General features: G+C 69.6%; 350 protein-coding genes, 3 tRNA genes and 2 pseudogenes. 190 read left to right on the forward strand and 165 right to left on the reverse strand.

Features of this window, described 5'->3' with window-relative positions; translation table 11 throughout:
* The first annotated feature begins 518 nt into the window (after positions 1–518).
* Positions 519–2,462, forward strand: a complete 1,944-nt coding sequence (locus DLJ53_RS36440) for a M23 family metallopeptidase (protein WP_146620089.1) — start codon at positions 519–521, stop codon at positions 2,460–2,462.
* Positions 2,463–2,627: 165 nt separating this feature from the next.
* Here DLJ53_RS36440 and DLJ53_RS25830 read toward each other — a convergent pair whose 3' ends face one another.
* Together DLJ53_RS25830 and clpB are read right to left on the reverse strand one after the other, a co-directional pair.
* Positions 2,628–2,975 (reverse strand): hypothetical protein, encoded by a 348-nt coding sequence (locus DLJ53_RS25830; RefSeq protein WP_111350665.1) that lies wholly within the window; start codon positions 2,973–2,975, stop codon positions 2,628–2,630.
* A 569-nt stretch (positions 2,976–3,544) separates the two neighbouring features.
* The gene (clpB, locus tag DLJ53_RS25835) at positions 3,545–6,136 is read right to left on the reverse strand and encodes an ATP-dependent chaperone ClpB (RefSeq protein ID WP_111350667.1); all 2,592 of its coding nucleotides are present in this window, start codon (positions 6,134–6,136) and stop codon (positions 3,545–3,547) included.
* A 304-nt stretch (positions 6,137–6,440) separates the two neighbouring features.
* Between clpB and DLJ53_RS25840 the strand changes: the two genes are divergently transcribed.
* The 7 genes from DLJ53_RS25840 (at position 6,441) to DLJ53_RS25870 (ending at position 13,709) form a co-directional block, all read left to right on the forward strand.
* Positions 6,441–6,776 carry a hypothetical protein gene (locus DLJ53_RS25840; protein ID WP_111350669.1) on the forward strand — a complete coding sequence of 112 codons (336 nt, stop codon included), beginning with the start codon at positions 6,441–6,443 and terminating at the stop codon, positions 6,774–6,776.
* Between the two features lie 693 nt (positions 6,777–7,469).
* Positions 7,470–8,525: an ABC transporter ATP-binding protein gene (locus DLJ53_RS25845; RefSeq protein ID WP_319005087.1), complete on the forward strand. Its 1,056-nt coding sequence runs from the start codon at positions 7,470–7,472 to the stop codon at positions 8,523–8,525.
* Positions 8,526–8,639: 114 nt separating this feature from the next.
* Complete coding sequence (locus DLJ53_RS25850) at positions 8,640–9,746, forward strand: ABC transporter substrate-binding protein (RefSeq protein WP_226578436.1); 1,107 nt, start codon at positions 8,640–8,642, stop codon at positions 9,744–9,746.
* A 260-nt stretch (positions 9,747–10,006) separates the two neighbouring features.
* Positions 10,007–11,290, forward strand: a complete 1,284-nt coding sequence (locus DLJ53_RS25855) for an ABC transporter permease (RefSeq protein ID WP_111350671.1) — start codon at positions 10,007–10,009, stop codon at positions 11,288–11,290.
* 4 nt (positions 11,291–11,294) lie between these two features.
* Positions 11,295–12,140, forward strand: coding sequence for an ABC transporter permease (locus DLJ53_RS25860; protein WP_111350673.1), 846 nt, complete (start codon positions 11,295–11,297; stop codon positions 12,138–12,140).
* A 67-nt stretch (positions 12,141–12,207) separates the two neighbouring features.
* The gene (locus DLJ53_RS25865) at positions 12,208–12,936 is read left to right on the forward strand and encodes a VWA domain-containing protein (protein WP_111350675.1); all 729 of its coding nucleotides are present in this window, start codon (positions 12,208–12,210) and stop codon (positions 12,934–12,936) included.
* Entirely contained in the window at positions 12,933–13,709 is a 777-nt protein-coding gene (locus tag DLJ53_RS25870; RefSeq protein WP_202913360.1) for a J domain-containing protein, read from the forward strand. The genes DLJ53_RS25865 and DLJ53_RS25870 overlap by 4 nt, the downstream gene beginning before the upstream one ends.
* Positions 13,710–13,777: 68 nt before the next feature.
* Here DLJ53_RS25870 and DLJ53_RS25875 read toward each other — a convergent pair whose 3' ends face one another.
* Entirely contained in the window at positions 13,778–15,427 is a 1,650-nt protein-coding gene (locus DLJ53_RS25875; protein ID WP_244935164.1) for a serine hydrolase, read from the reverse strand.
* A gap of 366 nt (positions 15,428–15,793) precedes the next feature.
* Between DLJ53_RS25875 and DLJ53_RS25880 the strand changes: the two genes are divergently transcribed.
* The 6 genes from DLJ53_RS25880 to DLJ53_RS25905 all read left to right on the forward strand — a co-directional run bounded on the left by DLJ53_RS25880 (position 15,794) and on the right by DLJ53_RS25905 (position 23,232).
* Positions 15,794–16,738, forward strand: coding sequence for an aminoglycoside phosphotransferase family protein (locus DLJ53_RS25880; RefSeq protein ID WP_111350679.1), 945 nt, complete (start codon positions 15,794–15,796; stop codon positions 16,736–16,738).
* A 232-nt stretch (positions 16,739–16,970) separates the two neighbouring features.
* Positions 16,971–17,372: an ATP-dependent Clp protease adapter ClpS gene (gene clpS, locus DLJ53_RS25885; RefSeq protein ID WP_111350681.1), complete on the forward strand. Its 402-nt coding sequence runs from the start codon at positions 16,971–16,973 to the stop codon at positions 17,370–17,372.
* A 9-nt stretch (positions 17,373–17,381) separates the two neighbouring features.
* Entirely contained in the window at positions 17,382–19,766 is a 2,385-nt protein-coding gene (gene clpA, locus DLJ53_RS25890; RefSeq protein WP_111350683.1) for an ATP-dependent Clp protease ATP-binding subunit ClpA, read from the forward strand.
* A 562-nt stretch (positions 19,767–20,328) separates the two neighbouring features.
* Positions 20,329–22,014 carry a BCCT family transporter gene (locus tag DLJ53_RS25895; RefSeq protein ID WP_111350685.1) on the forward strand — a complete coding sequence of 562 codons (1,686 nt, stop codon included), beginning with the start codon at positions 20,329–20,331 and terminating at the stop codon, positions 22,012–22,014.
* Positions 22,015–22,138: 124 nt separating this feature from the next.
* On the forward strand, positions 22,139–22,867 hold the full coding sequence (locus tag DLJ53_RS25900; RefSeq protein ID WP_162409559.1) for an AzlC family ABC transporter permease: 729 nt from the start codon (positions 22,139–22,141) through the stop codon (positions 22,865–22,867).
* Positions 22,864–23,232, forward strand: coding sequence for an AzlD domain-containing protein (locus DLJ53_RS25905; protein WP_111350689.1), 369 nt, complete (start codon positions 22,864–22,866; stop codon positions 23,230–23,232). The genes DLJ53_RS25900 and DLJ53_RS25905 overlap by 4 nt, the downstream gene beginning before the upstream one ends.
* Before the next feature lie 49 nt (positions 23,233–23,281).
* On the opposite strand, the gene DLJ53_RS25910 is transcribed toward DLJ53_RS25905, so the two are convergent.
* The 4 genes from DLJ53_RS25910 to DLJ53_RS25925 form a co-directional block, all read right to left on the reverse strand.
* Positions 23,282–23,707 (reverse strand): HIT family protein, encoded by a 426-nt coding sequence (locus DLJ53_RS25910; protein WP_111350691.1) that lies wholly within the window; start codon positions 23,705–23,707, stop codon positions 23,282–23,284.
* A 76-nt stretch (positions 23,708–23,783) separates the two neighbouring features.
* Complete coding sequence (locus DLJ53_RS25915; protein WP_111350693.1) at positions 23,784–24,989, reverse strand: GNAT family N-acetyltransferase; 1,206 nt, start codon at positions 24,987–24,989, stop codon at positions 23,784–23,786.
* A gap of 153 nt (positions 24,990–25,142) precedes the next feature.
* Positions 25,143–25,877, reverse strand: coding sequence for a glycerophosphodiester phosphodiesterase family protein (locus DLJ53_RS25920; RefSeq protein WP_111350695.1), 735 nt, complete (start codon positions 25,875–25,877; stop codon positions 25,143–25,145).
* On the reverse strand, positions 25,871–26,335 hold the full coding sequence (locus DLJ53_RS25925; protein ID WP_111350697.1) for a RidA family protein: 465 nt from the start codon (positions 26,333–26,335) through the stop codon (positions 25,871–25,873). The genes DLJ53_RS25920 and DLJ53_RS25925 overlap by 7 nt, the downstream gene beginning before the upstream one ends.
* 140 nt (positions 26,336–26,475) lie before the next feature.
* Between DLJ53_RS25925 and DLJ53_RS25930 the strand changes: the two genes are divergently transcribed.
* Positions 26,476–27,399, forward strand: coding sequence for an EipB family protein (locus DLJ53_RS25930; RefSeq protein ID WP_111350868.1), 924 nt, complete (start codon positions 26,476–26,478; stop codon positions 27,397–27,399).
* Here DLJ53_RS25930 and DLJ53_RS25935 read toward each other — a convergent pair.
* Positions 27,294–28,163 (reverse strand): class I SAM-dependent methyltransferase, encoded by an 870-nt coding sequence (locus tag DLJ53_RS25935; RefSeq protein ID WP_111350870.1) that lies wholly within the window; start codon positions 28,161–28,163, stop codon positions 27,294–27,296. The genes DLJ53_RS25930 and DLJ53_RS25935 overlap by 106 nt on opposite strands.
* Before the next feature lie 123 nt (positions 28,164–28,286).
* On the opposite strand from DLJ53_RS25935, the gene gloB reads away from it, so the two are divergent.
* From gloB to DLJ53_RS25950, 3 genes are all read left to right on the forward strand, one after another.
* On the forward strand, positions 28,287–29,045 hold the full coding sequence (gene gloB, locus DLJ53_RS25940; RefSeq protein ID WP_202913361.1) for a hydroxyacylglutathione hydrolase: 759 nt from the start codon (positions 28,287–28,289) through the stop codon (positions 29,043–29,045).
* An 11-nt stretch (positions 29,046–29,056) separates the two neighbouring features.
* Positions 29,057–29,494 carry a cupin domain-containing protein gene (locus tag DLJ53_RS25945; protein WP_111350874.1) on the forward strand — a complete coding sequence of 146 codons (438 nt, stop codon included), beginning with the start codon at positions 29,057–29,059 and terminating at the stop codon, positions 29,492–29,494.
* Positions 29,495–29,562: 68 nt separating this feature from the next.
* On the forward strand, positions 29,563–30,507 hold the full coding sequence (locus tag DLJ53_RS25950) for a calcium/sodium antiporter (RefSeq protein WP_111350876.1): 945 nt from the start codon (positions 29,563–29,565) through the stop codon (positions 30,505–30,507).
* Positions 30,508–30,602: 95 nt separating this feature from the next.
* On the opposite strand, the gene phbB is transcribed toward DLJ53_RS25950, so the two are convergent.
* From phbB to DLJ53_RS25965, 3 genes are all read right to left on the reverse strand, one after another.
* A complete protein-coding gene (gene phbB, locus DLJ53_RS25955; RefSeq protein WP_111350878.1) occupies positions 30,603–31,325 on the reverse strand; it encodes an acetoacetyl-CoA reductase in 723 nt (240 codons plus the stop codon).
* Between the two features lie 105 nt (positions 31,326–31,430).
* A complete protein-coding gene (locus DLJ53_RS25960; protein ID WP_111350880.1) occupies positions 31,431–32,258 on the reverse strand; it encodes an alpha/beta fold hydrolase in 828 nt (275 codons plus the stop codon).
* Between the two features lie 35 nt (positions 32,259–32,293).
* Positions 32,294–33,475 carry an acetyl-CoA C-acetyltransferase gene (locus tag DLJ53_RS25965; protein WP_111350882.1) on the reverse strand — a complete coding sequence of 394 codons (1,182 nt, stop codon included), beginning with the start codon at positions 33,473–33,475 and terminating at the stop codon, positions 32,294–32,296.
* A gap of 233 nt (positions 33,476–33,708) precedes the next feature.
* Here DLJ53_RS25965 and phaR point away from each other — a divergent pair, with 233 nt between their 5' ends.
* Complete coding sequence (gene phaR, locus DLJ53_RS25970; protein WP_342353612.1) at positions 33,709–34,497, forward strand: polyhydroxyalkanoate synthesis repressor PhaR; 789 nt, start codon at positions 33,709–33,711, stop codon at positions 34,495–34,497.
* Positions 34,498–34,740: 243 nt separating this feature from the next.
* Here the strand turns inward: phaR and DLJ53_RS25975 are convergent, their stop codons facing one another.
* The 3 genes from DLJ53_RS25975 to DLJ53_RS25985 all read right to left on the reverse strand — a co-directional run bounded on the left by DLJ53_RS25975 (position 34,741) and on the right by DLJ53_RS25985 (position 36,298).
* Positions 34,741–35,100 carry a hypothetical protein gene (locus tag DLJ53_RS25975; protein WP_146620091.1) on the reverse strand — a complete coding sequence of 120 codons (360 nt, stop codon included), beginning with the start codon at positions 35,098–35,100 and terminating at the stop codon, positions 34,741–34,743.
* A gap of 216 nt (positions 35,101–35,316) precedes the next feature.
* A complete protein-coding gene (rpmF, locus tag DLJ53_RS25980; protein WP_111350886.1) occupies positions 35,317–35,502 on the reverse strand; it encodes a 50S ribosomal protein L32 in 186 nt (61 codons plus the stop codon).
* A 115-nt stretch (positions 35,503–35,617) separates the two neighbouring features.
* Positions 35,618–36,298, reverse strand: a complete 681-nt coding sequence (locus DLJ53_RS25985) for a biosynthetic peptidoglycan transglycosylase (RefSeq protein ID WP_111350888.1) — start codon at positions 36,296–36,298, stop codon at positions 35,618–35,620.
* A gap of 95 nt (positions 36,299–36,393) precedes the next feature.
* Here DLJ53_RS25985 and DLJ53_RS25990 point away from each other — a divergent pair, with 95 nt between their 5' ends.
* On the forward strand, positions 36,394–37,266 hold the full coding sequence (locus DLJ53_RS25990) for a polyprenyl synthetase family protein (protein WP_111350890.1): 873 nt from the start codon (positions 36,394–36,396) through the stop codon (positions 37,264–37,266).
* Between the two features lie 165 nt (positions 37,267–37,431).
* Positions 37,432–37,809 carry a hypothetical protein gene (locus DLJ53_RS25995; protein WP_146620092.1) on the forward strand — a complete coding sequence of 126 codons (378 nt, stop codon included), beginning with the start codon at positions 37,432–37,434 and terminating at the stop codon, positions 37,807–37,809.
* Positions 37,810–37,861: 52 nt separating this feature from the next.
* On the opposite strand, the gene DLJ53_RS26000 is transcribed toward DLJ53_RS25995, so the two are convergent.
* From DLJ53_RS26000 to lptB, 6 genes are all read right to left on the reverse strand, one after another.
* Positions 37,862–39,418, reverse strand: a complete 1,557-nt coding sequence (locus tag DLJ53_RS26000; protein ID WP_111350894.1) for a flavin monoamine oxidase family protein — start codon at positions 39,416–39,418, stop codon at positions 37,862–37,864.
* A gap of 629 nt (positions 39,419–40,047) precedes the next feature.
* Positions 40,048–41,448, reverse strand: coding sequence for a 3-isopropylmalate dehydratase large subunit (leuC, locus tag DLJ53_RS26005; protein ID WP_111350896.1), 1,401 nt, complete (start codon positions 41,446–41,448; stop codon positions 40,048–40,050).
* 340 nt (positions 41,449–41,788) lie between these two features.
* Entirely contained in the window at positions 41,789–42,250 is a 462-nt protein-coding gene (gene ptsN / locus DLJ53_RS26010; protein WP_111350898.1) for a PTS IIA-like nitrogen regulatory protein PtsN, read from the reverse strand.
* A 4-nt stretch (positions 42,251–42,254) separates the two neighbouring features.
* On the reverse strand, positions 42,255–42,869 hold the full coding sequence (gene hpf / locus DLJ53_RS26015; RefSeq protein ID WP_111350900.1) for a ribosome hibernation-promoting factor, HPF/YfiA family: 615 nt from the start codon (positions 42,867–42,869) through the stop codon (positions 42,255–42,257).
* A 214-nt stretch (positions 42,870–43,083) separates the two neighbouring features.
* Positions 43,084–44,427 carry an RNA polymerase factor sigma-54 gene (gene rpoN / locus DLJ53_RS26020; RefSeq protein WP_226578490.1) on the reverse strand — a complete coding sequence of 448 codons (1,344 nt, stop codon included), beginning with the start codon at positions 44,425–44,427 and terminating at the stop codon, positions 43,084–43,086.
* A gap of 63 nt (positions 44,428–44,490) precedes the next feature.
* Entirely contained in the window at positions 44,491–45,315 is an 825-nt protein-coding gene (gene lptB / locus DLJ53_RS26025; protein WP_111350904.1) for an LPS export ABC transporter ATP-binding protein, read from the reverse strand.
* A 97-nt stretch (positions 45,316–45,412) separates the two neighbouring features.
* On the opposite strand from lptB, the gene DLJ53_RS26030 reads away from it, so the two are divergent.
* Positions 45,413–46,051, forward strand: coding sequence for a septation protein A (locus DLJ53_RS26030; protein WP_111350906.1), 639 nt, complete (start codon positions 45,413–45,415; stop codon positions 46,049–46,051).
* A 114-nt stretch (positions 46,052–46,165) separates the two neighbouring features.
* Here the strand turns inward: DLJ53_RS26030 and DLJ53_RS26035 are convergent, their stop codons facing one another.
* The gene (locus DLJ53_RS26035; protein ID WP_111350908.1) at positions 46,166–46,354 is read right to left on the reverse strand and encodes a DUF1192 domain-containing protein; all 189 of its coding nucleotides are present in this window, start codon (positions 46,352–46,354) and stop codon (positions 46,166–46,168) included.
* A gap of 145 nt (positions 46,355–46,499) precedes the next feature.
* On the opposite strand from DLJ53_RS26035, the gene DLJ53_RS26040 reads away from it, so the two are divergent.
* Positions 46,500–47,489, forward strand: a complete 990-nt coding sequence (locus DLJ53_RS26040) for an NAD(P)H-quinone oxidoreductase (protein WP_202913362.1) — start codon at positions 46,500–46,502, stop codon at positions 47,487–47,489.
* Positions 47,490–47,845: 356 nt separating this feature from the next.
* Positions 47,846–48,550, forward strand: coding sequence for a DUF1013 domain-containing protein (locus tag DLJ53_RS26045; protein ID WP_111350910.1), 705 nt, complete (start codon positions 47,846–47,848; stop codon positions 48,548–48,550).
* 152 nt (positions 48,551–48,702) lie between these two features.
* Here DLJ53_RS26045 and DLJ53_RS26050 read toward each other — a convergent pair whose 3' ends face one another.
* Positions 48,703–49,389, reverse strand: a complete 687-nt coding sequence (locus tag DLJ53_RS26050; RefSeq protein ID WP_111350912.1) for an ArsR/SmtB family transcription factor — start codon at positions 49,387–49,389, stop codon at positions 48,703–48,705.
* Between the two features lie 200 nt (positions 49,390–49,589).
* On the opposite strand from DLJ53_RS26050, the gene DLJ53_RS26055 reads away from it, so the two are divergent.
* Entirely contained in the window at positions 49,590–49,868 is a 279-nt protein-coding gene (locus tag DLJ53_RS26055; protein ID WP_111350914.1) for a DUF1127 domain-containing protein, read from the forward strand.
* Between the two features lie 6 nt (positions 49,869–49,874).
* Here DLJ53_RS26055 and pbpC read toward each other — a convergent pair whose 3' ends face one another.
* Entirely contained in the window at positions 49,875–51,848 is a 1,974-nt protein-coding gene (pbpC, locus tag DLJ53_RS26060; RefSeq protein ID WP_202913364.1) for a penicillin-binding protein 1C, read from the reverse strand.
* A gap of 104 nt (positions 51,849–51,952) precedes the next feature.
* A complete protein-coding gene (locus tag DLJ53_RS26065; protein ID WP_111350917.1) occupies positions 51,953–57,433 on the reverse strand; it encodes an alpha-2-macroglobulin family protein in 5,481 nt (1,826 codons plus the stop codon).
* Positions 57,434–57,601: 168 nt separating this feature from the next.
* On the opposite strand from DLJ53_RS26065, the gene DLJ53_RS26070 reads away from it, so the two are divergent.
* A complete protein-coding gene (locus DLJ53_RS26070; RefSeq protein WP_244935165.1) occupies positions 57,602–58,354 on the forward strand; it encodes an ion channel in 753 nt (250 codons plus the stop codon).
* Between the two features lie 4 nt (positions 58,355–58,358).
* Here the strand turns inward: DLJ53_RS26070 and DLJ53_RS26075 are convergent, their stop codons facing one another.
* Positions 58,359–58,799 carry a L,D-transpeptidase gene (locus DLJ53_RS26075; protein ID WP_111350921.1) on the reverse strand — a complete coding sequence of 147 codons (441 nt, stop codon included), beginning with the start codon at positions 58,797–58,799 and terminating at the stop codon, positions 58,359–58,361.
* A 310-nt stretch (positions 58,800–59,109) separates the two neighbouring features.
* Between DLJ53_RS26075 and DLJ53_RS26080 the strand changes: the two genes are divergently transcribed.
* Positions 59,110–59,490, forward strand: a complete 381-nt coding sequence (locus DLJ53_RS26080) for a YkvA family protein (protein ID WP_111350922.1) — start codon at positions 59,110–59,112, stop codon at positions 59,488–59,490.
* 25 nt (positions 59,491–59,515) lie between these two features.
* Here DLJ53_RS26080 and DLJ53_RS26085 read toward each other — a convergent pair whose 3' ends face one another.
* Positions 59,516–60,109 carry a TlpA disulfide reductase family protein gene (locus DLJ53_RS26085; protein ID WP_162409561.1) on the reverse strand — a complete coding sequence of 198 codons (594 nt, stop codon included), beginning with the start codon at positions 60,107–60,109 and terminating at the stop codon, positions 59,516–59,518.
* 101 nt (positions 60,110–60,210) lie between these two features.
* On the opposite strand from DLJ53_RS26085, the gene argH reads away from it, so the two are divergent.
* The 7 genes from argH to DLJ53_RS26120 all read left to right on the forward strand — a co-directional run bounded on the left by argH (position 60,211) and on the right by DLJ53_RS26120 (position 70,667).
* The gene (argH, locus tag DLJ53_RS26090) at positions 60,211–61,623 is read left to right on the forward strand and encodes an argininosuccinate lyase (RefSeq protein ID WP_111350925.1); all 1,413 of its coding nucleotides are present in this window, start codon (positions 60,211–60,213) and stop codon (positions 61,621–61,623) included.
* A complete protein-coding gene (locus tag DLJ53_RS26095; RefSeq protein WP_111350927.1) occupies positions 61,620–61,808 on the forward strand; it encodes a hypothetical protein in 189 nt (62 codons plus the stop codon). The genes argH and DLJ53_RS26095 overlap by 4 nt, the downstream gene beginning before the upstream one ends.
* Positions 61,808–63,121 (forward strand): diaminopimelate decarboxylase, encoded by a 1,314-nt coding sequence (lysA, locus tag DLJ53_RS26100; RefSeq protein WP_111350928.1) that lies wholly within the window; start codon positions 61,808–61,810, stop codon positions 63,119–63,121. Before DLJ53_RS26095 ends, lysA begins: the two co-directional genes overlap by 1 nt.
* 374 nt (positions 63,122–63,495) lie before the next feature.
* Positions 63,496–66,138 (forward strand): TIGR02302 family protein, encoded by a 2,643-nt coding sequence (locus DLJ53_RS26105; RefSeq protein WP_162409563.1) that lies wholly within the window; start codon positions 63,496–63,498, stop codon positions 66,136–66,138.
* A 782-nt stretch (positions 66,139–66,920) separates the two neighbouring features.
* A complete protein-coding gene (gene ftsE, locus DLJ53_RS26110; RefSeq protein ID WP_111350932.1) occupies positions 66,921–67,580 on the forward strand; it encodes a cell division ATP-binding protein FtsE in 660 nt (219 codons plus the stop codon).
* Between the two features lie 412 nt (positions 67,581–67,992).
* Positions 67,993–69,873: a hypothetical protein gene (locus tag DLJ53_RS26115; RefSeq protein ID WP_111350933.1), complete on the forward strand. Its 1,881-nt coding sequence runs from the start codon at positions 67,993–67,995 to the stop codon at positions 69,871–69,873.
* Positions 69,870–70,667, forward strand: coding sequence for a lysophospholipid acyltransferase family protein (locus DLJ53_RS26120; protein ID WP_146620093.1), 798 nt, complete (start codon positions 69,870–69,872; stop codon positions 70,665–70,667). Before DLJ53_RS26115 ends, DLJ53_RS26120 begins: the two co-directional genes overlap by 4 nt.
* Before the next feature lie 12 nt (positions 70,668–70,679).
* Here DLJ53_RS26120 and DLJ53_RS26125 read toward each other — a convergent pair whose 3' ends face one another.
* Entirely contained in the window at positions 70,680–71,207 is a 528-nt protein-coding gene (locus tag DLJ53_RS26125) for a gamma-glutamylcyclotransferase (protein WP_111350936.1), read from the reverse strand.
* A gap of 130 nt (positions 71,208–71,337) precedes the next feature.
* On the opposite strand from DLJ53_RS26125, the gene DLJ53_RS26130 reads away from it, so the two are divergent.
* Positions 71,338–72,351 (forward strand): DUF2125 domain-containing protein, encoded by a 1,014-nt coding sequence (locus tag DLJ53_RS26130; RefSeq protein WP_111350938.1) that lies wholly within the window; start codon positions 71,338–71,340, stop codon positions 72,349–72,351.
* A gap of 60 nt (positions 72,352–72,411) precedes the next feature.
* Here DLJ53_RS26130 and DLJ53_RS26135 read toward each other — a convergent pair whose 3' ends face one another.
* The 3 genes from DLJ53_RS26135 to DLJ53_RS26145 are packed head-to-tail and all read right to left on the reverse strand — an operon-like array spanning position 72,412 to position 75,237.
* Positions 72,412–73,473, reverse strand: coding sequence for a prephenate/arogenate dehydrogenase family protein (locus tag DLJ53_RS26135; RefSeq protein ID WP_111350940.1), 1,062 nt, complete (start codon positions 73,471–73,473; stop codon positions 72,412–72,414).
* On the reverse strand, positions 73,466–74,584 hold the full coding sequence (gene hisC, locus DLJ53_RS26140; RefSeq protein WP_111350941.1) for a histidinol-phosphate transaminase: 1,119 nt from the start codon (positions 74,582–74,584) through the stop codon (positions 73,466–73,468). Before hisC ends, DLJ53_RS26135 begins: the two co-directional genes overlap by 8 nt.
* Positions 74,581–75,237 (reverse strand): chorismate mutase, encoded by a 657-nt coding sequence (locus DLJ53_RS26145; RefSeq protein WP_111350943.1) that lies wholly within the window; start codon positions 75,235–75,237, stop codon positions 74,581–74,583. The genes hisC and DLJ53_RS26145 overlap by 4 nt, the downstream gene beginning before the upstream one ends.
* A 145-nt stretch (positions 75,238–75,382) precedes the next feature.
* On the opposite strand from DLJ53_RS26145, the gene metX reads away from it, so the two are divergent.
* Positions 75,383–76,606 (forward strand): homoserine O-acetyltransferase MetX, encoded by a 1,224-nt coding sequence (gene metX / locus DLJ53_RS26150; RefSeq protein ID WP_111350945.1) that lies wholly within the window; start codon positions 75,383–75,385, stop codon positions 76,604–76,606.
* Between the two features lie 5 nt (positions 76,607–76,611).
* Positions 76,612–77,235 carry a methionine biosynthesis protein MetW gene (metW, locus tag DLJ53_RS26155; RefSeq protein ID WP_111350947.1) on the forward strand — a complete coding sequence of 208 codons (624 nt, stop codon included), beginning with the start codon at positions 76,612–76,614 and terminating at the stop codon, positions 77,233–77,235.
* A gap of 134 nt (positions 77,236–77,369) precedes the next feature.
* Here metW and DLJ53_RS26160 read toward each other — a convergent pair whose 3' ends face one another.
* The 3 genes from DLJ53_RS26160 to DLJ53_RS26170 all read right to left on the reverse strand — a co-directional run bounded on the left by DLJ53_RS26160 (position 77,370) and on the right by DLJ53_RS26170 (position 79,111).
* On the reverse strand, positions 77,370–77,891 hold the full coding sequence (locus DLJ53_RS26160; RefSeq protein ID WP_111350948.1) for a DUF1178 family protein: 522 nt from the start codon (positions 77,889–77,891) through the stop codon (positions 77,370–77,372).
* A gap of 97 nt (positions 77,892–77,988) precedes the next feature.
* On the reverse strand, positions 77,989–78,255 hold the full coding sequence (grxC, locus tag DLJ53_RS26165) for a glutaredoxin 3 (protein WP_111350950.1): 267 nt from the start codon (positions 78,253–78,255) through the stop codon (positions 77,989–77,991).
* 64 nt (positions 78,256–78,319) lie between these two features.
* Positions 78,320–79,111, reverse strand: a complete 792-nt coding sequence (locus DLJ53_RS26170) for a ComF family protein (RefSeq protein ID WP_146620094.1) — start codon at positions 79,109–79,111, stop codon at positions 78,320–78,322.
* A gap of 35 nt (positions 79,112–79,146) precedes the next feature.
* On the opposite strand from DLJ53_RS26170, the gene DLJ53_RS26175 reads away from it, so the two are divergent.
* The gene (locus DLJ53_RS26175) at positions 79,147–79,992 is read left to right on the forward strand and encodes a methyltransferase domain-containing protein (RefSeq protein WP_146620095.1); all 846 of its coding nucleotides are present in this window, start codon (positions 79,147–79,149) and stop codon (positions 79,990–79,992) included.
* Positions 79,993–80,026: 34 nt separating this feature from the next.
* On the opposite strand, the gene DLJ53_RS26180 is transcribed toward DLJ53_RS26175, so the two are convergent.
* Positions 80,027–80,533 carry a CAP domain-containing protein gene (locus tag DLJ53_RS26180; protein ID WP_162409565.1) on the reverse strand — a complete coding sequence of 169 codons (507 nt, stop codon included), beginning with the start codon at positions 80,531–80,533 and terminating at the stop codon, positions 80,027–80,029.
* A gap of 252 nt (positions 80,534–80,785) precedes the next feature.
* Here DLJ53_RS26180 and DLJ53_RS26185 point away from each other — a divergent pair, with 252 nt between their 5' ends.
* Positions 80,786–82,225 carry a dihydrolipoyl dehydrogenase gene (locus DLJ53_RS26185; RefSeq protein WP_111350956.1) on the forward strand — a complete coding sequence of 480 codons (1,440 nt, stop codon included), beginning with the start codon at positions 80,786–80,788 and terminating at the stop codon, positions 82,223–82,225.
* 54 nt (positions 82,226–82,279) lie between these two features.
* On the opposite strand, the gene DLJ53_RS26190 is transcribed toward DLJ53_RS26185, so the two are convergent.
* Positions 82,280–83,878, reverse strand: a complete 1,599-nt coding sequence (locus DLJ53_RS26190) for a calcium-binding protein (protein ID WP_111350958.1) — start codon at positions 83,876–83,878, stop codon at positions 82,280–82,282.
* A 468-nt stretch (positions 83,879–84,346) separates the two neighbouring features.
* Here DLJ53_RS26190 and DLJ53_RS26195 point away from each other — a divergent pair, with 468 nt between their 5' ends.
* The 3 genes from DLJ53_RS26195 (at position 84,347) to putA (ending at position 89,931) form a co-directional block, all read left to right on the forward strand.
* Entirely contained in the window at positions 84,347–85,219 is an 873-nt protein-coding gene (locus tag DLJ53_RS26195; RefSeq protein ID WP_111350959.1) for a LysR family transcriptional regulator, read from the forward strand.
* 214 nt (positions 85,220–85,433) lie between these two features.
* Entirely contained in the window at positions 85,434–86,330 is an 897-nt protein-coding gene (locus DLJ53_RS26200; protein ID WP_111350961.1) for a D-alanyl-D-alanine carboxypeptidase family protein, read from the forward strand.
* 145 nt (positions 86,331–86,475) lie between these two features.
* Complete coding sequence (gene putA / locus DLJ53_RS26205) at positions 86,476–89,931, forward strand: bifunctional proline dehydrogenase/L-glutamate gamma-semialdehyde dehydrogenase PutA (RefSeq protein WP_111350962.1); 3,456 nt, start codon at positions 86,476–86,478, stop codon at positions 89,929–89,931.
* A 66-nt stretch (positions 89,932–89,997) separates the two neighbouring features.
* Here putA and DLJ53_RS26210 read toward each other — a convergent pair whose 3' ends face one another.
* The gene (locus DLJ53_RS26210; protein ID WP_111350964.1) at positions 89,998–90,879 is read right to left on the reverse strand and encodes a ring-cleaving dioxygenase; all 882 of its coding nucleotides are present in this window, start codon (positions 90,877–90,879) and stop codon (positions 89,998–90,000) included.
* Positions 90,880–91,153: 274 nt separating this feature from the next.
* On the opposite strand from DLJ53_RS26210, the gene DLJ53_RS26215 reads away from it, so the two are divergent.
* A complete protein-coding gene (locus DLJ53_RS26215; RefSeq protein WP_111350965.1) occupies positions 91,154–92,284 on the forward strand; it encodes a zinc-dependent alcohol dehydrogenase family protein in 1,131 nt (376 codons plus the stop codon).
* Between the two features lie 109 nt (positions 92,285–92,393).
* Here the strand turns inward: DLJ53_RS26215 and DLJ53_RS26220 are convergent, their stop codons facing one another.
* The 3 genes from DLJ53_RS26220 to DLJ53_RS26230 all read right to left on the reverse strand — a co-directional run bounded on the left by DLJ53_RS26220 (position 92,394) and on the right by DLJ53_RS26230 (position 95,066).
* Entirely contained in the window at positions 92,394–93,158 is a 765-nt protein-coding gene (locus DLJ53_RS26220) for an SDR family NAD(P)-dependent oxidoreductase (protein WP_111350967.1), read from the reverse strand.
* Positions 93,155–94,195 (reverse strand): NADP-dependent oxidoreductase, encoded by a 1,041-nt coding sequence (locus tag DLJ53_RS26225; RefSeq protein WP_202913382.1) that lies wholly within the window; start codon positions 94,193–94,195, stop codon positions 93,155–93,157. The genes DLJ53_RS26220 and DLJ53_RS26225 overlap by 4 nt, the downstream gene beginning before the upstream one ends.
* Before the next feature lie 160 nt (positions 94,196–94,355).
* Entirely contained in the window at positions 94,356–95,066 is a 711-nt protein-coding gene (locus tag DLJ53_RS26230) for an aspartate/glutamate racemase family protein (RefSeq protein ID WP_111351353.1), read from the reverse strand.
* A 222-nt stretch (positions 95,067–95,288) separates the two neighbouring features.
* Between DLJ53_RS26230 and DLJ53_RS26235 the strand changes: the two genes are divergently transcribed.
* Entirely contained in the window at positions 95,289–96,929 is a 1,641-nt protein-coding gene (locus DLJ53_RS26235) for a long-chain-fatty-acid--CoA ligase (RefSeq protein WP_111350970.1), read from the forward strand.
* Positions 96,930–96,998: 69 nt separating this feature from the next.
* Here DLJ53_RS26235 and DLJ53_RS26240 read toward each other — a convergent pair whose 3' ends face one another.
* From DLJ53_RS26240 to DLJ53_RS26270, 7 genes are all read right to left on the reverse strand, one after another.
* Complete coding sequence (locus DLJ53_RS26240) at positions 96,999–97,997, reverse strand: serine hydrolase domain-containing protein (RefSeq protein ID WP_111350972.1); 999 nt, start codon at positions 97,995–97,997, stop codon at positions 96,999–97,001.
* A 199-nt stretch (positions 97,998–98,196) separates the two neighbouring features.
* Entirely contained in the window at positions 98,197–98,913 is a 717-nt protein-coding gene (locus DLJ53_RS26245) for an alpha/beta hydrolase (RefSeq protein WP_111350974.1), read from the reverse strand.
* A 258-nt stretch (positions 98,914–99,171) separates the two neighbouring features.
* A complete protein-coding gene (locus DLJ53_RS26250; RefSeq protein ID WP_111351354.1) occupies positions 99,172–99,867 on the reverse strand; it encodes an ABC transporter ATP-binding protein in 696 nt (231 codons plus the stop codon).
* 47 nt (positions 99,868–99,914) lie between these two features.
* Positions 99,915–100,688, reverse strand: coding sequence for an ABC transporter ATP-binding protein (locus tag DLJ53_RS26255; RefSeq protein WP_111350975.1), 774 nt, complete (start codon positions 100,686–100,688; stop codon positions 99,915–99,917).
* Entirely contained in the window at positions 100,685–101,956 is a 1,272-nt protein-coding gene (locus DLJ53_RS26260; protein WP_244935166.1) for a branched-chain amino acid ABC transporter permease, read from the reverse strand. The genes DLJ53_RS26255 and DLJ53_RS26260 overlap by 4 nt, the downstream gene beginning before the upstream one ends.
* Positions 101,953–102,885, reverse strand: coding sequence for a branched-chain amino acid ABC transporter permease (locus tag DLJ53_RS26265; protein WP_111350977.1), 933 nt, complete (start codon positions 102,883–102,885; stop codon positions 101,953–101,955). Before DLJ53_RS26265 ends, DLJ53_RS26260 begins: the two co-directional genes overlap by 4 nt.
* Positions 102,886–103,000: 115 nt before the next feature.
* Positions 103,001–104,233 (reverse strand): branched-chain amino acid ABC transporter substrate-binding protein, encoded by a 1,233-nt coding sequence (locus tag DLJ53_RS26270; protein ID WP_111350979.1) that lies wholly within the window; start codon positions 104,231–104,233, stop codon positions 103,001–103,003.
* Between the two features lie 137 nt (positions 104,234–104,370).
* On the opposite strand from DLJ53_RS26270, the gene DLJ53_RS26275 reads away from it, so the two are divergent.
* From DLJ53_RS26275 to DLJ53_RS26320, 10 genes are all read left to right on the forward strand, one after another.
* Complete coding sequence (locus tag DLJ53_RS26275) at positions 104,371–105,537, forward strand: acyl-CoA dehydrogenase family protein (protein ID WP_111350981.1); 1,167 nt, start codon at positions 104,371–104,373, stop codon at positions 105,535–105,537.
* Positions 105,534–106,667, forward strand: a complete 1,134-nt coding sequence (locus DLJ53_RS26280; protein WP_244935167.1) for an acyl-CoA dehydrogenase family protein — start codon at positions 105,534–105,536, stop codon at positions 106,665–106,667. Before DLJ53_RS26275 ends, DLJ53_RS26280 begins: the two co-directional genes overlap by 4 nt.
* A 40-nt stretch (positions 106,668–106,707) precedes the next feature.
* Entirely contained in the window at positions 106,708–107,601 is an 894-nt protein-coding gene (locus DLJ53_RS26285; protein WP_111351359.1) for an SDR family NAD(P)-dependent oxidoreductase, read from the forward strand.
* 10 nt (positions 107,602–107,611) lie between these two features.
* Positions 107,612–108,814, forward strand: coding sequence for an acetyl-CoA C-acyltransferase (locus DLJ53_RS26290; RefSeq protein ID WP_111350983.1), 1,203 nt, complete (start codon positions 107,612–107,614; stop codon positions 108,812–108,814).
* Between the two features lie 23 nt (positions 108,815–108,837).
* Positions 108,838–109,491, forward strand: a complete 654-nt coding sequence (locus tag DLJ53_RS26295; protein WP_111350984.1) for a glutathione S-transferase family protein — start codon at positions 108,838–108,840, stop codon at positions 109,489–109,491.
* 65 nt (positions 109,492–109,556) lie between these two features.
* A complete protein-coding gene (locus DLJ53_RS26300; protein WP_111350986.1) occupies positions 109,557–110,798 on the forward strand; it encodes an acyl-CoA dehydrogenase family protein in 1,242 nt (413 codons plus the stop codon).
* Positions 110,799–111,461 (forward strand): histidine phosphatase family protein, encoded by a 663-nt coding sequence (locus tag DLJ53_RS26305; RefSeq protein WP_111350987.1) that lies wholly within the window; start codon positions 110,799–110,801, stop codon positions 111,459–111,461. It abuts the gene before it with no gap.
* Positions 111,462–111,494: 33 nt separating this feature from the next.
* Positions 111,495–112,526, forward strand: a complete 1,032-nt coding sequence (locus DLJ53_RS26310) for a phosphotransferase family protein (protein WP_111350989.1) — start codon at positions 111,495–111,497, stop codon at positions 112,524–112,526.
* Between the two features lie 120 nt (positions 112,527–112,646).
* On the forward strand, positions 112,647–113,465 hold the full coding sequence (locus DLJ53_RS26315) for an IclR family transcriptional regulator (protein ID WP_111350991.1): 819 nt from the start codon (positions 112,647–112,649) through the stop codon (positions 113,463–113,465).
* Positions 113,462–113,881: a PaaI family thioesterase gene (locus tag DLJ53_RS26320; RefSeq protein WP_111350993.1), complete on the forward strand. Its 420-nt coding sequence runs from the start codon at positions 113,462–113,464 to the stop codon at positions 113,879–113,881. Before DLJ53_RS26315 ends, DLJ53_RS26320 begins: the two co-directional genes overlap by 4 nt.
* On the opposite strand, the gene ogt is transcribed toward DLJ53_RS26320, so the two are convergent.
* From ogt to DLJ53_RS26350, 6 genes are all read right to left on the reverse strand, one after another.
* Positions 113,860–114,447, reverse strand: a complete 588-nt coding sequence (ogt, locus tag DLJ53_RS26325) for a methylated-DNA--[protein]-cysteine S-methyltransferase (RefSeq protein ID WP_111350995.1) — start codon at positions 114,445–114,447, stop codon at positions 113,860–113,862. The genes DLJ53_RS26320 and ogt overlap by 22 nt on opposite strands.
* Positions 114,448–114,532: 85 nt before the next feature.
* Positions 114,533–115,594 (reverse strand): acyl-CoA dehydrogenase family protein, encoded by a 1,062-nt coding sequence (locus DLJ53_RS26330; RefSeq protein ID WP_111350996.1) that lies wholly within the window; start codon positions 115,592–115,594, stop codon positions 114,533–114,535.
* A 14-nt stretch (positions 115,595–115,608) separates the two neighbouring features.
* Positions 115,609–116,796 carry an acyl-CoA dehydrogenase family protein gene (locus DLJ53_RS26335; RefSeq protein ID WP_111350998.1) on the reverse strand — a complete coding sequence of 396 codons (1,188 nt, stop codon included), beginning with the start codon at positions 116,794–116,796 and terminating at the stop codon, positions 115,609–115,611.
* Between the two features lie 3 nt (positions 116,797–116,799).
* Complete coding sequence (locus DLJ53_RS26340) at positions 116,800–118,875, reverse strand: 3-hydroxyacyl-CoA dehydrogenase NAD-binding domain-containing protein (RefSeq protein ID WP_111350999.1); 2,076 nt, start codon at positions 118,873–118,875, stop codon at positions 116,800–116,802.
* Between the two features lie 70 nt (positions 118,876–118,945).
* Entirely contained in the window at positions 118,946–120,928 is a 1,983-nt protein-coding gene (locus DLJ53_RS26345) for a TRAP transporter permease (protein ID WP_111351001.1), read from the reverse strand.
* A 190-nt stretch (positions 120,929–121,118) separates the two neighbouring features.
* Positions 121,119–122,255 (reverse strand): TAXI family TRAP transporter solute-binding subunit, encoded by a 1,137-nt coding sequence (locus DLJ53_RS26350; protein WP_111351002.1) that lies wholly within the window; start codon positions 122,253–122,255, stop codon positions 121,119–121,121.
* 449 nt (positions 122,256–122,704) lie between these two features.
* Between DLJ53_RS26350 and DLJ53_RS26355 the strand changes: the two genes are divergently transcribed.
* The gene (locus DLJ53_RS26355) at positions 122,705–123,859 is read left to right on the forward strand and encodes a Ppx/GppA phosphatase family protein (protein WP_244935168.1); all 1,155 of its coding nucleotides are present in this window, start codon (positions 122,705–122,707) and stop codon (positions 123,857–123,859) included.
* Between the two features lie 91 nt (positions 123,860–123,950).
* Complete coding sequence (locus tag DLJ53_RS26360) at positions 123,951–124,625, forward strand: RlmE family RNA methyltransferase (protein ID WP_404801167.1); 675 nt, start codon at positions 123,951–123,953, stop codon at positions 124,623–124,625.
* 119 nt (positions 124,626–124,744) lie between these two features.
* Here the strand turns inward: DLJ53_RS26360 and DLJ53_RS26365 are convergent, their stop codons facing one another.
* On the reverse strand, positions 124,745–126,190 hold the full coding sequence (locus tag DLJ53_RS26365) for an FAD-binding oxidoreductase (protein ID WP_111351007.1): 1,446 nt from the start codon (positions 126,188–126,190) through the stop codon (positions 124,745–124,747).
* Positions 126,191–126,283: 93 nt separating this feature from the next.
* Between DLJ53_RS26365 and fabI the strand changes: the two genes are divergently transcribed.
* The 3 genes from fabI to aroC all read left to right on the forward strand — a co-directional run bounded on the left by fabI (position 126,284) and on the right by aroC (position 128,901).
* Entirely contained in the window at positions 126,284–127,105 is an 822-nt protein-coding gene (fabI, locus tag DLJ53_RS26370) for an enoyl-ACP reductase FabI (RefSeq protein WP_111351009.1), read from the forward strand.
* A gap of 5 nt (positions 127,106–127,110) precedes the next feature.
* Positions 127,111–127,713, forward strand: coding sequence for a histidine phosphatase family protein (locus DLJ53_RS26375; protein ID WP_111351011.1), 603 nt, complete (start codon positions 127,111–127,113; stop codon positions 127,711–127,713).
* Between the two features lie 114 nt (positions 127,714–127,827).
* Positions 127,828–128,901 (forward strand): chorismate synthase, encoded by a 1,074-nt coding sequence (gene aroC / locus DLJ53_RS26380; protein WP_111351012.1) that lies wholly within the window; start codon positions 127,828–127,830, stop codon positions 128,899–128,901.
* Positions 128,902–128,932: 31 nt separating this feature from the next.
* Here the strand turns inward: aroC and DLJ53_RS26385 are convergent, their stop codons facing one another.
* Entirely contained in the window at positions 128,933–129,541 is a 609-nt protein-coding gene (locus DLJ53_RS26385; protein WP_211100684.1) for a LysE family translocator, read from the reverse strand.
* Positions 129,542–129,721: 180 nt separating this feature from the next.
* Between DLJ53_RS26385 and ribB the strand changes: the two genes are divergently transcribed.
* Entirely contained in the window at positions 129,722–130,813 is a 1,092-nt protein-coding gene (ribB, locus tag DLJ53_RS26390) for a 3,4-dihydroxy-2-butanone-4-phosphate synthase (RefSeq protein WP_111351014.1), read from the forward strand.
* A 7-nt stretch (positions 130,814–130,820) separates the two neighbouring features.
* Complete coding sequence (locus DLJ53_RS26395) at positions 130,821–131,366, forward strand: hypothetical protein (protein WP_111351016.1); 546 nt, start codon at positions 130,821–130,823, stop codon at positions 131,364–131,366.
* Positions 131,367–131,471: 105 nt separating this feature from the next.
* Here DLJ53_RS26395 and DLJ53_RS26400 read toward each other — a convergent pair whose 3' ends face one another.
* Positions 131,472–132,008 (reverse strand): CoA-binding protein, encoded by a 537-nt coding sequence (locus tag DLJ53_RS26400; protein ID WP_111351018.1) that lies wholly within the window; start codon positions 132,006–132,008, stop codon positions 131,472–131,474.
* An 83-nt stretch (positions 132,009–132,091) separates the two neighbouring features.
* On the opposite strand from DLJ53_RS26400, the gene DLJ53_RS26405 reads away from it, so the two are divergent.
* Positions 132,092–132,640, forward strand: a complete 549-nt coding sequence (locus DLJ53_RS26405) for a hypothetical protein (protein ID WP_146620096.1) — start codon at positions 132,092–132,094, stop codon at positions 132,638–132,640.
* Positions 132,641–132,770: 130 nt separating this feature from the next.
* Here DLJ53_RS26405 and DLJ53_RS26410 read toward each other — a convergent pair whose 3' ends face one another.
* Together DLJ53_RS26410 and DLJ53_RS26415 are read right to left on the reverse strand one after the other, a co-directional pair.
* Positions 132,771–133,391 (reverse strand): glutathione S-transferase family protein, encoded by a 621-nt coding sequence (locus DLJ53_RS26410; protein ID WP_111351022.1) that lies wholly within the window; start codon positions 133,389–133,391, stop codon positions 132,771–132,773.
* Positions 133,392–133,407: 16 nt separating this feature from the next.
* On the reverse strand, positions 133,408–134,190 hold the full coding sequence (locus DLJ53_RS26415; RefSeq protein WP_319005089.1) for an enoyl-CoA hydratase: 783 nt from the start codon (positions 134,188–134,190) through the stop codon (positions 133,408–133,410).
* 62 nt (positions 134,191–134,252) lie between these two features.
* Here DLJ53_RS26415 and DLJ53_RS26420 point away from each other — a divergent pair, with 62 nt between their 5' ends.
* From DLJ53_RS26420 to DLJ53_RS26445, 6 genes are all read left to right on the forward strand, one after another.
* On the forward strand, positions 134,253–134,678 hold the full coding sequence (locus tag DLJ53_RS26420; protein ID WP_111351023.1) for a PaaI family thioesterase: 426 nt from the start codon (positions 134,253–134,255) through the stop codon (positions 134,676–134,678).
* Between the two features lie 126 nt (positions 134,679–134,804).
* Positions 134,805–135,269, forward strand: coding sequence for a 50S ribosomal protein L13 (rplM, locus tag DLJ53_RS26425; RefSeq protein ID WP_111351025.1), 465 nt, complete (start codon positions 134,805–134,807; stop codon positions 135,267–135,269).
* Positions 135,266–135,757, forward strand: a complete 492-nt coding sequence (rpsI, locus tag DLJ53_RS26430; RefSeq protein ID WP_111351026.1) for a 30S ribosomal protein S9 — start codon at positions 135,266–135,268, stop codon at positions 135,755–135,757. The genes rplM and rpsI overlap by 4 nt, the downstream gene beginning before the upstream one ends.
* A 19-nt stretch (positions 135,758–135,776) precedes the next feature.
* Positions 135,777–136,316 (forward strand): GNAT family N-acetyltransferase, encoded by a 540-nt coding sequence (locus tag DLJ53_RS26435; protein ID WP_202913365.1) that lies wholly within the window; start codon positions 135,777–135,779, stop codon positions 136,314–136,316.
* A 93-nt stretch (positions 136,317–136,409) separates the two neighbouring features.
* A complete protein-coding gene (gene argC / locus DLJ53_RS26440) occupies positions 136,410–137,444 on the forward strand; it encodes an N-acetyl-gamma-glutamyl-phosphate reductase (protein ID WP_111351365.1) in 1,035 nt (344 codons plus the stop codon).
* A 62-nt stretch (positions 137,445–137,506) separates the two neighbouring features.
* The gene (locus tag DLJ53_RS26445; protein WP_111351028.1) at positions 137,507–138,160 is read left to right on the forward strand and encodes a YqaA family protein; all 654 of its coding nucleotides are present in this window, start codon (positions 137,507–137,509) and stop codon (positions 138,158–138,160) included.
* Between the two features lie 48 nt (positions 138,161–138,208).
* Here the strand turns inward: DLJ53_RS26445 and DLJ53_RS26450 are convergent, their stop codons facing one another.
* Positions 138,209–140,032 carry a PHA/PHB synthase family protein gene (locus DLJ53_RS26450; protein WP_111351029.1) on the reverse strand — a complete coding sequence of 608 codons (1,824 nt, stop codon included), beginning with the start codon at positions 140,030–140,032 and terminating at the stop codon, positions 138,209–138,211.
* Between the two features lie 151 nt (positions 140,033–140,183).
* Here DLJ53_RS26450 and DLJ53_RS26455 point away from each other — a divergent pair, with 151 nt between their 5' ends.
* The 3 genes from DLJ53_RS26455 to DLJ53_RS26465 all read left to right on the forward strand — a co-directional run bounded on the left by DLJ53_RS26455 (position 140,184) and on the right by DLJ53_RS26465 (position 143,673).
* A complete protein-coding gene (locus DLJ53_RS26455; protein WP_146620097.1) occupies positions 140,184–140,720 on the forward strand; it encodes a hypothetical protein in 537 nt (178 codons plus the stop codon).
* Positions 140,721–140,800: 80 nt separating this feature from the next.
* Positions 140,801–142,006, forward strand: a complete 1,206-nt coding sequence (locus DLJ53_RS26460) for an LL-diaminopimelate aminotransferase (protein WP_111351032.1) — start codon at positions 140,801–140,803, stop codon at positions 142,004–142,006.
* A gap of 362 nt (positions 142,007–142,368) precedes the next feature.
* On the forward strand, positions 142,369–143,673 hold the full coding sequence (locus DLJ53_RS26465; protein ID WP_111351367.1) for a homoserine dehydrogenase: 1,305 nt from the start codon (positions 142,369–142,371) through the stop codon (positions 143,671–143,673).
* Positions 143,674–143,741: 68 nt separating this feature from the next.
* On the opposite strand, the gene DLJ53_RS26470 is transcribed toward DLJ53_RS26465, so the two are convergent.
* Positions 143,742–144,611 (reverse strand): glycosyltransferase family protein, encoded by an 870-nt coding sequence (locus tag DLJ53_RS26470; protein WP_111351033.1) that lies wholly within the window; start codon positions 144,609–144,611, stop codon positions 143,742–143,744.
* A gap of 271 nt (positions 144,612–144,882) precedes the next feature.
* Between DLJ53_RS26470 and glpX the strand changes: the two genes are divergently transcribed.
* Positions 144,883–145,875, forward strand: a complete 993-nt coding sequence (glpX, locus tag DLJ53_RS26475) for a class II fructose-bisphosphatase (protein ID WP_111351035.1) — start codon at positions 144,883–144,885, stop codon at positions 145,873–145,875.
* 25 nt (positions 145,876–145,900) lie between these two features.
* Positions 145,901–147,016 (forward strand): amidase family protein, encoded by a 1,116-nt coding sequence (locus DLJ53_RS26480; protein ID WP_111351037.1) that lies wholly within the window; start codon positions 145,901–145,903, stop codon positions 147,014–147,016.
* 33 nt (positions 147,017–147,049) lie between these two features.
* On the opposite strand, the gene recJ is transcribed toward DLJ53_RS26480, so the two are convergent.
* Entirely contained in the window at positions 147,050–148,777 is a 1,728-nt protein-coding gene (recJ, locus tag DLJ53_RS26485; RefSeq protein WP_226578661.1) for a single-stranded-DNA-specific exonuclease RecJ, read from the reverse strand.
* Between the two features lie 306 nt (positions 148,778–149,083).
* Between recJ and DLJ53_RS26490 the strand changes: the two genes are divergently transcribed.
* From DLJ53_RS26490 to DLJ53_RS26515, 6 genes are all read left to right on the forward strand, one after another.
* Positions 149,084–149,410 (forward strand): PepSY domain-containing protein, encoded by a 327-nt coding sequence (locus tag DLJ53_RS26490; RefSeq protein ID WP_146620098.1) that lies wholly within the window; start codon positions 149,084–149,086, stop codon positions 149,408–149,410.
* Positions 149,411–149,428: 18 nt separating this feature from the next.
* Positions 149,429–150,100 carry a response regulator transcription factor gene (locus DLJ53_RS26495; RefSeq protein WP_111351041.1) on the forward strand — a complete coding sequence of 224 codons (672 nt, stop codon included), beginning with the start codon at positions 149,429–149,431 and terminating at the stop codon, positions 150,098–150,100.
* Positions 150,101–150,112: 12 nt separating this feature from the next.
* A complete protein-coding gene (locus DLJ53_RS26500) occupies positions 150,113–151,495 on the forward strand; it encodes a sensor histidine kinase (RefSeq protein WP_111351043.1) in 1,383 nt (460 codons plus the stop codon).
* A 161-nt stretch (positions 151,496–151,656) separates the two neighbouring features.
* Positions 151,657–154,449, forward strand: coding sequence for a valine--tRNA ligase (locus tag DLJ53_RS26505; protein ID WP_111351044.1), 2,793 nt, complete (start codon positions 151,657–151,659; stop codon positions 154,447–154,449).
* Between the two features lie 2 nt (positions 154,450–154,451).
* Positions 154,452–155,207 (forward strand): class I SAM-dependent methyltransferase, encoded by a 756-nt coding sequence (locus DLJ53_RS26510; RefSeq protein WP_111351046.1) that lies wholly within the window; start codon positions 154,452–154,454, stop codon positions 155,205–155,207.
* A gap of 8 nt (positions 155,208–155,215) precedes the next feature.
* A complete protein-coding gene (locus DLJ53_RS26515) occupies positions 155,216–155,755 on the forward strand; it encodes a DUF2155 domain-containing protein (RefSeq protein WP_111351048.1) in 540 nt (179 codons plus the stop codon).
* Positions 155,756–155,905: 150 nt separating this feature from the next.
* Here the strand turns inward: DLJ53_RS26515 and aat are convergent, their stop codons facing one another.
* The 5 genes from aat to DLJ53_RS26540 all read right to left on the reverse strand — a co-directional run bounded on the left by aat (position 155,906) and on the right by DLJ53_RS26540 (position 162,693).
* Positions 155,906–156,571, reverse strand: coding sequence for a leucyl/phenylalanyl-tRNA--protein transferase (gene aat, locus DLJ53_RS26520; RefSeq protein ID WP_111351050.1), 666 nt, complete (start codon positions 156,569–156,571; stop codon positions 155,906–155,908).
* On the reverse strand, positions 156,568–157,914 hold the full coding sequence (gene accC, locus DLJ53_RS26525) for an acetyl-CoA carboxylase biotin carboxylase subunit (RefSeq protein WP_111351051.1): 1,347 nt from the start codon (positions 157,912–157,914) through the stop codon (positions 156,568–156,570). The genes aat and accC overlap by 4 nt, the downstream gene beginning before the upstream one ends.
* 1 nt (position 157,915) lies before the next feature.
* Positions 157,916–158,362: an acetyl-CoA carboxylase biotin carboxyl carrier protein gene (gene accB / locus DLJ53_RS26530; RefSeq protein ID WP_111351053.1), complete on the reverse strand. Its 447-nt coding sequence runs from the start codon at positions 158,360–158,362 to the stop codon at positions 157,916–157,918.
* Positions 158,363–158,547: 185 nt separating this feature from the next.
* Positions 158,548–159,315: a DsbA family protein gene (locus DLJ53_RS26535; RefSeq protein WP_202913366.1), complete on the reverse strand. Its 768-nt coding sequence runs from the start codon at positions 159,313–159,315 to the stop codon at positions 158,548–158,550.
* A 306-nt stretch (positions 159,316–159,621) separates the two neighbouring features.
* Positions 159,622–162,693 carry an Rne/Rng family ribonuclease gene (locus DLJ53_RS26540; protein WP_111351056.1) on the reverse strand — a complete coding sequence of 1,024 codons (3,072 nt, stop codon included), beginning with the start codon at positions 162,691–162,693 and terminating at the stop codon, positions 159,622–159,624.
* A gap of 844 nt (positions 162,694–163,537) precedes the next feature.
* Between DLJ53_RS26540 and DLJ53_RS26545 the strand changes: the two genes are divergently transcribed.
* The 3 genes from DLJ53_RS26545 (at position 163,538) to DLJ53_RS26555 (ending at position 168,483) form a co-directional block, all read left to right on the forward strand.
* Complete coding sequence (locus DLJ53_RS26545; protein ID WP_146620099.1) at positions 163,538–164,812, forward strand: N-acetylmuramoyl-L-alanine amidase; 1,275 nt, start codon at positions 163,538–163,540, stop codon at positions 164,810–164,812.
* Positions 164,813–165,060: 248 nt separating this feature from the next.
* A complete protein-coding gene (locus DLJ53_RS26550) occupies positions 165,061–167,511 on the forward strand; it encodes a penicillin-binding protein 1A (RefSeq protein WP_244935169.1) in 2,451 nt (816 codons plus the stop codon).
* Between the two features lie 306 nt (positions 167,512–167,817).
* A complete protein-coding gene (locus DLJ53_RS26555; protein WP_111351062.1) occupies positions 167,818–168,483 on the forward strand; it encodes a hypothetical protein in 666 nt (221 codons plus the stop codon).
* Here the strand turns inward: DLJ53_RS26555 and DLJ53_RS26560 are convergent.
* Entirely contained in the window at positions 168,476–169,306 is an 831-nt protein-coding gene (locus tag DLJ53_RS26560; RefSeq protein WP_111351064.1) for a nitroreductase family protein, read from the reverse strand. The two genes, DLJ53_RS26555 and DLJ53_RS26560, sit on opposite strands and share 8 nt — an antisense overlap.
* Before the next feature lie 255 nt (positions 169,307–169,561).
* On the opposite strand from DLJ53_RS26560, the gene DLJ53_RS26565 reads away from it, so the two are divergent.
* Positions 169,562–170,377 carry a pentapeptide repeat-containing protein gene (locus tag DLJ53_RS26565; protein WP_162409567.1) on the forward strand — a complete coding sequence of 272 codons (816 nt, stop codon included), beginning with the start codon at positions 169,562–169,564 and terminating at the stop codon, positions 170,375–170,377.
* 467 nt (positions 170,378–170,844) lie between these two features.
* Here the strand turns inward: DLJ53_RS26565 and DLJ53_RS26570 are convergent, their stop codons facing one another.
* From DLJ53_RS26570 to DLJ53_RS26590, 5 genes are all read right to left on the reverse strand, one after another.
* On the reverse strand, positions 170,845–171,690 hold the full coding sequence (locus tag DLJ53_RS26570; RefSeq protein ID WP_146620100.1) for a DUF6694 family lipoprotein: 846 nt from the start codon (positions 171,688–171,690) through the stop codon (positions 170,845–170,847).
* Between the two features lie 114 nt (positions 171,691–171,804).
* Positions 171,805–173,457, reverse strand: coding sequence for an energy-dependent translational throttle protein EttA (gene ettA / locus DLJ53_RS26575; protein WP_111351069.1), 1,653 nt, complete (start codon positions 173,455–173,457; stop codon positions 171,805–171,807).
* Positions 173,458–173,985: 528 nt separating this feature from the next.
* On the reverse strand, positions 173,986–174,459 hold the full coding sequence (gene greA, locus DLJ53_RS26580; protein WP_111351370.1) for a transcription elongation factor GreA: 474 nt from the start codon (positions 174,457–174,459) through the stop codon (positions 173,986–173,988).
* Positions 174,460–174,563: 104 nt separating this feature from the next.
* Positions 174,564–177,887, reverse strand: coding sequence for a carbamoyl-phosphate synthase large subunit (gene carB, locus DLJ53_RS26585; protein WP_111351071.1), 3,324 nt, complete (start codon positions 177,885–177,887; stop codon positions 174,564–174,566).
* A gap of 93 nt (positions 177,888–177,980) precedes the next feature.
* A complete protein-coding gene (locus DLJ53_RS26590) occupies positions 177,981–178,274 on the reverse strand; it encodes a helix-turn-helix domain-containing protein (protein WP_111351072.1) in 294 nt (97 codons plus the stop codon).
* 355 nt (positions 178,275–178,629) lie between these two features.
* Here DLJ53_RS26590 and ypfJ point away from each other — a divergent pair, with 355 nt between their 5' ends.
* From ypfJ to DLJ53_RS26620, 6 genes are all read left to right on the forward strand, one after another.
* Positions 178,630–179,565, forward strand: a complete 936-nt coding sequence (gene ypfJ, locus DLJ53_RS26595) for a KPN_02809 family neutral zinc metallopeptidase (RefSeq protein ID WP_111351074.1) — start codon at positions 178,630–178,632, stop codon at positions 179,563–179,565.
* A 102-nt stretch (positions 179,566–179,667) separates the two neighbouring features.
* Positions 179,668–181,620, forward strand: a complete 1,953-nt coding sequence (gene dnaG / locus DLJ53_RS26600; protein ID WP_111351075.1) for a DNA primase — start codon at positions 179,668–179,670, stop codon at positions 181,618–181,620.
* 204 nt (positions 181,621–181,824) lie between these two features.
* A complete protein-coding gene (gene rpoD, locus DLJ53_RS26605; protein WP_111351077.1) occupies positions 181,825–183,822 on the forward strand; it encodes an RNA polymerase sigma factor RpoD in 1,998 nt (665 codons plus the stop codon).
* The gene (locus DLJ53_RS26610; RefSeq protein WP_111351079.1) at positions 183,822–184,280 is read left to right on the forward strand and encodes a GNAT family N-acetyltransferase; all 459 of its coding nucleotides are present in this window, start codon (positions 183,822–183,824) and stop codon (positions 184,278–184,280) included. Before rpoD ends, DLJ53_RS26610 begins: the two co-directional genes overlap by 1 nt.
* Before the next feature lie 97 nt (positions 184,281–184,377).
* Positions 184,378–185,796 (forward strand): adenylate/guanylate cyclase domain-containing protein, encoded by a 1,419-nt coding sequence (locus DLJ53_RS26615; protein WP_146620101.1) that lies wholly within the window; start codon positions 184,378–184,380, stop codon positions 185,794–185,796.
* Positions 185,797–185,931: 135 nt separating this feature from the next.
* Entirely contained in the window at positions 185,932–187,110 is a 1,179-nt protein-coding gene (locus tag DLJ53_RS26620; RefSeq protein ID WP_146620102.1) for an adenylate/guanylate cyclase domain-containing protein, read from the forward strand.
* A 194-nt stretch (positions 187,111–187,304) separates the two neighbouring features.
* Here the strand turns inward: DLJ53_RS26620 and DLJ53_RS26625 are convergent, their stop codons facing one another.
* The 9 genes from DLJ53_RS26625 to DLJ53_RS26665 form a co-directional block, all read right to left on the reverse strand.
* A complete protein-coding gene (locus DLJ53_RS26625) occupies positions 187,305–187,640 on the reverse strand; it encodes a hypothetical protein (protein WP_146620103.1) in 336 nt (111 codons plus the stop codon).
* Between the two features lie 194 nt (positions 187,641–187,834).
* A tRNA-Arg gene (locus tag DLJ53_RS26630) sits at positions 187,835–187,911 on the reverse strand.
* 121 nt (positions 187,912–188,032) lie between these two features.
* Complete coding sequence (locus DLJ53_RS26635) at positions 188,033–188,491, reverse strand: type II toxin-antitoxin system RatA family toxin (RefSeq protein WP_111351085.1); 459 nt, start codon at positions 188,489–188,491, stop codon at positions 188,033–188,035.
* Positions 188,491–189,456 carry a lipoyl synthase gene (gene lipA, locus DLJ53_RS26640; RefSeq protein WP_111351087.1) on the reverse strand — a complete coding sequence of 322 codons (966 nt, stop codon included), beginning with the start codon at positions 189,454–189,456 and terminating at the stop codon, positions 188,491–188,493. Before lipA ends, DLJ53_RS26635 begins: the two co-directional genes overlap by 1 nt.
* A 284-nt stretch (positions 189,457–189,740) precedes the next feature.
* The gene (locus DLJ53_RS26645; RefSeq protein WP_146620104.1) at positions 189,741–190,340 is read right to left on the reverse strand and encodes a hypothetical protein; all 600 of its coding nucleotides are present in this window, start codon (positions 190,338–190,340) and stop codon (positions 189,741–189,743) included.
* 78 nt (positions 190,341–190,418) lie between these two features.
* On the reverse strand, positions 190,419–191,246 hold the full coding sequence (locus DLJ53_RS26650) for a sulfurtransferase (RefSeq protein ID WP_244935170.1): 828 nt from the start codon (positions 191,244–191,246) through the stop codon (positions 190,419–190,421).
* Positions 191,243–191,941: an alanyl-tRNA editing protein gene (locus DLJ53_RS26655; protein ID WP_111351092.1), complete on the reverse strand. Its 699-nt coding sequence runs from the start codon at positions 191,939–191,941 to the stop codon at positions 191,243–191,245. Before DLJ53_RS26655 ends, DLJ53_RS26650 begins: the two co-directional genes overlap by 4 nt.
* Positions 191,942–191,948: 7 nt before the next feature.
* Positions 191,949–192,356: a GFA family protein gene (locus DLJ53_RS26660; RefSeq protein WP_111351093.1), complete on the reverse strand. Its 408-nt coding sequence runs from the start codon at positions 192,354–192,356 to the stop codon at positions 191,949–191,951.
* 77 nt (positions 192,357–192,433) lie between these two features.
* Complete coding sequence (locus tag DLJ53_RS26665) at positions 192,434–193,459, reverse strand: cysteine synthase A (protein WP_111351095.1); 1,026 nt, start codon at positions 193,457–193,459, stop codon at positions 192,434–192,436.
* A gap of 155 nt (positions 193,460–193,614) precedes the next feature.
* On the opposite strand from DLJ53_RS26665, the gene DLJ53_RS26670 reads away from it, so the two are divergent.
* Positions 193,615–194,115, forward strand: coding sequence for an SRPBCC family protein (locus tag DLJ53_RS26670; protein WP_211100685.1), 501 nt, complete (start codon positions 193,615–193,617; stop codon positions 194,113–194,115).
* Between the two features lie 37 nt (positions 194,116–194,152).
* Here the strand turns inward: DLJ53_RS26670 and DLJ53_RS26675 are convergent, their stop codons facing one another.
* Together DLJ53_RS26675 and DLJ53_RS26680 are read right to left on the reverse strand one after the other, a co-directional pair.
* A complete protein-coding gene (locus DLJ53_RS26675) occupies positions 194,153–195,058 on the reverse strand; it encodes a GAF domain-containing protein (protein ID WP_111351098.1) in 906 nt (301 codons plus the stop codon).
* A 259-nt stretch (positions 195,059–195,317) separates the two neighbouring features.
* The gene (locus tag DLJ53_RS26680; protein ID WP_111351100.1) at positions 195,318–196,307 is read right to left on the reverse strand and encodes a polyprenyl synthetase family protein; all 990 of its coding nucleotides are present in this window, start codon (positions 196,305–196,307) and stop codon (positions 195,318–195,320) included.
* A gap of 139 nt (positions 196,308–196,446) precedes the next feature.
* Here DLJ53_RS26680 and DLJ53_RS26685 point away from each other — a divergent pair, with 139 nt between their 5' ends.
* Positions 196,447–196,671 (forward strand): putative signal transducing protein, encoded by a 225-nt coding sequence (locus DLJ53_RS26685; RefSeq protein WP_111351101.1) that lies wholly within the window; start codon positions 196,447–196,449, stop codon positions 196,669–196,671.
* An 84-nt stretch (positions 196,672–196,755) separates the two neighbouring features.
* Here DLJ53_RS26685 and DLJ53_RS26690 read toward each other — a convergent pair whose 3' ends face one another.
* Both DLJ53_RS26690 and DLJ53_RS26695 read right to left on the reverse strand, forming a co-directional pair.
* Positions 196,756–197,718, reverse strand: coding sequence for a 4-(cytidine 5'-diphospho)-2-C-methyl-D-erythritol kinase (locus DLJ53_RS26690; RefSeq protein WP_111351103.1), 963 nt, complete (start codon positions 197,716–197,718; stop codon positions 196,756–196,758).
* An 11-nt stretch (positions 197,719–197,729) separates the two neighbouring features.
* Positions 197,730–199,622, reverse strand: coding sequence for a tetratricopeptide repeat protein (locus DLJ53_RS26695; RefSeq protein ID WP_146620106.1), 1,893 nt, complete (start codon positions 199,620–199,622; stop codon positions 197,730–197,732).
* A 179-nt stretch (positions 199,623–199,801) separates the two neighbouring features.
* On the opposite strand from DLJ53_RS26695, the gene ppdK reads away from it, so the two are divergent.
* The 3 genes from ppdK to DLJ53_RS26710 all read left to right on the forward strand — a co-directional run bounded on the left by ppdK (position 199,802) and on the right by DLJ53_RS26710 (position 204,380).
* Positions 199,802–202,459, forward strand: coding sequence for a pyruvate, phosphate dikinase (gene ppdK, locus DLJ53_RS26700; RefSeq protein ID WP_111351106.1), 2,658 nt, complete (start codon positions 199,802–199,804; stop codon positions 202,457–202,459).
* Between the two features lie 150 nt (positions 202,460–202,609).
* A complete protein-coding gene (locus DLJ53_RS26705) occupies positions 202,610–203,149 on the forward strand; it encodes a TrmH family RNA methyltransferase (protein ID WP_280525525.1) in 540 nt (179 codons plus the stop codon).
* 190 nt (positions 203,150–203,339) lie between these two features.
* On the forward strand, positions 203,340–204,380 hold the full coding sequence (locus DLJ53_RS26710; protein WP_111351109.1) for a trans-3-hydroxy-L-proline dehydratase: 1,041 nt from the start codon (positions 203,340–203,342) through the stop codon (positions 204,378–204,380).
* A gap of 19 nt (positions 204,381–204,399) precedes the next feature.
* Here DLJ53_RS26710 and DLJ53_RS26715 read toward each other — a convergent pair whose 3' ends face one another.
* Both DLJ53_RS26715 and DLJ53_RS26720 read right to left on the reverse strand, forming a co-directional pair.
* Complete coding sequence (locus DLJ53_RS26715) at positions 204,400–205,116, reverse strand: sulfotransferase-like domain-containing protein (RefSeq protein WP_162409569.1); 717 nt, start codon at positions 205,114–205,116, stop codon at positions 204,400–204,402.
* Between the two features lie 118 nt (positions 205,117–205,234).
* On the reverse strand, positions 205,235–207,538 hold the full coding sequence (locus tag DLJ53_RS26720; RefSeq protein WP_162409571.1) for a putative bifunctional diguanylate cyclase/phosphodiesterase: 2,304 nt from the start codon (positions 207,536–207,538) through the stop codon (positions 205,235–205,237).
* 324 nt (positions 207,539–207,862) lie between these two features.
* Between DLJ53_RS26720 and flhA the strand changes: the two genes are divergently transcribed.
* The 11 genes from flhA to DLJ53_RS26775 all read left to right on the forward strand — a co-directional run bounded on the left by flhA (position 207,863) and on the right by DLJ53_RS26775 (position 219,353).
* A complete protein-coding gene (flhA, locus tag DLJ53_RS26725) occupies positions 207,863–209,959 on the forward strand; it encodes a flagellar biosynthesis protein FlhA (RefSeq protein ID WP_202913367.1) in 2,097 nt (698 codons plus the stop codon).
* Positions 209,956–210,708: a flagellar biosynthetic protein FliR gene (locus DLJ53_RS26730; RefSeq protein ID WP_111351115.1), complete on the forward strand. Its 753-nt coding sequence runs from the start codon at positions 209,956–209,958 to the stop codon at positions 210,706–210,708. Before flhA ends, DLJ53_RS26730 begins: the two co-directional genes overlap by 4 nt.
* Entirely contained in the window at positions 210,705–211,082 is a 378-nt protein-coding gene (locus DLJ53_RS26735; protein ID WP_111351116.1) for a hypothetical protein, read from the forward strand. Before DLJ53_RS26730 ends, DLJ53_RS26735 begins: the two co-directional genes overlap by 4 nt.
* Before the next feature lie 77 nt (positions 211,083–211,159).
* Positions 211,160–211,540, forward strand: a complete 381-nt coding sequence (locus tag DLJ53_RS26740; protein ID WP_111351118.1) for a rod-binding protein — start codon at positions 211,160–211,162, stop codon at positions 211,538–211,540.
* Positions 211,537–211,893: a hypothetical protein gene (locus DLJ53_RS26745; protein WP_111351119.1), complete on the forward strand. Its 357-nt coding sequence runs from the start codon at positions 211,537–211,539 to the stop codon at positions 211,891–211,893. Before DLJ53_RS26740 ends, DLJ53_RS26745 begins: the two co-directional genes overlap by 4 nt.
* Positions 211,890–212,456, forward strand: coding sequence for a hypothetical protein (locus DLJ53_RS26750; protein WP_111351121.1), 567 nt, complete (start codon positions 211,890–211,892; stop codon positions 212,454–212,456). Before DLJ53_RS26745 ends, DLJ53_RS26750 begins: the two co-directional genes overlap by 4 nt.
* Positions 212,457–212,481: 25 nt before the next feature.
* Positions 212,482–214,158, forward strand: a complete 1,677-nt coding sequence (locus tag DLJ53_RS26755) for a methyl-accepting chemotaxis protein (RefSeq protein ID WP_162409573.1) — start codon at positions 212,482–212,484, stop codon at positions 214,156–214,158.
* A 26-nt stretch (positions 214,159–214,184) separates the two neighbouring features.
* Positions 214,185–216,830, forward strand: a complete 2,646-nt coding sequence (locus tag DLJ53_RS26760) for a hybrid sensor histidine kinase/response regulator (RefSeq protein ID WP_244935171.1) — start codon at positions 214,185–214,187, stop codon at positions 216,828–216,830.
* Positions 216,827–217,300 (forward strand): chemotaxis protein CheW, encoded by a 474-nt coding sequence (locus tag DLJ53_RS26765; protein ID WP_111351124.1) that lies wholly within the window; start codon positions 216,827–216,829, stop codon positions 217,298–217,300. Before DLJ53_RS26760 ends, DLJ53_RS26765 begins: the two co-directional genes overlap by 4 nt.
* A 14-nt stretch (positions 217,301–217,314) precedes the next feature.
* On the forward strand, positions 217,315–218,502 hold the full coding sequence (locus tag DLJ53_RS26770; RefSeq protein WP_162409575.1) for a chemotaxis protein CheB: 1,188 nt from the start codon (positions 217,315–217,317) through the stop codon (positions 218,500–218,502).
* On the forward strand, positions 218,502–219,353 hold the full coding sequence (locus tag DLJ53_RS26775) for a CheR family methyltransferase (RefSeq protein ID WP_111351127.1): 852 nt from the start codon (positions 218,502–218,504) through the stop codon (positions 219,351–219,353). The genes DLJ53_RS26770 and DLJ53_RS26775 overlap by 1 nt, the downstream gene beginning before the upstream one ends.
* 58 nt (positions 219,354–219,411) lie before the next feature.
* On the opposite strand, the gene DLJ53_RS26780 is transcribed toward DLJ53_RS26775, so the two are convergent.
* Positions 219,412–220,296, reverse strand: coding sequence for a LysR substrate-binding domain-containing protein (locus DLJ53_RS26780; protein WP_111351128.1), 885 nt, complete (start codon positions 220,294–220,296; stop codon positions 219,412–219,414).
* A 95-nt stretch (positions 220,297–220,391) separates the two neighbouring features.
* On the opposite strand from DLJ53_RS26780, the gene DLJ53_RS26785 reads away from it, so the two are divergent.
* Positions 220,392–221,324: an AEC family transporter gene (locus tag DLJ53_RS26785; protein WP_226578780.1), complete on the forward strand. Its 933-nt coding sequence runs from the start codon at positions 220,392–220,394 to the stop codon at positions 221,322–221,324.
* Between the two features lie 439 nt (positions 221,325–221,763).
* Positions 221,764–221,853 (forward strand) — tRNA-Ser (locus tag DLJ53_RS26790).
* A 158-nt stretch (positions 221,854–222,011) separates the two neighbouring features.
* Here the strand turns inward: DLJ53_RS26790 and DLJ53_RS26795 are convergent.
* On the reverse strand, positions 222,012–222,290 hold the full coding sequence (locus DLJ53_RS26795) for a hypothetical protein (protein WP_111351131.1): 279 nt from the start codon (positions 222,288–222,290) through the stop codon (positions 222,012–222,014).
* 541 nt (positions 222,291–222,831) lie between these two features.
* Here DLJ53_RS26795 and DLJ53_RS26800 point away from each other — a divergent pair.
* Positions 222,832–223,041: a cold-shock protein gene (locus DLJ53_RS26800; RefSeq protein WP_111351133.1), complete on the forward strand. Its 210-nt coding sequence runs from the start codon at positions 222,832–222,834 to the stop codon at positions 223,039–223,041.
* A gap of 286 nt (positions 223,042–223,327) precedes the next feature.
* Here DLJ53_RS26800 and DLJ53_RS36445 read toward each other — a convergent pair whose 3' ends face one another.
* The gene (locus DLJ53_RS36445; protein WP_280525523.1) at positions 223,328–223,459 is read right to left on the reverse strand and encodes a hypothetical protein; all 132 of its coding nucleotides are present in this window, start codon (positions 223,457–223,459) and stop codon (positions 223,328–223,330) included.
* An 826-nt stretch (positions 223,460–224,285) separates the two neighbouring features.
* Here DLJ53_RS36445 and DLJ53_RS26805 point away from each other — a divergent pair.
* The 6 genes from DLJ53_RS26805 to DLJ53_RS26830 all read left to right on the forward strand — a co-directional run bounded on the left by DLJ53_RS26805 (position 224,286) and on the right by DLJ53_RS26830 (position 230,969).
* Positions 224,286–225,893, forward strand: coding sequence for a Na/Pi cotransporter family protein (locus tag DLJ53_RS26805; protein WP_111351135.1), 1,608 nt, complete (start codon positions 224,286–224,288; stop codon positions 225,891–225,893).
* A 63-nt stretch (positions 225,894–225,956) separates the two neighbouring features.
* A complete protein-coding gene (locus tag DLJ53_RS26810; RefSeq protein ID WP_111351136.1) occupies positions 225,957–226,517 on the forward strand; it encodes a PepSY domain-containing protein in 561 nt (186 codons plus the stop codon).
* A gap of 422 nt (positions 226,518–226,939) precedes the next feature.
* The gene (locus DLJ53_RS26815; RefSeq protein ID WP_111351138.1) at positions 226,940–227,926 is read left to right on the forward strand and encodes a TRAP transporter substrate-binding protein; all 987 of its coding nucleotides are present in this window, start codon (positions 226,940–226,942) and stop codon (positions 227,924–227,926) included.
* A gap of 55 nt (positions 227,927–227,981) precedes the next feature.
* Entirely contained in the window at positions 227,982–228,536 is a 555-nt protein-coding gene (locus DLJ53_RS26820; protein WP_111351139.1) for a TRAP transporter small permease, read from the forward strand.
* The gene (locus DLJ53_RS26825; RefSeq protein WP_111351373.1) at positions 228,523–229,827 is read left to right on the forward strand and encodes a TRAP transporter large permease; all 1,305 of its coding nucleotides are present in this window, start codon (positions 228,523–228,525) and stop codon (positions 229,825–229,827) included. The genes DLJ53_RS26820 and DLJ53_RS26825 overlap by 14 nt, the downstream gene beginning before the upstream one ends.
* 233 nt (positions 229,828–230,060) lie before the next feature.
* The gene (locus DLJ53_RS26830; protein WP_111351141.1) at positions 230,061–230,969 is read left to right on the forward strand and encodes a LysR family transcriptional regulator; all 909 of its coding nucleotides are present in this window, start codon (positions 230,061–230,063) and stop codon (positions 230,967–230,969) included.
* A 19-nt stretch (positions 230,970–230,988) separates the two neighbouring features.
* Here DLJ53_RS26830 and DLJ53_RS26835 read toward each other — a convergent pair whose 3' ends face one another.
* Positions 230,989–232,485 (reverse strand): aldehyde dehydrogenase family protein, encoded by a 1,497-nt coding sequence (locus DLJ53_RS26835; RefSeq protein ID WP_111351143.1) that lies wholly within the window; start codon positions 232,483–232,485, stop codon positions 230,989–230,991.
* A 258-nt stretch (positions 232,486–232,743) separates the two neighbouring features.
* Here DLJ53_RS26835 and DLJ53_RS26840 point away from each other — a divergent pair, with 258 nt between their 5' ends.
* From DLJ53_RS26840 to DLJ53_RS26855, 4 genes are all read left to right on the forward strand, one after another.
* The gene (locus DLJ53_RS26840; RefSeq protein ID WP_111351144.1) at positions 232,744–233,841 is read left to right on the forward strand and encodes an isocitrate/isopropylmalate dehydrogenase family protein; all 1,098 of its coding nucleotides are present in this window, start codon (positions 232,744–232,746) and stop codon (positions 233,839–233,841) included.
* On the forward strand, positions 233,841–234,686 hold the full coding sequence (locus DLJ53_RS26845) for a Rossmann-like and DUF2520 domain-containing protein (RefSeq protein ID WP_111351146.1): 846 nt from the start codon (positions 233,841–233,843) through the stop codon (positions 234,684–234,686). Before DLJ53_RS26840 ends, DLJ53_RS26845 begins: the two co-directional genes overlap by 1 nt.
* 3 nt (positions 234,687–234,689) lie before the next feature.
* Entirely contained in the window at positions 234,690–235,841 is a 1,152-nt protein-coding gene (locus tag DLJ53_RS26850; RefSeq protein ID WP_111351147.1) for an alpha-hydroxy acid oxidase, read from the forward strand.
* A gap of 133 nt (positions 235,842–235,974) precedes the next feature.
* Complete coding sequence (locus DLJ53_RS26855) at positions 235,975–237,075, forward strand: TRAP transporter substrate-binding protein (RefSeq protein WP_111351149.1); 1,101 nt, start codon at positions 235,975–235,977, stop codon at positions 237,073–237,075.
* Between the two features lie 67 nt (positions 237,076–237,142).
* Here the strand turns inward: DLJ53_RS26855 and DLJ53_RS26860 are convergent, their stop codons facing one another.
* From DLJ53_RS26860 to DLJ53_RS26890, 7 genes are all read right to left on the reverse strand, one after another.
* The gene (locus tag DLJ53_RS26860) at positions 237,143–239,038 is read right to left on the reverse strand and encodes a TRAP transporter large permease (protein WP_111351150.1); all 1,896 of its coding nucleotides are present in this window, start codon (positions 239,036–239,038) and stop codon (positions 237,143–237,145) included.
* On the reverse strand, positions 239,031–239,606 hold the full coding sequence (locus DLJ53_RS26865; protein ID WP_111351152.1) for a TRAP transporter small permease subunit: 576 nt from the start codon (positions 239,604–239,606) through the stop codon (positions 239,031–239,033). Before DLJ53_RS26865 ends, DLJ53_RS26860 begins: the two co-directional genes overlap by 8 nt.
* A 165-nt stretch (positions 239,607–239,771) precedes the next feature.
* Entirely contained in the window at positions 239,772–240,656 is an 885-nt protein-coding gene (locus tag DLJ53_RS26870) for an NAD(P)-dependent oxidoreductase (RefSeq protein ID WP_111351154.1), read from the reverse strand.
* Between the two features lie 288 nt (positions 240,657–240,944).
* Positions 240,945–241,145 carry a hypothetical protein gene (locus DLJ53_RS26875; protein ID WP_111351156.1) on the reverse strand — a complete coding sequence of 67 codons (201 nt, stop codon included), beginning with the start codon at positions 241,143–241,145 and terminating at the stop codon, positions 240,945–240,947.
* Between the two features lie 414 nt (positions 241,146–241,559).
* Positions 241,560–242,609 carry a UDP-glucuronic acid decarboxylase family protein gene (locus tag DLJ53_RS26880; protein ID WP_111351157.1) on the reverse strand — a complete coding sequence of 350 codons (1,050 nt, stop codon included), beginning with the start codon at positions 242,607–242,609 and terminating at the stop codon, positions 241,560–241,562.
* A gap of 36 nt (positions 242,610–242,645) precedes the next feature.
* Entirely contained in the window at positions 242,646–244,046 is a 1,401-nt protein-coding gene (locus DLJ53_RS35620) for a sugar transferase (RefSeq protein ID WP_111351159.1), read from the reverse strand.
* 186 nt (positions 244,047–244,232) lie between these two features.
* Positions 244,233–245,249, reverse strand: coding sequence for an NAD-dependent epimerase/dehydratase family protein (locus DLJ53_RS26890; RefSeq protein ID WP_111351160.1), 1,017 nt, complete (start codon positions 245,247–245,249; stop codon positions 244,233–244,235).
* Positions 245,250–245,762: 513 nt separating this feature from the next.
* Between DLJ53_RS26890 and DLJ53_RS26895 the strand changes: the two genes are divergently transcribed.
* Positions 245,763–246,650 (forward strand): WecB/TagA/CpsF family glycosyltransferase, encoded by an 888-nt coding sequence (locus tag DLJ53_RS26895; RefSeq protein ID WP_111351162.1) that lies wholly within the window; start codon positions 245,763–245,765, stop codon positions 246,648–246,650.
* Between the two features lie 356 nt (positions 246,651–247,006).
* On the opposite strand, the gene DLJ53_RS26900 is transcribed toward DLJ53_RS26895, so the two are convergent.
* From DLJ53_RS26900 to DLJ53_RS26915, 4 genes are all read right to left on the reverse strand, one after another.
* A complete protein-coding gene (locus DLJ53_RS26900) occupies positions 247,007–248,125 on the reverse strand; it encodes a glycosyltransferase (RefSeq protein WP_111351163.1) in 1,119 nt (372 codons plus the stop codon).
* Between the two features lie 127 nt (positions 248,126–248,252).
* The gene (locus tag DLJ53_RS26905) at positions 248,253–249,350 is read right to left on the reverse strand and encodes a glycosyltransferase (protein ID WP_111351165.1); all 1,098 of its coding nucleotides are present in this window, start codon (positions 249,348–249,350) and stop codon (positions 248,253–248,255) included.
* Positions 249,347–249,868, reverse strand: a complete 522-nt coding sequence (locus DLJ53_RS26910; RefSeq protein ID WP_111351167.1) for a hypothetical protein — start codon at positions 249,866–249,868, stop codon at positions 249,347–249,349. The genes DLJ53_RS26905 and DLJ53_RS26910 overlap by 4 nt, the downstream gene beginning before the upstream one ends.
* 1,358 nt (positions 249,869–251,226) lie before the next feature.
* Complete coding sequence (locus DLJ53_RS26915) at positions 251,227–251,481, reverse strand: hypothetical protein (RefSeq protein WP_162409579.1); 255 nt, start codon at positions 251,479–251,481, stop codon at positions 251,227–251,229.
* 160 nt (positions 251,482–251,641) lie between these two features.
* On the opposite strand from DLJ53_RS26915, the gene DLJ53_RS26920 reads away from it, so the two are divergent.
* The 4 genes from DLJ53_RS26920 to DLJ53_RS26935 all read left to right on the forward strand — a co-directional run bounded on the left by DLJ53_RS26920 (position 251,642) and on the right by DLJ53_RS26935 (position 257,538).
* Positions 251,642–252,415, forward strand: coding sequence for a Crp/Fnr family transcriptional regulator (locus DLJ53_RS26920; RefSeq protein ID WP_111351168.1), 774 nt, complete (start codon positions 251,642–251,644; stop codon positions 252,413–252,415).
* Between the two features lie 741 nt (positions 252,416–253,156).
* Positions 253,157–254,902 (forward strand): glycosyltransferase family protein, encoded by a 1,746-nt coding sequence (locus DLJ53_RS26925; RefSeq protein WP_111351170.1) that lies wholly within the window; start codon positions 253,157–253,159, stop codon positions 254,900–254,902.
* An 11-nt stretch (positions 254,903–254,913) separates the two neighbouring features.
* Positions 254,914–255,942, forward strand: a complete 1,029-nt coding sequence (locus DLJ53_RS26930) for a glycosyltransferase family 8 protein (RefSeq protein WP_111351171.1) — start codon at positions 254,914–254,916, stop codon at positions 255,940–255,942.
* A 102-nt stretch (positions 255,943–256,044) separates the two neighbouring features.
* Positions 256,045–257,538: an HAD family hydrolase gene (locus DLJ53_RS26935; protein WP_162409581.1), complete on the forward strand. Its 1,494-nt coding sequence runs from the start codon at positions 256,045–256,047 to the stop codon at positions 257,536–257,538.
* Positions 257,539–257,578: 40 nt separating this feature from the next.
* On the opposite strand, the gene DLJ53_RS26940 is transcribed toward DLJ53_RS26935, so the two are convergent.
* A complete protein-coding gene (locus tag DLJ53_RS26940) occupies positions 257,579–259,057 on the reverse strand; it encodes an oligosaccharide flippase family protein (RefSeq protein WP_111351175.1) in 1,479 nt (492 codons plus the stop codon).
* A 682-nt stretch (positions 259,058–259,739) separates the two neighbouring features.
* Here DLJ53_RS26940 and galE point away from each other — a divergent pair.
* From galE to DLJ53_RS26970, 6 genes are all read left to right on the forward strand, one after another.
* Positions 259,740–260,726, forward strand: a complete 987-nt coding sequence (gene galE, locus DLJ53_RS26945; protein ID WP_111351176.1) for a UDP-glucose 4-epimerase GalE — start codon at positions 259,740–259,742, stop codon at positions 260,724–260,726.
* Positions 260,727–261,161: 435 nt separating this feature from the next.
* The gene (locus tag DLJ53_RS26950) at positions 261,162–261,689 is read left to right on the forward strand and encodes an acyltransferase (RefSeq protein WP_111351178.1); all 528 of its coding nucleotides are present in this window, start codon (positions 261,162–261,164) and stop codon (positions 261,687–261,689) included.
* Positions 261,686–262,702 carry a Gfo/Idh/MocA family protein gene (locus tag DLJ53_RS26955; protein ID WP_111351179.1) on the forward strand — a complete coding sequence of 339 codons (1,017 nt, stop codon included), beginning with the start codon at positions 261,686–261,688 and terminating at the stop codon, positions 262,700–262,702. The genes DLJ53_RS26950 and DLJ53_RS26955 overlap by 4 nt, the downstream gene beginning before the upstream one ends.
* Positions 262,703–263,839, forward strand: coding sequence for a DegT/DnrJ/EryC1/StrS family aminotransferase (locus DLJ53_RS26960; protein WP_111351181.1), 1,137 nt, complete (start codon positions 262,703–262,705; stop codon positions 263,837–263,839).
* The gene (locus tag DLJ53_RS26965) at positions 263,836–264,837 is read left to right on the forward strand and encodes an SDR family NAD(P)-dependent oxidoreductase (protein WP_111351182.1); all 1,002 of its coding nucleotides are present in this window, start codon (positions 263,836–263,838) and stop codon (positions 264,835–264,837) included. Before DLJ53_RS26960 ends, DLJ53_RS26965 begins: the two co-directional genes overlap by 4 nt.
* The gene (locus DLJ53_RS26970; protein ID WP_111351184.1) at positions 264,834–266,009 is read left to right on the forward strand and encodes a DegT/DnrJ/EryC1/StrS family aminotransferase; all 1,176 of its coding nucleotides are present in this window, start codon (positions 264,834–264,836) and stop codon (positions 266,007–266,009) included. Before DLJ53_RS26965 ends, DLJ53_RS26970 begins: the two co-directional genes overlap by 4 nt.
* Positions 266,010–266,017: 8 nt before the next feature.
* Here DLJ53_RS26970 and DLJ53_RS26975 read toward each other — a convergent pair whose 3' ends face one another.
* Positions 266,018–266,656 carry an acetyltransferase gene (locus DLJ53_RS26975; protein ID WP_111351185.1) on the reverse strand — a complete coding sequence of 213 codons (639 nt, stop codon included), beginning with the start codon at positions 266,654–266,656 and terminating at the stop codon, positions 266,018–266,020.
* 351 nt (positions 266,657–267,007) lie between these two features.
* On the opposite strand from DLJ53_RS26975, the gene DLJ53_RS26980 reads away from it, so the two are divergent.
* The 3 genes from DLJ53_RS26980 (at position 267,008) to DLJ53_RS26990 (ending at position 274,166) form a co-directional block, all read left to right on the forward strand.
* Positions 267,008–267,712, forward strand: coding sequence for a LuxR C-terminal-related transcriptional regulator (locus tag DLJ53_RS26980; protein ID WP_211100687.1), 705 nt, complete (start codon positions 267,008–267,010; stop codon positions 267,710–267,712).
* 605 nt (positions 267,713–268,317) lie between these two features.
* Complete coding sequence (locus DLJ53_RS26985; RefSeq protein WP_425320977.1) at positions 268,318–269,559, forward strand: GTP-binding protein; 1,242 nt, start codon at positions 268,318–268,320, stop codon at positions 269,557–269,559.
* Positions 269,560–269,609: 50 nt separating this feature from the next.
* Positions 269,610–274,166 carry a DUF4082 domain-containing protein gene (locus DLJ53_RS26990; protein WP_162409583.1) on the forward strand — a complete coding sequence of 1,519 codons (4,557 nt, stop codon included), beginning with the start codon at positions 269,610–269,612 and terminating at the stop codon, positions 274,164–274,166.
* A gap of 72 nt (positions 274,167–274,238) precedes the next feature.
* Here the strand turns inward: DLJ53_RS26990 and DLJ53_RS26995 are convergent, their stop codons facing one another.
* The 12 genes from DLJ53_RS26995 to DLJ53_RS27050 all read right to left on the reverse strand — a co-directional run bounded on the left by DLJ53_RS26995 (position 274,239) and on the right by DLJ53_RS27050 (position 288,809).
* Positions 274,239–275,348 carry an isocitrate/isopropylmalate dehydrogenase family protein gene (locus DLJ53_RS26995; RefSeq protein WP_202913368.1) on the reverse strand — a complete coding sequence of 370 codons (1,110 nt, stop codon included), beginning with the start codon at positions 275,346–275,348 and terminating at the stop codon, positions 274,239–274,241.
* Between the two features lie 46 nt (positions 275,349–275,394).
* Entirely contained in the window at positions 275,395–276,150 is a 756-nt protein-coding gene (locus tag DLJ53_RS27000; RefSeq protein ID WP_111351188.1) for an SDR family NAD(P)-dependent oxidoreductase, read from the reverse strand.
* Positions 276,151–276,176: 26 nt separating this feature from the next.
* A complete protein-coding gene (locus tag DLJ53_RS27005; protein WP_111351189.1) occupies positions 276,177–276,839 on the reverse strand; it encodes a GntR family transcriptional regulator in 663 nt (220 codons plus the stop codon).
* Between the two features lie 91 nt (positions 276,840–276,930).
* Positions 276,931–277,494 (reverse strand): cytochrome b, encoded by a 564-nt coding sequence (locus tag DLJ53_RS27010; protein WP_111351191.1) that lies wholly within the window; start codon positions 277,492–277,494, stop codon positions 276,931–276,933.
* Complete coding sequence (locus DLJ53_RS27015) at positions 277,491–278,540, reverse strand: catalase family peroxidase (protein WP_111351192.1); 1,050 nt, start codon at positions 278,538–278,540, stop codon at positions 277,491–277,493. Before DLJ53_RS27015 ends, DLJ53_RS27010 begins: the two co-directional genes overlap by 4 nt.
* Before the next feature lie 70 nt (positions 278,541–278,610).
* Positions 278,611–279,621: a cytochrome d ubiquinol oxidase subunit II gene (locus DLJ53_RS27020; RefSeq protein WP_111351194.1), complete on the reverse strand. Its 1,011-nt coding sequence runs from the start codon at positions 279,619–279,621 to the stop codon at positions 278,611–278,613.
* Between the two features lie 4 nt (positions 279,622–279,625).
* Positions 279,626–281,044 (reverse strand): cytochrome ubiquinol oxidase subunit I, encoded by a 1,419-nt coding sequence (locus tag DLJ53_RS27025; RefSeq protein WP_111351195.1) that lies wholly within the window; start codon positions 281,042–281,044, stop codon positions 279,626–279,628.
* Position 281,045: 1 nt separating this feature from the next.
* The gene (locus DLJ53_RS27030; RefSeq protein WP_111351197.1) at positions 281,046–283,346 is read right to left on the reverse strand and encodes an FdhF/YdeP family oxidoreductase; all 2,301 of its coding nucleotides are present in this window, start codon (positions 283,344–283,346) and stop codon (positions 281,046–281,048) included.
* A gap of 184 nt (positions 283,347–283,530) precedes the next feature.
* Positions 283,531–284,415, reverse strand: coding sequence for a formate dehydrogenase accessory sulfurtransferase FdhD (fdhD, locus tag DLJ53_RS27035; RefSeq protein WP_111351199.1), 885 nt, complete (start codon positions 284,413–284,415; stop codon positions 283,531–283,533).
* 172 nt (positions 284,416–284,587) lie between these two features.
* Complete coding sequence (locus DLJ53_RS27040; protein WP_162409585.1) at positions 284,588–285,415, reverse strand: YoaK family protein; 828 nt, start codon at positions 285,413–285,415, stop codon at positions 284,588–284,590.
* Positions 285,416–285,852: 437 nt separating this feature from the next.
* Positions 285,853–287,481, reverse strand: coding sequence for an NAD-dependent succinate-semialdehyde dehydrogenase (locus DLJ53_RS27045; RefSeq protein WP_244935172.1), 1,629 nt, complete (start codon positions 287,479–287,481; stop codon positions 285,853–285,855).
* Between the two features lie 86 nt (positions 287,482–287,567).
* Complete coding sequence (locus DLJ53_RS27050; RefSeq protein WP_202913369.1) at positions 287,568–288,809, reverse strand: adenylate/guanylate cyclase domain-containing protein; 1,242 nt, start codon at positions 288,807–288,809, stop codon at positions 287,568–287,570.
* Positions 288,810–289,119: 310 nt separating this feature from the next.
* On the opposite strand from DLJ53_RS27050, the gene DLJ53_RS27055 reads away from it, so the two are divergent.
* The 3 genes from DLJ53_RS27055 (at position 289,120) to DLJ53_RS27065 (ending at position 292,316) form a co-directional block, all read left to right on the forward strand.
* Positions 289,120–290,370, forward strand: a complete 1,251-nt coding sequence (locus DLJ53_RS27055) for a flavin monoamine oxidase family protein (RefSeq protein ID WP_111351203.1) — start codon at positions 289,120–289,122, stop codon at positions 290,368–290,370.
* Between the two features lie 183 nt (positions 290,371–290,553).
* A complete protein-coding gene (locus tag DLJ53_RS27060) occupies positions 290,554–291,825 on the forward strand; it encodes a patatin-like phospholipase family protein (RefSeq protein ID WP_111351381.1) in 1,272 nt (423 codons plus the stop codon).
* Positions 291,822–292,316: a nuclear transport factor 2 family protein gene (locus tag DLJ53_RS27065; RefSeq protein ID WP_111351205.1), complete on the forward strand. Its 495-nt coding sequence runs from the start codon at positions 291,822–291,824 to the stop codon at positions 292,314–292,316. The genes DLJ53_RS27060 and DLJ53_RS27065 overlap by 4 nt, the downstream gene beginning before the upstream one ends.
* Positions 292,317–292,332: 16 nt before the next feature.
* On the opposite strand, the gene DLJ53_RS27070 is transcribed toward DLJ53_RS27065, so the two are convergent.
* A complete protein-coding gene (locus tag DLJ53_RS27070; protein ID WP_111351382.1) occupies positions 292,333–293,562 on the reverse strand; it encodes an MFS transporter in 1,230 nt (409 codons plus the stop codon).
* Between the two features lie 130 nt (positions 293,563–293,692).
* Positions 293,693–294,166 carry a cupin domain-containing protein gene (locus tag DLJ53_RS27075; protein WP_111351207.1) on the reverse strand — a complete coding sequence of 158 codons (474 nt, stop codon included), beginning with the start codon at positions 294,164–294,166 and terminating at the stop codon, positions 293,693–293,695.
* 196 nt (positions 294,167–294,362) lie between these two features.
* On the opposite strand from DLJ53_RS27075, the gene DLJ53_RS27080 reads away from it, so the two are divergent.
* A complete protein-coding gene (locus tag DLJ53_RS27080) occupies positions 294,363–295,094 on the forward strand; it encodes a peroxiredoxin-like family protein (RefSeq protein ID WP_111351208.1) in 732 nt (243 codons plus the stop codon).
* On the opposite strand, the gene DLJ53_RS27085 is transcribed toward DLJ53_RS27080, so the two are convergent.
* Both DLJ53_RS27085 and DLJ53_RS27090 read right to left on the reverse strand, forming a co-directional pair.
* Positions 295,031–295,999, reverse strand: a complete 969-nt coding sequence (locus DLJ53_RS27085) for a LysR family transcriptional regulator (protein ID WP_111351210.1) — start codon at positions 295,997–295,999, stop codon at positions 295,031–295,033. The genes DLJ53_RS27080 and DLJ53_RS27085 overlap by 64 nt on opposite strands.
* A gap of 50 nt (positions 296,000–296,049) precedes the next feature.
* Positions 296,050–296,499: a hypothetical protein gene (locus tag DLJ53_RS27090; protein ID WP_111351384.1), complete on the reverse strand. Its 450-nt coding sequence runs from the start codon at positions 296,497–296,499 to the stop codon at positions 296,050–296,052.
* A gap of 417 nt (positions 296,500–296,916) precedes the next feature.
* Between DLJ53_RS27090 and DLJ53_RS27095 the strand changes: the two genes are divergently transcribed.
* The 5 genes from DLJ53_RS27095 to DLJ53_RS27115 all read left to right on the forward strand — a co-directional run bounded on the left by DLJ53_RS27095 (position 296,917) and on the right by DLJ53_RS27115 (position 301,721).
* A complete protein-coding gene (locus tag DLJ53_RS27095; RefSeq protein WP_111351212.1) occupies positions 296,917–298,179 on the forward strand; it encodes an ABC transporter substrate-binding protein in 1,263 nt (420 codons plus the stop codon).
* Between the two features lie 102 nt (positions 298,180–298,281).
* Positions 298,282–299,190: a branched-chain amino acid ABC transporter permease gene (locus tag DLJ53_RS27100; protein ID WP_111351213.1), complete on the forward strand. Its 909-nt coding sequence runs from the start codon at positions 298,282–298,284 to the stop codon at positions 299,188–299,190.
* Positions 299,187–300,263, forward strand: coding sequence for a branched-chain amino acid ABC transporter permease (locus DLJ53_RS27105; protein ID WP_111351215.1), 1,077 nt, complete (start codon positions 299,187–299,189; stop codon positions 300,261–300,263). Before DLJ53_RS27100 ends, DLJ53_RS27105 begins: the two co-directional genes overlap by 4 nt.
* A complete protein-coding gene (locus DLJ53_RS27110) occupies positions 300,256–301,011 on the forward strand; it encodes an ABC transporter ATP-binding protein (RefSeq protein ID WP_111351217.1) in 756 nt (251 codons plus the stop codon). Before DLJ53_RS27105 ends, DLJ53_RS27110 begins: the two co-directional genes overlap by 8 nt.
* Positions 301,008–301,721 carry an ABC transporter ATP-binding protein gene (locus DLJ53_RS27115; protein WP_111351218.1) on the forward strand — a complete coding sequence of 238 codons (714 nt, stop codon included), beginning with the start codon at positions 301,008–301,010 and terminating at the stop codon, positions 301,719–301,721. Before DLJ53_RS27110 ends, DLJ53_RS27115 begins: the two co-directional genes overlap by 4 nt.
* Positions 301,722–301,754: 33 nt before the next feature.
* On the opposite strand, the gene DLJ53_RS27120 is transcribed toward DLJ53_RS27115, so the two are convergent.
* The 8 genes from DLJ53_RS27120 to DLJ53_RS27155 are packed head-to-tail and all read right to left on the reverse strand — an operon-like array spanning position 301,755 to position 309,829.
* Entirely contained in the window at positions 301,755–302,387 is a 633-nt protein-coding gene (locus DLJ53_RS27120) for a TetR/AcrR family transcriptional regulator (protein ID WP_211100688.1), read from the reverse strand.
* Positions 302,388–302,404: 17 nt separating this feature from the next.
* Positions 302,405–303,910, reverse strand: coding sequence for an AMP-binding protein (locus DLJ53_RS27125; protein ID WP_111351220.1), 1,506 nt, complete (start codon positions 303,908–303,910; stop codon positions 302,405–302,407).
* Positions 303,910–305,082 (reverse strand): acyl-CoA dehydrogenase family protein, encoded by a 1,173-nt coding sequence (locus tag DLJ53_RS27130; RefSeq protein WP_111351221.1) that lies wholly within the window; start codon positions 305,080–305,082, stop codon positions 303,910–303,912. The genes DLJ53_RS27125 and DLJ53_RS27130 overlap by 1 nt, the downstream gene beginning before the upstream one ends.
* A gap of 8 nt (positions 305,083–305,090) precedes the next feature.
* Entirely contained in the window at positions 305,091–306,275 is a 1,185-nt protein-coding gene (locus DLJ53_RS27135; RefSeq protein ID WP_111351223.1) for a 2-oxo acid dehydrogenase subunit E2, read from the reverse strand.
* A 1-nt stretch (position 306,276) separates the two neighbouring features.
* Positions 306,277–307,053, reverse strand: coding sequence for an enoyl-CoA hydratase/isomerase family protein (locus DLJ53_RS27140; protein ID WP_111351225.1), 777 nt, complete (start codon positions 307,051–307,053; stop codon positions 306,277–306,279).
* Positions 307,054–307,062: 9 nt separating this feature from the next.
* Positions 307,063–308,034: an alpha-ketoacid dehydrogenase subunit beta gene (locus DLJ53_RS27145; protein WP_111351226.1), complete on the reverse strand. Its 972-nt coding sequence runs from the start codon at positions 308,032–308,034 to the stop codon at positions 307,063–307,065.
* A gap of 2 nt (positions 308,035–308,036) precedes the next feature.
* Entirely contained in the window at positions 308,037–308,993 is a 957-nt protein-coding gene (locus DLJ53_RS27150) for a thiamine pyrophosphate-dependent dehydrogenase E1 component subunit alpha (RefSeq protein ID WP_111351228.1), read from the reverse strand.
* Between the two features lie 35 nt (positions 308,994–309,028).
* On the reverse strand, positions 309,029–309,829 hold the full coding sequence (locus DLJ53_RS27155; RefSeq protein ID WP_111351387.1) for an SDR family NAD(P)-dependent oxidoreductase: 801 nt from the start codon (positions 309,827–309,829) through the stop codon (positions 309,029–309,031).
* Positions 309,830–309,980: 151 nt separating this feature from the next.
* Here DLJ53_RS27155 and DLJ53_RS27160 point away from each other — a divergent pair, with 151 nt between their 5' ends.
* The 3 genes from DLJ53_RS27160 (at position 309,981) to DLJ53_RS27170 (ending at position 312,707) form a co-directional block, all read left to right on the forward strand.
* A complete protein-coding gene (locus DLJ53_RS27160) occupies positions 309,981–311,387 on the forward strand; it encodes an MmgE/PrpD family protein (RefSeq protein WP_111351229.1) in 1,407 nt (468 codons plus the stop codon).
* A gap of 2 nt (positions 311,388–311,389) precedes the next feature.
* The gene (locus DLJ53_RS27165) at positions 311,390–312,169 is read left to right on the forward strand and encodes an SDR family NAD(P)-dependent oxidoreductase (protein ID WP_111351231.1); all 780 of its coding nucleotides are present in this window, start codon (positions 311,390–311,392) and stop codon (positions 312,167–312,169) included.
* A gap of 136 nt (positions 312,170–312,305) precedes the next feature.
* A complete protein-coding gene (locus DLJ53_RS27170) occupies positions 312,306–312,707 on the forward strand; it encodes a hypothetical protein (protein ID WP_111351233.1) in 402 nt (133 codons plus the stop codon).
* A 118-nt stretch (positions 312,708–312,825) separates the two neighbouring features.
* Here DLJ53_RS27170 and DLJ53_RS27175 read toward each other — a convergent pair whose 3' ends face one another.
* Entirely contained in the window at positions 312,826–315,840 is a 3,015-nt protein-coding gene (locus DLJ53_RS27175) for a calcium-binding protein (protein WP_111351234.1), read from the reverse strand.
* Positions 315,841–316,299: 459 nt separating this feature from the next.
* Here DLJ53_RS27175 and DLJ53_RS27180 point away from each other — a divergent pair, with 459 nt between their 5' ends.
* Together DLJ53_RS27180 and DLJ53_RS27185 are read left to right on the forward strand one after the other, a co-directional pair.
* A complete protein-coding gene (locus DLJ53_RS27180; RefSeq protein ID WP_111351236.1) occupies positions 316,300–317,247 on the forward strand; it encodes a hypothetical protein in 948 nt (315 codons plus the stop codon).
* A 114-nt stretch (positions 317,248–317,361) separates the two neighbouring features.
* Positions 317,362–317,715, forward strand: coding sequence for a hypothetical protein (locus DLJ53_RS27185; RefSeq protein WP_202913372.1), 354 nt, complete (start codon positions 317,362–317,364; stop codon positions 317,713–317,715).
* A 52-nt stretch (positions 317,716–317,767) separates the two neighbouring features.
* Here the strand turns inward: DLJ53_RS27185 and DLJ53_RS27190 are convergent, their stop codons facing one another.
* Entirely contained in the window at positions 317,768–320,161 is a 2,394-nt protein-coding gene (locus tag DLJ53_RS27190) for a calcium-binding protein (protein ID WP_111351237.1), read from the reverse strand.
* Between the two features lie 795 nt (positions 320,162–320,956).
* Here DLJ53_RS27190 and DLJ53_RS27195 point away from each other — a divergent pair.
* On the forward strand, positions 320,957–322,729 hold the full coding sequence (locus DLJ53_RS27195; RefSeq protein WP_146620107.1) for a calcium-binding protein: 1,773 nt from the start codon (positions 320,957–320,959) through the stop codon (positions 322,727–322,729).
* A gap of 62 nt (positions 322,730–322,791) precedes the next feature.
* Here the strand turns inward: DLJ53_RS27195 and DLJ53_RS27200 are convergent, their stop codons facing one another.
* Genes DLJ53_RS27200 through DLJ53_RS27225 form a run of 6 tightly spaced genes read right to left on the reverse strand, consistent with a single transcriptional unit; the run spans position 322,792 to position 328,165 of the window.
* Positions 322,792–323,574 carry an SDR family NAD(P)-dependent oxidoreductase gene (locus DLJ53_RS27200; RefSeq protein ID WP_111351240.1) on the reverse strand — a complete coding sequence of 261 codons (783 nt, stop codon included), beginning with the start codon at positions 323,572–323,574 and terminating at the stop codon, positions 322,792–322,794.
* Positions 323,571–324,668 carry an NAD(P)/FAD-dependent oxidoreductase gene (locus DLJ53_RS27205; protein ID WP_111351242.1) on the reverse strand — a complete coding sequence of 366 codons (1,098 nt, stop codon included), beginning with the start codon at positions 324,666–324,668 and terminating at the stop codon, positions 323,571–323,573. Before DLJ53_RS27205 ends, DLJ53_RS27200 begins: the two co-directional genes overlap by 4 nt.
* Entirely contained in the window at positions 324,665–326,071 is a 1,407-nt protein-coding gene (locus DLJ53_RS27210) for an FAD-dependent oxidoreductase (protein ID WP_202913373.1), read from the reverse strand. Before DLJ53_RS27210 ends, DLJ53_RS27205 begins: the two co-directional genes overlap by 4 nt.
* Positions 326,072–326,079: 8 nt before the next feature.
* Entirely contained in the window at positions 326,080–326,373 is a 294-nt protein-coding gene (locus DLJ53_RS27215; protein ID WP_111351245.1) for a (2Fe-2S)-binding protein, read from the reverse strand.
* On the reverse strand, positions 326,370–327,269 hold the full coding sequence (locus DLJ53_RS27220) for a dihydrodipicolinate synthase family protein (protein ID WP_111351247.1): 900 nt from the start codon (positions 327,267–327,269) through the stop codon (positions 326,370–326,372). Before DLJ53_RS27220 ends, DLJ53_RS27215 begins: the two co-directional genes overlap by 4 nt.
* 17 nt (positions 327,270–327,286) lie before the next feature.
* A complete protein-coding gene (locus DLJ53_RS27225) occupies positions 327,287–328,165 on the reverse strand; it encodes an SMP-30/gluconolactonase/LRE family protein (RefSeq protein WP_202913374.1) in 879 nt (292 codons plus the stop codon).
* A 203-nt stretch (positions 328,166–328,368) separates the two neighbouring features.
* Here DLJ53_RS27225 and DLJ53_RS27230 point away from each other — a divergent pair, with 203 nt between their 5' ends.
* Entirely contained in the window at positions 328,369–329,709 is a 1,341-nt protein-coding gene (locus tag DLJ53_RS27230; RefSeq protein ID WP_111351248.1) for an aspartate aminotransferase family protein, read from the forward strand.
* The gene (locus tag DLJ53_RS27235) at positions 329,702–330,592 is read left to right on the forward strand and encodes a beta-keto acid cleavage family enzyme (RefSeq protein WP_111351250.1); all 891 of its coding nucleotides are present in this window, start codon (positions 329,702–329,704) and stop codon (positions 330,590–330,592) included. Before DLJ53_RS27230 ends, DLJ53_RS27235 begins: the two co-directional genes overlap by 8 nt.
* Here the strand turns inward: DLJ53_RS27235 and DLJ53_RS27240 are convergent.
* On the reverse strand, positions 330,582–331,379 hold the full coding sequence (locus DLJ53_RS27240; RefSeq protein ID WP_111351251.1) for an IclR family transcriptional regulator: 798 nt from the start codon (positions 331,377–331,379) through the stop codon (positions 330,582–330,584). The genes DLJ53_RS27235 and DLJ53_RS27240 overlap by 11 nt on opposite strands.
* 161 nt (positions 331,380–331,540) lie before the next feature.
* Here DLJ53_RS27240 and DLJ53_RS27245 point away from each other — a divergent pair, with 161 nt between their 5' ends.
* Complete coding sequence (locus tag DLJ53_RS27245; RefSeq protein ID WP_111351253.1) at positions 331,541–332,530, forward strand: TAXI family TRAP transporter solute-binding subunit; 990 nt, start codon at positions 331,541–331,543, stop codon at positions 332,528–332,530.
* A 187-nt stretch (positions 332,531–332,717) separates the two neighbouring features.
* On the forward strand, positions 332,718–334,697 hold the full coding sequence (locus DLJ53_RS27250) for a TRAP transporter permease (RefSeq protein WP_111351255.1): 1,980 nt from the start codon (positions 332,718–332,720) through the stop codon (positions 334,695–334,697).
* A gap of 30 nt (positions 334,698–334,727) precedes the next feature.
* Here DLJ53_RS27250 and DLJ53_RS27255 read toward each other — a convergent pair whose 3' ends face one another.
* A complete protein-coding gene (locus tag DLJ53_RS27255; RefSeq protein WP_111351256.1) occupies positions 334,728–335,045 on the reverse strand; it encodes an SH3 domain-containing protein in 318 nt (105 codons plus the stop codon).
* A 357-nt stretch (positions 335,046–335,402) separates the two neighbouring features.
* Here DLJ53_RS27255 and DLJ53_RS27260 point away from each other — a divergent pair, with 357 nt between their 5' ends.
* From DLJ53_RS27260 to DLJ53_RS27275, 4 genes are all read left to right on the forward strand, one after another.
* On the forward strand, positions 335,403–336,032 hold the full coding sequence (locus tag DLJ53_RS27260; RefSeq protein WP_111351258.1) for a LysE family translocator: 630 nt from the start codon (positions 335,403–335,405) through the stop codon (positions 336,030–336,032).
* Between the two features lie 160 nt (positions 336,033–336,192).
* Positions 336,193–337,086, forward strand: coding sequence for a sulfotransferase domain-containing protein (locus DLJ53_RS27265; RefSeq protein WP_111351260.1), 894 nt, complete (start codon positions 336,193–336,195; stop codon positions 337,084–337,086).
* Between the two features lie 197 nt (positions 337,087–337,283).
* Entirely contained in the window at positions 337,284–337,466 is a 183-nt protein-coding gene (locus DLJ53_RS27270) for a hypothetical protein (protein WP_111351261.1), read from the forward strand.
* A 249-nt stretch (positions 337,467–337,715) separates the two neighbouring features.
* A complete protein-coding gene (locus DLJ53_RS27275) occupies positions 337,716–339,410 on the forward strand; it encodes an FAD-binding oxidoreductase (RefSeq protein ID WP_111351263.1) in 1,695 nt (564 codons plus the stop codon).
* A gap of 87 nt (positions 339,411–339,497) precedes the next feature.
* Here the strand turns inward: DLJ53_RS27275 and DLJ53_RS27280 are convergent, their stop codons facing one another.
* Positions 339,498–340,292 carry a calcium-binding protein gene (locus tag DLJ53_RS27280; RefSeq protein ID WP_162409589.1) on the reverse strand — a complete coding sequence of 265 codons (795 nt, stop codon included), beginning with the start codon at positions 340,290–340,292 and terminating at the stop codon, positions 339,498–339,500.
* Between the two features lie 333 nt (positions 340,293–340,625).
* On the opposite strand from DLJ53_RS27280, the gene DLJ53_RS27285 reads away from it, so the two are divergent.
* On the forward strand, positions 340,626–341,522 hold the full coding sequence (locus tag DLJ53_RS27285) for a serine hydrolase domain-containing protein (protein ID WP_111351266.1): 897 nt from the start codon (positions 340,626–340,628) through the stop codon (positions 341,520–341,522).
* A 58-nt stretch (positions 341,523–341,580) separates the two neighbouring features.
* On the opposite strand, the gene DLJ53_RS27290 is transcribed toward DLJ53_RS27285, so the two are convergent.
* Together DLJ53_RS27290 and DLJ53_RS27295 are read right to left on the reverse strand one after the other, a co-directional pair.
* Positions 341,581–342,201: a carboxymuconolactone decarboxylase family protein gene (locus tag DLJ53_RS27290; protein ID WP_162409591.1), complete on the reverse strand. Its 621-nt coding sequence runs from the start codon at positions 342,199–342,201 to the stop codon at positions 341,581–341,583.
* Positions 342,198–342,902: a carboxymuconolactone decarboxylase family protein gene (locus DLJ53_RS27295; protein WP_162409593.1), complete on the reverse strand. Its 705-nt coding sequence runs from the start codon at positions 342,900–342,902 to the stop codon at positions 342,198–342,200. Before DLJ53_RS27295 ends, DLJ53_RS27290 begins: the two co-directional genes overlap by 4 nt.
* 179 nt (positions 342,903–343,081) lie before the next feature.
* Here DLJ53_RS27295 and DLJ53_RS27300 point away from each other — a divergent pair, with 179 nt between their 5' ends.
* On the forward strand, positions 343,082–343,840 hold the full coding sequence (locus DLJ53_RS27300) for an SDR family NAD(P)-dependent oxidoreductase (protein ID WP_162409595.1): 759 nt from the start codon (positions 343,082–343,084) through the stop codon (positions 343,838–343,840).
* Between the two features lie 5 nt (positions 343,841–343,845).
* On the opposite strand, the gene DLJ53_RS27305 is transcribed toward DLJ53_RS27300, so the two are convergent.
* The 3 genes from DLJ53_RS27305 to DLJ53_RS27315 are packed head-to-tail and all read right to left on the reverse strand — an operon-like array spanning position 343,846 to position 346,566.
* The gene (locus tag DLJ53_RS27305) at positions 343,846–344,724 is read right to left on the reverse strand and encodes an ABC transporter permease (RefSeq protein ID WP_202913375.1); all 879 of its coding nucleotides are present in this window, start codon (positions 344,722–344,724) and stop codon (positions 343,846–343,848) included.
* Entirely contained in the window at positions 344,708–345,490 is a 783-nt protein-coding gene (locus tag DLJ53_RS27310; protein WP_111351274.1) for an ABC transporter ATP-binding protein, read from the reverse strand. The genes DLJ53_RS27305 and DLJ53_RS27310 overlap by 17 nt, the downstream gene beginning before the upstream one ends.
* A complete protein-coding gene (locus DLJ53_RS27315; protein ID WP_111351276.1) occupies positions 345,490–346,566 on the reverse strand; it encodes an ABC transporter substrate-binding protein in 1,077 nt (358 codons plus the stop codon). The genes DLJ53_RS27310 and DLJ53_RS27315 overlap by 1 nt, the downstream gene beginning before the upstream one ends.
* Before the next feature lie 675 nt (positions 346,567–347,241).
* Between DLJ53_RS27315 and DLJ53_RS27320 the strand changes: the two genes are divergently transcribed.
* A complete protein-coding gene (locus DLJ53_RS27320) occupies positions 347,242–348,042 on the forward strand; it encodes a prephenate dehydrogenase (protein WP_202913376.1) in 801 nt (266 codons plus the stop codon).
* A 330-nt stretch (positions 348,043–348,372) separates the two neighbouring features.
* On the opposite strand, the gene DLJ53_RS27325 is transcribed toward DLJ53_RS27320, so the two are convergent.
* Both DLJ53_RS27325 and DLJ53_RS27330 read right to left on the reverse strand, forming a co-directional pair.
* Complete coding sequence (locus tag DLJ53_RS27325; RefSeq protein ID WP_111351278.1) at positions 348,373–349,428, reverse strand: IS110 family RNA-guided transposase; 1,056 nt, start codon at positions 349,426–349,428, stop codon at positions 348,373–348,375.
* Between the two features lie 212 nt (positions 349,429–349,640).
* On the reverse strand, positions 349,641–350,111 hold the full coding sequence (locus DLJ53_RS27330; RefSeq protein WP_111351393.1) for a MarR family winged helix-turn-helix transcriptional regulator: 471 nt from the start codon (positions 350,109–350,111) through the stop codon (positions 349,641–349,643).
* A gap of 344 nt (positions 350,112–350,455) precedes the next feature.
* Between DLJ53_RS27330 and DLJ53_RS27340 the strand changes: the two genes are divergently transcribed.
* From DLJ53_RS27340 to DLJ53_RS27355, 4 genes are all read left to right on the forward strand, one after another.
* On the forward strand, positions 350,456–350,902 hold the full coding sequence (locus tag DLJ53_RS27340) for a VOC family protein (protein WP_111351281.1): 447 nt from the start codon (positions 350,456–350,458) through the stop codon (positions 350,900–350,902).
* A gap of 4 nt (positions 350,903–350,906) precedes the next feature.
* Complete coding sequence (locus tag DLJ53_RS27345; RefSeq protein ID WP_111351282.1) at positions 350,907–351,257, forward strand: hypothetical protein; 351 nt, start codon at positions 350,907–350,909, stop codon at positions 351,255–351,257.
* Positions 351,258–351,534: 277 nt separating this feature from the next.
* Positions 351,535–351,960 (forward strand): MerR family transcriptional regulator, encoded by a 426-nt coding sequence (locus tag DLJ53_RS27350; protein ID WP_111351284.1) that lies wholly within the window; start codon positions 351,535–351,537, stop codon positions 351,958–351,960.
* Positions 351,899–352,318, forward strand: a complete 420-nt coding sequence (locus tag DLJ53_RS27355; RefSeq protein WP_111351285.1) for a carboxymuconolactone decarboxylase family protein — start codon at positions 351,899–351,901, stop codon at positions 352,316–352,318. Before DLJ53_RS27350 ends, DLJ53_RS27355 begins: the two co-directional genes overlap by 62 nt.
* 500 nt (positions 352,319–352,818) lie before the next feature.
* Here the strand turns inward: DLJ53_RS27355 and DLJ53_RS27360 are convergent.
* Positions 352,819–352,903, reverse strand: a tRNA-Leu gene (locus DLJ53_RS27360).
* Positions 352,904–353,084: 181 nt separating this feature from the next.
* Here DLJ53_RS27360 and DLJ53_RS27365 point away from each other — a divergent pair.
* Entirely contained in the window at positions 353,085–354,062 is a 978-nt protein-coding gene (locus DLJ53_RS27365; protein WP_226579225.1) for a complex I NDUFA9 subunit family protein, read from the forward strand.
* A gap of 102 nt (positions 354,063–354,164) precedes the next feature.
* Here the strand turns inward: DLJ53_RS27365 and DLJ53_RS27370 are convergent, their stop codons facing one another.
* A complete protein-coding gene (locus DLJ53_RS27370) occupies positions 354,165–354,971 on the reverse strand; it encodes an undecaprenyl-diphosphate phosphatase (RefSeq protein WP_111351288.1) in 807 nt (268 codons plus the stop codon).
* A 111-nt stretch (positions 354,972–355,082) separates the two neighbouring features.
* Here DLJ53_RS27370 and DLJ53_RS27375 point away from each other — a divergent pair, with 111 nt between their 5' ends.
* The 4 genes from DLJ53_RS27375 to DLJ53_RS27390 are packed head-to-tail and all read left to right on the forward strand — an operon-like array spanning position 355,083 to position 358,033.
* On the forward strand, positions 355,083–355,772 hold the full coding sequence (locus DLJ53_RS27375; protein WP_111351290.1) for a glutathione S-transferase family protein: 690 nt from the start codon (positions 355,083–355,085) through the stop codon (positions 355,770–355,772).
* On the forward strand, positions 355,753–356,895 hold the full coding sequence (queG, locus tag DLJ53_RS27380; protein WP_111351291.1) for a tRNA epoxyqueuosine(34) reductase QueG: 1,143 nt from the start codon (positions 355,753–355,755) through the stop codon (positions 356,893–356,895). The genes DLJ53_RS27375 and queG overlap by 20 nt, the downstream gene beginning before the upstream one ends.
* Positions 356,883–357,788 carry an SDR family oxidoreductase gene (locus tag DLJ53_RS27385; protein ID WP_244935173.1) on the forward strand — a complete coding sequence of 302 codons (906 nt, stop codon included), beginning with the start codon at positions 356,883–356,885 and terminating at the stop codon, positions 357,786–357,788. Before queG ends, DLJ53_RS27385 begins: the two co-directional genes overlap by 13 nt.
* 14 nt (positions 357,789–357,802) lie before the next feature.
* On the forward strand, positions 357,803–358,033 hold the full coding sequence (locus tag DLJ53_RS27390) for a hypothetical protein (RefSeq protein ID WP_162409597.1): 231 nt from the start codon (positions 357,803–357,805) through the stop codon (positions 358,031–358,033).
* Between the two features lie 70 nt (positions 358,034–358,103).
* Here DLJ53_RS27390 and DLJ53_RS36450 read toward each other — a convergent pair whose 3' ends face one another.
* The 7 genes from DLJ53_RS36450 to DLJ53_RS27415 form a co-directional block, all read right to left on the reverse strand.
* Entirely contained in the window at positions 358,104–358,235 is a 132-nt protein-coding gene (locus DLJ53_RS36450) for a hypothetical protein (protein ID WP_264194644.1), read from the reverse strand.
* Between the two features lie 115 nt (positions 358,236–358,350).
* A complete protein-coding gene (locus tag DLJ53_RS35330) occupies positions 358,351–358,500 on the reverse strand; it encodes a hypothetical protein (RefSeq protein ID WP_162409599.1) in 150 nt (49 codons plus the stop codon).
* 980 nt (positions 358,501–359,480) lie between these two features.
* Positions 359,481–361,037 (reverse strand): 2-isopropylmalate synthase, encoded by a 1,557-nt coding sequence (locus DLJ53_RS27395; protein WP_111351294.1) that lies wholly within the window; start codon positions 361,035–361,037, stop codon positions 359,481–359,483.
* Between the two features lie 336 nt (positions 361,038–361,373).
* Positions 361,374–361,970 (reverse strand): GNAT family N-acetyltransferase, encoded by a 597-nt coding sequence (locus DLJ53_RS27400; RefSeq protein ID WP_111351295.1) that lies wholly within the window; start codon positions 361,968–361,970, stop codon positions 361,374–361,376.
* 157 nt (positions 361,971–362,127) lie between these two features.
* The gene (locus DLJ53_RS27405) at positions 362,128–362,700 is read right to left on the reverse strand and encodes an LptA/OstA family protein (protein ID WP_111351297.1); all 573 of its coding nucleotides are present in this window, start codon (positions 362,698–362,700) and stop codon (positions 362,128–362,130) included.
* Between the two features lie 13 nt (positions 362,701–362,713).
* A complete protein-coding gene (lptC, locus tag DLJ53_RS27410) occupies positions 362,714–363,376 on the reverse strand; it encodes an LPS export ABC transporter periplasmic protein LptC (protein WP_111351298.1) in 663 nt (220 codons plus the stop codon).
* A complete protein-coding gene (locus tag DLJ53_RS27415) occupies positions 363,373–363,987 on the reverse strand; it encodes a ribonuclease D (protein ID WP_111351300.1) in 615 nt (204 codons plus the stop codon). Before DLJ53_RS27415 ends, lptC begins: the two co-directional genes overlap by 4 nt.
* 500 nt (positions 363,988–364,487) lie before the next feature.
* On the opposite strand from DLJ53_RS27415, the gene DLJ53_RS35625 reads away from it, so the two are divergent.
* Positions 364,488–365,789, forward strand: coding sequence for a lytic transglycosylase domain-containing protein (locus tag DLJ53_RS35625; RefSeq protein ID WP_244935174.1), 1,302 nt, complete (start codon positions 364,488–364,490; stop codon positions 365,787–365,789).
* A 364-nt stretch (positions 365,790–366,153) separates the two neighbouring features.
* Here the strand turns inward: DLJ53_RS35625 and xseA are convergent, their stop codons facing one another.
* Positions 366,154–367,404: an exodeoxyribonuclease VII large subunit gene (gene xseA, locus DLJ53_RS27425; RefSeq protein ID WP_425320975.1), complete on the reverse strand. Its 1,251-nt coding sequence runs from the start codon at positions 367,402–367,404 to the stop codon at positions 366,154–366,156.
* A 37-nt stretch (positions 367,405–367,441) separates the two neighbouring features.
* Here xseA and DLJ53_RS27430 point away from each other — a divergent pair, with 37 nt between their 5' ends.
* The 3 genes from DLJ53_RS27430 (at position 367,442) to DLJ53_RS27440 (ending at position 372,116) form a co-directional block, all read left to right on the forward strand.
* Positions 367,442–368,155 (forward strand): 16S rRNA (uracil(1498)-N(3))-methyltransferase, encoded by a 714-nt coding sequence (locus DLJ53_RS27430; RefSeq protein WP_111351302.1) that lies wholly within the window; start codon positions 367,442–367,444, stop codon positions 368,153–368,155.
* A 90-nt stretch (positions 368,156–368,245) separates the two neighbouring features.
* Positions 368,246–369,616, forward strand: coding sequence for a glutamate--cysteine ligase (locus DLJ53_RS27435; protein ID WP_111351304.1), 1,371 nt, complete (start codon positions 368,246–368,248; stop codon positions 369,614–369,616).
* Positions 369,617–369,794: 178 nt separating this feature from the next.
* Entirely contained in the window at positions 369,795–372,116 is a 2,322-nt protein-coding gene (locus tag DLJ53_RS27440) for a xanthine dehydrogenase family protein molybdopterin-binding subunit (protein WP_111351306.1), read from the forward strand.
* A 9-nt stretch (positions 372,117–372,125) separates the two neighbouring features.
* Here DLJ53_RS27440 and DLJ53_RS27445 read toward each other — a convergent pair whose 3' ends face one another.
* Positions 372,126–372,866, reverse strand: a complete 741-nt coding sequence (locus DLJ53_RS27445; protein ID WP_111351308.1) for a FadR/GntR family transcriptional regulator — start codon at positions 372,864–372,866, stop codon at positions 372,126–372,128.
* Between the two features lie 268 nt (positions 372,867–373,134).
* On the opposite strand from DLJ53_RS27445, the gene DLJ53_RS27450 reads away from it, so the two are divergent.
* The 6 genes from DLJ53_RS27450 to DLJ53_RS27475 all read left to right on the forward strand — a co-directional run bounded on the left by DLJ53_RS27450 (position 373,135) and on the right by DLJ53_RS27475 (position 378,500).
* Complete coding sequence (locus DLJ53_RS27450; RefSeq protein ID WP_162409601.1) at positions 373,135–374,067, forward strand: NAD(P)-dependent oxidoreductase; 933 nt, start codon at positions 373,135–373,137, stop codon at positions 374,065–374,067.
* 30 nt (positions 374,068–374,097) lie between these two features.
* A complete protein-coding gene (locus tag DLJ53_RS27455) occupies positions 374,098–375,075 on the forward strand; it encodes a TRAP transporter substrate-binding protein (protein WP_111351312.1) in 978 nt (325 codons plus the stop codon).
* Positions 375,076–375,333: 258 nt separating this feature from the next.
* On the forward strand, positions 375,334–376,626 hold the full coding sequence (locus DLJ53_RS27460) for a TRAP transporter large permease (protein ID WP_111351313.1): 1,293 nt from the start codon (positions 375,334–375,336) through the stop codon (positions 376,624–376,626).
* The gene (locus DLJ53_RS27465) at positions 376,623–377,135 is read left to right on the forward strand and encodes a TRAP transporter small permease (protein ID WP_162409603.1); all 513 of its coding nucleotides are present in this window, start codon (positions 376,623–376,625) and stop codon (positions 377,133–377,135) included. The genes DLJ53_RS27460 and DLJ53_RS27465 overlap by 4 nt, the downstream gene beginning before the upstream one ends.
* Entirely contained in the window at positions 377,125–377,463 is a 339-nt protein-coding gene (locus tag DLJ53_RS27470; protein ID WP_111351315.1) for an NIPSNAP family protein, read from the forward strand. Before DLJ53_RS27465 ends, DLJ53_RS27470 begins: the two co-directional genes overlap by 11 nt.
* Before the next feature lie 197 nt (positions 377,464–377,660).
* On the forward strand, positions 377,661–378,500 hold the full coding sequence (locus DLJ53_RS27475) for a GNAT family N-acetyltransferase (protein ID WP_111351399.1): 840 nt from the start codon (positions 377,661–377,663) through the stop codon (positions 378,498–378,500).
* Positions 378,501–378,527: 27 nt separating this feature from the next.
* On the opposite strand, the gene DLJ53_RS27480 is transcribed toward DLJ53_RS27475, so the two are convergent.
* The 5 genes from DLJ53_RS27480 to DLJ53_RS27500 form a co-directional block, all read right to left on the reverse strand.
* Positions 378,528–379,286 carry an iron ABC transporter ATP-binding protein gene (locus tag DLJ53_RS27480; RefSeq protein WP_111351316.1) on the reverse strand — a complete coding sequence of 253 codons (759 nt, stop codon included), beginning with the start codon at positions 379,284–379,286 and terminating at the stop codon, positions 378,528–378,530.
* The gene (locus DLJ53_RS27485; RefSeq protein ID WP_111351318.1) at positions 379,283–380,323 is read right to left on the reverse strand and encodes an iron chelate uptake ABC transporter family permease subunit; all 1,041 of its coding nucleotides are present in this window, start codon (positions 380,321–380,323) and stop codon (positions 379,283–379,285) included. Before DLJ53_RS27485 ends, DLJ53_RS27480 begins: the two co-directional genes overlap by 4 nt.
* Before the next feature lie 5 nt (positions 380,324–380,328).
* The gene (locus DLJ53_RS27490) at positions 380,329–381,312 is read right to left on the reverse strand and encodes an ABC transporter permease (RefSeq protein WP_425320976.1); all 984 of its coding nucleotides are present in this window, start codon (positions 381,310–381,312) and stop codon (positions 380,329–380,331) included.
* Positions 381,309–382,217, reverse strand: coding sequence for a siderophore ABC transporter substrate-binding protein (locus DLJ53_RS27495; protein WP_111351319.1), 909 nt, complete (start codon positions 382,215–382,217; stop codon positions 381,309–381,311). Before DLJ53_RS27495 ends, DLJ53_RS27490 begins: the two co-directional genes overlap by 4 nt.
* A gap of 386 nt (positions 382,218–382,603) precedes the next feature.
* Complete coding sequence (locus tag DLJ53_RS27500) at positions 382,604–382,870, reverse strand: helix-turn-helix transcriptional regulator (protein ID WP_111351320.1); 267 nt, start codon at positions 382,868–382,870, stop codon at positions 382,604–382,606.
* Positions 382,871–383,054: 184 nt separating this feature from the next.
* Between DLJ53_RS27500 and DLJ53_RS27505 the strand changes: the two genes are divergently transcribed.
* The 5 genes from DLJ53_RS27505 to DLJ53_RS27525 all read left to right on the forward strand — a co-directional run bounded on the left by DLJ53_RS27505 (position 383,055) and on the right by DLJ53_RS27525 (position 388,847).
* A complete protein-coding gene (locus DLJ53_RS27505) occupies positions 383,055–383,603 on the forward strand; it encodes a hypothetical protein (protein WP_146620109.1) in 549 nt (182 codons plus the stop codon).
* Between the two features lie 519 nt (positions 383,604–384,122).
* A complete protein-coding gene (locus tag DLJ53_RS27510) occupies positions 384,123–385,166 on the forward strand; it encodes an alpha/beta hydrolase (RefSeq protein ID WP_111351323.1) in 1,044 nt (347 codons plus the stop codon).
* 51 nt (positions 385,167–385,217) lie between these two features.
* Positions 385,218–385,529, forward strand: a complete 312-nt coding sequence (locus DLJ53_RS27515) for a DUF2218 domain-containing protein (RefSeq protein ID WP_111351325.1) — start codon at positions 385,218–385,220, stop codon at positions 385,527–385,529.
* Between the two features lie 432 nt (positions 385,530–385,961).
* The gene (locus DLJ53_RS27520) at positions 385,962–386,654 is read left to right on the forward strand and encodes a Crp/Fnr family transcriptional regulator (protein ID WP_111351326.1); all 693 of its coding nucleotides are present in this window, start codon (positions 385,962–385,964) and stop codon (positions 386,652–386,654) included.
* Between the two features lie 171 nt (positions 386,655–386,825).
* Positions 386,826–388,847 (forward strand): methyl-accepting chemotaxis protein, encoded by a 2,022-nt coding sequence (locus tag DLJ53_RS27525; protein ID WP_162409605.1) that lies wholly within the window; start codon positions 386,826–386,828, stop codon positions 388,845–388,847.
* A 393-nt stretch (positions 388,848–389,240) separates the two neighbouring features.
* Here the strand turns inward: DLJ53_RS27525 and mprF are convergent, their stop codons facing one another.
* Positions 389,241–391,916: a bifunctional lysylphosphatidylglycerol flippase/synthetase MprF gene (gene mprF / locus DLJ53_RS27530; RefSeq protein ID WP_111351329.1), complete on the reverse strand. Its 2,676-nt coding sequence runs from the start codon at positions 391,914–391,916 to the stop codon at positions 389,241–389,243.
* Between the two features lie 338 nt (positions 391,917–392,254).
* Positions 392,255–394,048, reverse strand: coding sequence for an acyl-CoA dehydrogenase family protein (locus DLJ53_RS27535; protein WP_244935175.1), 1,794 nt, complete (start codon positions 394,046–394,048; stop codon positions 392,255–392,257).
* A gap of 139 nt (positions 394,049–394,187) precedes the next feature.
* On the opposite strand from DLJ53_RS27535, the gene DLJ53_RS27540 reads away from it, so the two are divergent.
* From DLJ53_RS27540 to DLJ53_RS27570, 7 genes and pseudogenes are all read left to right on the forward strand, one after another.
* Entirely contained in the window at positions 394,188–395,099 is a 912-nt protein-coding gene (locus DLJ53_RS27540; protein ID WP_111351331.1) for a LysR substrate-binding domain-containing protein, read from the forward strand.
* 147 nt (positions 395,100–395,246) lie between these two features.
* Positions 395,247–395,933: a gamma-glutamylcyclotransferase gene (locus DLJ53_RS27545; protein ID WP_162409607.1), complete on the forward strand. Its 687-nt coding sequence runs from the start codon at positions 395,247–395,249 to the stop codon at positions 395,931–395,933.
* A gap of 363 nt (positions 395,934–396,296) precedes the next feature.
* Positions 396,297–397,451 carry a DUF2092 domain-containing protein gene (locus DLJ53_RS27550; RefSeq protein ID WP_202913378.1) on the forward strand — a complete coding sequence of 385 codons (1,155 nt, stop codon included), beginning with the start codon at positions 396,297–396,299 and terminating at the stop codon, positions 397,449–397,451.
* Positions 397,448–397,657, forward strand: coding sequence for a hypothetical protein (locus tag DLJ53_RS27555; protein ID WP_111351335.1), 210 nt, complete (start codon positions 397,448–397,450; stop codon positions 397,655–397,657). Before DLJ53_RS27550 ends, DLJ53_RS27555 begins: the two co-directional genes overlap by 4 nt.
* A 159-nt stretch (positions 397,658–397,816) precedes the next feature.
* Positions 397,817–398,116 (forward strand): hypothetical protein, encoded by a 300-nt coding sequence (locus tag DLJ53_RS27560; RefSeq protein WP_111351337.1) that lies wholly within the window; start codon positions 397,817–397,819, stop codon positions 398,114–398,116.
* Positions 398,117–398,719: 603 nt separating this feature from the next.
* Complete coding sequence (locus tag DLJ53_RS27565; protein ID WP_146620110.1) at positions 398,720–399,292, forward strand: class I SAM-dependent methyltransferase; 573 nt, start codon at positions 398,720–398,722, stop codon at positions 399,290–399,292.
* A gap of 242 nt (positions 399,293–399,534) precedes the next feature.
* Positions 399,535–399,792 (forward strand): annotated as a pseudogene (locus DLJ53_RS27570) (transposase); the annotation flags it as partial.
* Positions 399,793–400,041: 249 nt separating this feature from the next.
* Here DLJ53_RS27570 and DLJ53_RS27575 read toward each other — a convergent pair.
* On the reverse strand, positions 400,042–401,097 hold the full coding sequence (locus tag DLJ53_RS27575) for an IS110 family RNA-guided transposase (protein ID WP_111351340.1): 1,056 nt from the start codon (positions 401,095–401,097) through the stop codon (positions 400,042–400,044).
* A 67-nt stretch (positions 401,098–401,164) separates the two neighbouring features.
* On the opposite strand from DLJ53_RS27575, the pseudogene DLJ53_RS27580 reads away from it, so the two are divergent.
* Positions 401,165–401,917 (forward strand): annotated as a pseudogene (locus DLJ53_RS27580) (IS3 family transposase); the annotation flags it as partial.
* A gap of 279 nt (positions 401,918–402,196) precedes the next feature.
* On the opposite strand, the gene DLJ53_RS27585 reads toward DLJ53_RS27580, so the two are convergent.
* On the reverse strand, positions 402,197–402,532 hold the full coding sequence (locus DLJ53_RS27585; protein WP_111351341.1) for a transposase: 336 nt from the start codon (positions 402,530–402,532) through the stop codon (positions 402,197–402,199).
* Positions 402,533–402,539 lie beyond the last annotated feature (7 nt).

Consider the following 402,539-nt stretch of genomic DNA (forward strand, 5'->3'; position numbering starts at 1 on the left):
GGTGTGAGATCCGCAGGGACAACGCCGCCCACGTTTCTCTTTCTTCGCATTCACTTGTCAAAGAGCCCGGTACCCAGTGGCACCGTGGAAGACCATGTCTTCCTGAATTCAGCGGAAAGAAGCCCCTGTCCCGATCTCTCGGGCCATCCGGCTCGACTTTCCGTGGAAAAGTGACGGGCCGGCAGCGCCAGAAGGCGGCGTCGCCCCGTCGGTGGATGGGGATATACTCAGAGGGGCCTTGGGTGTCAACGACCGATTCGCAAAAAGTTCACGCGAAACGAACGGTCCTGTGATCGAGGGTGCGTAAGTCACTGTAAAAACGTAGGAAAACGGGCCGGCGCGCGAATCGGTGCGGGACGCATGTGCGACGCGATGCACATCGTGCCACGCTCCAGCCCGGGAGAAGGTGAGGGCGCGGAGTCAACCCCGGCCGCCGGGCGCGACGAAGTTCCATCCTTTCGTCGTGATTTCCGATCCCTTAGAAGGAAAGACTGTGTTTGCGTAAGTGAGGATCGACCGTGGCCATAGACAGCCGCAAGCCAAGAGCCGTCGAACTCGGTGACGAACCGCCGATCATGATGGGCGATGCCGACCCGTCACGATATTCCCGGCGGGGCGTCAGCGTGCGCTGGCTGTTCGGCGCGGTGGTGACCGCCATCACCTCCACCGCCCTGATGGGAGGCGCCCTCTTCGCCGCCCTCGACGGGCGCTACGTCGTCTCCGCGGAGGCCGCGCCGATCCGCGATCCCGAGGTCCCTCGCGCGCGCAAGGGAGAGAAGGGGGACCGCGTGCGTCCGACCTTCGAGACCGTGTCCTCCCGGCGGATCATCGAGATCGCGACCGTGGTGCGCCGTGGAGACGAACGGGTCATCGCCAAGCGCCCCTACGTCATGGTGAACGCCTCGCTGGTCCTCGACCCGGGCGAGATCGGCTCCATCCCGACGTTCAACGCCCGCGAGCTGGTGTCGACCGAGACCAAGGCGAGCACCAGCGCGGCCGACACCATCTCCTCGCAGGAAGTCGACGGCGAGATCACCGTGTCGGTGTCGGACTTCCCGCTCGAGGAGGGCGTCACCTTCCAGGAGGACCTCGAGCTGAAGGACGGCGAGGTCGCCCGGCAGCTTCGCGGCACCGAGACGCCGGTGGCCGAGGGCGCGGAGGGCGAGCCGGCCGCGACCGGGCCGCTGCTGGCGTCGGCCAACGGGACCGGGTTCGTCGACGACGGCTCGTTCGTGGACCCGTCCGAGGAGGTGGCCCCGAACGTCGTCGTCATTCCGGAGAACGTGTCGGAGCTGGTCAAGACCATCGACGTCGACGACGACGCCCCCAGCGACAACGAGCTCGTGGAGCTCGTCCAGCCGGGCGACACGCTGTCGAAGATCCTCGTCGGCAGCGGCGTCTCCGCCCACGACGTGAAGGCCATCGACGCGGTGCTGCGGGACGTCGGCGTGCAGACGCTGCGCCCCGGCCAGACGCTGCGCATCGCCTTCCAGCTCGACGAGGAGGGGGAGGAGGCGCAGCGCCGCCCGTCGCGCCTGTCGATCTACCAGAAGGACATCCACGTCGCGACGGTGGCGATGACCGACAGCGGCGAGTTCGTGCTGGGCGAGGCGCCGACCGGGCCCGCGCCGGACGTCAGTAGCCTCCAGGTGGCCGCGCCGCGCAGCAAGACGCCGTCGATCTACAACAGCCTCTACCAGACGGCGATCGACCACGAGCTGCCGGACCGCGTGCGCGACATCCTCGTCGCCACATATGCCAACGAGGTGGACTACAATTCCTCCGTGCGCGCCGGCGACTCGCTGATGGTGCTGCACTCGCAGGTCCCCGAAGGGGCCGAAGAACCGGCCGAGCTCCTCTTCGCATCGCTCCGCGTGGGCGGCGTGGACAAGCGCTTCTACCGCTTCAAGTCCAACGACGGGACGATCGACTATTATGACGAGGACGGCCGCACCGGCGACCGCTTCCTCATGCGCAAGCCCATGGAGCGCGGCATCTATCGCTCGGGGTACGGCATGCGCCGCCACCCGATCCTGCGCCGTCAGCGCATGCACAAGGGCGTCGACTACGCGGCGCCGCGCGGCACGCAGATCTACGCGGCCGGCGACGGTGTCGTGACGGCGGCGGGCTGGAAGGCGGGCTACGGCCGGTGGGTCGCGATCCAGCACCTCAACGGCTACATGACCGGCTACGCCCACCAGTCGCAGATCGCCAAGGGCATCAAGCCCGGCGTCCGGGTGAAGCAGGGCCAGGTGATCGGCTATGTCGGCTCGACCGGCTACTCGACCGGCCCGCACCTCCACTTCGAGGTGCACGTCAACGGGCGTCCCGTGAACCCGCTGAAGATCCGCCTGCGCCGCGGCAAGGAACTGTCAGGCGATCAGCTGGTCGCCTTCCGCTCGGAACGCGACCGGATCGAGGCGCTGCTGGAAGAGAAGCGGATCGAGGTCGCCCGCCGCTGAACCGTCCCGCGCTCCATGAAGCGCGGACGGGGCTCCGGCCCTTCCTGATACGGGGACCGGCCCAGCCGCCCGGGCCGGCGGGCAGGGGACCTTCCCTCGGCGGGGGCCGGGCTCCCGGGTGTCCCGACGATGCGCGCGTCCGGACCGGCGCCGGCGGCGTCCCGGTCAGGCGAAGAGGCGGCGCGGGCGTCGGGGCTTGGTGGCGGCGACGCCGGGGCGGGGCCGCATCGCGAGGTCGTCCCCGGACGTGAGGACCAGCGGCAGACTCGCGAGGACCGCGCCGGACATGAGGGCGGCGACCACCGGTCCCAGGCAGAATGACGCGCCGATGGCGGCGGCGATGATCAGCACCCCGAACGTACGGTCGGGCCGGACCAGCGCGGCGAGCGCGAAGAGGCTGACGAGGACGCTGAAGGTGGCGCCGCAGGCTGCGAGGACCGTCTGCACCGGCGTCAGCGGGTCGGCGAGCGGCTGCAGGAGGCCGGGCAGGGGGACCGGGACGAGCGTCGCCATACACGCTCCCGCCCCGAACAGCGCAGCGGTGACCGATCCGTAACGCAGCATTGCACGCCTCCAAAGCCTGAACGCGGGCGGACGATATCAACTTAAGGGTAGATATGCAATTTCAGGTTTATATTGCCTGCCGCGTCCATAAATCAGGCGGCCAAGTGCCCCGGTCTCCGGATGGATCCGCAAGCGCGGCGCGAGCCGGATACTTCCGTCCCGGACGAATGCGTCCAAACCCGGCAGCATGATGCCACTGGATCGCTTCAATTTCACCAGCCGATAAAGCAGGGATCCGAAGTTCGCCGAACCGGCCGTCCGTGCGATCCGGAGTGAGCGTCGCCGCCGGTGCGGGCCTCCTGCAATCCCGGGGTGTCGGCGCCGAGATCCCGGCCGGATGTGCCGAGAGGACACATCGCCAATCCCCTGACGTCAGGAGCGCCGGATATTCGGAGCGGCATCTGGCGGCGCATCGGGCCACCGCACAAGAATTGTCACGGCGCCGTATGGGGCCGCGGCCCGGCGGGGGCGGTGGGCAAGAAAAAGCCGGCCCCTCGAGGGGCCGGCTGGTGGCGGCGTCAGGCGGCCGCGGAGGTCGAGGCCGGCTCGAAGATGAGCCGGTCGGAGGTCGGCACCGCGACGACGGTGTCGCCGTCGGAGACCGTGCCGGACAGGATCGCCTCGGCGAGCGGGTCCTGGACCTCCTTCTGGATCACGCGCTTCAGCGGGCGGGCGCCGTAGACCGGGTCGTAGCCGCGCTCGGCGAGCCACTCGCGGGCATTCTGCGGCACCTCCAGCCTGATCTTGCGATCGGCCAGCAGCGTGTCCAGCCGGCGGAGCTGGATGTCGACGATCGCCGTCATCTGCACCCGCTTCAGGCGGCTGAAGAGGACGATCTCGTCCAGGCGGTTCAGGAACTCGGGCCGGAACGTCGCCCGGACCATCTCCATCACCTGCGGCCGGACCGCCTCCACGTCGTCGTGCTCGCCCTGGCTCGCCAGGAACTCGGCGCCCACGTTCGAGGTCATGACGATGATCGTGTTGCGGAAGTCGACCGTGCGCCCCTGGCCATCCGTCAGGCGCCCGTCGTCGAGCACCTGAAGCAGGACGTTGAAGACGTCCGGGTGCGCCTTCTCGATCTCGTCGAAGAGGACGACCTGGTAGGGCCGTCGCCGGACGGCTTCGGTCAGCGCGCCGCCTTCCTCGTAGCCGACGTAGCCCGGAGGGGCGCCGATCAGCCGCGAGACGGCGTGCTTCTCCATGTACTCGGACATGTCGATGCGCACCATCGCGGTGTCGTCGTCGAACAGGAAGTGCGCCAGCGCCTTGGTCAGTTCGGTCTTGCCGACGCCCGTGGGGCCGAGGAACATGAACGAGCCGATCGGCCGGTGCGGGTCCTGCAGCCCGGCGCGCGACCGGCGGACGGCGGACGAGACGGCGTGCACGGCCTCGGCCTGGCCGACGACGCGCTTCTCAAGCTCCTCCTCCATGCGCATCAGCTTCTCGCGCTCGCCCTCGAGCATCTTGTCGACCGGGATGCCGGTCCAGCGCGAGACGACCTGGGCGATGTGCGAGGAGGTGACGGCCTCCTCGACCATGCCGCCGGTCCCGGCCGCCTCGGCCTCCGCGATGCGGCGCTCGAGCTCGGGGATCACGCCGTACGCGAGCTCGCCCGCGCGGCCGAGGTCGCCGCGGCGCTGCGCGTTGGCCAGCTCGTTGCGGGCCTGGTCGAGCTCGGCCTTGGCGCCCTGGGCACCGGCCAGCTTCTCCTTCTCGGCGCGCCACCTGGTGGTCAGCTCGTCGGAGCGGTCCTCGAGGTCGGCAAGCTCGCGCTCCAGGCGCTCGAGCCGGTCGCGGCTCGCCTGGTCGTTCTCCTTGCGCAGCGCCTCCCGCTCGATCGAGAGCTGCAGGATGCGCCGGTCGATCTCGTCCAGCTCCTCCGGCTTGGAGTCGACCTGCATGCGCAGCCGCGAGGCCGCCTCGTCGACGAGATCGATCGCCTTGTCCGGCAGGAAGCGGTCCTGGATGTACCGGTTCGAGAGCTGCGCCGCGGAGACGAGCGCCGAGTCGGAAATGCGCACCCCGTGGTGAAGCTCGTACTTCTCCTTGAGGCCGCGCAGGATCGACACGGTGTCCTCGACCGTCGGCTCGTCGACGAACAGCGGCTGGAAGCGGCGGGCGAGGGCGGCGTCCTTCTCGATGTACTTGCGGTACTCGTCGAGGGTGGTCGCGCCCACGCAGTGCAGCTCGCCGCGCGCGAGGGCGGGCTTCAGGAGGTTCGAGGCGTCCATCGCGCCGTCGGTCTTGCCGGCGCCGACGAGGGTGTGCACCTCGTCGATGAAGAGGATCACGTCGCCCGTCGACTTGATCTCGCCGAGCACGGCCTTCAGCCGCTCCTCGAACTCGCCGCGATACTTCGCGCCGGCGATGAGCGCGCCCATGTCGAGGCTGAGGAGCTTCTTGTCCTTCAGGCTCTCGGGCGTGTCGCCGTTGACGATGCGCAGCGCGAGCCCTTCCGCGATGGCGGTCTTGCCGACGCCGGGCTCGCCGATGAGGATCGGATTGTTCTTCGTGCGGCGCGAGAGCACCTGGATGGTGCGGCGGATCTCCTCGTCACGGCCGATGACCGGGTCGAGCTTGCCGTCGCGGGCCGAGGCGGTGAGGTCCTGCGTGTACTTCTTCAGGGCATCATAGGAGTCCTCGGCGCCGGCCGAGTCGGCGGTGCGGCCCTTGCGCAGCTCCGCGATCGCCTTCTCCAGCGACTGCGGCGTGAGGCCGGCGTTCTTCAGGATCTTGAAGCTCTCGGTCGACGGCTCGGAGGCGAGCGCCAGCAGGAGCCGCTCGACGGTGACGAACGAGTCGCCCGCCTTCTGCGCCAGGGTTTCGGCCTGGTTCAGAACCTTGACGGTGCCGGACACGAGGCGCAGGTCGCCCGCGCCGGAGCCTTCGACCTTCGGCATCTTCGCGAGGGCGCGCTGGACGGCCTCGTGCGCTTCCTTGGGACGGGCGCCGGCCGCGGTCATCAGACCGGCGGCGAGACCGTCGGGGTCATCCAGCAGGGACTTAAGAATATGTTCGGGCGTGAACTGCTGATGCCCGGCACCGATCGCATTGGTCTGCGCGGCCTGGATGAATCCGCGGGTGCGATCGGAGAGTTTCTCGATGTTCATGGGTCCTCCTGGTCCCGGCGCGCGGCGAGAGACGCCCGCGTGCCGTCACGTGGATGGCGCGGCGCAGGTGCCACCGCGAGTGCCGCTGTGAGAGCCGGCACCGACAGAAAGATAATGCGTTCAACGCCGAGCAAAAGGCACGATCGACGCTTCTCGTGGCGCTTTCGCATGTTGCAGCGACGGGGCGATTGACGCCGTGCTAAACCGCGAAAGGACCCCATGGAAATGCGTGACGGATCGGCCGTCGTCTCCTATCTTCGGATGACGATACCGGACGAACGGGCCGCACATCGGGAGTAGTCGGATGCGCCGTACTCATGATTATCGTCTTATTCGCTTCCTGGCCGGGCACGCGGCCGTCGGCGCGCTGATCGCCGTCGCTGCCGTCTCCCTCCTCGTCATCGGCGACGTCGGCGGGCTGCGCGGCCTCGTGATGCGCAACGACGCCGGGTATCTGGCGCTTGCCGTGATGCTGGGCTTCTTCGTCATCACTTTCGCGAGCGTGCAGATGAGCGTCGCGCTGATGCTCCACACCGGGGAGGAGCCTGCCGGCCGCAAGGACCGGGACGTTCCCGCCGGCATGAAGCTCCAGCCGATCCGCATCACCGCCCGGGACCACCGCCCGACACGGCGCTACTGACGCTCCGCCCGGTCCGGTCCTCACCGGGCCGCCCATGACGACGGCGGGCCGAACCGCGCGCCGCCCGGTCGAGGTCCCGCGGCGAGCCGGGAAGGCCGATCGGACGGCGCGCATTCGAGTGCCGCCGTCGCGAAAGAGCACTCGATCGCGGCGGGTTCGGCTAGCACGAATACACAGGGCCGGGCGCTCTCGGTCCATAAGCGTATCTTGCCGCCGGATCGACCCGGCGGGCAGCCGCCCGGCATGCCGTCGCCGCGTTGCCGTCGAGCCCGGCCACACTCGCCGCGACCGGCTCGCCCGGTAGCCCGTTGCCGCATGGGTCGCCTCCAGCCGAGCCGTTCAGGCACCCTCCGCCGATCCGCGCACGAGGACCCGATTCGGCGCTCCGGGAGGGTCAAGAATTTGTACGGATGACTCATATCCGAACCCGATCGAGGGCCGGTCGATCGTCCGGGGCGACAGGAAATTTCCGACTGGATCTGCTACCGGAATGCCGCTTCCCAGATGCGACGCGGGGTTAGGCCGAGCTTATCGCTGCGACCGCTGCATCGCCCGCGTCACCACGTTTTTGCCAAAAAGCCTGTTGACGCTCGGCGGTTAGGCATGCCGTTATAAGTGGCACCAAGCAACCTGACGGGTGACGCCCTGAGCTCACAACGAGAGACACCAGGCGCCGCGGTTAAGTTCGACGGCGTGCAAAAGAGTTACGACGGGGAGACCCTCGTCGTGAAGGACCTGAACCTCGACATCCGAGCCGGGGAATTCCTCACGATGCTCGGGCCGTCCGGTTCGGGCAAGACCACCTGCCTCATGATGCTCGCCGGCTTCGAGCCACCCACGCACGGCGAGATCTTCCTGGACGGCCAGCCGATCGGCCAGCTCCCGCCCCACAAACGGGGCATCGGCATGGTGTTCCAGAACTACGCCCTCTTCCCCCACATGACCGTCGGCGAGAACCTCGCCTACCCGCTCAAGGTGCGGGGCCTGTCGAAGTCCGACATCAAGGCGAAGGTCGAGCGTGCGCTCGCGATGGTGGAGCTCTCCGGCTTCGGCGGCCGCCGCCCGGCCCAGCTCTCCGGCGGCCAGCAGCAGCGCATCGCCGTGGCGCGGGCGCTGGTGTTCGAACCCAACCTCGTCCTGATGGACGAACCGCTCGGCGCGCTCGACAAGCAGCTGCGCGAGCAGATGCAGTACGAAATCAAGCACATCCACGAGAACCTCGGCGTCACCGTCGTCTACGTGACGCACGACCAGACCGAGGCGCTCACGATGTCGGACCGCGTCGCGGTCTTCAACGACGGCAAGATCCAGCAGCTGTCCCCGCCGGAGGAGCTCTACGAGCATCCGCACAACTCGTTCGTCGCCCAGTTCATCGGCGAGAACAACAAGCTGTCCGGCACCATCTCGAAGATGGTCAACGGCCATTGCGAGGTGACCCTCGACACCGGCGCCACCGTCACGGCGGCGCCGATCAACGTCGAGGGCGAGGGCGCCCGCACGACCCTGTCGCTGCGGCCCGAGCGTGTGACGATCGGCCCGTCCGATTCCGACACGTCCCTCGACGGGCGCGTTGAGGAATTGATCTATCTGGGCGATACCATTCGCGCGCGACTTTCGGTTGCGGGGAACAGCGAGTTCATCGTCAAGGTGCCGAACCACAAGCGCACAGAGGCGCTGTCGGAAGGGTCCAACGTCACGGTCGGCTGGTCCACCGAGGACTGCCACGCGCTCGACCCGATCGCCACCTGACGGGGCCCGGCTGGCCACGCCGCCGCATCGCGTCGCACATCCGGGCCGGCCACGACGCCGGCCGAAGGACGACAGGCCGGTTCACCGGCGAAATCAAACAAGGGAGAAGTCATCTTGTTAAGGCACATTCTGATCGGCACGACCGCGTCGCTGCTCGGCATCGGCGCAGCCGTCGCGCAGGAGCCGCTCAACATCGTGTCCTGGGGCGGCGCCTACTCGATGAGCCAGCGCAAGGCTTATCACGAGCCCTACTCCGAGAAGACGGGCATCCAGATCCTCGAGGAGGACAAGTCCAACCAGGCGCTCGCCGGCATCCGCAGCCAGGTCGAGGCCGGCAACGTGACCTGGGACGTCGTCGACATGCTGCAGGCCGATGCCCAGCGTGCCTGTGACGAAGGCCTGCTCGAGGAGATCCCGTTCGACCAGCTCGCGACGGCGCCCGACGGCACCCCGGCGGCCGACGACTTCATCGAGGGCACCACCGGCGACTGCTTCGTGCCGCAGATCCTCTACGCCACCATGTTCGCCTACAACACCAAGGCGTACCCGGACGGCGGGCCGAAGACGGTCGCGGACATCTGGGACGTCGAGAAGTTCCCCGGCACCCGCTCGTTCGAGAAGATCCCGCAGAAGAACCTCGAGTGGGCATTGATCGCCGACGGCGTCGATCCGGCCGAAGTCTATGACGTGCTGGCCACGCAGGAGGGCCAGGACCGCGCCTTCGCCAAGCTCGACGAGCTGAAGGACCACATCATCTGGTGGGACGCCGGCGCACAGCCGCCGCAGATGCTGGCCGACGGCGAGGCGAACATCGTCACCGCCTACAACGGCCGCATCTTCAACGCCCAGGTCAACGAAGGCCAGCCCTTCGAGATCATGTGGGACGGTCAGATGTTCGAGGTCGACGGCTGGGTCGTCCCCGTGGACACCGGCCAGTTCGAAGAGATCATGGACTACCTGAAGTTCGCCACCGACACCCAGCGGCTGGCCGACCAGGCGAAGTGGATCTCCTACGCTCCGGCGCGTAACTCCTCGGTCGACCTCGTGGGCAACCTCTGGAAGGAGGAGGGCGGCAAGGCCGTCGAGACCGACATCGACATGAAGCCGCACATGCCGACCTCGCCCGAGAACTTCCAGAACGCGATCCAGTTCAACACCGACTTCTGGGCCGACTACGGCGACGCGCTCGAGGAGCGCTTCAACGCCTGGCTCAACTCGTAACGAGCGACAGGGGCGCCCGACCGCGCCCCTACAATTTGAATCGGGCGCGGTCACGCGCCCGGCGATCGGGAACGGGGCGCGGCGTCGCGTCCCGGACCATCCGGGGCGTCGGGCGCGCCCAGATGCCCCGGCATCCCGGAACGTGGCGGGCGTCCGGCGTGCGCCGCGTCCGCTTGAAGGGGGCGCACCCGACGGGCGCTCCTACGGCTAAGAGGCGAGGGGACCACGCGCATTGACGCCAAGAGAGCATCGGACCGAGCATGACTGACGCCGCCGTACCGGGGGCCATCCCAGTCCCCGAGCCGAAAGCCGCATTGACGACGGCGGACGGCAAGCCTCTGAAGCAGGCGCTCCGAAAGGCCAACGCCAAGGCCCGCCGCAACGCGCTGCTCCTCGTCCTGCCGCTCTTCGCGTTCCTGCTCATCACCTACACCATCCCCATCATCCAGATGATGACGCGGTCGGTGTCGAACCCCGAGGTGGCGAGCTACCTGCCCAACACGGCGGAGGCCATCGCCGACTGGGACGGGACGGACCTTCCCTCCGAGGAGGTCTTCGCCGCGATGGCGACGGACCTCAAGAACGGCGGCCGCGCCACCATCGGCCGCGTCGCCGCCCGCCTCAACGCCGAGCTCGCGGGCATCCGCTCCACCATGATGGGCGCCATGCGCTCGGCCGACGAGTTCCAGGCGCCCTTCAAGGAGGCGCTTCTCGCCGATGACGACGACTGGGGCGACCCGCGGCTCTGGAAGCTGATCCAGCGCGAGTCGCGGACGCTGACGCCGGCCTACTACCTCCGCGCGCTCGACTACGAGTACAACGAGGACGGCGACATCGTGCGCCGGCCGGACTACCTGCGCGTCTACACCCAGACCTTCTGGCAGACCGCATGGATGAGCGCGCTCATCACCGTGCTGACGATCGTCCTCGGCTATCCTGTCGCGCACCTCCTCGCGACCCTGCCGGCCTCCCGCGCGAACCTCCTGATGATCCTCGTCCTGCTGCCGTTCTGGACGTCGCTCCTCGTGCGGACATCGGCGTGGATCGTGCTGCTCCAGCAGGAGGGCGTGGTGAACGACGTCCTTGTCCTCCTCCATGTCGTCGACGAGGACGGGCGCATCCGGATGATCTACAACCGGATCGGCACGATCGTGGCGATGACGCACATCCTGCTGCCGTTCATGATCCTGCCGCTCTACTCGGTCATGAAGACGATCCCGCCGTCGCTGACGCGCGCCGCCCGATCCATGGGCGCGACGCCGCTGAGGGCGCACCTCACGGTCTACATGCCGCTGACGGTCCCGGGGCTCGCGGCGGGTGTCCTGCTCGTCTTCATCCTGGCGATCGGGTACTATATTACCCCGGCGCTGGTCGGCGGCGAGTCCGGCATCTTCATTTCCAACCTCATCGCCGACCGGATGACCGGCTCGCTGGCCCAGCTTCGCCTGGCGCTGGCGCTCGCCACCATCCTCCTCGTCGGGGTCCTCGTCCTCTACTGGCTGTTCAACAAGCTGGTGGGCGTGGACCGGCTGAAGTTCGGGTGATCCGATGGCACGTCCCGCATACGAATCCCCCCTCGAGCGCGCGTGGCGGATCACCTACCTGGTGATCTGCGGCCTCATCTTCTTCTTTCTCGTCGCGCCGATCATCGTGATCATCCCGCTGTCGTTCAACGCGACGCCGTACTTCACCTTCACGAAGGAGATGCTGTCGCTCGACCCGTCCGGCTACTCGACGCGGTGGTACGACAACCTCATCAACTCGGGCGAGTGGACGCGGTCGATCCAGAACTCGTTCTTCATCGCCACCATCTCGGCGATCATCGCGACGACGCTCGGCACGCTTGCCGCGCTGGGCCTCTCGCGGCGGGAGATGCCGGCGCGGGCGGCGATCACCGCCTTCCTGATCTCGCCGATGATCGTGCCGCTGATCATCACCGCGGCGGCCCTCTTCGCCTTCTACGCGCGGATCAACCTGTCGCAGACCTACTTCGCCATCATCATGAGCCACGTGGTGTTGGGCGCGCCGTTCGTGGTGATCACGGTGACGGCGGCGCTGTCGGGCTTCGACAACCAGCTCATCCGCGCCTCGCAGTCGCTCGGCGCGAACCAGACGACGACCTTCTTCAAGGTGATCCTGCCGCTGCTGACGCCGGGCATCGTGGCGGGCGCGCTCTTCGCCTTCATCACGTCGCTCGACGAGGTCGTCGTGGTTCTCTTCCTCGCCGGACCGAAGCAGGTGCCGATGACGGTGCAGATGTTCGGCAGCCTGCGCGAGGAGATCAGCCCGACCATCCTGGCGCTCGCCACCATCCTCGTCTGCCTCTCCATCCTGCTGCTGAGCTTCATGGAGATGATGCGGCGCCGGACGGAGAAGATGCGCGCCGGGGGCTGACCCGGCCGCTTCGCCGCACGCCCGGCTCGCCGCTGGCGCGCCGGTGCGAAAGCCTTATCTTCAGGGTGTGGCAAAGAACAACGACCATACTCCGGCCAGGACCGCCGATCAGGCACCGGCGGCCTCCAGCCGCGGCGAGATCGACGCCTTCCTGGCCCGCGCCAGCGCGACGGCGCCATCGACGGGAGGCGGGCGCGGCCGTCTGATCTTCGCGCTCGACGCGACGATGAGCCGGCAGCCCACCTGGGACCGTGCCTGCCATATCCAGGCCGAGATGTTCGCCGAGGCCGCCTCGGTCGGCGGGCTCGACATGCAGCTCATCTATTTCCGCGGCTTCGGCGAGTGCCGGGCGTCGAAGTGGATCTCCGACGGCATCCGGCTCGGCGAGATGATGACGCGGATCGACTGCCGCGCCGGCCGCACGCAGATCTCGAAGGTGCTGGCGCGCGCGCTCGAGGAGACGCGAAAGCAGCCCGTCCAGGCGCTCGTCTACGTCGGCGACGCGATGGAGGAGAACATCGACCTCCTCGGCGAGAGGGCGGGGCAGCTCGGGCTCTTGAAGGTGCCTATCTTCATCTTCCAGGAGCGCCGGGATCCGTCGGCGACGCGGGCGTTCGCGGAGATGGCGCGGCTCTCGAACGGTGCGCACCTCACCCTCGACGGGGCGGCGAGCGCGGAGCTCGCCAAGCTGTTGAAGGCGGTCGCGGTCTACGCCGCGGGCGGCCGCAAGGCGCTCGCCGACCGCAGCGCCAGGGGAGACGGAGGGGCGCGCCTTCTGCTGGAGAAGCTCTCGTGATCGTCCTGCTTCTGCCGCTTCTTGTGGGGCTCGCGCTGTTCGGGGCGATGGTGCTCGGCGCGCGCTGGTTCGCCAACGCCAGCCCTCAGCTCCTCGCGCAGAAGATCCGCTCCGGCGGCAACGTCGGCCTCATCCTCGCCGGGCTCTTCCTGATGCTGCGCGGCCGCGTCGGGCTCGGGATCACGCTGATCGGCCTCGGCTTCGGCCGGCTGTCGGGGCAGGGGGCGTTCGCGGGAAACCCCTTCACCGGCGGATCGTTCGGCGGCTCCGCCCGCACGGGGAAGCGCTCGCGCCGGTCCGCGGGGACGGGCTCGAAGGTACGCACCGCCTCGCTGGAGGCGACGCTCGATCACGATTCGGGGGACATGGACGCCGTCGTGATCAGCGGTCCGTTCACCGGGCGCGCCTTCTCGGCGATGGCGCTGCCGGAGCTCATGACGCTGCGGGCGGAATTCTCGCAGCGGAGCGAGGAGGACTCACGGCTCCTCGTGGAGGCATATCTCGACCGCCGGCAGCCCGGTTGGCGTGAAGACGCTGAGGCTGACGGCAACGGGCGGTCGAAGGGATCGCGCGGTCCTGGCCGCCCGAACGGCGGTGCCATGACCGAGCAGCAGGCCTACGAGGTGCTCGGTCTTCGGCCCGGTGCGTCCGAGGGCGAGATCCGCGCAGCGCACCGCCGCCTGATGAAACAGATGCATCCCGACCAGGGCGGGTCGAGTTTTCTGGCCGCCCAACTCAACGAGGCCAGGGACGTCCTTCTCGGACGGAGTTGAAACAACGCTCATCGCTCGGCTCACAACTGGCGCGCATGGGCGCGCCAGTCATTGGGAGCGCCGGGGCGTTACATTGATACCGCCCAGCATGGCCGGTTATGGTTAGTGAAGAGTTTGCAAGCCGAAAGAGCTTCGGCTTCGGTGCCGAACCCGGCGAAGCGCGCGCGGTAAACCGTGCCGTTCGGGGTGGCCGTCGGTAGAGTTACCCGCACGCGCTGGGCCATAGCTGGCTCTGTGCGCTCGGCTTCCTCGAGGATGGTCTTCGCCGCCGATTCGCTGTTCACCGCTCCGAGCTGGATCTGCCACCCCTTCGGAATGGCCGAATCACGCGACGCGACGTTCTGATTCGCGGCCGTGTCGGTGAGCTGATTCGCGGCCGAGCGGGTCGGCTGGTGCGGGGCGACGGGGGCCTCGTTCACCGCGATCTCCATCCGGGTCCGGTTCTTCGGCGACCCCGGGTCGATCGGCGCACGGTCGCCGGCGGTCTGCGGCGCGGAGCCCATGGCGATGATCGTCAGCCCGCTCGTCGGCACCGTGCGGCGCGCGATGAGGGCCACCAGGTTGTCCTGGCCGGCGGAATTGGCCTCGCCGAACACCTCGAACGCGGCGCTGAAGCGGTGCGGACGGCCGGCGGACGGGCTCGGCACGATGGTCGGGTCGAGCGAGGCGACCTCCACCTCGGCGCCGGTGACCGGCGCGGGGTCGTCGGGGAGCACGTTCTCGGAAATCGACGACGAGGAGGGGAGGGGGCCTGCGGACGGGGCCGGCGCGTCACCCTCGGAGCTGATCACGGCCTGCAGCGCGTCGGTGGCCGTGCGCGGCGCGGCGTGGGCGATGGTGCCGGCGGCCTCGCGGGTCTGGGAGGCGAAGGCGAGGATCGTCTGGATGTCGTCGGACTGCGGCGTCTCCTCGCGCTCCTTGAGGCGCGACGCGAAGCGCACGGCGAGGGTCGGACGGACCTTCGGGATCGGCGGCGGGCCGTAGTCGCTCCAGGCCATGTACATGAGCTGGTCGCCGCGCTGCGCCTGCGGCAGGTACTTGGCGATGAGCTCGGCCATGTGGTTGTCGCGCGAGCGGCCGGTGCTGCCGCCCATCACCACGGCGACGAGCTGACGCCCGTCCCGGCGCACGGACGTCACGAGGTTGAAGCCGGAGGCGTTGATATAGCCGGTCTTGATGCCGTCGACGCCCTCGACCCGGCCGAGCAGGCGGTTGTGGTTGGCGTAGCGCCGCTTGCCGTACTCGAACACCCGAGTCTGGAACACGCCGTAGTACTGCGGGAAGTCGCGCTGGATGGCGATGCCGAGCTTGGCCATGTCGCGCGCGGTCGTCTTGTTGTTCGGGTCGGGCAGGCCGGAGGGGGTCGTGAAGGTCGTGTGCTTCATGCCGAGACGGTGGGCGGTCTTGGTCATGCGCGCGGTGAAGGCCGGCACGGAGCCGGAGATGTTCTCCGCGACCATCGCCGCGACGTCGTTCGCCGACTTCGTCACCAGGGCCTTGATGGCGTCGCGCATCGCCATCGTCCCGCCCGGCCGGATGCCGATCTTGGACGGAGGCTGGGACGCGGCGTACTTCGACATCGTCAGGTCCGTGTCGAGCGTCATCCGGCCGGCGGAGAGCTCTTCGAACACGACGTAGAGCGTCATGATCTTGGTGAGGGAGGCCGGGTACCGCATCTCGTCGGCGCGGTCGGCGTAAAGGTCCTTTCCGCTGATCACGTCGATGACGAGGCCAGCATACTTTGGGTTCGCGGCGGCCGCTGGCGCGACAGCCACGAGCAACGGGAGAAGGACGCTTAGGGCTCTGGTCAGCCAGAGCACGGAAGCGCTGCGGCGACGGGGGCTTGAGGCGTGCATACGGTCCTTCGGCGCTCCGGCAGCGGATACCCGCTTTCAGGCCGGTCGGTTACGAGACAACACGCACCGCACTGCACACGTTAGGAGGTTACTTGCGGCTGAACCGACACGGTTAATACGGATATACCGACAAGGTCTGGATTGAAGCTTGCGAGGCAGCAAGCGCCGGAACGGCCCGAGACCCGGGCGCTCAACACATATTTCCCCACAGTGAGGAGATTTTGCAACATGCAGGCCGCACTCGACGACGAGCCCCGCGCCGCGCGCACCGTGCCGGGCCCGGCAAGCGCGGCGGAAATCGCGGAGGCCCGCGCCGCCGCCGTTTCGGTCCGGCCGGACCTGAGGCGCGCGACCGCCGAGGTGCAGGCCGTCGGCTGGGACTGTCTCGGGCTCCGTTTGGGCGACGCGATGTTCAAATTTCCCCGCACCGAGGCCGCTGCATGGCGGCTCTGCGGCGAGCCGGCACGGCTCGCGCTGGCGCGGCGTCATCTCGCCACACCGCGCATTCCGGACATGACTGTCCACAGGGCGCCGAGGCTGTTCTCGGAGCATCCGTACCTGGAGGGCGCGCTGGTCGACCCCGCGACCTACCATGCGATGCCGGAGACGGCGCGTGACCGGCTCGCCGACGAGGTCGCGGCCGTCTACGTCGCCCTCCACCGGATCCCCGTCGCCGAGGTGGAGGAGGCGGGGATCGGACGCGTCGCGGCGTGGCCGTCGGCCGAAAGGTTGTTCGACGCGGCCGCGCGGGTGCTCGACCCGCCGCTGCTGGCCTCCGTCGGCGCAACGCTGGGCCGCGTTTCCGTCAGCCTTCCCGACACCATGGTGTTCGGACACTTCGACACGCACGGCTGGAACATGGCGTGTGATACGGCCACCGGCCGGCTCGACGGGCTGTTCGACTTCGGCGACGCCGGGCTCGGGCCGCGTCACACGGACCTCTCCTACCCGTCTTTCGTCTCGCCGGATCTGACCCTTAGGGTCCTGAGGCGCTACGAGGCGCGGGGTGGGCGGCCGGTCGACGTGGACCATGTGATGGACCTCCACACGGTGCTGAGGGTGGTCGAGGTCGTGAAGGCTGGCGAGCGGCCGGCGCCGTTCGTATGGGCGTTGACGGATTGGTTGGCTGCGCTCGATCGTAGTCGATCAGAAGGTGAATTTGGGGCGGGCTAACGCGTTGGTATGGCGGGGTGGCTTGTCCCTAGAAGATTGGATTCCCATGTTGGGTCATGTCGGCGTCGGCCTCTTGCCAAGCAGTCTGTTGAGATTACCATCGCCCGGAGGCGCCAGAATCTCCCGATGGACTGAGCCGGTATCATCGCTAGGTATCGGCTTGCGCGATGTTCTTCGACGTTTCAGGATGGCGACTATGACGAGGGGACCGGATCGTACGGCACCGAGGCGGATGACGAAGGCGTTTGCGCGCCTGTCTGCATCGCCTTTCGGCCCCGGTCCGGCGGCCTCGGGCAAGGACGAGGGCGATACTGGGGACGACGGCGGTGACGGGACCGATCCCGGCACGCTGGTCATCACCCGGCCGAAGCCGAAGACGAAGCGCCCAAACATGTACCGGGTGCTTCTTTTAAACGACGACTACACCCCGATGGAGTTCGTCGTACACGTTCTGGAACGCTTCTTCCAAAAGAACCGTGAAGAAGCGACCAGAGTTATGTTGCATGTTCATCACCACGGCGTCGGCGAGTGCGGCGTTTATACCTACGAGGTCGCCGAGACAAAGGTGACGCAGGTGATGGACTTTGCTCGAAAGCATCAGCATCCTCTCCAATGTGTGATGGAGAAGAAGTGAGGAGCGACCGTGCCGTCATTCTCCCGAAGCCTTGAAAAGGCGCTGCACCAAGCGCTCGCTGCAGCCAACGAACGCCGCCAGGAATACGCGACGCTCGAACACCTCCTCCTCGCTCTCGTCGACGATCAGGACGCGGCCTCCGTCATGAAGGCCTGCAATGTCGATCTGGACCGGCTCCGCCGGGACCTCAGCGACTACATCGATACGGAGCTAGACAACCTAGTCGTCGATGGTGACGACGATTCCAAACCCACGGCCTCATTCCAGCGCGTGATCCAGCGCGCGGTCATCCACGTTCAGTCTTCCGGCCGAGAGGAAGTGACGGGTGCGAACGTGCTCGTCGCGATCTTCGCCGAACGCGAAAGCCACGCGGCATACTTCCTGCAGGAGCAGGAGATGACGCGCTACGACGCTGTCAACTATATCAGCCACGGCATCGCAAAGCGCGCTGGCGCCGGTGCCGAGCGCACCCGCGAGGCCGAAGAAGATATGCCGCAGGACGAAGCTGCGGGCCCGAAGCGGAAGACCGACGCGCTGGAGGCCTACTGCATAAATCTGAACGAGAAAGCCCGGAAGGGTAAGGTCGATCCGCTGATCGGCCGGGACCAGGAGGTGCGCCGCACCATCCAGGTCCTCTGCCGCCGGCAGAAGAACAACCCCCTGTTCGTTGGCGACCCGGGCGTCGGCAAGACGGCCATCGCCGAGGGCCTCGCCAAGCGGATCGTCGAGGGCGAAGTGCCGGAAGTGCTCGCCGAGTCCACCATCTTCGCGCTCGACATGGGCGCGCTGCTGGCCGGCACGCGCTATCGCGGCGACTTCGAGGAGCGGCTGAAGCAGGTCGTCAAGGAGATCGAGGAGTATCCCGGCGCCATCATGTTCATCGACGAGATCCACACCGTCATCGGTGCGGGCGCGACGTCGGGCGGCGCGATGGATGCTTCCAACCTCCTGAAGCCCGCGCTCTCGTCGGGCGCGATCAAGTGCATCGGGTCGACCACCTACAAGGAGTACCGTCAGTTCTTCGAGAAGGACCGCGCCCTGGTGCGTCGCTTCCAGAAGATCGACGTGCCCGAGCCGAACGTCGAGGACGCGATCGAGATCCTCAAGGGCCTGAAGCCGCGGTACGAGGAATTCCACGGCCTCAAGTACACCAACGAGGCGATCAAGTCGGCTGTCGAGCTCTCGCATCGCTACATCAACGACCGCAAGCTTCCCGACAAGGCGATCGACGTCATCGACGAGACCGGCGCGTCGCAGATGCTGCTGGCGGAGAACAAGCGCCGCAAGCAGGTCGACGTGAAGGAGATCGAGGCGACCGTCGCGACGATGGCCCGCATTCCGCCGAAGTCCGTCTCCAAGGACGACGCGGAGGTTCTGCGCACCATCGAGACGAACCTGAAGCGGGTCGTCTACGGTCAGGACGGGGCGATCGAGACGCTGTCGTCGGCGATCAAGCTGTCCCGCGCCGGCCTGCGCGAGCCCAACAAGCCGATCGGCTCCTACCTCTTCTCCGGCCCCACGGGCGTCGGTAAGACCGAGGTGGCCCGCCAGCTCGCCGAGCTGATGGGCGTGGAGCTCCTGCGCTTCGACATGTCGGAGTACATGGAGCGCCACACGGTGAGCCGCCTGATCGGCGCGCCTCCGGGCTATGTCGGGTTCGACCAGGGCGGCCTGCTGACCGACGGCGTCGACCAGCACCCGCACTGCGTCCTGCTGCTGGACGAGATCGAGAAGGCCCATCCGGACCTCTTCAACATTCTCCTGCAGGTGATGGACCACGGCAAGCTGACCGACCACAACGGCAAGAAGGTCGACTTCCGCAACGTCATCATCATCATGACGACGAACGCGGGCGCGGCCGACATGGCCAAGGCGCCGATCGGCTTCAACCGCGCACGCCGCGCGGGCGAGGACCAGGAGGCGATCAACCGCCTGTTCACGCCGGAGTTCCGCAACCGGCTCGACGCCATCGTGCCCTTCTCGCCGCTGCCGGCGGACGTCGTGCACCGCGTGGTCGAGAAGTTCGTCATGCAGCTCGAGGCGCAGCTCGCGGACCGCAACGTCACCTTCGAACTGTCGGAGGACGCCGTCGCGCTGCTGGCCGAGGAAGGCTACGACGAGAAGATGGGCGCCCGCCCGCTCGGCCGCGTCATCCAGGAGCAGATCAAGCGGCCGCTGGCCGACGCGGTCCTGTTCGGCGAGCTGAAGAAGGGCGGCACGGTCAAGGTCACGGTGACCGAGGACGAGGACGGCAAGAAGAAGCTGTCCCTCGAGGCGATCGCCGACCCGAACGCGCCGGAGACCGACATCGACGACGAGGACGAGACCTCCGATCCGGAGGCGACCTCGGGCCCGGGCTCGTCGGGCATCCCCCGCGTCCCGCTCTCCGGCTGACGCGGGCCCCGACACCAGCCGCTCGGCTCGGCCAAAGCGAAACAGAAGCGCCCCGCCCCACGGCGGGGCGCTTTTTTTGTCCGCCGCCTTCCGTGCGCGGCTTGTCTCGCGGTGCGGGCGTATACCCCTCCGTCAATGGGCGGGTGCCGGGCGCGATCCCTTGCACGACCGGCCCCGAGCCCGCGGTCCTGCCGGTCACGCCACGGCAGTGGGCGACCGGGAGGCGCACGCCGCGGCCGTTCGGACACTGCACCTTGGTCGCGTAAATTGCGCCGGCACGAAACTAAATACGGCCCAGGGGTATTGTCACAGGACGGCTCCGACCAACAACGGAAGCCTGAGACGCGCGCAATCTGCGACCGGATGTCCCGCACCGCGAGGACCTGCGTTCACGGACCGGACGCCTCGATCCCCATGCCCGGAGGCGCGTCCTCCGTCGGATCGGCCGTGTCCCCGCCAGCCCGATCCCCAGTGTGGATCGACCTTCGCGATGGCCTGGTCCGTGTCGCCGGCAGGATCGTGCCGCGACCGACATTACGACGTGCCACAATTGGGAGAGTCCATGACCGATGCAGTCAGTCCAACACCGATAACCATCGACGACATCGACTACGAGGTTGGCCAGGACAACATCACGGCCAAGGTCGGCCCGCTGGAAATCGATGTCCACAACCCGGTGTTCGCGATCGCCGCCCTCGGCATCATCGCCTTCGTCGTCGCGACAGTGTTCGCGCCCGACACCGCGACCACCGTCTTCGAGGGCGTGCGCGGCTGGCTGACGTCCAACTTCTCCTGGTTCTTCATCCTGGCCGGCAACATCTTCGTGCTGTTCGGCCTGATGCTCGTGGTGACCCCGCTCGGCAACATCCGCCTCGGCGGTCCGGACGCGAAGCCCGACTACGGCTACCTCGGCTGGTTCGCCATGCTGTTCGCCGCCGGGATGGGCATCGGCCTCATGTTCTACGGCGTCTCGGAGCCGCTGTCGCACTACGGCACATCGGTCGCCGAGTCGGCGGGAACGCCCGGGAGCTGGGCGCCCATCGGTGGCGCGCCGGGGAACCCCGAGGAGGCTGCCCGCCTCGGACTGTCCGCGGCGATCTACCACTGGGCGCTCCACCCCTGGGGCATCTACGCCGTGGTGGCGCTGGCGCTCGCGCTGTTCTCGTACAACCGCGGCATGCCGCTCGCGATCCGCACCGCGTTCTACCCGATCTTCGGCGACCGCGTGTGGGGCTGGACCGGCCACATCATCGACGTCATCGCCGTGTTCGCCACGCTGTTCGGCCTCGCGACCTCCCTCGGGATCGGCGCGGAACAGGCGATCGCCGGGTTCAACTTCCTGTTCGGCTCCGGCAACCTCGAGGAGGGGACGCGGGAGGTGTTCGGCTTCGCCTACACCGGCGCGTCCGGCCAGGGCGGCGGCGCGGACCTCCTGAAGATCATCTTCATCTGCATCATCACCGCGATGGCGACCATGTCGGTGGTGACCGGCCTCGACGCCGGCGTGAAGCGCCTGTCCGAGGCGAACCTCATCCTCGCGACGCTGCTGCTCCTCTTCGTGTTCTTCGTCGGGCCGACGGGCGACCTGATCTCGATCCTGTTCGGCTCGCTGGCGGACTACATCACCAACCTGCCGGCGCTCGCGAACCCGTTCGGGCGCGAGGACACCAACTTCGCCGAGGGCTGGACCTCGTTCTACTGGGCGTGGTGGATCTCCTGGTCGCCGTTCGTCGGCATGTTCATCGCCCGCGTCTCGCGGGGGCGCACGGTCCGCGAGTTCGTCGTCTGCGTGCTGCTCATCCCGTCGCTGGTGTGCGCCACGTGGATGGCGATCTTCGGCGGCACCGCGATCCATCAGGTGATCATCGACAACTTCCAGGGCGCGGCGGACGCCGACCTTCCGGTGCAGCTCTTCGAGATGCTCTCGCGCCTGCCGCTGGCGCAGATCACCTCGCTGATCGGCATCGTCCTCGTGGTGGTCTTCTTCGTGACCTCCTCGGACTCCGGCTCGCTGGTGATCGACACGATCACCTCCGGCGGCAAGATGGACGCCCCCGTCCCGCAGCGCGTCTTCTGGTGCGTGTTCGAGGGCGTCGTCGCGATCGTGCTGCTGGCGGGCGGCGGGCTCGCGGCGCTGCAGGCGATGGCGGTGGCGACGGGCTTCCCGTTCGCGATCCTGCTCCTCCTGATGTGCGTGTCGATCTTCATCGCGCTGCGCGAGGAACGCCAGGTCGCGGCGGCGGCCTGACGAAAAGAGGCGGCCTGCCGGCGGCGGGCCGCCAGGGCCGGGCGGTGGACCCCTTCGTCTGGCCCCCATAGGTTCGTGCGATATGGCGCCTCGCACCGGCCGGGTCTACTGAGGCGGAATGTTGTTGCAGCAGTCCCCACCGGTCGACTCGGCCAGCAGATGGTTCTGGCGCGGCGTCCTCAATGTCTTCTCGATTCCGGCGCTGGTGCTCTTCTCGGCCCAGATCGGGTTCGCCGCGCTCGCGCGCGAGGCGGGCTTCTCCGCCAGCGAGACGATGCTGATCGCGCTCACCGTCTACGCGCTGCCGGCGCAGGTGGTGTTCGTCGGCTTCGTCGCATCGGGGATCAGCCTGCCGGCGGTGGCGCTCGCGGTGGCGCTGTCGTCCGTGCGGTTCCTGCCCATGGTGCTCGCCTGGGCGCCGGTCGTGCGGCCGGAGAAGGGCGGGCGCTGGGCGATGCTTCTCGCGTCCCTCTTCGTGGCGGTGACCGCGTGGGTGTTCGCCATGTCCCACCTGCCGCAGTACGAGCGGCGGGCGCGGCTCCCCTTCTTCATCGGCTTCGGCGTGACCCTCGCCGTGGTCAGCACGGTCGTGGTGGGCGTCAGCCACGTGCTGCTCGACCGCCTGCCGCCGCTCGTCGCGGGCGGTCTGGTCTTCCTGACGCCGATCTACTTCATCTGCGCCCTCTGGGGCGCCGCGCGCGCGGATGCCGACCGGCTGGCGCTGCTTTTCGGCCTCGTCGCGGGGCCGATCGCGGCGGCGCTGGTGCCGGGCCTCGATCTCCTCGTCGCGGGGCTCGTCGCCGGCACGCTGGCCTACGTCGTCGGCCGCGTCACGACACGGCGCCGCGCATGACCCCACCGTCCGGAACGGAGACGCTGCCCGCGCTCACGACCTTCGGGCCCTACCTCGCCATCCTCGTCGGCGCGGCCCTGCCGACGCAGATCTGGCGCTGGCTCGGCGTCATGCTCGCCGGGCGCGTGGGGGATGCGTCGGAGGTCTTCATCTGGGTGAAGGCGGTGGCGACGGCGCTGGTCGCGAGCGTCGTCGCCAAGCTGATCCTGTCGCCGGGCGCGGACCTCGCCACCACGCCGCTGGCGCTGAGGGTCGGCGCCGTTGCCGCCGGGTTCGCGCTCTACCTCGCGACCGGACGGCGCCTCTGGCTCGGGATCGTCGTGACCGAGGCGGTGCTCCTCACCGGCTGGCTGCTGCTGCGCTAGCCCATCCTCCGCCCGATCCGGGCGGGAGGGGGGGCCGGCGCGGCCGTCCTCAGTCGTTGAGCGCGGCGCGCAGCTTGGAAGCGGCGGCGGCGACCTCCTCGGCCGGTGCCACCTGGCCCGAGTGCGGCTTCAGCGCGACGCCCTCGTGGCGCGGCAGGACGTGGAAGTGGGTGTGGAACACCATCTGCCCGCCGGCACCCTCGGAGAACTGCTGCACCGTGATGCCGTCGGCGGCGAACGCCTCCTTCGCGGCGCGGGCGACCTTCTGCACGATGGCGATGGTCGACGCCAGCGAGTCGGGCTCGATGTCGAGGATGTTGCGCGACGGAGCCTTCGGGATCACCAGCGCATGGCCGGTCGCGCGGGGCATGATGTCCATGATCACGCGCGTCGTATCGTCCTCGTAGACCGTCTCCGACGGGATCTCGTTGCGCAGGATCTTGGCGAAGATGTTGTCGGGGTCGTAGGCGGTCATCGGGTCTCCTCCGGGCTCTCGTGCGCGGCGCCCCCTTGTAGCGGGGCTTTGGCGCGCACGCACGCCCGTCCGTCGATCAGCAGGTCGGGTCGTCGCCCTTGCGGAAGGGAAGCGCCTGGTTGAGGTAGCTCTGGTGCGCCTCCACCTCGCGCCGCTCCGCCTCCAGGTAATGCGCGACGGCCGTCCGGAGGCCCGGATGGCCGATATAGTGCGCCGAGACGGTCTGTGTCGGCTCGTAGCCGCGGGCCAGCTTGTGACCGCCCTGAGCGCCCGCCTCGACGCGCTTCAGCTTGTGCGCGATGGCGAAGTCGATGGCCTGATAGTAGCAGACCTCGAAATGCAGGAACGGGTGGTCCTCGGTGCAGCCCCAGTAGCGCCCGAACAGCGTGTCCGAGCCGATCAGGTTGAGCGCCCCGGCGATCGGCCGCCCCGCCCGCTCGGCGATCATCAGGCACACGCAGTGGCCGAGCCGCTCGCCGAGCAGCGAGAAGAACTTGCGGTTGAGGTAGGGCCGGCCCCACTTGCGTGAGCCGGTGTCCATGTAGAACTCGTAGAACGCGTCCCAGTGGGCTTCGGTGATGTCGTCGCCGGTCAGCCAGCGGATCGAGATGTCGTTCGCCAGGGCGTCGCGCCGTTCGCGCTTCACCTGCTTGCGCTTGCGCGAGGCGAGGGCGGCGAGGAAGTCGTCCGGCGTCTCGTATCCGTCGTTGGTGAAGTGGAACTGCGTGTCGGTCCGCAGGAGGTAGTCCTCCGCCTGAAGCGCGGCCACGTCGTCCGACTGGAGGAAGGTCGCGTGGATGGAAGAGGCGTCGACCTCGTCCGCCAGCGCCACGAGCGCCCTGCCGACGAGCTGGCGTGCCTCCGCCGAACCCTCGCCGACGAGGAGCCGCGGCCCCTGCGCCGGGGTGAACGGCACCGAGACCTGAAGCTTGGGATAGTAGCGCCCGCCGGCCCGCTCGAACGCGTCGGCCCAGCCGTAGTCGAAGACGTACTCGCCCTTGGAATGGGTCTTCAGGTACGCCGGCGCCGCACCGATCAGGCTCCCCTCGGCCCCGCGGATCAGCAGGTGGCGCGGATACCAGCCGCTCCGCCCGCCGACGCAGCCCGCGTCCTCGAGCGCCCGGAGGAAATCGTACGTGACGAACGGGTTGAAGGCGTGGCTGCCGCCACCCGACACGCGCCCGCCGTCCTCCACGATCCAGCCCGGGTTGGCGAGATCGTCCCATTGCTGCTTGTCGACGGTCTCCAGGCTGCCCGTGGCCTCGACGGTCATGGTTGGCATGACGGTCCTCCTACTACTCACCACCGCAAAACGGCCGCACCACCGCAAAGCGCGGCAGATTCAATAGGATATGGTCCCGATGGTCGACCTGTCACACCGCGGCGCATCGCGCCGCGCCGCCGGTCGGCCATGCCGGCCGGAGGGGGCGCGCCCCTACGGACGGAAATCCTCGAAAATGATCTGGTCCACGTACGGTGCGAGCCGCTTCGCCTCCATCGGCGAACGCACGGTCCATGCCAGGACGGGGCGTCCGCGACGCCGCGCGATGGACGGGCCGGGATGCGGCAGCGCCGTCGCGTAGTAGGAGACGAAGTCCGGCCTGGTGCGCGGGGTGTGAAGCAGCATGTCCCGCCCGAAGCGCGACACGAGGGAGCCGTGCTCCTCGCCGCCCGCGAGGATGCCGAGGGGCGTGTCCGGCAGCGCCTTGCGCAGGAGCGCGAGGAGGTCCGGGTCGAAGGTCATCACCGCCGCGGCCCCGCCGTATTCGGACAGGGCGCGGGTGATGGCGCTCGTCATCGCCGCCTTGGCGGCGGGGTGCACCGGGGCCTTCGCCTCCAGGAACAGGGGCGAGCGGCCCGACGTCAGGGCGAGCAGGTCGGTGATGGACGAGAACGTCTCGTCCGACCCGGTGATGGTGATCGCCCGCAGCTCGTCCAGCGTGCGGTCGGCGACGCGGCCGGTGGCGTTGGTCATCCGGTCGAGCGTCGAATCGTGCGTGATCACGAGGCCGCCGTCGGCGGTGAGCTGCAGATCGACCTCGATCGCGTAGCCCGCCTCGATGGCCGCCTCGACCGCTCCCAGCGTGTTTTCGACATGGGACGCGCCATGCAGACCGCGGTGCGCGATCGGCCGGCGCGTCAGCCAGTCGGGAACGATGCCGGTTATGATGCGACCTCGATGACCGCCTCGACTTCGACGGCGACGCCGAAGGGGAGGTTCGCGACGCCGACTGCCGCGCGGGCGTGCTTGCCCTTGTCGCCGAAGAGCTCGACCATCAGGTCCGAGGCGCCGTTGATCACTTTCGGATGATCGCCGAACGCCGGGGCGGAGTTCACGAAGCCGTTCAGCTTCACGACGCGGACCACCTTGTCGAGCGAGCCGACGGCGGCCTTCACCTGCGCGAGGATCGCGAGCGCGCAGCGCTGCGCGGCGGCCTGGCCCTCTTCTACGCCGATGGTCTCGCCGCAGCGGCCCTTCATCATCGCGCCGTCGGCGTCGACGGAGATCTGGCCGGAGACGTAGAGAAGGTTGCCGGTCAGCACCGTCGGAACGTACGAACCGGCCGGTGCGCCCGCCTCGGGCAACACCAGGTCCATCTTTGCCAGTTTCTCTTCGACCTGCGACATGGTGATCCCTCGCTGTTGGCTGTTATTGGCTCGTCTACGAGGGCCCGCCGGTCTGTGCAAGCGTGAGCTTTATAAGCCTTCACTTGACGCCCCGGCAGCACCGTGCGCTATGCCGCCGCAATCCTGTCACGGAGCCGTCCATGTCATCTCTCGCTGGCCGTGCCGGTCCTCGTCGCGTCTTTGGCCCCGCCGGGCACGCCGTCCGCATCGCGACGGCGGCGCTGGCGAGCCTTCTGGCGGCTTCCGCCGCGGCGTCAGCGCCGCAACCGGCCCTTGTCCCGCACCGTGCGGTATATGACCTGTCGCTGGCACGCGTGGAGCCGAGCGTCTCCATCCTGTCGGTCAACGGCACGCTGGTCTACGAGCTCGAGGGGTCGCCCTGCGACGGCTACACGGTGACGTCGACCTTCCAGACCAACACCGTCGACCGTGAGGGGCAGATGTCGCGCACCGACCTGCGCACCTCGACCTACGAGACGGTAGGCCCCGCCGAGTTCCATTTCCTCAACCAGACCTTCGCGCAGGACGACGGCAAGACGCTGGTCGACGGAACCGCCACCGGAACCGCGACCGGCACGATGGTCGAGATCAACAAGCCCAAGCCGGCCAGCTTCGAACTGTCGCGCGCCGTCTTCCCGACCCAGCACACGCGCCTCGTGCTGATGGCCGCCGCCAACGGCGAGCGGGTCCTGGAAGCGCCGATGTTCGACGGCGGCGGCGCGGCCGACACCGTCTACGACACCACCACGGTCATCGGCCCGGCGGTCACCAACCTGCCCGGCGCGACGGATCGCGAGCGGGAGGCGTTCGGCGCGCTCGCCGATGCGACCAACCGGCCGACCTACACCACCTCGATCTCCTACTTCGACCAGGCGGCCGACAGCGGCGAGACGGTGCCGGACTACGTCATCTCGTTCCGCATGATGGACAACGGCATCTCTTACGCCGCGACCTTCGACTACGGCAATTTCGTGTTGAACGGCCGGCTCATCGACCTCGAGGTCATGCCGCAGCCGCAGTGCCCGGCCACCGCCGGCGGATCGGAGTCCGACGGGACGAAGTAGTCGTTCGCCGGGCACCCCCACGGGTGCGAGACGCGCGTCGCGGCCGGCTTCGGCACGGGGGAGAGCGACGGCACGAGGTCGGCGAGCTTGCGTGAGCGGATCGGGATGCCGCGCGTCAGCGTCTTGCGGCCTTCGATCGCGACGAGGCCGGCGAACCGCGGCATGACGCGCTTGCCGACATTCTCCCACGCCCGCGCCGAGCCGAGCACGAACCGGGAGTTGGTCGGCGGCACGTAGAGGCAGCGGCGCACCGCCATCGGCTCGATCCAGCTCTCGTGCATCAGCCGGGCGAGCTGCATGCGCGAGAAGGGGCGGCCGAGGCCCATCGGCGTCGAGTCGGCGCGCGCCCAGGCGCCGGCGCGGTAGGGGACGACCGCCAACACCCGGCCCGACGGCACCAGCACCCGCCACGCCTCCCGCAGCACCTCCAGCGGGTCCTTCGTCGCCTCCAGCAGGTGGACGATCAGGAGCTTGTCGATCGAATTGTCCGGCAGCGGCAGACGATCCTCGTAGGCGAGGGCGGTCAGGTTGGCGCCGTCCGGGGGCCAGTGCATCACGCCCTCCGCGGCCGGCATCACCGCGATCACCCGCTCCGCCTCGCCGATGAACGGGCGCAGGTACGGCGTCGCGTGTCCGAGCCCGACGACGCGCTCGGCGCGTACGTCCGGCCACAGCGCGCGCACCTCGGCCGTCACGATCTGTCGGGCGATCCGGCCCAGCGGAGTGACGTAGAATGCACTCAACTCCGCGGCGTCGAGGTGCATACGATCAATCCTTGCTTTTCATCTTCGCATAGCATGCGGTCCGATAAGGACCCAAATAGGGGACGATGGTGGACGTGGTGAGCCTGCTGCGCCAAGGTTCCGCCAAAACGTGCAGGAGCGATCATGGCGGACGTACGGCTCATTCCGTGCCTGTCGGACAATTACGCGGTGCTTGTCCATAAGGATGGCGAGACGATTCTCGTCGACGCGCCGGAGGCCGGCCCCATCAAGGCGGCGCTGGAGGAGACCGGGTGGACGCTGACGAGCGTCCTCGTCACCCACCACCACTCCGACCATGTGCAGGCGATCGGCGCGGTGAAGGGCTCGGCGACCGTGATCGGGCCTGAGGGCGAGGCCGACCGCATCAAGGGCCTCGACCGGACCGTCGCCGACGGCGAGGAGTTCAAGCTCGGCCCCGTCAGGATCCGGGCGATCTCCACCCCCGGCCACACGTCCGGCCCGCTCTGCTACTACCTGCCGGAGGAGCGGATCGCCTTCACCGCGGACACGCTGTTCGCGATGGGCTGCGGCCGGCTCTTCGAGGGCGACGCTGCGACCATGTGGCGCTCGCTGCAGACCCTGCGCGCGGCGCTGCCCGACGATACCGACATCTACTGCGGCCACGAGTACACGCTCACCAACGCCCGCTACGCGCACGAGACGCTGCCGGACGACGTCGCCATCGCCGAGCGGCTCGAGGTCGTCCGCGAGGCGCGCGAGCGCAAGGAGCCGACCGTGCCGACCACCATGGCTGCGGAGAAGGCCACCAACCCGTTCCTGCGGGCCGACGACCCGACCGTCGCCGCGGCGCTGGGGATGGAGGGTGCCGAGCCTGCCGAGGTGTTCGCACGGCTCCGCAAGGGCCGGGACGGGTTCTCTTGAGCGCGCCCGGCATGAACGCGAAGGCCATCATCGCGGCGCTGGACCTCAAGCCGCATCCGGAAGGCGGCTACTACACCGAGACCTACCGCGATGCGCCGGACGGCGGCCGCGGTCATTCGACGGCGATCTACTACCTGCTCGAGGCCGGCGACTGCTCGGCCTGGCATCGCGTCAACGACGCCGCCGAGGTCTGGCACCACTACGCCGGCGCGCCCCTCGCGCTGACGATCTCGCCGAACGGACATGATGCCACATCCTACCGGCTCGGACCCGACATCGCGGCAGGCGAGCGGCCCCAGGTCGTCGTCCCCGCGGGACAGTGGCAGACCGCGGAGTCGCTGGGGGCCTTCACCCTCGTCGGTTGCACGGTCGCGCCCGGATTCGCCTTTGAAGGCTTTGAGATGGCTCCCCCGGACTGGCGCCCGACGCCACGTCCATCGAGCGGCTGAGCATTGAAAACGCGGCTCCGCGTTCCCACACCTCAGCGGTCCGATCGGTCCCACCCAAGGTAGCCTTCATGACTCTCGCCCTCTCGATCGTCGGTGGGCTCGTCGGCCTTTTCGTAGGCGGCGAGTTGCTGGTACGCGGTGCCAGCAACGTCGCCATACGCTTCGGCATGTCCCCGCTCGTGGTGGGCGTGGTCATCGTCGGGTTCGGCACCTCCGCGCCCGAGCTTGTGACCTGCGTGCGGGCCGCTCTCGGCGGCTCGCCCGGCATCGCGGTCGGCAACATCGTCGGCTCCAACATTGCCAATATCCTGCTGATCCTCGGGGCCGCGGCGCTGATGCGGCCGTTCGTGACGAGCCGTGCCGCCGTGCTGCGCGACGGGTCGATCGTCATCCTCACCGCCGTCGCCTTCATGGGCGTCGCGATGACGGGGATGTTCACCCGTGTCTCCGGCCTGGTCTTCGTCGCCGCGCTGATCGCCTACGTCGTCTACATCATCCGCTCCGACCGGAAGGAGGCGGCCAAGTCGGACGACGTGCCGGGCGAGATGTCGTCCTCGCTGGGCCTGTCGATCTTCTACGTGCTCCTCGGCCTCGTCGGCGTCATCGCGGGCGCGGAGTTCCTGGTGTCCGGCTCCGTCGAGCTTGCGCAGCGCTACGGCGTGTCGGAGGAGGTCATCGGACTGACGATGGTCGCCGTCGGCACCTCGCTGCCGGAGCTCGCGACCTCGGTCGTCGCGGCGCTGCGCAAGCACTCCGAGATCGCGCTCGGCAACGTCCTGGGCTCCAACGTCTACAACGCCATCGGCATCACGGGGCTGACGGCGGTGGTCCAGCCCGTGCCGGTCTCGCCCGGCATGCAGGCGTTCGACATCCCGCTGATGGTGGCGATCTCGGTGCTGCTGGTGGTCGTCGTGGCGACGGGGCAGCGGGTGACGCGCTGGGAGGGCGGCCTGCTGATGGCTCTCTATGGCGGCTACATCGCCTTCCAGGCCACGCACGGCGCCGCGACCTGAAGGTCAGAGGCCGGAGAGGCGGCCGCCCCTCGGGGCGGCGCCATTCGATGCCGCGGCGCGCCCTGTGGGGCGCGCCTGCCCGTCGCAGGGCGCCGTCAGGTGATGTACTGGCCGCCGTTGATGGTCAGCGTCGCGCCGGTCATGAACGCGGCCTCGTCGGAGGCGAGGTAGACACAGAGCGCGCCGATCTCCTCGGCCTTGCCTAGGCGGCCCACCGGAATGCCGGAGACGATCCCCTCCAGCACCTTCTCCGGCACCGCGGCGACCATGTCGGTGTCGATGTAGCCGGGCGCGATGGCGTTCACGGTGATGCCCTTGCGCGCGTTCTCCTGCGCCAGCGCCTTGGTGAAGCCGATGACGCCCGCCTTTGCGGCGGAATAGTTCGCCTGGCCCATCTGGCCCTTCTGGCCGTTGATCGACGAGATGTTGATGATGCGGCCGAAATTGCGGTCGCGCATGCCGTTGATGAGCGGACGCGTCACGGCGAACATCGACCCGAGATTGGTGTCGACCACCGCCTTCCATTGCTCGTAGGTCATGCGGTGGAAGGTGCCGTCGCGCGTGATCCCGGCGTTGTTGACCAGAACATCGATGGGGCCGACGCTCGACTCGATGCCGGCGAGCTTCTCCTCGCACGCGGCCGGGTCGCTGACGTCGAACTTGGCGACGGTGATGCCCGTCTCCTCCTTGAAGGCGTTGGCCTTCTCGTCGTTGCCGGCGTAATTCGCCACGACGGTATAACCAGCGGCCTTCAGAGCTTTCGAAATGGCTGCGCCAATACCTCGGGTTCCACCCGTCACAAGTGCAACGCGTGCCATAATTCCTCCCATGAGTCGTCCGCTGCGCGGATCTGTTTGTCCCAGATTCATGACCGTTGACAATGAGGTGCGTCAATTGCCTCGGCGAATGAAAAAGAAAATCGCTTACGTACTGATCGAATTAAAAAACCTTAGCGTGTTTGCTGCGACCGCGTCGGTCGTCTCAAGCTGCGGCAAGTGTCCGGCGCCGTCGAGGCGGACGAATTCGGCAGTCGGAACAAGATCATGGAGCGCCTCGCCGCGCGCCAGCGGGATCCACGGATCGTCGACGCCCCAGAAGATTGCCGTGGGGCAGCGGATGGTGCCGAAGAGCGGCTCAACCTCTGCGGTATATCGCTCGTCGGCCTGGGCGAACTGACGGTAGAAGCTCGTGCGCCCCGCCTCGGTGAGCCAGGGGCCGGCAAGCGCGTCGAGATCGGCCTGCGGCAGCGGGTTCACCAGCGCGCCGGCGATGTAGGCGCGCACCACCGCCTCGTGGATGTGCGGTGGCAGGCCGGTGAAGGCCTCCACGTGGCGGCCGACATGGTCGAAGAAGGCCGAGCCCCACGGGCGCATCGCGACGACGTTCATGAGGATGTAGCCGGCGTAGTCGCGACCGTGCAGCAGGTGGGCGCGCAGGGTGGCGGCACCGCCGAAGTCGTGCGCGAGGACGAGCGGGCGGTCGAGGCCCCAGTGGTCCAGCATGTCCGCGAAGACCTCGCCCTGGACGTCGAGCGAGGTGGCCTGCTCCGCGTCCATCCCGGAGCGGCCGAAGCCGGGCATGTCGTAGTAGTGAAGGCGGAAGTGGGGCTCCAGCAGCGGGATCAGCCGGTGCCAGGAGAAGGACGACCAGGGCCAGCCGTGCGCGAGCACGAGGTCCGGTCCGTCGCCGCTGTGACCCGCCGCGACGGCGCCTGCGCGCGTCGCGACGGTTTCGTCGAGTGTCCAGCTCATCGGGGCTCCGTGATGGGGCCGCCGGGCGGCCCTCGTTAGTTGAGGCTCTCCACGCACAGGGCGACGCCCATGCCGCCGCCGATGCACAGCGTAGCAAGACCCTTGGACGCGCCGCGACGCTTCATTTCGAACAGCAGCGTGGTCAGGACACGGTTGCCCGAGGCGCCGATCGGATGGCCGATGGCGATCGCGCCGCCGTTGACGTTCACGATCTCGTCCGACCAGCCCATGTCCTTGTTCACGGCGCAGGCCTGCGCGGCGAAGGCCTCGTTGGCCTCCACGAGGTCGAGGTCGCCGACCGACCAGCCGGCCTTCTCCAGCGCCTTCTTCGACGCCGGGATCGGGCCGCTGCCCATCACCTTCGGGTCGACGCCGGCGGTCGCCCAGGAGGCGATGCGCACCAGCGGGGTGATGCCGCGCTTGGCCGCGTTGGACTCGCTCATCAGCACCATCGCCGAGGCGCCGTCGTTGATGCCCGACGCGTTGCCGGCGGTGACGGTGCCGTCCTTCTCGAAGGCCGGGCGCAGCTTGGCGACGCTGTCGAGGGTGGCGCCGTGGCGGATGTACTCGTCGGCGTCGACGACGGTGTCGCCCTTGCGGCCCTTCACGGTGACGGGGATGATCTCGTCCTTGAACCTGCCGGCCTTCTGTGCGGCCTCGGCCTTGTTCTGCGAGGCGACGGCGAAGGCGTCCTGCTGCTCACGGGTGATCTGCCACTCGCGCGCGACGTTCTCGGCGGTGCCGCCCATGTGGTAACCGTTGAAGACGTCCCAGAGGCCGTCCTTGATCATCGTGTCGATGAAGGAGACGTCGCCCATCTTGTGGCCGGCGCGCAGGTGCGCGGCATGCGGCGAGAGAGACATGTTCTCCTGGCCGCCGGCGACGATGATGTCGGCGTCGCCGGTGAGGATCTGCTGCATGCCGAGGCAGACCGAGCGCAGGCCGGAGCCGCACACCTGGTTCAGGAGCCACGCGGTCTTCTCTTTCGGGACGCCGGCGGCCATCGCGGCCTGCCGCGCCGGGTTCATGCCACAACCGGCGGTGAGAACCTGACCGAGGATCACCTCGTCCACCTCGTCCGGAGACACGCCGGCCCGCTCGAGTGCGCCGCCGATGGCGGTGGCGCCCAGCGTGGCGGCAGGAACGGTGGCGAACGACCCGTTGAACGCGCCCACGGGTGTCCGGGCTGCGCTGGCGATCACGACGCTTTCGGCCATGTGAGTCTCCTCTTCCTCGGCCGCGCGATGTCCGCGGCGGCCGCTCTTATTGAATTGTGCGGGAACTCAAGAACCCGCATTCGGATGCTGTCAACCAATGCCCCGGATTGGGGCGAGTTCGCAATCGCAGCAATCCCTCTGGTGCAGCGCCGCGTTTACCCTTAAGTTGCTCGGGATCAACGAATATGCGGGGGTTTGCCACCCACAGTCGCGTGGGGCACGGCTGACGCCACATGTACCCCTTCTTCCACGAGGTAAAGATGACAATCGAAAAGCCTTCGACGGTCATCAAGAAGTACGCCAACCGGCGCCTGTATCACACCGGGTCAAGCGCGTACGTCACGCTGGACGACCTGGCCGACATGGTGCGGTCCGGCGAGGATTTCGTCGTACAGGACGCCAAGACGGGGGAGGACATCACCCGGGGCGTGCTGGGCCAGATCATTTTCGACGCCGAGAGCAAGGGGGGCGGTTTGCTGCCAATTGCATTTTTGCGCCAACTGATCACCTTCTACGACGGTCGCATGCAGACCATCGTGCCGACCTATCTGGAGCATTCCCTCGCGTCGTTCGCGCGCGAGCAGGAGAAGCTGCGGCAGCAGTGGAGCGACGCGGTGGGCGAAAAGGCCTTCTCCGTCGTCGAGGATCAGGTGCGGCGCAACATGGACATGTTCCAGCGCTCGATGCGCATGTTCATGCCCTTCGCGACCGAGGCACCGCAGGCCGCGCCGCCGACTCAGCCTCAGCCGCCGGCCGAGAACCTGGCCGAGAGCGTCGCCGCCCTCCGGTCCGAGCTCGCCACGCTCCAGGCGCGGATGGAGGCGCTCACCTCGGCCGAGCCCAAGCCTACCGCCACGAAGCCTGCCGCCGCCAAGCCGGCCGACGGGGACGGTGCCGAGCCGGCCCGGAAGGCCGATCCCGTCCAGGCCTATTCCGAGCACGCCTACACCGAGCAGATGGACGCCGAGGAGGAGCTGGAGACGGCCGATCCGAAGCCGGCGGAAGCCAAGTCCACCGACTGAGCCGTCGTGAAGGAGGGGGCCCGCCCTCCGCTCCTGCGTGTCCGTTCCTACCCCCCGGACCGCCTTCGCCCGCCCCTTGATGGGCCGACTCGGGGGGAGTCCGATCGGGGAGGGTTCCGCCGGGTCCACGTAGCGGGCCGCTGCCTGTCGGCACATACGAAAAGCGCCGCCGGCCGGGGTGCTCTCCGGCCATGCGGCGCCGTTCGGCCCCGAGAGGGGCCGTTCGATCGGGCGGGTGGGTCGTCAGTCCGGGACGGCCTCGACCTTGCTGTGCGAGGCGACCAGCGAGACGGACACGGTCGACAGCGTGTCGACGAGCGCGACCATCGTCAGCAGGAAGAAGGTCGACGTTCCGGCAAATTCCACCGACAGGAACATGATGATGTACACGCAAAGGACGAGCACCATCACCATGTTGCCGAGCACGGTCATGCGGCTCTTGCTCGCCGTGCGCAGGATGCTGAACAGCAGCAGCACGATGGCGAACGCCACCAGGAGGTCGCTGTAGCTCAGCGTCCACTCCTGGCCTGAGACCAGCGTAACGTCGACGACGGTGTTGCTCCAGAACGGGATGACGTTCGGATCCCCTGCGTTCGGCGCCACAAGCGGCTCCTGATACAGGAACAATCCCGCAAAAACGTAGAGCAGTAGCGGAATGAGAGTGAACGGGAAGAGGCCCATTGGAACTGCCTTGCGATCATTTCATACGCTCGTTTGGTCGAGCGTTACCGAATGATCAAGCCTTGCAAGGCGCGATCGGTTCCATGAACCGGCCGATGTGATCACGCCGGCCGGCGTCCTCCCCCGATCGAGGGCCGCTTAGTCGTCGCTCTTCTGCACCAGGATCTGGCGGCCCCGGTAGCGGCCGGTCTTCAGATCGATGTGGTGCGGCCGACGCAGCTCGCCCGAGTCCTTGTCCTCGATATAGGACGGCGCCTTCAGGGCGTCGGCAGAGCGGCGGAAGCCACGCTTCATGCGGGTGGTCTTGCGCTTCGGCACAGCCATGGTCGAAACTCCATAAACCGCGCCTTCGCCGCGCGGAACGTCTCAAGAATGTCGGGAGGCGGGTAAACCGCCGGAAGCGGAGCCAATACAGGCTCGCGCGCGCGGACGCAACCGCTCACGAGCGAAAGGGCGCGGAGAGACATGTAAAGACCCACGGCGCGCGGTCAAGCTCTCTTTCGACATGAGCGATCACCGCGCGCTGTCTTCTCGACGGACGCGCGGCCTTCCGGGCTGACGGAGCGGGCAGGACGGTCGCCAGCGCCAGCGCCTGCTCGCGCGTGAGGTCGCCGGCGCTCCTGTCGAACGCCTGCTGCGCCGCCGCCTCCACCCCGTAGGCCGAACCGCTGAACTGCGCCGTGTTGAGGTAGATCTCGAGGATCCGCTTCTTCGACAGGACGAGGTCCATCCAGAGCGCCAGCGGCACCTCGACCGCCTTGCGCAGATAGCTCCGCTCCGGCCACAGGAAGAGGTTCTTGACCACCTGCATGGTGATCGTGCTCGCCCCGCGCGGCGCCTCGCCGGACATCGCCTCCTCGACGACGAGGCGCATCTGCCGGAGGTCGAGCCCCCAGTGCAGGCAGAAGCGCGCGTCCTCCGCCATGATCACGCCGCGCACGAGGTCCGGCGACATCTCGTCGAGCGGGATCCACTCCTGGTGGACGGTGTCTCCCGCGTCCTGACGACGCATGATCGCGAGGGAGGGCGGGTCCATGTAGGCGTAGACCACCGTCAGGACCAACGGGATCATCACCACGGTCGCCACCGCGGCGCCGAGCGCCTTCAGAATGGCTCCCATGCGGTCTCCTCTCGTCGGTCCATATCCAGCGTCACGAACTGGCGAGCGCCTCGGCAGTTCCCTATCATGCAAGTCCGACGATGAGGGAGGAACGAATGGATTTCGCCGCACGGCTGGCCGCGGCTGCCGAGGCGACGAACCGGGTCATGGATCAGGCCTTGCAGCCATCCCCCGCCGTCCCGGACCGTCTTCTGAATGCGACCCGCTATGCGACCCTCGCCGGTGGCAAGCGCTTCCGACCCTTCCTCGTGATCGAATCCGCCGCGCTGTTCGACGCCCCGGCCGATGCTGCCGCCGCCGTTGCCGCCGCCTTCGAGTGCCTCCATTCCTACAGCCTCGTCCATGACGACCTGCCGGCCATGGACGACGATGACCTAAGGCGCGGTCAGCCGACCGTCCACAAGGCGTACGACGAGGCGACGGCGATCCTGGTCGGCGACGGCCTCCAGGCGCTGGCGTTCGAGCTGATCACCGGCGACCCGGTCCCGTCCGACGTCGCGGGCCCGCTCGCCCACCTCCTGGCGCGCGCGTCCGGCAACGCGGGGATGGTCGGCGGGCAGTACCGCGACCTCAACGCCATCGGCCTCGACGCGGAGGGGATCCGGCTGATGCAGGCGATGAAGACGGGCAGGCTGATCGCCGGTGCGTGCGAGGCGGGCGCGGTGCTGGGCCGGGCCGACGCCGGGGCGCGCGCCGCCCTGGTGCGGTACGGTGATCTGCTGGGCGAGGCTTTCCAGCTCGCCGACGACCTCCTCGACGTCGAGGGCACCGCCGAGGAGACCGGCAAGCGCGTCGGCAAGGACGCCGGGGCGGACAAGGCGACGCTCGTCGGCCTCATCGGTCCGGCCGCGGCGCGCGCCCGCCTCGCCGAGATCGTCGCCGCCGCGGCCGACACGCTGGCTCCCTTCGGCGACCGCGCGTCGGTCCTGAGGGAGGCGAGCCGCTTCGTCGCCGACCGCCGCTCCTAGCGCGGCGCGTCGCGGGCGGCCCGCAGGCATTTCCGAGGGTTTCCGGGGGTGGGGCCGGCGCCGGTCGGGGCGGCCGCCAACCTGACGTGGAGGTGAACGGCCGGCTCAGCACCGCTTCAGCCGCCGCCTGCGAATGTCCTCCCATCAGCAATGGAGGACCTGACCATGACGATCATTCGAACCGCATTGACCGCCGCCGTGCTGGCCGTCCTGCCGATCGCCGCCGCGTCGGCCGCGCCCGGCCCCTCCCAGGCCCGCACAGCGACCATCGAGGGCGGCGTGACGGCCGTGCACTACAACAAGCACGGCAACAAGCACGGCGGCCATCACGGCAAGAGCCACCATCGCGGCAAGGGTGGCCACCACGGCTACTACAAGCGCCCGCCGCACCGCTACGCGCCGGCCTACTACCCGCGGCACCGCGCCTACGGCAGCACGACACGCTACGTGAGCCGCAACGGCTGCCGGGTCCGCGTCGTCGAGCGGACGCGCTACGGCAAGCGCGTTCGCGTCGTCAATCGCTGCGGCTACCCCTACTGGTAAGCCGCCGCCGGAGCCTAGCCGCGGGGCGAGGCTCGAAAGGGCCGGCCTGGCGCTACGCCGCGAGGGCCGCGACGAGGGCCTGCGCGGCGAGGCGCCCGGTCTGGGCGCCGCCGTTCATGTAGCCGTAGTAGGCTGCGGAATACTGCTCGCCGGCGAAGGCCAGGCGGTCCCGCGCTACGGGGTTCGCGACGGCCGCGTCCGCGGTCTCGGTCCAGAAGCAGGACGCAAAACGTGTCTTCTGCCCTGGGCCGAGATTGGTGTAGCTCCCGCCGAGCCAGGGGGTGCGCACCCACCCGGTGTTGCCGGCGAGGCCTGTGTAGGCCTCCGGCAGGCCGGGAAAGTCACGGCCGAGAGCGGTGAGGGCGTCCGCCACGAAGGCCTCGGGGCCGTAGCGGTGGATGTCCTCGGTCTGCGCGCCACCGACGAGGAAGGTGACGCCGCTGTTGGTCTTCTCCGGCTGGCGCACGCCGTCGTCCCAGATGACCGAGGCGGCGATGTCGCTCCACAGGTCGAGGGCGAAGCCGTCCTCGCGCTGCCAGGGGCGGCTGTCGAACCCGGCGAAGACCTTCTCGTTGCGGCCGAGGCGGACCTCGGCGGCGAAGTTCGGCATCAGCGGCGGGACGGGGACGCGGACGCGCATGCCGCCGATCGCCGGGAACGGGACCGCGAGCACCGTGGCGTCGGCGCCGACGCTGCTGCCGTCGGTGAAGGTGATGCGATGGCCCTTGCCGTCCGGCTCGATCAGCGAGGCGCGCTTGCCGCGCTCGATCCGACCGTCGAGCCGCCCGGCGAGGGCGGTCACGATCCTCTCGCTACCGCCCTCCACCATGAACATCCCGTCGCGGCCGGACGTCAGGTCGACGCTGTCGCCGGCGACGGACGGGAGCGCAGAGATCAGCCCCAACACCGACGCCTCTCCGGTCTCGACGCCGTACTCCGCACGGACCAGCGCGGCCATCAGGCCGAGCGACTCGCGCGTCAGCTTGTCCTTGTTCCAGAAGAAATACTCGGCGACCGACATCGCATCGAGCTCGGGCGCGACGGTGGCCCAGTCGGCGTCGAGCCGGGCCGCGTCCTCGGCGAATTGCCGGGCGAGTGGGGTGAGGGCGTGGGCGAGGTCGGCTTCGTCGATCCGCCCGCCTGCGACGTGGTACGCGGTCTTCGGCGCGGCGACGGCGGCCGCGTTCGCGTCCACGTTGACGAGGCCGATACCGAGCGCGCGCGCGAGGGCGATCATGTCGGCATGGTCGGAGCTGATGTACTGGCCGCCGAACTCGGTGATGATCCCGTCGGCGACGAGGCCGACCATGGAGCGGACGCGCCCGCCGACCCGGCCGGACGCCTCGTAGACGACCGGCTCGTGGCCCGCGTTGAGGAGGTGCCACGCGGCGCTGAGCCCGGCGAGTCCGCCGCCGATGATGGCGACCGTCGCCCCTCCGGCACCGGCGAGGGCCACCGGCGCGTTGCCGGCGACCACCGACGCGGCGGCCATGGACTGGAGCATGCGGCGGCGGGTGAGGCCCCCGCCGCTTCCGCGTGGCCGTCCTGCTTCCGCCAGGGCCTCGCCCAGCATCTTGTCGGCACGACGGAACACGAGCGAATGCGCCATGGCCACCCCCGCATGGAGCGCGCCACCCGTACCGTGGCCCGCCCACCGTCAGCCAAGGCTAGCTCATGGCCGCCGACCCCTCAATCGTATCGGTCGACTTTTGCGCACTGTGTGCACAGTCGTGAGCGGCTCTGATGTCGGATATTGCCTGGATGCATCCACGGACCATACCTCATCCGGCGTGATAGTTCCGCCAGTTCCCTTGGGAGCCCCCGTTCAAAGCCGGTGCCGTGGCGCGTTGTCACGCGATATTGTGCATCGATGCGATCACGCCACCCGTGCCTGTCGATTCAATTTATGAAGAGCGGGTGACACCGCGTGGGAGACGGCGGGTCGTCACTCGTCGGCCGACGCAGGCGCGGCTTCGTTGTGCGCCGGGTGCGCCTTCGGCATTCGCCGCCTTTGCCGATCTCGATCCGAGAGGCTGGACGTCGAATTCCGGCGGTCTGGGGGAGTGCGAAGTGAGCCGGGCGCCTTCGGGCGACGGATCGCGAGGACTGCGGCTCGATTCTCGCGTCGGCGGTTTATCCGCCGACGCCCGTGGCGCGCGTGCCATCGGGAACGGCACGCGGCGCCATGCGGTGGGTCCGCCGGCGTCCGCGTCGCGGCGCCGGCGGAGAACGGCGATGTCAGAGCTTGCGCACGTCCACGAAGTGGCCTGCGACGGCAGCAGCGGCGGCCATCGCGGGCGACACGAGGTGCGTGCGGCCCCGGAAACCCTGGCGGCCCTCGAAGTTGCGGTTCGAGGTGGAGGCGCAGCGCTCGCCCGGCGACAGACGGTCGGCGTTCATGCCGAGGCACATGGAGCAGCCCGGCTCGCGCCACTCGAACCCGGCGTCGATGAAGAGCTTGTCGAGGCCCTCGGCCTCGGCCTGCGCCTTCACCAGGCCCGAGCCCGGCACGATCATCGCCGAGACGCTCTCGGCCACCTTGTGGCCGCGGATGACGTCGGCCACGGCGCGCAGGTCCTCGATCCGCCCGTTGGTGCAGGAGCCGATGAAGACCTTGTCGATGGCGATGTCCGTCATCGGCGTGCCCGGGGTCAGGCCCATGTACTGGAGCGCACGCTCCATCGCCCGGCGCTTCTGCGGGTCGGTGACGTCGGCCGGGTTCGGCACCGCGCTGTCGATGCTGGTGACGGCCTCGGGCGAGGTGCCCCAGGTGACGATCGGCGGCAGGGCCGCGGCGTCGAGGCTGATCTCGCGGTCGAAGTGCGCGTCGGCGTCGGACGGCAGCGACCTCCAGTAGGCGAGGGCGTGCTCGAACGCGGTCCCCTGCGGCGCCTTCGGACGGCCCGCGATGTACTCGAACGTCGTCTCGTCCGGCGCCACCATGCCGGCACGTGCGCCGCCCTCGATGGACATGTTGCAGACCGTCATGCGGCCTTCCATCGACAGCGAGCGGATCGCGTCGCCGGCGTATTCGATGACGTAGCCGGTGCCGCCGGCGGTGCCGATGGTGCCGATGATCGAAAGCACGATGTCCTTCGCGGTCACGTGCGGCGGGATGACGCCGTTCACGTTGACGCGGAAGTTCTTGGCCTTGCGCGTCACCAGCGTCTGCGTGGCGAGGACGTGCTCGACCTCGGAAGTGCCGATGCCGTGCGCGAGCGCGCCGAACGCACCGTGCGTCGAGGTGTGGCTGTCGCCGCAGACGATCGTCATGCCGGGGAGGGTGAAGCCCTGCTCGGGACCGACGATGTGCACGATGCCCTGCCGGCGGTCGAGCTCGTCATAGTACTCGATGCCGAAGTCGGCGGCGTTCTGCGCCAGCGTCTCGACCTGGGTGCGGGACTCGGGATCGTCGATCCCGGCCGAGCGGTCGGTCGTGGGCACGTTGTGGTCGACGACGGCGAGCGTGCGCGTCGGCGCATGGACCTTGCGGCCGGCGATGCGCAGCCCCTCGAAGGCCTGCGGGCTCGTGACTTCGTGGACGAGGTGACGGTCGATGTAGAGAAGCGCCGTGCCGTCGTCCTGGAGCTCGACGAGGTGATCGTCCCAGATTTTGTCGTACAGCGTGCGCGGCGCCATGGCTCCCGTCTCCTTTGTTCTTGAACAATCCCAGATGCCAACGCGAGCGCCCGTTGGCAAGCGTCACGACGCCCTTCGGGCTATAGGACTGCGCGATAGGGCAAAAACGACCGCTCCCGCCCGAAGGGCGGCGCGACCCGTGACGGCCCCGCCTGCGCGATTTCCGTCCCGAAGCGGGCGGGGCGCCGATGCTACCCTGAATTGCGCGAACGTGCGAGGCCGCGGCGGCGGTCCGCGCCGGCCGGTATCGATGCGCGGGGAATCCGTCGCAAGCGGTCGAATCGGCGCCCGCGAACAGGGCGGCGCGCCGTCCGACCTCGCGCCGGGGGCGCGGGCGGTCTCAGCTCGCGGCGACGGGGGCGCGCGTCAGGAGATCGTAGAGCTCGGCCGCGTTCTCGGCGTTGCGCAGCGCGTCGGTCATGCCGGGCTGCTTGATGGTGCGGGCGATCTTGTTCAGCGCCTTCAGGTGGTCGGCGCCGGCATCCTCGGGCGCCAGAAGCGCGAAGATGAGATCGACCGGCTGGTCGTCGAGGGCCTCGAACTCGATGGGCCGGGCCAGGGTGAAGAAGAAGGCAGACAGCTTCGGCAGGCCGACGAGCTTCCCGTGCGGAATCGCGATGCCGTGGCCGACACCGGTCGACCCGAGGCGTTCGCGCTGCAGCAGGGTGTCGAAGACTTCCCGCTCCGGGAGCCCCGTCTGCCGTGCAGCGAGGCTCGCGATTTCTTGGAGGGCCTGCTTCTTGGAGCCGACGTCCAGACCCTGGACGACGGCCTCAGGAGCGAGCAGGTCGGTTAGTACCACAGGATTAATCCGCAGTGGTTTGAGTCGTGTCGGCCGAGCCGGTGCTCGCGGCGAGCGACGGGTCGATCCAGCCGACATTGCCGTCCGAACGTCGGTAGACGACGTTGTGAGACCCATTTGCGGCATTTCGGAACATGAGCGCTGGGGCATCGATGAGATCAAGCTGCAGGACCGCCATCGAGACGGTCATGGTACGAATTTTCGTTGGCGTCTCGGCAACGACGAGGGGCGCGTAGTTTTCCGCAAGCTCCTCATCCTCGTCGGGCGCGGCGAGAACGGTGTAGTTCGCGACTGCGGCTTCGACGTCCGCCGAGGACGGCCCGGACTTGTGAGCCTTCAGGCGGCGCTTGTAGCGGCGCAGACGCTTGTCGATCCTCTCGGCGGCCTGCTCGAACGCTTGTGTCGCGTCTCCGGCCGTGGCGGAGGTCTTGAGCACGACGCCCGTGTCGAGGTGAAGCGTGCAATCCGCCTCGAACCCGGCGCCGGACTTCGAAACGGTCACCTGGCCACTATGGTTCCCGTCAAAGTACTTTCCGACGGACGCGGCGATGCGATCTTCGATCCGCTGCCGAAGAGCGTTGCCGACGTCCATGTTTTTGCCAGCGATAGTGAGGGCCATGACAATCTCGAATCGTTTCTGTGTCGTCTTCGACGAACCTTGGGCGGAGACCTTAGCCGGACGATGGCCCGTCGTCTCCGCGACATCAGAAACCAAGACTGTCACGGACACGAGAGCGTCGTTGGCGCCGAGCCGTGGCGCGGCCTTCTAGGCGCGCCCGACAGTGGTGTCAATGACCGGCGTCCTGTCCGGACAATTTGTGTGAACATGCCCGTCACCGGCGGATCCCGGCCGAGCTGAACGCGTCGTGACGCGCCATTCTCCGCCGCTCCACTGAGGAGGGGATGTTCATCGCTTCGCGGTATTTCGCCACCGTTCGCCGTGCGATCACGATACCGCTGTTTTTAAGCGTTTGCACGATCTCGTCGTCGGAGCGCACGTGGGTTGCGGTTTCCGTGTCCACAATGCGGCGAATTTGCGCGCGCACCGCCTCGGCCGAGACGGCGCCGTCGCCGGCGTCGATCGCCACCGCGAAGAAGGCGCGGAAGGGGAAGACGCCGCGGGGGGAGGCGAGGGCCTTGTTCGAAACGACACGGCTGACCGTCGATTCATGCATGCCTATGTCCTGCGCCACCTCGCGCAGGGTGAGCGGCGAGACGTGCTGCGCCTCGCCCTCGAAGAAGGCCCGCTGGCGCGACACGATGGCCGAGGCGACCTTGACGATCGTGCGCGCCCGCTGGTCGAGGCTGCGCGTCAGCCAGTGCGCCGAGCGCATGCACTGGTTGGCGAAGGACACCGCGGCGGCGTTGCCCATCGCGGTGACCTCGGCGTGGTAGTCGGCGTCGACGAGGACGCGCGGCAGGCGCTGCGTGTCGAGCGAGACGATGAACCCGCCCTCGGCCCGCCGGCGCACGATGACGTCCGGCTCGATGGCGACGAGGGGCGTGGTGTCGAATGCGAGGCCCGGCCGCGGGTCGAGGCCGCGCAGCCGGCCCAGCACGTCGATGACCGCCGCCTCGGAGGCGTTGCAGACGTCGGCGAGGCGCCGCACGTCGCGCTTGGCAACGAGGGCGAGGTTCTCGATGACCTTCTGGGCGAGGGTGTCGTAGTCGTCGCTGGCGCGCAGCTGCAGGGCGAGGCACTCGCCGAGATCGCGGGCGAAGAGGCCCGCCGGCTCGATCGTTTGGACCTTGGCGAGGGTGGCGGCGACGTCCGCCGGCGAGACGCCGAGGCCGACGATGGTGTCGTCGAGCGCGTCGCCGGGGAGGCGTCCGTCCGGATCGAGGGAGCCGATCAGGAAGTCGGCGATGGCGCGCTCTTTGGTGTCGAGCTTGAGGCCGGCGACCTCGCGGCGGCAGTGGTCCGCCAGGGTCTCGCGCACCGGCACCGCGGCAAACGGGTCGAGCGGGCTCGCCGAGTGCGACACGTCGCGCTTGGGAGCGACGCGGCCGTCGCCGCGCGGAGACAAGGTCAGGAAGGGGTTTTGGTCGACTTCTTCACGAACCGCGGCCTCCAGCTCGAGATTGGACATTTGCAGCAGCTTGATGGCCTGCATCAGCTGCGGGGTCATGGCCAATGTCTGTCTTTGCGACTGAACGAGCCGGAGAGATGGTGTCACGATTGTGAAATCCGTTTGGCGCGATCCTTGCTTCCAGATTGATTAAACATCCGGCGGGCTGAGTCAAAGCCGGAATTGCTCACCAAGGTATAACCTCCGCACATCGCGGTTTTCGACGATTTCCTGAGGCGTGCCTTCCGTCAGGACCTCGCCGTTGGCGATAATTGTCGCCCGGTCGATAAGTCCCAACGTTTCCCGAACGTTATGGTCCGTTATAAGGACACCTATGCCTCGCTGCGTGAGGTGGCGAACCAGCGTCTGAATATCTGCGACGGCGATCGGATCGACACCGGCGAACGGCTCGTCGAGGAGCATGAAGTCCGGTTTCGATGCGAGCGCCCGCGCGATTTCGACGCGGCGACGCTCGCCGCCGGAGAGGGCCGTCGCGGGGGAGCCGGCCAGTCTCGTGAGACCAAATTCCTCGAGGAGCTCGTCCAGGGTCTCGCGCCGGCGCCGTTTGTTGGGCTCCGTCAGCTCCAGGATCGCCAGCACGTTCTGCGCCACGGTCAGCCCGCGGAAGATGGAAGCTTCCTGCGGCAGGTAGCCGATACCGAGCCGTGCGCGGCGGTACATCGGCAGGTGCGTGATGGGGAAGCCGTTGAGCGTGATGGCGCCCTTGTCGGGCTTGATGAGGCCGGTGATCATGTAGAACACCGTCGTCTTGCCGGCGCCGTTGGGGCCGAGGAGGCCCACCGTTTCGCCCTGCGACAGGTGCAGCGAGACGTCGCGGACGACGGTCCGGCGCCCGTAGGTCTTGGCCAGTCCGGTAACGACCAGCCCCTGCGTTGCACCATCGTTCGGCTCGGCCTGTGGTGCCGCGCCGTTGCCCGCGTTAGGTTGGCGCGACGCGCGCCCGGAGCCGGGCCGAGGGATGGCAGATTGATCCATAGCCAGAATTTTACCGCGTTACGTGTTGCACTGCCCGCGGCACACCGCATCTGGCAATTGCGTTCGGTCGTCAAGGAAGCCCTAAGATGGAGGTATTATGGCCACGCACCAGAAGGGTAGCGTTCTCAAGCTGATTCTGGAGCTTGGACCACTCGTCACCTTCTTTGCCGTTAACGCGAAGGCAAATGACTGGGGGCTCGACGCTTTTGCCCCCTTCCAGGGCCTGAAGCCCGAGACCGTCCCGATCATGGCTGCCACCGCTGCCTTCATGCTCGCGACGGTCGTGGCGCTGTCGGTGTCGATGGTCGCCTACCGTCGCATCCCTGTCATGCCACTGGTATCGGGCGTCATCGTGATCGTGTTCGGCGGTCTGACGCTCTACCTGCAGAACGACACGTTCATCAAAATGAAGCCGACGATCGTGAACCTCGTGTTCGCGACGACGCTCCTCGTCGGGCTCTACCTCTTCAAGCGGCCGCTGCTCGCCATCGTGTTCGACAGCGTGTTCCAGATCGACAACGAGGGATGGTGGAAGCTCACGCTGCGCTGGGGGCTTTTCTTCCTCGTCCTGGCGGCGTTGAACGAGATCGTGTGGCGCAATTTCTCGACCGACACCTGGGTCACCTTCAAGGTGTTCGGCACCATGCCGCTGACGATCCTCTTCACCGTCAGCCAGCTCCCGCTGCTGCAGAAGCATGCACTGGAGCAGGAGGCGGAACCGGAATCAGCGGCCTGATCAGCCACCTGGAGGCGCCGGGCGGGATCGTCCGGACTGCCCAATTCGTGTGCAGATCGGCCTTGCCCATGGGATGCGGCGTGCCGGGTGGCCCGCCACGCCGCATCAGGACCCCTAGAACTTGAAGACGCTCGCCGCCGCTTCCCGCGAGCGGTCCTTGGACACGATCTCCCGGTCGATCCGGTCGATCTCGGCCCGACAGGCCGCCTTCAGCTCCTCAAGATCACGCACCGACATGCGGTCCAGGCTGTCACCCAGGGCATGGGCCCTGCGCGGTGGACGCGGTTCGTCGTCCAGATCCATGGCGCAATCCCCCTCGTTCAGCGTCGTAGTGCAGTCTGCAACCCCGTCTGCGCAGGGGGCAAGACCCTGTCGCAAGCCGGGGCAGGCAGCGCTACGTTGATGTAAGGCGGCCCGCGCCGCGATCCACGATACCGGAGGCCTTTCCATGTCGATCCCCACCACCATGCGCGCAGTGACCGCACCGTCCCCCGGCGGTCCCGATGTCCTGGAGGTCGGCGAATTCGCGGTGCCGAAGGTCGAGAGCGGGGAGATCCTCATCAAGGTGGAGGCGGCCGGCGTGAACCGGCCGGACTGTCTGCAGCGCGCCGGGAACTACCCGCCGCCCCCCGGGGCCGGCCCGATCCTCGGCCTCGAGGTTGCCGGCGAGGTCGTCCACACCGGCGGGGCCGCGACGCGCTTTGCCGTCGGCGACAAGGTGATGGCGCTGGTGGTGGCCGGCGGCTACGCGGAGTATGTCGCGGTCCCGGAGACGACGGCGCTCCCGATCCCGGACGGCCTCTCGATGGAGGAGGCCGCGGGCATTCCCGAGACGTACTTCACTGTCTGGAGCAACGTGTTCGACCGCGGCGGCCTCAGGGCGGGCGAGACCTTCCTCGTCCACGGCGGCACGTCGGGGATCGGCACCACGGCGATCCAGCTCGCCAAGGCGTTCGGCGCGACGGTGATCACCACGGCCGGGTCGGACGAGAAGTGCGCCGCCTGCCTCGAGCTCGGCGCCGACCGGGCGATCAACTACCAGAAGGAGGACTTCGTCGCCGCCATCAAGGACTTCGCCCCCGGCGGCGTGCACCTGACCCTCGACATGGTCGGCGGCGACTATGTCGTGAAGAACTGGAAGGTGGCCGCCGTCGAGGGGCGCATCGTCCAGATCGCGACCCTGAACGGTCCCTCCGAGGCGAACTTCTCGCTCCTGATGATGAAGCGCCTCGTCCATACCGGCTCGACGCTGCGGGCGCGCGAGGTGCCGTTCAAGGCCGAGATCGCGCGCAAGCTGGAGGACGAGGTCTTCCCGCTCTTCGCCGACGGCCGCACCAGGGTGGTGATGGACCGGACCTTCCCCCTCGGCGAGGCCGCCGAGGCGCACCGGCGGATGGAGGGGTCCAGTCACATCGGCAAGATCGTGCTGGTGCCCTAGCAGGCCTCGCGGACGGGCCTCCGTCGGCGGCGCACGTCGGTCCGCCGGGGGCGCGTGGGTTTCCCCGCTCGAATGTTTTCCACTCGGGCGGGGAATGACCCTTCCCGCGATTCACTCTGTCCGGACCAGTCCGGACGGACGGTTCGGCAGGGTTTCTGCGAAAAGACGTGGTTTGTTAACCATGTTGCGAAGGTGATCTCCGCACGGTCCGGTGGCGCTCGCCGATTGCGTCAGAGGCCGATGCGACTTATATCTGCGTCATTCCTCAAAAACCCGGCCCACGTTCGGGTTCTCGCGCTCCAGCCAGCGCGAGAGCGCAAGGAGACTTTATGCAAGCCGATCCCGACACTCCCTTGATGCCGAAGGCTACGGCGGTCTGGCTGGTGGACAACACGTCTTTGACGTTCGACCAGATCGCGGCGTTCTGCCGGCTTCATCCGCTCGAGGTCGGGGCCATCGCCGACGGTGACGCGGCGCAGGGGATCAAGGGGGCCGACCCGATCCAGAACGGTCAGCTCACCCGCGCCGAGATCGAGCGGGCGGAGAACAACCCGACCTATCGCCTGAAGCTCTCCAAGCCGAAGACGATCGTTCCGGAGCTGAAGCGCAAGGGCCCGCGCTACACCCCGGTGTCGAAACGGCAGGACCGGCCGAACGCCATCCTGTGGCTGGTGCGCCATCACCCCGAGCTGAAGGATCAGGCCGTGATCCGTCTGGTCGGCACGACGAAGGCGACCATCGCCGCGATCCGCGACCGCACGCACTGGAACTCGGCGAACCTGACGCCGCTCGACCCGGTGACGCTGGGTCTGTGCAGCCAGGTCGACCTCGACCGGGAAGTGGACAATGCCGCCCGCGAGTCCGGCATCACGCATCAGCCGGCGCTGGCGCCGGGCCTCGGCGAGCAGCCGGACGCCCTGATGCCCGTGGAGCAGAGCCTCGATACGTCCGATCACATGGACGACGACCCGCGCGGCGGCCAGTACGACCCCGACGCGGTCTTCTCCGGCCTGCAGGCCTGGAAGAAGGGCGAGCGCCACGACGACGACGACGAGGATTGATCTTCGTCCCACACGACCCCGTCCGGGTCCGGGTGGCCGCACCCGGGCCGGACGTCTGACGGCGCGCGACAACGGGCGCGCCGACTGGCGCTCCTGGGCTTTGGCAGGGCGTCAAATCCGACATTGAGGACCGCCGCGCGGGTCGCCCGTCCTTACCGGGCGATCCGGAGGTCCTCGCGGAAGGCGCGCTCCCCGGCCGGTGTCACGATGACCGAGCGCGTCCCCGCCACGCGCCGCACCCAGTGCCGATCCACGAAGGCCGAGAGGAGCGCGGCGCCGAGCGCGCCTGCGAGGTGATGCCGCCGCTCGCTCCAGTCGAGGCAGGCCCGGCACAGCGGCCGCCGCCGCGCCTCCAGCGCCGGCAGGTCGATCCCGAGATCCGTTAGCCGGACGCGTCCCGGCGCCGTCAGCGCCAGCGCCTCGTCCGTACGCGCGAATACCCCGTCGTCCACGAGAGCGTCGAGGATCGCGACCGCCAGCGTACCGGCGAGGTGGTCGTAGCAGACGCGTGCGCGCCGCAGTTCCGGGTCGCGCGGGCCCGTTCGGGGCCTGTAGCCGGCCGGCCCCGCCGCGAAGACGCCCAGCGCCTCGATCAGCCGCGCCACGTCGTCGGTCGCGAGGCGGAAGTAGACGTGCCGGCCCTGCTTCTCGCGCGCGAGAAGGCCGCCGTCCTCGAGCTGTGCGAGGTGGCCGCTCGCGGTGGGGCGCGTGACGCCCGCGACGTCGGCGAGCTCGCCCGCCGTCAGCGCCATGCCGCCGAGGAGGGCGTTGAGCATTCCCGCCCGCGCCGGATCGCCGATGAGCGCCGCGACGCGCGCGATATTGGGTCCTTCCACCATGGCCGCGCATCCTCCCCGGAGCAGGTTTCGTGTCGGGCGTGACCGGCCGTTGGCGATCCACGCCGGGCGCCGGATCATCGCACCGTTTCACCGCGCCGCCATATCGGTAGCGCGCTGCAGGGCCGGATGCTTCGGCCGGCCCCGAACCATCGGCCGGCCGGCTGCGCCTATCGAGGCGGCAGCAGAGGGAGCCCGCCGCCATGTCCGACCATATCGCCGACGCCCCGTCCTTTACGACCCACGTCCGGGCCCGGCGCGCTGCCGTCGCCCGGCTCGGCGGCCTGATCGGCGCCGTCCTGCCGCGCTTCGCGGCGGCGCTGGTGCGCATCCGCCAGCGCCGCGAGACGCTTCGCGCACTGCGCCACCTCGACGATGCCGCGCTGCGCGATATCGGCGTCACCCGTTCGGAGCTGCCGCACGAGACGCTCTACGCCCTCTCGTCGCCCGCCGTCAGGTCGCTGGAGCGATGGGGGCGCTGACCCGGCCTATTCGACGGTGAAGGTGACCCGCTCGGACACGCCGTCGGCGGTGACGACGGTGAGCGTGTGCGGGCCGGTCGCGACGTCGATCTGCGCGGTGCGGCGGCCGGGCCGCACGTCGACCGGCCGCCCGTCGAGCAGCCAGGCGTCGACCCGCTTGCCGAGGACCCGGGCCGTCAGCGGCATGCGCTCGCCGCCCGGTCCGCCGAGCGCGACGGTCGCGTCGGCGGGCGGGAAGGCGATGGCGAGGTCGCTCTCGGCCTCGCGCTGCGCGCCGCGCGGCAGGAAGCGCTGCAGCGGCGGCGGGAGCTCGGATGTCGGCGTCTGCACCGGCCGCGGCGGGCGCGGCTCGATCCCGATGCGGGCGAACGCGTCGAAGAGGAGGGGCGCCGCATCGGTCCAGCCGGTGAGCTGAGCGACCGGCGTGCCGTCGGGGCGCCCGACCCAGACGGCGATGACGTGGCGCGCGTCGTAGCCGACGGCCCAGGCGTCGCGGTAGCCGTAGGAGGTGCCGGTCTTGTAGGCGATCAGCCCCGGCCGCGCATTCCGCGGCGGCTTCATCTCGGCGAGGATCGCGTCGATGGACGCCGCCGCGCGCGGTTCCAGCAGGCGGTGGTTGGCGGGCGGGCGGGGGCCGCTGGAATAGAGCGGCACCGGCCGGCCACGGTTGCCGAACGCGGTGTAGAGCTCGGCGAGATCCTCGAGCCGCGTGCCGAACCCGCCGAGGCCGATCGCGAGCGTCGCCGTCTTGTCCGGCGGCAGGGCGACGAGGGCGCCCGCTTCCTGCAGCCGCACGGCGAGCCGGACCGCACCGAGCGAATCGAGGAGCATCACCGCCGGCACGTTCAGCGATCGGCGCAGCGCCTCCGAGGCGGTGACGAGGCCCTGGAAGGTCTCGTCGAAGTTTTCCGGCTCGTAGCCCGCGAAGGTGGACGGGGTGTCGCGCAGCAGCGTGTTGGCCGCGATCAACCCGGCCTCCATCGCCATGCCGTAGATGAACGGCTTCAGCGTCGAGCCTGGGGAGCGCACCGCGTGGACCATGTCGACGTGCCCCGCGCGCCGCTCGTCTAGGAAGCGGGCGGAGCCGACGCTGGCGCGGATCTCGCCGGTCCTGACGTCGGCGACGAGGATTGCGGCGGAGACGTTCGGGCCGATGAGGTCGACCCGCTCGCCGGCCAGCGCCTCGAGCCGGGCCTGCCAGTCGGCGTCGAGCGTGGTCTCGAAGCGCGTCACGCCAGGCGCGGAGGCGACGAGGTCGCGGGCGAGATGGGGGGCGAGGCGGGGGACGGCGCGGCGGCGCGTCGGCACCGGCTCGCGTTTCGCTTCCGCCGCGTCGCGCCCGGTGATGACGCCGCGCTGCAGGAGGCGGTCGAGGACGCGCGCCCGCGCCGCCTCGGCGGCCTGCGGATTGCGGTCCGGCCGCCGCGCCTCGGGCGACTGGGGGAGCGCGACGAGCAGCGCCGCCTGCGCCAGCGTCAGCCGCGCCGGCTCACGGCCGAAGTAGGCGAGGGCGGCGGCGCGGACCCCTTCGATGTTGCCGCCATAGGGCGCCTGGTTGAGGTAGATGGTGAGGATCTCGTCCTTGGAAAGGCGCCGCTCCACCTGCAGCGCGCGCACCAACTCGTTCAGCTTGCGCCACGGGGTGCGGTCGCGCGCGTCCGTCATCAGGCGGACCGTCTGCATCGTCAGTGTCGAAGCGCCCGAGACGATGTGCCCCGACGCCAGAGCCTGCCCGGCCGCCCGCAGCAGCGCGCGCGGGTCGACGCCGGCGTGCTCGTAGAAGCGCTGGTCCTCGTAGGCGGTGAGGATCTCGATGAAGCGCGGGTCCACGTCGGCGGCGGTCACCGGGAGGCGCCAGCGTCCGCCGCTGTCGGTGAACGCGCGCAGCAGCGTGCCGTCGCGGTCGACGACGACGGCGGACGGCTCGGCGCGCCGGATGTCGGGCGGGAAGGCCCGGTCGAGCGCGGGGAGCCCCGCCACCCCTGCCGCGACGAGGGCCGCGACGCCCGCGAACGCGGCAACCCAGAGCCGCGAGGGGGCGCCGCGCCGGGGCGGGCGCCCGGAGGAGGGGGGAGCCGGCTCGCTCAGCGGGTCGGCACCACGGAGACGAAGCCCGCCTCCGACCGCGCCACGAAGTTCGGCTGGTACATGGCGCTGACTTCGCTCGCCGGCAGAGTGAACGTCCCCGGCGTCACCGCGCGCACGATGTAGGACACGGTGATCGGCACGTCCTGGCTGCCGCGGGAGAGGTCCCAGGCCGCGGCGAAGCGGTCGTCGCGGAACTCGGTGTGCTCGGGCGACTGGCCGCTGCGGGCAAGCGGGATGGCGGCGAGGTCGTTCTCGCCGACGAGGCGCGGATTCTCGATCTCGAAGCCCGCCGGCAGGAGGTCGGTCAGCATCACGTGCATCGCGTCGCCGACGGTCTTGGTGAAGGTGACGCTGACGACGATGCGCGTGTTCTGCGCGACGCTCGAGATGTCGATCTCCTCGCCCTCCAGGGTGTGGAAGGTGCGCTCGACCGTCAGCCCGGCCTGAACCGGCGGCTGCGGGGCGAGGGGCGAGCCCGTCACCGTCGTCGCGACGGCGAGCGGGCGGTCCTCGAGGTTCGACAGGAGGAGGCCGCCGGCGAGCTCGTCACGGGTCACGCCGCGGCTGAAGGGAGCCTTGGTGGTGACGCCGTCGACGCTGACGTCGCTGGTGCTGCCGCGCAGCGCGTTGGCGCTGAGGAGGAGCCAGGCCGCCTCCTGGGTGGAGTAGTTGCGCTCGAGGCCCGCCCGCAGCGCGTCGAGCCGCGCCTCGAGGTCGTCGAGCACCGGGGCGGAGACGCGCGATTCCGCCGCCAGCGCCACGATGGCGGCCGCGTCGCGCACCGAGGTGCCGAAGTCGACGCGGAAGAGGCGCGGCAGGTCGAAGGCCTCCGGCAGCGCCGTCGCGAAGATGCGCTCGGCGAGGCCCTCGTCGCCGTTGAGGGCGAGGCTCGCGGCGAGCTGGGCGCGGGCGAGCGGGGCGGGGAAGTCGTCGAGCCGCTCCTCGGCGAAGTAGCGCACGTCGCCGATGGCCGCGCGGCCGTTCCGGGCCAGCACGTAGATCGCGTAGGCGATCTCGGCGCCGCGCTCGCCCTCGATATCGCCGACGTAGGAGAGCACCGACTGCAGGCGGTCGAGGCCGGACTGGAAGGCGATGGTGGGCACTTCGTAGCCGGCTTCTCGCGCCCGCGTCAGGAAGTCCATCACATAGGCGGTGAGCCACAGGTCGTAGCCCGGCGACCACAGGCCGAACCCGCCGGAAGAGGACTGGTTGGCGAGGACACGGCTGACCGCCTGGCGGATCCGCTCGGGAAGCTCGGTGTCCGGGTCGATGCCGAGCGCCTTGCCGACGTCGTTCACGTAGAGGAGCGGCAGGGCACGGCTGACGGTCTGCTCCGAGCAGCCGTACGGGAAGCGGTCGAGCATCCGCAGGAGGCCGGCGATGTCGAGGTCGCCCTCGCCGACGGACAGCGTCACCTCCGCGTCGCTGTCGTAGGGGCGCAGGATGGTGTCGGACAGGGTGAGGCTCTCGCCCGGATTGAGGACGGAGACGCGGCGCTCGCGGACCTCGGCCGCCGCGGGCCGCACGACGAGCGTGTAGTCCTTCGCGATGGAGAGCCCGTCCGGGCCGTCGAGGCGGGCGATGATGGTCGCCTCGCCGACGCCGGTCGCCGACAGCGGGATCTCGAAGGAGGTGCGCTCGTCCTGGTCGAGGGTGAAGGTCTCGGCCTCCCGGTCGAGCGCCACCGGGCCGCCGGCGGCGACGGCGAGGCGGTATTCGCCCGCCGCGTGGGCGACGTTGTGCAGGTCGATGCGCATGCGCGTCGCGTCGCCGGGGGCGAGGAAGCGCGGCAGCGTGCCCGCGACCACCACCGGGTCGCGCACGACCATGTCCCTGTCGGCGTTGCCGACCTTGTCGTCGGTCCAGACGATCGCCATCAGCCGGAGCGTGCCGTTGAAGGACGGAATGTCGAGCGAGGCCATGGCCTTGCCGTCCGGCCCCGCGGTGAGGACGCCGGTGAAGAGGGCGACGGGCTCCTCCGACAGCGGCAGCGCCTCGGTGCCCGAGCCGGGCCCGTCGCCGCCGGAGCGGATGCGCCCGCGCAGCGCGCCCGAGGCGTCGATGAGGTCGCCGTAGAGGTCGCGCAGCTCCACCGCGAGGCGACGCTGGCCGAGGTAGTGCTCGGCCGCGTCCGGCGCCTCGTAGCCGGTGATGTTGAGGATGCCGACGTCGACGGCGGCCAGCGTGAGGTAGGCCGTCTCGCCCGGGTCGAGGTTGCCGACGGTGACCGGCACGTCCAGCGTCTGGCGCGGCCCGGTCATGTCCGGCGCATCGATGGCGACGTCGAGCCGCCGCTCGGCGGTGCCGACGGACATGTGGGCGATGCCGATGGAGCGTTGCGGCAGCGGCTGGCTGCCGGCGGCGATCTCCACCGGGCGGAACAGCGTCGCGGCGACGTAGGCGCCCGGCGCCCATCCGTCCTCGACCGTGAGCGGGACGTCGGCGCCGGTGGCCGGCACGTCGACGAGCCGGTGGTGCCGCACGCCGCCCGACAGCACCGTGACGAGGGCCTTGCCGGCGTAGCGCGGGACGATCCTGAGGGTCGCCGTCTCGCCGGGGCTGTAGCTCTCCTTGTCGAGGTGCACCTCCAGGATATCCGGCGTGTCGGCCGCGCCCTCCTCGCTGACCCAGCCGCCGTCGAAGGCAACGGAAGAGGCGATGCGCTCGTCCGACTGGTCGACGACCTCGAGCCGGTAGCGGCCCCATTCGACGGGCACCGAGATCGCGGCGGGGTTGCCGGCCTCGATGTCCACGGTGCCACGCGCGACCTCTTCGAGCCGGTCGACGCTGTCGTAGAACCAGGACCCGCCCCGGCGGTACCACTGGTAGTCGCGGCTGATGCGGGTCAGCGTCCACTCTGCGCCGGCGGGGATGCGCTCGTGCGCCGAGGAGAGGGCGATGACGTCGAACCCGGCGCGGGTGCCCTCGCCGACGCGGCCGTCGCTGAACTTCGGGCGGATGCCGATGAGGGGACGGTCGGTCGCGAGCGGCAGCGTCAGCGCGTCGGACACCTGCCGACCGCCTGGCTCGCGCACGGAGATGACGAGGCGTGCCTCGAGTGCGGCGGAGACGTCCTCCAGCTCGGGGACCTTCACGGCGAGCTGCGCGAGGCCGCCGCTCCCGGTGCGCGGCAGGTCGAAAAGGGGCGTGCGGGTCGGGGTGAAGGGCTCCTGGACGAGGCCGAACCGGTAGCCGTCGAAGCCTTCGAGGCCGGCGGCCTGACGCACCGTGAGCGAGCCTTCCATGATGAGGTCGGCGGCGGGGGCACCGTAGAGGAACTCGGCCTTGACGGTGGCGTCGATCACCCCGCCGGCGGTCACCTCCTCGAGCGCGGAGGTGACGTTCACCTCGATGCGCTGGGGCACGTAGTCCTCGACCAGGAAGGTGGTCTGGCCGACGGCGTTGCCCTTCGGGTCGATGTAGGCGGCGACGGTCCAGGTGCCGGTGGCGGCGTTGCTCGTCAGCGGCATGTCGAGAGCGAGGCCGCCGGCGCTGTCGGCCCGCGCGGTGAGGGTCCGCGAGACGACGCCATCGGGCCGCGTCAGGCGGACGGTCACCGGCAGCGGCAGGGCGCGGGCGCTGTCGTCGCGCACGAGGGCGGTGAGGTGCACCGTCTCGCCGCCACGGTAGACGCCGCGCTCGGTGGCGAGGAAGGCGTCGACCGGGCCGGGAGCGGCGCGGCCGGAAACGCCGCGGTCCGTCAGCTCGAAGGCGCTGCCCTTCAGCGGCAGGAAGGCGTAGTCCTCGCCCGCATGGGCGGTGACGAGGACCGGCGCCTGGCCGCCGTCCGTCGGCGCGGACGACACCAGGCGGGCGTGGCCGTCCGCGTCGGTGGTGGCGGTCGCCAGCACCTCGTCGTTGCGCGCGAGCAGCGTCACCTCGACGCCGTCCAGCGCATCGGCCGAGAGCAGCGAGCGGACGAAGACGTCCACCGTGCCGCCGGAGGAGAAGGTCGAGAGGCCGAGGTCGGAGACCACGAACCACTGCGTTGCCATCGGGTTGGAGCGGTCGGCGAGTTCCACCGGGACGGCGGTCATCACGTAGACGCCCGGCTCGGTCCGGCGGATGATGTTGTCGAGCGGGATGAGCGTGCGCACGTCCTCGTTGCGCGTGTTCTCGACCGAGAGGGTGCCCTCCCAGACCAGCGAGCCGCTCTCCTCCGTGATGTCGTCGGCCTCATAGGGGTAGAGGGCGCGCTTGAAGTCGTCGCGGCGCACGACGTCGGCGATGTTGCGGTCGTTGACGCGGTAGAGCTTCAGTTCGAGCTCCTCGGAGTTGACCGAGGTGACGGGGACGCCTTGCGCGGCGGCGGGAAGCACGAAGCGGTTGGTCTCGAAGCGGGCGAGCGGCGAGCGGTCACGCACATAGGCACGGAACTCGGCCGGCTTGGCGAGCGTCTCGCTGACGGTCGAGGGCAGGCCCTCGCGCACCGTCACGATATACCGCCCGCCGTGCTCCAGCCCCTCGACGCAGAGCTGGCTCGCCTCGACCGAGATCGTCGGGTCGGCGATACCGTCGACGGTGACGAAGCGCTGCAGGTCCGTCGCCTCGCCCGACAGCGCCTCGGAGAACTGGATGCACAGGCGCGGCGCGGTCGTGTCGGAATCGACGTTGTAGTCGAGGACGCGGAAGCCGTGCTGCGAGCGGAGCTCGGCGAGGCGGTCGCGTTCGGTGGCGTTGAGGTAGAGCGAAAGGCTCGCCGCCGAGGCCTCGATGGCCGGGCGGAAGAGGCCCTGGTCCTCCATCACGCGCGAGATGAGGGCGAGGGCGCGGCCCTGCTGCGGCGGGGAGATCGCGCTCTTGAGGCCGAGATACGCGGCGGCGCCGGCGATGCGGGTCGCCTCCTGCCGGTCGAAATAGTCCTCGAAGTTGGCGTTCCGGAGCGACTCGGCGAGGGCGAGGTAGTCGTCCGCGCGCTGCCGGGACGCGGTTTCGGCGAGGGCCGGCGTGATGAGGCCGACCTTGCTGCGGGTGCGCCGGACGGCGGCGAGCTGGGCCTCGAGGCGCCCGGCGTCGGCCTCCAGCGAGGCGGGGAGGTACGCGATGTCGGGCAGCGGCAGCGTCTGGCCGGGATCGGCGGTCTCGCGCACGATGCCGGAGGTCGCGCCCGGGTAGGAGACGCGTTCGCCGACGGTGGACTTCAGGAAGCACCAGCGGGCACGTTCGTTGTAGGTGAAGGCGGCGCAGCCGCTGTCGCCGAGGCAGGCGTCCTCGCACTGCTCCAGCGGGACGGAGCGCAGGGTGCGGTAGTCGGCGCCGGGGAGGTCGAAGTCGGAGAGGCGCTCCAGCGTCCGGTCGGCGAACGCGGTGCCGGTGCCGGCGAGGCCGGCGACGAGCGCGACGGCGGCGACCTTTGCGGCGAGGCCGGCGGTGCTGCGGGTGAACCCGGCGGCGTGGCGGGCGTATGTGGCGGCCTTCATGGCGAGCCGCTCACGGGTGCCCGGGCGGCGCGTGGCGCCGGTGGTGGTGTGGTCCATCGTACCCTCCCCGATTGGCGCCTTTTTATCGCCTTTCACAGGGCGGTGGAACGCGGCATGTGTTCAACGCGTAGTGACTGAAAGCGGGAGCGGAGCGGTATGGGGCGTGGGTTGGCGGAGGGCTTGCCGGAGGAAACATCGTCGCGGTGGTCGCGGTTTCTGCAGACTTTGCGCGAGCTCTACTTCGGCTTTTCTCCGATGTCGCGCCGCTTCCGGTTCGGGCTGCTCATCTTCGACGTCATCACAATCACGTATTTCGTGGTGACGACGATCACCGGCACCGCGGCCGCCTTCCAGGTCATCGACGTGGTGATCGGCATTCTGCTGTCGATCGACCTTTTGGCGCGCACGGTGGCGATGCGCCGCTCGCTGCTGCAGCTGCGCAGCGCGATGTTCTACGTCGACCTCGTGGTCATCGTCTCGCTGTTCGGGTCGGTGTTCTTCGCGCAGGACCTGGCGCTGGCGCGCGTCCTCAGGATGCTGCGGGTCCTGCGCTCCTACCGCCTGGTCGTCGACCTGAGGCGCGACTCGCCGTGGTTCCGGCGGCGCGAGGAGGTGATCGAGGCGGCGCTCAATCTCGTCGTCTTCGTGTTCATCACGACGTCGCTGGTGTTCGTGATCGAGCGGCCGGTGAACGACGAGATCAACACGTTCGTGGATGCGCTCTACTATACCGTCGCAACGCTGACGACGACCGGGTTCGGCGATATCACCGTCACCGATACCACCGGGCGGGCGCTGACGATCGTGATCATGGTCGTCGGCGTCGGCCTGTTCCTGCGGCTGGTTCAGGCGATCTTCCGGCCCGCGAAGGTGACCTACGAGTGTCCCCGGTGCGGGCTGGCCAAGCATGACCTCGACGCGGTGCACTGCAAGCACTGCGGCGAGGTCGTCAACATTCCCACCGAGGGGGCGGTGTAGTCCGTCAGTAGCGGATGCGGATGCTGGTGTTGCCGCGGCCGTGCTGCTGGACGAGGTCGTAGAACGCGCGGGCCGCGGTCGGGTGCAGGCGGATGCAGCCGTGCGAGGCCGGGCGGCCGAGGTTCTTCACGTACCCCGTGCCGTGGATCGCGTAGCCGCCCCGGAAGAAGACCGAGTTCGGCATCGGCGCGTTGTCGTACTTCTGCGAGTAGTATTTGCGGTACATCCGCGTCGGCCGATAGGTGCCTGTGGGGGTCCTGTAGCCTTTGCGGCCCGACGAGATCTTCCACGTGTAGGCGTGAGTTCGGCCGACGGAGACGTACATGCGCTGCGCGCTGAGATCGACCGTGGCTGTGACGCCCGCCGCCTGGGCCGATGTTGTGGCGGCGATCATGCCGCCGGCGAGAAGGGCGATGGCGCACAGTCTGGAAAACCACTGACGCATGGGACAGCTCCGAAATATCAACAGAATGATTTCTCAAAAGGTCGGTGATGGATTGAGGTGATTCAATCCAAAAGAAGTCGAACACTTACACATTCCCGGCATCTTGTTGCGCCGTTGCATCGCAAGTTTGCTACTGTTAACCATAAATGAGGCGTTGCTTGGGGCTTATTGGGCGCATTCAACTCAAATACACGCTCGCCGCATCACGACCTCGTGATAGCCACCCCGTGGCACGTGTGTGGCGCGCCCGGTTCCGCCGGCGCACGCCGTCGCGCCGGGCGCGGTGCGGGCGGCCCGGCAGGACGGGGCAATGATCGACGCGGCGAAGCGGTGGGCGAGGGGGCTGAAGGCGGAGGTGCGGGCGCTCGCCATCGCGGCGCGGGACCGCCGCACGCCGTGGTACGCGAAGGCGCTCGCGCTCGCGGTGGTCGCCTACGCGGTGAGCCCGATCGATCTGATCCCGGACGCGATCCCGGTGCTCGGTTACCTCGACGACCTCGTCATCGTCCCGCTCGGCATCCTCCTCACCGTCAGGCTCATCCCGGCGCCGCTGATGGCCGAGTTTCGCCGCATGGCGAGCGAGAGCGACGCCCTGCCGTCCGGGCGGTTCGGCGCGGCGCTGGTCGTCGCGGCGTGGCTCGCCGTCTCGGCGGCAGGGGTCTGGTGGCTCGCCGGCGTCTTGCGGGGCTGACCGCGACGCGGCGCCGGCGGGCGCCTCAGAGGGCGGAGACGGCCGCGTCGACCAGCTTCTTCGCGTCCGGGCCGTCCCACGGCGCGGCGCCGGAGAGGACGCCGGCGACGCAGCCGTCGGGGCCCAGCAGCAGCGTCGTCGGCATCCCCTGGGCGAGCCCGGCCGAGCGCAGCGAATTGAACAGCGTCAGGCTCGGCTCGCGGTAGTAGTCGAGCGCCTCGGCTCCGGTCTCGGCGAGGAAGTTCTCCGGGTGGTTCTGGTCGCGGTCGTCGATGGACGTCGCGATCACCACGAAGTCGTCGCTCTCCTTCTCGGCGTTGAGGGCGGCGAGGGACGGCATCTCCGCCCGGCAGGGCGCGCACCACGTGGCCCAGAGGTTGAGAAGGGTGACGCGCCCGTTGAGCGCCTCGATGGTGCGGGCGTCCTCGCCGGTGCCGTCGAAGGGAAGGGCGTTGACGTCGGACGGTGTCACGGGCTGGAATGCGGCCACCTGGCCCCGGGCGAAGGGCTTCACCGCCTCGGCGATGGCGCTCGCCGCCTGGCATTGCGGCCCGCGAACGAGGTCACTAAAGAGGGTCGGACGGGCGGTGTAGATGACCGTACCCGCAAAGATCGCCAACGCGCCGAGCGCGGCCCCGCCATAAGAAAGCCATCGATGCCGCGACACGCCCTTGTCCTTTCGTTTCGGCCCCTGACCGGGCAACCGACCTGGAGGCTCCCATGAACCGCCCCGTGACCCCCCTTGGCAATGCCCTCTGGGGTGGACGCTTCGAGGCGGGACCCGGCGCCATCATGGAAGAGATCAACGCCTCGATCGATGTCGACAAGGCGCTGGCGACCCAGGACATCGCCGGTTCTCTGGCACATGTGGCCATGCTCGCCGAGACCGGCATCGTGTCGCACGAGGACGCTGCGGCGATCACCAAGGGCCTTAATCAGATCGCCGGCGAGATCGCGGCGGGGACGTTCCCGTTCAGCCGCGCCCTCGAAGACATCCACATGAACATCGAGTCACGCCTCAAGGACATCGTCGGCGATGCCGCCGGCCGGCTCCACACGGCCCGCTCGCGCAACGACCAGGTCGCGACCGACTTCAAGCTCTGGGTCCGCGAGGCGCTCGACGCCCTCGACGAGGAGCTCCTCGACCTGCAGCGCGCCTTCGTGGAGCGCGCCGAGGAGTTCGCGGACACCGTGATGCCGGGCTTCACGCACCTTCAGTCCGCCCAGCCGATCACGTTCGGCCACCACATGATGGCCTACGTCGAGATGCTGGCGCGCGACCGCGGCCGGATCGCCGACGCGCGGCGCCGCATGAACACCTCGCCCCTCGGCGCCGCGGCGCTCGCCGGCACCGCCTTCCCGATCGACCGCGAGATGACCGCGAAGGCGCTCGGCTTCGATGGTCCGGCGCGCAACTCCCTCGACGCGGTCTCCGCGCGCGACTTCGCGCTGGAGGCGCTGGCGGCGGCCTCGATCTGCGCGGTGAACCTGTCGCGCTTCGCCGAGGAGATCGTCATCTGGTGCTCGTCGCCGTTCTCCTTCATCCGCCTGTCGGACGCCTACACCACCGGGTCGTCCATCATGCCGCAGAAGAAGAACCCGGACGCGGCCGAACTGGTGCGCGCCAAGGTCGGCCGCATCGTCGGGGCGCTCAACACGCTCCTCATCGTCATGAAGGGCGTGCCGCTCACCTACTCGAAGGACATGCAGGAGGATAAGCCGCCGCTGTTCGACGCGCTGCCGGCTCTCTCCCTCTGCGCCCGTGCCTCCGCCGGCATGGTCCGCGACCTGACGCCGAACACCGAGGCGATGCGCAAGCTCGCCATCAAGGGGCACACCACCGCGACCGACCTCGCCGACTGGCTGGTGCGGGAGGTTGGGCTGCCGTTCCGCGACGCGCACCACATCACCGGCGCCTGCGTCCTCGCCGCCGACAAGGCCGGCAAGGAGCTCTCCGACCTCACCGCCGAGGAACTCGCCTTCGTGGATCCTCGCATCACCCCGGCGGCGCTCGAGGTGCTGTCGGTCGACAAGTCGGTCGCAAGCCGCACCTCGCTCGGCGGTACCGCGCCCTCGCGCGTCCGCGAGGAGGCGGCCCGCTGGCGCGCCGCGCTCTGGGGGGACAACTCGTGAAGCCTGCGCTCCTCATCGCCCTCGCCCTCGCTCTCGCCGTGGCGCTCGGCGCCTGCGGCCGCCGCGCCGCGCCGTCGATCCCCGAGTCGGCCGAGAACCTGCCGCGCGTGGAGCGCTTCCCGCACGATCCGGGCAGCCAGCGGGTGCCCGACCGTAAGTTCATCCTCGATCCGATCCTGCAGTAATGCACCATTTTGCCGACCGTGACGGAACGCTCCACGCCGAAGAGGTGTCGCTGACGGCGATCGCCGAGGCCGTCGGGACGCCGTGCTACGTCTATTCGTCCGCGACGTTCACCCGCCACTACCGCGTGTTCGCCGACGCGCTCGCCAAGGCGGGCGTGCCGACGCTCGTCTGCTTCGCCATGAAGGCGAACTCCAACCAGGCGATCCTGTCGCTGCTGGCGCGCCTCGGCGCGGGGATGGACGTCGTCTCGGGCGGCGAGCTGCAACGGGCCCTGGCAGCGGGCGTCCCGGGCGAGCGCATCGTCTTCTCCGGCGTCGGCAAGACGGACGCCGAGATCGCGGCGGCGCTCGACGCACGCATCATGTGCTTCAACGCCGAGTCCGAGAGCGAGCTCTTCCGCCTCTCCGCGATCGCCACCGAGAAGGGCGTCACCGCCCCGGTGTCGCTGCGCGTCAACCCGGACGTCGACGCCAAGACCCACGCCAAGATCGCGACAGGCGCCTCGGAGACGAAGTTCGGCATCCCCGCCTCGCGCGCCCGCGAGATCTACGCCGAGGCGGCCTCGCTGCCGGGGATCCGGGTGTGCGGCGTCGACATGCACATCGGCTCGCAGATCACCGCGCTGGAGCCGTTCGACGCGGCCTTCACGGTCCTCGGCGACCTCCTCGACACGCTCCGCAGCGACGGCCACCGGATCGAGCACATCGACGTCGGCGGCGGCCTCGGCGTGCCGTACGACCCCGCGGTTCCCGACCCGCCGCTGCCGGTCGACTACGCCGCGCTGGTGGCGCGTCACGCCAACCGCTTCGGCTGCCGCGTCGTCCTGGAGCCGGGCCGCATGATCGCCGCCAACGCCGGCATCCTGCTGACCCGCGTGATCCATACCAAGACCGGCGAGGCGAAGTCCTTCGTGATCGCCGACGCGGCGATGAACGACCTCATCCGCCCGACCCTCTACGACGCGCACCACGAGATCGTCCCGGTCGCGCCGCGCGAAGGCGCGCGCAAGGTCGTCGACGTCGTCGGGCCGGTCTGCGAGACGGGCGACTATCTGGCGCTCGGGCGGGAAATGCCGCCGGTCGAGCGGGGCGACCTCCTCGCCATCATGAGCGCCGGCGCCTACGGGGCGGTTCAGTCGTCCACATATAATACGCGCACGCTGGTGCCGGAGGTGCTCGTCTCCGGCGACCGCTACGCCGTGGTGCGCCAGCCGATGACCCCGGCCGAGCAGATCGCCCGGGACAGCGTGCCGGACTGGATCGGCGAGGCGGCAGCGCTCGCCACCGAAGGACTCGGCACGGGGGACGCCTGACCGCCGCTTGCGGGACGTGGGGCATCACCCAACCGCCTGACCGGCAACGGGCCGCCATCTGCCCGCCGCGCGGTGTACGCGGAGTTGATGCCGCAGCGCGGGGCGGCGGCGTTGCGCCGGCCGGTGCGGCGATGGTATCGCTGATACGGCCGAAGGGGTGGATCCGGTGGTCCGCCGCGACGGTTTCGACGACCGCGCGAAAAGAAACTTGCAGCATTCTGAAAATTGCGCGGGGCTTGTGGCGGGACGTTCCGCCACAGTCTGAAGCACGCTTTCGTGACGTGTTTAACCCCCACATGGCTTGCCGCATGCATTCTCGCAGCTAAGCTCGCCACCGGCTCGCGCCAACCATGCGTATCAAGGGGACGTGCACTATGGCCTCACCGCTGAACACGCGATTGTCGCGCCTGATCCTGTCCGCCAGGGCGGCAATCGCCTGGGAGCGGCTCTGGCCGGCCCTCGCGCCGATGGTCGGCGTGGTCATCCTGTTCGTCGCCTCGGCGTGGATGGGGCTGTGGGTCGGCCTCTCGCCGACGGCGAAGATCATCGCCCTCGCGGTGTTCGCGGTCCTGTTCGTGCTCGCCGGCTGGCGCCTCGTGGCCGTGACCATGCCCGGCCGCAACGAGGCGATGCGGCGCCTGGAAACCGACGCCCACCTCGAGCACCAGCCCCTCAACGCGTACGAGGACGAGCTCGCCCCGGGGGGCGACGCCTTCGCGCAGCGCGTCTGGCAGGCGCACCGCAAGCGGGCCGAGGCGCGCCTCGCCAGCCTCCGCGTTCCCCTCCCGCGCGCCGACCTCGCGCCGCACGACCCCTACGCGGTCCGCGCGGCCGTCGGTATCGTCGCGTTCATCGGCGTCGTCGTGGGGGCGGGCGCGCTCGCCGAGCGGCTCATCACCCCGTTCGACTTCACCGAGCCGGCGGAGGTCGCCACCGGTCCCCAGTTCCGCCTCGACGCGTGGGTGACCCCGCCGTCCTACACCGGCCGCTCGCCGCTGTTCCTGTCGTCGGCCACCCGGGTCGACACGGGCGAGGGCATCCGCGTGCCCATCGGCTCGGTGCTGACCGTCCGCACCCAGGGGATCGAGGGCGCGACGCTCCACGTCTCCGGTTCGAAGGACACCGGCCAGCGCGACATGTCCGCCCTCGAAGGGGCCGACGCCAAGGCCGTCAACGCGATGCAGGGCACCGTCGAGATCGATTCGGCGATGACCGTCGACGTGCGCCAGGACGGCAAGGCGGTGGATTCCTGGCGTTTCACCGCCCAGCCCGACGCCGCGCCCAGCGTCCAGTTCACCGAGGCGCCGACCAATTCCCAGCGCGACACCTTCGAGCTGCGCTACCAGCTCGACGACGACTACGGCATCGCGTCCGCCGAAGCGGCCGTGACCCCGGTCGAGGCACCCGGCAACCGCCGCCCGCTGGTCGAGGATCCGACGTTCCCGCTCACCCTTCCGGGTGGCGCGGGCATGCGCGGCGCCGCCCGCACGGTGCACGACCTGACCGCGCACCCCTACGCCGGCCAGGAGGTCGCGATCACCCTCAAGGCGACCGACGGCCTCGGCCAGTCCGGCGTCAGCGGGCAGGAGATCTTCCGCCTCCCGGCCCGCCCGTTCACCAACCCGGTCGCCCGCGCGGTGATCGAGCAGCGGGCCCTTCTCGCGATGGACGCAAACGCCGCGCCGCGCGTGATCGACGCGATGGACATGATCCTGCTCGACCCCGGCGCGCTGGACAGCGCGGGTCACTTCCTGGCGACGAAGGTCGCCTATGCCGAGCTCGTCAACGCGCGCACCGACGACGAGCTGCGCGAGATGCTCGGCCGCCTGTGGGATCTCGCCATCCTGCTAGAGGATGACGGCCTGTCGGACGCCGAGCGTGCGCTGAAGGCCGCGCAGGAGCGGCTGCGCCGCGCCCTCGAGGACGGTGCCCCCGAGGAGGAGATCGCCCGCCTGACCGAGGAGCTGCGCCAGGCGATGCAGGAGTACATGCGCGCCCTCGCCGAGAACATGGAGAACCAGCCACAGCAGGGTCAGATGGACCCGAACGCGCAGATGATCACCCAGCGCGACCTCGACGACATGCTGAAGCGCATCGAGGAGCTGGCGCGCCAGGGCCGCCACGCCGAGGCCGAGGCGCTCCTCGCCGAGATGCAGCAGATGATGCAGAACATGCAGATGGCGCGCGGCCAGGGGCAGGGTCAGGGACAAGGCCAGGGTCAGCAGGGCCAGATGGGCGAGGAGGGCCAGACCCTCGACGAGCTCGGCCGCATGATCCAGCGCCAGCAGCAGCTGATGGACGAGACCTACGGCATGAACCCGAACCAGGGTCAGGGACAGCCCGGCGGGCAGGGCCAGAACGGGTTCGGCCAGCAGCGCAACCCCTTCGGCCAGCCCGGCAACCCGTTCGGCCAGCCGTTCGGCGGCGACCAGTTCGGCCGTGCCCCGCAGCAGGGGCAGCAGGGCCAGCAGGGCGGTCCCGGCCAGCCCGGCGGCGAGAACCAGGACGGCATGAGCCCGCAGGAGCGCGCCGACGCGATGGAGCGCCTCCAGCGCGAGCAGCAGGCCCTGCAGCAGCAGCTCAGCGAGCTGATGGACCGACTGACCGAGCGCGGCTTCAGCCCCGGCGAGCGGATGGGCGACGCCCAGCGCTCCATGGGTGACGCCGGCAACGCGCTCGGCCAGAACCAGGCCGGCGAGGCGGTGGAGCAGCAGTCCGACGCGCTGCAGGCGCTGCGCGAGGGCGCCCAGGACATGGCCCGCCAGCTCGCCGAGGCGCAGCAGCAGCAGGGCGGCCAGGATGGCGACCAGATGGGCCAGGGCCAGCCCGGCCCGGGCCGCGACCCGCTCGGCCGCTCCCGCCGCGAGGGCACCTACGCCGACACCAGCCGCGTCGGCGTCCCGGAGGAGATCGAGATGCAGGCCGCCCGCCGCATCCTGCAGCAGCTCCGCGAGCGCCTCGGCGACATGTCCCTCCCGCGCCTCGAGCGGGACTACCTGGAGCGCCTGCTCCCCTGACCCGGCACGCCGGCCGCGAGCCTCCCGGCAGGCTCGCTCCCACGCCGCCGGCGTCCCGGGCGACACCGGCTTGGGCCCGTCGCGGTCCGTGAATGGCGACGGCGTACGAGCCGGGCCGGGCGAAAGGCTCCGCCCGGGCGAGACGCCCCTGTGCGGGCAAAGCCCCCTGCGCGTGCTAGCGCCGTCCCGGGCGCCCGCCACCGGTTTCAGCAGGCTGCTATCGCAGGCCAGCCGCTAGAGCATTGACCCGTCCCGGGCGGCCGGAGCGGCTCGCCTTGGCGGTACGCGGCAGGCGACAGCGTCTCGCGGCAACCCGCCGGGGGCGGCGGCGATCCTGGTCCGACGACCCGACCTGCACCACCTGCATGATGCTCCCGGCCACGCGGCCGCCCTTGCCTCCGACGGCGCGCCGGCAGGCGAGGGTGACCTCAGGGCGGCACCCCGCTGCCGGGCGCGTGGCGCGGGCCGGCAGGTCGAAGCCCGGATACCGCAAGGTCTTGGCGCCGGATGGCCGCGGGCGCGGCCGCCCGGGCTCGAGCCGCGAGTTCCGGCCGGGGCGGCGCGCGACCGCGCCCGCCACAGGGCGCGGTGACGTAACCCCTTGCTTCCGGGGGCCGTGGACCGATATCGCGACTGTGGACGAGACGAGCGAACCGCGCGGCCGCCGTCCGCCTGTGGTAACCTTGCGATGGCGACGGGACCTTTCGCCCGCTCGGCTCTCGCACCAGCGCGACCACGGGCCCATAACATGCGCAGTGGAGCCGGCGAGCCCGGGGAGGCTCATGATCACGCTGGAAAATGTCGGTCTGCGCTACGGGAACGGTCCGGAAATCCTGCGCGATCTGTCGTTCCAGATCCCCCCGAGGTCCTTCCAGTTCCTCACCGGCCCCTCCGGCGCGGGCAAGACCACCCTCATGCGCCTCCTGTCCCTGTCGCTGACACCGTCGCGCGGCTTCATGAGCCTCTTCGGCTCGGACGTGTCGACGCTGGCGCACAAGGACATCCCCGCGATGCGCCGGCGCATCGGCGTCGTGTTCCAGGACTTCCGCCTGCTCGACCACCTCTCGACGTACGACAACGTCGCGCTCCCGCTGCGCATCCAGGGCCGCGACCCGGCGAGCTACCGCAACGATGTCGGGGAGCTCCTGAAGTGGGTCGGCCTCGCCGACCGCAAGCATGCCTTTCCGCCGGTCCTCTCGGGCGGCGAGAAGCAGCGCGTCGCCATCGCGAGGGCGCTGATCACCCAGCCGGACGTGCTGCTGGCGGACGAGCCGACCGGCAACGTCGACCCGCCCATGGCCCAGCGCCTCCTGCGCCTCTTCCTCGAGCTCAACCGGCTCGGCACCTCGGTCATCATCGCGACGCACGACATCAACCTGATGGACCAGATCGACGCGCGCCGCCTCATCCTGTTCGACGGCCACCTCGAGACCTCGCCATGAGGGACGCGACGGTGGCGACGACCCGGCGCGTCCGTCCCGGACGGTGCGGCTGATGGAGGGCGGAGAGTTCGACCGCCGGCGCACGGGATCCGGGCGGCCCCCGTCCGACCGCGACCGCGGGGGGGACAGCCGCGCGCCCGTGCCACGCGCGCCGGCGCAGCGCGATCCCGAGCCGCGGGCGACGGCGCCTCGGGGCGGCGATCCGCGGGCGGCTGCGCCACGCGGTCCGGACCCGCGTGGCGCAGCAGCGCGCGGACCCGAGGCGCCCGTCTCCCGCAAGGAGCGTCCCGACGGGGGCGCCGGCGCACGTCCGCCCGCTTCGCGTGGATCCGATTCCCGGGCGTCTGTCGGGCGGCCGGATCGCGGCGAGGTCCCGGCCGACCCCCGCACGCGCCGTCCCGAAGCGCCGCGCGTGGGCGGCCAGCCGCGCACCGAGGAGCGGCCGCAGCGCGTCAGCCCGCAGCGGATCGGCGAGGAGCCGGACCGCTCCGCCGGACCGCGCGCGTCCGACCCGCTCCGCTGGAACCGGGCGACGCCGTCAGGGCCGAAGCCGGTCCCCGTGGTGGCCCGCCCGCCGAACGGCGCCGAGGCGCCGGCGCGGCCGCGGCGCCTCGGCGCCGGTGAGCGTCCCGAGGCGGACGCGCCTGCCGGACGGGACGCACCGCAGCGCCGCGACGCCCGGCAGCCGGCCGACCCGCCGCGCCAGTCCCGCCCCGAGGGCCGCCGGCCATCGGCGGACCGGGAGGACGCGCGCCAGCCCGTCCGCACCCGCCGCACCGCGCTCCCCAACGACGACTACGAAGAGTTCGACGAGCCCGACGAGGGGTTCGATGACCGTTCCGCCGGACCGCCCCCGCGGACGTCGTCGCGCCGCCCGCCCGAGCCCATCGCCCGCGACCGGCCGCCGGTCGGCGAGGACCGCCAGCAGACGACGGGCCGCGACCGCGAGGCCCCGGCGCCGCCGCAGACGCGTCACGCGGAGCCGGCATCGCGGGCGCCGTCGCGCGTGCCCGACGCGCGTTCGCGTCCGCGGGGCGCAGACACGGACCGGCGCTCGCGCGCCTCCGAGCCCGAACCCGAAGCGCGGTCGCCGTCGCGCCGCGAGGAGCCCGCGCGCCAGTCCCGGATGCGCGATGCCGAGCCCGACCGGCGCGGGCTGCGGCGCGGGGACGACACCGACCGGCGCGCGGCCCGCGACGCTGACGACGACGACCGTCGCCTGCCGCCGGCCGAGGCCGAGGCCGAGCCGCCGGTCCGCTCCCGCCGCGAGCCCGACGACGACGCGCCTGACTCGGCGGAGGACTCCCCGGCCTACGTCCCGTCCGACCGGGGCTCCGGCCGCAAGAACCGGCGCGAGGCGCCGACGCCGAAGCCCATAGACGTGATGGACGACGAGGAGGACCGGCCGACCGAGGAGGGGCCGATCGTCTCGCCGCGCAGCATCGCGGGCCGGGGGCTGACGGTCGTCATCGCCATCATGACCTTCCTGTGCGCGCTGCTGGTAGGAGGCGCGGTGCTCATCGACCGCGCCGCCGGTGCCTGGAGCGCCAACGTGCTCGACGAGATCACCGTCACGGTGCTGCCCCTCGACGACAACCCGCTCGACGCCCGGCTCGACCAGGTCGCATCCATTCTCGCCGGCGCGCGCGGGCTGAGCGACGTCGTCGTCGTCCCGCTGTCGGACTCCGAGGCGCTGCTGGAGCCGTGGCTCGGCGACGACATCGATCTCTCGCCGCTTCCCATCCCGCGCCTCGTCACCGCGCGGCGCACCGGCGAGATCGACGCGGCGCTGTCGCAGTCGATCTCGCAGATCCCCGGCGCCTCCCTCGACGACCACACCGAGTGGAGCGAGCGGCTGTCGCGCATGGCCTCGGCGGCGGCCGGCGGTGCGATCGGCGCTCTCGCCCTGATGCTGATCGCGACCTGCATTTCGATCGTCTTCGCCACCCGCTCGGCGATCGCGACCAATGCCGCCACGGTGGAGGTGCTCAACGCGCTCGGCGCGGAGGACCGCTTCATCGTCCGTGCCTTCCGCCGCCGCTTCGTGGGCATCGGGGTGCGGGGCGCGGGGCTCGGCATCGCCGTGGCGCTGGTGCTCTTCGGGCTCCTCGACCTGTGGTCGCTGATCAGCAGCGGCGCACGCTCGGCGCAGTCGCGCGCCCTCCTCGGCGACCCCAGCATCGGCCTCTTCGGCTACGCCGCGCTCGCCGTGGTCGCGGCGGGCGTCGTCATCCTCGTCGCTGTGACGTCGGCCGCCTCGGTGCGGCGCCATCTGGAAAGCATGTACCATTGAGTGACACGAAGGCCCCTTCCTCCGCCGCCACCATGCCGGGCCGCACCGGCTTCGGCCGCGCCGTCGCGCTCGTGCGCACCGCCATCTACTCCGTCGTCGCGACGCTGGTCTTCATCGGGCTGAGCATCGTCTGCTCGCCGGCGCTGCTCTTCCCGCCGAAGCCGACGCGATGGCTGCTGCGCTTCTGGACGTCGACGGACCTGTGGATCCTGCGCCTCGTCGTCGGCCAGAAGATCCGCATCCTCAATCCGGAGAACATTCCGGAGGGGCCGGCGCTGGTCGGCTCCAAGCACCAGTCGGCGTTCGAGACGTTGGCGCTGGTGCCGATGCTGCCCAAGGGCGCGATCATCCTGAAGAAGGAGCTCCTCAAGATCCCGCTCTACGGCTGGTACGCGGCGCATTACGGGATGATCCCGGTGGACCGGTCCGCCGGCGCCGCCGCGCTCAAGCAGCTCGCGATCGACGCGCAGAAGGCGCTCGACGACGGCATGCAGATCGTCATCTTCCCGGAGGGCACGCGCCAGCCCCTGCACGCCCCGCCGGACTACAAGCCGGGCGCGATCTTCCTCTACGACAAGCTGAAGGTGCCGATGGTGCCGGTCGCGCTGAACTCCGGCGTCTTCTGGCCGCGCGGCGGCTACGCGAAGTACCCCGGCACGATCACCGTTTCCTTTCTGCCGGCGATCCCGCCGGGCCTGCCACGCGCCGAGGCGAAGGAACGGCTGGTCGCGGCCATCGAGCAGGAGACCGAGCGCCTCGTGCGCGAGGCCGAGGCCGAGGCGGGGAAGGGCTAGCGCGCACCCGGCTCAGGCGGCGTCGCGCTGGCGCAGCCGCTCGGCGAGGGTGTGGAGGCGCGGGTCGGCGATCCCGGCTTCGGTCAGCAGGTCCGCGGTGGAGAGTACGTACTCGTCGTTCGGGCCGGACTGGCCGACCGCGCCGTGCACCTGCGCGTACGTCTCGTCGAGCGAGAGGCGGCCGGCATACTGCGGGTGCTTCCGGTCCACCACGTAGGTGAGGGCGCTAACCGTCGACCCGTCGTCGATCTGCGCGGTCACGTTCACCTCGAGGTAGACCATCGTGACCTGCTCGCGGGCGCGCAGGTAGGCGACCACCTCGTCCCGCCGCTCGTCGGCGACGCGGTACACGATGCCGCGGCAGGCGCCGCCCCGGTCGAGCCCCATGACGAGGCCTGGACGCTCCTGCGTGCCGCGGTGGACCCAGGAATATACGCACAGCCTGCGGTGTCGGCCCCGGACGGTGGCGAACGCCTTGTCTTCGAACTCAAACCCCGGCCGCCACATCAGCGAGCCGTACCCGAAGACAAACAGTGACATCAGTTCGCACCCCCCGGACCCGCGCTCAAACGCCCCGCCCATATCGCGTTGAACGGTGGTAGTGTCCACAAGTTCACTTGTCGATGAATCCGCGGTGGCCGTGCCGGGCACGGTCGGATAAGGGAGGATTATGGCCGCTCGATCCGGGACCCGTCGCTTCAAGCTCCTCCTTGTCGGAGTGCTTTTTGCAATCGTAGCGTGGTCCGTCATCTGGTTCGTTGCGGCGACGATCGTAGACCGGCAGATCGCCCGAGCCGAACGGATGGCGCTCGACCGCGACGCGATCCTCATCTGCGCCGAGCGCCGGGTCACGGGCTATCCGTTCCGCGTCATCGTCCAGTGCGGCGACGGCACCAAGATCGGCGCCAACGGCCGCAAGCTGGCGCTCGGCGGGATCCGCGTGGCCGCCCAGGTCTACAACCCGGCCCACCTCATCGCCGAGGTGGACTCGCCCGCCCGCATGCACTTCGCCAACGGCGCCGAGATCGACTCGACGTTCGACCTCGCCCACGCCAGCGCGCAGATCGACCTGTCCAACGGGTCCTTCAAGCAGCTCATCACCGAGATCGTCGACGTCGTCATCGACCTCGGTCCGACCGAGGTCGCGGCCGCCGAACTCGACATGAGCGTCCGCCGCAATCCCGAAGTGCCGGAGGATCTCGACTTCGCGATGAAGATGCGCGGCGCGGTTCCGAGCGAAGGGCTCGAGCCGTCGGACATCTCCGTGCGCGGGCGGATCAGCGGCGGGGCGGTGCTCCTGAAGGGCCGGCCGGAGCAGCTCATCAGAACGCTCGCGCGGCAGGGGCTCCCGTTCGTGATCGAGGCGGCGTCGGTGGAGTGCGGCGACATGATGGTCGGCCTCTCCGGCACGCTGGAGCTGCGGCCGGACGGACTGGTCGACGGCCAGCTCGACGTCGCGGTCGCGGGCTACGAGATGGGCCTGCCCTATGTGAACCTCATCAACCCGAAGACCGAGACGGTGCTGTCGGGGCTGCTCACCAATTTCTTCGCCAATGCGCCGACGACGATGGTGAGCGGCCGCGAGGCCCGGATGATGTCGATCACGATCGAGGACAGCCGGATCAAGCCCGGCGGGTGGCTTCCGGTGGCGACGCTGCCGCCCCTGCCGCTGCGGTTCCGCTGAGCGGCGCCGCGCCTCGCGCGGGCTGAACCGCGAGGCGTGACGAACGCGGCCCGGTCGGCCTCAGAAGGCCTCTTCGTCGTAGTCGTCGTCCGGCACGTCGACCGGGTGGTCGTGGTGAGCCTCGTGCGGCGTGTCGTGCGGCTGGTCCTGATCGACGTCGCGCCCCGGATTCCTCGGGTCGAAACGGGGGCGGCCGAAGTCGGGCGCGGCGGTCTCCTGACCGGCCTCGATGATCGACAGGCGGATGTTGCGGGTGCGCTGGAAGGTGTCGAAGAGCTGCTCGCCGTCGCCCCAGCGGATCGCCCGCTGCAGCATGGCGAGGTCTTCCATGAACCGCCCAAGCGTCTCGATCACCGCCGTCTTGTTGTTGAGGAAGACATCGCGCCACATCGTCGGATCGGACGCGGCGATGCGGGTGAAGTCACGGAAGCCGCCGGCGGAGAACTTGATCACGTCCTGCTCCGTGACCGTCTCCATGTCGTACGCAGTGCGAACGATGTTGTAGGCGATGAGGTGCGGCAGGTGCGAGGTGATGGACAGCACCAGGTCGTGGTGCTCGATGTCCATGATCTCGACGTTCGCTCCCATGGCGCGCCACATCGCGGCGACGACGTCGGTCGCGGCGGGATCGGTGTGCTCGGTCGGGGTCAGGATGCACCAGCGGTGCCGGAACAGCGTCGCCCAGCCGGCGCGCGGACCGGACTGCTCCGAGCCGGCGATCGGGTGGCCCGGCACGAAGCGCGACTTGTCCGGGATCGCCGCCGAGACGGCGCGCGCCACCGAGCCCTTCACGGAGCCGGTGTCGGTGACGATGGCGGTCTTGGAGAGGGCCGGGGCAATGGCCCGCGCCGTCGCGCCCATGGCGCCGACCGGCACGCACAGGAAGACCATGTCCGCGCCCGACACCGCCTTCGCGGCGCTGGTGTGGTAGCTGGTGCCGAGGCCGAGCTCGGTCGCCTCGCGCAGCGCCTCGCCGTTGCGGTCGGCGATGGAGATCGGCCCCTCGAACCCGTTGACGCGCAGCGCGAGCGCGACCGACGAGCCGATCAGGCCGATGCCGATGATCGCAACGTGATGGAAGAAGAATCCGGTTTCCTCGTCCGGCGAGTCGCTGTCAGGCACCGGCCAGCCCTTCCCGGTATTCCGCCAGGGCGGCGATGACGGCCTCGTTCGCCTCCTCGTCGCCGATGGTCATGCGCAGCATCTGCGGCAGGCCGTAACCCGCGACGCGGCGCAGGACGCAGCCGCGGGCGCCAAGGAAGTCGTCCGCCTCGCCGGCGTCCCCGCCGGGCACGGTCGAGAAGTCGATCAGGACGAAGTTGCCGACCGAATCCGGCACGCCGAAGCCGAGCTCGCGCACGCGCCGCGTCACTTCCGGCAGCCAGTAGTTGTTGTGCTCGACGGCGCGCTCCATGTGGGCGCGGTCGGCCAGCGCGGCGACGCCCGCGGCGATCGCCGGCGCGTTGACGTTGAAGGGCCCGCGCACGCGATGCAGCGCGTCGATCACGTTGGCCGGCGCATACGCCCAGCCGAGGCGCAGCCCCGCCAGCGCGTGGATCTTGGAGAAAGTGCGCGTCATGATCGTGTCTTCGCGCGTCGCGACGAGCTCGATGCCGGACTCGTAGTCGTTCTTGCGCACGTACTCGGCGTAGGCCGCGTCGATCACCAGGAGGACGTTGCCCGGCAGCCCCTCGCGCAGGCGCTTCACCTCGGAGGCCGGGGTGTAGGAGCCGGTCGGGTTGTTCGGGTTGGCGAGGAAGACGACCTTGGTCCGCTCCGTCACCGCCTCGAGGATCCTGTCGACGTCGACCTGCATGTCCGGCTCGTCGACGACGACGGGGGTGCCGCCGGCCGCGAGCGTCACGATGCGGTACATGAGGAAGGCGTGCTCGGTGAAGATCGCCTCGTCACCCTCTTCCAGGTAGGCGTGCGCGATCATCGACAGGATCTCGTCCGAGCCGTTGCCGCAGATGATCCGGTCGGGCTTCAGGCCGTAGGTCGAGGCGACCGCGTCGCGCAGCGCGGTGGCGCCGCCGTCGGGGTATTTCTCCAGCGAGCTGGCGGCGTCGATGAACGCCTGGCGCGCCGCAGGGCTCGGGCCGAGCGGGTTCTCGTTGGAGGAGAGCTTGTACTCCTTGCGGTTCGCCCCCGCGGTCGAGCGGCCGGGGACATAGGGGGCGATGCGCATGATGGATTCGCGGGCGACGGGACGCATCGTAAGCGGAGCACTCATTGGGCCACCGGGATCGTGAAGGGGGAGGGGGCAAACCGGCCGAGGATGTCGTCCTCGTCGGACAGGTCGGCGACGTCGCATTCGTGAAGGCGGTCGTTCCGCACGGCGAGGGCCCTGGGGCCGTTGCTGGTGCCGACGCCGGAGCCGCCGAGGAGGGTGATGCGCGTGCCGTCCGTCAGTTCGAAACGGGCAAAGGCGTGGGCGGAGACGGGTTCGTCCCACCATCGTTCCGCGTCCGAAAGCACCGCGACGTCGCCGGACCCGTCGGCCAGCGCGCCGAGCGCTTCGGACGCGGTGGGCCATCGGACGATGGTGACGGGGCCGTAGAGGTAGCGCGCCGCCTCCAGCGTGCCGCTGACGTGGATCGTGTAGGGGCGCTGCACCGCGCAGGCGCCGCCGATCAGGACGCGCCAGATGTGGACCAGCGTGTCCCGGGGCATCGCCCCCTCGTGCAGCCGCAGCCGGTTGGCGACGACCTCGACCTCGCGGTCCGGCCGGATGATGGGTTCGTCCGGCCCCTTGGTCATGCCGATGGTCTCGGCGATCGCGAACCGCTCGCGCAGCAGGCGGTGGAGATCGCGATCGACGACGTCCAGCCGCTCGCGTAGGGCGAACAGATCGTCAGGCGAGGGGGACGGGACCGGCGACACCATGGGGGCTTCACAAAGTTGACAGAACGGGCTGGATAGACCGACAGGGCGATTGACGCAAAGAAAACGTTGACCGTAACAGCGCCCGGCGCCTAGCGTTGCGCACCTTACCGATGCGCCGATCGAAGCGCAGTGAGGACCTTATACTATGCCTTCCGATTTCGTGGCCGACGACGGCGCGGACGCCGGCGACGCCATCGATATCCGTGAGCAGCGCCGCAGAGCCGAGGTCGACGAACCCTCCAGCCCCGTCGCCCGGTTCGACGAGCCGCTGCCGCTGGATGCCGGCGTGTCGCTGAGCCCGTGGCAAATTGCATATCAGACATACGGTGAGCTCAATGCTGACCGTACGAACGCCGTTCTGATCTGTCATGCCCTGACGGGCGACCAGCACGCCGCCAACCGCCATCCGGTCACCGGGCGGCCCGGCTGGTGGGACGCGATGGTCGGCCCCGGCCGACCGGTCGACACGGACCGCTTCTTCGTCATCTGCGCCAACGTGATCGGCGGCTGCTCCGGCAGCACCGGCCCCGCCTCGGTCATGCCGGGCGCGACGCGTCCCTACGCGCTCGACATGCCGGTGCTGACGATCAGCGACATGGTCCGGGCGCAGGCCCGCCTCGTCGAGGAGCTGGGCATCGAGACGCTGTTCGCCGTCGTCGGCGGCTCCATGGGCGGCATGCAGGTGCTGGAATGGGGCGTCAGCTATCCGGAGCGCGTCTTCGCGGCCGTGCCGATCGCGACCGGCGTGCGCCACTCGCCGCAGAACATCGCGTTCAACGAGGTGGGCCGACAGGCGATCATGGCCGACCCGGACTGGTACGGCGGCAACTACATCCAGAACGGGGTGAAGCCCAGCAAGGGGCTCAGCGTCGCGCGGATGGCCGCGCACATCACCTACGTCTCGGAGGCCGCGCTGCACCGCAAGTTCGGGCGCGAGCTTCAGGACCGCGAGTTCCTGTCCTACGGGTTCGACGCGGACTTTCAGATCGAGTCCTACCTGCGCCACCAGGGGTCGACCTTCGTCGACCGCTTCGACGCCAACTCCTACCTCTACCTGACCCGCGCGATGGACTATTTCGATCTCGCCGCCGACCATGACGGCGTCCTGCCCAACGCCTTCCGCAGTTCGCCGTGCCGCTGGTGCGTCGTCTCGTTCACGTCCGACTGGCTGTTCCCGACCTCGGAGAGCCACCGGATCGTCCACGCGCTGAACGCGGCGGGCGCCGAGGTTTCGTTCGTCGAGATCGAGACCGACCGCGGGCACGACGCCTTCCTGCTGATGGAGCCGGAGTTCCACCGCGTCGTGCGCGGCTTCCTGACCGGCGCCGCGCGGGCTCGCGGCATCGCCGTCCCGGCGCCTTCGGCGTGAACCCCATGAGCGATGTCATTCCCGCTGCGGAGCAGCGCGTCGATTTCCGGATCATCCGTGATCTGGTGGAGCCCGGTACCCGCATCCTGGACGTCGGTTGCGGCGACGGCACGCTGATGGCCCTGCTGCGCCGGTCGCTCGAGGTGCGCGCCTCCGGGATCGAGCTGTCCCAGAAGGGGGTGAACGACGCGGTCGCCAAGGGCCTGTCGGTGATCCAGGGCAACGCCGACGTCGACCTCGACGGCTATCCGGACAAGTCGTTCGACTACGTGATCCTGTCCCAGACCCTTCAGGCGACGCGCAACCCGCGGCACGTGCTGGAGAACATGCTGCGCATCGGCGAGCGGGGCATCGTCTCGTTCCCCAATTTCGCCTACTGGAAGATGCGCCTGCAGCTCCTGACCCTCGGCCGGATGCCGCGCACCGAGCTCCTGCCGGAGCCATGGTGGCGCACCAACAACATCCACTTCTGCACCATCCGCGACTTCGTCGAGCTGTGCGACGATATGGGAGTGACGGTGGAGCACTCCATCGCCCTCAACGCGTGGGGTCGGCGCATCCCGTTCAACGCGCCGTGGTGGTTCTGGAACATGTTCGGCGAACAGGCGGTGTTCCTGCTCCGCCGCTGACCCCTCGGCCGCCGGCAGAAGCGCGCACGGCCCTGCCGCCGGAGTCCTCCGCACGTGATCCTCGACCGGGGCGGAGGCCGGAAGGCACCCCGATGGCGCCGCCGCACGAGCGTGCGGCGCGCCGGCCGGACGGTTCAGTTCTGCTCGTCGGGGAGGGCGGGGATGGGGAGGATGTCGATCCCCTCCTCGAGCAGCGCGCGCGCCTCCTCGAGGTCGGCCTGGCCGTAGATGCCGCGAGCTTCGGCCTCGCCGTAGTGGATGCGGCGCGCCTCTTCCGGGAAGTTGGTGCCGACGTCGACGCCGTACTCCTTCACCGCCGCATGCATCGCCTTGATGAGCGCGCGCAGCTTCTGGCCGCGCTCGTCCATCAGCGCCATCTCGCCCGGCTGCGCCGCCGGTGCGGGCGGCGGGCCGCCGGCCGCGGGGGCCGAGGTATCCTCGCGCTCCTGCGCCTCGCCCGTGGCCGCGGGGGCGGCGCCCCGGGTGTCGCGCCCGGCGACGACGGCGGGCGCCATCAGGGCGCGCTGCACCTTCGCCGAGTCGCACTGGGGGCAGGTCAGGAGGCCACGCTCATTCTGCGTGTCGAACGCCGCCGAGGAGGCGAACCAGCCGTCGAACTGGTGCCCCTTGTCGCAGCGGAGTGTGTAATGGATCACTGTGCGCAGCCAATCCTGATGCAAGCGGCGTGAACGGGACGCCGGCCCGCCGGACCCGCAGTCGCCGCGTCGGCGCCTGCCGGGCTCAGCCGGATGATCACTGGGCGACTTCCCCGGTCAGCAGCGCATCGAGCCTGCCGGACCGCTCGGCGGCGTAGAGGTCGTCGCAGCCGCCGATGTGGACGTCGCCGATGAAGACCTGCGGGAAGGTGCGCTGCCCGCTCCGCTTGACCATGCGCTCGCGGGCGCCGGGGTCGACGGACGCGTTGTATTCGGTGAACGTCACGCCCTTCTGCTCCAGAAGTCGCTTCGCCCGGGTACAGAACCCGCAAAGATCGCGGGTGTAAACTTCCACTTTGACCATCACTCGAACTCCCTTCGGGCTCGAACGGAAGGATATAGGCAACAAAGTGGCACTCGCAACTGCATCACGCGGGCTCCCGGTTGCCTTCGCCGACGACCCTGGCGAAGACCGCGACCCGCACCGCCCGCGCGCCGGCCGCCTTCAGCGTGACGGCGAGCGAGTCCGCCGTCGCGCCGGAGGTGAGGACGTCGTCCACCAGAACGACCGCCTTGCCGTCGACGGCGGCGCGGTCGACGATCCTGAAGGCGGCGTGGAGGTTGTCCGCCCGCTGCTCCCGCGCGAGGCCGACCTGGTGGGACGTGTACCGGACGCGGCGCACGGCGTGCCGCGCCACCGGCAGCCCCACCAGCGGTGACAGGGCGTCGGCGATGAGGACCGCCTGATTGTAGCGCCGCGCGAGGAGGCGGCGGCGATGCAGCGGGACCGGCAGCAGGACGTCCGCGCCGGCGGTGAGGTCGGCGATCGCCGGGGCCATGAGCCGCGCCATCAGCGAGGCCATGCCGGGCACGTCCTGATACTTGAGCTGATGGACGAGGCGCTGGCTCATCGGCCCGAACACCGTCGCGGCGCGGGCCTTGTCGTACAGCGGGTGGTTCCAGCGCAGCTCCGGCGAGCGGGCACCGGGCCCCGCGTCGAACGCGAGGGGCGTTCCCATGATGTCGCAGATCGGCGGGGTGATGATCTCGAGGTCGCGCACGCAGGGGCCGCACAGGGTACGCGGGTCGACCAGCGGTCGGCGGCAGGAGAGGCACAGCGGCGGAACCACCAGCCCGATTCCCGCCGCGACGAGACCCCGTCCTAGCCGCGCGGCGTGGGCGAGCGGGGCCGAAAGGGAGGGGCGGTCGGACAGGCTCATCGCCACATGCTAACAGACTTCAACCCAAAGATGTAGTGAAAGGGCGCGCGGCGCAGTACATGTCGGCCATGATGTTCGACCGCACCCGCATCCGATCCCGCAGCCGCATCGGCGAGGCCGACGTCGTCCACGTCCGCCTCGCGGAGGAGATCGTCGACCGCCTCGCCTTGGTGAGCCGCACGTTCGAACGGGCGCTCGTCGTCGGCCCGGGGACCGCCGCGCTGCGGCAGGTCTGGGCGCAGCTCGGCGTGCCGGCGGTGCACGTCTCGCCCGTCGCGGCCGAGCGGCCGGACGTGGTGGCCGACATCGCCCAGCCCTTCCTGCGCCGCTTCGACCTCGCCATCTCGATCAACGAGCTGCACGTCGCCAACGACCCGGTCACGGCGCTCGGGGAGATGCGGGGGACGCTGAAGCCGGATGGGCTGTTCCTCGGCGCGGCCGCCTCCAGCGGGACGCTGACGGAGCTGACCGAATCGCTGCTCCACGCCGACGCCGCGCTCTCCGGCGGGGCGGCGATGCGGGTCGCGCCGTTCGCGGACGTGCGCAAGTGGGGCGACGGTCTGGCGCGGGCCGGCTTCGCGCTGCCGGTGGTCGACGAGGTCCGCGTCTCGGTGACGTACGGCGCGCTCGCCTCGCTGATGCGCGACCTCGACGCCGTCGGCCTGAAGGGGGTTCTGGCGAGCCGCTCGCCGGCCCCCCGCCGCCTCTTCGTCGAGGCGGAGGAGTACTATCGTGCCCACCACGCGGACGAGCGGGGGCGGCTGAAGGCGACCTTCGTGTTCGCCTTCCTGTCCGGCTGGGCGCCGGATCCCGGCCAGCAGAAGCCCGCCCGGCGCGGCTCGGCGACCGTGCGGCTTGAGGACGCGCTGAAGTCGCTCTGAGGGGCCCGCGGGCCGGCGACGGCCCGCGTTTCGCTCAGTCCGGCTGGGCGAGGATCAGCACCCAGTAGGAATGGTACTTGCCCTTGTCCGTGAGGGCGAGGCCGATCCCCATGTGGGTGACGTCGCGGTTGAGCAGGTTCTTGTTGTGGCCGGACGACCGCTCCCAGCCCTCCACCGCCATGACCAGCGTCGGGTAGCCCGAGCCGAGGTTCTCCGCGGCGCGTGCGGCGGGGTAGTTGGCCTCGTCGAGGCGCCTGGCGAGGCCGCCGGGCGTGTGCATCGACGTCATCAGCTTGTCGCGCCGGGCGAGCTCGCGCGCGGTGTCGGCGGCGACGCGGTTGAGCGCCGGGTCGACCACCAGCGGCGCCCTGCCGTGCGCCTTGCGATGCGCGTTGATGAGCTCGGCGGCGCGGCCCGGGTCGACGCTGCGCTCGCGCGGGACGTTCGGCACCGTCGACGGCGCTTTCTCCTTGCCGCCCATCAGGCCGCAGCCGGCCAGCGCCAGCGTCAGACACACGATCACCGAAAGTCGCTTCATCATCGAACTCACCTGCGCGCTCTCCGGCCGGGGCAGCCGCCGGGAGCATCTCACGCCACGCCCAACACATGGGCGGCCGCACCGGGGGAGCCGGGGCGGCCGCATGATGCGGTAGCGGTGCGCCCGGCCGAACTCAAGTGCACGGTAGCGGCACATGGATCACGCCTCGTTAACCCGGAAGCGGGACGGCGAGGGAACGCTCGTGCCCCGCACCCGGTTAGCTCCTCAGGATCGGGTCGAAAGGTGAGGGCGGTCATGGACGAGAGAGCGGTGGACGTCGCGATCATCGGCGCGGGAACCGCCGGTCTCGCCGCTTTCCGTGAGGCCCGCAAGGTCACCGACGACATCGTCCTGATCGACGCGGGGCCGTCGGGAACGACCTGCGCCCGTGTCGGCTGCATGCCCTCCAAACTCCTCATCGCCGCGGCCAACGCGGCCGCCCACGTGCGCGAGGCGTCCGCCTTCGGCATCACCTGCGGCGACGTCGCGGTGGACGGGGCGAAGGTGATGGAGCGGGTGCGCCGCTACCGCGACCGCTTCGTCGACGCGGTGCTGGAGGGCCTCCACGCCATTCCGGCGGAGATGCGGCTGAAGGGCACCGCCCGGTTCATGGCCGACCACCTGCTGACGGTGACGGGCGAGGACCGGACCGTCCTCGTCGAGGCGAAGCGCATCGTCGTCGCGACGGGGTCCGCCCCGGTCGTGCCGCCGGCGTTCGTTCATTCCGCGCCGCAGACGAGCGACGACCTCTTCGACTGGCCGGACCTGCCGGCCTCGGTCGCGGTCTTCGGGACCGGGATCATCGGTCTGGAGCTGGGGCAGGCGCTGGCGCGGCTCGGCGTGCGTGTGCGCCTCTTCGGCAAGGGGGAGGGCCTCGGCCCGCTGACGGACGAGGCCGTCTCGGCCGCCGCGCGGGAGCACCTCGGGGCGTCGATGGAGGTCGTCCCGGACCACGAGCTGGTCAACATCTCGGGCAACATGCAGGGCGTGACCGTCGAATATCGGGTCGACGGGCGGACCTACTCGGCGACGTTCGAGCGGATGCTGGTGGCGGTGGGCCGGGCGCCCAACGTGTCGGACCTGAACCTCGCCGCGACGTCGCTCTCGCTGGACGAGGACGGCGTGCCGCATTTCGACCGCGAGACGGGGCGGTGCGGCGACGGCCCGATCTACATCGCCGGCGACGCGATGGACGACGCCCCGCTGCTCCACATCGCGGAGGAGTCGGGCATGGCCGCCGGTCGCAATGCCGCGCTGGGCCGGCCGGTGCCGACGATGCGCCCCGTACCTCTCGCGATCGTCTTCTGCGAGCCGCAAATGGCGCTCGTCGGGGAGACGCACCGCGAGCTTGTCGGCCGCGGCGCGGCGTTCGCCGTTGGAAGCGTCGACTTCTCCGACCAGGGGCGCGCGCTGGTGATGGGCGAGGCGGCGGGCCGGATGTCGCTCTACGTCGAGGTGGGGACCGGCGCGCTGCTGGGCGCGGAGATGTTCGCGCCGCGGGCCGAGCACATGGCCCACCTCCTGGCGCTCGCCCTGACCGAGGGACTGACGGTGCCGGAACTTCTGGAGATGCCGTTCTACCACCCGACCTTCGAGGAGGGGCTCAGGACCGCGCTGCAGGACGCGCTCGCGGTCCTGCGCCGGATGGGCGACGGGGCGAGCTCCCGTCACCTCGCCGCCGACGCGCCCGCCTGACGTCGGCGTCCGGGGCATCACGGCCGGGCTTCGCGGCCTGGGCGTGCCCCAGGCTCAGGTGATGAGGTCGTTGAAGTCGCTCGTCAGGCGGAAGTCGTTGACGTCGACCTTCGCGTCGCTGTCGCCGTCCTTCTCGTAGGAGAAGCCGAACAACTTGACGGTCGCGGTCTGGTCCAGCGCGCCGTGCGGACTGTCCGACGCCCACGGCTCCACCGCGAAGGTGCTGTTATAGTAGTCCGCGCCCCAGGGGTCGTCGACGACCTTGATGTCGGCGTCCTTGAAGCGGAACTCCATGTTGTCGAGATCGACGAGCGTCTGGTTGCCGATGTTGGTGATGTAGACCTCGGCGTTGCCGCCGGTGGTGGTCTGCCCGGACAGCCGCACGTCGATCTGGAAGGCGGGCTGGTAGTAGGTCTGCTCGGCGCCGGGATAATCCGGGATGAAGCCGTTCGTGCTCGTGCCGTCGATGGCGACCTCGGTGATCGGCGAACGGTTCGAGATCGAGAACTGCAGGACGGAGAGTTCCTGCGTCGCCGCCAGCGCGCGGTTGCCGCCGGAGGAGAGGTCGAACTCGCCGCCGTGGTAGGTGCCGCCGAAGACGCTGTCCGGCACGACGTTGAGGAGGGCCCCGCCGGTGAGCTTGATGTCGAGGTCGGACGTGTTGAGGATCGTCTTGTCGGTGTTGTTCCTGACGAGGACCTGGAACGTCTCGACGTAGTTGTCGCCGTCCTGGTAGCTGCCGATCCGCTGGAGGCGGAGGTTGACGACGCCGGTCGGCGCGGACGGGGTCCCGCCGACGTAGATGCCCTCGCGCGGCTGGGAGTGCGCCGGCTGGGTCGCCGGGTTCGGCTCCTGGTACTGGGTCAGGATGTCGTCGTCGTGCACGCGCGCGCCGTAGACGACGACGCGGTCGTCGGTCTGCTCGTTCACCAGCACCGTCGCGCGGCCGTAGCCGGGTATCTGGCCGAAGTGTTCGACGACGAGCTGGCCGGTGGTGTCGACGATCTGGTCGCCCTGGGCGGGCCGGTAGTCGCGGATGACGTCGACCGACGGACCGCGGCCGAAGTCGTCGGCCTCGAACAGGAAGGTGTCCGCGCCCTGGGCGCCCATCAGCGTGTCGTTGCCGATGCCGCCCTGCAGGATGTCGTCGCCGCGCCGGCCGTGGATGACGTCGTTGCCGTCGCCGCCGTAGAGCTGATCGTCGCCCATGCCGCCGCCGACGCGGTCGTCGCCCGCGCCCGCGTTGACGTAGTCGTCGCCGCTGCGGCCGAGGATGACGTCGTTGCCGTCGCCGCCGAGGACTATGTCGTCGGTCGTGGTGCCGCGCAGGCCGCCGCCGCGATCGTTGCCGATCACCCAGGTGTCGCGGAAGCCGCCGTTGGACATGATGTATTCGATGGTCGGCAGCACGCCGCTGACGTCGATGTGTTTCACCCCGTCGACGATGGGCGGCACGCGGAGCTGGGAAAAGATCGCGTGGAGCTGGCTGCCGTCGACCGGCTGCGGCAGGCCGAGGTCGACCTGGTGGTCCGTCCTGAGCTCCCGCAGAAAATGACGGAAGGCGTAGCGATCGACCGTGTCGTTGACTTCGGTGATCGAATAACCGCCGCTGGCGTTAAAATACTCGGTACTGAAAGTAGTCGCGCGCGCCATGATCACTCCATCGACACGGATGCTGGGTACCGATCCCGTCAGGATTGGACGGATATAGGATGTGCCCCAACAATGCGCGGCATAACCAAATTATCGACAAAAAGCTATCCTGATGAGTAGGACCAAGGTATGCACGTGCAGGTAGTGGTCGTATGCGTTATATAAGGAACGCAATGGGTAATAAATTGACCGAATCTTATATCCAAACTGGCGGTGCTGCCCTATGGTTGCTGGCTGTCGGCCCCGTCGAGGGGGCGCCGCCATAGGGAACCGACCGAAACGCCACATTGCATCTTCGGTCAAATGGTTTATATATGCGGAAAAGTTGTTCCGCTATTTGGAATTTTGGACGGGAAGTCATGCCTTGAAATTGGGACTGGCATGCCGCAATCGGCCAATGAAAGCCATAGCGTACAGTGTTCCATGCCCGTAAGCCGGGGTGGTTGAACAAGAACGGAGTACCCATCGATGAGTCTGACCTCTTCCAAGATCCGCGCGCTGAATGCGGTTGTCGAGGAGGGCGGGTTCACAGCGGCCGCACGACGACTTGGGGTTTCGCAACCTGCGGTGACCCAGCATGTGCGCGAGCTGCAGACCGAATTTCAGGTTGCACTGTTTGAAAAGCGGCGCGGGGCCATCGTCCCGACCGCCCTCTGCCGCGAGCTCTATCGCATCACTTCGGACATCCGCCGGCGCGAGGACGACGCGCTGCGCCTGCTCGCCCGTCACGATGAGATGGACTTCGGCCCGCTGCGCATCGGCATCGGCAACGCCATGCCCGCGATGCGCTACATCAGTGCCTTCCGCGCCCGACACCCCACCGTGACCCTCCACATCGAGACCGGCCCCTGGAGCCGCATCATGGAGGCCGTCCTCACCCAGAACATCGACGTCGGCATCATCCCCGAGGTGCCGGACGAGCCGCGCTTCACCCGCGTGATGTGCTCGAGCCAGACGGTCGTCGCGCTGGTGCATCCCGATCATCCCCTCGCCGACCGCGACGAGATCGAGATCGCCGAGCTCGCCGAGCAGCAGATGATCTTCCGCACCAAGCAGTCCTACGTGCAGCGCGTCGTCGACGCGGCGTTCACGGCGGCGATGCTGGAGCCGCACGCGGCGGTGGTGGTGGACACCCGCGACAGCATGCTCGAGGCGGTCGCCAACAACCTCGGCGTCGGCTTCGTGTGGAGCAACGGCAGCTCCCGGACCGAGAACATCCGCCGCATCAAGGTGCGCGAGATGGAAAAGCCCTGGGACGAGTACGCCTTCCACCTCGCCCACTCCGCCCCGACGATCGCGCACCGCTTCCTCGCCGTCGTCAACGAGACGTCGCTGACCTGATCGACGCTCGCCCGATCGCCGCGGCAGCCCGACCCGTCCCGCCGATGCGGGAGCGCATGGGGCCCCCGACGGGATCGAACCTTCGCCCTGACGGGTATTCCTGCAACGCCGTCTGATATTCGCACGTCCGGCCCTCCGCCGGACCCTCACGTGCTGGCGACAGCGCCCCGGCAACGCGCCATAACGGCCACAATTGCGTGTCGGAGGACCGCCCATGCGTGGCCTTATCGTCTTACTCTGCGTTGCGATGCTGGCCGGCTGTCAGTCGGCGGAGACGGGGTCCTCGCCCGAGCTTGCCGCGGCGCCCGCCGCGGCCGCCGAGCCGATCCTCCCGCTGCAGCCCGTTCCCGCGGTGGCGCACCGCGCATACGCGTCGATCGTCGTCGACGGCAAGACCGGCAAGATCCTCGAGGAGGACGACGCCACCAGCCCGCGCTACCCCGCCTCGCTCACCAAGATGATGACGCTCTACCTCGTCTTCGAGCAGCTGAGCTCCGGTCGCTGGACGCCGCAGACCGCGCTCACCGTCAGCGCCGAGGCGGCGAGCCGCCCGCCCGCCAAGCTCGGCGTGAGGGCCGGCAGCACCATCCCGGTCGACACCGCCGTGCGGGCGCTCGCCGTGCGCTCGGCCAACGACGTCGCCGTGGTGATCGCCGAGAACATCGCCGGCTCGGAGGACGCCTTCGCCCGGCGCATGACCGCCAAGGCCCGCGCCCTCGGCATGAGCCGGACGTCCTTCGTCAACGCCTCGGGCCTGCCGGACGACCGGCAATACACGACCGCCCGCGACATCGCGATCCTCGGCAAGGCGCTGCACGACCGCTTCCCGCAGTACTTCAAGTACTTCTCGACCCGCGAGATCTCCTACGGCGGGCGCACCTGGAAGAACACGAACAAGCTGCTGACCAAGGTCGACGGCGTCAACGGCATCAAGACCGGCTACATCCGCGACTCCGGCTTCAACCTGTGCGCCTCCGTCGAGCGGGACGGGAAGCACATCATCGCGGTGGTGCTGGGCGGCAAGTCGGGCGCGTCCCGCAACGCGCAGATGGAGAAGCTGATCGAGGAGTACCTGCCGCAGGCCTCCGGCGGGAGCATCTTCGGCTTCTGAGGTGATGCCGCCTTGGCCGCCGGTGGCAGGTCAAGCGTTGGTCATGCCTGAATAATGGGCTGGGTTGCGTCCGTGCGACGCGGCCAACCCCTCGCGCGGCAGGCGTTTCTCGACGATAATCCGGCGACTGCCGCTGGAGGACCAGATGACCGCCTCGACCCTGCTTTCGACCGCCCGTGTCGAAGTCCGTGACGCCACCTTAGCGGACGAGGCCGCCGTCCTGGAACGCCTCGTCGGCCACGCCCAGCTCGACGAAACCACCCGCAAGCGCGCCGCCGACCGCGCCGCGCGGATCGTGCGCAAGGTCCGCACCGACTCCCGGCCCGGCCTGATGGAGACCTTCCTCGCCGAGTACGGCCTCTCCACCGACGAGGGCATCGCGCTGATGTGCCTCGCCGAAGCGCTGCTGCGCGTTCCCGACGCTGACACCATCGACGCCCTCATCGAGGACAAGATTGCCCCGTCCGACTGGGGCAAGCACCTCGGCCACTCCTCGTCGTCGCTGGTCAACGCCTCCACCTGGGCGCTCCTCGTCACCGGCCACGTGCTCGACGAGGGGGGCACCGGCCTCGCCAAGTCCCTGCGCGCCGCGCTCCGCCGCCTCGGCGAACCGGTGATCCGCGCCGCCGTCGGCGAGGCGATGCGCCGCCTCGGCCGCCAGTTCGTCCTCGGCGAGACCATCGAGGGCGCCATGAAGCGCGCCGCCGGCATGGAGGCGAAGGGCTACACCTACTCCTACGACATGCTGGGCGAAGCCGCGCGCACCTACGAGGACGCCGCGCGCTATCGCAAGGACTACGAGGACGCCATCGCGGCGATCGCGACGCGCGCCCGCAAGGGCGTCCCGCCCGAGATGAACCCCGGCATCTCGATCAAGCTGTCCGCGCTGCACCCGCGCTACGACACGCTGCAGCGCGCCACCTGCGTCCCCGCGCTGATCGAGACGGTGAAGGATCTCGCCCGCAAGGCCGCCGCCGCCAACCTCGGCTTCAACATCGACGCCGAGGAGCAGGACCGGCTCGACCTTTCGCTCGACATCATCGCCGCCGTCGCGAGCGATCCCGAGCTTGCCGGCTGGGAGGGCTTCGGCGTCGTCGTCCAGGGCTACGGCCGGCGCGCGCTCCCCGTCATCCGCTGGCTCGACGCGCTCGCGCAGGAGACCGGGCGGCGCATCATGGTCCGCCTCGTGAAGGGCGCCTACTGGGACACCGAGATCAAGCGCGCCCAGGTGACCGGCACGCCGACCTTCCCGGTCTTCACCCGCAAATGCTCCAGCGACGTCTCGTACATCTCCTGCGCGCGGGCGCTGCTCAACCGCGCCGACCGGCTCTACCCGCAGTTCGCCACCCACAACGCGCACACCGTCTGCGCGGTGCTGGCGATGGCGAAGGACGAGAAGTTCGAGTTCCAGCGGCTGCACGGGATGGGCGAGGCGCTCTACGAGACCGTCCGCGGCGAGACCGAGGTCCCGGTGCGCATCTACGCCCCCGTCGGCGCGCATGAGGACCTCCTCGCCTACCTCGTCCGCCGCCTGCTCGAGAACGGCGCCAACTCCTCCTTCGCCAACCAGGTGGTCGACGAGCGCGTCCCGCCGGAGGAGGTCGCCAAGGACCCGTTCGTGACGCTCGCCTCCGCGCCCGTCGTCAACGCCCGCCTGCGCCAGCCGCCGAACCTCTATGGCGCCGCGCGGCCGAACGCCGCCGGCTGGGACCTCTACGACCCCGTCGTGCTCCAGTCGTTCGAGGAGGCTCGCGCGCCCTTCCAGTACGCGACCTGGAGCGCGGCGCCGATGGCGGTTCCCGCCGGGGTCAACGGCGCGACGCGAACCGTCGTCAATCCGGCCCGACCGTCCGACGAGGTCGGTGCGGTGATCGACCTCGACCCGGCGTCGGCCGGCGCCGTGGTCGACGCGGCGCGGGCGGGCGTCGACTGGGCGGAGCCGAGGGAGCGCGCCGCGGTCCTGCGCCGCGCCGCCGACCTCTACGAGTCCCACGCGGGCGAACTGTTCGCGCTCTGCGCCCGCGAGGCGGGCAAGATCGCGCTCGACGCGGTGTCGGAGCTGCGCGAGGCGGTCGACTTCCTGCGCTACTACGCCGCCGAGGCGGAGCGCACCGAGCCGGCGGGGGCCGGCGTGGTCGTCGCGATCTCGCCCTGGAACTTCCCCCTCGCGATCTTCACCGGCCAGGTGGCGGCGTCGCTGGCCGCCGGCAACGCGGTCATCGCCAAGCCCGCCGAGCAGACATCGCTCGTCGCCTGCCGCGCCGCCCACCTGATGCACGAGGCCGGCGTGCCCCATGCCGCGCTGCAACTCGCGCCCGGCGGCGGCGAGGTGGGCGCGGCGCTGGTCTCGGTTCCGGGCCTCGCCGGCGTCGCCTTCACCGGCTCGACCGCGACCGCAAAGGCGATCGACAAGCAGCTCGCCAGGACCTCCCCCGACGCCTTCCTCGTCGCCGAGACCGGCGGCCTCAACGCCATGATCGTCGACTCGACGGCGCTGCCCGAGCAGGCCGTGCGCGACATCGTCGCCTCCGCGTTCCAGAGCGCGGGCCAGCGCTGCTCGGCGCTGCGCGTCCTCTACGTGCAGGAGGACGTGGCCGACCGGCTGATGAAGATGCTGCGCGGTGCCGTCGCGGCGCTCCAGATCGGCGATCCGTGGCTGGTCGCGACGGACGTCGGCCCGGTCATCGACGCCGAGGCGCGGGGGCGGATCGACGCGCACATCGAGGTGAACGGCCTGCCCGTTGCGGGCGAGGGCCTCTTCGTGCCGCCGACGATCATCGACATTCCGGGGATCGAGGCGCTGGACGAGGAGATCTTCGGCCCCGTCCTCCACGTCGCGACGTTCAGGTCGGACGAGATCCACGACGTCATCGACGCCATCAACGCCAAGGGCTACGGCCTGACCTTCGGTCTCCACACCCGCATCGACGACCGCGTCGAGGAGATCGTCAGCCGCATCAAGGTCGGCAACATCTACGTCAACCGCAACCAGATCGGCGCCATCGTGGGCTCCCAGCCGTTCGGCGGCGAGGGCCTGTCGGGCACGGGGCCGAAGGCGGGCGGGCCGCGCACCGTTGCGCGCCTGGCGCGGCGCGCGGCACGGCGCCTTCCTGCGGACACCGGTCCGGCCGCATCGGTCGAAGCCGTGCAGAGGCGCCTCGACGCGCTGACGCCGAGCGAGGCGCCGGTCAGGATCGACGACATGCCCGGGCCGACGGGCGAGTCGAACCGCCTCTCGGTCCTCCCGCGCGGCACCGTGCTCTGCCTCGGCCCGACCCTCGCTCTCGCGGAGGCGCAGGCGGCTGCGGCACGCGCCTCCGGCAACACCACGCTGATCGTGGCGCCCGGCGCGAAGGACGGCGTCGACGGCATCCTCGACCCGTCCGCGCTGGCGACGCTCGCCGGCTTTGACGCGGTCGCCTTCGAGGGCGAGGACCTCGGCGCCGTGCGTCAGGCGCTGGCGAGCCGCGGCGGTCCGATCCTGCCTGTGGTGTGCGCGGCCGACGAGGTCGTCATCGAGCGGCACCTGTGCATCGACACGGCCGCCGCCGGCGGCAACGCGCAGCTGATGTCCACCACCGAGGACAACATGGCCGCCTGAGCCGGCCCGGCGCGGGGCCGCGCGCCGGCCCCGTCGCGTTTCCTGCCACGCGCCCGGCGGTCCGGTTCAGGCCGCGACCGTGCGGCGCAGCGGCGGCAGCGTCGCCTCCAGCTCGCGGCGCTTGCTCTCGTGCTGCGGCGGCAGCTTCAGCGACCGGCCGAGCTGGTCCTGCGGCTCGTCGACCGCGAACCCCGGCGGATCGGTGGCGATCTCGAACAGGATCCCGCCCGGCTCGCGGAAGTAGATCGAGTGGAAATACTGCCGGTCGATGAGCGGCGTCGGGGAGAGGCCGAACCCGCGCACGGCGCTCTGCCACGACATCAGGTCGTCGTCGTCCGCCGCGCGGAAGGCGAGGTGGTGGATCGAGCCGGCGCCCGGCTGCGCGCGCGGGCCCCCGCTCGCGATGACGTCGATCACCCCGGCCGGCCCGTCTGGGCTCGCGAACCGCTGCCGGTCCCCCTCCTGGCCGACCTTCTCGTAGCCGAACACCTCGGTCAGCAGACGCGCGGTCGGGTCGGGGTCGGCGACCACCATCGTCGCCGAATGGAAGAGCGCGTGCTCCAGCCGCGGACCGCCGGGCGTGGCCACCAGCTCGACGGGCGCGCCGTCGTTGTCGGTGATGGTCACGCCGGTCTCGCCGAACCGCTCGAACGGGCGGCCGCGATCCTCGAACGCCGCCACCGTCTCGGGGGAGACGGCGTAGCCGTAGCTCTCGGCGATCCCCGTGCCGGTGCGGCCGTGGCCGGCGTGGTCGTACGGGAAGACGGTGAAGATCCCGCCGGGACCGGCATCCTCGGCGCCGTAGTAGAGGTGGTAGACGCTGGGATCGTCGAAGTTCACGGTCGTCTTGACGAGGCGCCGGCCCAGCGTGCCCGTGTGGTAGTCGAGCGACGCCTGCGCTGGTCCCGAGATCGCGGTGATGTGGTGCAAGCCCCTGATGGCGGCCATCGATGTCGTCTCCTCAACGGTCGTCGTTCTTGCGGCGGTCCCGGGGGAGCCGCCCGTTTTTGCGGCAGGGCGAAATCCGCCCGATTTGCCGACCGTTGCTTAATTGTGTGGCGGGAGCGGGGGAGCGCGACGGCAACTATGTCGCGGGACCGCGGCAGCGCGGAGGCGGACGGCTTGTTTCCAACTCCCTCGGCGGTCCATGGTTTTCGGCGCGCATTGCCGCAGCCGGCCGCGCGCCTGCCGCTGCCCGGCGGCCAACACCTCTGGAGCTTCGATGCAAACCCGTGCCGCAATCCTGTCCGCATTTCCCGCCGAGCGTCCCTACGCCACCTCGCGGCCGCTTTCGATCGAGCGGGTCGAGCTGGACGATCCGGGGCGGGGCGAGGTGCTGGTGCGGGTGGCGGCGGCGGGCCTTTGCCACTCCGACCTCTCGGTGATCAACGGCGACCGGCCGCGCCCGATGCCGATGGCGCTCGGCCACGAGGCCGCCGGCGTGGTCGAGCGCGTCGGCGAGGACGTGCCGGACCTCGTCCCCGGCGACCACGTGGTGATGGTGTTTGTGCCGTCGTGCGGCTCGTGCGCGCCGTGCGCGGAAGGGCGTCCTGCGCTCTGCGAGCCGGGGGCGGCGGCGAACAACGCCGGCACGCTCCTCTCCGGGGCGCGGCGCATCCACAAGGCGGACCATACGATCAACCATCATCTCGGCTGCTCGGCGTTCGCGGAGCACGCGGTGGTCTCGCACCGCTCACTGGTGAAGGTCGACCGCGAGATGCCGCTGGAGCGGGCCGCGCTGTTCGGCTGCGCCGTGCTGACGGGCGTCGGTGCGGTGGTCAACACCGCCGCGGTGCGGGCGGGCGAGACGGTGGCGGTCGTCGGCCTCGGCGGCGTCGGGCTCAGCGCCGTGCTGGGCGCGCTGTCCTCCGGCGCGGCGCAGGTGATCGCGATCGACGTGAACTCCGACAAGGCCGGCTTCGCCGCCTCCCTCGGCGCGACCGCCGTCTTCGACCCGCGCGGCGAGGACACCGTCGCTGCCATCAGGGAGCTGACCAGGGGAGGGGTGGACGTCGCGGTCGAGACCGCGGGCGTCGCCGCGGCCTTCAAGTGCGCCTACGACGTGACGCGCCGCGGCGGACGCACGGTGACCGCGAGCCTGCCGAACCCGGCGGTGACGCTGCCTGCCACCCACGTCAGCCTCGTCGCCGAGGAGCGGACGGTGCGCGGCTCCTACCTGGGCGGCGGCGTCCCGCGCCGCGACATTGCCCGCTACATGGCGCTGAACGCCGCCGGCCGCCTGCCGGTCGAGAAGCTTCACACCGGGACCGACCCGCTGGACAAGATCAACGAGGGGTTCGACGCGCTGGCCGAGGGGGCCACCATCCGGCGCCTGATTTCCATCGCCGCCTGAACCCGGACCCGTTCGGGCCGCCCGCCCTGCCCGTATGGGAGGGGCGGGCGGCCTTGGTACGATTTAGGATTGAACGGTGCCTCCCATTTGGGGGCACCGTCGCGGCGGCTCAGTCCTGGACGGAGCCGCCGCCGTCGATGATGAGCACCTGGCCCGTCGTCCACGCGCCCGCCGGGGAGGCGAAGTAGACCGCGGCGCCGGCGATGTCATCCGGCTCGCCGAGGCGCTGCAGGGCGTAGCTCTGCGCCACCTTGCTGGCCCGCTCAGGGTCCTCCCAGAGCGCCCGCGCGAAGTCCGTCTTCACCAGCGCCGGGGCGATGCCGTTCACGCGGATGTTGTCCTTGCCGTAGGTCACAGCGAGGTTGCGCACGAGCTGGGCGTCGGCGGCCTTCGTCAGCGCGTAGATGCCCAGATAGTCCGACCCCTTGAACGCTGCGATGGACGAGACGACGACGATCGCGCCGTCCTTCCGGGCCTGCATCGCCGGGACGCACAGCTTGCACAGCAGCATGTTGGAGCGGACGTTGACGCGGATCGTCTTCTCGAACGCGTCGTCGGGCGTGTCGAGGAACGGCCCGTAGTAGGGGTTCACGGCGGCGTTGCAGACGAGGATGTCCGGCGCGCCGAGCTCGGCGGTCGTCTTCTCCACCAGCGCGGTGACGTCCTCGTCGCTCGAGATGTTGGCGGGGATCGGCACCGCGGTCGCCCCGGTGGCCCGGATCTCCGCGGCGACCGCCTCGCACGCGTCCTGCTTGCGGCTCGAGATGACCACGTTCGCGCCCGCGTCCGCGAGGGCGGCGGCGATCGCCTTGCCGATGCCCTTGGTCGAGCCGGTGATCAGCGCGGTCTTGCCGCTGAGGTCGAACAGCCTCATGCGGCGTCCCCGGTCAGCTTGACGACGGTCTTGCCGAAGTTGCCGCCCTTGAGCATCGAGATGAACTTCGCCGGCGCGTTCGCGAGGCCCTCGGCGATGTCCTCCTGGTACTTGATGCGGCCGTCCTTCACCATCGGGCCCACCTCGGCGAGGAAGTCGCCGTAGCGGTCCCAGTGGTCCATGATGATGAAGCCGTGGACGTTGAGCTTGTTGACGAGGATGGACCGCATCGCCCGCGGCAGCATGTTGGGCCCGGGCGCGTCGCCGGCACCGAGGCCGCCGAGGTTGTAGTAGGCGATGGTGCCGCAGACCGGGATGCGGCCGAACGGGTTCATCAGCGAGAGCACCGCCTCCAGCACCTTGCCGCCGACGTTCTCGTAGTAGACGTCGATGCCGTCGGGCGCGGCCTTGGCGAGCGCCTCGCGCATCGCCGGGACGTCGGGGTAGGCGTGGTGGTCGAGGCAGGCATCGAAGCCGAGCGTCTCGACCGCGAAGCGGCACTTGTCCTCGCCGCCGGCGACGCCGACCGCGCGCAGGCCGAGCGCCTTGCCGAGCTGGCCGACCATCTGGCCGACGGGTCCGGTGGCCGCGGCGACGACGAGCGTCTCCCCGCTCTTGGGCCGCCCGAGTTCCTTGAGGCCGTACCAGCCGGTGAAGCCGGGCATGCCGAGGACGCCGAGGGAGGCGGACGGCGGCGCGTAGTCGGTGGCGGCGTGGCGGAGCTGGTTGGCCGGCAGCACGCCGTGCGTCGCCCAGCCGAACTGCCCGACGACGAGGTCGCCCTCCGCGAAGCGCGACGAGTTGGACGCGATGACGCGGCCGACGGTGCCACCCTCCATCGTGGCGCCGACCTCGACCGGCTTGGCGTAGGACTTCGCGTCGTCCATCCGCCCGCGCATGTAGGGATCGAGCGAGAGGTAGAGGTTCTCGACCGCGACCTCCTTCTCGCCGGGATCGCGCAACTCGGCGGATTCGAGGCGGAAGTTGTCTTCGGTCGGCGCGCCCGTGGGTCGGCTGGCGAGCACGATCCGCTGCATGGGTGTGGGCAAGGGGTCCTCCAGACGTTTCTGTTTCACGACGTGCGTGACGGCGTTTCTCGGTGTCGCGCCGATACCGGTTGCGCACCATGTGAAACTACGTTTCGCGGCGGCGGGCCACAAGCGCCGGACGCACCGGCACCGGGCCGCGAAGCGAGTTTTAGGGCCGCCCGGCGGGGACGGCGACGTCCTCGAGGGCGAGGCGCCCCGTCGCAAGGCGCGCGAGCACGTCGACGTGCACGTCGAGCGCGTCGATGACGGGGTAGCCGGGTTCCTGCCCGTCGAAGGCGAGATTGAGGTCGGTGCCGGCCAGCACGATCGCCTCGGCCCCGAGGTCGCGGACCATCCGTGCTCCCGCGTCGATGAAGAGGGCGCGCTGCGCGTCGGTGCAGGCGCCGGCGACCGCGACGTCCTGGTAGGTCTGGCCGATCGTGTCGATCTCGTCGTCGAGCGCCACCGCCTCTGTGCGGGCGAGCTGGCCGTAGAGCCGGGTGCGCATGACCACCCGGGTGCCGAGGAGGCCGACCCGGCCGATACCGCGGCCGGCGAAGGCGTCGTCGAGCGGCGTCACGCCGGAGACGAGGGGCAGCGGGCTGATCGCGGCGAGTTCGTCGAAGCAGAAGTGGCCGCCGATGGAGGTGATCGCCGCGAAGTCGGCCCCCGCCTCCCGCAGCCGGGCGACCTGTGCGGCGAAGATCCCGGCTTGCGGGCCGCGGAGGTCAGCGAGATTATTGCGGATCAGCGTCTGGATGTCGCCGTGCGAGATGGTCAGGTCGAGCGGCCCGCCGAGAGCGTCGACAGCGGCCGTAAGGCGCTGATAATAAACGATCGTTGCAGCGACGCCGATGCCGCCGATCAGTCCGATGTGCATGGTCATAAGCTCCCGCTGATATCCCGGATGGGAGTAGGGGGTGAAACCGTGAACGGCAAGTCGGGTGGCGCGCGGCCTGCATCACGCAAGGACAAGGAAGTGCCTAGCGGGTTCAAGGTGTTGAGCGGCGAAGTGATCTGTCACTGCGCCGCGGCCACCGCGTGTTTGAGACACGCCTTCGACCCGCTATGTACTTGAGACAAATAAACTAGGGAGAGCCTCATGAAGGGCATGATGATGAACCGTCCGCTGAAAATAGCGGACATTCTGGCGTTCGCCGCCGAGGTGTACCCGAACGGCGAAATCATCTCGGTGCGGACCGAGGGCGACGTCCATCGTACGACCTATAAGGAAACCGCAGGTCGCGTCGCCCAGCTCGCCCATGCCCTGAAAGGCCTCGGAGTGGGGTTCGGCGACCGCGTCGCGACGCTCGCCTGGAACGGCTACCGCCACTTCGAGCTCTACTATGCCATCTCCGGCATCGGCTCGGTCTGCCACACGATCAATCCGCGCCTCTCGGCCGAGCAGATGATCTACATCGTCAACCACGCGCAGGATAAGGTCCTGTTCGTGGACACGACGTTCGTGCCCATCCTCGAGAAGCTGACGGGCGAGCTTCCGGCCGACCTCACCTTCGTCATCATGACCGACCGGGCGCACATGCCCGAGAACACGCTGAACGCCCTCTGCTACGAGGAGCTGCTGGAGGGACAGCCCACCAGCATCGACTGGCCGGAGTTCGACGAGAACACCGCCGCCGGCCTCTGCTACACCTCCGGCACCACGGGCGACCCCAAGGGCGCGCTCTACTCCCACCGCTCGATGGTGCTGCACACGCTGATCGTGCCGACCTCGATGCCGGGCGTCTTCGCGCCGGGGCACCGCATCATGCCGGTGGTGCCGCTCTTCCACGTCAACGCCTGGGGGACGCCCTACACCGCGCCGCTGACCGGCGCCTCGCTGATCTTCCCCGGCGGCAAGCTCGACGGGCCGAGCATCTACGAGCTGATGGACTCCGAGAAGGTGTGGTCCGCCTGGGGCGTGCCGACGGTCTGGCTCGGCCTCCTCAACGAGATCGACAAGCGCGGCCGGATCCCCGAAGGCTTCGGCCACCTTGTCGTGGGCGGCTCGGCGGCGCCGCGCCCGATGGTCGAGAAGTTCGAGAACCTCGGCGTCGATGTCTGCCACGCGTGGGGCATGACCGAGATGAGCCCCATCGGCACCACCGGCCAGCAGATCGACGAAATGAAGGACTGGCCGCAGGACAAGCTCATCGACTGGAAGTCGCGCCAGGGCCGGCGCATCTTCGGCGTCGACTTCAAGATCGTCGACGAGGACGGCAAGCGCCTGCCGCACGACGGCAAGACCGTCGGCGAGCTCCACGTGCGCGGCAACACCATCGTCGCCGGCTATTTCAACAACGAGGCGGCGACCAGCAAGGCGCTAGACGAGGAGGGCTGGTTCGGGACCGGCGACGTCGCGCACATCTCCGCCGACGGGATCCTCACCATCACGGACCGCGCCAAGGACCTCATCAAGTCCGGCGGCGAGTGGATCTCCTCGCTGGATCTCGAGAACATCGTGATGGCCCACCCGAAGGTCGCCAACTGCGCGGTGGTCGCGGTGCCGCACCCGAAGTGGGACGAGCGACCGCTTCTGGTGGTGACGCCCGCCGGCGACCCGCCGACGAAGGCGGAGCTGATCGCGATGCTGTCGGAGCATCTCGCCAAGTGGCAGATCCCGGACGACGTGGTGTTCGTCGAGCAGCTGCCCCTGACGGCGACCGGCAAGGTGTCGAAGCTGACGCTCCGGCAGAACTTCAAGGACTACCAGCTCCCGGACGAGCAGGCCGCGGCGAGCTGACCGCCGCGTCCGGCGGGGCCGCCACCGTGCGGCCGCTCCCGGCGGGGGAGCGGCGCGCGGGAGCGGGGCTCAGACCGTCGCGAGGATCAGCCGCTGCAGCACGATCAGCGGGTTGAGCCACTGGTCCGGGTCGCTGTAGCGGCCGCAGTAGAGGACGCCGACGGTCGCAAGGCTCGGCAGCACGAAGAGCCGCTGGCCGCCGTTGCCCATCCCGGAGATCATCGGCACCTGCTGGCCGGTGTCGCGGACGGGCTGCTGCGAGGAGTACCACATGCGGCTGTAGCCCATGCCGAAGGTTGTCTGCGCCACGGGCCTGCCGAGCGAGGCGATCCAGCCCGCGGGCACGATGCGCGTTCCGTCCCACACGCCGCCCTGGAGCACCATGGTGCCGATCCTGGCGAGGTCGCGCGCCGTCATGCGCAGGCCGGATGCCGCCGACGGCACCCCGTCGCGCCCGCGCATCCACTCGACCTCGGTGATCCCCAGCGGGCCGAACAGGTGCCGCTCGGCGTAGGCGAAGAGGTCCATCCCCGAGCGGCGCTCGATGATGCTGCCGACCAGCGCCGAGGCGCCGCCGTTGTAGCGCCATGTCGTGCCCGCCGCGGCGACGATCGGCCGTTCGAGGACGAAGCGGAAGCGGTCGGTCGCCCGCTCCATGGCGATCTCGCTGTTGTTCGGGTCGGTGTAGGGGAGGTCCTCGTCCCACTCGATGCCCAGCGTCATGTTGAGCGCGTGGCCGATCGTCCAGGCGCTGCGCTGCGGGTCGGCCGCGAGGTCGCCGTACTCGGGAAAGACGTTGAAGAGGCGCGTGTCGGGCGCCGGCACGTCCCCCCGGCCCTGCGCGATGCCGTAGAGCAGCGACACCACGCTCTTCGTGATGGAGCGGATGTCGTGGAGGCTCGTCTCGTCGAACGCCACGCGGCCGAGGTCCCGGCCCCAGGCATAATCCTGACCCGGAAAGTACCGTTCGACGATCGTTTCGTCCTCCCTCCGCACGAGAACCGCGTGGAGATCCGGCAGGACTCCGGACTGGAAGGCGAGGGCGATCCGTTCGTCGAGCGTCTCCATGGGCTCCTCCACCGCGCTTGCACTACAATGCAAATGGCCCACGAGTGGGGCAGGACCATGCCGGACATGCCGCGAGCGGCAGCGGTCGTGGCCCGGGCGTGCCCGTCGCGGCAGGGAACGCGCCGCGGCGTTCAGCACGCCGTGGCGGTCGCCCAGCGTCCCGGAAACGCGGAAATCGTCTGGTTGGCGGCGCCGGGGATCAGTCCTGCTGCGCGATCATGACGAGGAGGTCCACCGTCCCGGCCGGGTCGGTGATCATCAAGTCGTGGCCCGTGGCGATCTCGCGGTAGTCCCATCCGTAAGCTTTGGCGCGTTCGCGCGAGCCCCAGAGCGGCTGGTAGGCGGGGTCCGTGCAGGCGACGTAGGTGCAGGGAAACCCGTCGCCGGGCGGCTTCTCCAGGGCGAGCGGGGACTCGTAGGTCGAGAAGGGGTGAGGGGTGAGGCGGCGCTTGACGTACTCCGCCTCCCGCGGGTCGCGGATGCCGAGGCCCTCGGGTTCAGGGGCCGGCATGGAAAGACCGCCGCTCGAGGCCATGGAGCGCTCGCGCCGGGTCGCGACGATGTCCGCATCGATGCTGGAGAACACCGTCTCGCCGCCTTCCAGCAGCATCGCGTCGAGGTAGATGAGGCGCTGGATACGCTCCGGTACCGCCTCCGCCAGGCCGGAGACGACCGAACCGGCGAAGCTGTGGCCGACGACGATCGTGTCGGTCATGGCGTGGCTGGTCATGAGGTGGGCCACCTCGTCGACCCATGCCTGCAGCGTGATCGTCCGCGACATCTGGTCGGCACGTTCGCCGAGGCCCCGCAGGGTCGGCGTGATGACGCGGTCGCCGACATGTTCGAGCCGCAGGCGGACCTGGTCCCAGCACCAGCTTCCATGCCACGCGCCGTGTATGAGGAGCCAGGTCTTCATGGGTTGGTCCGTTCTTAAAAAGTGTCGCTGCGCCGATACTGCGTTAATACCATAGGTTGCGGAAACGCAATGGCAGAGGTCTAATCCACTCGCCCCACCTTGGTAAAGCGTTAAGGCGCCGCCGATCGTGGTCGACGACCGGAGCGGCGTGCCGTGTCGGCCCAAAATGGCCGGGAGATTCGCCGCGCCGCCGATCAAGGGAGCGGGATGGTGCGCGGGTCCGCCGCGCCGCCGGCTTCTGAGAGGCCGGCCGGGCGGTCAGACCTCCAGCCACTCGCGGCGGATGTCCTGTCGGGTGGCGAACTCTGCCGGAGTTCCGGTGTAGACGATCTCGCCGTGACCCATGACGTAGACCCGCGCGGCGATCTTCAGCGCGATGGAGAGCTTCTGCTCGACCAGCAGGATCGCGACGCCCGCCCTGGCGATCTCGGCGATCAGCTCGCCCACCTGCGCGACGATCTTCGGGGCGAGGCCCTCGGTCGGCTCGTCGATCATGATGAGGTCCGGATCGCCCATCAGCGTGCGGCAGATGGTGAGCATCTGCTTCTCGCCGCCCGAGAGGACGCCGGCGGCCGTGTCGGCCCGGTTGCGCAGGTTGGGGAACATGTCGAGCATCTGCTCCACCGACCAGCGGCCGGGCCGGCGCATGTCCTTGATCCCGAGGAGGAGGTTCTGGCGCACCGTCATCATCGGAAAGATGTCGCGGTTCTCCGGCACGTAGCCGAGGCCGGCGCGGGCGATCTCGTGGCTCGGCCTGCCGGAGATCAGCTCGCCCTTGAAGCGCACCTCGCCGACCGGCGCGACCTCGCCCATGATCGCCTTGACGGTGGTCGAGCGGCCGACGCCGTTGCGCCCGAGGAGGGCGACGACCTCGCCGGGAAAGACGTCGAGGTCCACGCCCTGCAGGACGTGGCTCTTGCCGTAGTAGGCGTTGAGGTTGCGTACCGCGAGGATCGGCGCTGTCGTGCCGGCCTCCGGGCGGTCGAGGACGTCGGTCGCGCTCAATGGGCTGCCTCCGCAAGAGTGGCCGCCTCGTCGCCGAGGTAGGCCTCGCGCACCTTCGGGTCGCCGCGGATCTCGTCCGGCCGGCCGGTGGCGATGATCTCGCCGTAGCACAGCACCGAGATGCGGTCGGCGAGGCCGAAGACGACGCCCATGTCGTGCTCGACGATGAGGAGCGTCTTGCCGCGCGTGGCCTGGGCGATGAGGGCGACGGCCCGCTCCGTCTCCGAGTGGCTCATCCCCGCGGTCGGCTCGTCCAGCATGATGACGTCGGCGCCGCCGGCGATGGTGATCGCGATCTCGAGGGTGCGCTGGTCGGCGTAGGGGAGGAGCGCGGCCGGGAGGTTCGCCTTCTCCGTCAGGCCCACCTGGGCGAGGATCGCCGCGGTCTTGTCCTGCACCGCCTTGGAGGAGCGGATGCTCTTCCAGAACGCGTACTTCTGTCCCATCGACCAGAGGACGCCGCAGCGTACGTTCTCGCGCACCGTCATGTTGGTGAAGACGGACGAGACCTGGAAGGATCGGGACAGGCCCTTGCGGTTCACCGCGTAGGCCGGCAGGCCCGAGATGCGCTCGCCGTTGAGCCGCACCTCGCCGGAGGTCGGCTTGAACATCCCCGAGACGAGGTTGAAGAGGGTGGACTTTCCCGCCCCGTTCGGCCCGATGATGGCGTGCCGCTCGCCCGGCTCGATGCTGAGGTTCACGCCGCGGATGATCTCGGCCGGGCCGAAGTTCTTCCTTAGGTCGACGATCTCGAGTGCGGGGGCGGTCATGCGTCGCTCCTCCGGGCGATGAGGCGCATCAGGGCGAGGCCGGCGCCGATGGGCACGAGGGCCACCAGCCAGGTCAGCGGCGAGCCGTGCGGCAGGGCGATGCCGAAGGGCTCGAACGTATCGCCGTAGCCGTTGGACCAGCGCACCGCGACCTCGATCACGACGACCAGCCCGGCGAGCGCGATGAGGGCGGCGAGGGTCATCTGCGACCAGCGGGCGAGGCGGGCCGCCGCGCCTGGCATGCGCACGCCGTTGACGAGGGCGACGACGATGCCGGCGAGCCCGTTCGGCGCGAACATCACGATCGTGATGAAGAGGAGGCCGAGGTACAGGAGCCACGCCTCCGAGTAGCCCGAGAAGCTCGACTGCATGAACGTCAGCACGATGGCGCCGAGGATCGGCCCGGCGAAGTACCGGATGCCGCCGATATAGGCCATCAGCAGCACGAAGCCGGACGGGAGCAGCGAGAGGTTCTCGGGCGTGAAGATCTCGAAGTTGACCGCCGCCATGCCGCCGCCGACGCCGGCGAACCCGCCCGACGCGATGAAGACGAGGTAGCGCACCTGCTGCGGGTTGTAGCCCACGAACGCCGCGCGCTCGGGGTTGTCGCGCACCGCCTCGGACATGCGCCCCAGCGGCGTGCGGGTGAAGGCGTACATGAGGACCGAGGCGACGAACGTCCAGAAGGCGATGAACCAGTAGACGTCGCTGATCGGCCCCATCGTGAACTCGACCTCGTGGCCGAACAGCGTCACCGGGTCGAACCACTTCATGCGGTCACCGCTGATGCCTTCCTCGCCGCCGAAGACCGAGACGAAGATGAACGCGGCCGAGGCGACGAGCTCGGCGATGCCGAGAGAGATCATCGCGAACGGGATGCCGGCGCGGCGGCAGGAGGGCCAGCCGATGACCGCGCCCGCGAGCGCCCCGCCGGCGAAGCCGATCACCGGGAGGGCGAAGACGCCGGCGACGCCGAGGACGCTCTCCGGGATCCAGTTCATGGCGTGCATGGCGAGGTAGCCGCCGAGGCCGAAGTAGACGGCGTGGCCGAACGACAGGAGCCCCGCTCGCCCCAGGAGCATGTTGTAGGAGAGCGCGAAGACGATGTTGATGCCCATCGAGTTGAGCAGCGTGTACCAGGTGCGCGACGGGCCGAGGGCCGGGATCGTGACCAGCACGGCGGCGAACACGAGGAACGGCAGCACCCGGTCGCGGAACTGCGCGAACCGCGTGGGGCCGAGCGCGACGGGGAGGGCGGTGTCGGTCAAAACTCGCGATCTCCCATCAGGCCACGCGGCCGAATCATCAGGATGAGCACCAGCAGGAGGAAGGGCAGCATCGGCGCCAGCGAGGAGATCGAGATGCGCCCGACCTCCGTCATCTGGCCGAGCCCGGCCCAGCCGAACATGTCGTAGAAGGTGGCGTCGACGGCGACGGCGAAGGTCTGCAGCAGCCCGATCAGCAGCGAGGCGACGAACGCGCCGGCGAGCGAGCCCATCCCGCCGATGACGACGACGACGAAGACGATCGGCCCCATGGCGTAGGCCATCGCCGGGTCGGTCACGAGGTAGTTGCCGCCGATCACCCCGGCGAGGCCGGCGAGGCCGCAGCCGATGCCGAACACGGTCATGAAGATCTTCGGCACGTTGTGGCCGAGGTGGCCGACCATGGCCGGATGCGTCAGCGCCGCCTGGATGATCAGCCCGGCGCGCGTCTTCTTCAGGAGCACGAAGAGGGCGATCAGCATCGTGATCGACACCGCCAGCATGAAGACGCGATAGGCCGGGTAGGAGGTGCCCCATAGCGTGAAGGCGGAGAAGTCGAGGAGGTGCGGGACCTTGTAGGGCACGGCGAGCTTGCCCCACACGATCTTGACGATCTCCTCGACGAGGTAGGCGAGGCCGAAGGTGAAGAGGAGCTCGGCGACGTGCCCGTTGGTGTGCACCTGCCGGAGGCCCCACCGCTCCACCGCCGCGCCGAGGAGGCCGACGAGGATCGGCGCCAGGAAGAGGGCGACCCAGAAGCCGGTCGCCGCGCCGATGGTGTACGCGAAATAGGCGCCGAGCATGTAGAAGCTGGCGTGCGCGAAGTTGAGGACCCCCATCATCGAGAAGATGAGGGTGAGCCCCGAGGACAGCATGAAGAGGAGCAGTCCGTACGTCACGCCGTTGAGGAGCGAAAAGACGATCGTTTCCATGGATCCTGCCTGCTGGCGGCCGTCGTTCGGCGCCGCCCCGTGGGGGCGGCGCGCGTCTGCGCCCGGTCGCCGGGCGCAGTGAGGGCAGGGGCGCGGGCGCCCCGAGGGCGGACCGTCAGTTCGGCCGGTCCATCTTGCAGGTGGTCTCGGTCTTGGTCGCGGCGGCGTCGATCATGCCGTTTTCGACGGTCTTGAAGCCGAAGGGCGTGCCTTCGACGGTGCCCGGCACGTCGTCCGACAGGATCGAGATGTAGAGATCCTGCAGGAGCTGGTGGTTGTCGGCGCGCATGGTGACGTGGCCGTAGGGGCTGTCGGCCTCCATGCCCTCGAGCGCCATCGCCACCTCGGTGGGCTCGTTGCTGCCGGCCTTCTCGGCGGCGGCCTTCAGCATGTCCATCAGGGTGAAGATGCGCAGGTAGTAGTAGTCGAGGCCGAACTCGTCCTCGAAGTCCTTGATCGCCTCGAGCTGCTCTTCCGACGCGTCGAGGTTCTCGTGGAACTCGCTGACCTGCATCACGCGGCCGACGGCCGACTGGCCCATCGCGGTGACCGCGCCGAGACCGCCGCCATAGTAGGTGAGGAACGGCGCCTCGAGGCCCGCTTCCGACGCGGACTTGATGAGGAGCTGCATGTCCGCGCCCCAGTTGCCGGTGATCACCGCGTCGGCGCCGGAGGACATGATCTTCTGGATGTAGGGGGTGAAGTCCTTCACCTTGCCGAGGGGGTGAAGCTCGTTGCCGACGATCTCGATGTCGGGCCGCTTCTCCTTGATCTGCGAGACCGCCGCGTCCGCGACGGCCTTACCGAACGAATAGTCCTGGCCGATGATGTAGACGCTCTTGATGTCGGGCTGGCTTTCCAGCCAGTCGGTGATCGCGTTCATCTTCATGTCGGCGTCCGCGTCGAAGCGGAAGTGCCAGAAGGAACAGCGGTCGTTGGTGAAGGCGGGGTCGACGGCGGCGTAGTTGAGGAACAGCACCGGCTCGTCGGGATTGCGCTTGTTGTGCTTCTCGACACCCTCGATGAGGGCGGAGGCGATGGACGAGCCGTTGCCCTGGGTGACGAACTGGAATCCCTCGTCGATGGCGCGCTGAAGCTGGACGAGGCTCTCGCGGGGGTTGGTCTGACCGTCGAACGGCTCGACGACGACCTTCGCGCCGTTGATGCCGCCCTCGGCGTTGATCTTGTTGGCCGCCGCGGTGAAATGCTTGAGACCCTGGTCGCCCACGTTGGCGAAGGGGCCGGACAGCCCTTCGATGTAGGCAATCCGGAACGTGTCGTCTTGTGCCATTGCTGAAGACGCAAGTAGTGCGAACGTCGCCGCGGTGGCGAGCGCGAACTTCTTCATCAATTTCCTCCCATTGTCCCGCTTATACTGCGGGTGGATCTGGCGTCCGCCGCCAGAAAACCGAGAAATCCTCGGGTTGTCAACCCGTTGTCGAAACGCTATTCTGCACTGCAAAACAGAAACGACAGGGTCGAAACATGTCCGAGGACAGCGCCGAACTGGCGCAGTTTCGCGCCGACGTGGCGGCATGGCTGGACGCCAATTGCCCCGATGAGATGCGCGACGGCGCCACCGACCATGACAGCATCTGCTGGGGCGGTCGCCACTTCGTGTTCCAGTCCGACGCGCAGCGCCTCTGGCTGGAGCGGATGGCGCAACGCGGCTGGACCGCGCCGCGCTGGCCGGCCGAATACGGCGGCGGCGGTCTGACGCGCGAGGAGGACAAGGTCCTGCGGGAGGAGATGGCCCGCATCCACGCGCGCGTGCCCCTGTTCTCCTTCGGCCTCATGATGCTCGGCCCCGCGCTCCTCGCCTTCGGCCGCGAGGACCAGAAGCGTGAGCACCTGCCGAGGATCGTGCGCGGCGAGATCCGCTGGTGCCAGGGCTATTCGGAGCCCGGCGCCGGGTCTGACCTCGCCAGCCTGCAGACGCGCGGCGTCCTCGACGGCGACGAGTGGGTGATCAACGGGCAGAAGATCTGGACGTCCTGCGCCGACCAGTCCGACATGATCTTCTGCCTCGTGCGCACCGACCGGGAGGCGCCGAAGCACCGCGGCATCTCCTTCCTCCTCGTCGACATGGACCAGCCGGGGATCGAGACGCGGCCGATCAAGCTCATCTCCGGCCGCTCACCCTTCTGCGAGACCTTCTTCACCGATGCGCGCACCCACAAGGACAACGTCGTCGGCGAGGTGAACCGCGGCTGGGACGTTGCCAAGTACCTGCTGACGCACGAGCGCGCCGGCGTCGGCGGCTTCCTGCAGACGCTCGCCGCCGGCCGCTCCCTCGCCGAGATCCTCAACGACGCGGGCACGCTGGACGATCCGGTGCTGCGCGCCGGGGCGATGCGGTGCGAGGTGGACAGCCTCGCCTTCTCGCTCACCTGCGACCGCTACGCCGATCAGGCGAAGGCCGGGCACGGCACCGGCGACGCCTCGGCGATGCTCAAGTACCTCGGCACCGAGATCAACAAGGACAGGCTGGAACTCATCATGTCGGCGCTCGGCAGCGAGGCGACCGACTGGGAGGGCGACGAGGGGATCGCCGCCAACTGGCTGCGCACCAAGGCCAACTCCATCGAGGGCGGCACCTCGGAGATCATGCTCTCCATCATCTCCCGCCGGATTCTGGAGCTGCCGCAGTGAGCCTCGCCGAGACCGACGACGAGGCGCTGCTGCGCGAGGCGGCGCGCGGCTTCCTCGACGACGCCGCGCCGGTGTCGCGCCTGCGCGCCATGCGGGACGACGGTCGCACCGGCGACCCGGACCTCTGGGCGCGGATGGTGGAGATGGGCTGGGCCGGCGTCCTCGTTCCCGAGGCTGCGGGCGGGGCCGACATGGGCCACCGCGCCGCGGGCATCCTCGCCGAGGAGATGGGCCGCACGCTCGCCGTCTCGCCGTTCCTGTCGACCGCGGTGATCGCCGCGACGGCGCTCCGGCTGGCCGGCGGTCCGGCCGCCGGGGAGGCGCTCGGCGCCATCGCCGCGGGGCGCAGGACCTACGCCGTCGCCGTCGACGAGGGCCGCAAGTTCGCCCCCGCCGCCACCGGGATGACGGCGGAGCGCTCCGGCAACGGCTATTCCCTCACCGGCACCAAGACCTTCGTCGCCGACGGGGCGAACGCGGCACGCATCCTCGTCGTCGCCCGGACGTCCGGCACGCCGGGGGATGCCGTCGGCCTCACCCTCTTCGACCTGGAGCGCGGCCGCGCCGGGATCGCCGCCGATCCGGGCCGGTCCATCGACTCGCTCGACCGCGCGACGATCCGTTTTCAGGACGTCGAGGCGACCGGGGCGGACATCGTCGGCGCGCAGGACGAGGCGCTTTCGGTCCTGTCGCCGGCGCTGCGGGCGGGTCAGGCCGCGCTCGCCGCCGAAATGACGGGCTTGTCGGCAGCCGCGTTGCATTTAACCATAGCGTTCATGAAAGAGCGCAGGCAATTCGATCGACCCATCGGCTCGTTCCAGGCGTTGCAGTTCCGTGCGGCGCACCTGTGGAGCGATATCGAGATGACGGCGTCGACGATCGTCAACGCGGGGCGCATGCTGGATACCGATCCCCAACGCGCCACGCTGGCGGTCTCCCTCGCCAAGGCGCGCGCGACCGCAACGGCGCGGCTCGCTGTGTCGGAGGGCGTGCAGCTTCACGGCGGAGTGGGCGTGACCGACGCGCTCGACATGGGGTTTTACATGAAGCGTGCCCGCGTCGGCGCGGAGTGGCTGGGCGACTACGGCTACCACGCCGCCGAGGTGGCCCGTGAGCGAGGACTGCGATGAGTTTTGGAATGCATGCGTCTGCAAGCCGGAGGCCGGCGCCTTGATCCGCTTCGACGACCGGGTGGCGATCGTCACCGGGGCGGGCGCCGGCATCGGCCGTGCCCACGCGCTGGGACTGGCCGAGCGCGGCGCCCGGGTGATCGTGAACGACTTCGCCGACCCGATGCCCGTGGTCGAGGAGATCCGGGCTGCCGGCGGCACGGCGATGCCCTGCGGGGCCGACGTCTCCGACGTCGCCGCGGTCAACCGGACCATGGAGCGCGCTGTCGCCGAGTGGGGCAGGGTGGACATCGTCGTCAACAACGCCGGTATCCTGCGCGACAAGTCGTTCGCGAAGATGCCGCTGGAGGACATGCGCCTCGTCCTCGACGTGCACCTCATCGGCTCGGTCAACGTCACCAACGCCGCCTGGCCGATCATGCGCGAGCAGGGCTATGGGCGCGTCCTCTTCACCTCGTCGTCGTCGGGGCTCTACGGCAATTTCGGTCAGGCCAACTACGGCGCCGCGAAGGCCGCGATGGTCGGCCTCATGAACGTCCTCGCCATCGAGGGCGAGCGCTACGGCATCCGCGTCAACTGCCTCGCCCCGACCGCGACGACGCAGATGACCGCCGAGCTCCTTTCGCCCGAGGCGGCCGAGGTGCTCGACCCCGCGACCATAACTCCCGGCGTCCTGTGGCTCGTCTCGGACGACGCGCCCTCCAAGATGATCATGGGGGCCGGCGGCGGCTGCTTCACCGAGATCCGCATCACCGAGACGCCCGGCATCACGCTTCCCGCCGGGTCGCTGACGCCCGAGGAGGTCGCGGCGCGGGCCGCGGCGATCCGCGATCCGGAGGGTGCGGCGCCCTTCGTCAACGCATTCTCGCAAACCAACACCTTCGTCGAACGCGCCATCGCACTGCGCCGCGCGGCGACGTCCAAGACCGCCTGAGAGGATATCCATGCGCGAAGCCGTCATCGTCTCCACCGCCCGCACGCCCATCGGCAAGGCCTACCGCGGCGCGTTCAATGACACGCAGGCGCAGGCCCTCGGTGGTCACGCCGCCTCCGAGGCGCTGAAGCGCGCCGGTGTCGATGCCGCCGAGGTCGAGGACTGCATCATCGGTGCGGCCCTCCAGCAGGGCTCGACCGGCTACAACATCGGCCGCCAGGTGGCGATGGCCGCGGGCATGCCCGTCACGGTCGCCGGCATGTCGATGGACCGCCAGTGCGCGTCCGGCATGATGGCGATCGCCACCGCCGCCAAGCAGGTCATCGCCGACAGCATGGACATCGTCGTCGGCGGCGGCCTCGAGTCGATCTCGCTGGTCCAGAACGAGCATCAGAACACCTTCCGCGCCCGCGATCCGGAGATCGTGGAGCGCCTCCCGTCCCTCTACATGTCGATGCTGGAGACGGCCGAGACGGTGGCGCAGCGCTACGGCGTCTCCCGCGAGGCGCAGGACGAATACGCCCTCCAGTCGCAGAAGCGGACCGCCGAGGCCCAGGCCGCCGGCAGGTTCGACGACGAGATCGTGCCGCTGACCGCGGTCATGAAGGTGGTCGACAAGGAGACCAAGGCGGTCTCCGACCGGGAAATCACGCTGCGCAGCGACGAGGGCAACCGCCCGCAGACCACCCTCGACGGCCTCGCCTCGCTGAAGGCGGTGCCGATCAACGGTCAGAAGATCGTCGACGGCATCACGATCACCGCCGGCAACGCGTCCCAGCTGTCGGACGGCGCATCCGCCGCGGTGGTGATGGAGGCGAAGGAGGCGGAACGCCGCGGGCTCTCGCCGCTCGGCCGCTACGTCGGCATCGCCGTCGCCGGCTGCGAGCCGGACGAGATGGGCATCGGCCCGGTCTTCGCCGTGCCGAAGCTGCTGGCGAAGAACGGCCTCACAATGGACGACATCGACCTCTGGGAGCTCAACGAGGCGTTCGCGGTGCAGGTCCTCTACTGCCGCGACAAGCTGGGGATCCCGAACGACAGGCTGAACGTCAACGGCGGGGCGATCTCCATCGGCCATCCCTACGGAATGTCCGGCGCGCGCATGGTCGGCCACGCGCTGATCGAGGGCAAGCGCCGGGGCGCCCGGTACGTCGTCTGCACCATGTGCGTCGGCGGCGGCATGGGCGCCGCGGGTCTCTTCGAGGTCCTGTAGGGGCCCGGCAGGCGCATGGCTCGATGATCAAGCTCTACGGCCACCCGTTCGCGGCCTTCGTCTGGAAGCCGCTGATCGCGCTGCGCGAACGCGCGGTGCCGTTCGAGTTCCTGATGGTCGACCCCGACCACCCGGAGAACGGCGCCGCGCTGGCGAGACTGGCCCCGACGGGCCAGTTCCCGGTCCTCGTCGACGGGGCGCGCACGGTGGTCGAGTCGAGCGTCGTCATCGAGTACCTCGACCGCTTCGGCGACGCGCCGCCGCTGGTGCCGGCCGATCCGCTCGCGGCCATCGAGGTGCGGCAGATGGACGGCATCTTCGACGACTACGTCGCGGCACCGATGCAGCGGATCGTCGCCGACGCGCTGCGCGATCCGGCGGTCCGCGACCCGCACGGGGTCGCCGAGGCGAAGGCCGCGCTGTCGCGCGCCTACGACTGGCTCGAGCGGTGGCTGGCGGGGCGGACCTTCGCCGCCGCGGGCATGTTCTCGATGGCCGACTGCGCCGCCGCGCCGGCCCTCTTCTACGCCGACTGGGTCCACGAGATCCCGGCCGGCTGCGCGGCGCTGAGGGACTACCGCGCCCGCCTGCTCGCCCATCCATCGGTCGCGCACGTCGTCGACGGCGCGCGGCCCTATCGCCCGTACTTCCCGCTCGGAGCACCGGACCGGGACTGACAGACTGAACCGAGCGACGCCCCATCCGAATGAGGGCGCGCCGAACACGTGAGGGGAAACGCCCGATGAACCTTGGAATGAGCGATCGCGTCGCCCCGCTCGTCGAGCGCGTGCGCGACATGGTCGAGAACGAGATCGCACCGCTCGATCACGAGTATCATGCCGAGATCGGTCGCCACCCCTCCGGCGACCGCTTCCAGATGACCGACCGGCAGTACGAGATCCTCGCGACGCTGAAGGCGACGGCGCGCGAGCGGGGTCTGTGGAACTTCTGGCTCACCGACTCCTCGCGCGGCTACGGCCTGACGACGGTGGAGTACGCGTACCTCGCCGAAGAGATGGGCAAGGTCGGCATCGCCGCCGAGGTCTTCAACTGCTCCGCGCCCGACACCGGCAACATGGAAGTGTTCGAGCGCTACGGCTCCGACGCGCACAGGCAGAAGTGGCTCGCCCGCCTGCTCGAGGGCGAGATCCGCTCCGCCTACGTCATGACCGAGCCGGGCGTCGCCTCGTCGGACGCGACGCAGATCGCCCTCTCAGCCCGCAGGGACGGCGGCGACTACGTCCTCAACGGCGAGAAGTACTGGGCCTCGGGCGCCGGCGACCCGCGCTGCAAGGTGATGATCGTGATGGCGGCGACGGACCCGGACGGGCCCAAGCACGCGCGCCACTCCATGTTCGTCGTCCCGCGCGACGCGGCCGGGATCGAGACGGTCCGCCCGATGCAGGTGTTCGGCAACGACGACGCGCCGCACGGCCACATGCACCTGAAGTTCAAGGACGTGCGGGTGCCGGCGGAGGATCTCATCCTCGGCGAGGGGAGGGGCTTCGAGGTCGCCCAGGGGCGGCTCGGCCCGGGCCGCATCCACCACTGCATGCGCGCCATCGGCCAGGCCGAGAAGGCGCTGGAACTCATGTGCCGCCGTGCCGTTTCCCGAACGGCCTTCGGCAAACCCATCGCGGAGCTTGGCGCCAACTACGACATCATCGCCAACGCCCGGATGGAGATCGAGATGGCGAGGCTGCTCTGCCTCAAGGCCGCGTACATGATGGACACCGTCGGCACCCGTCAGGCGCAGCCCTGGATCTCCCAGATCAAGGTCGTCGCGCCGCTGATGGCCTGCAAGGTCGTCGACGAGGCGATGCAGATCCACGGCGCCACCGGCATCAGCCAGGATACCCCGCTCTACCAGATGTACCACAAGCTCCGGACGCTGCGCTTCGCCGACGGGCCGGACGCCGTCCACCGCCGGCAGGTCGCGCGTGCCGAACTGAAGCGCTACACCAACCAGAAAGCAGCAGAGTAGTTGGCCGAACTGATCCTCATCCGCCACGCCCAGGCCTCGTTCGGGGCGGCGGACTACGACGTCCTCTCCGAGCGCGGCCATCGCCAGTCCGCTGCGCTCGGGCTCGCCCTCAAGGCGCACGGCACGACCCCGGCCGCCGTCTTTCGCGGCGAGATGCGCCGCCACCGGGAGACGCTGGACGGCGTGACCGGGACTCTCGGCGTCACCGCCGAGCCCGCCATCCTGCCGGGCCTCAACGAGTTCGACTTCCGGGCCGTCCTCACCGCCCGCTACGGCGAGGAGGGCCCGCCCGGGCTCCACGACGACCGCAAGACGCACTTCCGCAACCTGCGCGAGACGGTGCTCATGTGGCAGCGCGACGAGATCGACGGCGTTCCGGAGCGGTTCGGCGACTTCCAGGCGCGTGTCCTCGGCGCGGTCGACACCATGACGGCGAGCGGGGCGGACAGTGTGATGGCGGTCTCCTCGGGAGGGCCGATCGCGCTGGTCGTCGCGACGTTGCTGGAGACGCCGCTCAAGAAGATGATCGAACTTCAGCTTCAGATGAAGAACTGTGCCGTGACCCGGATCGTGTTCACCCCGACGCGCCGCTTCCTGCACACCTTCAACGAAACGCCGCACATCGACGCCGAGACCACCGCAGAGTACTTGACCTATAGTTGAATAATGTGATCACATCGCCATGAAGACCGCCCCATGACGAACGCCGCCGCATCCTTCGACGTGACCGCCGTCGAATCCTGGCTCTCCCGAACCGTCGACGGATTTCAGGGATCGCTGACGGCGGAGAAGTTCCCCGGCGGGCAGTCCAACCCGACGTTCAGGCTCACCTCGCCGAGCGGCTCCTACGTCCTGCGCCGCAAGCCGCCGGGTACGCTCTTGAAGTCCGCGCACGCCGTCGACCGCGAGTTCCGCGTGCAGAAGGCGCTCGCCGACACCGCGGTGCCGGTCGCCCGGATGGTCGCGCTGTGCGAGGACGACAGCGTCATCGGCTCGATGTTCTACGTGATGGAGCATGTCGCCGCGCGCCACTTCGACGATCCGCGCACGCCCGAGCTCTCGTGCGATGAGCGCGCCGCCGTGTTCGACGCGATGAACGAGACGATCGCCGCCATCCACTCCGTCGACGTCGATGCGGTCGGGCTCGCCGACTACGGCCGTCCGGGCAACTACTTCGCGCGCCAGCTCGACCGCTGGACCAGGCAGTACCGCGCCTCCGAGACGCGCCACATCGACGACATGGAGACGCTGATCGGCTGGCTGGAGGAGCACCTTCCCGAGGACGACGACCGCCGCACCCTCGTCCATGGTGACTTCCGCCTCGACAACCTGCTGTTCCACACCGACCGGCCGAGGGTGCGCGCGGTGCTCGACTGGGAGCTTTCGACGCTCGGCCACCCGTTCGCCGACCTCGCCGCGATCCTGATGCAGTGGCGCCTCGAGCCGGGATCGACCGGGCGCGGCCTCGCCGGGGTCGACCGCGCGGCGCTCGGCATCCCCACCGACGAAGCCTTCGTCGAGGCCTATTGCCGGCGCACCGGCATCGCCGGCGTGCCGCACCTCAACGTCTACATGGCGTTCTGCTTCTTCCGGATGGCGGGGATCCTCCAGGGGATCGAAAAGCGCCGGATCGACGGCAACGCCTCGAACCCGGAGCGGGCCGCCGCCGTTGGCGCGCTGGTCCCGGTCTACGCCAGGATGGGCATGGAGACGGCGTCGTATGGATAGATTTCCCCCGCGGGAGAAGGTTTCGGTGCAAGGCATAAGTTCGATTGATGCGCCGCATACCGGTTTCCCGATCAGCATCTTGCGTCCAGCCCCGCTGGGCGCGAAGAAGAATTCGTGACCATGACATCATCCGCACCAGACGACCTCGAATCGACCGATGAGAACGACCGCAGCTTCGTGACCGCGCTTGCCCGCGGCCTCGACGTCCTGCGCTGTTTTCGTCCGAACGAGACGACCCTCACGAACCAGGACATCGCCGCGCGCACCGGGCTCCCGAAGCCGACCGTGACGCGGCTGACCTACACTCTCCGGCGCCTCGGCTACCTCGCCCATTCGGAGCGGACCGGCACATACCGCCTCAGCGCGGGCGTCCTGTCGCTCGGCTACGGCGTGCTCGCCGGGATGGAGATCGGCGACCGCGCACAGGCCGAGCTGCGCCGCCTGGTGGACGAGGGGTCCAACCCGCACGTCACCGCGGCGCTCGCCGAGCGGCACCGCCTCAGCGCGGTCTACATGGCCGTCGCGCGGGCCCGGCACACGGTGTCGATGACGATGAACGTCGGGGCGCGGCTGCCGCTCTTCTCCTCGGCGATCGGCCGCGCGATCCTCGCCGGTATGCCCGAGCAGGAGCGCGAGCACATCGTCCTCCTCGCCAGGAGCGAGATGCCGGACCGGATCCACGAGATCGAGACCGGCGTCGAGGCCGCGGTCACGTCCTACCAGAAGCACGGCTTCTGCACCGCGTTCGCCGACTGGCGGCCGGAGGTGAACGGCATCGCGGTGCCGATCATCTCGCTCAACGGCGACCGGATCTACGGCCTCAACGTCGGCGGCCCGTCCTTCCTCGTCTCGCCGGAATGCCTCGCGGAGGAGTACGGCGACCGGCTCAAGTCGTCGTGCGAGGTGCTCAGCCAGCCGGCCCGTCCCGCCGCCTCATGAGCTACCCCGACCTCGACCCGGCGCTGTTGGAAGCGCCGTATCCGGCACAGGCGCATCTCGGCTACGAGCTCGTGGCCTGGAGCGAGGACCTCGCGGTCTTTCGCATGCCGATCCGCACGATCCATCACAACCGCTACGGCATCACGCACGGCGGCCTCTACTCGGTGCTGCTCGACACGGTGATGGGCTATGCCGGCTGCTTCACCGGCGACCCCGAGACCCGGCGCTTCGCGATGACGCTGTCGCTCACGACCAACTACCTGGCGCAGCCGAGCGGCGACGTGCTCGTCGCGGAAGGCCGCCGCGTCGGTGGCGGCAGGCGCGTCTATTTCGCGGAAGGGACGGTGTTCGACGGCGCGGGCACGGTCTGCGCCCGCGCGTCCGGGACGTTCCGTTACCGGACCGGCGGCGCGTAGGGCATCCCCACCGGCGGCCGGGCGACACGGGCGAGCGGCCCGGTGTCGAGGAGGACGCCCTCGTGGGCGAGGAGCCAGCGCTTGCGCTCCAGCCCGCCGCCGTACCCCGTCAGCGAGTAGTTGGCGCCGATGACGCGGTGGCAGGGGACGATGATCGCGATAGGGTTGGCGCCGTTGGCGAGGCCCACGGCGCGCACCGCCTTCGTCTGGCCGATCTTCGCCGCGAGTTCGCCGTAGCTCATCGTGTGGCCGGCCGGAATCGTCCGGAGCGCGGCCCACACGTTGCGCTGGAACGGGGTGCCTCCGGTCTTCGTCGGCAGGTCGTCGAGCGCGTTGAGTTCGCCCGCGAAATAGGCGTCGAACGCGGCCTTGATGGCGGCGTCGGGCGCCGTCTCCATGAGCGTGAACTCATGTCCCGCGCGGCCGAGATGCAGCCGCAGCAGGCGGAGCATCCGCCCTTCGTAGTCGTCGAAATCGAGGGCCCGGATCCGCTTCTCGTCGTCGTGGACGAGGCGCAGCGGACCGAGCGGGCTGTCGATACGAGCCTGGTACAGGATGGGCAGCATGGGATCCTCCCCCGACCGGCGCCGGAACTCGGTGTCCGGCGTAGGATGGCGCGGTTACCCCCTCCGGGCAACCGCGCCCGACCGATTAAGCGGCCATGTGTGCAGCCATGACACGCTCCAGATGGAAGTCCGTGTCGCCGAGCTGCGCGTCGAGCATCGTGAGCCGCTTGGCGTAGTGCGACAGCGGGTATTCCCACGTCATCGCGATGCCGCCGTGCATCTGGATCGTCTCCTCGGCGGTCAGCTTCGCCGCCCGGCCGATGAGGTTCTTCGCCATCGAGCAAGTGCGTGATTGTTCGGGCGTTCCCATCCGGCTCGCGGCGAGGATGGTGATCGACCGCGCCTGCTCGATCTCGATCGAGACGTCCACTGCGCGGTGCTGCAGGGCCTGGAAGTCGCCGATGCGCTTGCCGAACTGCTTGCGCGTCCTGAGGTAGTCGAGGAGCGTCGCGAAGGACCAGTCCATCGCCCCGACCGCCTCGGCGCAGAGGGCGAGCGTCCCCCAGTCGAGCGCGTCCTGCAGCGCGGCCGCGCCGTCGGCGAGCACGGTGCGGGCTTGTGTCGCATCGAGGAAGACCTCGCCCGCCGGCCCGCCGTCGATCATCCCGTAGGCGGTGACGCGCGCGTCCGACCCGTCCACCTCGTAGACGCCGAGCGTGCCGCCCGCCATCGCCGCGACGAGGATCCTGTCGGCCCCCGGCGCGCCGTACACGACGCTCTTGCGCCCGGTGAGCGTGCCGCCCGACGCCTCGGTCTCGATGAGGTCCAGCGTATAGGGGGCGGACAGCTCGCCGATCGCGACGGCGTAGCGCGTCGTGCCGGAGAGGGGGCCCTCCAGATCCTCGCCGGCGGCCATCAGCAGGCGGATCGCCATGAGCTGCGCCAGCACGGGCTCGGGACACAGCGCGCGGCCGAGCTCCTGGAACACCGTCGTGACGTCGAACCCGGTGCCGCCGAAGCCGCCGTTCTCCTCCGGCGCGAGCGCCATCAGCGTCCCGAGCTCGCACAGCGCGGCCCACTTCTCGGGCGAGTGGTAGGGGGCCGCGTAGGCGACCTTGTTGCGGGCCGCGATGTCGTAGTCGCTCGACAGGAAGCGCGACAGGGTGTCGGCGAGCATCCGCCGGTCGTCGGAAACCTCGAAGTCCATCAGATCTCCCTCCCTCAGAGTCCGAGGACGGTCTTGGTGAGGATGTTGCGCTGGATCTCGTTCGACCCGCCGAAGATCGAGAGCTTGCGGTTGTTGAAGTAGCTCGCCGCCGCGTGGGCGTGCTCGGGCGCCACCAGCGCCTCGTTGCCCTCCAGATCCTCCGACGGGAAGGGCGCGGCGGCCGGACCGAGCGCCCGGCGCGAAAGGTCGTTGAGCGCCTGGCGGATGACGGTCCCCTTGATCTTCATCATCGAGGTCTCGGGGCCGGGGGCGCCGTTCTTCTGCGCCTCGTAGAGGAGGCGCAGGTTCGTCACCTTCATGGCCTCGAGGTCGATCTCGATCTCGGAGAGGCGGGCGGCGAAGAGGGGGTTGTCGATCAGCCGCTTGCCGTTGCGGCGCTGCTCCCGCGCGAGCCCCTTCAGGCGGTCCAGCGCCTCGTTGGAGAAGCCGACGCCGGCGATCCCCGTACGCTCGTGCGTCAGCAGGTACTTGGCGACGGTCCAGCCCTTGTTCTCCTCGCCGACGAGGTTCTCGGCCGGCACGCGCACGTCGGTGAAGAACACCTCGTTCACCTCGTGCCCGCCCTCGATCAGCTTGATCGGCCGGACCTCGATGCCGGGCGTCGCCATGTCGACGAGGATGAAGCTGATCCCCTCCTGCGGCTTCACCTCCGGGTTGGTGCGCACCAGGCAGAAGATGTGGTCGGCGTGCTGGCCGAGCGTCGTCCAGGTCTTCTGGCCGTTGATGACGTACGTGTCGCCGTCACGCACCGCCCGCGTCTTGAGCGAGGCGAGGTCCGACCCCGCGCCCGGCTCGGAGTAGCCCTGGCACCACCAGTCGTCCTGGTTGAGGATGCGCGGCAGGTAGCGGGACTTCTGCGCCTCGTTGCCGAACTTCATCAGCACCGGGCCCAGCATGTGGACGCCGAAGGAGACGATGCGCGGGGCGTGCGCCATCGCCATCTCCTCGTCGAAGATGTGCCGCTCGACCGGGGTCCAGCCGGGGCCGCCGGCCTCCTTCGGCCAGGTCGTGGCGTACCAGTGGCGCTCCTCGAGGACCCGCTGCCAGCGCTCGTGATCGTCCTTGGTGAGCGACTTGCCGGTCTTCACCTTCTCGGCGATGTCCTTCGGCAGCTTCTCGGCGAGGAAGGTGCGCACCTCCTGGCGGAAGGCTTCCTCTTCGGGCGTAAAGGAGAGGTCCATCGCTCAAGCCCTTTCGTTGAGGTCGGCGAACGTGGTGCCCTCCTGCGCCATCCGGGCGAGGAGCGGCGGCACGCGCCAGAAGAAGTCGTCTTCCCCGGCGAAGGTCTCGATGCGTCGCACCAGCTCCTTCGCGCCGATGGTGTCGGCGTAGAACATCGGCCCGCCGCGGAAGCGCGGGAAGCCGTAGCCAAAGAGAAAGACCGCATCGATGTCGACCGGCCGGAGCGCGATCCCGTCCTCCAGGACGCGCGTCCCCTCGGCGATCATCGCGGTCATGTAGCGCGTCACGATCTCCTCGTCGGTGATCTCGCGTGCCGTGATGCCGGCGTTCGTCCGCTCCTGCTCGATGATCTCGGCCACCGCCGGGTTCGGCCCCTCGCGGTCGCCGTAGAGGTAGTAGCCCTGGCCGGTCTTGCGCCCGTACCAGCCGCGCTCGCAGATGCGGTCGGCGATGGGGATGTAGCGCTCCCGGTTGGAGCGGGTCGGGGCGAGGCGCTTTCTCGTCATCATGCCGATGTCGAGGCCCGCGAGGTCGGCCACTGCGAAGGGGCCCATCGCGAAGCCGAAGTCCTCCAGCGCCCTGTCGATCTGCTGCGGCGTCGCCCCGTCCATGACGAGGTAGTCGGCCACCTTGCGGTAGTGCGACAGGATGCGGTTGCCGATGAACCCGTCGCACACGCCGGCCCGCACGCCGACCTTGCCGAGTCGCTTGGCGAGAGCGAAGCCGGTCGCAACCACCTCCGGCGCCGTCCGGTCGGCCACCACGATCTCGAGGAGGCGCATGATGTGCGCGGGGGAGAAGAAGTGGAGGCCGAGGACGTCCGCCGGGCGGCCGGTCTCGGCGGCGATCGCGTTGATGTCGAGGTAGGACGTGTTGGACGCGAGGATCGCGCCGTCCTTCATCGCCGCGTCGAGCCGGCGGAAGATGTCCTTCTTGACGTCCATGTCCTCGAACACCGCCTCGATGACGAGGTCGGCGTCCTTGAGCTCGGCGATGTCGGTGGTGGTGGAGAGGCGCGCGACGGCCGCGTCATGCTTCTCCTGGGTCAGCTTGCCGCGCTTCAGCGCGCCGCCGAGGTTCTTCAGAACGGTCCCCCTGCCGCGCTCCACCGCCTCGTCGCTGACCTCCATGAGGCGCACCGGGAGCCCGGCGATGAGGGCGGCGGTGGTGATGCCGGAGCCCATCGTGCCGCCGCCGATGACGGCGAGCGAGGCGATCTCGCGCGGCGCGGCGTCCTTCTCGGGGATCTTCGAGACGGCGCGTTCGACGAAGAAGGCGTGGACGAGGGCGCCGCGCTGCGGGCTGTCGAGGCACTCCTGGAAGAGGCGCACCTCCTCGGCGAGGCCTTCGGCGATCGGCTTGCCGGCGGCGGCGACCGCGTCGATCGCCTTCTGCGGGGCGAGGAGCTTGCCCTTGCGCAGCGTCCGGACCCTGGCGGACTCGATGAGGTCCTCGTCGATCTCGACCTTCAGGTCGGAGGTGCGGCGCGTGCACAGGGTGCCGTTCACCACGTCGTTGCCGGCGGCGACGGCGACCGCGCGCGGGTCGCCCTCGGAGATCCGGTCGAAGAGGCCGAGCGCGACGGCTTCGTCGGCCTTGATGCGCTTGCCGGTCGGCACGAGGTCGAGCGCGGCGGACAGGCCGACGAGGCGCGGCGCCCGCTGGGTGCCGCCCGCGCCCGGGATGAGGCCGAGGTCCACCTCGGGAAAGCCCACGGTGAGGCCGGGGAGGGCGATGCGTGCGTGGCAGCCGAGCGCGAGCTCGAGGCCGCCGCCGAGCGCGTTGCCGTGGCACACGGCGATGACCGGCTTCTCCTGCGCCTCGATCTCGTTGATGAGGCCGTTGAGGAGGGGTTCCTTGCGCGGCTTGCCGAACTCGCGGATGTCCGCGCCGGCCACGAACGAGCGGCCGATGCCGTAGAGCGCGATCACCTTGATCGTGTCGTCCGCCGCGAACGTCTCGATGCCGTTCTTGAGGCCGAGCCGCAGGGCGTGGGAGGCGGCGTTCACCGGCGGATTGTTGAACCCTATGAGCCCGACCGGGCCCTCGCGCTCGATGATGACGGCGGTTTCACTCATGGTCGATCGTCCGGTTGGAGGTGGGGCCGGCGGGGGCCGGCCGCGCGCATTGGCCGTCGGGCGGTCGTCATCAGGCGACCGCCCGGCGGACTTGGCCGGCCTGCCGCGCACGCAGGATCGGCAATATGGACAGCGCCAGACCGATGGCCGACAGCTGGATGTGGCCGAGCCCCAGCCCCTCGACCTCCGGCACCGCGAAGAACAGGCCGCCGATGAAGAGGAGCACGCGCATCGCCGCGCCGTCGACACCCGCGAGCGGGCCGGCGAAGCTGACATATCCCTGTAATGCCATGGAAATGAAGGCGACGCCGATCAATGCCGTCACCAGCGTGATCGCCACTTCGAAGAACGAGCCCTCGCCGATGAGCGCCGGGTTGAGCACGAAGAAGAAGGGGATGATGTAGATGACGCTGCCGAGGCGCATCGCCTCGAACCCGGCCTTCATGGCGTTGCCGCCGGCGAGGGTGGCGGCGGTGTAGGCGCCGAGCGCCACAGGCGGGGTGATGTAGCTCACCATGCCCCAGTAGAGGATGAAGAGGTGCACGGCGAGGATGTTGAGCCCGCCCTGCTCCAGCGCCGGCGCGAGCACCACGGCGAGGAAGATGTAGCACGCCGTCACCGTCATCCCCATGCCGAAGACGAACGCCGTCAGCGCGCCCATGATGAGGAGGACGAAGGTGTTGTCGCCGGCGATGAAGACCAGCTCGTTGACGAGCGTGCCCGCGAGCCCCGTCGCGGAGAAGGCGCCGACGATGAGGCCGACCCCGAGCAGGATCGCGACCAGCTCGGCGAGCGCGGCCCCGACACCGACGACGAGGTGCTTGAGCCCCGTCCACGACAGGCGGTGCTGCGGCAGGATCTGGTTCACCACGAGGAGGAGCAGCGTCGAGTAGAAGGGCGCCGCCGTCTCCATCCGGAAGACCAGCATGAGGAGGATGAGGACGGCGAAGACGCCGACATAGAGCCAGCCCTCGCGCAGCGTCTTGGCGAGGCGGGGCAGATCCGGGCGCGGGATGCCCGAGAGGCCGCGCCGGGCGGAGTAGGCGTCGATCTGCGTGAACAGGCCGAAGTAGAAGAGGAGCGAGGGGATCGCCGCCGCGACCGCGATGTCGACGTAGGGCCGCGACAGGAACGAGGCCATCACGAACGCGGTCGCGCCCATGATCGGCGGCATCAGCACGCCGCCGGTCGAGGCGCACGCTTCCGTCGCGGCGGCGGTGTTGGCGGAGAAGCCCGTCTTCTTCATCGCCGGGATCGAGACGGCGCCGGTGGTGAGCACGTTGGAGATCACCGAGCCCGACATCGAGCCCATGAAGCCGGACGCGAAGATCGACACCTTCGCGGCCCCGCCGCGGTACTGGCCGACGAGGGCCATCGCGAGGTCGTTGAAGAACTGCCCGCCGCCCGTGCGCTGCAGCACCGCGCCGAACAGGATGAAGCCGATGACGAGGCCGCCGAACGCCTTCATCGGGATCCCGAAGGCGCTCTCGGACGAGTAGATGTGGTAGGAGATCGCCTCCAGCGGCGGGCTCTGGAAGCCCGAGAACGGGTCCGGCACCCAGCTCGCGAAGGTCGGGTAGAACGCGAACAGCGTGACGATGCAGAAGAGCACCCAGCCGCCGGCGCGCCGCGTCGCCTCGAGGACGAGCAGGAAAAATCCGACCGCCACCCACTGGGCGAGCGGTGGGGCCGCGAACTCCCATGCCTCGAGGAGGTTCTGCCCCGCCGTCGCGACGAGATAGCCGCCGGTGGCGAGCGACGCCGCGACGAGCGCCCAGTCGAGCGCGGACACCTTGCCGCCCTTGTAGCCGTCCCAGCGGAAGACCACGAAGGAGACGGCGAGGAAGAGCGTCCCGAGCGCATAGAGGTACCGGCCCTCGATGATGACGCCGAGGAAGGCCAGGTTGAAGAGCTGGTAGACCACGAGCGCGACGCCCGCGAGGGTGATGACGAGGATCGTCAGGCGCGCGGCGCCGCGGAAGGTCTCCGTCGGGTCGATCGGACCGGAGACGGTCGGGCTCGGCCGGTCGCCGGCTGGGGTGGCGTTGGTCAACGCTTCTGTCTCACGATGCTGGTGGCGAGGCTCGAGCGCTTCGGGCAGGCCCGAAGCGCTCCGTCGTGTCGCCCGGTGCCTGCCGGACTCCGAAAGGCCGTGCCCGGCTGTCGCGGGGCGGCACCTGCGGCTGGGCGGCGGAGACGGCGCCGGGCCGCCTCCGCGCCGGAGGCCGGGCGCGCGGCGGTCCTCAGAAGTAGACCTCGAAGTCGCCGTCGGCGAGCGCCTTGCGCCGGGTCTCGGCCCAGGCGGCTTCCCAGTCGCTCGGGTTCTCGGCCTTCAGCGCGTCCCAGGTCTTCTTGAGGGCGGCCTGGCGGGCGACCAGCTTGTCGTTGTGCGCCTGCGCCTCGTCATTCCAGACGCCGGCCTCCTTGTAGTAGCGGATCGCGCCGTCGTGGTAGGGCACCACCCAGTTGAAATTCTGGAACTCGAGCGCCCAGCCGTTGATGCCGGGCGCCTTGCCCTTGTAGGCGGGGTAGAGATCGAACATCGCCTTCGTCATGTTGTAGACGAGGTCCTCGTCCTGCTCCGCCATCGCGGTGAGGACGGGGTAGGCGTAGCCGGCGCCCTGGTAGCCGTCCGTGCCGTCGATGTCGGCGCCGACGGTGGCGAGGTTCGGGGTGAAGAACGGCGCGATGCCGGTCATCCGTTTCAGCCCGTCCTTGTCGTCGGGATCGACGGGCGGCCAGAAGAGGCCCCGCGGTCCGGTCGCCGCCTCGTAGGCCATGCCGGAGTTGGTGGAGGCGAATGCCGCGTCGACCTGGTCCTCGATCAGCCCGCGCCAGGCTGCGCCGAAGCCGCCGAACTCGACCTTCTCGACATCGTCCCAGCCGAGGCCGCCGTAGGCGAGGTAGGCTTCGACGTTCACGTTGAGCGCCGGCGCGCCGACGACCCAGGCGACGCGCTTGCCCTTGAGGTCGGAGTAGGTCTTGATCCCCTCGTCGCCGGCGACGCCGACGGACAGGTTGATCGCTCCGCCGTTGTTGGCCGCGAGGACGCGCACGGCCTGCGGTCCCCAGTTCGCCTCGCCAAACTCGAAGACGCCTTCCTGCGCCATGAACGAGCCGCCGACGCCGGTCGCGGAGAACTGGACTCGGCCGCGCCGCAGCGGCTCGGTGCGCGAGATGTCGTTCTTGCCGGGCAGCACGCGGAGATTGACGCCGGCTGCGTCCTGCAGCGCCGCGCCGATGGCGACCGCCTGGTTGTAGCCGGCCGACCCCGTGTCATAGGCCGTCCAGGCGAGCTGGCGCGGCAGATCGAGGTCCTGCGCATTCGCGGAGGTGGCCAGGAACAGCGCGCACACTGCGGCACTGAGGCGGAAATTCATATCAGTCCTCCCGTCGGTCGACGCTCGCGGCGCCTTATTGTCGGTGCTACCTCCGCCTCTGCGGGCGGATGCTCAAAGTTGTGGCAGTGCCGAATTTTAGCGGAATGTCGTTCCGCACCGCGGATTTTTTCAGCCGCCGGCATCGAAAGTCAAGGTTTGCTGAACCAGCGCCCGGATACACTGATCGTCCGGCTCGCGACGCGGTCGGTGCGGCACCGGGGCCGGATGCGAGCAATGTCGGGGCGAAGAGATCGACAGTGGGCACGGCTGTCCACAGGTGGCTATTTTCACGGCAACAATTTTGCCGGCTCAAATGGGAGGCATTTGCGAACGGTCGCGTTCTTGTTACGCTGCTGCAAGCCGGCAAAATACCGGTACGACCCGACATGACTCGGACCGGACCGGAGGAGGCCAGGCACAGAGCCGCGAGAGCTAGGTGGGGGACCACTATGAGCGTCCAAGGCGAGCAACAGGGTGAGCGCCCCGGCCGAATCACCGGCTTCGACGGTGAGAGGAACGGCTTCCGGCGCCCCTTTCCGGTCACGAAGCGATCCCACGCGGCTCGCTCGCGCCGGTATGCTGCGCTGGACCTCGGGACCAACAACTGCCGGCTCCTGATCGCGGAGGCGCGCGGCACCGGGTTCCGCGTCGTCGACGGATTTTCCCGCATCGTGCGCCTCGGCGAGCGCCTCTCCTGCGACGGCGTCCTCTCCGAGCCGGCGATGTCGCGCGCCATCGAGGCGCTGAAGGTGTGCGCCGCCAAGCTGGACCTCGCCGACGTCGCCTCCGCGCGCCTCGTCGCCACCGAGGCCTGCCGCTCCGCCCGCAACGGGCGCGACTTCACCGACCGCGTGCGTACCGAGACCGGCCTCGACATCGAGGTGGTCGACCGCGAGACCGAGGCCCGCCTCGCCGTCGCCGGCTGCGCCCCCCTCATCGCCGACGACGCCGAGGGCGTGCTGCTGTTCGACATCGGCGGCGGCTCGTCCGAGATCGTCTGGATCGACCTCACCAGCCGCTACCGCCTTTCCGGCACAGCCCTGGTGCGCTGCATCCGGGCGTGGACGTCGCTCCCGGTGGGCGTCGTCACCCTCGCCGAGCGCCACGGCGGCACCGAGGTCGACGAGACCGTCTTCGCCGACATGGTCGCCGACGTGCGGCAGATGCTCGACCGGATCGACCCGCGCGGCGTTCTCGCCGAGGCCGTCGCCCGCGGCAAGGTGCACCTCCTCGGCACCTCCGGCACCGTGACCACGCTCGCCGGACTGTTCCTCGGCCTCAAGCGCTACGACCGCCGCCAGGTCGACGGCACCTGGCTCGACCACCAGCAGATCGACACGCTGATCGCCCAGCTCCTGTCGATGGATTTCAACGAGCGCGTCGCCAATCCGTGCATCGGTGCGGACAGGGCGGACCTTGTCCTCGCGGGCTGCGCCATCCTAGAAGCGATCCGTCAGCGCTGGCCGTGCGAACGGCTGCGCGTTGCGGACCGGGGATTGCGCGAAGGGATGCTCATGGAGCTCATCGAACACGACCGCCTGGCGCGACACCGCTCCCGCCGGAGCCGCGTGTCCGTCATCGGCGCGGCACCGACGCTCGCCTGAAGTGCCGGGCAACAGGAGGCCACCCGCCAAAGGGGGTGGCAAGCGGCCCGGCTCCGGCGGAGGCGGCGGCGAACGCACACTCAGCCAGCGGGTGAAGACCGCGCGCGGCAGGAAGCTGTCGTCCACGCTCTGGATCCAGCGCCAGCTCAACGACCCGTACGTGCAGAAGGCAAAGGCCGCCGGCTACCGCTCGCGCGCCGCCTTCAAGCTCATCGAGATCGACGACCGCTTCGGCATCCTGAAGCCGGGGCGGACGGTCGTCGACCTCGGCGCGGCGCCGGGCGGCTGGAGCCAGGTGGCGGCGGAGCGCGTCCGCGCGAGCGCCGCGAAGCCCATCGTCGCGATCGACATCCTGCCGATGGACCACATCGACGGCGTGACGATCCTGCACCAGGACTTCAACGAGGAGAGCGCGCCGGACAACCTGATCGCGGCACTCTCCGGGCGCCGGCCGGACGTCGTCCTCTCCGACCTCGCCCCCGAGACGACGGGGCACCGCGCGACCGACCACCTGAGGATCGTCGGGCTTGCGGAGCTGGCGCACGACTTCGCGAGCCGCACCCTCGCGCCCGGCGGGACCTTCCTCGCCAAGGTCTACCAGGGTGGCACCGAGGGCGAGCTCCTCACCGCCCTCCGCCGCGACTTCCGCCAGGTGCGCCACGTCAAGCCGCCCGCGTCCCGCCCCGAATCGCCCGAGACATACGTGCTCGCGACCGGGTTCCGGGGACGCCGTCCGGAGAGCGACGCGGACGACGCCGAGGCCTGACGGCCGGGGAGGACGAGAGGCCGCGGGCGCTCCGGCTTCACCAGGGAACAGGCTCGGGCCGTGCCCGCGGATGCGGCCCGGGGGATCGTCTCGCGGTCCGGGTGCCGGCGCGGAGCGGGTCAGCGGGCCGGGAGGAGGCGGCCGGGGTTCATCAGGCCCTTGGGGTCGAACGCGTCCTTGACCGCGCGCATCATGTCGAGCTCCACCTCGTCGCGGACGGTGGGAAGGAGGTCGCGCTTCATCCGCCCGACGCCGTGCTCCGCCGCGATCGACCCGCCGTAGCGGCGCACGACCGCGTGCACCGCCTCGTTCATCTCCGCCCAGCGGCCGAGGAAGGCGGCCTTGTCCGCGCCCTCGGGCTGGGAAATGTTGAAGTGGATGTTGCCGTCGCCGAGATGGCCGAAGGGCACCGGCCGGGCGCCCGGGATCACGGCGAGCGCCGCCGCCGTCGCCTCGGCCAGGAAGGCCGGCACCTCCGCCACCGGGACGGACACGTCGTGCTTGATCGAGCCGCCGAGGACGCCCTGCGACTCGCTCATCAGCTCGCGGATCTGCCACAGCTCCCGCGCCTCGCCGAGCGATTGCGAGACCACCGCGTCCGACACGATCCCCTGCTCGTAGGCGCGCATCAGCACCTGCTCCAGGACGTCGCGCATCGGCCGCTCGGGCAGGAAGGTCGAGGCCTCGATCAGCACCGCCCAGGGCGGCGTCTCGGCGAAGGGCTGGCGCGTATCGGGCTTGTGGCGCGAGACGATCTCGAGGCCGATTGCGGGGATGAGCTCGAACGCCGTCAGCGCGTCGGCGAGCGCGGCGCGCATCATGGACAGGAGCGTGAGCGCGGTCGCGGGCGATTCCACGCCGACCATCGCGACGTCCAGCACGTGGGGTTTCGGCACCAGCTTCAGGACCGCCCGCGTCACCACGCCGAGCGTGCCCTCGGCGCCGATGAAGAGGTGCTTCAGGTCGTAGCCGACGTTGTCCTTGTGCAGCGCGCGCAGTCCGTTCCAGATGCGCCCGTCCGGCAGCACCACCTCGAGCCCGAGGATCTGGTCGCGCATGTTGCCGTAGGCGAGGACGCCGACGCCGCCGGCGTTGGTCGAGATCAGCCCGCCGATGCGCGCCGACCCCTTCGAGGCGAGCGAGACCGGGAACATCAGCCCGACCGCGTCGGCCGCCTCGTGCACGTCCGACAGGATCGCCCCGGCCTCCACGGTCACGCAGGAGCCGTCCACGTTCACGTCGGCGATCGCCGTCATCCTGTCGAGCGACAGGAGGACCTCCCCGTCCATCGGGATCTGGCCGCCGACGAGACCGGTGTTGCCGCCCTGTGGAACGATGGGGATTTCGAGCCGCGCGGCATGCCGCACGATCGCCGAAACCTCCGCCGTGTCGCGGGGTCGCAACACAAATGGCGCGCTGCCGTGATACAAACTTCGACGTTCGATGAGATACGGCGCCAACCTGTCGGGGTCGTCCAGAATCACGTCCGAGCCGAGGTGACCGACGATGGCGTTCCGAAATTCTGCGATAGCGCTGGTGCGTGTTTCGGTTGAGACCTCGGACATCGGCGCGGCTCCGCTTGCTTGGCCAGTGGGGCGCCTTTATGTAGGACGTCCTTCGCGGACTTGTCCGCACCTTACGACCCAAAGGCACTCCTAATGAACGGCTCCGGCATTCTCGCGGGTAAACGCGGACTGATTTTCGGGGTCGCGAACAAGATGTCCATCGCCTGGGGGATCGCCCAGGCTGCGCGCCAGCAGGGCGCCGAGCTCGGGATGACCTACCAGGGCGATGCGCTGAAGAAGCGTGTCGAACCGCTGGCGGAGTCCCTGGACGCGAAGATCTTCGGCCACCTCGACGTGACCGATCCGGCCTCGATGGACGCCGTTTTCGACACCGTGAAGAGCGAGTGGGGGTCGATCGACTTCCTCGTTCACGCCATCGCCTTTTCCGACAAGAACGAGCTGACCGGCCGCTACGTCGACACCAGCGCCGAGAACTTCAAGCAGTCGCTCTTCATCTCCTGCTACTCGTTCACCGACATTGCCCGCCGGGCCGAGCCGTTGATGGCCGAAGGCGGCTCGCTGCTGACGCTCACCTACTACGGCGCCGAGAAGGTGATGCCGCACTACAACGTGATGGGCGTCGCCAAGGCCGCGCTCGAGGCGTCGGTGCGCTACCTCGCGGCCGACCTCGGGCCGTCCGGCATCCGCGTCAACGCGTTGTCCGCGGGGCCGATCAAGACGCTCGCGGCGTCCGGCATCGGCGACTTCCGCTATATCCTCAAGTGGAACGAGTACAACGCGCCGATGCGCAAGACCGTCTCCATCGAGGAGGTCGGCGGCGCCGCGGCCTACCTGCTGTCGCCGCTCTCGCGCGGGGTCACCGGCGAGATCCACCACGTCGACTCCGGCTACCACGTCGTCGGCATGAAGGCCGTCGACGCACCGGACATCACCAAGGCCGTCTCGGACAGCTGAGCGCGATGCTGCCGGACGGCGTCCGTCTCATTCACATCCGCCACGGGCAGACCGACTGGAACGTCGTCGGCCGCCTGCAGGGCCAGCTCGACATTCCGATCAACGCGATCGGGCAGGGGCAGGCGAACGAGAACGGCCGCCGCCTCCGGGCGCGGCTGGCGGACGAGGGCGTGAGGCCGGCGAGCCTCGCCTACGTCTCCTCGCCGCTCGGCCGCTCGCGCGAGACCATGGGCCGGATCCGCTCCGAGCTCGCCCTCGGCGGGGACTGGGCGACCGACGACCGGCTGCGCGAGGTCGCCTTCGGCGACTGGTCGGGCTTCACCTACGACGAGCTCCGCCGCAACGGGCAGGAGACGCTGGTGAAGGCGCGCAAGAAGGACAAGTGGAGCTTCCGCCCGCCCGGCGGCGAGACCTACGCCGAGCTTGCCGAGCGCGTCGGCGAGTGGCTTGAGACGATCGACCGGGACACCGTCGCCGTCACCCACGGCGGCGTGCACCGCGTGCTCTTCGGCCACCTCTGCGGCACGCCCTGGCACGAGGTGCCGAGCCTTCCGGTGCCGCAGGACCGCGTCTTCATCTTCACGAACGAGACGGTCGAGAGCTTCTGACCGCCGCCGGCGCCCTTTTGCGGTGACGCGCCGGGTCCCAGATGATAGGCGAACGGGGCGCGGCGCGGGGCGACGAGCTCCGGCGCATTCCCGTTCAGTACCAGCCACGAGACGATGAGCCACAACACCTTCGGCCACCTCTTCCGCTTGACGACCTTCGGCGAGAGCCATGGCCCGGCCATCGGCGGGATCGTCGACGGCTGCCCCCCGGGAATCCGCCTCGATCTGGCGACGATCCAGGGCTACATGGACCGCCGCCGCCCCGGCCGGAGCCGCCACACCACCCAGCGCCGCGAGCCGGACACCGTGGAGCTGAAGTCCGGCGTGATGGAGACGGACGACGGGCTCGTCACCACCGGAACGCCGATCGCGATCTACATCGAGAATGTGGACCAGCGCTCGAAGGACTACTCCAGGATCGCCGACCGCTACCGCCCGGGCCACGCCGACTACACCTACGACGCCAAGTACGGCATCCGCGACTATCGCGGCGGCGGGCGCTCGTCGGCACGCGAGACGGCGGTGCGCGTCGCCGCCGGCGCCATCGCGCGCGCGGTCATCCCCGACATCGCGATCCGTGGCGCGCTGGTGGAGATGGGCGGCGACAGGGCCGAGGCGCGGGACTTCTCCATCGTCGACGACAACGACTTCTTCAGCCCCGACGCGGCCGCGGCCGAGCGCTGGGCGACGCGCCTCGACGAGGTGCGCAAGGCCGGCTCCTCGGTGGGCGCGGTGGTGGAGATCGTCGCGGAAGGCGTGCCGCCCGGGTGGGGCGCGCCGCTCTACGGCAAGCTCGACGCCGACCTCGCCTCGGCGCTGATGTCGATCAACGCCGTGAAGGGCGTCGAGATCGGCGACGGGTTCGAGGCCGCGCGCCTCTCCGGCGAGGAGAACGCCGACCAGATGCGCCGGGGCAACGACGGTCCGGTCTTCCTGTCCAACCACGCGGGCGGGATCCTCGGCGGCATCTCGAACGGCGCGCCGGTGGTCGCGCGCTTCGCCGTGAAGCCGACGTCGTCGATCCGCACGCCGCGCCAGTCGGTGACGCGCGACGGGGAGGAGGTGGACGTCTCCACCACCGGCCGTCACGACCCGTGCGTCGGAATCCGCGCCGTGCCGGTGGGCGAGGCGATGATGGCCATCGTCCTCGCCGACCACTTCCTGCGCCACCGCGGGCAGATCGGGTAAGCGCCGCGGTCGCGCGGCGCCGGGCGGTCCGTCAGGCGGCTGCCGGACGCCGTGCCAGCATCAGCAGCATCCCGAAGAGGATCATCCCGAACCCCGACACCCGCTGCATCCAGTGCAGCTTCGAGCCGGCGAACGACGCGGCGAGGCGCCCGATCGCGGCGTAGATGCCGATCGCCACGAACTCCAGCGCCAGGAACAGCGAGCCGACGATGGCGTAGCCCGAGGCGTAGGCGTCCGCGGGGACGAACTGGGGCAGGAAGGCCGCGAAGATCAGCACGGCCTTCGGATTCCCCGCCGCGGTCAGCGCCTCGCGCATGAAGCTCTCGCGGGCGGTCAGCGGCGACATCTTCGCCTGCGCCGTCACCTTCGCGGCGCGCACGATCCTGATGCCGATCCAGATGAGGTAGACCGCGCCGATCAGCTTCAGGACCGTGAAGGCGGTCGCCGAGGCCGACAGGACGATCCCGAGCCCCAGTCCCGAGAGGACGATCATCGGGATGAAGACGAGGAGGCGGCCGATGCCCGCGCGGAGCGCAAAGCCGATTCCCGACTGCGCGCCATGTGTGAGTGCCAGAAGATTGTTCGGCCCGAACGTCAGGTTGAGTGCGAAGCAGGCCGGCAGGAAGATCGCGTAGTTCATGATCGTGACCATGCGCCGGAGGAGGCGCGGTACATACACCTGCGGCAGAAAATCGCAAATGCCGGCCGGCACAGCGCGCTCAATTCTGTCACCTAGTGGTGTTGCAGCGCACACTGGTCTAAGCGGACGGTGTACACCCCGTCGTGGGGTGGTTGGTTCGGGAGAATCGAGTTGAGCGACATGGCGGGCCGGATGGCCGCGGCGCTACGCGCCTTCGAGCGCGGCGAGCTGGTGGTCGTCACCGACGATGACGATCGAGAGAACGAAGGCGACCTGATCTGCGCGGCGTCCCTGGCGACGCCGGAGAAGCTGGCGTTCATGATCCGCCACACGTCGGGCATCATTTGCGCGCCGATGACGCGCGACTCCGCGCGCCGGCTGAGCCTCGCGCCGATGGTGGCCGACAACGACGCCCCCCTCGCCACCGCGTTCACCGTGTCGGTCGACGTGAAGCACGGCCTGACCACCGGCATCGCGGCGGAGGAGCGCTGCAACACCGTGCGCGCCCTCGCCAACCCGAACTCCGGGGCGGGCGACTTCGTGCGGCCGGGCCATATCTTCCCGCTGATCGCGCGCGAGGGCGGGGTGCTCATCCGTTCGGGCCACACCGAGGCGGCGATCGACCTCTGCCTGCTGACGGGCGTCGCCCCGGTCGGCGTCCTGTCCGAGCTCGTCAACGACGACGGCACCGTCATGCGCGGCGCCGCGGTGGGCGAGTTCGCCGAGAAGCACGGCCTCGTGCAGATCTCGCTCAACGACATCATCGCCTGGCGCCAGCGTCACGAGCGTCTGGTCGAGCGGGTCATCGACGAGCTGCGCCCGCTGCCGTCCGGCTCCGCCCGCGTCGTAACCTACAAGACCCCGTTCGACCCGCTGCAGCACCTGGCGATCGTCATCGGCGACATCCGCGACGGGGCCAACGTGCCGGTGCGTCTGACGCGCGAGCACGTGGTCGACGACGTGTTCGGCCCTGCGGTTCCGCGGGCGATGGTCGAGCGCTTCCAGGCTATGGGACGCGGCGTCCTCGTCTACCTGCGCGACGGCGGCGTCGGCGTGGCGGCGTCCGCAGCGATGGCCGACAAGGACGAGGCTCACGCCAGCGCCCAGGCCCGCGTGCGGGAGTGGCGCGAGATCGGCCTCGGGGCGCAGATCCTGCGCGACCTCGGCGTCAGCTCGATCCACCTGCTGGCCTCGACCGACCGGCGCTATGTCGGTCTGGAAGGCTTCGGGATCACGATCTCCGGAACGGAGCCGGTCTCGGCGGATGGATGAGCCCGGGATGGACGCGCTGCCCCCCGACCATCCGCGCCCGGATCGGGAACCGCAGATGCCGCGCGCCTTCGCCACCGGCTACAAGGCGCACTCCGGCGATCTGATGGTCTACGGCGGCGGCGTGATGACGCTGATCGGCGTCTTGGCGACGGTGGTGAACGGGACGCCCGTCTTCCTGCTGATCAGCCTCGTCGGCACGGCGATGGCGCTCTACTTCTGGCCCACCGTCGACACGCGCCGTCCGCAGCTCGGGGCGGACGTCAACGGGATCTATGTCGCCCGCTTCGGCATCCTGCCGTGGGACAAGGTGGCGGACCTCAGGTTCGAGCACCACGCGCTGCGCACCATGCGCCTGTCGACGCTGGTCATCGTTCCGTCCGTGCCGCTGGCGGAGGCGATCGTCCAGCCCGACCCGGTGCCGCTGGCGGAGCGCTTCGCGTCGCGCAATGCCCGTCTGAAGAAGGGGACGATCCACGTGCCCCTGCACCCGCTGGCGATGCCGATCGACGACATCGAGGCGAGGGTGACGGCCCTGCGGGCGGCCGCCAGCTAGGTCGCGGTCCGCTCCGGGTCCGGAGTGGGGGCCGGCGCCCTGCGCGCTCACGCTTGTGCAGGATGGAGCATCTCGTCCGCGCTCGATCGCACGCGGGGTGCTGACCTAGCCGTCGCGCTTCCGGCCGCCGATGGCGAGGCGCTGGAAGCCCTCCAGCCGCGCCGGCCGCTTCGACGACAGGCGGCGCGAGTTGACCCCCGCCCAGCCGATCTCGCCCGAGAGGCGCCCGTACTCGATCTTCGGACAGCGGTTCTGGATGACCGTGATGCCGGCCGCTTCCGCCCGCTCGGCCGCCTCGTCGTTGCGCACGCCGAGCTGCAGCCACAAAACTTTCGGTTTCACCGGCATCGCCAGGACCTCGTCGACGACCCCCGGCACCGCGTCCGAGCTGCGGAAGACGTCGACCATGTCGACCGGCTCCGCGAGGTCGGCGAGGGAGGCGACCACGGTCTGCCCGTGGATCGCCTTGCCGGCATGGCCGGGGTTGATCGGGATCACCCGATATCCCTTCTCGACGAGGTACTTGAGCACGAAGGCGGAGGGCCGGTTGAGGTTCGTCGATGCGCCGACCATGGCGATGGTCCTGGTGTCGGCGAGGATGCCCTCGACGAGCGCGTCATCATAGCGGTCGTGATTGGCCATAGATGCGCTACATTTCCTCTATTTTAGATTGCGGCTTCGTTGTACGATTTCCGCGTGGGCGGTCATCGGCGGGAGCAACGGTCGTGCTTACCCTGTTTCGCTATGTCCTGTTCGCCGGTGGGGCATTCTTCTGGGTGTACGCCGGGGGGCGCCTGGTTCGATATGTGGACGCGCGGTCCGCTCTGGCGAGTGACAATATCGCGCTGATCCAAGTGTTGGATACCATTGCCGAACGCGCCGTCCTTCATGACGTCCTGTTCGGCTTCGCGGGGTTCTTCGCCTTCGCGGTGCTGACCATCCTGCAGCGCCACTTCGAGCCCGCCGTGCGCGGGGCGGCGGAGGTGCCCGTCCCGGTCCGCGTGACCGGGCGCCCCACGCTCGCGCTGCCCGCCGGCCGGGCGTCCGGCACCGACCCGCCGGAAGATGCCGCGCCACGGCCCGAGACGGCGGAGTGGATCGACATGCGGTGGGGCTGGCACGGCGAGCTCAACGGGCGGACCCTCTGGATGATGCAGGCCGGGGCAGGGCGCTACCGCCTCTGGCTCTGCTACGTCGACGGAACGCACATCGGCTCCTACAAGACCCGCAACAACGCGAGGGCCGCGGCCGAACGCGCCGCCCACGCCGCATAGGCCCCGTCAGGTCCGCCGGCACAACTCCGGAGGGGGATCGGGACGGCGGCCGAGACCGCGCGACCCACAACAGGGCCCGCCGGTTCCGGCCGGGACCGGCCGCGATGCGGGGCGCGAACCAGCGGGAGAGCTAGAGGGCGGCCTCTTCGGCGAGGGCGCGCTTGACGGCGGGGCGCTCGGCCATCCGGTCGTGGTGGGCCTTCACCTTGGGGAAGTTTTCGACGTCGACGCTGTCGCTCGCGAGCCAACGGGTCAGGGTGAAGAGGTAGCCGTCCGAGACCGAGTACTGCTCGCCCAGCACCCACGGGCCCTCGAGGGCGTTCTCGATCAGCGTGAAGGCGGCGGTCATCGTCTCGGGGACCTTGGCGCGCATCGCCTCGATCGCCGCCGCGTCGTCCGCCCAGCGGGAGGCGCGCGGCCGGTGCGCGTGCGCCACGTGGACCGTCGAGGCGAGGTAGCTGTTGAACGACTGGAGCTTGGCGAACGCCACCGGGTCGGAGAGCGGCGCGAGCCTGGCCGTCGGGTGCGTCTGCGCGACGAAGACGAGGAGGGCGGGCGTCTCGGTGAGGGCGCCGTCCGGGGTGACGAGCGCGGGGACGCGGCCGAGCGGGTTGATCGTCAGGTATTCCGGCGAGCGCTGCTCGTTCTCGGCGAACTTGACGCGGCGCAGGGCATAGTCCGCGCTGGCCTCGGCGAGCGCGATGTGGGTCGCGAGGGCGCATGTCCCCGGCGCGGTGAAGAGGGTCAGCATGGTGTCCTACCTGGTCCTACTTGTCCTGCCAGTCGGCGTGGCGCTTCTTGGCGAAGGCGTCGAGGCCTTCGCGCCCGTCCGCGAGGAGGAGGTTCTCGACCATCGCATCGGCGGCGACCGCGTAGGCGTCGGCGAGCGGCAGGCTCTGCTGCTGGTGCGCCGTGCGCTTGCCGATCGAGAGGACCGCCGCCGACTTCGTCGCGATGTGGTGCGCCAGCGCCATCGTCGTCTCGGTCAGCTCCGCCGCCGGGACGACGCGGTTGACGAGGCCGATGCGCTCGGCGCGTGCCGCGTCGATGATGTCGCCGGTCATGAGGAGCTCGGCGGCGTGCTTGTCCGGCACCGCGCGCACGAGCGGCACCGCCGGGGTCGAGCAGTAGAGGCCGAAGGTGACGCCGGTGGTGCCGAACTTCGCCGTGTCGGCCGCCACCGCGAGGTCGCAGGCGGCGACGAGCTGGCAGCCGGCCGCCACCGCCACGGAGTGGACCTCCGCGATCACCGGCTGCGGCGCGTTGGCGATCGCCAGCATCATGTCCGAGCACTGGTTGAAGAGGGCGGTGAAGTAGGCCCTGCCCCCGTCCGCATCGGCGTGGTGGGACGCCATCGCCTTCATGTCGTGCCCGGCGCAGAATGCCGGCCCGTCGCTGGCGATGACGATGACGCGCGCGCCCGGCGCGTCGAGCGCGTCCTTGACGGCCGTCATCATCTCGGGCGTCAAAAGATTGCGCTGCGCGGGGCGATTGAGCACGATGCGGCGGACACGGCCCGCGTCTTCGATCAGGACCTGGGGCGTTTCCACCGGCGTCTCTCTTAGGGGAGCGTTCATGGGCTTGAACTTCAATCCAATCTGCGCGCCAGTCAATGCATCTCCCCGACGTTCAGGACTACCTCGCCCGCGAGTTTCCGCAGGTCTTCGGCTCCGGTCACATCGTCGTCGAGGCCGCGCATGACGGCGTCGCGACGCTGGTCCTGACGCCCGGCGACCCGCACCTTCGCCCCGGCGGAATCGTCTCCGGACCGGCCCTGATGACGCTGGCCGACGCCGCCGCCTACGCCGCGCTGCTGTCGCTGACCGCCGAGGCGAAGATGGCGGTGACGACCAACCTCAACATCTCGTTCCTGCGCGCGGGGGCGCCGGGCGCGCCGATCCGTCTGGTGGCGACGGTGGTGAAGCCGGGCCGGCGGCTGTCGGTCATCGTCGCGGAGGCGTTCGCCGGCGACGCACTCCTCGCCCACTGCACGATGACATACGCCATGCCTGCGGCGGATGTAGCCGTGGTATCCTGATACCGTTATCGTAAGTAACTGATTTTATTGGGGTAATAAATTCTTCTTGACGAACTGCGAGCGAACCGACACATACGCGCCACGCTGCGTTCGCGTGGCCCGTCTTTCCTCATCGGATCGTTCGTCATGTATACCCAATCCGCAAAGCCTGCGGAGATCGAGAAGCAGTGGGTGGTGATCGACGCCACCAATCTGGTGGTGGGCCGTCTCGCCTCGCAGATCGCGCTTCGTCTCCGCGGTAAGAACAAGCCGTACTTCACGCCGCACGTGGACTGCGGTGACAATGTCATTGTCATCAATGCCGACAAGGTGGTCTTCACCGGCCGCAAGATCGAGCAGCAGATGTACTACAAGCACACCGGCTATCCGGGCGGCATCAAGGAGCGCTCGGCCAAGCAGATCCTCGAAGGGCGCTTCCCCGAGCGTGTCATCGAGGCGGCCGTGAAGCGCATGATGCCCCGCGGCCCGCTCGGCCGTCAGCAGATGAAGAACCTTCGCGTGTACGCAGGTCCCGAGCATCCCCACGAGGCGCAGCAGCCCGTGTCGGTCGATCTCGCCGCGCAGAACAAGAAGAATGTGAGGACCTGGTGAGCGACACCACTGTCTCGTCCCTCGAGGACCTGGGCTCCGCCATCGGGCAGGACGTTGCGCCGGAAGAGACCGGCCCGGTCCATGTCCAGAAGCTCGACCAGTACGGCCGCGCGTATGCCACCGGCAAGCGCAAGGACGCCGTCGCCCGCGTGTGGGTGAAGCCGGGCTCCGGCCGCATCGTTGTCAGCGGCAAGCCGATGGAAGAGTACTTCGCCCGTCCGGTGCTGCAGATGGTCATCCGCCAGCCGCTGCTGATCACGCAGCGCGAGGGCCAGTTCGACATCATCTGCACCGTCTCCGGCGGCGGCCTCTCCGGCCAGGCCGGTGCCGTGCGTCACGGCATCTCCAAGGCGCTCACGCACTACGAGCCGGGCCTGCGCCCGGTCCTGAAGCGCGTCGGCTTCCTGACCCGCGACTCGCGCGTCGTCGAGCGCAAGAAGTACGGCCGCCGCAAGGCCCGCCGTTCGTTCCAGTTCTCGAAGCGCTGACGAGACCGGAGCCGGGCACGTGGAACACGCTGTCCGGCTCGATCGATATCGCCCCGGTTCGATCGGCGAAGTGGTGCGCCTCCATGGCGCCTACTACGCCGCGAACTGGGGTTTTTCTTCGCGCTTCGAGGCGGACGTCGCCGCGGGGCTCGGCACCTTCGTCGCCCGGATGGACGGCGACAGGGACCTCTTCCTCACCGCCTGGATCGGCGACACGCTCGCCGGATCGGCGACCCTCGACCGCACCATCACCGGCGGCGACGGGGCGGACGGGGAGGTGGCGCGCCTCAGGTGGTTCATCGTCAGCGACGCGGCGCGCGGCACTGGTGTCGGGCGCCTTCTTCTGTCCCACGCACTGGCCTTCGCGGACGAGCGCGGCTATAGGCTCGTGTGGTTGACGACGTTCGCGGGGCTCGACGCCGCGCGGCATCTCTACGAGAGCCACGGCTTCCGCCTGGTGGCCGAGACGGGTGAGGACAAATGGCACGGTGGTGTCGGAGAGCAGCGCTTCGAGCGCCGGGTCGACGACGACGGACCCGCTAGAGCGGCCGGGACCTGACGGCTTCCGTCGGGTCGTGCCGCTCATCGTCCCATGTGCGGCCGGCCGGCCGCCGGTCACCTGCCGCTCCACCTCTTCCCTAGCGAGACCGACATGACTCTCTCCGTCGCGATCTATGGCGCCTCCGGCTACACGGGCGCCGAACTTATCCGTCTGCTCACCGTCCACCCGGACGTGAAGATCACCGCTCTCTCCGCCGAGTCCAACGCCGGCAAGGCGATGGCGGACGTGTTCCCACAGTTCGCCGCCTACGACCTGCCGCGCCTGACGACGATCGCCGACCTCGACCTTGCGCCCGTCGACGTCCTCTTCTGCGCCCTGCCGCACGGCACGACGCAGACGTCGCTGAAGGCCGCGCTCGAGACCAGGCCCGACCTCAAGGTCGTCGACCTCTCCGCCGACTTTCGCCTGTCGGACCCGGCGATGTACCAGCACTGGTACGGCCACGCCCACCAGGCGGAGGCGCTTCAGACCGAGGCGGTCTACGGCCTCACCGAGATCCACCGCGAGGCGATCGCCGGGGCACGGCTGGTCGGCAACCCGGGCTGCTACACGACGACGGCGCTCCTGCCGCTGATCCCGCTCGTCGGCGCCGGCGTCATCGACACCGACAACATCGTCGTCGACGCCAAGTCGGGAGTGACCGGGGCCGGGCGCGCCGCCAAGGTGGCGACGCTCTTCTCCGAGGTGGCGGAGGGCTTCCACGCCTACTCCGTCGGCAACCACCGGCATACGGCCGAACTGGACCAGGAGCTGTCGCTGGCGGCCGGCGTCTCGGTGGCGCCGACGTTCACGCCGCACCTCATCCCGATCAACCGCGCCATCTACGCGACGATCTACGTGACGGGCGACCCCGAGGCGATCCACGCGACCCTCGCCGAGCGGTACGCCTCCGAGTACTTCGTCAACGTGCTGCCGTTCGGCGAGGTGCCGCAGTCGCGCCACGTCCGGGGCTCCAACTTCACGCGGCTCGGCGTGGTGGCGGACCGGCGGCCGGGCCGGGCCATCGTCATCTCGACGCTGGACAACCTCGTGAAGGGCGCCTCCGGGCAGGCCGTGCAGAACATGAACGTGATGTGCGGTCTGGACGAGACGACCGGGCTGAAGCAGCTCGCCCTCTTCCCGTAACCGTCCTCGAGGGCGCCCCCTGCGGGCGCCCTGCGACTGAATCGCCCCGCGGGAACCGAGTGTTGCTCGTCAAGGTTTGGATGGGCATGCAGAACGTCGCTCCCACCGAAGGCACCCCCGTCGACATCAAGGCGAACGCGGCCGAGGACAACCCGGTCAGCCGGGGGTCGGAACGTCTCGCCAATTCGCGGGTGGGCGTCGGGGTCCTGTCGATGGGGGAGAGCACCGTGGTGCCGATCCCCCTCGAGGCGATCATCATGCCGCTGATGATCGCCTGGCCGCGGCGCGCATGGTCGATCGCGGCGGCCGCCCTCGTCGGCTGCCTCATTGGCTCGTCGATCTTCTACGTCCTCGGCAATCTGCTGTTCGAGCCGGTGGTCCAGCCGCTGCTGGACCGCTTCGGCCTGCAGCAGAGCTACGAGTCGACGCTCAACGAGCTGTCGCAGGGCGGCTACTTCTGGGCGGTGTTCATGATTTCGCTGGGGCCGGCGCCGCTGCAGCTCGCGACACTGGGGGCCGGCGCGTCGGAGCTTGGGTTCCCGACCTTCTTCGCGGCGATCCTCGTCAGCCGGTCGATCCGCTACCTGGGGCTCGCGCTCCTGTGCAATCTCCTGGGCGAGCGGATCCGCCGCTACCGCTTCCCCAGGTGGGCGACGTTCACGTTCGCCTTCGCTTTCCTGGTGGCGTTCTGGCTGGTCTTCTCGTTCCTGATCTGACGGGCTCGGGCGGCGCTTGGGCACACCGCCCGAAAGCCCGGTGGCCGCTCAGTAGCGCATGCGCACGTAACGGCCGGGCGCGGCCTCGATCGAATTGTAGACGCCGCCACCGGGCGGACGGCCCGGCACCGTCTCGCCCGAGCGGTGCTCGGTGAGCCACCTGTCCCAGAGCGGCCACCAGGAGCCCTTGACCTCCCGTGCGGTGTCCATCCAGCGCTCCAGCGTGCCGGAGTCGTCGCCGTCCACCCAGACCTGGTACTTGTTCTTGTCCGGCGGATTGACGATGCCGGCGATGTGGCCGGACCCCGTCAGCACGAACTTCGCCTCGCCGCCCAGCAGCTTGTTGCCGGTGTAGACCGACAGGGCCGGGGCGATGTGGTCTTCCTTCGTGGCGACGTTGAAGACCGGCACGTTGATGTTGGCCGGCGACAGCTTGATCCCGTCCACCTCCAGCTCGCCCTTGGCGAAGAGGTTCTTCAGGTAGAAGTTCCGCAGGTAGAACTTGTGGTTCGCGGCCGGCATGCGCGTCGCGTCGGAGTTCCAGAACAACAGGTCGAAGGGGAAGGGGTCCTTGCCCTTGATGTAGTTGTTCACGACGTACGGCCAGATAAGGTCGTTGGCGCGCAGCATGTTGAACGCCGTCGCCATGGAGGACCCCTCGAGGTAGCCCTTCTGGTCCATCTTGCGCTCGAGCGCGGCGAGCTGGTCGCGGTCGACGAAGATCTTCAGGTCCCCGGCGTGGGTGAAGTCGATCTGCGCCGTCAGGAAGGTGGCGGTGTTGATCCGCTTGTCGCCCATCCGCTCCATGTAGGCGAGCGTCATCGCGAGGAGCGTGCCGCCGACGCAGTACCCGACGATGTCGGTCTTGTCGGTCTTCGCGGCCTTGAGGACGTGGTCGAGGCCCCAGAGGATCCCTTCGCGCATGTAGCTGACGAAGTCGTGGTGGGCGAGCGCCTCGTCCGGGTTCACCCAGGACAGCACGAACACGGTGTGCCCCTGCTGGGTGAGCCACCGGATCATCGACTTCTCGGAGTTGAGGTCGAGGATGTAGAACTTGTTGATCCACGGCGGGACGATGAAGATCGGCTCCTTCGCCACCTCCTTCGTCGCGGCCTGGTACTGGATGAGCTGGGCCACGCGGTTCTCGGCGATCACGTCGCCGGGCGTGACGGCGACGTTGACGCCCACCTCGAACTTGTTCGGGTCCGACTGGCGCAGGCGCAGCTCGCCCTTGCCGCGCGCGACGTCCTCGGCCAGCATCTTCATGCCGAGCGCGAGGTTCTCGCCCGACCGGCTCGCCGTCTCGCGCAGCAGCTCGGGGTTGGTGAAGATGAAGTTCGACGGGGAGAGCGCAGCGGAGAGCTGCTTGACGTAGAAGGCCGCCTTGGCACGGGTGTGCTCGTCGAGGTCGTCGGTGTCGTCGACGAGGCTCTGCGCCCAGCGGGTCGTGATCAGGTAGCCCTGCTTGATGAAGTCGAAGAACTGGACGGCGGACCAGTCCTTGTCGGTGAAGCGCTTGTCGCCCGGCTCCGGGCTCGCGACCGGCTCGGCGTCCTCGCCGGCCATGCGGCGCATGGCGTTGGCGTAGAGGGCGGTCCAGTCCTTCGCCAGGCGGGCCTGCGCCTCGAACGCCCGCGCGGGGTCGGCCATCCAGTAGTGGGTGACGCGGGACAAGGTGCGGATCCACTCCGCGATCTCGTCGGTGCGGTCGTTCTTGATTTCGCCCTGGTGCATGGGGGCGACGTAGGCCGCGATGGCCTCGTTCGCGTGACCCAGCATGACGGTCAGGTTCTTCGCGAACTCTTCGGGATTATCGACGATATAATTCAGCACTGGATCGCGCGGTGTGTCGCTCACATCACGAACTGCCATCTCCGAGCTCCTCCGCTATCACTTATTTACCGCCCATTCTTCCTTTTAATGGTCACTCATGGGACGTCACGTGTCGGTTGCCAACAGGGTGAACCGAAAAAGGCGTCAGATTGGTCGCGTACTTGCAAAATAACCCGTTTCGAGGTGTCGAGTGAGGGCTCTGTGGGCGGTTTGGGGTCTGCTGGCGGTAACCCTGTCGGGTTGCTACACGGACCCGGCTGCGCCCTTGATTCCATTGCCCGAGCAACCGGCCACGGTGCTGCCGTCGCAGGCGGCCGCGAAGACGGAAGACGGCTTCCCGAACATCTGGGCCGATCCGGCGAGCGTGCCGGGGGTGCCGCGCGACCCGCACAAGGTCGAGCAGGCGAAGAAAGCCGTTGCCGCCGAGGGCGCCTACTCGCGGGCCCGCACGGCCTCGATCGACCGCGGCAGCTTCGCGGCGGAGATGCGCGCCAAGGCGAACGCCCAGACCGAAGACATGCGCCGTCGCATCCAGGCGAGCAGCAGCTCCGCCGGCGACGCGGTGGCGCCGTCGAACCCCGACGACGTGCGCGACCGCATCGCTGCGGGCAGCTCGCGCGAGACCTTGTCCGACGGCCAGTCCGAGGCAAGCCCTGCGCCGCAGGTTGACCCGGGCCGTCCGATCAATCCGGACGAACCCGCGCCGCGCACGGTCGGACCGAACTGATTCTCCGGCGCACCCGTTGCGCCGGGAGTGTGGGACGCTGTATTTCGCAATAAACGTTCGGAGTTGTCGCGATGCCACCGGTGCAAGAATTCCATAAGATCCGCCGGCTTCCACCTTATGTGTTTGAGGAGGTTAACCGCCTCAAGGCGGCGGCGCGCGCGAACGGGGCCGACATCATCGACCTCGGCATGGGCAATCCCGACCTGCCCACCCCGCAGGCGATCTGCGACAAGCTGGTCGAGACCGTCTCGAAGCCGCGCACCAACCGCTACTCCGCCTCGAAGGGCATCCCCGGCCTGCGCCGGGCCCAGGCGGGCTACTACGCGCGCCGCTTCGGCGTGAAGCTCAACCCGGACACCGAGGTCGTGGCGACGCTCGGCTCCAAGGAGGGCTTCGCCAACATGGCCCAGGCGATCACCGCGCCGGGCGATGTGGTGCTGACGCCGAACCCGTCCTATCCGATCCACGCCTTCGGCTTCCTGATGGCCGGCGGGTCGACCCGCTCGATCCCGGCCGAGCCGGGCGAGGAGTTCTTCCGCGCGCTCGAGCGGGCCGTTGTCCACTCGGTGCCGAAGCCGATCGCGATGGTGCTGTGCTACCCGTCCAACCCGGGCGCGCACATCGCCGACCTCGACTTCTACAAGGACGTCGTCGCCTTCGCGAAGAAGCACGACATCTGGGTGCTGTCGGACCTCGCCTACTCGGAGATCTACTTCGGCGACACGCCGCCGCCGTCGGTGCTCCAGGTCGAGGGCGCGAAGGACGTCGCCGTCGAGTTCACGTCGATGTCGAAGACCTACTCCATGCCGGGCTGGCGCATGGGCTTCGCCGTCGGCAACGAGCGGCTGATCGCCGCGCTCGCCCGCGTGAAGTCCTACCTCGACTACGGCGCCTTCACGCCGATCCAGGTCGCCGCGACGGCGGCGCTCAACGGCGGTGACGAGTGCATCGCCGAGGTGCGCGACATCTACCGCAAGCGCCGTGACGCGCTGGTGGATTCGTTCGCCCGCGCGGGCTGGGAAATCCCGTCCCCCGAAGCGTCGATGTTCGCCTGGGCGCCGATCCCCAAGCAGCTCGCCCATCTCGGCAGCCTCGAGTTCTCCAAGCAGCTCCTGGAGGAGGCCTCCGTCGCGGTGGCACCGGGGATCGGCTTCGGCGAGCACGGCGACGGCCATGTGCGTATCGCGCTCGTCGAGAACGAGCAGCGCATCCGCCAGGCCGCCCGCAGCGTGAAGAAGTTCCTCGACCGGCACCACAACGTCGTGCCGATGTCCGCCGCGCGCTGACCCCGCCCGTCCTGCCGCCGGCAGGACGCAACGCCCGGCCGCGCCCCCAGGGCGGGGCCGGCGCCCGGGCCGGAGGGGGGCAGCCGTCTCCCTCGGGCCGATCCTCAACGCGGGCTGGGCGACGCTGACTGCGCCGCCCACGCTGCGGTCGATCTCCGGACCACCCGCTCCACCTGCGCCCGCGCAAGCCCCGACACCCTCGCCAACGGACCTCCGTCGCCGCCCGGCCACCGCGACCGGCGCGGCGTCGCGCCGACAATCCGGCCCGGATTGCGCACATCGCGCTCTGGGCGCTGGCCTTCGCGGGCGGAATGCGTTTGATGTCGCATCTTCAGAGTCCGCACGATGTTCAGAAGGTGCCCGTGACCGAAACGCTCAAAATCGCCATCGCCGGCCTCGGGACGGTCGGCGCGTCCACGATCAAGCTGCTCCAGGCCGAGCCGACCCATGGCGGCTCGGGCCGCAACATCGAGGTGGTCGCCGTTTCCGCACGCGACCGCACGCGCGAACGCGGCGTGGACCTCTCCGGCGCCCGGTGGTTCGACGACCCGGTCGAGATGGCGGGCTGCGACGCGGACGTCTTCGTCGAGCTCATCGGCGGGGCGGGGGGCGCGGCGCTCGCCTCGGTCGAGGCGGCGCTGACGTCGGGCAAGGCGGTCGTCACCGCCAACAAGGCGCTCCTGGCCGAGCACGGCATGCGGCTCGTCGGCATGGCGGAAGGGGCGAACGTGCCGCTCCTCTACGAGGCCGCGGTGGCGGGCGCCATCCCCGCGATCCGCACCGTGCGCGACGGGCTGGCGGGCGTGCCGATCAGCTCCGTTCTCGGCATCATGAACGGCACCTGCAACTACATCCTGACCCGGATGGAGGCGGAAGGCATCGGCTTCGACGAGTGCCTCGCCGACGCCCAGCGCCTCGGCTACGCGGAGGCGGATCCGACGTTCGACGTCGACGGCTTCGACACCGCTCACAAGCTGGCGATCCTCGCCTCGATCGCCTTCACCACCGAGATCGACGCCGGGGCGATGAACATCGAGGGGATCCGCGGCATCGAGCCGGCGGACATCGCCGCCGCGGCCGAGCTCGGCTTCCGCATCAAGCTCCTCGGCATCGCGACGATGACCGAGGACGGCGTCGACCAGCGCGTCCACCCGACGATGGTGCCGCGCGGCTCGGCCCTCGCGGAGACGTCGGGCGTCACCAACGCCGTGTCGATCCGCGGCGAGGCATTCACCGAGCTGGTGCTGTCCGGCCCCGGAGCGGGCGGGATGGCGACGGCCTCGGCGGTCGTGTCGGACCTCACCGACCTCGCGCGCGGCCTTGCGCCGCGCCCGCTCGGGCGCCCGGCGTCCTCGCTGCTGCCGTTCAGGAAGCCGCAGGCGGGCGGTCACCGGGGCGCGTTCTACGTGCGCCTCCCCATCGCCGACCGCGCCGGCGCCTTCGCGGCGCTCGCCAAGAACATGGCCGCGGAGGGGATCAGCCTGGAGCAGATCGTCCAGAAGACGCCGCACCGGCCCGAGCACCTGCCCCCGCTGGACCAGCAGACCGTCGTCCTCGTCACCTATCCGACGGACGAGTCTGCGCTGAACCGCGCCCTCGCGGCCATCGAGGCGGAGGGCATCGTCGTGCGCAAGCCGCACGTCATCCGCATCGCCCAGACGCTCTGAGCGCCCGGGGCGGCGCCCCCTGTTCCTCGGTGAAGCCCGAGCCCCGCGACCTTTCGGCTCGACCCGGCCTATCCCGTGGCGCCGAGGCGGCGGCGGATCGGGCCGAGGGCCCACGCGAGGCCGGAGCGGGGGCGGTGCCGGCTCAGCTTGTGGCGCGGCACCGTCTGCATGCTGACCGGCGGCAGCGTCACCTTCTCGACCGAGGCGTTGATGAAGCCGATGCGCTCGATCAGCCGGTCCATCATGCCGGTGTCGAAGTCGGCCTTGATGATCCGCGCGACGTCGCGGCGATAGTGCGTGTGGACGACGAAGATCGTGCCGCTGACGACGCCGCCGTACATGAGGCGGTAGTTGTAGTTCTGCGACAGCGGCCAGAGGTCCGGCTTCAGCTTCAGCAGGGCGTTGACGAGCTGCGGCTGGTCCATGATCTGCGGCCCGTGCCGCGCCGCGGCCCTCGCGAAGGATTCGCCCCACGCCTCGGAAATCGGCCCCGCGAAGGCGCCTCGGATGAAGAGCACGCCGGAGTTGAGGGCGTAGTAGCGCCGCGACTCCTTGTCGACGGCGTCGGCCATCGTGACGATCTCCTCGCGGTGGTAGGGCATGTGGACCCCCGCGATGTCGAACGCGCCGAACTCGAAGACGCGGCTGATGTCGTCGTAGATGACGGTATCGGTGTCGAGGAAGATGCAGTCGGACCCGGCCATGGTGCCGATCGAGCGGATCTTGAAGGCCTTCGGCAGCTCGTCACCCTCGAGCGGGACGATGTCCGTGAACGGGAAGTCCGGACGCCGGGCGAGCGCCTCGACGAGATCCGGCCGGCTCGTCAGCAGGCGGATGGGCTTGTCGGTATAGCGGCGCAGGGAGCGGGCGGAGACGAGGGCTTCGGCGGTGTAGACCGGCGGCGCGTCGGGCCGGTCGAAGGCACTGTAGATGAACATTGGGCCCGCTCGACAAGGGATTCGTGTCGCTGGAACTGGATTGTGTGCATGCGCGATGATGAGGACGAAGTCCATCGCGTACCGGAAACTCCGATGCGCTATGGTATTTTACGGCAATGTTGTGGTCGAAATGATCGCTTTCGTCACGGAGCTGCCCTGTTGGGCATGATGCAAGGTGTTGATGCAGTTCGGTTGTACGCGAACGATTGCACCGAGCCGGACAACGCGGCACAAGGAACCACATCCGAGGAGCGGAGACGACATAAAGCTCATGTCTGAAGAGAAAACGCCGCATGAGGACGCGCTCGACCGCGTCCTGACCGTCGAGGTCATGCGTGTCACCGAACGTGCTGCCGTGGCGGCGGCGCGTTTGCGCGGTCGTGGCGACGAGAAAGCGGCCGACCAGGCTGCGGTCGACGCCATGCGGCGAGAACTGAACCGCCTTGCCATCGAGGGCATCGTCGTGATCGGCGAGGGCGAGCGCGACGAGGCGCCGATGCTGTACATCGGTGAAGCCGTCGGCACCGGCGGTCACCGCGTCGACATCGCCCTGGACCCGCTCGAGGGCACCACGCTCTGCGCCAAGGACATGCCGAATTCCATCGCGACGCTCGCGCTCGCGAACGGTGGCGCGCTTCTCCATGCGCCCGACGTCTACATGCAGAAGATCGCCATCGGCCCCGGCTATCCGGACGGCCTTCTCGAGCTGGACATGCCGCCGGACGAGGTCGTCCGCCGCGTCGCGCGGGAGAAGGGCGTGCCGCCGGCCGAGGTCACGGCCTGCGTGCTCGACCGGCCGCGCCACACCCAGCTCATCGACGAGCTGCGGAAGACGGGTGCGGCCGTGCGTCTCATCTCGGACGGCGACGTCGCGGGCGTGATCAACACGACGAACCCGCTCGAGTCGGGGATCGACCTCTACATCGGCATCGGCGCCGCGCCGGAAGGCGTGCTCGCGGCCGCTGCGCTGCGCTGCGTCGGCGGCCAGATGCAGGGCCGGCTCATCCTCGACAACGAGGAGCGCCGCAGCCGCGCTGAAAAGATGGGCATCTCCGATCCGGACAAGATCTATACACACGAGGAGATGGCCTCCGGCGACGTGTACTTCTCCGCGACCGGCGTGACCGACGGCAACCTCGTGCGCGGCGTGCGGTTCCACCCGGATTATATCGAGACGGAAACGATCGTGATGCGGTCCTTCCACGGCACCGTGCGCACGATCCGGGCGCGCCACACGGACTTCTCGAAGTTCCTGCCGGCCTGAGGCGGCGGGCGTTTCGAAAGGCGACATGACCCCGAAGGATCCGTTCAACGCCTTCGTGGATCTCGTCCCGGAACCGGGACCGGGGCCCCGCCTCGCGGTCAAGGACATGATCGCGGTGGAAGGGCTCCTCCAGACGGCCGGTCTGCCCGTGCGGGCCGGCCGGCGCGCCTCGCGGGACGCCCGGGTCGTCACCCGGTTCCGCGAGGCCGGCTACGCCGTCGTCGGGAGCACGGCGACCGACGAGGCGGGGTTCGGCACGATGACGGCGGCTGTCGCCAACCCGCGCCATCCCGGCCGCGCGGTCGGCGGCTCCAGCGGCGGCTCGGCCGCCGCGGTGGCGGCAGGCCTCGCGGACATCGGCCTCGGCACCGACACCGGCGGATCGGTCCGCATCCCCGCCGCCTATTGCGACCTCACATCCTACAAGCCGACGAACGAGCGGGCCGAGATGGACGGCGTCCTGCCGCTCTCCCCCGCGTTCGACGTCGTCGGCGTGATGGCGCGCACGCTCGGCGACCTCGCCCCGGTCGCGCCTTTTCTGGTCGACCGCTGGGACGGCGTCGACGCGGCGCCGGCGCGCCTGACCTTCGCCGTGGACGAGCTGGGGGCGGCGGACGTGTTCGTCGCCGAGACGTTCGCGCCCATCGCCCGTGCGTTCGGTGCGGCGCCGTTTGCGAGCCCGCTGCCGTACGAGCCGGTCGCGATCGCGCATTCGGACCTCGTCTGCGCCGACGCCCTCGCCGTCCACCGGGAGGACTGGGGGAGGGCGCCCTATCTCTTCCCGCCGCTGTCGGCCTCGGGGCTCGCCTACGCGGCGACGCTGTCGGCCTCCCACCTCGCCGAGGCGCGCAGGATCTGCGAGCGCGCGCGGGCGGTCTGGCGTGCGGCGATGGCGCCCGACCAGGTCCTGATCCTCCCCACGCTGCCGATGGCACCGGCGGCGCGGCAGGCCGAGACGGTGGTGTTGCGCGGCGAGGTGGTGCCGATCACCAACGCCAACATCCGCCTCACCGAGATGTTCAACATCGCCGGACTGCCCGTGGTCGTCGCGCCGGTCGACGGGCTTTCCGTCCAGTTCGTCGCCGCGGCGGGCCGGGACGAGTGGCTGCTCGCCACCGTGCGACGCCTGCTGGGCGCCTGAGCGCGGGGCCCCGATCGCGAGGGGGACGCCGCGTCAGGCCGCGTGGCGGACGGCGGCGCGGACCTCGGCGACGTCGACGATCGAGATCTCGGCGCGCGGGACGCCGCGGAAGGCGCCGTGCGTCACCTCGACGGCGACGTTGACGGAGCTGCCGCGCGCGGCACGCAGCCGCTCGCCGACCGGGCCGGCGGAGCGGAACAGCATCGCGTCGATCCCCGGTCCGGCACGGCCCGCGAGGCGCAGCTTGAGGCATTCGCCCGATCCGACCGGCATCACATGCTCCACATGCGCGGCGTCGAGCGCGATGACGGGCTTCGGCCGGCCGGCGCCCCATGGGCCGTGGTCGGTGAGGAGCCGGGCGAGCGGCTCGTCGATGGCACCCGGCGCGGCGATGGCGTCGATCTTCAGCGTGTCGGTGGCCATGGCCTCGCGCACCACCGAGCCGAGGCGGTCCTCGAGCCACGCGGTAAGCGTGGCGACGCGCTCCGGGGCGACGGTGAGGCCGGCCGCCATCGCGTGGCCGCCGCCCTTGATGAGGAGACCGTCGGCCGCGGCCTCGCGAATCGCGGCGCCGAGGTCGACGCCGGGGATCGAGCGGCCGGAACCGGTGCCGGCCTCGCCGGTCAGGCCGATGGCGACGGCCGGACGGCGGAAGCGCTCCTTCAGCCGGGCCGCGACGAGGCCGACGACGCCCGGGTGCCAGGGCCCCGCGACGACGAGCACCGGAGCGCTCTCGTCCACCAGCGCGGTGGCTTCGGCGAGGGCCGTGGTCTCGAGCGCCCGGCGCTCCTGGTTGAGGCGGTCGAGCTCGGCGGCGATGGCTTCCGTCTCGGCCGGGTCGTCGCTCGTCAGGAGCCGCGCGCCGAGCCCGGACTGGCCAATGCGCCCGCCCGCATTGATCCGCGGGCCGAGCACGTAGCCGAGGTGGCCGGCATCGACCGGGCCGCCGAGGCGCGCGACCGTCGTCAGCGCGGCGAGGCCCATGTTGTCCCGCCGGCGCAACGCGACGAGCCCCCGAGTGACGAAGGCGCGGTTCAGCGGCGACAACGGCACGACGTCGGCGACCGTGCCGAGCGCGACACAGTCGAGCAGTGGCATCAGGCTGGGCTCGGCCTTGCCCGCGAAGCGCCCGCGCTGGCGCATCTCGCGCATCAGCGCGACCATCACCATGAACGAGACGCCCACGGCGGCGCACTCGGACAGCCCGGAGAGGTCGTCGCCCCGGTTCGGGTTTACGACGGCGTCCGCCGGCGCCAGCTCGTTCACCGGGTGATGGTCGATCACCAGCACCGTGAGGCCGCGGCGCTTGGCGGCCTCGATCGGCACGATCGCGCCCGCGCCGCAGTCGAGGCAGAGGAGAACCTCGCACCCGTCGTCGGCGAGCTGCTCCATCGCCGGAACCGAGGGGCCGTACCCGTCGGTCAGCCGGTCGGGGATGACGATCTTCGCCGTGGCGCCGAGGTGGGAGAGGGTGCGAGAGACGACCGCCGCCGAGGTCGCGCCGTCAACGTCGTAGTCGGCGAAGATGACGATGCGCTCGTTGCGGTCGACGGCGTCGGCGAGGCGGCCGACGAGGGTGTCGCAGTCCGTCAGGCTCGACGGGTCGGGCATCAGGTCGCGGATCGTCGGGGCGAGCTCGCGCCCGGCGTTGTCGAGGGTGACGCCGCGCCCCGCGAGCACGCGGGCGAGGATCTCCGGCAGTCCGTGCCGCTGGGCGAGGGCGAGCGCCGTGCGCTCTCCGGCTTCATCGAGACGGCGCATCCAGCGACGGCCGGAAAGCGATTGATCGACACCGAGGACGGACGCTTGAGGCACGGGCACACTCTGGACGCATGACGGCTCAACCATCGCCTGATGCGATCCGGAATTCATTGCAGTGTGGTTAACTTCCCCGACTTCCGACCGCCCGAACGGGAAAGGTGTGGATTGAGGCGCTTTCAGCCAGGCGAGGATTGACGCAGGCGGCAGCCGTCGCAACCGCGCGAGGAGCCCCGTGCCCCGTCGTGTCGCGCGGGTCGGACGATCTTGCGCGTGCGCCTCACTTTCGTTCATTCGACGTACACGGGCATGCTACTAATCCTCGCGACCATGCACCTCGTAAAGATCATATTCGCTGCGACCTTGCTGGCCCAGGCCGGCGCGCTCGTCCTTTGGGACGCGGCGCCGGCGGCCGCGCAGGCGGGGTGCCTCTCGCAGAGCGCGCAGCGACAGGCGGTGCGTTCCGGTCAGGCGGTCCGTCCGGGCCAGATCGGGCGCAAGCTGGGTGGCAAGGTTCTGAGGCTGAACCTCTGCGAGGGGAGCGGTGGGCTTACTTGGCGCGTTACCGTCCTTCAGGGCGACGGTCGTGTCGTCGACCGCGAGGTCGACGCCAGAAGCGGCCAACCCATTCGTTAGTGGACTAGGAGAAGCGTCATGCGTGTGCTCGTCGTGGAAGACGATCGTGATCTCAACCGTCAGCTCTGCGATGCCCTGAAGTCCGGCGGATATGCGGTGGACACCGCGTTCGACGGCGAGGAAGGCCACTTCCTCGGCGACACTGAGCCCTATGACGTCGCGATTCTCGACCTCGGCCTGCCGGAACTCGACGGCATCTCGGTGCTGGAGCGTTGGCGCAAGAACGCCCGCCGCATGCCCGTCCTCGTGCTGACCGCGCGCGACCGCTGGAGCGACAAGGTCGCCGGCATCGACGCGGGCGCTGACGACTACGTCACCAAGCCCTTCCACATGGAGGAGGTGCTCGCCCGGGTGCGCGCGCTGATCCGCCGGGCGGCGGGCAACGCCTCGAACGACTACGTGTGCGGTCCCGTCGAGCTCGACGCGCGGGCGAGCCGGGTCACGGTCGACGGCACGCTCGTGAAGCTCACCTCGCACGAGTACCGCGTGCTCGCCTACCTGATGATGCACCAGGGGCGGATCGTGTCGCGCACCGAGCTGACCGAGCACCTCTACGATCAGGACTTCGATCGCGATTCCAACACGATCGAGGTGTTCATCGGCCGCCTGCGCAAGAAGCTCGGCGCCGACATCATCGAGACGGTGCGCGGTCTCGGCTACCGCGTGTTTTCGCCGGGCGGCGAGGAGTAGTCGGCCCGCGCCATGAAGATCTGGCCCAAGTCGCTCTCGGCACGGCTTCTGCTCACGTCCCTGGCGTGGGCGACGTTCGCGATCGTGGCGACGGGCTTCGTCCTCGTCTCGGCGTTCCGCCAGACGGTGGAGGCGCGCTTCGACGATACGCTGGGCGTCTACCTCGCGATGCTGGTGGCCCAGCTCTCCGAGCAGGACGACGACCGCTACGGCGGCATTCCGCCCGACCTCGGCGAGCCGCGCTTCGTTCTGCCGCTGTCGGGCTGGTACTGGATGGTGGTCGACACCTCGACGGACGAGGTGATGCAGACCTCCGAGTCGCTGGCGGGCGACGTCATCGAGCTGCCGGACAATTTCGAGCGGACCGTCGGGTTCGTGCCGCGGCAGGGCTATGGCCAGGGGCCGGCGGGTGACCGGTTGCGCGTCGTCGCCCGGCGCGTCGCCTTCGCGGACGGCAAGTGGGTGATGGTGGTCGTCAGCGGCGCGGCGTCGACCATCGCCGACGACACCGCCTCCTTCACGACGCGGCTCGCCCTATACCTCGGCTCGTTCGCCATCATCCTGGTGGCGGTGACGTTCATCCACTGGCGCATCAGCCTCAGGCCGCTCACCGTGCTGGGCCAGCAGCTCGAGGCGGTACGCCAGGGGAGGGTGCAGCACGTCAGCACCAAGTTCCCGACCGAGATCGCGCCCGTCGCCGACGCGCTCAACACGCTGATCGACGCCAACCACGCGACGCTCGAGCGCGCGAGGCGGCATGTCGGCAACCTCGCTCATGCGCTGAAGACGCCGCTCAGCGTCCTCCTCAACGACGCGGGGACCACCGGGGAGCCGCTGGCGCGGTCGGTGCGCGAGCAGGTCCACACCATGCAGCGGCAGGTCCGCTACTACCTCGACCGGGCGCAGATGGCGGCGCAGGACCGCTTCATCGCGACCACCACCGACCTCGGCCCGGTGCTCGACCGGCTGCACCGGGCGATGGCGCGCCTCGCCGAGCCGCGCGGCATCGAGGTGACGCTGGAGCGGCCGGACGGCATCCAGTTCGCCGGCGAGCAGCAGGACCTCGAGGAGATCGTCGGCAACCTCGTCGACAACGGGATGAAGTGGGCGGCGAGCGAGGTGGCGATCGAGGTCAGGCCGAGCGACGAGGCGCTGCCGGGCGCGGCCTTCAAGCGCTCCTTCGCCATCGAGATCGCCGACGACGGGCCGGGCCTCTCCGAGACCGAGCGAACCGAGGTGATCTCGCGCGGCACGCGGCTCGACCAGACCAAGCCCGGCAGCGGCCTCGGCCTCTCCATCGTGGCGGAGCTCGTCGACCTCTACGGCGGCCGGCTGGAGCTGTCGCGGGCGGACCAGGGGGGCCTCAAGGTGATCGTGGTCCTGCCGCGCACCTAGCCGGGATTCCAGGCACCTGGGGCCGGTACCGGAGCGCTGAACCGATGCGGGCCGACCGTGCCGCCCCGCATCCCTGCGTTGCCTGGACGTCTTTCAATGAAAGTGCGCGTTGACGAAAGGCGGTGCAGGGCCTTAGGCACACCCTCTGAGGGTGTGGATCCATGTTCGAAAAGACCTACGACGCGGCCGACATCGAGCCGCGCATTCGCGAAGTGTGGCAAGAGGCCGACGCGTTCCGTGCAGGCGCGGGGGCGGATCGTGATGCGGACCCGTTCTGCATCGTCATCCCGCCGCCGAACGTCACGGGCTCGCTCCACATGGGGCACGCCCTGAACAACACGCTGCAGGACGTGATGGTCCGCTTCGAGCGGATGCGCGGCAAGGACGTTCTCTGGCAACCCGGCACCGACCACGCCGGCATCGCCACGCAGATGGTCGTGGAGCGCCAGCTCGCGGCCAACGGCGAACCCACGCGCCGCGAGATGGGCCGCGAGGCCTTCCTCGAGCGGGTCTGGTCCTGGAAGGAAGAGTCGGGCGGGGCCATCAAGGGCCAGCTCGACCGCCTCGGCGCGTCGTGCGACTGGTCGCGCGAGCGCTTCACCATGGACGCCGGCCTCTCCGAGGCGGTGCTGACGGTCTTCGTCCGGCTGCACAAGCAGGGGCTGATCTACCGCGACAAGCGCCTGGTGAACTGGGACCCGAAGTTCCTCACCGCGATCTCTGACCTCGAGGTCGAGTCGAAGGAGACGAAGGGCACGCTCACCCACTTCCGCTACCCGCTGGAAGGCGTGACCTTCGACCCGGAGGATCCGTCCACCTACATCGTCGTCGCCACCACCCGGCCGGAGACGATGCTGGGCGACACCGCGGTCGCCGTCCATCCGGACGACGAGCGCTATACCGACCTCATCGGCAAGAACGTCATCCTGCCGCTGGTCGGCCGCCGGATCCCCATCGTCGGCGACACCTACTCCGACCCGGAGAAGGGGTCGGGCGCGGTGAAGATCACCCCCGCGCACGACTTCAACGACTTCGAGGTCGGGCGGCGCCACAAGCTGCGCGTCATCAACATCTTCGACGAGCAGGCGGCCGTCACGCTCGACGGCAATGCCGACTTCGCCGAAGGGCTGGACCCGGCGGCGGTCTCGGCGCTCGTCGACGACCTGCACGGCGAGGACCGCTTCTCGGCGCGCAAGATCATCGTCGCGAAGATGGAAGAGCTCGGCTTCATCGAGAAGATCGAGGACAACGTCCACATGGTCCCGTTCGGCGACCGGTCGGGCGTGCCGATCGAGCCGTTCCTCACCGACCAGTGGTACGTCAACGCCAAGCGCCTCGCGGGTCCCGCGATGGACGCGGTCCACGAAGGCAAGACCACGTTCGTCCCGGCCAATTGGTCGAAGACCTATTTCGAGTGGATGGAGAACATCCAGCCGTGGTGCGTCTCGCGTCAGCTCTGGTGGGGGCACCAGATCCCGGCGTGGTACGGCCCGGACGGCAAGATCTTCGTCGAGCGCTCGGAGGCCGACGTCGCCCGCGTCGCGGAGATCCACTACGGCCACACCGTCCGCTTCGTGCCGCGCACCGAGGCGCTGGAGGCCTGGGAGGCCGGCGAGGGCGAGGAGACGCTCCTCTACCGCGACGAGGACGTCCTCGACACGTGGTTCTCGTCCGCCCTGTGGCCGTTCTCGACCCTAGGCTGGCCGGAGCGCACGCCGGAGCTGCGCAAGTACTACCCGACGAGCGTCCTCTCGACCGGGTTCGACATCATCTTCTTCTGGGTCGCCCGGATGATGATGATGGGCATGCACTTCCTCAACCAGGTGCCCTTCCACACCGTCTACATCCACGCCCTCGTCCGTGACGAGAAGGGCGCCAAGATGTCGAAGTCGAAGGGCAACGTCGTCGATCCGCTGGAGCTGATGGACGAGTTCGGCGCCGACGCGCTGCGCTTCACCCTCGCCGCCATGGCCGCCCAGGGCCGAGACGTGAAGATCGCCAAGGCGCGCGTCCAGGGCTACCGCAACTTCGCCACCAAGCTCTGGAACGCGACCCGCTTCGCCGACATGAACGAGTGCCGCATCGACCCGGCGTTCGAGCCGTCCTCGGCGCGGGGGACGCTGTCGCGCTGGGTCATCACCGAGGCGAGCCGCACGGCGGACCAGGTGACCGCCGCGATCGAGGCCTACCGCTTCAACGATGCGGCGGCGGCGATCTACCGCTTCACCTGGAACACCTTCTGCGACTGGTACCTGGAACTCGCCAAGCCGGCGCTGATCGGCCAGAACGAGGAGGAGAAGAAGGAGCTGCGCGCGGTGACGGCCTACGTCATCGACCAGATCCTCGTCATGCTCCACCCGTTCATGCCCTTCATCACCGAGGAGCTGTGGTCGATCACGGCCGAGCAGTCGTCGATCACGCGCGACACGCTGCTGATCCACGCGCCGTGGCCGACCGACGGGTTCCAGGACGACAGCGCGGCGGCCGAGATCAACTTCGTCGTCGACCTCGTCGCCGCCGTCCGCTCGCTGCGCTCGGAGTCGAACGTTCCCGCCGCGACCGAGGCGGAGATCGTGGTCGTCGGCGGATCGCGCGCGCAGGAGAGCTGGCTCGCCTCGCACGACGCGGCCATCCGCCGTCTCGCCCGCGCCTCGGCGCTGAAGGTGTCCGACGTCGCGCCGCCGAACTCGGCCCAGTCGGTGGTGGGTGACGTCGTCGTCTGCCTGCCGCTCGCCGGCCTCGTCGACCTCGCGGCGGAGCGTGCGCGCCTCGCCAAGGAGCTGAAGCGGCTGCAGCAGGACATCTCGAAGATCGACGGGCGCCTCTCCAATCCGAAGTTCCTGGAGAAGGCGGACGCCGAGACCATCGAGGAGCAGCGCGAAAAGCGCGCCGAGGCGGAATCCCGCCTCGAGAAGCTGACCGCCGCGATCGGCCGGCTGGAACCGGTGGACTGAGGATGGCCGCGCCCGCTCAGGTCTGGTCCGCCGAGACGTACCAGCGTCATGCGCGCTTCGTCTCGGACCTCGCGGACGGCGTCACCGAGTGGTTGGCGCCCCGACCGGGCGAGCGCATCCTCGACCTCGGCTGCGGCGACGGCGTCCTGACCGAAAAGCTCGCGGCGAGCGGGGCCACCGTGCTGGGCGTCGACGCGAGTCCTGACTTCGTCGCCGCGGCGACGGCGCGGGGGCTCGACGTGCGTCTCGTCGACGGCATGGCGCTCCCGTTCGAGGCGGAGTTCGACGCCGTCTTCACCAACGCCGCGCTCCACTGGATGCTGGAGCCCGCCAAGGTCGCCGCCGGGGTGCGCCGGGCACTGAAGCCGGGCGGACGGTATGTCGGCGAGTTCGGCGGCCACGCCAACGTCGCGTCGCTCCGCACGGCGCTTGCGGCCATCGCGCCACGCTACGGCGTCGATCCGGCGCGCGCGCACCCCTGGTACTTCCCGACGCCGGAGACCTTCGGTAGGCTGCTCGCCGAGAACGGATTCTCGGTCTCGCGTTGCGTCCTGATCCCGCGTCCGACCATCCTTCCGGACAGTGGCATCGTTGGTTGGATCGAAACCTTCATGAACCCATATCTGAAGGACGCCGCCGCCTCCGCTCCGGACGTCCTTGCCGAAGCCGAGGCGTTGCTGGCGCCGGCCCTGAGGGACGCCAACGGCGTCTGGACGGCCGACTACGTCCGGATCCGCTTCGAAGCACACGCGATCTGAGGTCTACGATGCTCCGTCCGCTCGTCCCCGCCATGCTGGCCGCCCTCGCTCTCGTGGGCGGTTCGCCGGCCGAGGCCGAGCCCATCGAGAATCCGATCGCCGTCTTCTCCGGCCTCGACAAGGTGACGGGCCGGATCATCTCGTTCGACGTCTACATCAACGAGACGGTGCAGTTCGGTGCGCTGCGCGTGACGCCCCGCACGTGCCAGACGCAGCCGCCAACCGAGGAGCCGAACACGGTCGCCTTCGCCGAGGTCGACGAGATCACCCTCGACTCTCGCATCCGCCGGATCTTCACGGGCTGGATGTTCGCCGCCAGCCCCGGCCTCAACGCGGTGGACCACCCGGTGTACGACGTGTGGCTGAAGGACTGCGCCCTCTCCACGGAGGTCGCGCCCCCCACCGGCTTCAACGAGGACAAGTACGCGCAGGACGAGATGGGCGTGATCGAGCGGCCGGAGGGCTGGCAGCCGATTCCCAAGCCGCGGCCGTTCCACGCCAGCCGCGCGCCGATCGTGGTGCCGGAAGAGGGCGAGCTCGAGGACTGATGCGCGCGGCGGCGGATGCGCTCCGCGCCGCATGGGCCTCGTCGGGGCGTGCCGAAGGACAATTGCCGAATTGGGCAGAGCATCGCAGACGGGCTCCGGCGGGCGGGCCTGCCTGACGTGCCCTACGGGGCTGGGGCTCTGGCGTGCGCCTCAGCGCTCGGAGAAGGGGACGAGGACCTCGGCGCCGGAGTACGTCCGACCGGGGGCGAAGTCGCCGTTGATGCGCAGCGCCTCGTCGAGGAGCTGCTGATAGTGGCGGCGGCTCACTTCGACGGCGCCGAACTGGCTGAGATGGTCGGTGATGAACTGCGCGTCGAGCAGGGTGAAGCCGCCGAGCGCGAGCCGGCCCGCAAGGTGCACCAGCGCCACCTTCGACGCGTCGCGCACCGTGGAGAACATGGACTCGCCGAAGAACGCGCCGCCGAGCCGCACGCCGTAGAGGCCGCCGACCAGCTCGCCGTCGAGGTAGGTCTCGACCGAGTGGGCCTGCCCGAGCTTGTAGAGGCTCGTGTAGAGCTGCTGGATGCGGCCGTTGATCCAGGTGCGCTGGCGGCCCGGGGCGGGCGTCGCACAGCCCTCGATCACGCCGCTGAAGTCATGATCGACCCGCACCTCGAAGCGGTCCTGGCGGACCAGCCGCGCGAGGCGACGGGGGATATGAAACGAATCGAGCGGCAGGATGCCCCGCCGCTCTGGTTCAATCCAATAAAGTCCCGGATCGTCCGCCGATTCGGCCATCGGGAAGATCCCGCACGCGTAGGCCTTCAACAGAACCTCGGGCGTGATCTCAAGGACGATATTGTCGGGACTCGTCATACCTTCCCTCGCGCCAGGAACGATTCCAGCCAGTGGATATCGTATGCACCGTTTGCGATGTCCGGATCTTGAACGAGCTCGCGGAACAGCGGGAGGGTCGACTCGATGCCGTCCACCACGAATTCGTCAAGCGCGCGCCGGAGACGCATGAGACACTCGACCCGGTTGTTGCCATGAACGATGAGCTTGCCGATCAGGCTATCGTAGTACGGCGGGATCCGGTAGCCTTGGTACACCGCTGAATCGACCCGGACACCAAGCCCGCCAGGGGGATGGTAGTGCGTGATCGTCCCCGGGGACGGCACGAACGTGCGCGGGTGCTCGGCGTTCACGCGGCACTCGATCGCGTGGCCGTTGAACGTCACGTCCTCCTGCGAGATGCCGAGCTTGCCGCCGGAGGCGACGCGGAGCTGCGCGTGGACGAGGTCGAGCCCGGTGATCATCTCCGTGACCGGGTGCTCCACCTGCAGGCGCGTGTTCATTTCGATGAAATAGAACTCGCCGTTCTCGTACAGGAACTCGATCGTGCCGGCGCCGCGGTAGCGCATGTCCCGCATGGCCTTGGCGCAGGTGTCGTAGATCCGCTTGCGCTGGTCCTCGTTGAGGGCAGGGGAGCGGGCCTCTTCCCAGATCTTCTGGTGGCGGCGCTGGAGCGAGCAGTCGCGCTCGCCGAGGGCGACCGCGTCGCCCTGACCGTCGCCCATCACCTGGATCTCGATGTGGCGCGGCGTGGTGAGATACTTCTCGAGATAGACGTCGTCGTTGCCGAATGCGGCCTTGGCCTCGGCCCGGGCGCGCTGCGCGGCCTGCACGACCTCGTCGGCCGAGCGGGCGACCGTCATGCCGCGGCCGCCGCCGCCGGCGCTCGCCTTGATGAGGACCGGGTAGCCGATCTCGGCCGCCACCGCGCGCAGCTCCGCCTCGGAGCGCACGGCGCCCTCCGAGCCCGGAACGACCGGCAGGCCGAGGGCCTTTGCCGTGCGCTTGGCCTCGATCTTGTCGCCCATGATGCGGATCTGCTCCGGCGTCGGGCCGATGAAGGTGATGTCGTGCGCTTCCAGGATCTCGGCGAAGCGCGCGTTCTCGGAGAGGAACCCGTAGCCGGGGTGGACCGCGTCGGCGCCGGTGATCTCGCACGCCGCGACGATCGCCGGGATGTTCAGGTAGCTCTCGGACGCCGGCGCGGGGCCGATGCACACGGATTCGTCGGCAAGGCGCACATGCATCGCGTCGACGTCGGCGGTGGAGTGGACCGCGACGGTCTGGATGCCGAGCTCCTTGCAGGCGCGTTGGACGCGAAGCGCGATCTCACCGCGGTTCGCGATGAGCACTTTGCGGAACATCTTAAGCGATCGCCAGCAGCGGCTCGCCGTACTCGACCGGCTGACCGTCCTCGACGAAGATGTCCGTCACAGTGCCCGCACGCTCGGCGATGATCTGGTTCATCGTCTTCATCGCCTCGACGATCATGACCACCTGGCCGACGCGCACCGTCTCGCCGACGTCCACGAACGGGCGCGAGCCCGGCTCCGGCGCGCGGTAGGCGGTCCCGACCATCGGCGACAGGACGGCGCCCTCGGGTGCCTTGGCCGGGCCGGTGGGGGCGGCGGTGGCGGGAGCGGCGGAGGCGACCGGCGGCGGCGCGACGGTGACGGGCGTGGGGCTCACATGACGCGCGACCCGCAGCTTGGTCTCGCCATGGACGATCTCGATCTCCGAAAGGTCCGTTTCATGCAGCAACGCGGCGATCGTGCGTATGGCCGCTTCGTCAATTGGGGGTGTGTCTGCCATTACGATTCAACGGGACCCAGAGGTGGGGTCGAGGCCTTTCATTTGCCGCGGTCGGGTACCGCAATGTGTGTAAGATTTAGCGCCCAGCTTACTAAAGGACGCTGGTGATAAGCGGAAGGCGGAAAAGCTAGAGGCTCTGCCGCCGCCCCCGCCTACCTAGGCGATGGTGCCGCGTTATCCAAGGGTTAGCAGACGTCCTCGCCGCAGCGTTGTTGATTAATTCTTGCGCGAAGCTGATCGACACCCACGGCACCTTGTTCGACGACGTCGCCGATCACATAGGACGGCGTTCCTTCGATCTGCAAGAGGCGGGCGAGCCGGTTGCTTTCGGACACGGTGTCCCGCACCTTGTCGGAGCGCATGGCGACTTCGATCTCGTCGCGCGGCAGGCCCATCTCGTCGACGACGGCGAAGGCGACCTGATCGTCCGCCCGGCCTTCCGAGGACAGGAGCTTCTTGTGGAACTCCGGATAGGCCTCGGGGGCGATGTTGTGGACGGCGATGGAGACCGCCGCGGCCCGCACCGAGCCCTCGCCCAGCACCGGCAGCTCCTTGAGCACGACGCGCAGGTTCGGATCGCCCTCGATCAGCTCGTCGAGATCGCTGAGCGCGCGGCGGCAGAACCCGCAATTGTAGTCGAAGAACTCCACCAGCGTGACGTCGCCGTCGGGGTTGCCCAGAACCGCGCTGTTGGTGGAGGATTCGAGGTCGTCACGGACACTGGCGAGCGCCTCGGCCCGCTCGGCGTCTGCGGTCGCCTGGCGCTTGGTCTGGAGCGCCATGAAGGCCTCCTCGAGGACCTCCGGATTGGCGACCAGGTACTCGCGGACAATGGTCTCGACGTCGGAACGGTTGAGGACAGGGGTGTCCGCGGCCTGTTGGGCATAAAGCGGCGCCGGCGCGGCGATCACCACCGACGCCATGGCGGCGAGTGCAAGGAAGGGGCGGAACATAATCAACCTTTTGCGTTGAGAGCGTCGCTTTGGATACCGCGAGCGTCGGGGCCTCGAAAGGACGCGAGTTGGCACACCCGTCACATTCGGTTGACCGGCCAGCCCGTCCGGCCGGGGCGGTGGACGGCGCGGGCCCGAGGCCTGCCGGTCCTCTGCAACGGGCGTCTCCACGGCGGATCCGCGGCGCCCGTGTCGGTCACATCCGGCCCGCCGTCTGACGGAAAGGGCAGGCGATCCGCAAGTTGATCGGTCTGAAACGGGTGCGGCCCGGCATGAGCCGGGCCGCGGATGATGTCGGCGAGGGGCCTAGAAGAACGAGCGGCGCTGCCACCAGCCCACACGGCGCGGGCGGGAGGGGTCGGACTTCTCCTCCGGCGCCGGGGCCTCGGCCTCCGCCTCCGCCGGCTCGGACGCTTCCGCCTCCGGTGCAGCGACCTCGGCTTCCGCCTCCGCCTCCGCCTCGGGGGCCGCTTCGGTCACGGTCTCGCCCGCTTCTGCGACGGGTGCCTCCGCTTCGGTCTCGGTGGCGGATGCTTCCACCGCGGCCGGCTCGGCCGGCGCCTCGTCGGATGACTCGGCGGTCATGGTCTCGCCGTCGGCGCCCTCGTCCTCGCCCTCGCGGCGATGGCGGCGGCCACCCCGGCGGCCCCGGCGGCGACGACCGCGACGGTCGTCGTCCTGGAAGTCGCCGTCGGCCTGGACGTCCGCTTCGCCGGTCGCCGGCTCGTCGGCGGCCGCCTCGGCCTCCTCGACGTCCCCGGTCACGGCTTCGTCGGCAGCGGTCGCGGCCTGGGCGCGCTCGTCGCTGCCGCCGTCCTCGCCCCGCTCGTCGCGGCGGTCATCACTGCCGCCACCACGCCGGCGACGCCGGCGACGGCGGCGCGAGGAACGCTCGCCTGCGCTCTCCCGGGCCTCGGCGGACTCAGCGGACTCGGTGACCTCGGTCTCCTCCTCCTCGACCTCGTCCTCGTCGTCCATGACGGCGGCGTCCGGGGCGATCTGCGCCACCGGCGGCTCGACGCCCGGCGCACGGTCCACCGGCGCGCCGGGGACGATGGCGAGGTGCTGGCCGGACAGGGTCTCGTCCGCGTCGACGCCGATCTCGAGGCCGAAGCGCTCCTCCAGCTCGTTCAGGTGCTGGCGCTTCTGGTTCAGGATGTAGAGCGCCACCGTCGCCGAGGTCTTGATCGTGACGTGGTTGTCGGCGTGCTTCAGGAGGTAGTCCTCCAGCGCGCGCAGGCAGTGCAGGGCGACGGACTGGGTCGAGCGCACGTGGCCCATGCCGCCGCACGCCTCGCACGGCACCATCGAGGTCTCGACCATGCCCTGGCGGATGCGCTGGCGGCTCATCTCGAGCAGGCCGAACGGGGAGATGCGGCCGACCTGGATGCGCGAGCGGTCGAGCTTCAGCGCGTCCTTCAGGCGCTTCTCCACCTGACGGTTGTGCCGCTTCTCGTCCATGTCGATGAAGTCGATGACGATGAGGCCCGCGAGGTCGCGCAGCCGGAGCTGGCGGGCGACCTCGTCGGCGGCCTCCAGGTTCGTCTTCAGCGCGGTGTCCTCGATCGAGGACTCCTTCGTGGAGCGGCCCGAGTTCACGTCGATGGAGACCAGCGCCTCCGTCGGGTTGATGACGATGTAACCCTTCGAGGGCAGCGTCACCTGCTCGGAGAACATCGCGTCGAGCTGCGGCTCCACGCTGTACTTGGTGAAGATCGGCGTCGCCTCGCCGTACCGCTTCACGTTCTTGGCGTGAGACGGCATCAGCATCTTCATGAAGTCCTTGGCCTCGCGGTAGGCGGGCTCGCCGGACACGAGAACCTCGTCGATCTCCTTGTTATAGAGGTCGCGGATGGCGCGTTTGACGAGGTTGCCTTCCTCGTAGACGAGCTGCGGCGCGATGGACGACAGCGTGAGATCGCGCACGCTCTCCCAGAGGCGCAGCAGATACTCGAAGTCGCGCTTGATCTCGGTCTTGGTACGGGACGCTGCGGCCGTGCGCAGGATGATGCCCATCCCCTCCGGAACGTCCAGCTCGGCGACGGAGGACTTCAGGCGCTTGCGGTCGGCATTGTCGGTGATCTTGCGCGACACGCCGCCGCCGCGGTCCGTGTTCGGCATCAGCACCGAGTAGCGGCCGGCGAGCGACAGGTAGGTGGTCAGCGCCGCGCCCTTGGTGCCGCGCTCTTCCTTGACGACCTGGACCAGCAGGATCTGGCGGCGCTTGATCACCTCCTGGATCTTGTACTGGCGGCGCGGAGCGGCACGGCGGCGCTCCGGGATCTCCTCCATCACGTCCTGCTCGCCGATCGAGGTGATGACGTCCTCGTCGTCGTCCTCGTGGGTTTCGCGGATATGGCCGTCGCGCAGGGCCTCGTCGTCCGAGATCACCGGGTCGGCGAGACCGTCGTCGGACTTCTTGGTCGTCGGCTTCTTGGCGGTGGTGGCGCGCTTGCGCGTCGTGGTGGTGCCGGTCTCGGACTCGGTACCGGTCTTGGCCTTGGTGGCCTTCGTCGTCTTGCTCGCGGCGGTGGTGCTCGTCGTCCGGCGGCGGCGCTTCGGCTTCTCCTCCGCCGGAGCCTCGGCCTCGGCGTCCGTTGCGGCGGCTTCGGCCGGCGCGGCTTCGCCCTCGGCGGGGGCAGCCTCCGCGGCGGGGGCCTCCTCGGCGGGAGCGGCTTCGACGGCCGCAGGGGCGCTCGCCTCGGCCTCGCCGGTCGGCGCGTCGTAGGCGGACTCGCCTTCGCCGGTCACCTCGATGTCACGGATCGGGTTGTCGAACGCGGCCTCGATGTCGGCCTCGTAGGCGTCCTCGATCTGCTCGATGGCGCGGCGGAGCGACGCCTGCTCCTCGACGGGCGTCTCGGTCGACACGGTGTCGCTGGTGCTGGCGAGCTGGGCCGGCGCGGGGACGGGCTCCTCGGCCGGGGCGGCCTCAGCCTCGGGCGCCGCGGCGGTCGCGGGCTCGGCCGTCACAGGCTCGGCGGGCGCGGCGTTCCCGGTCCTGGCCGGAGCCGGCTTGCCCTTGGATTCGCTCTTGGAGCGGCGGCGGCTGGCGCGGTTCTTCTTCGGGGCCTCGTCGTCCTCGTCGGCCCGGGCGCGCTCGTCGGCGAGCAGCGCTGCGCGGTCGGCCTGCGGGATCTGGTAGTAGTCCGGGTGAATTTCGCTGAATGCGAGGAAGCCGTGGCGGTTGCCGCCGTACTCGACGAAGGCGGCCTGCAGCGAGGGTTCGACGCGCGTGACCTTCGCGAGGTAGATGTTACCGCGCAGCGGCTTCTTGCTGGCGGCCTCGAAGTCGAAGTCTTCCACCCGCTTGTCTCTGAGGACGACGACACGCGTCTCCTCCGGGTGGATGGCATCGATCAGCATCTTGTTGGGCATGGAATAGCTCCGGGCACCGCGAGCGTCGGCCGTGGCCGACCGCGTTCAAGCGGTCCGATGGCAGGGAATGGATTGGCGCTTCGGCCCAGGCCGCGGGGATGTCCAGGCAAGTGCTGACGGACATGCCGCGACGGGGAGCGCCGACGGATGCGCTTCGGCCGCGAGCGGCGAAGCGGTGAGACCTGTTCACTGCCGGGCCGTGACGGGTGGAGCGCCGAGCCTTGGTCAAGGCGAGAGGCTCACGCGGCACGGCCGGCGACGAAAGGGTGGGGCGGCGGGAGGCGAGTGATCCGCTTGCAGCGGGTCCGACCATGGAGTGGAGACGCGAAAACGGGGCCCTGCAGCCGGCGAAACGGGGGCCGCACGCCAGCAATGACGTCGGTCCAACCGCTGTTTCACCATCGTGACTGAATGGCATCCGCCCGTTGTCTCCTGCGCCGAACAGCCGGGACGCTGCGGTGCGCATACTCGAGTTCCGCCCTATTGCACCTCGAAGAGCTAGCCGCTAGGCCAACGCTCGAAGGCGCGGGTGGAGAAAAACTCTTGGGCCGAAATCGACCCGAAAATGGGCCGACTCGACCGCGGCCCGCCAGAAGCGTAGCGTTATTCGTCAGCCTTCACAACACAAATGCAGGGTCAAGCCTATGAATTGTGAGGCCGACCCCACCAACCTCGGTCGTTGTGAAATTCACCTTCGGTCAACGAAGGTGAGTGCAGCATTCGGCCACAGTACTAGATGGTAGCCGGATCGCGCCCTGTGAAGAGGCTCCTCACCCGATTCTCGACATCGCCGCCCTGTGACTTGCCCGGCCGCACCGCGTCGGCCGCACCGGCACGGAACCTTATGGGCCGGACCGCCGACCGGATGCGCCGCCGGGCCGTGCGCGGCGTCAACCGCGTCCTCCTCGGCACCGGCGTCGTCCTCGGGACGCTGGCGCTCCTCGCCGCGGCGGCCCTCGCGATCGCCCCGAAGGCGCACGCCGCGATCCTCGCCAGCGCGATGGATGTCCAGCAGTTCCCCGGCGCCACGCGGTTTATCGTCTCCGTCTCCGGCGAGCCGCACTACCGGGCCTTCGTGGTCGACGGGCCGCCCCGCCTCGTCGTCGACTTCGACGAGATCGACTTCGAGGTGCCCGAGCCGCCGCCGGGGCAGGGGGTTATCACCGCCTTCCGCTTTGGCGCCCTCTCGGGCGACGCCGGGCGGATCGTCTTCGACCTCGCCGAGCCTGCCCTCCTCGTGCGCCACGTCTACCTGCCGGCGATCGGCGGTCAGCCGGGGCGGCTGGTGTTCGACATCGAGCCGGTGGACGCGACCCGCTTCGGCTACGCCGCCGTGACCGCCAGCGCCGACGCCAGCGAGGCGCCGCACCAGGCCGTCCCGCACCCCGACGGGCGCGTCGTGGTGATCGACCCCGGCCACGGCGGGATCGACCCCGGCGCCTCCACCGCCGGCGGCGAGTTCGAGAAGGACCTCGTCCTCGCCTTCGCCAGGCGCCTCGAGACGCGGCTCTCCACCATCCCGGGCCTCACGGTGCGGCTCACCCGGTCGGACGACACGTTCCTGTCGCTGTCGCGGCGCATCAAGCTGGCGCGCGCCTTCGGGGCCGACCTCTTCATCTCGCTGCACGCCGACGCCGCGCCGCAGGACTACGTCCACGGCGCGACCGTCTACACCCTCTCCGAGCGGCCGTCCGACGCGCAGGCCGCCGAGCTCGCCGCGCGCGAGAACCTCGCCGATTCCGTCTCGGGCGCGATCGAGCCGAACCACCAGGAGGAGGTGTCCGGCATCCTCGCCGACCTCCTGCGCCGCGAGACCAAGGCCTTTTCCCACACCTTTGCGGAGCGACTCATCGGCGCACTCTCGGCGACGATGGACATGAACTCCAACCCCCACCGCTCCGCCCGCTTTCGCGTCCTGATGGCGCACGACATCCCCTCGGTGCTGTTCGAGCTCGGCTATCTCACCAACGAGAGCGACGCCGAGCGCCTCCTCAGCGACGACTGGCAGGAGGAGATCGCCGCATCAGTTGCCGCCGCGGTCGCCGACTTCTTCGACCTCGATCCGCCCATCGGCGCGGAGTGGCTGGCGCAGGGGACGACACGCGACCGCGTGCAGTAGGAAGACACGGCAACAGTTGATGAACAAAACTGTTGCAATTTTAGCGTCAGTATCCTTTCGCCACTCATGCATTTCCGCGCTTTCACATTGAAGCGCTTGTGATTCCAGCCTGCGCTGGGGTAGGCGATAGCGGCAGGGACCTCGCCACCTCGTGCACGCCAATTTCTTCGTCGCAATCGTGGCGACACGAGACCGCGGCGGCTGTATTGTGCCGCGCTGCGAGGCCCATGTTCCGGAGGCGCGTCACTGTGTTTAGGTTTTTCGTTAGCTTCGTTGGCTTCCTGTTCTCGCTCGGCTCCGTGCTCGGGCTGCTCGCGGCTGCGGGTGTCGGCATCTATATCGCCCAGATCTCCGACACGCTCCCCAGCGTGAACGTGCTGCGCAACTACGAGCCGGAAGTCATGACCCGCATCCACGCGGACGATGGTTCGCTGGTCGCCGAATACGCCGAAAAACGCCGCCTCTTCCTGCCCATCCAGGCGATCCCCGTCCGCATCCGCAACGCCTTCCTGTCCGCCGAGGACTCCTCGTTCTACGAGCACGCCGGCGTCGACCCGCAGGCGATCTTCCGCGCCCTCGTCACGAACCTGCGCAATCGCGGCACCGACTCGCGCCCCGTCGGTGCGTCGACCATCACCCAGCAGGTCGCCAAGAACTTCCTCCTGACCAACGAGGTGTCCTACGAGCGCAAGGTGAAGGAGGCGATCCTGTCGCTGCGCATCGAGGCGGCGTTCTCCAAGGACGAGATCCTCGAACGCTACCTCAACGAGATCTATCTCGGCCTCGGCGCCTACGGCGTCGCCGCCGCCTCGCTGGTCTATTTCGACAAGTCCGTCCACGAGCTGACGCTGGCCGAGACGGCCTACCTCGCCGCGCTCCCCAAGGCGCCGAACAACTACCACCCGTTCCGCCACGCCGACCGCGCCATCGAGCGTCGCAACTGGGTGCTCGACCGCATGATGCTGGACGGCGCCGCCAGCCCGGAGGAGGTCCGCAAGGCGAAGGCCGAGCCGCTGCGCGTCGTGCCGCGTGAGCGCCAGCGCACCCTGCCGGGCTCGGAGTACTTCGCCGAGGAGGTCCGCCGCGAGCTGGTCGCCATGTACGGCAGCAAGACCCTCTACGAGGGCGGCCTGTCGGTCCGCACCTCGCTCGACCCGCAGATGCAGGTGATGGCGCGCAACGCGCTGATGTCCGGCCTCCTCAAGATCGACAAGGAGCGCGGCTCCTGGCGCGGCCCGATCAAGACGCTCGAGCTCGAGCCCGGCGAGGACTGGGGGCCGAAGATCGGCACTGTCGACGGGCTCTACGACGTTCCCGAGTGGAAGGTCGCCGTCGTGCTGAGCGTCAGCGGCAACGAGGCGATCCTCGGCCTGCAGCCGCCGCGCGACGTCTGGGGCTCGCTGACCACCGAGCGCGAGCAGGTGTCGCTGACGACGTCCGGCGTGCCGTGGAGCCGCGTGAGGGCCGGCGGCAGCACAGGGCGGTTGTCCAACGTCCTGAAGCGGGGCGACGCCATCTACGTCGAGAAGGTCGACGGCACGTGGACCTTGCGGCAGGTGCCGGCGATCCAGGGCGCGCTCCTCGCCATGGACCCGCACACCGGCCGCGTGAAGGCGCTCGTCGGCGGCTTCTCCTACTCCTACTCCGAGTTCAACCGCGCCACCCAGGCGCTGCGCCAGCCGGGCTCGTCCTTCAAGCCGTTCGTCTACGCGGCGGCGCTGGACAACGGCTACACGCCATCGTCCATCATCCTCGACGCGCCGATCGAGATCGTCGTCGGCCGCGAGGTGTGGCGGCCGAAGAACTACGGCGGCAAGTCCGCCGGTCCGTCGACGCTGCGCTCGGGCGTCGAGCGTTCGCGCAACCTCATGACGGTGCGTCTCGCCAAGGACATGGGCATGCCCCTCGTCGCCGAGTATGCCGAGCGCTTCGGCATCTACGACGACCTCGGCAAGTACCTGCCGATGGCGCTCGGCGCGGGCGAGACGACCGTGATGCGCCTCGTCGGCGCCTACTCGATCATCGCCAACGGCGGGCAGCGGATCCAGCCGACGCTGATCGACCGTATCCAGGACCGGCACGGTCGCACCGTCTTCAAGCACGACCAGCGCCGCTGCGACGAGTGCAACGCGCTGGCCTGGCGCGACCAGCCGGCCCCCGAGGTGATCGACGAGCGCGAGTACGTCCTCGACCCGATGACCGCCTACCAGATCACCTCGATCATGGAAGGCGTCGTCCAGCGCGGCACGGCCACCCGCATCCAGGCGCTCGGCCGTCCGGTCGCCGGCAAGACCGGCACCACCAACGAGGAGAAGGACGCCTGGTTCGTCGGCTTCACGCCGGACCTCGTGGCCGGCGTCTTCATCGGCTACGACGAGCCCAAGCCGATGGGCCGCGGCGCCACCGGCGGCCACATGGCCGCGCCGATCTTCCTCGACTTCATGCAGCACGCCGTCGACGGGACCCCGGTCGTGGACTTCCGCGTCCCCGAGGGCATCAAGCTGATCCCGGTCGACCGCGTCAGCGGCCGCCAGACCTCCGGGTCCGGCCCGAACGTGATCCTCGAGGCGTTCAAGCCCGGCACCGCGCCCGGCGACACCTTCTCGATCATCGGCCTCAACGACAACCAGCCCTCGCGGCGCCGCATCACCCGGGAGTCGGAGCGCGCGGTCCTGTCGGGCACCGGCGGGCTCTACTAGCGGCCCGGCACCCATCGCGAGACGGTCGAGGCCGGTCCAGTCCCTGGGCCGGCCTTTTCGTTTCCGGCGCCGCCCGCTGCGACACGGTCGGGCGTGGCGCGACGTCGCGGATCCCTGCGCGGGCATCCCCCTCGCGGAACCGCGGGACCGCGGTGCTTCACGCGGACTTGAAGTGCGAAGATGCGTCGGTTCTCGCGCCGGACGGCCCGGATCGCGTCCCGTGGCGGGGGGGGCGGCGGGGAGGAGGGGATCCCTTGGGTTGCTTGCCCTTGGCTCCGGCGCTGTTGTAGCAGGGCGGGTGCAATCATGCCCGGGGGGCTCGCCATCACATACGCCGGTCGTCACGCCAAAGGGGCGCGTCGCGTTGCTCCGGGCCGCAGTGTTTCCGCGGCCGCCGACCGCCCGACCAGTCCGCCGCTCGCCAAGCGCGCGCTCCGACTTGCGCTGGCCCTCTGCCTGGGCCTCGCGGTCTTCGTCTCGTGCATCCTCGCGATCTCGGTCGCACATGCCGACGACAAGCCCTCGCTCTGGCGCAGCCTCGACGCCGAGGACCTGCGCCAGCGCTTCGTGGGCAGCACCATCGAAGGGGTCTACTCCGACGGGGAAGCGTTCAGCGAGGAGCTGAAGGCCGACATGACCACCTTCTACCGTGACCAGGACGAGGCCACGGACGGGCAGTACGAGCTGAAGGGCGAATTCATCTGCTTCGCCTACCCGGTGCCGATCGACACGGGATGCTTCCGCGTCTGGCAGCGGTCCGCCAACTGCTACGACATGTATATCGCCGAGGATCAGGGCTTCCCGTCCGTCGGGCTCTACCAGCGCATGGTCGGAACCGGCTGGGACTCGCGCTTCTGGCGATCGGACGAGGCGCCGACATGCCCGGGCGAACAGCTCGCCCGCGCGCCGGCGGCGGCCCCGCACCAGATGGCGCGGGCTCCCGCTCCGGCGAGGGGCGGTCCCGCTACTTGAGCGGGAAGCCGAGCTGCATGAGCTGCTCGCGCAGGAGGTGGCGCCCGCTCAGCGACGCGGGCCCCGCCACGCGGCGGCCCGCGTGCATGGACCAGGCGTTCCGCTCCATCCCCTGCGCCTTGTAGAAGCGCGACGACTCCACGTCGTAGGCCTCCACGGCCGGCTGGGCGGCGTCGGCGTCGTACGTCTCGCGGTGCAGGACGCCGGACTGGCGGATCCGCGGCTTCACCGACGCCGGCCGGTCCGGGTCCGGGTAGCCGACGCACATTCCGAACACCGCCATCGTGCGCTGCGGCAGGTTGAGGAGCTTGGCGACCTCCAGCGGCTTGTTGCGCATCGCCCCGATGTAGACGATGCCGAGCCCCAGCGATTCGGCCGCCAGCGTGGCGTTCTGCGCCGCCAGCGCCGCGTCGATGGCGGCGACGAGGAACATCTCGAAGTAGTCGACCCCCTCGGCGGTGACGCCCTGCCGCGCGGCGGCGTCGTAGAGCCGGCGCAGGTCGGCGATCCAGACCATCTGCAGCGGTGCCACGCGGATGTGGGCCTGGTTGGCGGCGTAGGCAGAGAGGGCGTTGCGCCTCTCCTGGTCCTCGACGGCGACGACGCTCCAGGTCTGGAGGTTCGAGGATGTCGACGCGGACTGCGCGGCGGCCACGAGCGCCTCGACAGTGCCCTCGGGCAGCGGCTTGTCGATGTAGGAGCGGACGGACCGGTGGCTCAGCAACGCGTCGGGCAGTGCGGCGATCCGCTGCGGTGTCGCTGCCGACCCGTATCGCTCCCTCAGGAGCGCTCCAAGCGTGTCGCTTTCGGCCACATCGTCCATCGGCTCGTCCTTTCGGCTGGTCCGTCGTCCATCCGTCTTCGCACTTTGCCGCCCGGTTTGGATAGACGCTGCATGCATGGGTCGGCGCTCCGCCGCGCGCTGCCGGCATCGCCGGCGACCGCGGCGCGCCATCCTGACGCAATGTGGGCGCTATAATGGCTGTGCGACAGATCACATACGGACGTTCCGTCAGTCCGATGACATTGTTTCGCGCGGAAATGGCGCGATATGTCCATAAAGTCAGGGAGGCGACGGATGATGGGTCGACTGGGTTTGGTCTTTCTGCTCGTGACCTGGGCGGGCAGCGCCTGGGCCACCTCGCAGCAGAAGATCGTGGAGGCGAAGGGCTGTCCGGACTGCCGCCTGGTGCTGGGAAGCTTGCGCGGCCTCGACGTCCCGGACGCCAACTTCCGTGGCGCCAACTTCCGCGAAGCGGACATGAAGGGCGTGGTTCTCCCGCGCGCCGACTTCCGCGACGTCTCGATGGAGCGGACCGAGATGGAGAAGGCGGACGTCACCGACGCCAACTTCACCGAAGCCTCGATGCGTGACATCGACATGGAAAAGTCGAAGGTCGCCGGCGCGAACTTTTCCGAGGCGGACCTGCGCGACGCCGACCTCGAGGAGGTGGACGGCACCGGCGCCCGCTTCGTCGACGCGGACATGCGCGGCGCCACCTTCCGCCGCGCGATCCTGGCGGGCGCCAACTTCACCGACGGTCATCTCGAGCGGGCGGACATGGAGCGCATCATCGCCCGGGGCGTGGTGTTCCGTGACGCGCGGATGGACTACGTGGACCTCGACCGGGCGGACCTGTCGGGGGCCGACCTCAGCGGGGCGCACCTCAAGTCGGCGCGGTTCAGCAGCACCAACCTCTCCGGCGCCCGCCTCGTCGGCGCCAACCTCGACGATGCGCTCCTGCGCCGCACGAACTTCTCCGGCGCGGACCTCACGGACGTGAAGGGGCTGTCGCAGGAGGACCTCTCCCTTGCCTGCGGCGATTCCAAGACGGTCCTGCCCTCGGGCCTGAAGATCCGCCGCTGCTCCGCCGACGACCAGGACGACGACTGACCTTCGAGGGATCCTCCCGGGCTCGCCCCTGCAGCGGGCGAGCGAGGCCCATGCCGAGCGCCGGCCCAATGCACCGGCCCAATGCACCGGCCCAATACCCGCCGCCTCGGCTGCCGTCGACGATCGATCGTCGACGCTGACTGTGCGCCCGGCGCCTGTTGACTGCTCACCTCGGGGGCGGATCATTTCTCCCGGCCCACCGGCCCACCGGCCCACCGGCCCACCGGCCCACCGGCCCACCGGCCCACCGGCCCACCGGCCCACCGGCCCACCGGCCCACCGGCCCACCGGCCCACCGGCCCACCGGCCCACCGGCCCACCGGCCCACCGGCCCACCGGACTACTCGCCCGAGGGGCTGTCAGCCCGGCCCGGCGGCCTCCCGCTTTGTCCAGCCGTAGCCTCCCGTTCCCGCCGTACGGTCTCTGGCGGGTTGGCCTCGCCAGCCGGCGGCCGGTGGGAGGCTTGTTCAGTGCATGGCGGTCAGGATCGCCTCGCGTTCGGCCTTCAGGTTGCCGATGAGGCCGCGCATTTCGTCGAGGCGCTCCACTTCCGTCGGAATCAGCGGGGTGTCGTGGGAGTCGCGGACGTTGACGAGGGTGAGGTCGAGCTCGGCGTCCGTCGCGTCGCGCAGGGCGTCCTGCGACCAGGCGCCGAAGGTGTTGGCGAGGAGCTTCAGCTGCTGGGACTCGCCGGGCTCCAGGCCGCCCGGGAAGGTGTAGCTGAAGGTGCCGTGGGCCCAGGGGATCTCCCGTCCCGGCGACTGGAGATTGCCCAGGAGGTTGATCCGCTTCAGCGCGATCGGGCTGTTGTTGACGATGGTGAACTCGATCACCGCCCGCTCCTTCAGCCCGTTGTCGCGCCAGTAGTAGCGGGGGGTGCTGATGGCGATGGTGCGCAGCAGCATGTTGGCGGCGACGGCGTAGCCGGCCCACCGCTCGATCTCGCCGTTGAGGCGCGTCAGCTCGCCCTCGATCGACGTCAGCTTGTAGGTCCGCGCGGCGGAGATGATCTCGTCCGCCGTCAGCCCGTCCACCCGGCGGCGCAACTTGGCGACGAGGGCGTCGGGGTCACGGGCGAGGGCGGAGAGGCTGGCGTCCCGCTCGGCCGCGGGGAACGTGCCGCTGTCCTGAAAGGAGAGGGTGAAGAGGGCGTCGCCGAACGCTTCGGCACGCAGGGGCGACAGCTCACCGCGCATCTGCGCGACGCTGTTCCTGAAGCTGGCACCGTCGCTCGCGTCGAGGGTCGAGCCTTGGTCGAAGCAACCCGAGAGCCCGAGGGTCGCGGCCATCGGCAGACAGAGAATTCGCCACATACGATCCATCCTGTCGCTGTGGCGAGCAACGTAACGCAATACACCCTAGGGATGCAATATTGATATTTTGCACCCCTAGGTATTTTGTCGGCCGCGGGAGCGGCCGGAGCGTCGTCAGCGCGTCAGGCGCTTGTACTTGACGCGGCGCGGGACGATCGCGTCCGGGCCGAGGCGGCGCTTCTTGTCCTCTTCGTAGTCGGCGAAGTTGCCCTCGAACCATTCGACGTGGCTGTCGCCCTCGAAGGCCAGGATGTGCGTCGCCAGGCGGTCCAGGAAGAAGCGATCGTGGCTGATGACCACGGCGCAGCCGGCGAAATCCTCCAGCGCATCCTCGAGCGCGGCCAGCGTCTCGGTGTCGAGGTCGTTGGTCGGCTCGTCGAGCAGGATGACGTTGGCGCCGGACTTCAGCATCTTCGCGAGGTGGACGCGGTTGCGCTGGCCGCCCGAGAGGTTGCCGACCTTCTGCTGCTGGTCGCCGCCCTTGAAGTTGAAGGCGCCGACGTAGGCGCGGCTCTGCATCTCGCGCTTGCCGAGCGTGATGACGTCGTTGCCGCCCGAGATCTCCTCCCAGACGGTCTTCTTGCCGTCGAGGTCGTCGCGCGACTGGTCAACGTAGCCGAGCTTGACCGTCTCGCCGACCTCGATCGAGCCGGTGTCGGGCTCCTCCTGGCCGGTGATCATGCGGAAGAGGGTCGACTTGCCGGCGCCGTTCGCGCCGATGATGCCGACGATACCACCCGGCGGCAGCGAGAAGTCGAGGTCGTCGATCAACACGCGGTCACCGTAGGACTTCTTCAGCCCCTTCACGTCGATGACGTTGCCGCCGAGACGCGGGCCGGCCGGGATGATGATCTGCGCGTCGGAGGACTGGGTGCGCGCCTCGTTGCGCTTGAGCAGCTCGTCATAGGCCTGGATACGGGCCTTCGACTTGGTCTGCCGCGCCTTCGGGGACGACTGGATCCACTCGCGCTCGCGCTCCAGCGCCCGCTTCTCGGCGGACGATTCGCGCTTCTCCTGGTCCATCCGCTTCACCTTCTTCTCGAGGTAAGCGGTGTAGTTGCCCTCGTAGGGGATGCCGCGGCCGCGGTCGAGCTCGAGGATCCAGCCCGTCACGTTGTCGAGGAAGTAGCGGTCGTGGGTGACGATCAGGATCGCGCCCGGGTACTCGCGCAGGTGGTTCTCGAGCCAGGCGACCGTCTCGGCGTCGAGGTGGTTGGTCGGCTCGTCGAGCAGGATGAGCTCGGGCTGGGCCAGCAGCAGACGGCACAGCGCCACGCGGCGCTTCTCACCGCCGGAGAGGGTCGCGACGTCGGCGTCGTCGGGGGGGCAGCGCAGCGCGTCCATCGCCTGGTCGATCTGGCTGTCGAGGTCCCAGAGGTTCTGGCTGTCGATCTCGTCCTGGAGCGCGGCCATCTCGTCGGCCGTCTCCTCGGAATACTCCATGGCGAGCTCGTTGTAGCGGTCGAGCTTGGCCTTCTTCCCGGCGACGCCCTCCATGACGTTCTCGCGCACGGACTTCGTCTCGTCGAGCTGGGGCTCCTGCGGCAGGTAGCCGACCTTGGCGCCGTCGGCGACCCAGGCTTCGCCCGTAAACTCCTTGTCGACCCCGGCCATGATCTTGAGCAGCGTCGACTTGCCCGAGCCGTTGGGGCCGAGCACGCCGATCTTCGCGTCCGGGTAGAACTGGAGGTGGATGTTGTCGAGGACCTTCTTGTTTCCGTAGGCCTTCGACAAGCCCTGCATATGGTAGATGAACTGCCGTGCCATGCGGTGGCGATATCCTGCGCGCTGTTGGAAAGGCGGGGGCGGACCCGCAAGGGGTGCCCGTGTCGTTGGGTCTCTACACGGTTTTGGCCGTCGCGTTAATGGCCTCGCACGCGCCGCGTGCATCGCGGGGGCATGCCCGCGCCGAAGGCAGCGGTGCCACGAACTCGCCGTCAGAAGAGGTGTGTAGCGCCACTCAGATGGGGCGGAGGAGCCCGGTCTCCAAGACCGTCATCCCGTCGCGGGCCGTTTCGGGCCCCCGAAACGTCCGCCGCCCCCGTTGGAGGTCCCGGTCGTATGCCGCGCGGGACAGCCGCTGCCGGGGCGGCGCCCTGGATCGGCGGGGAAGGGGCTCGGGAGGATGCGGCGGCCGGCGCTCGCGGCCGGCCGAGCCGAAGAGGCGGGTCCTATCGCGCCTCGGGACGGCTGCTCACGGGGCGGTCGCCCGCGAGCAGCGCGACGGACCGGGCCGCCGGAGGGGGTCCGTTCGCAAGGTCCTCGTATGCAAGGGCGCAGCGAGCCGGTGGCGGTTCAGTTGAACCGGACCTCGGTGATCTCGTAGGCGCGAGCGCCGCCGGGGGCGGTCACTTCGACGGAGTCGCCGACGGTCTTGCCGATCAGAGCGCGCGCGATGGGCGAAGAAATCGAGATTCGTCCGGCCTTCACGTCCGCCTCGACGTCGCCGACGATCTGGTACTTCTTCTCCTGCTCGGTGTCCTCGTCGACCAGGGTGACGAAGGCGCCGAATTTCACGGTCGAGCCCGACAGCTTCTTGACGTCGATCACCTCGGCGCGCGAGAGCATGTCCTCGAGCTCGGTGATGCGGCCTTCGTTGTGGCTCTGGGCTTCCTTGGCCGCATGGTATTCAGCATTTTCGGAGAGATCGCCGTGCGCACGCGCCTCGGCGATGTCCTGAATGATTTTCGGACGATCCTCCGACGTGCGGCGCTTCAGCTCGGTTTCCAACGACGCATACCCCTGCGCCGTCATTGGGATCTTTTCCATCGTCATTCGAACTTTCTTCGTAACGCCGCTCGCTTCCGAGCGAAGTGGGTCAGTTTCCAACAGACTGTGACGAAAATGCAAGTGCGGAAGCGTTCCGCCGGACGTCAAACGTCCAGCGAAGCGTTCACGTAGGACTGCATCGGCCGAACCTCAAGTTCCTGACGGCCCTGCAAGGCAATCCCTTCCGCCGCGGCAAGTGCACCCGCGAGTGTAGTATAATACGGCACGCGGTGGGACAGGGCAGCACGGCGCATCGACTTGGAATCGTTCAAGGACTGCGGCCCCTCTGCAGTGTTCAGGACCAACTTGATCGACCCGTTCTTGATGGCGTCGACGATGTGGGGCCGCCCCTCGGACACCTTGTTAACGCGCTCGCAGGCGATCCCGTTCGCTTCGAGGTCGCGCTGCGTGCCGGAGGTCGCCACCAGCGTGAACCCGGCCTCGGCGAGGCGCTTGGCGGCGCCGCGGATCGAGGCCTTGTCCGAATCGCGCACCGACAGGAACACCTTGCCCGCGGAGGGGAGGGCGTTTCCGGCCGCCATCTGGCTCTTCACGAACGCGGCCGCGAAGGAGTGGTCGATGCCCATGACCTCGCCGGTGGACTTCATCTCCGGGCCGAGCACGGTGTCGACCTCGGGGAAGCGCGAGAACGGGAACACCGCCTCCTTGACCGAGACGTGGTCGAGCGGCCGGGAGACGAGGTTGAACGTCGACAGACGCTCGCCCGCCATCACGCGCGCGGCGATCTTGGCGATCGGCACGCCGATGGTCTTGGCGACGAAGGGCACCGTCCGCGACGCGCGGGGGTTCACCTCGAGGATGTAGATCTGCCCGCCCTTCACCGCGAACTGCACGTTCATCAGGCCGACGACGCCGAGCGCGAGGGCGAGGGCCGAGGTCTGCGCCCGAAGCTGCTCGACGATCTGGTCGGGCAGGGTGCGGGGCGGCAGCGAGCAGGCCGAGTCGCCTGAGTGGATACCCGCTTCCTCGATGTGCTCCATCACGCCGCAGACGAAGACGTCCTCGCCGTCCGACAGCGCGTCGACGTCCACCTCGACCGCGCGGTCGAGGTACTTGTCGAAGAGCAGCGGGTTCTTGCCGAGCAGCATGTTGATCTGCCCGGTCTTGTCGTTCGGGTACTTGGCGCGGACGTGCGGCGGGACGAGGTTCGACAGCGCGTTGAAGAGGTACTTGTCGAGCCCCTCTTCGTCGCGGATGACCTCCATCGCCCGGCCGCCCAGCACGTAGGACGGACGCACGACGAGCGGCATGCCGACCTCGGTCGCGATCAGCCGCGCCTGCTCCACGGAGTGGGCGATCCCGTTGTCCGGCTGCTTCAGGCGCAGGCGGTGCAGCAGCTTCTGGAACCGGTCGCGGTCCTCGGCGAGGTCGATGGCGTCGACCGGGGTGCCGAGGATCGTGTGGCCGGCGTCGACCAGACCCTGGGCCAGGCCGAGCGGCGTCTGCCCGCCGAACTGCACGATGACGCCCATCAGCCGGCCGGCCGACTTCTCGACCGCGAGGATCTCGAGGACGTCCTCCAGCGACAGCGGCTCGAAGTAGAGGCGGTCGGAGGTGTCGAAGTCCGTCGAGACGGTCTCCGGGTTGCAGTTGACCATGATGGTCTCGACGCCCGCGTCCGACAGCGCGTAGCAGGCGTGGCAGCAGCAATAGTCGAACTCGATGCCCTGGCCGATCCGGTTCGGACCGCCGCCCAGGATCACGACCTTGTTGCGGTTCGAGGGGGCCGCCTCGTTCTGCGGCACGCCGGCGAACTCGGTCTCGTAGGTCGAGTACATGTAGGCCGTCGGCGCGGCGAACTCGGCCGCGCACGTGTCGATCCGCTTGTAGACCGGGCGCACGCCGAGCCGCTCGCGGTGGCCGCGGACCTGGTCGTCGGTCATGCCGGCGAGGGTGGCGAGGCGCTGGTCGGAGAAGCCGGCCGCCTTCAGCTTGCGCATCAGGCCCGTCGTCAGCGGCAGGCCGTGCTTGCGCACCTTCTCCTCGAGCGCGACGATCCCGGCGATCTCCTCCAGGAACCACTTGTCGATGCGGCTGTGCTCGTAGATCTGGTCGATCGTGAAGCCGCGCCGCATCGCCTCGGCGACCTTGAGGATCCGGTCCGGCCGCGGCACGCCGATGCCGGCACGGATCGCCTGGTTCTCCTCGCCCGGGACGAGACCCTCGAACTCGGCGTCGTCGAAGCCGGACAGTCCCGTCTCGAGGCCGCGCAGCGCCTTCTGCATCGACTCCTGGAAGGTGCGGCCGATCGCCATCACCTCGCCGACGGAGCGCATCGAAGTGGTCAGCGTCGTGTTGGCGCCGGGGAACTTCTCGAACGTGAAGCGCGGGACCTTGACGACGACGTAGTCGATGGTCGGCTCGAACGAGGCAGGCATCGCGCCCTTGGTGATGTCGTTGGCGAGCTCGTCGAGCGTGTAGCCGACGGCGAGCTTGGCCGCGACGCGCGCGATCGGGAAGCCCGTCGCCTTCGAGGCCAGCGCCGAGGAGCGGGACACGCGCGGGTTCATCTCGATGACGAGCATGCGGCCGTCGTCGGGGTTCACCGCGAACTGCACGTTGGAGCCGCCGGTCTCGACGCCGATCTTGCGCAGCACCGCGATCGAGGCGGTCCGCATGCGCTGATATTCCTTGTCCGTCAGCGTCAGCGCCGGGGCGACGGTGATGGAATCGCCGGTGTGGACGCCCATGGGGTCCACGTTCTCGATCGAGCAGATGATGATGCAGTTGTCCGCCTTGTCGCGGACCACCTCCATCTCGAACTCCTTCCAGCCGAGGACGGACTCCTCGATCAGGACCTCGGTCGTCGGCGAGGCGTCGAGGCCGCGCTCGACGATGTCGATGAACTCCTCGCGGTTGTAGGCGATGCCGCCGCCGGTGCCGGCGAGCGTGAACGAGGGGCGGATGATCGCCGGCAGGCCGACGACCTCGAGCGCCGCGAAGGCCTCCGCCAGGGTGTGCGCGATCTCCGAGCGCGGCGATTCGAGGCCGATCTCGTTCATCGCGACCTTGAAGTCGTCGCGGTCCTCGGCGGTGCGGATCGCCGTCGCGTTGGCGCCGATCATCTCGACGCCGTACTTCTCGAGAACGCCCGAGTCGTAGAGCGCCAGCGCGCAGTTGAGTGCGGTCTGGCCGCCCATCGTCGGCAGCAGCGCGTCCGGCCGCTCCTTGGCGATGATCTTCTCGACCACGTCGGGCGTGATCGGCTCGATGTAGGTGGCGTCGGCGAGCTCGGGGTCCGTCATGATCGTCGCTGGATTGGAATTGACCAGGACGACTCGGAACCCTTCCTCCTTGAGCGCTTTGACGGCTTGCGTGCCCGAGTAGTCGAACTCGCATGCTTGGCCGATGACGATCGGACCAGCGCCAATGATGAGGATGGAGGAAAGGTCGGTGCGTTTCGGCATTGAGGGACCGGCGACAGCTTCAGACTGTTGTTGGCTGGAAAGACGGCCCGCTATAGAGCGTTCGCACGCTCGGCGCAAAGTGTAGCGAGACGATCAATCGTCGTCGTCGTCGTCGACGTCGGAAATTGCACCGTCCATTTCGGGCGAGGGTGCCCCTTCCGGCGGGGCCGAGGACCATTCCACGGTGTGTCCGTCGAACTCTTCCACACCGCAGGCGATCGCATAGCAGGCCAGACGGACGGTCTTGGGGATCTCGACGCTCTTTCCGTCGCGGTCGCCGCGCTCATAGTACTGAATCATGCGCCGTTTCAGGCCCAGACGGTCGGCAAGCTCCTTCTGCTTCCACTTGTTCGCCTTCCGCCAGGCGCGGAACTGTTCAGGCGTCATGCGACATCCTCGTCAAAAAGACGCACCTCGTGCGTCTTCTCCCTATCGATATGCGCACGAAGCGCGCGCACTCAGTGCCATAAGCGCACTGAGTACGGGAGACCTAACCGCGAAAATGTTGGCGCGCCACCCCTCCTGACGTCGACCTCGATCGGCAAAGACAGGATGCAGGTATGCCAAATCGCCTCATGGCGTGCCATCCACAACGACGTGCCGGCACCGGGGAAACCGGCGGCGGCACCGGACGATGGCAACCTCATCGCCTTTCGCGGCGTTCATGTCGGGCCGGGTGCATAGTTTCGGGTGAACAGTCCGTCCGGCTGCTGTAATATATTTTTCCGCCGGAGGACGATCGATGCGTTGGGAAGGCCGCCGACAGAGCGATAATTTCGAGGACCGCCGTGGCAGCGGGGGCCCTGTCTTCCGCCGAGGCGGCTTTCCGGGAGGGGGCCGGATCCGGATCCCCACCGGCGGCGGCGTGAAGAAGGCCGGCGGCGGGTCGATCCTCCTCTTCATCATCGTCGCGGTGGGGCTGTGGATCTTCGTCGGGATCAACCCGCTGCAGCTCCTCGAGATGATCGCCCGCGGCGACCAGGGCGGCGTTGTCTCCCAGCAGGCGCCCGAGCGGAGCCCGCAGCAGCAGGCCCAGGACGGCGAGACCGTCGGCTTCCTGCGCGTCGTGCTCGCCGAGACCGAGGACACCTGGGGCAAGATCTTCACGAACTCCGGCATCCAGTACAAGCCGACGACGCTCGTCGCCTACGCCGGCGCGACGCCGACGGGGTGCGGCTTCGGCGCGGCGGCGGCGGGGCCGTTCTACTGCCCGAACGACCAGAAGGTTTACGTCGACCTCTCCTTCTTCGACCTCCTCGCCAAGCGCCTCGGCGCACCGGGCGACTTCGCCCAGGCGTACGTGCTGGCCCACGAGGTCGGCCACCACATCCAGAACCAGGTCGGGGTGCTGTCGAAGTTCCATCAGGCCCGCCAGCGGATGTCCGAGCGCGACGCCAACGCCCTGTCGGTGCGCATCGAGCTGCAGGCGGACTGCTACGCCGGCATCTGGGCCCACTCGGCCAAGCAGGTCGGCATCCTGGAGCCGGGCGACATCGAGGAGGCGCTCGACGCGGCCGCCGCCGTCGGTGACGACACGCTGCAGCGCCAGAACCAGGGCTACGTCGTGCCGGAGAGCTTCAACCACGGCACCTCCGACCAGCGCGTCCGCTGGTTCCAGAACGGCTTCAAGTCCGGCAACCCGGACGACTGCGACACGCTGGAAGGCACCGGGCTTTAACCGGTTGTCGGGGACAATGGGGATGACGCGCCCAAATCCGACGAGTTGAACACCGGCGTTCTGAGCGCATCGTGTTAATGACGTTCGCCGGAGGGGGAACGGATGCGCTTCTCACAAGATTTCCTGGCCGGCCTGCGCGAGCGGGTCCCGCTGTCGTCCATCATCGGCAAGGTCGTCACCTGGGACCGGCGCAAGTCGCAGCCCGGGCGCGGCGACTTCTGGGCCTGCTGCCCCTTCCATCAGGAGAAGTCGCCGTCCTTCCACGTCGACGACCGCAAGGGCTTTTACCACTGCTTCGGCTGCCACGAGTCGGGCGACCACATCACATTCATGACCTCGCACGGCGGCCTCGACTTCGTGGACGCCGTGAAGCAGCTCGCCGAGGAGGCGGGCGTGCCGCTCCCCGAACGCGACCGCGAGGAGCCGCGCGAGATGCGCCAGCGCCGGGTGGAGCGCGGGGCGTTGGAGGCGGCGGCCGCGCTCTACGCGTCCACGCTGTGGTCGGCCTCGGGGCGCGAGGCGCTGCGCTATGCCAACGGCCGCGGCTTCGGCGAGGAGACGCTGAAGGCGTTCGGCTTCGGCCTGGCCCCGTCGGTGCAGGGCGCGGTCAGCCGGGCGCTGTCGGCGGAGGGGATCGGCGAGGCCGAGCTCGAGCGTACCGGCCTCGCGGTGAAGCGCGACGGGCGGCTTCGCGACCGGTTCGTCGGCCGCCTCATGGTCCCGATCCACGACCCGCGCGGCAAGATCGTCGGCTTCGGCGGGCGCTCCCTCGACGGGCGCGAGCCGAAGTATCTCAACTCGCCGCAGACGCCGCTGTTCGACAAGTCGAAGCTTCTGTTCAACGCGCACCGCGCGCGGGGTCCGGCACACCGCGCCAACCGCCTCTTCATCGTCGAGGGCTATTTCGACGCCATCGCGCTGGCGCAGGCCGGCGTCGGCGAGGTCGTCGCGAGCTGCGGGACCGCGCTCACCGAGGACCAGCTCGCCCTCGCCTGGGCGATGGCCGACGAGCCCGTCCTCACCTTCGACGGGGACAAGGCCGGGCGGATGGCGGCGCAGCGGGTGATCGACCGCGTCCTGCCGCTCCTCTCCGGCGGCCGCTCGGTGCAGTTCCTGCACCTGCCGGAGGGACAGGACCCGGACGACCTCATCCGCGAGGGCGGCCGCGACGCGTTCGAGGCGCTCGCCGCGAAGGCGGTGCCGCTCGTCGACGCGCTGTTCGCCCGCGAGGTGGAGAAGGGGGCCGACACGCCCGAGCGCCTCGCAGCGCTCGACGACCGCCTCGACGTGCTGGTCGGGACCATCGGCGACGAGAGGTTGGCGCGGAACTACCGCTCGGCGCTGCGCGAACGGGTCTGGGACCTGAGGCGGACCCGCCGGTCCGACCGGCCCGCGAGCGGCGCCCGGAATGGCCCCGGCCGCTCCGCCGGCGGGCGCCAGCAGCTGGGCACCCGGCTGACACCCCCGCCGCCGGCTGCGCCGATTGCCGCACCCGCCGCGGCCGACCGCGCCCTGCTGGACCTGGAGCGGATCGCCCTCGGCCTCATGGTGCTGCGGCCCCATCTCATCGAGACCTTCGCGGAGAAGCTCGACGCGTCCGCCTTCGTCAGCGAGGCGCATGCCGGTTTCGCCGCGCTCCTCGCCGAGACCTACGCGAGCCACCTGCCGGAGACGGCGCCGGACCTCATCGCCGCGCTGCCGCCGCGGGCGCAGATGTGCCTGGGGGAGCTGTGGGGCGAGGCGCACGAGCCGATCGGCCCGCGGCTCCTGCAGCGCTTCGCGATCCTGGAGTGCGACCCGGACGACGCCTTCCTGTCCCGCTGCATGTCGCTCTTCGTCGAGAGGCTGGCGCTGCGGGGCGAGATGGCCGAGCTGGCCTCCGAGCCCGAACGCATGGCTGCCGCGCGCGGACATGATGACGGGAGGTTGATCCGGCTGACGGTCGCGATGCAGGAGCACGCGACACGATTGCAGAACGCCGAGAGGGAGTTGGCGGACGAGGCCGCCGCCATGCGCCGCAAAAAGGCAACGGGTGGAACCAAGACAAACGCCTGAACGTTGTGATTGCCCCGCGCACTCCCTTGCACCTTCTGCGGGGAGCGTTATCTACGGTGATCGGTGGCGCGTTGTACCGAGCGCGGGCTTATGCGCGTGCGCCACACGGCCTGATCTTGACATCATTTGCTCTAGATCGGCACAGCATGTTCTTTTGAACGGTGCGCATGCTGAAGTGCGCAATATCCGAGTGTTGGAGGCCCGATGGCGACGAAGGCGAGCGCGGCAGAGCAAAAGGATCCGCAAACCGAGGCTTCCGACGGACCGCTCCTCGACCTCAACGACGCGGCTGTCAAGAAGCTCATCCGCACGGCTAAGCGCCGCGGCTACGTTACCCACGACGAGCTGAACGAGGTGCTTCCCTCAGAGGAAGTGACCTCCGAGCAGATCGAGGACACGATGGCGATGCTCAACGACATGGGCATCAACGTTGTGGAAAGCGGGGAAGAAGCCGAAGAGGAAACCGACGACTCAGACGAGAGCCGGGAGCTCGCGGGCCCCACGGGCACGAAGGCGCTCGCCAAGTCCACGACCCGCGAGCCGACCGAGCGGACGGACGACCCGGTCCGCATGTACCTTCGCGAGATGGGCTCGGTGGAGCTCCTGTCGCGCGAGGGCGAGATCGCGATCGCCAAGCGCATCGAGGCCGGCCGCAACTTCATGATCGCGGGGCTCTGCGAGAGCCCGCTGACGTTCCAGGCCATCATCATCTGGCGGGACGAGCTGATGGAGGGCAAGGTCCTCCTGCGCGACATCATCGACCTCGAAGCGACCTACGCCGACCCCGAGGGCAAGGGCCACCTCGCCGAGTCGAACGAGGAGGGCGAGAAGGACGGCTCCCAGGCGTCCAACGTCATTCCCCTCGCCTCCGGCCGCCCGGGCGCCCAGCCCGGCGAGGAGGAGAACGAGGACGACGACGAGTTCGAGTCGTCCCTCTCCCTCGCGGCGATGGAGAACGAGCTGAAGCCGAAGGTTCTCGAGACCTTCGAGGCGATCGCCGAGAACTACAAGAAGCTGCGCAAGCTGCAGGAGCAGAACGTCGAGGCCCAGCAGGGCGAGAACGAGGCGCTCTCCTCCACCCAGCAGAAGCGCTACAAGAAGCTGCGTGAGGACGTCGTCGTCGCGGTGAAGAGCCTCCTGCTCAATCCGCAGCGCATCGAGAGCCTCGTCGAGCAGCTCTACGACATCCACAAGCGTCTGATGGCCTGCGAAGGCAAGCTGATGCGCATCGCCGACTCGTACGGCGTGAACCGCGCGGACTTCCTGCAGCACTACCAGGGCTACGAGCTCGACCCGAACTGGATCGAGCGCGTCGGCCAGCTTCCGGGCAAGGGCTGGAACCAGTTCGTCAGCCACGAGCAGCAGGTCATCGCCGACCTGCGCACGGAGATCCAGGACATCGCCCAGCAGGCGGGTCTGGAGATCGTCGAGTTCCGCACCCTCGTGCAGAAGGTGCAGAAGGGCGAGCGCGAGGCGCGCCGGGCGAAGAAGGAGATGGTCGAGGCGAACCTGCGCCTCGTGATCTCGATCGCCAAGAAGTACACGAACCGCGGCCTGCAGTTCCTGGACCTCATCCAGGAGGGCAACATCGGCCTGATGAAGGCGGTGGACAAGTTCGAGTACCGGCGCGGCTACAAGTTCTCGACCTACGCGACGTGGTGGATCCGGCAGGCGATCACCCGCTCGATCGCCGACCAGGCGCGGACCATCCGCATCCCGGTCCACATGATCGAGACGATCAACAAGATCGTGCGCACCTCGCGCCAGATGCTCCACGAGATCGGTCGCGAGCCGACCCCCGAGGAGCTGGCCGAGAAGCTCGCGATGCCGCTCGAGAAGGTCCGCAAGGTCCTCAAGATCGCCAAGGAGCCGATCAGCCTCGAGACGCCGATCGGTGACGAGGAGGATTCGCACCTCGGCGACTTCATCGAGGACAAGAACGCGGTCCTGCCGATCGACGCCGCGATCCAGTCGAACCTGCGCGAAACCACGACCCGCGTGCTGGCCTCGCTCACGCCGCGTGAGGAGCGTGTCCTTCGCATGCGCTTCGGCATCGGCATGAACACCGACCACACGCTGGAGGAGGTCGGCCAGCAGTTCTCGGTGACCCGCGAGCGTATCCGCCAGATCGAGGCGAAGGCGCTTCGCAAGCTGAAGCACCCGTCCCGGTCGCGGAAGCTGCGGAGTTTCCTCGACAGCTGATGATCCGCCGCGCCTCGCTCGACGAGGCGTCGGTCAATTCTCTGGCAACACAAGCCGCCAGCGCCGGTTACGACCCGGCGCGGCGGCTTCTTCGTCACTGGGCCGACGGCAGCAACCGGTTCGATGAACCCGGCGAGACCTTCCTCGCCGCGTTCATCGGCGGTGTCTGCCTCGGCTTCTGCGGCCTCAACCGCGACCCCTTCGTGGCGGATGGCGGCGACGGCGGCCCGCGCGTCGGCCGGGTCCGCCGGCTCTACGTCGCCGAGGCCGTCCGCGGCCGCGGCACGGGCTCGGCGCTGGTTCGCGCGCTGCTGGCGGAGGCGGGAGCCTTTCGCTGCGTGCGCACCCGCACCGGGCGCGCCCACTTCTTCGAGGCGCTCGGGTTCCGCCCGATCGAGGACCCGGACGCGACGCACCAGATCGGGATCCAACGCGCCGGGCGCACCCGGGCCCCGTGACGCTCCGCCGCGATTCAAAACGCGCACTCGAAACGACAATTATGGACGGCGCGTTGACGCTAGGATCACCCTGCAGGGCGGCGATGAAGCGGTGGCGGTGAAGACGAGACGAACTCCCGGCCTCAGCCGCTGGCGCTCCATCTGGCGATGGCACAACATCGTCCGGATGAGCCGCAGCGCGGTCGCCAGCTTCCGCACCCCGGAGATGGCGCTCACCGCGGGCGAGCTGCACCGCCTCTACCGGGCCGAGCGGCGGGGCCTGCAGCTCTTCGTCGTCTGCCGCACGGCCATCTTCGCCGTCGCGCTGACGTGGTACGTGCTGTCGGCGCTCGCCTCCGGCTACACGCCGACGCGGTTCGGGATCGGCTTCCTCCTCGCGCTGACCGCCCTCGGGGTGCCGTACTATCTCGCCATCGACTCCCGGCTCGACCGGCCGCTCTTCCGCTTCCTGATCTCGACCATCGACGTCGCCGCCATCAGCGGCCTCTTTGTCATGGTGCCGGTCTATCAGGGGATGGACCTGCCGCAGATCTACGCCTTCCGAAACTCCGACATCATGCTGCTCATGCCGCTGATCGCGCTGTCGACGCTGACCCTGTCGCCGTCGATGGTCCTGTGGTCGGGCCTCTCGGCGGTGACGTGCTGGATGTCGGCCTACATCCTCGTCGTCGCGCAGATGGACCGGCGGATCTCCTGGTCCGACCTGCCGAGCCATGCCTCGCGCGAGGAGTACGAGGCGCTCATCCTGTCGCCGGACTTCATCGCCCGCGGCAACCGGATGACCGAGGCGATCATCACCATCCTCGTCACCATCGTGCTCGCCATCGCGGTGGCCCGGGCGCGGCGCGTGTTCTTCTCCCAGGTGGCCGCCGAGGCGGAGCGGGAGCGGGAGAGGGCGGCGCGGGCCGAGGTGCGCAACCGGCTCGGCCGCTTCGTCCCGGCCGCGATCGCCGAGCGGATCCTCAGCGATCCGGTGTCGCTGCAGCCGCGCGTGCGGCATGCGGCGGCGCTCTTCATGGACATCACCGAGTTCACCGTCTACGCCCACACCCGCGACCCGGGCCAGGTCATCGCCGAGCTCAACGCCTTCCTGGCGCGCTGTGCCGACGAGGTGGCCGCCGCCGGGGGCGTCGTGATCACCTTCACCGGCGACGGGCTGCTCGCCACGTTCAACACGCCGCTCGACCTCGACGAGCCGGAGCGGGCGGCGCTGTCGGCCGGCCGCGCGCTGATCGCCCGCAGCGAGACCGAAGCGTTCGACATCCGGGTGGGGATCGCGGCGGGGCCGGTGGCCTCCGGCAGCGTCGGCTCGGTCGACCGGCAGGCGTTCACCGTCTATGGTGACACGGTGAACCGGGCGGCGCGGCTCGAGGAGCTCGCCAAGTTCATCGGTGTCTCCATGCTGGTCGACGAGAAATGCAGCGCCGCCGTGCCGGGTCTCGTTCCGTGTGGAACACATGCACTGCGCGGTGTGGGCGATCAGGTTCCCGTATGGCGCGATTCTGATATAAGTTAAGCTAGTTCTGCGTGTATAAGTCTTGCCCGCTGCCGGGCGGCCCCCACCTGCGCTAACGACACATCAGTGAGATTCCCTGTGACGCGTTCCGATGGCCGTGCCCTCGCAATCGACAATTGGCTCCTTGGCGACGCCATGGCTCTCGAGCTGCCGGCGATCATCGAGGGGCTGGCCCACCGCCTGATCGCCATCGGGTTCAAGCTCGATCGGTTCACGATCTCGTTTGGCCTGCTCAACCCCTCGCTGATCGCCGGCGGCCTCGTCTGGCGGCCGGAGCGTGAGCTGGAATTTTCCCGCTACACGTACATCAGCCGCAACAGCGGGATGTACGAGCGCAGCCCCTTCAAGGTCGCCAACGAGAGCGGCAACTGGGTCGAGATCGACCTCGACCGGACCGCCGACGAGCAATACGGCATCGTGCCCGACCTCAAGGCGGAGGGGCTGCGGTACTACATCGTCATCCCGATGCCGACCGCGATGGGCCGGCAGATGAACATCACCGTCGCGACGAAGGCCCTCGAGGGGTTCTCCGAGGAACAGCGGTCGATCCTGAAGTCCATCATTCCGGCGGTGCGGGCGACGGTCGAGCTGAAGTCGCTCAACGTGATCCTGCGCGACGTGCTGGCGGCCTACGTCGGCCGCGTGCCGGCCCGCGAGATCGTCAACGGCACGGTGCACAGGGGGCAGACCAGCGAGGTTCGCGCGGCGATCCTCGTGGCGGACCTGCGCAGCTTCACCTCCATCTCCACCCAGCTCCCGGTCGCGGCGACCGCCGAGGTGATCAACCGCTACTACGACGTGGTCGTGCCGCCGATCGAGCAGCACGGCGGCGAGATCCTGAAGTTCATCGGCGACGCCGTGCTGGCGATCTTCCCGACCGGGCCGTCGGGTGACGACAGCGCGGTGGCGGCCGCCCTCGCCGCCGCCCGCGCGGCGCTCTCCACCGAGGTGGAGCCGTTCGTGTCGGACGGGGTGGTGGCCAATATCAAGTTCGGCATCGCGATCCACATCGGCGACGCGGCGTACGGCAACGTCGGCTCGGGCGACCGCCTCGACTTCACGGTCATCGGCCGCGACGTGAACATCGCCTCGCGGATCGCGGCCCTCTGCAGCCGCCTCGGGATCGACTACCTGGTGTCCGAGCCGGTCGCGGAGATCGGCCGCCGGCACGGCCATTCGATGCTGAGCGCCGGCGCCCATCAGGTCCGCGGCATCGCCCAGCCGATCCCGGTCTACGTCCCCGACCTGGAAATCCTGCACCCCGAGTGCGACGACGGCATCCCCCAGGACCTGGTGTTGATGCCGACGGGGTAACGCCGCGCCAAGATTGCTGCGGTGGCGCAGCGTTCCTTCGGCACCATGGGGCGGCTCCAAAGCTGTGCTTGGCGGGCATCGCGTGGCAACTCCTCAGCGAGTTTTCCGTGGGATGACCTGATGTTGTGTAAGAGTCGCCCCGATGTGGGCGAGGCCCGCAGCGATTCAGCCCGCGTCAGCTGACGTGAAGCGCGTCACCAGCTGCATCGCCCCAAGTACTGGCTCTCGACAAGTTCACGAACAATTACGGTGTTGCGGCTGTGCACTGCGCGACCTGTCGATATCACAACGGTGGTCGTCATAACCGCTCCGGACTCGGTCACTTCGATGAAACTGAAGCCTTCCGTGCCCATATGCAAAACCACATCGCTTAAGCCAGCGTTGCCTTCCAGAATCGCGCGTCCAGTTGTCTTGTCGAGCTTGTAGTGAAGCTCCATCCGGTCGCTCTTGGTCCCATCGGCGTCACGTCGCATGTCAAAGACGCATTCGACGTTGACCACCTCAGCCGCCGCATCGGTGGCGCCGGACAACAGAGCAGCCCCTAAGATGATCAATACATTCCGCACTGCGGTTCAGTCCCAGTGGCGAAGGGGCCATTCAATATCGCCACCCTCGGCGATCTGATCGACGCCATTATCGGATCTGGGCACATTGCCGACAACGCTCAACCAGTTCGCCATGGCTGAGCTAGCGAAATAATTGATTTCACTAGAAAATATCGGAGTGGTGTCCCCGGCAGGATTCGAACCTGCGACCCCAGGATTAGGAATCCTGTGCTCTATCCTGCTGAGCTACGAGGACACTGGACGTCACTTACCACGTCGCGGCGGCAAGATGCACCCCGATTGTCGCCCGGGCACAGGGAACGTGCCCGCCCGGTATCCGGGGGCCGTCGCAGGTCCGGCGTCCGGCGCGGCGGCGGTCAGGCGGGGAGGCCGTAGACCTTGTCGGCGCGCTCCTCGAAGGCGGTGGCGAAACGGCGGAAGGCGTGGTCGAAGACCTGGCCCATCACGGCCGCCAGCGTGCGGCTCTTGAACTCGTAGCGGATCGAGAAGTGGACGTCGGTGGTCGCCTCGTCCACCGGCGTGAAGGTCCAGCGGTTGAAGAGCTCCTTGAAGGGACCGTCGAGATAGGTCACGTCGATGATCCTGTTCGCCCGGTCCAGCACCACCCGCGAGGTGAAGGTCTCGCGGATGAACTTGTAGGCCACCGTCATCTCCGCGACGAGGACCTCGCGCCCGTCGGGCAGCGTGTCGCGGCGGCGCACTGTGAGGGCTTTGCAGAGCGGCACGAAGCGCGGGTAGGAGGTCACGTCGGCGACGAGGTCGAACATGTTGTCGACCCCGTGCTTGACACGCCGCGTGGTCTCGAACTGGGGCATCAGGCGCGCTCCGGCTGGGCGGATTGCTGCCTGGCCGCGCGCGCGGCCTTGAGCTGCGCGAAGTCCTCGCCCGCGTGGTGCGACGAGCGCGTGAGCGGGGAGGCGGACACCATCAGGAAGCCCTTGGCGGCGGCGATGGTCTTGTACGCCTTGAACGTCTCGGGCGTGACGTACTCCTTCACCGGGTAGTGCTTGCGCGTCGGCTGCAGGTACTGGCCGATGGTCAGGAAATCGACGTCCGCGGCGCGCAGGTCGTCCATGAGCTGCAGCACCTCGTTGCGGACCTCGCCGAGGCCGACCATGATCCCGCTCTTGGTGAAGATCGTCGGGTCGAGCAGCTTCACCCGGTCCAGCAGGCGGATCGAATGGTAGTACCGCGCACCCGGGCGGACCGTGAGGTAGAGCGACGGCACGGTCTCGAGGTTGTGGTTGAAGACGTCGGGACGCGCCTCGACGACGATCTCGAGGGCGCCCGGCTTGCGCAGGAAGTCCGGCGTCAGCACCTCCACGGTGGTGCCCGGCGCGGTGGCGCGGATCGCGAGGATCGTCTCGGCCATGTGCCTGGCGCCGCCGTCGGCGAGGTCGTCGCGGTCCACGGAGGTGACGACGACGTGCTCGAGGCCGAGCTTGGCGACCGCGTCGGCGACCTTCTGCGGCTCGTCCGCGTCGAGCGCCTGCGGCAGGCCGGTGCGCACGTTGCAGAAGGCGCAGGCGCGCGTGCACGTGTCGCCCATGATCATGAACGTGGCGTGCTTCTTCGACCAGCATTCGCCGATGTTCGGGCAGCCGGCTTCCTCGCACACGGTGACGAGGCCGTTCTTCTTCACGATATCCTGCGTCTCGCGGTACACCGGCGAGCCGGGCGCCCGGACGCGGATCCACTCCGGCTTGCGCATGATCGGCGCATCCGGGCGTTTCGCTTTCTCGGGGTGGCGTACGGTGGTGCGATCGACGACGGTCACCATCACGAAATCCCTTGTCTTCCTAACGGCAACATAGTCGTCCGAGGCTCAGGATGCGAGGCCGCCGCAACATTCGACATTCGGCGGGCGTCGGCGTCCGGGGCCGTGCGGGCGGTTCCCTCGTGGCCGTTTCATGACGACGGGACCTTATCGCATCGCCGGAGCGATGGGCACCGCGCGCCGCGGCCCTCTGCCACACGCCCAGCGCGGTTCGCCTGGCGGTGCCGCCCCGATGCCACAAAAACGCCCGGGAGTCCGGCGGACCGCTTATCGGCGAGGGAGGGACGTCAGGCGGCGCGGGGCGCCGCGCCGCGGGATGCGCGGCGGTGCGCGTCGGCGAGCCACGCGTCGAGGGGGAGGTCGTCGCGCGGGCTCAGCCGGCATTCGCCGAGGAGCGCCAGCAGCGCACCCGCGTCCGGCGCGGCGAGGTCGAGGTGGATGCCGCGTGCGCGCCAGTCCGGCACGTCGAGCCGGGTGAGGGTCGCCGTCACGCGGCCCTTGACGAAGGTGCGGGTATGCTTGTGGACGCTCGCCTGCGCGAGCCAGTCGACGGCGAGCGCATCGACCAGGGCCTGCACCTCGCCGCGGGCGCCGGCCGCCGCGGCATGAATGCGCCTGGGCAGGACCTGGGCGAGCACGGTCGCTACCATCCAGTCGAGCGGAAAGGTCGAGTTGGCGAGCTCGCTCTCGACGCGAAGGCCGCCCGCCGTCATGCGCCGGCGGATCACTTCGAGACGCCTGCCGCCGGAAATCGTCAGCGCGTGGCCGGGGCCGACGAGATAGTGGCGGTCCCAGACGGACCACTCGCCCGTCCTGCGCCAGGTCGACAGGAAGGCGGGTGTCCCCGGAACCAGAAGGCCAAACTGGTACGACCCGCCATCGCGCATCGCCAAACTCCGATCGATCCTCGCCGAAGTGTTGACGGATATGGTTAACGAATCCTTTACCCGGACCCGGAAGCCGCCTCAGGCGGGACCCTTGACCACCGGCCGGGCCGTGTCGCCGCCCCACTCGGTCCACGACCCGTCGTAGACGGCGCTGGGCGTGCCGATCCGCTCCAGCGCGAACGACAGGACCGAGGCGGTGACGCCCGAGCCGCAGGTCGTCACGACCGGCTGGCTGAGGTCCACGCCGGCCTCGGTGAACGCCGCGCGCAGGCCTGCCTCGTCCTTCAGCCGCCCGTCCTCGCCGATGAGGTTCACGAAGGGGACGTTGCGGGCGCCGGGCATGTGGCCGGAGCGAAGGCCGGGACGCGGCTCCTCGACGCGGCCCTCGAACCGCTCGGCCGCGCGGGCGTCGGCGACGACACCGCCGCTCTCCAGCACCGTCGCCACCTTGTCGCCGTCGGCGAAGAGCTCGGGGCGGAAGTGCGGCACGAACGTCGCCGGCGCGGGTCGCGCGGGCTCGCCCTGCTCGACGGGATAGCCGAGCGCCTTCCACGCCGTGAGCCCGCCGTCGAGGACGAGCGCGTCGTGGCCCATCACGCGGAACATCCACCACGCGCGGGGCGCGGCGAACGGACGGCCGGTCTCGTAGACCACGACCTTGCTGTCGTTGGCGATGCCGAGCGCGCCGATCATTTCGGCGAACATCTCCGGCGAGGGGAGGGTGTGGGGCAGTCCGCTGGTGGTGTCGGCGATCGCGTCGACGTCGAACCGGCGGGCGCCGGGGATGTGCTCGGCGAGGAACTCGGCGTTGCCGTCGCGCCTGGTGTCGGGCATGTGCCAGGACGCGTCCAGCACCACGACGTCGCCGAGCGCGGCGTTCAGCTCCTGCGGCGTGATCAACATCATTCCACCCATCCCAAACGGACGCGGCGATTCTGCCGGCCCTTCTTTTCGATCTTCGTCACGGCGACCGCACCGATCTCCGCGGTGGAGGCGACATGCGTGCCGCCGCACGGCTGCAGGTCGATCTCGCCGATCCGGACGAGGCGCACCCGGCCCGACCCGCGCGGCGGCTTCACCGCCATCGTCTTCACGAGGTCCGGGTTCGCGTCGAGCTCCTCGTCGGTGATCCACTCCGTGGTGACGGGATGGTCGCCCTCGACGAGAGCCATCACCTTGGCGGTCACCTCGTCCTTGTCGGGGTTCTCGGGGAGGTCGAAGTCGAGCCGGCCCTCGGTCTCGCCGATCTGCCCGCCGGTGACGGGGAAGGGGAGCGCCACCGAGAGGAGGTGCAGCGCCGTGTGCATGCGCATCAGGCGGTGACGGCGGGCGAAGTCGAGGTGCTGGACCACCTCGGCGCCCACCTCGGGCACCGCCTCCACCATCAGGCGGATCGCCGTCCGATCCTCGCCGTAGCGGGCGTCGGTCACCGGGACGGTTCCGCCGCCGGGGAGCTCCAGCCGGCCCGTATCACCGGGCTGGCCGCCGCCCGCGGCGTAGAACAGCGAGCGGTCCAGTACGACCCACCCGTCGCCGACCTCCACGACGCGCGCCGGCGCCGTCTCGAGATAGGGATCGTCACGGAACAGAGGGGTCGTCATGGCTGCCTCATCGTTGTGGGAGGTACTCGAACGTCGGAAGGCCCTCGGGGAGGACATGGAAGGGCTGGCAGTCGACCATATAGATCGCCGCCTGGGGACCCCCGAACTGCGCCGGATCGTCGAGGGTGCCGATCTTGAGGATCGGGCCGTCGACGCCGGGCCGCCAGGTCGCGATGTGGGTCCCGCAGGTGCCGCAGAACTCCCGCGTCACGGGGGCCTCGAGGTCGGACCGCGCGAACGCACTGGGTGACCCCACGGTGTATTCGAAGCCGCCGGGCGGCACGATCATGAAGAAATTGGGGCCGCCGCCGGAGATATACTGGCACTCCCGGCAGTGGCATTCGCCCTTGAAGACCGGCTCGGCGGTCACGCGGTAGCGCAGCGCGCCGCAGTAGCACCCACCCTGAAGATCCATAGATTGCCTCTTATGGAAATGACGACGCGGTCGAAGCTCGTCTTATGACCGCGTCATCGCCCGCCGCGCGGGTGAGATCAAGCGTCCTCGAACGGGACCTTGATGTCGACCGTGGTCTCCAGCCAGCCGGGGACCGGGAGGTCCTTGGAGCGCAGGAAGTCCGGGTTGAACATCTTCGACGCGTAGCGGTAGCCGTAGTCGCACAGGACGGTCACGATGGTGTGGCCCGGGCCCATGTCCTTCGCCATGCGGATCGCGCCGGCGATGTTGATGGCGGAGGACCCGCCGAGCACCATGCCCTCCTCGCGGATGAGGTCGTAGACCAGCGGCAGCGCCTCGGCGTCGGTGATCTGGTAGGGCATGTCGACCTCGACGCCCTCGAGGTTCGCCGTGATGCGGCCCTGGCCGATGCCCTCGGTGATGGAGGACCCCTCCGAGCGCAGCTCGCCGTCCTTGTACCAGTGGTAGAGGGCCGCCCCCATCGGATCGGCGATGCCGATCTTCACGTCGCCGCGCGCCTTGAGCGCCATCGACACGCCGCCCAGCGTCCCGCCGGAGCCGGCCGCGCAGATGAAGCCGTCGACCTTGCCCTGCGTCTGCTCCCAGATCTCCGGGCCGGTGCCGTTGATGTGGGCGTCGCGGTTGGCGGTGTTGTCGAACTGGTTCGCCCAGATGGCGCCGTGCGGCTCGGTCTTCGCCAGCTCCGCGGCGAGGCGGCCGGAGAGCTTCACGTAGTTGTTGGGGTTCTTGTAGGGGACCGCCGGCACCTCGATGAGCTCGGCGCCCGCCTGGCGGATGGCGTCCTTCTTCTCCTGGCTCTGCGTCTCGGGAATGACGATCACGGTGCGGAAGCCCAGGGCGTTGCCGACGAGCGCCAGCCCGATGCCTGTGTTGCCCGCGGTCCCCTCCACGATGACGCCACCGGGCTCGAGCGTGCCGCGCTTGACGGCATCGCGGATGATGAAGAGCGCGGCGCGGTCCTTGACCGATTGCCCCGGGTTCAGGAATTCGGCCTTGCCGAGGATCGTGCAGCCGGTTTCCTCCGATGCACGCTTCAGGCGCACCAGGGGCGTGTTGCCGATCAGATCGATCATGTTGGTCATGGGAGACTCCTTGAAGCCCGGGAATAGGGCTGGGCCCCGGCCGCTTCAAGGAGAGGCCTCTATTCAAGTAACGAAGCCATGATTAAATACGCCCCGTGACCGATACGCCTTCTCACTCCGAAACGCCGATGCGCGCCGGCCGGACCGAGCCCACGATGCCCGAGGGCAAGGGCCACCGGCTGCGCAGCAGCGGATCGACCGTCGTGCCCGTCCGCCGCCAGCGGCTGTGGGACATCATCATGGATGAAGCGCGCCTGTCCGCCGCCATCCCTGGCGCGGAGACGCTGCATCGCGTCGAGGGCGAGGACGACCGCACCTATGCGGCGGACGTGTCCATCGGCGTCGGGCCAATCAAGGGCACGTGGCGGGTGACCGCGCGTTTCGCCGAGGAGATCGAGCCGAGCCACATCGTGCTGTTCGGCGGCGCGAACGGTCCGCTCGGCAAGTCCTTCGGCGAGGGGTGGATCGACTTCGAGCCGGTCGAGGGGGGGACGCGCGTGAGCTACAGCTACGCGATCCTGATCTCGGGCATGGTGGCGAAGGTCGGCGGCCGGCTGATCGACGGTGCGGCGGACCGGCTGATCGACAAGTTCTACGAGCGTCTGGCGAAGGCGATCCGCGCCGAGCGCCGTGCCGCGGCGACTGCCGCCGACTGAGCCGCGGAAGCCATCGGCCGTACGGACGGCCGCCCGGTCAGGGGAGCTCCTCGAGCACCACGCGGTAGCGGGGGAGGCCGGCGTCGAGCTGGCACACGATCGACGCGCGGGACGGGGTGATCGCCCCGTCCTGCGTCGTCACCTCCACCAATAGCGGCTTGACCTTTTCGGCATGGGCGTCGGCGGCGTTGAGCGCCTTGCGCATCATCACGCCGACCAGCGAATTCCAGCCGACGACGAAGTCCTGCACCGACTGCTTCACAAGCTGGTGGTGGGGCATGCGCAAGAGGAGGCACGCGGCGCGATTGGCCCGCTCGATTTTGCCGGTGCTCGACACGTTGAGGACGGCGACGTTGGAGCGGTCGGCCATCGCTTCGAGCTGGGCCCGCTTGGAGGGGGCGGAGAGCGTCCGCGCCATCACCTCCACCGACTGGCCGGCGAAGCGGGCGAGCATCGCGAACGACGCGACGATGTCCTCCTCCAGCGCCTCGCGCGGGCCGTAGTCGAGGACGAAGAGCGTGCCGACGGCGTGGTCCTGGATACGGATCGGCGCGCCGGCGAAGAATCTCGCGTGCGGGTAGCCGTGGACGAGCAGGTCCTCGGTGAAGTGCGGGTCCTTCGACGCGTCCGGGACGACGAAGACGGTGTCGCCGCTGTCATGCACCTTGGCGCACAGGGCGTTGCCCTGTGGCGCGCCGCCGGCGCAGCCGTGGTCGGCGTCGACCATGGTCGAGACGAAGGCGATCGGGCAGTCGACGAGCTGGCGGGCGAGGCGAAGGATGGTCTCGTGCTGCTCCGAGCCGAGCCAGCGCATCAGCGCCACCGCGATCGGCCAGGGGAGATTCACCTTGGAGAGATGGGGGGCCAGCTCGTGCCGCTGCCGGCGGGAGCCCGGCTCGGCGGTGGGTGACACAGTGTGGTCGCGCGGCGCTTGGCTCGACATTCCGCAAGGTTCCAGGACAATCGCGAACAAGAGCAGGAGCAGCGCCCGTCGTCCCCTGTGCTATGCGCGGCAACGGCGTCGACGGGCAGCTATTGGTCCATGCGCCGCAAGATCTGCGGTCATGTTCGAAAATGCTATAGGAAAAACATCAAAAGGACAATCCCCGACAAAATCGCGATAGACAGAAAGCCCACGCATTATCTTGCTCAATATGCAATATACATGGTGTCTTCCAGTCGATGTATCGGGGACATGCTTGCTAGTGCAGGCGCGATACAGCGAAGCCGACGACCTCCGCCAAGGCATCGCGCATCGGCGCCGGCGGGACGGACTTCAGATCCTCCAGCGCGCGATCCGCGAATTCCTGGGCCCGGGCTTGCGTGTCCGCCAGCGCGCCGGTCGCCAGGACGAGGTCGCGGGCCTTGAGGACGTCCTCGTCCTGCACCTCGCTGCGTTCGATGCAGCGCTCCCAGAACGCGCGATCCTCGGCCGAGCCGCGCCCGTAGGCGAGCAGCACCGGCAGCGTCGCCTTGCCCTCGCGCAGGTCGTCGCCGACGTTCTTGCCGAGGGTGGCCGCGTCGCCGCCGAAGTCGAGCGCGTCGTCGATGAGCTGGAAGGCGAGGCCGAGGTTGCGCCCGTAGGATTCCAGCGGCGCGCGATAGGACGCCGCGCGGGCGATGATCGGCCCGGCCGCCGTCGCCGCCGCGAAGAGCGCCGCGGTCTTGGCGTCGATCACGGCCATGTAATGGTCTTCGCCGACCGAGAGGTTCTTGGCGCCGGCGAGCTGGCGGACCTCGCCTTCCGAAATCGTCGCGGCGGCGCTCGAGAAGACGTCGAGCGCCTCCAGCGAGCCGACGTCCACCATCAGCTTGAAGGCCTGGCCGAGCAGGAAGTCGCCGACGAGGACGCTCGCCTGGTTGCCCCAGATCATCCGCGCGGCCGGCTTGCCGCGGCGCATCGCGCTGTCGTCCACGACGTCATCGTGGAGGAGAGTCGCGGTGTGCATGTACTCGACCGCCGTCGCGAGCTTCACGTCGCCGTCGCCCCGATAGTCGAACAGCCTGGCGGTGGCGAGGGTCAGCATCGGGCGGATGCGCTTGCCGCCGGAGGAGATCAGGTGGTCGGCGACCTCCGGGATCATGGTGACGTCCGAGCCCGCGTGCGACGCGATGAGCGCGTTGACCTCGGCCATCCGATCGGCCACGCTTTCCACCAGCCGGTCAATGCTGCTGGTCGGGACCGGCGCCATTGCCGCGGACGTCGTCACGGCTGTTCACTCGCTCGGTTTTGCATGAAGAGAACCATGGGCTTGTAGTTATGGGTCGACGCGCACCGCTGGGCGACGCCACGCCGTGGAGACGGGGTGAGGCATACACGAAGGAGCTCGCGTGGACGAACTTTTAAGGACAAACGACCTCGTCCTGATCTCGTTCGTGGATGCGCTTCTGTCTGACGCAAAGATTGCTCACCTCGTCGTCGACCAGAACATGAGCGTCCTGGAAGGTTCGCTCGGGGTACTCCCCCGACGCGTCCTCGTCGATAGGGAACGTGCCGAAGACGCGCGCCGATTGCTCAACGAGGCCGGAATCGGCACCGAATTGTCGGATCGCTGACGTTTTCCGGCCGCGGTTGGCGCAGCGTGCGGCCGCGCGATCCGCCATGACGGGCGCGGTGGCGCCCGGCGCGGCGGGCTCGCCTCAGCCGGCGGGGGCGAGGGCGCCGTCATCCATCTCAACCGCCGGCGGCAGCCCGTCGGCCGATCCCGAGAAACGCACGGCGCGGATCCACCAGCGCGAGGGGGCCGCGGACGCGAGCCGTGCGACCGCCGCGTCCCGCGCGGCAGCGTCCGGGAAGAGGCCGAAGACCGTCGGGCCCGAGCCCGACATGCGGGCGAGCGCGCACCCCTCCGTTGCCGCGACCGCGTTCAGCACGGCGTCGATGTCCGGGCAGCAGGCGCGGGCGGGCGCCTCGAGATCGTTGCGTGTGCCGGCGAGCCAGTCGCACAGCGCCCCGGCGTCAGCGAGCGGCGGCATCTCGAAGGGGGGATTGTCGCGCTTCCGGAGCGCGCGGAAGACGTCCGCCGTCGCGAGCGGGACGCCGGGATTGACGAGGATGCCGGCAACCGGCGGCAACTCGGCGGGGCGCAGAACCTCGCCGATACCCTCCATGATCGACGGCCGTCCGTCGAGGCACACCGGGATGTCGGCGCCGAGGGAGAGGCCGTCCGCCGCGAAGTCCGACGCGGCGATGCCGCGGTGGATCGCTGCCGCCCTCAGGACGGCGGCCGCGTCGGCCGAGCCGCCGCCGATCCCGGCGGCCACCGGCAGCCCCTTGGTAAGATGGACCGCCGCGATCTCGGGGCAGAGCCTCGCCGCGGCGACGGCGAGGTTCTCGGCACCGTGCGGCACGCTGCCGGCGAAGGGGCCGCCGACAACGAAGTCCGGCGTCCGCGGCGGGCGGTCGTCGGACCGCTCGCGGTCAGGCGGGGAGAAGCGGACGGTGACCTCGTCGCCGTCCGTGACGGCGGCGAAGGCCACAAGGCTCTGCAGTTCGTGGTAGCCGCTCTCGCGCCGCCCGAGGACGTGCAGCGCGAGGTTGACCTTGGCCGGGACGGCCAGGCGCAATGCGGGCGGGGGCGGTGGGCCGTCGGTCGCCCGCATGCGTCGCAGCTCTACTCGGCCGCCTTGGTCTCGTCGTCGTCCGCCGGGGTAGCGGGAGCCGCTTCGGCCGGGGCCGCGTCGGCAGGCGTCTTCGGGGTCTCGCCGGCCGGAGCCTTCGCCGCCTCGCCGCCGTTCTCGCCGTGTTGCGACGCCGCGTGCTGGTTGGAGGCCTCCTGCACCGTCTTCGGCGGTTCCATCCCGCTGAGGAGCTTCTTCTGGATCGTCGCGGCGAGTTCGTCGTCCGGCTTGAACTCGGCCGCGTGCGACCACTGGAACATCGCCTCGCGCTTGCGGCCCACCTGCCAGTAGGCGTCGCCGAGGTGATCGTTGATCACCGGGTCGATCGGCTTCAGGTTCACCGCGCGCTCCAGCTCGCGCACCGCGTCCTGGTAGCGCCCGAGGCGGTAGTAGGCCCAGCCCAGGCTGTCGACGATGTAGCCGTTGCCGGGCTCCGCCGCGACGGCGCGCCGCACCATGTCGATGGCCTCGTCGAGCTTCTCGCCCCGGTCGATGAGCGAATAGCCGAGGTAGTTCAGCGTATGCGCGTTGTCCGGCCGGTAGGTGAGGGCGAGGCGGAAGTCCCGCTCGGCGCCCGGCCACTCGTCCGTCCGTTCGCGGGCGATGCCACGGAAGTAGTACAGCGACCAGTAGGCGGCCGGCACGTTGCCGAGCGCGTCGATCGCCTTGCTGTAGGTCGCGCGGGCGTCCTTGTAGTTCTCCATGTCGCGGTAGACGTTGCCGAGCACCACGGTGGTGGAGATGTCCGACGGGTCGTCCTTCACGGCCTGCTCGAGCAGGCGGATCGCCTCCTCGTTGCGGTCGAGCGCGTTGAGGTTCAGGGCCTCCTGGACGCGGGCGCTGCGCGAGAGGGGGTGGTCGGCGGGGATGGCGCGGTAGATCCCGATCGCCGCCTCGTACTGACGCAGCGACTCCATCACCTGGCCGAGCGCCATGGAGGCGAAATAGCTCTCCGGGTCGAGGTAGAGGGCGAGCTGGAAGAGGGCCGCCGCCTGGGCGTTGCCGCCGTCACGGGCGTAGGCGGTGCCGAGGCCGTAGAGCGCCTCGGCCACACCCTCGACGGGCGAGGCGATCAGCGGGGCGACGTCGCCGGCGTCGAGCGCTTCGCGGACCGACACCGTGAACTGGTCGTTGCCGCCGAGCCGCTCCTCGAACTCGTCGAGGACCTTGCGGGCGCGGTCCATCTCGCCGGCGCGGGCGAGGCCGCGCACGAACGCCTCGACGATGCGCGGCGAGCCGGCGTCACGCTCGAACGAGGCGCCGAGATCGCGCACCGCCCCGGCGTTCATCCCCGCGTAGTCGGCGATGAGGCCGCTGTGGAGGATGGTCGACGGTTTGTAGAGGTTCGGCTTGCCGAGCTCCTCGAGATCGGCGAGGGCCTCCTTCGTCTTGCCCTGGCCGACCTTCACCCATGCCTCGAGGAGGCCGGCGATCAGCTCCTGGATCTGCCCGCCCACATTGTCGAGGTTGCCGAGCGTCTCGAGCGCGGCGGCGCGCTCGCCGTTGCGGATCTGTTCGACGGCGAGGGTGGTCAGCGCGACCCAGTTGTCCGGCTCGGAGCGCAGCAGCTCCTCGGCGAGGGGGACGGCGCGGCGCATGTTGCCGGAGGCGACGTTGAGGACGAGCGACGTGTCCAGCAGGTCCGGGTTCTTCCGGTCCTTGTCCAGCGCGGCGACGTAGAAGCCGGCGGCGGCCGAAATGTCCTGGTTGAAGCGGGCATGCCGGGCCGCGAGGTAGTACCCGCTCAGCGAACCCAGACCCAACGCCTCGACCGGGTCGACGGCTTCCCCGATGCCCGCCGGCTCATTTCCCGGAGCCGCAACGGCAGAGCCGGAGAGCGCCAGGGCAAACGCCAGACCGATCGATACCTTTGTGCGCAGTGGCAAGGTGGACCCCTTCCGTCGGAACGCGCGCGGTTGCGCAACTTGAACACGAAAACTGATTTGCGACTTAGGCGCCACCGTTCACCACTGCAACGCCGAGCGCAAGGGTAGAGGGTGGTGACCGTTTCCAGATGACCTAAGCTTCATTATACGGTGACGTTCGGCAGTAGGGGAACACACACATGGGCAAATGGGTGTACACGTTCGGCGACGGTTCAGCCGAGGGTGATGCAAGCCAACGGGACCTCCTGGGCGGCAAGGGCGCAAACCTTGCCGAAATGGCGAGCCTCGGGCTCCCCGTCCCGCCGGGGATGACGATCACGACCGAAGTCTGCACCTACTTTTACGAGCATGACCGGAACTATCCGCCGGAGCTCGAAGCGGAGGTGAACGCCGCCCTCGACAAGATCGCAGCGTCGACGGGCCGCACCTTCGGTGACCCCAAGATGCCGCTCCTCGTCTCCGTCCGTTCCGGCGCCCGGATCTCGATGCCCGGCATGATGGACACGGTCCTCAACCTCGGACTGAACGACGACACGGTCGGCGCCCTCGCCGAGAACGCCGGCGACGAGCGGTTCGCCGTCGATTCCTATCGTCGCTTCATTCAGATGTACGGCGACGTTGTGCTCGGTGTCGAAATGAGGAATTTCGACGAGCATCTCGAGGCCCTCAAGGAAGAGAAGGGCATCGAGCTCGACACCGAGCTCACCGCCGACGACTGGCGCGGCCTGATCGAGGTCTACAAGGAGCTGGTCCTCAAGGAGACCGGCAAGCCGTTCCCGCAGGACCCCAAGGACCAGCTCTGGGGCGCGATCGGCGCCGTGTTCGGCTCCTGGCGCAACGACCGCGCGATCACCTACCGCCGGCTGCACCAGATCCCCGAGCGCTGGGGCACCGCGGTGACCGTGCAGGCGATGGTGTTCGGCAACATGGGCGACACGTCCGCGACGGGTGTCGCCTTCACCCGCAACCCGTCGACCGGCGAGAAGCAGCTCTACGGCGAGTTCCTGATCAACGCCCAGGGCGAGGACGTCGTCGCCGGCATCCGCACCCCGCAGGACATCACCGAGCGCGCACGCATCGAGGCCGGTTCGGAGCGTCCCTCGCTGGAGCGCTCGCTCCCCGACGCGTTCAAGCAGTTCCGCGAGGTCTGCGACAAGCTCGAGGGGCACTACCGCGACGTCCAGGACCTCGAGTTCACCATCGAGCGCGGAAAGCTGTGGATGCTGCAGACCCGCGCCGGCAAGCGCACCGCCAAGGCGGCGCTGAAGATCGCCGTCGACATGGTGGACGAGGGCCTCATCTCCGAGGACGAGGCGGTGAAGCGGATCGAGCCGAACTCGCTCGACCAGCTCCTACACCCGATGATCGACCCGAAGGCCAAGACCGACCAGTTCGCCAAGGCGCTGCCGGCGTCCCCGGGCGCGGCGTCGGGCGAGATCGTGTTCACCTCGGAGGAGGCCGAGCGCCTCGCCGCGTCGGGCCGGCCCTGCATCCTCTGCCGCATCGAGACGTCGCCTGAGGACATTTCAGGTATGCACGCGGCGGGTGGTATCTTCACAACCCGTGGTGGAATGACGTCCCACGCGGCCGTCGTCGCGCGCGGCATGGGCAAGCCCTGCGTCTCGGGCGCGGGCGGCGTGAAGATCGACTACGCCAAGGGGACGATCTCCTCGAACGGCGTGACGCTGAAGGCGGGCGACAAGATCACGATCGACGGCGGCACCGGCGAGGTGTTCGTCGGCGAGGTGCCGATGCTGAAGCCGGAGCTCTCCGGCGACTTCCAGCGCCTCATGGGCTGGGCCGACGGGACGCGCCGCATGCGGGTGCGCACCAACGCCGACACCCCGCACGACGCCAAGACCGCGCGCGAGTTCGGTGCCGAGGGCATCGGCCTCTGCCGCACGGAGCACATGTTCTTCGATCCGGCCCGCATCATGGCGATGCGCGAGATGATCCTCGCCGACGACACGGACGGCCGCCGCGCCGCCCTCGACAAGCTGCTCCCGATGCAGCGCGAGGACTTCACCCAGCTGTTCGAGATCATGGCCGGCCTTCCCGTCACGATCCGCCTCCTCGACCCGCCGCTTCACGAGTTCATCCCGCACACGGACGAGGAGATCTCTGACGTCGCGAGGGCGCTCGGCGCCGACCCGGAGAAGCTGAAGAACCGCGCCCGGATGCTCGCCGAGTTCAACCCGATGCTCGGCCACCGCGGCGTGCGCCTCGCCGTCTCCTACCCGGAGATCGCCGAGATGCAGGCCCGCGCCATCTTCGAGGCCGCCATCGCGGCGGCGCAGAAGACGGGCGCGCCGGTGGTGCCTGAGGTGATGGTGCCGCTGGTGGGCCTCAAGTCGGAGCTGGAGTTCGTCAAGAAGCGCATCGACGCGACGGCGAAGGCGGTGAGCGAGGAGACCGGCCAGACGTTCACCTACCAGGTGGGCACGATGGTCGAGCTGCCGCGCGCGGCGCTCAACGCCGACAAGATCGCCGAGCAGGCCGAGTTCTTCTCGTTCGGCACCAACGACCTGACGCAGACGACCTTCGGCATCTCGCGCGACGACGCGGGCGTGTTCCTGGGCTCGTACCTGCGCGAGGCGATCATCGACGTCGACCCGTTCGTGTCGCTGGACACCGAGGGCGTGGGCGAGCTGATCCGCATCGGCGCCGAGCGGGGCCGCGCGACGCGTCCCGACATCAAGCTCGGCATCTGCGGCGAGCACGGCGGTGACCCGGCCTCGATCAAGTTCTGCGAGACGGTCAAGCTCGACTACGTGTCGTGCTCCCCGTTCCGCGTGCCGATCGCCCGCCTCGCGGCGGCGCAGGCTGCGCTGGGGTAGGGGCCCCCGCCGATCCAGCAGGAGACACGAGATGGAGTCTGATCCCGACCGGGTCAGTCCAGCCCTCGATGATGTCGCTCGCGAGAAAACTTCAGCGCGCCGGCGTGCCGACGCGCTGAAGCCCTGAAGCCCTTCCGCTGCAAGCACCTCATCGCCGTCCTCGAACGGCCGCACGATTTTCGAAACATCGGAGCGGTCATCCGGAACGTCGACGCGCTCGGGGTGGAGAAGACCTACATCGTCGATCCGCAGCGTGCGCTTCCCGACGATTGGCAGGACATGCGCGATCGCGGGACGATCTTCAAATCGTCCGTCTCGGCGGTGAAGTGGAGCTTCGTGAAGCGCTTCGACTCCTCCGAAGAATGCTTCGAGCACCTTCGATTCAAGAACTTCAGCTCGATCGTCACGTCGCCGCACCAGAAGGGGAAGACGAACGTCGTCCTCCATGAGGGCGATTACACCGTCTATCCCAAGCTGGCCGTCTGGTTCGGATCGGAAGCCACCGGGATCAGCGACTTCATGGCCGAACGAAGCGAACTCAACGTGACGATCCCGATGTACGGCATGGTCGAACGCCTCAACCTCGGCACCACGACCGGGATCGTCCTGCACGAAATCGCCAGGCAACGGCGAGATTATCAGAGCCGCTATACACGCAAGAACAAGCGCGGCGAAAAGAGGCCGGCATAATCCCCTCGGACAAGGGCCGGCGGGCGCTGAAGATTCTGCCTGTTCGTCCTCGGCGCGCCCGACAGTCGGTTCCGGGGGCTGACGCGCGTGCAGATTTCGGAATTCGTATCGTGAGCGCGGTCGGGTAGAAGTTCGCGTTCCACCCTGGAGAAGCGCGCAGGTGGTCAGCCGGCGCGCCCGAAGTGAGCCCATGCGCACCCGCACCTCCATCCACATCGTCGGCTGTCATGCCGAAGGCGAAGTCGGTGACGTTATCGTCGGCGGCGTCGCGCCGCCTCCCGGGGATACGCTGTGGGAGCAGTCCCGCTGGATCGCGCGGGACAACGGGCTGCGGGACTTCGTCCTCAACGAGCCGCGCGGGGGCGTCTTCCGCCATGTGAACCTGCTCGTCCCGCCTAAGGATCCGACGGCGGCGATGGGCTACATCATCATGGAGCCGGTCCATACCCCGCCGATGTCGGGCTCCAACTCGATCTGCGTCGCGACCGTGCTGCTCGACACCGGGATCGTCCCCATGAGCGAGCCGGAGACCCGGTTCCGGATCGAGGCGCCGGGCGGGACCGTCGACATCCTCGCCACCTGCCGGGACGGCAAGGCCGAGGAGATCCGTGTCACCAACCACCCGAGCTTCGCCGCGCGGCTCGACGCGCCGCTGGAGGTCGAGGGCCTCGGCTCCCTCACGGTCGACATCGCCTATGGCGGCGACAGCTTCGTCATCGTCGACGCCCGGCGGCTGGGTTTCGCGGTGACGCCGGACGAGGCGGCGGACCTGACGGCGACGGGCATGCGCCTCACCGCTGCCGCGACCGAGCAGCTCGGCTTCACCCATCCGGCGCAGCCCGACTGGACGCACGTCTCGTTCTGCCAGTTCACTCTGCCGGTCGAGGTGAAGGACGGGGTGAAGGTCGGCCGGAACACCGTCGCCATCGCACCCGGCAAACTCGACCGCTCGCCGACCGGGACCGGCTGCTCGGCCCGCATGGCGACGATGCACGCGCGCGGGGAGCTGAAGCCCGGCGAGCCGTTCGTCGGTGTCTCGATCCTCGGCAGCCGCTTCCGCTGCGCCATCGAGGCGGTGGTCGATCTCGCCGGGACGCCGGCCATCGTCCCGTCGATCGCCGGACGCGCGTGGATCACCGACACGCGCCAGCTCCTGCTGGACCCGGACGACCCGTGGCCGCGCGGCTACCGCCTCGGCGACACCTGGCCGGGCGCCGGCCGCCCCGCGTGAGGGCGGCGCCGGCGGGCGGTCAGATCGCCCGCTGGCGCAGGTCCTCGTAGAAGGGGAGCGCTTCGGCGAGCACGCCGGCGAGGTGCTCGCCCGTCTCCGGCAACGGCCCCTCCGCGCCGGCGAACCCCGTGCTCTTGTGCACCGCGCCGTACCAGTGCGCGGCCCAGACGCCGTCGTCCGCGTGCCCGCCCGCGGGCCAGGACAGCATCGCCTCGTCGAACGGCAGGCCGATCGCTTCGCACAGGCGCCGCAGCGCCCCGGCGGGATCGGCGCGGATGTCGTTGGAATCGATGACCACCGGATCCGTGCCGGTCATCTCGCGCACGCGGTCGTAGATCGTCTTCTGCTGCTCGAAGCCGATGTCCGACAGGGTCGGGTTCTCGCGCTTCACGTCGTAGCTCGCCAGCACCCGCGCCGGATGGCGGATCAGGAAGACGTGCGTCAGCCCCTCCATCCAGGAGAAGTCGTCGCCCGGCAGCATGTGGTGGGCCATGTGCTTCTGGTAGAAGTGCGTCTTGCCGTGGGGCGGGGTGCCGGCACAGCGCGCGGCGACGACCGCAGGGTCAGGCTCGCCCGCGGCGATGATCGCGTCGGTCATCGGGTGGTCGAGGCCCGTGCGGGCGAGATAGGCGGCGTAAAAGGGCTCGTCCCACACCGCGCAGTCGCTGCGCGCGCCGAACGAGTACATCATCGCCGTCGAAAGATTCCGCGGCCCGGACCACATCGCAATATTCAAGGGGCACCTCCATCCGCCGGCACGATGCCGAGGCGGCGCGCCGCGTGCAAGACGGCTGGCGGTCGGAGCTGATGCGCAATGTCGCGGGCCTGCGCGCGTGGCCGACGGCGGGTGCCCGTCAGGCCGCGGCCGTGCCCTTGCCGACGCCGACCTTGCCGCCCGACCAGGCCGCTGCGGACGCCGGCCGGCCGAGCAGGAAGCCCTGGAACAGCTCGCAGCCCAGCTCGCGGAGCTGGTCGAACGTCGCCTCGTCCTCGATGCCCTCGGCGACGACGTGCAGCTCGAGCTGGCTCGCCAGCTCGACGATGGCGCGGATGATGCGGTGCTGGCGCCGATGGTCGGGGTTGGAGAGATCGCGCACGAAGGACTGGTCGATCTTCAGGTAGCTCACAGGAAGGTCCGCGAGCATCCGCAGCGAGGTGTATCCGATGCCGAAGTCGTCGAGCGCGAAGCGGATCCCGAACTGGCTGATCGCCTGCATCGTCTCCGACAGCCGGTGGGCGTCGTGGATGACGAAGTTCTCCGTCACCTCCATCACGACCGAGGTTCCCGCCACGCCGTGCCGCTCCAGCGTCTCGCGGACCAGGTCGACGACGTCGCACTGCTCCAGCGTCCGCACCGAGACGTTGACCATGAGCGTGGGGAACCCGCATCCGGCCGCCGTCAGCTCGGCATAGGTGGCGATCGCGCGGCGGAACACCGTGAGGTCCAGCCGGGTGATGAGGTTGGCGGCCTCCGCCACGGGGATGAAGGTCGCGGGCGAGATGCTCTCGCCGGTGCGCCGGTTGGTCCAGCGGGCGAGCGTCTCGGCGGCGAGAGGGTGCTCGCGGTCGAGGCCGAAGATCGGCTGCATGACGATGTCGATGTCGCCGTTCTCCAGCGCCTCGGCGAGCTCGAACTCCATGATGCGGCGCGTGTCGGCGCTCGACAGGACCGCCGGACTGAAGGCGTGGACGGTGCCGCCGCCACGGCTCTTGCCCTGGTAGAGGGCGAGGTCCGCGTAGTGGATCAGGGTCTGCGGATTGTCGGTGTCGGAGGGGAGGGAGCTGATGCCGACGCTGGCGCCGATGAGGATGCGGCTCCCCTCGATGCTGAAAGGCTCGGTCAGCCGCTCGAGGATGGTGCGGGCGAACGCCATCGCGTTCACGCCCGACGGCGGCGGGCAGAGCACGGCAAACTCGTCGCCGCCGATCCGGTAGAGGCGGCAGTCGCCGGGGATGCCGGCGCCGATGCGCTCGACCACGCGGCACAGGAGCTCGTCGCCGACGGCGTGGCCGTGCAGGTCGTTGACCGGCTTGAAGCGGTCGAGGTCGATGGCGATCAGCGCGGCGGGGCTCTTCATGTCGGCGCCCGCCGAGGCATGGTCGAGGTCCTCGGCGAAGGCGACGCGGTTGAGCGCGCCGGTCAGCGGATCGTGCAGGGCGAGGTAGGAGATCCGCGCCTCGGCGGTCTTGCGCTTGGTGATGTCGACGAAGATGAGGAGGTTCTCGGCCGTGTCCGCGGCCGATGACGCCGAAACGGCGGCGCCGCGGCCGGCACTGTCGGCGATCGGCACGAACGCCTTGCGCACGATGATGTGGCGCGTCGTGCCGCGCACGTCGAGCTTCACCTCGGTCTCGGCGAGCGTGGTGCGGAGCCGGGCGATCAGGCCGCGGAAGCTCTTCACCTCGGACCGGTCGACGGAGAATGTCGCGGCACTTTCGATGAGCGCCTCCCCGTTGTCCGCCCCCATCATCGTGACGAGCGCGTCGTTGACGAACTGGATGGCGCTGTGCTCGTCGACGAGGCAGATGCCGACCGGGGCGCCGCGCGCGAGCGCCGAGAAGCGCCGCGCCTCCATGTCGAGCTGGTCCTTCAGCGTATAGTACTCGGTGACGTCGACCGCGATGCCGACGTTGAGCCCGCTCGGCAGGCGCGTCTTCGTCACCCGCTCCCAGCGGTTGTTGGGGTAGAGGCGGTCGGCCGGCCGCCCGTCGGCGCTCTGGTGGAGGGTGAGGCGTCGGGCGAGCTCGGCCTCGATCCTGTCGGGCGGCAGGTACTTCACCAGCGACCGGCGGACGATGTCGGAATAGGACGTTCCGGGCTGCATCTCCTCCGGCGGGAGGCCGAGGACCTCGCAGTACCGCTTGTTGCCGAGCATCAGGCGGTCGCTCTCGTCATAGATGGCGATGGAGCACTGGATCGCGTCGATCGCCTCGGAGATGCGCACCAGCCGGCGGCGGCAGGAGATCGCCAGGAGGGTGATCGACGCGATCGCGACCATGGCGATGACGATCGCCGCGTCGAACGACACCGACGCGAGGCTCAGTGCGTGGACGATCGCGAGGACCGCCGGCGTCAGGATGCCGAACAGCAGCGCCAGGACGAAACCGACCCCGCTCGCCAGGCTTGTGCCACGAGTCAGACGGCCGATGTCGACCATGGGACGCGTCTTCTGTGTCGGATCGAGGTGGCGCAACTCCCCACTCCAGCGAAGCGGAACATCGAATCTCGTAGGCCGCCCGATCCGGGAATGGCCATCGGCAAGGTCGCTCGCGCGATGCGAGAACTCAACCCGAGATGCGTGTGGCGAGGCAAATATTGACCGCATCGCGCCGAATCGCCGCCATAATTTCTGCCATGCGGCATCCGGTCGACCCCGGTCAGCCTCGCCACAGCGTCAGCCGCGACATTGCAGCCAAACCGAAGCAAGCGTGACGGACCGTTCCCGCCGTCCGCCCGGCTTCGCCATGAGGGCGAGAGGCTGATGTCGATACAATCCGTAACCCCGAAGCCGTTTGCCGGGATCGTGCCCGCCGGCATGCGCGACGTCGCCTTCGCGATCGGCGTCGTCGGCATGCTCGCGGTGCTGATCCTGCCGATTCCGACCTTCCTCATCGACGTGTCGCTGGCGCTGTCGATCGCGCTGTCGGTGCTGATCCTCATGGTGGCGCTGTGGATCGAGAAGCCGCTCGAGTTCTCGTCCTTCCCGACGATCCTGCTGATGGCGACGATGATGCGGCTCGCGATCACCATCGCGACCACGCGGCTCATCCTGTCGCATGGCCACGAGGGCGTCACGGCGGCGGGCAACGTCATCGCCGGCTTCTCGAACTTCCTGATGTCCGGCGACTTCGTCATCGGCATCGTGGTGTTCCTGATCCTCGTGATCGTCAACTTCCTCGTGATCACGAAGGGCGCCACCCGGATCGCCGAGGTCGGCGCGCGCTTCACCCTGGACGCCATTCCGGGCAAACAGATGGCGATCGACGCGGACCTGTCGTCGGGCCTCATCAACGACGCCGAGGCGCAGCGCCGCCGCCGCGAGCTCGAGGAGGAGTCCTCCTTCTTCGGCTCCATGGACGGCGCGTCGAAGTTCGTGCGCGGGGAGGCGGTCGCCTCGCTCATCGTCATCGCGGTGAACATCTTCGGCGGCATCGTCATCGCGACGACGCGGCACGACATGCCGCTGTCGAAGGCGGCGGACGTGTTCACCCGCCTGTCGGTGGGCGACGGCCTGGTCGGGCAGATCCCGGCGCTCGTCATCTCGCTCGCGGCGGGTCTCCTCGTGTCCAAGGGCGGCACGCGCGGATCGGCCGACAAGGCGATCCTCGGCCAGCTCGGCGCCTACCCCAAGGCGCTGCTGATGGCGGCCGGGCTGATGGCGCTGTTCGCGATCTTCCCCGGGCTGCCGACCATCCCGTTCGTCATCCTGGCGAGCATCCTCGCCTTCGTCGCCTATACGATCCCGCGGCAGCGCAGGGCCGAGGCCGCGGCGGAGAAGGCGGCGGCCGAACGCAAGGCCGACGAGGAGGCACGCACCCAGAAGGATTCGGTGAAGGCCGAGCTCGACATTCCCGAGATCGAGCTCGTCGTCGGCAAGCAGCTCGCCCGCACCGTGCTGCGCTCGCCGACCGAGCTTGCGCACCGCGTGGCGAAGATCCGCCGCAAGTTCGCGCGCGAGTTCGGCTTCGTGATCCCCGAGATCAAGGTCACCGAAAGCCTGACCGTCCCCTCCAAGGGCTACGAGATCCACATCCACGGCACTGCGGTCGGGAGCCATGAGCTGCGCGTCGGCGACTACCTCATCGTCACCGCCGAGGCGCCGCCGCCGCAGGTGCCGCACGACGAGACCCGCGACCCCGCGTTCGGCATGAAGGCGGTGTGGATCAACGAGGCCTTCGCGGCGGACGTTAAGCGCGACGGCTTCGTCCCCATCGACAACCTCTCTGTCGTCCTGACCCACCTCGTCGAGATCACCCGCAACAACCTCGCGCAGCTCCTCTCCTACAAGGACATGCGCGCGCTGCTCGACCGGCTGGATCCGGAATACAAGCGCCTCATCGAGGAGATCGTGCCGTCGCAGATCTCCAACTCCGGCCTCCAGGCGGTGCTGAAGCTGCTGCTCGCCGAACGCGTCTCCATCCGCAACCTCCACCTCATCCTCGAGGCGATCGCGGAAGTGGCACCGCATGCCCGTCGGGCCGAGGTGGTGGCCGAGCACGTGCGCATCCGCATGGCGCAGCAGATCTGCGGCGACCTCGCCGAGAACGGCTCGCTCCATGTGCTGCGGCTCGGCAACCGCTGGGACCTCGCGTTCCACCAGGGGCTGAAGCGCGACGCCAAGGGCGAGGTGATCGAGCTCGCCATGGACCCGCGGATCGTCGAGGAGTTCGGCGAGGCCGCCTCGAAGGTCATCAACGAGATGCTGGCGATCCACGCGCGCTTCGCCATCGTCACGGCACCGGACGCACGGCCCTATGTGCGCCTCATCATCGAGCGGATGTTCCCCTCGATTCCGGTCCTGTCGCACCTCGAGATCGCCCGCGGCACCACCGTCCAGCCGATCGGCGCCATCTCGTGACCGAGCCGGGGCCCGACGCCCTGGTGCTCGCCGTCGTGTTCGCCCGCGTCGGCGGGGTGTTCATGATCGCGCCGGGGCTGTCCTCCATGCGCGCGCCAGTGCAGGTGAAGCTCTTCGTCGCGCTCGGCATCGCGCTCGCGGTCGCGCCGCTCGTCCTCGACCGGGCGGTCGATGCGGTGGGGCAGGCGACGCCGGGCGACCTCGTCGCGGTCCTCGTCACCGAGACGATCATCGGCTTCCTCATCGGGCTCCTGTCTCGCTGCCTCATGATGGCGCTGCAGACGATCTCTGTGGGGATCGCCAACGCCATCGGCCTCGGCGGCGTGCCGGGTCTGACGCTGGAGGCCGGCGAGCAGGGGCAGGCGGCGGCGACGCTCTTCATGGCGACGGCGACCGTCATCATCTTCGTCGCGGACCTGCACTACGAGATCCTGCGCGCCCTCGTCGGCTCCTACCGGGTGCTGGCGCCCGGCGCGGTGCTCGACGTCCGGCAGTCGCTGGTGTCGGTCACGGACCAGCTCGCGGCCGCCTTCTTCGTGGCGCTGCGGCTCGCCGCGCCGTTCCTCATCTATTCGGTGGTGGTGAACTTCGCGATCGGCATCACCAACAAGCTGACGCCGTCGATCCCGGTGTTCTTCGTGTCGCTGCCGTTCGTCACCGCTGGCGGCCTCATCATGATGGCGCTCGCGATCCGGGAGGTGATGGTCGCCTTCTCCGACGCCTTCCGTCAGCTGACGGGGGCGCTATGAAGCGGCCCGAGCGGCTGGCGCGCCTGGCGCGGGCGCAGCGCGCGCTGGCGGACCTCGCCAAGGCTGAGAGCATCGCCGCCAACGCCCGCTACGAGGACAGCCGCGCGCAGGCGGACGAGATCCTCAGCGCACTGAACGAGACCAGCGTCCTGCACGGCTTCGCGGTGTCCTCGATGGCCGAGACGCTGCGGCGCAACGGGCGCACCACGGAGCGGCTGCGGCGCGTCGCCGACGAGCGCGCGGGCCAGCATGCCCGCGAGGATCGGACCGCCGAGGTGCTGGAGGAGCGCGCGGCCGCCGCCAGCCTGCAAGCGCGGCGCAAGGCCGAGCGTCAGAGCATTGAAATTCTTGTCAGTTCTCCCCGGCGGCGGTGAGCGCGGAACCACGCAAGCCTGTCGCCAGCCACCCTTCGTAACGTCGCCCCGAGCGCTGAGAGGTCGAAACCGAGACGATGACGACCATACCCCCCATCAACGCCCTCCCGTCGGCGGACCTCACTCCGCCCCTGCCCTCGTCCCGCGCCGCGCATCCGGCCGGGACCGGCGCCGCGCATCCGGAGTTCGCCGAGGCCATCCGGGCCGCGGCATCGTCCGCCATGCGCGCGCAGCGGGACACGTCCGTCGGCCAGGAGTTCGAGGCCGTCGCTCTGACCTCGTTCATTCAGCACCTGCTGCCGAGCGAGGATTCGATTGTGTGGGGCGGCCAGGCCGGCCGCCTGTGGCGCGGCGTATTTGCGCAACACCTCGCATCCGAGGTGGCCGCCGCCGGCGGCATCGGCATCGCCGACATCATCAACACCACGCTCGCAGAGCGAACAGGAGACGGGTCATGACGACCGGGATCACCAGCGCTGTCAGCCGCCTCGAAGGCCTGATCGACACCTCCATCGCCGCGATGAAGGCGAGTGCCAGCATCGACGACAAGGCCCTCGCCGACGCCAAGGGGCGCGCGCTGCTCGAGCTGTCGCGGCTCGGCCACTACCGGCCGGGCGACGATGAGCAGCTCCTCGAGCAGGTCCGCCGCCTGCGCACCAAGCTCGCCACCGAGGAGAAGCTGCTGATGCGCCGCCTCGAGGCCGCGCGCGTCATCGCCGAGATCGTCACCGAGGCGGTCCTCGCCGAGGAATCGGACGGCACCTACGAGCCGCGCCCGCGGATGATGTCCGGCCTGGAGGCGCTGCAGTGAGGGGAGCGCTCCTCGTCGGCATGTGGGCGGTCGTCGTGACGCTGGGGGCGGGCTACGCGGCCGCATCCTTCAAGCTCAGTGCCGGGGAGGAAGACGCCAAGCCCAAGCTGGAGGGGCTGCGTTACACCTCGCTGCCGACGATGAGCGTGCCCGTCGTCGAGAACGGCCGGGTCGAAGGCTACGTCGTCGTGCGCATGGTCTACACGGCCGACACGGCGGTGCTGCGCTCCCTGGCGTCCGAGCCCGACCCGTTCCTGACCGACGAAATCTTCCGCACGCTCTATTCGCGCGCCGAGACCGATTTCGGCAAGCTCTCCCGGCTCGACCTGACGACCTTCGCCGAAGAGGTGAGGGGCAAGGTCAACGAGCGGATGGGCGCCGAGGTCGTCCAGGACCTCCTGGTCGACGGCCTCAACTACATCAACCTCACCGACCCCGACGCGATGCGCAAGGTGGCAGCCGCCGCCCAGAGCGCGGGCGTCACGCAAGACGCTGCCCGCAATCCCGATGCCGGAGGCGGGTCGATGGCCGTGGGTTCCCATGGAGGGGGCCCGGCGAACTAACCGCTCTCAAGAGGACCGCATCCCGATGTCAGTACTACTGCGCATTCTCACCATCGTCGCGATCATGAGCGTCGCGATCGTCGCGCTCGTCGTGGTCGCCGCCACGGGGACCTCGTCCATGAACGCATCCATCGCCGGGCTGAAACAGTCGGCGGCCCGGATGTTCACGGTGCTCGACATCGGAGGCGAGTTGCGCACGCTGGAATCGGACATCTCCCGTGTCGCCGATGCCGATTCGGTCGCCGAGGTCCAGGACGACGTCGGGCGCATCGCGAGGTCGGACAAGGCGCTCGTGAAGCTCCGCGACAAGCTCGTCGAGTTTGACCGCATGCGCGGGCAGACCGGCATGGGCTCGCTGGCGACGCTGGTCACCGAGATCCTCGCCGAGGTCGACGAGGCCCTCGACGATCCGGTCCTCCAGTCCGACGCCGGCGCCGCCGGTTCCGCGTTCGATAAGGTGCGCGCCACCCTCGAGGCCGCGCGCGAGCGGGTGAACTTCAATCGGTCGCAGTCGATCGACAACCTCACGAAGCTCGTGGACGACGGCGAGGCGGCGGGCGCGACCGCGCTCTGGACGATCATCGCCTGCGGTGTCGGCGCGATCGTCGCCGGATTCGGCGTGTCCTACTGGATCGCGAGCTCCAGGATCGTCCGTCCTCTGGTCCTCGTGTCGAGCCGCATCCACGACCTCGAGGTCGGCGAGCTCGACCACGAGGTGGAGGGGACCGACCGCAAGGACGAGATCGGCACCCTCGCCAAGACGGCCGAGGCGCTGCGGGTCCGCCTGCAGGAGATCGAGACGATGCGCCTCGCGGCCCGCCGGGAGCGCGAGGACCGGGCACAGAGCCAGAAGGATGCCATCGAGCGGCAGATCGCCCGGCTCGAGCAGGACGTGAACTCGGTGGTGCGGACGCTGTCCGCGGCCGCGACGCAGCTCTCATCGAGCGCCGGCCAGCTCCGTGGCAACGCGCAGACCTCGACCACGCAGTCCGACCGGGTCTCGCACGCCGCGGAGGAGACCTCCGCCAACGTTCAGGCCGTCGCCTCCGCCGCGGAGGAGCTTGCCGCGTCGGCGCAGGAGATCGGCGGCCAGGTCGCCCAGTCGACGCAGATCTCCATGGAGGCGCTGCAGCAGGCGGAGAGCGCGACGACAGTGGTGGAGGGGCTGTCCAATTCCGCCCGCAAGATCGGCCAGGTCGTCGACCTCATCGAGGACATCGCCAGCCAGACGAACCTCCTCGCCCTCAACGCCACGATCGAGGCGGCGCGGGCGGGCGATGCCGGCAAGGGCTTCGCAGTCGTGGCGATGGAGGTGAAGTCGCTGGCCGAGCAGACGGGCAATGCGACGAAGGAGATCTCGGCCCAGATCAACGCCGTCCAGGGCGACGTGGACCGCGTGGTCGATGCGATCCAGAGCCTGAAGTCGAGCTTCACGCGGGCCAACGAGCTCGCGGGCAGCGTGGCCTCCGCCATCGAGCAGCAATCGGCCGCGACCAGCGCCATCGCACAGTCGGTGCAGCAGGCGGCAGTCTCCACGCAAGATGTCTCGTCCATCATCGTCGACGTGTCGAAGGCCGCGAACGACACCGGGACCGGCGCGAGCGAGATCGTCTCCGCCTCCGACGACCTTTCGAAGCAGGCCGATACCCTGCGCAACCGGATGGCGAGCTTCATCGTCTCCATGCGCTCCGACGCCGCCTGAACCTGACGCCGTAGAGGACTGACAGCATGGACGGGATCGACGAACTCCTCGCCGAATTCATCACCGACACGACCGAGGCGCTGGAGCAGGTGGACGTCAAGCTGGTCGAGCTCGAGACCGAGCCCGAGCCGGCGGCGATGCTCAACGAGCTGTTCCGCCTGATGCACACGATCAAGGGCACGTGCGGCTTCCTCGGCCTGCCGCGCATGGCCGGTCTCGCGCACCACGCCGAGACGCTGATGGATCGCCTGCGCAACGGCGAGCCGGTCACGAACGACGCCATCGACGCGATGCTGCGCGTCGCGGACCGACTGAAGTTCCTGCTGGGCGCGATCGAGTCGAACGGCGGCGCGGAGCCCGAGGGCGACGACGAGGCGATCATCCAGGCGCTGCAGCTCGCGGGCTCGGACGGCGCGTCGGAAGTCCCGGCGGCCGCCGTCGCGCACGACGAGGCGCCCGGGGCCGAGCCGGAGCCCGCCGCCATGCCGGCCGAGGAGGCCCCGAAGGCGGCTGCGGCGCCTCCCAAGCCCGCACCGAAACCCGCGGCCAAGCCGGCGGCGAAGGCCGAGGAGAAGTCGGCCGGCGGCGACGGCGGCGATGCCGGCTCCAGCTCCATCCGCGTGTCGGTCGAGACGCTCGAGCACCTGATGACCGTCGTCTCAGAGCTGGTGCTGACGCGCAACGAGCTGACGGAGATCATGCGCAACGAGGAGCGCACGACCCACAAGCTCGCCCTGCAGCGCCTCTCCACCGTGACGGGCGAACTGCAACAGGCGGTCATGTCGACCCGGATGCAGCCGATCGGCAACGCCTGGCGCAAGCTTCCGCGCATCGTGCGCGACGTCGCCGCGAGCCTCGGCAAGAACATCGAGCTCGAGATGAACGGCGCGCAGACCGAGCTCGACAGGCAGGTGCTGGAGTCCATCAAGGACCCGCTCATGCACATGGTTCGGAACGCGGCCGACCACGGCCTCGAGACGCCGGCCGAGCGGCTCGCCTCCGGCAAGTCCGAGAAGGGTCACATCATCCTCAACGCCTACCACGAAGGCGGGCAGATCCTCGTCGAGATCAGCGACGACGGGCGCGGTCTCAACGTCGACCGGATCAAGGCCAAGGCGGTCGAGCGTGGCATCACCACGCAGGAAGACGCCGACCGGATGACCAACGAGCAGATCTTCGGCTTCATCTTCGAGCCGGGCTTCTCGACCGCCGCCCAGGTCACCTCGGTCTCCGGGCGCGGCGTCGGCATGGACGTGGTGCAGTCGAACGTGGAGCGCATCGGCGGCTCGATCGACGTGCGCTCGGTGGAGGGGCAGGGGTCGATCTTCACCCTGAAGATTCCGCTGACGCTCGCCATCCTGCGGGCCCTCATCGTCGGCGTCGACGGCGAGGACTTCGCGATCCCGCAGACGTCGGTGGACGAGCTTCTGAAGGTGGAGCCCGGCGCGGCGCACTCGATCCAGCTCATCAAGGACTCGCCCGTCCTGCGCTCGCGCGACCGGCTGTTGCCGATCGTCGACCTGCGCACGATCCTGCAGCTTCCGTCCGCCTTCGACGAGAACGGCCAGCCGAGGATGGCGAACGAGCAGACCGAGGGCTTCGTGATGGTGATCCGTGCCCGGGGCCTGCGCTTCGGCATGCTGGTCGACTCGGTGCTGCGCACGGAGGAGATCGTGGTGAAGCCGCTCCCCGGCGCGCTGCGCAACATCGAGCACTTCTCCGGGTCGACCATCCTCGGCGACGGCCGCGTGATCATGATCGTCGACCCGAACGGCGTGCGTTCGGCTGCTGCGACACCGTCGGAGGCGTCCATGGCTCCCTCGAACACCGAGGAGGAGGAGGCGGAGAACCAGGAGGACAAGCAGCTCCTCCTCATGTTCCGCGCCGCCTCGCACAACCGCAAGGCGCTGCCGATCAGCCTCATCACGCGCCTCGAGGACGTGTGCCTGACCGATGCCGACCAGTCGGAGGGCCAGTGGCACATCCAGTACAACAACGAGCTGATCCCGCTGGTGTGGTTCGGCGCGCCGCCCGACCCGACATCGAAGGAGCGCAAGCCGCTCCTCGTCATGTCGGACGACGGCAAGTCGATGGGCCTCCTCGTGGACGAGATCGTCGACATCGTGGAGGACGTGGTCGACGTGCAGATCCCGTCCGAGCAGCAGGGGATCCTCGGCAGCGCCATCATCGGCGGCGCGCACGCGGAGGTCATCGACGTCGGCTACTTCCTCGGTCTCGCGTCCTCGCACTGGTTCGATCCGCACCAGCGCGCCAAGGTGGACGACACGGTCAAGATCCTGCTCGTCGACGACTCGCCCTTCTTCCGCAACCTCGTCGCCCCCGTGGTGCGCGCGGCCGGCTTCGACCCGGTGGTCTGCTCCTCCGGCGCCCAGGCGCTCGACAAGCTCCAGGGCGGCCTTCACCCGAAGGTCATCGTCACCGACGTCGACATGCCTGAGATGGACGGCTTCGAGTTCGCCCGCGAAGCCCGCAAGATCGAGCGGCTCAAAAAGGTGCCGATCGTCGCGCTCACCGGCATGCTCACGGACGAGGCGATCGCCCAGGCCCGGGAAGGCGGGTTCTCCGACTACATCTCCAAGCTCGACCGCAACGGTCTCATCGACGCGCTGCGCGAGTTCACCAAGCCCAAGTCCGAGGAGGTCGCCGCGTGACCAAGAGCCTGTCCCGCAACGCACTTCTGGACGAGGCGGACGGCTTCGTCACCGCCCGGCTCGCCGGGCACTGGTTCGCGCTGCCGATCTCCGCCGTCCACGAGGTCTTCCTGCTGTCGCGCATCACCACGGTGCCGCAGTCGCCGCCGGGCATCATCGGCGTCCTCAATCTGCGCGGCAGGATCGTCACGGCGCTGGACACGCGCCAGATCCTCGGCTTTCCACGCGCCGAGAAGCCGTCGACCATGGCGATCGGCATCGAGCGGCACGGCGAGCTCTTCGGCCTCGCCGTGGATGAGATGGGCGACGTCCTCACCTCGGTCGCGGCCGAGCGGGAGCCGGCGCCGATGAACCTCGACCGGCGTTGGCGCGAGATCGTCACCGGCGTTCAGCGGTCCGACAAGCACCTGGTGCTGATCGTGGCCGTGGACCGCTTGTTCGATGGCGTGACCTCGCTGGTTGCCGCATGATCCAGGCGGCGCGCATGGCGCCGGATCAGGAACGCAAGCGGCTCCAGCTGCTGGCCCACTCCGCAGCGCTGCGTACGGCGCTGCGGCGGGCGCTCAACCATTCGAACTACGCCCTCACGCCCGACGCCGTCGGCCCCTCCGACGTCAAGCGCGCGTTCGACGAGGCCCGGCCGGACTGCCTCGTCCTCGACACCGAGCTCCCGGGCCTGCGGGGCCTGGGGCTCCTGCAGCAGATCGCCCGGGCGGATCCGCGCCTGCCGATCGTCGTCGTGGCGCCCGAGGCCGAGATGGCGCAGATGCGCACCGAGGCGGTCGAGAAGGGCGCCATCGGGGTGATCAGCAAGCCGGCCTCCGACGAGCCGTTCGCGCTGCGGCCGGTCGCGACGGCCGTCATCGACATGCTGGACGCGCAGTTCGGCTTCAAGACCCGCCAGCGGCATTCCCACGGCGCACCGTCCATCGTCTCGGCGCCGAAGCCGACGGTGACGAGCATCGCCGGCCCCCGTTTCGACGCGCCTGGCACCGGCCGGGCCGACACCGCGCTCAGGACCGCCGCCGCGCCGCCGAGGGTTGCCGGCGCGACGGCGGCCCCGACGCGTCAGCCGCGGGTCCACCGCCCGCCGCCCCAGGTGCTCGTCGTGGCCAGCTCCACCGGCGGCCCGCAGGCGCTGATCACACTGTTCTCGGGCGTCAATCCGGCGGTCGTCACCGTTCCGGTGCTGATCGTCCAGCACATGCCGGCCGCCTTCACGCCGATCCTCGCCGAGCACATCACGCGGGCCACCGCCTGGACGGCGCTCGAGGCGAAGTCGGACGAACCGCTGGTGCCCGGCGAGATCCGCATCGCGCCCGGGGGTCATCACATGGTGGTCTGCAACGCGGGCGGGGCGAAGCGGCTGAAGCTGACCGACACCGAGCCCGTCAACTTCTGCCGTCCGTCGGCCGACGTCCTCTTCGTCTCCGCCGCCGAGGTGTTCGGACGCGGCGTGCTCGGCGTCATCCTGACCGGCATGGGCAACGACGGATGTCAGGGCGCCAAGGTCATCAACGCGGCCGGTGGAGCGATCTATGCGCAGGACAAGGAGACCAGCGTGGTCTGGGGGATGCCGGGTGCCGCCGTGGGAGCGGGGGTCGCGGACCGCGTCTTTCCGCTGCCTGAAATCGCGCCGGCGGTCCAAGCCGCGATGAAGGGGGTCTACTGATGGTTCGCGATGACGACTTCGACTATCTGCGGCGGATCCTGAAGGACCGTTCGGGCCTCGCCCTCAGCGCGGACAAGCAGTACCTCGTCACGACGCGCCTCAAGCCGATCTGCGAGGCGCACGGCTTCAAGGACCTCGCCGAACTCGTCGGCGCGATGCGCGGCATGCGCGGACGCGACATCATCGAGGAGGTGGTCGACGCGATGACCACCAACGAGTCGCTCTTCTTCCGCGATCAGGCCCCGTTCGAGTGCCTGGTGGGCCACATGCTGCCGCAGCTCATCGCCGCGCGCGGGGGCAAGCCCATCCGCATCTGGTGTGCCGCTGCGTCGACGGGTCAGGAGCCCTACTCGATCGCGATCCTCCTGGAGGAGAACGCGGCGAAGTTCGGCCGGCAGTCGTTCGAGATCGTCGCCACGGACATCAGCCAGGCCGCGCTCGCCCGCGCCCGGGCGGGCGAATACACCCAGTTCGAGGTCGGCCGCGGGATGCCGCAACAGTACCTCTCGCGCTATTTCACCCGCGGCGAGAAGAACCATTACCTGATCGCGCAGTCGATCAAGAACCGGGTCTCCTTCCAGTCCCGCAACCTGCTCGACCCGTTCGACCGGATGGGGCAGTTCGACATCGTCTTCTGCCGCAACGTGCTGATCTACTTCGACCGGCCGACCAAGACGCAGGTGCTCGAACGGATGGCGCGGCTGATGCCGCAGGACGGCTTCCTCATCCTCGGCGGGCCCGAGACCACGCTGGGCCTGACCGCGCGGTTCGCCCGCCACGGCCAGTGGCGCAACGTCTACATCCGCAACCAGGCCGATACCGCGTCCCAGTCCGACCGCATCTGCGCCTGAACCCCGCACCGGTGGCGGCTCCCCGGTGACACAGGGCGGTCGACCGCACGGTTGGCGGTCAGTCGGGCTTCAGCGTGGCCGCGACCTCGAGGAAGCGGGGAAGGGCCGGGTTGAGGTTGCTCGTCCGCCAGGCCAGCACCTGCTCCACGACCGGGGCGTCCGTCAGGACGCGGAAGGTGACGCCGGCGACGCCGAGTCGCTCCACCGACCGGGGGACCAGCGCGACGCCGATGCCCTCGGCGACCAGGCTGACGATCGTCTGCTGCAGCTGGGTCTCCAGCCGGATGTGGGGCTCGAGGCCCGCCACCGCGAAATATTCGACGATCGCCTTCCGAAGGGTGGGCGTGACGTGGGGCGGCGACGCCACGAGCGGCGCGCCGGCCAGCATCGCGGCGGAGACGTCGCCCTCCGCCGCGAGCTCATGACCCGCCGGAACCGCCAGACAGAGCGGCTCGCGGTGCACCGCCATCGTCTCGACGCCCGGGACCGGCTCCGGGCGGAATGTGACGACCGCGTCGAAGCGCCCCTCCCGCAGTCCCTCGATCAGGCCGGAGGGTACGGCTTCCAGAAGCTGCAGCCGCACGTCCGGCCGGGCTGCCAGAAAGCGGCGCGTGAGCACCGGGACGCTGGCATGGGCCGCATGCATCATGAAGCCGATGGTGAGGTCGCCGAGCTCGCCCGCGCTCGCCCTGCGCGCGTTGCGGCATGCCTGTTCGAACGCGACCAGCACGGCCCTGCTGTCCTCGAGGAACCGCTCCCCGGCCGGCGTGAGACTGGCCCGGCGCGAATGGCGCTCGATCAGCTTGACGCCGAGCTCCGCCTCGAGTGCGGCGAGCTGCCGGCTGAGCGGAGGCTGGGTGACGTTCAGCCGTTCGGCCGCCCGCCCGAAATGCAGCGTCTCGGCGAGCGCGACGAAGTAGCGGAGCTGGCGGATGTCGATCATGATACCGAACCGGAATGAATAGGCTCCATAATCGGCATTGGTATGCATTGAACGACGGCCCTATGCCAGAGCGTCCCCATATCGCCGGAGCCCTTATGCAAACGCTCGTCGTGGTCCTGCCGATCTTCGCGCTGATCTTTGCCGGTTGGATCGCCCGGCGTTCGGGTGCGCTCGGCCCGCACGCGACCGAGGAGCTGAACCGGTTCGTCGTCTATCTCGCGCTTCCGGCCCTCCTGTTCGACATCGTCGCCGGCGCCGACTGGGCCGAGATCTGGCAGCCCGGCTTCGTCGCCGCCTTCGCGACGGGATCGGCGGTGGTGTTCGCCGCGACGGTGGCGCTGCGGCTCAGCGGCCGGCGCCATCTCGTCGACGCCACCATCGACGCCCTCAACGCCGCCTACGCCAACACGGGCTTCATCGGTTTCCCGCTGGCGGTGGCGGTACTGGGCCCCGCGGCGCTCGCGCCGACCTTGATCGCGACGATCCTCACGGTCTGCGTCCTGTTCGCGGTGGCGCTGATCATGGTCGAGGTCGGGCTGCAGGGCGAACGGCCGTCCGGGCGGATGGTCGGCAAGGTCCTCTCCCGGCTCGCGCGCAACCCGCTTCTCGTCGCGCCGGTCCTCGGCGCCGTCGTCATGGCGAGCGGGGTCGATCTGCCGGGGCCGGTGGAGAGCTTCGTCGATCTACTCGGCAAGGCGGCCTCGCCCTGCGCGCTGGTGGCGCTCGGCCTCTTCCTGGCGCAGAAGCGGCCCACGGCGGAGCCGGTGCTGCGCGCGACGCTGCTGCTCGGCGGCCTGAAGCTCGTCGGTCAGCCGGCCATCACCTGGCTGGCCGCCGTCCAGGTGTTCAACCTGACGCCGGCGCTGGCCGGCACGGCGACGCTGCTCGCCGCGTTGCCCACCGGCACGGGACCCTTCATGGTGGCCGAACTCTACAATCGCGAGTCGGGCGTGACTTCTCGCGTCATCCTCGCCTCCACCGTCGCCTCCCTCGCCACCCTGACCGTCCTCCTCGCGCTGGTCGGGTAGGGGACCAGGTGAGGGGAGGCGGGTCACGAGGCGGCAAAGCGAGGCCCGGCACGCCGCGGACGTCACCGCAGGTGGCGGGCCATAGGGGTGGGCAGGATGTCCGGTGGGATGTTGCGTCATCGCGCGGCGCCGCAAATACCGTGCGGTGACGGGCCCCTCGCTTCCGGCGCCCGGGCCCTTCGACGGCCAGGTGGCGGACGCCCCTTGCCCCGCGTTCGGACGGCAGCCTCGGGAGGGCTCGGGCCACCCCCGGCGGTGTCTCGCGGCCACGGCGCCGTCCGTCCGCGCGCCGATCCATCCATCGACGTTGCCGCGTCGGCCTCGGTCGTCTTGCTGGGTCCTCCGTCCGCATGCTACCGCACACGGTGAAAACGGGGACTGCCGAACCGCTCTTTGCCGCCCGCGGCCGAGCCGGAGCAAACCCCAACGTTTTCAATGCGGGTGGGTGGCCGAGTGGTTGAAGGCAGCGGTCTTGAAAACCGCCGTGCGGGCAACCGTACCGTGGGTTCGAATCCCACCCCACCCGCCAAAAATACCTAGAAAAATCAAACCGCTATCGGCTGATGGCTGGGTGCAGTTCCTGCCGCATGGCGTGACGACATCTCCCCGCGTCCGCGCACACCGAAAGCGTTCCAGCTCTCGGCGGCCGCGCCCAGCAGGCCTGACGCCGGGCCGGACCGTGGGAGACTACGCGGCCGCGGTCCTGTGGCCGAGATTTTTATGGAGGGCCTTGATTGCGCCGAGGTTGAAGCGCTTGTCGTCGATGGTCATCACGAGGTCGTCGGGACGCAGCGACGAATATTTTTCGACGGCGAATTCGATGGCCTCGGCCGCCGTGGCGAAGCGGTGGTAGCCGATGCCGCTGCGGTTGGATCCCAGCCTGCGGGCGACAAAGAGTTCCGCCGGGAGCAGGTAATCCGCGCTGACCATCACCTCGACCGGGTCGGTTTGCCGTTTGACGCTCATGGGGTTCTTCCTGCGTTTGATGGGATTGGCGGTGGCCGGCGGACGATGTCTTCGCGCTTGGTCGTTCAGGCTAGGTCCTTGTGTGTCCCACGCCTGGTCGTGGTCGCCCCTGAGGAATTTGGTCGTTCGATCCGGTCTCTGGTTCGCTCCGCCGACCCTGCGGGCAAGGCATGGCCTCGGCCCGGGACGCGCAGCGGCCCGGTTGGCGACCGGCAAAACAACACGAACGATTGAAGAATGTCCGACGAAAGTGCGCTCGTTCGACGAGGCACCGTAGGATTTAAATGGCACCGGAACCAGAAAAAACAATCAGTACTGATGCCGAAATATTTTTGCAGAATCCCGTCATCGGCCGCGTCGACGCATTTTGACGATGCTCACCGCGAGATTGTCCTTGCGCACGCATCGGAAAAAGTCGATATAGGCGACGCTAAGTTGTCACTGTCTATCACTGTTTCCTCGCGGCTGCAGTCTTTGATTTTGATTTGACTGCGCCGAGCTGCCGCCTGTCGCGGGCAGCACACCTCACAGGAGATACACGATGGCCAATGGCACCGTGAAATGGTTCAATTCCCAGAAGGGCTTCGGGTTCATTCAGCCGGAGACCGGTTCCCGGGACGTCTTCCTTCACATTTCCGCAGTCGAGCGCGCGGGGCTCAGCAACCTCGCAGACGGCCAGAAGGTCACGTTCGATATCCAGAGCGGCCGTGACGGTCGTGAGTCGGCCGAGAACCTGCAGCTCGTCGATTAATCCAATTCCGGGAGCAGCGCTGCTCCCGCATGTCTTCCTCGGCGCGACCCGATCGTCGCGCTGACGAACGTCATCACGCTGAGGTGGCGGGCCGTCGCGGCCCGCGCCCTTCTTCGGCCGACACGGCCGCGCGATCTTCGGTACCTGCGCCTTAGCACCGGCAGTCCGGCCTCTGCGGCTGAGAACCAGGCTGGCAGCCTCGTAAGAGAGGCATGCGCACCACGGCGTTGCCCGGTTAGCGTGCCTGGATGTGGGTGCGGCTCGAGGCATCCTCCTCGCCGTTCCATCAGGCGAGGCCGGTCACGCCATCGGTACACTGCTGCCGTTCCGCCATGACTCCGCCGTTCACGTCCTCGACCTCCATGGTAGCGGCCAGCGTCGCGACCATGTCCTGATGGACCTCGATGCCGCTTGGCACTCGCCCGGCTGTCAGCACCCCGGCCGGACGACCATCGCGACGACGCGCACGCCGCCCCTTGCAGGTGTGCCGCGAAAGGGGCGCGCCGCATCATGCAGCCATGATCCTGCCCCGGCTGGTGGTCGGTGGACCTGCCGGCAGCTGCCCGATCGGGTCACCGAGGGGGACTTGCCGAAATCGCCGGTGCGGCAACCGATCTGCTCGAGCGCCTCTGAGAGCGTCGGCTCGGTCGCCCGGAGACCGAGGGCCGATCCCGGCTGGCCCACGCTCGGCGTGGATGGGGTGTTGACCCGCAGGGAGCGCCGCCCGGCCTGCCGTACAGCCCGGCCCGGCATAGTGGTCGGTCATGCTTCCTCGGCGATCCGCGCGATGTTGGGCGGCGTGTAGTCCATCGTGCCGAGGACGTTGGACGACACGTCCTGCGGGCCAATCCTCCCGGAAGCACGAGAATCTTGGGCGCTCCGATGGGCGCGCCGAGGCGAGATCGCCGCCGATCGCCTCGGTCGCGATCCCGAACCCGATCCATCGAATGGCTCCGGGTTCCTCCGTGGAAACAGGGGACTTCCAGAACCCCGCCCGACATCTCCCACCTGGAATCTTTTGCGAGAGTGCGTCCGCCGGGCGCCGTCAGACGATCGGGTTTTGCGTCGGTCGCGACCCCGGCGTGATGCCTGTCGCCATCCGATCGGCGGGAGGCGTCCGACCGGTGGGCGAGATGGCGGGCAGGGGGGCTGGTCCGCTCCTTCGGCTGTCATATTTGATGAGAAATTAGCGCACTTATTGCGTATTCTCGCGTCGGTCGCGGAACAACGATTGGGGGTCTAGGTTGGAGACGTTCGCTCATCTCGCTGGCGCGGTGGCCCTGCTTCTCTGGGGCATCCGCACCGTCCGGACAGGTGTCGAGCGGCTCCTCGGACCACGGATCGAAGCTCACGTCGCGATGCTCACCGGGCGGCGGACCGGCGCGTTCGGTGTCGGCGCCGCCGTCGCCTTCGCGCTGCAGTCCTCGACCGCCGTGCGCCTGATGGCGGCGAGCTTCTACGCCGGCGGGGTGCTCGCTCTGCCGGCGGGGCTCGCGGCGGCGCTCGGCGCGGAGGTGGGCTCGAGCCTCGCCGCGGCGGTCCTGAACGTCGACGTCGCCCTGCTGGCGCCGGTCCTCCTCGTGGCCGGCTACATCACGTTCAGCGTGGCGCGGGAGCGGCGCGGCAAGCACGTCGGGCGCATCATACTGGGCCTCGCCTTCATCCTGACGTCCCTGTCGCTGATGTCGACGGCGACGGCGATCCTGGGAGCGAACGAGGACGCAGCGGACATCATCCGCATCGCCAGCACCTATCCGGCGGCACTCGTCCTCGTCGCCGCGCTCGCGACCTGGCTGATGCACTCGTCCATCGCCGCGATCCTGATGATCGCGCATCTCGCCGGTGGCGGGGGCCTTCCGCCCGAGGCGGCGTTGTGGATGGTGGTCGGCGTCAACGCGGGGTCGGCACTGCCGGCGCTGGTATCCGGCTGGACGCTCGCCGGGCCGGCGCGGGAACTGCTCGTCGCCGCCTTCGCGATGCGGATCGCCGCGGTGGCGGTCGGCGCCCTGGTCCTCGCCGCGCCCGGCATCGGCGATCTCGCGGCGGTACGGTTCGCCGCGGGTCACGTCATCCTCGCGCACCTCGCCCTGAACGTCGCGATGGCCGTCGCCCTGCTGCCGTTCGTCGGCATCATCGCGGCGCTGGTCCGGCGGGCGGCCCCGAAGCGTGTCGCGGAGGGGGGCCGGGCGGCGAGCCACATCTTCCTCGCGCCGGAGGACGTCCGCCACCCGGGCACGGCGCTCATCAACATCGCCAACGAGGCGGCGCGCGTCGCCCACATCGTCTACGACATGGTGGGCGGCATCTCGGAGCTGTTCTGGCACGGCGACGCCGACGCGCGGATCAAGTCGCTGGAGGACGACGTCGACCGGCTCTACCGCGAAGTGACGCTCTACATGGCCTCGATCCGGCTCGACGAGCTGGACGACGACGAGCGGCGGCAGTGGTTCGAGCTGTTCGAGTTCGTCACCCACCTCGAGCATGTCGGCGACATCATCACGCGCAACATCATCGACCTCGCGAAGCGCAAGCGGAAGGCGGGGCTCGACTTCTCGCCGGCCGGGGCGCGGGAGATCGAGGGGCTCACGGCCGAGCTGAGCGACATCTTCCGTTATGCGCAGGCCGTCTTCCTGTCGCGCGATCCCCACCGCGCCGAGGAGCTGGTCGCGGCCAAGCGCCGCTTTCGCAGCCACACGCTGGATTCGCAGCGCCGGCACGCACTGCGCCTGTCGAGCGGCGTGACGAGCAGCATCGCGTCCTCGCGCATCCACCTCGACCTTCTGCGCGAGCTGCAGCGGATCAACTCGCACCTGACGGCGGTGGCCTATCCGCTGCTGCCTGAGGCATCGTAGCACACGAACGGAATGCCTTCTGGCGAGTTCTGTCCTCAACGAAATTCGTGAGGAGTACCCAAAATGGCTCTGATCCGGACCACCATCTTCGCCGCCTCGTTCCTGGCGCTGCCGTCCCTCGTCGTCGCGCAGACCGCGGCTCCCGCCCCCGCGACGACGCCTGCTGCCACCGCCGATGCCACCGCCACGACCGACGGGCGGATCGGGATCGCCGCGGCGATCGAAGCGGCGAAGGCCAGCGTCGATGGCGGCATCCTCGAGGCCGAGCTGGAAAACGAGGGTGGCGAGGAGATCTGGGAGATCGACATCGCGACCGGCGAAACCGTCCAGGAAGTGAAGGTGAACGCCATGACCGGCGCGGTGATCTCCACCGACAAGAAGGTCATCGAAGGGACCTGGCGGAGCTGGTTCGACAAGGACAGCCTGACCGACAGCCAGCGCATCAGCGGGACCCTGATCGAGGCGGTCGCGAAGGCGGAGACCGAGGCCGGCGGCAAGATCACCAGCCTCGAGCTAGACGAGGAGGACGGCAAGCTCGTCTACGAGCTGGAGGTCGACACCGCGGACGGCGAGAAGGACATGACGCTGGACCCGGCGACCGGCATGGTCACCGCCGACGACTGATGCCCGTCTGAGGCCGGCGGCCCGCCGGCCGTCCGACGACAGGGGTCGCGAAGGCAGACCCCGCCGAACGGCTTCGACCGGCCGGGCATCCGCCCGCTGCCGGTCGAACGCATGATCCGCGCCCGTCGCGCGCCCGGTCCTTTCGTCTCCATGGCGTCGATGTCCGACCGGGGACGCGCCGCCTGACAGGACAGTCCTCAGTCGCACGGTGTACAAACGACATCCGGGCCGCGTTATGACGCTAAACCCTTGGCGGAATGACTGGAACGGACAAGATCATGCCGGCGGCCCCATGTGTCCGCCGAGACCTACGAAGGTATTCCCCCTTTCGCATCGCGCGATCCGTCAGCATAATGACCGGACACGTTCTTCAAGAACGGATGAAAGGCTCGGCAAAAGATCGGGCCAGGGGAGGGATACCAATGAAACGTGTCATCGCAGCTATTGCGCTCGCGGCCGCCGCTCTGCCCTTTGGGGCGGCGCAGGCACAGGACGCGATCGAACTGCACGGCGCCTCGCAGTTCGGTGACGAGCACGCCTTCACCAAGGCACTCGTGAAGTTCGAAGAGCTGGTCGGCGACTGCTACGACGGCGACGTCACCTTCGTGCTGCACAAAAATTCCGAACTCGGCCTGGAGAAGGACTACTTCAACTTCATGTCCCAGGGCGTCTCGGTGGACTACGCGATCGTCTCGCCGAGCCACATGTCCACCTACTCCAAGATGGCGCCGCTGATGGACATGCCCTTCCTGTTCCGTGACATCGACCACTGGAACAAGGTGCTCGAGCAGGACGGCCTGGCGCCGATCGCCGAGGACGTGTCGAAGCGCGCGGACGTGGAGCTGATCGGCTATGCCGGCGGCGGCACGCGCAACCTCATCGTCAACCGCCCCGTGCGCACCATGGAGGACCTCAAGGGCCTGCCGATGCGCGTCATGGGCGCCCCGATCCAGACGCGGATTTTCGACGCGGTAAACGCCGCCCCGTCCGTCATCGCCTACGACGAGGTCTACAACGCCATCCAGACCGGGGTCATCGACGCGGCGGAGAACGAGGCCGCCGGCATCGAGCAGATGAAGTTCTACGAGGTCGGGCCGCACATCTCCAAGACGCAGCACGCCATCACCGTTCGGCCCATCGGGTTCTCCGGCAAGACCATGCGTCGCCTGCCCGAGGCGCTGCAGGCCTGCGTCCGCGAGGCGGGGGCCGAGGCCGGCAAGTACGGCCGCGAAATCGAGTCGACGCAGGATTCAGAGAAGCTCAAGGCGATGGAGGAGAAGGGCCTCCTCACGACCTACGATTTCGAGGAGCGCGAGAAGCTGCTCGAGCTCGCAGAGCCTGTGAAGCGCGCCTACGCCGAGGAACTCGGCGCGACGGAGACCCTCGAACGGATCAACGCGATCCAGTAACGAGCGGACACGAGCGGACGGGCGGCGTGCCGCCGGCCGTCCGCGTGGTCTCGCCATGATCCGGTTCCTCGACTTTCTCTACGTGGCGCTCAAGGTCGCGATCACGCTGCTGATCGCGGCCCTCATCGTGCCGGTCACGATGCAGGTCCTGTCGCGCTACACGGGCCTCGTCCCGCGCTTCATCTGGACCGAGGAGCTCGCTCGGTTCTGCTTCGTCTGGATGATCATGGTCGGCTCCATGATCGCCGTCCGCGACGACACCCACTTCGACGTCGACCTGCTGCCGGTCCCGGAAACCGCGCGGGCACTCGGACTCTCCAAGCTCGTCCGGCACCTCGCGATGGCGGGGCTGGCGGTCGCGTTCCTCTGGTACGGCCGGCCGTTCGTCAATCAGGGGCTGATGCAGACGTCCGAGATCGCCGAGCTGCCGATGGTGACGATCTACATCGCCTGGCCACTCGTGGGCGCCGTATGGCTGGTGTTTCTGATCGAGAAGATCGTCCGCGACGTCCGGTACGTGCGGATGGGGCCGGTGGCCCTGCCTCCCTATGATCCGATCCGGCGCTCGGGCGATCTCGAGGCCGTGGAGCATGTCGATGTCCCCCGCTGAGGTTGCCGCCATCCTGTTCGGCACGTTCGTCGTGCTCGTGATCCTGCGCGTTCCCGTCGCCTTCTCGCTGGGGCTGGCGTGCGTGCCCGTCTTCTTCATCTCCGACCGGCTGACGCCGAGCCTGCTGTTCGACCAGATGTTCCGGTCCTACAACTCGTTCGTGCTCCTGGCCGTGCCGTTCTTCCTGCTGGCGGCGAACCTGATGAACTCGGCCGGCATCACGCAGCGCCTCGTCGACCTGTCGCGGGTGACGGTCGGGCACCTGCCGGGCGGGCTCGGGCACATCAACGTCCTCGTCTCGATGCTGTTCGCGGGCATCTCCGGCTCGTCCACGGCGGACGCGGCCGGGATCGGCTCGCTCCTCATCCCGCAGATGAAGAAGGAGGGGTACGACTCCAGCTTCGCCGTCGCCGTCACCGCGTGCTCGTCGGTGATGGGGGTGGTCATCCCGCCGTCGATCCTCATGGTCGTCTGGGGCGGGCTGATGTCGGTCTCGATCGGCGGGCTCTTCCTCGCCGGCATCCTCCCCGGCCTGCTGATCGCGGCGTCGATGATGGGGATCGTCTACATCTACGCGATCCGGCGCGGCTATCCGGTGTACCAGCGGGCGACGGCGCGCGAGTTCCTGCGGGCGCTCCTCGCCGCGCTGCTGCCGCTGGCGACACCGGCGATCATCATCGGCGGCATCGTCGGCGGCTTCTTCACGCCGACCGAGGCGTCGGTGATCGCGGTGATCTACTCGCTGATCCTCGGGATGCTCGTCTACCGCACGATCACGCTGCGCCGGCTGCCGGTAGTGCTTTACGACTCGGCGCGCTTCGCGGCGATCTCGCTGTTCTGCATCGGCACAGCGTCGGCCTTCGGCTGGATCCTGGCGTACTTCAAGATCCCCCAGGCGCTGGTCAACGAGATGGCGACGTGGGGCGCGGGGCTGACCGAGACCGGCATCCTGATCGCGCTGGCGTTCCTGATCGTGGGCATGTTCATCGACGCCATTCCCGCGATCATCATCCTCGGCACCGTGCTCTATCCGGTGGCGCAGGACGTCGGCATGCATCCGATCCACTTCGCGATCATCGGCGTCGTCTCGCTGGCGTTCGGTCTGGTCACGCCGCCCTACGGCCTGTGCCTCCTGATCGCGAGCGCCATCGGCGAGATCCGGATGGTGCAGGCGCTGAGGGATGTGGCGATCATCCTGTCCGCGATGATCGCGGTCCTGCTGTTCATCGTCCTGTTCCCCGACGTGATCCTCGCGCTGCCCCGCTGGCTCATGCCGCGCTTCGTCGGCTAGTTGCGCCGGCGGCCGGGCGCACCCGGAGCGGCCTCGTTCGGCGGGGCCGCGCCGCCACTCTCGCGGGGTGCGCTCGTCGGTGGCGCGGGGCCGGCGGCGTTGCTATTGCGCGTTCGCTCCAGCACAAGGAAGGTTGCCCGATGCCACGGCGGCGCGGTTCGCGCCCGTCACGGCACGGCCGAGAGGGCGCCGGCCCGACGCCATTGACGTTCCGGAGGAGATCGCCGCGCGCGATGGCGAACATCAACCTCAAACTCCTGCAGACCTTCGTCCTTGCCGTCGAGCACGGGAGCTTCCGCAAGGCCGCCGACGCCTCGAACCGCTCGCCATCCGCCGTCAGCATGCAGATCCGCGACCTGGAGGCGCAGATCGGCATCGCGCTGTTCAACCGGTCGGCGCACACGATCAGCCTGACGCCCGACGGGCAGATCCTCTACGACCAGGTGGCCCAGGCGATCGAGCACGTCGAGGCGAGCCTCGACCAGATCAAGGACGTGGCGGCCCGCCGGCGCACGAAGGTGCGGATCGCGTGCGTCCCCTCGCTGGCGGCGAGCCGGCTCGGTCGGATCCTCGCGACCTTCAAGCTGCGCTACCCGCGCAGCATCGTCGAAGTCGTCGAGGCGTCCACCGCGACCGCGCTCGGCCTCATCCGCGACCAGCAGGTGGAACTCTTCATCGGGCCGGAGGCGGCGGGCGCGAACGACGTCAGCTTCGAGCCGGTGATCGCCGACAAGATCGTCGCTTGCGTCCCCAAGGCGCTGCACAGCGGGGAAACCACGTTCCGCTTCGGCGATCTGGAGAGCTTTCCGCACATCGCGCTCAACCACAAGAGCTCGCTGCGGGGGCTGATCGACCAACTCGCGGCCGAGGCGGATGTCAGGCTCGACCTGCGCTACGAGGTCGAAAGCGCGCACTCGGCGCTCTCGTTCGTCTCCGCGGGGCTGGGGATCTGCCTGCTGTCGCGGATGTCGGTGTGGGGGCACCCCGCACCGGACACCGTCATCGTTCCGCTCGACCACCCGATGGCCTACCGCATGGTGGGGATCGTGACGGCGCGCGGCCACGTCCACCACAACTTCTCCGGCCAGCTTATCGACCTGATCCGCTCCGACCTCCAGGCGCTCGACCGGAGCTGGAGCTAGCGCGCCGCGCGGTGCCGTGTCAGGCGGTCTGGATCCAGACCGCCTTGGTCTCCAGGTATTCGCCGACGTGCTCGGTGCCGCCCTCGCGGCCGTAGCCGGACATCTTCACGCCGCCGAACGGCACCGCCGGGTCGATCGCGTGGTACATGTTCACCCAGACGGAGCCCGCCTTGAGCCGCTTCACCATCTTGTGCGCGGTGCCGAGGTCCCTGGTGAAGACGCCGGCGGCGAGGCCGTACGGCGTGGCATTGGCGCGCGTGACGGCCTCGTCCAGCGTATCGAACGGCATCGCCGAGATCACCGGCCCGAAGATCTCCTCGCGCGCGATGGTCATCTCGTCCCGCACGCCGCCGAAGACGGTCGGGGCGATGAAGTTGCCGCCGTCGTAGGCGGCGCCGGCGAGACGGGCCCCACCGGTGACGAGCTCGGCGCCCTCGCTCCGGGCCGAGGCGATGTAGGTCTCGACCTTCGCCGCCTGCGGGGCGTTGATGAGCGGGCCGAGGTCGGTGTCCGAGTCGAGCCCGTGGCCGAGGCGCAGGCCCTCAGCGTAAGCCGCCAGCCGCTCGAGGAACTCGCCGTGGATCGCCCGGTCGACGAAGAGGCGGGAGCCGGCGATGCAGATCTGGCCGGAGTGCGCGTACACGGCCATCGCGGCGGTCGGGACCGCCTTCTCGAGGTCGGCGTCGCGGCAGATGATCATCGGCGACTTGCCGCCGAGCTCCAGCGACACGTGCTTCAGGTTGTCGACGCCGGCGCGGGCGATCGTCTGCCCGGTCGCGGTCGAGCCGGTGAAGACGATCTTGTTGACGTCGGGATGGGAGGCGAGGGCGGCGCCGGCCTCGGCGCCGGTGCCGGTCACGACGTTCACCACGCCGTCCGGGGTGCCGGCCTCCTGCATGATCTTCGCGATCAGCAGCGGCGTCAGCGGCGCTTCCTCGGACGGCTTCAGGACCACGGTGCAGCCCGTCGCGAGGGCCGGCGCGATCTTCCAGATCGACGCGGCCGTGGGCGCGTTCCACGGAATGATCGCCCCGACCACGCCGACCGGCTCGCGCCGGGTGAAGGTGACGATATCGTTGGAGACGGAGTTGCTGATGGTGTCGCCGTGCAGCGCGGTCGCCTGTCCGGCGTAGAAGCGCAGCATGCCGATGACGCGGCGGCGGTTGCCGAGCGTGCGCGCGAGCGGCAGGCCCATGTCCAGCGTGTCGGAGACGCAGAGCTCGTTCCAGCGTTCCTCGAACATGTCGGCGATGCGCAGCAGCAGGCACTGCCGGTCGTACGGTGTGAAGGTCGACCACTCGCCCTCGAACGCCGCGCGCGCGGCCTTCACGGCGTCGTCGATGTCCGCCGCGCCGCCGCGGGGCACGCTCGCGAGGGGCTGGCCCGAGGCCGGATCGGTTACCGCGAGGACCTCGTCCGACCGTGCGCCGATCCATCGGCCACCGATGAACATGGGACGGAACTCGCCGGCATAGAGGGAGCGGGCGATCGCGCGCGGATCGAAGTTGAACGTCATCGGGTCGTCTCCAAAACCTGTGCAAGGTTGACCATTCTTTAGGCGGCAGCAAACCAGGAATCCTCACCGGGTGTTCAGGAAAACCGGCTGTGCCGCGTCGCCGATTTGCACGATCCTTCATCGTGAGCGCGCGCCATGCCGCAGGACCGCGCCGGCACCATTCGGGAGGCCCGGACCCGGGCCCCGTCCCGGTCGGTCCGGCCGCCCTGCACGCAACGAGACGCTGCGCCGATGCGCATACCGGGGGAGGGGGATTCCTTGAAGGATCGTTACGAGATCGCCGTCGTTCATGGAGATGGGATCGGGCCGGAGATCTGCCGCCCGGCCCTCGGCCTCGTCGACGCGGCGCTGCGCCAGGACGGCCTCATGCACTGGAGCGAGTATCCCGCCGGTGCCGAGCACTTCCAGGCGACGGGCGACGGCTTCCCCGAGGCCACCCGAAAGGCCTGCGCGGCGGCCGACGCGATCCTTCACGGCGCGGCCGGCATCCCCGGCGTGGTGCATCCCGACGGCACCGAGGTCGGCCTCGACTTCACGCTGGTCAACCGCTTCACGCTGGATCTTTACGCCAACATCCGGCCGATCCGCCTTTACGAGGGCGTCGCCTGTCCGCTCGCCGGGGTGAAGGCGGGCGAGATCGACTACATCGTCGTGCGCGAGAACAGCGAGGGGCTCTACGCCGCGCGCGGCGCAGGGTCGTTGCTGCGGGGCGAGATGGCCGTCGATCCGCTGGTCCAGACGCGCAAGGGCATCGAGCGGATCGTGCGCAAGGCGTTCGAGCTTGCGCAGCAGTCGAAGGGGGCGCCGTCGGACGGCGTGCGCCGCGTCACCTGCTGCGACAAGGCGAACGTCCTGCGGTCCTACGCCTTCTTCCGCCAGGTGTTCGACGAGGTGGCCCTCGACTATCCCGACATCGAGACCGAGTATGCCATCATCGACGCGATGACGATGCATCTCGTCCTGCGCCCGAGCCACTACAACGTGATCGTGACGGAGAACATGTTCGGCGACATCATCTCGGACCTCGCGGCCGCGACCATCGGCGGCCTCGGCCTCGCGCCGTCGGCGGAGGTGGGAGTCAGCAATGGGCTGTTCCAGCCCTCGCACGGGTCGGCGCCGGACATCGCCGGGAAGGGCGTCGCCAACCCCTACGGCATGGTCCTGTCCGCCGCCGAGATGCTCGACTGGCTCGGCCACGGCAACGGTGACGACCGCCTTCTCGCCGCCGCCGGCCGCATCAGGACCGCCGCGGCGGAAGGTCTGGCCGAGGGGCACATGACACCCGACCTCAAGGGCAAGCTGTCGACCGGCGAGGTAATGGACATCCTGGTCGGCAAAGTGGCGGGCATGGCCTGATGGCAGCGCTGACGCTCAACCTCGTCGGCCCGGGGCGGGTCGGGCAGACGATCTTCCGGCGACTGGTCGAGGCTGGGCAGCACACGGTGCAGGACATCGCGGCCCGCAGCCTCGAGAGCGCGGAACGCGCGGCGGAGGCGATCGGCGCCGGCCGCGCCACCACGCTCGGCGAGATGCGCGCCGCCGACGTCTGGTTCATCACCGTGTCCGACACGAAGATCACCGCGGTCGCCGAAGCCCTGGCCCGGTCGGCGCCAGGGCCGGCCATCGCGGTCCACTGCAGTGGGTTCCTGTCCTCGGAGGCGCTGGCGCCGCTCGGTGCCAGGGGGTGGTCGCTCGCCAGCGCGCATCCCGTGCTGACCTTCGCCGATCCGGCCGTCGCGGTGACACAGTTTCCGGGGAGCTACTGCGGGATCGAGGGTGACGAGACCGCGCTCGCCACCGTGCGCCCGCTGCTGGAGGGGATCGGCGCGCGCTGCTTCCCGATCCGCTCGGAGACCAAGGCGCTCTATCACGGCGCAGCGGTCATGGCGAACAACTTCGCCATCGTGCTGCAGGCGCTGGGCCGCGAGGCGTGGGCCGACAGCGGCGTCCCGGCGGACATTCTGGAGGACCTCCACGCGGCCATCCTGCGGCCGACGGTGGAGAATGTCCTCGCGATGGGGCCGGCCGCCGCGCTCACCGGCCCCGCCTCCCGCAACGACTGGGACGTGGTCACCCGCCAGCACCAGGCGGTGGCCGACTGGAACCCCGAAGCCGGGCAGGCCTACGAGAGCCTCAGCGTGATGGCGCGGCGGCTGAAGCATTCAGGCTCCACCCGCATCCGGCACCCCGAGGAGGATTGAACGATGGCCCGCCTCGACCGTGTCATTTCGGTGGAAGATGCCCGCGCCCTTGCACGCCGCACCCTGCCGAAGTCGATCTTCGAGTTCATCGACGGCGGCGCGGTGGACGAGCTGACGCTCGCTGACAATCGCTCGGGCTTCAATCGACTGCGCCTCGTTCCGAGGATGATGACGGACGTCTCGGCGCCGGACCTCACCATGGCGATCGACGGGCGCACCCTGCCGGCGCCGCTGGCGATCGCGCCGATGGGCTCGTGCATGCTCGCCTACCCCCAGGCCGATCTCGCGATCGCTCGCGCCGCGGCGGCGCGGGGGTTGCCGTACACGCTCTCCACCATGTCGACGACCGCGATCGAGGACATGGCGCGCGCGGTCGACGGCCCGCTCTGGTTCCAGCTCTACCCCTTCCGCGACTACGACTTCAATTTCGACCTGATGCGCCGCGCGGCCGGGGCGGGGTTCGAGACGCTCGTCGTCACCGTGGACCTCAAGGCCGCCGGCAAGCGCGAGCGTGACGCACGCAACGCCATGTCGATCCCGCTGCGTCTGACCGTGCGGCACCTCATGGAAGGGATGAGCCGGCCAGGCTGGGCGATGCGCTTCCTCGCCGGCGGCAAGCCGGACTTTGCCAACGTGCGCGGCTATGCGGGCGCGGCCGACAGCGGCCTCACCATCGCCGCCCGCGCGGCGCGGGACCTCGATTCGGCGATGACGTTCGACGGCATCCGCCGCCTGCGCGATGCCTGGAAGGGGCCGCTCCACGTCAAGGGCGTGCTGGACGCGGCGGAGGCGAAGGCGCTCGTCGAAGCGGGGGCGGACGGCATCTGGGTCTCGAACCACGGCGGCCGCCAACTCGACAGCGCCGTCGCCAGTATCGACGCGCTGCCGGCGATCCGAGCCGCGGTCGGGCCCGACGTGCCGCTCGTCATCGACTCGGGCGTGCGCCGCGGGATGGACATCATCAAGGCCCGCGCCGCGGGTGCGACGATCTCGGCGGTCGGCCGCGCGGCGATCTACGGCGTCACGGCGGGGGAGGCGGGCGTCGGCCGGGTGCTGGACATCCTGCTCGACGAGATCCGCAACGGCATGATGCTGGCGGGCACGCCCGATTATCGCGGCATCGGCGCCGATCTGCTTGCCCCGGCGGCGCGATGATAGACGCTCCGCCGGCCGACGATGACCCCACGCGCATACGCTCTCGCGCAACGCAGGCATCAATGCTAACGCATTGAACCCGAACTTGCCTAACCGGCAGATAAATCAACAAACAAGACGGGAGGATCCCATCATGGATAGACGTCAACTCTTGACCGGCGGTGCCATCGCGGCCGTCGGCACCACGCTCGCCGCTCCGGCGATCGCCCAGTCGCAGCCGGAGGTGACCTGGCGGCTCGCGTCGAGCTACCCGACCTCGCTCGACACCATCTTCGGCGCGTCCAAGGATCTCGCCGAGATCGTCGAGACGATCACCGAGGGCAAGTTCAAGATCCAGGTCTACTCCGCCGGCGAGCTGGTGCCGCCGCTGCAGGTGATGGACGCGGTCGGCGACAACACTGTCGAGATGGGCCAGTCGGCCGCCTACTTCTACACCGGCAAGGACTCCGCCTTCGCGTTCGGCACGGCGATGCCGTGGATGGGCAACGCGCGGCAGTACAATGCCTGGATCTACCGCGGCGGCGGCCAGGAGCTGTTCAACGAGTTCCTGGAGCCCTACGGCGTCTACCACCTGCCCGGCGGCAACACCGGCACGCAGATGGCCGGCTGGTACCGCAAGGAGATCAAGTCCCTCGCCGACCTCAAGGGCCTCAAGATGCGCATCGGCGGCCTCGGTGGCGCGGTGCTGGCGCGTCTCGGCGTGGTGCCACAGCAACTCGCGGCGGGTGACATCTACCCCTCGCTGGAGCGTGGCGTGATCGACGCGGCCGAGTTCGTCGGTCCCTACGACGACGAGAAGCTCGGCTTCGTGAAGGTGGCGCCGTACTACTACTACCCCGGGTTCTGGGAGGGGCAGGCCGAGCTCAGCTTCTTCATCAACAAGGGCCAGTGGGAAGGGCTGCCGGAGTCCTACCGGACCGCGCTGGCGACGGCGACGCGCGTCGCGGCCGCGAACCAGCTCACCAAGTACGATGCGGGCAACGCCGCCGCGCTGAAGCGGCTGATCGCGGCCGGTGCCCAGCTCCGCCCGTTCCCGCAGGACATCATCGAGGCCGGGTACAAGGAGACCATGGCGATGTACGCGGAGATGTCCGCCGCCAATCCCAAGTTCAAGACGCTCTACGACAGCCTGAGCGCCTTCCTCGCGGAGAGCGACACGTTCCTGTCGATCTCCGACTTCTACTTCGACTATTCGCGCTACATCGCCCGCCAGAAGGGCTGGGACAAGGCCTGACCGCCGACGCGACGAACGAAAAAGCCGGGGCAATCGCCCCGGCTTTTTTTGTGTCCGCCGGCCGGCTCTACTGGCCGAACACGGGCGGCGCGATGGGTTCCAGGCCGGGAAGCGTGCCGTCGTTCCCGCCCGCCGGCGCCGGCGGCTCGCCGGGGGCCGGGGCCAATGTGCCGCCCGGGGCGGGGCCGCCGACCGTCGGCGGTGCCAGCGGCTCCAGGCCCGGCAGGCCGGGAAGGTCGCCCGCCGCGTCTCCGCCGCCGATGGGCGGGCCGCCGGGGAGTTCGAGGGGCGGCAGGCCGCCCGGACCGGGGGACGGCGCGCTCGCGGACGGCTCGCCGATCCCTTCCAGGGCCGGAAGCGGCGCCTGCATCTCCTGCGGCACGGTGACCGGCGGCGGCACGTCCTTGTAGTGCATCACCAGTCCCGGGAAGATGATCACCAGCGCGATCATCGCGAACTGCATCAGGATGAACGGCACGACGCCCTTGTAGATCTCAAGCGTCTTCACCGGCGGCATCAGTGCGCCGGTGACCTTGTCCCGCCACGGATCCTTCGGCGCCACCGAGCGCAGGAAGAACAGCGAGAAGCCGAACGGCGGCGACAGGAACGAGGTCTGCAGGTTGATGCCGAGGATGACGCCGAACCAGATCAGGTCGATGCCGAGCTTGTCCGCGATCGGTGCCAGCAGCGGCAACGCGATGAAGGCGATCTCGAAGAAATCCAGGAAGCAGCCCAGGATGAAGATCATGATCGTGACGGTGACGAGGAACCCCGTCGCGCCGCCCGGCAGCGACAGCATCAGCTCCTCGACCCAGACGTTGCCGTTGATGCCGTAGAAGGTCAGTCCGAAGACGCGCGCGCCGATGAGGATGAACATCACGAACGCCGACAGCCGCGTCGTGGAGTCGAGCGCGCGCTTGAGGACGTCGAGCGACAGGCGCCGCTTGGCGATGGCGAGGATAAGCGCTCCCGTCGCCCCCATCGCGCCGCCCTCCGTCGGCGTCGCGATGCCGAGGAAGATCGTGCCGAGCACGAGGAAGATCAGCGTCAGCGGCGGGATCAGGACGATCACCACCTGCTCGGCGAGGCGTGAGAGTATGCCGAGCCCGAAGTGCCGGTTGGCGAGGCTGAAGAGGTAGGCGGCGAGCGTCCCCGTCACGCACGCGGCGACGAAGCGCGGCTCGTAGCGCATGCCGGCGTAGAGGAGGTAGTAGCTCGCGTAGCACAGGCCGACGGCGACGATGACAAGGGCCAGCAGCGACCAGACCCCGCCGCCCAGCGTGCGCCCCTCCGGCGGCAGCGCCGGGACGAGGTGCGGCCGGAAGACCGCCAGGAAGGCGATGTAGGCGCAGTAGAGCCCTACCGTGATCAGCGACGGGTAGAGCGCGCCCGCGTACATGTCGCCCACCGGCCGGCCGAGCTGGTCGGCCATGACGATGAGGACCAGCGACGGCGGCACGATCTGCGCCAGCGTGCCGGAGGCGGCGATGGTGCCGGCGGCGAGCGGGCGGTCGTAGCCGTAGCGCATCATGATCGGAAGCGAGATCAGCCCCATCGCGATCACAGACGCGGCGACGACGCCGGTGGTCGCCGCGAGCAGCGCGCCGACCAGGATGACGGCGAAGGCGAGGCCGCCGCGCACCGGCCCGAAGAGCTGGCCGATCGTCTCCAGCAGCTCCTCGGCCATGCGCGTTCGTTCGAGGAGGATGCCCATGAACGTGAAGAACGGCACCGCCAGCAGCGTGTCGTTGTACATCACGCTGTAGATCCGCTCCGGGTGGGACTGGAGCAGCGTCCAGAACAGGCGGATCTCGTTGGAGATGCTGGATAGCTCGACGCCGATGACGAAGAAGATCAGCCCGCCCGCCGCGAGCGTGAACGCCACCGGATAGCCGAGCAGCAGCATCGCCATCACGGAGACGAACATGATCGGCGCGAGGTTGTGCGCAATGAACTCAATCATGGGGCATGCTCTCGCCACCGGCGGCGAGTTCGGCCGGGTCGTGCGCCTCGAGGAGCGGGTCGTCGATCAGGCCGCGGATGACGGCGATGCGCTTGACGATCTCCGATATGGCCTGGAGCAGGAGGAGGGAGAACCCCAGGAGTGCCATCAGCTTGGCCGGCCAGATGATGAGGCCGCCGACATTCGACGAGTGCTCGCCCGAGGTGAAGGAACGCAGGAACCAGGGGACGCAGAGCCAGACGATGAGGGAGGCGAACGGGACCAGGAAGACGACGTGGCCGAAGAGGTCGATCCAGTCCCGCGTGCGCTTCGTGAAGCGGCCGGCGAGGATGTCGATCCGCACGTGGTCGTTGCGCTGGAGGGCGTAGGCGGCGGCCAGCATGAAGACGGTGCCGAACAGGTACCACTGCAGCTCGAGCCAGGCGTTCGACGACATGTCGAATGCCTTGCGCACGATCGCGTTGCCGGCGCTGACCAGCACCGCGACGAGGATCAGCCACGACACGTTCTGGCCGATCAGCGCGTTTATCCTGTCGATCACACGCGACAGTGCGAGCAATCCTCGCATTCTTCCCCCTCCATGTCGGCATGGTTGGACACCCGCGCGCCCGTCCAGCGGCGCGGTGGCGCCAAGACGGGAACGCCCCGATGCCGGGCGGCACGGGACGCGCGCTCCAACCTTTCGGATGCAGCCGATGCTCGGACCGGGCGTCCGCCCGTTCCGGCGCTCCCTTTACGCGGTGACGGACGTCCGACGGAAGAGCTCGACGAGCAGAGGGAGGTGCGACGCGCCCTTGCCGTCGGCGACGACCGCGTCCAGCGCGGCGAGGACGCCGTCCGCGATGGTGTGCTGCGCGCCGGCCTGCTCGGCCATGGTGCGGTAGTAGCCGATGTCCTTGAAGCCGTTGCTGATCGCAAACGGAATGCCGGATGCGTCGCCCCGGGTGATGAACGGCGAGAGCCGGTCGAGCGCCGTGCCGCCGCCACCGCCGTGGGCCAGCACGTCGACGAAGACCTGCGGGTCGATGCCGGCGTCGGCCGACTGCGCCGCCGCCTCCGCCAGCAGGGACATGAAGCCTACCGCGACGAAGTTGTGCAGCAGCTTCATGCGATGGCCGGCGCTGAGATCGCCGACGTGGTCGACACGCTCCGTGAAGGACTCCAGCACCGGCTTGACCTTGGCGAGCACGGCAGCGTCGCCGCCGACGAGAAGGTTCAGGACGCCGTCGTGGGCGTGCTGGACCGTGCGCGTCATCGGCGCGTCGATGAAGGCGCCGCCGGCCTCGGTGACGCGTCCGGCCATCGCGAGGGTGGATTGGGGAAGCGAGGTGGAGCAGTCGACGACGATCGCGCCGGGGCGGAGTGCGGCGAGGACGCCGTCCGGTCCGGTGAGCACGGCCTCGACCTGGGCCGAACCGGTGACGCACAGGATGATGACGTCCGACGCGGCGGCCACGTCACGCGGCGTCGCGCAGCGGGTGGCGCCGAGGGACAGGAGCTCGTCGACGGGTTGGTTGCCGGGGTGGTCGAGGAAGCTGAGCTTGAACTTGCCACGCATCATGACATTGCGGGCAATTCCGTGCCCCATCATGCCGACACCGATAATCCCAACGTCCATGCTTCACTCCTCCCCGGCCACCGCTGGCAGGTGGCCGTGCGTGTTCTTGTCCTCGCCGCAACGGGCGAGCGTCGCGCAGTTCGGCCGGCACTCTGCGCAAAACGCAAGGAGCATTTTCTGACGCGGTGTTCGACTTTTTTGATCGAACCCGTGTGCGCCGGCCCGCCGCGCCGCGATGCGCCATTTGCCGCAAGCACGCCGTGAGCGTCGGGCCGGCAGGGGATGGTGGCGCCGCGGGCCGTTGATCCGGCGCTGGCGGCGCGGCCGTTTCGGTGCGGGATGGATCCGTCAGTGCCCCTTGGGAGGCTCGGGGTCACCGAAGGAGATATCGCAGTACGTAAGAGAGTGATCGCCGCCGGAGTACAGCCAGAACATCCCGTCGTCGAAGGATGAAAAGGCGATCCGTCGCACGACGGCGTCGGGCAGGATCTCCAATCCGAAGTATGGCTCCGGATGATCAAGGGTAAGATCGTCGTCGACGACTTTCATCAGCCATCGGCATCCATGTCGCGCAATAGATATACCGAAGGTTGGATGCATATCTATCTCTGAACTGCAGTATCTTGCCGAAGATTGTCGACGCGTGGGGCCGGGTTCGGAAGCACCATTGTTGGTGTCCCGCGCTATCCCTTCGGCTGATGCGGATCAGACCGGACCTCGTGTCCGGCGCGGCCCCCGCCCTGCGTCCGCGGGTCCGCGAACGGTTCGAGGCGGGCGAGCGGGCCGCCGGAGCGACCCTCCGGAGCGATCCCGGGGCGGGGTGCATCGGTCCGGACGACCCGCGGTCCGGAGCCGATGAGAGCGGTCGAGCGGCATGGAACGGCGCTGGAGCACCGGGCGAGGGCAAGCTCCAGCGCCGGTCCGTGTCTCGCGGATCAGGCGATGTTGTCGAAGGTCGGGGCCCTACAGGGCGAGCGGTCCGACGGCCGCGCCGCCGTTCGCCCGGCGCCGGACCGCGAGGGGAGGCCGTGCCGTCAACGCGGCCGGCACCTCGACGCGCGCAGGACGGCGCGAGAGGACCCCGTCGAAGTAGTCGATCACCTTTTCCAGCCCGCGGCGCAGCGGCACTTCGGGCTGCCAGCCGAGCGCCTCGGTGGCGCGGGTGATGTCGGGTCTGCGCTGGCGCGGATCGTCCTGCGGCAGGGGGCGGAAGACGAGCTCGGACCGCGAGCCGGTCAGCTCCAGCACCAGGTCCGCCAGCCCCCGCATCGTGAACTCGACCGGGTTGCCGAGGTTGACCGGATGCAGCACGCCGGGCTCGTGGTCCATCAGCGCGCGGATCCCCCTGATCAGATCGTCGACGTAGCAGAACGAGCGTGTCTGCATGCCGTTGCCGTAGAGCGTCACCGGCTCGTTCTTCAGCGCCTGGAGGACGAAGTTGGAGACGACGCGGCCGTCGTCCGCGTTCATCCGCGGCCCGTATGTGTTGAAGATGCGAGCCACGCGGATCTCGAGGCCGTATTGCCGGTGATAGTCGTAGAAGAGGGTCTCGGCGCAGCGCTTGCCCTCGTCGTAGCAGGATCGCGGGCCGATCGAGTTGACGTTGCCCCAGTAGGTCTCGTCCTGCGGATGGACCGCAGGGTCGCCGTAGATCTCGCTGGTGGACGCCTGGAAGACCTTCGCCTGCGTGTGCCGGGCGAGCTCGAGTGCGTTGAGCGCGCCCATCACGTTCGTCTTCACCGTCTTGACCGGGTCCGACTGGTAGTGGACGGGCGAGGCCGGGCAGGCGAGGTTGTAGATCTCGTCGACGTCGGCGTGGACCGGCACGGTCACATCGTGCCACACGAGCTCGAAGTTCTCCTCGTCCATCAGGTGAGCAATCTTCTCGCGCGCGCCGGTGTGGAAATTGTCCAGACAGATGACGGAGTGACCGTCGGCGACGAGACTCTCGCACAGGAACGACCCGAGAAAGCCGGCCCCGCCGGTGACGAGGATGGTCTTCTGCCGTGTCATGACTCTGAATCCTTCTGTTCAGCAGCGGGTCCGACGTCAGACGCCGCGTAACCGTAAAAGCGAGGCGAACGTTCTCAGGATGATCGAAATGTCGAACCAGAAGTCGGTGTTATCGATGTAGTATTCGTCGAGGAGCTCCTGGGTCGCGACGTCGGCGTCGCTGCGATCGGAGATCTGCCAGAGGCCGGTGAGGCCCGGCACCACGGTGGCGCGCTTGGCGCGGAAGTCCGGCCGCATCGCCGCGAGGTGGTAGTCCGGGAACGGGCGCGGGCCGACGATGCTCATGTCCCCGGCGATGACGTTGAGAAGCTGCGGCAGCTCGTCGAGGCTCGACGCGCGCAGCAGGTGCCCGACCACCGGCAGGACGCGCGGGTCGCGGCGAAGCTTGAAGTGCATCATCCACTCCGCGCGCGCCGCGGGATCGCGGGCGAGAAGCCCGTCGAGGATGGCTTCGGCGTCACGGTACATGGTGCGCAGCTTCAGGACCCGGATCGGCCGACCGCCCAGTCCCTCGCGGGTCTGCCGGTAGAACACCGGGCCGGGGTCGACGATGGCGATCCCGACCGCCGCGAGGAGCACCAGCGGTGCCGCCAGCACGGCCGCCGGGATGGCGATCGCGAGGTCGCAGAGGCGCTTGCCCGGGTAGGCGTGCGCGGGTCGTCCGGCGAGGCGCAGGCCGATCTCGGACTTGAGGTCGCCCGGCTGCAGCCCGGCAAGGCGCAGGCGCGGCAGGTCGGCGAGAACGATCACCTCGTCGTAGGCGCTGCGCAGTCGGCGCACTTCGCCGGTGGAGGGGAGCGTATCGCCCGCGAGGATCAGGGTCGCCGCAGCGCGGCCATTGGCCGCCGGGACCAGGCCGCAGCGCCAGTTGGCGCGCAGGAAGGCGGCGACGGCGGCGGCACGGTCCGGGCTCGCCGCGATCTCGACCGGCGTGCCCCAGATCTCGAGCCGGCGCAGTCCGCGGCAGACCGCCGTGTCGAGCACGATGGCGAGGGCACCCGCTAGGACGAGGAGCGCGGCGACCGCGACGACGGCGTTGGCGCCGACCCCGATGAGCAGCACGCCGGCCACCGTCGCCGTGGCGCCGGCCACGAGCGCGGTGAGGACGCGACGCCGGACCACCTCCTCGTGGGTCAGGCGGTACCCGGGGTAGAGCCCGCAGGCCGCCCGCAGGAGGATCGCCACGACCGCGGTCAGGGCCATCAGCGGACCGGACGCGGCGAGGCCGAGCCCCTGAAGCACCGCCAGGACCAGGATGCCGGCCGCGGTGAAGGCCGCCGCGTCCGCGAGCGCCGTTGCGACGAAGCACAGGACCGGGCCGCTCCCGCGCCCTGCCGTCGCTATCGCGATCATCCAGGCGGGCCGGGGGGCGGCGGTGGCCACGGCACTCTTTAAGTGAGGGTCGCCGTCGAAGGGCTCGGAGTACGTGTCGGTCATAGGCGCTTCTCACCGGTGACGCGGTACGGACGGTTCCACCGGCCCGACCGGCCCGATCCGGGAGGCGGGGCGGCGTATGGGCGGGGTGGATGCATCAGCGTCTGCACGAGGGCGGGCGGACGACGGCGCAGCCCTTGCGGGCGCAGCGTCGGCCGGGGCCGCCCGCGCAGGACGCCGACGGCGGGATCACAGGCCGGCGGCCCGCCGCGCGGCCTTCGGCGAGGCGAGCGCCACGATCTTGCGCGCCGCCACCTGGTCGTCGATCCAGCTGTAGGTGGCCCGCAGACCGGCTTCGAGCGTCTGGCTGGGCGCCCATTTCAGCGTTTTGCGGATGAGGGCATTGTGCGAGTTGCGCCCGCGCACGCCCTCGGGCCCGGCGATGTGGCGGATGCCGAGATCCTTGCCGGAGATCCCGATCACCAGCCGGGCGAGCGCACCGATGGAGATCATTTCCTCCGAACCGATGTTGACCGGGTAGGCGTAGTTCGAGCGCAGGAGCCGCACCGTGCCCTCGACGCACTCGTCGACGTAGAGGAACGAGCGCGTCTGCCGGCCGTCGCCCCAGATCTCGATGTCCTCGCCGGATTGCGCCTCGGCGACCTTGCGGCAGATGGCGGCCGGCGCCTTCTCCTTGCCGCCGTCCCAGGTGCCCTCGGGACCGAAGATGTTGTGATAGCGGGCAACGCGGCAGGTCATGCCGTAGTTGCGGCCATAGGCCATGTAGAGCCGCTCGGAGAACAGCTTCTCCCAGCCGTACTCGCTGTCCGGGTTGGCCGGATAGGCGCTGGACTCGCTGCAGTTCGGATTGTCCGGGTCCTGCTGGTTCTCGGCCGGGTAGATGCAGGCCGAGGAGGAATAGAAGATCCGGCCGACGCCGACCTTCCGGCACGTGTCGAGGACGTTGAGGTTGATGGTCGCCGAGTTGTGCATGATGTCGGCGTCGTGGGCGCCGGTGAAGATGTACCCCGCACCGCCCATGTCGGCCGCGAGCTGGTAGACCTCGATGAACCGTCGATCGATGCACGAGCGCACGAACGCCTGGTCGCGCAGGTCGCCCACGACGAACTCATCGGCCGCGCTGGGGCTGAACTCGTTGTGCTTCAGATCAACGCCACGGACCCAAAACCCTTCGGTCTTGAGACGCCTGACCAGATGGCCGCCGATGAAGCCGCCGGCCCCGAGGACGAGTGCAGTTCTTGCCATAGGATGAGTGGTCCTGTGAGAGGTTGAGTCTCGCAGGGCGGCGACGGTCTCCCGTCCGCCCAGCAGGTCCCGGCAGGATGGCATCGCGGGCCGGGTGGCGAAGCTGACCAATGTGGTCCGCCGGCAGCGCCGATCGGGCAGTCATCCGCCGAATGGGGGCCACGCCGCCGCGCGAGGGCCGCCGCCTCCCTCACTCGGTCCGCCGATCGGCCAGCCCGCCCGGGCGGGTGCCTCGGACGGACGTGTGCGCCGCACCACGCCCCGCCTTGGGATGGAGGAGGGTGCAGGACGGCCGGCCGGAACCACCGGTTGGGTGTCTCGCCCGCCACGACCGGCGCGCTCGGTGCGTCCCGCGCTCGCACGGCGGAACGGGTTCGTCCGATCGGGGGAGGGCACGGCCTCAGGGTGGCGCTTCGGATGAGGCGCAGAGTGCGCGCCGACCGATTGAAGGCGTTGGAAGGGGAGGGCCTGCCGGGGATTACTGCCCGCGCAGAATAGTGGCCGAGGCTTCCGATGGCTGAGATCAATTCGCTGACCGTGGCTCACCCGCTGGAACGGCGGTCGGGTGGCCCGGCGTCGGTGCCGCCCGCCACTGTCGCCCGGGTCAACGTGCTGGGTGTCGCCGTCTCGGCCCTCGACCTCGGCCGCGCGGTGCGGCGCATCCTGGCGGCTGTCGCTGCCGGGGAGCGAGGCTATGTCTGCGTCTGCGGTGCGCACGGCGTCATCGAGTGCCGCGACGACGAGGCGCTTCGGCAGATCCACAACGACGCGTTCCTGGTGACGCCCGACGGCATGCCGCTCGTCTGGGCCCTGAGGCAGGCCGGGCACGAGGATGCTGGCCGGGTCTACGGCCCGGACCTGATGGCGGCCCTGGTGCGGGCCGGACAGGACGCCGGCCTGAGGCACTATCTCTACGGCGCGACGGACGAGACGCTCGCGGCGCTCCGGGACGGCCTTTCGCGAATCGCTCCTGCCGCGCGCATCGTCGGATCGTTCTCGCCCCCCTTCCGTCCGCTGACCGGCGAGGAGGAGGAGGCCGTCGCGACCGCCATCGACGTCTCGGGCGCGGACATCGTCTGGGTCGGGCTGAGCACGCCCAAGCAGGAGCGGTGGATGGCGCGGATGCGTCCGCTTCTCGGCGCGCCCATGCTGATCGGCGTCGGTGCCGCGTTCGATTTCCACGCCGGCAGGAAGCGGCAGGCACCGCGCGTCCTGCAGACGCGTGGTCTCGAATGGGCCTTCCGCCTCGCGTCGGAGCCGCGCCGCCTGGCACGCCGCTACGGCCGCGTCGTGCCGCGCTACCTCTATCTGCGAAGCCTCCAGCGGTTGGGACTCAAGTCCTTCCCGATCGCCGAAACTCACCGCTCCGGCGCGCCCCTCCCCCGGATCTCCTCCGAATAAGCTCGATCCCGCCGCCCGGACTGCGGACTGGCCCGTGCCGATCCCGACGTCGTCGCCGGCTTCGACCTGCTTCGCCATCCGCTCCTGCCGATGCGTTGCCGGTGGCGTTGCCGACGAGGCGGCGCGCCCGCGGCGCCAGCTGCGCGCAGCGCCTCGTTGCGCGTCAGGTGGGCTCTATCGCCAATATGGTCGGCAGTCCGGCAAGCGTCATTCCCGGCGGTCCGGGAAAGAGGGCCGTCGCGCGCGGCCCGTCGACCCGCGGGAGCGCGGGCCAATCGAGGCAGTCCGCGTTCGAGCGGTTCGGCGGTTGCCGCCGCCATGAGCGGCAGCATCGGTTCATTCGGTCGGTCCGAAGCTCAAACCGTCCTCCACGCCGGCGCCGCGGTGCGCGCGATGGTGCGGTGCAGGTCCTCGAGGCGGATGACGTAACCCTCGATGCCGAACTGGGAGAGGAAGAGCGTCCGGCCGCCCTCCGAGAGGCGCGTGCGCAATGCCGGGTCGGCGACGAGCCGGGCGAGCGCTCTGGCCAGCGCCCTGGCATCGCCGACCGGCACGAACAGGCAGGAGCGCTCGTCCTTCAGCACCTCGTCGTGCGCCCCGACCCGGGTCGTGACCACGGCGAGGCCATGGGCCAGACCCTCGAGGACCGCCATCGCGAACCCCTCGCCGTGGGAGGGCAGGACGAGGATGTCGGCCCCGGCGCACAGCGCCCGCGCGTCGGCTTCGCCGAGCCAGCCGGGCAGGCTTACCCGGGAGGTCAGGCCGAGCGCGGCGGCACGCTCGGTGTAGTCCTCGACCGGTCCGTCGCCGGCCAGCGTCGCGTGCCAGTTGCCGCTGTCCATCACCGGACTCGCGAGGGCGTCGAGGAGCTCGGGTACTCCCTTGCGTGTCCCGAGCTGCCCCAGGAAGACGATGCCGACGGGCGCGCCGGCGCGGGGAGCGTCCCGCTCCCTGGAACCCGGGTCCGGGACGCAGTTGCGCAGGATCGAGACGCGCGCCGGCTCCACGCCGAGGAGATCGACGACGGTCGACCGGTCCCGCCGCCCCAGCACGATGACGTGGTTCGCGCCCCGGAAGAGGCGCCGGATCATCCATTGCTGCCATGCGGGCCGGCGGATGAGATCACCGGCGTAGTCGTAGTCGTGGAGGTGGACCACGTGGCGGCAGCCGGTCCACCGCGCGACGGTCCCGAGGATCACCTTGCGCGCCGTGCTGCCGCGGCCGGCGATGTGCAGATGATGCACCCGGTTCGGCAGCAGCACGCGGTCGACCAGCATCTCCGCAAGGGCGACCGCCAGCACCGGCGGCGAGCGCATGACGGACCAGCGAGGACCCCGCGTGTCGGTCACGTAGTGACAGCCGCGCGCCGGCGCGTTGTCGACCACGTAGCCGACGAGCCGGCCGATGCCGCCCCCATGCTCGCATCCCCCGGCCACATAGTGCCGGGCGGTGGGGTGCCCGATCTCGGATCGCATCGTCACATGTCCCCGTTACATCATGTCGTTACGGCACCACCGCCCGGGGCGCCGCCGACGCACGAGCCGCGGTGCGTCGCGGGTCGTGCGGAAGCGGCGCGACGGGCGGCTCGGGCCCCGACGGGCACTAGAGCGCCGTCAGCTGTCGGTAGAGCGCGGCGGCCGCGGCGCCGACGGTGGCGGGCGCGTTCGGCCCCTCCGACCAGGCGCGGGCGTTCTCGCCGAGCGTTTCGAGAAGGTGGCGATCCTCGGCCAGGCGGGCGATCGCCTCGCCGAAGCAGTCGGGACGTCCCGGCGGCACGATCAGGCCGATCCTGTTGGGTTCGACCGTCGCGGCGAGCTCGCCGACGTCGGTGACCACGACCGGCTTGCCGAATGCCGCGGCGAGGTGGAGGACACCGCTCTGCGACGCCTCGTCGTAGGGCAGGGCCACGACGTCGGCGTCGAGGAAGAGCTGGGCGACCTCGCGGTCGTCGATGAACCGCCGCCGGACGTCGTAGCGTTCCGGGACACCCATCTCGCCCCGCAGCTGGAGCGGGTCGTCGCCGCGCCCGGCGATGACGATCCGAAGGCGCGGGAGCCGGTTCGCGAGAAGCGCCTCCGCGCGCACGAGGGTCCGGAGGCCCTTGTAGGCGTAGATGCGACCGAACATCAGCACGCGGAACTCGCTCGTCGGACTGGAGCGCTGCAGTCCCTCCCTGGCGCCGAGGTCGGTGTAGCGCCTGATCGCCGGGTGCTGCAGCACGTGAACGTTGCGCTCCGGCTTGCCGAACCGCGCCGCCGCCGCCTGCTTCAGGCTCGCCCCATGGACGACGAGATCGCGGGACTGGCGCGCGATGAGGCGCGCGGGCCAGTCCGGCAGTCGCGCCGTCTCGCTGTCGCCCGGATGGACAGTGACGTCGTGGACCGTGGTGACGAGCGGCAGGGAGCGCCACAACGGCGCCGCCGCGTTCAGCCACAGCGCCGTGTTGCTGAGGAGGTGGACGAGATCGGGTCGTTCGCCCCGAACCATCTGGAGAAGGCGCCAGAGGAACGCGAGGTTGGCGGCGCTCCGGGTGCGCGGCCAGTCGACGAGTCGGAGGGTCACGGCGGGGTCGAACCAACCCGCCAGCGAGCGGTAGTGGCGCGCGGGAGCGATCACCGTCGGCGCCAAGTGCTGCGCGAGGCCATTGGCGAAGGCGATCGAGTAGTCGATCGGTTCGGTGGCGATGAGCAACGGTTTCATGGCGTACCGGCTCGCCGCCAGACCGGCGTCCCGCGCCCTCTCATGGCCCGCGTGCGGCAGGAGCCGCGCTGCGAGCGGACGTTTTTTCGGGTGTGGCGCGCCCGACCGCCGGAGACCGGGGTGGTCGCGCCGCCGGTCGGTCGCTCGCCGCGCAGGGTGGCCGCGCCCGGGAGGGCGTGAGCCTCGAGGCGGGGGCGGCCGACCGTCCGTTCCACGGCGAGGCCGAGGGGAGTGAGGCGGATGGAGGCCTCCCAGAACTCCATCCGCCGCCGCAGCGTCGAGGCGTCGTCACGATCGCCGGACCCGTTGTTGTTATGGTTCAGGCCCGCTCCGAGAGAGTTCGACACGGCGGCAATCGCGGTGAGGACAGGCCGGCCCCCGACAAGCCGCACTTCGAACCGGATCTGCGGCGTACCGGCGGGTATGGCGGTGTTCGCGAGCGTGTCGCGGCCCGTCCGGCCCATGGTCGGGCGGTGCCGTTCGCCGGTCGCGTGAAGTGTCGGAAATCCGCGCGTCATCAAGCCGATGCCTCATCGTGGATGAGACCGGGATAGCCCGAGGGCGGCGTCTGGCGAACGGCTCAATCTGGTGGCGCGCGCCGCGGAACCCTTCACCTTTTGGATGAGGCCCCCCGACCGGACCGTCCGATCAGCCAAGTACCGTCGCCTTGAACAATGCTCTTTATCCCAACGTGTCGCGCGTGGCGCCGGAGTGTGTCGTGAGTTGTGGGGAGAGCGTATTGACGGGACTGACGGCGGAGGCCCGGCCGGGCCTGATGCGCGGTGTCGGTTGGCGGACGATGGCGTTGTGGGGCGCGCGGGTCACGCCGGTCCTGCAACCCGGCGCCGTCCTCCCGCTGCCGCCCGCCGGACCGACGGTCGTTGTCGGCGACGCGGGGTGCGCCGGGGGGCGCCCCGCAGGGATGTCCGCCTGCCGGGGAGGGCCGGGGCCCCTGTCGCGCCGCCCCGACCGGTGCCTGAAGGCACCGGCCCGCGACATCGCCCGCGCGCGTTTCATCCCGCAGCCTCTCGCCCCGGTCGCGTTGTGGATGCCGCTCGCGACGGTTCCTGAACGTCAGAGTTTCATGCAAGGCGAGGCGGGTTATCGGGGCGTTTCCATCCATAAGAACATGCTAGGACGGGTGGTGGTGCTTGCCGTGCTTCTGCCGGGCGTTTCGCCGGCCGGCGCCCGTTGCCGGCCGCGCACCTCCGGTCGAACGCTGCGGACCGGACGCCTCCCGTGTCTGCCGGCATGCCGGCTGCCCGGAGAATGTCGGGACCGCGCCTTGGCGGGGACGCCGCACCTTTGCGCCCGGACCGCGCGGTCGGCCCGTTCGTCCACCTGGCGATCGCCGTCCTCACCTCGTCATCGCCCTGACGCCAGAGCCTCTCCTCGAGCACCCCGGGCAACGATGCGGCGCTCGCCGGACGTGCGCCGCCCCGGCGGCTCGTCGACGGGACTATCCGCGAGCGTCGACTGCCCGGCTGCCGCCATCAGGCACCTCGGGCGGAAGAGAATTTATGGAATTGAGATGAAAGGGAGAAGTGTCTCCCGTTCGCGCCACGTGCCCGTCGTGACTACAGGGAAGTTCTTCTCGGTTCCGGCAGGAAGGGTGGGCAGTTCGTGCGGGCGTGAAGCCGCCGGGAATCTGGCAGTCTTCCGGGCGATACTGACGACATCCGCGGGATGGATGTCCAGAATTTAACATGAACGTTGGGCGTGCCTGATTATAAACATTCTCGGGGAGCAAGTTGCTCAGTCAGAACGAACTCAGGGGAGGCTGATGAGCATGGCTTCGATCGCCCTTTCTCTGCGGAAGAGAGGGCTTTGACGGCAAATTCCGAGGGCAAACGCCACTGGAGGAACGGACGTTGGGTCAACGCGGGATGCGGACGGCGTCGCTGCCAGATGCAATCTGGCGGATGATTTTGGCCACCAGCATATGATGTATGCCATCGACGGGTTCAGCGGCCATGTTTTCATGCGCCCGCGCCGCATCGTCGAGGAGCCCGGCAAGCGCCGCCTCGGTCAACGCGCCGGATTCCTTGAGGGTCAGCAGCAGGGACTCGCAAATGGCGAGCGCCGCGAGGCCAGCAAGCTCACTGGGGTTTTGACTCATGTCAAGTTGCATGCCTCATTCGTGTTTAAATTAACTTGAAGCTATTTGTAATATATATTCTCCGCTATTGGTCTGTTAAACTTGTTGGCAATAGTTTTGTTTTTTAAGTCGGATTTTTCGATTGCCGTTTGTCCAGTCAGGCAGCGTTTGCATCTTTTTTCCAAGGGCTTCGATGAACGCCAAAGCGATCGCGGTTGATACGTTAGAGACTCCGCTCCAGCGGAACCTCAGCAAGCTTGTTGCGCTCTCCGAGCAGGATGCGCAGTTCCTCAACGACTTGTACTCGCGAAGGAAAACGTACCCGAAACGCTACGAACTGGTTCTCGAGGGCGATACCGAACAGCGCGGTTTCGTCCTGTGGAACGGCTGGGCCTGCACCTACAAGATGCTGCTCGACGGGGCACGGCAGATTGTCGACGTGCGGATCCCGGGAGACTTCATCGGTTTGCGCGGTCTGCTCCTTCAGGCGTCGGACCATAGCTGCATCGCAGAGACACCGGTCGAGATCTCGGAATTCTCCTGGGACGAACTCCTTGCGACGTTTCGACGGGCGCCCCGGTTCGCGACGTCCGTCCTCTGGGTCGCGGCGCGCGACGAGGCCATCCTCGTCGAGCATCTCGTCGACATCGGCCGCCGCGACACGCTCTCGCGAACCGCGCACTTCATGCTCGAGCTCGGCGAGCGCCTTCAGTCGGTCAGGTTGGGCTCGCACGTTGGTTTCGAGTGCCCATTGCCTCAATCCCTGTTCGCCGATGCGCTCGGCATGAGTGCGATCCACATGAACCGATGTCTCCGGATCCTCCGTGAGCGCGGACTCATGACCTTCCAGAACAACCAGGTGACATTCGACGATCGGCCCGGGCTTGCGGAACTGGCCGGGTTCGACGCGAGCTACATGAACCGTAGGCCCCCGACGTCCCGATCGGCAATTGCCCGTGAGGTGTGATCACGGGGCATCCGGGGCGGTGGCCGGGCATCCGATCGAACCCGTCAGCCTACGGACGGCGGTCGATGCATTCATCCGATCATCCGTCCTGCGGAGACGTTGACCGAAACGACAGGTTCGGTCGCCCTCGATACACAATTGGACGTTCCGTCGGGCGCCCGCCCGGCGACGGCGCTGACCCGGCGGCGGCGCACGCGGCAGCGCTTGCACCCCCTGTCTCGTCGGTCCGTCGTTTGCTCAGGCTCCTGGCATCCTGCCGGTAATGACGACGGCTGGTCGACGCCGCCGGACGGCACGGCACAGCACAGGTATCGGCGTCGCCGTTCCAGACGTCGGCGCGATCAGTGCCGGGTACGACGTGGGGGAAGGCGCGGCTGCGAACCCGGTCAACTTGACCATTCCGGCGAACGCCACCCTCCGAAGTGGGGTGGCGGCGGCATCTTGGGCGACATTGTCCCCGTCCCCCGGGCGCGCGAGCCTCGACACCGGCGACATTCCAGGACGCCGGCCCGCGTCCAATCTCGACGACAGGTCCCAATCTCACCGACAGGTCCTTGTGCAAGCGATGATGTCCTGCCCCTCCGATGAAGTCCGGCTGCGGAACGCAGTGCGGCCAAGACGTCGCACGCCGCCTTCCGCATCGGCATGCCCCGATCGCCGCGGGGCATGGCTGCGCGGCGCCGGCGTCCGACCAGCCCCCGACAGCGTCGGCGGCTCCAGGGCGACGGGGAGCACGCCGGGATGACGGAGCGAGCCGATCTCGACGGGGCGTCCGGCCGTGAGACCGCAGCGCCCGCTTGCGGCGTCGATCCGGAGTTCGAACGCGACGTGCTGTCGGGCTGGCGCGACGAGGGCCGGGCGCTGATCCTCCGGAACTGGCAGGAATTCAACCACCTCCTGGAGCGTTCCGAGGCGCTGCTGGAGCAGGGGAGGTACGCGCACGCCGCCGCTGCGGCGCAGGCGGCCGCGTCCTACGCCGTCTTCTGGCATCCCGGCGTCTTCCATAGCGCGCCGCTCGAGCGGCTCCTGCATCTCCTCGGCGCGAAGGCGCTTCCGGCCGACGATCCGCGCGGACGAGACGGCGGCCGCGGACAGCGGCCGGAAAACCTGAGGGTCCTGCACGTCGCCACCCAGGTCGGCGCCGTGGGCGGGCACGTCCGCATGATGTGGCGCTGGATCCGGGAGGATTGCCACAACCGGCACAGCGTTGCGCTCACGCGGCAGTTCGGGAGTGTTCCGGCGTCGCTCGGAGACGCCGTGGAGCGCTCCGGCGGCGCGGTGTCGCTGCTGAACCATGCCCCCGGAAGCTACCTCGAATGGGCGCGGCGGCTGCGGGACCGGATGAACGAGGCGGATCTCGTCGTGCTGCATTCGAACAGCATGGACATCATCCCGTTCGTCGCCCTCGGCGGGCTGAGGCAAAGGCCGCCCGTCGTCCTCCTCAATCATTCCGATCACATGTTCTGGCTCGGCGCCGGGATCGCCGACTCTGTCGTGAACACGCGGCGTTCCGGGCGTGACCTCTGCGTGGCGCGGCGGGGCATCGCGAGCGAGCGCAACCTGCTGCTGCCGCTCTGTCTCGAGCGGATCGGGCGCCGCCAGTCGAGAGAGGCCGCCAAGCAGGCGCTGGGGATCGATCCCACGGCGGTGGTGATGCTCAGCGTCGCGCGCGGGACGAAATACCGGAGCTTCGGCACGCAGGGCTATCCGGACCTGATGCTGCCGCTGCTTCAGAGCAATCCGGCGGCGCGGCTGATCGTGATCGGGCCGGGCGGGACGGTCGACTGGGCCCGTGCGATGCGCTCCGCTCCGGGGCGGATCAGCGTGCTGCCGGAAACACCGGACACGAAAGGCTACCTCGAGGCGGCCGATATCTATGTCGATTCCTTCCCGTTTCCCTCGAACACGTCGATGTTCGAGGCGGGCCTGCACGGTCTTCCGCTGGTCACGTACTTTCCGTTCGGCTCCGGCTGCGCGGTGATGGGGGCGGACTCCGTCGGCTTCGACGGGTCGATCCTTCGCGCCCATGACAGGGCGGAGCTGAATGCGATCCTGGCGGGGCTCGCCTCCGACCCGGAACGATGCGCCCGCATCGGCGAGCAGACGCGGCGCGAGATCGAGGCCACCAATTTCGATCAGCCCTGGCGAGAGGCCGTCGCCGCAATCTACGAGCGGAGCCTCGACCTCCCACAGCGGGTGCCGGAGTGGACCGAGGTCCAGCGGCCCGGTCTCGATGACGTGGACGTCTTCCAGCCCTTCGCCTTCGGGAACCCGATCGCCTGCGCGGGCTTCGAGGACCGGCTGGGCGTCATCCAGGAACTCGAAATCCGGGCGATGCCGCTCTCGCACCGGGCGGCGACGCTGCTCGATCTGGCGCGGCGAAGGCGCCTCGTTCACTCCGACCTGAAGTCGTCGCTCCGCTACCTGTCGCCCGAGTGGCTGAGCCGCCGGGCCCAGGCCCGCTTTCGGAAGTTGCGACATGCCTGAGAGGACCGAAGATGGCCGACACTGAGCCGATCGACGTGCTGTTCTGCGCGAACCCGGGCTACTACCAGCATCTCGCCGTCGCGGCCGTCTCCCTGGTCGAGCACAACCGGGGGCGGCCTTTGCGGCTGCACGTCATCACCTGCGACGAGGATCCGGTGCGCCGGGACATGCTGGAGCGGACGCTCGCCGCCTGGCCCGGCATCGGGCTGCATGTCTATCTCGCCGACGGGAGCGTCATCGGCGACTTCTTCGTCGACGGGTTCATCTCCAAGGAGTGCTACCTGCGGCTCATCGCCTCCGAGATCCTGCCGCAGCATGTCAGACGGGTCGTCTACCTCGACTGCGACCTCGTCGTCATGGACGACATCTCGCCGCTCTGGACGGCCGATCTGGGGGCGAACCTCCTCGCGGCGGCGCCGGACTATCCGCGCCTTCCCGAGTTCATGTCCGACGAGCATCGCGACGGCCTCGGCATCCCGCGTGACGCGGTCTACGTCAATTCCGGCGTCCTCGTCATCGACATCGACCGGTGGCGGGCCGAAGGGATGGCCTGGACATTCATCGACTTCGTGCGCCGGATGGGCTCGAAACTGCCCTTCTTCGATCAGGACGCGATCAACGCGGTGCTGGCGGGCAGGATCACGCTGCTGGACCCGCGCTGGAACCTTCAGTCGAGAATGTACTACACGGGCAGGAAGGCCCTGCCGGACGACTATGCCGCGACGCGCGAGGCGCGGCGCGACCCCGGGATCATCCACTTCACCGGCTCAGAGAAGCCGTGGCTTTTCCGGTCGCGAACGGCGAAGAAGGGCGTCTATTTCAAGCATCTGGAGAAGACCGCCTGGCGAGGGCAGGGGCCAGCATGCCGGACCTCCGTTCAGGCCCTCGAGCATCACGCCGGGGCCGTCCTGGCACGGCATTTCGACCTCGATTATCTGCAGCTCCTCTTCAAGGCACGGCGGATTCTGGAGCGGTCGGGCGCGGTCGTGACCGGGTCGCCGGCGGGCGCTGGTCTGAGGACCGGAGCCAAGGGCAACTAGGGCCTGCCCGGACACCAGCCGTCGAGGCTCTGAACGGGACGGGCGGCAGGAGAGGGTGGCGAGGTGTCGGTCCCCGGACGCAGCGGGAGAGGAGCCAGGGGTTTGCACGACAGCACGATCGTTCCCGAAAGTCTGGTCGCCTGCGGATCGCGCCACGACACGTCCCCCGCCGAGGCGCTTCGGCTCGTCCGCAGTTTCGACGGCCCGGTCCTGCTCGACCTCGACGAGACGCTGTACCTGCGCAATTCGACGGAGGACTTCATCGACACCGCGTGGCCCGGGTTCGCCGCCTATGCCGTCCTTCGGGTCGTCGAGACGGTGAAACCGTGGCGCTGGATCGGCGGGGAGGCGACACGGGACAACTGGCGGATCGGGACCACGATGGCCCTGTTCCCCTGGACGATGGTCCTGTGGAGGCGGCGGGCGCGGGCCCTGAGCGCGGAGTTCGCGAACGCCGACCTCGTCGACGAGGCGCGGTCGCGCGCGGGGCCGCTGGCGATCGTCACCGCCGGGTTCCGCCCGGTGGTGCTGCCGCTGGCGGCGGAACTCGGTCTTGCCGGAACGCCGGTCGTCTCTGCGCGCCCCTTCGTCCCGGCGGATCGCCGCACGGGCAAGCTGCACATGGCGCTTCGCGACCTCGGCGGGCCGTGCGTCGGCGCCAGCCTCGTCGTCACCGACTCCGTCGACGACCTGCCGCTTCTCGACAGGGCGGCGCGGGGGGCGAGGACGATATGGCCGGCGGCGCGTTACCGGCCCGCGTTTTCCGCCGTCTACTATCCCGGCCGCTACCTGAGCTCGGTCAAGCGGCCCGGGACGTCGTACATCCGCCGCAACATCCTGCAGGACGACTTCCTGATCTGGATCCTGTGCTCGCTGCCGCTGGCGGGCGCGCCGGTGCTTCATCTGGCCGGGCTCTTCCTCCTCCTCGTCTCGTTCTGGGCGGTGTACGAGCAGGGCTATGTCGACAACGACCTCGTGGGGGCGCGGCACGAGGACAACCCTCGCCTCAGCGCCGGCTTTCACCGCAGCGAGCTGGCACGCCGGACCGCGGCGCCCTGGCTGTGGGCTGCGATCTGCGGGCTGGGCGGGATCGCGCTGACGCTCCCGCCGGGGGGCTCGTTCGTGCAGGGCGCCGCGTTATGGTCCGCCGCGCTGGCGGCGACGTACATCGTCTTCCTGGTCTTCAACCGGGTCGACAAGGCCACCCGGGTCTGGCCGTTCGCGGCCCTGCAGTTTGCGAGAGGCGCGGCGTTCGCGGCCGTGCTCCCGGCCGTTCCCGTCGCGGTGGCCGCGATCGGCGCCTACGTGGTCGAGAAGTGGATTCCCTACTTCGTCTATCGCCTGCCCGGACAGCCGGTGGCGCCCTCCCGGTCGGGCGGCGGAGCGGCAGCCGTGCTCGAGCCGTGGACGCTTCCCCTGCACACGATCCGGCTGGTCTTCTTCGCGATCCTGGCGGCCCTCGTCGCCGGGATATCCGGCGTTCAGGCGCTGCTCGCCTGGCCGACACTGGCGCTGTTCGGCCTCATGGCCTTCAGGGCCCGCAAGGAACTGTCCGCACTGGCAGGACAGGCGTCCTGGATCGCCCGGCGGCGCTGACCGACGGCCAGCCGCACCACCACGAGAAGCCGCCGTCGTTCTATTCGGCGAACCTGCGCCGAGTGGAGCGCCAGTGGTGGAGCGCGCCGTCGAGCATGGCATAGACGGCGATCACCTCGGCCCTGATCGGGTGGCCGGTGAGGATCACCGCGGCCAGCCAGCCCGCCGCGCCCCCCGCGACGGCGATGGCCGTCTCGACGATGCCGAGGGCGAACCCGTCCGGGGACAGGAGGATGACGAGGGCCGGCAGGGCGCCGGTGCCGAAGGTCAGGACGGCGCTCTTGCGCGACGCGGCCGCGAGCTCACGCATCGTCAGGCCGAGCGCCTGGCGCACGAAGGCGAGCGCCACCAGCATCTGCAGCGGGGCGATCACCAGAAGGCTCGCGGCGACGGCCTGGAGGCCGATCGTCGAGGCGAAGATCACGATGGCCGCGGACGGGGGCAGCGATATCAGCGTGGCCCAGAGCGTGCTGCGGATGCGGCCGACGCTGACGAGCACGGGGAAGGTCATGAAGGCCGGCGCCAGCGCCATCGTGGCCACCGCGATCAGGCGCACCAGCGGGACCGCCTCGCCCCATTGCGACCCGAGGAGGATCCGCACCACGGGGTCGGCCAGCAGGGCGAGCATGACGAGGGTCGGCCACTGGATGGACGACATCAGCGCATGCCCGCGCAGATAGCTCGCCTTGAGGTCGCCGCCAGCCCGGACCTCCGCGGCCATGGCGGGGAGGACGACCGGCTGAAGCGCGGAGACGATGACCCGCTCGGGGATCTGGCAGATCGTCACCGAGCGCGCATAGACGCCGACGGCGTCGATCCCGAGGATCCGGCCGAGGGCGAGGCGCGGCAGCAGGTCATAGGCCATGTTGAGGACCGTCACGGTCGAGGAGATGATGCCGAAGGAGAGGATCCGCCGCGCATCCGACAGGGTCGGCCGGAAGATCCAGAGCTCCGGCCGGCAGAGGACAGCGCCCAGCGTCAGTGTCGCCGTCGCGGCGATGAAGCCCCAGACGTAGCTGACCGGCCCGAAGCCGGCCCACCCCAGCCCGATCGTGACCGCCGCGTTCACGACCGCCATCGCGATGTTCAGAACGGCGAGCCGCGCGAAGGAGAGGTCGCGCTGCAGGAGGGCGAGGATCGGGTTGCCGAAGGGCGCGATCAGGAACGCGATCGACGCCAGCGACAGCAGCGGCGCCAGCTCCGACTCGTGGAAGAAGGCCGAGATCAGTCCCGCGCCGAGATTGATGCACAGCGCGACGCCGAGCGAGAGGATCAGGTAGATCGTGAACGCCGACCGCAGGGTCGTCCGTTCAAGCCTCGGCTCCTGGACGATGAAGATCCCGACCCCGAACATGCGGAGGTTCTCGGACAGGAGAATGACCGTGTTCGCGAGCATGTAGAGGCCGATCTCGCGCGGGGTGAGGATGCGGGACATCACCGCGAGCGTCGCGACCGCGATCGCCTGGGAGAGATACTTGTCGGCAGCCGAGGCCAGGATACCGCGACGGATCAGACTCATGCTCGAGAAGTCCCGGCTGCTCGCCCGGACCATGTCGACCGGGACAGGAAAGAGGGCGCGGGCCGGCCGACGACGGCGTCCCGGATGGCGCGTCGCCCCGTCGCTGCCGAGGAGCCCGTTCGGCGAAGGCTAGGCGGCTTGGGGCTGGCCGCGAACCTGTCCGATCGGGTGCGGCTCGCCGGACCGGGCTACGTCGATCGGGTGCATGGGCGGCAGGCAGCCGTGCGGCGCGGTGGCAGGGCATCCCCGGCCGTGGACGCCATCCGATGGGCGCCCGTCGCGCCCGGACGGCGGTCGATGGTCCCGCCCGATCATCCATCCTGCGGAGGGGGTGTCCGAACCGCGAGGTTCGGCGGCCGCCTCCTGCGCCATTGGACGTTTTGCCAAGCCGCCCGAGTGTCGCGACAGTTCGTCCGCTTCACCGACGGGCCGCCGGCCGCTCGCGAAGGACGCGTCCTGCGCGCGGCCGTTTCGATCCCGTTGCGACTGCATGACGCCGGCAGCCAGCAGGGAACACGCGCGATGATCCAACCCGCCCTCACGCAAGGCCCATCCCGGCATCGTCGAATGTCATCCCTTCGGACCGGTCTCGCATTGAGCACGGGGCGCGGGGACCGCCGCGCCTCGCCGGACGCGCCGGCGGGACGGGGTTCGTCCGGTGTGCGACTGGCGAGATCCTGAGATGCAGGTCCTCGTCACGGGTGGGGCCGGGTACGTCGGTTCGCACTGCGCGAAGGCGCTCGCCGCCGCCGGCCATGTGCCGGTGGTCTACGACAACCTCGCCACGGGCAACCGCTGGGCGGTCCGATACGGACCGTTCGAGCACGGCGACATCACCGACCTGACGCGTCTCACGGCGGTCATGGACAAGCACCGCATCGAGGCGGTGATGCACTTCGCGGCGCTCTCCGACGTCGGCGCATCCACGTCCGATCCGCTGGCGTACTACGCCGTCAACGTCGTCGGAACGCACCGGCTGCTGGTGGCGATGCGCGCGCGCGGCATCACGCGGATCGTGTTCTCCTCGACCTGCGCGATCTACGGCATGGCGGGGCGCAGCAGCGCACTGGGCGAGGACACGCCGGCACTCCCGATCAGCCCCTACGGCCAGTCGAAGAACACCGCCGAGCGGATGATCGCGGACAGCGCGGTATGGGGGCTGGGCGGCGTCGCCCTGCGCTACTTCAACGCCGCCGGCGCCGATGAGGACGGCGAGATCGGCGAGGCGCACGAGCCCGAGACGCATCTCATCCCGCTCGTGCTGCACGCCGCCGCCGGATTGCGGCCGGACATCAAGATCTTCGGTCGCGACTACCCGACGCGCGACGGAACATGCGTGCGCGACTACATCCATGTCGCCGACCTCGCGGCGGCCCATGTCCAGGCGCTGCAACGGGTCGAGCCGGGGCAGTTCGCGGCCTACAATCTCGGGACCGGCTCCGGCTCGAGCGTGCTCGAGGTGATCGACGCGGTGCGCCGGATCTGCGGCCGGCCCGTCGTCGCCATCGAAGCAGCGCGTCGCCCGGGCGACCCGCCCGAGCTCGTGGCCGACCCGGCGCGCGCCCACGCCGCCCTCGGCTTCACCGCCTCGCTCACGCTGGACGACATGATCGAGAGCGCGTGGCGCTTCCTCGTCAACCACGGCAACATGGACCCCCGCCGGGCGTGACGCCCGCCGCCCGGCACCCCGCCGGGGTGTGCCGACGCCAGGCGCCGCCTTCGGGTCCGAAAGGGGAGAGGCGGCGCGCCGCGCCGTCCATCACCGGGCGTACTCCCCTCGCGCTCTCCTGACACCACGCCGCTGCCAGCCGCGCCTTGCCCGCCGTGCGAGGGCGTTGCCGCGCCGCTGCGCAGCCGCGTTGCACGCGTGCCGGCACGGGCGCGGTGGTCGCCGGGCCCGGCACATCCCTTCGTGTGGGGCGGTTGCACGGTCGCCTCCTTTCGACGGTCCCCGCCGGTCCCCGCTCACCCGTTGGTCGCAAAAGGAGAAGCGGGTCGTCCCATTGGGGCGGCTCTTTCCGGCGCGGCGGCTCTGTAGCGTCTCCCCGTCGTCGGGTGCGGCTCGCCTCGATGCGGCGGTATCAAGCGGATACGGAGAACGGTTTTGCCCATCAAGGACTGCGAGATCGGGACCGGGGCGGTGATCACGCTGCCCGACCTCGTCAACATCTACAGGTGCCGGATCGGGCCGGACAGCCGGGTCGGTCCCTTCGTCGAGATCCAGGTGGGCTGTGTGGTCGGGGCCCGCTGCAAGATCTCCTCCCACAGCTTCCTGTGCGAAGGCGTCACCCTCGAGGACGAGGTCTTCATCGGCCACGGTGTGATGTTCACCAACGACCTCTACCCGGCGGCGACCACGGTCACAGGCGCTCTCAAGGGACCGGACGACTGGACCGTCGCGCCCATCACGGTCGGCGCCCGCGCCTCGGTCGGCTCGAATGCGACGATCCTCGGCGGCGTCACCATCGGTCGCGAGGCCCTTGTCGGCGCCGGCGCCGTCGTCACGCACGACGTGCCGGACTTCGCCATCGTCGCCGGCGTCCCCGCCCGGATCGTCGGCGACGTGCGCGACCGCCGGAGCACCGCCCCGGACAACGGAGCCCTCACCCTCGCACGGAGGTCGGCGCGATGATCAACGTCGGAATTGCCGGATACGGCTACTGGGGCCCGAACCTCGCCCGTGCGGTCGGCGAAGCCGGCAACGCGCGGCTCGTGATGGTGGCGGACAGGGACGAGAACGCCTGCGCGCGTGCGGCCCAGCGCCACCCGACGGTGCGGACGACCCGGGACATCGGCGCCATGATCGACGATCCCGCGGTCGACGCGGTGATGATCGCGACGCCCGTCAGCACCCACTTTCCGCTCGCCCTCGCCGCCCTCAGGGCCGGCAAGCACGTGCTGGTCGAGAAGCCGATGGCGGACCGTCCGGACCATGCCGCGACGCTGGTCGACGAGGCGGCCCGGCGCAAGCTGGTCCTCATGGTCGACCACACGTTCGTCTACACCGGCGCCGTTCAGAAGATCGCCGAGATCGTCGAGACCGGCCAGCTCGGAGACATCTACTACTACGACTCCACGCGGGTGAACCTCGGTCTCTTCCAGCGTGACGTGAACGTCATCTGGGACCTCGCGGTCCACGACTTCGCCATCATGGACCGGATCTTCGTGTCACAGCCGGTGGCCATCTCGGCCGGGGCGGCGGGCTTCCTCGACGGCAGCCCGGAGAACATGGCGCACCTCTCCGTCTACTACGACGACGGGGCGATGGCGCACCTCAACGTGAACTGGCTGGCCCCGGTGAAGATCCGCCAGACGCTGATCGGGGGCAGCCGCCTGATGGTCATCTACGACGACATGCAGACCAGCGAGAAGGTGAAGATCTACGACCGCGGCGCTGCGAACGGCGCCGATCCCTACGAGCGGATGGTCTCCTACCGCCTCGGCGAGATGCGCGCGCCGGTCATCTCCACCAAGGAGGCGCTGGTCACCGAGATGCAGGAATTCATGCGCTGCATCGAGACCGGGACCCGGCCGATCACCGACGGGGAGAGCGGTCTGAGGGTGGTGGAATTGCTCGCCGCCGGCGCGCGCTCGTGCGCCATGCGCGGCAGGCCCGTCGAACTTGCTTTGCCAAAGGTGGCGTGAATGATCCCCTTTCTCGATCTCAAGGCACAGTATCGCAGCGTCGGCGAGGAGCTCGAGGCGGCCGTCCTGGCGGCCCTGCGCTCGACCGAGTACATCCTCGGCGAGCCGGTCGCGCGGTTCGAGTGTGAGTTCGCGCGCTACTGCGGCGCCGAGCACGCCATCGCCGTCAGCTCCGGCACCGCCGCGCTGCATCTGGCTCTCCTCGCCGCGGGCGTGATGCCCGGCGATGAGGTGATCACCGTGCCGGCCACCTTCGTCGCGACGGTGGCGGCGATCCTCTACGCCGGCGCGCGGCCGGTGCTCGTCGACGTTGACCCCACGACCTGGACGATGGACCCGGCGGCGCTCGAGGCGGCCATCACCCCGCGCACGCGGGCGGTCATGCCGGTGCATTTCCACGGTCGCCTCGCCGACATGGACGCGATCGCCGACATCACGCGCCGGCACCGGCTGATCCTCATCGAGGATGCCGCACAGGCGCACGGCGCGAGCCGGGGGGGGCGCCGGGCGGGTACCTTCGGCGACCTCGGCTGCTTCAGCTTCTACCCCGGCAAGAACCTCGGTGCGGCGGGTGAGGGCGGCGCGGTGGTGACCGACGACTACGCTCTCGCCGAGCGGGTGCGTTCGCTGCGCGACTGGGGCAAGTCCAGCCGCTTCATTCACGCCCTGAAGGGCTACAACTATCGCCTCGACACCGTTCAGTGCGCCGTGCTCGGCGTCAAGCTCGCCCGGCTGGAGGCGTGGAACGCGGCCCGGCGGCGGGTGGCGAACGCCTATCACATCGGGCTCGCCGCCCATGTCCAGCGCGCCGCCGGACCGTTCGGCGAGGATCACGCGGGCCACGTCTACGCCATCCTCACCGAGGACCGGGACGCCGTGATGGCCGAGCTGACGAAGGCGGGCATCGGGACCAATGTGCACTATGCCCGCCCGGTCCACCTCCAGCCGGCCTACGCGGACCTCGGCTACCAGCCCGGCGACTTCCCCGTCGCGGAGGACTACGCCCGGCAGACGCTGTCGCTGCCGATCTACCCCGAGCTGTCGCCCGCCGACGTCGCCCACGTCATCGAAGCGGTGAACGCCGTCACGGCGCGTCGCCAGTCCCTCCTCCTCGAACGCGCAGAGCTTGCCTCGTGACACACGACACCGTTCTCAACGACAAGCGCGTCCTCGTCACGGGCGGGAGCGGCTTCGTCGGCTCGCACATCGTCGACCTCCTCCTCGCGGAGGGATGCCGCGAGGTGGTCGCGGTCGACAACATGGTCCGCGGCCGACCGCAGAACCTCGCCGCCGCGCTGAACGATCCGCGCGTCACCCTGGTCGAGGGCGACATCCGGGACGCCGCCCTGATGGACCGTCTCGTCGCCGGGACGGACACGGTCTTCCACCAGGCCGCGCTGCGCATCACCCACTGCGCGGCCGAGCCGGACGCGGCGATGCAGGTGATGGTCCAGGCCACCTACGACCTCCTGCGCCTCTGCCAGCGGCACGCGGTGCGCAAGGTCATCATGGCGTCGTCCGCCTCGGTCTACGGGATGGCGGGCCACTTCCCGACGACGGAGGCCGAACCGCCCTACGACAACAGGACGCTCTACGGCGCCGCCAAGGCCTTCGGGGAAGGGCTGCTCCGCTCCTTCAACGACATGTTCGGCCTCGACTACGTCGCGCTGCGCTACTTCAACGTCTACGGCCCGCGCATGGACCTCACGGGGCGCTACACCGAGGTGATGGTGCGCTGGATGGAGCGGATCGCCGCCGGGCAGCCGCCCATCATCTTCGGCGACGGGCAGCAGACCATGGACCTCGTCCACGTGCGCGACGTCGCGCGGGCGAACATCATGGCGGCCGGTCACCCGGCGAGCGACGTCGTCTTCAACGTCGGCACGGGCGTGGAGACCTCGCTCCTCGATCTCGCCGCGCTGATGGCGCGCGCGATGGGGCGGCCGGACCTGACGCCGGAGTTTGCCGCGGCGCGCAGCGTGAACCCTGTGCCGCGCCGCCTCGCGTCGGTGGACTCCGCCGCGGAGGTGCTCGGCTTCCGCGCCGGCATCGAGGTCGAGAGCGGTCTTCGCGAGCTCATCGCATGGTGGCAGGCCGAGAATGCCGACACGCAGCGGCTGGAGGCGGCGCAATGATCCCGCTCGCACGCCCGCTCCTCGGACCGCAGGAGGCGCAGGCGGCGGCGGCGGTGATCGCCTCCGGGTGGCTCTCCCAGGGGCCGCAGGTCGCGGCTTTCGAAACCGAGTTCGCCGCGCTCGTCGGCGCCCGCCACGCCGCCGCCGTCTCCAACTGCACCACGGCGCTGCACCTGGCGCTGCTCGCGGTGGGCGTCGGGCCGGAAACGGAGGTGGTGACGGTCAGCCACTCCTTCATCGCCGGCGCCAACGCTATCCGCCAGTGCGGGGCGACGCCGGTGTTCGTCGATGTCGAGGCCGACGGCTACAACATCGATCCGGCGGCGATCCGCGCTGCGCTTTCGATCCGCACAGCCGCGATCCTGTGCGTCCATCAGATGGGCATGCCCTGCGACATGAGGGCGATCCTCGCCGTCGCGCGCGCCGTGGGGGTGCCGGTCGTCGAGGACGCGGCCTGCGCGATCGGCTCGGAGCTTCGCGTCGGCGAGACGTGGCGGCCGGTGGGACGCCCGATGGGCGACGTGGTGTGCTTCTCGTTCCACCCGCGCAAGGTGGTCACCACCGGCGAGGGCGGGATGCTGACGACCGACCACGCGGAGTTCGACGCTTCCTTCCGCCTCCGGCGCCAGCACGGGATGTCGATCTCGGACACCGCGCGCCATGCGAGCCAGGTGGTGATGTTCGAGGAGTACCCGGTCCAGGGCTACAACTACCGCATGACCGACATCCAGGCCGCCGTCGGGCGCGAGCAGCTGAAGCGGCTGCCGCACATCGTCGAGCGGCGCCGGCTGCTGGCGGAGCGCTACGAGGCGGCCCTCGCCGGCGTGGACGGCGTGAGCGCGCCGCGCGAGCCGGACTGGGCGCGCTCGAACTGGCAGAGCTACTGCGTCCGCCTCGACGGGGACGTCGACCAGCGGCGCGTCATGCAGTCGATGCTGGACGTCGGCATCGCCACCCGCCGGGGGATCATGAACATCCACCAGGAGCGGGCATATGCCGACAGCGCGCCGCGCGGGTCCCTGCCGCGCTCGGAGGCGGCGCGCGACCGGTCCGTCATCCTCCCGCTCTTCGTCCAGATGACGGAGGCCGACGTCGATACCGTCGTCGAGGCGCTGGCCGCCGCGATCGACGGCGCTCGCATGACGCACGCGGCGCAGCTTCGGGCCGGCTGAACCCGGCCTCAGCCCTCGCGACGCGGCCGGGGACGCGCCGGATTTCCGGCGACGACGGTCCCCGGCTCGACGTCGCGCACGACGTTTGCAGCCATGCCGATGAGCGCCTCCGCACCGACGGTCGTCCCGTCGCGGATCGAGCTGGCGCTGCCGACATAGACGCTGTCACCGATGTGGCAGTGCCCGGCGATCGTCACGTGGGTGCCGATGACGCAGTGATCCCCGACGACCACGTCGTGGTGGATCACCGTGTTCGGCAGCACGATGACGTGGTCGCCGATCACCGCGTTCGCCGTCACCGTCACACCCTGGTAGAGCACCACGCCCCGCCCGATCGAGGCGAAGCGCGACACAAGCGCGTGCGGGTGGACGATCGTGGCGAAGCGGGACGGGGGGAGCCCCAGTCGGCGAATGATCTCCTTGCGCCGGCGGTAGCTGTGCTGAGAACCCACCAGACAGACGACGTCGGCATGCTCGTAGTCCGGCAGGGCGGAGAGTGGACGGATCGGCACGCCTTCGAAGTCCTTGCCGGCGTGGACGGGGTTGTCGTCGAGGATGGCCACGACGGTGCGCTCGCGTTCGGCGGCTTCGAAAATCTCGATGGCGTTCCCACTGAACCCGACAAGAACCAGTGACGGATTTCTCATATCTCACAATCGTTTCGCGGCCGGATGAAACATCGTACGTAGATTCGGAGGGGCTCCGGACTCTACGGGGGCGGCAGTTCAAAAAAATCGGCAGCTACTAATCTTGGTTAAACTTTAGCGTTCGCAAATGAGATATTCAAACGCGAGTGTGATATTCAAGCGACGAACGGGTGAGGGCGGTTTTCGCCCCGCTACATCATAGGAATGCAAGCTGTAATTGTGTCCTATGGTGAGCATCGTCTAGGTTACCCGATGGCGTCACCCTGGTTCGAACGAGGTAGGGCTATGCAGATTGTACCAATGCGAGGCCACAATAGTGACGTCGCAACTCCAATTTCGAATGGTGGATACGTGGCGGCGGACGACGACGGCGCCGCCGTCCGCGCGGCGCTGCCGCAGCGTATCGCGCTCGTGGATTCGCAGGCGCTGATGCGTCAGTGCGTCGTGCGATCGCTCGAAGCGATCTGTCCGTCTTCGGTGATCGAGCAGTACGCGTCGAGTGAGGAATGGCTGGCGTCGACGAAGTCCGCCGAGCCGGCCCATGTCGTCATCTACAACATCAGTGAGAGCATCGCCTCCGCGAGCAGCACCAAGGAACACCTGCGGGGTTTCATTGCCGCCGCGGAGCCGTCGAAGGTGATCGTGCTGTCGCGGTCGGACGACGTGTCCTGCGTGCTGGACGCCATCGAGTGCGGCGCGGTCAGCTACATCTCGCTGGGCTCCAATCTGGACGAACTGCTGGAGGCGCTGCGCATCGCGGCGTCCGGGAGCATCTTCGTGCAGCGCAAGAGCCTGCTGGCGCTCCGCAGCCTGGTGAAGCCCCAGACCGACGGCCGCCCACGCCTGGACAACTTCTTCACCGAGCGGCAGCTCGCCGTCGCGCGCGCGCTGCGCCGGGGCCTCGCCAACAAGACGATCGCCTACGAGCTGAACCTGTGTGAAAGCACCGTCAAGGTCCACATTCGCAACATCATGCGGAAGTTGAAGGCGACAAACCGGACTCAGGCCGCCTTCAAGCTCAATGCTTTCAGCGATACCGAGAACGACTCGGAGTAAAATTCCTGTTGCGACGCCAGGGAGCGCGTACTGCTTCGTCACTTGATATAAGCGCCAAATTATTTCTCGAATTCTGCATTTTAGATCCAGTACATTGAGACGCCGACGACCGTCGGTCACTTCGTCCACCTCGACACGCTGCCCCACGAGCGTCGCTGTTGCGCTCGAAGACGAGGACTTGTGCCGGCGGACACGCCGGGGCCGCTCCGACCTTCGGTGAGCCGCGTCCCATCCATTCGGCTGGGCCCGCGACCCCCGCTCACCCGTTCGGAGGAGGGAGCCGGCGCCGCGTCCTCTTTTCCGGGCTACCCGTCGCCCGGTCGGCGGATGCATGCGCCGCCTCGGCGGACAACACGCAAGTGATCCTGCGCGAAATGGTCCGCGACCGCGCCCCGTCATTCGCCGGGTGCATCGCCGCGCCGTTCCATCCCGGAAACGGCGCACGGCGGGCCTCCGGGCGAGCGACACATGGGTTGGGTTGAACGATCAGCCGAAAGAGGGTGGTGGCTGACCGATCGGCCCCCTCCAGTCGGGACCCCGCGCGCCGGATAGTCGGTGCAGCCAGCGTGAGCTGGCCTCCAGTCCCGAAGCCTGTCGGAGCACGAATCTTGAACGATGCAGCGCGGCTTCCCGTGACGGTCCTGTCCGGCTTCCTCGGTGCGGGGAAGACGACACTCATCAACCGCGTGCTCGCCGAACCGCACGGACGATCCATCGCCGTCATCGTCAACGACATGTCCGAGGTCAACATCGATGCCGAGCTGGTGCGGCGCGGGGAGGGCGGCCTCACGCGCACGCGAGAGACGCTCGTCGAGATGACCAACGGGTGCATCTGCTGCACGCTCCGCGAGGACCTTCTGCGCGAAGTGCGGCGGCTGGCGAGGACGGGCCGGTTCGAGCGCCTCGTCATCGAGTCGACCGGGATCGCGGAGCCGCTGCCGGTCGCCGCGACGTTCGACTTCGACGATCCCGAGATCGGCCGCCTCGGCGACGTGGCGCGGCTCGACACGATGGTCACCGTCGTCGACGCCGTGACCTTCGCCTCGGACTACGCGAGCCGCGACTCGCTCCGCGACCGCGGCGAGACGCGGGGGCCTGACGACGTGCGCGCGCTCGGCGAGCTGCTGGCCGACCAGGTCGAGTTCGCCGACGTCATCGTCCTCAACAAGGTGACGGCCGCCGGGCCGGAGCGGGTCGCGGCGGCGCGGGCGATCATCGCCGGCCTGAACCCCGCCGCCCGCGTCATCTGCGCCGACTACTGCGACGTGCGGATGGAGACGATCCTCGACACCGGCCTCTTCGACTTCGCCCGCGCGCGGATGCGTCCGCGCTGGTTCACCGAGATGTACGATTTCGCGGACCACGAGTCGGAGAGCGACGCCTACGGCATCGAGTCCTTCACCTACCGCGCGCGCAAGCCCTTCGACGGCGAGAAGGTGCGGCGCTACCTGACCGGCGCGCTGGCCGGCGTGATCCGCGCGAAGGGGCACTTCTGGGTCGTCGCCGAGCCGGACCTTGCGATCGGCTACAGCCTCGCCGGGCAGATGATCTCCATCGATCCGATGGGGCGCTGGTGGGCGGCGACGCCGCGCGCCGCGTGGCCGGTCCACCCCGGCTCGCTGGTGAATATCCGCCGGCACTGGCTGCCGCCGTACGGCGACCGGCGGCAGGAGCTCGTCTTCATCGGCCAGGGCATGAACCGGGCCGCCATCACCGCCGCGCTCGACGCTTGCCTCGTCACGACATGGGTGCCGGCAGCCCTCCCGCGGTCCGGCCGGCCCGCGCCGCACCCGGCTCCGCTGGTGCCGGCGCCGATCCGCACCGGGCGCCGGCTGGGCCCGGCCTGACGCCTTGCACAAAACCAAGTATTTGAAATTAATGCGAATTGGACGGGACAATGCCTGATAATCGCATCACGCTTGAAAACGCGATCACCGAAGGTCGCGCCCCGCAATCCTATTGGGACGCCAACAGCAGCGATGCCATCGAGGGCTTCGCGACCGACATCAGCGTCAACGCTGGCGACACGGTCGATTTCAAGATCAACGTCAACGGCAATCCGGCCGACCAGAACGCCTACAAGGTCGAGATCTTCCGCCTCGGCTACTATGGCGGGGACGGTGCCCGTCAGGTCGCGGAGCTGACCAACGATCACGGCACCGTCCAGGACCTGCCCCTCTATGACGAGTCGCGCGGCCTCGTCGACGCCGGCAACTGGCTCGTCACCGACAGCTGGGACGTGCCCGACGACATGGTCTCGGGCGTCTTCCTCGCCCGCCTCCAGATGCTGGACGCGAACGGCGACCCGATCGACGGCGAGACGAACCAGATCCCGTTCATCGTCCGCAACGACGGCGTCGCCGCCGACATCGTCCTGCAGACGTCGGACACGACGTGGCAGGCCTACAACGGATGGTGCGGCAAGCTGAGCGACGTCCTGGGCAACGGGGAGGATGGCGGTCCCAACTTCTACGGCGACCGGGCCGACCTCGTCGACCACGACCCGATCGACACCGCCACCGGGCTCGGCGCGCAGGACCGGGCGTACGCCGTCAGCTACAACCGCCCGATCGCGACGCGCGACTTTGTCGGCGCGGCGAGCGGTCCGCAGGACTACCTGTTCGGCGCGGACTACGCCGCGGTCAACTGGCTGGAGAAGAACGGCTACGACGTCTCCTACATCTCCGGCGTCGACACCGACCGGCTCGGGGCGGACTACCTCAAGAACTACGAGGCCTACATTTCGGTCGGGCACGACGAATATTGGTCCGGTGACCAGCGGGCCAACGTGGCCGAGGCGCGCGACGCGGGCGTCAACCTCGTCTTCTGGAGCGGCAACGAGTGCTACTGGAAGACCCGCTACGAGCCGTCGATCAGCTCCGACGCCACCGACTACCGCACTCTCGTCTGCTACAAGGAGACGTGGGCGGTCGCCGATCCCAACGCCGGGCCCGACGACTACTACAACCTCGACCCGACCGACATCTGGACCGGCACCTGGCAGGACGTCCGATTCGTCGGCAACGAGGCGGCGGGGGCGGGGGACCTCGCGGCCATCCAGTCCGGCCTGCTCGCCTACTGCCACTGCGGCCAGAACGCGCTGATCGGCCAGCTCTTCATCGGCGACGGGACCGGCGAGTTCGGAGCGGCGCTCGACGTCCCGTCCGCGTACTCCGGCCTGCGGGTGTGGCGCGACACGAGCGTTGCGGCCAACGGCGGCGCACAGGACCTCTCGCCCGGCATCATCGGCTACGAGTGGGACTATGCGCCCGACGACGCGAACCGCCCCGCCGGCCTCGTCAAGCTGTCGGAGACCAGCGTGGACTGGAGCGGCCTCCTCGTCGACGACGGCAACACGACAGCGCCGGGCACGGAGACCCACACGCTGACGATCTACCGGGCGGAGAGCGGCGCGCTCGTGTTCGCCGCCGGCACGGTGTTCTGGTCATGGGCGCTCAGCAACGAGCACGACGGGTCGCCCTATGGCGGGGACATCGAGAACACCGCGCTCCAGCAGCTCAGCATGAACATCTTCGCCGACATGGGGATCCAGCCCGGTGTCAGCGACCTCATCCTCGCGTCGCAGGGCCTCGTGCGGGCCAGCGCCTCCACCGACACCGTGGCCGCGACGGCGAGCTTCGGACAGTCGACGATCCTGGCGCAGCAGTTCGACACGATCACCCTGACCGGCACGGCGACCGACAACGACGGCAACCCGCTCACCGACGACGGCGCCGTGGCGCTGGTGGAGGTCTCGCTCGACGGCGGCGACACGTGGCGGCCGGCGACGGGCACCTCGAGCTGGAGCTACAAGTTCTTCGCCCAGTCGCAGGGCACGTTCGACGTCCTCGTCCGCGCCATCGACGATTCGCTCAACACGCCCAGTGCCGCCAGCCTCGCCAGCGCGACGGTCACCATCGAGGAGCCGGACTTCCCGTCCGAGGTGAGCCTGTTCGACACCCTCCCGGCCGTGACCGGATCGGTGTTCGACGACGGCACGACGCTGACGCTCGGCACCCGCTTCGTGACGACCGTGTCGGGCGCGATCACCGAGCTTCACTACTACCGCGCGGTCGAGGACACCAACGACACGGACGTCCGCATCGGCCGCCTCTACAGTGCCGACGGGACCCTCCTCGGCCAGGCGACGTTCACGTCCACGCCCGGTCAGTCGGGGTGGCAGACCGCGGTGCTGCCCAACCCGGTCACCGTCACGCCGGGTGCCGAATATGTCGTCGCGTACACGACCGACGACAACTACATGGCCGCCGACGGGTTCTTCAACAGCAGCTACTCCGAGCCGTTCGGCCTTCTTTCCGCACCCTCGGGCGGGGCCGGGAACGGCCTCTTCACCACCGGCAGCGGCTTTCCCACCAGCTCCTATCATTCGACGAACTACTGGGTCGACGTCACGCTGGCGACGAGCGGAGGGGGCGAGACCAACGCGCCGCCGGTCTTCACCGGGCTGTCGTCCTTCTCCATCGCGGAGAACGGCATCTTCGTCACGACGGTCACGGCCAGCGACACCAACTTCGACCCCCTGACGTTCGCCGTCGCCGGTGGCGACGATGCGGGCCTCTTCACCATCGACGCGGCGACCGGCGCTCTCGCCTTCGCCGTGACGCCGGACTACGAGGCCCCGGCCGACGCGAACGGGGACAACGTCTACCAGCTCACCGTGAGCGTCACGGACAGCCGCTCGACACCGGTCACGCGCGACCTCACCGTCACCGTCACCGATGTCGCCGAACAGTCCGGGCTGACCCTCTTCGACGCCTCCTCCGTCCCGGCGCAGACGGTGACCAACGATCCGGGCGACTACGAGCTCGGTGTCCGTTTCAGCGCCACCGCCGACGGCGAGATCACAGGGCTGCGCTACTATCGCGGCGTTGCCGACTCGGGCGACACCGACACGCGCACGATGAACCTGTGGAACGCGAACGGGACGCTCCTGGCGTCCGGCACGATCGTATCCGACCCGGGCGAGGCGGGCTGGCAGTCGGTGCTGTTCAGCGTCCCGGTCGCGATCAGCGGCGGCGCCACCTACGTCGCCTCCTACGGCACGACCGAGAACTACAGCTACAGCGGCAACTTCTTCGGCTCGGGATGGACGGGGGGCGACGGCGCTCTGGTCGCGCCGGCGAACGCGGGCGTCTTCGCGGCGGGCGGGCCGGGCCTGTTCCCGACGGCGACCTACCAGTCCGCGAACTACTGGGTGGATGCGTTCTTCTCGACCGGGGGCGCGCCGAACGAGCCGCCGATGTTCACCTCCGGCACGTCCTTCACCGTGGCCGAGTCGACGCTCACCGTGGGGACGCTGACGGCGGCCGACCCCAACGGCAACCCGCTCTCGTTCGCGATCGCCAGCGGGGCGGACGCGTCGGCCTTCAGCGTCAACGCCACCAGCGGCGTCCTCACCTTCGTCACGCCGCCCGACTACGAGGCGCCGACCGACGCCAACGGCGACAACCGGTACGAGGTGACCGTCAGCGTCTCCGACGGGCGCGCGCCCCCGGTGACGCAGACGCTCGACGTCATGGTGCTCGACCAGCCCGAGCCGTCGGGCGCGTCGTTGTTCGCCGCTGGCGAGCTGCCGGCGCAGACCGTCACCTCCGACAGCGCCGACTACGAGCTCGGCACGCGCTTCACCGCCAACACCGGCGGCGTCGTGACCACGCTGCGCTACTTCCGCGGGTCGGCGGACGCGGGCGACGTCGACACGCGCACGCTCCACCTCTGGGCCTCGGACGGCTCGCTGCTGGCGACAGGCACCTCCTCGGCGCAGCCGGGGGAGGCGGGGTGGCAGGACGTCGTGCTCACCGCGCCGGTCCGGCTCGACGCGGACGCTTCGTACGTCGTCTCCTACGGCACGACGCAGAACTACGCGTTCTCGTCGAACTTCTTCTCCGCAGCGCGCACCAACGCCGACGGATCGTTGACGACCCCGGCGGGTGCGGGCGTCTTCGCCGACGGCACGCCGGGGCTGTTCCCCTCCGCGAGCTACCAGAACTCGAACTACTGGGTCGACGTCCGGTTCGACGCGGACGAGACGCTGTTCGGCACCCTGTCCGCCGACACGCTCGCGGGCGGGGCCGGCAACGACATTCTCGCGGGCGGAGGCGGCAACGACCTTCTGACCGGCGGCGGCGGTTCGGACAGCTTCATGCTCGCCGACGACTCCGGCAACGACGTCGTGACCGACCTCAGCCAGGTGGACGTCATCGACCTCAGCGGCCGTTCGGACGCGTCGACCCTGGCCACGGACCTCGCCGCGGCCGATGTCAACGGCAACGGGTTCCTCGAGGACGGCGAGGCAGCAGGGGAGGTCTCGGTCTCGGTCGCGTTCGGCCTCGGCGAGCACGCGATGCCGAATACCACGCTGACGATCGACACCGACAGCATCACGCTGAAAGGCGTCGGCGCGATCGACCTCGACCTCCTGACGACGAGCTAGGCCGCAAGGTCCGGTTCGCCCTCGAGGCGACCGAACGCGATCCGCGGCAGCTACGGAGTGGCGCCGCGGGAGCTATCCCGCGAGCGCCTCGCAGACGGCGTCGGTGATCGCGACGGAGGTGGCCGTTCCGCCGAGGTCGCCGGGGAGCAGCCCGGGATCCCGGATCACCTTGCCGACCGCGCGGTCGATCCGGGCGCCGGCGTCGATCAGTGCGTTGTCGCGGTGGCGCTCGCCGAGCCACGTCAGCATCAGCCCGCCGGAGAGGATGGTGCCGATGGGGTTGGCGATGCCCCGTCCCGCGATGTCCGGCGCCGAGCCGTGTGCGGCCTGGAAGAAGCCGTTGTCGTCGCCCACCTCCGCCGTCGGCGACATGCCCATCCCGCCGACCGTCGCCGCGCCGAGGTCGGAGATGATGTCACCGAACATGTTCTCCGTGACGATGACGTCGTAGAAGTCCGGCCGCTTCACGAGATGGACCGTCATCGCGTCGATCAGCGCGAAGTCGAGCTCGACGTCCGGGTAGTCCTCGGCGACCTCGCGGGCGACGCGGCGGAAGAAGGCGTAGCTGCGCAGGACGTTGGCCTTGTCGCAGCAGGTCACGCGCTTCCTGCCGTCGCGCGGGGCGCCATTGCGCGACCGCGCCAGCTCGAACGCCTTGCGCACGATCCGCTCGGTCCCCTTGCGGGTGATGATCGAGGTGTCGGACGCGATCTCGCCGCGCACCACGTTGCCGCCGCCGCGCGCCGCGTAGAACCCTTCGGTGTTCTCGCGCAGGATGACGTAGTCGATCTCGCCGGGCTCGAAGTGCCGCAGCGCGGACGTGACGCCCGGATGCAGCTTGATCGGCCGGATGTTGGCATAGAGGTCGAGCCGGAAGCGGAGCTGCAGGCCGAAGTCGAGGCCCGGCTCGGTCCCGTCCGGCGCGGTGACCTCCGGCAGGCCCGCCGCACCGTGGAAGATCGCGTCGGCGTCGCGGCATGCGTTGAAGGTCTCCTCCGGGAAGGAGACGCCGGTCTCCTGCCACAGCCTGGCGCCGGCCGGGTATTCGCGGAACGCCAGCTTGCCTTCGTCGGGCAGCGCCGCCTTGATCGCCCGCAGGCCCGCCTCGCACACCTCGGGGCCGATGCCGTCGCCATGAACGACCGCGATCTCGTAGCGCGTCTTGGGCGTCATCTCGTTCATTCGTCTCTCCGCAGCGGGGTCTTTGGTGGCTCGTCCGAGGGGGCGGTTACTGGGCGAGGAAGCCGCCGTCGACAGGCAGGGTGTGGCCGGTCACCATCGCGGCGGCGGGGCTCGCGAGAAACAGGATCGCCGACGCCACTTCCTCGGGCTCCGCCAGCCGGCGCAGCGGCGTCATGTCGTAGATCCTCGCCATGATGTCCGGCTGATCGAGCAGCGCCCTGATGAAGGGCGTGCGCACGTAGGTCGGCGCGACGGCGTTGACGCGGATCCCGGACGGCGCCCACTCGACCGCGAGGGCACGCGTCATGTTGACGAGGGCGCCCTTGGTCGTCTGGTACGAGACGTTGGGGTAAACGCCGCCGCCGGACAGGCCCATGATCGAGGCGGTCTGCACGATGCTGCCGGGAATGCCCGCCTCGATCATCGCCCGCGCGACGACGCGCGAGGTGAGGAAGCTGCCGGTGAGGTTGACGTCGACCACCTTGTTCCAGTTGCCGAGTGTCTGCGACACCGCCGCCTCCCGGATCGCGACGCCGGCGCAGTTGACGAGGACGCCGGGGACCGCGCGCTCGCAGACCGCCGCGACGGCAGCCTCGACCGAGGACTCGCTGGCGACGTCGCACTGGAGCGCGTAGGCGCCGGCGAGGGGAGCCGCGACGGCCGCCGCCCGGTCGAGATCGAGGTCGAGGACGGCGACCGTCGCGCCGGCCGCGGTCAGCATCGCCGCCGTCGCGGCGCCGATACCGCTCGCGCCGCCGGTGACGATCGCTGTGGTCTGGTCGAGGCGGAAGGGGTGGTTCATGGGATGGTCCTGCAGTTCCGTACGCGTCAGAGCGCGCTCAGGTTCATGGCGGCGACGGCGCCGACGAGCAGCTCCTCGCCCCGCCGGCGCTGGAGGCGGTGCGTGTCCACGGCGAACTCGTACCGTCCGGTCTGGAGCGCCTCCAGCAGCGCGGCATGGTTGTTGGTCGACCGGCGGGTGTAGTCGTCGCTCTGAAGCCGGACCGCGACCACGTGCGCCCTGCGCGCGAAGTCGCGAAGCTGGTGGCCGACGGTGGTGAGCCGACGGTTGCCGGAGAGGCGCATCAGCTCCCGGTGGAAGTCCTCGTCGGCGTCGCACCAGGCCATCCGGTCGTTGTCCGCGGCGGCCGAGCGCATGCGCGCGACCGCATCGTGCAGCGGCGCGAGATAGTCCGCGTCCGGGGCCATGTCGGCGAGGAGCTGCACGGCGACCATCTCCAGGCCGGAGATGGTCTGGTACGCCTCGCGCATGTCCGTGATCGAGACGGGAAGCACGCGGATGCCGCGCCCGCGGGCGATCTCCACGAGCGACTCTGCCTGTAGCCGGAGGAGCGCCTCGCGGACGGGTGTGCGGCTCATCCCGAGCCGGCTCGCCACCTCGCCTTCGTCGACCGCCGTGTTCGGGGCGAACTGCCCCCGCACGATCTGCTCCTTGATGGCGGCGTAGGCGGTATCGGCCGCCTGTCCCATCCGCTCCCCCGTCGCCCGGTTGCGTACCTCTCGCTTAATATATCTCGAGATACATTAAAAGATACACCGGCGGATTGTGCCCGTTTCCGCGCTATTCGCCGTCGACCGGCGCGCGCCGGAACGGCGCCATCTGCGAGAACACGCCGTCCCGCCGGATGAGACCGTGGAACATCGCCGCCGCGATGTGCATCAGCACCAGCGCGAAGAGGGCGAAGGCGAGGTAGTAGTGCGCCGCCCACAGGAGCGTGTGCAGCTCGTCGCTCTGCGGCAGGATCCACGGCACGCGGACGTCGCCGAAAAGGACGATCGGGTAGGCGGCGGTCGAGAGCATCGCCCAGCCGATCAGCGGGATCGCGATCATCAGCGCATAGAGGGCGAGGTGCGAGCCCTCGGCGGCGAGGGCCATCGGCCGGGGAAGGTCCGCGGGGAGCGCCGGGACACCGCTCGCCAACCGGACCCCGAGGCGCACCAGCGCCAGGACCAGGATCGCGACGCCGAGCGTCTTGTGCGTCGCGAGCAGCGGCACGTAGGCCGGCGCGACGGTGGAGACCATCCCGACGCCGATGAAGAGCATCGCGATGATGAGGACGGCCATCAGCCAGTGCAGGAGCCGCTGAAGGGCTGAAAAGCGCGTGCGGGAAGCGGCACCGGTCATGGCTGGGTCCTCGAGGGTTGGCGCGGATAGTCCTTCGCTTCGGCGGTGCGCAGGTCGTAGGAGCGCGCGTAGGTGGCCGACCGTGCGGCGGGGAAGGGGTCGTCCGACACGGTGACGCCGTCGGGCAGGATCGTCGGGTCGAAGTTGATGTCGCGGCAGGGGCCGTCGGGCTCCGCCTCGATCCGGTTCACCTCCAGCGTGCCGACCGTCATCGTCAGTCGGTCGTCGGGCCACGCGACGGTCGGGTCGTTCGTCCGGTCGCCGGGGTCGGCGACGGTGACCGTCATCGTCCACGTCTGCGGCGCCTTCCCGACGCGCTCGGTGATCTCCTCCTCGAGGTGGTTCGAGCCGAGCGCCGCCAGGGCCTCCGGGGTGATCGGGGTCACCGCCGCGTCGGGGTGAAACGACCAGCGCACGGCACGGCGATTGTCCTCGTCGTCGACGAAGACGAACGAGTTGAGGCTGTTGAAGGCATCCTCGGCGTAGCTCGACGTCCACGGCGCGGACTTGGCCCACGACGCGAAGGCCGCGAACTCCGGGTGCGCCGCGACGAAGGCCGGCATGGCGTTGGGATCGGCCGACTTGGCCGCGTTCTGGAGCGCGTAGAAGCCCGCCGGCGTCGAGACGGCGAAGATCGGCGGATCGATCATCGCCATGCGCCAGTACGCCCCGTCGGGGGTGGCGATCTGGAGGCCGATGCCACGGACCCGCACGGTGGCGTCCGCCGCGCCCGGGTTCACCGTGGCGAGGTTGAAGCGGCCGAGCACGGGGTACTCGCCGCTCTTCAGCGCCATGGCGCGCGAGATCTCCGAGCCGGTTCCGTTGGCCTTGAAGACGCCGGTGAAGCAGATGCCCTTGGCGTGGTTGCGCCGGTAGCCGGGGTGCGGGCCGGTCGGCGGGGTCAGCGCGGCGATGAGCTTCTCCGGCGACAGGCGGCCGGGCGTCAGCCACCCGGCTGTATATGCGAACGCCCCGGCCGAGACGGCGACGGTGGCGGCGATCAGGACCAGCGATCCGATGGCGTTTTTCAACGGTGGTGGTGACATGAAACCCTCTCGATGACCTTCGGTGACGGTTCGGGCGGACGATCCGGTCGGGAGGCTCCCGAAGGGCGGCCTATCCGAGCGTGAGCCGCGTCTTGCCGCGGAAGACCCAGTAGGCGTGGGCCTGGTACGCGAGAACGATGGGAACGATCAGGAGGAGGCCGACGCCGGCGAACGCCAGCGTCTGCGGGTCGGCCGCCCCCTGCCAGAGAGTTATGTGGCGCGGCACGACATAGGGCCAGAGGCTGACGACGAGCCCGACGAATCCGAGGAGGAAAAGGGCGAGCGCGAGGACGAAGGTGCCCGCATCGCCACCGGTCCAGATCCGCCGCCAGAGCGTGGCCATGACGGCGGCCGCGAGGAGCGGGACGGGGGACAGCCAGGCGATGCCGGGCCAGGCGAACCAGCGCGCGGCGACTTCAGGCACCGCGATCGCGCTCCAGGCGCTGACGACGACCATCATCGCCCCGGTCAGGAGCAGCGCGGCGTGCGCCACCTCGCGGGCGAAGACCTGCGTCGGCCCGCCGGTCTTCCAGATCAGCCAGCCGGCGCCGAGCAGCGCGTAGCCGCCGAGGAGGCCGAGCCCGCAAGCCAGTCCCAGCCAGCCGAAGGCGTCGAACGGGCCGCCGGCGAACATCCCGTCCCTGACCGTAACGCCGCCGACGAGGCCGCCGAGGATGAAGCCCTGGCAGAGCGTCGCTACCATGGAGCCCGCAGCGAAGGCGAGGTCCCAGACCCACCGCAGGCGGCGCGTCTGCAGGCGGAAGCCGAACGCGACGCCACGGAAGATCAGTGCGAGCAGCATCGTCATCACCGGCAGGTAGAAGGCCGGCAGGAGCACGTAGTAGCCTGCGGGGAATGTGGCGAGGAGCAACGTGCCGCCCATCACGAGCCAGGTCTCGTTGCCGTCCCACACCGGCTCGATGCTCGCCATCATGAGGTCGCGGTCGGCGTCGCGGGGCGCCAGCAGGAAGAGGATTCCGACGCCGAGGTCGAACCCGTCGGCGAGGACGTAGACGACGACGCAGAAGGCGACGAGCGCGGCGAACAGCGCCGGGAGATCGGCGGAGATCAGGGCATTCATGGCATCACTCTCCCGGTGCGGGCGCGGGGCGCGCGGGTAGGGCCGGCGCGGCGCCGGCGAGGGTCGGCGCGCCGCGGTCGGGGCCGGGTCGCAGCGCGGAGGGCATGGGCGTCTCGCCCCCGGCCGGTCCCGCGATCACGATCCGCCGTGCGAACCAGAGGAAGGCGACGAGGAGCACCGCATATGCGGCGATGAAGACGAGGAGCGTCGAGGCCACCGCACCGGCCGCGACCGGCGCGACCGCATCGGCGGTCCTGAGCGCGCCGTAGACGACCCAGGGCTGGCGGCCGGCCTCCGTCGTCGTCCAGCCCGCCAGAACCGCGACGTAGCCGAGCGGCGCCGTCGCCATCACGACGCGCAGGAACCAGCGCGTGTCGTAGAGCCGGCCGCGTGCCCGCAGGATCGCCCCGGTGATCGCCGTCGCCAGCAGGACGAGGCCGATGCCGACCATGATGCGGAAGGCGAAGAAGACCACCGGCACGTCGGGCCGGTCGGCGGGCGGCACGGCCTTCAGACCCTGAACCTCGCCGTTCCACGAATGCGTCAGGTAGAGGCTCGCGACGTGCGGGACCTCGATGGCGAAGCGGTTCCGCTCGGCGCTCATGTCCGGCCATGCGAGGAGGGTCATCGGCGCGCCGCGGGTCGTGTCCCACAGCCCCTCCATCGCCGCCAGCTTCGTCGGCTGGTGGGCGAGCGTGTTGCGGCCGTGGAGGTCACCCAGCACGATCTGCGTCGGCGTCAGGACGAGCACCATCCACATCGCGAGCGAGAACGCCGTCCGGCTCGCCTCGATGTTCCGGCTACGCCGGAGGTGGAAGGCGGAGACGCTGGCGACCACGAAGGCGCTCGTGATGAAGCTCGCGCAGACCATGTGGGCGAGGCGGTAGGGGAACGACGGGTTGATCACGACGTCCCACCAGTCGACCGCGTGATAGATCCCGGCGGCGTCCGCCACCGCGCCCGCCGGCGTCTGCATCCAGCTGTTGGCGGCGAGGATCCAAGTCGTCGAGAGTAGCGTGCCGCCGGCGACCAGACACGCCGCGACGAAGTGCATGGCCTTGCCGACGCGCCCTTCGCCGAACAGCAGGATGCCGATGAACCCGGCCTCGAGGAAGAAGGCCGTCAGTGCCTCGTACATGAAGAGCGGGCCGAGGACGTTGGACACCGAGCGCGAGAAGCCCGCCCAGTTGGTGCCGATCTCGTAGCTCATGACGACGCCGGTCACGACGCCGACGCCGAACGTCAGGGCGAAGATCTTCAGCCAGAAGCGCATCAGGTCGCGGTAGACCGGGCGTCCCGTGCGCCACCACAGGCCGCTCAGCAGCGCCACGAAGGAGGCGAGGCCGATGGTGAGCGTCGGCCACAGGATATGAAATCCGATGGTGAAGGCGAACTGGAGCCGGGCGAGGACGACGGCGTCCATGTCAGACCGCTTCCGCTTCGACGCGCGAACGCACGAGCCGGATCGGCACGGCCTTGTAGGCGGGCGTGAAGCTCATCGGGTCGTGCGACGAGAGCGGCACCAGCGGGTTGGCTTCGGGGTAGTAGGCCGCGCAGCATCCCTTGGGGAAGGCGTATGGCACGACCATGAAGCCGCGCACCGCGCGCTCGGTGCCGTCGGGCGAAATGCCGACGAGGTCGACCCGGTCGCCTGCGGCGAGGCCCCGCTCCTCCATGTCGGCGGCGTTGAGGAAGACGACGTCACGCTGCCCCTCGACGCCGCGATAGCGGTCCGAGAGCGAGTAGAGCGTGGTGTTGTACTGGTCGTGGCTGCGCACGGTGGTGAGCCACAGGGCGTCGGTCTCTTGCGGCGTCGGGTCCTCGCCGACGCCGTCGTAGACGAGGAAGTTCGCCTTCCCGCCCGGCGTCGTCCAGATGCGGTCCCGGGCGGTCGATTCGAGGTGGAAGCCGCCCGGGACGCGGATGCGCGCGTTGAAGCCCTCGAAGATCGGGAAGACGTCCTCGATGGCGTCGCGGATCAGGTCGTAGTCGTCGACGAAGGCCTGCCAGTCGACCACCGACCGGGCGCCGAGCGTGGCCTTCGCGAGGCCGGCGACGATGGCCGGCTCGCTTCTCAGATGCTCCGACGCCGGCGTGTTGCGGCCGGCCGAGGCATGCACCATCGACATCGAGTCCTCGACGGTGATCGACTGCGGGCCGGTCGCCTGGACGTCGACCTCGCTGCGCGAGAGGCAGGGGAGGATCAGCGCCTCGCGGCCGTGCACGAGGTGGCTGCGGTTGAGCTTCGTCGAGACGTGGACGGTGAGGTCGAGCCGCTCGAACGCCGCCCGCGTGACCTCCCAGTCCGGGATTGCGGCGACGATGTTGCCGCCCATCGCGAAGAAGACCCGGGTGTCGCCGCGCACCATCGCCTCGAGCGCGGTCACGACGTTGTGGCCGGGGGCGGACGGCGGCGTGAACCCGAAGCGGCCGCCGAGCCGCTCGAGGAACTCCGCCGACGGGATCTCGGTGATTCCGACCGTGCGGTCGCCCTGGACGTTGGAGTGGCCACGCACGGGGCAGAGGCCGGCGCCGACCCTGCCGATGTTGCCGCGCAGGAGGCAGAGGTTGGCGAGCTGCTGCACCGCGGCGGCGCCGTGCCGGTGCTGCGTCACGCCCATCCCGTAGACGACGATGGCGCGCTCGGCCTTGGCGTAGATCCGGGCGGCCTCCTCGATCTCGGCGCGGGCGAGGCCGGACTGGCGCTCGATGTCGTCCCACCGGGTCGCCTTCAGGTCGGCGACGAGGGCGTCGAAACCGGCGGTGTGGCCCTTGATGAAGTCCCAGTCGAGGACGGCGATCTGCCGCTCGGCCCTCAGCCGCGCGTCATCCTCGATCAGCACCTTCATCAGCCCCTTGAGCACGGCGACGTCGCCGCCGACGCGAAGCTGGTAGAGGTGCCCGCTGATCGGCGTGGAGGTGAGCGTCACCATCTCGACCGGGTTCTGCGGCGCCTGGAAGCGTTCCAGCGCGCGCTCGCGGAACGGGTTGAACGAGACGATGGATGCGCCGCGACGCGAGGCGTTGCGCAGGCTCGTCATCATCCGCGGGCTGTTGGTGCCCGGGTTCTGGCCGAAGATGAAGATGCAGTCGGTGTGGTCGAAGTCCTCGAGCAGCACCGTTCCCTTGCCGACGCCGAGCGAGTGCGGCAGGCCGACGCTGGTCGCCTCGTGGCACATGTTCGAGCAGTCGGGGAAGTTGTTGGTCCCGAACTCGCGCACGAAGAGCTGGTAGAGGAAGGCGGCCTCGTTGGAGGTGCGGCCGGAGGTATAGAACTCGGCCCGGTTCGGATCGTCGAGCCCGTCGAGGTGGCGCGCGATGGTGGCGAACGCCTCCTCCCAGGTCACCGCCCGGTAGCGGTCGGTCGCGGCGTCGTAGGCCATCGGGTGGGTGAGGCGGCCGACCATCTCGAGGTCGTAGTCGTTCCATGCGGCGAGCTCGCTCACTGTGTGGGCGGCGAAGAACTCGGGCGTGCAGCGGTGCGAGGTCGCCTCCCACGCCATCGCCTTGGCGCCGTTCTCGCAGAACTCGAACGACGAGGTGTGTTTGGGATCGGGCCAGGCGCAGCCGGGACAGTCGAAGCCTTCGGGCTGGTTCATGCGCATCAGCGTCGCGGCGCCCTTGGCCAGCGTGTTCTGCCTGGCAAGGGCGGAGCCGGTCGCGGCGAGCGCGTCCCAGCCTCCGGCGGGGTGAGTGTAGAGGCGGATCGACTTGCGCTGGGACATGGGGCGGATCTCGACCGGATTGCTGTGCGATGGGGGGAAGCTGGCGATGGCGGCCCGTCGATTCTTTCGCGTCCGAGGCGCCCCTTGCCGGATTGCACGGCGCTGGCGTGACCGGCGCGGGCCGGCGGGCAGCGGCCCCGCTGTCGCTGCCCTGGGGGAAGCGATGTGCGACGGGGCGGGCGCGTCAGATCGCCGGGCTGGCGCAGGTCGCAGGGCGGCGCGCCGCCGGGGCACCGGGAGAGGCGAACGCGAACGCCAGCGCCTCGTCGTCGAACCGGATGCGGTCGGGGTGGGTGAAGACGTCGAAGCCGTCACGTCGCGTCACGCAGGCGAGGGTGACGCCGGCCGCCGTCGCGACGCGCACCGCGAGTGCGGTCGGCGCGGAGATCGCCACCAGGACCGGGGCGCCGAGGATCGCGGTCTTCTGGACCAGTTCCACCGAAACGCGGCTCGTCATGATCACGGCGCCCCCGGCGGCGTCGCACCCGGTTCTTGCGAGCGCCCCGGACAGCTTGTCGAGCGCGTTGTGCCGGCCGACGTCCTCGCGGACCGTCTCGATCGCGCGGCGCGGGCTCCAGAACGCGGCCGCGTGCATCGCCCGCGTCACGCCGTTCAGCGTCTGGAAGGACGACAGCGTGGCGGTCGCCTCGACGAGGTCGCGCGCCGAGAAGGTGGCGTCGGTGACGACGGGGGGCGGGAGGCGCGCCGCCTCGGCGAGGCTGTCGAGGCCGCACAGGCCGCAGCCGACGGGGCCCGCCATCGCGCGCCGCCGCTCGGCGACCCGCGTCCCCGCATCGTCGGACAGCGTCACGCGAAGTTCGACGCCCTCGTCCCATTCGAGGATCTCGGTGCCGAGGACGTCAGCGGCGGTCGCGGCGGCGCCTTCCGAGAGGCTGAAGCCGGTGGCGAAGTCTTCGAGGTCGGCGGGGGTGGCCATCATCACCGCGTGGGTCGAGCCGCGGTAGGTGATCGCCACCGGCGTCTCCTCCGGAAGGTGCCGGTTCGACGGCAGGGCGCGGAGGTTCCGCCATGCGATGCAGGAGTGCCGTTCCGTCGGTGCAGGAATCATGGGGGCCTCGACGTGTGCATGGGAGGCGGCCGGCGTTTCCGGACACGTCCCACCTCATGCCAGTTGGGCAGCGCCGGCTTGCGCGTCTTTCCGATTTCGCGCCGAATTTGCCGAGACGCCCGGCGGTCGCTGAGCGGCGGCCCCCATTGCAAAGGGCGCGGCCGCACGAACGTCAGCCGGAGACGGCGGGGCGCGCGGGTCGGAGTTCGAGCACGGCACGCAGCGTCAGGGGCATGGTCAGCAGGCCGAGCGCGATCCATAGCGTCGTCTCGTAGCCGTGGGTCAGCAGTGCGGCGGTGGCGGTGCCGGCACCTGCGAGAAGGCTGAGCCAGGTCGCGGCGAGGAGATGGGCCTGGAAGTGATCCCCGCCGCCGAGGCGGAGGTGCGCCAGCTGGGCGCCGAGCTTGTAGAGGGTGCCGGTAACGAAGGTGGCACCGAGTTCGACACCGGCGACGTCCTCCCGCAACCGGTTCTGCATTGCCATCGCGAGGCAGAGGGGCAGGCAGGAGAGGCCATCGGCCACCCGGCCATGAAGCGCGATCGCGCTCGTCAGGAGGGCCGCCTCGCACAGACCGATCGTCAGGACCAGGAGCTGCGGGCGCACGACAATGCCGATCAGGGTGCCGAGATAGGCCCCGAACACGAAGGTCGCGACGATTGCGGCAATGAGGAGGAGGCGCGCGCCGTGGTCGGAGACGAGCGCCACCGCGAGGTCGGTGGTGTTCCCGCTCATGAAGGAGATGTTGAGGCCCGCGAGGTGGACGGCGCCGACGGCATCGACGAAACCGGAGACGGCTGTGAGGTGAAGCGCCGCGAGGGCCCGCGCCACACGCTGCGGACGATCGTCCCGGCGAACCGGGGCGTCCGCGACCCCGCACCGCGGCGGTACGCTGCACGTCATCGGTGCGAGGGCATTGCCGGCGCCGGCGGATTTCGTGTCGTCGCCGCCTTGCGCGGGCGTGCCGCTCTCAGAGCCGTCGGCGATCTCGGCGTTCGACACGGCCTCGACACTCCTTCGCGATCGGGAACGGTCTGCCCCTGACGGGGTGGACATGGGTGCGTGCCGGGGGAGCGTGTCCGGACAGGCGGCCCCGCGCCGTCCGGCGGGGGCGCCCGTTGCGGGAGGCGGGTCTGCACGCGATCCGGAGAATGGGGGACGGCGGTCGGCGATGCATCCTCTGCGAAGATGTACCGCGAGCGTACATGCGTATGACCGTCGCAACTCCATCGCAGCGCGTTGGGCGGTGTGCAGTATGGACATCTCGGATCGTCGAGCCCGGCGGTGCCGCGCCGCAGAGTGATGCGCGGCGCGGCCGTCGCGTGCCGGAGAGGGGCCCCGGCAGGCTGTGCCGGCGGGGCCCGGCGTCGTGCGGCGGTGCCGCGGCGCAAGCGCCCCGGCACCGTAACGGGTCCGACGGGTTACCGCCGGGCCGGATCTCAGCTGTTCTTGACGGTGACGGTGCGCAGGTTGAGGTAGCAGTCGAGCGCCTCGGGGCCGCCCTCCGAGCCGTAGCCGGAATCGTTGATGCCGCCGAACGGCATCTCGGCGGACGGCATCGCCGGCATGTTGACCCAGAGCATCCCCACCTGGACGCGGCGCGACAGCGCGTCGGCGTTGCGCAGCGAGCCGGTGAAGGCGTACCCGGCGAGCCCGTATTCCAGCCGGTTCGCCTCGGCGATCGCGTCGTCGAGGGCGCTGAAGCGGCGCATCGCGATCACCGGTCCGAACGGCTCCTCGTTGTAGACGCGCGCGTCGGTCGGAACGTCCGCCAGCACCGTCGGCTGCCAGAAGTTGCCGCGGTTGCCGATCTGCTCGCCGCCCGTCAGCACCTCCGCGCCGTGGCTGACGGCATCGGCGGTGAGGTCGCGCATCGCGCTGACGCGGCGCGGGTTGGCGAGCGCGCCCATCTGGTTGGCGCCGTCGAGGCCGTCACCGACCGCGAGGCCCTCGGCGAGGCTCGTCACGTCCGCGGCGAAGCGGTCGTAGAGGCTGTCGTGGACGAGGAAGCGGGTCGGCGAGATGCACACCTGGCCGGCGTTGCGGAACTTCGCCATGCCGGCCGACTTCACCGCGAGGTCGAGGTCGGCGTCCTCGCAGACGATCACCGGCGCGTGGCCGCCGAGCTCCATCGAGGAGCGCTTCATGTGCTGGCCGGCCATCGCGGCGAGCTGCTTGCCGACGGCCGTCGAGCCGGTGAACGTGATCTTGCGGATAGACGGGTGGGCGATGAGGTAGCTCGAGATCTCCGCCGGGTTGCCGAAGACGAGGTTGAGGACGCCCGCCGGAAGGCCCGCGTCCTCGAACGTGCGCACCAGCGCAGCGGGCGAGGCGGGCGTCTCCTCCGGCGCCTTCAGGACGACCGAGCAGCCGGACGCGAGCGCCGGGCCGATCTTGCGCACGATCTGGTTGATCGGAAAGTTCCACGGCGTGAAGGCGGCCACCGGGCCGACCGGGTCGCGTACGACCATCTGGCGGATCGCCAGGTCGACGCGCGACGGCACGATGCGCCCGTAGACGCGGCACGCCTCCTCGGCGAACCAGTCGAGGATGTCGGCGGCGGCCAGCGTCTCGGCCTCGGCCTCGCGCAGCGGCTTGCCCTGCTCCATCGTCATCGTCGGCGCGATCGTGCCGACCCGCTCGCGCATCAGCGCGGCGGCGGTGTGGATGATCCCGGCCCGCTTCACCGGCGGCATCTCGCTCCAGACGCGGAAGCCCGCCTCAGCGGCCGCGACGGCCCGCTCCAGCTCCGCCGTCCCGGCATGCGCGACATGGCCGATCGTCTCGCCCGTGGCAGGGTTCTCCACGGGCAGCGTGCGGGCGTCCGACGCCTCCTGCCAGGAGCCGTCGATGAAGAGTTGCGTGTCGATGTAGGTCACGTGGTCGATCCCTTTGGCGCGCCGGCGCGCCGGCACGATGTGGCAGTGCGTGACGGACGGGGCCGGAAGGAGACACGACACCATCTTGCCGGCCGCGATCGCCATAGCGGTCGCGACGACTTCCCCTGGCCCGCTCGTCGCAACGCTCTCGTCCACCAGCGGCGGCGGAAGGTCAACATCGCGTGTCATGGCATCTGTGCCGCCGAGGGCCGTCGAGGGCGGGACCGGGCGCCGGGACCCTTGGCCGGAGCGGCGCGCCGGCGGGGATCGGAACCTCAGCCCGCCGGGTCGCGGAGCGCCGGATCGACCGTGAAGAGGTGCTGGGCGCGGCCGACGCCGCGAAGGGCGAACCGGCCGGTCGAGACGAGGTCCGACCGCTCCTCGTACGCGAGTGCGTCGTGGAAGGCTTCCGAGACGAGGAAGGTCCGGTCCACCGAACGGCAGAGCGTCGCGATCCGGCTGACCTCGTTGACGGCGGGGCCCACGACCGTGAAGTCGAGGCGATGGGCGGCGCCGATGTTGCCGTAGAACACCTCGCCGCAGTGGAGCGCGACGTAGGCGTCCGTCACCGGCAGGCCTTCGTTGCGGCGCCGCGAGGAGACGTCGGCGAGCGCGGTGCGGAACGCCCGCTCGGCGGCGAGCGCGCGTGCCGCGCAGGTCCCGGTGTCACCGTCGCGGAAGACCGCGAGCACGCCGTCGCCGATGAGCTTCATCGTCTCGCCGCCGGCCTTGTCGATCGCGGTCATCGCCGCGTCCGCGTAGTCGTTGAGGAGGGGGATGATCTGGCCGGGGTGTGCGGCATCGGAGATCGCCGTGTAGCTCCGCAGGTCGGAGAACCACAGGACCGCCTCGATGCGCTGCGCCATGCCGCGCAGGATGCGCCCGGTCAGCACCGTCTCCGCCGCGCCGTGGCCGAGGTAGACGTGGGCGAGTGTGCGGGTCATCCGCGCGATGGTGAGGCTCTTGAAGGCGAGGGAGAGCGCCTTCACCAGCTGGCGCAGCCGTGCGAGCTGCGCATCGGTGAAGCCGCCGGCCTGCCGGGTGGTGTAGTGCGAGTAGACGGCATCCATCTCGCCGATGATCGCGTTCTCGCCGATGCGATGCATGAAGGCGATGTAGTCGGTCGCGCCTTCATGGGCGAAGTCCTCGATCATGTGGGCGCCGGTGCGCTCGCCGAGACCGATGCGCACGCGGAACTCCACGTCGTTGCTCTGCGACAGGGCGAAGAACGGCGTGCGCTGCCAGGCCTCCGCGGCCTCGCCCTCGGCGGTGCTGGTGTATTCGCGGATCTGCGGCGCCTCGCCGTCGTCGCGCCACTGGACCGCGCGGCCCTCGAAGGTCGGGTCGAGCATGTCCGCGAAGATGATGATCCGGTGGAAGGGGAGGCCGGTCTCGCGGCACCGCCGGGCGAAGCCGTCGACGAGATCGCGCTCCTCGATGCCTTCGACACCCTTCGCGATGACCCAGTCGAGGACGGGATCGAGCTCCACACCGCACCTCTCGCGGACGTCGGACACGCACTGCTTCTGCCCTGTCGCGGCCGCATCGGCAAGGCGGGACGTGCGAGCGGGACGTTATGGCCGCCGCGCCGGCGGAGAGACCTTCATGCCACGCCGGCTGGGCGCGGACGCGGCCCGGCATCCGCGACGGCGCCGGACACTCGAACTTGTGGCGAGACTCGTGCATGACGCGAGGGATGTGCCGGGCGGACGAGGGACGCTCTCACGCGGGACGTGCCGGGGGGCCTCGCCGCCGGACCCGGCACGGTATGACCGGACTTCGCAGGCGGTTCGGCGCGACGGGGTGAATGTGGAGGCGCCGGGCGCCATGAGTGAAGACATCGTCATCGTGGGCGCCGGCGCGGCCGGCGTCGGAGCGGCGAGGCGGCTCGCCGCCGCCGGGGTGCGCGCGACCGTCGTCGAGGCGCTGCCGCGCGTCGGCGGGCGGGCCTGGACGGTCGAGGCTGCGGGATATCCGCTCGATCTCGGGTGCGGCTGGCTGCACTCGGGCGACCGCAACGCCTGGACGCGGATCGCCGGGGAGACCGGCATGCCGGTCGACGCCCGGACCAGCGCGTGGGGACGGCAGCACCGCGAGCTGGGCCTTGCCCGCGGCGAACAAGAGGAGGCGCGGCGGGCCTTCAACGCCTGGAGCGAGCGGCTCGCCGACGCGCCGCCCGCCAGCGACCGAGCATCCGACGCGCTGGAGCCCAGCAGCCGCTGGAACGCGTACATCCACGCCCTCAGCGGCTTCATCAGCGGCGACGAGCCGGAGCACATCTCCGCGAGCGACATCGCTGCCTACGACGCGGCGTCGACGGGGCGGAACTGGCGTGTTCCGGGGGGCTACGGGGCGCTGGTGGCGGCGAGCCTGCCGCCTGCCGCGACGGTCCACCTCGCGACGTCGGTCGACGCCCTGCGGCTCGATGAGTCCCGCGTGGTCCTGGAGACGTCGGCCGGGACGATGCGCGCCCGCGCCGTCGTCCTCACCGTCTCCAGCGACGTTCTGTCGGGCGGTGCCATCCGCTTCCCCGCCGCGCTCGACCCGTGGCGGGAGGCGGCGGGGCAGCTGCCGCTCGGGCGGGACGAAAAGCTCTTCCTCGAGATCGTCGACGGGGGGCCGTTCGAGACGGAGACCCACCTCATCGGCGATCCGCACGATGCGACGACGGGGGTCTATTATATTCGCCCGTTCGGCCGCCCGGTGATCGAGTGCTTTTTCGGCGGCGCAGGAGCGCGGCTCGTGGCGGCGAACGGGACGAAGGCGACGTTCGCCCGCTGCATCGACCAGCTCGCCGGCCTGCTGGGGTCCGGCGTGCGCGACCATCTCCGCCCGCTGGTCGCGTCGGACTGGGCGGGGACGCCCTCAATCCGTGGCGGCTACAGCTACGCGCGTCCGGGTCGGCGCGCCGCCCGCGAGGTGCTCGCCCGCCCGTACGACGGGCGGATCTTCTTCGCCGGCGAGGCGACACATGCGACCGACTTCTCCACCGCCCACGGCGCTCACGACAGCGGTGTGCGCGCCGCGGAGGAGCTCCTCGCCGCCGTCGCCGACCTCGACGCCGCCGGGCCCGCCTGACGCGGGGGGAGACGTCACGCGAGGCGCCCGCCATGGTAAACTCGGCCGATCGGCGGGCTGGGCGGCATAGCGAGGCGGCATCGAAACCGTAGCGCGACTTTATTTCCGGCGGCCGCCGCATTGGCCGACCATCAGGTCAAGGTGAACGACGGACCGACGGAGGTCGACGTGGCAGACACAAAGATGGATGCGTCGCTCGAAGGGCTGGGGCAGATCGTTCTCGTCCTGCAGGGCGGCGGGGCGCTCGGCGCCTACCAGGCGGGCGTCTACGAGGCGCTGCATGAGGCGGGGATCGAGCCCGACTGGGTCATCGGTACCTCGATCGGAGCCATCAACGCCGGTCTCATCACCGGCAACGCGGCGTCGGACCGGGTGGACGCGCTCAAGGCGTTCTGGGAGCGGGTGCGCAGTCCCGGCTTCGGCATGTTCGGCAGCGGCAAGGCCGACAACGGCCCCTGGCGCACGCTGGAGCGCGACGCCTCGCGCATGTTCTCCGCATGGCGCGTGATCGCGGGGGGACTCGGCGGTTTCTTCGCGCCGAACCCGCTGGCCTTCGCGGGCGTCGGCTTCCCGATGGCGCCGGAGGAGGCGGGCTACTACTCGACGCGTCCGCTCCGCCGCACGCTTCGGGAGCTCATCGACCTCGACCGGATCAACGCCTGCGCGCCGCGCCTCACCGTCGGCGCGGCGAACGTCGCGACGGCGCAGATGCGCTACTTCGACAGCCGCAACGAGCCGCTCTCGCTCGACCACATCATCGCGTCGGGTTCGTTGCCTCCGGCCTTCCCGGCGGTCCGGATCGACGGTGAGCTCTACTGGGACGGCGGCGTCCTCTCCAATACGCCGGTGGAGGCGGTGTTCGACGACAATCCGCGCCGCAACTCGATCATCTTCGCCATTCACATGTGGCGGCCGGACGGTGCGGAACCGCGTTCGATCTGGGAGGTCACGAACCGGGAGAAGGACCTGCGCTACACGAGCCGGGTGCTCTCCAACATCGCGCGGCAGCGGGACCTCCACCGGCTGCGCCACATCATCTCGACGCTCGGCAAGTACCTGCCGCCCGAGCTGGCGGACAATCCCGACGTGGCGGCGATGCGGGCCTGGGGGTGTACGACCCGCATGCATGTGGTGCGCCTCCTCGCGCCGCGCCTCACCAACGAGGACCACCTCAAGGACATCGATTTCACGCCGGAGGGGATCGCCGACCGCTGGCACGCCGGGCTCATGGACATGCGCGATGCGCTGGCCCGGCGGCCCTGGCTGGAGGACCCCGACCCCATGGAGGGGCTCATCCTGCACGAGATCGGCATCGGGGCGGCACAGGGTGAGCGCCCGCGGAATCGCAACGAAGGCGTCGAACCGGCGCCGGCTCAGCGTCGTCGAGGCAGTCCGGCGCAACCCGTGCGAGGTGCGTCGCCGGTGGCCGAGCAGGCAGGGGAGGCAGCGGAATGATCGACCGTCGCATGCTGGTTTCGGCCATGCCGGCCGCGTTCGCGGTGGTCGCCTGCCCTGTGCCCGCCGTCGCGGCGGATACCGGCGGGGTGGACCGCGCCGATGTCACCGAAATGGTGGTCACCGCCTACCGGGCGTTCCTCGAGGCTCAGAACGCGCGCGACCTTCAGGCCGTGAGGGCAACGCTGTGGGATTCGCCCGATTTCCTGTGGGTTAGCGACGGGCGGCCCTTCTGGGGGCCGGACGCGCTGGTCGAGCGGATGGGGCAGTTCCAGAAGGCCGAGGTCTGGCAGGTGACGCCGGACCTCGAGGCGAGCCGCGTCGTGCCGCTGGGCCCCGGCGTCGCCTATCTGCTCCTGCCGCTGGTCCTTTCGATCGGCGAGGCGGCGAAGCCGTCGCAGCTGCCGTGGCTGGTGGGTGTCGTCGCGGTGGAGACCGCCGAGGGCTGGCGCATCGCCGCCCTTTTCACGACGACCGACAAATCCGCCTGAAGGAAGCCCCGCCCGGTCACCGGGCGGGGCTTCCGATTGCGCCGTCCTGCGGGCCGGCCGCGCCGCGCGCCCGCAGAGTCAGGCGCGCCGCGCACGCCATCCCCGCCGCGAGGGCGATGCAGACGCCGAGCACGGTGGCGGACCAGCCGAGGCGGTCGAACACCTGCCCGAGTACCGAAGCCCCCACGAGTCCGCCCGCGAAGTAGCTCGCAAGGTAGAGCCCGCTCGCGGCGGACCGGTCGTGCGTCGCCGCGCGGCCGACGAAGCCGGTCGCCACGCCCTGGGCGAAGAAGGTGCCGAGCCCGACGAGCGTCATCCCGGCAAGGACCATGGCGAGGCTGGCAGACAGGAGGCAGAGGGCGCCTGCCATCGCGACCGCAAGGCCGAGCAGCACGGCGGCCCGCACGCCGACCCGCGCGGCGATCCGCCCGGCGAGCGGCGTCGTCAGCATCGACGGCGCGAACACGAAGTAGACGGTGCCGAGCGCCATCATGCCGAGCCCGAGGGGCGGCGCGACGAGGACGAAGTTGACGTAGGTGAATACGCCGATGAAGGCGAAGAGGATCGAGAAGCCGAGCAGGAACGCCGCGACGAGCGCGGGGTTCGCGAGGTGGGCGAAGACGGCGGCCCACGGCGCCGCCGGACCTCCGCCCGGAGCTGCCGCCGGACGGCCCGGATCGACCACGGCGAAGGCGAGCGCCGCGCCGCACAGGTTGAGCGCGGCGAAGGTGAAGAACACCGTTCCGACGCCGAAATGGTCCGCAATACCGGCGGCGAGCAGCCGGCCGAGGAGGTTCGAGCCGACGTTGCCGGTGACGTACGCGGCGAAGGCGCCGGCGCTTGCGGCAGCGGCCGCCCGCTCGCCGAGCCAGGCGAGTGTCAACGTGAAGGCGACCGCCATGCACAGGCCCTGCGTCACGCGCAGCGCCGAGAAGGTCGCGAGGTCCGGCGCGAACGCGAGGAGGGCGGTCGGCACCGACAGCAGCAAGAGGCTCGCCGCGATGCCGAGCCGGCGGTCGAGGCGGGCGCTGAAGAGCGCGACGGCGAGGCTCGCGATCGCCATGCCGATGGTGGCGGCATTCACGGCGACGCCCATCTCGGCGGGCGTGACCCCGTAGTGGGAGGTCAGCATCGAGACGATGGCCTGCGCCGCGAAGAGGTCGACGAGCGTCAGGAAGGCGATCGCGGCGACCAGCGGTGCGCTCGGTCCGGCCGCGCGTTCGACGGGAAGAGTCCGAGGGGTCATCACGTCCACTCCATCAACGAGAGACGCGGCAGGTGGAGACCCACCGCGCCGGGTGCGGTTTCAGGGACGGACAGGGCCGGGAGCGGGGCTCCCGGTTTCGTTCGGCGCAGCGGCGGCTCGGGGGCCGGCGTCACATCGAGTCGCCGGTCGGCTCCTCGACCGGGACGACGTCGCTCGACAGGATGACGACGGGCGTGTCGGACGTATTCTCCCACCAGTGGCTGAGGTCGGCGCCGAACTCGCCGGTTTCATCGCCGGCGACGTGGTGGATGGGCTTTGCGCACACGCTGTTGTGCTCGTCGATCTCGCCGGAGACGATGACGATGATCGCCGGCCGGTCACCGTGGCTGTGGGTCGGCACGATGCCGCCCGGCGCGATGGTCAGGCGGCGGGTGCGCAGCATGAGACCGTCCACGCCGCGCCACCCGTCGAGCGGAACGGTGGACAGGACGACGGCCTCGACGCCGGAGCCGTCCTGCATCTCGATGGTCTGTGGGGTCGACAGGCGGTCCGCCTTGGCGCACTCGCCCGCCATGGCGGCGGTGGCGCCGGACGCGGCGGCGAATGTGAGGGCCGCAACGGCAGCCCGGGTGAATGTGGTCATCGGGAACTCCCTCCTCTGGCGCGGATCGCGCCGCATTGATGCGGTGTGATGGCCGAGGATCCGCCGGGCCGGCGTGCTTCGGAAATGCCGTTCGCGTTTGAAATCCATAGAGGAGGGCTATGCAGCGTTCCTCGGGGGCGGGAGTAGACTGGCGCATGGCGAGGCCGTCGGGCCCGTCGAGGCAAAGGGGCATCCGGTGGGCGACGACTATCGCGACGAACTGGACAGGGCGCGCAGGGTCGGCGGACCGCTGGACAGTCGCCTCGCCATCATCCGGAACGCCTTCCGCCGCTTCCGCCCGACCTACAGCAGCGCGATCGACCGCTTCGTCGAGCGGATCGAGGCGACCGACCCGGCGTCACGCGCCCCGGCGGTCGGCGGGGCCATGCCGGAGTTCGCGCTGCCCGACAGCACCGGGAGGATCGTCACGCTCCCCGTTCTGCTGGAGGAGGGGCCGGTTGTGGTGTCGATCAACCGGGGCGTCTGGTGTCCGCTGTGCCGCACGACGCTCGCCGCGCTCACCGAGACCGAACCGGCGGTGCGGGCGGCCGGGGCCCGTCTCGTCTCGATCTCGCCGCAGCGCGCCGCGTACGGCGAGGCGCACCGGCACGACGCCGGGGCGGAGTTTCCGATGCTGTCGGACGTCGATCTCGGCTACGCGACCGTGCTGGGGCTGACGGTGCCGATCGGCGAGGAACTCGCCGCCTGCTACGACGGGTTCGCCATCGACCTCGCGGCGATCAACGGCAACGAGGGTGTCCTGCTGCCGATCCCGGCGACCTTCGTCGTCGGCCGGGACGGCACGATCCTCGCGCGCCACATCGACCCGGACCCGCGCCACAGGATGGACCCGTGCGACGTCGTTCAGGCGTTGACGGAGGCGGATGAGGCGGATGCCGGTCCGTCGCAGGGCGAGCCCCATTCGTAGGGCGCCCAGTCGGCCGCGCGGAGCTGGGTGAGCAGCATCGCCGCCGCCGGGCTGCGGTGGCGGCCGCGCACCGCATAGACCTTCACCTGACGCCCGACGGACAGTCCCTGGATGGCGGCCGTGCGCATCGACGACGGCAGCGCGGTGCTGGTCGGCACGATGGCGACGCCGCCGCCGGTGGCGACGAGCTCGATCACGTCGCGCTCGCTGTTGGCTTCGAGGCCGAAGGAAAGGTCGATGCCGTGCCCGGCGAGGATCTCCTCGACCGCGGACGCGGTCTCGCAGTGGCGCCGCACGATCAGCCTTTCGCCGGCGAGATCCTCCGGTGTCAGGGCGTTCCGGGCCGAGAAGCGGTGATGCGCGGGAAAGGCGAGGTGCAGCCCTTCCTCGAAGAGGGGCCAGGATTCGTACCGGTCCCAGGTCATCGCGGCGGGGCAGGAGAGGGCGAGGTCGGTCCTGCCCTCCCGCAGCGCTTCGGCCGTCGCCGCGGAGGTGCCCCGGTCGATCTTCAGCGAGAGCCCGGCGAAGGCGCGCAGCAGCTCCATGAGCGCCGGCAGGAACGGGGTGATGTCGACCGCGTCGGAGAGGCCGAGGCGCAGGGCCGCGACGTTGCGCGACTTCATCGCCGCCGCGACCGCCTTGGCGCTGGCGGCGCTCTCGTAGCAGCGCGCGAGGAGGGGCAGCATCCGCTCGCCCAGCTCGGTGAGGTGGGTGAGACCCCGCTCGCGGCGCAGGAGGTCGCCGCCGAGCTCGTGTTCGAGCAGCTTGATGGCGCGGGTCAGCGAGGGTTGGGAGACGTTACATTCGTCAGCAGCGCGGGTGAAATTCAAGAGCCGCGCCACTGCGAGGAAGTAGCGGACCTGATGCATCTCCATAGGAACGCGCTCCATCCGGTCGGAACGCATCTAACCTCAGGATGGGTGCCCGATCCACTCCGGTCCGGTTGAGGGGGCGATCAAGTCTCTGTAATCGCGCCGCTTCGACCTTCCATGATTTTCACCACACCGGCGCATACGACGCCGAAGACGATGTGCCCGGCGAGCGACGCCCAGGTGAGGGCGATGAAGCCGAGGAACGGCGGCAGGCCGGCGAAAAGGTGCGCCATCACGTAGAGCGCGAAGATCCACAGTCCGACGCCGAAGCCCGCGCCGACGGCCCACCACGGCAGGAACGGCGTGACGAGCCGCGCCAGCGGCCGGGCGATGAAGAGGTAGCCGATGGGGTAGGCGATGACGCCGACCCCGGCGTGGATGATCTCGGCGAGCGTCCAGCTCGAGAAGCCGAACACCGACTGGACGAGGGCGGCCGGCTGCAGCGGCCCGCCGACGAGGACGGGGGTGATGAAGCGCGCCCAGACTTCCCAGGCAATGTCGGCCGCGGCACCCGCGGCCAGGGACGTGACCATCGTGGCGCGCGTGAGGGGCGGGAAGAGGGCCGCGAGCCCCGGTCGCGCGATCGTCGCAGTGGACATGGACGTCAGTCCTTCTTGTTGAGTTCCAACGACCTTCCATTTCGGACGTTGCCCGGACGGCTTCCAATACACGTCGGCTATGGAACGGATGCACGGGCGGTCATCCCGACCGTCCAGACGGCGCGGGGCCCGGTGCGGCCGTGCAGCGATGGGCGGGACCGGCCCGGGTGCGCGGCGTGCGCGAGATGCCGCGGAGGGAGTGCCGGGCAGGATCCGCCGCTCCTCGTGCCGGTCGGGCGGAGGATCACCGCTCGCGCTTCACGTGAATAATGAATCGCCTGTCATTATTTGTTGACGGGACGCGCGTTCCGAAGGCAGCATGCGCAAAACTAAAATTCAGGGGGGATCAAAATGACCTACCGGACTTTCGGACGGCCGACCCGTCGTACGGTGCTGAGGGGCGCGGCCGCCGGCGCCGCCGTGCTGGCCGCACCGGCGATCCTGCGCGCGCAGGGATCGACCATTCGCATCGGCATGCCGACCATCCTGTCGGGCCGCGTCGCGATCCTCGGCCAGTCGTCCGAAGCCGCCGCCCAGCTCGCCGTCAGCGAGGCCAACGAAGCGGGCGGCATCGACGGGCGCATGCTCGAACTCGTCGTGCGCGACTCGGCCGGCAAGCCCGATCAGGCGACGAAGGTCACCCGCGACCTCGTCAACACCGAGGGCTGCTCGGTCATCCTCGACGCCGAGGCGTCGGGCGGCTCGTTCGCGGTCAACGAGACCGTGCGCGACATCAAGGTCTACTGCATCCACACCAACTCCGAGACGTCGGAGCTGACCGCGGCGCCGAAGAACCAGGTGGAGTGGGTCTTCCGCTGCGCCCGGCAGGGCATCCACGACGCGGTCGGCGGCGGCCTCTATGCGGCCAACCTCTCCAAGGAGAAGGGGCTGACGCGCTGGGGCACCTGCTCGCCGGACTACGCCTACGGCCGCTCCAACACGGCCGAGTTCATGGAATACACCAAGCGCTTCGCCCCCGAGATCGAGGTCGTGGTGGAGAGCTGGCCGAAGATCTTCCAGCCGGACTACACCGAGAACATCACCGCGCTCCTCAACTCGGCGCCGCAGGCCCTCTACAGCTGCCTGTGGGGCGGTGACCTCGTCGCCTTCTTCGATCAGGCGAGCCTCTACGGGCTGTTCGACCAGTTCGAGACCGTTGCGGTGAACCTCGGCGACTATCCGGTGCTGGAGGCGATCAAGGCGCTCCCGACCGGCATCCACTCGGGCAGCCGCTACAGCTCGACCGTGCCGGACACCGAGGCGAACAGGACGTGGAACGACACGTATCGCGCCCACTCGCCGGTGCTGCCGACCAACTGGGCGTGGCAGACCTACAGCGGCATCAAGTTCATGGTCGAGGCGCTGAAAGCGACCGGCGGCGACACCGACGCCTCCAAGCTCGCCGAGGCGACGCGCGGGATGACGATCGACTCGCCCTTCGGCGTCAACGGCACGCTGACCCTGCGCGAGAGCGACCACACGCTGATCGACTACCCGGTCGGCTACGGTCTGACCCTGCCCGAGCCGCCGTACATCAAGAACTTCCAGATGACGGCCTGGGACGAGATCCTGAAGTACGAGGCCGAGTGGAAGGAGCGCAACGGCTACGCCTGAGCGCGCTGATCCTCCGCCCGGAGCCGGTGTCCGCCGGCTCCGCTTCCTCTCCGCCCGGAGCCGGCCGACCCGGCTCCGCCCGGTCCGCGAACGCGTGAGCCCATGGTCAATGTAGAAGCGCTGGCGACGTGCCTGTCCTCGTCTGCCTGCATCGTCAATCAGCTGTCGAGCGGCCTCATCATCGGCATGCTCCTCTTCCTCGTCGCCTCGGGCGTCACGTTGATCTTCGGCGTCCTGCACGTGATCAACTTCGCGCACGGCACGTTTTACATGATCGGGGCCTACACGGCCTACACGATCTACACCGTCACCGGGAGCTACTTCCTGGCCGCCGCCGGGGGCGCGCTGGGCGCGGCGATCATCGGCGTCCTCTTCGAGCGCTTCATCATCAGCCGCGTCTACGGCGAGAACATCCTGATGCAGCTCCTCGTCTGCTACGCGTTCATTCTCATCGTCGACGACCTCGTGAAGATCATCTGGGGCGCGCAGTACCTGGCGATGGGCGTGCCGGACGTCTTCCGCATGCCGCCGCTCCGGATCGCCGGCGGGTTCGTGCCGCCGTTCTACGTCTTCCTCGTCGCGGTCGCCGTGGTCATCCTCTTCGGCAGCGTGCTCCTCATCGCCAAGACGCGGTTCGGCAAGATCGTGCGCGCCGCGGCCCACAACCAGACGATGGTCTCCGTGCTGGGGATCCGCGTGCCGCTCTACTTCGCGCTGCTGTTCGGCTTCGGCTGCGCGCTGGCGGGTGTCGCGGGCGCGCTGGCGGCGCCTGTCCGGTCGCTGACGCCGGGCATGGGCGTCGGCATCCTCATCGAGAGCTTCATCGTCACCGTCATCGGCGGGATGGGGTCGATCACCGGGGCCTTCCTCGCCGCACTGCTCCTGGGGCTGGTGCGCTCGATCGGCTCGATCGGCTTCCCGCTCTTCGTCGACGGGGCGATGTTCGCGATCATGGCGATCATCCTCATCGTCCGCCCGCAGGGCCTTCTCGGTCAGGGAGAGGTGCGTTGAGAACGCTCGCCAGTTTCTGGCGCGACATCGCCATCGCCATCGTCGCGCTCGCCGTCCTCGTCTACGTCGGCATCGCGGCGGAGACGCCCTGGACGCGCGACTTCCTGACGTCGCTGTTCGCCTACGGGCTGCTCGCGATGTCGCTCAACCTCCTGATCGGCACGACCGGCCTCGTCTCCTTCGGGCATGCCGCGTTCTTCGCCCTCGGCGGCTACGCGTTCGGCCTGCTCCTGCAGAGCTCGGGCTTCCTCGCGACCTTCGGGCCGGGGGCCGTGCCCGTCGCCTTTGTCCTGGCGGTGGCGATCACCGCGGTCTGGGCGCTCGTCGTCGGGCTCATCTGCGCTCGGCTGTCGGAGATCTACTTCGCCTTCCTGACGCTCGCGTTCCAGATGTTCCTCTACAGCGTCGTCCTGTCGTGGGTCGGGCTGACGGGCGGCGACCAGGGGCTGATGGGCGGCATCCCGCGGCCGGTCTTCCTCGGCATCGACCTCTCCGACCCGATCCACCGCTTCGTGTTCTGCGCGGCCGTCTTCGTGGTCTCGATCCTCGTCCTGCGGGTCGTGACGGCGAGCCCGTTCGGCTACACGCTGCGCCTCATCCGCGACAACCCGCGGCGGGCGGCGTTCCTGGGGATCAACGTGCTGCGCGCGAAGGTGATCTCCTTCGTGCTCGCCGGCTCGGTGGCGTCCGTCGGCGGCATCATCCTCGCCCTCTTCACCTCGGGCGCCTACCCGGAGTGGATGTACTGGTCGCAGTCCGGCCAGGCGATCTTCATGATCATGCTGGGGGGCATCAACCAGTTCTTCGGGCCGCTGCTCGGCGCCGTGCTGCTGCGCTTCCTCAACGACATGGTGCTCGCCTACACCGAGTACACCGAGCTCGCGACCGGCGTCGCCATCCTGCTGGTGGTCCTGGGGCTGCGCCGGGGCATCCTCGACTTCGTCGTCGATCTCGTGCGCAACCGGCGGGAGCGGACCCAGCAGAGCGAGGCGTCCGCCAGCCTCAAGCGCGGTCCCGACGTCAGCCCCGACAACAAGGCCGCCACGCTGGAAACGGTGACGCCCCGTGCTTGAGCTCGACAACCTCGTCAAATCCTTCGGCGGTGTCGTCGCCACGGACCACGTGTCGCTGTCCTTCGCGGAGCAGTCGCTGACGGCCATCATCGGCCCCAACGGTGCGGGCAAGACGACGCTGTTCAACCTGATCACCGGCCATCTCGCGCCGACGAGCGGGCGCATCCTGCTGGACGGGGAGAACATCGCCGGCCAGTCCCCGGCGTCCATCGTCGCGCGCGGGATCGGCCGCGCCTTCCAGATCGCCAGCATCTTCCCGACGCTGACGGTCGAGCAGCAGCTCATCGCGGCGGTGGCGGCGCATCAGAAGTCCAACGAGCGGATGCTGAGCGCCTTTCCGCCGCTGCCGGCCAAGCAGCGGGCGGAGGAGCTGATCGCGCAGCTCGCGCTCGGCAGCGTCGCCAGGCGCCGCTCCAGCACCATCTCGCACGGCGACCAGAAGGTCCTCGACGTCGGCCTCGCGCTGGCCCTCGAGCCGAAGGTCCTGCTGCTCGACGAGCCGACCGCGGGGATGGGGCCGGACGAGCGCTGGGCGATGATGGAGACGGTCCAAAGGCTCTGGAAAACCAACGGCATGACGCTGATCTTCATCGAGCACGACATCGATATCGTCTTCTCCATCGCCCAGCGCATCAACGTGCTGAGCTACGGCGCGGTGCTGGCGAGCGGGACGCCCGAGGAGATCAAGGGCCATCCGAAGGTGATCGAGGCCTACCTCGGCAGCGAAGACGCGGGAGCGGCGGCATGAGCGATATCGCCCTGAAGCTCTCCGGCCTCGACGTCTTCTACGGCGCGTCGAAGATCCTCTTTTCGATCGACTTCGAGGTGAAGAAGGGGAGGACCCTCGCCCTTCTCGGCCGCAACGGCGCCGGCAAGTCCACCACCATGAAGGCGATCTCGGGTGTCGCGCCGCCGCGCTCCGGACGGGTCGAGGTGCACGGCGTCGACGTCGCGGGCCGGCCGCCGTACGCCATAGCGCGTCACGGCGTCGGCTACGTGCCCGAGGACCGTCAGGTCTTCCCGGCGCACACGGTGGAGGAGAACCTCGAGATCGCTGCGAAGACCGCCGAGGACGGCTCGTGCGCCTGGACGATGGCGCGGGTGTGGGAGGTGTTCCCGATTCTCGCCCGGCTGCGCACGCGGCGGGCGGGGCTCCTGTCAGGCGGCGAGCAGCAGCTCCTCACCATGGCGCGCACGCTGATGGGCAACCCCGACATCCTGCTCCTCGACGAGCCGTCGGAGGGGCTGGCGCCGATCATCGTGCAGGAGATCGGGCGGCTCATCCGCGAGCTGCGCCAGACGGGCGTCACCATCGTCCTCGCCGAGCAGAACATGCACTTCTGCCTCGGCCTCGCCGAGGACGCCGTGATCATCGACAAGGGCCACATCGTCTACGCCGACACCATCGAGGCGCTGCGCGCCGATCCGGCGGTGGCCTCGCGCTACCTCGCCATCTGACGCCGGGCGCGCGGGCGGGCCCCGGCGGTCCGCTCAGCGCTCGAACAGGCCCTTGGAGACGAGGCGGGTATAGGCGTCGAGCGCCGCCTGCGGCACGGTTCCGGACTTGATGTAGCGCATCGCGATATAGGCCCGGGCGCCGAGGAGGACGGTCACCACCGCCTCCAGCTCGTCGGCGGGCATCTCGGGAATGTCGCCGGCCTCCATCGCCCGCGAGAGGCTGCGCACGTAGCCCTCGGTGATGCGCTGGATATGGGCTTCGTGGGCCTTGGGGGCGAACACCTCCGCCTCGTAGAGAATGCGGTAGAAGCCCGGGTTCTGCTGCAGGTAGCGGCAATAGGCGCGAAAGCGCGCGACCTCGCGTTCCAGCCCGCTCGAGGCGTCGGCGATCTGCGCGACGATGTCGTCCGTCATCGCGCGGCCGACCTCGGGCAGCAGCGAGTCGAACAGCGCCTGCCGGTCCTCGAAGTAGTTGTAGAACGTGCCGTGGGCGACGCCGGCCTCTTCCGTGACGCGGGCGATGGAGGTGGCGGCATAGCCGTACCTGCCCACCACCCGTGCCGCCGCCGCGATCAGGCTCTGGTAGGTGATGCGGGCCTTCTCCTCCCGCGTCGGCCGCTTGCGCGCCGGCCGCGTGAACTCTCGCTCCGCCCGAGTGGTCGTCATGTCGTCCCTTCTTCGCCTCACCCCGTGTCCAGCGCCATTTCGCGCAGGACGCGCTTTAGGACCTTGCCGGACGGATTGCGGGGAAGTGCGTCCACGAGCAGCAGCTTGCGCGGCACCTTGAACCGCGCGAGCCGCCCCTCGCAATGGTTCGCGATCGCATCGATCGTCACCTCCTGGCCCGGCCGCGGCACCACGACGGCGAACGGGATCTCCCCCCAGCGCGCGTCGGGCATCGCGACCACCGCGGCGTCGAGCACCTGCGGCATCTCGAACAAGACCCGTTCCACCTCGGAGGACGCAATATTCTCGCCACCCGAGATGATCATGTCCTTCATCCGATCGGTGAGGAACAGGAAGCCGTCGGCGTCGAGATAGCCGATATCGCCCGAGCGCAGAAACCCGTCGGCAAAAAAGGCCGCGTCGGTTCGCTCGGGGTCCTTCCAGTAGCCCGTCGTGACCTTGGGGCCGCGCATGCACACCTCGCCGATCTCGCCCGGCGGGAGGCTCAGCCCTTCCGCGTCGCGGATCTCGACCTCGACCTGGCGCACCGGCCGGCCGACCGAGCCGATCTTGTCCAGCTCGTAGCCCGCCTCCATCAGCGTGTCGCCGGAGACGGTCTCGGTCATGCCGTAGGCGTCGACGTAGCGGGCGGAGGGGAAGGCCTCGGCGAAGGCGCGGATTCGCGTCGCCGGCGTCCGCTCGCCACCTGCGATGCACCATCTGAGGCTGGACACGTCGCCCACCGCGGACCGGTCGAGCTCCAGAAGGCCGGCCATCATGACCGGCGCGAGCCAGACGCCGGTGATCGCCTCCGCCGCGATCGCCGACAGCACGGCGGCCGCGTCGTAGTCGCGCTGCAGGACCATCGTGCCGCCCATCATGTGCACCGCGAGGCCCGGCAGGTCGCATCCGCCGACGTGGTAGAGCGGCCCCACCACGAGCAGGCGGTCGGACGCGGACAGGCCGAGCGCGATGGCGAGGTCGACGTTCTTGGCCTCGAAGCTCTCGTAGGTGTGGGTGACGCCCTTCGGCCGGTCCGTCGTCCCGGACGTGTACATCAGGCGGAAGAGGTCGCCGCTGTCGCGCCGCGTCGCCGCCGGCCGCTCGCCGTGACCGCCGAAGGCGGCCCGGCTGTCGCGCTGCGCCGCCTCGTCGAGGTGGTGCACCGGCACCGGCATGTCGGCGAGGGTGTCGCGGTAGGCGTCGTCGGCGACGATCAGCGCGGCGCCGGCGTGCCCGACGATGTAGCGCACCTCGTCGGTGGAGAGGCGGAAGTTGAGCGGCAGCGAGACCGCGCCGAGATGGCTGATGGCGTACAGCAGCTCGATGGTCGCGGCCGAGTTCTTCATCATCAGCGCGACGATGGTATCCGCGCCGACGCCGGCGGCGGCGAGCCCCGCCGCCGTCTGCCGCACGCGCTCCTGCAGTCCCCGCCACGTGATCCGCTGGCCGGCATAGACGAGGGCCTCCGCGTCGGGGCGGACGCGGGCATGGAAATCGAGCTGGGTCGACAGGTTGCGCATCAGTAGGACCGCGGCAGGCCGAGATTGGCGGTGGCGATGTAGTTGAGGATCATCTCCTCCGAGATCGGCGCGAAGCGGAAGAGGCGGGCGTCGCGCCACAGCCGCTCGACGTGCATCTCCTTCGAATAGCCCATGCCGCCCATCGTCTGCATCGCCTGCTCGGCGACGCGCGAGGCGGCCTGGCTCGCGATCAGCTTGGCCGCGTTGCTCTCCGACCCGAACGCAAGCCCGTTGTCGAACAGCGAGGCGGCCTTGAGGTTGAGGAGGCGGGCCGCCTCCAGCTCGGCCCAGCCCTGGGCGAGGGGGAACTGGATCGCCTGGTAGGCGCCGATCGGCGTCTTCCGGAACACCGTGCGCTCCTTGGCGAAGTCCACCGCGAGGCGGATCGCCAGGCGCCCGGCGCCGACCAGCGCGGCGGTGGTGACGATCCGCTCGGTGTTGAGGACGTCGAGGAGCTGGGTCCAGCCCTCGTCCTCGGTGCCGATCAGCTCGTCGCCGTCGACGCGCACGTCGTCGAAGAACACCTGGCTCGACGGCAGCGTGTTGGTGCCGAGCTTGTCGATCGAGGTGTGGGTGAGGCCCTCGCGCTCGACGTCGATCATGAAGAGGGAGATGCCGTGGGTCTTCTTCGGCGCGTCCTTCACGGGGGTGGTTCGGGCGACGACCAGCATCTTGTGCGCCTGCGGCACCCCGGTGATCCAGATCTTCTGGCCGTTGACGCGCCAGCCGTTGCCGTCCTTGCGCGCCGTGGTCTCGAGCTCCAGCGAGTTGGTGCCGGCGCCCGGCTCGGTCAGCGCCATGCAGAACGACATCTCGCCCGAGCACAGCTTCGGCAGCCACTCGCGCTTCATCCGCTCGCTGCCGTACTTGGAGATCGCGACGCCGCCGAAGATCGGGTTCAGCATGAAGATCTGGCCGAGCGTCGCCCCCGCGCCCGCCGCGCACAGCTCCTCGATGATGAGCGCGGTCTCCACCATGCCGAGGCCGCCGCCGCCGTGCTCCTCAGGCAGGTTCGCTCCGGCGAGCCCCGCGTCGCAGATCGCCTGCCAGCATTCGCTCGGGTAGGACTTGGTGGCGTCCTTCTCGCGCCAGTAGTCCGGGCCGAACGCGGCGCCGACCTTGCGGGCGGTGTCGATGATCAGGCCCTGTTCTTCGGAGAGGGTGAAATCCATGGGGGCTCCTACGCCGCCAGCCGGGGCGGCCGCAGCAGGTTGACGGGGGTTTCCAGGATCCGGACGACGGCGGCGAGGAAGCGGGCGGCCTCCGCGCCGTCGATGACCCTGTGGTCGCAGACGAGGGTGAGGGCGAGCTCGCGGCGGAGCGCCGGGCGGCCGTCCGCGTCGGGGCGGAACACGGGCCGGTCGGCGCCGACGCCGAGGATCATCGCGTGCGGCGGATTGATGATGGGGGTCATGGCCGTGACGCCGAACATGCCGACGTTGGAGACCGCGACGACGCCGCCGCCGACGTCCTGCGCCGAGAGTGCCCCGGCGCGGGCGCGCGCGGCGAGGCCGGCGGCGGCGGCGGCGATCGCGTCGAGGCTGAGCCCGCCGGCGTCGCGCACGATCGGGATGCGCAGCCCGTCCGGCGTTTCGGTCACCATGCCGACGTCGGCGGTGGCGTAGGCGAGGATCGTCTCGCCGGCCCAGACGCGGTTCATGCCCGGCATCTCGGCGAGCGCGATGCCGAGCGCGCGGATCAGCATGTGCGTCACCGAGACCCGGGGACGGCCGTCCGCGGCGTTCAGCGTCTCGCGCAGCGCCATGAGGTCGGCGACGTCGGCCGTGTGGCTGACGCTGAAGTCGGGGATGTCGCGCCGGGCGGCGGCGACGCGGCGCGCCGTGGCGAGGCGTGCCGGGCCGGGGTCTATTTCGCGGACGGCGCCCGGCAGCGTGGCCGTCGCTTGCGGAGCGGTGGGGACGGCCTCCGGTGCGGCCGGCCGGGCGTCGGCGCTCGCGGCCTCGACGTCGGCGGCCTTGATGCGGCCGTTCGCGCCGGACCCGACGAGGGCGGCGAGGTCGATCCCCGCGGCCGCCGCCAGTCGGCGCGCGAGCGGCGTCGCGACGATGCGCCCGCCCGGTGCCGGCGGCGGCGCGGCACGGGGCGCGGCGGACATCGGTCGGGAGACGGCCCCGCCAGCGAGGCGCGCCACAGGAGTGCCGACCGGGACGGTCTCGCCTTCGGGCACGAGCACCTCGGCGAGGACGCCGTCGGCGTCCGCCTCGATCTCGTTCGCCACCTTGTCTGTCTCGACGGTGAAGACGACGTCGCCGGCCTTGAAGGCCTCGCCCGCCGCGATGCGCCATTCCCGCAGCAGGCCCTCCGTCATCGTCAGGCCGAGCTTGGGCATCACGAGGTCGGCCATGTCAGACGCCCTTGAAGGAGGGAGCCCGCTTCTCGAGGAAGGCCGAGCAACCTTCGTGCGCGTCGGCCGCGTCGAGCACGAGGCCGATCATCGCCTGTTCGTGGGCGAGGGCGGCGGCGAGCGGCATGTCGCCCCCGGCCACCAGCGTGCGCTTCAGCAGCTTCAGCGTCAGCGGCGACTTGGAGGCGATCTTCTCGCAGGTCGCCATCGCCTCGCTCATCAGCGTGTCATGCGGGACGACGCGGTTGGCGAGCCCGACCGCGACGGCCTCGTCGGCGGACAGCATGTCGCCGGTGAACATGATCTCCTTCGCCCGGCACAGCGGGAGCTGGCGGATGATGCGCTGTGTCCCGCCCGCGCCGGGGAAGAGGCCGAGGTTGATCTCCGGCAGGCCGAGCCGGGCCTTGTCCGAGAGGATGCGGATGTCGATCGCGAGCAGGATCTCCGTCCCGCCGCCCAGCGCGAAGCCGTTGACGGCGGCGACGGTCGGCTTGTCGAAAATCTCGATGCGGCGGAACAGCCGGTGGATGTCCTCGGCAAACTCGGAATAGTGCGCCAGGCCCTGGCGCGAATTGAGGTCGGCGATGTCGCCGCCCGCGATGAACGCGCGGCCCGCCCCGGTGAAGAGGACCACGCGCACGCCGTCGTCGGCCTCGACCTCGTCGAGCGCGGCGTGGAAGGCCTTGATCGTCGGGACGTCGATGGCGTTGAGCGTCTCGGGACGGTTGATGGTCAGGGTAGCGACGGCGCCGTCGCGGGTGATGTCGATCGGGCTCATCGGGGGTCCTCAGGAAAGTGAGCGGCGCACGGCGGCGGCGATGCGCGCTGCATCCGGGCGATAGGCGGCCTCGAGCGTGCGGCCGAAGGGGGAGGGGGCGAACGGAGCGCCGACGCGGACGATGGGCCCGTCGAGCTCGTCGAAGCCGACGTCGGCCATGCGCGCGGCGATCTCCGCGCCGACGCCGAAGGACTCCACCGCCTCGTGCGCGACGACGAGGTTGTGAGTGCGCGACAGGCTCTCGAGGACGAGCGCCTCGTCCCAGGGCTGGATCGAGCGCAGGTCGACGACCTCAGCCGCGATACCGTCGTCCGCGAGCGTCGCCGCGGCGGCGGTGGCGAGGCCGACCGTCGCGCCGTAGGCGACGATCGTGGCGTCCCGCCCCTCGCGGACGATGCGACCACGGCCGATCTCGACGGGCTCGGGCGTCTCGGCGAGGTCGCCCTTCATGGCGTAGAGCGCCTTGTTCTCGACCACGATGACGGGGTCCGGGTCCTCGATCGCGGCACGCAGGAGGGCGTAGGCGTCCGCCGGCGTCGCCGGGCAGACGACCTTGAGGCCGGGGACGTGGGCGAGCCACGCCTCGAGGCACTGCGAGTGCTGCGGGCCGGCGTTGAGGCCGCCGCCGTGCGGCGTACGCAGCACCATCGGCACCGACCCCTGGCCGCCGAACATCGAGCGCGCCTTGGCCGCCTGGTTGACCAGCATGTCCATCGACAGCGTGATGAAGTCCATGAACATGATCTCGGCGACGGGCCGCATGCCGGTGAGGGCCGCGCCGACGGCGATGCCGACGATGGACGCCTCGGCGATCGGCGCGTCGAGGACGCGGCCGGGATAAGTCGCCATCAGGTCACGCGTCACCTTGAACGAGCCGCCCGCGGCGCCGACGTCCTCGCCGATGACGAAGACGCGCTCGTCCGCCGCCATCGCGTCGGAGAGCGCCTGGTTGAGGGCCTTGCCGAACCGAACCTCGGCCATCGTCAGGCCTCCACCGTGTAGACGTCGGACAGCATCCCGGCCGGATCCGCGTCGGGTGCGGACCGGGCGGCCGCGACCGCGGCCTCGATCTCGGCGTCGACCTCGGCGAGCGTGCCGGCGAACCACGCCTCGGCGGTTCCGGCGGCGATCAGGCCGTCGGCGGCGAGGCGCAGCGGGTCGCGGGCGTCGAGGTCGTCGATCTCGGCCGCGTCCCGGTAGTCCTGGCGGTCGCCCTCGAAGTGGCCGCGCACACGCGTGGTGGCGCATTCGAGGATCGCGGGCGCAGGCGTCTCGCGCATCCCGGCGATCAGCGCGCCGGCCGTCTCGGCGACCTCCTCGACGCGGTTGCCGTCGACGCCGCGGTAGGTGATCGAGAACGCCGCTGCGAGCCTGTCGAGCCGGGTGGCGAGCTGGCGCTCGGTCGGGCTGAACTCCGACCAGCCGTTGTTCTCGCACACGAAGAGCACCGGCAGCGACCAGAGGGCGGCGATGTTGAAGCACTCGTGCACGACGCCCTCGGCGAGGGCCCCGTCGCCGAAGTAGACGGCCGCGACGTGCCCACCGCCCTGCATCTTGAGCGCCAGCGCGCTCCCGGTGGTGATCGGGATGCCTGCGCCGACGATCCCATTGGCCCCGAGCATGCCCTTGGAGAGGTCGGCGACGTGCATCGACCCGCCGCGCCCTTTGCAGAGCCCCGTGGCGCGGCCCATGATCTCGGCAAAGAACCCGGTGAGATCGACGCCCTTGGCGAGCGTATGGCCGTGACCGCGGTGGTTGGAGGAGACGGTGTCGCGGTCCGTCAGGTGATGCGAGACGCCCGTGGGCACCGCTTCCTGGCCGATGGAGAGGTGCAGGAAGCCTGGCACCTCGCCGTCGGCGAAGAGCTTCTGCAACCGTTCCTCGCTGCGGCGGATGACGAGCATCCGGCGATAGAGGGTTTCGAGCTCGGATCTATCCATGGGGGGTGCCGCCCTTGGTCACGACTCGTGATGCGTTAGTCATTTTTCGCCGCGAAAGCCTCCCTCACTCCGCCGTAGGGCGCCCAGGAGCCGGCGCAGAAGAAGCCGGCGTCGACCGGGAGGTTGACGCCGGTGATCCCGGACGCCGCGTCCGAGAGCAGGAAGGCGACGGCGCTCGCGACCTCGTCGGTCTCCACCATCCGGCCGAGCGTCGAAGCGGCGGCGAGGCGTTCCGGGTCGCGGTGGCCGCCGTCGATCTGCGCCTGGAGAGCGGGTGTCCGCGTGTATCCCGGCAGCACCGCGTTGACGCGGATGCCGCTGCGGCCCCACTCCCCGGCGAGACCCATCGTCAGGTTGCTGACGGCGGCCTTCATCGGTGCGTAGGCGTGGAGCGGCACCGAGCGTTCGGCTGTGACGGAGCTGATCGTGACCATCGATCCCGCGCCGCGCGCCATCATCGGCGGCGCGAACGCGCGCAGGGTGAGGTACGTGCCGCGCAGGTTGATCTCGTAAATGTCGTCGTAGAGCTCGACGCCGAGGTCGGCGGGGCGATGCGGCGGCTGGACGATCCCGGCCGATGTGACGACGCCGGCGACCGGGCCGACATTCGCCTCCACCGACGCGGCGAAATTCTCGATGGCGGCGGGGTCGCGAACGTCGAGCGTGTACGCCACGCCGCCGATCGCCTCCGCTGCGCGCTCGGCCGCCGTCCCGTTGCGGTCGGCGACGACGACGCGGGCGCCGTTCCGGGCCAGGTGACCCGCGGTGGCGAGTCCAATTCCGCTGGCGCCGCCCGTCACCACGACAACGCGCCCGGCAAAGCCGTCCCCGCTCATGCCCATCCCTCCCATTGGTCCGTGCGCTGGGCACGGCCGGCCCATTCGGGCACGATGTTTTCACTATGCTTGCGCAATTGTGACTGATGGGTCAATCATCATTTTTGTCCGTGGCTTCGGATCACCAACAACAACACCACGGGAGGACACCATGAGCCCATCCGCGAGCCCGTCCGCGGGCGTGAGCCCACCTGCGAGCCTTGCCGCGACGCTCGGCGCCTTCGTCGCGTCGCTCGACGTTTCCGCGCTGCCGGAGGAGGTGAACGACAAGGCGCACGCCTGCCTTCTCAACGGCTACGGCATCGGCCTCGGCTGCCACCCGACGCCCTACGCGCCGGTCGCGCGCGAGGCGGTGATGGCGGTCGACGGCGGCGGCCCGGCGACGCTACTCGCGGACGGGCGAAAGGTCTCGCTGGCCGGCGCGATGCTCGCCAACGCCGCGCTCTTCCATGGCCGCGCGCAGGAGGACGCGTGCGGCGCCGCCCACCTCGGCGCCATCGTCATCCCGATGCTGACGGCGATGCTGGAGAGCGGGCGCTACGACCAGGCGAACGTCATCCCGGCCCTCGTCGCCGGCTACGAGGCGGGCGGCCTGTTCGAGGAGACGTACGCCGTCGACACGACGCCGGTCGGCTTCCGCGCGTCGACGCTCTACGGTCCGATCGCCGCGGCCGCGGCGGCCGCCCGGCTGATGGGGCTCTCCGCCGACCGGTGTGCCGCGGCTCTCGCCAACGCGGCGTCCTTCGCGGGCGGGCTGCTCCAGTCCTTCGTCGACGGCACGGACGAGTGGCGCTATCAGGTCGGCGTTTCCGGCCAGGTCGGCCTGACCGCGGCGACGCTCGCGGCGGCCGGCTCCGTATCCGCGCCCGGCGCATTCGAGGGGCCGAAGGGCCTCGTCCGCGCGTACGCGCGGCGCGACTGCGACACCGCCGCGCTCGCCGCGAAGCTCGGCCGGGACTGGCAGACCATGCGGGTCGCGTTCAAGCCCTTCCCGGTCTGCGCCTTCAACCAGACGCCGGTGACCGCCGCGCTGGAACTGCGCCAGAAGATCGGCATCCCGGAGACCGTGCGCGTCTACATGAACCCCTACGAGTGCGGCTATGCGGGGATGGACGCGAAGGGACCGTTCAACTCGATCTCCGGCACATTGATGAGCATTCCGTTCTGCATCGCCCTCGCGCTGGTGCGCGGCACGCCCACGATGGCGCTGATGACACGCTACGACGACCCCGAGGTGAACGCCCTGGAGTCGCGGATCGAGCTGGTCGCCGACACCTCCGTCCCGGTGCTGAGCTGCCGCCTCGAGGCGACGGTCGACGGCAACATGGTGACGCACGAGAAGCCGATGACGGCGGCGGACTACTCCTATTCGTGGGACGAGGTCTCCCGGATGGTCCGGCGCATCGGCGCCGAGGAGGGCGTGCCGGCGGCCGCCTACGACGGCATCGAGAGGTTCTGCGCTGCGCCGGGCCGCGAGCCGGTCTCTCTGGTGGTCGAGGCCTTCCAGTCGATCCCTGCCGTGGCGCACCGGGGTGCCGCGCTCTCGGTCGAGGCGTGAGCATGGCCGACGCGACCGACGGCGAGGCGCCGCTCGTCATCGTCACCGGCGGTCTGAGCGGGATCGGTTCCGCCACTGCCGCGGTGCTTGCCGGGCGCGGCTTCCGCCCCGTCGTCTTCGACATCGCCGGCGGCGCGCCGGACGGGACCGCGTGGACCGTCTGGCCCGATCCGGTGGACGTGTCCGACGAGGATGCCGTCGAGGCCGCGGTGGCCGCGGTCGAGGAGCGTCACGGGCCGGTCGCCGGCCTCGTCAACGCGGCCGGCATCCTGGGGCGGATGCACCCGCCCGAGCGTCTCAAGATGAAGGACTGGGACAGGGAGATGGCCGTCGACCTTCGCGGCACGTTCGTGATGTGCCGCGCGGTCGGGCCGCGGATGGCCGCCCGGGGCGGCGGTTCGATCGTCAACATCGCTTCGGTGGTGGGGTCGTCGTCGGCGCCCGTGCACGGCTACGCGCCGGCCAAGGCGGCGGTGATCAGCCTGACGGCGACGCTCGCCGCCGAGTGGGGCCCGAAGGGCGTGCGCGTTAACGCCGTCTCCCCGGGCTTCACCCGCACGCCGGCGCTGGAGGCGGGCCTGCAGCATGGCGTCCTCGTCGCGGACGATCTGATCCGGGGCGCCGCCCTGCAGCGGCTGGTGGAGCCGGGCGAGATCGGCCGGGTCGTCGCCTGGCTGCTGGGACCGGATTCGTCCGCCGTCACCGGTGTGAACATTCCGGTCGACGCGGGGTTCCTGGCGGGCATCACATGGCAGGCCTATGGCGGCCTGCGCACCGGTTGAGCCGCGCGGCGCGCGCCGGACCGGGCGAGGCGTCATGCCTTGCAGGCGCCGCCGGGAAGAGCCGTCGGGAGACTGCCGCAGTGAGCCGGCCGCCGCAACCCGGCCCGTCGCCCGGCCGCCGCGGGGCGAGGCGGGCATGCTGAAACAGACCGTTGCCACGACGGCCGGCCGCCCTGTGATCCTCATGGATTCGATCACCAAGGTGGAGGACGGGGACGCCGGAGCCATCGTCGTATCCGGGTCGCACGGGGGCACCAGCTCGGGAGAGATCGCGCTCCGGGTGCCGCTGACGTGCGTCGTCTTCAACGACGCCGGAGTCGGCAAGGACCGGGCGGGCGTCGCAGCCCTCGCCATGCTGGAGGAGAGGGGCGTCGCCGGAGCGACGGTCGCGCATACCACAGGGCGCATCGGCGATGCCGCGGACATGTGGGAGAATGGCATCGTCTCGTTCGTCAACCCGGCCGCGGTCGGGCTGGGCCTGCGGACCGGCGACCGGCTGAAGGACGCCGTGGCGCGGATCGGCACGGTGGAGGCCTGACCACGAGCCGCCGCGCTGGAACCCGGCCCGCCGCACTATCGGACGCGCGCGGGCCGGCACGAACGCGTGAAGCTGCGCCGGAGGACCGGCGCAGCTTCGTCGTGTCGGGACGCAGGCTTCAGATCAGGAAGTCGGCATCGCTGAGGTTGGTGAGGAGCTGGTTCTCCAGCGTCAGCGTGTTGCCGTCGCCGAAGTCGATCACCACGTCGTCGCCATCCTGGAGGAACACCGCGTCGCCGATGCCCTCGGCCTGGACCACGTCGATCCCGGCCTGGAAGTCCTGGATCACGTCGGCGCCTTCCTCGTAGACGAAGGTGTCCGCGCCGTCGTTGCCGAACATGGTGTCGTCGCCCGCACCGCCGGAGATCAGGTCGTCGCCGTTGCCGCCGAAGATCTGGTCGTTGCCCTCGCCGCCGAAGGCCCGGAAGGCGATGTCGTCGGGACCGAGGTCGCGGGCGTCGATCCTGTCGTCGCCGCCGAGGCCGTTCACTTCCAGCGTCTCGGTGTTGTCGATGTCGATCGTGAACTCGCCGAAGTTGGTCCGCGCGAAGGTGATCTCCCCGCCGACCGACACGACCGAGAACTCGTCGCCGGCGGTGTCGGAGCCGTTGACCTGTGCGGTGTCGTTGCCGTCGCCGCCGTCCATGAGGTCGGAGCCGTCGCCGTTGTTCCAGACCATCAGGTCGTCGCCGTCGCCGCCGTTCATGGTGTCGTCGCCGCGGAAGCCGACGAGCGTGTCGTTGCCGGCGTCACCGGCGAGGACGTCGTCGCCCTGGCTGCCGACGAGGAGGTCGTTGCCGTCGCCGCCGTTCTCGGTCAGGGCGATCTGGCCCGCCTCGAGCTCGCGGGCGTCCATCGAGTCGTCGCCCGCGCCGCCGTTCAGCTCCAGGATCTCGGAGTTGCGGATGTCGAGGGAGAAGTTGCCGAAGTTGACGCGCTCGAAGAAGACGTTCTCGCCGTTGGTGCTGACGACGAACTCGTCGCCGGCGGTGTCGGAGCCGTTGACCTGTGCGGTGTCGATGCCGTCGCCGCCGTCCATCAGGTCGGAGCCGTCGCCATTGTTCCAGACCATCAGGTCGTCGCCGTCGCCGCCGAGCATCGTATCGTTGCCGCGGAAGCCGACCAGCGTGTCGTTGCCGGCATCACCGGCGAGGGTGTCGTTGCTCTCGCTGCCGATGAGGAGGTCGTTGCCGGCGCCGCCGGACGCGTCCACCGCGACGTCCTCGTTGGCCAGCGCGCTGGCGTCGATGGTGTCGTCGCCCCCAAGACCGTTGAGGTCGAGGATTTCCGTGTTGCGGATGTCGAGCGAGAAGTTGCCGAAGTTGGTGCGCTCGAAAATGACGTTCGCACCGTCGGAGCGGACCTCGAAGACGTCGCCGGCGTCGTTCGAGCCGTTGACCTCGGCGGTGTCGATGCCGTCGCCGCCGTTCATGACGTCGGAACCGTCGCCGTTGTTCCAGACCATGGTGTCGTCGCCGTCGCCGCCGCGCATGGTGTCGTCGCCGCGGTCGCCGACGAGGGTGTCGTCGCCGTCGCTTCCGATCAGGTAGTCGTTGCCGTCGCCACCGGAGGCCTTCAGCGCGATCAGTCCGGCGCCGAGGTCGCTGGCGTTGATGGTGTCGTCGCCGCCGAGCCCGTTCACCTCGAGGACTTCGGTGTTGCGGATGTCGATCGAGAAGTTGCCGAAGTTGACGCGCTCGAACAGGACGTTGCCGCCCGCGGAGCTGACCTTGAAGAGATCGCCGGCGTCGTTCGAGCCGTTCACCTCGGCGGTGTCGTCGCCCCAGCCGCCGTTCATGGTGTCCGAGCCGTCGCCGTTGTTCCACACCATGCGGTCGTTGCCGTCGCCGCCGCGCATGACGTCGTCGCCGCGGTCGCCGACGAGGAGGTCGTCGCCCTGACTGCCGATGAGGAGGTCGTTGCCGTCGCCGCCGCGCGCCTCGACCGCGATGAGGCCGGCCTGCAGCTCGCTGGCGTCCAGCGTGTCGTTGCCGCCGAGGCCGTTCACGCTGAGCTTGTCGGTGTTGACGATGGTCAGAGTGAAATTGCCGAAGTTGGTGCGCTCGAAGAAGACCGTGTCGCCGGCCGAGGTCACCTTGAAGGCGTCGCCGGCCTCTTCGGAGCCGTTGACGACCGCGATGTCGAAGCCGCGGCCGCCGTTCATGCGGTCGGACCCGTCGCCGTCGTTCCAGATCATGAGGTCGTTGCCGAGGCCGGACCGCATGACGTCGTTGCCTTCGTCGCCGACGAGGCGGTCGGCGCCGTCGCTGCCGATGAGGAGGTCGTTACCCTCGCCGCCGGACATGCGAAGGCGAATGTCGCCCGCCTCCAGGCCGCTGGCGTCGATGGTGTCGTTGCCGCCCAGGCCGCTCACCTCGAGCGTCTCGGTGTTGACGATGTCGATGGAGAAGGGGACGAGGTTGGTGCGCTCGAAGAGGACGCCGTCCGGCACCGAGTTGATCTCGAACGCGTCGCCCTGCTGCTCGGAGCCCTCGACGACGGCGGTATCCTTGCCGGCGCCGCCGTCCATCAGGTCGGAGCCGTCGCCGTCGTCCCACTTCATGATGTCGTTGCCGGCGCCACCTTCCATGGTGTCGTCGCCGACCTCGCCTTCCAGGATGTCGTTGCCCTGGCTGCCGATGAGGAGGTCGTTGCCCTCGCCGCCGTCGAGCTCCAGCCGGATGAGACCCGCGGGGAGGGCGCTGGCGTCGATGGTGTCGTCGCCGCCCAGCCCGTTCACCTCGAGGAACTCCGTCTCCTGGATGAGGATGTTGAACGGGCCGAGGTTGGTGCGCTCGAAGAAGACGCCGCGCGGGATCGCGCTGATCTCGAACGCGTCTCCTTCGGTCTCCGAGCCGTTGACCTCGGCGGTGTCGCGTCCGCGGCCGCCGATCATCAGGTCGTTGCCGTCGCCGTTGTTCCACTCCATCTCGTCGGCGCCGGCGCCGCCCTGCATGGTGTCGTCGCCCTTGTCGCCGATCAGCGAGTCGTTGCCGTCGCCGCCGCGCAGGTCGTCGTCGCCGTCGCGGGCCTCGATCGTGTCGTCGCCGCCCAGACCCTTGATCAGGTCGTCGGTCGCTTCGCCGATGATCGTCTCGCTGTTGTTGGAACCGATGATCGTATTCTCGGCCATGGCCTCTTCTCCTGTCGCTGTGTCGGGGCGCCAGTGCGGCGCTGCTCCGACTGCGAGCTAAGAGGCGGCGGCGGGGGCCGCTGTGCTGGCGAGCATAGTCGCCGGACGCCGGTCCCTTGAATTGCCTGACGATATTTGCCGGCGAACGACAATGGTACGACGTAGAGTTGCCAATGACGGGTGGGGTCGCGTGACGTGTCCCCGCGGTTCGCTACCCATCGTCGCCGATCGCGCAGCAATCCTGGCGTGTGCGCCTCGCGTTCGGGAGCCGGCGGCGGGCAGCCGGAGACGTGAATTGCCCGGTGTGATGCTGAGCACAACCGGTGGCGACGCTATCGCGGCGGGGGATTGGCTGGTATCTCTGGATGAGGCCGCGATGATCGGAACCCTGGATTTCGGCGCGGCCGATCGGGCGGGCGCGGGATCCTGCGTTCACGAGACGTCGCAGGGGATGAACGTATGGCCTCGGCCCTGGTGGAATTCGACGAGGGCACCGCGGCAGCCGCCGGTCCGATGCTGGTCGCCCCCGGGCTGGAGGGCGAAATCGACGCGATCCGGTCCCACCCCGCGCTGACCCGGGCGATCCACGAGCTGTTCGTCACCCTGACCCAGCAGCAGGCCGGCGAAGGGCTGCGGCGCTTCGTGCTCGGCGACAAGGCGCGCCGCCTCGCGTTCTGGACGGCGATGTCCCTCGATGCGGAGCGCAAGGTGGACTGCGGGCCGGGGCTCACCGTCAACCGCTTCTGCGAACACCTCACCGCCCACGGCGAGATGAGCCGGGGCCGCGCACGGGCGATCTTCGAGTTCATGCGCCACACCGGGTTCCTCACGCGCGTGGGCGAGGCGGTGCGGGGCAAGGCCGTCGTCTACGAACCGTCCGAGCGCATGAACCGGCTGTGCGCCGAGCGGCTGGCGTTCGGCATGACCGCGCTGGCGAAGGTCTCGCCGTCCGGGACGGCTGCTCTGGCGCGCATCCAGAACCCGGCGTTCCTGACCGGGTTCGCCCGCCTGGCGCGAAAGCACATCATCAGCGGCTTTCGGCCGCTCGACAGCGCGCCCGCCCTCGCGATCTTCATCGGCCGCGATGGTGGGGAGTACATCGCGATGCACCTCTACCTCGCCCATCTCGACCTGCCGCCTGAGGAGCGCGCCGCGGGTTTTACCTTCAACATCACGAAGATCGCCGGGCTGACGCACGTGTCGCGCAGCCATGTGTCGACGCTGGTGCGGGACGCGGCGGAGGCCGGCCTCATCGAACGCGGCCCGCAGCGCATCAGCGTGACCGCGAAGTTCGAGGATGCGGTCGCCCAATCGCTCGCGACCACGTTCGCCACCATGGCGGACATGGCGCGCACCGCGATCGCGGACATGGCGCGCGCCGCGATGGCGGAGATGCCAGGGCGCTGATGCGCGCGGCGCCGCCCGCCGGGTGGTCCAGAATGTGACGTTGTCGGGGCGGGACGATGCTGGCACCCGGGAACCTCCCCCGGTGCCTCACCGTAACTCCTCGAAGGTCCATCCATGCAGTTTCCGATGAGCGCGCGGCTTCGGGTCGCCAAGGCCGCCTTGTCCCTCGTGCTGCTGGCCGGCGCCGGCGCTGCGTTTGGCGTCGTTGTGGCGCCCAGGCCGGCTGCGGCCGTGGTCTACTGCACGGGTCCCGGCGTTCCGGTCGGCTGCGTCGTCCGCCGCCCGGCCCCGGCCGTCGCCTATTGCACGGCGCCGGGTGTCCCGGTCGGCTGTGTCGCGCGCCCCGGTGTCGGCGCTCCGGGAATCGGTGTCGCGCCGGGCGTCGGCGCGGGTGCGCCCGGTGTCGGCATCAGGCCGGGCGTCGGTCTCAACGCCGGCGGTCCCGTCAACCGTCGCGGCGTCCGGTAGGGCCGCCACGGGGCAGGGCCGATCCCCGGATCGGCACCGCGCCGACGGAGGGCTACAGCAGGACGATGTGGTCGAGCGGATCGGTGAAGTGGAGAAGGCGGACCATGAAGTCCGCCGAGCCGTCGCCGTCGGTGTCGCCGCGCAGGATCGTCAGGTCGTCCTGAACGCTTGCGGTGAGCTCGCCGGCCGAGTGGCTGAAGTGGTCCACGAAGACGAAGTGCTGGTCGCCCGCCTCGGTCGTATCCGCATCGATCCGCTGCAGGTTGATCCGGTCGCGGCTCGAAAGATCGGTGATGACGTCGGCCGCTCCGGGCGCCGAATCGTCCGCCTTCGAGAAGCCGAAGATGTCGCCCGCCCGGCCGCCGGTGAGGCGGTCCCGGCCCGCGCCGCCGACGAGGTGGTCGCTACCCTCGCCGCCGAGGAGGACGTCGTCGCCGTCGTTGCCGACCAGCGTGTCGTCTCCCCCGCCGCCGTCGAGTGTGTCGGTGCCCTTGCCACCGTCGAGCGAGTCCATGCCGTCCTCGCCGGAGAGGCGGTCGGCGTCCTGGTTGCCCCGCAGCGTGTCGTCGCCCCGTCCGCCATGGAGCGCGTCGTCCTGGCGACCGCCGGAAAGGCTGTCGTCGCCAGCGTCGCCGATCAGCGAGTCGTTCCCGTTGCCGCCGCTCATGTCGTCGCCGGAAAGGTCCGAGGCGCCCCGGGGCGCCGAGCTGCGCAACAGGTCATCGCCCCGGCCGCCGATCAGCGTGTCGAAGTCGAAGCCCCCGGTCAGCGTGTCGTTGCCGACGTCGCCCATCAGGAGGTCCGGCGCGTCGCCGCCGCCGATCCGGTCGTTGCCGCGCCCGCCGTCGATGGTGTCACGGCCCTCGTCGCCGGTGAGCGTGTCGTCGCCGCCGTCGCCGAAGATCAGGTCGGCGCCCGCACCGCCCTGCGCGTGGTCGTTCCCGGAGCCGCCGTGGATGGTGTCCTTGCCGCCCTCGCCGACGAGGCGATCGTCGCCGCGGCCACCGTCGAGCTCGTCGTTGCCAAGTCCGCCCGCCAGCCGGTCGTCGTCGAGGCCGCCGGACAGGCTGTCGGCACCGTCGCCGCCCATGAGGTTGTCGTCGCCCGGTCCGCCCTGGATCGTGTCGTCGCCTGCCGCACCGTCGATCCAGTTGGCGGCATCGTCGCTGAGGATCAGGTCGGCGCCGGGGAGGGCGCGGATGGTGGGTGTGTCCGCGCCGACCTCGATGCGCGACATCGTCTGCTCGGTGAGGTCGACGACGGTCCCGTCGGCAAGCCTGATCTCGATGAGGTCCGCCGCGATCGCGCCGAGATCGGTGTCGTATGCGCCGGCGAGGGTGAGCGACGAGCCCCCTGCGACCTCGATGACGATATCGCGACCCGAGACATGGAAGGCGAGATCCTCGGCACGGATCCCCGCGCCGAACTCGACGGTCGACATGCCCTGGGCAGCGTCGCCGGGGTCGCGTCCGGCCCCGGATCCGGCGAGGGTGTCGTGGCCGAACGCCCCGTCGAAGACGTAGGTGTCGTGCCCGGTGATGCCGTCGAGGATCTCGTCGGCCGGCCGGCTGACGATCCTGTCGTCGAGATGGGTTCCGGCGAGCGTGTCGACGCCCTCGCCGGTGAGGATGACGGGCATCGACAGGAGATCGATGACGGTTCCGTCGTCGAATTCGACGAGCAGCGTCTGCTCGGGGTGGTAGTCGAGCCGGTCCAGGTCGACGACCGTGACCTCGAGGCCCGACCCGAAGATGAGGCCAAGGTCCTTCCGGTCGGGATCGTCTCCATATTCGACGCCGGCAAACGCATCGAGCTGGCCGTATTGCAGCCTCATCTCGTCGGGTGACACGCCGGAGACGGCGATCCGCGCACTGCTGACGCGGAAGTCGCCCTGCCACTCGTCGACGACGGCATAATGGCGTGTCGATCCGTCCGGCGGTGCGGCGAACTCGTATCGGTCCTCGCCCTCCCATCCGCCGGCCAGGATGGCGTCGTTGTCGCCGCCGACGAGAGTGTCACTCCCGTCGAACCCGAGTGCCCAGTCGACCCCCAGTGGTCCCGCACCCGAGACGACGCGGTCGCTCCAGAGGGTGCCGATGGTGAAGTCCTGGACATCGTAGAGATCGAGCGACGTGCCGTCGGCGAACGTTGCGATGTGATCGACCTGCCACTCGCTACTCGTGTAGCTCCTGATCAGGATGGTCCCGCCGGGAACGGTCGCCTGAAAGGCGAAATGGTACGCCGTGAGGCCGGTGACGCCGTCGGTCGCGAGGATATGCTCGAACTCGGACGGCTCGATGCGCAGGACCGGTTCGAGGGTGAGGTCTGCGGCTGTCGTGTCGTCGAGGAAGTTGAGGGAAAGGCCGGAAAACCCTCCGCCGCCCCCGGCCGGGTAGCCATAGACCTCGATATGGCCGAAGGGGCCGTCGAACGTAAACTCTGACATCGCCATCTCCCGTCGCACCGTCCCGCGGAGGCATCCCGGCACGCCGACTATTGGCGGCCGCCCCGTCGATCCCGATCGCAAGGATGCAATCCGCTCCGCGGCCAGCCGCTTGATCCACCCGATCCTTCGCCGTGTGCGGGGCGGACTTCACCATTAGAATACCGTTTGTGCACAAAGGGTATCCGACGCTTGCCCTTATGAGGGCGATATTTCAGGCATCCCAGTTTTTCTCGCCCGGCATAGTCCGAGCCTGGGCTGGTCGAGTCTAGGGAGAAATCGCCGGGCGACGCTCAATCGTCCCGCATCGCGTCGCGCTCGCGGCCCTGATGTGCACAGAAATCGCCAGTTTCCACGCCCCATCAGCGAGATTCCGGGAGCGCCATCTCGTGTTGTAGGGGCGAGATCCGGCGAATTCTGCTGTGAGAATATGTGTCCCACCGAAGGATGGGCGAGCAGCCGGAAGAGGAAATGCCACGTGGCAGCCGTCGGGCGCCAGATTGACAGATTCAGGTCCAGAATTGTCGAGAGGATAACAAAACCGTGACTTGATGCATAATGCGGTGAGTGGAACTGTGTTCGAGCATTTTTGCATAAGCTATTTCATGGCGCATCCGCCACGCGGAGGATCCCTCCTTGGCTTTGAACTACGCCCTCGCGTTCGCCACGACAGATGCCCAAAGTATCTGGGGGGCGGGAGGGCCAACGGAGATCCGGGGCGGCGATACGATCGTCCATACGTATTCTGCCGCCTACAGTCCGGTCGACTATTCGGATTTCCTCGGAAACTACGCGTCGATGAGGTTGAGCGCCGGCGTCACTCCCGGCTTCGCCTACAGTTACGAGGTCGATCCCGGCACCTATACCTCGAACCTGCGCTACAGTGCGTCGATCGACGTGCCCTCCAGCGCGCCTGACATCGGCGGCGACTTCGCCCTGTCGGGCGTCAGCGACCTCGTCGGGGGGCTGTTCGAGACGACCTCGCCGACCATCAAGGCCGCGGTCGACCTGATGCTGGGTGTCGATCTAGACCTTGCCCTGAAGGTCGGGAACAATAGCATTTTTGGCGATATCCGGCTCATCAACTCGACCTTCAACATCGTCGACGAGCCGGCGGTCCCGAGCAACCTCATCACCATCGACGGCCTCGAGGTGACCCTGTTCAAGGACTTCCTCGACGCCTTCTCCGGCCTGTCCGATGCGTCCGGCAACGCCGCCCTCGCGGTCACCGATTTCCTCTACGACCAGCTCTATACGTTCGACCTCGGCGAGGTGAACGTCGCGCTCAATGCCGTCGCGCCCACCGGCGCCGGCGTGACCGTCACCTACGACAACCTGACCGCCTCCTTCGGCCGCAACGGCGTGTCGACGGAAGTGGCCGACCTCGGCGTGAACATCCCCGTCGTCGACACCAGCACGGGCCCGGACGGCGATGCGTTCGACAGCCGCGGCGAGGACGACTTCTTCGATGTCGACGCCGACCTCGACGCGCTGATTCCGGTCCTGCCCGTCGGCGACGTCAGCCTCGGGACCAACGTCGCCGAGCTCACACTGACCGGCTACGACGTCGACTTCGGGCCGGACATCAACCTCTACCAGGAGTTCGAGTTTCTGCCCGAGCTCTACGTCGGGTTCGAGACCGACAAGGCGGTCAGCGTCGACGGCGAGCTCGTCCGGTCCTTCAAGGTCGCGCTCGACGATCTCGCCTCGCTCACCCTGTCGCTCGACGACGCGACGACCTTCACACCGACCTTTTCGGTCGGCGGCACGCTCCGCTCCGAAACCGGCTTCGCCTTCGACGTCGACTTCACCATCGAGGGGCTGAGCGCGGCGGTGCGGCTGGGGTTTGCGACGTTGTCCACGCCGTCCCTGTTCTCCGGCAGCCTGCCGTTCGACATCGCCGACCTCTCGCTCTTCGACGAGATCTTCTCCGTCGCCGGGTTCAATGCTGTCGAGGACAGCGCCTTCACGATCGTCCCGCAGATCCCGGTCACCGACGGGGACGACGACCAGCTCGGCACGACCGCCGGCGACGAGGTCGATGCGCTGCGGGGCAACGACACGATCCGGGGCCTGCTGGGCGACGACACCATCGAGGGCTCGGGCGGCGACGACCGCCTCGTCGGCGACAAGGGCTTCGACTGGCTGGACGGCGGCAGCGGGTTCGACAACCTGATCGGCGGGAACCAGGCCGACACCCTCGTCGGCGGCAACGGGCAGGATACGCTTCTCGGCGGCGAGGGGCGCGATGAACTCTTCGGCGGCATCGGGCGCGACCGGCTGAACGGCGGCGAGGCGGCCGACATCATCGATGGCGGCGAGTTCGACGACATACTCATCGGCGGCGGCGGCAAGGACCGGTTCGTCCTCCACGTCGACGGCGGGCGCGACCGCGTCATGGACTTCGAGCTCAACGAGCGCCTCGACGTGTCCGACTTCGACCTGACGTTCCGTGAGCTCGACGTGTTCGACCGGCGCGGCAACACCGTCGTCCTCGGCGACGGCGGCCTCGAGGTGGTGCTCGTCGGCTTCGACGTCGACGATCTCTCCGGCAAGCACTTCGTCTTCTGATGTGGCACCGCCCGGGACGATCCGGGCGCCGGGATGTCACGGCGGATGCGGACCGGCGGGCTTCAGAAGCGGCCGCAGTCGACCTTCATCTTGTCGCCGGTGATCGCGGAGGAGAGGTCGGAGGCGTAGTAGAGCGCCGCGCGGGCGACCTCCTCCGGCTCGACCCATCGCTTCAGCGCGGCCACGTCGGTGTAGGCGGCGCGCTCGATCTCCTCCGCCGGGCGCCCCTCCGCGGCAGCGCGGCGGGCGAGGATCGCGGCCATGTTCTCGCCCCGGACCGCGCCGGGCAGCAGCGCGTTGACGCGCACGCCGGAGGGCCCCAGCTCGCGGGCGAGCGTCTCGGTGATGCCGACGAGGGCGAACTTCGTCGCCACGTAGGCCGAGCGCATCGGGTAACCCTCGATCCCCATCAGCGAGGACATGTTGATGATCGACCCGGAACGTTGGGCCGTCATCATCCGCGCGGCGTGCTGCAGGCAGTGCATCGCGCCGAAGAGGTTGATCTGCGCGCAACGCACCCACTCGCCCATGTCGACCTCGGCGACCGGGGCGATCGGCCCCGGCCCGCCGGCGTTGTTGACGAGGACGTCGAGCCGGCCGAACCGCGCCTCGATCTTGCCGAAGAGCGCCGCAACGTCGGCCGCGTCCGAGACGTCGGCCGAATGGGCGACGCCGCCGATCTCCGCCGCGATCGCCTCGATGGGCGCGCTGCGGCGGCCGGCGACGACCACCGTCGCGCCGACCTGCGCGAAGAGGCGCGCGACGGCGGCGCCGATGCCGGTGCCGCCCCCTGTGACGAGGGCGACCTTGCCGTCGAGGCGGGCGAGAGAGGATGGGGTGGTCATGACGGCTCCGGAAAGGGGCGGCCGGGATCGAACAGTGGCAGCTCGGGTTCCCGGCCCAGGATGAAGTCGCCCATCAGCCGCCCGATGTAGGGGCCGATCGTATAGCCCCCCCTGACGCAGCCGAGGACGAACGCGTTCGGGACGCACGGCAGCGCCCCGGCGAGGGGGTAGAAGTCGGGAACATGGGCCTCGAACCCGGTCCAGCTCCGCACGATGCGCACCGCGCCGAGGGCGGGAAGCACGAAGGAGGCGAGGGCGAGGTTGCCGGCGACGCTCTCCGCCAGCGCCTCGCCGCGTCCCTCCTGCGGCGTGCCCCGCCCCTGCCAGCCGCCGCCGACGAGAATCGAGCCGTTGGCCTTCTGCTTCATGGTGAGGAGGCCCGTCGCGTGGCCGATCACACTGCCGATCAGCGGGGCGGAGCGCTCCGTCACGGTGACCGTGTTGACCCGTGCGTGCACCGGTAGATCGACGTCCAGCATGGCGGCGAGCGGCTTCAGCCACGCACCGGCGGCGAGGAGCAGGCGGGGCGCCGCAAAGGTGGCGCCGGACGTCTCGACCGCAAAGCCGTCACCTGTCCGCCGCAGGGCCCGGACCGGAGCGCTCTCGTGAACGGGGATGCCGGCCTCGCGCAGGCGGCCGCGGAAAAAGCGGCCGGTGAGCGAGGAATTCGCGTCGCCGTCGAGCGGGCAAAAGCTCGCGGCGACGACCCGGTCCGACAGCCCCGGCTCCGCCGCGGCAAGTGTTGCGGGGGCGACGAACTCGATGGGCGCGCCCGCCTCCCTTTTCAATCTCTGACGGGCGTGGAGCAGGTCGGCCTCGCTGTCGGTGAAGGCCAGCGTGTAGCCGCCCGTCCGGCGGAAGCCGACCGCGGGGCCGTAGGACTCCCATTCGCGATGGCCGCGCAGGGCGTAGTCCATGAGGCCGACCCGCTTGATCTGCAGCGACAGCGTGCCGGCGTTGACGCCCGAGGCACCCTGACCGACGTCGCCCGCCTCGATGAGAAGCGGTTTCATCCCGCCCTCGGCGAGACGCAGCGCGGCGGCGCAGCCGAGGATGCCCCCGCCGACGACGACGATGTCCGCGTCGCCCGTCATAGCGGCGCGGGCTGCCGGATCGGCAGGTCCTCGTACCGGAAGCCGGAGGCGAGCGCGGAGACCGGCACCGGCGTCAGCGGCGGCCGCACCGAGGGAGGGCGGACCGTCTCCACGGGCACGTCGCGCACTGCGGCGATGATGGACATGATCGCCGTGCTGCAAACCCTGCCGCCGCACGGCCCCATCCCTGCGCGGGTGCCGGACTTCACGGCGCCGCAGGTCCCGGCGCCCGAGGCGATCTCGTCCTCGATGGCACCGCGCGTCACGCCTTCGCAGCGGCAGACGATCGTCTCGGCCGTTGCCAGCGCGGCGAGGCCCGGCCGTGGGCGCGACAGGGACGCCATCGCGGCCCCGAAGCGGGCCGCCCGGCGGTGGCGCCGGATGAGTGCGTCAGAAGGGCCGTCGCCATGGCCCGATGCCGCCGCCGCGGCCCGGCCGGCGATCTCGCCGGAGAGCGGCGCGGCGAGCGCGCCGCGAACCGCTGCGCCGTCGCCGCAGACGAAGAGGCCGTCGACCATGGTGGAGCCGTCCGCTCCGGCCTCGAGGCACCACGACCCCGCGACCGCGTCGCGCTGCACGCCGATCCCGGCGAGCCGGCCGGGCTCGACATTCGGGAGGAGGCCATGGCCGATAACGCACGTGTCGGCGCTGAAATGCCGGGCGGTGCCGACGGCCCGGTGGTCGGCGTCGACGCGGCGGACGACGACACCGTCGACCCGGTCACGGCCGGTGGCTGCGGTCACCGTGTGGCGCCAGAGGACGGGGACCCCGGCGAGGGCGAGATCGGCGAGCCAGCGCGCCCCCCGGACGGCGAGTCGCGGCTGCCGGGCCATGGCGGGGAGGGCGGCCAGCCAGTCCGACCGGCTGTTGGCCGTGACGACGGCCGCGACCTCGCCGCCGAGCCGGCGGACCTCGCTCGCCACGAAGAAGACGAGCGGCCCGGTCCCGCAGACGACGACACGCCGTCCCGGCGCGACCTGATCGCGCTTCATCGTCGCCGTCGCACCGGCGAGACCGACGACGCCGGGCGTCGTCCAGCCCGGGAAGGGCTGCACGAACTCGCGCGCGCCGGCCGCGAGGATCAGCTTGCGGGCGCGCAGGGTGGCGACGGCACCGTCCGCCAGCAGGTGGAGCGTCCAGAGCCCGTCGTGCCGTTCGATGGACCAGACCCGCGTCGACGGCATCCGTTCCACGGGGGAGGCGGCGACGGCTCCACGCAGCGCGTCGCCCGCGAGGCTTTCCGGTGTCGCGGGAGCGGAGAGGATCGCGGCCGACTTCGCGCGCCAGACCTGCCCGCCGGGCGCGGGCTGATCGTCGATGAGCGTGACCGCCGCACCGGCATTCGCGGCCGCCAGCGCCGCATGAGCGCCGGCCGGACCCGCGCCGAGGACCGCGATGTCCACCGCCCCGCTCATCGCCCTGACGGGACCCGCTCGAGCACCATGCCGGGCCGGACGGAGAGGCGGCAGCTCTCCATCCGCGCGCCGTCCAGCAGGACGACGCACTCCTGGCAGACGCCGATGGCGCAGAAGACGCCGCGCGGTCCGCCGTCGCCGGGGCCCTCGCGCAGCGCGAGCCGGCCGGCGCGCGAAAGGGCGGCGGCGACCGTCTCCCCGTCGTGACCCGCCACGGCGGCGCCGTCGAAGGTGAACTCCACTTCGGCGCTCCGGCGGATCTGCCCGGACTGGTCGGCGATCAGCCTCACCGGGCTCTCGCGATCCCGAGGCGGTCGAACGTCGCGCGCAGCCGGTCGACGTCGGCGCCGGTCGCCGCCATCACCGGGTCGCGCGGCAGTCCGGCCGGAAGGCCGATCAGGTTGAGCGCGGCCTTGAAGGAGGCCGGCCACGTCGCGATCCCCATGAGCGCCTCGTAGACGCCCGTCAGTTGCCGGTGCGTCCGGCGGTAGGTCTCGTTCGGGGACGCGGCGAGGGCGGCGTAGGTGCTCGGCGCCTCCGTGGTGAACTCTGGCCCCGTCGCGATGAAGCCGCGCGCGCCCAGCGGCACGCTCGGCAGGATGAAGTGGCACGGACCCGTCATCACCGAGATCCGGTCCGCGAGGCGGTCGAGGAGGTGGCTGTGGTGGAAGAAGTCGCGGTGCGATTCCTTGATGCCGATGACGTTGCAGCCCTCGCTCAGCCGCTCGATGACGTCGATGCTCATCGAGAAGCCGGCGCGGCGCGGCGAGTTGTAGAGGACGATCGGCAGGCCGCCCTCGGCGCCGATGGCCTCGAATCGGCGCAGGATCTCCTCGTCCGTCGCCTTCAGGACGTAGGTCTGCGGCATCGACAGGAGCGCGTCCGCCCCGTTCTCGCGCGCCGCCCGCACGTAGTTCAGCGACGCATCGAGCGTCGGGGCCGAGACCCCGAGGATGATCTTCGCGCGTCCGGCCGCGCGGTCGGCGGCGATGCGCACCAGGCGGCCGCGCTCGGCGGCGGACAGGCTCCAGCTTTCACCGTTGTCGCCGGCAATGCACACAGCGCTCGCGCCGCGCGAGAGGAGATGCTCGAAGATCTCCAGGAAGGCGTCCTCCATGATGTCGCCCGACGCGGTGAAGGGAGTGACGATCGCCGGGACGAAGCCGTGAAGGTCCGCGCAATTCATGTCTTAGCTTTCATTCATCAGAGGTCCGCCACGAAGACCGCGCCGAACTCGGCGTCGACCACGTAGAGGCGCTTCGGGGCGGTGGGGTCGAAGGCGACGGAGGTCGTCCAGAGCCCCGAGGGGAGGCGGACCTCGGCGACGGGATCGCCGAGGGCGTCGACGACGTAGGCGCGGCCGGCCTGGGCCTGCGCCACCGCGAGCCAGCCGAGCGCGTTGGTCGCGAGCCCGTCGGGCCCGAGGCCGCCGGAGAGGTGGAGGAACGTGCCGAGCATCGGAGCGTCCGACGCGGGGAGGGCGGCAGCGAACCGCAGGACCGCGTTTGAGCGCGTTGCCGCGACGTAGACGAAGCGGCCGTCCGGCGACACGGCGATCCCGTTCGGGTAGGCGATCCCGCCCAGCACCTGCCGCAGCGTCCCGTCCGCGGAACGCGCATAGACGCGGCCGACCGGGTCGCTGAGGCTGCTGCGGCCGGAGTCGGTGAACCAGAGCGTCCCGTCGGGCCCGTACGTCATGTCCGAGAGGCCGAGGAAGGGTCCGTCCCCGGCCGTCGCGGCGAGGGGCACGGGGCCGTCCGGCCCCAGGGTGATGAGGCCGCGCCGGTAGTCGGCGATGACGGGCCGTCCATCCGGAGCGAAGCGCATGGAATGCGGCTCGCCGGCATACTGCTGGCCGAGGGTCCAGCCGCCACCGGGGCCGATCCGGAAGATCCGCCCGTAGGCGACGTCGCAGAGCCAGAGCGCGCCGTCACCGTCGAAGAAGGCTCCTTCGAGGAACGAGTGGATCGCCTGTCCCGGCCGCGTCATCCGCGCCCAGTCGGAGGGCGGGCCGCGGTGATGCAGGTCCTCCGGCATCCTCGTGAAGAGGCGCGCGGTGAGGAGCGGGGCGGAGCGCATCATGCCAGCGCATCCGCCGACGCGGGCGACCGCGCAGCCATCGGTGTCCCGCGGCCGGTCCCGGCCGGGGTCTCCATCTCGTGCGGCGCGTCGGTCACCACGAACAATCCCGTCTCCTCGTCGCCGGCTCGGTTGCCAAGCGCGGTCTGTTTGTCCAATATACAAAACATCGTTTTCCCCACAAGACAAAAAGTCACGAAACTCCCATGTCGGACATTCTCCATCGCGTGCTGTCGGGTGAGCGGTCGACGGCCGTCGCCGGTGACGGCAACATGCTCATCATGGCCGACGGCCGGCGGCTGCTCGACGCCTGCGGCGGCGCAGCGGTCTCCTGCCTTGGCCATTCCGCGGACGCGGTGCGGCAGGCGATCCGCGACCAGGTCGACCACCTCGCCTTCGCGCACACCGGCGCCTTCACGAGCGATCCGGCCGAGGCGCTCGCCACCCGGCTCGTCAGCCGCGCGCCGGAGGGCACCGGGGCCGGCAAGGCAATGTTCGTCGGCAGCGGGTCGGAGGCGATGGAGGCGGCGCTGAAGCTCGCGCGCCAGTACCACGTGGAGCGCGGCGAGCCGGACCGCGCCCGCTTCATCTCCCGCCGAGGCAGCTATCACGGCAACACGCTCGGCGCGCTCGCGGTGGGCGGGCACGCCGGCCGACGCGCGCCCTACGCGCCGATGCTGATGGACGTCGGGCAGATCGACCCCTGCTATGCCTACCGCTTGCGCGAGCCGGGGGAGAGCGAGGCGGAGTTCGCGCTGCGGATGGCCGACCAGCTCGACACGGCGATCGTCGCGATGGGGGCCGGCACGGTGGCCGCCTTCATCGCCGAGCCGGTGGTGGGCGCGACCCTCGGCACCGTCGCCGCCGCCGAGGGCTACTTCCGGCGTATCCGCGAGATCTGCGACCGCCACGGCGTGCTCTTCATCGCCGACGAGGTGATGTGCGGGATGGGCCGCACCGGCACGCTCTTCGCGCTGGAGCAGGAGGGCGTCCACGCGGACATCGTCACGATCGCCAAGGGGCTCGGCGCCGGCTACATGCCGATCGCCGGCGTGATCGCCTCGGAGGATGTCGTCGGCGCGATCGCGAAGGGCAGCGGGCGGTTGTGGAACGGCCACACCTACATGGGCCACGCGCTCGCGACCGCGGCGGCCCTCGCCGTCCTCGACACGATCGAGAAGGACGAGCTCCTTTCCAACGTCGGCCGGATGGGGGAGCGGCTGCGCACGCGCCTCGTCGAGCGGTTCGACAATCACCCCCACGTCGGCGACATCCGCGGGCGGGGGCTCTTCTGGTCCATCGAGCTCGTCGCGGACCGGGACGGCGCGGTGACGTTCGACCCCGGCCTCGCGGTCGCCCCGCGGACTGCCGCCGAGGCGATGGCGCGCGGGGTGATGTTCTATCCGGGGCAAGGCTCCGCCGACGGCGTCAACGGGGACCACGTCCTGATCGCGCCGAGTTATACGTCGACAGAAGAAGAGATCGACCGAATCGCCTTCACGCTGGGGGAGGCGGTGGACGTCGCAATTGGAGGAGCCCATGGCTGAACGCACCATCCTGACCGCCGCCGTCACCGGTAACCTGACGCGACCGGAACAGCATCCGCAGCTGCCGATCACCCCGGCAGAGATCGCGCAGGCGGCACTCGACGCGGCGGAGGCGGGCGCGGCGATCGTCCACCTCCACGTGCGCGACCCGGAGACCGCCAGGGGCTCGATGCGGCTGGACCTCTACCGCGAGCTCGTGGAGCGCATCCGCGAGAAGAACGAGCGGGTGATCCTCAACCTGACCACCGGGGAGGGCGGGCGGTTCGTTCCGTCCGACGACGACCCGCGCGTCGCCGCGGCGGGCTCGACCCTGTGCGCGCCCGAGCGTCGCGTCGCCCATGTGGAGGACCTGAGGCCGGAGATCTGCACGCTCGACTTCAACACGATGTGGTCGGGACAGGCGAGCGTCATCAACAGTCCGCGCAACCTCGGCATCATGGCCGAGCGGATCGCCGCCGCGGGCGTCCGCCCGGAGATCGAGATCTTCGATTCCGGCGACCTGCAGATGGCCAAGCACTTCCTCAAGGAGGGGCGGCTCACCGGGCCGCTGCTGGTGCAGCTCGTCCTCGGCGTCCGCTTCGGCGCGGTGGCGACGCCGGCGACCATGGCCTACCTCGTCGGCGAGTTGCCGCCGGGAACCGTCTGGGCGGCGTTCGGCATCGGGCGGATGGCCTTCCCGATGCTGGCGCAGGCCTTCCTCCTCGGCGGGCACGTGCGCATCGGCATGGAGGACACGGTGCGGACCGTCGACGGCGAGCTATGCCGCGGCAACGGACAGCTCGTGGAGAAGGCGGTCTCGATCGTGGAGAGCCTCGGCGGGACGATGGCGACCCCGGAGGAGGCCCGCGAGATGCTGGGCCTGGCGCCGGCGGTCAGGCGCTGAAGCCCAGCTCCTCGGAGATCCGGAGCGCGGTGCGCTGCACCGCGGGCCGGTAGAAGCTGTCGACGCGGTCGAAGTCGAAGGCGCCGTCGGGGCCGGAGATGTTCACGCAGGCGACGATCCTGCCGAGGTTGTTGCGCACGGGCACCGCGAGGCTCGAGCCGCCCGTGCGCCCGAGGCCGTGCGAGAAGACATATCCGTCGGCCCGGGCCTGGCCGACGCGGGCGGCGAGCTCGGCGCAGTTGCGCGGGGTGTGCTCGGTCTCCGGCGTCCAGTCGACCCCCTTGCAGAAGGCCTCCATCTCCTCGGCTGACAGGTCGCCGAGGAGGACCCAGCCGATCGTCGAGGCATGCGCGCGCCGCCGCGTCCCCGTGGTGAGGTTGCTGACGTAGCCCGTGCGCGCCTGATGGCTGCTGAGATAGAGGACGTCGTGGCCTTCCAGCACGCTGAGGTGGGTGCTGATGCCGACCTCGTCGCGCAGGGCCGAGAGGTGCGGGCGCGCGATCGTCGTGATGCTCTGCTGGTTGAGGTAGGCGAAGCCGAGGTTCAGGACGCGTGCGCCGAGGGTGAACGTGTTCTTCTGCTCGCCGTCCTTGAGGCAGTTCATCTGCCGCAGCGTGTAGACGAGGCGGAACGCCGAGGAGCGGCTCACCTCGAGCTCGCGGGCGATCTCCGACAGCGTCATCGGCGCGCCGTTCTCCGCAAGAATTTCGAGCACCCGCAGCCCGCGCAGCAGGCCGGGCACGAGATAGGCCGAATGGTTGTCCGGCAGGGCGTCGTCGCTGTCCATCCCGGCGTTTTACATACGAAACGCGTTTTCGACAACCGCACACTTTCGAGGTGTCGATACCTATTGTTTTTTCTATAAAACCGATGTTAGCATATCAAACATGAGCCGGCGAACTGGTGGTCGCGTGCGCCGACGGTAACTCTGAACCCCGGAGCAACTTCATGAGACTGTCGAAGATCCTTGGCACCGCGCTCGCTGCGGCCGCGTTCGCCGGGGCGTCACCCGTCCTGGCGCAGGACAAGACGCACGACGTCGCGACGTTCGTGTCGGGCGGGCCGAGCGGCACCTGGTTTCCGACGGCGACGGCCATCTCCCAGCTCGTCAACGAAGCATACGAGGGGCAGCCGGTGAGCACGATCCCGGGCAAGGGCGCCATCGGCAACGCGCTCGCGGTCGGCTCCGGAAAGGCCGAGTTCGGCCTCTCCTACGGCCCGTTCCTCCTCGCGATCTACAAGGGCGGCAACGAGATCCTGGACAAGAAGGGCCTCGACAACCTCCGCGTGGTCGCCAACGTCGTGCCCAACACGGTGCAGATCACGATGGCCGGCGACGTGAGCGACGACATCTTCGCCGACGTGAAGGACGGCGCGAAGATGCGGATCGGCGTCGGCGCCAAGGGGTCCTCGAACATCTTCGGCATCGAGAAGCTGCTGATGGAGTACGGCTCGGACTTCGCGAAGGTCGAATCCAACGGCGGCTTCGTCATGGAGGGGCAGCAGGAGGGACTGCTGGACGCCTTCCTGAACCGGCAGATCGACGTCTACACCAACACCGTCGGCATCGGCGCGAGCGACTTCCAGCAGGCGCTGGCCGCGCGCGACGCCCGCATGTTCGCCATTCCGGAGGACATCCGCGACCGGATGGTCGAGGACTGGGGCTACGTGAAGTTCGACATCCCGGCCGGTACCTACGAGGGCCAGACCGAGGCGGTCCCCTCGCTCGACCTTTCGACGCTGATCATCACCAATGCGGACGTCGACGACGAGATCGTCTACGAGATGGTCAAGCGGATGGCCGAAAACAAAAAGCGTCTGGTCTCCGCCTACAGCGGCTTCTCCGGCTGGCAGCCCGAGGATATGGCGAAGGGCAATCCGATTCCGCTCCACCCCGGCGCCTTGAAGTATTTTAAGGAGATGGGCTGGGTCGACTAGCATCACCCGCTCGGAGCGACCCATCCGAGCGGCGGACCCATTCCCCTGATTGCAGGGGCGAGCGCGACGTCCTCCGCCCGATCCGGTCCGGAACGGGCGGGCCGCGCTCCAGGGCGCACGCCGCCCCGCGTGCCGGCCGCCCGCCGGGTGGCCGCGCCATCTTGTCAAAGATCTCCCAGGAGCGGACATGGCCGAGGCTCTAAGCGACCTCGCGGATCAGAAAGTCGACGTCGCGACGGTCCCGCAGGACGAGTTCGAGGCGCAACTCTTCCCGCCCGAACAGCGACGGTTCACCGGCCCGCTGAAGCATGCGGTGACCCTCGCCGCCGTGACGCTGACGCTGATCACGCTCTACTTCGCGTTCACCGCGACGATCGGCGAAATCGCGACGCGCTCGCTCTACCTGGCGTTCGCCGTGCCGCTCAGCTTCGTCCTCTATCCCGCGTTGGCGCGCAGCCGCCGGGACAGGCCGAGCTGGCTCGACTGGGCGCTGGCGGCGGCCGCGGTGGTCGTCTTCGGCTGGGCGTTCCTGTCCCAGGGGCGCTGGCTCGACCGCTATGTCGGCTTCGACGACATCCCGCCGTACGACATCGTCCTCGGCGTGATCGCGCTGGTCGTCACCTTCGAGGCGACGCGGCGCACCGTCGGCGGCATCATCGTCGGTCTCAACCTCGTCTTCATCGTCTACGCGGTGACGGGGCCGTACTGGCCGGGCCTCTTCCAGCATCGCGGCGTGCCGCTCGATGAGCTGATCGAGGCGCTGTACATGGACACGACCGGCCTCTTCAATTTCATCACCGGCATCATGGCGACGTTCCTGTTCGCCTTCCTGCTCTTCGGCGTGCTGCTGCGGGCGACGGGCGGGGACGTGATCTTCACCAACCTCGCGCTGTCGATCGCAGGGCACCGGCGCGGCGGGCCGGCGAAGGTGGCGGTGATCTCCTCGGCGCTGATGGGGATGCTGTCCGGCTCCTCGATCTCCAACGTGGCGACGACCGGGACGATGACGATCCCGCTGATGAAGCGGACCGGCTACAAGCCGACGGAGGCCGCGGCGATCGAGGTGGTGGCCTCGGTCGGCGGCGCGCTGACGCCGCCGCTGATGGGGGCCGGCGCCTTCATCATGTCGAACCTCACCGGACTGCCGCTGCTGACGATCCTCCTCTATTCGATCGGGCCGGCGCTGCTCTACTACCTCTCGGTATACGTCTACACAGACGCGACGGCGGCCAAGCGGAACCTCAAGGGCCTGCCGCGGGAGGAGCTGCCACGGCTCGTCGACGTCGTCTTCGACGGGTGGCACATCCTCGCGTCGATCTCGATCCTCGTCGTCCTGATGCTGCTCGACTACACGCCGTTCTTCGCCGCCGGGGCGTGCGTGCTCGGCACCTTCGCGATGGCCATGGTGCGCCGCTCGACGCGCATCGGCCCGGCGAAGATCGTCGCGACGCTCGAAGCGGGCACGCGCGTGGCGCTCAGCATCTCGGCGCTGCTCGCGAGCGCGGCGATCATCTACGGCGTCGTGGTGCAGACGGGGCTGCTGACGAAGATCACCTCGATCCTGCTATCCTTCTCGGGCGGTTCGTCCTTCATCGCGATCGCCCTCATCGGCCTCATCAGCTACGTGGTCGGGATGGGGCTGCCGGTGACGGCCTCATACGTGATCATCGCCGCACTCGGCGCGCCGTTCCTGCAGGACCTCGGCGTGTCGCTCCTCGCCGCGCACCTCATCATCTTCTGGTTCGCGCAGGATTCGACGATGACGCCGCCGATCTGCATGACCGCGATGGTCGGCGCGCGGATCGCCGGCGCGGACCCGATGAAGACCGGGTGGCTGTGCGTGAAGGTGGCGAAGGCGCTCTACATCCTCCCGTTCGTCTTCGCCTACGGCAATCTCCTCGACCCTTCGCCGTACGTCGTCGTCTACGGCACGCTGGCGATGGCGCTGTCGATCGCGGCGCTGCAGCTCGCGCTGACCGGGTATTGGTGGCGCCCGCTCGGCGTCGCGGAGCGGGCGGGCCTCACGGCGGCGAGCGCCTGCGGGATCGGGGCGACGCTGGGAACGGTGGTGGAAGGCCTGCCGTGGCTTGCCGCCGCCGCCGTGCTGACCGCCATCGTCGCGGTCCGAGCGCGCGGCCGCGCGGTGCCGTCGGTCGCCGGCGCCTGACCGGGGTCTCTCAGGGGGGAGTGCGGGTGGTTACTCGAGCCAGTTGCGGCGTTTGCAGCAGCCGATGTACTCGCCCCACACCCAGCCGTTCTTGCCGGCTGAGCGTCCTTCCAGGACGTGGATGTGGACCCAGCGGTGGCCGCGGTTCTCGAACGCGCTGTCGACGTCGTCCATCACGACGACCGCAGTGCCGCGGGGAAGCCCGGTGATCCGCTTGTGGGATGTGGAGGGTCCGGAGCGCAGCCAAGCGTCGGATGCAATCGCTGGTAGCTCGAGCTGATCAGCGACTGCAGTCCCAGCGGTCAGGAGCGCGACCGCAAGCAGGATTGTTCGCAGAACAATTTCCATACTTTCTAATAACAGAAGTTATGCACAATACCAAGCTTTCCGGCACAGAAGTGCCGGTACTGCGCGCGCCAGTGTCACCCAAGCTGACGGATTGATGCTGACTAGGGTAATTTCAGCAACGATTCCGGGGTGTTCGTTCCGTTCCGCGGCGAGTGCTGCGACGGTTCGCGCAGGGTCCTCTGCACGTCCACACATTTGCTGTCCGTACCCCGTTCCGCAACGCTCGGCCGGCCCATCCCAGGTGCTCACCGAAGGGGTGGCAGCGCGGTGGAGGTGGGTGCCGTGAGGCCGGGGAGGCGCCTGCCGCAGGCTTCGATGCATATTGGATCGGGGCATGCCGCGTGGTAGCAGCAGCCCATGGTTGATCTCCCGCTCCTCCTCGCCTTCCTCGCTGCCGCTTCGGTTCTGACGATCACGCCCGGTGTCGACACCGCGATGGTGCTGCGGGCGGCGACCTTCCACGGCCGGCGGGCGGCCGTTCTGGCGTCGATCGGAATCGGACTCGGCTGCCTGTTCTGGGGCGCTGGCGTCTCGCTCGGGCTCGGTGCGGTGCTGCGAGCGTCCGAGCTGGCGTACATGATCGTCAAATTCGCGGGTGCGGCCTACCTCCTGTGGCTCGGCGTGAAGCTTCTGCGCAACCCGCGCTCGCTGGCGAAGGGGGAACCCGGGTCGACGGCCACGAGCGGCGGGTGGGACGCGTTCTGGCGCGGTTTCCTGACGAACCTGCTGAACCCGAAGATCGGCGTCTTCTACATCACCTTCCTGCCCCAGTTCGTCCCCGCCGGCGCGGGCGTCGCCGGCTATTCGTTCGGTCTTACCTGCCTGCACGTCGTCCTGTCGCTGGCGTGGTTCGCGGCGCTGATCGCCGCAACGGTGCCCCTGGGCCGGGTCCTGCGGGGGCCGAAGGCCGTCAGGACGCTGGACCGGCTGACCGGGGTGGTGTTCGTCGCCTTCGGCCTCAAGCTCGCGACGTCGTCCGCGCACTGACGGGCGCGTCGGGGGATTCGACACGCGACAGGGGCGATGTACCATCGCCCCGGCCGCCCGCTCGTCCCGCCGGGGCCGGTTCGCACCGGCCCGGGCTACGACGATGGCGTGCGCCGCCGTATCGAGATCGGGACACTCGGGTGTCCGCCTGAGGTTGCTGATGGACACCACGCGCGACGGGCGGCTTCGCCGCTATGGCGAGCTTGACGGCAAGACCTTCCTGATCGGCGTCGGGGCCGCGAAGTGCGCGACGAGCTGGCTCTGGGCGTACCTCGCCACGCTCGACGGCGTGGTCGTCTCGCCCCTGAAGGAGCTGCACTTCTTCAACGCGAAGGTTCGCCGGCACGCGATCGAGGACATGGACACGACGGCGATCAGGCGCCTCGCGTTCCATATCGTGCAGGAGGGGGACGCTTGCGCGCGGCTGCGGACCGAACCGCTCTTCCAGGCCAGCGTGGACCGGGTCGCGATGATGTACGACGACAACGCGTACTTCGGCCACTTCGCCCGGCTCTGCACCGGTGCGCCGGACGCCCGTGTCGTCTGCGACATCACCCCGTCCTACTCCCTCATGGGCCGCGAGGGGTTCGGGGCGATGCGCGCGTTCTGCGCCTCTCAGGACGTCGCGGTGAAGCTCGTCTACGTCATGCGCGATCCGGTCGACCGGCTCTGGTCGCACGTGCGCTACTACAACCACCTCGACTCGCGCCGGAATGCGGAGACGTCATGGCGTGACCTCCTCGACGACCCCCGCTTCATGGGACGCTCGGACTACGCCGACGCGGTGGAGGCGCTCGACGCGACCTTCGCGCCGGGGTGCGTCCACTACGTCTTCTACGAGGATCTCTTCACGGATGCCGCGCTGGCGGACCTCTGCGCGTTCCTGGATGTTGAGGCCAGACCCACGGACATGTCCGCCCGGCGCAACGAGACCGAGATCCGGACGCCGATCCCGGACGAGGCCCGCGCCCTGATCGCCGAGCGGCTGGCCCCGCAGTACGACTTCTGCCGGCGCCGCTTCGCCGGCCGCGTGCCCGAACGGTGGGCGCTGTAAGGGCGAGAGCGGTCCTGTCGCCCGATTTCGTGACTGCCGTCACGCTCCACGCGCTTCGCGTGTGATCGCGATCACGCCCACCGGTTTCCGATCTGGATGGCGCCGCGCCCGATCCCCATTCATGGTCAAGCGGCGGAACAACGCGTTCGAAGTCGCTAGGAAACGTCTACTTTTGAACAGATAAAGGAACAATACTCATGGCTTGTGAAGAAACCATCCCGAACTTCTTTTCCGGTATCAAGTCGTCCGAGGGGCGTGACGAGCAGCGTGACCGTCTCGACAGCGCCATCTCGAACCTGCGCGACTCGGATTACGTGAGCGGCCACGACTCTTCCGACTTCGGTCACACCTCCGACGCCGGTGATTTCGGAATATTCTAGAGCCCCGGCTTTCCCGGGCGCGAATGCCCATCCGGCTTGCTCCACGATCGGGGCGAGCCGGCCCTGTCCCGGGTCCCCCGGACGATGAGGCCGCCACCTTGTGGGCGGCCTTTTCGCATGTCCGGGCCGGGGAGAGTTGCGGGTCCCGCAGTCGCCGTCACGCGCGGGTTCGGCGTTCCGGCCTGGGTTCGGCGCGCGGACGCGCTATGGTTCCGGTCGGGCCCGAAACGCTGCACGAGGACGGACACGATGGATCGGAGACGCTTTCTCGCCCTCGGCGCGGTCGCACTGGCGGCGCCGCGTTCCGCGGTGGCCGCCCCGGATGCCGTCCCGTGGGAGCGGCTCGCCCGGGAGGTCGGCTCCCGGCTGCAACCCGTCGAGTGGCCGCTGGGGGCGTGCGCCGGCGGGGACACGGCCGCTTGCGACGCCCTGTTCGAGAACGCGCGGAACCCGTTCTTCCTCGGCGACCACCCCGGTCTGGCGCAGAGCTTCGGCTGGACCGACGGCTGGGCGCTCCAGCCTAGCGCGCGTGTCGTCGTCGCCGAGACGGCGGGGGACGTCTCGGCGGCCGTGCGCTTCGCCGCGGACACCGGCGTGCGCCTCGTCGTGAAGGGCGGCGGACACAGCTACCACGGCGACTCCAACGCCGCCGGCTCGCTCCTCGTGTGGACCCGCCGCATGGACGCTGTCGTGCTCCACGACGGCTTCGTCCCGTCGGGCTCGGCTGCCGCGCCGCAACCGGCGGTCTCCGTCGGCGCGGGCGCGATGTGGGGCGAGGTGTACCGGCGCGTGTCGGTCGAGGGCGGGCGCTACGTGCAGGGCGGCGGCTGCCTCACGGTCGGCGTCGCCGGACTGGTGCTGAGCGGCGGCTTCGGCAGCTTCTCGCCACGCTTCGGTCTCGCCGCGGCGAACCTCCTCGAGGCGGAGGTGGTCACGGCCGATGGCGCCGTCCGCACGGTCAGCGCCGCGCAGGAGCCCGATCTCTTCTTCGCGCTGAAGGGGGGTGGAGGCGGCTTCGCCGTCGTCACGCGCGTCACCCTGCGCACGCACCCGCTGCCGCGCGCCTTCGGGCTGGTCGCCATGGAGGTGGAGGCGGCGTCGGAGGGCGACTATCGCACGCTCGTCCGCGATTTCCTCGTCCACTACCGCATGAACCTGAGCAATCCGGCGTGGGGGGAGCAGGCGATCTTCCGCCCCGACAACCGGCTCCGGATCTCGATGCTGTTTTCGGACATCGACGAGGACGAGGCGCGTGCGGTGTGGGAGCCCTTCTTCGCGAGGGTGCGCCGCGACGGCGGGCTCCACCTCGGCTCCGAGCCCGTGGTGGTCGCACTGCCGGGGCGGTCGTTCTGGGACCCCGAAGTGCTGTCGGCGATGCCGGGGGTCGTGCTGCGCGACACGCAGCCGGGCGCGCCTCCGGACCGGATCTATTGGGCCGGGAACGCGGTCGAAGCCGGCAAGGTCACCCATGGCTTCGGGTCCGTCTGGCTTCGGTCGGACCTGCTGGCGGACCCCGATGCGCTCGCCGGCGCGCTGGTCGCGGCGAGCCGGCACTGGCCGGTCTCGCTGCACTTCAACAAGGGCCTCGCCTTCAGCGGCGACCCGGTGCGCACGGCTGCCCTCGATACCGCGATGAACCCCGAGGTGACGCGTGCGTTCGCCCTGGCGATCTCGGGGGCGGAGGGGCCGCCGGCCTATCCCGGCGTCGCGGGGCACGCGCCCGATGCGGCCCGCGGCCGGTCCGAGGGCCGGCGCGTCGCGGCCGCGATCGGCGCGCTCAGGGCCGCGACCGGCGCCACCGGCAGCTACAGCGCGGAAAGCGACTACGTCCTCGCCGACTGGGCCTCCGCCTACTGGGGCGAGAACGCCGGCCGGCTTCGTGCGATCAAGCGGGCCCGCGATCCCCGCGGGCTCTTCGTGCAGCATCACGGGCCGGTCGGGTGACGGGGGGCGCCGCCCGGAGGGCCTTGTCGGCCCGATCGGGCCGGGCAGGTGCGGGCGGATGAACGCCGCCCGCACCCGTTCGCATCGTCAGAAGGCGAACCAGGACGCGTCGACTTCGTCGACGGTCACGCCGGCGACGAACATCCGTGCATTGTCGTCGGCGATCGCGACGCCGTTGGCGCGCTGGTAGAGGTCGAAGTCGTCGAAGCTGGTGGCGCCGGTCTCGACCAGGATGGTGTCGACGCCGGTCTCCCAGTCGAGGATGCGGTCGACCCCCTGGTCGCGGAACACGAAGGTGTCGGACCCTTCGTCACCGAAGAGCCGGTCGTTGCCGCGGCCGCCGTCCAGGACATCGTCGCCGAGACCGCCGACGAGCACGTCGTCGCCGATGTCGCCGAAGAGGTCGTCGTCGCCCTTCATGCCGAACAGGCGGTCGTTGCCGAAGTCGCCCTTCAGTTCGTCGGCGTCGCCCGTCCCGGCGATGTTGAAGCCGAGACGCACCGACACGCTGTCACCCGGTGCGTATTCGATGCCGGAGAGGTCGAGGAACAGCGAGGACTTCGTGACGTACGCGTCGCTTTCGCTCACGTCGAGCGTGGTGCGGCCGGTGATGATCGAGACGTCGTTGAGCGTCAGGCCCTTCGGGCTCTCGAATTCGGGAATATTCAGGATCCCGCCGTTGAAAGGCCCGTCGTCGAAGTTGCCGGATTCGTCTTCGATCACCGTATACGTGGCCGTCGAGTCGGCGATGTCCAGTGAACCGACCGCCCCGACATTGGGAAACTCGACGCCGCTGGTGACGGTCGAGGGGAAAGGACCCGCGACGACGTTGTCCGGATCGTCCTTGAACAGTTCGACCGTGATATCCAGGCCCAGTAGCATTGCGAACTCCCGTGGAAAGTAGCCCGACATTCATGTCGGTTAGGTAGGATGATAATTAACCTATATTAAAATCATATGATTTAAAGCTGAACTTTGCATGACGGTCGCAACGGGCCGTCCGCAGGTCCTCGATCGCCCCCGCAAACTGCGGCGTCAACGATGTTGGGCGATGCCGGAGGAGCGGGGTTGGCGAGGCGCTCCGGCGGCGTCTTCGGCGCCGCCGCCGAGACCGCGGATCGCTCTCGCGAAGCCCGGACGCCCACCTCTCACATGCTCCGCATGGGGACCGGCGGGCGGGGCGCTTTCGGACTGCGCCCGTGGTAGTCCCAAGTCATGACATCGACGCAGCGCATCCACTCCTGCCGGATCACCCGCACGGGGATCCGGTCCGAGACCTGCGACCCCACACTGGTCTTCCCGTACTGGAGCTTCACGAAGTCGGTCATCGCGATCTGCGGCCTGACGCTCGCCGAAGCGGGGCGGATCGACCTGGATGCACGGCTTGCGAGCGAAGCCTTCACGTTGCGCCAGCTTCTGCAGCACACCGCCGGCCTGCCGGACTATTCCACGCTGAAGGCGTACCGGGACGCCGTGGCGAACGACGAGGAACCCTGGTCGCGCGACGAGCTGCTCGAGGCCGCGTTGGCGCAGGGGAGGCTGTTTGCGCCGGGCGCGGGCTGGTCCTACTCCAACGTCGGCTACATGCTGGCCCGCGAGTGCATCGAGGATGCCGCGGAGCGGCCGTTCGGATCCCTGTTCAGCGCGCTGATCGGTGAGAGGCTCGGACTGGAGAGCGTCGAGCTGGCGACCACCCGCGATGAGTTCGCCAGGGTGTGCTGGGAGGGGGCCCGGACCTACCACCCTGGGTGGGTGTACCACGGGTGCCTGATCGGCACGGCGGAGGATGCCGCGCGGCTGCTCCATGGTCTCTTCACCGGCAGGCTGCTCGGCGAGGTGACACTGGAACGGATGCTCGACCCGTATCCCCTTGGCGGTGTCATCGAGGGGCGGCCCTGGACGCAGTGCGGCTACGGCCTCGGACTGATGAATGGGCGCTTCGGCGCGGCGGGACGGGCGATCGGCCATTCCGGCGGCGGCCCGTTCTGCGTCAACGCCGTCTACCACTTCCCGGACCGCGACGACCCGATGACCGTCGCGAGCTTCACCGACGGGCGGAACGAAGGCATCGCCGAGTTCGCAGCCGCCGGATACGCAGCCCGCGACACCTGATCGGTCATGGACGGCCTCGCGGGCGCCGCCTCCGTTCGCGAAGGCGGCGCGATCGGGATCAATACGGCGCGGGGATGCCGAGATCGGGCGCCGCCGCCGCCCAGATCGCCACCGCTTCGATCAGGAGGTTGGCGCCCATCGGCAGGAACAGGAAGGCGAGCGCCTCGGCCAGCGCTCCCGCCTCGCCGCCGGCGGCGAAGTAGGTCGACAGGTGGTGGCGCATCGGCGCATCGGCGGCGCGCGCTGCGTGGCACAGGAGGAGGGCCAGCTCGGCGACGCGCGGCTCGATCGGCCCGCGCGCCGCCTCGACCAGCGCGCGGTAGGCGCCGAGCATCTTCTCGGGCGGGGTGAACTCGGCCCAGTGCTCCGCCGCGAAGGCCGTCGCCGCCCAGGATTCGGACGCCGCCGACAGCGCGACCGACGCCCGGATCTCCGCCAGCGACAGCCCCGCCGCGACCCCGCGCTCGAGGTGCAGCTTGCCGACACCTTCGCGCGCGGCGGCCAGCAGCGCGATCCAGACGATCTCCTTCTCGCGCGGCGGCAGCGTCTTCTCGACCAGCGTCAGGCGCGTGTAGAAGGCGTCGTAGAGGGTGAGCAGCTCCGGGTCGTGCGCTGCCAGCATCCGGTGATAGGGCAGCAGGTAGCCGCGCTTCTGTTCCACTTGGTCGATGTCGCTCATGATGCCGCCTCGTCGTAGCCGCCCTGTCCCGAAAGTGCCGCCCAGGCGCGCGTCCGGGGCGAGGCCGCCACCTTCCCCTCGCGGATGAGCGTCAGCCATACGCCCGCCGCGCGGACGAAACGCGGCACGCTGCCCGGGAACATCGTCAGCGAGAGCGCCTCGGCGATCTTCGCCTCCTCGACGCCGGCGGCGGAGAGGTCGACGAGGGCCCGGCCGAGGCCGTCCCAGTCGTCGAGGCACACGCGCATCGCGGCGTCGGCGAGGAGCACGAGGCCGGGCGCGACGCCGAATTCGGCCGCCACGGCGATGCCGGCGGCGCGCTCGGCGGCGGCTCCGTCCCAGGTGTTCAGGTGGCGCTGCCAGGCGTCCGTCACGAACCGGTAGGCGGCCGCGCCGCGCACTAGGGCCGTGAGCCGGACCACCGCCTCGACCTCGCGGTCGGTGCCGCCGGCGGCGTAGAACTTGGCGACATGGTGCGTCGCCTCGGCCTCGTCCGTGGCGATCAGGATGGTCAGCCAGACGAATTCCTTCTCGTGGGGGGAGAGGACGCGGTCGGTCAGCGTCATCGCCCGATAGGCCGCGCCGTAGGCCTCCAGGAGATCGGGGGCGAAGGTCGCCATCAGTCCGTGATGCGGCAGCAGATAGCCGCGTTCCGCCTTCAGCGCGGCAAGGCGCGCCTCCAGCTCCTCGAGTTCGTCCACCGTCACCTCCATGACCGCCCCTTGATCGGCGGCGGCTCGCGTCTCACAGTATCGGCCGAGCGCGCGCCGGCCGTTGAATGTCCTGCCGAAAATGCCGGCGCAGCATCCGCCTCGCACCAGCCCCCGTCACCCTTCCAGGCGGCCGTCGCGGCCGCCGCCCGAGCGATGAGATTCCCGCCGTGCCTTCGACCTCCACACCGCTTCCACCCGTGCCGCTCGTCGATATCGAGGGGCTGCGGCTTCTGGTGTTCGGGGCGGGGTCGGGAATCGGCGCCGCCACCGTCTCCCTCGGCAGGGCTGCCGGGGCGCGGGTGGCCGCCGGCGTCCACGGCGCAGCCGGCGAGCCGACCGGACCGGCGGCATTCGACTGCGACGTCACCGATCCCGCCGCCGTCGCCCGCACCGTCGCGGCCGCCGGCGAGGCGCTCGGCGGGCTCGACGCCGTCGTCGTGTCGAGCGGCGTCTTCCATCTCGGCGACGTGAGCCACACGGGGGACGAGGACTGGGCGCGGGTGATGAGCGTCAACCTCACCGGCCCGTTCCACGTCGCGCGGGCGGTGGCGCCGGTGTTCGAGGCCGCGGGGGGCGGCAGTCTCGTGCTGGTGTCCAGCCAGATCGGCTTCATCGGCCATCGCCGCGCCACGTCCTATGCCGCGTCCAAGGCCGGGGTGAACGGCCTCACGCGGACGCTGGCGATCGAGTTTTCCAGCTTCGGCGCCCGCTGCAACGCGGTCGCGCCGGGGCCGATCGAAACGCCCATGACGGAGGTCGCGCGCAGCGATCCGGACCGTCTGGCGGCGATGACAGCCGGGGTGCCGCTCGGCCGCCTCGGCCGCCCGGAGGAGGCGGCGCGCGCCGCGCTCTTCCTGGCGGCGCCCGCCTCGTCCTTCGTCACCGGCCACGTTCTGGTCGTCGACGGCGGCATCCTCGCCGGTTGACGCGCTCAGGCGCGCCAGCGCAGCAGGTAGCGTTCGGCCCACTTCAGCCCGGCATTGATGAGCGATCCGACGATCGCCAGCACGATCAGCCCGGTGAACACCGAGGTGGTGTCGAACAGCGCCGACGACTGGGCGATGACGAAGCCGATGCCGCGGTTCGCGGACATGAACTCGCCGATCACCGTGCCGACCAGGGCGTAGGGCACCGAGACCTTGAGGCCGGTGATCACCCAGGACGTCGCCGACGGGATGATGACGGTGCGCATCACGGCCCAGGAGTTGGCGCCCATGATCTGCGTGGAGTGGACGTAGATCGGGTTCACCTCGCGCACCCCGGAGAAGGTGTTGAGGAAGACCAGGAAGAACACCACGGCGGCCGACACCGCGACCTTCGAGGCGAGGCCGATGCCGAACCACATGATGAAGAGCGGCGCCAGGGCGATCTTCGGCAGGCTGTAGATCGCGGTGATGTAGGGCTCGAACACGTCCGCCACGAAGCGGTAGCGGCCGAAGAGGATGCCCAGCACGAAGCCGAGCCCGGCGCCGACGGCAAAGCCCATCCCGGTCGCCAGCAGCGTGATCGACAGGTTGTACCAGAGGTAGCCGGAGATCGTCCAATCCCAGAGCTTGGCGAAGACCGCCGTGGGCGAGGAGACGAAGAAGGGCTGGATGAGGCGGCCCGAGGCGAATTGCCAGAAGGCGAGGAAGGCGAGGCCGAAGGCGAGCTGGCAGCCCAGCACCAGCCACTTGCGGCGCCGCTCGCGGGCGCGGAAGCGGGCGAGCTCGGGCGAAACGGCCTCGGCGGGGAGGCCCGTCGACGGGGCCGCCGCGGCGGCCGTGGGGGAGGCGGTGGTCATCGCGGCGTCCTCACATCTCTTCGCCATGCTCGATCTCGGGCGCCAGCTCCCGCCAGAGGCGGTCGTAGGCTTGCTCGAACTCGGGCAGGAAGCGCGCCTTGAAGACGTCGCGCGGGTAGGGGATCGGCACGTTCTCGATGTGCTTGATGCGGCCCGGCCGGCCGGAGAAGACGACGACGCGCGAGGCGAGCGCGATCGCCTCGTGCAGGTCGTGCGTCACGAACACGATCGTCTTGTGCTGCTCCTGCCAGATCTTCAGGAGCTCGGCCTGCATTACGAGCTTCAGCTGCGCGTCGAGCGCGCCGAAGGGCTCGTCCATGAGGAGCGTCTTCGGCTCGTAGACCAGCATCTGCGCCAGCGCGACGCGCTTGCGCATGCCGCCCGACAGCTCCTTCGGGAAGGCGTGGGCGAAGCCCGTGAGGTTGACCATCTCCAGCATCGCCGACACGCGCCGGGCGCGCTCGGCCCGCGGCACGCCGCGGTATTCGAGCGGCAGGGCGACGTTGTCGGCGACGGTGCGCCAGGGCAGGACGCTGTCGGCCTGGGTCATGTAGCCGACGCGGCGATTGATGCCGCGCACCGCCTCGCCATCCTGCGTGATGGTGCCGAGCGAGATGTCGATGATCCCGGAGATCATGTTGAGGAGGGTGGACTTGCCGCACCCCGAGGGGCCGACGAAGGCGACGAACTCGCCCTCCTCGATGGCAAGGTCCACGGCGTCAAGGGCGATCGTCTCGCCCTTGCGCCCGACATAGCGTTTCTCGGCGCCGCGGATGTCGATTGCGACGCCCATCAGCCGGAAACCGCTTCCTCGGCGATGGTCGGGTCGACGAAGGCCTCGAAGGTCAGGCTGTCCGGCAGCGCGGGCGCCCCCATCGATTCGTTGACCTTGGAGATGAACTCCACGTTCTTGGCGAAGAGTTCGGCCGTCGGGACGGGGGTCTCGGCGTAGATCTTGCTGTTGTTGGCGAAGGCCGCCTCGAAGATGGCGGGGTCCATGCCGGCGAACCATTCGACCGCCCAGGTCTTGAAGGTGTCCGGCTCGGCGTTGATCGTCTTCAGCGCGGCGGCGATACCGGCGGCGTAGGCGACGAGCTGGTCGCGCTTCTTGGCGATCGTCGCCTCGGCGGTGGTGGCGCCGATATACTGGTAGACGTCGAGGAACGGGGGCGGATTGGTCGCCATGTTGAAGAGGTAGGCGGCGCCCTGGCTGTCGACCGCCATGTCCGACGTCGGCGAGGACAGGCAGAAGCCGTCGATGGCGCCCTGGCCGAGCGCCGCGATCATGCCCTGGCCGCCGCCGGTGATCGGCACGAGCTGGAAGTCGCGCTCCGGGTTGAGGCCGTTGGTGACGGCGATGAAGCGCAGCAGCGCGTCCGGCGCGGCGCCGGGGCCGGTGGTCCCCATGCGGAGGCCCTTCATGGCGGCCGCCTTCTCGGCGACCGGGGAGGCGTCGGTCACGCCGGCCGCGTCGAGCGTCTCCTTCTTGACGACGATGTGGCTCGCGTAGCGGTTCACCGAGGCGATGAAGGACTTGATCTCGATGCCGCGGGTGCGCGCGCGCATCGCTTCGCCGGGACTGCCGAGGACGATGTCCACGTCGCCGCCCATGAGGGCCGCGATGTTGGTGCCGCGGTTGGAGGCGATCGAGTTCACCGTGACGCCGGCGTCCTTGAAGTAGCCCATCGCGTTGGCGAAATCCTCCGCCGCCCAGAGCCACGACTTGGACGTCGAGCGCATGGTGGTGAGTTCGGGCAGGTCCTGGGCGATGGCGGCGACGGGGTGCAGGCCGGAGACCGTCGCGGTGGCGGCGACGGCGGCACTCGCCTTGAGCAGCGTACGCCGCGAGAGGGTGTGGGCTTTGTCCATGGGGCAATCATCCGGGGTTCGGCGGTGACGGGTGCCATCCGTGCCACCGCCGGAACGAGGCGGGCCCTATGCCACGGATGCGGCATGCCCGGACGACGGCGAAGCCGCCCGACGAGTGCACAGAAATCAGGCTCACCCAATTTTTATACACTTGTATTGTTGATATGCCAATAAGCCTATTCGCCTGACCGGAGGGCCAGTGCGGGACCCTATACCCTACCGCGTTTGGCGCGCTTTGCCGCCCCCCGGACCCGTTCAGTTGCCGTGCGGGCCGATGCGCCGAGGTTGTGTGGGGCGCTCCATGGGGCACGGGCAGCGTCGTAAGCCACGGAAGGGCCTGCCGGTCTCCGATGAACGAGATCAGCGAATGACGATAAGCAGGCCGCACAAGCCGGCGCTCAGGGCGAGGGTGGCGGCAGTCCAAAATGATGCGCGCGCTGTCCAGTCCATCGAAAGCATCTCGGTCCCTCCGAACGCTGCGGCGGCGTCGGGGTCACCGGCAGGTCCTCGATACGGCCGGTTCCGCCATTGACTGTCTCGCGGGATGTGGCTAACGGAGCAGGATGAAGACTTCGGTGACCCTCTTTGCCGTTTCCTATTACCCGCTGCCCTAGGTAGCGGAGCACCCCTCGTGTTTGCCGCTGCCTTGTGCCAGCGGTCGAGCATGATGAGCGCATGACCCCTGGCCCCTTCTTCTGGATCAGGTTCATGCTCTACAGACCGCCCTCGATCACCATCATCGGCTTTGGCGCCTTCGGAAGGCTCGTTGCGGCCGTCCTCGCATCGCATGCCCGCGTCTCGGTTTACGATCAGTCACCGGATGCCTGGAGCGCGGCATCCGCGCTGGGGTTCGAGGTCATCGCGAGCACGAAGGAGATCTCGACGGATATCGTCGTCCTGGCGGTGCCCGTTCAAAGTCTTTCCGAAGTTCTCCTGGACATCGCGCCGTTGTTGCGTCCGGGCCAGGTGGTCGTGGACGTGTGCTCCATCAAGGAGGAGCCGGCGCGCATGATGCGTCAACTTCTGCCTCCGCACGTCGAGGTGCTCGCGAGCCATCCGATGTTCGGCCCGGGAAGCGTGAAGAACGGCGTCGCCGGCGCGCAGATCGTGCTCTGTCCGGTCAGGGGAACGCGATGGAGGGCCTTCGCGGTCTTTCTGCGCAGGACCCTCGGGCTCGAGGTCATCGTCACCACCCCGGAGGAGCATGACCGTCAGGCGGCGATGACGCAGGGCCTCACCCACCTGCTCGCGCGCGCCTTCCAGGCGTTGGGAGAGCGGCCCAGGATCCGCACCCGCAGCTTCGACCTGATCTTGGAGGCGCTGGCGATGGTGACCAACGATGCGCCGGAAATCTACGAGGCGGTGACCCGTGGCAATCGGCACGTCGATCCGCTGCGGCAGGACCTGCTTCGCGCCCTTGCGTCGCTCGGAAAGGCCCCGGAAAGCGCTGCCGCGGCGGACGCAGCAGGTCAGTAATCTGTCCGAGGGGAGCTTGTGCGCGCCTTGAAGCTGACGGAGGCATGGCGGCGCGGCTGACACATTCCGGCCATTGCATCGAATGTATGGTCCGCGCTGCCTGTGCAACGTTCTTCGGCGGTGGCGTCAGGGATTGCGTCAATGTATCCGGCCTCTCGCGAGTGGGCCGGTTTTCCGGCCAGGCCATGATGAGATCAGCGCGTTCGGTTTCCAACTAACTGGTTCGGGCACGAAGCCCGCTTTCGAACCGGACTTACCGAACGCCGATCGACCCTTTCGTCATCACCTACGAACCTCGCACTCCTTTCCGGCGCTGCCGGATCTCATAACTCAGACGATCGCGGCCTTAGGCGGTCGCCGCTCATATGTCGCGCCCGGGGTGCTCAGGATCACCCAGACGATGCGCGCGATCTTCGCCGCCAACGCGACGACGACCTTGTTGGCGTGCATCCGACCGCGCAGCTGGTCAGCCCAGACCCCGAGACGATCCTTCGACCGATCGAGATGCATGAAGACCGAACGCGCGCCATGCACGATAAGGGTTCGCAAGTAGTTGCTCCCTCTCTTGGCGATCCCAAGGAGCTTTTGTTTGCCTCCGGTCGAATGCTGCTGCGGCACGAGGCCGAGCCAAGCGGGGATGTCGCGTGCCTTCTTGAACCGCCGCGGGTCGCCGACGGCTGCGAGGATGGCCGTCGCTCCGAGAGCCCCGATGCCCGGGATCGTCATCAACCGACGCGCCGTCTCGTCGGCATCGGCTATGTTCTTGATCTCGGTCGAGACGGTCCGAATCCGGCTCTCGAGTTCAATGAGCTCGGCGTGGAGCTCGCGAAGCACCAGGCGTGCGCGATCGGTCAAATCGTTGTCCTCGTCATCGAGTACGCGAAGGATGTCGATCTTGAACACGCCAGCACCCGGCCTCATCGCCACGCCATGCTCGAGGCAGTAGGCGCGCATCTGGCAAATGAGCTTCGTCCGGCTGGCGACCAGCCGGCCACGAACCCGGTGCAACATCTGCAGGTCGACCTGATGCGCTTCCTTCACGCCGACAAAGCGCATCGTCGGCCGGGTCGCAGCCTCCGCGATCGCCTCGGCGTCGATCACATCGTTCTTGTGCGACTTCACGTAGGGCTTCACGAATTGTGCCGGGATGATCCGTACCTCGTGGCCGAGCAGACCGATCTTGCGCGCGAGCCACTGCGAGCCGGGACAGGCCTCCATCGCCACCAGCGCCGGCCTTGCCCTCTCGAAGAACTGCAGCAGCGTGTCGCGGCGAAACTTCGCCTTCTGCAGCACCGCGCCGGCCGCATCGAGCCCGACGACGTGGAACACGGTCTTGCCGATATCGACGCCGAAGACGGCGCAGTCCCGGGGGTGGTTACGCATCATAGTCAGATCCTCCTTCCATGCAGTCGCCCGATGATCGGGCGGGAAGGCAGCGCGGACCATCCCACTATGTATGTGAACCCGCGCACAGACGATTGGCGGTATCGGATCGACCGCCAGCGTTCGGGCGCGTGGAGCAGGACCGTTCCGGGATTGCCGTCTGGCGAGATGGCGTCGGGCGGAAATGGTGATCCTTCAACTGTCCGATCCCGGCGTCATCCGGCAGTCCCGTCCTCGCTGTTGGATCTCGACAGCAGGTTCAATTCGGAGCGCAGGCGATCCGGGTTGGACAGCACCGTCTCGATCGCCGCGTGAAGATCCCGCCAGATCGGCACCGCCTCGGCCAGTACGGCCCGGCCGGCAGGCGTCAACCGCAGCCGCCTGACCCGCCTGTCCGTCGGATCGGCGACCGGCTCGACGAGACCGCGGCGCTCCAGCGGCTTGAGATTGGCCGTCAAGGTCGTCCTGTCCATCGCCAGCAGCGCCGCGACACTGCCGACGCTCGGTGGCTCCGGCCGGTTGAGCGACATGAGGAGGGAGAACTGCCCGCTGGTGATTCCGACGGGCTTCAGCGCGACGTCGAACCGCCGCGCGAGCGCCCGCGCCGCCCTCTGCGTATGCAGGCACAGACAGGCATCCCGCACCAAAAGGGTGGTCTCGAAGGACAGATCGGAAGCAGCGTGCATCCGTACCATTGACATCCGTGGGGTTTATACGTTGATATCAACCTAAATGGGGGCGGGTCAATCAATGGCCGACTTTTCCAGGGGATTCGGCGTGGACAAAAGCCGGCCCATGTCCGTGACGCGGCCGTTCCTCCGGTCCCGGGATGGCCATGCGCAAGGGGCGACGAACGTCTGCGCCTCGCGGTTCGACGGCGGCGCAGTTCCCGGCGTAGCGCGCTGGCGGTACGCCGGGCAGGGCGGCGTCAGGCTTCCCCGCCTTGCCCGGATTGCGGACCGCTCCGGCGTCTCCTCGCGGCCCGATCTCCCCTGATGAGCGTCCAATCACCAATCAAAAGGAGGCGATCATGAAGATCGTGACCAGTCTGAGCTTCCGCGGTCAGTGCCGCGAGGCATTCGAGTTCTACGCCAAGGTCCTGGGTGGGAAGATCGCCGCCGCCATTCCTTACGGGGACGCGCCCCCGGGCATGCCGATCACCGATGAGGCCTACAAGACATGGCTGATGCACTGTTGGCTCGACGTCGGGGACCAGGCGCTGATGGGCGCCGACATGGACACCGCGTGGGCGCCCAACGTCGACAAACCCAAGAACGGCTTCGACGTGACGCTGCACACGCAGGACAAGGCGGAAGCCCGCCGCTGGTTCGATGAACTGTCCGAGGGCGGCAAGGCCGTCATGCCCTTCGGCGAGACCTTCTGGTCGCCCGGCTTCGGCTCCCTCGTCGACCGTTTCGGTGTCCCGTGGATGGTCAACGTCATTCCATCGGCGGACTGGAAGCCGGTGCAGGGCTGATCCCATGCCGCGTTTTCTTGCCGTTTACACCATGAAGCCGGAAGACCTCGCCGGCTTTCGCGCCCGTCCCAAGGCCGAGCAGGACGCGCTCGACGACGCCGGACTGAAGCAATGGGTGGACTGGAGCACGGCGAACGCCGCCGCCATCGTCGATCCCGGCCTGATGGTCGGCAAGACGATGCGCGTCACGAGGGACGGCGTCGCCGAAGCGGCCAACCCCTTCTGCGGCTACGTCGTCGTCGAAGCGGAGACCATTGAAGACGCTGCCCGCCTCTTCACGAAGCATCCCCACTTCACGGTCTTTCCCGGTGACGGCGTCGACATCATGCCCGTCGTCACCGGCCCCGAGACCTGACGCCGCTCCTCCCCGGTTCCGGGCGGTGGGCCCGCTCCCCGGCATGTCCCCGGCCTTGCCGATACCTGGGTCGGTCATCGGTCGGGGGCGGAGCCGGCGCAACCCTCGGGTGAGGGGCCACACCACGTCGGCCGGAGATGCGGAGGGGGGATCGGGAGGCGCCTCGCGACGGAAAGGTCCGCTTCTGCCGGCACTATATATGGTCGCGCAAGCGTCTTGACTTAGAGCGCGCTCGAACCCCTAGGGTCGGCTGCGTCTTGATGAGAAGACGGGTGCCATGAAAATCGGTCAGCTTGCGAAACGCTCGGGTCTGTCCGCCCACACGATCCGCTACTACGAGCGGATCGGGCTTTTGCCTCTTGCGGATCGCGACGCGGGCGGGCGGCGTGACTATGACGAATCGATCCTCGTCTGGATCGAGTTCCTCGACCGTCTGAAAACCACAGGAATGCCGCTCCGCGAGATGCTCAGATATGCCGAGCTTCGCGCGGAGGGCGATCACACGAGCCCGGAGCGGCGCGCTCTTCTCGAGGCGCATCGCGGCCGGGTGCGCGCGCATCTTGCCGACCTGCAGGCCTGTCTTCTCGTCCTTGACACAAAGATCGACACCTACGTCGAAACCGAGAAAAGGACGCATTTCCATGACCATGCACGCAAACCCGTCAGCGGAGACCCGGCTGGAACGCGGACGGCGCGCCCTTGATGCAATAGACGGTCAGGCGGGGCGAAACGTCATCGACGCGCTGGCCGAGATCGCGCCCGACTTCGCCGACTATATTTTCGAGTTCTCGTTCGGTGACATTTATTCCCGTCCGGGACTGTCGCTCCGTGATCGCGAAATCGCGACGATCGCGGCGCTTGCCGCCATGGGCACGGCGCAACCGCAGCTCAAGGTGCATATCGAAGCGGGGCTGAATGTCGGGCTCTCACGGGAGGAGATTACGGAAATCCTGATCCAGATGGCCGTTTATGCCGGATTTCCCGCAGCGCTGAACGCGCTCTTCGCGGCGAAGGAAGTGTTCGCCGTCCGCCCGCTCGACTCTGCCGCCGACAGGGCGTGACTCCGGTGGTCCGACGAGCGGCGCAAGCCGACCTGCGTACGCCGTCGAGGCGAGACTGGCGTTGCTATCCGGTCAGGCCTGAGTGGCTGCAGCCTGACTCGCCCACGGACGGAACGCCGTAAGACCGATGAGGAACGCGCCGATTGCGGACGCCCCGAAGGTGTCCACGACCATCGGCGTCCCTCTGATCGTGTCCCCCCCTGGACGCGTCACCTCGAGAGGGCATCTCGCGAGAGCATCGACTATGCCGATTGCCGACGGGGTCGCGTGGGGGTGCCTGTCCACGGCCCCACGGCGAACAGGAACGCGCAGCGTATGCGCTCGCGCCTTGTCGACGACGTCGCTCGGGATGCGTTTGCGAGATTTGAAAACACGAGGGCGGCGCGCCCCTCGTCGGAGTCGGCATGCGGGAACCATGTGGTGCACCTGTGTGTCGCAGGTGGGTCCACGAAGTTCCGCAGGGACTCCAATCCAGTGATTTCAACAACATCCACACAAGGTGGTGCCCAGGAGAGGACTCGAACCTCCACGGGTTGCCCCACACGGACCTGAACCGTGCGCGTCTACCAGTTCCGCCACCTGGGCTTGGTGTGCTGGAGCCACGCGAGGTATAGGCTCCTTCAGGACAAGTCAACTCCGTCTTTGCCGTTATGACACATTCAGTGCAATCAACCGGCCAAAGCGCCACAGTCGCGGTTCCCCCGTTGCCCTCAAAAGCGCAACGCCCTAACCCTGTCGGCGCACTAGAGCGGCGCGTGAGGGCATGATGGAGCGCAATCCGAGCAAGTTGGTCACGATCTTCGGCGGGTCCGGATTCATCGGCCGGTACGTGGTCAGGGCCCTCGCCAAGGACGGCTGGCGCGTCAGGATCGCGGTCCGCCGGCCGGACCTCGTCGGCTATCTGCAGCCGATGGGCGGCGTCGGCCAGATCGCGCCCATCAAGGTCAACGTGACGGACAAGCAGGCCGTCGCCCACGCGGTCGCCAACAGCGACGTGGTCGTCAACCTCGTCGGCATCCTCGCCGAGGGCGGCAAGCAGACCTTCGAGGCGATCCAGAAGGAAGGCGCCCGCAACGTCGCGGAAGCCGCCAGAGCGGCGGGCGTCCCGCGGTTCGTGCACATCTCCGCGCTCGGCGCCGACGCGGAGAGCACGTCCGAATATGCCCGCACCAAGGCGGCGGGCGAGGCGGCCGTGCGGGAGATCTACCCGGACGCCGTCATCGTGCGCCCGTCCGTGGTGTTCGGCCCCGAAGACGACTTCTTCAACCGCTTCGCCGGCCTGTCGAAGATCTCCCCCGTGCTGCCGCTGATCGGCGGCGGGGAGACGCGCTTCCAGCCGGTCTATGTCGGCGATGTCGGCCAGTTCGTCGCGGCGGCGGTGAACGGGAAGGTCGCGGGCGGCAAGGTGTACGAGCTCGGCGGGCCGGACGTGAAGTCGTTCCGGGGGCTGATGGAGCTGATGACGTCCATCACGCACCGCAAGCGGCGCTACGCGACGCTGTCGTTCGGCCTCGCCAGGATGAAGGCCAGCATCCTGCAGCACCTGCCCAACCCGCCGCTGACGCCGGACCAGGTGGAGCTCCTGAAGAGCGACAACGTGGTCTCCGAGGCGGCGCTCGCCGAAGGGCGGACCCTGTCGGCGGCGGGGATCCATCCGCGCAGCATGGCGGCGATCCTGCCGACCTACCTCTGGACCTACCGCAAGGGCGGGCAGTTCGCCGAGCCGGGCAGCGCCGCCGGGTAGACCGCACGCGCGATGGGCCGGTCCGGCCCGTCCGCATCGCTGTCCCGCAGGGGACGGGGCCGCGCGGGCCACCCGGTCGGGAGCGGCGCGCGGCCCGGGACGTCACCTCGCGAAGGTGAGGATCGCAAGGCCCAGCACGCCGACCACGATGCGCCACCACGCGAACGGCGTGAAGCCGTGGCGCGACACGAAGTCGAGCAGCGAGCGCACCACGATCACCGCGGCGATGAAGGCCGCGACGAAGCCGACCGCGATGATCACCGCGTCGTTCATCGAGAGGGCGTTGCGGTTGGCGTAGAGGTCGTAGACGAAGGCGCCGGTCATCGTCGGCAGGGCGAGGAAGAACGAGAATTCCGCTGCCGCGCGCTTGTCGGCACGCATGAGCAGCGCGCCGCCGATGGTCGAGCCGGAACGCGACACGCCCGGCACCAGCGCCAGCACCTGACAGCAGCCGATCGCGAAGGCGAGCCAGAGCGGGAAGTGCGTCGCGTCGTGGTAGCGGGGCGCCGGCGCGCGGCGGTCGATGTAGAGCAGCGCGATGCCGCCGAGGATGAGCGTCGTGCAGATGAGCTCCGGCGTCTCGAACAGCACCGTCTTGATGAAGTCGTGGAGCAGCACGCCCATGACGGCGGCCGGCAGGAACGCGATCACGATGCCGGCGCAGAAGTTGCGGGCCGCCGGGTCGTACGGGGTCGCCAGCACGAGCTTGGTGAGCTTGACGGTGTAGACCGCGAGGAGCGCGCAGATCGCGCCGAGCTGGATCAGCACCTCGAAGGTCTTGCCGGTCGAATCGAAGCCCAGGAGTTCACCCAGGAGGAGGATATGGCCCGTGGAAGAGACGGGGATGAACTCGGTGAGCCCTTCGACGATGCCCAGTATGATCGCCGAAGCGATAGTGTCGGCTTCCATTCGTTCGCCCTATGTGATGTGCGTGTGAGTCGCTATACCGCGTTGCACCGGAATGCGCCGGAATGCGAGTGGCGTCCCAACACCTTTGTTAAGCGCTAGGCGCTGGAGTCGATGATCCTTCACCACCATCCCTTTCTCCCTGCTTGCCGTTTTGCCCGTCTGGCGCTCGCCGAACACGCCATCGACGTCGAGTTGAAGCTGGAGCCCTTCTGGGAGGCACGGCCGGAGTTCGTCGCCATCAATCCGGGCCTCACGCTGCCGATGGCCTACGACAACGGGCGCGGCCCGCTGATCGGCGCGCGGGTCCTGATGGAGTACATCGACGAGCGCTACGGCGACATGCGCGCCGCGCACCGGCTGATGCCCGCCGACCCGTTCCAGCGCGGCGAGGTCCGCCGGCTGGTCGACTGGTTCCTGATAAAGTTCGAGGACGAGGTGTCCGGCCCGCTGGTGACCGAGCGCATCCTGAAGCTCGAGATTCCGGCCAAGCGCGGCGGCGGTGCGCCCGACTCGGGGGCGATGCGGGCGGCACGTCAGAACATCGTCGGGCACATGCATTATCTCGGCGCGCTGACCGCCTCGCGGCACTGGCTGGCCGGGGACAGCCTGAGCTTCGCCGACCTCGCGGCGGCGGCGGCGCTGTCCACCGTCGACTATCTCGGCGAGGCGCCGTGGGATGCCGACCCCGCGGTGAAGCAGTGGTACCAGCGGGTGAAGTCCCGTCCGGCCTTCCGCCCGCTCCTGACGGACAAGGCGCGGCTCGTGGCGCCGGCCCCGCATTATGCAGACCTCGACTTCTAGGGAGGCGGCGAAGCGTTTCCTGCAGGCCGATGCGGTGTCGGCCGGGTTCGCGGAGGCCCGCGTCGCCGACCCGGCGGCCTTCGCCGCGCTCCACGGCGAGCGACTCGAGGCGGCCGTCCGCGAGGGCCGCCACGGCGACATGGACTGGCTGCCCGCAACGGCCGGGCGGCGGCGCCACCCGGCGGCGCTGTGGCCCGAGGTCCGCTCGGTGGTGATGCTGGGCATGAACTACGGCCCGCGGCGCGACCCGCTCGCCGACCTTCAGCGGCGCGACCGGGGCGTGGTCTCCGCCTACGCCCGCGGCCGGGACTACCACGACGTGATGAAGGGGCGGCTGAAGGGCCTCGCGCAGCGCCTGGTGGCGCGCTTCGGCGGCGACGTGAAGGTCTTCGTCGACACCGCGCCGGTCATGGAGAAGCCGCTGGCGGCCGCCGCCGGGATCGGCTGGCAGGGCAAGCACACGAACCTCGTGTCGCGCCGGGCCGGCTCCTGGCTCTTCCTCGGCGCGATCTTCACGACGCTCCGGCTGGAGCCGGACGCGGCCGAGGGCGACCACTGCGGATCGTGTCGCCGCTGCCTTGATGTCTGCCCCACCGATGCCTTCCCCGCACCGTACAAATTGGACGCACGGCGCTGCCTGGCCTATTTGACGGTAGAGGCCAAGGATATGATCCCGCGGGCGTTTCGCCGTCCGATGGGCAATCGCATCTTCGGCTGCGACGATTGTTTGGCCGTGTGTCCGTGGAACCGGTTTGCGCGCGAGGCGACCGAAATGAAGCTCGTCGGTGACGACGACCCGGCTCCGCTCGCCGACCTGGCGGCGCTCGACGACGCGGGCTTTCGCGCCCGCTATGCCGGCACGCCGGTGAAACGGCTGGGACGGGAGCGCTTCGTGCGCAACGTGATGGTGGCCGTCGGCAACGCCCGGCTGGAGGCGCTGGCGCCGCTGGTCGAGGCGCGGACGGCGGACGAGGCGCCGCAGGTGCGCGCCGCGGCCGCCTGGGCGGCGCGGGAGACCTTGCCGGCGGATGACTTCGACGCCTTGCGCGCGGCACGATGCTCGCGGGAACATCATCCGCTAGTCCGAAACGAATGGCACGGGGAAGAGCCATGCACGCGATGACCGGGGAGACGAGCCAAGGCGAGATGCGCCTTGTGGCGCTGGGCTTCGGCTATTCGGCGCGCGCGTTCGTGCGGCAGGCGCGGCCGGCGAGCGTGGTGGGCACCACGCGCAGCATGGAGAAGGCGGACGAGCTGCACCGCGTGGGGGTGCGCTCGGTGCTCTACCACGGGGAGGAGAGCCTGACGCTCTCCGAGGCCGTCCGTCATGCCACGCACCTTCTCGTCTCCGCCGGACCGGACCGGGAGGGGGATCCGTTCCTGCGCGTGCTGGAGAGGGACCTCGCGCACGCCAGGGAGCTGAAGTGGATCGGCTACCTCTCGACGGTGGGAGTGTACGGCGACCACGGGGGGGCGTGGGTAGACGAGCGCGCCTCGTGCCAGCCGACCGCCGACCGGGGCGTGTGGCGCCTCGAGGCGGAGGGGGCGTGGATGGCTCTCGGACGGCGGATCGCGGTCCCGACGGCGGTGTTCCGCCTGGCGGGGATCTACGGGCCGGGGCGCAACCAGCTGGTGTCGCTGGCGGAGGGCCGGGCGAAGCGGATCGTCCGGGACGGGCAGGTGTTCAACCGGATCCACTGCGAGGACATCGCGCTGACGCTGGCGGCCTCGGTGGAGCGGCCCGCCTCGCGGGTCTACAACGTCGCCGACGACGAGCCGGCGCCGCCGCAGGACGTCGTGGCGTACGCGGCGGGGCTGATGGGGGTGGAGCTGCCGCCCGAGGTGCCGTTCGAGCAGGCGGAGCTCTCGCCGATGGCACGGTCTTTTTACGGAGATTTGAAGCGAGTCTCGAATTTGCGCATTCGTCAAGAGTTGGGAGTGCGGCTACGGTATCCCACATACCGCGAAGGGTTGAACGCGTTGTGGGAGAGTGGCCGTTGGCGAGACTCTTATTGATGTTGGCGTGCGTGGTGTCCGGGGGGACGGCGCTCGCCCAGTACGACTCGTTGCAGAACCGGCAGATATTGCAGAACCAGCAGCGCGAGGCGTCGCAGATTCAGCAGCAGCAGACCAACGAGCGGGCGCTGCAGTCGTACGATCTGCGCAACCGCGCGATCCGGACCAACGAGCGGCAGGCGGGGACGCTGGACCTCGTGCGGCCACCGACGACCACCGGCATCAACTCCAACCGGATCCGCTGACGCTTACCGGGCCGTTGGAGTGTAGTCCGTCCGGCAGGGGCGGGGACAAGGGCGCTTCGGCGCCCTTTTTTCATGCGTTGGGGCGGCTCTTGTGCGCCGGCGCCCCGGCGATGGGGGCGGCCTCGAACGGGGCGTAGTGGGCCGCGATGGCGATCACCGAGAGGGTGATGGCGGCGATCAGCGCTCTGGCGACGGCGAGCATGGGCTGTGCCTGTCTTTCGGGGTCTGTGGTCGGGGCCTGTGGTCGGGGTCTGGCAGGCCCGGGGCGCGGGCGGCCTCCGGGGCCCTCGCCGGGCCCGGGGCGGGGGCGCTCCGGGTCAGAGGACCGGCTTGGGGGTCGGGACCGGCACGGTGGCGTGAGTGGCGGCCTTGACCGGCTCGGCGGAGGCGGGGGCGGTGACGTTCGCGGCGATGGCGGTGACGGTCAGCGCGATGGCGGCGATGGCGGTGCGGGCGATGGCGTTCATGGGGTGTCCTCCTGTCTGGTGAATGTCAGATGGAGGCGGGCGGCGGGGATCGCTGTGACCGGCGTCACCGATCCGGCGCGGGCGATCCCGGGTGGGCGCGGAGGGTGCGCGGACCGCTGCTGCGCGGGCGGGCGGACGCGGGTGCGTCGTGCGGGGCCGTCGGCGGGGCGGGCCGGGCGGGGCCGGCGTTGCGGCGACGGCGCGGGCGTGCGGGCGGATCGGGGCGCCGGACGTGCGGGCGCGGCCTCGCGCCGTGGGGCGGCGAGGGGAGACGGGGAGAGGCGGGACGCGTGAGGGCGGCCGCTATTGAGATTTGTGAGGCCGTCCTCACGCGTCCCGTTGTCGGCTTTTCATCTGCCCGGTTGGTATTGCGAGCGACGGCCGCTCGCCACACCGATCCATGGGGCCTGTCCCCGGAGAGGGGGCAGTCGCGGCTATCGGGACCTCCCGTCGTACCACCGCGCATCGTCATCGGCCCGGACAGCTCCACCTGCCGCGTCCGCGCTCGTTACGCGCATCGACGGCAGGCAACCGGTGCCCCCCACCCCAGTGCCGGTCGGTCCGGTTCCGCCTCCCTTGGGTGAAGGACGGGGGGAGTGTATGGCGGGACCGGGAGGGCGGGGATAAATCCAGCAGCTCGAAGCGCCCAGACGTGCAACGGACGTTGGCGATCGGGGACCGTCGGGGTTGGCCCGTCCTCGGTCAGGCGACCAGGCGCATGGGATCGAGGAGGCTGCCGCGCTCTGATAGCGCCGGGCTCATGACCATCCCTTCATCGACGGAAGCAGGTGCGTGGCCTTCGACGCGAGGATGAGGTCCCGCCGATCAACGGCGAGCGGATCACCGCCGAAGCGCTCCGGACCCATACGTTCAGAACGAAGTGATACGCGACACCGTTCGGTTCGACGATGTCGCGACTTGGCCGGATGGGGCCACCGCGCGGCGACTTTGAGCCTTGCCGCCGCGCGGTGAGCCCAGGATTACTCCGCGGCGACCACGGTGCCGTCGCCCGGGGTTGCCCCCTGGGCGTGCATGCGGCGGCGGGCCTGGAGCTTGTTGACCGCGGCGACGTAGGCCTTGGCGGAGGCGACCAGGGTGTCGACGTCGGCGCCGCGGCCGGACTCGATGCGGCCGTTGTGCTCGAGCCGGACGGAGACCTCGGCCTGGGCGTCGGTCCCCTCGGTCACGGCGTGGACCTGGTAGAGGGAGAGCTTCGCCTCGTGCGGGACGATCTTCTTCACCGCGTTGAACACCGCGTCGACCGGACCGTTGCCGGTCGCCTCCTCGGTGACGTGGCGGCCCTCGACGTCCATCACCAGGATCGCCTTCTGCGGACCGCCGGTGCCGGCGATCACCGTCAGGCTCATCACCCGGGCGCGCTCGGCGACCTCCTCGATCTGGTCCTCGAGCAGGGCCTCGATGTCCTCGTCGTAGACGTTCTTCTTGCGGTCGGCGAGGTCCTTGAACCGGCGGAAGGCGTCCTGCAGGGCGTTGTCGCCCAGCTCGAAGCCCAGCTCCTTCAGCTTGGTCTTGAAGGCGTGGCGGCCGGAGTGCTTGCCCATCACCAGCGAGGAGGAGCGCACGCCGACGTCCTCGGGCCGCATGATCTCGTAGGTCTCGGCGTGCTTGAGCATGCCGTCCTGGTGGATGCCGCTCTCGTGCGCGAACGCGTTCTTGCCGACGATCGCCTTGTTGTACTGGACCTGGAAGCCGGACGCGACGGAGACCAGCTTGGAGGCGCGCATCAGCTGCGTGGCGTCGACGCCGGTGGTCCAGGGCATCACGTCGCCGCGGACCTTGAGGGCCATGACGACCTCTTCCAGCGCGGCGTTGCCGGCGCGCTCGCCCAGGCCGTTGATGGTGCACTCCACCTGCCGGGCGCCGCCCTCGATGCCGGCCAGCGAGTTGGCCACGGCGAGGCCGAGATCGTTGTGGCAGTGGGTGGAGTAGGTGACGTCGTCGCCGCACTCCCGGCGGATGTACTCGAACATCTCGCGGTATTCGGTCGGGGTGGCGTAGCCGACGGTGTCGGGCAGGTTGATGGTGGTGGCGCCGCACTCGATCGCCTTGCGCACGCAGCGGGCGAGGTACTCGAGCGGCGTGCGGGTGGCGTCCATGCCCGACCACTCGACGTCGTCGACCAGGTCGCGGGCCTGGGTGACGGTCCTGGCGATGATCTCGACCACCTCGTCCTCGGTGGCGCGCATCTGGTGCTGGAGGTGGATGGGGGAGGTGGACACGAAGGTGTGGATGCGCGGGCGCTTGGCGTGGCGGACCGCTTCGCCGGCGCGGGCGATGTCCCCCGGTACGGCGCGGGCGAGGCCGGCGACGACGGAGAACTGCACCTGCCGGGCGATCTCGGATACCGCCTCGAAGTCGCCCTGGGAGGCGATCGGGAAGCCGGCTTCGATGACGTCGACCTTCATTTCGTCCAGGGTCAGGGCGATCTGGACCTTTTCGTCGTGCGTCATGGTGGCGCCGGCGGACTGCTCGCCGTCACGCAGGGTGGTGTCGAAGATCTTGATCTGATCGGACATGTCGGGTCGTTCTCCTCGGCGGCGGGCGGAGCCTTCCGGGCATGGTGCCTCGGCCGCATGATCGGGTCGGTGGTGCGGTTCGATCATCCCCTGAACGTGCGCCCGTCACGGCGGGCCGCCGACGCTCAGGGGCTTGTAAGGAGGAGGAGAAGGCGCACGGCCGACCGCGCGGCCAGCCCGGAGGGCGGCGACAGGCGCGGGAGGGACGTGGTTGCGATCATGCCTGCTATGTACCGGCGGTATGGGCCGGCGACAAGGGGGTATTTCGCGCTGCCTCGGCGTTGCGCAAGATTCGCCCGAAAATCGGCCTTCGCGCTTGCCGTTTAGGCATGCGGGTCAGGCGGACGGCGTGACGGCGGGGCGGCGCATGTCGACGTGGGGAATGCCGTCGATGGTGTGGTCGGGACCGATGCGGGCGAAGCCGAGCCGCTGGTAGAAGCGCTCGAGGTGCGCCTGGGCGCTGACCTCGACGGCGGCGGCGCCGTGCCGCTCGGCGATGCGCTCCAGCGCGGCCCGCATGACGGCGGCGCCGAGGCCGGTGCCGCGGGCGGCGGGCGCGACGGCGACGCGGCCGATGCGCGCCGGCGCCCCGCCCGACGGCGGGAAGACGCGCAGGGTCGCGAGGAGCGGTCCGGCGGGACCGGTATGGCCCGGGGAGGGGGCGGCGGTTGCCGGCTGGCCGGCGGACGGGGCTGTGGCGAGGAGGTGCTCGGCGTCGGGGTCGGCGCCGTCGATCTCGGCGTAGGGGCAGGCCTGCTCGACCACGAAGACGTCGACGCGCAGTTTCAGGATCGCGTGGAGCTCGTGGACGGTAAGCGCGTCGAAGGCGCGCCAGGCAAGCGCGATGCCGGCGGGCGCGATGCCGGTCGCCCGTCCGCTATCCGGCGCGGCGGTGCCGGGGTTGGCGGCCGGCTCGGGGGGAGACTGGGACATCGGCCCTGACGGAGCTGGGGACGGGACGGGCCGCCGCCGCGATGGCGCCGGCCAAGTGGAGCGCCGCCGTACCGGTGCGCCAGGCACGTCAGGCGCCCGGCAGGCGGGCCGGGCGGGCGCCGGTGCCGCAGGGGGCAACGGCGCCGCCGGCGGGCCATCAGTTGGGGCGGTTGCCGCCGGGCGACAGCAGGACGCGCACGCGGCCCGTCGACTGCACGCGGGCGATGCCGGTGTTGAGGTCGACCGTCAACTTGTCGCCGGTGACGACGTTGTCGCCCTGCGTCAGGGTGACGTTGCCGTTGAGGGCGAGCGTGTTGGTGTCGAAGTCGATCACGCCGTCGTTGCCGGTCGCGGTCTGGCCGTCGGACTCCAGCAGCACCTCGCCGGTCGCCTCGAGGCGCGAGATGCGCTGGTCGCCCGGCGTCGACGGCGCCTTGCCGGAGGTGGTGGCGGCGGTCGCCTTGTCCGGCGAGGGCAGGGCGGACTGCGAGTAGACCACCGTGAGGCGCGAGGTCTGCAGCGCGGCGTTGCCCTGCCGCACCGTGACGTTGCCGGTGAACACGGCGGTGTTCTTCTTGTCCTGCACCTCGAGGGCGTCGGCTTCGATCTCGATCGGCGTCGACTGGTCCTGGCCGAAGTCGGCGAAACCGGTCTGCAGCTGCTGAGCGGCGGCGGGAAGGGGCGCGACCAGAAGGGCGATGATGAGGGCGCGGGCGAAGAGGGGGACCATATCGGCTCCGAATCTAGGTCGCTGGGTTGATCGTGATGGCGACGCCATCGGAGAAGCGGATGAGATCGCCGCCTTCGAGTACGTCGATGCGTCCGGCGCGGATGTTGCCGCGCGGCGAGTTGATGGAGATGCCAGCTTCGCTCTCCATCCGTCCGTCCTGGAAGAAGACCGTGGCGCTCTCGAGCGAGGCCTTGCTGCCGTCGGTCGAGTTGATGCGCACGCCGTCGGCGAGGTTGAGGACCTCGGTATTGGTGTCGTAGGTGGCGCCGGCCGAGTGCATCGCGACGCTCTCCCCGTCACCCATGTCGAGGTTGGCCTGCAGCCCCTCGAGCGCCAGGTGCGACGGCGTCAGCAGGCTCTGCACCGCACGCGAGGCGACGACCTCGTAGCGCCGGCCGCCGCCGAGATGGCCGGCGAGGCGCGGCTCGTTCATCACGAGGCCGTCCGCCGTCAGCGACAGGCCGGCGAGCGCGGCGATCGGGAACAGCTTCGGCAGCACGGCGCCGACCGTCAGCACCGCCGCGATCAGGAAGCCGAGCGTCGGCACGACGATCCGCAGCCGCTTCACGCGCCGCGTGTTGGCGAGCGCGCGCTTCTCCTCTCGCCGGCGCGCCGGTACGGCAAAAGCGTGCTGCTGGCCGGAAGCCGGCCCGGATATGACGGCGGCGTCGGTCATGAGTGGGCGAAGATGTCGATGTCGGGCCAACCGGCAAGGTCGAGCTCGACACGGGTGGGAAGGAACGCGAACAGGCGCGCGGCGAGATCGGCACGCCCCTCGCGCTCCAGCATGGCGTCGAGACCCTTGCGGATCTTGTGCAGGTGCAGGACGTCGGACGCGGCATAGGCCTTCTGGGCGTCGGTCAGTTCCGCCGCGCCCCAGTCGGAGGACTGCTGCTGCTTGGAGATGTCCTCCCCGGCGATCTCGCGCGCCAGGTCGCGCAGGCCGTGCCGGTCGGTGTAGGTGCGCACCAGACGGGAGGCGATCTTGGTGCAGTAGACAGGCGCCGGCATCACCCCGAAGGTGGCGGCGAGGATCCCCATGTCGAACCGGCCGTAGTGGAAGAGCTTCTCGATGGCCGGATCGGCGAGCATTGCGGTAAGGTTCGGGGCGGAGGTCTGGCCCTTGGCGATCTTCACCAGGTCGACATGACCGTCGCCGCGCGACATCTGGACGAGGCAGAGCCGGTCGCGGGGCTGTTGCAGACCCATCGCCTCGGTGTCGATCGCGATGGACGTCACATTCCCGAGAGGCTCTGGAAGGTCGCCGTGGTGAAGCGTGATAGTCAAGGTCTCGTCCGTCTAGCTCGTGTCCGCCATTTGATGGGGGTCAAGGGAATGCTTGACAATGCCTTCGTGATGATTGCGTGCCTCAGTTGGTAAATAATAGAGGCCTTTTGTGGCTTAAGATCCATGGTTGTGGTCGCAAGGCCCGGGGGCGTGCATTTCGGACACGGCTCATGAAAGCGACCCCGCTCGGCCTCGGGTTGGCGATTGTTTGCGCACACATAGGCATTGCGCCAGCGTTGGCCAACGAATGGCCGTCATGCACGTCCAAAACACAGTGCGTCCCTGCAAGTTCGGCGCCGCTTTCGGCCGCGACGGCGGCCGGCGGCGGCCTCCGCGTCGCGACGGCCGGGAGCGGGGACCCCGCGGGCCCGCCCGCCGGGGCCTTCGTCGGGGACGCCGGGGACCTTCCGGCCGGCGGCGACGGAGCCCCGGCGAACGGGGCCGGCTGGGCGCCGGCGAAAGCGGCCGGGGAACCCGCCGGAGCCTCGCCGGAGGGGCCCGTGGCGCCCGACGGGGCGGTGCCCGAGGCGACCGTGGCGCCCACCGGCGCGGCGGACGGCGACCGGCCCGCCGCGGCGGAGACGACCGGCGAGGCGCCCGGCCCGGCTGCCGTCGACGTGGGGGCCGGCGGCGAGGATGCATCCGGGACCATGGTCGAAGACCCCGCTGCCGACGGCGCACCGGACGGCGATACGGAGGGCGATGCGGACGGGGATGCGGTCGCGGGAGACGCGGACGGCGCCCCGGGTGGCGACGGCACCGACGCCGTGAACGCCGACACCGGCGGCGAGGATGGCGCGGCCGGCAGCGGCGAGGACGAGGCGGCGGAAGAGGCCCGCAAGGCCGCCGAGGAAGCCGCCGAAGTGGCCGGCCTCTGCCGCGACATGACCGAGGCGGCGGATCGTCACGGCGTCCCGCATGAGTTCTTCATCCGCCTCATCTGGAAGGAGAGCCGCTTCAACCCCAACGCCGTCAGCCCTGTCGGCGCCCAGGGCATCGCCCAGTTCATGCCGGGTACGGCCCGCATCCGCGGCCTGAAGAACCCCTTCGACCGCGAGGAGGCGCTCTTCGCCTCGGCCCACTTCCTCGCCGACCTCAAGGCCCGCTTCGGATCGTGGGGCCTCGCCGCTGCCGGCTACAACGGCGGCCCCAACCGCGTCATGCCGTTCGTCAAGGGCCTCGGCGGCCTGCCCTACGAGACGGTCGACTACGTCTACTCGATCACCGGCCGCACCGCCCGCCACTGGGCGCTCCAGGTCGCCGAGCGGCGGATGATCACCTCCCGCCCGGCCCCCGCCGTCCTCGCCGGTTCCGGCCAGCTCCGCGACGAGACGCCGGCGGCCGCGGAAACGGCCCCGGTGGACCTCGGGCTGGAGCTGCTCACCGCCGGCGGCGATCTCCCCGACGACGAGGCCGTCCCCATCCTCCCGCCGACTCCGCTGCCGCGTCCCGAGATCGAGCGCGGGCCCGTCGACTGCCCGCAGCTTGTCGCCGCGCTCGGCCGGTCGCTCTCCGTCTCGCCCCCCGCCGGGGGCTCATCGGAATGGACCCCGTGGGGCGCACAGGTCGCCGGCCACCCGCAGCGCAACGTCGCCATGCGCCAGTACGCGCGGGTGGAGGGGCGCCTGCCGGGCGACCTCGTCGCCGAGGGGCCGCGCGTCGTGATCCGCCGCTTCGCCGCCCGCGGCCGGCGGCCGATCCACGCGGTCCAGTTCGCCGCCGCCAGCCGCGGCGAGGCCGAGGCCACCTGCAAGCGCGTCGCCAGGGCGCTCGTGCCCTGCGTGGTCGTGCGGAACCGATAGGCCCGCACCGGCCGCCACGCCGAGGGGGCTCGGGACTCACCAGGGAACAGGGGCGGGCCGCCTGCCCCCCGGAGCCTGCCGTCGCTGAATGAAGCCCTGTGCCGGACCGCACGGCCGCGCAAGGCACGCTCCGCTCTTCGGCCTTGCGCGGCCGCGCGCTCCGTCACCTGACGGGCTTCAGCGACGGCAGGCTCCGGGGAACAGGCGACCGGGTCCGCCGTGCCGTTGCCGCGCGGCGGAGGCGCCGTGCCGCGAGGTCGGGAGACGCGGGCGTAGGCGGGAGTGTGGGAGGGCGTCGCCGGGCCGCGCCGGCGTGACGGCGCCGCGCGGGGGAGCGGGCGGTCGGCCCGGCTGGGCCTCGGGGCTAGAGGAGGATGCCCTGGGCGTCGTCGACCTTTCGGGAGCGGCGGCGCGGGGGGCGGGCGGCGGAGCTCGCCTGCAGGCCGGCGTCGGCGGCGCGGGCGAGGCGCGCGCCCGCCACCGCCAGGCGGTCGCCCGCGCGCTCCACCGGGCGCCGGGCGATGGCCGGCGACAGGTGCTGCGTCGCGGCGTACCAGCGGCGGCGCGCGTCGGCGGTCGCCTTGAAGAGGGCGGCGAGCGCGCGGTCGGATGCGATGTCGAGGCGCTGGCGCAGCGGCTCGACCAGCGCCGGCCCGGCCGGCAGGCCGCGGGAGAGGAAGCGCAGGTGCTCGGACCGGTGGCGCAGGTGCGTCGCCATCGCCGTGTCGAGGCGGCGCGCCCGGTCGCCCAGCGTCGCGAGGCACTCGGAGCGGACCGGGACCACCCGCTCTGCCGCGCCCGTCGGCGTCGGCGCGCGGTAGTCGGCGGCGTGGTCGACGAGCGTCCAGTCGGTCTCGTGGCCGACGGCCGAGACGACCGGGATCGGGGAGGCGGCGACCGCGCGCACCAGCGCCTCGTCGTTGTAGCCCCACAGGTCCTCGACCGAGCCGCCGCCGCGCGCGACGATGATGACGTCCGGCCGCGGGCCGCCGTAGTCGCCGGCGAAGCCCTTCACCGCCGCCGTCACCTCCGCGCCCGACGTCTCGCCCTGGACGCGGACGGGCCAGACCACGACGTGCGCGGGGAACCGGTCGGAGATGCGGTGCAGGATGTCGCGGATGACGGCGCCGGTCGGCGAGGTGACGACGCCGATGACGCGGGGCATCAGCGGCAGCGGGCGCTTGCGCTGCTCGTCGAACAGGCCCTCTGCGGCGAGCTTCTGGCGCCGCTCCTCGAGGAGCTTCATCAGCGCGCCGAGGCCGGCGTGCTCCAGGTTGTCGACGACGATCTGGTAGCTCGACTTCTTCGGGAAGGTCGTCAGGCGGCCGGTGGCGATCACCTCGAGGCCTTCCTCGGGCTTCACCCCGAGCTTGGACCAGGAGCCGCGCCAGACCACCGCGTCGATCGTCGCGTCGGCGTCCTTCAGCGAGAAGTAGGCGTGGCCGGACGAGTGACGTCCGCGGAACCCGCCGATCTCTCCGCGCACCCTGACGTAGCCGAACCCGTCCTCCACCGAGCGCTTCACCGCGCGCGACAGCTCCGACACCGTGAACTCGACCGCGTTCGACGCGGGACGTTCGTCATCGAAGAGGGTGAAGGGGTCAGACATCGGCATTATGATAGGGGTTTCGTGACGTCACCGGAACCTCCCCTTGCGCGACTTCAACGCTCCACGCCTCTTCGTCCACGCCGATTTGCCCGGTCTCATCACCTTCGATCAGGGGCAGACGAACTATCTGCGCAACGTGCTGCGCCTGTCGCCCGGCGCCTCCATCCTCGTCTTCAACGGCCGCGACGGCGAGTGGCGGGCCGAGATCGACGAGCTCGGCAAGAAGGCGGGGCGCGCCGACGCCGTCGAGCGCACCGCCGCGCAGACCCCGAAGTCCCGCCTCGTCTACGCCTTCGCGCCGCTGAAGCAGGCGCGGCTCGACTACATGGTGGAGAAGGCGACCGAGATGGGCGCGGGCCGCCTCGTCCCCGTGCTGACCCAGCACGGGCAGGTCCGCAAGATCAACCGCGAGCGCCTCTCCGCCAACATCGTCGAGGCGTGCGAACAGTGCGGCATCCTCTCCGTCCCCGTCATCGAGGAGCCGGTTTCCCTCGCCGACTTCCTCGGCGGGCTTGACCGGCCGCTCGTTGTGGCCGACGAGGCTCTCGCGGGCGACGCGATGGACCCGGTGGCGACGATCCGCGCCGCCGGAGCCCCGCTCGCCGTACTCGTCGGCCCGGAAGGCGGATTCTCTCCCGAAGAGCGGGAGCTTTTCGCCCCGCGGGCCGTTCGGGTGTCGTTGGGACCGCGGATTCTGCGGGCGGACACTGCCGCTGTTGCACTTTTGTCGCTGGTCGAGGCGGCATTCCCCAGTTAAGGCCGCCTCGGCGACTTAAGTGGTATAGCACGCAGTTGCGCACCCGTTCCGGCGTCCTTATGGTCCGCCGGCCAAAAAGGCGAGGGGACGATGGCGCGCGATACTTTGGATGATACCCCGGTCGAGGGTCGGGACGCTCTGGTCGCGTACATCGCCGAGGGCGAGAAGCCGGCCGAGCAGTTCCGCATCGGCACCGAGCACGAGAAGTTCGCGTTCAATCTCGGCGACCTCTCGCCCGTTCCCTACGAGGGAGAGAGCGGCATCGGCGCCATCCTCACCGGGCTCGGCGAAGCCACCGGATGGGAGGCGATCACCGACTCCGGCCGCATCATCGGCCTCGCCGCGCCCGAGGGCGGCGGCGCCATCTCCATCGAGCCGGGCGGCCAGTTCGAGCTCTCCGGCGCGCCGCTCGACACGCTGCACGAGACCTGCCGCGAGGCCAACGGCCACCTGGTGCAGGTCCGCGAGATCGCCGAGCGGCTCGGCATCGGCTTCCTCGGCCTCGGTTTCGCGCCGACCTGGACCATCGACGAAGCCGAGAAGATGCCGAAGCAGCGCTACGACATCATGCGCCGGCACATGGTGAAGGTCGGCACCCGCGGCCTCGACATGATGCACCGCACCTGCACCATCCAGGTGAACCTCGACTTCTCGTCCGAGGCGGACATGGTGAAGAAGATGCGCGTCGGCCTGGCGCTGCAGCCGGTCGCGACGGCGCTCTTCGCCAACTCGCCGTTCTACGAGGGCGCGCCCAACGGGCTGCGCTCCAACCGCGCCGAGGTCTGGCGCGATGTCGACGCGGCGCGTTGCGGGCCGATCCCCTTCGCCTTCGACGAGGGCTTCGGCTACGAGCGCTACGTCGACTGGGCGCTCGACGTGCCGATGTACTTCGTCAAGCGCGGCGACAAGTACATCGAGGCGACGAGCCACACCTTCCGCCAGTTCATGGACGGCAAGTTCGACAAGCTGCCGGGCGAGCGGCCCACCATGGGCGACTGGATCAACCACCTGTCGACGCTGTTCCCGGACGTGCGTCTGAAGCGCTTCCTGGAGATGCGCGGCGCGGACGGCGGGCCGTGGGGGCGCATCTGCGCGCTGCCGGCCTTCTGGGTGGGCCTGCTCTACGACGACGGCATCCTCGACCAGGCGGTCGCCATGACCGAGGAGCTCACCGCTGCCGACCGGCAGGTCATGGTCAACCGCGTGCCGACCGACGGGCTGATGACGCACGTGCGCGGCCGCACCGTCGCGCAGATCGCCCGCGAGGCGCTGGCGCTCGCCTCCGAAGGGCTGCGCCGCCGGGCCCGCGCCACCGCGGACCTGCCGGACGAGCGCACCTTCCTCACCCTGCTGGAAGACGCCGCCCACTCCAGCCGCTCGCCCGCCGACGAACTGATCGACGCCTACTACGGGGCCTGGAACAAGGACGTGCGCAAGGTCTTCGAGACCAACGCCTTCTGAGGGACCGCGCGGCGCCACGGGAAAAATGCGGGTCTGCCGGATGCGGTCCGGCGCGCCGGGGCGCGATGAGCCGGCGAAGGGCGGATGCTCTCGCATGGCTGTGGTCGGGCGGGGGCATCGGTGCTGGAACGCGGCTTGCCCGCCCGATAGAACGGCAAGCCACCGGAGCAGCAACACGATGCCATCAATCGACCCGTCGTCCGAGGGATCCATCCCGCGCCTGGAGGACGAGCGCTTCCTCCTCGGCCGCGGCCGCTACACGGCGGATCACCATCGGCCGGGCGAACTGCACGCCGTCGTCGTCCGCTCGCCGCACGCCCACGCCGACCTGAAGAGCGTCGACACCGGCGCGGCCCGCGAGATGCCGGGCGTCGTCGGCGTGTTCTCCGACGCCGACCTCGCCGCGGACGGGCTCGGTCCGCTCCCGTGCGAGATGACGCTCGACGCGGTGTCGCCGCTGGTGAAGCCGCCGCGGTGGATCCTCGCGCGCGAGCGCGTGCGCTACGTCGGCGAGCCCGTCGCCTTCGTGGTCGCCGAGACGCTCGCCCAGGCGATGGACGCGGCCGAGGCGGTGGACGTCGACTACGACGCGCTGCCGGTGGTCGTCGACGAGGTCGAGGCGCTGGGCGAGGGGGCGCCGCAGCTCTGGGACGAGGCGCCGGGCAACCTCGCCTTCGTGTTCGAGCGGGGCGACCGGGAGGCGACCGAGCAGGCCTTCGCCGGGGCCGCGCACGTGGTGGAGCTGCCGCTCGTCAACAACCGCGTCAGCGCCTTCCCGATGGAACCGCGCGCGGCCATCGCCGAGGCCGACGACAGCGGGCGGATGACGCTGGAGGTCACCGGCCAGGGCGTCCACGGGATCCGCTCCACGCTGGCGAAGTCGGTGCTGCACGTCGCCGAGGACGACCTCGCGGTGTTCGCCGAGGACGTCGGCGGCGGCTTCGGCATGAAGAACTTCCCGTTTCCCGAGCATGCGCTGCTGCTGTGGGCGGCGCGTCGGCTCGGGCGGCCGGTGCGCTGGGTGTCGACCAACGCGGACGACCTGATGGGCTCGGTCCATGCGCGGGCGCTGAAGTGCAGGGGGCGTCTGGCGCTCGACGCCGAGGGGCGCTTCCTCGCGCTCGACGTGGAGATCGTTGCCAACCTCGGCGCCTACGCCTCGACCCTGGGGCCGGGGAGCTCCACCCTGGCGCCGGCGGCGGCGATGGGCGGGGTTTACGTCATCCCCGCGATCGCGATGCGCACGCGCGGGGCGTTCACCAACACGGCGCCGGTGGACGCGTACCGCGGCGCCGGCAAGCCGGAAGCGAACTTCATCATCGAGCGGCTCATCGACGCCGCGGCGCGGCAGTGCGGGTTCGATCCCGTGGCGCTGCGGCGGATCAACGTCGTCGACGCCTTCCCCTACCGCAAGGCGCTCGGCGTCGTGGTGGACTGCGGCGGCTACCGCGAGGCGATCGACAAGGCGGTGGCGGCGGCCGACTACGACGGCTTCGCCGCGCGGCGGGCCGAGGCGGAGGCGCGCGGCAGGCTGCGCGGGCTGGGCGTCGCCTGCTTCATCGAGACCGCGCGTGGCGCGCCCGTCGAGGAGGCGGGCGTGCGCTTCGCCGAGGACGGGGCGATCGAGATCGTCACCGGCACGGAATCGAACGGGCAGGGGCACGAGACGGCCTTTACCCAGGTCGCCGCGGCGCGCCTGGGGCTGCCGATGGAGCGCTTCCGCTACGTCCAGGCCGACACGCGGCGCACCCGCATGGGCAACGGGCACGGCGGCGCGCGGTCCATGCACATGGGCGCCGGGACGCTGGCGCTCGCCATCGACAGGATGCTGGCGGCGGCCGGGCCGATCGCAGCCCAGCTGCTGCAGGCGGATCCTGGCGACGTCGAGTATGCCGGCGGCGTCTTCGCGGTGCGCGGCAGCGGGGGGCGGGCGGTGCCGCTGGCGGACGTCGCCCGCGCGGCAAGGGCGGCCGACGTCGGGCCGGCCGAGGGGCTCGACACGCTGGTTCGCCGCGAGGATGCGCCGATCACCTTCCCGGGCGGATGCCACCTCGCCGAGGTGGAGGTGGATCCGGCGACGGGCGAGGTGCGCCTGAAGCGCTACGTCGCGGTGGACGACTACGGGCGCATGGTGAACCCGCGCCTCGTCGAGGGGCAGGTGCACGGCGGCATCGCGCAAGGGATCGGCCAGGCGCTCGGCGAGGATGTCGTCTACGACGAGGGCGGCCAGCTCCTGTCCGGCTCGCTGATGGACTACTGGCTGCCGCGCGCGGACGACCTGCCGGACTTCGAGATCACTTTCGGCGGCGTGCCGACCGGGGCCAATCCGCTGGGCGTGAAGGGCTCGGGGCAGGCGGGCTGCATCTCGGCGCCGCCGACCATCATGAACGCCGTCGTCGACGCGCTGTCCCCGCTCGGCGTGCGGCACATCGAGATGCCGGCGACGGCGGAAAAGGTGTGGCGCGCCATCGAGGACGCCAGGGCCCGCGCCGCCGCCTGAGTGGGCGGATCAGACGTCGGCGATGTCGGCGCGGTTGGCGAGGCGACGGGCCGCGCGCTCGAAGTGCGTGCGCGTGGCGAGGCGCGCCCGCTCGGGGTCGCCGGCCTCCAGCGCCTGATAGACGGCGCGGTGCTCGTCGAGGATCTCGCTCCCCCACTCGGCGGCCATCGCGTTCTTGATCGCGACGGAGCGCAGGTTCTCGGAGACGTTGCGCTCGATCATCCCCACGAACTCGACGTAGTACTCGTTGCCGGACGCCTCGGTGATGGCGCGGTAGAAGGCGCCCTCGGCGTCGAAACGCTGCGCGGCGCTGTCGGGACCCTCGTCGGTCGCCTCGGCCATGTCGGTGAGGTGGGTGGCGATGCGCCGCAGGTCCCGGTCGGAGCGCGCCGCGGCGGCGAGCGCCGATGCCTCCGCCTGGACGCCCGTGCGCAGCTCGAGGAGCTGGACGAGCTGGCGGCGCTTCTCGAAGCAGGCCGCGGAGATGCGGAAGGCGGAGCGCGCGTTCGGCTCCGTCACGAAGGCGCCGACGCCGCGCTTGGGCGTGATCACCCCGTCATACTTCAGGAGCGACACCGCCTCGCGCACCACGGTGCGGGCGACGCCGAACTGCGCCGAGAGGGCCTGCTCCGTCGGCAGGCGGTCGCCGGGCTTGAGCTGGCCGCTCGAGATCGCCTCGGAGATGGAACGCGCAATCTCGTCGGGCAACCGGCGGGGTCGGTCGATCCGTTCGAATAGCCCTGACGTCATGGGGTCTCCCTCGTCTTCGCCGCCGTGGAGAGGCGGGCGGCGGTGGCGCGCGGCTGCCCGTTCGCATCCGTGCGATAGCAAATTGTCGCCCGTTGTCAGACTTTTCAACTCTTATCGCAAAACAGTTGTCAGACAAATGACTTTGTGATCAGTTGACCTCGCAGGCCGGCGCAGACCGGCCACCGGAACAATGCGTCCCGGTCCGACGGCGGCGGCGGCGAGCCTGACGCGGCGGATGGGACCGGACGCGATCAGGAGGAGAGCGCCCATGAGCGGTCCAGCGGCCGGCCCGGCCATCGCGTTCGTCGGTCTCGGCGGAATGGGCCGGGGTCTCGTCAAGAACATGGCCCTCAAGGGCCTTGCCGTGACAGCGACCGACATGCGCCCAGAACGCGTCGACGAGGCGGTGTCCTTCGGCGCCGTCGCCGGCTCCGACCCGGTAGCGATGGCGGCCGAGGCGGACATCTTCGGCATCTGCATCACCACCGCCGAGGCCGTGCAGGATCTTGCGATCCGCCACGGCGTGCTGGACGCGATGCGGCCCGGCGCCGTCTTCCTCGACCACACGACCGTCTCCCCTTCCCACGTCGACCTGATGCGGCAGGAGTGCGAGCGGCGGGGCCTTCGCTACTGCGAGGCGCCGATGACCCGGACGCCCGCCCACGCCGACCGGGGCGAGGTCAACGTCCTGTTCGGGGGCGACGCGGACCTCCTCGAGGAGCTGCGGCCGGTGTTCGCGACCTATGCCGAGAACATCTTCCATGTCGGACCCGCAGGGCATGCGATCCGCCTGAAGCTCATTCACAACTACATCGCCTTCGCCAACGTCGCCTCGTTCTGCGAGGGCTTCGCGCTCGCCGCGCGCGAGGGGCTCGATATGACGAAGGTGATCGGCATCATCTCCGCCGCGGGCGGCAAGTCCGGGATGATGGACCTCTACGGCGAGCTGACGCTGAAGCGCGACTTCACCCCGCACATGTCGCTGGCGAACGCGCAGAAGGACGTGCGCTACTACGCCGAGTGGATGAACGAGGCGGGGCTGCCCGCCTTCATGTCCCGCTCGGTCGAACAGACCTACGCCCTGGCCTCGATCATGGGACATGCCGACGAAGGCTGCACCGCCGTGATCAAGGCCTACGAAGAGCTGACGGGCATCGAAGCGCGGCTGCCCGAACCGGCCGACACCGAAGCCGCGCAATAACAAAGCAAGTCATAAAAATCGGAGGAAACGATGCGGGCAACAGTGATCGCGGCATCCCTGGCCGCGCTTCTCGCGACGCCGGCGCTGGCACAGGACGTGACCCTGCGCCTGGCGCACTTCGCGGCCGAGACGCACCCGGGACACATCGCGGCGGAACAGTTCGCCAAGAACGTCGCCGAGCGCACCGGCGGTGCGGTTGAGATCGAGATCTACCCGGCGAACGAGCTGGGCTCGCCGCCCGAGCAGCTCGAGCAGACCGTGCTCGGCGCCATCGACATGAACCTTCCCACCCAGGGCGGCCTCGACAAGTACGAGAAGGCCTTCGGCACGGTGATGACGCCGTTCGCCTTCAAGGACTACGCCCAGGCGCACGAGGTGCTGGACGGGCCGTTCAACGACTGGGTGGCGCCGAAGCTGGAGGAGCAGGGCCTCGTGCTCCTGTCGAACTGGGAATACGGCTTCCGCAACATCACCAACTCCAAGCACCCGATCGAGACGCCGGACGACGTCGCCGGGCTGAAGCTGCGCACGCCGCCGGAGCTGCAGATCGTGGCCGCCGTCGAGGGGCTGGGCGCGTCGGCGACGCAGATCGCCTTCCCGGAGCTGCCGAACGCGCTGAACCAGGGCGTGGTGGACGGCCAGGAGAACCCGGTCGGCGTGATCTACCACTACAACCTGGACGACTTTCAGAAGTACCTGGCGCTGACGCGGCACGTCTACAACTCGATGGTCCACGTCATCAACAAGGACTCCTGGGAGCGCCTGACGCCCGAGCAGCAGGCCATCGTGCGCGAGGAGAGCCAGAAGGCCGGCGCGCTGATGCGCGAGCTGGTCGCCGCCCAGGAGGAGGAGGAGCTCGCCAAGCTCGAGGAGCGCGGGATGGAGATCACCCGCCCCGACCTCGCCGCGTTCCGCCAGACGGTCGCGGGGTCCGAGGCGATGAAGCGCGTCACCGAGTACACCGGCGCGGAGAACATGGAGAAGTTCCAGAGCTTCCTCGCCGACTGACGCCGGCGCCCGGCCTGGCCGGGCGCCCTTCCGCTCCGCGGACAGTTTTCGCGCGGCGATGGCTGCCGCGGGGGTCCGCCGCTCAGGAACGGTGCCGGCCACGGCAGCGCTGCGCAGGGACGGTGCCGGCCGCGGCACCGTTTCCGGGGGGCGCGGGTGGCGTCGCCCGGGCCTGACGTCTCGCCCGGACGCACACGGCGTCCGGATCCCTCCCTTCACCGATCACGGCCGGGCCGCCGGCCATTGTTGGACGCTTCGATGCTGGCCTTTCTCATCCTGGGCGCGCTGGTCGTCCTGATCGCCATGGGCGTGCCGGTCGCGGTGGCGCTGGGGCTCACTGCGACGGGCTTCTACATGCTGTCCGGCGACTTCCACATCCTCGCGATGCTGCCGCAGCGCATGTACTCCGGCACCACCGCCTTCACCCTGCTGGCGATCCCCTTCTTCATCCTCGCCGGCAACCTCATGAACACCGGCGGGATCACCGAGCGCATCTTCCGCTTCGCCAACGCCTGCGTCGGTCACATCCGCGGCGGGCTCGGACAGGTGAACGTCGTCGCGAGCCTCATCTTCTCCGGCATGTCGGGCGCCGCCGTGGCGGATGCCGCCGGGCTCGGCCAGGTGGAACTGAAGGCGATGGCCGACCGCGGCTACGATCCGAGCTTCTCCGCCGCGATCACCGCCGCCTCGTCGACCATCGGCCCGGTCTTCCCGCCGTCGATCCCGTTCGTCCTCTACTCCTCGATTACCGGGGTGTCGGTCGCCAAGCTCTTCCTCGCCGGCGTGGTGCCGGGGCTGCTGATGGCCCTCGCGCTGATGCTCGCGGTGTGGTTCGTCTCCTGGCGCACCAACATGGCGCGCTCGGAGCGGGCGCCCTGGCGCGAGCTCCTCGCGAGCTTCACCGACTCGGTGCTGTCGCTGCTGACGCCGGTCATCATCATCGGCGGGATCTTCTCCGGCATTTTCACGCCCACCGAGGCGGGGGTCGCGGCGTGCGCCTACGCGCTGGTGCTGTCGATGTTCGTCTACCGCGAGCTGCAGCCGAAAGAGCTGCCTGGCATCCTGTGGGTGACGCTGGTGCACACCATCCGGGTGATGTTCGTCATCGCCGCCGCCGGGTTCTTCGGCTGGCTCCTGGTGCACCAGCGCGTCCCCAACGCGCTGATCGACGGGCTGCTCGGCCTCTCCGAAAGTCCGGCGGTGATCCTGACGATCGTCATCCTCATCCTCCTCGTGCTGGGGATGTTCCTGGAGGGGATCGCCGTCATCGTCCTCACCGTGCCGCTGTTCCTGCCGGTGATGACGAAGATCGGCGTCGATCCGATCCAGTTCGGCGTCATCATGATCATGTGCTCGATGGTCGGCCTGCTGACGCCGCCGGTCGGGATGGTGCTCTTCGCCGTCTCCTCGATCTCGGGGCTCTCGGTCGGGCGGCTGACGCGGGCGCTCTGGCCCTACCTCGTGGGGCTGATGGGGGTGCTGGTGCTGGTGGCGGTGTGGCCGGCGGTGTCGACCTGGCTGCCGGGCCTCGTGCTGGGAGCGAACTCGTGAGGGCGCTCGCCGGCCTCGACCGGGGCGTCGGCTTCGTCTTGAGGGCGATCCCGGTCGCGTGCCTCGTCGCGCTGTTCGTCATCCTCCTCGGCAACGTCGTCTCGCGCACGTTCCAGATCTGGACCACCGCGTGGTTCGACGAGATCGTCGAGGCGCTGTTCGCCATCATGGTCTTCGTCGGCGCCGCCGCTCTCTGGCGCGAGAACGAACACTTCCGGGTCGACTGGCTGGAGGGGATTCTGGGGCCGCGCTCGGGCTCCTGGCTCCGGATCGTCACGGTGCTCCTCAGCATGGTCTTCCTCGCCGTGATGGCCTGGAAGGGGTACGACCTCGCCTCCCGCAGCCGCGCCGTGACGCCCATCCTGGGCGTGCCGACCGGCTACATCTATGCGGTGATCCCGATCTCCGCGGCGCTCATGCTGGTCTACAGCGTGCGCGACCTCATCGTGGCCGTCCGTGTCGCGATCCACTCCTCACCCAACCGCAACGAGACTGTGCATGCTGATTGACCATCGCACCTACACCTGCCGGCCCGGCACCATCAAACTGCACCTCAAGCTCTACGAGGAGTACGGCTACAAGGCGCAGTCCCGCCACCTCGGCAAGCCGTGGCTCTACGCGGCGACGGAATCGGGCGACCCCAACTCCTACGTCCACATCTGGGTCTACGAGAGCGCGGGCGACCGGGAGGCCAAGCGGCAGGCCCTCGCCGCCGATCCCGACTGGGCCGAGTACCTGAAGCGGAGCCGCGAGGCGGCCTATCTCGTCTCCCAGAAGAACTCGCTGATGACGCCGGTCGGCTTCGCCCCGGCCCCCGAGGTGCGCGCGGCGGACTGAGCCGCCGGTCCCGGGCCCGCGGCGCCCAGCGGGCTCGGGCTTCACCAACGAACAGGCACCCGGGGGACCGCCGTGCCTTGGCCGCGCGGGCGGCACCGCCGTGCGGGGCGCTGGTTGGCGGCGATGGGGGTGCGGGCCGTGCGCGGGGTGGTATGGAGGGGGCGTATGTCCTGCCCGTTCCTCCCGAGTTGATCTTCATGAGCCCGTCGAATTCCGCAGCGTCCGCCGCGCCCTCCTTCGATCCCTTCCGGCCGGCCGACATCGACGCCGGCCTGGCGCTGTCCCGGGCCGAGCGCTGGCCGCACCGGCGCGAGGACTGGGAGCTGGTCGCCGCCATCTCGCGCGGGACCGTAATCCGCGATCGCGGCGAGGTCGCCGGCACGGCGGTGTGGATGCCCTACGGGGAGCGCCTCGCGGCGGTCGGCATGGTGATGGTCGCCGCCGGCCAGCGGGGACGCGGCTTCGGGCGGGCGCTGATGGAACGCACCATCGTCGACGCGGGCGGCCGGACCTTGCGCCTCGTCGCCACCCACTCCGGGCTGCCGCTCTACGAGAAGCTGGGCTTCGCCGCGACCGGGACCGTGTTTCAGCATCAGGGCGTACCGCAGGCGGCGCCCGCCCCGGACGGGGTGGAGGAAGCGAACGCGGACGATCGTGCCGCGATCCTCGCGCTCGACCGAACGGCCTTCGGGGGCGACCGGACGGACCTGCTCGGCGCGATGCTGCGGCGGGGTGTCGCCCTCGTCGTCCGTGAGGGGGGCGTCACGGGGTTCGCGATCCGCCGCATGTTCGGCCTCGGGTGGACCATCGGGCCGGTGATCGCGCCGGACCGCGACCATGCGCAGCGGCTGATCGCGGCACATGTCGCCGCGCTCGACGGAGCGTTCGTGCGCGTCGACACCACCGACACTGCGCTCGCCGACTGGCTGGAGCGGCAGGGCCTGCCACGCGCCGGCTCGGGCACCGCGATGATGCGCGGGACCGTGCCGGAGGCCGCGCCGGAGCGGTTCGCGCTCGCCTCCCAGGCGCTGGGGTGAGCCGTCGCCCGCGTTGAACGCCGGCCCTCAGAGGAAGTGGAGGGCGACGGGGTGGCCGTCCACGTGGGCGACCGGGATCTCGGCGCCGAACACCTCGGCGAGGACGGCGGACGTCATCACCTCCGCCGTCGGCCCGTGGGCGAGGACGCGGCCGCCGCGCATCGCGACGATGCGGTCCGCGTGGGCCGCCGCGTGGTTGAGGTCGTGCAGCACGATGAGGATCGTCCTGCCCCGCTCGTCCGCCACCTGCCGGATCGTCCTCATGAGCTGCCGCGCGTAGGTGATGTCGAGGTTGTTCAGCGGCTCGTCGAGGAGGATGTAGTCGGTCCCCTGGCAGAAGGTCATCGCGGCGCGGGCCCGCTGGCGCTGGCCGCCCGACAGGGTGTCGACGAAACGGTCCGCCAGCGCCTCTAGGTCGAAGAGGGCGAGGGCCTCGGCGATGGCGGCGCGGTCGTCCGGTCCCGGGCGCCCGCGGTGGTGCGGGAAGCGGCCGAAGCCGACGAGCTCCGACACCCTGAGGCGGCTCGCCACGTGGCCCTCCTGCGGCATCACCGCGAGGCGCTTCGCGAGGGCGCGCGTCGGCGTCCTGTGCACGGGGAGGCCGTCCACCGTGATGGTGCCCTCGTGGAGCGGCAGCAGGCGGGCGATCAGCGACAGCAGCGTCGACTTCCCTGCGCCGTTGGGGCCGATCAGCGCGGTGACGCCGCCGGCCGGGATCGAGAGGTGGACGTCGGCGATGACCTTCTGGCCGGAGCGGACGGCCGTGACGCCGTTGACGATGATCATCGAAGCCTCGACGACAGGAGGAGAACGAGGAAGAGCAGCCCGCCGGCGAACTCGATGACGATGCCGAGCGTCAACGCGTTGCCGAAGACGTGGGCGAGGACGGTCTGGCCGCCCACGAGGAGCACGACCCCGGTGAGGGCCGCGGCCGGGAGGAGGACGGCGTGCCGCGTCGTGCCGGCGAGGCGCTCCGCGAGCGCCACCACGAGCAGGCCGAGGAAGGCGACCGGGCCGACGAGCGCGGTCGAGACCGCGACGAGGACGCCGACCACCAGGACGAGGCCCACCGCCGTGCGCCGCCAGTCGACGCCGAGGCCGACCGCGTCGTCCGCGCCGAGCGCCATGATGTCGAGGACGTGCCGTGAGCGCCAGATGAGCGCCGTTCCGGCGAGGGTGAGGAGGATGCAGGGCAGCAGCAGGCGCTCGTCGACGGTGTTGAAGTCGGCGAAGCTGACGCTCTGGACGATGGCGAAGGTGTTGGGGTCGATGAGCCGCGCCACCAGCGAGGAGAGGCCGCGGAAGAGAGCGCCGAGGACCACGCCCGCCAGCAGCATGAGGACGACGTCGCCCCGCTGCCTGAGGATCGGCAGGAAGAGGGCGGCGGCGAGGAGCGCCATCAGCGCCGCTTCCCCGGCGAAGGTGAGGCCGGCGGGGAGCGCCGAGAAGCCCGCCGCGCCGAGCGCGAGGACCAGCACCGACTGGACGAGGAGGTAGAGCGAATCCATCCCCATGATCGACGGGGTCAGGATGCGGTTGCCGGTGACGGTCTGGAACACGACCGTCGAGACGGCGATCGCGACCGCCACCTGGACGAGGGCGGCGAGGCGCACGGCGCGCAGCTCCAGCGCGAAGGCGATGTTGCCGCGCAGGCCGATGGTCATGGAGATCGCGGCGGCGACGAGCGCCGCGAGCGCGAGGCCGGCGAGGGCGAGGCGGGCACGGCGGCGGTGGGCGCGGAGCAGCGGCCCGCGGTCGGCTGGCGCGGCGTTGGGCGCGACCTTCGGCGTTCCGGGCGCGGTGTCGGCGAGGGCGTCGGGCATGTCGGTCAGGTCTGGCGCGGGCGGGCGAAGATGACGGCGAGGAAGACCGCCGCGCCGACCACCGCGAGGACGGTGCCGACCGGCAGCTCGTACGGGAAGCGCACGACGCGGGCGAGGAGGTCGCAGGCGAGCACCAGCCCCGCGCCGCCGGCGGCGATGATAGGCAGCACCGCGCGCACGTCCTCCCCGTAGCGTCGCGCCACGAGGGCCGGCACGACGAGCCCGACGAACGGGATCGCCCCGACCGTCGCCACGGTGACGCCGGCGACGAGGGCGACGATGGCGAGGCCAGCCTGCAGCATCACCGCATAGTTGAGGCCGAGGCCGACGGCGGTGTCCCGGCCGAGGGAGAGGATGGTGAGGCGGTCGGCCACCCACCAGGCGGCGGCGACGATGGCGGCGTTGACCCACAACAACTCGTATCGCCCCTGCATGACGGCGGAGAATTCCCCGTTGGTCCAGATGTCTAGGTACTGCAGGAGGTCGGTCTCCCAGGCGACGGCCGTCGTGACGGCGCCGACGACGCCGCCGTAGACGATGGCGAAGAGCGGCACCAGGAAGGGTTGCGTCGGCGGCAGGCGGCGCACCAGCGCCAGGAAGAGGGCGGTGCCGGCGAACGCGGCCACGGTCGCCGCGAGGCTCTTGAGCGCGATGGAGGCCCCGGGGGCGAGGATCGTCATCGCCAGGATCCCCAGTCCGGCGGCCTGGCCGGTGCCGGCCGTCATCGGCTCGACGAAGCGGTTCTTCGCCAGTGTCTGCATGACGAGGCCGGCGATGGCGAGGCCGGCGCCGGTGAGGATGGCGGCGAGGGTGCGCGGCACGCGGCTCACCACGAGGAGCTGCAGCCCGCCCGCGCCGCCGAGGTCGCCGACGCCCACGAGAAGGCTAGCGACGACGAGCGCCGCGAACAGGACGATCGCCGCCGCGAGGTCGAGGCGCAGGCCGGGACGGGCCCGGGGCGACGGGTGAAGGCCGGTCGGGACGCTCACTTTCCGGCCGTGAAGCCTTCTGTGATCGCCTTCAGGATCCGGCCGGTGGCGTCGGCGCCGCCCGCCGCGATGTAGAAGTCGGCGGCCGGGAGGTAGATGACGTGGCCCTCGCTCCAGGCCTTGGTGCCCCGGACGAGGACGTTGTCGAGCGTCGCCCGGGCGTTCTGCTCGCCCGAGCCGATGGCGGCGGCGCGGTCGACGACGATCAGCCAGTCCGGGTTGGCACTGGCGACGAACTCGAACGAGACGGCGTCGCCGTGGATGCCCGCGCCGAGGTCGTCCACCGCGGGCGGGATGCCGAGTTCGGAGTGCAGCCACCCGAAGCGCGTGCCGGGGCCGTAGACGGAGATCTTGGGGCCGTTGGTCATGATGATGAGCGCGTCGCCCTTGCCTTCGACGGCGGCGCGGGCCTCGGCGATGTCCTCGTCGAGGGTGGCGGCGAGGGTCTCGGCCCGGTCCTCCTTGCCGAAGAGGATGCCGTAGGTCTCGATCCGCGCCAGCGTCTCGTCGAGGAGCTCGGTGCCGTCGATTGTCATGTCGATGGTCTGGGCGACGCGGGCGGTCTCGGACGCCTGCCGGGCGGAGCGGCCGCCGACGACGACGAGGTCCGGCGCGAGCGCGTTGAGCGCCTCGAGGTCGGGCTCGAAGATCGTGCCGACGACCTCGGCGGTCCGGGCTAGGGGCTGGAGCTCGGGGAGGAAGAGCCTGTCCGGCACGCCGGCGACCGTCACGCCGAGGGCGTTGATCGTGTCGAGGGCGGCGATGTCGTAGACGGCGATGGTCTTCGGCGTCCTGTCGATCTCGACGGCGCCGGTGGCGGTCTCGATGTCGGTGGCGCTCGCGGCGGCGGTGCCGAGGGCGAGGGCCACGACGGAGCCGGCGAGGATACTGAGGGGGAACTTCATCGAACCAACTTTCTCGATGCGGTGGCCTTCGCGGGAAGGCCGGGACTGGACGGCCCCCGGCCCATCGGGGAGGGGTGTCCCGAACGGGGCGCCGGCCCGGCGCCTCGACCGGGTCCGCGTGGCGGCGGCGATCCGGCACCGGCGGTGAAAGCCCGTCGGCGCGGCAATGTAAATCCCGTCGCGGGCGGCTGCGGCGACGTTGCGCTCCGGCGTCGGGCCGGCGGTGCGGCCGCCGTCCGCGCTGTCGCTTTGCGCGCCGTCAGCGGGCGCGTTATCGCCGCGCGCGTCTTCACCGGGCGCGTTCTCAAGGGGCGCGTTCTCAAGGGGCGTGCTCTCGCCGGGCCGGGGGCCGCGGGGGCGGTTGCGACGGGGTCCGGTGCCATGGGTCAGGTGCGCGCGCGGCGGGCGACGTCGCTCGGCGAGACGCCGAACTGGCGCTTGAAGGCGGTGGCGAAGTTGGCCGGGCTGCGGTAGCCGGCCCGCTCGGCGGCCTCGGTGATGGAGAGGCTGCCGCCTTCCAGCGCGAGCCGCGCCTCGACGAGACGGCGCTCGCGCACGACGCCGTAGATCGACGCGCCGTGCACCGCGTGGAAGAGGCGCTGCAGGGTCGAGACGCTGGCGCCGACGGCACGGGCGACGTCCTCGAGGCGCATCCCGTCCGCCGGCTGTCCGGCGAGCAGGCGGCACGCCTCGTCGACCTTGCGCCGCTCGCGATCGGGAACGGCGAGGCGGCATGTCGGCGAGGCTGGCGAAGGCTTCCAGCAGGAGCCCGGTCGCGCGGCTCTCCATGTAGAGCCGCTCGACGAGACCCCCGCCGGGCGGCGGGTTGAGGAGCTGGTGGGCGAGCTGGATCGCGTGCGCGGACGGCGTCCAGACCGCCTCGGCGAGGTGCGGCTCGAGGCATTCCGGCAGGTGCGGCCCGCAGCCGGGCCGCCCGGCCAGCCACTCCGGGCTGACGGTGATGTTGACCTTGCGAAGGTGCATCCCGCGGCGGGCGCGGCGCACGAACCGCTCCGGCTGGGCGCGGTGGATGAGCTGGCCGCGCGGCGTCCCGTCCGCGCCGGCACGCAGGCTGAAGAGGCGGCCGCCGAGCTCGAAGTCCACCTCGCCCTCGAGGATGACCGAGCAGGTGAGACCGGGCCGCTGGACGAGCTCGGTGACGAGGTCGTGCAGCTCCACGGTGTCGCTGGTGTGGACGACGAGGCCGGGGCGCAGCTCGGCGAGGGTGTAGCGCCCCATGAGGGCGTTGCCGCCGAGCGCGGCGGCCGGGCGGATACGGAACTCGGATCCGACGACGACGGAGGCGTGTTCGATCCGGCGGTAGGAGACCAGATCGGTGTCGTCGGCGTCATGCGCGATGGATGCGGCCAAGCAACACTCCTGTAACGACTCCAATTTTCAGTCCAGTTCAGAATTGTTTTACTTTGACGTTTCCGGCGGATTGAGCATCGCGTCGGGCGTGATCGCAATGTGTCCCCATTTTGACCGCCACGCAAATGCGAATGGCCGCCGCGGAGGCGACACGCGGTGGTTGTCGCCGCAGTGGCCGTGTAGTCTGTTCTGCTATTCCGGTCGAGGTGTGGCCTGCCATGTAGCAACTGCGACAATTTCGAAGAATTAAAAGGCCAATCGAATCGTTGATATTGGGTTCCGGCTGAAGAATAACCATCTGGCGGTAGAATTCAACTTGCGCCGGTGCTCGTGCCCTGCGACGGGCGCCGGACGGCATCAGGGAGTGTTATGGCGGCGAAGCGGAGCAACGGCCGGGTGGGCGCCATCGGCGGAATGGGTCTTCCCGTGCAGGGGAGCCGGCCGCCGGCAGGGATCCGCCGCCCCGAACGGTCCCCGGTCCCCCTTCGAGCCGCCCGCCCGCGAAATGGCCTGAGCCCCGCGGTGTCCTGAACGATGCCGACCTTCGGACACGCCATGGCGCGCCGCGCCGCGGTCGCGACCTTCCTCGCCGCCGCCGTCCTCCCCACCGGTCCGGCGTCCGCCGACCGCGCCGCACCGGCCGGCGCCCCGGGCACGACCGCAACGCCTTTCATCGAGCCTGTCACGATGCCCGTCACCATCCCGCGCGCCGAGCAGGTCGACCTCGTCTCGGACCAGTCCGGCGCGACCTACCGCATCTACATCTGGCGTCCGGCAACGCCGCCGCCGCCCGAGGGTTACCCGGTCGTCACCGTCCTCGACGGCAACGCGGTCTTCGGCATGGCGACCGACATCATGGGCTTCGCCGGCCTCCGGCCCCGCGCCGGCGGCATCGAGCCCGCCGTGATCGTGGGGATCGGCTACCCCATCGACCGCCCGATGGACCTCGAACGCCGCAGCTACGACCTGACTCCCCCGGCCGCGACCATGAACCTGCCGCCGCGCCCCAACGGCCGGCCCTGGCCCGAGGTGGGCGGCGCCGACGCGTTCCTGGACTTCATCGAGGATCAGGTGAAGCCGCTGGTCGCGGCGCGCCTCCCGGTCGACCCCGCGCGGCAGGTCCTGATGGGGCACTCCTTCGGCGGCCTCTTCACGCTGCACGTCCTCCTGACGCGGCCCGGGGCGTTTTCCGCCTACCTCGCCGGCAGCCCGTCCATCTGGTTCAACGACCGCCACGTCGACGGTGAGGCGGACGCCCTCGTCGCATCGGGGCGCGGGGTGAACGCCCGTCTGTTCCTCGCGGTCGGGGGCGACGAGCAGCGTGCCGAGCCCGGCCCGGCCACCGCCGGCGGCATGGACCCGAAGGAGCGCCAGCGCTGGAAGCGGCAGAACCGCATGGTCGACAACACGCGCGAGATGGCGGCCCGGCTCAGCGCGGTCCCCGGCCTCACCGTGGCCTTCCAGGAGTTCGCCGGGGAAGACCACGGCTCCGTGGTGCCGGCCTTCATGAGCCGCGCCCTGCGTTTCGCCCTCGGCCCGGACCCGGCCGCCCCGGAGCCCGCGACCGCGCCGAAGTGATCAGGCCGGGCGGTCGACGGGACCGCCGCCGGCGCACCCATGGAGACCCCCATGCCACACCTCAGGTCCCGCGTGGCCACCGGGAAGGCGTCACGCTACATCGCCCAGCTCTGCAAGCACTTCGCCCATAAGGTGGATGCAACGTGGGACGAGAGCGCGGGCGACGTGGACTTCGGCTTCGGCACGCTGCGCCTCGCCGCCGACACCGAGGCGCTGACCCTTCATGCGACCTCCGACACGCCGGAGGGCCTCGCCCGCGTCGAGTGGGTGGTGACCGACCATCTGCAGCGCTTCGCCTGGCGGGAGAAGCCGACGATCGAGTGGAGCGCCGCCGCCCCCTCCGCCGCCCCTTCCGCCGACTGACGCGACAATTGCGCCTCCCGCGGGGCATCTGACGGCTGCCCCGCGCCGACGGATCGCCGGCCACGCGGCGGCCAATTCAGTCCCGCCGACCGCCCGATGCTGGTCGCCGGGGGAGGGCTGCGGGGTGATCGGCCGATGCCGGCGCGGCCCCGCACCCGGGTCGCCGCGAGCGGAAGGAAGCGCAACACCTCACCGGAATGTGACCCGTACCCCACCGGGCAGCCGTCACCATGATGTTATGTCCAAGGCTCCGGGTGTGGCTGCGGACACGCCGTCGCGGCAACGCCGTGCCGCCGAAAGTGGGCGCCGTTCAGCCGAACGTGCGACCTTCCACGGCGGACGGAGAGATCCCATCTTCCGGTATCTGACTGGTATTGGAAATAAGTCAGCGGTATTGAAGGTCTTTTCTGGCAGGAAACAGTGGGCGAGCCAATGGGCCATGTTGGACTGGAGGAGGCGTCTCGGCTGCTTGCCCGGAACGGGTGGCTGACCCAGACACCGGCTCCCTTTCGCGAACGCATCCTCGGCGCGTCCAGGCTGCTGCACTTCGAGCGCCGGCAGACGATCTACGACGTCGGTGATCCGCCGCGCGGCGCGTTCGGTGTCGCGACCGGCGCCGTGAACGTCGAGATCGCCCTCAACAGCGGCGGCACCCACACCGCCTATGTCGGCACGCACGGCTTCTGGATCGGCGAGACGGCGATGGTGAAGAACAGGCCGCACGTCGTCAGCCTCGTCGCCGCGCGACCCTGCACCGTGCTGCACCTCTCCACCGAGGCGTTCGAGGAGATCGCCGCCGAGGACCCGACCGCCTGGCGCTGGATCGCGCTCCTCACCGCCCAGCTCCTGGAAAGCGCGCTCCAGTTCATCGAGGACATGATGATCCCGTCCTCGCGCGAGCGCGTCGTGGCGATCCTGCTCAGCCTCAGCGGCTGCCGCGACCTCGCCACCGACAACGACCTGCGCGCCATCGACCTGACGCACGAGGAGGTCGGCCGCCTCACAAACCTCTCGCGCTCGCGCCTCGCCACCATCCTGCGCGACCTGCGCGACGACGGCCTCATCGACTGTTCCTACCGCACCATCCGCATTCTCGAGCCGAGCCGACTGCGCGAGTGCCTCTGAGCCGGCGGGGCGGGGTGGCGACGGCCTGATCCGGGGCGCCCGGTCCGGGCCAGACCCTCCGCACGGCCAGCAAGGCACGGGCAAGACTCATGCGGCAGAAGCAGCGAGGCTCGACAGCTCCCTGCGACGGGAGCGCGTGACGGGCCGATGCCAGTGTCAGGAGGATGCCCGTTGATTTCCCGTTTGCCGGTCTGGGTCAAGCTGACCTCGCTCAACGTCCTCATCACGCTGGCGCTCGCCACCGCCCTGGTGATCTTCGCGGTCCAGACGATGGAGACCAGCGTCAGCGCCCGTCTCCTGCAGAGCCAGGGCCAGAACCTGCGCCTCGCCGCTCACGAGCTGGAATTCTTCACCGACGGCGTGCGGGTCGAGATGGACGGCGGCGGCAACGTCACGCGCCTCGCCCTGTCCGCCTGGCCGGCCTTCGCCACCGCCGACACGCCGGACCACACGTTCATCGACCGCGTCGGTGCCATCACCGGCGAAACGGCGACGATCTTCGCCTACGACCCAGCCCGGAACGACTTCGTCCGCCGTACGACCAACATCATCAAGGACGACGGCAACCGCGCCGTGGGCACGGTGCTCGGCGCGGCGAGCGCGGCGATGGCGCCGATCATGGCGGGCCAGCCCTTCCTCGGCAAGGCGGTCATCCTCGGCAAGTCGTACCGCACGCTCTACCAGCCGATCTTCGCGTCCGACCCGTCGATCCCGCAGACGCCGCAGGGCGTCGCCGGCATCCTCTATGTCGGCGTGCGCGACGCGGTGCTGGTCGGCGAGATCTCCTCCTTCGCCCGACACCTCGGGCTCATCGCGGTCGCCATCACGATCCTCGGCGTGGTGCTCTCCGCCTTCTTCGGCTGGAACCAGCTGCGGCCGCTGCGCCGGGCCGCCGACGACATGACCGCCATCGCCCGGGGCGACCACGTCTCGCTGCACAGGACCCGCCGCGACGAGCTCGGCGCCATGCAGGGCGCGCTCATCGACCTCGCCGCCGTCGCCGAGAGCGCGGCCCAGCGCGCGCAGATCATCGAGCAGCTCGACCAGCCGGTGATCACCACCGGCTCCGACCGCGAGCTCACGATCACCTACGCCAACGCCTCCGCCCGCGACCTCCTCGCCCAGCTTTCCCGCAAGGCCGCGGCATTGCCGGCCGACCCCCTCGGCAAGCCGCTCGGCAGCGTCTACCCGAACCGCACCGCGCTCGACGTCGACGCCCTGAGCCGCGGCAACGCCCCGAAGCCGCACACCGCCCGCTTCGAGGACGAGGTCTGCGTCTTCCGCGTCGGCGCGCTGAAGGACCGCGGCTCCGCCTTCGCCGGCGCCTACCTCACGATCGAGGTGACGACCCAGCGCGAGCGCACCGCGACCCAGGTCGAGACCGACGTCGCCGGCCTCATGGGCACCGTGCGCAGTGCGCTCGACGTCCTCAAGGAACGGACCGGCGCGCTGGAGACGGCCGCCGCCTCGGGCACCAAGGACTCCGGCGAGGCCGCGAACGTCGCCAGCGACGCCGCCGACGCCATCCAGACCGTCGCCGCCGCGGTGGAGGAGCTCAACAACTCCTTCTCCGAGGTGGCCCAGCGCATCGCCAGGAACGCGGAGCTGGCGAGCGATGCCGCGACGACCACCCGTGGCGCCGCCGAGACGGCCGCGGCCCTCGAAGTCGCCGGCAAGCGCATCACCGAAGCCGTCGGCCTGATCGCCGCGATCGCCGAACAGACCAACCTCCTGGCCCTGAACGCGACGATCGAGGCCTCGCGTGCGGGGGAGGCGGGGCTCGGTTTCGCCGTCGTGGCGAGCGAGGTGAAGTCCCTCGCCGAGAGGTCGGCCAACGCCACCAACGAGATCTCCGGCGAGGTCGAGCGCTTCAACGTGGCCGGCCGGACCCTCATCGAGGCGATGGAGCACGTGCAGGATGCGATCCGCAACGTCGACGAGGTCTCGACCGCCGTCGCCGCCGCGGTCAACCAGCAGCAGGCGACCACGAAGGACATCGCCCACACGATCCTCGACGTCGCCAGCTCCGCGAGCCGCGTCCGCTCCCTGTCGCAGGCCGTCAACCAGGTCTCCGAACGCACCAGCGAGGCCGTCGGCGAGGTCAGCCGCGCCACCAGCCAGCTCGACGAGACCGGCCGCGAGCTGGCGAGCCGCGCCACCAACTTCCTCACGTCCATCCGTCAGGCCGCCTGACCACCGTTACGCACCCCTCGTCTTGCCGGACCAGCCGGAGGCGCCATTGCGACCTCCGGCGAGCCGGTTGCACCGCATGGGCTCGAGCTTCACCAGGGAACAGGGGCGGGGCGCCTGTTCCCTGGACCCAGCCGTCGCTGAAGAAGCCCGGAGCCGGACGGCGGCCGCGTCAAGGGTTCGCTTCGCCCGGCTGCGCCGGCCCTTGACCCGGCCGCCGTCCGTCTCTTCATCGGGCTTCAGCGACGGCTGGCTCCAGGGAACAGGCTGAGGCACCGCCCTGCCTCTGGCTCCGTCCGGGGGCACCGCCCCGCATGCGGTCCGACATCCATTCGAGAGGGATTGGGGGGGTACGGACTGATTCGGGGCACTCCTCGACGGCGACCGGGACGACGGTCAGGCGGCGGTGTCTTCGTCCGTTTCCGGTATCGCAGACCCTCCCGTCAGGCCGCGGGGGCCCCGGGAGATGATCAGCGTCGCGTCGAGCATCACCCGCGCGATGGAGCGGCTGTCGGTGCAGGCGAGGTAGCGCGGCCGCCAGTCGGGTCTGAATTTCGCCTTGAACTCCCTGAGCCCGCTGAAATTGTAGAACGCACCGCCGCGGCGGTAGACCGTCGCCCCGACCCGGCTCCACGTCGGCGCCAGCCGGTGATCCGCAAGCCCCGACAGGGGCGCCATGCCGAGGCTGAGCCGCGCCACGCCCCGCGTCTTCAGCGCGTCGATCAGCGCCACGAACAGGAAGTCCATCGTCCCTCCGGGCAACGCGTCGCCGTACCGCATCAGGTCGATGGCCATCTCCCCGCCGCCCGCCGAGGACCAGAGCGTCGCGAAGGCGACCGGGCGGCCGTCCCACCGGACCAGCGCATGGTCGAAGCGGGCGAGATAGGCCGCGTCCCAGAAGCCGAGCGAAAATCCCTTCTCGCGGCCGCTCTGCCGGGCCACCCACGCGTCGGACACCGGCTTCAGCGCCGGCAGGAGAGGGGGGACGGCGGCGGCCGGGACGATCTCGAACGTCAGGCCCGCCCGCCCGGCGCGCGACAGCATCTGCCGGTAGCGCGTTGCCCGCGCGCCCTCGAGGGAGAAGCCGTCGAGGTCGACCACCGCCTCCTCGCCGAGCTTGGCGAAGGAGAAGCCCGCCTCGACGTAGAGTGGCAGCGAGGCCGCGTTGACCTGGTAGAACGCCGGCGCGCCGCCGGCCCGGTGCGCGAGCTCGCGGAACCGCCAGACGAGGTCGATCGCGGCCTCGCGCGTCGGCGCCACAGGGTCGCCCATCGCCAGGAACGTCCGCCCCTGGACCTGGTACATGATGAAGCCGCCGCCGGCGCCGGACAGCACCCGCTTGTCGCCCAGCAAGGCGAGGTTCGCGAAGGGGTCGGGAGACGCCGCCACCGCCTCGGCGATGCGCGTCCCGTCGGGCATCTCGGCGGCGCGTGCGACGGGATGATGGATCGCCCGCCACAGGACGAAGAGGCCGAGCGCGACCGACGCCCCGACGCTCGCCCTGAGGAAGCGCGGCGCGTCGGAGTGGAACGCGAAGTCCCACCAGTGGACGCGGTACCAGTCGTGGTCGCCCTGCAAGGCGATGCCGACCGCGACGGAGAGGGCGATGGCGCCCGCGACGCCGGCGACCCGGCGCGGCGTCACCGTCTGAAGCGGCCGCCCGCCACGGTCGAACGCGCCGCGCGCCAGGACGAGGAGGCCGATCAAGGTCAGCGAGGCCGCCGCCTCCTCGTAGTCGAAGCCGCGCGCCAGCGTGAAGACGGCCGCCGCCGAGAGCAGTACCAGCGCGGCGGTCCACGACGCGCGCATCCGCCGTCTGAGCCCCGACGCGACGATGAGGAGGGCCGCGCCCGCGACGCTCGCCACGACATGCGACGCCTCGACCAGCGCGAGTGGCAGGAGCCGCTCCAGCCCGCTCATCCGCCAGCCCTCGCTGGGGAGCGCGCCCGACATCAGCAGCAGGATGCCCAGCGCGAACACCGCCGCCGAGAGGACGATCGGCGCAAGCGGCGCGAACGCCGGCAGGACGAGGTGCGGCAGCACGCTCAGCCGGTGGCGCTGCGGCGCGAGCTCGGCCGCGGCGAACCCGAGCGCCCCCAGCGCGAACGGGCCGACATAGTAGACGAGGCGGAACACGAGCAGCGACGCGAGCAGCGCCGACGGCTCCCCCGGAACCGAGATGAGGATCACCGCCTCGAAAGCGCCGACACCGCCCGGCGCATGGCTGACGACACCCGCGACCGTCGCCATCGCGAAGATCGGCAGGAAGGCGAGGAACGGCATGTCCGCACCGGCCGGAAGCACGCACCATAGGCCGAGCGCCGCAAGCCCCGTGTCCGCGATCCCGAGGAGGATCACGGCGAGCCCCGTCCCCGCGCCCGGCAGCGTGACGGACCTTGCGCCGGCACGGAGCGTCCGCCCGCCGAGCGCGAGCCACGCCGCGAGGGTCATCGTGACGGCAAGGCCGATGGCAATGCCGGCCGGCGCCGGCAGTCCGAGGACCGGGCGCAGCACGGACGGCGCGGCGAGCAGGCTGACGCCGGCGAGGGCGGCGATACCGAGCCAGAAGAACGCCGTCCCGAACAGCGTCACGGCGAGCGTCTCGCTCGCCGAAAGGCCCGCGCGGCCGTACCGGCGCAGGCGCACCGCGCCCCCGGTCACGACGCCGAAGCCCAGCACGAACGTGAACGACCAGCTGATGAAGCCCGTGAACGCGGCGAGGCGCGGGGCGACGACGGCGCCGGCACCCGCCTGACGCACGGCAAGCCACTCGAACCCCATCAACGCCGCGTAGGACCCCGCCGTCGCGGCGACCCCGGCGAGGAGGTCGGCGAGACGTGTCGCCCGCACCGCTGTGGCGACGTCCTTCGCGGCGACGCCCTCCAGCATGTCGACGAGCAACACCGTGACGGCACAGGCGAGGAGAAGCGCGGCGACGGCGGCCAGCCGTCTCGGGTGGACGAGCCGGCGCAGGCGGACGAGCGTCCGCGCGTACGGCGGGACGCGGCGGAGGGCCGGACGGTTCGGACACTCGGTCTCGCCGTCGGCGGGAGGGGCGGCAGGGTATCGCATCGCCGCCGTGCTAAGCGATGCGGCTGGTCCCGCCGTGTCGGGGCATCGCGTCGAGCCCGTCGCCGCAGCCTCGGGCGGCGAGGGGCCATTCCGCCTCGCCGTGGTGCGGCCACGCGAACGCGGCGGTCGGTGGCCGGGAAGTTCGGGCTATCTCAACGCGATGAAGCGAATGCGGGATACGGCGGCCGGCGAGCCACAGTGCGGACGTCGGCGCCCGCTCGCTAGGACGGCCGCTGCTTCGGCATACGAGATATGGCCCGGGCGTTCCGGTGCGCTGGCGCCGTTGGGGCGGCGCCGGCCACCCGCGCGGCACCGCACCGCGCGCGCGGAGGGGGGCGTCAGGCCTGCGCCAGTCGGGTGGCGGTCGCGAGCGGGACCGGCGTGTCGGCGAGGAGGAGGGCGATGGCCTCGTCCTCCCACGCTCTGGCCGAGAGGCTCGGCGGGCCACCCTCGTGCATCCTGTGCTCCAGCACGAAGCGGGCCAGCAGCAGGCGGCGCGCGTCGCCGCCGGCCTCGCCCAGGGCTTGCCCCTCCGTCGCCATCAGCGTCGCGGTCACGGCGTGGTAGAGCTGGCCGGACGCCTCGCGGCTGAACCGCTCGTGGGCGGGATCGGCGGCGACCTCGTCCGCGAACCGCACTGCCCGGCCGACCGCGGCGGAGAGGCGGGTCCGGAACTGTCCCGGCAGGTCCGCGCGGTCGAGGCGCCCGGCAAGGTCCTCACCCAGTGTTTCGTGCGCCCGGGCCTTGCCGACGGCCCGCTGCACTGCGTCCAGGGCGTTGATGTTGGACGTTCCCTCCCACAAGAGCCCCAGGTGTGCGTCGCGCACCAGCCGTGAGTTGGGCCAGTCCTCGATATAGCCGTTGCCGCCCCGCGCCTCGAGCGCCCCCGTCGCGACCGGCACGTTGTCGCGGCACGCGCGGTATTTGCAGATCGGGGTCAGGATGCGCAGCAGCCGCTCGGCGCGCGGCGACGGGTCGGACGAGACCGCGGCGGTGTAGAGGAGGGCGGACAGCGCCTGCTCGGTCGGCACCATGAGCTTCATGAGCTGCCGGCGCATCAGCGGGTGGTCGACCACCGCCTTGCCGAACGCGTTGCGGTGCCGCGCGGCCACCAGCGCCTCGTTGAGGCAGCGCCGCATCATGCCGGCCGCGCGCGTCAGGTGCGAGATGCGCGAGGAGTTCACCATCACGAGCATCTGCTTCAGCCCCTGGTCCAGCGCGCCGAGCTGGTAGGCGAGCGCGCCCTCGAACACGATCTCCCCGCTCGCCATGGACCGGGAGCCCATCTTCTCCTTCAGCCGCACGATGCGGTAGGCGTTGCGCGTCCCGTCCGGCAGTGTCCGCGGCATCAGGAATAGGCCGAGCCCCCGGCTCCCCTCGGCCCCGCCCTCGGGCCGGGCGAGCAGGACCGCCGCCTCGGCGTCGACGTTGGAGCAGAACCATTTCTCGCCCCAGAGCCGCCAGTCGGCGCCGTCGCGGACGGCCGTGAGGTCGGAGCGGCCGATGTCCGAGCCGCCCGCCTTCTCGGTCATGAACTGCGCGCACTTCATCAGCTCGTTCATGTCCTGGCTCCACATCCGCGGCAGGTAGCGGGCGCGGATCTCCTCGGAGCCGAAGAGGTCGACGAGGTGGGAGGAGCTGTCGGTCAGGTTGACCGGGCAGAGGAGCCCGAACTCGGCCTGCGAGAAGAGGTAGTGGAACACGTACTTGGCGATCGGCGGCATCCTGTCGGGCCATCCCAGCACACCCGGCCGGTTCGTCATCGCGTGCATGCCGAAGCGGCCGAACGCGATCGCCTCCATCTCGCGGTAGGCGGGGTGGAACTCCAGCCATTCCTCGTCGCGTCCGGTCCGGTCGCGCCGGTGCAGGACCGGCTCGTGCCGCTCGGCGTTATCGGCGAGCGCGCCGAGGTGCCCGCCTGCGAGCGCGCCCAGCTCGGCGAGATGGGGCGTCAGATGGGCGAGGAGGGCCCCGTCCATGTAGAGCGGCAGGAGGCTTCGCAGCGCGTGGTCGATGGCGAAGTAGTCGAGGCCGCGCGTGTCCGGCGCGATGTTGCGCGACCGCTCCGCCGACGCCGCCCGGGTGGTCCGCGCGGCGGGTGGAAGGCTTGCGGCTGGCATCGGCTGGTCCATGGCGTCCTCCGGCTGTCGTTGGCGCGCTCGCCCGGGCCGGCGGCCTGCGCGGTGCGTTCGGTGCAGCGCACGTTCGCCTTGAGGTCAATGCAAGATCAATCGATTTCCATTCCGGGTATGTTGAGGCAAACTCAAAGGCATGTCCGGACGCAGCCTGCCGCCCCTTTCCGCCGTGCGCGCCTTCGAGGCCGCGGCGCGCCACCGCTCGATGACCCGGGCGGCGGACGAGCTGGGCGTGACGCCGGGCGCCGTCAGCCGACAGGTCCGCGAGCTCGAGGCGCGGATGGAGGCGGCGCTCTTCGTGCGCCGCGCCACCGGGCTGGAGCCGACCGAGGCGGGCGCGGCCCTCGCCGCCGAGCTTGGCGAGGCGCTCGACCAGATCGCCGGTGCCGCGCGTGGCGTGCGCCTGCGCCGCGCCCGGCGCCTGTCGGTCGGCGTCTACGGCTTCTTCGCCTCGCGCTTCCTCATGCCGCGCCTCGCGGGGATGCGCGACAGCCTGCCGGACGTTGCGGTCGACATCCACACCAGCGCCAACCCGCTGGAGCTGACGCCGGCGCGCTACGATGCGGTGATCGCGGTGTCGGACGGCGCGCCCCGCTCCGGCCTCGTCACGCGTCGGCTGCTGCCGATCGCGACCCTGCCCGTCTGCGCCCCCGCGCTCGTCGAGCATGGGCCCCCCGACTTTGCCGCCGCCGACCTCCTGCACGCCCGGCCGCGGCCGGAGGACTGGCGGCGCTGGCTCGACCACGCGGGCCTGCGCTCGGTCTCGGCCGAGGGCGGCAGCAGCTTCGAGAGCGCGGGCCTCGCGATGGAGGCGGCGGCCCGTGGGCTCGGCATCGCCATCGGCATCGAGGCGCTCGTGCGGCCCGAGATCGAGCGCGGCGTCCTCGCGGCGGCCCACCCGCGGATCCGTCCGACCAAGCGGTGGTTCGTCCTCCAGCACCTCCGCCGCCCCTCGGACGCCCCGGAACTCGCGGCCTTCGCGGACTGGCTCGCCGCCGAGGCGGCGGCCATGACGCGAGCCGGCGCCCCGGCGTCGGTTCCCGTCTGACGCGCACCGTACGCGTCGCCGCTTCCGGGCGGGCGGCCCGCCTTGGCGCGGAGCGGAGCGGGCCGTAGAAATACCCGCGGGTCGGACGCCTTCGGTCCCTCCGGACCGCCGATGTCGGCACCACCGGGCCTGATGGAGACGCGCGCGATGACGGACACCCTGCGACTGACGCGCGCCCTCGTCGACCGGCTGCCGCCCCGCACCGATGAACGCGGCCCCCTGATGGTGGACGCGCCTGGCCCGGACTACTACGAGCGGACCGCCGAGGCGGTCCTGTCGCGGCTCGAGCGGCCGGACGAACTGTGGGTCTTCGCGGCCGGATCGCTGATCTGGAAGCCCCGCTTTACCGTCGCCGAGCGGCGGGTCGCGCACCTCGACGGGTGGCGCCGGGCGTTCTGCATCGGGGACAGGCGCTTTCGCGGCTGCCCTTCGGCGCCGGGCCTGATGATGTCTCTCGACCGCGGCGGCAGCTGCTCCGGCGTGGTGCTGCGCATGGCGCCCGAGAATCTGGCGGCCTCGCTCGTCGCGATGTTGCAGACCGAGCCGCCGCTCGCTCCCGAGTGGGTCGAGGCCAGCACCGATGCCGGCCCCGTCCGGGCCATCGCCTTCGCGATCGACCGGTCATGGCCGCTCTACGTCCCCGAACCGCTGGAGGAGGACCTTGCGGACATCCTCGCCTCGGCGGTCGGCCACGTGGGCACGATGGCGGAGTACCTGCTCAACACCGTGACCGAGCTGGAGAGGCACGGCGTCCGCGACCCGCAACTGTGGCGCCTCCAGTCCCTCGTCGCCGAACGCCTGGAGCGCCTGCCGGTCCCGGTCGAAGGGCTGTAGCGGGGCCCGGGGCGGAAGGCGGCGCACCCGTCCTGCCGGTGCGGACACTGCAGGAGCCGAATTCCGTCAGTCGGTTGCCGCCGCGATGCCGTTGCCGTGCCCCTCCGCGCCCCGCCGGTTCGGCCAGATTCTGCGTTCCCGGCTTCATCTTCTCCTCCCTGAAATCGAAAAATTGCGCTAATCTCGGGCCACTGCGAGCAAGATGGACAGGAGATGTTCGTCGGTCACCTGCTGTATTGGGAGGTGAAGCAATATGATTTTAAAAGAATTTTTCAAGCATAGCCCGAAGCCGAATGCGGCGCCGGGCGCGGGGAATGAAGCATGTTCCGGAGACCAGGCGTCGGGCTGAGTGCGTGCGCGGTCTTGATTGGTTCGATTCTGGCGTTCGACCTCACGAACGCCGCGGCCCAGACCGCTCCCGCCCCGGATCAGCCCTTTGACCGCGAAGCGATGGAGCAGGCGCTCCAGACGCGTCAGGATTACGACCTCCACGGCATACACTTCGACAGCGACAAGGCGGTCATCCAGCCCCAGTCCGGGCCGTTGCTCGACGACGTCGCCACGGTGCTGGAGAGCTTCCCGGACTGGACGCTCCGCATCGTCGGCCATACCGACGCCAGCGGCGATGCCGGGCACAACCAGGCGCTGTCGCTGCAGCGCGCGGAGGCGGTGAGGAGCGCGCTCGTCGAGCGGGGGATCGACGCGGGCCGGCTGGAGGCTGCCGGCGTCGGCGCCGATCGGCCGGTCGCGGCGAACGAGACGGCCGAGGGCCGAGAGCTCAACCGGCGCGTCGAGCTGATGCGCGTCAGCGACTCGCCCGCGGCCCGGGAGTTGCTCAAGGCGATGTCGGATTATCTCGCCGCGCAGGACCGGCTCGCCTTCGACTTCGACGCCACCCTGGAGGTGGTGACGGAGGCCGGCCAGAAGCTCGGGCTGGCCAGCTCCGGCACCGTCTCGCTCGAGCGGCCGGACCATGTCCGCGCCACCCGGGCCGGCGGCTTCCTCGACCTCGAGATGCTGTTCGACGGCACCACTCTCACGCTCGTCGGGCAGAATGCGAACGCCTACGCACAGGTCGAGTTGCCGGGCTCGCTCGACCAGCTCGTGGACACGCTGCGCGACAGGTTCGGCCGGCCTCTGCCGGCTGCCGACCTCCTGCTGTCGGACCCGTACGACGCGCTCATGAGCGAGGTCTACGACGTCAAGGATCTCGGCAGCGGCGTCGTCGGGGGAGCCGAATGCGACTGGCTCGCCTTCCGCACCGACGAGGTCGACTGGCAGATCTGGATCGCCCAGGGCGATCGTCCGCTGCCCTGCCGCTATGCGATCACGACGAAGCACATGGCGCACGCGCCGCAATACACGATCGAGTTCCGTGACTGGCGGACCGGCGACGCGGTTGCTCCGGACAGGTTCGACTTCGCGGCGGCGTCCGGCGCGCAGAAGGTCGACCCCGCGGCGCTTCGCGAGAAGGTCGCGGAGCTTCCGGCGAATTTCATGACGAGGAGCGCGCAATGACAACGATGAAGCGGCTCGGTCTCGTGCTCGGCGCCGCCCTGGTGTTGGCCGCGGCGCTCGGTTCCGGCTTCCCCGCCATCCGGGGATTTCCGTCGGCCATATCGAAGGCCGAGGCTCGCGTCGGTCGCCCGCTCACTCCGGTGAGCGTCGCGGGCGTCGCCCGACGCACGGCGCGCCGTTGCGCCGTCGGCGTCTACAACTGCTGAGGCCGCCGCGCCGGTCCATGCGGGCCTCGACGGCGGCCTGCCGCAGGCCCGGAGACGGAACGGCGAGCCGACGGACCGGAACGCACGTCGTGCGACCGACGCCGGGACCGGACAGCGGCCCCGGCGAACTTCACATCAAGGCTTTGGAGGAAACGCAAAATGTCGATCAAAAGAATTGTTCGTTGCGCCCTGACCGCCGGGAGCGTCTTCGCATTGGCGACGTCGGTCCACGCCCAGACCGCGATGCAACAGTGCGAGTCCGGCATTTCGGAGGTCCAGGCGCAGCTGGACGCTCATGCCGAGGACGCCGCCAAAAAGATCGCGGCCGACAATATCGAGAAGGCCACGACGGCCCACGCGGCGGGCGACTACGATGAGTGCATGCTGATGGTCAAGGAAGCGGCCGGCAGTCTGCGGTGCACGTATGGCGCAGGCAGCCGGCTGGAATGCCCGAACTGAACCGACGCCCCGCGGACCTTCGCCCACCGCGGCAGCGGGGCGGCGGATGAGCCCGTCGACCGAGGTGCTCCACCCCGAACCACAGTCCTGACACCCCGGAGGAGACCGAGGGGTGGGCGGTTGCATCCCGAACATCCGCCCACCCGCTCGCCGCGATGCGCGAGGGGGAGTGCCGGTTCGCCGCGAATGCTTTGCGTCGTAGCGAGATGGCCAAGTGAATGCGCCTCCGCCGGCAGCCGAGCGGCGTCACCCGTGACGACAGGTATCGCGCGTGGCCCCTGGCCAAGGATGATCCTGTGGCGATGACCGCCAAGGCTCGTGCGCGAATAGACTTCGTGTCGAGAGCCCATCGTTGACAGGTTCAGACCTTCATCTTACCAAGAGGCATATATTTGTTGTTGTTCCGTGACGCCCTCCAGGAATGCGAAGCCGAGGAGTGAAGCGCTGACAATATTCGAAGATCCTAGATACTACATCCCTTGCCATGAGGGCGAGGCCTACCGGCAGGTCCTGGGGCGCCTCCATCGGACGCTCCAGCCGAAGAACTATCTCGAGATCGGCATTCGCAGGGGCGCCTCGCTGAGGCGATCGCGGGTGACGTCGGTGGGTGTCGATCCCGAACCGCTGGTCCCGGACGGGTTCTCGGAGGCCAACCCGCACATCCATATCGTCCGGATGACGAGCGACGACTTCTTCGCCGGGTGCGACGTCCCGGCGCTTCTTGGCGGCGCCGTGGACTTTGCCTTCCTCGACGGCCTCCATCATGCCGAGGCGCTCTTGAAGGATTTCCTGAATACCGAGCGACTGGCCGACCGCAATTCGGTGATCGTCCTCCACGATTGCATTCCGACGGACGTCGGGATGACCCGTCGGGCGCAGCGCGAGACGTCCGAATACTCCCGCCATAACGGGCAGTGGGCTGGCGACGTCTGGAAGATCATTCCGATCCTTCAGAGTTACCGGCCAGACCTGAGGATAGCCTTTCTCGACGCCCCGCCGACAGGACTTGTCCTGGTGACAAATCTTGATCCGGACTCGACAACCCTGGCCGATCGATACGACGAGCTCAAAGCGGAGATGAAGGAGCTCGACCTCGCCGCCATGGGTCTTGCAGAGTACGTCGGCGCCCTCGGCGTGAGGCCGACGACGAGCCTGAAGCGCCGCGGCGACATCTAGTCCGCAGCCGGGCGGATCGGTGAAAGTGCCGGTGCGGATCGAAGCCCATTATAGCACGCGCCGGCGCGCTCCTCGCGAGCGCGTATGGCTCAGGCTCATAAGGAGCCGGTCCGTAAAGGTGAAGGCCCTGGCGGTCAGCGCCCGATTGGGATCCTCACCTGGTCTGCTCCCCTGAAATGCCCTCAGTGGCGAGGTAGAGTTTTCCGCGCTGATTCCTTTGGCTGGAGAAGGAGCGGAGAGCGGTGAAGGCATCGCAGTTCACGGACGCGCAGAAGGCGTTCATCATCAAGCAGGGCGAAGATGGGACGCCTATTGCGGAGATCTGCCGGAAGGCGGGAATCAGTCAGGCGACGTACTTCAACTGGAAGAAGAAATACGCCGGGGTGCTGCCGTCGGAGATGCGCCGGCTGCGCGAGCTCGAACAGGAGAACGCCCGGCTGAAGAAGATCGTCGCGGACCTGACGCTCGATCGTGAGATGTTGCAGGACGTCATCAAGCGAAATGTATGGTCCGCGCTGCCTGTGCAACGTTCTTCGGCGGTGGCGTCAGGGATTGCGTCAATGTATCCGGCCTCTCGCGAGTGGGCCGGTTTTCCGGCCAGGCCATGATGAGATCAGCGCGTTCGGTTTCCAACTAACTGGTTCGGGCACGAAGCCCGCTTTCGAACCGGACTTACCGAACGCCGATCGACCCTTTCGTCATCACCTACGAACCTCGCACTCCTTTCCGGCGCTGCCGGATCTCATAACTCAGACGATCGCGGCCTTAGGCGGTCGCCGCTCATATGTCGCGCCCGGGGTGCTCAGGATCACCCAGACGATGCGCGCGATCTTCGCCGCCAACGCGACGACGACCTTGTTGGCGTGCATCCGACCGCGCAGCTGGTCAGCCCAGACCCCGAGACGATCCTTCGACCGATCGAGATGCATGAAGACCGAACGCGCGCCATGCACGATAAGGGTTCGCAAGTAGTTGCTCCCTCTCTTGGCGATCCCAAGGAGCTTTTGTTTGCCTCCGGTCGAATGCTGCTGCGGCACGAGGCCGAGCCAAGCGGGGATGTCGCGTGCCTTCTTGAACCGCCGCGGGTCGCCGACGGCTGCGAGGATGGCCGTCGCTCCGAGAGCCCCGATGCCCGGGATCGTCATCAACCGACGCGCCGTCTCGTCGGCATCGGCTATGTTCTTGATCTCGGTCGAGACGGTCCGAATCCGGCTCTCGAGTTCAATGAGCTCGGCGTGGAGCTCGCGAAGCACCAGGCGTGCGCGATCGGTCAAATCGTTGTCCTCGTCATCGAGTACGCGAAGGATGTCGATCTTGAACACGCCAGCACCCGGCCTCATCGCCACGCCATGCTCGAGGCAGTAGGCGCGCATCTGGCAGATGAGCTTCGTCCGGCTGGCGACCAGCCGGCCACGAACCCGGTGCAACATCTGCAGGTCGACCTGATGCGCTTCCTTCACGCCGACAAAGCGCATCGTCGGCCGGGTCGCAGCCTCCGCGATCGCCTCGGCGTCGATCACATCGTTCTTGTGCGACTTCACGTAGGGCTTCACGAATTGTGCCGGGATGATCCGTACCTCGTGGCCGAGCAGACCGATCTTGCGCGCGAGCCACTGCGAGCCGGGACATGCCTCCATCGCCACCAGCGCCGGCCTTGCCCTCTCGAAGAACTGCAGCAGCGTGTCGCGGCGAAACTTCGCCTTCTGCAGCACCGCGCCGGCCGCATCGAGCCCGACGACGTGGAACACGGTCTTGCCGATATCGACGCCGAAGACGGCGCAGTCCCGGGGTTGGTTACGCATCATAGTCAGATCCTCCTTCCATGCAGTCGCCCGATGATCGGGCGGGAAGGCAGCGCGGACCATCCCACTAGCTCTGAGGCCTGGTCGGAAGAGAGCGCTCGTCGATGCGATGCGTGCCAACTGGTCGGTGTCGATCCGCCGCGCCTGTGCGGCGATCCGGTTCGATCCGAAGACCTATCGGTATACGTCCCGTCGGCCCGGCCAGGCCGCTCTCGAGAAGCGGATCAGGGAGATCTGCGAGACACGCGTGCGGTTCGGCTACCGGCGCGTGCACGTCCTTCTGCGCCGCGAGGGCTGGGACGTGAATGCGAAGCGGATCTACCGTCTTTACAAGGAGATGGGCATGCAGCTGAGAAACAAGACCCCTCGGCGCCGGGTGAAGGCGAAGCTGCGCGAGGACCGCACGGACGCGGTCCGCCCCAACGACGTGTGGGCGATGGACTTCGTCCACGACCAGCTCGCGACGGGGCGGAAGTTGCGGGTGCTGACCGTGGTCGACACGTTCTCGCGCTACTGCCCGGTGCTCGATGCGCGGTTCAGCTATCGGGGCGAAGACGTGGTGGCGACGCTCGAACGGGTGTGTGCGACGGTCGGCGTGCCGAAGGTCATCCGCGTGGACCAGGGCTCGGAGTTCATCTCCCGCGACATGGATCTGTGGGCCTACCGCCACGGCGTGGTGCTCGACTTCTCCCGGCCCGGAAAGCCGACCGACAACGCCTACATCGAAGCGTTCAACGCGCGGCTCAGGGCCGAGTGCCTGAACGCCCACTGGTTCCTGAGTCTTGCCGACGCGGCGGAAAAGTTGGAGGCTTGGCGTAGAGACTTGTATGTTGTTCCGGGTCAAGCGTCGTGTGTCATCTGAACTCCTACTCGCTCGTTCGTCGCATGGCTTGAGCATCTTTGGTCGGAGACTATGCGCCACCTTTGGCGCATCCACTTGTATCCGGTTCAAGCGCGAGCGCGTCGGACCACGATCTTGTTCACGACCCTCGGGATGCTGAACGGGGCGACCAAACTACAACTCGGCAGTTGGCGCCATCACTACGCCCGGTCGTTGCCCGTGCCCTCGACGGAAGACGTTCCGCCGAAGCTCTTGAAGCCGTCAGCGAGCGTTCAAGACTGCTCCTGACGGAACGACCCCATGTTCCACGAAGTGCCAGAGGGCGATCGCAAGCTTCCTCGCCAGCGCGACGACCCCGACCTTCCGGCTTCGCGCCCCGTTCTGCGCATATCGCGCCCGATACCATGTGGTGAGCGCGCTTCCCGGCTGGTGCCGCATCCAAACCCAGGCAATCTCGACGAGCAGCGTTCGGGCCGGCTTGTTCCCGGCCTTGCTGATCCCTTGATCCCGCTGCTGATCACCGCTGGCGTACGGGGTTGGTGCGAGCCCCAAGTACGAGGCCAGGTGACGTCGGCTGGAGAATGGTCGATGGAACACCTCTGCG

The sequence above is a fragment of the Acuticoccus sediminis genome (assembly GCF_003258595.1).
Taxonomy (GTDB): domain Bacteria; phylum Pseudomonadota; class Alphaproteobacteria; order Rhizobiales; family Amorphaceae; genus Acuticoccus; species Acuticoccus sediminis.

What these genes read in the sequence shown, in the direction of transcription:
- DLJ53_RS25830 (WP_111350665.1), bottom strand. Translation starts at nt 2,975, where the DNA reads ATGGCGACGCTCGTCCCGGTCCCCCTGCCCGGCCTCCTGCAGCCGCTC.
- clpB (WP_111350667.1), bottom strand. Translation starts at nt 6,136, where the DNA reads ATGAACATCGAGAAACTCTCCGATCGCACCCGCGGATTCATCCAGGCC.
- DLJ53_RS25840 (WP_111350669.1), top strand. Translation starts at nt 6,441, where the DNA reads ATGCGCCGTACTCATGATTATCGTCTTATTCGCTTCCTGGCCGGGCAC.
- DLJ53_RS25855 (WP_111350671.1), top strand. Translation starts at nt 10,007, where the DNA reads ATGACTGACGCCGCCGTACCGGGGGCCATCCCAGTCCCCGAGCCGAAA.
- DLJ53_RS25860 (WP_111350673.1), top strand. Translation starts at nt 11,295, where the DNA reads ATGGCACGTCCCGCATACGAATCCCCCCTCGAGCGCGCGTGGCGGATC.
- DLJ53_RS25880 (WP_111350679.1), top strand. Translation starts at nt 15,794, where the DNA reads ATGCAGGCCGCACTCGACGACGAGCCCCGCGCCGCGCGCACCGTGCCG.
- clpS (WP_111350681.1), top strand. Translation starts at nt 16,971, where the DNA reads ATGACGAAGGCGTTTGCGCGCCTGTCTGCATCGCCTTTCGGCCCCGGT.
- DLJ53_RS25895 (WP_111350685.1), top strand. Translation starts at nt 20,329, where the DNA reads ATGACCGATGCAGTCAGTCCAACACCGATAACCATCGACGACATCGAC.
- DLJ53_RS25905 (WP_111350689.1), top strand. Translation starts at nt 22,864, where the DNA reads ATGACCCCACCGTCCGGAACGGAGACGCTGCCCGCGCTCACGACCTTC.
- DLJ53_RS25910 (WP_111350691.1), bottom strand. Translation starts at nt 23,707, where the DNA reads ATGACCGCCTACGACCCCGACAACATCTTCGCCAAGATCCTGCGCAAC.
- DLJ53_RS25915 (WP_111350693.1), bottom strand. Translation starts at nt 24,989, where the DNA reads ATGCCAACCATGACCGTCGAGGCCACGGGCAGCCTGGAGACCGTCGAC.
- DLJ53_RS25925 (WP_111350697.1), bottom strand. Translation starts at nt 26,335, where the DNA reads ATGTCGCAGGTCGAAGAGAAACTGGCAAAGATGGACCTGGTGTTGCCC.
- DLJ53_RS25930 (WP_111350868.1), top strand. Translation starts at nt 26,476, where the DNA reads ATGTCATCTCTCGCTGGCCGTGCCGGTCCTCGTCGCGTCTTTGGCCCC.
- DLJ53_RS25935 (WP_111350870.1), bottom strand. Translation starts at nt 28,163, where the DNA reads ATGCACCTCGACGCCGCGGAGTTGAGTGCATTCTACGTCACTCCGCTG.
- gloB (WP_202913361.1), top strand. Translation starts at nt 28,287, where the DNA reads ATGGCGGACGTACGGCTCATTCCGTGCCTGTCGGACAATTACGCGGTG.
- DLJ53_RS25945 (WP_111350874.1), top strand. Translation starts at nt 29,057, where the DNA reads ATGAACGCGAAGGCCATCATCGCGGCGCTGGACCTCAAGCCGCATCCG.
- DLJ53_RS25950 (WP_111350876.1), top strand. Translation starts at nt 29,563, where the DNA reads ATGACTCTCGCCCTCTCGATCGTCGGTGGGCTCGTCGGCCTTTTCGTA.
- phbB (WP_111350878.1), bottom strand. Translation starts at nt 31,325, where the DNA reads ATGGCACGCGTTGCACTTGTGACGGGTGGAACCCGAGGTATTGGCGCA.
- DLJ53_RS25960 (WP_111350880.1), bottom strand. Translation starts at nt 32,258, where the DNA reads ATGAGCTGGACACTCGACGAAACCGTCGCGACGCGCGCAGGCGCCGTC.
- DLJ53_RS25965 (WP_111350882.1), bottom strand. Translation starts at nt 33,475, where the DNA reads ATGGCCGAAAGCGTCGTGATCGCCAGCGCAGCCCGGACACCCGTGGGC.
- phaR (WP_342353612.1), top strand. Translation starts at nt 33,709, where the DNA reads ATGTACCCCTTCTTCCACGAGGTAAAGATGACAATCGAAAAGCCTTCG.
- rpmF (WP_111350886.1), bottom strand. Translation starts at nt 35,502, where the DNA reads ATGGCTGTGCCGAAGCGCAAGACCACCCGCATGAAGCGTGGCTTCCGC.
- DLJ53_RS25985 (WP_111350888.1), bottom strand. Translation starts at nt 36,298, where the DNA reads ATGGGAGCCATTCTGAAGGCGCTCGGCGCCGCGGTGGCGACCGTGGTG.
- DLJ53_RS25990 (WP_111350890.1), top strand. Translation starts at nt 36,394, where the DNA reads ATGGATTTCGCCGCACGGCTGGCCGCGGCTGCCGAGGCGACGAACCGG.
- DLJ53_RS25995 (WP_146620092.1), top strand. Translation starts at nt 37,432, where the DNA reads ATGACGATCATTCGAACCGCATTGACCGCCGCCGTGCTGGCCGTCCTG.
- DLJ53_RS26000 (WP_111350894.1), bottom strand. Translation starts at nt 39,418, where the DNA reads ATGGCGCATTCGCTCGTGTTCCGTCGTGCCGACAAGATGCTGGGCGAG.
- leuC (WP_111350896.1), bottom strand. Translation starts at nt 41,448, where the DNA reads ATGGCGCCGCGCACGCTGTACGACAAAATCTGGGACGATCACCTCGTC.
- hpf (WP_111350900.1), bottom strand. Translation starts at nt 42,869, where the DNA reads ATGGCCCTCACTATCGCTGGCAAAAACATGGACGTCGGCAACGCTCTT.
- lptB (WP_111350904.1), bottom strand. Translation starts at nt 45,315, where the DNA reads ATGGATCAATCTGCCATCCCTCGGCCCGGCTCCGGGCGCGCGTCGCGC.
- DLJ53_RS26030 (WP_111350906.1), top strand. Translation starts at nt 45,413, where the DNA reads ATGGCCACGCACCAGAAGGGTAGCGTTCTCAAGCTGATTCTGGAGCTT.
- DLJ53_RS26035 (WP_111350908.1), bottom strand. Translation starts at nt 46,354, where the DNA reads ATGGATCTGGACGACGAACCGCGTCCACCGCGCAGGGCCCATGCCCTG.
- DLJ53_RS26040 (WP_202913362.1), top strand. Translation starts at nt 46,500, where the DNA reads ATGTCGATCCCCACCACCATGCGCGCAGTGACCGCACCGTCCCCCGGC.
- DLJ53_RS26045 (WP_111350910.1), top strand. Translation starts at nt 47,846, where the DNA reads ATGCCGAAGGCTACGGCGGTCTGGCTGGTGGACAACACGTCTTTGACG.
- DLJ53_RS26050 (WP_111350912.1), bottom strand. Translation starts at nt 49,389, where the DNA reads ATGGTGGAAGGACCCAATATCGCGCGCGTCGCGGCGCTCATCGGCGAT.
- DLJ53_RS26055 (WP_111350914.1), top strand. Translation starts at nt 49,590, where the DNA reads ATGTCCGACCATATCGCCGACGCCCCGTCCTTTACGACCCACGTCCGG.
- DLJ53_RS26065 (WP_111350917.1), bottom strand. Translation starts at nt 57,433, where the DNA reads ATGGACCACACCACCACCGGCGCCACGCGCCGCCCGGGCACCCGTGAG.
- DLJ53_RS26075 (WP_111350921.1), bottom strand. Translation starts at nt 58,799, where the DNA reads ATGCGTCAGTGGTTTTCCAGACTGTGCGCCATCGCCCTTCTCGCCGGC.
- DLJ53_RS26080 (WP_111350922.1), top strand. Translation starts at nt 59,110, where the DNA reads ATGATCGACGCGGCGAAGCGGTGGGCGAGGGGGCTGAAGGCGGAGGTG.
- argH (WP_111350925.1), top strand. Translation starts at nt 60,211, where the DNA reads ATGAACCGCCCCGTGACCCCCCTTGGCAATGCCCTCTGGGGTGGACGC.
- lysA (WP_111350928.1), top strand. Translation starts at nt 61,808, where the DNA reads ATGCACCATTTTGCCGACCGTGACGGAACGCTCCACGCCGAAGAGGTG.
- DLJ53_RS26105 (WP_162409563.1), top strand. Translation starts at nt 63,496, where the DNA reads ATGGCCTCACCGCTGAACACGCGATTGTCGCGCCTGATCCTGTCCGCC.
- ftsE (WP_111350932.1), top strand. Translation starts at nt 66,921, where the DNA reads ATGATCACGCTGGAAAATGTCGGTCTGCGCTACGGGAACGGTCCGGAA.
- DLJ53_RS26125 (WP_111350936.1), bottom strand. Translation starts at nt 71,207, where the DNA reads ATGTCACTGTTTGTCTTCGGGTACGGCTCGCTGATGTGGCGGCCGGGG.
- DLJ53_RS26130 (WP_111350938.1), top strand. Translation starts at nt 71,338, where the DNA reads ATGGCCGCTCGATCCGGGACCCGTCGCTTCAAGCTCCTCCTTGTCGGA.
- hisC (WP_111350941.1), bottom strand. Translation starts at nt 74,584, where the DNA reads ATGAGTGCTCCGCTTACGATGCGTCCCGTCGCCCGCGAATCCATCATG.
- DLJ53_RS26145 (WP_111350943.1), bottom strand. Translation starts at nt 75,237, where the DNA reads ATGGTGTCGCCGGTCCCGTCCCCCTCGCCTGACGATCTGTTCGCCCTA.
- metX (WP_111350945.1), top strand. Translation starts at nt 75,383, where the DNA reads ATGCCTTCCGATTTCGTGGCCGACGACGGCGCGGACGCCGGCGACGCC.
- metW (WP_111350947.1), top strand. Translation starts at nt 76,612, where the DNA reads ATGAGCGATGTCATTCCCGCTGCGGAGCAGCGCGTCGATTTCCGGATC.
- grxC (WP_111350950.1), bottom strand. Translation starts at nt 78,255, where the DNA reads ATGGTCAAAGTGGAAGTTTACACCCGCGATCTTTGCGGGTTCTGTACC.
- DLJ53_RS26170 (WP_146620094.1), bottom strand. Translation starts at nt 79,111, where the DNA reads ATGAGCCTGTCCGACCGCCCCTCCCTTTCGGCCCCGCTCGCCCACGCC.
- DLJ53_RS26180 (WP_162409565.1), bottom strand. Translation starts at nt 80,533, where the DNA reads ATGATGAAGCGACTTTCGGTGATCGTGTGTCTGACGCTGGCGCTGGCC.
- DLJ53_RS26185 (WP_111350956.1), top strand. Translation starts at nt 80,786, where the DNA reads ATGGACGAGAGAGCGGTGGACGTCGCGATCATCGGCGCGGGAACCGCC.
- DLJ53_RS26190 (WP_111350958.1), bottom strand. Translation starts at nt 83,878, where the DNA reads ATGGCGCGCGCGACTACTTTCAGTACCGAGTATTTTAACGCCAGCGGC.
- DLJ53_RS26195 (WP_111350959.1), top strand. Translation starts at nt 84,347, where the DNA reads ATGAGTCTGACCTCTTCCAAGATCCGCGCGCTGAATGCGGTTGTCGAG.
- DLJ53_RS26200 (WP_111350961.1), top strand. Translation starts at nt 85,434, where the DNA reads ATGCGTGGCCTTATCGTCTTACTCTGCGTTGCGATGCTGGCCGGCTGT.
- putA (WP_111350962.1), top strand. Translation starts at nt 86,476, where the DNA reads ATGACCGCCTCGACCCTGCTTTCGACCGCCCGTGTCGAAGTCCGTGAC.
- DLJ53_RS26210 (WP_111350964.1), bottom strand. Translation starts at nt 90,879, where the DNA reads ATGGCCGCCATCAGGGGCTTGCACCACATCACCGCGATCTCGGGACCA.
- DLJ53_RS26215 (WP_111350965.1), top strand. Translation starts at nt 91,154, where the DNA reads ATGCAAACCCGTGCCGCAATCCTGTCCGCATTTCCCGCCGAGCGTCCC.
- DLJ53_RS26220 (WP_111350967.1), bottom strand. Translation starts at nt 93,158, where the DNA reads ATGAGGCTGTTCGACCTCAGCGGCAAGACCGCGCTGATCACCGGCTCG.
- DLJ53_RS26225 (WP_202913382.1), bottom strand. Translation starts at nt 94,195, where the DNA reads ATGCAGCGGATCGTGCTCGCCAGCCGACCCACGGGCGCGCCGACCGAA.
- DLJ53_RS26230 (WP_111351353.1), bottom strand. Translation starts at nt 95,066, where the DNA reads ATGCACATCGGACTGATCGGCGGCATCGGCGTCGCTGCAACGATCGTT.
- DLJ53_RS26235 (WP_111350970.1), top strand. Translation starts at nt 95,289, where the DNA reads ATGAAGGGCATGATGATGAACCGTCCGCTGAAAATAGCGGACATTCTG.
- DLJ53_RS26240 (WP_111350972.1), bottom strand. Translation starts at nt 97,997, where the DNA reads ATGGAGACGCTCGACGAACGGATCGCCCTCGCCTTCCAGTCCGGAGTC.
- DLJ53_RS26245 (WP_111350974.1), bottom strand. Translation starts at nt 98,913, where the DNA reads ATGAAGACCTGGCTCCTCATACACGGCGCGTGGCATGGAAGCTGGTGC.
- DLJ53_RS26255 (WP_111350975.1), bottom strand. Translation starts at nt 100,688, where the DNA reads ATGACCGCCCCCGCACTCGAGATCGTCGACCTAAGGAAGAACTTCGGC.
- DLJ53_RS26265 (WP_111350977.1), bottom strand. Translation starts at nt 102,885, where the DNA reads ATGGAAACGATCGTCTTTTCGCTCCTCAACGGCGTGACGTACGGACTG.
- DLJ53_RS26270 (WP_111350979.1), bottom strand. Translation starts at nt 104,233, where the DNA reads ATGAAGAAGTTCGCGCTCGCCACCGCGGCGACGTTCGCACTACTTGCG.
- DLJ53_RS26275 (WP_111350981.1), top strand. Translation starts at nt 104,371, where the DNA reads ATGTCCGAGGACAGCGCCGAACTGGCGCAGTTTCGCGCCGACGTGGCG.
- DLJ53_RS26290 (WP_111350983.1), top strand. Translation starts at nt 107,612, where the DNA reads ATGCGCGAAGCCGTCATCGTCTCCACCGCCCGCACGCCCATCGGCAAG.
- DLJ53_RS26295 (WP_111350984.1), top strand. Translation starts at nt 108,838, where the DNA reads ATGATCAAGCTCTACGGCCACCCGTTCGCGGCCTTCGTCTGGAAGCCG.
- DLJ53_RS26300 (WP_111350986.1), top strand. Translation starts at nt 109,557, where the DNA reads ATGAACCTTGGAATGAGCGATCGCGTCGCCCCGCTCGTCGAGCGCGTG.
- DLJ53_RS26310 (WP_111350989.1), top strand. Translation starts at nt 111,495, where the DNA reads ATGACGAACGCCGCCGCATCCTTCGACGTGACCGCCGTCGAATCCTGG.
- DLJ53_RS26315 (WP_111350991.1), top strand. Translation starts at nt 112,647, where the DNA reads ATGACATCATCCGCACCAGACGACCTCGAATCGACCGATGAGAACGAC.
- DLJ53_RS26320 (WP_111350993.1), top strand. Translation starts at nt 113,462, where the DNA reads ATGAGCTACCCCGACCTCGACCCGGCGCTGTTGGAAGCGCCGTATCCG.
- ogt (WP_111350995.1), bottom strand. Translation starts at nt 114,447, where the DNA reads ATGCTGCCCATCCTGTACCAGGCTCGTATCGACAGCCCGCTCGGTCCG.
- DLJ53_RS26330 (WP_111350996.1), bottom strand. Translation starts at nt 115,594, where the DNA reads ATGGACTTCGAGGTTTCCGACGACCGGCGGATGCTCGCCGACACCCTG.
- DLJ53_RS26335 (WP_111350998.1), bottom strand. Translation starts at nt 116,796, where the DNA reads ATGGACCTCTCCTTTACGCCCGAAGAGGAAGCCTTCCGCCAGGAGGTG.
- DLJ53_RS26340 (WP_111350999.1), bottom strand. Translation starts at nt 118,875, where the DNA reads ATGAGTGAAACCGCCGTCATCATCGAGCGCGAGGGCCCGGTCGGGCTC.
- DLJ53_RS26350 (WP_111351002.1), bottom strand. Translation starts at nt 122,255, where the DNA reads ATGAATTTCCGCCTCAGTGCCGCAGTGTGCGCGCTGTTCCTGGCCACC.
- DLJ53_RS26355 (WP_244935168.1), top strand. Translation starts at nt 122,705, where the DNA reads ATGAGCGTCCAAGGCGAGCAACAGGGTGAGCGCCCCGGCCGAATCACC.
- DLJ53_RS26365 (WP_111351007.1), bottom strand. Translation starts at nt 126,190, where the DNA reads ATGTCCGAGGTCTCAACCGAAACACGCACCAGCGCTATCGCAGAATTT.
- fabI (WP_111351009.1), top strand. Translation starts at nt 126,284, where the DNA reads ATGAACGGCTCCGGCATTCTCGCGGGTAAACGCGGACTGATTTTCGGG.
- DLJ53_RS26375 (WP_111351011.1), top strand. Translation starts at nt 127,111, where the DNA reads ATGCTGCCGGACGGCGTCCGTCTCATTCACATCCGCCACGGGCAGACC.
- aroC (WP_111351012.1), top strand. Translation starts at nt 127,828, where the DNA reads ATGAGCCACAACACCTTCGGCCACCTCTTCCGCTTGACGACCTTCGGC.
- DLJ53_RS26385 (WP_211100684.1), bottom strand. Translation starts at nt 129,541, where the DNA reads ATGAACTACGCGATCTTCCTGCCGGCCTGCTTCGCACTCAACCTGACG.
- ribB (WP_111351014.1), top strand. Translation starts at nt 129,722, where the DNA reads ATGGCGGGCCGGATGGCCGCGGCGCTACGCGCCTTCGAGCGCGGCGAG.
- DLJ53_RS26395 (WP_111351016.1), top strand. Translation starts at nt 130,821, where the DNA reads ATGGACGCGCTGCCCCCCGACCATCCGCGCCCGGATCGGGAACCGCAG.
- DLJ53_RS26400 (WP_111351018.1), bottom strand. Translation starts at nt 132,008, where the DNA reads ATGGCCAATCACGACCGCTATGATGACGCGCTCGTCGAGGGCATCCTC.
- DLJ53_RS26410 (WP_111351022.1), bottom strand. Translation starts at nt 133,391, where the DNA reads ATGCTGACCCTCTTCACCGCGCCGGGGACATGCGCCCTCGCGACCCAC.
- DLJ53_RS26420 (WP_111351023.1), top strand. Translation starts at nt 134,253, where the DNA reads ATGCATCTCCCCGACGTTCAGGACTACCTCGCCCGCGAGTTTCCGCAG.
- rplM (WP_111351025.1), top strand. Translation starts at nt 134,805, where the DNA reads ATGTATACCCAATCCGCAAAGCCTGCGGAGATCGAGAAGCAGTGGGTG.
- argC (WP_111351365.1), top strand. Translation starts at nt 136,410, where the DNA reads ATGACTCTCTCCGTCGCGATCTATGGCGCCTCCGGCTACACGGGCGCC.
- DLJ53_RS26450 (WP_111351029.1), bottom strand. Translation starts at nt 140,032, where the DNA reads ATGGCAGTTCGTGATGTGAGCGACACACCGCGCGATCCAGTGCTGAAT.
- DLJ53_RS26470 (WP_111351033.1), bottom strand. Translation starts at nt 144,611, where the DNA reads ATGTTCATCTACAGTGCCTTCGACCGGCCCGACGCGCCGCCGGTCTAC.
- glpX (WP_111351035.1), top strand. Translation starts at nt 144,883, where the DNA reads ATGTCTGAAGAGAAAACGCCGCATGAGGACGCGCTCGACCGCGTCCTG.
- DLJ53_RS26480 (WP_111351037.1), top strand. Translation starts at nt 145,901, where the DNA reads ATGACCCCGAAGGATCCGTTCAACGCCTTCGTGGATCTCGTCCCGGAA.
- recJ (WP_226578661.1), bottom strand. Translation starts at nt 148,777, where the DNA reads ATGCGCCGTCTCGATGAAGCCGGAGAGCGCACGGCGCTCGCCCTCGCC.
- DLJ53_RS26490 (WP_146620098.1), top strand. Translation starts at nt 149,084, where the DNA reads ATGCTACTAATCCTCGCGACCATGCACCTCGTAAAGATCATATTCGCT.
- DLJ53_RS26495 (WP_111351041.1), top strand. Translation starts at nt 149,429, where the DNA reads ATGCGTGTGCTCGTCGTGGAAGACGATCGTGATCTCAACCGTCAGCTC.
- DLJ53_RS26500 (WP_111351043.1), top strand. Translation starts at nt 150,113, where the DNA reads ATGAAGATCTGGCCCAAGTCGCTCTCGGCACGGCTTCTGCTCACGTCC.
- DLJ53_RS26505 (WP_111351044.1), top strand. Translation starts at nt 151,657, where the DNA reads ATGTTCGAAAAGACCTACGACGCGGCCGACATCGAGCCGCGCATTCGC.
- DLJ53_RS26510 (WP_111351046.1), top strand. Translation starts at nt 154,452, where the DNA reads ATGGCCGCGCCCGCTCAGGTCTGGTCCGCCGAGACGTACCAGCGTCAT.
- DLJ53_RS26515 (WP_111351048.1), top strand. Translation starts at nt 155,216, where the DNA reads ATGCTCCGTCCGCTCGTCCCCGCCATGCTGGCCGCCCTCGCTCTCGTG.
- aat (WP_111351050.1), bottom strand. Translation starts at nt 156,571, where the DNA reads ATGACGAGTCCCGACAATATCGTCCTTGAGATCACGCCCGAGGTTCTG.
- accC (WP_111351051.1), bottom strand. Translation starts at nt 157,914, where the DNA reads ATGTTCCGCAAAGTGCTCATCGCGAACCGCGGTGAGATCGCGCTTCGC.
- accB (WP_111351053.1), bottom strand. Translation starts at nt 158,362, where the DNA reads ATGGCAGACACACCCCCAATTGACGAAGCGGCCATACGCACGATCGCC.
- DLJ53_RS26535 (WP_202913366.1), bottom strand. Translation starts at nt 159,315, where the DNA reads ATGTTCCGCCCCTTCCTTGCACTCGCCGCCATGGCGTCGGTGGTGATC.
- DLJ53_RS26540 (WP_111351056.1), bottom strand. Translation starts at nt 162,693, where the DNA reads ATGCCCAACAAGATGCTGATCGATGCCATCCACCCGGAGGAGACGCGT.
- DLJ53_RS26545 (WP_146620099.1), top strand. Translation starts at nt 163,538, where the DNA reads ATGGGCCGGACCGCCGACCGGATGCGCCGCCGGGCCGTGCGCGGCGTC.
- DLJ53_RS26555 (WP_111351062.1), top strand. Translation starts at nt 167,818, where the DNA reads ATGCCCGGGGGGCTCGCCATCACATACGCCGGTCGTCACGCCAAAGGG.
- DLJ53_RS26560 (WP_111351064.1), bottom strand. Translation starts at nt 169,306, where the DNA reads ATGGACGATGTGGCCGAAAGCGACACGCTTGGAGCGCTCCTGAGGGAG.
- DLJ53_RS26565 (WP_162409567.1), top strand. Translation starts at nt 169,562, where the DNA reads ATGATGGGTCGACTGGGTTTGGTCTTTCTGCTCGTGACCTGGGCGGGC.
- DLJ53_RS26570 (WP_146620100.1), bottom strand. Translation starts at nt 171,690, where the DNA reads ATGTGGCGAATTCTCTGTCTGCCGATGGCCGCGACCCTCGGGCTCTCG.
- ettA (WP_111351069.1), bottom strand. Translation starts at nt 173,457, where the DNA reads ATGGCACGGCAGTTCATCTACCATATGCAGGGCTTGTCGAAGGCCTAC.
- greA (WP_111351370.1), bottom strand. Translation starts at nt 174,459, where the DNA reads ATGGAAAAGATCCCAATGACGGCGCAGGGGTATGCGTCGTTGGAAACC.
- carB (WP_111351071.1), bottom strand. Translation starts at nt 177,887, where the DNA reads ATGCCGAAACGCACCGACCTTTCCTCCATCCTCATCATTGGCGCTGGT.
- DLJ53_RS26590 (WP_111351072.1), bottom strand. Translation starts at nt 178,274, where the DNA reads ATGACGCCTGAACAGTTCCGCGCCTGGCGGAAGGCGAACAAGTGGAAG.
- ypfJ (WP_111351074.1), top strand. Translation starts at nt 178,630, where the DNA reads ATGCGTTGGGAAGGCCGCCGACAGAGCGATAATTTCGAGGACCGCCGT.
- dnaG (WP_111351075.1), top strand. Translation starts at nt 179,668, where the DNA reads ATGCGCTTCTCACAAGATTTCCTGGCCGGCCTGCGCGAGCGGGTCCCG.
- rpoD (WP_111351077.1), top strand. Translation starts at nt 181,825, where the DNA reads ATGGCGACGAAGGCGAGCGCGGCAGAGCAAAAGGATCCGCAAACCGAG.
- DLJ53_RS26610 (WP_111351079.1), top strand. Translation starts at nt 183,822, where the DNA reads ATGATCCGCCGCGCCTCGCTCGACGAGGCGTCGGTCAATTCTCTGGCA.
- DLJ53_RS26620 (WP_146620102.1), top strand. Translation starts at nt 185,932, where the DNA reads ATGGCTCTCGAGCTGCCGGCGATCATCGAGGGGCTGGCCCACCGCCTG.
- DLJ53_RS26635 (WP_111351085.1), bottom strand. Translation starts at nt 188,491, where the DNA reads ATGCCCCAGTTCGAGACCACGCGGCGTGTCAAGCACGGGGTCGACAAC.
- lipA (WP_111351087.1), bottom strand. Translation starts at nt 189,456, where the DNA reads ATGGTGACCGTCGTCGATCGCACCACCGTACGCCACCCCGAGAAAGCG.
- DLJ53_RS26645 (WP_146620104.1), bottom strand. Translation starts at nt 190,340, where the DNA reads ATGCGCGATGGCGGGTCGTACCAGTTTGGCCTTCTGGTTCCGGGGACA.
- DLJ53_RS26650 (WP_244935170.1), bottom strand. Translation starts at nt 191,246, where the DNA reads ATGATGTTGATCACGCCGCAGGAGCTGAACGCCGCGCTCGGCGACGTC.
- DLJ53_RS26655 (WP_111351092.1), bottom strand. Translation starts at nt 191,941, where the DNA reads ATGACGACCCCTCTGTTCCGTGACGATCCCTATCTCGAGACGGCGCCG.
- DLJ53_RS26660 (WP_111351093.1), bottom strand. Translation starts at nt 192,356, where the DNA reads ATGGATCTTCAGGGTGGGTGCTACTGCGGCGCGCTGCGCTACCGCGTG.
- DLJ53_RS26665 (WP_111351095.1), bottom strand. Translation starts at nt 193,459, where the DNA reads ATGACCAACATGATCGATCTGATCGGCAACACGCCCCTGGTGCGCCTG.
- DLJ53_RS26670 (WP_211100685.1), top strand. Translation starts at nt 193,615, where the DNA reads ATGCCCGAGGGCAAGGGCCACCGGCTGCGCAGCAGCGGATCGACCGTC.
- DLJ53_RS26675 (WP_111351098.1), bottom strand. Translation starts at nt 195,058, where the DNA reads ATGTCGAGCCAAGCGCCGCGCGACCACACTGTGTCACCCACCGCCGAG.
- DLJ53_RS26680 (WP_111351100.1), bottom strand. Translation starts at nt 196,307, where the DNA reads ATGGCGCCGGTCCCGACCAGCAGCATTGACCGGCTGGTGGAAAGCGTG.
- DLJ53_RS26690 (WP_111351103.1), bottom strand. Translation starts at nt 197,718, where the DNA reads ATGCGGGCGACCGACGGCCCACCGCCCCCGCCCGCATTGCGCCTGGCC.
- ppdK (WP_111351106.1), top strand. Translation starts at nt 199,802, where the DNA reads ATGGGCAAATGGGTGTACACGTTCGGCGACGGTTCAGCCGAGGGTGAT.
- DLJ53_RS26710 (WP_111351109.1), top strand. Translation starts at nt 203,340, where the DNA reads ATGCGCACCCGCACCTCCATCCACATCGTCGGCTGTCATGCCGAAGGC.
- DLJ53_RS26720 (WP_162409571.1), bottom strand. Translation starts at nt 207,538, where the DNA reads ATGGTCGACATCGGCCGTCTGACTCGTGGCACAAGCCTGGCGAGCGGG.
- flhA (WP_202913367.1), top strand. Translation starts at nt 207,863, where the DNA reads ATGTCGATACAATCCGTAACCCCGAAGCCGTTTGCCGGGATCGTGCCC.
- DLJ53_RS26735 (WP_111351116.1), top strand. Translation starts at nt 210,705, where the DNA reads ATGAAGCGGCCCGAGCGGCTGGCGCGCCTGGCGCGGGCGCAGCGCGCG.
- DLJ53_RS26740 (WP_111351118.1), top strand. Translation starts at nt 211,160, where the DNA reads ATGACGACCATACCCCCCATCAACGCCCTCCCGTCGGCGGACCTCACT.
- DLJ53_RS26745 (WP_111351119.1), top strand. Translation starts at nt 211,537, where the DNA reads ATGACGACCGGGATCACCAGCGCTGTCAGCCGCCTCGAAGGCCTGATC.
- DLJ53_RS26755 (WP_162409573.1), top strand. Translation starts at nt 212,482, where the DNA reads ATGTCAGTACTACTGCGCATTCTCACCATCGTCGCGATCATGAGCGTC.
- DLJ53_RS26760 (WP_244935171.1), top strand. Translation starts at nt 214,185, where the DNA reads ATGGACGGGATCGACGAACTCCTCGCCGAATTCATCACCGACACGACC.
- DLJ53_RS26770 (WP_162409575.1), top strand. Translation starts at nt 217,315, where the DNA reads ATGGCGCCGGATCAGGAACGCAAGCGGCTCCAGCTGCTGGCCCACTCC.
- DLJ53_RS26775 (WP_111351127.1), top strand. Translation starts at nt 218,502, where the DNA reads ATGGTTCGCGATGACGACTTCGACTATCTGCGGCGGATCCTGAAGGAC.
- DLJ53_RS26780 (WP_111351128.1), bottom strand. Translation starts at nt 220,296, where the DNA reads ATGATCGACATCCGCCAGCTCCGCTACTTCGTCGCGCTCGCCGAGACG.
- DLJ53_RS26785 (WP_226578780.1), top strand. Translation starts at nt 220,392, where the DNA reads ATGCAAACGCTCGTCGTGGTCCTGCCGATCTTCGCGCTGATCTTTGCC.
- DLJ53_RS26795 (WP_111351131.1), bottom strand. Translation starts at nt 222,290, where the DNA reads ATGAGCGTCAAACGGCAAACCGACCCGGTCGAGGTGATGGTCAGCGCG.
- DLJ53_RS26800 (WP_111351133.1), top strand. Translation starts at nt 222,832, where the DNA reads ATGGCCAATGGCACCGTGAAATGGTTCAATTCCCAGAAGGGCTTCGGG.
- DLJ53_RS26810 (WP_111351136.1), top strand. Translation starts at nt 225,957, where the DNA reads ATGGCTCTGATCCGGACCACCATCTTCGCCGCCTCGTTCCTGGCGCTG.
- DLJ53_RS26815 (WP_111351138.1), top strand. Translation starts at nt 226,940, where the DNA reads ATGAAACGTGTCATCGCAGCTATTGCGCTCGCGGCCGCCGCTCTGCCC.
- DLJ53_RS26820 (WP_111351139.1), top strand. Translation starts at nt 227,982, where the DNA reads ATGATCCGGTTCCTCGACTTTCTCTACGTGGCGCTCAAGGTCGCGATC.
- DLJ53_RS26825 (WP_111351373.1), top strand. Translation starts at nt 228,523, where the DNA reads ATGTCCCCCGCTGAGGTTGCCGCCATCCTGTTCGGCACGTTCGTCGTG.
- DLJ53_RS26830 (WP_111351141.1), top strand. Translation starts at nt 230,061, where the DNA reads ATGGCGAACATCAACCTCAAACTCCTGCAGACCTTCGTCCTTGCCGTC.
- DLJ53_RS26835 (WP_111351143.1), bottom strand. Translation starts at nt 232,485, where the DNA reads ATGACGTTCAACTTCGATCCGCGCGCGATCGCCCGCTCCCTCTATGCC.
- DLJ53_RS26845 (WP_111351146.1), top strand. Translation starts at nt 233,841, where the DNA reads ATGGCAGCGCTGACGCTCAACCTCGTCGGCCCGGGGCGGGTCGGGCAG.
- DLJ53_RS26850 (WP_111351147.1), top strand. Translation starts at nt 234,690, where the DNA reads ATGGCCCGCCTCGACCGTGTCATTTCGGTGGAAGATGCCCGCGCCCTT.
- DLJ53_RS26855 (WP_111351149.1), top strand. Translation starts at nt 235,975, where the DNA reads ATGGATAGACGTCAACTCTTGACCGGCGGTGCCATCGCGGCCGTCGGC.
- DLJ53_RS26860 (WP_111351150.1), bottom strand. Translation starts at nt 239,038, where the DNA reads ATGATTGAGTTCATTGCGCACAACCTCGCGCCGATCATGTTCGTCTCC.
- DLJ53_RS26865 (WP_111351152.1), bottom strand. Translation starts at nt 239,606, where the DNA reads ATGCGAGGATTGCTCGCACTGTCGCGTGTGATCGACAGGATAAACGCG.
- DLJ53_RS26870 (WP_111351154.1), bottom strand. Translation starts at nt 240,656, where the DNA reads ATGGACGTTGGGATTATCGGTGTCGGCATGATGGGGCACGGAATTGCC.
- DLJ53_RS26875 (WP_111351156.1), bottom strand. Translation starts at nt 241,145, where the DNA reads ATGAAAGTCGTCGACGACGATCTTACCCTTGATCATCCGGAGCCATAC.
- DLJ53_RS26880 (WP_111351157.1), bottom strand. Translation starts at nt 242,609, where the DNA reads ATGACACGGCAGAAGACCATCCTCGTCACCGGCGGGGCCGGCTTTCTC.
- DLJ53_RS35620 (WP_111351159.1), bottom strand. Translation starts at nt 244,046, where the DNA reads ATGACCGACACGTACTCCGAGCCCTTCGACGGCGACCCTCACTTAAAG.
- DLJ53_RS26890 (WP_111351160.1), bottom strand. Translation starts at nt 245,249, where the DNA reads ATGGCAAGAACTGCACTCGTCCTCGGGGCCGGCGGCTTCATCGGCGGC.
- DLJ53_RS26895 (WP_111351162.1), top strand. Translation starts at nt 245,763, where the DNA reads ATGGCTGAGATCAATTCGCTGACCGTGGCTCACCCGCTGGAACGGCGG.
- DLJ53_RS26900 (WP_111351163.1), bottom strand. Translation starts at nt 248,125, where the DNA reads ATGCGATCCGAGATCGGGCACCCCACCGCCCGGCACTATGTGGCCGGG.
- DLJ53_RS26905 (WP_111351165.1), bottom strand. Translation starts at nt 249,350, where the DNA reads ATGAAACCGTTGCTCATCGCCACCGAACCGATCGACTACTCGATCGCC.
- DLJ53_RS26910 (WP_111351167.1), bottom strand. Translation starts at nt 249,868, where the DNA reads ATGACGCGCGGATTTCCGACACTTCACGCGACCGGCGAACGGCACCGC.
- DLJ53_RS26915 (WP_162409579.1), bottom strand. Translation starts at nt 251,481, where the DNA reads ATGCAACTTGACATGAGTCAAAACCCCAGTGAGCTTGCTGGCCTCGCG.
- DLJ53_RS26920 (WP_111351168.1), top strand. Translation starts at nt 251,642, where the DNA reads ATGAACGCCAAAGCGATCGCGGTTGATACGTTAGAGACTCCGCTCCAG.
- DLJ53_RS26925 (WP_111351170.1), top strand. Translation starts at nt 253,157, where the DNA reads ATGACGGAGCGAGCCGATCTCGACGGGGCGTCCGGCCGTGAGACCGCA.
- DLJ53_RS26930 (WP_111351171.1), top strand. Translation starts at nt 254,914, where the DNA reads ATGGCCGACACTGAGCCGATCGACGTGCTGTTCTGCGCGAACCCGGGC.
- DLJ53_RS26940 (WP_111351175.1), bottom strand. Translation starts at nt 259,057, where the DNA reads ATGAGTCTGATCCGTCGCGGTATCCTGGCCTCGGCTGCCGACAAGTAT.
- galE (WP_111351176.1), top strand. Translation starts at nt 259,740, where the DNA reads ATGCAGGTCCTCGTCACGGGTGGGGCCGGGTACGTCGGTTCGCACTGC.
- DLJ53_RS26955 (WP_111351179.1), top strand. Translation starts at nt 261,686, where the DNA reads ATGATCAACGTCGGAATTGCCGGATACGGCTACTGGGGCCCGAACCTC.
- DLJ53_RS26960 (WP_111351181.1), top strand. Translation starts at nt 262,703, where the DNA reads ATGATCCCCTTTCTCGATCTCAAGGCACAGTATCGCAGCGTCGGCGAG.
- DLJ53_RS26970 (WP_111351184.1), top strand. Translation starts at nt 264,834, where the DNA reads ATGATCCCGCTCGCACGCCCGCTCCTCGGACCGCAGGAGGCGCAGGCG.
- DLJ53_RS26975 (WP_111351185.1), bottom strand. Translation starts at nt 266,656, where the DNA reads ATGAGAAATCCGTCACTGGTTCTTGTCGGGTTCAGTGGGAACGCCATC.
- DLJ53_RS26990 (WP_162409583.1), top strand. Translation starts at nt 269,610, where the DNA reads ATGCCTGATAATCGCATCACGCTTGAAAACGCGATCACCGAAGGTCGC.
- DLJ53_RS26995 (WP_202913368.1), bottom strand. Translation starts at nt 275,348, where the DNA reads ATGAACGAGATGACGCCCAAGACGCGCTACGAGATCGCGGTCGTTCAT.
- DLJ53_RS27000 (WP_111351188.1), bottom strand. Translation starts at nt 276,150, where the DNA reads ATGAACCACCCCTTCCGCCTCGACCAGACCACAGCGATCGTCACCGGC.
- DLJ53_RS27005 (WP_111351189.1), bottom strand. Translation starts at nt 276,839, where the DNA reads ATGGGACAGGCGGCCGATACCGCCTACGCCGCCATCAAGGAGCAGATC.
- DLJ53_RS27010 (WP_111351191.1), bottom strand. Translation starts at nt 277,494, where the DNA reads ATGACCGGTGCCGCTTCCCGCACGCGCTTTTCAGCCCTTCAGCGGCTC.
- DLJ53_RS27015 (WP_111351192.1), bottom strand. Translation starts at nt 278,540, where the DNA reads ATGTCACCACCACCGTTGAAAAACGCCATCGGATCGCTGGTCCTGATC.
- DLJ53_RS27020 (WP_111351194.1), bottom strand. Translation starts at nt 279,621, where the DNA reads ATGAATGCCCTGATCTCCGCCGATCTCCCGGCGCTGTTCGCCGCGCTC.
- DLJ53_RS27025 (WP_111351195.1), bottom strand. Translation starts at nt 281,044, where the DNA reads ATGGACGCCGTCGTCCTCGCCCGGCTCCAGTTCGCCTTCACCATCGGA.
- DLJ53_RS27030 (WP_111351197.1), bottom strand. Translation starts at nt 283,346, where the DNA reads ATGTCCCAGCGCAAGTCGATCCGCCTCTACACTCACCCCGCCGGAGGC.
- fdhD (WP_111351199.1), bottom strand. Translation starts at nt 284,415, where the DNA reads ATGATTCCTGCACCGACGGAACGGCACTCCTGCATCGCATGGCGGAAC.
- DLJ53_RS27045 (WP_244935172.1), bottom strand. Translation starts at nt 287,481, where the DNA reads ATGACACGCGATGTTGACCTTCCGCCGCCGCTGGTGGACGAGAGCGTT.
- DLJ53_RS27055 (WP_111351203.1), top strand. Translation starts at nt 289,120, where the DNA reads ATGAGTGAAGACATCGTCATCGTGGGCGCCGGCGCGGCCGGCGTCGGA.
- DLJ53_RS27060 (WP_111351381.1), top strand. Translation starts at nt 290,554, where the DNA reads ATGGATGCGTCGCTCGAAGGGCTGGGGCAGATCGTTCTCGTCCTGCAG.
- DLJ53_RS27065 (WP_111351205.1), top strand. Translation starts at nt 291,822, where the DNA reads ATGATCGACCGTCGCATGCTGGTTTCGGCCATGCCGGCCGCGTTCGCG.
- DLJ53_RS27070 (WP_111351382.1), bottom strand. Translation starts at nt 293,562, where the DNA reads ATGACCCCTCGGACTCTTCCCGTCGAACGCGCGGCCGGACCGAGCGCA.
- DLJ53_RS27075 (WP_111351207.1), bottom strand. Translation starts at nt 294,166, where the DNA reads ATGACCACATTCACCCGGGCTGCCGTTGCGGCCCTCACATTCGCCGCC.
- DLJ53_RS27085 (WP_111351210.1), bottom strand. Translation starts at nt 295,999, where the DNA reads ATGCGTTCCGACCGGATGGAGCGCGTTCCTATGGAGATGCATCAGGTC.
- DLJ53_RS27090 (WP_111351384.1), bottom strand. Translation starts at nt 296,499, where the DNA reads ATGGTCACGTCCCTGGCCGCGGGTGCCGCGGCCGACATTGCCTGGGAA.
- DLJ53_RS27095 (WP_111351212.1), top strand. Translation starts at nt 296,917, where the DNA reads ATGACCTACCGGACTTTCGGACGGCCGACCCGTCGTACGGTGCTGAGG.
- DLJ53_RS27100 (WP_111351213.1), top strand. Translation starts at nt 298,282, where the DNA reads ATGGTCAATGTAGAAGCGCTGGCGACGTGCCTGTCCTCGTCTGCCTGC.
- DLJ53_RS27115 (WP_111351218.1), top strand. Translation starts at nt 301,008, where the DNA reads ATGAGCGATATCGCCCTGAAGCTCTCCGGCCTCGACGTCTTCTACGGC.
- DLJ53_RS27120 (WP_211100688.1), bottom strand. Translation starts at nt 302,387, where the DNA reads ATGACGACCACTCGGGCGGAGCGAGAGTTCACGCGGCCGGCGCGCAAG.
- DLJ53_RS27125 (WP_111351220.1), bottom strand. Translation starts at nt 303,910, where the DNA reads ATGCGCAACCTGTCGACCCAGCTCGATTTCCATGCCCGCGTCCGCCCC.
- DLJ53_RS27130 (WP_111351221.1), bottom strand. Translation starts at nt 305,082, where the DNA reads ATGGATTTCACCCTCTCCGAAGAACAGGGCCTGATCATCGACACCGCC.
- DLJ53_RS27135 (WP_111351223.1), bottom strand. Translation starts at nt 306,275, where the DNA reads ATGGCCGACCTCGTGATGCCCAAGCTCGGCCTGACGATGACGGAGGGC.
- DLJ53_RS27140 (WP_111351225.1), bottom strand. Translation starts at nt 307,053, where the DNA reads ATGAGCCCGATCGACATCACCCGCGACGGCGCCGTCGCTACCCTGACC.
- DLJ53_RS27145 (WP_111351226.1), bottom strand. Translation starts at nt 308,034, where the DNA reads ATGGCCGAGGTTCGGTTCGGCAAGGCCCTCAACCAGGCGCTCTCCGAC.
- DLJ53_RS27150 (WP_111351228.1), bottom strand. Translation starts at nt 308,993, where the DNA reads ATGGATAGATCCGAGCTCGAAACCCTCTATCGCCGGATGCTCGTCATC.
- DLJ53_RS27155 (WP_111351387.1), bottom strand. Translation starts at nt 309,829, where the DNA reads ATGAGCGGGGACGGCTTTGCCGGGCGCGTTGTCGTGGTGACGGGCGGC.
- DLJ53_RS27160 (WP_111351229.1), top strand. Translation starts at nt 309,981, where the DNA reads ATGAGCCCATCCGCGAGCCCGTCCGCGGGCGTGAGCCCACCTGCGAGC.
- DLJ53_RS27165 (WP_111351231.1), top strand. Translation starts at nt 311,390, where the DNA reads ATGGCCGACGCGACCGACGGCGAGGCGCCGCTCGTCATCGTCACCGGC.
- DLJ53_RS27170 (WP_111351233.1), top strand. Translation starts at nt 312,306, where the DNA reads ATGCTGAAACAGACCGTTGCCACGACGGCCGGCCGCCCTGTGATCCTC.
- DLJ53_RS27175 (WP_111351234.1), bottom strand. Translation starts at nt 315,840, where the DNA reads ATGGCCGAGAATACGATCATCGGTTCCAACAACAGCGAGACGATCATC.
- DLJ53_RS27180 (WP_111351236.1), top strand. Translation starts at nt 316,300, where the DNA reads ATGGCCTCGGCCCTGGTGGAATTCGACGAGGGCACCGCGGCAGCCGCC.
- DLJ53_RS27185 (WP_202913372.1), top strand. Translation starts at nt 317,362, where the DNA reads ATGCAGTTTCCGATGAGCGCGCGGCTTCGGGTCGCCAAGGCCGCCTTG.
- DLJ53_RS27190 (WP_111351237.1), bottom strand. Translation starts at nt 320,161, where the DNA reads ATGTCAGAGTTTACGTTCGACGGCCCCTTCGGCCATATCGAGGTCTAT.
- DLJ53_RS27195 (WP_146620107.1), top strand. Translation starts at nt 320,957, where the DNA reads ATGAGGTTGAGCGCCGGCGTCACTCCCGGCTTCGCCTACAGTTACGAG.
- DLJ53_RS27200 (WP_111351240.1), bottom strand. Translation starts at nt 323,574, where the DNA reads ATGACCACCCCATCCTCTCTCGCCCGCCTCGACGGCAAGGTCGCCCTC.
- DLJ53_RS27205 (WP_111351242.1), bottom strand. Translation starts at nt 324,668, where the DNA reads ATGACGGGCGACGCGGACATCGTCGTCGTCGGCGGGGGCATCCTCGGC.
- DLJ53_RS27220 (WP_111351247.1), bottom strand. Translation starts at nt 327,269, where the DNA reads ATGAATTGCGCGGACCTTCACGGCTTCGTCCCGGCGATCGTCACTCCC.
- DLJ53_RS27225 (WP_202913374.1), bottom strand. Translation starts at nt 328,165, where the DNA reads ATGATGCGCTCCGCCCCGCTCCTCACCGCGCGCCTCTTCACGAGGATG.
- DLJ53_RS27230 (WP_111351248.1), top strand. Translation starts at nt 328,369, where the DNA reads ATGTCGGACATTCTCCATCGCGTGCTGTCGGGTGAGCGGTCGACGGCC.
- DLJ53_RS27235 (WP_111351250.1), top strand. Translation starts at nt 329,702, where the DNA reads ATGGCTGAACGCACCATCCTGACCGCCGCCGTCACCGGTAACCTGACG.
- DLJ53_RS27240 (WP_111351251.1), bottom strand. Translation starts at nt 331,379, where the DNA reads ATGGACAGCGACGACGCCCTGCCGGACAACCATTCGGCCTATCTCGTG.
- DLJ53_RS27245 (WP_111351253.1), top strand. Translation starts at nt 331,541, where the DNA reads ATGAGACTGTCGAAGATCCTTGGCACCGCGCTCGCTGCGGCCGCGTTC.
- DLJ53_RS27250 (WP_111351255.1), top strand. Translation starts at nt 332,718, where the DNA reads ATGGCCGAGGCTCTAAGCGACCTCGCGGATCAGAAAGTCGACGTCGCG.
- DLJ53_RS27255 (WP_111351256.1), bottom strand. Translation starts at nt 335,045, where the DNA reads ATGGAAATTGTTCTGCGAACAATCCTGCTTGCGGTCGCGCTCCTGACC.
- DLJ53_RS27260 (WP_111351258.1), top strand. Translation starts at nt 335,403, where the DNA reads ATGGTTGATCTCCCGCTCCTCCTCGCCTTCCTCGCTGCCGCTTCGGTT.
- DLJ53_RS27265 (WP_111351260.1), top strand. Translation starts at nt 336,193, where the DNA reads ATGGACACCACGCGCGACGGGCGGCTTCGCCGCTATGGCGAGCTTGAC.
- DLJ53_RS27270 (WP_111351261.1), top strand. Translation starts at nt 337,284, where the DNA reads ATGGCTTGTGAAGAAACCATCCCGAACTTCTTTTCCGGTATCAAGTCG.
- DLJ53_RS27275 (WP_111351263.1), top strand. Translation starts at nt 337,716, where the DNA reads ATGGATCGGAGACGCTTTCTCGCCCTCGGCGCGGTCGCACTGGCGGCG.
- DLJ53_RS27280 (WP_162409589.1), bottom strand. Translation starts at nt 340,292, where the DNA reads ATGCTACTGGGCCTGGATATCACGGTCGAACTGTTCAAGGACGATCCG.
- DLJ53_RS27285 (WP_111351266.1), top strand. Translation starts at nt 340,626, where the DNA reads ATGACATCGACGCAGCGCATCCACTCCTGCCGGATCACCCGCACGGGG.
- DLJ53_RS27290 (WP_162409591.1), bottom strand. Translation starts at nt 342,201, where the DNA reads ATGAGCGACATCGACCAAGTGGAACAGAAGCGCGGCTACCTGCTGCCC.
- DLJ53_RS27305 (WP_202913375.1), bottom strand. Translation starts at nt 344,724, where the DNA reads ATGGCGAAGAGATGTGAGGACGCCGCGATGACCACCGCCTCCCCCACG.
- DLJ53_RS27310 (WP_111351274.1), bottom strand. Translation starts at nt 345,490, where the DNA reads ATGGGCGTCGCAATCGACATCCGCGGCGCCGAGAAACGCTATGTCGGG.
- DLJ53_RS27315 (WP_111351276.1), bottom strand. Translation starts at nt 346,566, where the DNA reads ATGGACAAAGCCCACACCCTCTCGCGGCGTACGCTGCTCAAGGCGAGT.
- DLJ53_RS27320 (WP_202913376.1), top strand. Translation starts at nt 347,242, where the DNA reads ATGACCCCTGGCCCCTTCTTCTGGATCAGGTTCATGCTCTACAGACCG.
- DLJ53_RS27325 (WP_111351278.1), bottom strand. Translation starts at nt 349,428, where the DNA reads ATGATGCGTAACCACCCCCGGGACTGCGCCGTCTTCGGCGTCGATATC.
- DLJ53_RS27330 (WP_111351393.1), bottom strand. Translation starts at nt 350,111, where the DNA reads ATGCACGCTGCTTCCGATCTGTCCTTCGAGACCACCCTTTTGGTGCGG.
- DLJ53_RS27340 (WP_111351281.1), top strand. Translation starts at nt 350,456, where the DNA reads ATGAAGATCGTGACCAGTCTGAGCTTCCGCGGTCAGTGCCGCGAGGCA.
- DLJ53_RS27345 (WP_111351282.1), top strand. Translation starts at nt 350,907, where the DNA reads ATGCCGCGTTTTCTTGCCGTTTACACCATGAAGCCGGAAGACCTCGCC.
- DLJ53_RS27350 (WP_111351284.1), top strand. Translation starts at nt 351,535, where the DNA reads ATGAAAATCGGTCAGCTTGCGAAACGCTCGGGTCTGTCCGCCCACACG.
- DLJ53_RS27355 (WP_111351285.1), top strand. Translation starts at nt 351,899, where the DNA reads ATGACCATGCACGCAAACCCGTCAGCGGAGACCCGGCTGGAACGCGGA.
- DLJ53_RS27365 (WP_226579225.1), top strand. Translation starts at nt 353,085, where the DNA reads ATGGAGCGCAATCCGAGCAAGTTGGTCACGATCTTCGGCGGGTCCGGA.
- DLJ53_RS27370 (WP_111351288.1), bottom strand. Translation starts at nt 354,971, where the DNA reads ATGGAAGCCGACACTATCGCTTCGGCGATCATACTGGGCATCGTCGAA.
- DLJ53_RS27375 (WP_111351290.1), top strand. Translation starts at nt 355,083, where the DNA reads ATGATCCTTCACCACCATCCCTTTCTCCCTGCTTGCCGTTTTGCCCGT.
- queG (WP_111351291.1), top strand. Translation starts at nt 355,753, where the DNA reads ATGCAGACCTCGACTTCTAGGGAGGCGGCGAAGCGTTTCCTGCAGGCC.
- DLJ53_RS27385 (WP_244935173.1), top strand. Translation starts at nt 356,883, where the DNA reads ATGCACGCGATGACCGGGGAGACGAGCCAAGGCGAGATGCGCCTTGTG.
- DLJ53_RS36450 (WP_264194644.1), bottom strand. Translation starts at nt 358,235, where the DNA reads ATGCTCGCCGTCGCCAGAGCGCTGATCGCCGCCATCACCCTCTCGGTG.
- DLJ53_RS35330 (WP_162409599.1), bottom strand. Translation starts at nt 358,500, where the DNA reads ATGAACGCCATCGCCCGCACCGCCATCGCCGCCATCGCGCTGACCGTC.
- DLJ53_RS27395 (WP_111351294.1), bottom strand. Translation starts at nt 361,037, where the DNA reads ATGTCCGATCAGATCAAGATCTTCGACACCACCCTGCGTGACGGCGAG.
- DLJ53_RS27400 (WP_111351295.1), bottom strand. Translation starts at nt 361,970, where the DNA reads ATGTCCCAGTCTCCCCCCGAGCCGGCCGCCAACCCCGGCACCGCCGCG.
- DLJ53_RS27405 (WP_111351297.1), bottom strand. Translation starts at nt 362,700, where the DNA reads ATGGTCCCCCTCTTCGCCCGCGCCCTCATCATCGCCCTTCTGGTCGCG.
- lptC (WP_111351298.1), bottom strand. Translation starts at nt 363,376, where the DNA reads ATGACCGACGCCGCCGTCATATCCGGGCCGGCTTCCGGCCAGCAGCAC.
- xseA (WP_425320975.1), bottom strand. Translation starts at nt 367,404, where the DNA reads ATGCCGATGTCTGACCCCTTCACCCTCTTCGATGACGAACGTCCCGCG.
- DLJ53_RS27435 (WP_111351304.1), top strand. Translation starts at nt 368,246, where the DNA reads ATGGCGCGCGATACTTTGGATGATACCCCGGTCGAGGGTCGGGACGCT.
- DLJ53_RS27440 (WP_111351306.1), top strand. Translation starts at nt 369,795, where the DNA reads ATGCCATCAATCGACCCGTCGTCCGAGGGATCCATCCCGCGCCTGGAG.
- DLJ53_RS27445 (WP_111351308.1), bottom strand. Translation starts at nt 372,866, where the DNA reads ATGACGTCAGGGCTATTCGAACGGATCGACCGACCCCGCCGGTTGCCC.
- DLJ53_RS27450 (WP_162409601.1), top strand. Translation starts at nt 373,135, where the DNA reads ATGAGCGGTCCAGCGGCCGGCCCGGCCATCGCGTTCGTCGGTCTCGGC.
- DLJ53_RS27455 (WP_111351312.1), top strand. Translation starts at nt 374,098, where the DNA reads ATGCGGGCAACAGTGATCGCGGCATCCCTGGCCGCGCTTCTCGCGACG.
- DLJ53_RS27460 (WP_111351313.1), top strand. Translation starts at nt 375,334, where the DNA reads ATGCTGGCCTTTCTCATCCTGGGCGCGCTGGTCGTCCTGATCGCCATG.
- DLJ53_RS27470 (WP_111351315.1), top strand. Translation starts at nt 377,125, where the DNA reads ATGCTGATTGACCATCGCACCTACACCTGCCGGCCCGGCACCATCAAA.
- DLJ53_RS27475 (WP_111351399.1), top strand. Translation starts at nt 377,661, where the DNA reads ATGAGCCCGTCGAATTCCGCAGCGTCCGCCGCGCCCTCCTTCGATCCC.
- DLJ53_RS27480 (WP_111351316.1), bottom strand. Translation starts at nt 379,286, where the DNA reads ATGATCATCGTCAACGGCGTCACGGCCGTCCGCTCCGGCCAGAAGGTC.
- DLJ53_RS27485 (WP_111351318.1), bottom strand. Translation starts at nt 380,323, where the DNA reads ATGCCCGACGCCCTCGCCGACACCGCGCCCGGAACGCCGAAGGTCGCG.
- DLJ53_RS27495 (WP_111351319.1), bottom strand. Translation starts at nt 382,217, where the DNA reads ATGAAGTTCCCCCTCAGTATCCTCGCCGGCTCCGTCGTGGCCCTCGCC.
- DLJ53_RS27500 (WP_111351320.1), bottom strand. Translation starts at nt 382,870, where the DNA reads ATGCGCCTCGAGGACGTCGCCCGTGCCGTCGGCGCCAGCGTCTCGACC.
- DLJ53_RS27510 (WP_111351323.1), top strand. Translation starts at nt 384,123, where the DNA reads ATGCCGACCTTCGGACACGCCATGGCGCGCCGCGCCGCGGTCGCGACC.
- DLJ53_RS27515 (WP_111351325.1), top strand. Translation starts at nt 385,218, where the DNA reads ATGCCACACCTCAGGTCCCGCGTGGCCACCGGGAAGGCGTCACGCTAC.
- DLJ53_RS27520 (WP_111351326.1), top strand. Translation starts at nt 385,962, where the DNA reads ATGGGCCATGTTGGACTGGAGGAGGCGTCTCGGCTGCTTGCCCGGAAC.
- mprF (WP_111351329.1), bottom strand. Translation starts at nt 391,916, where the DNA reads ATGCGATACCCTGCCGCCCCTCCCGCCGACGGCGAGACCGAGTGTCCG.
- DLJ53_RS27535 (WP_244935175.1), bottom strand. Translation starts at nt 394,048, where the DNA reads ATGGACCAGCCGATGCCAGCCGCAAGCCTTCCACCCGCCGCGCGGACC.
- DLJ53_RS27540 (WP_111351331.1), top strand. Translation starts at nt 394,188, where the DNA reads ATGTCCGGACGCAGCCTGCCGCCCCTTTCCGCCGTGCGCGCCTTCGAG.
- DLJ53_RS27545 (WP_162409607.1), top strand. Translation starts at nt 395,247, where the DNA reads ATGACGGACACCCTGCGACTGACGCGCGCCCTCGTCGACCGGCTGCCG.
- DLJ53_RS27555 (WP_111351335.1), top strand. Translation starts at nt 397,448, where the DNA reads ATGACAACGATGAAGCGGCTCGGTCTCGTGCTCGGCGCCGCCCTGGTG.
- DLJ53_RS27560 (WP_111351337.1), top strand. Translation starts at nt 397,817, where the DNA reads ATGTCGATCAAAAGAATTGTTCGTTGCGCCCTGACCGCCGGGAGCGTC.
- DLJ53_RS27575 (WP_111351340.1), bottom strand. Translation starts at nt 401,097, where the DNA reads ATGATGCGTAACCAACCCCGGGACTGCGCCGTCTTCGGCGTCGATATC.